Source organism: Bradyrhizobium sp. USDA 4354 (assembly GCF_054060315.1).
This window is the reverse complement of the sequence record NZ_JBSSDC010000001.1, coordinates 446,338-899,815: the sequence shown is the minus strand read 5'-3', so window position 1 is coordinate 899,815 and position 453,478 is coordinate 446,338. Positions and strand designations below refer to the sequence as shown.

Here is a 453,478-nt window from a genome sequence, read left to right as displayed (position 1 = left end):
CATTCGTCGACGAGACGATCGGCCGCGCCGATCGATCCGTCCTCGAACATCGCATGCAGCACCGCATGCGCGGCATGGGCATTCGCCCGGCGCAGATTGAAGCCGCGCTCGGTGATGGCGCGGCCGCGCGCGACGTCGCCATTCTCCGTCATCGCCCAGCCTGACATGGTGAGGAACCACCAGTCCTCGCCGTAGTGCTGCGCGACGCGCTCGCAGAGCTCGTGCCGGGCGCGATCGTGGTCTGTCATGCCGGAGAAGGCGAACAGGCCGAACGCGCCGAGCGGCAGCGACAGCACCACGGCGTCGCGGGGCCATGCGTCGATGTGCTCCAGCGTCGCTGCGATCGCCTCGGGCAGGCGTCCTTCGATCGCAAGAGCCAGCGTATCGACATGCGAGCGCTCGCGCTCCGTGCCGCGCTTGGCCGCCAGCTCGCGGGCCAGCGCCGCCTTGCCTCGGGCGAGATCGCCCTGCTGATAGAAGGCGTGCACGCGGCCGCGGGCGATATGGGCCAGCGCGAAATCCGGGTCAGCCGCGATCGCGCGCTCTAGCGTCTCCGCCGTGCCGGTCCACCCCGCGAGCATGAGGTCGACGCCTTCTCGATAGGCGGACGCTGCCTCGTGCGAGGTGGTGGAGAGCGGCAGGCCGTAGCGGTCTTCAAGCGCCATCGTGGTCTCCCGTTCTCACGCCGTCCGCGCGCGGCGGCCTTCGATCGGATAGGCCGGGTCGTTATAGCCGGGCGTCGAGGGATGGCCTGGCGTCACCAGCCGGTCGATCAGCGCCTCGTCCTCCGCGGTGAAACGATAGCCGAGCGCGCGGATGTAGCCGTCCCATTGCTCCTCGGTGCGGGGGCCGGCGATCACCGAGGAGACGAAGGCGGAGTTCAGCACCCAGGCGACTGCGAACTGGCCGGCGGTGATGCCGTTCTTCTCCGCGTGCGTCTTGATCTCCTGCGCGAGCTGGAGAGATTCCGGCCGCCATTCCGTTTGCATCATGCGGGTATCGTTGCGGCCCGCGCGCGTCTCCTTGTCGGGGGCTGCATCGGGCTGGTACTTGCCGGTGAGCACGCCGCGCGCCAAGGGACTATAAGGCACGATGCCGAGACCGTAATAGGAACAAGCGGGAAAGTGCTCGACCTCGGGCATGCGGTTCATGGCGTTATAGTAGGGCTGGCTCACTGCGGGCCGGTCGATGCCGAGCCGGTCGCAGATGTTGCAGATCTCGGCGACGCGCCAGGCGCGGTAGTTCGAGACACCGAAATAGCGCACCTTGCCCGCCCGAATCAGGTCACCCATCGCGCGCACCGTCTCCTCCAGCGGCGTCGCGTGGTCTTCCTTGTGCAGGTAATAGATGTCGACGTGATCGGTGCCGAGCCGCTTCAGGCTCTCGTCGGCGGCCTGCAACACCCAGCGCCGCGACAGCCCGCCGCGATTGGGATCCTCCCCCAATTCGTTGTTCATGGGATTTGCGAGCTTTGTCGCGAGCACCCAGGCGTGACGGTCGTTGGCGATGGCGCGTCCCACCACCTCTTCGGAGCCTCCCTTCGAATAGGCGTCGGCGGTGTCGATGAAATTGATCCCGGCATCGTGCGCCTTCGCGATGATGCGCTTGGACGCGGCCTCATCTGTCGGCCCGCCGAACATCATGGTGCCGAGACAGATCGGCGACACCTTCAGGCCGCTGCGGCCGAGCTGACGGTATTGCATGGGCGGGTCCTCGATATCTTTATGGAGCGCAGCATAGCCGCCTGGTTCCGTCATTGCGAGCGCAGCGAAGCAATCCAGAGATGCATCCGCGGAGAGATGCTGGATTGCTTCGTCGCAAGAGCTCCTCGCAATGACGGCGGTGGGTGCGGTGTGCAGCGTTGGCGGCTTGCTGACCGCCCTCTACCCCGCCCCCTTCAATATCTTGAACACGCCATTCGCCATCACGATGCAGCGATCATCCACCGTCACCTCCGTGCTCATGAAGATCAGGCTGCGGGTCGATCGCACCACGCGCGGACGGGAGATCAGGATGTCGCCGATCTGGCCGGCTTCCACGAAGTGAGTGTCGAGCTGGACCGTCGCCATGTATTCCTTGCCGGAGACGTAGCGGGCGGTCATGCCGCAGGTGCGGTCGGCAAAGGTCATCATCACGCCGCCCTGGACCATGCCGCGGCGGTTGTGGTGCTTGTCTTCGGTGGCGAGTGCGAACTCGTACTGGCCGTCGACCTTGCGCTCCCACAACGGGCCGATCAGGTGCAGGAAGCCCGTGGTCTCCAGGATGCTCCAGCCGTCGGATTTCAGCCTTGCGGCGGCCTTGTTGGTCATGTCGTCGTCCGTTCCTGTGCGGGCCTTGCGAGCACATTTCATCGAGGCCGGACGTAGTGTAGTCAAGCATCATGAGACCGTTCGACGATGCCACACGACGGAATATCGCCGATGCCTGCGCAGCCTTCACGCGCCTGCAGGAGGATGATGCGCCTGCGACGCTGAAGCGCGCCGCGGTGGCGGTTGCGCTGACCGCGAGCGAGGGCGACGACACTGCGCTGCTGCTCACGCTGCGGGCATCGCATCTGCGCGCCCATCGCGGTCAATGGGCGCTGCCTGGCGGCCGCTGCGATCCCGGCGAGACGCCGGTCGAAGCGGCGCTGCGCGAGCTCGACGAGGAGCTTGGCCTTCGTCTCGCGAATACGGATGTGCTCGGTACGCTGGACGATTACCCGACACGCTCCGGCTATCTGATCACGCCGGTCGTGCTCTGGGTCGCCGATAGCGCCGCGATCAGACCGAACCCGGACGAGGTCGCGTCCGTCCATCGCATCGCGCTCGCCACGATCGAACGCGAGGACGCTTTCGATTTCGTCGCGATTCCCGAGAGCAGCCGCCGCGTGATCCGCTTCCATCACCAGATGAGCCTGATCCACGCCCCGACGGCGGCGCTGATCTACCAGTTCCGCGAGGTGCTGGCGGGGCGGCACACGCGCGTCACCGACTTGGAACAGCCCGTATTTGCCTGGAAGTGACGATGGTAAACGGCGCGTTAACGCGACGGTTACCGGATGCCTGCTAAGAGGGCAGCATGCATCACATACCGATTCGACGCGCCTTGACGCTGGTTCCATTCGCGCTCGTGCTGCTCGCGCCGGTCGCGCGCGGCGGCGACGCGCTGCCGTCCGCCGTCAGCAATGCCAATGCTCAGCTGTTATCACAGTTTTTTGCGCAAGGCGGGGCTTCCCCGGCCGTGCTCGAATATCGCCGCAAGCTCGCGGAATATCAGGCCGCGCGCGCCGCCTTCGATGCCGAGGCCGGCGCCTATTGGAGCCAGATCTCCGAGAAGCGGAGGACCCGCAACGCCAAGCGGCGCAATGGACAACAGATCACGCTCGACGATTACGTGCTGGAGCATCCGCCGCTCTATACCGGGCCGAAGCGGCCGGTGAACCCGGAGCCGGAGGAAACGCCGGAGCGCCCGCCCCGAAAGCCCATTCCGGTGGTCGCCGATTTGCTGCGCGCGGCGCAGGAGCTCTATCAGTTCACGCCGCAACGCCCGTCCAGCGAGCTCGAGTTCAAGCGCGCCTATGCGCGCTACGCGCTGGCCTCAGGGCTCACGCGCGAGCAGGCGGTGCGGGTCTATTCGTTCGAAACCGGCGGCACCGGTAGCTACGACGTGCAGGCGGGCATCGAGCACGGCGGCAAGCGCGCGATCTCGACCGCGATGGGCTACAACCAGCTTTTGACCACCAACAGCGTCGAATTGCTCGCCGAGCAGGGCCATGAGCTCATTCGTGCGCTCTCCGACAAGGTGGCGCGGACGTCGGGGCCGGCGCGCCAGGCGCTCGAGCACAAGCTTGCTGTCCTGAAAAAAATGGTGGCGCACGCGAAATCGGTGCCCGACACCTGGTCGGAGCACGAGAAGATCGGCAACACGCCGCAGGGCTGGGCCATGCATGCGATGGTGCTCGACATCGACATCGGGCCGATGCTGCAGACCCACAAGCTGCTGACATCCGTGCTGTTCGCCCGCGCCAAGGGTTACAGCCGTCCGCTCACCGCGGCCGAGCTCGAGATGATGAACCTCACCGGCGACGGCACCGGCCTCGACATGGTGACGATGCCGCAGGCGATGCGCGAGCGGGTGCCGACCTCGAACTTCTTCCAGCGCAGCGGCTATGAGCGCAACCCCGTCGCGATCCGCCATAACACGGTGGCGAAGTTGCTGGCGGTGACGGATGAGCGCATGGACTCGAACAGCAGCAAAGCCGGCGCAAGGGAGCTGGCGGCGGCGTTTTAAATATCCGGTGTCGTCCCGGACAAGCGCGCCACAAGCGCGCGCCGATCCGGGACCCATATGTGGACGGCCCCCGTGGCACAAGAGCTTTGTGAAGGTTTTGATCGGATCGCTTGCATCCATATGTCCGGCCTGTTGGTTCGGCGTGTGAGACCGCTGGCCAAGATGGTTTCCGCGACACGAGCTCGAATCAACCACGCGACCTTGATCGGCCAATGGGTCCCACGGATTTGCTCGCATCATCGGTCGATCGATCGCACCATCTCCTCTGCTCTTGCAGCTCCGGTTCGGCCGGTGGGTGAACCCGCCGGTCGGCCGAATCTCTCAACTACGCGGCGGCTGCCGTTTGGTCGGCTCGGGCATCCAGCCGCGCGCTGTCATATTCCTGTCCAGTCGTCATCAGCTTCCAGGCGATGCGGGCCATCTTGTTGGCGAGTGCCACCGCAGCAAGCTTCGGTGTCTTGCGCTTCAAGAGCTCGACGAGCCAATGCGGGCCAGAGCCTTTCGCTGTCGCTTGCTTGACCACCGAGGTCGCTCCGACCACCAGCAGCTGACGCAATCTCTCATCGCCGGCGCGGGTAATCTTGCCGAGCCTGGTCTTGCCGGCGGTGGAATGGTCCTTTGGGGTCAGACCGAGCCAGGCTGCGAACAGCCGGCCCGAGCGGAAGGCGTGCGGATCTGGCGCCTTCATGACCAGCGCTGCGGCGGTGACCGGACCAATCCCCGGGATCTGCGCTAGGCGCCGGCTCAAGGCATCGGCGCGATGCCAGGCCAGCAGCTTGGCCTCGACCGCCTTCAGCTCGACTTGCACCTGGTCATATTGGCGAGCGAGCAACGCAAACAGCTCGCGAGCCAGCGCTGGAACGCGATCGTCCTGTTTGATCGCCGCCAGGAACGCAGCGAGCTTGTCCAGCCCCTTGGCTGCGATCAAACCGAACTCCGCCGCATGACCGCGGATCGTATTGGAGAGCTGGGTGCGACGCGCGACCAATTGCTCGCGTACGCCCAGCAGCATCAGCGCTGCCTGCTGTTCGGCCGTCTTCACCGGAACATAGCGCATCCGCGGCCGGCTCGCCGCCTCACACAGTCCCTCCGCATCGCGCCCGTCGTTCTTGTTGCGCGGCACGTACGGCTTGACCAGTTGCGGCGCGATCAGCTTGACCGTGTGCCCGAGCCTGCCAAGCTCCCGCGCCAGGTAGTGCGCGGCCCCGCAAGCCTCGATCACAATCACCGTCGGCGGCAGCTTGGCAAAGAACTCCAGCATCGCCTTGCGGCTGAGCCGTTTGCGCAGCACCATCTGCTCTGACGCATCAACGCCATGGAGTTGAAAAATATACTTCGACGTATCCATCCCAATGCGGATAATCTGGCTCACGGACGGCTCCTGTGAATGAGTGTGTGACAACCTCATTCTGGCACAACTGATGCCGTAGGGGGCCGTCCACACCATCAACCACAGGATCAAGTTTGGCGAAGACTTGGCAACGCAAAGCTCGCGTCCCAACATCTTCCTGTGTTATGGGTCCCGGATCAGCGCTCCGCTTCGCTCGCTTGTCCGGGACGACAGCGAGTGTTTGGCTCGGCCCTCCTACCTACTGATCCGGCCCGAACTTGAACTTGCCGTCGCCTTCCAGATACGGGCCGCTGCGCATGTAGAGCTGGCCGTTATGGCCGATGAAGAACAGCGTGCCCTTGGGCACCTTCTTGGCGCCCTTCAGCAGCTCGCCAGCGTTGCTGGTGCCCATCTTGTAGGAATAGGTCTTGCCGTCCTTGTCGTAGGCGTAGCCCGTGTCAGGCTTGAGCTCCCAGGGCATCGCTCCGGTTTGCGCCAATGCGGGTGCTGCGAATGCCGCGAGCGCGGCTGCGACTGCAAATGTCTTCGTTGAAAATGCCATGTTTCCATCCTCCCCATCCTCGGCGTGCCCGGCTGAACAAATCACGAACGGTATTTTCCGGTCAATTTGCGAAAGCGCCGCAGCGCATCACGTCTTGCCCAGCAGCTTGTGATTTTCCCTTCGTCCCCTCGCGACTATGTTCCGCTTTCCGTCTAGAACGCAACTCGACAGAATTATTGGCAGGGATGATTCGGATGCGCCATGTAATCAAGCTTTGCTGGGCTGCTGTAGTGTCGCTGACGGCGCTGGCGCCTGGAGCCCAGGCCGATGATTACCAGCTCAGCCACAACCAGCGAATTTCGTGCAGCCGCGGCCTTGCCCCAGGCAAGCTGAACACGGCGACCTGCAAGTCCTACACCTATCTCTTCAACACCAAGACCTCGGAATATTTCCGCTGCCAGGTCTCGCTGGCGCTGACCCGCGACAACAAGGAGGTCATCAACGTCCAGACCGACGGCGGCTGCATCAAGAAGCCGCGCATTTTCGAGACCGACGGGAAGTATGATTTCGACGCGACCGAGACCGAGCCGCCGAACACCAATTCGTTCTTCGGCCCCGGCGGCTATTCGGTGTGGGCCGCCGACGTCGGCGCGCAGAAGGTGCGCGGCTGCATCATCATCTCCTCCGGCCTCGGCTCCGACATCTCCAAGTGCCTGGACATGACGTTCCAGTGAGGGGGCTGGGGATGGGGCGTTCAATCGCCGCCTCGTAGGAGGTGCGCTCCCTCCCCCGCCTGCGGGGGAGGGGTGGGGAGAGGGTGTCTCCCCGCATTGGGACAATCCCCCTAGAGGAAAGAGCCCTCACCCGGCGCCATAGCCGATGCGAAGCATCGGCGTCTTGCAGAACGGCGGCCAGAGGCCGCCGATGCCGACCTCTCCCGCACGCGGGGAAGGCTGCACCGAGCCTGCGGCACGAGCGTTCGATCCTCATATGAGGCCGCTCATCGCCCGCTGCGCCACCTCGCCGCACAATCCGGTTCCCAAAGATCGAATCGGAACGGCCATTTACCGCAGTCCTGTTTTGCCTTTTGGATGGGTTGACCCGCCCCCCTCATCCGGCCAATTTCGCCGCCGGTTTGGGGAGTACAACAACCATGAAACGGACGATTTTCGGCGTGGCCGCGGCTCTTGCTCTGGCGGCGTCGGCACCTTGCGCGCATGCGCAATCCTTCATCAACGTGCTGACCGGCGGCACTTCGGGCGTCTACTATCCGCTCGGGGTCGCGATCGGAAAGATCTACGGCGACAAGATTCCGAACGTGAAGACGCAGGTGCAGGCCACCAAGGCGTCGGTCGAGAACCTGATCCTGCTGCAGCAGGGCCGCGGCGAGCTGGCGTTCACGCTGGGCGATTCGCTGAAGGCGGCCTGGGACGGCGAGGAGGAGGCGGGCTTCAAGACCAAGCTCGACAAGCTGCGCACGATCGGCGCGATCTATCCGAACTACATCCAGATCGTCGCGACCGCCGAGTCCGGCATCAAGACGCTCGCCGATCTCAAGGGCAAGAGCCTGTCGGTCGGCGCGCCGAAGTCGGGCACCGAGCTGAATTCCCGCGCGATCCTCGGTGCAGCCGGCATGAGCTACAAGGATCTCGGCAAGGTCGAATATCTGCCATTCGCCGAATCCGTCGATCTCATGAAGAACCGGCAGCTCAACGCCACGCTGCAATCGGCCGGCCTCGGCGTCGCCTCGCTGAAGGACCTGTCGACCTCGAGCCCGATCACGGTGGTGTCGGTGCCCAAGGAGACGGTCGACAAGATCGGCCCGCCCTTCATCTCTGCGACCATTCCAGCCAACACCTATACCGGTCAGGACAAGGACGTCCCGACCGCGGCGGTCGTGAATTACCTCGTGACCAGCTCGGCGGTGTCGGACGATCTCGCCTATCAGATGACCAAGCTGGTCTTTGAATCGTTGCCGGAGCTTGCCAACGCGCATGCCGCCGGCAAGGAGATCAAGCTCGAGACGGCGGCCAATGGCAGCCCGGTTCCGCTGCATCCCGGCGCGATCCGCTATTACAAGGAAAAAGGGCTGATCAAGTAAGTCGCTCGGTCATCATTCCGGGGCGGCTCGTCAGAGCCGAACCCGGAATCTCGAGATTCCGGGTTCGATGCTGCGCATCGCCCCGGAATGACGGAGAGAATGTTCGTGGATGCCCGGGATAATCCCGGGCATGACGTTTTTGGGGGCCCGTGCCAATGCTATCTGGCATGGACAGGCTGAGGACCAATGAGATGCTGGAAAAACCAGAGGCCACCGAGGCCCCTATCAAGGTCGAGTTCGACAATTTCGAGCATGGCTTCCCGGAAGGCTTTGGCCCGGGCTGGTGGGGCCAGCTCGCCTACTGGATCGGCATCGCGTTCGCGACCTTCCAGCTCTATGTCGCCGCCTTCAACTATCTGCCGAGCCAGGTGGTGCGCGGCGTCCATGTCGGGTTCCTGCTCCTGCTCACTTTCGGCCTGATCGCCAACTTCACCGCGAAGAGCAATTTCGGCCGCGCGCTCGGCTGGGTGATCGGCAGCGCCGGCTTCTTCTGCGGCCTCTACCAGTGGATCTTCTACGCCGACCTGATCGCCCGCGACGGCGATCCGACCAAGCTCGACCTCGTGGTCGGCACGGTGCTCGCGGTGCTGATCTTTGAGGGCACGCGGCGCCTGATGGGCGCGGCGCTGCCGCTGATGTGCGGCGCGTGCCTGCTGTACTGGTTCTTCGGCCAGTACCTGCCGTCGCCGCTCAACCATCGGGGCTATGATTTCGACCAGATCATCACGCATCTGTCGTTCGGCACCGAGGGCTTTTACGGCGTGCCGATCTACGTTTCGGCAACCTACATCTTCCTGTTCATCCTGTTCGGCTCGTTCCTGGAGCGCGCCGGCATGATCCAGCTGTTCACCGACGTCTCGCTCGGCCTGTTCGGCCGCACCCGCGGCGGACCTGCCAAGGTCGCGGTGTTCGCCTCGGGCATGATGGGCACCATCTCCGGTTCGGGCGTCGCCAATGTCGTCACCGTCGGCCAGTTCACGATCCCGCTGATGATCAGGTTCGGCTACCGCCGCGCGTTTGCGGCCGGCGTCGAGGCGACGGCCTCGATGGGCGGCCAGATCATGCCGCCGGTGATGGGCGCGGTCGCCTTCATCATGGCCGAGACGCTCGGCGTGCAATATTCGGAGATCGTGAAGGCGGCGGCGATTCCCGCGATCCTCTATTTCGCTTCCGCGTTCTGGATGGTGCATCTGGAAGCCGGCAAGCACGGCCTCGTCGGCATGAAGCGCTCGGAGATCCCGAGCGCCTGGAAGGCGCTGGTGACACGCTGGTACCTCGTGCTGCCGCTCGCCGCTCTCGTCTACATGCTGTTCGAAGGCTTTACGCCGCTCTATGCCGGCAGCATGGGCCTTGCGCTCACCGTGACGCTGATCCTCGGCACCGCCATCACGACGGGCGCCTCCTCGAACGTGATCCGCACCATCTTCTGGGTCGGGCTCGCGCTCGTCGTCGCGGCACTGTCGCGCGACGGCCTCCAGATCGTGCCGGTCGCGACCGTCGTCGTCGGGCTGATCGTGATCACTGCTTTCGTGCGCGGCGGCTTTGCGGCGTTGCGCGCGTGCCGCGATGCGCTGGCCGAGAGCGCGAAATCCGCCATCACCGTCGGCATGGCCTGCGCCATCGTCGGCGTCATCATCGGCATGATGTCGCAGACCGGCGTCGGCACCATCTTCGGCGGCTGGGTGATTAGTCTCGGCGAGAAGAGCCTGTTCCTGGCGCTGGTCATGACCATGCTGCTGTCGATCCTGCTCGGCACCGGCATCCCGACCATCCCGACCTACATCATCACCGCCGCGCTCGCCGCGCCGGCCCTCGCCAAGCTCGGCGTGCCGCTGATCGCGAGCCACATGTTCGCGTTCTATTACGGCATCATGGCCGACCTGTCGCCGCCGGTGGCGCTCGCCGCGCTCGCGGCGGCGCCGATCGCCAAGGAGAATCCGGACAAGATCGGATGGGAGGCGATGCGCATCGCACTCGCCGGCTATGTCATCCCCTTCATCTTCGTCTATTCGCCGGCCTTGATGCTGCAGGCCGGCGATCCCATGGCGGCCAAGCTCGGCTTCTACGGCGCGGTGGCGCTCGCGACCTTGAAGGCGCTGGTGGCGATCGCCCTGTTCGGTATGGTCGCGATCGGCTTCCTGTTCACGCGACTGACGCCGGTCGAGCGTCTGGTCGCACTCGGCGCTGCGTTCTGTCTGCTCGGCGAATTCCCGTTCAGCGACACCGCGGGCTTTGTGCTCGCTGCGGCGCTCGTGCTGTGGCAATGGCGGCAGCGTCAGCCGGCCGCGGTCGAGGCGGCGTGAGCCTCTGCTTCGCAACTGCGGTCGGCGTGAAGGCGCTGGCGCTGTCCGCGTTCACGCTTGTTTGGACGCATTCGATCGCGAAGGTCGACTGGCAGGAAGACTGGCGCGTCACGCCTGCCGGGCTCGAACTGGTGCAGGCACGCGTCAAGGGCACCGGCCCCGGCATGGAGCCGCCGGCCGAGGCGCGGCTCGTCGACGGCTGGTTTCAATGGCGGCCGCAGCGTGCGCCGATGCCGGAGGTGGTGCTTGGCAATTCCGGTGCGGCCGGGGAATGGCGGTTATGCCATGATGGGACGTGCCGGACGTTGTCGGAGATTGTCGGCCATCCCATTGGTGCTAACGTCACGACGATGAAGATTTGCAACGATCCGTAGCCCGGATTGCGCTCCGCTCCATGCGGGCTACAAAGAACAACAACACGGGAGACACACGATGGATCGGCTCAAGGGCAAGGTTGCGATGGTGGTGGGCGCCGGCTCGATCGGACCGGGGTGGGGCAACGGCAAGGCGACCGCGGTGACCTTTGCGCGCGAGGGCGCGCAGGTGTTTTGCGTCGATCGCAATGGTGCTGCGGCCGAGGAGACCGCGAAGATCATCGCCGGCGAAGGCGGCAAGGCGATGGCGTTCACGGCCGACGTCTCGCGCGCCAGTGAGATCGAGGCGATGGTGGCGGCGTGCCTGAAGGCCTATGGCCGCATCGACGTGCTCGACAACAATGTCGGCATCGCCGAGATGGGCAGCGTGGTCGAGGTGAGCGAGGAGAGCTGGGACCGCGTCTTCAGCGTCAACCTCAAGAGCGCCTATCTCGCCATGAAGCACGTCATCCCTGTCATGGTGAAGCAGGGCGGCGGCTCGATCATCAACATCTCCTCGATCGCCTCGATCCGCCACATGGGCATCTCCTACGTCACCTACGGCACCTCGAAGGCGGCGATGAACCAGATGACGCGCACCACGGCGATCGAGTTCGCGCGCCATCATGTGCGCGTCAACGCGATCCTGCCCGGCCTGATGAAAACGCCGATGGTCGAGCATTCCGCCGGCCTCGCCGCCAGCTATGCCAAGGGCGATGTGGAAGCGATGTGGCGCGCACGCGATGCGCAAGTGCCGATGGGCCACATGGGCGATGCCTTCGACGTCGCCAACGCCGCGCTGTTCCTGGCGTCGGACGAGTCGAAATATGTAACGGGCATCGAGCTCGTGGTCGACGGCGGGATCACGTGCAAGGCTGGAGCTTGATCCAGCTCTCGTTCCGTCATCCTGAGGTGCGAGTAGCGCAGTGCCTATGCACTGCGCTGCGAGCCTCGAAGGATGAACGGCCCTGGTGCCCGCAGCCGGGCCGTCGCCCTTCGAGGGCCGCTGAAGAAGCGGCCACCTCAGGGTGACGGATTTGATGCTCGATACGACGGTGGAGTTGTGGTTGCCTACTGCGCCAGCGCCAGGATGCCGCCGGCAAAGGCGTGCCACGCTGCCGTCTCGCTGATCGGCCAGTTCAGCACCTTCACCGCCAAAAGCGCCAGCGTGCCGTAGATGTAGACCGGATGCACGCGACCTTCGGTGCGCCAGTCGCGCACCATGGCGATGACGAGCAGAAGGGAAGCGACAACGGCCGGCGCGATCGTCACGGGCACCGGCGGCGGGCCGGGCGGTCCGGGAGGCGCGAGGAAGGTCAGGAACCAGCGCGCAATCGCGGCATCGAGGATCGAGACTGCCGCCAGTAGCATCAGGCGCTTGTGAATCTCGGGCTTGCGCGTGTTGACGATCGCCAGCACGAACACCACCGCAAAGAACGCAATTCCGCTCATCGGCACGATCGAGAAGCCGATGCCGGCGTCCTTCTGCCCCAGCGCGGCGGAATGCTGCATCACGTGCACCGAGGCGAGGAAGCCGAAAATCGTCATCGCAGTCGCGAGCGATACGCCGGCGATGCCGAGCGAACGGTGATTGATCACGCGGCCGGAGGCCGCGAGCCAGGTCTGGAGCACGAAATAGATCGACCAGGTGAAGAACAACAATCCGTGAAAGTGAATCACGGGGCTTGCGGAGAAGGTCCGCTGGGCGAGCGGCACCCAATAGGTCGGTGCGAAGCCGAGAAAGGCGGTCGCCGCGCAGGCCAGGGCCATGTGGAGATAAAAATATCGTGCAGGCGACGCATCACGCGCGCGTACACGACGGTCGTCGATCAGGGTCGTCATCAGGGATGAGTCTGGAGGGGCGGCGTTTGGTTCAAACCCGCTGTCGTCCCGGACAAGCGTAAGCGCCGATCCGGGACCCATAACCACAAGACCTGGTTGTATCACGCGCTGGCAACTCCGAGTCTTCGCCAAACAGAATTTGGTGGCTATGGGTCCCGGATCGGCGCGCGCTTAGGGCGCGCTTGTCCGGGACGACAGCGGAGGTTAACCGCCCGCGCTCAATTCTGCCCGATCGAGCTCCTCCTCAAGCCGGTGAAACGCGTCGTCGCCGATCACCTCGGTGGCGCGGAGATCGAAGATCGACTTGCGCGCCGCTTCGATGGCGCGGCGGCGCAGGGGATCGGCGGGCAGTTCGCCATTGCTGATGCCGCCGTTCGGATCGGTCTCGGTCTGCATCAGGATGGCGCGATATTCGAGCCGCAGGATCTCCGCCTCCTCCGACGGATCGCTCTCGATCGCATCGAGCGCGGCGCGATAGGCGACCGCGCGCCCGCGGGCGACCTCGATGCCGACGGGATCATCGTCCTTGAGGTCGAAGGCGAGGATCAGCGGCCGCAGCCGACGGGATCATCGTCCTTGAGGTCGAAGGCGAGGATCAGCGGCCGCAGCGTCAGGCCCTGGATCACCAGCGACCCCAGCACCACCGCAAAGGCGATGAAGACGATGAAGTCGCGATAGGGAAAATTCTCCGGCAGCGCAAAGGCGGTGGCGAGCGTGACGAGGCCGCGCATGCCGCACCAGGAGATGATGAGGCCGCCTTTCGGCGAGGCCACCTGCTTCGGATCCTTGGGATGGTAGAGGCCTTGCGCCATCAGCACGCGCAGCGTCGTGCGATAGAACGTCACCCAGAACAGGCGCACCAGGACCACTGTGAGCAGGATCCAGGCCGCAGCCACGCAATATTCCCAGCGCACGTCGGCATCGAGCCGCGTCCAGATCGGCCGCATCTGCATGCCGATCAGCATGAAGGCGAGCACGTTGAGCACGAACACCGTCGTTTCCCAGACCGCATAGGACGGCACCCGCAGCCGGGCCGGCATCCGCGCCGGCGCGGTGCGCGCGAGGGCGATGGCGTAGATCACGATGGTGAGGATGCCGGACAGGCCGAGATGCTCGGCACCGATCCAGATCATGAAGGTGGTGGCGAACTGAACGATGATCGCGCTCGGGGCTTCCGTCACGCGTTCCATCATGGGCGCGATGATCCGGGCTGCGAGCAGGCCGGCGATGACGCTGCCGACCAGCGCCAGCGCCATGGTCGGCGCGACCTGGCTCCAGGTCAGATGTTCGGTGGCGACCGCGCCGACGGCGATGCGATAGATCAGCAGCGCGCTCGCATCGTTGAGAAGGCTTTCGCCCTCCAGCACCTTCACCATGCGGTGGGGCAGCTTGACCTGGCTCAGAATCGCGACCGCGGCGGCGGCATCCGGCGGCGCCACGATGGCGCCGAGTGCAACCGCAGCGGCCCAAGGCATGTCGGGCATCAGCCGGTGCGCGACGAAGGCAACGCCGGCAGTGGTCAGGCCGACCGCGGCCACGACCAGGGTCGAGACCGGAACCCAGTTGTTGCGCAAATCGCGCAGCGAGGTGTCGAAGGCGGCATCGAGCAGGACCGGTGCGACAAAAAGGGCCAAGGCCAGGTCCGGCTCCAGCGCCCAGGTCGGACTCGACGGCACGAAGGCGATCAGCGCGCCGCCGATGGCGAGAAAGGTCGGGTAGGGGACCTTGATCCGCCGCGCCAGCGCCGATAAGGCAACAGCGCCGAGCAGCAGTGCAATGATCCATTCGAATGTCGACACGATGATCCCTGAAGCCGGTTTGAGCGGCGCCACAAGCTAGCACCAATCCGGCCATATGATGGATAGTACGGCCCCAACACAAAACTTAAGACAAGACCTTAAGGCAAGACCTCCGACTGCAACGAGCATGCGTTTTCTCATTCACCTGTTCGGCGCCGGGTTGCTCTACGCACTCTCGCTGGCCCCAGCCGATGCTGCGACCGGCGGCGAGCCGGTGGCCGTGACGCAGGTCGATGTCGCGCCCTGCCTCGCGGCGGCTGCGGCCGACGACATGGACAAGGCAGCCACCGCCTGCGCCGCCGTGATCGACAATGAGAAGACGGCGAAGGGCGACCTGATCAAGGCACTTATCGCGCGCGGCGCGCTCTATGCGCGGCACGATCAGGTCGATCGTGCCATCGCCGATGACAGCCGTGCGCTTCTGCTCGATCCGGGCCTTGCGGATATCTTCAACGCGCGCGGCGAGCTCTGGCTGAAGAAGGGCGACAAACCCAAGGCGGTGCAGGATTTCGGCGCCGCGCTCAGAATCGATCCCAACCACGCGAAGGCCAAGGCCAATCACAAGGCGGTGGCGCGCGAGATCGAGCGGATAGGCGCGCAGATGGCGGTCGCCGGCAAACCCAGCTTCAATTGCGCGCGAGCGCGTCGCGCGGTGGAAACGGCGATCTGCGGCAATCGCGAGCTCGCCGATCTCGACCGCGAGGTTTTTGCCTCCAATGCCCGTGCGATCCGGGGGGCGCGCAATGCGGCTGAAGTGAAGGCGCTCCAGCGCGAGCAGGATGAATTCATCGCGCGCCGCAATGCCGATTTCGGCCGGCCGGGGTACGACTTGAAGAAGGCGATGCAGGAGCGCTTGCAACGGCTGAACGGGGTGGATGGGTATTGAGCTCTTCGCCTCTCCCCGCCTGCCCGCAAGCGGGACGAGGGAGAGAAGCGCCGGTGCTCCCCTGACAGCCCCAATTGAACCCATCCCTTGCCAGCTGCGACAACGGTGAGAACCCGACGTCACGGAGCCCTATGTCATGTGCGGCACTCAAGCCTCCGCGCAAGCGCTTTCGCCTGCCAAAATCACGCTTCGCGCCCTCTTCCTTGGCGCGGCAATGAGTATTGCTCTCGCGGCCCCAGCCGCGGCGAGCGCCGAGTGCGTGCTGGGCAGCAAGGCTGACCCGGCCGAGTTGATCCCGGCGTGCAGCGCCATCATCGACCAGATCGCAAGTCCGACCTCCGATCGCAGCGCGGCCCTCGTCGTCCGCGCCGAAGCCAATGTGCGAACCCTCGGAGGCCAGTCACAGGCGCTGCGGGATCTGGACCGCGCCATCGCGCTCGACGGCAAGAACGCAAAGGCCTGGCGCGTGCGCGGCGACCTCTTGCGCGAGGCCGGCGGCGACCTCAATCGCGCCGCGGCGGATCTGACCAAGGCGATCGAGCTCGACCCAGAGGATGCGGAAGCTTACGAGCTGCGCGGCGTCGTCTACACCAATCAGCGCCGGCTCGACCGCGCGCTCGCCGATTACGACCGGGCGATCAAGCTGAAGCCGGACGATGCGCAGGCCTGGTCCGACCGCGGCGTCGCCTATTATCTCGGCGGCGACAACGAGAAGGCGATCAGGAATTTCGACGAGGCGCTGCGGCTCGATCCGAGCCGCGCGCGCACCTACACCAATCGCGGTGCGGCCTATAAGAAGCTCGGGCAGCTCGACAAGGCGGTCGCCGATGACGGCGAAGCGATCAGGCTCGATCCGAAGGTGCCGGAGTATTACGACAACCGCGGTCTGACCTATGCTGCGATGGGCGAATACGACAAGGCGATTGCCGATTACGACCAGGCGATCCGGCGGGAGCAGCGCGCCAACTTCCTGACCAACCGCGGCGATTCCTACCAGTTCAAGGGCGAGCTCGGGGCAGCGCTGAGCGACTACGAGGCTGCGCTGAAGCTCGATCCGAATTTCGCAAAGACCTACAACAACCGCGCCGTGCTCTACAAGAAGATGGGGGAGCGCAAGAAGGCCCTGGCCGATTATGAGACGGCGCTCAAGCTGGATCCCGGCAACGAGAATGCAGCGAACGGCCGCCGCAGCATGATCGCCGAGATCGCGAAGTTCGGCGCGGCGCCCGCGGGCCCGATGCATGCGCGCTCGGCCGACGATAGCGGTCCGTCGTTCGATTGTGCCACGGCGAAGCGCGAGGTCGAGAAGGTGATCTGCGCCGATCCGCAGCTTGGCGTGCTCGACCGCCAGATTGCCGAGACCTATGAGCGTGTGCTGAGGGCTTCGAAGGGACGTTTCGCGGGCGACCTCCGCAAGACCCAGCGCGAGTTCCTCACGACGCGCAACGCAAGCTTCGGCCGCCCCGGCTATGATCTGAAGAAGCTCATGCAGGAGCGCTTGCAGCGGTTGAATGCCATGGGGAGCTGAGGCGCGCCCTTCGCCTCTCCCGCGTGCGGGGAGAGGCCGGAATTTGCGAGAGCAAATTCCGGGTGAGGGGAACCTCCGCGACCTCATCTCTCACCGTGTTTGCCGATGCAGCCCCTCACCCCAGCCCTCTCAGCGCGAGCGAAGCTCGTCGCGACCCCGTAAGAACGGGGCGAGGGAGCGCACCGCCGATGCGGACATGCGCCAAAGGCCCATTCTTTTCAGCTTGAACCGCGGCCCGTTCCCGCGAAAATAAGCCCACAACAAGGCCGGCAATTGATCCTGGTCATGGCGGGGCGCCTGTCCTGCCACAAGGGTCAGGGCCAGGCGAATAAAGGCACGGGAGCGCGGGAATGAACGTCCAAGGGAACGTCCAAGGAAACGTCGACGGCAAAAGTCGTTATCATGAGGTCCATGCGCGCTCGCTGGCCGATCCGGAAGGCTTCTGGGCCGAGGCGGCGAAGGAGATCGACTGGATCGAGCCTCCGACGAAGATCTTCGATCCCTCGCAAGGAACCTACGGCCGCTGGTTTGCCGGCGGCGTCGTCAACACCTGCTACAACGCCCTCGACCGCCATGTCGAACGCGGCCGCGCCGACCAGGTCGCGCTGATTCATGATTCGCCGCTGACGGGTTCGGTCACCAAGCTCACCTATGCCGAACTGCTGAACGAGGTCCAGGCGCTCGCTGCCATCATGCAGGACTTCGGTGTCGGCAAGGGCGATCGTGTCATTCTCTACATGCCGATGGTGCCGGAGGCGGTGGTCGCGATGCTCGCCTGCGCGCGACTCGGCGCGGTTCACTCCGTGGTGTTCGGCGGCTTTGCCGCGAAAGAGCTCGCCACGCGGATCGACGATGCGCAGCCGAAGCTCATCCTTTCCGCCAGCTGCGGCATCGAGCCCGGCCGCATCGTGCAGTACAAGCCGCTGCTCGACGAGGCGATCAAGCTTGCTAGCAGCAAGCCGAAGGCCTGCATCGTGCTGCAGCGTCCGCAGCTCACTTGCGAGATGACGCCAAGCCGCGACTACGACTGGGCGAGCCTGCGCCGCAAGGCGCTGAACGACGGCAAGAGCACGGCTTGCGTGCCTGTCGCCGCCACCGATCCGCTCTATATCCTCTATACCTCCGGCACGACCGGCGTGCCGAAGGGCGTCGTGCGCGACAATGGCGGCCATCTCGTCGCGGTGAAATGGTCGATGTTCAACCTCTATGGCGTCAAGCCGGGCGAGGTGTGGTGGTGCGGCTCCGACATCGGCTGGGTGGTCGGCCACAGCTACATCGTCTACGGGCCGCTGCTGCATGGCGCGACGTCGGTCATGTACGAGGGCAAACCGGTCGGCACGCCCGATGCCGGCGCGTTCTGGCGCGTGATCTCCGAGCACAAGGCGGTGGCCTTCTTCACCGCGCCGACCGCGTTCCGCGCGATCCGGAAAGAGGATCCGGAAGGAAAGTTCATCCGGCAATACGATCTCTCCAAATTCCGTACGCTGTTCCTCGCCGGCGAACGCGCCGATCCGCCGACGGTGGAATGGGCGGAGCAGCAGCTGAAGGTGCCGGTGATCGACCATTGGTGGCAGACCGAGACCGGCTGGTGCATCGCCGGTAATCCGGTCGGGCTCGGCATGCTGCCGGTGAAGCACGGCTCGCCGACGGTGCCGATGCCGGGCTATCAGGTCGATGTCGTCGATGAAGCGGCAAAGCCGGTCGGACCCAACACCATGGGCTCGATCGTCATCAAGCTGCCGATGCCGCCCGGCTGCCTGCCGACGCTGTGGAATCAGGACGAGCGCTTCAAGGAGGCATACCTCAGCGAATTCCCCGGCTATTACAAAACCTCTGATGCCGGCTACAAGGACGAGGACGGCTATGTGTTCGTCATGGGCCGCACCGACGACATCATCAATGTCGCCGGCCATCGGCTCTCCACCGGCGGCATGGAGGAAATCTTGGCCTCGCATCCTGATGTCGCCGAATGTGCCGTGCTCGGCGTCAAGGACGCGATCAAGGGCGAGGTGCCCTGCGGCTTCCTGGTGCTCAAGGCCGGCGTGAAGCGCCCGCCTGCCGAGATCGAGAAGGAGATCGTCGCACTGGTGCGCGACAAGCTCGGGCCGGTCGCCGCCTTCAAGCTCGCCATCACCGTCGGCCGCCTGCCCAAGACGCGCTCCGGAAAGATCCTGCGCGGCACCATCAAGAAGATCGCCGATGGCGAATCCTGGACCATGCCGGCGACGATCGAGGATCCCAAGGCGCTCGACGAGATCGGGGAGGCGCTGAAGGGAAGGGTGTGAGGTTTGCGCTGGCGGCGATGCCAGTGAGACGCAACGCTGCCTCACCACCTTCCGCTGTCATCGCCCGCGCAGGCGGGCGATCCAGTACTCCGCAGCAGCAATTGTGACCCCATGCCCGCCGCGGCGTACTGGATGCCCCGCCCCCGTGCGCAATTGCGCACTAGGCGGGGCATGACAGTGTGCCAGGGACTTACAATCTCCTCATTCCACGCTAAACAGGGCCGGCCGATAGGGAACCTCGTATGCCACTCGCCGTCACGTCGCGCCTGCTGACCGCCTTCACTCTCGCCATCGCTCTCTCCGCCTGCTCGGCGCGCTACCAGACGCCGGTGGCGGTGGGCGGCGACGATGATGATGCGGTCTGCCAGAGCCGGGGCTATGCGCAGGGCTCGCCGGAATACGTGGCCTGCCGCAAGGACCGCGACGTCCAGCGCAATGCCGCCATCGCCCGCGCCGACCGCCGCCAACGCGATCTCGGCGAGTACATGCTGAACCACCCCGAGCGGCCGTGACGTGAGTACGGCACTATGTTGCCGCGCCACGCACCTCGCATTTGCAGTTTCCGTGACACATCTGCAACGCCGCGACCAAATCGCGGGCCGCTTGTCCTGATTTGATCGCATCAAATCCTTCACCATCCCCTTTCTGCTCTGACGCTGATGTCGCGCAACGACGCGCGAGAGATGGCTGAAGGGGATTGAAATGCAGAGAACGACAAGAAACTTGGCGCGGCTTGCCACGATTGGCGCGATGCTCGTGGGCACTTTTGCCTCAGCGCAGGCAGCCGATCTGCCGGTCTACAAGAAGGCGCCGCCGCCGGTGGAAGCATTCAATCCGTGGATGGTGCGCTTGCGGGTGCTCGGCGTGTTGCCGGATGCAGGCGGGAGCACGGTCAACGTGGCGGGCGTGCCTTCGCTGTCGTCGCCGAATTCCGGCCTCTCGATCAGCGACCAGGTCGTCCCCGAGCTCGACATCAGCTATTTCTTCACCAAGAACATCGCCGCCGAGCTGATCCTCGGCGTGACCAGGCACTCGATCAGCGGCACCGGCTCGCTCGCGAGCCTGCCGATCGGCAAGACCACGCTGTTGCCGCCGACGCTGACGCTGCAATATCACTTCGACAATTTCGGCGCGTTCAAGCCCTATATCGGCGCCGGTGTGAACTACACGGTGTTCTTCAACAACTCCGCTGCCAATGCGCCCGCCGCAATCGCCGGTCCGCCCGCGATCGTCGCCACCACCACGAACCTGCATGTCAGCAATGCCTGGGGCGGCGCCGTCCAGTTCGGCTTCGACTACATGATCGACCGGCACTGGGGTCTCAACGTCGACGTCAAGAAGCTCTGGCTGCGTCCGAACTACAGCGCGACCGTCTCCGGCCTGCCGGTCACCGGCACCGCGCATATCGATCCGTGGCTGGTCGGCGCGGGTGTGACCTACAAGTTCTGAGAGGCCCCAAAGGAGGCATTGGCGCCGCGACGACCATCGAAGGTGGGGGTACACAAAACAAGAGCGCGGCAGGTCTCCCTGCCGCGTTTGCTTGCATTTCCTAGCGGACGAAGAGCGGAGCCTTACCCCTCCTCGTCTTCGTGCTTCTTGCCGCCGAGCGTCTTCAGCTTGGCGAACACGGCGTCGACATTGAGATCGTCGCTGGACTTCTCCGCGGGCTCGTACTCGTCCTTGCGGGTGGTCTCGGAGGCCGGCAGCAGGGTGGCGCCGCCATAGGTTGCGTCGATCGGCTTTTCCTTGGCGGCGCGCTGCACCTCGAAATCGAGTTCGATCTGCGAGCAGAGGCCGAGGGTGACGGGGTCGATCGGGGTCAGGGACGACGTGTTCCAGTGGGTACGGTCGCGCACGCTCGCGATCGTGCTCTTGGTGGTGCCGACCAGGCGCATGATCTGGGCGTCCTTGAGCTCCGAATGGTTGCGCAGCAGCCAGAGGATCGCGCTCGGACGCTCGTGGCGGCGCGACACCGGGGTGTAACGCGGGCCCTTGCGCTTGGGCTGGGGCGGCAGCACCACCTTGCTCTCCTGCAGGCGGAGCCGGTAGTCCGGGTTCTTCTCGCCCTTCTCGATCTCCTCGCGCGTCAGCTGGCCGTTGGAGAGGGGATCCATGCCCTTGATGCCCTGGGCCGCGTCGCCGTCGGCGATGGCGCGCACCTCGAGGGGGTGCATCTTGGTGAAATCGGCGACCTGGTCGAAGGTCAGCGCGGTGTTGTCGAGCAGCCAAACGGCGGTCGCCTTGGGCATCAGAGGTGCGTTGCTCATGGCAAATCTCCTTTGTGCTTCGCCCACCCCTCTGGAGGCGAAACCGGTGGTCATCAGCGATGACAGGGAATTCGCGCTATATAAGCCCGGAGGGGCTAGCCATGCAATGGTTCTGCTATAGATAGTGCCTTGACACCGCCTGAAAGGGGGCCCAATTCCCTTTGAACCGCTGTAAGGTTCAAGCCGACAGTTTTAAGCCCTATTCCATCCATCGACCGCCCCCGCCAGAAGGCGAAACGGGTGATTCGGTCCCGAGATCGCTCAATGTCAGCCAAACCAGACCTCAAAATCGTGCTTTGTTCTCCCCGCGGCTTTTGTGCCGGGGTGGTCCGGGCGATCGACACCCGTGGAACGGGCGCTCGATAAGTACGGTGCCCCCGTCTACGTTCGCCATGAGATTGTGCACAATAAGTATGTCGTCGATGGGTTGAAGAAGAAGGGCGCCATCTTCGTCGAGGAACTGGCTGAAATCCCGGAGAATACCACCGCCCCCGTGGTGTTCTCGGCCCATGGCGTGCCGAAATCGGTTCCGGCCGACGCCCAGTCCCGCAATCTGTTCTCGCTGGATGCGACCTGCCCTCTGGTGACCAAGGTGCACCGCGAGGCTGCGATCCACTTCAAGCGCGGCCGCGAGATCTTCCTGATCGGCCATTCCCATCACCCCGAGGTGGTCGGCACGCTCGGCCAGCTTCCGCCCGGCGCCGTGACCCTGATCGAGACCGCCGAGGACGCCAAGACCATCACGCCGAAGGACCCCAACAACCTCGCCTTCGTGACCCAGACCACGTTGTCGATCGACGACACCGCGGAAATCGTGGCGCTGCTCAAGGAGCGCTTCCCGAACATCAACGGCCCGCACAAGGAAGACATCTGCTACGCCACCACCAACCGCCAGCTCGCGGTGAAGAAGGTGGCGCCGGTGGTGGACGCGCTCATCGTTGTCGGTGCCCCCAATTCGTCGAACTCGCAGCGCCTGCGCGAGGTCGCCGAGCGCGAGGGCTGCAAGATCGCGGTGCTGGCGCAGCGCGCCGCCGACATCGATTGGGGCAAGTTCGGCAACATCAACAGCCTCGGCATCACCGCAGGCGCCTCCGCGCCGGAAGTGATCGTCGAGGAGATCATGGACGCCTTCGCCGAGCGCTACACGCTGCACGTGGAGACGGTCTCGGCCGCGGAGGAGAACGAGTTCTTCCCGCTGCCGCGTCAGGTGCGCCCCGAAGCTGCTGCCGAGTAGACCTTTATGGCGGTCTACACCGACGTCGCCGCCGACGAGCTTGCGGATTTTCTGAAGCAATACGAGCTCGGCGAGTTGCTCTCCTACAAGGGCATCGCCGAGGGCGTCGAGAATTCCAACTTCCTGCTGCACACGACGACCGGATCGTTCATCCTCACGCTCTACGAAAAACGCGTGGCGAAGAACGATCTGCCGTTTTTCCTCGCGCTGATGACGCATCTCGCCGAGCACGGCGTCAATTGCCCGCTGCCGGTGAAGGGACGCGATGGGGAGGCCCTGCGTGAGCTGTCGGGCCGCCCCGCCGCGATCATTACCTTTCTCGAAGGCGTCTGGCCGCGCAAGCCGAACGCCACCCATTGCGCCGGCGTCGGCGAGGGGCTGGCCCGGATGCATCTGGCCGGCGCCAATTTCGCCATTAAGCGCGTCAATGCGCTGTCGGTCGCGGGCTGGCGTCCCCTGTTCGACGCGGCGTCGAGCCGTGCCGACGAGGTGCAGCCGGGCCTGCGCGGCTTTCTTTCCGCCGAGCTCGATCATCTCTCGAGCGGGATCTGGCCCACCGATCTGCCGCAGGGCGTGATCCACGCCGACCTCTTCAATGACAACGTCTTCTTCCTCGGCGACAAGCTCTCAGGCATCATCGACTTCACCTTCGCCTGCAACGACATGCTGGCCTATGACGTCGCGATCTGCCTCAACGCCTGGTGCTTCGAGCCGGATCATTCCTTCAACGTCACCAAGGCGCGCGCCTTCCTCAACGCCTATGGCCGGGTGCGCAAGCTCTCCGAGGCGGAAGAGGCGGCGCTGCCGCTCTTGGCGCGCGGCGCTGCGATCCGGTTCCTGCTGACGCGGCTGGTCGACTGGCTCAACGTGCCGCCGGGCGCGCTGGTCAAGCCGAAGGATCCCCTCGAATATGTCCGCAAGCTGCGCTTCCACCAGAGCGTGACGAGCGTGCGCGACTATGGGCTGACCCCGTCGGGGCTGGTGGCGTGAGCGAGCTTCCCAATGTCACGATCTATACCGACGGCGCCTGCTCGGGAAATCCAGGGCCGGGCGGCTGGGGCGCCATCCTGAGGTTCGGCGACAAGGAAAAGGAGCTGAGCGGCGGCCAGCCGCACACCACCAACAACCAGATGGAGTTGATGGCGGCGATCTCCGCGCTCGAGGCGCTGAAGAGACCGTGCACGGTCGATCTCTACACCGACAGCCAGTATGTCCGGCAGGGCATCACCGGCTGGATCTTCGGCTGGAAGCGCAACGGCTGGCGCACCGCCGACAAGAAGCCGGTGAAGAATGTCGAGCTATGGCAGCGCCTCGACGCCGCGCTGAAGCAGCACGAGGTCCGCTGGCACTGGGTCAAGGGCCACGCCGGCCACCCTGAGAACGAGCGCGCCGACCAGCTCGCGCGCGACGGCATCGCGATGGCGCGCTTGCAGCAGCGGGTGAGGGAGTAGGGGGCGCGGTCGTGGCTCCACTCTCAACTGTCATCGCCCGCCTTGTGCGCGCTTGCGCACTGGGGCGGGCGATCCAGTATCCCAGAGGCAGTTGTGATTCAGCCGAGCGGTCTCGGCGTACCGGATGCCCCGGTCGAGCCTGGTCGAGCCGGGGCATGACAATGTCATTTGCGGCTAAGAACTACGCGTATAACTCACAGCTGCCCAAGCAGCGTATCGCCGCCGGAGACCTCGACCTTGCCGGGCATCGCCTCGAGGTTCAGCTTCTTCACCACGCCGTCCTCGACCAGCATCGAATAGCGCTTGGAGCGGATGCCGAGGCCGTTGGCGGAGGCGTCGAGCTCCATGCCGATCGCCTTGGTGAAGTCGGCATTGCCGTCGGCGAGGAAGATCGCCTCGTCGCGCTGGTCGGTGTCGCGCTTCCAGGCGTTCATGACGAAGGCATCGTTGACGGAGACGATGGCGATGGTGTCGACGCCCTTGTCCTTGATGGCGTAGGCGTTGAGGAAGATGCTCGGCAGATGCATCTTGTGGCAGGTGCCGGTATAGGCGCCGGGCACCGCGAACAGCGCCACCTTCTTGCCCTTGAAGATATCGTCGGTGGTCTTCACCTGCGGACCTTCCGCCGTCATCACGCGGAATTTCGCCTCGGGCAGCTTGTCGCCAGTCTGGATCGCCATCGTCAGTCTCCCTGAATATCGGTCCCGCTTTCTAGACCGCGGCGCGGACCCGCACAATATTGCCGACGGCGGAAGCGGCGAGGGCGGCCGTTCACCATGATGTCATCAGCCGGAAAAGCCGCCATTGTCGAGGAAGGCCTGCTCTTCCTCCGTCGTGTCGCGGCCGAGGAGCCGATTGCGGTGGGGAAAGCGGCCGAACCGCCGGATGATGTCGGCATGCTCCTGGGCGTATTTCAGGTTCTCGGTATTGTCGGTGTCCTGAAACAGCGCGATGCAGTGCAGCTGGTCAGCCAAGTGCTCGGAATGCATGAAGGGCATGTAGAGGAATCCGAGCAGGACAGGATCGACCCTGCGGTCTGTGCCCTGCGCGATGGCGCGACGGGCGACATCGCGCGCCAGCGCATCGCTGGCGAAAGCCTGCGATGTGCCGCGAAACATGTTGCGGGGAAACTGGTCGAGCACGATGACGAGCGCAAGTGCGCCGTCATCGCTCTCTTCCCATGAGGCAAGCTCGCCGGCGGCCGCCTTCTGCCATACAGCGAGAAAGCGGCGCCTGATTTCCGCATCGAACGCGTCGTCGCGCTTGTACCAGCGTTCACGGCCGGCCTCGCGCCAGAAGGCGAGAATGCCTGATGGCTCGATGTCGCCGACCTCAGCCATCGACCAGAAGCGGCGTTACGCCGCCTCCGCATTCTTCTCGTCGCGGAGCTGCCGGCGCAGGATCTTGCCGACATTGGTCTTCGGCAGGTCGGTGCGGAATTCGACGTGCTTGGGCACCTTGTAACCGGTAAGCTGCTCGTGACAGAACTTGATCACGGCCTCGGCGGTGAGGTTCGGGTCCTTCTTGACCACGAAGGCCTTGACCGCTTCGCCCGATTTGGAATCGGGGATGCCGATCACGGCGCATTCGAGCACGCCCGGATGGCTGGCGATCACTTCCTCGACCTCGTTCGGATAGACGTTGAAACCGGAGACCAGGATCATGTCCTTCTTGCGGTCGACGATCTTGGTGTAGCCCTTCTCATCCATGATGCCGATGTCGCCGGTGCGGAAATAGCCGTCGGCGGTCGTCACCTTGGCGGTCTCTTCCGGCCTGTTCCAGTAACCCGACATCACCTGCGGACCCTTGGCGCAGATCTCGCCCGCCTGGCCGAGCGGGACTTCGTTGCCGTCGTCGTCGCGGATCGAGATCCAGGTCGAAGGCACGGGGATGCCGATCGTACCCGTGAACTCCGTTGCCGTCGCCGGATTGCAGGTCAGCGTCGGCGAGGTCTCCGACAGGCCGTAACCTTCGGCAATGAAGCAGCCGGTGATCGCCTTCCACTGATCGGCCACGGGGCGCTGCACCGCCATGCCGCCGCCGTTGGAGATCTTCAGCTTGGAGAAGTCGAGCTTCTTGAAATCGGGATGGTGCATCAACCCGTTATAGAGCGTGTTCACGGCCGGGAAGCTGTTGACCTGATACTTCGCCAGTTCCTTGACGAAGCCGGGAATGTCGCGCGGGTTCGGGATCAGGAGATTGCAGCCGCCGGCGCGCACCGCCAGCAGGTAGCAGGCCGTCAGCGCGAAGATATGGTAGAGCGGCAGCGCGCACACGATGATGAGCTGGTCGACATGCGGCGGCGCGGCGAGCGCCGGCTGCAGCCAGGCGTCGTTCTGCAAGACGTTGGCGACGATATTGCGATGGAGCAGCGTGGCGCCCTTGGAGACGCCGGTGGTGCCGCCGGTATATTGCAGGAAGGCGACGTCGCCCGGCGACAGCTTCGGCTTGTTGAATGTCATGCCGCGGCCGGCCGAGAGCGCGTCGTTGAAGGACACCGACCCCGGCAGTGACCAGGCCGGTACCATCTTCTTGACGCGGCGGACGACGAGATTGACGATGACGCCCTTGAAGCCGAGCAGGTCGCCCATGCTGGCGACGATGACGTGCTTCACCTGCGTCCTGGCGATCACCTGCTCGACAGTATGGGCAAAGTTCTCCAGCACGATGATGGCTTCGGCGCCGGAATCCTTGAGCTGGTGCTCGAGCTCACGCGGGGTGTAAAGCGGGTTGACGTTCACGACCGCATATCCGGCCCGCAGCACGGCGGCGGTCGCGACCGGATATTGCAGCACGTTCGGCATCATGATCGCGACTCGCGCGCCGCGCTGGAGCCCGCGACCCTGCAGGTAGGCGGCGAGCGCGACCGACATCTGGTCGAGGTCGCGATAGCTGATCGACTTGTCCATGCAGATGAATGCCTTGCGGTCGGCGAACTTGGTGAAGCTCTCCTCCAGCAGGTCGACCAGCGATGCGTATTGCGTCGGCTCGATATCGGCAGGCACGCCAGGCGGATATTGCTTGAGCCAGATGCGCTCCATGGAAGACTCCCCTCATTGACCAGAGCCCGTTGTGTCTCGGGCTTGCCTCATTGCCGCCAGTATCCAGCCTGCCGGAACGGGTGGCAAGTCGTCGTGGCTTAGGGCAAAGGTCGGGGCGTAGCTACTGGAATCGTCGCAAACCACGCTGCCGCAGGTGCGAAGCGCGGCTGCGGTTCATTTCCGAGCGGTGTTAACTGTTGTTCGCCGGCTTGGCGGCGGCGGGCTTGGTCGCGGCCTTGGGCTTGGCAGGCTTTGCCGCCTGATCGCCGCCTGCCGCAGGCTTCTCGGCAGGTTTGGCCGCATCGGGCTTGGCCGCCGCGTGCTTGGCGCCGGCCGGCTTGGCAGCGGCCGGTCTGGCCGCGGTCTTACCGTCGCTCTTGCCGTCAGCCTGCTTGGCGTCCGGCTTCGCCGCCGCCGTCCTGGTGTCCTTGCTTCCATCCTTGGGCTTGTCGGCCGCGTCCGGCTTCTTGGCGACGCGCGACTTCTTGCCACGTGGCTTGGATGCGGCCTGCTGGTCGGCGTCGGCCGCGACCGCCGCGATCAGGGCGGTGCCGGTGCGGGTCGGGCCGGTATAGACCAGCACGGGTTCGACCGCCGCGGGGGCCGAGGCCATCAGTTCGGAAGCCTTCATCAGAGGGGGCTGCAGGCCCGCCGTGAAGAAGGTGACCTGGGCTTCGCCGCCGGTGGCGGAGGCCGATCCGGTCGCGCCGCCATTGGCCGCAATCAGCGCATCGTCGTCGTCGGTGGCCGGCCGCTTGCGGTTGGGCCCGCACATCTCGTCGCGCAGATTCGGCGGAGTGGCGTCGACCGGCACGAGATTTTCGACGCCGCCGAGCGAGGGACGCAGCCAGGTGAGATTGTCTTGAGCGAAGCCACGCTCGAGCAGCTGCGCCGCTTTCACCGCGCGCGCGGTGCCGGAATTGGCACCCAGCACCACCGCGATCAGCCGGCGGCCGTTGCGCGTGGCCGAGGCGACGAGGTTGTAGCCGGAGGCGCAGATGAAGCCGGTCTTGAACCCGTCGGCGCCGGGATAGCGGCCGATCAGCTTATTGAAATTGCCGGTGACGCGCTTGCCGAAGCGGATCGCCGGGATGTGCACGAAGTATTCGTATTCCGGCAGGTCGCGCAGGAACGCGCGCGCCAAAATGCCGAGGTCGCGCGCCGACGTGATCTGGCCGTCGGCGGGCAGGCCGTTCGGATTGACGTAGCTCGTCTGCGTCATGCCGAGCTTCCTCGCGGTCTCGTTCATCATCGCGGAGAAGCCGTCGATCGAGCTGCCGACGCCTTCGGCGAGCACCACGGCCATGTCGTTCGCCGACTTGACCATCATCATCTTCAGCGCGTTGTCGACGGTAATCTGCGTTCCCGGGCGGAATCCCATTTTCGAGGGCGATTGCGACGCCGCGGTCGGCGATACCGTGAGCAGCGTGTCGAGCGTCAGCCTGCCGTCCTTGACCGCCCTCAGCGTCACATAGGCGGTCATGATCTTGGTGACGGAGGCCGGGTACCAGGGGATGGTCGCGTTCTCGGCCTGTAGCACCTTGCCGCTGTCGGCCTCGATCAGCAGCAGCGCTTCGGCGCTCGCCGCGCGCGGCGCGAGCAATGCGGCACATGCGAGCGTCGCAGCGAACAGGTTGAACAGGGATTTGCGAAGCAGCGGGCGAAGGGCGTGCACTATCCGATTCCGGTCCTTGGAGATCCGCCTGATACGGTCGGCTCTCGTGATCTGATTGTCGGTTCTGAAATCCGGCGCCGCCGCTTGCGGCGTCGCAAACCTATACCGGCTGGTGCGTCGAGAATAGGGGGATCGGCGCGGTATTCCGCAATGAAATAGGCCGAATTTCGACGGTGCTGTGGGGACTTGCTAGAGCATGATCCAGAAAAGTGTGCAGCGGTTTTCCGAAAAGATCATGCTCAAACAATAACCTAAAGCGCGATGACGATTCATCCTGATGGCATCGCGCTTTAGGGGGATCTGGCGGCCGTCGCGGCAGTCCCGGCCGCCGTCACGCTGGCCCGTGCGTTCTCCTGGACCATGAACTGGGCCTTGGCCATCTCGGCAAAATGGCCGCCTTTGGCCACGAGTTCATCGAAAGTTCCGGTTTCGATCACGCGTCCATTCTCGAACACCAGGATCCGCGTGGCGTTGCGGATGGTGGAGAGACGATGGGCGATCACGAAGGTGGTGCGGCCCTTCATCACTTCGTCGAGAGCGGCATTCACCTTGACCTCGGTGACGGCGTCCAGCGCGCTGGTGGCTTCGTCCAGGATCAGGATCGGCGGGTCCTTGAGCAGCGCGCGGGCAATCGAGAGGCGCTGGCGCTCGCCGCCGGAGAGCATGCGGCCGCGCTCGCCGGCATTGGTCGTGAAGCCGCCGCTGCGCTCGATGAAGTCGAGCGCCTGGGCGCGCTCGGCCGCCGTGCGCATCTCTGCCTCGGTCGCATCCGGCTTGCCGACGCGCAAGTTCTCCTCGATCGAACGGTTGAACAACAGCGCTTCCTGGAACACGACGCCGATGTTTCGTCGCAGCGAGGCCAATGTCACGCCGCGGACGTCCATGCCGTCGATCTTGATGAAGCCGGATTGCGGATCGAAGGCGCGGTGCAAGAGCGCGATCGCGGTGGATTTGCCGGCGCCGGTCGGCCCGACCAGCGCGATGGTCTCGCCGGGCAGCGCGGTGAAGGTGAGGTCCTCGATCGCCGGCCGCTTGCCGTCATAGGAGAAGGTGACGTCGTGGAACTCGACTAGGCCGGAGAGCCTGCCGGCATCGATCGCGTCGGGCCGATCGTGCACCGCAGGCACGGCATCGAGCACGCCAAAGAACTCGCGCAGGCGCGGCGCTTCCATGAATACGCTGTTGATGAAGCTCACGACCTGCTCGAGCTTCTGGATCAGCATCGTCGCAAAGCTCACGAACATCACGATCTCGCCGACCGAGGTCAGCCCCTGATCGTGCAGCGCGATGCCGACCGTGAAGATCGCGAGCACCGTGATAGTGGTGGAGGCGCGCGTGATGATGGTGACGACCGCCCACCAGGACAGCACCGGCATCTGCGCCGCCAGCAACTCGTCCGCGACGGAGCGCAGCCCTTTCACCTCGGATTCGACGCGGACGAAGCTCTGCACCAGCGCGACATTGCCGAGCGCATCGGAGGCGCGCGCGGAGAGCTCGCTATAGTGCTCCTCGACCTCCATCTGCATGCCGAAGGTCTTGCGCACCACGAAGGTGGTGAGCGCCGTGAAGACGATGCAGAGCACGAACAGCAGGATCGCGAGCCGCCAGTTCAGGTACAGCGACAGCGGCAGCAGCACCACGACCGAGAGGATCGCGGCAAAGTGCTCGCGGAAAAAGCCGACCCACAGCCGCCACAGCGCATCGGTGCCGTTGAGCATCACCTTCATCAGCCGGCCGGAATGGGTGCCGGAGTGGAAGGTCAACGGCAGCTGCAGGATGTGTTCGAAATAATCGGTCAGCACCGCCTGACGCTGGCGGTGCGAGAGCCGGTCGGCCTGCAAGGCCACGAGCGCGCTGCACGCGATGGTGAAGAGCCCGAATGCGACCCAGGCGGCCAGGAACGGCCAGGCCGAGTTCGACCCGGCCACCGTCTTGCCCGAGAGCACGTCGACGATACGGCCGAACAGCACAGGCTCGGCGAATTGCGAGCCCGCGAGCAGGAGATTGGCGACCGCGAGCAGCCAGCCCAGCCGCGCCTCCTTGCCGAGCAGCTCGAGAACGCGAGTGTAGAGACGGAGCATGTTCATGCGGGCGACGAACTCGAGCGGACGACGGAGCCCGTATTTTAAGCAGGGATCGTGCGGGAGATATAGCGGAAGCTGTCAGTTTTGCTCAGTTGATCAGCCGCTCCGCCACGGCCGGCAGGAACCGGTCGTCGAAGATGTCGCCTGCCCCCGGCCGTTTGCGGAATTTGAAGCCCTGCGCGATCTGCTCGATCGAGCGCTCCAGGCGCGTCGGCTCGACGCCGCCTAGGCCGTTGCGCTTGACCTCAGCAGTCAGGATGTTGTCGGCGAGGACGGTGCGCAGGCGCTCCAGCTCGAGGTTGCGGTCGCCGTCGTCGATACGGCTCGCGGCCTCGTCCGCCGCACGCCCCGGCTCCCGGACGGTGGCGTTGATGCCCGCGATCAAGGCGCGGACGAAGCCCTTCACGGCGTCCGGCTTTGCCGCCGCGAAGGCCGGATTGACCACCACCGCAAAACCATAGGCTTCGCAGCCGTAGTCCGCATAGCGCAGGACGACGAGATCGGCTCCGGGCACGCCGCGGTCGCGCAGATTCACCGCCGAGAGATAGCTGAAGCCGGCGACCGCATCGACTTGGCCCGCCGACAGGATCGGCTCGCGTACCGCCTCGCCGATCTTGTGGAATTTGACGCGCGATGCCTTGATGCCGTTCTGCAGCGCCAGCGCCGGCCACAGCCGCATCGACAGATCGCTGTCGGCAACGCCGACGATCTTGCCGTCGAGATCGGGCAGGAGGCGGATGCCGCGGCTCCTGCGCGCGACGATCGCGTAGGGCGCGCGGTTGAACAGCACGAACACCGCCTTGACCGGCGCCGCGTCGTCCTTGTCGCGAAAGCGGATCAGCTCGTTGATGTCGACGAGCGCAAGCTCGCTGTCGCCCCTGGCGACGCGTGCGAGCGCCTCCGGCGATCCGCTTGCACTGTTGAAGGACACGTTGAGACGCTCGGCGCCGAACCCGCCGTCTTTCGCCGCAAGGAAGAACGGCGCCATGCTCGCATCAATGGGACGGTCGAAGGTGAAGTGGATCGCTGTGGAGAGGGCGCCGCTCTCGGCCCCCGTGGCCTCGCGCGCAGTCAATGCTGCGAACGAGATTGCGAGGGCCAGCAGGCAGCGAAGAGCGATCGTCTTGAATCCTGACATCGATTGCGCCGGTCCCGCATTGTTATGGTTTCGTGACGCTTGCAGCGCCGGCCTGCGACGAGCGTGCGCGCGCCAACATGAACGGCGGATGAGCGGCGGTTGCGTCACGATTACGCAACCCCGTTCAGCTTGTGTTGGGGTTGGGGAACCCAACTTAGGTTATGCGGGTTTGAGAGGCATGAGCCTGTCCGCAGGCGTCCATTCCAGGTCCCAAGGAGGGCCAAGATATGTTCGAGCGATTCTCCAAATTTGCGGGCCGAAAGGCCGTGCTTGCCACCGCCGCGGTGCTGGCGCTGACCGCAATTGCCCCGACCGCGTCATATGCGGGCGGCCGCCATTGGCATGGTGGCGGCGGCGCGGCGGCAGCTGCGGCGTTCGCCGCCATCGGCACCGGTCTTGCCATCGCCGCGACCCGTGACGCCTACGCCTATGACTACGGTCCGGGCTACGGCTATTACGGCGGTCCCGTCTATTACAGCCGCCCTGCCTACGGTCCTTATTATGGTCCGGGCCCGAACTTCCCGTATCAGCGCTATGGCGGCACGGCTCCGTCCGAGTTCTGCGGCCAGGGCTACTACCAGAACTGCTACTAGCTCCGGCACCCGAAGGTTGACCATGACGGGCCGGCGCGCTTGCCGCGCCGGCCTGTTTTCTGCTTTTATTGTCGCGTGTTAACACGCCCGCCATTTGTTTAGAGTAGTTTTGAGTACCATGAGTGATTCGCTTGAGCGGCTATATCTGGCTGTGCTCGCGGCCAGGGATCTTGATCCGGCAACATCGCGCACGGCCCGGCTGTTTCAGCGTGGGCCCTCGAAAATGGCAAAGAAGCTGGCCGAAGAGGCTATCGAAGTCGTCATCGATGCGGTCAATGGCGATAGCGAGGCCGTGATCCGTGAAAGCGCCGACCTGCTTTACAATCTCACCGTGCTGTGGGCTTCGGCCGGAGTACGTCCGGAGGACGTCTGGCGGGAAATGACGCGGCGGGAGGACTTGCTCGGTATTGCCGAGAAGCTGCCGAAGTCGCCGATGAAGCTGCCCAAAGTCGCGTCACCGCGCATGGCCTCACGGCGGCCAATTGTCGCGCTCGAAGGCCGCGCCGCGCGTAAACGCCACTAGAAACGTCATAATTCGCCTCAATCTCGGCATGGACAAATCCGTCCCATGGTGCTTCATCGCGGCGCCATGCTGAAACGTATTTACGACTGGTGCATCGACGCCGCCCACAAGCCCTACGCGCTCTGGATCATGGGCATCGTGTCCTTCGCCGAAAGCTCGTTCTTTCCGGTCCCGCCGGATGTGATGCTGATCCCGATGTCCCTGGCGCGCCCGCAGCGCGCCTGGGTCTATGCAACGGTCTGTACCGTCACCTCGGTGGTCGGCGGCATCGTCGGCTACGCCATCGGCGCGCTGCTGTTCGACTCGGTCGGCCAATGGCTGATCCAGGTCTACGGCCTTGGCGGCAAGGTCGACGCCTTCCGCGCCTCCTATGCGGAATGGGGTGCGATCATCATCCTGCTCAAGGGGCTGACGCCGATCCCCTACAAGCTCGTCACGATCACCTCGGGCTTTGCCGGCTACAACATCGTCCTGTTCATCCTGTGCTCGATCGTTGCGCGCGGCGGACGCTTCTTCGTCGTGGCGATCCTGCTCAACCGCTATGGCGACTGGATCCGGGTCCGGATCGAGAAGCATCTCGGCTTGTGGGTCGCGATCGGCGCCGCGGTGCTGGTGCTCGGCTTCGTGGTCGCCATCAAGCTGATCTAGCGCCAGCGGCTTTGCCGCCGCGCCGGCTTCGGCTACGGTTGCCGTCATGATGTTTCGATCCGGCAATCCGGTCGTGCGGCTCGGGACGCTGATATCAGCAGCGCTGCTGCTTCTGCTCGGTGGCGGCGGGCCCGGGTGGTCGCAATCCGCCCCGCCGTCGCTCGGCCTCCACGAGCAGGGGGCGCAGGCCGCGCCGCCGCCATCGACACCCGCGCCATCGGCGCCGCCGGCGCGCGAGGAAAATCCCGGGCTCATCAATGAAATGGGCAAGCTGTTCGACAAGCTGCCCTCGATTCTGCCGCCGATCAAAAGCCCCGGCGAGACCATGAACGACCTGTCGCGGCTGGCCAAGCCCTCGACCATGGTGTCGGGGCGTGTGGTCTGCCCGGTCTCGTCCAACGGTGCGCCAGACTGCAAGCAGGCTGCGGACCAGCTCTGCCAGGGCAAGGGTTACAAGGAAGGCAAGAGCCTCAACGCCGACTCCGCCGAGAAATGCTCGGCCAAGGTTCTCATCCCGGGCCGGCAACGTAAACCGGATGACTGCCGCACCGATACGTTCGTGACCAGCGCGCTGTGCCAGAACTGACGTGATGGCCCAGCGCGCAAGCAACAAGGAGCGCCCATGAGCCGGACGGAGCAGGACTTCCTCGGACAGCGTGAGATCGCCGACGACATCTACTACGGCGTCCAGACCATCCGCGGGAAGGAGAACTTCCACATCACCGGCATTCCGATGAGCCAGGAGCCTTACTTCGTGAAGGCGCTTGGTTACGTCAAGAAGGCCGCCGCCATGGCCAATCGCGATCTCGGCGCGATCGACGCCAAGGTCGCGGACGCCGTCATCCTCGGCTGCGACCGCGTCATCGCCGGCGACATGATGGATCAGTTCGTCACCGATTTCATCCAGGGCGGCGCCGGCACCTCGACCAACATGAACGCCAACGAGGTGATCGCCAACCTCGCGCTGGAAGCGCTCGGCTTTGCCAAGGGCGACTACCAGCACGTCAGTCCGAACGATCACGTCAATTACGGCCAGTCGACCAACGACACCTATCCGACCGCCTTTCGGCTGGCGCTGATCCTGCGGCTCGAGAGCTACATGACGGCGCTGCGCCAGCTCCAGGAAGCCTTCTTCGCCAAGGGGCGCGAGTTCGACCGCGTGCTGAAGATGGGCCGCACCCATCTGCAGGACGCGGTGCCGATGTCGCTGGGGGCCGAGTTCCGGGGATGGGGCACCACGATCGGCGAGGAGGTCGATCGCATCTCGGAAGCGCGCGCGCTATTGCGCGAGATCAATCTCGGCGCCACCGCGATCGGCACTTCGGTTACCGCGGCCGTCGGCTATCCTAAGCTCGCGGTCCGGCACCTCAGCGCACTGACCGGCGTCGAGTTCATCCTCGCCGGCGACCTCGTCGAGGCGACCTCGGACACCGGCGCCTATGTGCAGCTCTCGGGCGTGCTGAAGCGCACGGCGAGCAAGCTGACGAAGATCTGCAACGACATCCGCCTGCTCGCCTCGGGCCCACGCGCCGGCTTCAACGAGATCAACCTGCCGCAGCTGCAGCCGGGCTCCTCGATCATGCCCGGCAAGGTCAATCCCGTGATTCCCGAGGTCGTCAACCAGACCAGCTTCCTCGTCATTGGCCTCGACACCACGGTGACGCTGGCAGCCTCAGCGGGCCAGCTCCAGCTCAACGTGATGGAGCCGGTGATCTCGTTTGCGCTGTTCTTCTCGATCCGCACCATGGAGCGCGCGGTCAATAGCCTGCGCGAGAACTGCATCGTCGGCATCACCGCCAACGAGGAGCACACCCGCAACATGGTGCTGAACTCGCTGGGCATCGTCACGGTGCTGAAGCCGCTGCTCGGCTACAAGCAATGCGCCGAGATCGCGCGCGAGGGCTACAAGAGCGGCAAGTCGCTGCACCACATCGTTGTGGTCGAGCGGAAATTGCTGACGCAGGAGAAGTGGGACGAGATGTTCTCGTTCGAGCGGCTGATCAATCCGGATTTGATTTCGTAGCGGTTGATTGACCGTAGCTCTCCCCTCGTCATTGCGAGGAGCTCTTGCGACGAAGCAATCCAGACTGTCTCCATGGCGAAGGACTGGATTGCTTCGCTTCGCTCGCAATGTCGGACGAGACGGTTGGGTAGGAATTCCGCACTTTGGAATTGCGGCAGCCGCATCCGCTCCGGCGTCAAAACGCAACACTTGACAGTGGAAAGATTGCCTTGTTGGTATGACGGCCAACCTTCGATTTGAGCGTCAACAGAGGATCGTTTCGCAATGTCCATGCCTGCCTTGTTCAAAGGGCGCCTGTCGATCCCCGTGATCGGCTCGCCGCTCTTCATCATCTCGGTGCCCGATCTCGTGATCGCGCAGTGCAAGGCGGGTGTGGTCGGCTCGTTTCCGGCGCTGAATGCGCGGCCGCCGGAGTTGCTCGACGAATGGCTGGCGCGGATCACCGAAGAGCTCGCGGCCCATGACCGCGCCCATCCCGACAAGCCGTCGGCACCGTTCGCGGTCAACCAGATCGTGCACAAGTCGAACAACCGGCTCGACCACGACATGCAGCTCTGCGCCAAGTACAAGGTGCCGATGATCATCTCCTCGTTAGGAGCGCGCGAGGAGCTGAACCAGGCCGTGCACGGCTGGGGCGGCATCGTCTTCCACGACGTGATCAACCAGAAATTCGCGCACAAGGCGATCGAGAAGGGCGCCGACGGCCTGATCCTGGTCGCGGCCGGCGCCGGCGGCCATGCCGGCACCATCTCGCCGCTGGCTTTCGTTGCCGAAACGCGAAAATGGTTCCACGGCCCAATCGCGCTGTCGGGGGCGATCGGCAACGGCAAGGCGATCCGCGCCGCACGGATTCTCGGCGCCGACTTCGCCTATGTCGGCTCGGCCTTCATCGCGACCAAGGAGGCCAATGCGGTCGAGCGCTACAAGGAGATGATCGCGGGATCGTCGGCCGACGATATCGTCTACTCCAATCTCTTCACCGGCGTGCACGGCAATTATCTGAAGCCCTCGATCCTCGCCGCCGGCATGGACCCCGAGAATCTGCCGACGTCCGATCCCTCCAAGATGAATTTCGGCACCGACGCCTCCGGCGAGCGTGCCAAGCCGAAGGCCTGGAAGGAGATCTGGGGAAGCGGCCAGGGCATCGGCAGCATCGAGGGTATCGTCCCCGCGGCCGAGCTGATCGCGCGCTTCAAGAAGGAGTACGACGAGGCGGTCGATCCGCCGTTGTGAGGTCTCGTCGTCCCGGACAAGCGCGCCCTAAGCGCGCGCCGATCCGGGACCCATAGCCACAGGGAGGAGTTTGACGAAGACTCGGATTGAGAGCGTCGCGCGACGACTTCATCCCTGGGATTATGGGTCCCTGCTTTCGCAAGGACGACACCTATTGCTGAGCTCCGACCGTTTAAGCCAACAGAGATTGAGCGATGTCCCCCATCTACCGCGTCGACGGCAACAGCGTCGTCACCAGCCCGGATGCGGCCGGTCCATGGGACCGGCGCATGCAGCACGGCTCGGCACCGGCTTCGCTGGTGACGTGGCCGGCCGAGCGCATTCCGACGCCAGTCGCGATGGACATCGCGCGCGTCACCATCGATCTGATGCGCCCGGTGCCGGTCGCGCCGCTCACGATCGCGACCGAGGTCCTGCGCGAGGGCCGCAAGATCCAGCTCTGCGAGGTCAAGCTGTTCGCCGACGGCGTGCAGGTGGTCGGCGCCACCGTGCTCAAGATCAAGCGCCAGACGCTGAGCCTGCCCGACGACGTCGAGGAGCTGCCGGTTACGCTGCCGTCGCCGGAGGACTCGTTGGTCGAGGACGGTCATGCCGCCACCAGCCCCTTCGTGCGATCGGTCTCGATGCGCGCGGCGCGCGGCCGCTTCGGCCAGGCCGGCGCCGGCGCGATCTGGTTTCGCGTCGACCATCCGCTGATCGAGGGCGAAGCCATCTCGCAGGCGATGCGCGCCGTGGTCGCCGCCGACTTCTCCAACGGCACCGCCTCGACGCTCGACTTCCGCGCCTGGACCTACATCAACGCTGATCTCACCGTGAGCTTTTCACGTCAGCCGGTCGGCGAATGGATCCTGCTCGACGGTGAATCCTGGATTGGCCCTGATGGCACCGGGCTCGCAATGTCGCGCCTCGCCGACCGCCAGGGCTATTTCGGCCGCGCGGTTCAGAGCCTTGTGATCGAGAAGCGGTAAGGGGCGCGAAGTCCGTGCGTCATCTCGCTGTCATGCTCCGCCTTGTGCGCAATTGCGCACTGGAGCGGGGCATCCAGTACGCCGCGGCCTATCAGTTGTATCACAGCCGTCTCGGAGTACTGGATCGCCCGGTCAAGGCCGGGCGATGACACCTGTTGTGTGGGCGCATGAGGCAAGCGCCGGATCGCTCTTTGGGCCGATTGAGCGGCAGGCTTCCGCCGCCGCGGAAGGGATGCTTGGCATCCTGCCAGTTCACATTCCGTGGAAGATCTTGATCTCCCACAGCACCACGATGATAGCCGTGATCAACGTAACCGCGGCGACTGCACTTTCCAGGGAAGCGACTCTCATGTCTTACTCCGCTTCCCAGCCCCATCAACGATCTAGGTGATTCCCTGATTCGCCGGCAATCGGGTGGGCATCGCCGGCGCGCACTCCGTTGCCCGCTGTGGTGTCGGGGCCACAACGACACCGTAGAATTCCGGGGTATTTACCCCACCATCCGGTCACGCCCGCTCCAGAAGCCCGCGCGCAGCACCTTCTTGTCGACCTTGCCGACCCCGGTCATCGGCAGCTGCTTGACGAACTGGATCCGCTTGGGCGCATGCGCCGAGCCCTTTCGGGTCTTGACCAGGTTGATCAGCTCGTCCGGATCGGGCTTTGCGCCGTCGCGCGGCACGACGATGGCGGTGACGGCTTCGCCCCATTTCTCGTCGGGGATGCCGACGACCGCGACCATCGCGACGTCGGCGTGTTGCGACAGCACGTCCTCGACCTCGCGCGGGAAGATGTTGAAGCCGCCTGACACGATCATGTCCTTCTTGCGGTCGAGGATGAACATGTAGCCGCGCTCATCCCTGCGAGCGATGTCGCCGGTGTGCACCCAGCCGTTCTTCAGCGTCTCGGCCGTGAGGTCCGGCCGCTTCCAGTACTCCGCCATGACATGCGGGGCGCGCACGCAGATCTCGCCGGCCTCGCCCGTCTTCACCTCCTGGTCGTCGTCGTCGAGGATCTTGACCTCGCACGCCGCGATCGGGAAGCCGCAAGACAGGAACAGCTCTGGGCTTCTGGGATCGTGGTCCGCCTTGCGCAGCACCGAGACGGGATAGCATTCGGTCTGGCCGTAGAGCTGCGAGAACACGGGGCCGATGCGTTCGATGCCCTCGAGCAGCCGGCTCGGTGACATCGCGGAGGCGCCATAGAGCACGAGCTCGAGCGACGAGAGGTCGGTCTTGCCGAGCGTGGGCTGATCGAGCAGCACATAGATCATGGTCGGAACGAACAGCGCGAAGTTGATCCGCTCGCGTGCGATCGTGGCCAGCACGGCTTCGGGATCGAATCCCTTCAGCATGTGTACGGTGCCGCCACGCATCAGGGTTGGCAGCACCTTCGTGCCGGCGACATGACTGATCGGTGCGACCGCCAGATAGCGCGCAGCCTCCGGAATCTCGAAGTCGGCGAGGATCGCGCCGGCGGCCCCGCTGTTCTCGCGATGGTAGCGCAGTGCGCCCTTGGATTTGCCGGTGGTGCCGCCGGTGTAGTTCAGCGTGGCGAGATCGTCGGGGCCGGCGAGGCACAGCGGGCTCGTATGTCCCGCATGTTCGATCGCGGCCAGCAGATCGACGCCGTAGCCCGCGGGGCCCGCGGTGAAGACCGCCTTCAGCCGGGTCGCCCTCGCAGCGAGCTCGCCGCCGCGGTCGCGGAAGGCGGCGGCATCCACCACCAGCATCTCGGCCTCGGAATCTTCGAGCTGAAACAACTGGTCCTCCAGCGATCCCAGTGGATGCAGCCAGGTGATGCAGAGCCGCGCCAATTGCGCGGCGACGCCGGCGCACCAGGTATCGGCGCGGTTCGCGGTGAGGAAAGCGACGCGCGCGCCGGGCTGTAATCCAAGCCGCATGAACACGCCCTGGATCCGCCCGATCAGGCCGATGGTGCCCTGATAGCTCAGCGATCCCCCAGGCCAGGCGAAGGCGGTGCGATCGGGATGACGCGACAATGCCCGTAGCGTCTGCGCACAAGCCGGCGATGATGCGTGGAGCGGATCAGACATATGTTTCCTCGTTGCTTTGTCACCGGCTTCTGGCGTGCCAATGTTGCGGACGACGCTAGCACAGCGAACGCGGGAGGAAACGACAAAGCCCGCGCAGGGAGGCATGCATGCCATCGGACCGACTGCACCGCTTCCGCAATCGTCTTGCCCTGCCGCTGATCGCCGCACCGATGTTTCTGGTGTCGGGCGTCGAGCTCATGGTCGCAGCCTGTCGCAGTGGGGTGATCGGCAGCTTTCCCACCGCGAATTGCCGTGGCGCGGAACAGCTCGATGAATGGCTCACCGAGATCGAGACGCGGTTGCGGCAGCACGAAGATCAAACCGGGCGCAAGGTAGCGCCGCTCTGTCCCAACCTGATCGTGCACCGCTCCAACGCGCGGCTCGCGCAGGATCTCGCCGTGCTGTTGCGGCACGGGCCGGAGATCGTCATCACCTCCGTCGGCTCGCCTGCATCGGTGCTGAAGCCGCTGCATGACGCCGGTGCGTTGGTGCTGGCGGACGTCGCCTCGATCCGCCACGCCGAGCGTGCGGCGGAAGCAGGCGCGGACGGGCTGGTGCTGCTCACGGCGGGCGCGGGCGGGCAGACCGGCTGGCTCAACCCGTTCGCCTTCGTCCGCGCGGTGCGCGCATTCTACGACGGCATCATCGTGCTGGCGGGCGGCATCAGTGACGGCTACGCACTGCAGGCCGCGGAAGTGCTCGGCTGCGATCTCGCCTACATGGGCACGAAGTTCATTGCGACGCGGGAGAGCATGGCGGATGACCGCTACAAACGGATGCTGGTCGAGAGCAGCGCCGACGATATCCTGCTCACCACCGCGTTCACGGGCTTGCAGACCAGCATGCTGAGGCCGTCGATCGTCGCCGCCGGGCTTGATCCAGACGATCTGCCGGCGCGCGGCGCGATCGACATCGCTGAGGATATCGACGTCGCCGCGCGCGAGAACCGTCCAAAGCGCTGGCGCGACATCTGGAGCGCCGGGCACTCGGCATCGGGGGTGACCGACGTGCTTGCGGTCGACGATCTCGTCGCGCGAACAGTCGCCGAATATCGTCAGGCGGGTGGGCGGTAGGCTGTTCGCCTCTCCCCGCCTGCGGGTGAGGGGAAGCCTCCGCGAGTCCTGCTGCCACCTTGCTTGGCGGAGAGAGCCTCTCCCATCCACGGTTAATCCCGCACTCTTCCGCTCCACTCATTTAACGGCAGATTAACCATCGCCCGCCAAGAATCCCCTTCACGGCCGCCAATCAGGACCGAGAGGGACAGGCGATGGACTTCAATTATCTCGATGGCAAAACGGCAGCGACGCTGGACGAGATCCGCGTCCGCGTCGCTCACGCTCTGGCCCGCCACCCGCTGTGCCGCAACGTCCGTTTCGACATCGTCAGCGTCCCCCGGACCCGCCGCGGCGGCAATTGGACGGTGACGCTGCAATCGGTCGAGCCGCGCGCGGTCTGGGAGGCCTCGGAGATCGTGGCCGACATCCAGGACGCCTATGATCTGGCTGCAGCTGCCTGATTTATTTGGGGTTTTCGGGTGATGTCGCCCCAGTCCGCGCGATTGCCGCCGCGGTGGCACGGTTAGGCCTTAATTATCGCCCAGTTTCCGGGCAGTGATCACGTGGACTTGAAGTCGGACGCGGAGAGACGTTTGTCCAAAGCCATCACCATCGTCGCGCTGACCTGTTTCCTCGTCCTCGGCGCCGCCACCACCGCCATTCTCGGCCGCGACAGCGTGCCCAGCGTCAGCGCCGAGATGATCGCCCGGACGCCTCCGCCCAAGCCGCTCGCATCCAACCGCGCCGCCAAGGCCGACCGTCTGGTTCCGACGCTCGCGCTGGCCTCGGCCGCGATCGAGCCGGTCCATGTGGCCGCCGACAAGCTTGCGCAGGCGCCCGTGCTGACCGAGCCGCTGCGCCAGGCCTTCGCCGCCGCCACGCCCTCCGATTTCCCGATGCCGAAAGCAAGCGCGCACGAGGCGCCTGCCGCGACCGAGGTTCCAGCCGTCGAAGTTCCGGCCAAGCCGAAGGTCGTGGCCAAGCCGCAGCCGCAGAAGGCCTATTCGCTGCTGTCCGACGTCCAGATCGCGGGCATCAGAGATCGCCTGAGACTGTCGTCGTCACAGGAATATTACTGGCCCTCGGTTGAGACCGCGCTGCGCAACGTCGCCCGCAAGATCCAGGCGAACAAGCTATCGAATCCGAATGCACCGCCCGGTTCGCAGATCGATCCGAATTGCGACGAGGTGCAGCAGTTGAAGTCGGCCGCGATGCCGCTCTTGTTCCAGCTCCGCGACGATCAGAAGGAAGAAGTGCGCAAGCTCGCCCGCCTCATCGGGCTCGAGAAGGTCGCGCAGCAGATCTGATGCGCGCGGTTTCCTCTTTGAGGAGCCGCGGCGATCAGGAACATCCGGCAATCCCCACGCGTTGCCCGCTCCAAAACAGGGAGTGGATGAATGCGCGCCTCGACAGCCTATTTTGTCGGTGCCGGAACCATTGTCGCGGCCATCGCCATTGGTCTCGGCGGCGGCATTGTTGCCGGCAACATCATGAATCCGATCGCGCCCAAGCAGGGGCCTGACACCAGCAAGGTGGCGCAGCGCACGGAAGCTCCCACAGCGCCGACCACGAGCGCGCCGTCCGAGCGCGTGAACTATCTCACCGGCTCGCAAGCCTTCGGCGCGATGATCGCAGCGCCCGCGCGGGCCGAAGCAAAGCCTGAAGCCGCAAGGCCTGATACGCAAACCACGCAGGCGAATGCTGAACCGCCGGCGCCCCAGCCTTCGCAAGCCGCCGCAGTCGAGCCGCCCAAGCCGGCATCGTCTCCACCGGCAGCAAAGCCCGCCGAGCAGCAGGCCTCGACCGAGCCGTCATCCTCGTCGAATAATGCCTACGCCAAGGCGAGGGATTCCGACGTGAAACGCGCCGCGACCGAACGGCGCCGAGCCGAGCGTCGTGAGCGCTGGGCCGAGCGCCGCCACTATGAATTCCGCGAGCCGCGCGGCATGCGCGACCGCACCGATTGGGACGACGTCGCGCGCAACATCCGCGAGGATTCCGATGCGCGCGATTTCGCGGGCCGGCCGCGTGGCGGCTTCCCCCAGATCAGGCTGTTCGGACCTGACGACGACTAGCGCCTAGCCCAGGATTGCCGCCGCTGCGCATTCGGCAATCAGAATCGTCGGCGTCTGGATATTGCCCGAGATCATGATCGGGATCACCGAAGCGTCGGCGACATGCAGACCGTCGATGCCGCGCACCTGCAATCGTCCGGGATCGACGACGGCCAGGTCGTCCGTGCCCATCCGGCATGTCGAGGCGGCATGATAGAGCGTCGTGCAATGGCCGCGGATATAGTCGGCGATCTCGGCTTCGCTGATCGCTTCCGCGCTCGGCGTGACCTCGCTTTCGATCATCTCCTTGAGCGGTGATTGCGTGGCGATGCGACGGTTGATGCGTACGCCTTCGACCATGGTCGCGATGTCGCTGCCGCTCGAGTCCGACGCGAAATAGCCGGGGTCGATCGCGGGATCTTCGATCGGGTCGACCGAGCGCAGCGTGATCCGGCCGCGGCTCTTCGGCCGCTGCAAGGTCGCATGCAGGGTGATGCCCGGCTTGGACGACAGGAAGCGGACATAGTCCCGGTGCGGGCTGATCGCGCCATAGAGCTGGAGATCGGGCTCGACGTCGGGGCGGCTGCGCACATGGGCACCGGCGGCGACCCAGGGCGAGGTGCGCGGACCGCTGCGGTGCGCTTGCCACTCTGCAAGGCTCGCCGCGAGACTTTCGTCGGTCCAGGCGCCGACGCCGATTCTCTCCTTCGTGTAGAAGGTGATGGGAATGTTGATGTGATCCTGGAGATCCTTGCCGACACCGGGCAGATCATGCACGACGTCGACGCCGACCGCCTTCAATTCGTCGGCGGGGCCGACGCCTGACAGCAGGAGTTGTTGCGCCGAGCCGATGGCGCCGGAGGCGAGCACGATCTCCCCGCTGGCAAAGGCGCCCCTCAGTTGCCCATTGTCGAGATATGTGACGCCGATCGCGCGGCCGCGCTCGATGAGGATGCGAGTGACGCGTGCGCCGGTCTTGAGGACGAGATTGGGACGCGCCAGCGCCGGGCGCAGATAGGACTTGCCGGTGCCGAAGCGCTCGCCGTCCCTGATGACGAACTGGAAGAAGCCGACGCCTTCCTGGGCGGCGCCGTTGAAATCGGGGTTGTGCGGAAGCCCCGCGGCCTGCGCTGCCTCCAGCCATTTCAGCTCGTTCGGGTCGACATAAGGCACGTCGGCGACGTGCAGCGGCCCGCTGGTGCCGTGGAAGGGATCGTCGGCAAAGCGGGCATTGTTCTCGAAGGCGATGAATTTCGGCAGCACGTCGCTCCAGGCCCAGCCTGCGCAGCCCGCCCGCGCCCATCCGTCGTAGTCCGACGGCAGGCCGCGGATATAAATCATCGCATTCATCGCGCCGGAGCCGCCGACCATCTTGCCGCGCGGCCAGAAGATTCGCCGTCCCCGGCAGCCTGCTTGCGGCTCGGTGTGAAAGCCCCAATCGACCGCCGTGTTGAACATCGTCGGCCAGTCCGACGGAATGTCCGAGGCGGGCGGGGCCGCGCGACCGGCCTCCAGCACCAGAACCTTGCGATTTGGATCGGCCGATAACCTGTTGGCCAGTACGCAGCCGGCCGAGCCGGCGCCCACGATGATCGTGTCGTACATTGAAGAGCTCTCCGCGAACATTCACGTCGCGGAGTGCTTGCAAGATTCGTGCTTTGCGGATCGGCACACTGCAATTCCTCTCCCCATCTACAAGGGGAGGGTATGCCGTCAGCATCGCGTTTTACTTCATGCCCGCGCGCCGCAAGCCTTGGAGGTAATGCGCGCGATCCTCCTCCCGCAGCATCGGCAGCTCGCGCGTGATCCAGGCAAGCGAGAGCTCGGGCTGGGCGCGGCGCAGGCCTTCCAGGGCGGACGCCGCGAGCGCCGGATCGCCGAGCATGCCGGCGGCGGCCGTCAACACGCGGTGCGCGCCGACGAAATCACCGCGCTGGCGCATCGATTCCCGTGCCATCTGCACGGCCCCCTCGTAGTCGCGGCCGACGAACCGGGCATAGGCTGCAACCCCGCAATAGATCGCCGCGAGCGGGTCGCGCGGGCTCAGCCGCAGCGCGCGGCGGGCGGCGGCATCGCCGTCCTGCCATCGTCCGGCATAGCACAGCGTCACACCGTGGAAGGCATGCGCCATCGCGAAATTCGGATTGAGCCTCAAGGCCAATTCGAATTCTGCCAGCGCGTCGTCGAAGCGGCGGCGGAACAGATAGGTGTAGGCAAGGCCGTGATGGGCCCAGGCATCCTCGCGATCGGCTTCCACCGCCGCGAGCGCCGCACGTTCGGCGACCGGCACGGTCGCGGCCATGTCGGCCCATCCCATATGCGCGCCGAAGATATGGCTGGTCGCGAGCAGGCCCAGCGCCTTGCCATAGGCGGGATCGACCGCGACGGCTTCTTCCAGCAGCCTTTGTGCAGCGGCATTGTCCTCGCGGGTAATGCGCCAGTAACGCGACAGCGCGCGCATCACGAGATCCCATGCGTCCAGGCTGCCCGGCGGCTTCTGCTGGGCGCGGAAGCTCTCGGCGGCATAGAGCTGCGGCTCGATGGCGGCGACGATCGCCTCGGTGATCTCGTCCTGCACGGCGAAGATGTCGGCGAGCTCGCGGTCGTAGCGCTCGGCCCAGAGATGGCTGCCGGTCGAAACGTCGTTGAGCTGGGCCGAGATGCGCACCCGCCCGCCGCTTCGCCGCACGCTGCCTTCGACCACGTAGCGCACCCCGAGCTCCCGCGCGACCTCGTGGATGTGCACGGCGCGGCCCTTGTAGACGAAGGAGGAGTTGCGCGCGACGACGAAGAACCAGCGCAGCTTCGACAGCGCGGTGATGATGTCCTCGCTGATCCCGTCGGAGAAGTAATCCTGCTCGGCCTCGCCGCTCATATTGGTGAAGGGCAGCACGGCGATCGCGGGCCGCTCGGGCAGCGCGAAGGCTGCCTGAGGCTGGGCGATGCGGACCGGTTCCGGCGCGACCGCGCCGATTTGTGTCTGGACATCGCCGACGAAGCGAAAACCCTTGCGCGTGATGGTGCGGATCAGGGCCTGGTTCGCGCCATTGTCGCCGATCGCCTTGCGCGCCGCGTTGATCCGGCTGGTCAGGGTGGATTCGGAGACGCTGCGCCCGTGCCAGATCTTGTCGATCAGCTCGTCCTTGCTGACCACCCGGTCGCGGTTCTGCATGAGGTGGACGACGAGGTCGAAAACCTGCGGCTCCACGGCAATGGGAACCTGCTCGCGGCTCAGCTCGCGCCGGTCGGTATCGAGAAGATGGTCCCGGAACAGAAACTGCACGTCGAAAACTCAGACCTCATTACAAAATCGGGCAAACAAAATGACAAAATTGAAATTCGGGTCGAAAATCGTGTGTCTGCCGAAGGGGGCGCTTGGTTCATCGCGATCGCGTGATGGCAGCCATGCCATTTCCGGAGGGGAATACGACCGCAGCTGGAATGGAGCGGGCGGGGGCCGCCGAGATCTGCTTCGCCCAGCACCGTCATCCTGAGGCGCCGGAGCGCAGCGGAGGCCTCGAAGGATGGACGGCCCGGCTATAGCGCGGCCGCTCATCCTTCGAGGCTCTTCGTGCGCTGCTCCGCAGCGCACGCCTCGCACCTCCAGCGACAATGGCTTCGCCATGGCGCGAGGATGACGGAGCAACAAGGAGGCGCGCCGTCTTAGTGTCGCGCGATGGGGCAAAACGGTGAATGCCCTTTGCCGAACTGCGCCGGCTGCGTAAGCTATTGCCCCCACAAATCGCCAACCACGAAGAAACGCCAATGCCTGCCTTTCCCGCCTCGACCACCGTGCTCGACTCCATGCTGTTTCGCGATGCCTTCGGCACGCCTGAGATGCGCGAGGTATTCTCCGACGTCGCGACGGTCGCACGCTATGCCGAGGTCGAGGTGGCGCTGGCGAAGGCGGAGGCGAAGTGCGGTGTGATCCCACACGAGGCGGCGGTAGCGATCGCAGCACGAACCGACGTCGCCGCACTTGATTTCGACCTGCTCAGGCAGGAAACCGATGTCGTCGGCTACCCGATCCTCCCTCTGGTGTACCAGATGGTGAAGCAATGCGGCGAGGCCGGTCGTTACGTGCATTGGGGCGCCACCACGCAGGACATCATGGACACCGCCGTGGTGCTGCAACTGCGCGCCGCGCTCGATATCATCGAACGCGACATCGCCGAGCTGCGCAAGATCCTCGCCGATCTGTCGAAGCGCCATCGCGACACGGCGATGGCGGGCCGCACCCATCTGCAGCAGGCGCTGCCGGTGACGTTCGGCTACAAGACCGCGATCTGGCTCGCGATGTTCGATCGCCACGCCGAGCGGCTGTCGCAGCTGAAGCCGCGCGTGCTGGTCGGCCAGTTCGCCGGCGCTGCAGGCACGCTGGCCTCGCTCGGCGACAAGGGGTTCGAGGTGCAGGAGGCACTCTGCGCTGAACTGAAGCTCGGCGTTCCCGCCTCGACCTGGCACGTCGCGCGCGACGGATTTGCGGAAGGCGTGAATTTTCTCGCCCTCGTCACCGGCTCGCTCGGCAAGATCGCGCTCGACATCATGATCATGGCCTCGACCGAGTTCGCCGAGGTCTACGAGCCCTTCGTCAAGGGCCGCGGGGCCTCCTCGACCATGCCGCAGAAGCGCAACCCGATTTCATCGGAACTGATGCTTGCGGCGTCCAAGGCGGTGCGCCAGCACGCCGGCCTGATGCTCGACGCCATGGTGCAGGATTTCGAGCGTGCCACCGGTCCGTGGCACGCCGAATGGATGGCGATCCCCGAAAGCTTCGTGCTGACCGCCGGCGCGCTGCACCAGGCGAAGTTTGCGCTCGCAGGCCTCATCGTGGACGAGGCGAAGATGAACGACAATCTCGCCATCAGCCGCGGCCTGATTGTGGCCGAAGCGGTCATGATGGGGCTCGCGCCGCAGATCGGCCGGCAGGAGGCGCATGATGTCGTCTATGACGCCTGCCGTCAGGCCAACGAGAAGGGAGTGAGCCTTGCTGATGCTCTGTCCGCAGATTCACGGATATCGAGCCGCATCGATCGCGCCGCGATCGAGGCGCTCACCTCACCGAAAAATTACCTCGGCCTTGCTCCCGCGATGGTCGACCGGGTGCTGAAATCGGCAACGCGTTGAAAACCAATATGCGTGAAACTGCGTATCTTCTCCGTGTCGCAAGGTGCTCGCGTACTTGCACCTCGCGATGCTAGACTTAGATTGAGCGAGAGACTTTCGGCAGAGGGCCCGGCATGACTGATCAACGCAATACTTCCACTCCCATCGATCCCGCGAAGCTCGACCGGCTGGCCGAGGTGGCGGTGAAGGTGGGCCTGGGCTTGCGGCCGGGGCAGGACCTGCTTCTGACGGCGCCCGCGATCGCGCTGCCGCTGGTGCGGCGGATCGCCGTGCATGCCTACAAGGCCGGCGCCGGCCTCGTGACGCCGATCCTGTCGGACGAGGAGATGACGCTGGCGCGCTACCGCCACGGCCACGACAACAGCTTCGATCGTGCCGCCGGCTGGCTCTACGAGGGCATGGCCAAGGCGTTCTCGGACAACACCGCACGGCTCGCCATCGTCGGCGACAACCCGATGCTGCTGTCGGGCGAGGATCCTTCCAAAGTGGCGCGCGCTAGCAAGGCCAATTCGATGGCCTATCAGCCCGCGCTGGAGAAGATCGTCAATTTCGACACCAACTGGAACATCATCGCCTATCCGAGCCCGTCCTGGGCGAAGCTGGTGTTCCCCGATGATCCCGAGGACGTCGCGGTCGGCAAGCTCGCTGATGCGATTTTCGCCGCGTCCCGTGTCGATCGCGAGGACGCGATCGGCAATTGGGCGAGCCACAATGCGGTGCTGCGCGAGCGCACCAACTGGCTCAACGGCCAGCGTTTTCGCGCGCTGCAATACTCCGGTCCCGGCACCGACCTCACCATCGGACTTGCCGACGGCCACGAATGGGAAGGCGGCGCCTCGCTCTCCAAGAACGGCATCAGCTGCAACGCCAATATCCCGACCGAAGAGGTCTTCACCACGCCGCATTGCCGCCGCGTCTACGGCCATGTCGTGAGCTCGAAGCCGCTGTCCTACCAGGGCACGCTGATCGACAACATCGCCGTGCGCTTCGAGGATGGCAAGATCGTCGACGCCAAGGCCTCGCGCGGCGCCGAGGTGTTGAACAAGGTGCTCGACACCGACGAGGGCGCGCGGCGCCTCGGCGAGGTGGCCCTGGTGCCGCATTCCTCGCCGATCTCGCAGAGCGGACTGTTGTTCTACAACACGCTGTTCGACGAGAACGCGGCGTCTCACATCGCGCTCGGCCAGTGCTATTCGAAATGCTTCGTCAACGGCGCCCAGCTCACGCCGCAGCAGATCGCGGCGCAAGGCGGCAACCAGAGCCTGATCCATATCGACTGGATGATCGGCTCGGCCGAGACCGACATCGACGGCATCTTGGCCGACGGCAGCAAGGTGCCCGTGTTCCGCAAGGGTGAATGGGCGAAGTAACGCGCTTCACCTCTTCCGTAGAGGCAGGGCTATCGCATATGGTAGCAGCTTCCCTGCGGCCATCCTTCGAGACGCCCGCTTTGTGCGGGCTCCTCAGGATGAGGACGGAGTGTGCGGCAGTTACTTCAGCGGGCGCCAACGTCGATTAGCCTCATCCTGAGTAGACCGCGGAGCGGTCGGAAGGACGAGGCGTGCGCACAGGCCGTCCAAAGTGCCATATGCGACTTGGCGTCCCGTCGGGGAGAGGTGAACGTGCTCGCGACAGTCTCTCCACCGCCTCACGCGGCCGCGTTGCGCAGCATCGGATTGCTGTCGATGCTGAAGCGGTTGAACAGCGTCGTGAACGGGCTGCCATCGGTGGCCCGCACGATGGCGTCGGAAGCGGCCACCGCCTCGTAAAGCGCGGCAACGGGATCAGCGGCGTCCGGCAGGCCGAGCGCGCCGCGGATTGCTTCGCGCGCCTGATTGATCTCATCCTCGTCGTCGAGCGTCGCCTCCAGCGCATCCGCCGCGCGCCGCATTTCGGCAAGGTCGCCGCCCGCAGAAAATTTGAGGATGTCGAGCCAGTAGCAGGCGACGACGAGCTGGATGAATGCCTCAAAGCTCTCCGCGATCATTCCCGCGCGACCCTGCGATGAGACGTAGAGCACGTTCTGCGACGGCAGCAGAACGAAGGTGCTGCCGGAGCCGTCACTGCCGATATGCCGCGGGCTTTCAATGCCGTCGATGGCGAACCAGGGCTCCTCGTCCGGCGCGAAGGAGACATCGAGGCTGCGAAGCCCGGCGACGACCACGCTGCTGGCTGTCAGAACCTCGGGCGTGAGGGACATCGGTGCGGCTCCTTCCCAATACTTCGCGCACTTTGTCGCACCCGGGGAAAGATCGGTTCATGTGTGCGAATTCGCAGAGAAATCGTGGCGTTAACCGTTTCGGACCTGCAACTAGGGGCTGATTCTCGAACACCGTGTAAGAAAGAATTAAAAGCCCGCTACTAGCGTCCCAACTTCTTTCAAAGCAATCCGGGCCGAGACCCGGCCATTCATATTATATTCTCCTGGGGAAGCAGATGACGCGCGCATTGATTGAAATCGGCAGTTGCAACGTGGACCTCGAGCTGCGGCCGATCGAGCCGTCCTGGATCATCGAGGGCAATCCGGTATCCCGCTCGCGCGTCCTGTCGACCAGCGCCGACGGCACCGCGCAGACGATCATCTGGCACTGCACCGAGGGCCGTTTCAACTGGTACTACGACATCGACGAGACGATCATGATCATGGAAGGATCGATCGTGCTCGAAAGCGACGGCATGCCCCCCAAGCGCTACGGCCCCGGCGACGTCATTTTCTTCCGCGACGGCGCGCATGCCAAATGGCATGTGGAAGGCCACGTCAAGAAGATCGCCTTCTGCCGCAAGACCAATCCGGTGATGATCGGCTTCCTGATCCGCGTCGTCAACAAGCTGAAGAAGATGTTCGCCTTAACCGGCGAGCGCCGTCCGGCCTCGCTGATGGGTGCCGGCTAAGGCGGACAATAAGGTTTCAAGGACGCTTCCCAGCGGCCAAGACGAAGAGGGGTCGGGATCAACATCCCGGCCCCTCTTCTCGTTTCGATCTCGTGGCCTCACCGATGTTCATGGCCTGCGCCGTCGTGCTTTCACCTCCACCATCAGCTGCCAATCCTGCGCTGCTACCGACTTTGCCTCGCCGAGCCAATGAAAGGAATCGTCCGTGATCCCGGTAAAGCTCCAGCGCGTCAGCTCGCCGGATTCGGTCGTGCCTTCCTGCACGATGTCCTCGCCGCGCGGACGGCCGATCTGCTGGCGGAACACGCGGCGGCCAGGATCGAACCAGGAAATCCGCCACGCATCGATGGCCGGATCGTAGACGCGCAGCGTCGTGCCATACCAATTGCCGGCGATCGGAAAGGCCGGGCTGCCGGCCGGCCGGGGAATGATCCAGACGTCCTGCACCGCACGACCTTCCAGCACCCAGCCGAAATGGATCTCGCCCGGCGCGGTGTGGCTCGTTCCGTCCGGTGCATGGGCAGTGATCTCGGCGTCCCAGTCGCCGACGAAACGGCCGTAAAGCCGAAGCGCGGCCTCGTGTTCGGGATGCGGCGCGCTGGCGTGAAGAAGTCTCGCAAAATCGCTCATGTTGCTCTCCTGTTGCGGAGATTTCAGCACGAACGAGCCGCAGGCAACTTGGAGAAAATTGCCATCAGTCGTCAGGTCTTGCGCAGTGACAGATACCTCATGGCTCGATCGGCCTCGGCGTGCGTCCGCCGATCGCTCGAGCGTTCAGCGCGCCAGATGACGATAACGGAGACAATGACGAGACCCGCGCCCACCAGCATCATGCGAGAGAACGGCTCTCCGAGCACGACGGTGCCGAGCAGCACCGCGATCACCGGATTGACGAAGGTATAGGTCGAGACCAAGGAGGTCGACACGTTCTCGAGCAGCCAATTGTAGGCGACGAATCCGATCACGCTGCCGGAGATGATCAGCCAAAGCGTCGCTGCAATCGACGTCATCGAGACCTCGCTCGGTCTGAAGCTCTCAAGCTCGCCCGTTAGCCAGCTGATCGCGAACAACACGGCGCCCCCGATCGATAGCTGCATGCCCGACAGCGAGATCGCGGATGCCTGACGCGACATGCCGCGCGACAACACAGTGCCGATCGACCACGACAGGGCCGCAGCGAGCAGCCAGACGATGGGAAGCATGCTGATGCCGGCCTGCTCTGCATTCTGCCATGCCACAAGCCCGACGCCCACGAAGCCGGGCGCGAGCGCGAGCAGCGCGATCGGCCGTGGGCGCTGATCGCCCGGAAACAGCGTGTCAGCCAGAAGTATCCAGAACGGAATCGTGGCGAGCACAATGGCGGCCACGCCGGAGGGAACCGATTGCTGTGCGAAGGCGAGAACGCCGTGGCAGCCGACGAAGAAGAGCAGCCCGCACAGGCCCGCTTGCAGCCATGTCTGCCCCGGCGCGCTCGCGACGTGCCGGCCGCTGAAGGCGAGCAAGATGATGCCGCCGCAGAACGAGCGAAGTGCCATCAGCAGAAACGGCGGTATCGATTTCAGGCCCAGTGTGATCGCAAAATAGGTGGAACCCCAGAGGAGATAGATGGCCGCAAATGAGCCGATGACCAGGAACTGTCTGCTCATGATTGCTCCGACTGACGTGGGTCTCGGAGCAACCAAGTCGTTGACGGTTGATGCGTTCCGGTTTTGGCGCTCAGACCCCGTCGAGGATGATCACGGTCGGCTTCGGCGGCAGCGCATCCCGCGACATCCGGAACGAGCGCTCCAGGCGCCGGTCGATCTCGAACTGCTGGCCGATCCGGCGCATGAAGTCGTCGAGCGGGGTGGCGAAGCGGTGCATCGGCAGCACCACCGAGGCGCGCAGCCGCTTCGTGATCTCGGAGATGCCGTCCAGCGACATGGTGTAGGTGCCGTCGATCGGCACCATCACGATGTCCAGCCGCCCGATCTGGGCAAAATGGCTATCGTCCAGCTTGTGGTGAAGATGGCCGAGATGGCCGATGCAGAGGCCGGCGGCCTCGAAGATGAAGATGGAATTGCCGTCGCGGATCATGTCGGTGCCGACGTCGTCGCCGAAATAGCGGCGGATGTCGGTGGTGACGTTGCGGATGAAGGTGTCGCTGATGCGCTCCGACACGATCGCCGGCTTGCCGTCCTCGCTCCAGCCATGCAGCACATGGGGAATTCGTTTGTCGGGATATAAAGAATAGTGCGTGCTGTGCGCCCGGTTCATGGTGACGACATCGGGCAGCCGCCCCACCTGATAGGCGCCGCTATAGTCGGTCGCGATGCGCAAGCCGGCGGGCGTGTCGATGAAATAGGTGGAGTGGCCGGCATAGGTGATCTCGACCTCGGCCGCAGCCGCCGCCTGCCTGAAGACGACCGGCATGACCCGCGGCGCCGAATTGGCCATCGCCAGGCATTCGCTGCGCTGTGGCTGCTGGGCAACGGCAGGGGTGACCAGCCAAACGAGGATCGTAAGAGCCGTCAGCAATAGTCGGGTCATCACAAGACTGTCCATGGTACAGCAGGCAGTCCAATCAGTGTATCGCCGAATCCTCGTAACGTCATGCCGTGCTAAGGCGTCCGCGCCAATCCGCCGCCTGCCTTAGCCAGTTTCACGGCCTTTTTGTCGAAAGACACGAAGGTGTCGGCTCCAAGCCAGTTACCTTCGTGGGCAATGACGCCGTCGGCGAAATCGCCACCGGCGTCGAGCAGCGCCAATCCTGCTTCCGCTACCGGGCGATTCACTGCTACATTGGCGGCATTGATCAAGCGTCGAATTGAAATCGTGATGTCGGCAGCAGAAATCTTGTAGCCCCGCGAGAGAACCCAGGTCAGTTCGCATAGCGCGGTGATCGAGATGGCTATCACGTCCGCCTTCTTGAGAATGGCCTGGGCTGCCTTGCTCTGTTCGGCATCATCCTCGACGAGGACCCTCACCAGAATATTGGTGTCGGGCGTGATTTTCATTGCTTGCGGGCCCAGCCGTCAGCGATGACCTCGTTCATCTCCTCGATAGACAGCGACCGCCCATCACTCTTTGTCTTCAGGATGCCGAATGCATCCGAGATCTTTCCTGTGGGCCGGGCTGCCTTCACCTCGACGCGCCCGCCCGGAAGCTTTTCGATCGAGATCTTCTCGCCGGGATGCACGCCTAGGTGCTCCAGCAAATCTTTCCGCAACGTGACTTGTCCCTTAGCGGTGACTGTGAGTTCACCCATGGCTGCCTCGCAAGCTCCTGAGGATGTCCGGAAATGTAAGGTAAATCAGCCTTACTTTCAAGCCGGCCAGGCACGTGCTCTATTCGCGCCTTGGGCTGAACTTCCAAGTCGTCACGACGATGCCGGCTGTAATCAGGCCGCTGAGCACACCGGCGATCGGCAGGGCGAGCAGCAGTGCGGCACTGGCGGCCCAGCCGATCGAGGAGAAAGCTTCGGCAAAGGTCGCAAGCCGCGACGAGGTCTGGCGGCGGCGGAATTGGCTGCGCCGGGCCTGCACCCGGAACCAGAGCTGGATCGCGGTTGCCGAGGCCGCGCTGACGATGATCGCGCCGGCGCTGATTGCCGCCTGGAATGGCGAGGCGAAGGCCAGCGCCGTGACCAGCGGACCGAAGATCGCTGCGATCGCGATCAGCACCACCTCCATCTTGGCGCGGATGACGCTGGATGACATCAGCGGCGCGGTGGCGACGAGATCGGGAGCATCCTCGCCCGAGATCGTCAGCCAGGCGAGCCCGCCGGCAAGCTGTCCCGCCGCCATCACAATGACGGGTGTGATCAGCGTCAGCGCCGCCGAGCTGTCGGCGAAATTTCGCCAGAGCAGAAGCGCCGGCGGCACCAGATAGAGCAGCTGCATCAATGTCTGCGAGATCAGCCAGGGATCGCGCCACAGCAGCATGAACTCCTTGCGCCGCAGCGCCTGCTGGCGCGATCCGTCGCGGAACGGGCGCTCCTTCGCGCGGACGCGGCCGGACGTGCCGTACGCCGCCGCATCGATCGCGGTGTCGGCGAAGCGGTGCGAGAAGATCGCCATCACGCTTCCGAGCAGCACCAGAGCGAGCGCGAGAAGCAGCAGCAGCGCCTCGCTGTCGCCCATGGTCGCCCGCGCCGGCCACCACCAGATGCTGTCGAGATCGGGCGCGTAGGCGGCAAGGCTCCCCGAGGTCAGGATGGTGAAGCGCGACAGCGTGCCGTAGGACATGATCGCGGCGACCTGAAGCGCGATCACGAAGCCCGCGCCGATGATCGCGGCGAGGATCTGGGCCACCAGGCGCGTTCGCGCCGGGCCGATCAGCCGGAACAAGAGGATGGTGACGGCGATGGCGATCGCCGCGGCCGATAGGCCCATCGCAATGACGACGCCGAAGGCGGCAAGCCAGCGCGCGCCGCCGCCCATCACCAGCACGTCGATGAACGGCGTCGAGAACAGCAGCGCGAGCACGGTGACGGTCAGCGCGATCGCGGCGATGCGGACCGAGAACAGATTGGCCAGCGTCGCCGGCGAGGACATGATCAGGTCGAGATCGGCGCGGGCGTAGAACACCCGCGTCACCGATTCGATCGCCTGCGACAGCATCAAGGTCCAGGCGAGAAGGATCGTCGCCGAAATCACGATCAGCGAGGACTTGTCGAGCGGCAGCTGCAGGTCGGCGAAACGGCCGATCACCGCCCAGGCCGGCAGGTGCAGCAGCGCGGCGAAGCAGGAGAGGCCGATCACCGCAGCGCGCGTACGTTTGCGCCGGCCGCCTGTCATCATGGCGAACCATTCGCGCCAGGCGAGCCGCAGCTCGTGGCGGGCAAACCAGGACAGCGCGGTTGCCGAGCTCATGCCGCGGCCTGAAGCGTCACCAGCGCGATGAAGAGATCTTCCAGGCTGGTGTCGGCATGGCCGTTCTGCTGGCGCAGCTCGGTGAGCGTGCCTTCCGCGACCAGGCGGCCGGAGGCGATCACCCCGATGCGGTCGGCCATGCGCTCGGCAACCTCGAGAATATGGGTGGTCATGATGACGGTGCAGCCGGCGCGGACGCGCTCGCTGAGCAGGCCCTTGACGTGGCGGGCGGAGACGGCATCGAGCCCCGTCAGCGGCTCATCGAGGATGATGAGGCGGGGATCGTGCACCAGCGCGCCGGCCAGCGCCACCTTCTGGCGCATGCCCTTGGAAAAGCCCTCGCAGCGCTGATGCCGGTGCGCTTCGAGCCCGAGGGAGCCGAGCAGCTCCTGCGCGACCGGTTCCGAGGCCGACGGAGCGATGCCCCAGAGCCCGGCGACGAATTCGAGATATTCGAGCGGGGTCAGCTTGTCGTAGATCATGGGCTCGTCGGAGACCCACGCCATCACCTGCTTGGCGGCGGTGGGATTCTGCAGCGCATCGATGCCGAAGATCGAGACCGCGCCGGCATCGGGGCGCAGCAGGCCCGCAACCATCCGCAAGCTGGTGGTCTTGCCGGCGCCGTTGGGGCCGACCAGCGCGTAGAATTCGCCGGCGTGAACGGTGAGATCGAGGCTGTCGACCGCCAGACGGTCAAAACGCTTCGTTAACCCCAGGACTTCCAGGGCCGAGTTGTCCGGCTTCATGACGGCCACACCATCCGGTTCTGCATCGCCCGAGACCATGCCCCCAAGATGTTTCGGCACCGTGAATCGCGCTGCCGCAAATTCCGCCAACCGGATTGGACTAAAGGCAAGGCATCCCGACAAGTCACCGTTTGTTGACAGCGCGCGGGCGTTCAGGCTGAATTGATTCCGGACAAATCGCGCTAACGCAGCGAAACGACTGCGTAGCGACTGGACACAAGATGCGGCAAGGCGGCCTCGAAGAACCGCCGGTTGCATCGGGAGGACGCGCGTCAATGCTGGATTTCGTTCAGCAGCTGGTCAGCGGTGTTGCGCTCGGCTGCGTTTACGGCCTGATCGCGCTCGGCTTCGTGCTCGTCTACAAGGCCACCGAGGTCGTCAACTTCGCCCAGGGCGATCTGATGATGCTGGGCGGCTTCTTCGCCTTCACCTTCATCGGCATGATGGGCCTGAACTACTGGATCGGCTTTGCCGGTGCAGTGGCCGCGATGGCGCTGTTCGGCATGCTGGCGGAGCGCGTGGTGGTGCGGCCGATCCTCGGCTACCCGCAGTTCTCGATCATCATGGCGACGATCGGGCTGGGCTATTTCCTGCGCTCGGTCGCCGGCATGATCTGGGGCACCGACGACCTGAAGATCGAGACGCCGTTCAGCCAGGGCGTGTTGCGCATGGGCTCGCTGGTGCTCGCCTATGACAAGCTCTCCGTGATCGCGGCGACGATGATCCTGTGCACGCTGCTCTGGCTGTTCTTCAACAAGACCATGCTCGGCACCGCGATGCGCGCCAGCTCCGAGAACATGCTGGCGGCCTACTATATGGGCATTCCGGTCAAGCGCGTGGTGTCGGTCGTCTGGGCGATCAGCGCGGCGGTCGCGACCTGCGCCGGCGTGCTGCTGGCACCGATCACCTTCATCCACTCCAATGTCGGCCTCGTGCTCGGCCTCAAGGCGTTTCCGGCCGCCGTGCTCGGCGGCTTCGGCTCGATCCCGGGCGCCGTGGTCGGCGGCGTCCTGATCGGCGTGATCGAGAGCATGGCCGGCTTTTACCTGCCCGAAGGCTGGAAGGACGTCGCGCCCTATGTCGTGCTGCTGACCGTGCTGCTCTTGAAGCCCGAAGGGCTGTTCGGCCACCACGTCCGCAAGAAGGTCTGAACGCATGCGCTTCCTGTTCAAGACCGACTACGAGGACGACATCAAGCTGTTCCCGCATTCGGGCTACCTCGTCTCCTACGGCATCCTGCTCGCGCTGCTGCTGATCGCGCCCTACGTGCTCTCAAGCTATCTGATGAGCCAGCTCGTCTTCGTCTGCATCTATGCGATCGTCGGCGTCGCGCTCCTGATCCTGACCGGGTTCACCGGCCAGGCCTCGCTTGGGCACGCCGCGTTCCTCGCGATCGGGGCCTATACCGCGGCCTATCTGCAAAAATACAACGTGCCGTTCCCGGCCTACTTCCTCGCCGCCGGGCTGTTGACCGGCATCATCGGCGCGATGGTCGGCTTTCCCGCCCTGCGTCTCTCCGGCATCTATCTCGTCATCGCCACCATTTCCTTTGCCTTGATCGTCGAGGAGATCCTGGCGCGCTGGGAGAGCGTCACCCACGGCAACGAGGGCATGCGGATCAAGACGCTGTCGCTGCTCGGCGTCACCGTGCCGCGTGACAGTCCGACCTTCTATTACCTCTGTCTTGCCGTGTTGGTGCTGACCATCGTCGGCACGCTCAATCTGCTGCGTTCGCCGACGGGCCGCGCCTTCGTCGCGATCCGCGATTCCGAGACCGCGGCGCGCAGCATGGGCGTCAATGTCGCTCTCTACAAGGTGAAGTCCTTTGCGATCTCGGCCGCCATCACCGGCTTTGCCGGCGTGCTGTTCGCGCACAAGCTCTCCTTCATCTCACCGGAGATGTTCACGCTCCAGCTCTCGATCGAGTTCATCATCGTGATCCTGATCGGCGGCACTTTCAGCCTGCACGGTGCGGTGCTGGGCGCGATCTTCATCGTGATGATCGATCCGTTCCTGACCTATCTCAAGGACGACATGCCCGGCATCATCGCCGGCATCGCCGCGACATTCGGAGCGGGCACGGCAACTGCAGCCGACATTCAGTCCAAGGTCGCGGCCCTCGCCTCGCTCAATGGTTTGAAGGGCGCGATCTACGGCATCATCATCGTGCTGTTCGTGCTGTTCGAGCCGCTCGGGCTCTACGGCCGCTGGCTCAAGATAAAACTCTTCTTCCAGCTGTTCCCGCTCTACAAGCGCGCCACCTTCAAGCGGCAGAAGATCTACGTGAAGTCGGAGCGCAACCGATGAGCTATTTCCGCGCCGAGAACCTGTCGTTGCATTTCGGCGGCCTCAAGGCCGTCGATGCGGTCTCGTTCGCGGTCGAGAAGGGCGAGATCCTCTCGATCATCGGGCCCAACGGCGCCGGCAAGAGCTCGATCTTCAACCTGATCTCGCGGATCTACCGGCCGACCTCGGGCCGCATCTTCTTCGAAGACCAGGACATCACCGAAGAGCAGCCCTACGACATCGCCAAGCTCGGCATTGCCCGCACCTTCCAGAACATCGAGCTGTTCGAGAATGCGACCGTGCTCTCCAATCTGCTGGTCGGCCGCCACCGGCACTCGGCGACGCAGCTCTGGCAGGAGCTCTTGTTCCTGCCGAGCGTGCGCGCCAACGAGAAGGTGCATCGCCGCCGGGTCGAGCAGGTGATCGAGTTTCTCGACCTCGAGCCCTATCGCGACAAGCTGATCTCCGGCCTGCCCTACGGCGTGCGCAAGGTGATCGAGCTGGCGCGTGCGCTGTGCTCGGAGCCGAAGCTGATCTTGCTCGACGAGCCGTCCTCCGGCCTCAATGTCGAGGAGACCGACGACATGTCGTTCTGGATCCGCGACATGAAGAGCGAGCTCGGCGTCACCGTGCTGATGGTCGAGCACGACATGTCGCTGGTCAACCGCGTCTCCGACCGCGTCATTGCGCTGAACTATGGCCGTGTGCTGGCGATGGGCTCGCCCGCCGAGGTGCAGCAGCACCCCGACGTCGTCGCTGCGTATCTGGGAGCCTGACGCATGGATGCCGCCGTGACCCCGGATATCATCCTCAAGCTCTCCAATATCGAGAGCTATTACGGGCCGATCATGGCGATCAGGGGCATCTCGCTGGAGGTGCCGCGCGGCCGCATCGTCACGCTGCTCGGGGCGAACGGGGCCGGCAAGACCACGGTGCTGAAGACCATCTCGGGCATTCTCGATCCGCAGAAGGGGTCGATCGAGTTTCTGGGCAAGCCGATCCAGCGCATGGAGGCCGACCGGATCGTGCGGCTCGGCCTCAGCCACGTGCCGGAGGGGCGCGAGGTGTTCCCGTTCCTCTCCGTGCGCGAGAACCTGATGATGGGCGCCTATCCGCGCAAGGACCGGGACGGCGTCGCGGAGGATCTGGAGCGCGTCTACGGCTATTTCCCGCGCCTGAAGGAGCGGATCAACCAGCCGGCCGGCCAGCTCTCCGGCGGCGAGCAGCAGATGCTGGCGATCGGCCGCGCGCTGATGAACCGGCCGACGCTGCTGCTGCTCGACGAGCCCTCGCTCGGCCTGTCGCCGCTGCTGGTGAAGGAGATCTTCACCATCATCCGGCGGGTCAACGAGGAGCAGGGCATGTCGATCCTCTTGGTCGAGCAGAACGCCAAGGTAGCCCTGGAAACCGCGCATTACGGCTATGTGCTGGAGATCGGCCGTATCGTGATGAACGACAGCTGCGACCGCTTGATGCATTCCCAGGACATCCAGGAATTTTATCTTGGCGCCAAGGAAGCGGGCGCTAGAGGCGAACGGCGCTGGAAAAAGAAGAAAACGTGGCGTTAGATAGGTAATCCCTCCAGCCATAGACCGCCGGCAAGGCAGGCGGCGGAGGGGAAGGCGACAAGGAGGAGAGGTGCATGGCCCGACCGGCGGTGCTGACGGTCGCTGATACGATCGCGAAGAGCTTTCTGCGCGCCGCGGAGACGCGGGGCGACAGGCCGGCGATCCGCGAGAAGAAGTTCGGCATCTGGCAGCCGACCAGCTGGCGCCAATGGCTGGAGATCTCGAAGGAGATCGCCTACGCGCTTCACGCCATCGGCTTCGTGCCCGGCGACGTCGCCTCCATCATCGCCAACGCCGTTCCGGAATGGGTCCACGCCGACATGGGCATATTGTGCGCCGGCGGCGTCTCCTCCGGAATCTATCCGACCGATTCCTCGTCCCAGGTCGAGTATCTCGTCAACGACTCCCGCACGAAGGTGATCTTTGCCGAGGACGAGGAGCAGCTCGACAAAATCCTCACCTGCCGCGCGCGCTGCCCGTCCCTGCAGAAGGTCATCGTGTTCGACATGGAGGGCCTCAGCGGCTTCTCCGACGACATGGTGATGTCGCTCGACGAGTTTCGCGCGCTCGGCCGCAACCACATGGTCGGCCGCGAAGCGCTGTGGCAGGAGATGATCGACAGCCGCAGCGCCGGCGATCTCGCGATCCTCGTCTATACGTCCGGCACGACCGGTCCGCCCAAGGGCGCGATGCACGCCAACCGCAGCGTCACCCACCAGATGCGGCACGCCAACGACTTCATCCCGGCGCGCGAGGACGAGGACCGGCTGGTCTTCCTGCCGCTCTGCCACGTCGCGGAGCGCATCGGCGGCTATTACATCTCGGTCGCGCTTGGCTCGGTGATGAATTTTGCCGAGAGCCCGGAAACCGTGCCGGACAATTTGCGCGAAGTGCAGCCGACCGCCTTTCTGGCGGTGCCGCGCGTCTGGGAAAAGTTCTATTCCGCCATCACCATCGCGCTGAAGGATGCGACGCCGCTCCAGCAATGGGTCTATCGCCGCGCCATCGGCATCGGCTACCGCATGGTCGAATGCCGGCTCGAGGGCAGGGCGCCGCCGCTGTCGTTGCGCCTCGCCAACCGCATCGCCTACCAGGTCGCGTTCCGCAACATTCGTCGCATGATCGGGCTCGATCGCTGCCGCATCGCGTTCACTGGCGCAGCTCCGATCGCACCGGAGCTGATCCGCTGGTATCTGGCGCTCGGCATCGACATGCACGAGGTCTACGGCCAGACCGAGAATTGCGGGGTCGCCACCATGATGCCGGCGGACAGGATCAAGCTCGGCTCGGTGGGCACCGCGGTGCCCTGGGGCGAGGTCGCGCTGTCGCCCGACGGCGAGATCCTGATCAAGGGCGACTTCCTGTTCATGGGCTACCTGAACCAGCCGGAGAAGACCGCGGAAACGATCGATTCCCGCGGCTGGCTGCACACCGGCGATGTCGGCACCATCGACAATGAAGGCTTCGTCCGCATCACCGACCGGATGAAGGACATCATCATCACCTCCGGCGGCAAGAACATCACGCCGTCCGAGATCGAGAACCAGCTCAAATTCTCGCCCTACATCTCGGACGCGGTCGTGATCGGCGACAAGCGGCCCTATCTCACCTGCCTCGTGATGATCGACCAGGAGAACGTCGAGAAGTTCGCCCAGGATCACGACATCCCCTTCACCAATTATGCGAGCCTGTGCCGGGCGAGGGAGATTCAGGACCTGATCGGGCGCGAGATCGAACAGGTCAACGGCAATTTTGCCCGCGTCGAGACCATCAAGAGGTTCTATCTGATCGAGCGCCAGCTCACCCCGGAGGACGAGGAGCTGACGCCGACCATGAAGCTGAAGCGCGGCTTCGTGAACAAGCGCTACGCGGCCGAGATCGAAGCGATGTATCGCGAGCGTGCGGTGGCGTGACGAGCCTGCCGATTCGAGAAAGCGAAGGAGCTGTGGCCCTCGCCCCTTCGTGCCATACGGGCCTTTAGGAGAGGAGACGTCAATGTCGAGATCGTTCAGCGCATTCGGCCTTGCTGTGGGTGCCGTGGCGCTCGCCTGTCTGCCGGCCGCAGCGCAAACCAAGGTCACCAACGAGGGCATCTCGGCGACCGAGATCGTCATCGGCACGCACCAGGATCTGTCGGGTCCGATCAAGGGTTGGGGCGTGCCGGTCTCCAACGGCATGAAGATGGCAGTCGAGGAGGTCAACGCCGCCGGCGGTATCAACGGCCGCAAGATCCGGCTGGTGGTCGAGGACAGCGGCTACGATCCGAAGAAGGCCGTGCTGGCTTCGCAGAAGCTGATCGAGCGCGACAAGATCTTCGCGATGGTGGGGCCGATGGGATCGCCCACCGTGCTCGCCGCGCAGGATATCCTGCTCGATGCCGGCGTGCTGCAGCTCTTCCCGCTGACGGCGGCCGAGTTCACCTTCAAGTTCGATCCGGCCAAGCCGCAGGAGCGGCTGAAGTTCAACAACCTCCTGCCTTACGTCGAGAGCACGCGGGCGGCGCTGAAATACATGATGGAGTGGAAGAACTTCAAGAAGCCCTGCATCATGCACCAGGACGACGAGTACGGAAAGAACGTGCTCGACGGCTTCAATCAGCAACTCACCGTCATGAAGGTGCAGCCGGCCTCGATCACGAGCTACAAGCGCGGCGCCTCCGATTTCAGCGCGCAGGTCGCCAAGATGAAGTCCGACGGCTGCGACCTCGTCGTGCTCGGTGCGGTCCTGCGTGAGCCCATCGGCGCCATGACCGAGGCCAAGAAGCTCGGCTGGGACGTCACCTTCCTCGGCGCGACGCCCGTCAACGTGATGGAAGTGCCCATGCTCGGCAAGGAGGCCGTAGAGGGACTCTATGCCGCAAGCGGCTTCGAGATTCCGTACGAGGACACCGCCAAGGGCAAGGTCAAGGACTGGCTGGTCAACTACAAAAAGATGTTTGGCACCGACGCCAACACCCAGGCGATCATCGGCTACAACGCGGTGATGACGTTTGCGTTCTACGCGAACAAGGCCGGCAAGGATCTCACCGGGCAGAAGATGCTCGATGCGCTCGAGTCGGGCGAAAAGTTCCTCGACATCTTCAACTCGCCGCCGACCAAGTTCTCCAAGACCGACCACCTCGCCAACACCATCACCCAGGTGCAGCAGGTCAAGGGCGGCCGCTGGGTGCTGGTGAAGGATAATCTGATGTTTTGATGAAGGGCGGCTCTCGCGGCGTGAACGGTGCACCCTCTCCCCTTGCGGGAGAGGGTGGCTTCGCGAAAGCGAAGCCGGGTGAGGGGTCTCTATCCTCACGAACGGTCTTGCCTGTGGAGAGAACCTCTCATCCGGCGCCATAGCCGAAGCTTTGCTTCGGCGTTCTTAAGAACGGCGGCCGAAGGCCGCCTATTGTCCAGCGGATGGATGGGTAACAAAACAGACCGGATGGATGGGTAACAGTCGTTCATGGTTCGGTCCGCTGCGGCGCTGCGCTAGCGCAGCGCCGCAGCGTTGATGTTTTTTGGTCGATGATGCCGATCGGCACGTTGAAGAAACGTACTTGCCATTGCCCGTCAGCGGCTTCCTCCACGGCAACGGTTTCCCCAGCGAGAGCGCTGCAGAGATGGATGAGATCGCCGCGCCATTTGATCTCGCCATTGGAGCGAACCTGGCGCACCGCCGCTTCGACCGGATAATCCGGCTCCGGAAGCCGACTTGGCATCGCACGAGGAGAAGCGTGGTAGGCGCTGGCAGGTGGACGCTGCCCAAGTGCCTCGTGCGGCCGTTCTTCGTTGTAGTCGCGCACAAATGCTGCGAACCGGCGGGCTTGCGCGGTCTTGGTCGGCGGCGGTGGCCGCATGGCTTCCAGAAGCGTGAGGTGAAAACGCTCGTGTCGGCCGTTCTGCTGCGGATGGCCAGGATCAATTCGTTCATGACTGATGCCAAGCTTGATCCACCATACCGACAGCGCCGTCAGACCGGTGGTTCCGGTTGAGGCGAACGGCGAGCCGTTGTCGGAACGGATGATCTGCGGCAAGCCGTGCTCGCGAAACGCCCGCTCCAGCAGCGGTTGGCACTCGGCATATTGCGTGCTGCCCGTCGCCGCCAGGCTAATCAAATAGCGGCTGAAGCCATCGGTCACCGTGAAGGGCTCAACGCGAGATCCGTCGCCCAGCCGGATCCAGCCCTTGTGATCGAGAGCCCATACATGGTTGGCATGCTGCGGCACCGTCAGTTGTCCCATACGCGGCGGCGCTCGTCGCCGGACCCGACGGCTGCTGACCAGTCCCGCCCGCTTGAGAATCTCGCCCGCCGTCGAGGCCGACGGCCAATCGACATCCCCTTGGCGAGCCTCAAGCTTGCTGACGATCTTGCGCGGTCCCCAGCTCGGCCGCTCGAGCCGCAGCCCAACGATCGCATCCACAATGTGCTGCGGCGTCGCTCGCCCATGCACCCGCGCGGCGTGGGAGCGATCGGCAAGTCCTCCAGGTCCCTCCAACCGGTAACGATCCAGCCATTTGTAACCGGTCTTGCGGCTGATCTCGTATCGCTCGCAAAGCTCCGTCATCGTCCACAAGCCGGTTCGCTGTTCCGATATGAAGCTAATCCGCTGGTCCATTGCACAGCTCTCTCGCCAAGGCATCGGCTGATCCTCCAGCCGATAGAGAACTGTTACCCATCCATCCGGTCTACTGTGTTACCCATCTATCCGGTCTGGACACTATGCCACCTTCTCCCACAAGGGGAGAAGGAAGAAAGCGCGCCGCGGAGAGGGCCCTACGACCCCCCACCCGCCGTTCCCGAGTTCACCGGGGCGAGCTCGTCCTCCCGGCAGCGCCAGCCGTCGGCGGCTTTCACGAAGGCGAAGGTTCGCTGGATTCTCAGGCGGCGCGTGACGTTGAAAGCTTCTGCGGAGCGCTCCTTGTTGCCGGCTCCCGGCTGCGGACGACCCGTCCTCGCGTCCCAGCAGGTGCCGGTGCAGGTGGAGGCGACCTTGCTGCACATGGTGAAGGGGGCCAGCACGGCCATCTCGATTTCGCCCGTGACCTGCGCCTCCTGGTCGCTCACCTGGCTGTCGAGCGCATAGACGCGGTTGATGCGCAGGAAGTTGCCGCAGGAATTCGCCGCATGAATCCGCGCGGCGCAGAAATCGACGGCGTCGGTGTCGGGCGAGCGGGCCGCGACCTGCCGGCCGAACACTTTCTTGGGATCGCCCTTCGCCGCGCGGATTTCGTCGGTCTTGCGCCTCAAATGGTCGGCGAGACAGTCCTCCGCGGATTCCAGCTCTTGCAGCGGCACGTTCTCCTTGCCGACCAGATTGCATTTGCGGTCGCGCTCTCGTGTCCACCGTCCGTATTCGGCAAAGGCAAATCGTGCCGCTGTTGGGTCCAGCTTGCCGATCAGGCCGAGCACCTGGCCGTTGAGCTCGGATTCGACAAGCGCCAGCGACGGGTCCGCGCAGATCAGCGCACCCGCTGCGGTGTTGGCTGCGAGGCAGTCGAAATCAGGATCGCGCACGATCGCGGCGCGCTCCTCGGTGACCTTGAGCAGGCACGCCTTGACCCGGTCGAATTCGTCGGCGCGGATCGCGGTCTGGCCGACGATGCCGCAGCTGAGGTTGCGCTGCCGGATCCAGATCGCATTCTCCTCGATTGCAGGCAGGCGATCGGGCAGGCGGGCGAGCCGCGCCTCGATCGCCACGTTCAGCTTCTCGGCGGCGGCGGCAAGCTCGGCATCACCGCAGAATAACTGGTTGCCGGGGTCGCGAATCTGCTGGCAGTTGTTCTTGGCAAACAGCGGCAGCCTGTCGGCGATCAAACGGTCGGATTGTGCGGACGCGGGCGCCGCCGGCAATGCCAGCAGCGCAAGCACAGACAGCACGATGAATCGCATTCCAGTCGCCCCTGCATGGAACGCGCCATGCTAGCGTCTGGGATCGTGTGGGGGAATGGGTTTATGTTGGGGGTGTAGCAGTCAACGAGCTTCAGTGGCCATCGAGACCTGGACCGGTTCGTCGACATACTTCATCACCGCCGACTGGTAGAGCGCGAACAGCGGCTGATAGCTCCGGCTCACATCATCCCTGACCATCGCCATGCGGCGATTGTCGAGCATCAGCCACTGGCCGTCGAGCTTTGCTGCGGCAATCGCGTGCTCCTCGCCGGCCCTGACGTCGCGCACCACGACGATGCGGAGGTCCTCAGAGGCAACGCCCGCCAGCCGCAACGCGGCCAGCTTGGCGATGGCATAATCTTCGCAATCGCCGGCGCCCCGCGCGAAGGTCGCAAGCGGCGAGCTCCAGACGTCGTCGATGCCGTCATTTGCGGCGTGGATGGTGAGATTGATGGCGCGGTTGGTCTCGCCGAGGCGCGCGCGGCCGTCGCGGGCGCGGGCCTGGTCGACGATGGCGAGCAGCTTCAGGGCCGCGGGCGAAGCGCAATTGTCCCGGTCGCCGTCGCACAGCGCGAGCTGCACCATGTCGTCGTCGAGCTTGTCCTTCAGCGCGGACCATTTCTGCTGGAGGCTGCCGGAGGAGATGGCGAAGGCGAACACGCCGAACGGTTCGGCGGACTTGCGCACGAGGACGCCGGCGCCCGGCGACAGCAGCGTGCCGGCGCGAAGCTCGGCGACCGATCCGAGCAGGATCAAGCCGCACAAGACAAGGATTGCGCGCCAGGCGCGCGAGCGAGCAGCGGTCTCCATCTGACATCCCCTTCCCGAGCTCCGCGAGATCCCCCTCGATCTCGATGTGCCGGGCTTTGTTGCTTTCGCGGAGATAGTGCGAGACGGGCCGTTTTGTTCTGCTTAACGCGCCCGGCAGGGGTTCCAAAACCGGGTGACAGGCTGAAACAGGCCTGCTCGAATTGCGTAAAATTTTACGATTCGGAGGCTAGGAGGGCCTCGCTGCCGCGAAATGGAGCCAACTGCAGGCAGAAGTTGCGAGGCTGCCGATTCTGCCTCTCATGGCTAACAGCCCGCTATTTTGCGAGTTCTGTTAGTTAGGTCACAGATTTAGCCCCGTATTTGCCGCAGGATGTTGCAAGGCACCACGAAGGAAAGATGACGCAAGTATCTGTTCTATCAGCTGTACGATAGATGACTTGGGGTGATGGGAAATGCGTGCATCTAAGCCTGTTTCGACTTCAGAATGCTTGAAATATTACTTTGGCTTCTCTGGGAAGGCACCGCCCTGCGGAGGCTCTTATGGCCAAGTGACGCGAAATCACACAAGCTATAGACGGTTTCGCTAAGGACTTGGTAATGCTAAGCAAGCTTAGGCAGTCGATACTTACTTAGATTTTAACCCTTTTCACGGTGCCCGGTTGAATTACGCTGGCAAATTTGACGCCACGACCTCCTTGAACGGCCAGGGTTCCGGCGCGCCCGCCTACGTCCATACCGATTCCTTTGCGGCCAAACCCTTCATCGCAAAGGCGCATGGCCATGTGCCTGACGGCGCGTTCGTTGTTCCCGACCCCAACCTGATCTTCAACGGCGAGTTCAAGCGCGCCGGCCTCGATCTCGTGCTGACCCACGAAGGGCATGAGTTCGTGGTTCACGATTATTTCAGGGGAGACAAGCGCGCCGCGATCGCCTCGCCCGACGGCGCCCACCTCACCGGCGACATCGTCAACGCCCTCACCGGCCACGTCCAGGTTGCCCAGGCCGCGCCCGGCGCTGCTGCCGCTCAGGTCATCGGCCACGTCACAAAGCTCTCCGGCAGCGCGACCGCGATCCGCAACGGCGTCTCGGTCATCCTGAACAACGGCGACAATGTCGAGAAGGGCGATGTGGTCTCGACCGGAGCCGATTCGACGCTGGGCATCACCTTCATCGACGGCACCGTGTTCGGCCTGTCCTCCAATGCGCGGATGGTGCTGAACGAGATGGTCTACGACCCCAACGGGTCGAGCAACTCGTCGCTGCTCAGCCTGGTTGCGGGCACCATCACATTCGTCGCCGGCGAGACCGCCAAGCACGGCGACATGAAGATCGACACGCCGGTCGCGACCATGGGCATCCGCGGCACCGCGGTGCTGACCCAGATCAACTTCGTCGTTCCCGCCGGCGGCGGCGATCCGCAGCCGCAGGCGAGCTTCCAGGTGCTGGTCGAGCCGAATGGCACGACGGGCTCCTACATCCTGTTCGACAAGATCACGCTGCTGCCGATCGCGACGGTCAACCAGGCCGGCCAGATGATCCAGATCAGCGGCGGCAACGTCTCGATCGGCAACGCGCTGATGTCGCCTGAAATTCAGAAGCTGATCACGGACGTGTTCACGCTGAAGTTCACCGACAACAACACCAACACCAAGCTGACCACGAACTTTACCGACACCATCACGCCGTTCAGCCAGGACCTGGTGTTCAAGTCGGGATCCGGCCCCGTCGTCATCGCGACGTTCGTCAACCTCAGTCCGCAGGGACAGAACCACCCTGGCACGTCCACGCCGACCATCGTCCGCATTCCCAACCAGCCGGCTGCACAAAGCTTCGACCTCGGCGGCAATGTGAAGACGGCGTTCGCGCTGACCGAACGCGCGGACACCACCGGCGACACGCACGCTGACACGGTTTCGGGCCTGATCAGATTTGTCGATCAAAACCTCGGCGACCGGCCGACGGTGAGCGTGAGCCTCGCCGAGGCACCGAACTATATCTACAAGAATGCCGGCCAGCAGGACGTCACCGGCTCGCTCACCGCGCTCCAGAAGCAGGATATCGCGGCGACGCAGATCCAGATCAGCGTGGTTGCCGATGCCGCCAACGAGAACAACGGCTCGGCGGTCTGGACCTACACGATCCCGGACAAGGTCTTCGACTTCCTGGCAGCCGGCGAGACGCTGACGCTGACCTACATGGTCCGCGTCGACACCAATTTCGCGGTGAGCCCCGAAAGTAAGTTCATCCCGATCACCATCACCATCACGGGAACGAACGACAAGCCTACCGTGGCGACGTCCGGTGGCAACGTGATCGAACAGGTCGGGACCGGTAACGAGGCTCTGGACGTCATCACGGCACGGTCACCTTCACCGACGTCGATCTGACCGATAAGCCGATCGTGAGCGCGGCGCTCTCGTCCACCCAGCCGTTCAAATATCTCGATGCGGAAGGCAACGACATCACCGCGACGCTGACGCCGGAGCAACTCGCGGCGATCTCTGCCGTCAAAGTGCCGCTGACCGTTGTTCAGGGCGCTGGAAACGGCAACAATGGCACGGCAACCTGGACCTACAGCGTTCCCGACCATCTCTTCGACTTCCTTGCCGAGGACGAGAAGCTGATCCTCAACTACGTGGTGCAGGTCGATGACGGGCGCGGTGGAGTCGTCAGCACGCCGCTCACGATTTCCATCGATGGTGCCGACGTCAATGTCGAGGGCACCAACGACGTGCCGACGATCGTCGAAGACGACACCACCCCGGCCGGTGCGGTGACCGAGGATACGGCGGCCGCGCTCGCGGCGAACGGCACCATTACCTTCAACGACCCTGATCTCACGGACACGCACAGCGCGAGCTTCGCCCTGAAGTCGACGAATTCGAGCGCGCATCTGCCCGGCTTCAGCGACGGCACCTCGCATATCGGCACGTTCGCGCTGACGGCGGTGAGCGAGAGTCCCGGCGTCAGTTCGCGAGGCTCGGTCGGCTGGACCTTTACGCTCGGCAATAACGATCCGGTGCTCCAGTCGCTGGCCAAGGGCCAGACCATCACGCAGGTCTACACCGTGACGGTCGACGACCATCACGGTGGGACGGTGACCAAAGACGTCACGGTCACCATCACCGGGACCAACGATACCCCGACCATCACGAGCGACGCAGACGCGGCAACGGGCAGCGTCACCGAGGATACCAGCGCAACGCTGTCGATCGACGGCACGCTGGCGATCCAGGATCTCGATCTGATCGACACCCACACGGCGCAGGCGGTGTTCAAGTCGTCGACATCGAGCGTGCATCTGCCGGGTTTCGACGACGATACGCCGCTCGGCAGTTTCACGATCGATCCGTCGGTGCACGAATTCAGCACCGATACCAACAACAGTGCGACGCTGGGCTGGCACTTCAGCCTCGACAACAGCAATGCGATGCTGCAATCGCTGGCGCAGGGCCAGACCATCACCCAGGTCTACACCGTCACGTTCATCGACAATCACGGTGCGCAAGTCTGGCAGGACGTGACCGTCACGATCAACGGGGCCAACGACGCGCCGACGATCGCAAGCGACGCTGCCGCGGCGATGGGCGCGGTCACCGAGGACGAGGGCTCGTCGCTGACGACCTGTGGCACGCTGGCGATCCAGGACCTCGACCTGATCGACACCCACACGGCGGAGTGGTCGTTCAAGTCGTCGTCCGTCAGCACGGATCTGCCTGGCTTCGGGACCGGTTCGCACATCGGCACCTTCTCGATCGATTCGTCGGTGACCGAATCCGGCAGCGACACCAGCAACGGCGCGACGCTGGGCTGGCACTTCAGCCTCGACAACAGCAATGCGATGCTGCAATCGCTGGCGCAGGGCCAGACCATCACCCAGGTCTACACCGTCACGTTCATCGACAATCACGGTGCGCAAGTCTGGCAGGACGTGACCGTCACGATCAACGGGGCCAACGACGCGCCGACGATCGCAAGCGACGCTGCCGCGGCGATGGGCGCGGTCACCGAGGACGAGGGCTCGTCGCTGACGACCTGTGGCACGCTGGCGATCCAGGACCTCGACCTGATCGACACCCACACGGCGGAGTGGTCGTTCAAGTCGTCGTCCGTCAGCACGGATCTGCCTGGCTTCGGGACCGGTTCGCACATCGGCACCTTCTCGATCGATTCGTCGGTGACCGAATCCGGCAGCGACACCAGCAACGGCGCGACGCTGGGCTGGCACTTCACCTTGGACAATGACGATCCCGTGCTGCAGTCGTTGGCGGAAGGGCAGACCATCACCCAGGTCTACACCGTCACGTTCGACGACCAGCATGGCGGCAAGGTCAGCCAAGACGTGACCGTCACGATCACCGGCACCAACGATGCGCCGGCGGTTTCCTATGTGACGTCGGACTACATGAATTTCGACGGCCAGACGATTGCCGTCGGCGAGGTGCCGACGGTGGCCACCGATGACGTGACGCTGGACGGCTGGGTCAACTGGAACGGCGCAGCAAATGCCGGCCACGGCCAGATCCTGTTCTACAACGGCAACACCTCGACCACCGGCTTCGGTCTCCTCGGCACAGTCAACACCGATGGTACGATGGAGCTGCAGATTCTCGCGGGCGGCCGCCAAATCGCCGATACCGGCGTGGCACTCACGGCGTCGCAGTGGCACAACATTGCGCTGACGCGCGAGAACGACACCTTCAAGCTCTATCTCGACGGGCACCTCGAATATTCCCAGTCATGGACGGTCAACCCGATCGACGGCAGTCCGTCGAATCCGTCGGCGTCCTACATGATGATTGGCGCCGCGAGCGACCCAGGCGCGGCGGGCTTTGGCGAGGAAGGCTTCTTCGGCGCGATCGCCGATGTCAGCGTCTGGACCACCGCGCTCACACAGGCGCAGATCCAGTCGATCGATTTCACCGCGCTCACCGGCAGTGAGACGGGCCTTGCCGCGTATTATCAACTGAGCGACAGCAGCGGGACCACGGCTTCCAATGCGGTCAATCCCGGCAAGAGCCTCGCAATCGAGGGCGATGCGGACTGGGCCAGCGGGACCTCCGGGCCGGGCGGCGCCGTTGCCGACCTGATGGAGACCAATGCCGGCCAGCTTGCGCACGGCGTGCTGGCGGTCTCCGACGTCGACGCGATCGATCACGTCACGGTGTCGGTCGGCCAGCTGCAGGTCTCTCTCGACGGCATAGCGCAAACCGGCAACGTCGGCGGGCTGTCGCATGAGGCCCTGTTGAATTATTTGACCGTTCCGTCCGGCGATATCCTGAACGGCACCGCCACCCACGCGCAGTTCACCTGGACCTTCAATTCGCAGGGACAGGCCTTCGACTTCCTCGCCGCCGGCCAGACGCTGTCGCTGCAATACACGATCGTGCCGTCGGATGCTGATGGCGCTGGCACGGGCGGGGTCGTCACCATCAACATCGCGGGCCGCAACGACGCGCCGACGCTATCCGATCTCCACATCGGCCCGCTCACGGACACCGCTGACGACGACACCTTCTCCAACCTCACCGGGCAACTGGCCGGGACCGACGCCGACACCGGCGAGACGGCAACGCTGACATATGCCGTTCTGAACGCGGATTGTCATGGGACGGCAACGGGTCTGTACGGCTCGCTGACGGTCTATGCCAACGGCAGCTACAGCTACGTTCCCAATGCGGCGGCAATCAACGCGTTGTCGGACGCGCTCTATACGGACACGTTCACGGTTCAGACCACGGACGTGCATGGTGCGACCGGCACGGCAACCCTCACGGTCGAGGTGACCGGCGCGGACGACGAGAACGTCGCTCCGGTGATCGACGTCCATCAGATCAGCGTTACGCAAGAAGGCGACCAGATCTTCGTTCACGGCATCACGGTCACCGACGCCGACGCTGCTCCCGATGAAACCTTCGCACTCACCGCGGCGGCGGATTCGGGCACATATGTGGAGCCTGCACCGACGTCCGATACCCTGGCGAGCGTCAATTCAGCACTCCAGGGACTGACCTATACGGAGCCGAGCCAGAACGGGCCTGCGACGGACAAGCTCGCGATCACCGTGACCGACGGCCACGGCGCGAGCGACACGGTCAACCTGATCTTTAACCTGACCGAACAAGGCCCGGTCACCCTCGCCAGCACAGACGGCAAGGATGTGCTGTTCGGGACGGGCTATCAGGATCAGTTCGTGTTTGCGGCCAATTCCAACCGCGACATGATTCTGGATTTCACGCACAATCAGGATCACATTGATCTGTCGGCTGTCGTGACCACCGCCAGCGTGTCCGACTGGATGACCCAGCATGTGACCGCGTCGGGGACAGACACCCTGATCACGCTTGATGCGGCGAACACCATCCTCGTGAAGGGCGTCAGTCTTCAGGCGAGCGACTTCATCGTGCATTCCTGACGCGCTTGGACGGGGCCGATCGTCTGCGCACCCGATCGGAGCTGCCGCCCGCCGTCAAAGCGTGATATTCAACCACCATGAAACGTCTCAAGATCCTGCGGCGGTGGTTTGCGCGGAAGCTCGGCTTTGCACGGCTGATGTGCCTTGCGCTGCTGGTTCTGTTTGCAGGCGCGCGGCTCTGGGATCCGCCGCCGATCCAGGAATTGCGGCTGCGCACCTTCGACATGTTCCAGCTGATCGATCCGCGCCACAAGACGGCGCGGCCGGTGACCATCGTCGATATCGACGACAAGAGCCTCGCCAAGCTTGGCCAGTGGCCGTGGCCGCGGACGCGGATCGCCGATATGATCCAGAACCTCACCAACAACGGCGCGGTGGCGATCGGCTTCGACGTGGTCTTCTCGGAAGCCGACCGGCTCAATCCGGATCTGGTCGCGGGCCAGATGCGTTATCTCGACGATGCCACGCGTGCCAAGCTGCGCGAGCTGCCGACCAACGACCAGATCCTCGCCGAAGCGATCAAGCGCTCGCGCGTGGTGCTGGGCGAGACCGGGCTCCCGGCCGTGTTGTCCGAACTCGATAAGTCACTTCCGTACACGGGCGTGGCGACGGTCGGGGAGGAGGGCGCCGAACGCTTCCTGTTCGAATTTCCAGGCCTGCTCCGCAACGTGCCCCTGATCGAAATGGCGGCCGCCGGCCGCGGCCTGTTTTCAATCAGAAATGAGCGCGACGGGTTCATCCGCCGGGTGCCAATGATCATGCGTGCCCAGGGCAACATCATGCCATCGCTCAGCCTCGAGATCCTGCGCGTCGTCACCGGCACGCCGACGCTGCTGGTCAGGACCGACAAGACGGGCGTGCGGGCCGTGCGCCTCAAGGGCGTCGAGATCCCCACTGACAAGAACGGCCAGCTCTGGGTGCACTACGCCCGCCGGGATCCCTCGATCTACGTCTCGGCGGTCGACGTGCTCGACAACAGCGTGTCGCCGAGCAAGTTCGCCGGCAAGCTGGTGCTGGTCGGGACCTCCGCGGCCGGGCTCAACGACATCAAGACAACGCCGGTGTCCGCGACCATGCCGGGTGTCGAGATCCATGCGCAGGTGCTGGAGAGCGTGCTGAGCGGCGCGGTGATTTCCCAGCCGAACTACGCGCTCGGCGTCGAATTGCTCGCCGCGCTCGTCATCGGCCTGCTCGTCATCATCTTCACGCCGAATCTCGGTCCCGTGCGCCTCGTGCTCGCCGGTGCGATGTTCGCTGCGATCCTGGTCGGCACGTCCTGGTTCTTCTACGCGCAGTACCGCTATCTCATCGACTTCACCTATCCGCTGCTCTCGACCACCGCGATCTATCTGACGCTGATCTTCGCCAGCTTCGTGCGCGAGCAGCGCCAGCGCGTGCAGATCCGCGGCATGTTCGCGCAATACATGTCGCCGGTGCTGGTCGAGCAGCTGGCGCAGTCGCCGGAGAAGCTCGTCCTCGGCGGCGAGGAGCGCGAGATGACGATCATGTTCTCCGACGTGCGCGGCTTCACCACGATCTCGGAGAGCTATAAGCACGATCCGCAAGGTCTGATCGCGCTGATGAACCGCTTCCTGACGCCGCTGACCGACGTCATCATCGAGCGCAAGGGCTATATCGACAAGTACATGGGCGACGCCATCATGGCGTTCTGGAACGCGCCGCTCGACGATGCCGAGCACGAGATCAACGCCTGCGAAGCCGCGATCCAGATGCTCGAGCAGATCGACGCGGTCAACAAGGAGCGCGAGCAGGAAGCGGCCGACGGCGGCCACGTCTACATCCCGCTCAACGTCGGCATCGGTCTCAACACCGGCATCGGCGTCGTCGGCAACATGGGGTCGGACCTGAAGAAGAACTATTCGGTGCTCGGCGACAGCGTGAACCTGGCCTCGCGCCTGGAAGGCCAGTCGAAGGAGTACGGCTTTCCCATTATCATCGGCTCCAGGACCGCACTCGCCGCCAAGGAGAAGTTCGCGATCCTCGAGCTCGACTTCATCATGGTCAAGGGCAAGACCGAGCCGGAAGTCATCTACGCCATCGCCGGCCGCGAGGACGTGATGCATTCGGGCGCGTTCCAGCGTCTGCGCAACATCACCATCGAGATGCTCGGCTGCTACCGCAGCCGCGACTGGCAGGGCGCACTGGACGCGATCGAGCGCGGCCGCAAAAGCGAGGATGCCGACACGCTGGAGAAGCTGTTCAGGCTTTACGAGGCAAGGATCAGGAATTTCCAGATCAATCCACCGCCGGAGGGCTGGACCGGGGCGTATGCGTTGCTGACGAAGTAGTGGTGACACTCGCTGTCGTCCCGGACAAGCGCGCCCAAAGCGCGCGCCGATCCGGGCTCCCATACCGCGGGAATCTCTCTTGGGGCAGGTTGGAGGAGGCGAACAGCCTTCGCCAAACAGCTCCCCTGGCTATGGGTCCCGGGTCTGCGCTGACGCTTGGCCGGGACGACGGCGGAATTTGACGCGCCAGTACGTCGTCCCTCACTCCACCCCGATGGTCGTGAGGTCCTGGAACCAGTGCTGCGCCTGCACGAACTGCTTGATCTTCGGCGATAGCGCGTGCGGGTTGGTGTCGTGGACGACCCAGACCAGCGTCGCATCGTTGACGATCAGCGCATGCGCCTGGGCGAGCAATTCGTCCTGCTTGGCGCTGTCGAAGGTCTGCTTGGCCTCGTCGATCAGCGCGTCGACCTTCGGGTTCTTGTAGCCACCCCAGTTGACGCCAACAGGCGCGATCTGGCCGGAGTGGAAGAAGCGGACGATGGCGTAGAGCGGGTCCGAGGTGACATAGGCGATGTTGTTGGCGGTGATGCCGGCGTTCATCTCGTCCGCCGCGCCCTTGCGCCAATGCGTATAGAGCGTCTCGAGCTCGACCACTTTGAAGTCGATGTCGATGCCGATCTCCTTGAAGCTCTGCTGCAGGAATTCGTTCATCGGCAGCGACAGCATCTGGCCGGTGCCGCCCTGTGCGATGATGAACGTGGTCTTGAGCGGCTTCGCCTTGGAGTAGCCGGCCTCCTCGACCAGCTTCTTCGCGGCGGCGAGATCATACTTCAATTCGAAGCTCGGCTTGCCGAACCACGGGCTCGACGGATCGACCTGTCCCTTTGCAGACTTTGCGAGCCCGTTCATCAGCCCGACCACAGCCTCGCGATCGATCGCAAGGTTCAGCGCCTTGCGCAAGCGGATGTCGGTCCAGGGCGAGCCCGGCAGCACGCTGAGGTGATAATTCCACACATGCGGCGTGACGTTGTCGACGAGCTTCATGCCGGCCGCTTTCAGCTGCGGCACGGCATCCGGTGCCGGCGTCTCGATCAGGTCCACTTGCCCGGCGAGCAGTGCGTTGGTGCGCGTCAGCGCTTCCGGCATCGGCACCAGCACGATCTTGTCGGCCTTGGGAATGCGCTTCTTGTTCCAGTAGTCCGGATTCTTCGTGAGCTCGGCGAGCTCGCGCGGCACCAGTTTTGTCAGCTTGAACGGACCGGTGCCGGAGGGCTGGCTGGCGAACTTGTCCCAGTCCTTGCCGAGCTTCTCGTACTGCGTCGGGCTCGAGACCAGGAACCACAGCATCTGATAGGGGAAGAAGGAATCGACCGTCTTGGTGGTGATCTCCACGGTGAAGCCGTCGATCTTGGCGTAGCTGGCGACGGAAGGAAGGCGGGTCTTCACCTGCGCGCTCTGCCGCTTGTCGAATTGCGGCGCCTTGTCGTTGAGCACCTTGTCCAGATTCCAGATCACGGCATCGGCGTTGAACTCGCTGCCGTCGTGAAACTTCACGCCCTTGCGAAGGGTAAAGCGCCATTTGGTCTTGTCGGCGTCGTCGACCTTCCATTCGGTCGCGAGGCCCGGCACCAGCTTGCCGGGTCGATCGGCGACGTCCATCTCCCAGGCGACCAGGGGGTCGTAGATCGTGTAGGCGGTGAACTGATAAGCGCCGGCGCCGCGATCGGGCTGGCCGGTGGTGAGCGGAATGTCCGCCATCGAGATGCCATAGCGCACCACCGTTTCGGCGCGCGCCGAGATTGCGGACAGCGCCAGCGCAAGCACGGCGAGACAGGTCGATAGACGAATACGCATGGCCTAAAGCTCCAGGGAAGATCTGGGGCCAAACTTGCAATCTTGATGCCAGAATAGGCAGCGCGCCGTTTCCGCCGGTGCGTCATCACAAGGACTTGTCGCCGCAGGGGCAATTTGCAGAATTTGTTTCTCCTTGGCATAGCCATTGCATACCATTGCATCAAAATTAATCATCGAAAGCCGGAGAAGGACTGAGGCGATGCTTATCAAGAAGAACAAGACTCGCGCGGCGCTGATTGCGCTCTTGGCGCTCGGCAGCGCGGCCGCATGGCCACGCGTCGTAGCTGCGGAAACTGTGCTGCGCATCGGCATGACCGCTGCCGATATTCCGCGCACCCTCGGCCAGCCCGATCAGGGTTTTGAGGGCAACCGCTTCACCGGCCTCACCATGTATGACGCGCTGACCGGCTGGGATCTGTCCTCCGCCGACAAGGCGAGCGTGGTGATTCCCGGCCTTGCCACCGAGTGGAAGGTCGACGATGCCGACAAGACCAAGTGGGTGTTCAAGCTGCGCCCCGGCGTGACTTTCCATGACGGCTCGCCGTTCAACGCGGACGCGGTGGTGTGGAACGTCGAGAAGGTGCTGAAGCAGGATGCGCCGCAATTCGACGCCAGCCAGGTCGGCGTCACGGCCTCGCGCATGCCGACGCTGGCCTCCGCGAAGAAGATCGATGACATGACGGTCGAGCTCACCACCAAGGAGCCCGACAGCTTCCTGCCGATCAACCTCACCAATTTGTTCATGGCGAGCCCGGCAAAGTGGCAGGCCTTCTACGGCAAGGCCGAAGGTGCCGATGCCAAGGCGAAGTCGCAAGCCGCCTGGACCGCGTTCGCCAAGGACGCCTCGGGCACTGGCCCGTGGAAGATGGCGAGCTTCACCCCGCGGGAACGGCTCGAGTTGGTCAAGAACGCGAACTATTGGGACAAGGCCCGCGTGCCCAAGATCGACAAAATGGTGCTCTTGCCGATGCCGGAAGCGAACGCGCGCACCGCTGCATTGCTCTCCGGTCAGGTCGATTGGGTCGAGGCGCCGGCGCCGGACGCGCTGCCCGAGCTGAAACAGCGCGGCTTCAAGCTCTACGCCAACGAGCAGCCGCATGTCTGGCCGTGGCAGTTCTCCCGCGTCGAGGGCTCGCCCTGGAACGACATCCGCGTGCGCAAGGCGGCGAACCTCTGCGTCGATCGCGAAGGCCTCAAGGACGGCCTGCTCGCCGGCCTGATGGTGCCCGCGACCGGCACCTTCGAGCCCGGCCATCCCTGGCGCGGCAAGCCGACCTTCGAGATCAAGTACGACAAGGCGGCAGCGCAAAAGCTGATGCAGGAAGCCGGCTTCGGCCCCAACAAGAAGCTGACGGTGAAGACGCAGACCTCCGCTTCGGGCTCGGGGCAGATGCAGCCCTTGCCGATGAACGAGTATCTCCAGCAGGCGCTGGCCGAATGCTATTTCGATGTGCAGCTCGACGTCATCGAGTGGAATACGCTGTTCACCAACTGGCGCCGCGGCGCCAAGGATCCGAGCGCCAACGGCTCGCACGCGACCAACGTGACCTATGCGGCGATGGACCCGTTCTTCGCGCTGGTGCGCTTCCTGCAATCGGGCATGGCGCCGCCGGTCTCGAACAATTGGGGCTTCATCAACAACCCCAAATTCGATGAGCTGGTGAAGAAGGCGCGCCAGACTTTCGATCCCGCCGCACGTGACGCCGCGCTCGCCGAGCTGCACGCAGCCTCCGTCGACGACGCGGCCTTCCTCTATGTCGCCCACGACGTCGGGCCGCGCGCGATGAGCCCGAAGGTCACGGGCGTCGTGCAGCCGAAGAGCTGGTTCATCGACTTCTCGCCGGTGTCGATGAAGTAGTCTAGCGCAACGAACTCGGTGCACCCTCTCCCCCTGTGGGAGAGGGTGGCTTCGCGAAGCGAAGCCGGGTGAGGGGTCTCTCTCCGCGGTTACCGCTTTCGCGTTCGTAACGACTGTATCCGGGGATAGAACCCCTCATCCGGCGCTTCGCGCCACCTTCTCCCACAAGGGGAGAAGGGAAGAAAAGAACCAAACGTGCTCGCCTATACCGCCAGACGCATTGTCTACGTCGTCCCCATCGTCATCAGCGTGGCGCTGGTATGTTTTCTGCTCGTGCACATCACGCCCGGCGATCCGCTCGTCGCCGTGCTGCCGGCCGACGCCTCGCAGGAGCTCGCCGCGCAACTGCGCGCCGCCTATGGCTTCGACCGGCCGCTGCCGGTGCAGTTCGGGCTTTGGTTGCTCCGTGCCCTTCACGGTGATCTCGGCAATTCCATCGCCACCGGCCGCCCCGTGCTCGCCGAAGTCATGCGCGCGGTCGGCAACACCGTCACGCTCGCGATTGCCGCCGCCATCATCGGCTTCACCATGGGCATCCTGCTCGGTCTGATCGCAGGCTATTTCCGCGAGACCTGGATCGACAAGGTCGCGACCTCCTTTGCCATCGCCGGCGTGTCGGTGCCGCATTACTGGCTCGGCATGCTGCTCGTCATCATCTTCTCGGTCCAGCTGAACTGGCTGCCCGCGGTTGGCGCCGGCCCCAGCGGCTCCAACTCCTGGGCGTGGGACTGGGCGCACCTGAAATATCTCGTGCTGCCCGCGATCACGACCTCGGTGATTCCCATGGGCATCGTCACCCGCACGGTGCGTGCGCTGACCGGCGACATTCTCTCCCAGGATTTCGTCGAGGCCTTGCGCGCCAAGGGCCTGCGCGAAACCGGCGTGTTCCGCCACGTCATCAAGAACGCCGCGCCCACCGCGCTCGCGGTGATGGGGCTTCAGCTCGGCTACATGCTCGGCGGCTCGATCCTGATCGAGACCGTGTTCTCCTGGCCGGGCTCCGGCTTCCTGCTCAATTCGGCGATCTTCCAGCGCGACCTGCCGCTGTTGCAAGGCACGATCCTGATCCTGGCGCTGTTCTTCGTCTTTCTCAATCTGCTTGTCGACATCGCCCAAGCCGCGATCGACCCGCGCATCAAGCGGGGCTAGCCGATGAGCGAGCTTCCGCTTCACGTCACCGCCGATGCCGCGCTACAGGCCGCACCCGCCACCAAGGCGCGCGGCTATTGGGCGACGGTCGGCCGCCGCATCATGCGCGACAAGGTCAGCATGGCCTGCGCGCTGGTGCTGCTGCTGATCCTGCTCTCCGCGATCCTCGCGCCGTGGCTCGGTCTCGAAGACCCCTACAAGGGTTCGATGATCCGCCGCCTCCGTCACATCGGCACGGCAGGCTATCCGCTCGGCACCGACGAGCTCGGCCGCGACATGCTGGCGCGGTTGATCTATGGCGGACGGCTGTCGCTGGTCATCGGCATCCTGCCCGTGATCCTGGCCTTCTGCATCGGCACCTCGCTCGGCATTGTCGCCGGCTATGTCGGCGGCAAGCTCAACACCGCGATCATGCGCACGGTGGACGTGTTCTACGCCTTCCCCTCCGTGCTGCTGGCGATCGCGATCTCCGGCGCGCTCGGCGCCGGCATCCTCAATTCCATCGTGTCGTTGACGGTCGTGTTCGTGCCGCAGATCACCCGCGTCGCCGAGAGCGTCACGACAGGCGTGCGCAACATGGATTTCGTCGAGGCCGCGCGTGCCTCGGGCGCCGGGCCCTTCACCATCATGCGCGTGCACATCCTCGGCAACGTGCTCGGCGCGATCTTCGTCTATGCGACGAGCCTGATCTCGGTCTCGATGATCCTGGCCGCCGGTCTCTCCTTCCTCGGTCTCGGCACCAAGCCGCCGGAGCCCGAATGGGGATTGATGCTGAACACCTTGCGCACGGCGATCTACGTCAATCCCTGGGTCGCCGCATTGCCGGGCGCGATGATCTTCGCGGTCTCGATCTGCTTCAACCTGCTCTCGGACGGCCTGCGCAGCGCCATGGACATCAGGAACTAGGCCATGAGCGAAACCAACACATCCGTCGCCATGCTGGAACCGGTCGAGGACCGTGGCGGCGTCGCGCAGCCGCTGCTCCAGGTCGACGGCCTGACCAAGCATTTCCCGGTGCGCGGCGGGCTGTTCGCCGCCAAGCGCACCGTGCGTGCCGTCGACAACGTCTCCTTCTCCGTCGCCAAGGGCGAGACGGTCGGCATCGTCGGCGAGTCCGGCTGCGGCAAGTCCACCACCGCGCGGCTTCTGATGCATCTGATGCCGCGCGATGACGGCGACATCATCTATGACGGCATGACCGTCGGCCAATCGCTGAGCTTGCGCGAGCTGCGCCGCGGCATGCAGATGGTGTTCCAGGACTCCTACGCCTCGCTCAATCCGCGCCTCACCATCGAGGAATCCATCGCGTTTGGCCCGAAGGTCCACGGCATGGCCGACGGCGCGGCGAGGGCATTGGCGCGCGAGCTGCTCGGCAAGGTGGGCTTGCGTCCGGAAACCTTCGCCAACCGCTATCCGCACGAGATCTCCGGCGGCCAGCGCCAGCGCGTCAACATCGCCCGCGCGCTCGCGCTGTCGCCGCGGCTGGTGATCCTGGATGAGGCCGTTTCCGCGCTCGACAAGTCCGTCGAGGCGCAGGTGCTCAACCTGCTGGCCGATCTCAAGCGCGAGTTCGGCCTGACCTATCTCTTCATCAGCCACGACCTCAACGTGGTCCGCTACATCTCGGACCGCGTGCTGGTGATGTATCTCGGCGAGGTCGTCGAGCTCGGCCCGGTCGACCAGGTCTGGGATAGCCCGGCGCATCCCTACACGCGGGCGCTACTCGCGGCGATGCCGTCCTCGGACCCTGACAGGCGCACCGAGACGCCGCCGATCACGGGCGATCCGCCCAATCCGATCGATCCGCCCCCAGGCTGCCGCTTCCATACCCGTTGTCCGTTTGCGGAGCCGCTCTGCGCAAATGCGACACCAAAGCTCACCGCGCTCGATAATATAGGCCACGAGGCCGCGTGCTACATGGCGATCCCGGGTTCAGGCCATAGCCGCGCGCCCGCAGGGGAAACAGCATGACAAGACCGACACCGAAAGAGATCAAGCCCATCGCGCAAATCTCGGGTATTCCCGTGGACGACGAGATCGCAACCCGCATCTCCAATGCCATCGGACCTGCCTTCGAAGGCTTCGCCGCCATCGCCGGCACGCTGCCCTTCGATCTCGAGCCCGCCGGCTATGTGCTTGCGCAGACGCAGAAGGTGTCGAGATGAGCACCGAGCCTGCATTGATGACGCTCACCGAGGTCGCGCGCGCGATCGCGATGAAGCAGGTGTCTTCGCATGAGGTGACGCGCGCCCTGCTGCACCGCATCGGGCAATGGCAGCCGCACCTCAACGCGTTCATGTCGATCGAGGCCGAGGCTGCATTGAAAGCGGCGGGTGCCGCCGATGCCGAGCTGGCCAAGGGCAACGTCCGCGGTCCTCTACATGGCGTGCCGCTCGCACACAAGGACATGTATTACGACGCCGGCCACGTCTCGACCTGCGGCTCGCTGATCCGCCGCGATTTCGTGCCGACCGTCACGTCCACCGCCTTGCAGCGGCTGAAGGATGCCGGCCAGGTCCGCCTTGGCACGCTGCATCTCGCCGAATTTGCCTATGGCCCGACCGGCCACAACGCCCATTACGGTCCGGTGCGCAATCCCTGGAACGTCGCGCACATCACCGGCGGCTCGTCCTCGGGCTCCGGCTCGGCGGTCGCAGCGCGCCTGACCTATGCGGCGCTCGGCTCCGACACCGGCGGCTCGATCCGCATGCCCGCGCATTTCTGCGGCGTCACGGGGCTGAAGACCACCGTCGGCCGCGTCAGCCGCGCGGGCGCGATGCCGCTGTCGCAATCGCTCGACACCGTCGGCCCGCTCGCCCGCACCGCCGAAGACTGCGCGCTGCTGCTGGCGCTGATGGCCGGTCCCGATCCCGCCGATTCGACCTGCAGCCACGAGCCGCTGTCGGACTACGTGGCGGCGACCAAAGGCTCGCTGAAGGGCCTCAAGATCGGTGTGCCCGCGTCCTTCTATGTCGACGATCTCGACAGCGAGGTCGCGCGCGTGCTGGACGAGACCATCGCCGTGCTCAAGCGTGAGGGCGCCGACATCGTCAAGGTCGAGCTTCCCGATCAGCGGCAATTGTCCTCGGCAAGCCAGCTCGTGCTCGCCGCGGAAGCCGCCGCCTTCCACAAGCGCTGGATGATCGAGCGTCCGCAGGATTATGGCCCGCAGGTTTTGATGCGGCTTCAGAACGGGCTCACCGTTCCCGCCATCACCTATCTCGAGGCGATGCGCTGGCGTGGGCCCGCGCTCGCGGCGCATAACGCCGCAACCGCTGGCGTCGATGCGGTGATCGCACCGGCGTCCCCGGTGCCGGCGCCGACGATCGAGGAGAGCGACGTCGGCGGCGGCCCGAACGCGCCGGCGCTGTTGCAGCGGCTGACGCTGTTCACCCGCCCGGTGAACTTTTTGGGCCTGCCGTCGCTCACCGTGCCCTCCGGCTTCACCAAAAGCGGCCTGCCGGTCGGCATGCAGCTGATCGGCCGCTCCTTCGATGAAGCGACCCTGCTCACCATCGGCGCGGCCTTCCAGCGCGCCACCGACTATCACGACCGAATGCCCAAACTGCCGTCATGACAAAGCTCGTCGAGATATCAGGCCTCAACATCCGCTTCACCGGCGAGCGCACGGTCTATGCCGTGAACGACCTCAGCCTGTCGCTCGGCAACAGCGAGGTGCTGGGCCTGCTCGGCGAATCCGGTTCGGGCAAGAGCGTGACCTTGCGTGCGCTGATGCGGCTGTTGCCGAAGAAGCGCACGCAGATTTCGGGCACCGTCAACGTGCTGGGCCGTGACGTGCTCGCCATGAACGACGAAGAGCTGTCGTCGTTCCGCGGCCAGACCGTGTCGATGATCTTCCAGGAACCCGCGCTTGCGCTCGATCCGGTCTACACCATCGGCGCACAGATCGCCGAAAGCGTGGTGCGCCATGAAGGCAAGAGCTTTGCGGAAGGCCGCGCACGAGCGCTCGAAATGCTCGAGGTCGTGCGCATCCCCTCGGCCAAGCGGCGGCTGGACGCCTATCCGCACGAGATGTCCGGCGGCATGCGCCAGCGTGCGATGATTGCCTTGGCGCTCGCCTGCCGGCCAAAGATCCTGCTGGCCGACGAGCCGACCACCGCGCTCGATGCCACCGTGCAGATCCAGATCCTCTTGCTGCTGCGCGAGCTGCAGCGCGAGTTCGGCATGTCCGTCATCTTCGTCACCCACGACATTGGTGTCGCCATCGAGATCTGCGACCGCGTCGCGGTGATGTATGCCGGCCAGATCGTGGAGCAGGGCACGCTTCGCGACATCGTCCGCTCGCCCGTGCATCCCTACGCCAAGGGCCTGCTCGCCTCGACCATCCACGGCGCCCAGCGCGGCGCCCGCCTGGAGACCATTCCCGGCACGCCACCCTCGCTCGCCGAGAAGCCTCACAATTGCTCCTTCGCCCCCCGCTGCGCAGTGGCCCAGCCGCGCTGCCTGGAGCAATTGCCTGCGAGTGTCGAGGTGGGGGCGGGACGAGCGGCAAGGTGTGTGCTGGCGGAGCCGGTTGTCGCGACGTAGCCGCCGCCCAACCGGCCAGCGGCGAGCAGCATTCACACCCTATTCATCCCGGTTCCCGTTCCATGGCTCCGTTCAAGGAGAGGGACCTTACTTATGTACATTTCTAACGAAGGCCTGCTCGTCATCCTGTTCGTTGGCCTGGTCGCCGGCTGGCTTGCCGGAAAGATCGTGCGGGGCGCTGGGTTCGGCATCATCGGCGACATCGTGATCGGCATTGCCGGTGCACTGGTCGCGAGCCTTCTGTTTCCCAAACTCGGCATCCGTCTCGGCACCGGCTTGGTCTCAGAGATCGTCTATTCGGCGATCGGCGCGGTCATCCTGCTGCTGGTGGTGCGCTTGGTGCGCGGCGGCGGCCGGCTCTAGCCGGCCGCTCGGTTCGACCGATAGGAACTTGCCTCTCCTGATCTGGGGAGGGCGGCGGCCTCTGCACCAAAAAGCCTCAAAGACTGTGAAATACCGGACTTGCGTACGGGGCCGTCAGGGGTAGATGTGGCCCATCAGGGTTCTGGATGAACTCGGCTGCGTTGGACGCAGAGCGAACATGATGTTAATCCGGGGCGAGTAGCCTGAATTGCCCGTGAAGTCAGGGGCTGTGGCCCCCACCTGAAAGAGATCAGACTGATGGCAGCCATCCCTGGCGTCCGCCGTTCAGAGCTCGCTGACGCCTTGCGCGCTTGTCGCACGGCATTCATCGGCGTCGGCCTGATGAGCTGCATGATCAACCTGCTCTATCTGACCGGGTCGATCTTCATGCTGGAGGTCTACGACCGGGTGCTGCCGAGCCGCAGCATTCCGACCCTGGTCGGCCTCATCATCCTCGCCAGTTTCCTCTATATGGCGCAGGGCGTGCTGGACATGATCCGCAACCGCATCCTGGGGCGGATCGGTACCTCGCTCGACGAAGCCCTCAACAAGCGCGTGTTCGACACCATCGTGCGCCTGCCGCTCCTGGTCGGCAGCCGCAACGAGGGCCTGCAGCCGCTGCGCGATCTCGACAATGTCCGTTCCTTTCTCGGCGGCATGGGCCCGAGCGCGTTCTTCGATCTGCCCTGGCTGCCGCTCTATCTCGCCATCTGCTTCGCCTTTCACGTCCTGATCGGCGTCACCGCGCTGGTCGGCGCCATCATCCTGGTCGGGCTGACGCTGGTCACCGAGTTCATGTCCCGCCAGCCGGCGAAAGAGGCGATGGGCCTCGCGGCCCAACGCAACGATCTCGCCCAGTCCAGCCGCCGCAACGCCGAAGTGATGGTGTCGATGGGGATGGCCGGCCGGATGAATCAGCGCTGGAGCGAGACCAACGAAAAATATCTCGCCGGCAATCAGCGGGCGAGCGACGTCGCTGGCGGTCTCGGCGCGGTCGCAAAAGTGCTGCGCATGATGCTGCAATCGGCCGTGCTCGCGGTCGGCGCCTATCTCGTCATCCACCAGGAAGCGACCGCCGGCATCATCATCGCCGGCTCGATCCTCTCCGCCCGCGCGCTCGCGCCGGTCGACCTTGCGATTGCGCACTGGAAATCCTTCGTCGCCGCCCGCCAGAGCTGGCACCGCCTCACGCGCCTCCTGGAGCAGATGCCGGCGCAGACGATGCCGACCCAGTTGCAGGCGCCCACCAGCCGGCTGTCGGTCGAAGGCATCGCCATGGTGCCCCCTGGGGACCAGCGCCTGGTCGTTCAGGACGTCACCTTCGCGCTCGCCGCCGGCAACGGCCTCGGCGTGATCGGCCCGAGCGGCTCCGGCAAGTCGTCGCTGATCCGCGCGCTGGTCGGGGTCTGGCAGCCGGTGCGCGGCAAGGTGCGGCTCGACGGCGCGGCGCTCGATCAATGGTCGAGCGACGTGCTCGGCCGCCACATCGGCTATCTGCCGCAGGATGTCGAGTTGTTCGGCGGCACCATCGCGCAGAACATCAGCCGGTTCGATCCCGAGGCGACCTCTGAAGGCATCATCGCGGCTGCGAAGGAAGCCGGCGTGCACGAGATGATCATCAAGATGCGCGAGGGCTACAACACGCAAGTCGGCGAGCAGGGCGCTGCGCTGTCCGCAGGCCAGGCGCAGCGCGTGGCGCTGGCGCGCGCGCTCTACGACAATCCCTTCCTGATCGTGCTCGACGAGCCCAACTCCAATCTCGACACCGAAGGCGATGAGGCGCTGACCCGCGCCATCCGCTCGGCGCGCGAGCGCGGTGCCATCGTCGTCGTGGTGGCGCACCGCCCGATCGGCGTCGAGGCGGTCGACCAGATCCTGGTGCTGCGCGACGGCCGCATGCAGGCCTTCGGCCCGAAGGAGCAGGTGCTCGCCCAGGTGTTGCAGCCGCGCGTAACGCCGCCGGCACCGATCAAGATCGTCAGCGAAGGCGGGGTGGCCAAGTCATGAGCGCAAAGTCATGAACACGATGGCCATCGGCGGCACGAAGCCTGCCGCGAAGAAGACCGTGCGCGACTCCATCAAGTTTCACCTGATGCTCGGCCTCGTGATCGTGCTGGTCCTGGTCGTCGGCCTCGGCGGCTGGGCGTCGACCGTCTTGATCTCGGGCGCGCTGATCGCACCGGGGCAGATCGTTGTCGAATCCAACGTCAAGAAGGTGCAGCATCCGACCGGCGGCGTGGTCGGCGAGGTGCGTGCCCGCGACGGCGACCTGGTCAAGTCCGGCGACATCGTGGTGCGGCTCGACGACACGGTCACCAAGGCCAACCTTGCCATCGTCACCAAGAATCTGGACGCCGCGCAGGCGCGTGCGGCGCGATTGCAGGCCGAGCAGCGCGGTCTCGACAGAATCGAATTTCCGCAAACCCTGATCGAGCGGGCGGGCGATCCTGACGTCAAGGCGCTGCTCTCCGCCGAAACCAAGCTGTTCGACGTCCGCGTCAACGGTCGCACCGGACAGAAGGCCCAGCTGCGCGAGCGCATCACGCAGCTCAACGAGGAAATCGCCGGTCTCAGCGCGCAGGAGAAGGCCAAGGACCAGGAGATCGCGCTGGTGCAGAACGAGCTCACCGGCGTGCGCGAGCTCTACGACAAGCGTCTGGTGCAGATCTCGCGCCTGACCCAGCTCGAACGCGACTCGGCCCGCCTCAACGGCGAGCGCGCGCAGTACATCGCCTCGCGCGCCCAGGCCAAGGGCAAGATCACCGAGACCGAGCTCCAGATCATCCAGATCGACAAGGACGTGGTCAGCGAGGTCTCCAAGGACCTGCGCGAGACCAACGACAAGATCGGTGAGCTGATCGAGCGCAAGGTCGCTGCCGAAGACCAGCTCCGCCGCGTCGACATCCGTGCGCCGCAGGACGGCATGGTGCTGCAATCGACCGTGCACACCATCGGCGGCGTCGTCACCGCCGGCGATACCTTGATGCTGATCGTGCCGCAGGCCGACGATCTTCAGGTCGAGGCCAAGGTCAATCCGGTCGACATCGACAAGCTCCAGATCGGCCAAAAAACGCTGCTGCGCCTGTCCGCGTTCAACCAGCGCACCACGCCCGAGCTCAGCGGCGTCGTCAGCCGCGTCTCGCCCGATGTCACCACCGACCAGCGCACCGGTCAGGGCTACTACACCATCCGCGTCTCGATGCCGGCCGAGGAGGTCGCCCGGCTCGGCGACGTCAAGCTGATTCCCGGCATGCCCGTGGAAGCCTTCGTCCAGACCGGCGACCGCACCATGCTGTCCTATCTGATGAAGCCGCTGCACGACCAGCTGATGCGCGCATTCCGCGAGAAGTGACGCGCGAAAGCGCGTCATCTTCCCTCGTCATTGCGAGCGTAGCGAAGCAATCCAGACTGTCTCCGCGGATAGATTTCTGGATTGCTTCGCTGCGCTCGCAATGACGACTTGGCTGTCAGTTTGCTATACTGCGACGGCAAACAGCAACCCGGCGGTCGAACCATGCAATCCCCTCCCTCCATCGCCACCGAATCCTTCTCCGATGCATCCGCGGCCGTTGCCCGCCTCGAAGAGATCTACGAGCGCAACACGAAGTTCCTGCGCGACCGGTTCGAGGCCTATCTGGGCGGCGAAGCGATCACGACGCGGGTCCGGGCTCATTATCCCTTCGTCCGTCTCACCACCGCGACGCATGCGCGGCTGGATTCGCGTCTCGCTTATGGCTTCGTCGCCGGCCCCGGGGTGCACGAGACCAGCGTCACGCGGCCGGATCTGTTCCGCAGCTATCTCACCGAGCAGATCGGATTGCTGATCCAGAATCACGGCGTGCCCGTCGAGATCGGCGAATCCGCCGAGCCGATCCCGATCCACTTCGCCTATCGCCGCGACATCAACATCGAAGCGGCCATCACCACCGGCGAGAACTCCGCCGTCACGCGGTCGCTGCGCGATGCGTTCGACGTGCCTGATCTCGCGACGATGGACGATTCGATCGCCGACGGCACCTTCGAGCTCCAGCCTGATACGCCCGAGCCGCTGTCCCTGTTCCGCGCCGCGCGCGTCGATTACTCGCTGCGCCGGCTCTATCACTACACCGGCACCGATCCCGAATATTTCCAGAACTTCGTGATCTTCACCAATTACCAGTTCTATGTCGACGCCTTCGCGCAACTCTGCCAGCAGCGGCTTCAATCCGGCGAGGCCGGCCTCGACGCTTTTGTTTCGCCCGGCAACGTCATCACGCACAGCGGCGGCGCGAGCAGCGGCACCGCGCCGGTTCGTGCGCCGCAGATGCCGGCGTTCCATCTGGTCGCGCCCGGCTACCGCGGCATCACGCTGATCAATATCGGCACCGGTCCATCCAATGCGCGCAACGTCACAGACCACGTCGCGGTGCTGCGGCCGCACGCCTGGCTGATGCTCGGCCATTGCGCGGGCCTGCGCAACACGCAGCGCCTCGGCGACTACGTGCTCGCGCACGGCTATGTGCGCGAGGACCATGTGCTCGACCGCGAGCTGCCGCTGTGGGTGCCGATCCCGGCGCTGGCCGAGATGCAGGTCGCGCTCGAGGAGTCGGTCGAGGACGTCACCGGCCTCGAAGGCTTCGAGCTCAAGCGCCTGATGCGCACCGGGACGGTGGCGAGTGTCGACAACCGCAATTGGGAGATTTCAGGGCCTGAGGTGATCCGCCGCCTGTCGCAATCGCGTGCGGTTGCGCTCGACATGGAATCGGCTGCCATCGCCGCCAACGGCTACCGCTTCCGCGTTCCCTACGGTACGCTGCTCTGCGTCTCCGACAAGCCGCTGCACGGTGAGATCAAGCTCGCCGGCATGGCCAGTGAATTCTACCGCCGCCGTGTCGGTCAGCATCTCGAGATCGGCGTGAAGGCGCTGGAGCGCCTCAAGCAGCAGGAATCCGAACGGCTGCATTCGCGCAAGCTCCGCAGCTTCGCGGAAGTGGCGTTCCAGTAAAGGGCAACAGAGCTGTCTTACGAACGCTGACGTCTCCGTGAACGCAGCGGCTGGAATATCGTCGCCAAGACAGGGTTATCACCTCGTCCGGGGTCGCTCGAAGCAGTACAGGAGACAGACATGATCACAGCGATGATCAGGCTCGTCGCGCTGGGTACGTTTGCGGCAGCCTTGTTGAGCGCGTCGGCCTTTGCCGCCGGAGGCGGCGGTGGTGGAGGCGGTGGGGGCGGCCTTAGCTCGACGGATCCGTATGCCGGGGCCTATTCGGATCAGAAGCCGCAGCCAACCTATCCGAAGCGCCCGGGCGCCAAGTCCACCCACAAAGGCAAGAAGCCGAACAACCAGTCCAGCATAGGCGATCCCGCATTCGCGGCCGGCTACCGTATGGCCTATGACACCATCTACGAGCGCAACGACTATGCTGCCGCGCTCGCGCAGTTGAAGTCGCTTGGCCATGACGACCATCCGAACGTCGCCAACCTGATTGGTTACTCTTATCGCAAGCTCGGCGACTACGAGCAGTCCCAGGCCTGGTATGAGCGCGCATTGAAGGCCGATCCGAACCACGTGCTGACGTGGCAATATTATGGACTGTGGCAGCTCGAGCGCGGCAATCGCGAGCAAGCACTCTATCACCTCGGCCGAATTGCGTCGATTTGCGGAACCGATTGCGACGAGTATAGATCGCTGGCTGCGGCACTCGATCAGCCGACGGGCTCGGCGCTCGTCTACTGAGGCTGAAGCGCAGCCGGCTCATCGAGCCGCGCTGCTGACGGGCTTCAGATGATAGCCATGTCCTTTGGTTCGGATAGTGACAAGGCGCCAGATTTTCAGCATTGTCCCGTTCGGGGGCGCGAACGGGACAATTGGATGCCGCTGACGCGCGACAAGATCATCGGCCATGATCTGGAACGGCTGGCTTTCCGCTTCACCATGCTGAACGACGGCGAGGTCGTGCAGTGCCAGATCAGCGACGCCGCGATGGACGAGCTCGCGGGCATGCAGGGCACCGAAAGCAGCGCACGTCAGGCGCAATTCCTGTCGCTGCGCGAGACCATCGAGCGGATTGCCTCTGATCTCCACGACGAGGCACCGCGATTCCCGGGGTATGTGGTGCGGATTTTCATGCGGCATTTGGGGCGGTAGCTGTCGATCGTCGCTGCGAGCACCAGTCCCTCGCCGTCATCCTGAGGTGCTCCCCTTGCGATGCAAGGGGAGCACCTCAGGATGACGGTATTAGGAGTGTGTCCGTTGCCGGCGGCAGCAGCAGCTGCGTCACCCCTCCAGCTTCCTCAGCAGCAGCTTCAGTGCCGTCGTGGCAAACACCTGCATGTTGTCGAAGCGGTCGTTGCTCCCCGTCTCCAGCGTCATCACCTCTGACGCAGGCCCCGCAACCGCCATGCAGCTATGGCCGGCGGCATCGCCGTAGCGATTGCCGCTGGGGCCGGCGGCGCCGGTCTCGGACAGGCCCCAGTCGCTATCAAAGCGGCTGCGCATCTGCTCGGCGAGCAGCTTTGCGTAAGGCTCCGATGACGACCGAAAGCGCTTCATTCCTTCGTCCGAAATATCCATCAGCACGCGCCTGGCATCGCGGGTGTAGACCACGGCACCGCCGAGGTAATAGGCGGAGGCACCGGCCACCGCGAGCAGGCTGGCCGAGATCAGGCCGCCGGCTGATGATTCCGCAACCGCAATGGTCTGTTTGCGCGCGATCAGTTGTGCTGCGACCTGTTCCGCGATGCCGACGAGCTCTTTCATTCCTAAACCCCTTATTCCTTCGCAACCGAGCTCAGCCTTCCTAGCATATGACAGGATGCTTGGCCGAGTTGCGGGCGGCGGGCAGGCCTGATTGAATGGCGGGTGCAAGAAGAGACATGCGAGGAAACGTGAGAAGGGAGACGTGATGGCGTCCCTGATCGCCGGCGGCATCGATTGCGACGTGCATCCGGCCGTGCCGCATCTGACCAGCCTGCTGCCCTACCTGAACGACTATTGGCGCGATCAGGTGACGACGCGCGGCATGGTCGACCTCGTCTCGCAATCCTATCCGCAGAATTCGCCGATCACGGCGCGTCCCGACTGGCGCCCCGAGACAGGCAAACCCGGCGAGAGCCTGTCGGACATGCAGCGACACGTGCTCGATCCCTTCCAGCTCAAGCATGCCATCTGCAATCCGCTGTACGGCGTGCAGATGGTGTTCTCCGAGGACATGCAGGCCGCCTTCTGCCGCGCGCTGAACGATTGGCTGGCGAAGGAATGGCTCGATCGCGACGCGCGACTGCGTGGCTCCCTCGTGATCCCCACGCAAAGCATCGAGAAAGCCGTCGCCGAGATCGAGCGCTGCGCACACGACAAGCGCTTCGTGCAGGTGCTGATGCTGGTGATGGGCGACACGCCGCTCGGCAAGCGCGCGCTGTGGCCGATCTATGAGGCCGCGGAACGTCTGGAACTCCCGGTCGGCATCCATGCCGGTTCCGCCTATCACAATCCGCCGACCGCCGTGGGCTGGGGTTCCTATCACATCGAGGATTATGTCGGGCAGGCCCAGGCGTTCCAGGCTCAGCTCACCAGCCTGATCGTCGAGGGCGTGTTCGCCAAATATCCGCGGCTGAAAATGGTGATGCTGGAGTCCGGCGTCTCCTGGATCGCGCCCTATCTCTGGCGCTTGCACAAGTTCTGGCGCGGGGTGCGGATGGAGACGCCGTGGGTCGATCGTGCACCGCTGGAGATTGTGCGCAGCAACATCCGCTTCTCGTTACAGCCATTTGATGCGCCGCCGGAACCTGAGACATTAATTCGCCTGTTTGAGCATATGCAGTCCGACGAATTGGTCCTATTCTCCACGGACTATCCGCACTGGCAGTTCGACGGCCAGGACGCGCTGCCCGAAGGTCTGTCCCCCGATCTCGTGCGCAAGATCATGATCGACAATCCCCATGCAACCTATCCCCGCCTGACGTGAGCCCGCTGCCAAAGGAGGCAAGGCGATGAATATCCAGTTCCGCGAGAGCCAAGAAACCGCTTCCCCACTGACCGTCAAAACCGCGATCGCGGACTGCGACATCCATCCGGCACGCGCCACCCGCACCGAGCTCTATCCCTACCTCGCCAAACGCTGGCAGCATCACCTCGAAGTCTACGGCGTCCATGCCTATCAGGGCATGATGGAAGGCCCGCCCTATCCCAAGGCCCAGCCCAATGCCTCGCGCCGCGATGCCTATCCGCCGGAAGGCGGCCCGCAGGGCTCCTCGCTCGCCTTCATGCAGAAGCAATTGCTCGATCCCAACAACGTGCAATTGGGGGTGCTCAATCCGCTCAACACCGGCCAGGGCATCCGCAATCACGAGCTCTCGGCCGCTTTGTGCTCGGCGATCAACGACTGGCAGATCGACAAATGGACCAGCAAGGACAAGCGGCTGAAGGCCTCCATCGTCGTCGGCAATGAGGACGGGCTGTCGGCCGCCGCCGAAATCCGCGAGCGCGCCGGCGACAAGAATTTCGTGCAGGTGCTGCTGCTCAGCCGCAATGTCGAGCCGCTCGGCCAGCGCCGTTACTGGCCGATCTATCAGGCAGCGGAAGAAGCCGGTCTTCCCGTCGGCGTGCACGCCTTCGGCTTCGGCGGCAACCCGATCACGCCGTCAGGCTGGCCGAGTTACTACATCGAGGAGATGGTCGGGCATTCGCAGTGCCAGCAATCGGCGCTGGCGAGCCTCGTGCTGGAGGGCGTGTTCGAGCGCTTCCCGAAATTGAAGATGGTGATGATCGAGGCCGGCTTCGGCTGGGCGCCGTCGCTTTGCTGGCGGCTCGACAAGGCCTGGCAGCGGCTCAGGAGCGAGGTGCCGCATGTGAAGCGGCCGCCGTCGGACTATATCCGCGAGCAGGTGTGGTGGACCACACAGCCGATGGAGGATCCGGAGCGGCGCGAGGATCTGTTCGATGTCGTCAAATGGATCGGCTGGGACAAGTTGCTGTTCGCAACCGACTATCCGCATTGGGATTACGACGAGCCCTCGCGCGTGCTGCCGGCGGGCGTCAGCGAGGCCAACCGCGAGGCGTTCTATCTCGGCAATGCGAAGAAGCTGTACGGGATAAATTGATGGCGCGGCATGTGATTGCCGCGGTCGATGAGCTTCCGCCGGGCACGCGAAAATTCCTGGAGATCGATGGACGGCCGATCGCGGTCTTCAACATCAAGGGCGAATATTTCGGCTTGATGAACCGCTGCCCGCATCAGGGCGCGGCGCTGTGCGAGGGGCCGCTGATCGGGCTGGCGCAGTCGAGCAATCCTGGCGAGATCGAATATACCAAGCTAGGCGAGATCATCCGCTGCCCCTGGCACGGCTGGGAGTTCGACATCCGCACCGGCCAATCCTACTGCGACCCCCGCCGCTTCCGCGTGAAGGCCTATCCGGCCCATGTCGAGCCCGGCGCCAGCGTGGTGAAGGGCCCGTATGTCGCCGAGACGATCCCGGTGAAAGTCGAGAGCGATTACGTGGTGGTGGAGCTGTAGCCCCCGCTGTCATTCCGGGGCGCGCGTAGCGCGAGCCCGGAATCAATCGTGCGGCAGAGATGCTGGGAGAAATGGATTCTCTGATGCGCAATTGCGCATCAGAGCTCGCCTCTGCGAGGCGCCCCGGAATGACACCGTCCTATTGCCCCGCGACCGGCTCCGGCACTGCATCATAAACCGGCGCCACCTTGCCGCCGCCGCGATAGACCGTCGAGGCCGCGATGATGCCGAGCAGGGCTGCGAACATCAGCCAGAAGCCGGGCGCGGCCTTGTCGCCGGTGCGCTCGATCAGCCAGGTCGAGGCGAACGGGGTGAAGGTGCCGAACAGGGCGGCGGCGAGCGCAAACGCAAGCGAAAAGCAGGTGGTGCGCACATGCGCCGGCACGATCTCGACCAGTGCGCCCAGCATGGTGCCGCTGTAGACGCCGAAATAGAACGAGAACATCATCTCGACCGCGAGCAGCTTGCCGAAGGTCGGCGCCGCCACCAGCCAGTGCAGCGCCGGATAGGCGGTGACGAGCGAGAGGCCGGCGATGGCGAGCAGCACCGGCTTGCGGCCGATGCGATCCGACAGCGCGCCGCCGACCGGGTTCCAGACGAAGTTGCTCACCGCCACCAGCAGCGTGACCAGCAGCGCGTCCTGCGTCGACAGCCTCAGCACCGTCTTGCCGAATGTCGGCGTGTAGACGGTGACGAAATAGAACGTCGTCGTGGTCAGGATCGCGATCATCATGCCGAGCACGACGATGCGCCAGTTGGTGAGTGCGGAGACGAACACCTCGCGCGTCGTCGGATGCTTCCTCATGGCGAGGAAGGCCGGCGTCTCCTCCAGCGTCCGCCGCAGGACGAAGATCAGCGGAATGATCAGGCAGCCGACGAAGAAGGGAATGCGCCAGCCCCAGGCGGCCACTGTGTCGGCCGGCATTACCTCGGACAGGATGAAGCCGAGGATCGAAGCCACGAAGATCGCGACCTGCTGGCTCGCCGATTGGAACGAGGTGTAGAAGCCGCGATTGCCGGGCGTTGCGATTTCCGCGAGATACACCGACACGCCCCCGAGCTCGACGCCCGCCGAGAAGCCTTGCAGCAGCCGGCCGATCAGCACGATGACGGGCGCTGCGATGCCGATGGTCGCGTAGCTCGGGCAGAACGCGATGACGACGGTGCCGAAAGCCATGATGCCGAGCGTGACGATCAGGCCCTGGCGACGGCCGATGCGGTCGATATAGGCCCCTAACACGATTGCGCCGACCGGACGCATCAAGGCGCCGAGCCAGAACACGCCAAAGGTATTGAGCAGCGACGCCGTCTCGTTGGTCGAAGGGAAGAACGCCTTGCCGATCGCGGCGGCATAGAAGCCGAACAGGAAGAAGTCGAACTGCTCGAGGAAATTGCCGCTCGTGGCGCGCAGGATCGCGCCGATGCGCGACTTGATCGCTGGCGAATTGGTTGAGGTGGCTGGTCCAGCCATGGCGTTGCTCCCCTAGGAAAGGCGCGGCCGGCCGGGGATCGTTTTCCCGGCAAGGCGACAGATTGATGCTGCGACAATCTGTCATACCCCTTCCCGCGTGGGGCGGGGCAAGTCAACCGGTTTTCCGAAGGAAGCTGCTGATTTTTCAGGCTTTATTTTGCGTTGCAGCGACGATCCATTGCCGGAATGCGGCAAGCTTCGGCGGCTCGCGGCGGCTCTCCGGCGCGACCAGGTAGAAGCCGGCATCGGTGGGAAGCGCGATCTTGAAGGGGACGACGAGTCGGCCCTTGGCGATGTCATCCTGGACGTAGGAGGTCCGTCCCATCGCCACGCCGATGCCGTCGATCGCGGCCTGGATGGTCATGAAGATCATGTCGAAGGTGATGCCGGGCTGCCTTGCGATGTCAGCCGGCAGGCCCGCCGCGGTCAGCCACAGCCGCCAGTCGTCGCTGTTGGCGTTGGATGTGTGCAGCAGCGGATGGTTGCGCAGATCCTCGGGCCGGCGCAGCGGCTTGTCACCGCGCAGCAGTGACGGACTGCACACCGGAAACAGCTCGTCCGCCATCAGCCAGTCGGCGCGCACGCCCGGCCACTGGCCGCGGCCATAGCGGATCGCGGCATCGACGTTGTCGCGCTGGAAGTCGACGAGGCTGGTCGAGGTGGTGATGCGCACGTCGATGCCGGGATGCTGTTCCTGGAAATCGGTCAGCCGCGGCAGCAGCCATTTTGCCGCGAGCGAGGCCAGCGTCGACACCGTCAGCACCTTGTCGTCTTCTTTCCGCAGCAGGCGATCGGTCGCGAGGCGGAGGTCGTTGAAGGCGGCGCGGACGCCCGGGAGGTAGTCGCGCGCCTCCGGCGTCAGCGCTAGCGCGCGGTTCTGCCGGATGAACAGGCGGATGCCGAGCTCCTCCTCAAGCCTGCGGATCTGATGGCTGATCGCGGTCTGGGTCACGTTCAGCTCGCTGGCTGCCAGCGTGAAGCTGAGATGGCGCGCAGCGGCCTCGAACGCCCGCAATCCGTTCAGGGACGGCAATCTGGCAGTCATTTGGCAGGCAGGATACATGACGTTATTTCATGCGAAAAGGTACAAATTGTCGTTTGTCGCAGCGCAACAGGAAGCAGATATTAGCGGTTAACTTAGCTCCAGGAGCTGAAAATGTCTACGTTGACCGACAATTCGATGACAAATCATCATGCACACGGCCTGCTCTACCAGATCGGCGAGACCCTCCACGTGTGGCATGAGCGCTATCGCACCCGCCGCGAGCTCACCAACTGGACCGCCCGCGACCTCCACGACGTCGGACTGTCCTGGTCCGACATTGCCTACGAGGCCGACAAACCCTTCTGGCGGGCCTGATAGGCCGCCAGGCCGGCGCCGCCTGCGGGGGCGCCGGCGGTCCCTTTTCCGCATGGCATGTGTCATGAGCACCCTCCGCCTCGAAGACCTCAAGCAATATTCGGACGTGCTGCGCACCCGGCAAGGCGAAGCGTTGAATGTCCGCTTCGTCGAGCCGCGCGACACCGACGAGCTGCAGCACTATTTCCGCTCGCTCTCGACTCGCTCCCGCTACAACCGCTTCTTCGGTGCGATCAGCGAGTTGCCGAAGGGCCTGCTGCACGACTTCCTCGAGGTCGGCGATCGCGACCGTTTCACGATCGTGGCAACGATGATGGTCGACGGCTTCGAGACCATCGTTGCCGAAGCGCGCTATGCTTTCCAACCCGAGACTGCGACTCTCGAATTCGGCCTCTCGGTCGACGACCGCTGGCACGCCCATGGCATCGCCACCGCGCTCATGAAGAATCTCGAATGCCGCGCCGCTGCGCTTGGCGCCGAGCGCATGTTCGGCGATACGCTGCGTTCCAATGAGGCCATGGTCTCGCTCGCGCGCAAAGCCGGCTTCGCTTTCGTCAATCATCCCGATGACTGGAAGCTGGTGCGCTTCGACAAGGAGATCAGTGTCGCGCCCAAAGACATTCCCTGCGCGAGCTGGCGCCTCGCCGCCCTTTCCCGTCAGGCCGACAGCCCCTCAGCCTCGGCCTGACATGACTGCAAGCCCGGCCTGGCCAAGCCAGAGCCGGGCGCTTTTTTGCCCAACCCGTCATCCTGAGGCGCTCGTTCTGCGTTCTTCAGCAGAACGAGCCTCGAAGGATGAACGGCCCCGCTGCTTCCGTGCAATTTCCCGCAGCAACTGTCGGGCCGTCGCCCTTCGAGGGCCGCTGAAGAAGCGGCCACCTCGAGCGACAACGGCTTCGCCGTTGCGCGGGGGGTGACGGATCAAGACTACTTCCCCGTGAACACCGCCGTGCGCTTCTCGATGAAGGCCTGCACCGCCTCCTTGTGGTCGGCGGTCGTGGTCAGGCGGACCAGCCGCTCGGCTTCGTGGTCGCGCGCGGTTTCGAAGTCGAACAGCACGGCCTCGTCGAGATTGTCCTTCATGTAGCGCAGCGCGAGGCGCGGGCCTTCGGCGAGCGATTTCGCCAGGGCGAACGCCTCGGTCTGCAATGCGTCATCGGGCACGACGCGGTTGATGAGGCCGATCGCTTCGGCGCGTGCGGCATCGACCCGATCGCCGGTGAACATCAGCTCGCGCGCCCGCGCCGTACCGACGAGGCGGGTGAGCAGCCAGGCGATGCCGTAATCGCCGCTGAGGGCGATGCGGGCATAGCCGGTGGCGACGAAGGCGGATTGCGCGGCGATGCGGATGTCGCAGGCCATGGCTATGGCGAGCCCGGCGCCGACCGCGGGGCCGGGCAGGGCGGCGATGGTCGGCTTGCGCACCGACACCAGCGCGCCGGTGAGCAGCCGCTGCCGCTCCTGGAGGTCGGCAACCTTGGCGTCAAAGGACATGTCGAGCTTTGCCTTGTCGCGATGCGCGCCCATGCCCTTGACGTTGCCGCCGGCGCAGAATGCTTTGCCCGAGCCGGTCAGCAGCAGCGCGCCGACATCGGGATTCTCGCCGCAGGTCCGGATCATCGTGCGCAGCGCCGGCGTCAGAGCGTCCGACAGCGAATTGCGCGCCTCCGGCCGGTTCAGCGTGATGATCGCGACGCGGTCGCGGATGACGCAGAGGAGTTCGCCGGTGCCGGTATCGATGGTGGTTGCCGTGGTCATGTCGCCTCCCTCTCCTCGTCATTGCGAGCGAAGCGAAGCAATCCAGAATCTTTCCGCGGAGACAGTCTGGATTGCTTCGTCGCTTCGCTCCTCGCAATGACGGGTATTGTTGTTAGCTTGCCTTCAAAATTTCTCGACCCAGGGCCGCAGCTCCAGCTCCCAGCTCCAGGCGCTGCGCGGCTGCTGAAGCACGTTCCAGTAGCTCTGCGCGATGGCGTCGGGATCGAGCATCGAATCCGGCTTGTCCGCCGGCTCGGTGCGCGTCGCGCTCTTGATGCCACCGTCGATGACGAAATGCGCGACATGGATGCCATGCGGCGACAATTCGCGCGCCATGCTCTGCGCAAGGCCTCGCAGCGCGAACTTGCCCATCGCGAACGGAGCGGACTGCGCGTAGCCCTTGACGCTGGCGGAGGCGCCGGTGAACAGAATCGCGCCGTGCTGGTTCGGCAGCATGCGCTTGGCCGCCTGCTGCGCCACCAGGAAGCCGCCATAGGCGCTGACCGCAATCGCCTGCGCAACGTCGGCGGGGACGAGCTCGACGAACGGCCCGCGCGTGCGGCCGCTGGCATTGTAAACGACGAGATCGGGCGTGCCGATCTCGCGCTCGACGAGGCCGAACAGCCGCTCCACCTCGTCAGGCTCGGTGGCGTTGCAGGCATAGGCCTTCGCGCCGGTCTCGGTGCAGAGCGCGCCGAGCTTCTCGATCTTTCGTGCGGCAAGGGCGACGCGAATGTTCTGGGCGGCCAGCAGCCGCGCCAGCGATGCGCTCAATCCTTCGCCGGCGCCGGCGATGAGGGCGATCTTGTATTTTGGGTGTTCCATGGTGATCTCTCGGAAACGGTGGCCGTTGATCTATGCATGATCCGCGCGGACAACCAGCCGGCGCGGTCGCAATTCCGCAGGGCGAATTGCTCCCTCACGGCGATCATGCCGTCCTGACGATTTGCGGCTTTATCGCTGTTTGCGACTGGAGCATGATCGACATCATCCGAAGCGGCAAGCGCAAAGAATTGCCGTCGGGCGGAAACGAAGAGGACGATCATGCACAAGCCGGTCACAACGCAGCCACAAAATGTCGCGGCCGCACCATCCGGCCTGCTGGCGCCCGATACGTCAGGCATGAATTTCTATTGCGCCGATCCGGCGCTGGCGGACCTTTTGCGCATCCATCTGCCGGACAATCTGTTCCGCCACATCGAGCCACATCTCGATCGTCTCGGCGAGCTCGCCGGCGGCCATCTCGACGAATGCGCCCGGCTTGCCGATCGGCACACGCCCATTCTGCACCAGCGCGACAAGTTCGGCCGCGACGTGCAGTGGATCGAATATCACCCGGCCTATCGCGAGCTGGAGAACGCCGCGTTCGGCGAGTTCGGCATCCACGCGCTCTCGATCCGCAAGGGCATCATGGGCTGGCCGGACAAATATCCTGTTGTCGCCAAGCACGCCTTCACCTTCCTGTTCAACCAGACCGAATTTGGCATGGGCTGCCCGATCAACGTCACCGACGGCTGCGCCAAGCTGCTGGCAAATTTCGGCAGCGAGACCCTGAAGGCCAGATATCTCGACGGCCTGACCTCGACCGACATGAGCAAGCTGACCCAGGGCGGCCAGTTCATGACCGAGAAGGAGGGCGGCTCCGACGTCGGCACGCTGACCACGCGCGCGGTGCAGGAGGGCGACCATTGGCGTCTCTACGGCGAGAAATGGTTCTGCTCGAATGCCGATGCGAAAGTCGTGATGCTGCTGGCGCGTCCCGAAGGTGCCGGCCCAGGCACGCGCGGCGTCGGCCTGTTCCTGATGCCGCGCTTCCTCGACGACGGCGCGCAGAACCACTACCGGATCGTGCGCCTCAAGGACAAGCTCGGCACCCGCTCGATGGCATCGGGTGAGATCAAGCTCGAAGGCGCGATTGCGTACGTGGTCGGGAAGCTCGACCGCGGTTTCGTGCAGATGGCCGAGATGGTGAACTCGTCGCGGCTCTCCAACGGCGTCAAATCCACCGCGCTGATGCGCCGCGCCTATCACGATGCGATGACGGTGGCGACCAACCGCGTGGTGTTCGGCCAGCGCATCATCGATCTGCCGCTGGGCCGGCGGCAGATGCTGAAGATCATGCTGCCGGTCGAGCAGGCGCTGTCGATGAGCTTTCTCACCGCCGACGCGCTCGATCGCGCCGAAGCCGGCAGCCAGGATGCGGCAGCGCTGTTGCGCATCCTGACCCCGACGCTGAAATTCCGTGCCACGCGTGATGCGCGAAAGGTCTGCGGCGATGCGCTCGAGATGCGCGGCGGCATCGGCTATATCGAGGAATTCGCCACCGCCCGTCTGCTGCGTGATGCCTATCTCGGCTCGGTCTGGGAAGGCACCGGCAACATCGTCGCGATCGATGCGCTGCGGCGCGCAGTGGGTCGTCACGGCGCGGAGTCCGCGCTCGCGGCCGATCTGCACACCCGGCTCGACGACAGCGCCTCCGTGCCGCAGGCCTGGCGCGACCATCTGCGCGGCCTCACCGATCGCGCTGTCGGCTTCGCGCGCGAAGTCGCGGGCAAGGCCGAGAACGAGGCCGATGCGCGCCGCGCCACCAGCCTGCTCTATCATGTCGCAAGCTCCGTCGCGCTCGCCTGGGAGGCGCATCGCATCCACGAGATGCGCGGCGATGCGCGCCGCTTGCTGCTGTCACGCCTCGTCATCGACCATCGGGTGTCGCCGAGCGATCCGTTCCGGCTGACGGAAAATGCCGCGCAAGCGAGGATCTCCGCGCTGCTGCTCGGCGATCGTGCCGTGGGCATGAGCGAGGTTGGCGAACTGGTTCTGGCGGCGTAGGCTCGGTCTTCACCTCTCCCCATGGGAGAGGTGGAGTCCCTGCACGCAACGAAAACACAACAACGAGGAAACACCAATGAAGGCCGCCGTCCTCTATGAAGTCAATCAGCCGCTCGTCATCGAGGACATCAGCCTGCCCAAGCCCGGCCCGCGCGAGGTGCTGATCCGCACCGCGGTCGCGGGCCTCTGCCACTCCGATCTGCATTTCATGGAAGGGCTCTATCCGCATCCGTTGCCTGCGGTGCTCGGGCACGAATCCGCCGGCGTGGTCGAGCAGGTCGGCTCCGACGTGACTTATGTGAAGCCCGGCGATCATGTCGTCACCTGCCTGTCCGTGTTCTGCGGCACCTGCGACAACTGCACCACGGGTCGGACCGTGCTCTGCACCGACACCACCGTGAAGATGCTGCCGGGCGTCTCGAACCGGATGCAGTGGTCGAAGCCGGAGAAGCTGCACCAGTTTCTCAATCTCTCCTCCTTCGCCGAGCAGATGCTGGTGCACGAGAACGCCATCGTGAAGATCCGCAGGGACATGCCGCTCGATCTCGCCGCGCTGATCGGCTGCGGCGTCATCACCGGCTATGGCGCGGTGGTGAATACGGCCAAGGTGACGGCCGGCGAAACCGTGGCGGTGATCGGCTGCGGCGGCGTCGGCATGGCCGCGATCAACGGCGCGCAGATCGCGGGCGCCGGCCGCATCATCGCCATCGACACCAATCCGGCCAAGCTCCAGCTCGCGACCAAGCTGGGCGCGACCGACATCATCAACCCCGCGGATGGTGATGTCGTGAAGCAGGTTCGCGACCTCACCAATGGCGGCGTGCATCATTCCTTCGAGGTGCTCGGCCGCAAGGAGACCGCCGAGCAGGCGTTCGGCATGCTCGCCTCCGGCGGCACCGCCACCATCGTCGGCATGATTCCGTTCGGCCAGAAGATCGAGCTGCACGGCTTCGACTTCCTGCGCGAACGCAAGATTCAGGGCTCGTCGATGGGCTCCAACCATTTCCGCGTCGACATGCCGCGCCTGGTCGATTTCTACCTGCGTGGCCGGCTGCATCTGGAAGACTGGATCTCGGCCAAGCTGAAGCTGAGCGAGATCAACGAGGGCTTTGCCAACATGAAAGCCGGCAAGACGCTGCGCAGCGTGATCATGTTCGATAGCTAGCCCATGAGGTCAATGCGACGGGGCCGGACCGTCGCTCGAGGCGCAGCGCGACTCCTTGACGAGCAGCAGCGTCATGAGCGCGGCAAGGCCCGCGGCGAGCATATAGGCGGGGGATACGTTCAAACCGGCACCTGCCACCAGCAAATAGGAGAACAGTCCCGCGGTCGACGCGGCGAAGCCAAGCCAGGCCAATCTCGGAAAGCAAGATCCACGTTCGCCCTGGCGGAGATCGAGCACGAGGTAGAACACCAGAAAGGTGTTGCAGAGCGCCGCCGGCAACAGGCCCATGACGATCTCGCTCTCGAATGCGAGATAGGATAGCACGCCGTCGACCTGGGCAATCACCGCGAACGGCAGATAGCGCAGGTTGACGCAGGCGAGGGCGATGCTCGCAAGTTCGAACCCGTAGAAATAGCGCTCGTGCATCTTGGGAAGCAGGTACGGCATCAAGATGAGCGACGCGCACGCGACGAGCAATATGAACTCCGGCCCGGTCCGCTTGGACTGTGCGATGAAGATCGAGAGCGCAAGCCCGCTTGCTGCCGCGACGACGAGGCCAATGGCGACTCCGGCTGTGTACGGCGCTCCTCCTGCGAACACCCAGACGTTCGCTGCGTTCATGGTCAGGTGATGAAATGTGTTGGCCTGGCCGAGATAGATTGCAAGCACGGAGACCAGGGATCTGCCGGCGACCAGAACCGGAATGGCGAGGATCGCATAGGCCCCCGGAATGGCGGCAAGCCATGCCAGGTGGATCTTGCGGCGCAGAATCATGCCCAGCACGAACGGTCCCAGGAAGACGCCCTGGGCTTTGACCGAGCAGGCGACTGCGAATGGCAGCACGCCATTTCGGTGCCGCATGAACATCGCCACGGACACCAGCACGAAGAACGTCCAGATTGAATCGGCCTGTCCCCACATTGCGCCGTTGAAGAGCACCGTCGGCGCGAGCCACACCGCGCAGAAGGCCAAAGACGCCCGCAACGGCGCCCTCGTGATCCGCCAGACCATCCGGGCCACGACGATCGCGCAGCCGAGCTCGAATATGACCGAGATCGCCTTCACGAGGGAGAGCGGCTGACCTAGCCCATCAAGTCGGGTGGCGATCAGCAGGAGGTAGCTGTAGAACGGCGTGTAGTTGGTGAAAGCCTCGGCTAGTCCGTCAATGCCGTGATTCCGCGCAAAGGTATACCAGGTGATGTACTCAGCGGCGTCGGCGGTCGCGTGTTCCCGCGCGAGATAACGGAGTGCAAGGCCAATGAGCCCGCACCCGATCACGAGGACGATGGGAATGCGCCATCTCTCAGGCAGCGATCGGTCTGGATTGACGCGATGATGGGGCTCGCGGAGCGAGCCTATCTCGATTGTTTCATTTGTCACGCAGTCACTCTTGGATCTGAGCGGTACCCTTCGTCAGGTTCGTGACCTTCAGTTTTGACGGACGAACGATTGCCAGCCGTATAAATCTCGGATGTGCGGTTTGCACATTGCCCGGGAAAGGATTGTTTGGTTAGCGATTGCTTTACAGGCAGCCATCGAAATGACTTGCAGCGAAAATTGAAGCTGTCGGAGATCAGGGTTTCGCCAACATGAAGGCGGGCAAGACGCAGCGCGGCGGGATCGTGTCTGATAGTTGAGCGTTGGCACCCGCCCCCAAACCAGGTGTCATCGGTGCATGACAGCGGAATGTTAGGCTGGCTTGCCTCAGTTCACCGCGACACATGCGCCGACACTGCGAGCCACTTGCCGTTCTTCTTCGCCCAGCAATCGGTGTATCGCCCCTTCGCCTGTTGGCCATCGGCTGTCGTGTAACTAGTCGCGGCGTGGATGATGGCGAAGTCGCCCATGATCCGGATGATGACGTCGTGCGCATGTAGGTTGCGGATCGCGATGGGCCGTGCCGTCTGTTCCAGGAAGGCCGCGCGGTCCACCAGCGTCTTGTCGGGATTGGAGCAGTAGAACTCCGGCGCAAGGATCTCGTTGAAACGTCTGACGTCGCAGGCCTGCACGGAGGCGACATAGTCGCGGTTGAGTGCCGTGAGCTGTTCGAGGTCGTTGTTCATGGTGCTTCGTCCCTTCCTGTCATTCCGGGGCGCGCGGAGCGCGAACCCGGAATCTCGAAGTTGTTCTACTCCGTCATTGCGAGGAGCTCTTGCGACGAAGCAATCCAGACTGCTGCCGCGGAAAGATTCTGGATTGCTTCGCTTCGCTCGCAATGACGCGGCGGCACTAATCGTCGAACATCTTCGGCGGCACGAACCCGCCGAACTCGCGCTCGATCAGCTCGGCGAGCTTGAGCGGCGTGCGGTCCTCGAGAAAGGGGCCGACGATCTGGACGCCGACGGGCAGGCCGTCTTTCGACAGACCGAGCGGAACGGCGGTCGCAGGCAGGCCCGGAAGCGTTGCGATGCCCGGCCAGGCGAGCTGGTCGGAATAGGGATAGTCCTTGCCGTCGATGCCGATAGTTCGCAGGCGCTGCTCCGGCGAATGATCATGCGGAAAGGCCGGCGTCGGCATGATCGGGCAGATCACCGCGTCGAAGCTCTTGAACAGCGCGCGCCATTGTGCGCGCAGGCCGGCGCGGGCGCCAGCGTCGAGCACCCAGGCGCGATGGCTTGCAATCGTGCCGCGCAGTCGCTCCGCGCCGAGGCTCCGGTCCTCCGGCGACAACTGGCCCGCCCGTGCCTGCGAATCCGCCAGCTCGTCGGGAGGGAAGAACGCGCCGAGGAAGCCCAGCAGCATGCGCATGTAAAGCCGCGACGCCTCCGCGAGGTCCGGGAGCAGCGCGCTCTCGCGTGCGACGGTGACGCCGGCCTTCGCAAGATCGGTTGCGAGCTTGTCGATTGCGCCGCGGACATCCCGGTCAGTCGGCAGCAGGGGATGGCTGTCGATCACCAGGACACGAAAATCCCGCAGCGACTGATGCCGTGCGACGGGCAAGTCGAGCTTGTAGGCGATACCGGCGTCGAGCGGATCGGGTCCCGCCATGACGTCGAGCAGCAAGGAGAGATCCGCGGCCGTGCGCGCCATCGGGCCGATGACGGCGAGGTCGCCTTCGCGCGGAATGGCCGGAAACGGCGGCGGGGTCTCGCCGCGCGCCGCGCAGACATTGATGGTCGGCTTGTGCGCGAAGACGCCGCAATGAAATGCCGGCACGCGCAGGGAGCCGCCGATGTCTGAGCCGGTGGCGAGCGCGCAATAGCCTGCGGCAAGGGCTGCCGACGATCCCCCGGACGAACCGCCCGGTGTGCGGCCGAGATCGTAGGGGTTGTTGGTGGTGCCGTAGATGTCGTTGTAGCTCTGCCAGTCGTTGAGGCCCACCGGCACGTTGGTCTTGCCGAGGATCACGCCGCCGGCCTGCTTGATGCGGGCCACCGCCAGCGCGTCTTCCACAGGCTTGAAATCCTTCTGCGGCACGAACCCCCAGGTCGTCGGCAGGCCGGCGATGTTGAAGGATTCCTTGATCGTCACGGGCAGGCCGAGCAGCGGCTTGCGCTCGCCGCGCGCCAATGCGGCGTCCGCCTCGCGCGCTGCAACGAGCGCGCGATCGAAATCGCGCACGCAGATCGCGTTGATCCTGCCGTCGTGCCGTTCGATGCGGCCGATCGCGTCTTGCGTGAGCTCGACCGCCGAGACCTTCCTTGCGGTCAGCGCGGCCGAGAGCTCGACGGCGCTCTTGAAACTCCATTCCGATTTGGCCACGGCGCTTTCTCCCGCTCTGGTTGTCGAAGGATGATGCGCAGTTTGGCCGAACGCTGCAACCGCTGTTTGATCGTTATTGATGTGTCTCAATCTGTCATCGCCCGCGAAGGCGGGCGATCCAGTATTCCAGAGACGGTTGTGATTGAACCGATAGGTCGCGGCGTACTGGATGCCCCGCCCCCGTGCGCAATTGCGCACTAGGCGGGGCATGACAGCGATGGTGGGCCGCTACGCCGCCCCGATCACAATCCCCACCGCCAGCACGATGGCCCCGCCCAGCACGATCTGGAACACGGCCTGGAGGAACGGCGTGTCCATGTAGCGCGAGCGGATGAAGGCGATCGCCCACAATTCGAAGAACACCACGACACAGGCGACGGCCGTCGCGATCCAGAACGCGTTGGCCCAGCTGTCGGGCACCAGATAGGGCGCGGTGTGGCCGAGCCCGCCGAGGGTTGTCATCGCCCCGCAGGTGATGCCGCGCAGCCAGGGCGAGCCACGCCCCGTGAGGGAGCCATCGTCGGACAAGGCTTCCGCAAACCCCATGCTGATGCCGGCGCCGATCGAAGCGGCAAGGCCGACCAGGAATGTCTGCCAGTTCTGGTGCGTGGCGAACGCGGCAGCGAACAGCGGCGCCAGCGTCGAGACCGAGCCGTCCATCAGGCCGGCGAGGCCCGGCTGCACATATTGCAGCACGAACATGCGCCGGCGGGTGCGGTCTTCCTCGGCGCGCACGTCGGGCTTCAGGATCTCGTCGGTCAGCCTGGCGGCGGTGTGCTCGTGGCTCTTCTCGGCCTCGGCGAGGTCGCCGAGCAGTCGGCGCACATTGACGTCCTCGGCCTGCTCGGCGGCCTTGGCGTAGAAGCGCTCGGCCTCGAGCTCCATGGTTTCGACTTCCCGGCGAATGGTGTCGAGCGGCAGGTTCTTGGTCAGCCAGATCGGACGGCGGCGCAGAAAACCCTTGACGTCCTCGCGGCGGATCGGCGGCAGATGCTGGCCGAAGCGCTGCTCGTACATCTCCAGCAGCATGTGACGATGGCCGCGCTCCTCCTCGGCCATCTGCTCGAACAGCTTGGCCGAGTCGGGATAGCGTTCCTTCAGATCCTCCGCGAAGGTCATGTAGATGCGGCTGTCTTCCTCCTCGGAGGAGATCGCGACCGCCAGCACCTCGCGCTCGGTCAGATCGGCAAAATTCTTCACGGCGGGGCCTGTCAATAATTTAGAATTGTTCTAAATTATATAGGGCGCCGTGGTTCCCCGGTCAAATCAGGCCGTGCCGACCCTTGCGAGGAAATCCAGCAGCAACCGGCTCACCTCGCCCGGCTGCTCCTGCTGGACCCAATGGCCGGCGCCGTCGACGAGATGGCAGCCGAGCATCTTCGTGCACGCGCGGGCCTGCATCGTCTCGAACACGCCCGGGCGTTGATAAGTGCCCCAATCCTGCCTGCCCGAGATGAAGCAGGAGGGCACGTCGATGCCGCGGCCGGCAAACAATTGCAGCTCGCTGTTGAAAGCGGCCGAGGTGCCGCAGCGATACCATTGCAGCCCGCCCTGGAATCCGGTGCGGCCATATTCGGCGCTGTAGTAAGCCAGCTCGTGCTCCGGCAGCCACTGGTTGGCGGCGACCGCGGCCGGCGACGGCATTTCCTTCGCAACCGTCTCGGCCATGGTCTCGTTCAGGTTCATCACGTAATAGGTCGGCAGCTTCGCCAGCTCCTGCGCGGACCACGATTGCAGCGGATAGGGCTTGTTGTCGGTCCAGTCCGCGCTCTTGTGATGATAATAGGCGCGCAGGAAATCGTGCACGCCCTGCGGCGCGCGGTGCATGTCGGCGTTCGCCTCGCGCGTCGAGTAGTACCATTGATAATGTTTTCGCGGCCGCGGCAGCGCGGCGAGCTCGCGATGGACAGGATCTTCGGCTGGTGGCTTTGCCGGCATGTCGACGGTGCCAAACGGCAGCGGCGGCGGTCCGCCGAACGGCGCGCTCATCATCGTCACCGAGCGAAACACGTCAGGCCGGATCAAGGCGCACCAGGCCGCGACCGGACTGCCGAAATCGTGCCCGACCACATCGACCTGCCTGTAGCCGAACGCCGACACCAAGGCGAGTGCATCGCGCACGAGATTGAGCAGCGAGAAGGGCGCGAGATCGCCGTCGTATTCCGCACGCCATCCCGTCGTGCGTCCATAACCGCGCTGGTCCGGCGCGATCACGTGATAGCCGGCCGAGCTAAGCGCCGGCATCACCTTGCGCCAGGAGAACGCCAGCTCCGGAAAGCCGTGCAGCAGCAGGATGCAGGGCCGGCCCTTGGTCTCGAAGCCGGCCTCGAGCACATGCACGCGCAAGCCGTTGATGCCCTCGACATAGCGTGAGCGGATGCCGGCGGGCAGGGGAATGTCGGGGAGCGCGGTCATGGTATTCTCCACTCGGGTGGAATCGTAGGCTTCTGTTTCTGCAGACCCTGAAGAGGTGGTTTACGCTCAGCGTCTGCGCTTTGCGCAGCCACGGAGCTAACCCACCCTACGGCACCTCGCTAAACCGCCGCGCACACGAACCCGTTGCCCTTGCGCTTGATCTTGCCGACCGACGGCGAGGGAAAATGCGCGGTGCAGCACAGCGTGTCGGTGTCGCAATAACGCTCGAGAAACCCGCGGCGCGTTGCGGCTGCCGCGGCCTGATCGACGTCGAACTTGATCGACAGCTCCGGATAGAGCGTCTGCAACGGCGAATGCATGAGGTCGCCGGAAAACACTGCATCGTCCTTGCCGCGTCCCATCGTGATGGCGACGTGGCCTGGCGTGTGACCGGGCGTCGGCAGGATGCGGACGTGATCGCCGATCTGATGATCATTTCCGACGAGCTCGTGACGCCCGGCTTCGACCACAGGCAGCACACTGTCGGCGAATGGCGGCACCTCCGCCTTCGCATTCTGTGCGGACCAGTGATCGAATTCCTGCCTGGCAAAAATGTAGCGCGCCTTGGGGAAGGTCGGCACCCAGCGGCCGTTCTCCAGCCGCGTGTTCCAGCCGACGTGATCGACATGCAGATGCGTGCACATCACGAAGTCGATGTCATCAGGCGAGAATCCAGCAGCAACGAGCGCACGCAGATAGGTGTCGTCGGTCTTCATATTCCATTTCGGCCGTTGCGGCCGCGGCTTGTCGTTGCCGATGCAGCTGTCGATCAGGATGGTGTGGTGCGGCGTCTTCACGACGTAGGACTGGAAGCAGAGCAGCAGCACATCGTTATCGTCGAGTGCCCTGGCCTGCCGCATCCAGGTCCGGTTCTCGGCCAGCACCTCCGCCGTCAGGCCGGGCAGCATCTCCAGCGCCGGGACGAACGAGGTTTCCTGCTCGATAACGCGATGGATGGTGAGATCGCCGACCGCGTATTTCAGGCTCATGAGAACTCCCGCTGTTATGCGGCCGGCGGCACCGAGATCTTCACCGAGGGCCGCTCCAGCATCTTCTGGTGGAAGGCGTCGAGCTTGGGATAGGCCTTGCGCCAGCCGCAATCGGCGAAGCGGAAGTCGGCATAGCCGAGCACGCAAACGAGGCCGATCTGCGAGATGTCGAACGGGCCGTTCAGCACGTCGAGCATGTTCTCGAAGCGCGCCATGCCGGTCCAGGCCCTGTTCCAGTGGTCGTCCGACCAAGCCTGCCATTGCAGGCCCTGCGGCCGCATCATCTTCTCGTAGCGGCACAGCAGCATGGAATCGAGCATGCCGTTGATCAGCGAGTGATTGGTCTTGGCCTTCCAGCGCCGCGGACCGTAATCGGGAATCAGGCTGCCGCCGGCCATCTCGTTGAGATATTCGACGATGACGTAGGAATCCAAAATGACGTCGCCGTCATTGGTGATCAGCACCGGCAGCTTCTTCAGCGGCGTGATCTTCGAATAGTCCTCGTTGGCCGTGCCCGGCGCGACGGTCGCGGGCACGAGCTCGATCTTGTCGATCAGCCCGAGCTCGATCGCGGCGATGCGCACCTTGCGGGCGAAGGGCGAAGCGGGTGAGAAGGTGAGCTTCATGGAACGATCCTGATGAACATCCGGCGGTTGTTTTCGTCATTGCGAGCGAAGCGAAGCAATCCAGACTGTCTCCGCAGAAAGATCCTGGATTACTTCGTCGCAAGAGCTCCTCGCAATGACGGGGAGAGAGCGGAGGCTTACGCCGCGATGATCTCCTGGCGCTGCTCGCCGAGACCCTCGATGCCGAGCGTGACGACGTCGCCGACATTGAGGAAGGTCGGCGGCTTCATGCCGAGGCCGACGCCGGGCGGGGTGCCCGTGGTGATGACGTCGCCGGGCAAGAGCGTCATGAACTGCGAGACATAGGAGATGCACTTGGCCATCGAGAAGATCATGGTCTTGGTCGAGCCGGTCTGGCGGCGCTGGCCGTTGACGTCGAGCCACATCGACAGGTTCTGCACGTCCTTGATCTCGTCCTTGGTGGCGAGCCACGGCCCGAGCGGGCCGAACGTGTCGTGCGACTTGCCCTTGGTCCACTGGCCCAGACGCTCGATCTGGAAGGCGCGCTCGGAGACGTCGTTGCAGACGCAATAGCCGGCGACGTGGTTCAGCGCGTCGGCTTCCGAGACGTATTTCGCGCGGGTGCCGATGATGGCGGCGATCTCGACCTCCCAGTCGAGCTTGGTCGAGCCGCGCGGCTTCTCGACCGGATCGTTCGGGCCCGACAGCGAGGTGTTGGCCTTCATGAAAATGATCGGCTCGCTCGGGATCTCGGCGCCGGTCTCCTTGGCATGGTCGGAATAGTTGAGGCCGATCGCCACGAATTTCGAGATGCCGGTGACGGGCGCGCCGAACCGGGGCTTGCCGGACACGGCGGGCAGCGAGGCGGGATCGAGCGCCGCCAGCTTCTTCAGGGACTCAGGAGAATAGGCTTCGCCGGTGAGGTCCTTCAGATGCGCCGACAGGTCGCGTAACTGGCCGGATCTGTCGATCAGGCCGGGCTTTTCCGCACCCTTCTCGCCGTAACGAACAAGCTTCATTCTCGTTTCTCCCTGGAGATTGGACCGATCGGTTAACAGCTTCATGGAACAGGGCGGCGGGAAATTCAACCGCCCAAAACGGGCCGCATTGCAGGCTTCCGGATTCGGTGGGCGGTCGTAAGTCTCGCGTCCCGGACGCGGCGCGGCATGAAATGACGCGACGCAGAGCCGGGACCGAGTGCGACGTTATGGGTCCCGGCTCTGCGGAGCAGCGTTACACGCTGCATCGCGTCCGGGACACGGAGATCAACCCAGCGCCACAAACCTGAACGCGTCCCCGTCCCGCCTGATATGCCCGGCCGAAAAGTGCCCGCCGATCACCAGCGTCGGCGTATCGGCAAAGCGGCCGAACAATTCGCGCCGTGTCTTGGCAGACTGCGTCTGATCGGAATCGGCGGTCGAGGACCAGTCGAGATGCGCCATCTGGCAGGGGTGATGGGCGACGTCGCCGGTGAGCAGGCCCTGTTCGCCGTCTGACCGGATCAGGATGCTCATATGGCCGGGGCTGTGGCCCGGGGTCGGGATCATGCTGATCTCCTCGCAGAGCCGGTGGTCGCTCGCGATCAGATCGGCCCTGCCGGCATCGACGATCGGCTGCACGGAATCATTGAACACCGCCGCCTTGTCCGGTTCATTCGAATGGTCGCGCCAGTGCTCGTATTCGGTCCTGCCAAAAACGTAGCGCGCCTTCGGGAAGGTCGGCACCCATTTGCCACCGGACAGTTTCGTATTCCAGCCGACGTGATCGACATGAAGATGCGTGCACAGCACGGTGTCGATGCTGTCGGGGGCAAAGCCGGCCGCGATCATGGTCTCCAGAAACGGCGTGCTGCGGTTGTTCCAGGTCGGGACGTTGCGGCCCTGCTTGTCGTTGCCAAGGCCGGTATCGACCACGATGCGCTTGCCGGGCGTCTCCACCACCAGCGAATGGATCGACATTTTCAGCCGGCCCTCTTCAGTGGCGAAATGCGGGATCAGCCAGGGCAGCTTGCGGATTTCCTCGTTGGTCGCGAGCGGCAGGATGAAGCGGGTCGACCCGACCGTCTCCAATTCCACCACCTTGGTGATTTTGACCCTGCCCACCTTCCACTGCATCCGGCGCATCCTTCGTGTTTTTGCTTCGCTATCCCGTCATTCCGGGTTCGCGACTTCGTCGCGCCCCGGAATGACGCGGAAAGACGCTGGAACATGCACGCTTTCCGCCATCGAGCGCAATGGATCATCTGACGCGATGCGGCGTTATCGCGGGAACCCAGCACGAACCCGAAAAGACAAACCCGAAGAGAGAGCCATGCCGGAGCTTACGATTTCCGCTGATAAGGTCGCCTTCATCATCGAGAAGGCACGCGAATTCGACGTCAAGGAAGGGGATTCCGATCCGGATTCCGGCTCGAACCCGAGCGATGACGATGCGCTCGACGTTCTCGAGGACGACGGCTCCGACCCTGTCGTCCAAGAGCTCGGAAGCTTCATGATCGCCTTGAACGAGGACGAGCAGCTCGATCTCGTCGCGCTGACCTGGCTCGGTCGCGGCGACGGCACGATCGATGACTGGGACGATCTGCGCGCCCGCGCCGTGGAGGCGCGGAGTGAGTATCGCAGCCCGCGCCGCGAAACGGTGCACTATCTGCTCGGCGAGCCGATGCTGGGCGATCTGCTCGCGGGCGGGCTCGACGAATTCGGCGTCGACTGGACCGGCGAGCGCACGACGGCCGATTCGTCCGCCCCCAGTCAGCAGGATGAGGACGAACCGACGAAGCGGTGATCTTGCTTACCTCGCCCCGCTTGCGGGGAGAGGTCGATCGCGAAGCGATCGGGTGAGGGGATTCTCCGCGAGTCCGACTCTTACGGTGCTTGCGGAGAGAGCCCCTCACCCCAACCCTCTCCCCGTAAGAACGGGGCGAGGGAGTACACCTGCAATCGCGACTACAGCGTGCCCGGGAACGCACCACCATCCAGCAGAATGTTCTGTCCGGTGATGAAGCCGGCCTTGGCGCCGCACAGGAAGGCGCAGGCGTAGCCGAACTCGTCGGGCTGGCCGAAGCGGCCGGCCGGGTTGAGCTTGGCGCGCTCGGCCAGGATCTGCTCAGGGCTGACGCCGCGCTTGTCGGCTTCGGCCTTGGCGGTGCCGGTGAGCCGATCGGTCTCGAACGGGCCCGGCAACAGGCCGTTGATGGTGACGTTGTTGATCACCGTCTTGCGCGAGAGGCCGGCGATGAAACCGGTGAGGCCGGCACGCGCGCCGTTGGAAAGGCCGAGAATGTCGATCGGCGCCTTCACCGCGGCCGAGGTGATGTTGACGATGCGGCCGAACTTGCGCGCCATCATGCCGTCCACCGTCGCCTTGATCAGCTCGATCGGGGTGAGCATGTTGGCATCGATCGCCTTGATCCAGTCGTCGCGGGTCCAGTTGCGGAAATCGCCGGGCGGCGGGCCGCCGGCATTGTTGATCAGGATATCGGGGTCGGGGCAGGCCTTCAGCACCGCCTCGCGGCCGGCCGGCGTCGTGATGTCGCCGACAATCTCGGTGACCGTCACATCGGGATAGGCCTTGCGGATCTCGTCGGCCGTCTTCTTCAGCGCTTCGGCGCCGCGCGCGGTCAGCGTGACATGAACGCCGGCCTCCGCCAGCGAGACGGCGCAGGCGCGCCCGAGGCCTTTGCTGGATGCGCAGACGATGGCGCGGCGACCTTTGATCCCAAGATCCACTGTTTCACTCCCGTAAATGTCAGGCAGGTTTTGGACGGGCCGCACTCTAGCCAACTGTGACGCGGCTGATAAGGGAGGGGCTCGTACCAAAATGCATGGCGCGCGCTGCGACGATGCAAATGCGGACTAGATCCGCCGCTCCTGCTTGAGGCGGTCGATCGCCGAGGCCGCTTCCGGCGGCAGCGACTTGAAGCCCATCTGCCCGACCGTGGAGAATAACGGCCGCAAATGCGAGCCGGCGAGGAAAGGCGGCTGGCGGCTCGCCGGCACGATCTGGTCGAACACCAAGACCAACGTGGTGGCGACGAGGCCGACCCTGACGGCGCCGAGCGCAGCGCCACCGAACCGGTCGCCGATGCCGGCCTCGCCGATGGTGTCGTTCAGCGCAATGCGGCCGATATGGCCGAACAGCATGCCGACCACCACGAAGATGCCGAAGAACCAGATCCAGTTCTGAAGCAGCGGCGAGTTCGGGTTGCCGGCGAGCTGCGGCGCGATCAGCGGCATCAGCGCCACCGCGATCGGCGCGGCGAGCAGATAGGCGAGGATGGTCATGGCGCTGCGCAGCAGGCCGGTCCTGAAACCCAGGCCCACCGCGACGGCGAGCGCGGCATAAACGGCGAGATCGAAACTGTTCATGAGTACAACCCTGCCTCGATGGAACGAATGAACGCCGGGCCGATCATTCCGGTTTCAGATCGTTAAAATCGTCTGTATTGATGGCTCCAAAAGCGAAGGGGTTATCGCCAATGTCTGACCTATTCGACGTCAGTAAAGAAACCATCCTCGTCACGGGCGCGAGCCAGGGGCTGGGCCGGCAATTCGCCCGGGTGCTGGCGGCGCATGGCGCATCCGTGGCGCTCGCCGCGCGGCAGACCGAGAAGCTGAAAAGCCTCGAGGAGGAGATCCGCGGCAGGGGCGGCCGCGCGGCTGCGGTCGCGCTCGATGTCACCGACACGGCCTCGATCGCCGCGGCTGTCGATGCCGTCGAAGCCGCGCTCGGCCCCGTCACCGTGCTGATCAACAATGCCGGCATCGCCATCGAGAAGCTCGCGACCGAGCAGACCGAGGCGGACTGGGACGCGGTGATCGGCGCCAACCTCAAGGGTGCTTATTTCCTTGCGACGGAAGTCGCGCGGCGCATGATTGCGCGCAAGCAGGAAGGCAACATCGTCAACATCGCCTCCGTGCTCGGCACCGGCGTCTTGAAGGCGGTCTCGCCTTACGCGATCTCCAAGGCCGGCATCATCCAGGCGACCAAGGCGATGGCGCTGGAGCTCGCCGGGCAGAACATCCGCATCAACGCGCTTGCGCCCGGCTATATCGACACCGAGATGAACCATGCGTTCTGGTCGACGCCCGCAGGCGAGCGCCTCGCCAAACGGATTCCGCAGCGCCGCGTTGGCGCCGAGTCCGATCTCGACGGCGCGATCCTGTTGCTGGCCTCCAAGGCGTCGCGATACATGACGGGGAGCGTGGTGACGGTGGACGGCGGGTTTTTGCTGAATTGAGCTCCTCTTCGCCTCTCCCCGCGTGCGGGGCGAGGCCGGAATTTGCGAGAGCAAATTCCGGGTGAGGGGGAGCCTCCGCGAGTCGAGACGGCTAGCATACGCACTGCCCCATCCACATCGTCATTGCGAGCGCAGCGAAGCAATCCAGGATTCCTCCGTGGTGACAGTCTGGATTGCTTCGCTGCGCTCGCAATGACGGATAGCTACGACATCAACCGCATCAACTTCTCCAGCCGCGCGATCTTGCCGCCATAGGGCGGATAGAGATCGGCCAGGCGGTTGAACCTGGAGCGATAGAACACCGGCTTCAGCTTGCTGAAGGTGCGAAAGCCCCATTCGCCGTGATAGACGCCGGTGCCGGATGCGCCGACGCCGCCCATCGGCTGGTTGATTTGCGTGAAGTGAAACAGGCAGTCGTTGATGCTGACGCCGCCGGAGATGGTGCGCGCCAGCGCCTCGTCGCGCGCGCTGCGGTCCTTGCCGAACCAGTACAGCGCGAGCGGCCGGTCGCGGGCGTTGACGAAAGCGATCGCCTCCGCCGGGTCGCGAGTGCCGAGATGCAGGTCTGCCCGGCATTGAGCAGCTTGGCGTAGGCGATGCGCTCGGCCGCCTCCTCGAGATCGGCGGATGCGTCGATGATCGCAGGCGACTTGCCGCCGAGCTCGAGCGTGACAGGCGTCAGATTGCGCCCCGCGGCCTCCGCGACCAGCCGGCCGACCCGCGTCGTGCCGGTGAACACGAGATGATCGAACGGCAGGCTCGCAAAACCCTTGGCGATCTCGTCCTCGACGCCGGTGACCAGCACCTCCGCCGCATCGAATCGCCGTGCGACCGTCTCCTGGAGCAGCGCCGCGAAGCGCGGGACCAGCTCGCTCGGCTTGATGATGACGCGGTTGCCGGCGGCGATCGCGCCGATCGCGGGCGCAAGCGTGAGCTGGAGTGGATAATTCCAAGGCGCGATGATGCCGACCACGCCGAGCGGCTGCGGCATCAGCCGGTTGCGCTGCGCAGCCGCGCCAGACGGTCGAGCCGCTGGGCAAGGTCGGGCGCCGGCTCGTCCCGCGACCGGGCGCGCATGGCGAGGAAGCGATCTTCCAGAACCCGCAGCGCGGCGCTCGTCAGGGGGCGATCCAAGGAATGATCCAAGGGATGGTCCAAGGCGTCGTCAATGGCGGTCCTTCCCAAGAGGCGTTTCGCCTCTGTTTGTTGCCGCAAGCTGGCCCTTTGCGGAACTTCTGGCAAGTATGCGGCAAATCGACCGGAATCCGGTCCATCTGCCTGTCATAAAGTCGAAAAAAACGTTCCCGCAGCCCTTTCCAAAGGCACCTCGCCTTGATACATACGCCCCGCACCCGACGGGCTTTGGCCCGGGGTTGCCTTCCAAGGAAGCCTTTGGGACGAGCGAAGCGAGCCTCGCGAACAGCGCGGGCCTCAATCCACCGTCCCCGGCATTTTGGCGAAGGCAAAGCAAGTGTTTAACGCGGGGTGGAGCAGCCCGGTAGCTCGTCAGGCTCATAACCTGAAGGTCATAGGTTCAAATCCTATCCCCGCAACCAAATATGCCTCTGATTTGACGAGGTTTTAGAAGGCCGCCCTTTGGGGCGGCTTTCTTGCTTTTTGGGGGGGCCGCGCCACGCCTTCTAACAGGCGCCATCCTGCGCTTGCCGATTCCCATCGAAGCTTTGGTGCGATGATTTGTATTGTGTATTCTCATAGCGCCGACGGGATTGGCATGCACGCGGAGATCGAAAAGCACCGGCAGGCACCGGCAGGCACTGGCGGCGCTGTGTCAGCGGTACGGCGTGATGCGGCTCGAAGTGTTCGGTTCGGCCGCACGCGGCGTCGATTTCAATCCTGCAATAAGCGATGCCGATTTCCTTGTCGCGTTCGGCGAGGACCGGGACCTCTCGGCGTTCGACCAATTTCTTGGCTTCTCCGAAGCGTTGCAACGGCTGCTCGGACGGCCTGTCGATCTCGTGGAAGCTTCGGCCGTCAAAAACCCCTACGTGCGCGCAACGATCGAGCGGTCGAGAGAGCTGATCTATGCAGCGTGATCCGCGCGCCTGTCTCTGGGACGTGCAGCAGGCTGCTGCTCGGATGATGCCGCCATCATCGATTCTCAGCGCACCTTCAGCTTGCCGACTTGCTCCGCCGCCCAGCTATCGTCTGGTTGCAGAGTCAATATGCGCTCGTAGTCCTCCAACGAACGCTTCCGATCACCGAGTTTCTGAAGCGCAAATGCGCGAGCACGTAACCCGCTCAGATCATTGGGAAGAACCTCGAGCCCCTGATCCAGGTCCGATATAGCTTTCGCAAATTCGCCCGCCCTCATCTTTGCAAAGCCCAAGCCAAGGTAAACTCGGCCTCGCGTACCCGGAAGCAGGACGTGACCAGACCTGAGCACATGTTCGAAATCCAGTTGAGCATTACGATAGCTCTTCTTGGCTAGATAAGCTTCACCGCGCCCAAGAAGGGCGGTGGCGTGGTCGGGAGCGAGCGATAATGCCTTGGTGTAGGATTTTATCGCCTCCTCGTAGTTTCCGCGATCAGACTCCATCTCACCGAGGCCATACGCAAAAATTGGAGACTTTGGGTCGAGCGTCTCCCCTTTCGAAAAATTCGCTATCGCGTTGTCATAACGATGCAGGCGCAAATAGAAAAAACCGCGAGAAGCGTATAGAGCGGGATCGACCGGTTCGATGGCGATGGCACTTGACCAATCTACGACGGCGCGATCGGTCTGGCCGATACGCTCATATAGGTACGCCCTTTGTTTAAGGATATTGCGACGTTCTGCATTAGAGATTGAACCGTTACTGATTGCCGTCGATAGAAGTTCAATTGCGCGATCAAAAGCGCCGGCGCGTTCCGCTTGTTTGACCTCTGTGTGAATCCGAGAGTCAGTGTCGGCAGGTGCTCCGCTACAAGTGAATGCCATGGCCGCTATGGCAGCCCATATTGCCACGAATTTTTGCATGTTCTTCCGCCGATACATGCGATTTCCCAATACACAGCGAATGCAGCCGACGCGCTGCAGATCCGCCGCGATCTTAGTTCTACATTAGCAAGAGCCCGATTGAGCCAATTTCAAAAGGCTACTTAATGATGGCGGGCCAAGCAGCGAAACTAATGTCCTTGCTTGCCAATCGTACTGACAACAACAACAACGAAGCTGAGTAGTGCGGCCACAGGCCATCTAGCTCGTATTGCGAGCGTGAGGCAATCACACAACTACGAACATTTCAAGTGGCGCTTAAGGGAATTACAGTGCACTCAATTTGGCTCTTGCCGCGAGGAATGTCCTAAGTGATCAAATCCAGGACCGCCGAACCAGCTCACACAACGCGGCAGAAGTCGCACGGTTCTCTCTCGGGGATGTCGCTACGCGCCGCAAGTGGCCTGTAACGCGAGACGGCTTTGCGCGAATCATTTCTGTTCGCGCCCCCTCAAAACGCCTTGATCACCTTCCCATCCAGCCCCACCAGCGTCGACGGCGCCTCCCCGAACACCAGCCCCTCCGGCTGAAACTTGATTGTCTTTCCGCCTTCGACGAACTCTGCAAAATTGCGTGGCGTTGCGGAGTGCACGCCGTTTTGCAGGAAGTCGCCGGTCTCGTAGCAGGTATCGGGCTTGCCGCCGGAGCCTTCGCCCAAGAACGTCTGGAAATTCCGGCTCGTCACCTTGGCTCTCTTGCGCGCCGACCAGTTGGTGAAGCGACGGTAGAGCTTGGGCGGGATCACCGGGCCCTTGTCGGTCGCGAGCACGGCGGTCTCGCCCGCCTTGGGCTCGCGCAGGTCGAAGTCGAAGGGGCCAATCGTCTTGGCGAGATGCTTCCAGACCGGCAGCTTCTTGGTGCGCGCGGTCTTGGCCAGCCCGAGGAACGCCCTGATCTCGTCCTCGTTCATCGAGGAGTAGAACGTCGGATAGGCGAAGCCCTGCGCGACCAGCCAGTGGTTGATGTCGACCTTTTCGCCCGCGACCGTCACCTCGATGTCGCCGACCAGCCGGCCATAGGTGTCAAACACCTCGTTCGGCGCATCGACATGGGTGAACACCCGGCAGGCAAGCGCAGCTTTGTCGCTGCTGCCGAGGAAATCGTGCAGCGCCTTGCTCGCGGTCGCGCCGAGGAATTGCCGGTAGGAATGCGTGACCTCGTGATAGGCCTGCTTCCTGGCATCCGTCAGTCCCTTCTTCTCGGCGGCCGACAGCGGCGACGGCATATAGTGCAGCTCCGGCGCGTCGATGCCCTGGAGGCGAACGGTGAGCTTGCCATTCTTGATCGGCGCCGTCGACGTGCGGCCCTTGACCTTGGCGCCCTCGAAGACGTGGGTCGGATGGAAAGGTGCAGTGTCGTTCTTGCGGAAGCGGATCGCGTCGGGCGCGATCGTCACCACCACCTTGGTCGTGTCGGCGTCCGACCGGCCCGCCGGCCAGAACTGGCCGACATCGATGGTGCCTTCGACCTCCAGCAGTCCAACGGGCATCGGCCGCTCCTGTCAACTGCGCGCGACGGCCGCGCTCTTCGGAGGCGACTCGCGCGCGCACTGAAGAGGAACGGATCACCTTCGTGCGACAGGCCCGTGACGGCAGGTGGGACGGGGCCGACACGGTGCGGTTGCGGCGACAGCTCTCGACTGACGCGAAGCCGACAGCCGGTCTTTATCGGAGAGGGCCCGAAAACAAACGCCTCCCGCATCCCCCGGGGGCGTGCGAGAGGCGATTGCAGTGGTTCCTCTTGACCGAGCAAGGCGGCCGAAGATCAGGGCCTGTGAGGGCAGACCATCGTCAGGTGGAGCAGGGTCGGCGCCTGATCTTTGCCGTTGTCGTACTCCCACTCCAGGCGGATTTCGTGCCGGTAGGCATAGGCATCGCTGGCCGCATGAGTGATGATATTCGTCTTCATCGGGATTGGCGGCTCGGAGTTGAAGCACTTGCGGACGCAGGCATCCAGTAGTGCGCACCGCGTCAGCGGGATGACGCCGGGCTCGTCGTTGGACAGCGGGGTGCAATTCGGCTGGGTGCTGAGGTCGACGCGCGCCCGCCCCTTCTCCTTGTGCCAGTACGCCGCGCTCCCCTCCGGCCATTTGTCTGCCGGCGTCAAGATCAGGTGGTACTGGCCGTATTCCAGAGTCGGCAGATGGATGTCAGGGGATGCCTTGAGCATGTCCACGCTCCTCTGCATGTTTTCCTGCGGAAAATAATTGTCGTTCATCAAATCTTTAAATGAAGCTCCGGTGTAAGTTCTTGAGCCCATCGCTTTTTCCTCAATAGGTTTTGGCTTTGCGAAAATACATACAGCTCCGCGAACTGGTCAGCTTCACCAACCCAGCTCCGCCGGAATCTGCCCCATCTTTGGTGGGATTTATTTACGCTATCACTCAGGCCTGTGCTTCGTCCAGATCGCCAAACGCACCGTGCCCCGCTCATGGCGGCAAGCGAGTCCGATTGCTAAGCGGTTCTTGGTAGGTATTCTTACGACAAGTCGTTCGCGGCTGCTGATCGACAGCGCCGCCGCGGCCTTTGAAGGCGCAGGAATGCATTGCTCCGCGTGTCAGTCGGCGATGAATTCGGACGATAGCCGGTGCTCCAAATGCGGGGCGGCGGTACATCGGCGCGCCGATCCCGATAGCGAACGGCGGTTTGTCACAATTCTCCGGGCGGATGTCATCGATTCCACAGGGCTCGTTGCCGAACTTGACCCAGAGGAGGCCGTCTCGCGCCTGGAGCCAGCGCTGGCGGCAATGAGGGGCGCAGTACGTCAGTTTGGCGGAATCGTCAGCAAGGAGTTGGGGGACGGTCTCGCCGCCGTCTTTGGTGCCCCGATCGCAGACGACAACCACGCTCCGCTGGCCTGTCATGCTGCCATAGAACTCGTCCGGCGCGTTGGGATTCTAGGTGATCCCGGACTTCAGGTTCGGGTCGGCCTCCATTCGGGGCACGTCGTCGCCTATATGGTCGCGAGCGAGTTTTCCAAGGTTTACGAGATAGGAGGGGCCGCTCAGCATCTCGCCGCGCGGCTGGAGGGGGCGGCCGAGGCCAATCAGATCTATGTGTCGGAGGCCTGCCAGAAGCTCGCGGATGGACATGTCCGTTTCGAATCCCTCGGTCGCAAGGAGCTGCGTGGTTTCAACGAGCCGATGCCGGTCTACCGAGTCGTGGGGGCGAGCGATCTTTCGAGTTGGCGGGTGCGACGGGCCCGGAGTGTTTCGCGCTTTGTCGACCGCACCACCGAGCGGGCCTTGCTGGGGCGTGCCGCGGCGAGGTCCAGTGTTGGCCGGCAGACCGTCCTTCTGATCGGCGATGCCGGTATCGGAAAATCGCGGCTCGCACATGAGTTCGCTCAGGAGCTCAGGGCCGATGGCTGGCGGCTGGTCGATGCCGAGTGCAGCCCGAACCTTCAGGGCGCGCCGTTTAGCGCACTGAAGCGCACGATGCTCTCGATCTTCGAGCTTGCCGCCAGAGATTCGGATCGTCCAGTGGACATCCGAAACGAGTTGTCGGCGATTCATCAGCTCGCGATCGACTCCATATTGGATACTCCGGTGGCGGATCCTCGCTGGAGTGAGCTGGAGCCTTACGCACGCGCCCGTGCCATATCCGATGCAAGCTGCGCCATCGTTCAGAACCTGGCCCTTCAACAGCGCACGGTTCTTCTCATCGAAGACCTGCACTGGATCGACCGAGCCAGCGACAGGGTTATTGCTGCAATCGCGTCGCTACAAAGCCCCAACCTGCTGGTTTTTCTCACGAGCAGGCCGAATGGGATGCCTGAGTGGATTGCGCGATGCCATGCGGAAGTGATTGCCATGCGCCCGCTGGATGACGATTCGGGATTGGCCATGTTGGCCGATATGCTCGGACCGTCGGCGACGAACAGCGATTTGAAGAACAGGATCATCTCTCACACGGCCAACATTCCCCTGTTTCTGGAGGAAGTCTGCCGTGGACTGAAAGATAGTGGCACGCTTCGCGGTCAGTGGGGCGACCTTGCACTCGTTCGCCCCATTGATGAGCTCGGCATCCCTACCAGCATCCAAGGAGTGATTGCGGCGCGGCTCGATCGTGTCTCAAGGCAGGAGCGTTCGGTTCTCCAGATCGCGGCGGCGCTGGGACCGCGCTCGCGAGTGACAATGTTGCGGAACGTTGCGGCGCTGCCCCGGGAGGTCTTCCAGGGCTGCCTCGGGGCGCTCGACCGAGCGGAGCTCCTTGTCAGGATCGATAGCGAACTAGAGGATTCGATCGAGTTCCGGCATGAGATGGTCCGCCAAGTGACCTACGAGTCGATGGTCGAAAAGGTGCGTGAAAATATACATGCGCGGATTCTTGCGGCCTTCGAGGGCGACGAGGCATGGAGCGATGGTCCTGACACCCTTTGCTATCACGCAATGCGAGCGAAGGATTGGTTGAAGGCGTTCGGGTACGGAAGGCAGGCCGCGCAGAAATGTCTGGTGCGCTCGGCGTATGCTGATGCGGTCGACTATTTCGGGATTGCGATGAGTTCATTGGACAAATTGCCGATGACTCATTCGCGGGAGACAGATGCAATTGACCTCCGCATGGAGGCGCGAATGGCGTTCATCTGGTCCGGCCGGGTTGCCGAGTGGATCGAACTCGGAAAGGAGGCCGAACGCCGGGCTAACGAAATTGACGACATCGGAAGAAAGATTGCCGCCATGACCGTCATGGCGGGTGGACAGAATTTCTACGGGACGCCAACTGAAGCAGTCACTCTCGGCGAAGAGGTCGTTGGCCTCGCCGAAACATCAGGCAATCCGGGTTGGCGCAACCTTGCACAATACAATCTCGGGCAGGCCTATTTTCTTGCCGGTCGATACCGGGAAGCGGAGCAGACGTTGGCGCGAGGCCGCGCCAACCTCATGGGGCCGGAGGCAAGTGCGCCCTTCGGCACGCCGCCGAAATACACGCTCCTCCTCTGCTGCATGATGAAGAGCTTCACCCACACCGTCATGGGCGAGCTCGATGCCGCCGAACAGCTCCAGCGCGAGGCCGCCGCGATCGCGGAGGAGACCGGCCGTCCCTACGACCGCGTCGCCGCCGCCTATAGCGGCGGCTGGCTGAAGCTCGGCCGCGGCGATCCGGCGGCGGCCGCTGCCATCCTCGAAGACGGTTTCGTGCTGGCGCAGAAGCACGGCATCCGGCTGTTCGTGCCGGTGCTCGCCTGTCATCTCGGCATCGCCTATCTGGAGCAGGGGCTGTTCGACCGGGCGCGCGGCATGCTGACTGAGGCGCGCGAGGAGGCGAGGGCGGTCGGTTATACCTCGGCGGTGCTGCGCAGCTCGATCTATCTGGCGCTCGCCACGCACCGCCTCGGCGACGTCAGGGCCGCGCAGAACATGCTGCGCGAGGCGCGCAACACCGCCCGCCAGGAGGGGTTTTCGGGCCTCGAGGCCGAGGCCCTGTTCGGCGAAGCCGTCGTGACCCCGCCATCGGATGCGGCGAACAAGGCCGCCATCCTCGTCGCTCTACGCGCCGCCATCGCGCTCGCCTCCGAAAGCGGCGCGCTGCCGCTCCAGCACAAGGCCGAAGCGATGCTGACCGGGATGCTCGCCCGGGACGACCGGCCCAGCTGAGCCCGCTTCCGGTCAGGCTGGCAATATCGCCGCCGCTGGAGTCATCCTGCCCGACGCGTCAAATAAATTTCGTAGCTAAAACAAAGGCCTCTCTACTGTGCATGGGGTTGTTTTCGCTCTTTTTGAAGCGAAGCCCTCGCGCGTCACGCCAGGAAGGCGCGAAACCGGCGCAGCGCGATCACGAAGAAGACGCTGCCGATCACGGCGAGCGCGGCAAGCTGCGGCCACACCGCCTCCAGGCCCGCGCCGCGGAACAGGATCGCCTGCGCGAGCATCACGAAATGCGTGTTGGGCGCCGCCAGCATGATGTCCTGGACGAATTGCGGCATGCTCTCCCGCGGCGTCATGCTGCCCGACAGGGTTTGCAGCGGCAGCAGGATCATGATCAGCAGCAGCCCGAACTGCGGCATCGATCCGGCGACGGTGGCGAGGAAGATCCCCATGCTGGTGGTGGCGAACAGCTGCAGTGCCGCGCCGACCAGGAACAGCGCCAGCGAGCCGTCGATCGTGACCGCCAGCCATCCCTTGACGACGAAGGCGATCGACAGCGCAGAGGCGATCAGCACCACTGCTCCCATCGACCAGACCTTGCTCACCATGATCTCCAAGGGCGTGACCGGCATCACCAGGAGGTGCTCGATCGTGCCGTGCTCGCGCTCGCGGATCAGCGCCGCCCCGGTCAGGATGATCGAGAGCATGGTGATTGAGGTGATGACGTGATCGATGGCGCCAAACCACGACTTCTTCAGCTCCGGATTGAACCTTGCTCGCAGCGCCAGCTCGATCGGCGCGGTCTGGGCATTGCGCGTGCGCGCCAGGAACTCGGCGATTTCCGCACTGACGATCTGCTCAACATAGCCGCCGCCGTTGAACGCCTGCGAGATGCGTGTCGCATCGACGTTGAGCTGGATCGCCGGCGATTTGCGCGCCAGCACATCGCGCTGAAAGTCCGGCGGGATATCGAGTGCGAAGGTGTCGAGGCCGGCATCCATCCTGCGGTCCATCTCGTATTGCGAGATCAGACGCGGCGTCGAGAAATAGGGTGCGGTGAACGCCATCCCGATCCGGGTCGAGACCGGCGAATGGTCTTCGTCGACGATGGCGATCGCGGCGCGGTTCAGGGTTTCCGGCAGGGCTTTGGCGCCGGCGTAAACCGCCAGCGTGAACGAATAGACGATCAGCACGAGCAGCATGGGGTCGCGCACCAGGCTGCGTAATTCCTTGATGCCGAGCTGAAGCACGTTGTCGAAGCGCATGGTCAGCGGGCCTGTTTCTTCAGCAGCATCGCGCCGGCGATCACCAGGACGGGGACCATGATGGCGAGCGCCAGGAGATCGTTGTGGAGGGTGTCGAGCGCCAGGCCCTTGGAGAAGGTGCCGCGCGAGATCGTGACGAAATAGGTGGTGGGAAAGATCCGCCCCGATCAGGGCCCCAAGTCCCTGCAGCGACGAAACCGGATCGATCAGCCCGGAATACTGGATGGCCGGTATCAGCGTGATCAGAACGGTGCCGAACAGGGCCGCGATCTGGCTGTTCATGAAGGCCGAGATCACCAGCCCCATGCCGGTCGTGGCCGTGACGTAGAGCAGCGCGGCCAGCGCGTAGGTCGGAAAGCTGCCGGTGAAAGGTACGCGGAAGACCGCGAGGGCAAAGCCGACGAGGAGGAGGAAGTTTCCGAATGCCAGCACGACATAGGGCAGTTGTGTGCCGAGCAGGAACTCCAGCCGCGTCACCGGCGTGACGTAGAAATTGACGATCGATCCGAGCTCCTTCTCGCGCACCACCGCCAGCGCGGCGAGCACGGCCGGAATCATGATCAGCAGCAGCGGGATGATGCCCGGCGCCATGGCGACGACGCTGATGACATCAGGATTGTAGCGGTAGCGCAATTGCAGCTGGTAGGCGCCGGCGATCGCCGCCTCGCCATAGAGCTCGCGGCCTTTCTGCGCGAGCCAGCTTGCGTGGATCGCCTGCGCGTAGGAGCGCAGCGTCTCGGCCCGCGTCGGATTGGCGCCGTCGACCCAGGCGCCGATCTCGACATGGCGGCCGCGGCTGACGTCGCGGCCGAAGCCCGGCGGCAGCTCGATGGCGAGGCCGATCTCGCCGGCGCGCATGCGGCGGTCGAGATCGGCGTAGTCGGTGATCGGGGCCTTCTCGGTGAAATAGCGCGAGCCCGCGATCTGAAGGCTGTAGTCGCGGCTGATCGCGCTGTCGTCGCGGTCGAGCACGGCGAAGGTCAGGTTCTCGACATCCATGCTGATGCCGTAGCCGAGCACGAACAGCAGCAGCACGCTGCCGAGGATTGCGAGCGTGGCGCGGATCGGATCGCGCCGCAGCTCGAGCGTCTCGCGCCGGGAATAGGCGAGCATGCGGGTCGGATTGAATGCCGCGCTGCGCTTGCGCGGCAGCGCTGCGGTCGTCGCCGCGGGCGCCGGCGATGCGACCGCAGGCGGCCCGGCTGAGTCCCCGGTGCCCATGATCGCCTCTTCCAGACAGGCGATGAAGGCCTGCTCCAGCGTGGCGGCGCCGCGTGCGGCTACAATCGCGGCGGGCGTGTCCGACGTCAGCACCTTGCCGGCATGCATCAGCGAGACCCGGTCGCAGCGCTCGGCCTCGTTCATGAAATGGGTCGAGACGAAGATGGTGACGTTGTCCTTGCGCGAGAGCTCGGCCAGAATCTGCCAGAAGCGGTCACGCGCGACCGGATCGACGCCGGAGGTCGGCTCGTCGAGGATGAGGATGTCAGGCGCATGGATCATGGCGACCGCCAGCGACAGCCGCTGCCGGAGCCCAAGCGGCAAGGCATCGGGCAGGGCATCGACGACATCAGCAAGATCGAACCGGGCGATCATCTCGTCGATGCGCGCGGCGATGGTGTCCGCCGGCAGCTCGAACAGGCGCGCATGCAGATCGAGATTCTGTGCGACCGTGAGCTCCGAGTAGAGTGAGAAGCCCTGCGACATGTAGCCGATGCGCCGCCGCACCGACATGTCGCCGGCATCGATGGTCTTGCCGAACAGCCGCGCGGTGCCCTCGCTCACCGGCAAGAGGCCGGTCAGCATCTTCATGGTCGTAGTCTTGCCGCAGCCGTTCGAGCCGAGAAAGCCGAAGATCTCGCCCTTCCTGATGCGGAAGCTGACGTCGTCGACGGCAACGAAACCGTTGAACCGCCGGGTCAGGTGGTCGGCTTCGATCGCGATCTCCTCATGGTCTTCGCTCCGCGGCGGGATGACGATGTTGGTGTGGTTGCTGCGTTCCGCGTCGGGCAACAGACGGATGAAGGCGTCATCGAGCGTGTCGGCGCCGGTCTGCCGCTTGAGTTCGGCGGGCGTTCCGGTCGCCAGCACGCGGCCGGCATTCATCGCGATCAGGACATCGAATTGCGCAGCTTCTTCAATGTAGGCGGTCGAGACGATGACGCTCATGCCGGGCCGGCTGCTCCGGATCGAGGCGATCAATTCCCAGAACTGGCGCCGCGACAGCGGATCGACACCGGTGGTCGGCTCGTCCAGGATCAAGAGCTCGGGACCGTGGATCAGCGCGCAGCACAGGCCGACCTTCTGCTTCATGCCGCCGGAGAGTTTTGCCGCCGGCCGGTCGGCAAAGGGCGTGAGCCCGGTGTCGCGGAGCAGGCCGGCGATCCGCCTGCTCCGCTCCGCCTTGTCGTGTCCGAACAGGCGACCGAAGAAGTCGATGTTCTCGAACACCGACAGTGTCGGATACAGATTCTTGCCGAGACCCTGCGGCATGTAGGCGATGTCGGGGCACACGTTGCGGCGGTGGCGCGCGCTCGCCATGTCGCCGCCGAGCACGTGGATACGCCCTTCCTGGATCGCGCGGGCGCCGGCGATCAGCGCGAGCAGGCTCGATTTGCCGACGCCGTCGGGGCCGATCATCCCGACCATGCAGCCGGCCGGCAGATCGAGCGTGATGGACTCGAGCGCCCGGCTCTTGCCGTAGCTCAGGCCCACGCCTTCCAGATGCACCACGCTGCCGACGGCAGCCGGCGCTTCGGCTGCGGCAGTCATGCTCATCTCGTCAGCTTGATCTTGAGGTTGTCGGGCCATTGCGCGGCCGGATCGAGCTGCACATAGGCCATGCCGGGCAGGCCAGTCTTCACCTGCTCGATGTGCTGGCGCAGCAGATCTGGCGCGATATGCGCCTTGATGCGGAACATCAGCTTCTGGCGTTCTTCCTCGGTCTCGACCGTCTTGGGCGTGAATTGCGCGACGTCGGCGACGAAGGTGGCCTTGGCGGGGATCACATATTGCGGGATGGCGTCGAGCACGAGGCGGACCTCGGCGCCGATCGCGACGCGGCCGGCATCGGCCGTCGGCAGGAAGAACGTCATGTAGACGTCGCCGAGATCGACCATGTTGAGGACGCGGCCGCCGGCGGCGAGCACCTCGCCGGGCTGCGATACGCGATACTGCACGCGGCCGTCGCGCGGCGCCTTCAGCACGCTGTCGTCGAGGTCGGCGTTGATGCTTTCGATCGCGGCCTTTGCCGCGTCGACCGCAGCGCCGGCGTCGATCACCATGGCGCGGGAGGAGCTGATCGCGGCTTCTGATGCCGCGACCTGGGCCTGGGACGCGGCGAGCGCCGCCTTCGCCGTGGCGTTGGTGGAGCGGTCGTCGTCAAGGACCTGCTGGGACACCGCACTCGTCCTGATCAATTGCTCGGACCGGTCGAGCTTGCGGCTCGTGGTGTCGAGCTGGGCGATGCGCTGGTCGACCACGGCTTCGGCGGCCTTGCGTTCGGCCTCGCGCTGGTTCACCAGGCTCTTCGCGGTCTCGACATTGATCGTTGCGCGCTGGAGCTGCGCTTCGGCCTGGCGACGCTGGGCCTGCAACTGCTCGGTGTCCATGCGCGCCAGAACCTGGCCCGTGCTGACGAAATCGCCTTCGTTGACCAGGATCTCGCGGATCCGTCCCGGCGTCTTGGTGGCGATGTCGATCTCGACTGCCTCGATGCGGCCGTTGCCGCGGGCGAAACCCGGAGGCAGCACATTGGTATCGCGGTGCTGCCAATAGTAATAACCGCCGCCCGCGAGCAGGATGGCGAGCGCGGCGACGACGCGCCCCGGTGTAAAGTTCATCTGTTCATAACGCCGCGCGGCGGCGCCCACTGTTGAGACACGAACGCCCGGCCGCTGATCGCGCGGACGGGGCGGGCTCAACATTGCAGCGAATTTTGCACCGCAACTTGATGCAGATCAGACCGCGGCGCGAGGTGTCCTGCCTCTATTTTGGGCCTGCGCCTCTCACCACCGCTCGTCCGCCCTGATTGGTCGAGCGGACGAGCGAGACTTGCTGAACGGATTGCTGTGGACCCGATCCGGGCCGTCTCACTTCACCAGCGGGCAGCCGCCATCCTTCAGCGGCCGGAACGCCTGGTCGGCGGGAACTTCGGCGAGCAGCTTGTAGTAATCCCACGGCCCCTTCGATTCTTCCGGCTTCTTGACCTGGAACAGGTACATGCTGTGCACCATGCGGCCGTCCTCGCGCAGGGTGCCGTTGCCGGTGAAGGCGTCGCGCACCGGCAGCTCGCGCATCTTGGCCATCACGGTCTTGGTGTCGCGGGTGCCGGCGGCCTGCACTGCCTTGAGGTAATGCAGCGTCGCACTGTAGGTGGCGGCCTGATTCATGGTCGGCATGCGCTTGACGCGCTCCAGGAAGCGCTTGCCGAAGGCGCGGGTCTTGTCGTTGAGGTCCCAGTAATAGGCCTCGGTGACGATCAGGCCTTGCGCGAGCTTCAAGCCCAGGCTGTGCACGTCGGAGATGAACATCACGATCGCAGCCAGGTTCTGGCCCCCGGCGACGATGCCGAACTCGCCGGCCTGCTTGATCGCGTTGATGGTGTCGCCGCCGCCATTGGCGAGCCCGATGATCTTGGCCTTGGAAGCCTGGGCCTGAAGCAGGAACGAGGAGAAATCAGCCGTGTTGAGGGGATGCTTGACGCTCCCCAGCACCTTGCCGCCGGAGGCCTTCACGACATCGCCGGTGTCGCGCTCGACCGAATGGCCGAACAAGTAGTCTGCGGTCAGGAAGAACCAGGTGTCGCCGCCGTTCTTGACGATGGCGCTGCCGACGGTGTGCGCGTTGGCATAGGTGTCGTAGGTCCAGTGCGCGGTGTAGGGCGAGCACGATTTGCCGGTGATATCGGAGCTCGCCGCATCGGTCACGATCATGATCTTCTCGTACTGCTTCGACAGCTCCATCACCGCGAGCGCGGTCGCCGAGGTCGGCAGATCGATGATCATGTCGACGCCCTCGGTCTCCCACCATTTGCGGGCGATGGTGGAGGCAATGTCGGGCTTGTTGAGCACGTCGGCACTGACCATGTCGATCGGCTTGCCGAACATCTGACCGCCGAAATCCTCGATCGCCATCTTGGTGGCCTCGACATTCCCCATGCCGCCGATGTCGGAATAGACCGAAGAGAAGTCCGAGAGCACCCCGATCTTGAGCGGCGCCTGCTGGGCCGAGGTAGGGGTGATCAGGGCAGCCGACAGCAAGCCGGCCGCAGACACGAGTGCCGCGATAGGTCTCATGGATACGTTTCCTCTTACGCGGGGACTATCCTGTCCCTTTGTCCGACAAAGCTAGAACCGGGTTCCGACGGAGTCAATTTGTTGCATTGCATTGCTGGAATGATGCAGTTTGACGCATTCCGCGGGCATGCCTATAGTTTGTCCGACAATCACCATGAGGTCTGGTTTGCCCGTCGCGCCGCTCTTTCGTCCGATCGATGTCGCGCCCGCCTATCAGAAGGTCGCCGACGCCATCGAACGCGAGATCGTCAATGGCCGCATCAAGCCCGGGGACCCAATCGGCACCGAGCACGATCTGGTGCGGCAGTTCGGCGTCAATCGCTCGACCATTCGCGAGGGCATCCGCGTGCTGGAGGAGGGCGGGCTGATCCGGCGCGATTCCTCGCGCCGCCTGCACGCCTGCCTGCCGCGCTACAGCAAGCTCGCGAGCCGTCTCAGCCGCGCGCTGGTTCTGCACGAGGTCACCTTCCGCGAACTCTACGAGGCCTCGATGACGCTGGAGGTCGCCAGCATCGAGGGTGCCGTCGAGCGTGCGAGCGAGGAGAACCTCGCGGAGCTCACCGACAATCTCGCGCGCAGTGAGGCCGTGGTCGGAAATCCCGCGGCGCTTGCCGAATGCGACGCCGAATTCCACGTGCTGGTCGCCAAGGCTTCGCAGAATCGCGTGCTCCAGCTCGCGCGCGAGCCGGCAGCGCAATTGTTCTATCCGACTACCGAGATGATCGTGACCGGTGTCGCCGAAGGCGGCCCGCGTCTCGTCGCGGCGCACCGCCATCTCATCGACGCGATCCGCCACCGCGACCGCGAGGCCGGCGTGCTGTGGACGCGCCGGCACTTGCAGGACTGGCGACGCGGCTTCGAGAAGATCGCTTCGCTCGATCGCTCAGTCGAGCACATGTACATGGAGCATGCGCAGGCGGTCCGGCGCAGATAGCGCCCGTGGAATTCAACGGCTTCAACAAGCAAAGACAATCAATCGGAGGAACACATGACCGGCGACACCGCAGCCACCATCTCGAAAGCGCGCGAGCATTCCATCGGCGATCTCCTGCGCCGTTCGGCGGGCCGGGAGCCGAACAAGCTCGCGGTGAGCTGCGGCGATGTGAGCTGGAGCTTTGCCGAGATGGACGCGATCTGCAACCGCCTCGGCCGTGGCCTGCTCGGGCTCGGCGTTGGGAAGGGCGACCGCCTCGCCGTGCTCTCGCGCAATTCGCACGCCTTCGCCGCGCTACGCTTCGCGGTGGCGCGTATCGGTGCCGTGCTGGTGCCGATCAATTTCATGCTCAATCCGGACGAGATCAATTTCATCCTGAAGAGCTCCGGCGCAAAGCTGCTCGCGACTGGACCTGATTTCGTCGAGCCTGCACGCGCGGCCAGCGCCAAGGATTGCGCCGTCGAGAAGCTGATCTGGCTGCCGGGCGAGGATCCGGCCACGGCGCCTGCGGGTCTCACCACCTTCGACGATCTCCTCGACGCCGATGGTTCGTTCCTGGACGCATCGGTCGACAGCCGCGATCTCGCGCAGATCGTCTACACCAGCGGCACGGAATCACTGCCCAAGGGCGCGATGCTGACCCATGAAGCCGTGATGTGGCAGTATGTCAGTTGCATCATCGACGGCGGCATGAGCGTGGAGGACAAATTCCTGCACGCGCTGCCGCTGTATCACTGCGCCCAGCTCGACGTGTTCCTCGGGCCGCAAATCTATCTCGGCGCCTCCAGTGTGATTACGGGCAAGCCGACCGCCGACAATGTCCTGGCGCTGATCCAGGCGCACAAGATCACCTCGTTCTTCGCGCCGCCGACGATCTGGATCGCGATGCTGCGCTCGCCGAACTTCGACAAGACCGATCTGTCGACCTTGCAGAAGGGCTATTACGGCGCCTCGATCATGCCGGTGGAGGTGCTGCTCGAGCTCCAGCGTCGCCTGCCCAATGTCAGGTTCTGGAATTTCTACGGCCAGACCGAGATCGCGCCGCTCGCGACCGTGCTGCGACCGGAGGACCAGCTGCGCAAGGCCGGCTCCGCCGGCAAGCCCGTGCTCAATGTCGAGACGCGCGTGGTCAACACGGCGATGGAGGACGTCAAGGTGGGTGAGGTCGGCGAGATCGTGCACCGCTCACCGCATCTGCTCTCCGGCTATTACAACGATGCCGTCAAGACCGCGGCGGCGTTCTCCGGCGGCTGGTTTCACTCCGGCGATCTCGCCACCGTCGACGAGGAAGGTCACATCACCGTGGTCGACCGCGTCAAGGACATGATCAAGACCGGCGGCGAGAACGTCGCGAGCCGCGAGGTCGAGGAGATGGTCTATCGCATTCCAGGGGTCTCCGAGGTCGCCGTGGTCGGCCTGCCCGATCCGCGCTGGATCGAGGCGGTGACCGCCATCGTCGTGGTCAAGACCGGAGAAAAGCTCGATGAGGAAACCGTCATCAAGCATTGCGCCGGCCATATGGCCCATTTCAAGGTGCCTAAGCGCGTGATCTTCGTGGACGCCCTGCCGAAGAATCCGAGCGGCAAGCTGCTTAAGCGCGAGCTGCGCCAGCGCTTCGTCGGCGGCGAGACGCTCGACAAGGCGGTCCAGAAGAGCTTTGGGACGTAGGGGCGGGTGCCATCGTCGCTGAGTTTGCTAGCCGGCGCCGCCGGCGAGCTTCCTTATGTCATCGGGTGTTTGTCCGAAGCGGCGGCGAAATACGCGATGGAAGTAGGATACATCGTGGAATCCCGCGAGGTGCGCGATCTCGATGATCTTGCGGCTGCGCATGGCAGGATTTCGCAGCAGTCGCTCGGCGCGCAGTAATCGTTGCTCCAGCACGAAGCCGCTATAGGTGATGCCGGCCTGCTCGAACAGCAATTGGATGGTGCGTGAGCTGATCCGGTGCGCGGCTGCGAGCTCGGACAGCGACAATGCGGGGCTGTCCAGCTGCGCCAGGATGTCGGACTTGAGGGCGTCGAAACGCGCCGCCGCAAGGCCGCGCAATCGAGCTTCTTCGGCGGCATCGCCGCGTGCGCCGAGCATCAGGACGGCGAGGTCGAACAGGTGCTGCGAGACCGCGTCGAGCTCCGCCGGCGCGAGCTTGTCCGCGTGCGTATGCGCGAGGTCATAATATCGCAGGAACATCGATGTGATCGGCCTGACACCGTCAATCGGTCGCGCAATCAGGTCCTCGGCATTCGGGCAGGCGCGCAGCAGTGCCTTGCGGGGCAACAATGCGGTCTGGAAGTTGCCGTAGGCCATCTGCGTGACTCGGGCACCCCTGATCGACGGATCTCCGATCGTGAGGTCGCCAGCGGCGATGTTCAGCGCGCGCCTGCCCATGGTCCCGCTCAGGGCCGAATTCGGTGACATGGCAACCACCAATTCGTCGTTGGTGCCCATGGACACGAAGCTCATCGGCGTACCGTGGGAGGCGGACAGCCTCACGCGCGGAAGGATGGCGGGCCTGATGGTCCGGTGCACTGGGCCGTCTCCGATCGGAACGAAATCGGTCCCCATCACCTGCCGGCAGAACTGCTCGCGCCAGCCCTCATAGGCCGGCCCCGTCGGATCGCCGCGGAATGAGAGCTGAGGCTGGGTCATTGGCGGCGGTAAACGTCGGTGAGCGAGCTGTTGCAGTGGTATCTTGGTCGGCGCGCCGAGTTGCGGCAACGAGGAAAGCGCGGGATTGCGCGAAAAGCCACACGTAACTGCGCGCGGCGCCAGCGACCAGGTGCCGCAGCTCGGCATTCCGCGCCGGCGAGTCTCAATACTTCTTCACCGCCGCCTCGAAGGCCAGCCACAGCGCGATGGACGCCAGGCCAAAACCGCCGAGCAGCAGGAAGGTCGGTCCGTAGCCGATCCATTGCGCGATCCAGCCGCCGATCGCGGGACTGAGGCTCGCGCCGACGCCCTGTACCGTGATCACGGCGCCCTGGCCGAGATTGATGCGGCCGGTGCCGTTGAGCGAGCGCGCGACCATGCCGGGGACGGCGACAGTTTGCAGGCCGGTGCCGATGCCGTCGAGCACCTGCATCGGCACGACGCCCCACCATCCCGTGACGAAGAAGGCGAGCACGCCGCGGACCGGTAAGAACATGAAGGAGACCAGGATCACCGGCCAGTAGTTGCGCTTGCTCGCGGCCTTCATCGCGATCAGGGAGGTCACGATCATCACGCCTTGTGCGATCACCACGGTGGTCGCGACGAAGCTCGGGCCGTTGGCCTGTGCCTCGGCCACCGCCGCAAGTCCATAGAGCGGCACGATGGCGGCGTTGCCGAGATGGAACAGGGCGAGCGCGAGTGCAAGCACGAGCAGCGGCTTGTGCTTGAGCAGCATCGTGATCGCATCCGGCGGAGCCTTGGAGTCGTCCTCCTTGCTGCCGCGCGAAGCACGGTCATCGATTGCCTTGGCCGGAATCATCAGGACGCAGGCGATGGCGATGGCGCCGAATATGGCGGCCAGCGCGAACACGGCGACATAGCCGAACTTGTAGCCGAGATAGCCCGACAATGCGGCGCCAACCATGTTGCCGGCGTGGTTGAAGGCCTGGTTGCGGCCATTGAGCGCATTGAAGCCCTTCTGCTTGGCGATGCCGAGCGTGATGCCCGTGACCGCCGGTACGATCGCGGCACTCGCGAGCGATTGCGCAACTTGCGAGAACGTCACCGCCCAGAAGTTCTGCGAGATCAGGATGATCGCGGACGCGAGAACGACACAGATGCCGGGGATGACGACCCAGAGCCGTTTGTTGCGGCTGGCGTCGATGAAGGCGCCGATCGGCGTCGTGATCAGCATGCCCGCGACGTTGCCGATGGTCATGGCGGTGCCGATCAGCCCGCTCGCCCAGCCGCGCTCCTGAAGAAAGACCCCGACGAACGGCCCAATGCCCGACTGCATGTCGGCCATGAAGAAGTTGAGCGCGAACAAAGGCCAGATACGGGACGAGGAGGGGGAACGCGATGCCATCGATACCTAAACATGCTCCTCGTGTGTCGTGATCCTCTTGGCCAATCGGTCTGGCTTAGGCCTGAACGTAACGGGCGCTCGCCGCGTTGGTTCCGAACTCTGATGCCGGTCATCGATCTTGCCGGGAGCTTGTCCGCAATGTCATCCTGCGATCTTCCCACGGAGCACGAGTCATGCCTCTCTGGACCTGCGAAACCTGCGGCGCTCAATTTCCCTCATGCGGAGCACCGCCCGACTCCTGCCCGATTTGCGAGGACGAGCGACAGTTCGTGAACTGGAACGGGCAGACCTTTCTCACGCGCGAGGCGCTCGCGCGGGGACACCGACTCGTGGGACGCGACGATCTCGGGCTCACCGGGATCGGGATGGAGCCGAGCTTTGCCATCGGGCAGCGCGCGCTGCTGGTGCCTCAAGACGACGGCTGCGTGATGTGGGATTGCATTCCGCTGGCGACCGACGAGGCCATCCAGTACGTTTCAGCACTCGGCGGTCTCAAGGCTATCGCGATCTCGCATCCGCATTACTATGGCGCGCTAGCCGACTGGAGCGACACGTTCGGCGGCGTGCCGGTCTATCTGCACGCCGACGATCGCGCCTTTGTCACACGGCCTCATCCGGCGATCGTGCATTGGACCGGCGAAAGCCATCGCATCTCCGACGACGTGCTGCTGCTGCGCACAGGCGGCCACTTTGCCGGCGCCACCGTGCTGCATTATGCGCGCGGTGCGGACGGCAAGGGCGCGCTGCTCACGGGGGACATCGCCCAGGTGACGATGGACCGGCGCTTCGTCAGCTTCATGTATTCCTATCCGAATTACATGCCGCTCAACGCCGCCGCGGTGCGGCGGATCGCAGCAGCCGTCGAGCCGCTCGCCTTCGACCGGATCTATGGCGCCTGGTGGGGCCGCAACATCGCGAGCGGCGCCAAGGCGGCGTTTGCTGCGTCGGTCGCGCGCTATCTCGCGGCCATCGCCTGAGCCGGGCGCGGATCGGATTTATCTTGCCGGCCTCCAATAACTGTACTAATAGTACATTATGAAGTCGACCGCAGTCGCCGCATCTGCAAGGGCGGCATGATCGATGCATCGCGGATGGCGTGAAGGTCTTGGGGTCCGAGTAAGCGGGAGCTGGGTGCATGACGGCGCAGCACGACTACGAGATATTCCAGGCTGGCAACGTCTTGCTCCGGTCCGGGGCCGTCTTTCCTTCGCTGAAGCTCGCCTACAAGACCTACGGCACGCTGAGCGCCGCCAGGGACAACGTCATCCTCTATCCGACGTCGTTCAGCGCGCAGCACACCGACACTGAATGGCTGATTGGGCCCGACCGCGTGCTCGATCCCACGCGTTACTTCATCATCATCCCGAACCTGTTCGGCAACGGCCTGTCGTCCTCGCCCTCGAACACGTCCACGCTTTTCCCCGAGGTGACCTATCACGATGCCATCGCGGTCCAGCATCGCCTCCTGACCGAACGCTTCGGCATCTCAAAGCTTGCGCTGGTCTATGGCTGGTCGATGGGCGGCATGCAGGCCTATCACTGGGCGGCGCTGCATCCCGACATGGTCGAGCGCGCTGCGGTCGTCTGCGGCAGCGCCCGCTGCGCGCCCTATAATTACGTCTTCCTGGAAAGCGTGAAGGCCGCGCTCACGGCCGATTCCGCCTTCCGCGATGGCCGTTTCGTCGAAAGGCCCGTCGCCGGCTATCGCGCGATGGGGCGCGTCTATGCCGGCTGGGCGATGTCGCACGGCTTCTACCGCGACGAGCTCTGGCGCGAGGCCGGCTTCACCTCGCTCGAGGATTATCTCAGCCGCGCCTGGGACGCGACATTTGCGCGGCGCGATGCCAACGACCTCCTGGCGCAGATTGGGATCTGGCAGAATGGCGACGTCAGCCGTGGCCCGACATTCGCAGGTGATCTCGATCGCGCGCTGGCGGCGATCAAGGCTCATATGCTGCTGATGCCGGGCGCGACCGATCGCTATTTCGACCTCCGCGACAACGAGGACGAACTCGGCAAGCTGGTCAATGCAAAGTCAGCCGTGCTGCATCCGATCCCATCGCTGCACGGCCATCGCGCCGGCAACCCCGTCAACAATCCGCGTGACCAGGCCTTCATCAAGGCCGAGGTCGCCGAGCTTCTCCGCAAGTAGGACAGGAACCGATCATGAGCGACGCAGCCGTTTCAGATACCGGCCATCGCCTGAAGCCGCTGACACCGGCCATGCTGCGCGAATTGTCGGTTCGCTCCGACCTCAGGGGTGCGGCGCAGAGCCTCGGCCATTACGGCGTGATTGTGCTGGTGGGCGCGCTGATCTGGCTCGTTTCGTCGACCTGGGGCGTGCTCTGGGCGCTGCCGCTGATGGTGGTGCAGGGCTATGTCGTCGCCTTCCTGTTCATGGCGGTGCACGAGACCGCGCACAAGACCGCGTTCCGGAGCCGCGGCCTCAATCTCGCCATCGGCCATCTCTCGGCCTTCATCATTGGATTGCCTTACGAATATTACTGCCTGTTCCACTGGGATCATCACCGCTACACCCAGGATCCGGCTAGGGATCCCGAGTTGATCGTCGGGGTGAAGCCAACATCCGACACGCAGCTTGCACTCGCCTATAGCGGCCTGCTCCAGGTCGCCGGCCGTCTGCGGCTGATGCTCGGCCATGCCGTCACCGGCAAGGTCGTCGTGCCCTGGATTCCCGAGAGCAAGCGCGGCACCATCGTGGCCGAGGCGCGCGCCTATGTCGCGCTCTACGCCCTGCTGCTTGCGCTCTCGCTGTGGTTCTCTTCAGCGCTGCTGCTCTGGGTCTGGATCGTGCCGCTTGTGAGCGGGCAGTTCTTCCTGCGGCCGTATCTTTACGCCGAGCACACCGGTTGCGACCGCACCCGCAGCGCCTTTCAGAACACCCGCACCACCTATACCGGTGCCATCGTTAAATGGTTCGCGTGGAACATGCCCTACCATGTCGAGCACCACGCCTATCCCTCGATCCCCTTTCACGCGCTGCCGAAGCTGAACGAGATCGTCGACGGCGAGATCGTCCATCGCGGCCGCGGCTACATCAGGACGACGCGTGAGACCTGGACTTGGTTTCGCCGGCAGCGTCAGGGCGGCTAGCGCGACGAAAAACTCCGGCCGCGGCGCGACCGGAGCTTTGTCGTGAAGGCGAAATATCAGTAGATCCCGTAGGCGCAGACATTCACGACGCGCACGCGCAGGCCATGACGGGTCTGGACCAGGCGCTCCCGGTAGCAGTTGCTGACGCCGGTGTTGACGTAGACGCCGCCGAAGCCCCAGCCTGGACCCCAGTGATGATGGTGACCCCAGTGATGGCCATGGAAGCCGCCGGCCGACGCGGCGGTGGGGGCGAGAGCGGCAACGCCGAGCGAAGCGGCGGCGATCAGACCGAGTGCAAGCTTACGAAACATCTTCATTCTCCGTTTGGCGCTAAGGCCATGTTGTGTCCCTGCATCTCGGTCGAGACGAAACGCGAATGCGTTCACGGCGCGGGGGAAGAATCGTGTTTCAGGATTGTTTCGTCGGCCGCGGCAAAATGTGCCGCGGTCAGGCTTTTCGCACGGCGCGATAGCGCACAGCCATCGCCTGCGTCAGCTCGGCCATCTTGTCGCGGAGATCGGCCGGTTCCAGCACTTCGGCCTCGGGGCCGAGCCGCAGCAATTCGGCTGCGGCGTGCCACGACGTCTTGCCGACCGGCACCCGCGCAACGCGCCAGCCGTCTGCACCGGCGATCTCTTCGAGCTGCGTGCGTGCCTTGACATAGGGCTGGCTCAGCGCGTCGAGCATTTTGACGCCGAACGGCGACAGCCGGACGATCGCGACATTGGGATGCATCTCGGCCTCGAGCCGCAGCGTCGCGGCCTGCCAATAGGCGGCGAGATCGAAGCCGGCGGGACGATCGAAGCGGTCGTCCAGCGCCGTGCAGTCGAGCACGCGCGCGACGCGATAGGTGCGCACGCTGCCCTCGACCTGGCCGGCGAGATACCAGCTGCCGCCCTTCAGCACGAGGCCGAGCGGCGCGACGCGGCGCTGCTTCTCCGATCGCCAGCTCCGGTAGCGGATCTTGATCAGCGTCCCCCGCAGGACGGCGCCGGCGATGCTGCGCAGGTGCTTTGGATCTTCGGCCTCGCCGAACCAGCCGGGAGCGTCCAGGTGAAAGCGCTCCTGCATGCGCCCGGCGTCTTCGCGCAAATTGGCGGGCAGCGCCGCCATCAGCTTGTTCTGCGCGGCGATCATCGCCGCGTCGAGCCCGAGCGCTGCGGCCGGACCCGGCAATCCCGCCAGGAACAGCGCGCCTGCCTCGCTCTGCGACAGCCCGTTCAGCCGCACGCGATAGCCGTCGAGCAGGCGATAGCCGCCTTCCGCGCCGCGGTCGGCGTAAACAGGGACGCCGGACGCGGCGAGCGCGTCGATGTCGCGATAGATCGTGCGCACCGAGACCTCGCAGGCCTCCGCGAGCTCAGGCGCGGTGACCCGCCCCTTGGCCTGGAGGGTGGTGAGGGTCGACAGCATCCGGCTCGCGCGCATGATCCCCTTAAACCATACCTGACAGAAGATGTCAGGTATGGTCCGCTACAAGCTGCGCCATCGCCAAGAGGTTAGATGGGAGTCCCGCCATGACCGATCCGAACCGCATCACGCTGTACTATTCGCCGCAGACGCGAGCCACCGGCACGCGGGTGCTGCTGGAGGAGCTGGGGGCTCCTTACGATCTCCACGTCCTCAACATGAAAGCTGGCGAGCAGCGTAAGCCCGCCTATCTCGCCATCAACCCGCTCGGCAAGGTGCCGGCGATCCGCCACGGCGAGGCGCTGGTGACGGAGCAGGTCGCCATCACCATCTATCTCGCCGACCTGTTTCCGCAGGCCGGCCTCACGCCCGCCCTGAACGACTCCTTACGCGGCCCTTACCTGCGCTGGATCGCCTATTACGGCGCATCGTTCGAGCCGGCCCTGATCGACAGGTTCATGCAGCGTGAGCCGGCGCCGATCACGCAATCGCCTTATGCGGATTACGATACAATGCTCGGTGCGCTGGAGGTGCAGCTGTCGAAGGGCCCGTATCTGCTCGGCGAGCGCATGACGGCTGCGGACGTGTTGTGGGGCGTCGCGTTCAGCTGGACCATGATGTTCGGCATCGTGCCGAAGAAGGACGTGTTCGTCCGCTATGCCGAGCGCATGACCGCGCGCCCGGCGTTCCAGCGCATCACCGCGGCGGATGCGGAGATGGCCGCGCAGCATGCGGCTGCGGCTGGCGGGTAGGCGGCGCGTGCCTCAATCTCCGCTGTCGTCCCGGGCAAGCGCAAGCGCAGACCCGGGACCCATAACCACAGGGTGGAGTTTGGCGAAGACTCGGAGTTGCCAGCTCTGCGCTACAGCAACTCCCTGCGGCTATGGATCCCGGATTGGCGCTCCGCTTCGCTGCGACTGTCCGGGACGACGGCGGAGTGTGAGGCGCGCTCGTCTACAGACCGACCGCCCCCTCAAAACCGCGGCGCCCGCTTCTCCGCGAACGCCTTGATGCCTTCCTTGATCTCGTCGCTGCGCATGCTGTCGCGGTGGCGCTGGTCGGCGGCGGGTTCATCGAGCTCGCCGCGGGCGAACTCGTTGATCGCGCGCTTCATGCCGCGCATCGCCTGTGGGGCGTTGCCGGCGAGGATCGCAGCGAGCTTGTCGACTTCCTCGTCCAGGAATTCCTCCGGCACCATCGCGGTGAGATAGCCGATGCGCAGCATCTCCGGCGCGCTGATCCTCGTGGCGGTCAGGAACAGCTTCTTCGCATTGTCCACGCCGAGGCGGGTCACGTAGCGCTTGATGCCGCTCGGGTAGTAATGCAGCCCAAGCCGCGCCGCCGGCATGAACATGTCCGCGGTGTCGACGCCAATGCGGAAATCGCAGGCGAGCGCCAGGTCGGTCGAGCCGCCATAGACGCCGCCGTTGAGCCGGCAGATCGTCGGCACGCCGAGATCCTCGAGCCGGTTGACGACCACCTCGAAGGCCGAGCCCGCGCTTTGCTGCTCGCTCGCGCTGACCGCGCGCTCCGCCACCGAATTGAGATCGTAGCCCGCGGAGAAGGCGCGCCCGGTGCCGGTCAGCACCAGCACGCGAATATCGGGATCGGCCTCGACGCGGTCGAACAGTCTTGTCAACTCGCCGAGATCCTCCGCCTGGAGCCGATTGAGATGCTTCGGCCGGTTGAGGCGGATGGTGGCGCGGGCACCGGTGAGTTCGAGCAGGGGATTGGATGCTGCGTCGGCTGTGTCCGACATTCTTGTCTCCATTACTTGTTTTCGAGCGCACGCCGTTTTGCTTCCGCGTCGATGGTCTCGGCGAGATCGGGATGCCGCGCCATCAGCACGCGGAAATCGACGAGGTCGAGCACCAGAAGCCGTGACACTTTCGTGGTGTGTGGTCGAGACATTGGCCCCGCGCTTGTTGTTGCCGAGCAGCGCCATCTCGCCGAAAAAGGCGCCTTCGCCGAGCTGCACCTTCTTGCCGGGCAGATCGACCTCGACCTCGCCGGCGGCAATGAAATACATGCAGTCGCCCTGCGTACCTTTGCGGATGATCGTGGTGCGCGCCGGCAGCTCAATGGTGCGCAGCATGTGGGTGACGTCGGCGATGGCCGCGGGGCCCAGGGTCGCGAAGAACGGCACCTTGCTGACGGACTCCCAGGTCTTGAGGAAGTTGTCGCGCCGGGTCTCCGCGGCAAATCCGGTCGCCAGGATGCCGGTCCAGAGGCCGAACACGCCGAGGCCGGAGATCATCACCAGGGCTGCCACCACGCGCCCGAGCGGCGTGACGGGCACGACGTCGCCATAGCCCGTCGTCGTCAGGGTCACCACCGCCCACCACAGCGCGGCCGGCACGCTGCCGAAGGTTTGCGGCTGCACGTCCCGCTCCAGGAAATATTCGGCGACGGAAGCGAGGAAGACCACCATCAGGAAGATCACGAGCACGCTGACCAGCGGCCCCGATTCCAGCACCAGCACGCGGCGAAGCTGCCGCAGGCCGGGAATGCCCGGCACCACCTTCAGAACCCAGAGCACGCTGAGCAGCCAGGCCGTCCTCGGCTCGACGCCGAGGAGAAGCGCGACCGGCACGGCCAGCGCCCCGATCGCGTCGACGATGCCGGCGGAGGAGGACACATAGAGCGAAAGCCGCCCCTGCCGCGCCATGTGGCGCAGCCGCACCAGCCATTCGAACACGAAATAGGCGAGGCAGGTCCAGAGCAGGGCATCGACCCAGCCCCACGCCTCTCTGGCCCGGTTGTCCGTCAGCAACACCATGCTGAGCACGCCGACGATCACCGCGACATAGGCCGCCTTGGTCATGTTGCGGCCGGCCGTGGCGGCCGCGAATTGGGCCAGAGCGGAGATCAGCGGCTTGGACATGCGGGAAGGCTATTCGGTCTCGGGGCAAGTCTCGAGGCCCCGGTTGGGACGTCGGCGCCAAAGTGCCCGCCCGGGCGGAGGCCGTCAACGACGGTGCAGGCCGTTTTGCCGGCGCCGCTGCGCCGGTGCTGCCGTTCGTGCCGCCGTCGTTGGCGGATTGCCTACCCGAAATGTGGCGGCTCGTCGTAGCCGCGGCGGCTGCTGAAGAACAGCAGCACCATCAGCCCGACGCCGACGATGACGGAAAACCCTGCGCCCAGCGCCAGTGCCACATAGCCTTCCGTCGGGATCGGCTCACCTTCGACCGCCATTGCGGAATAGGCGAAGTAGCCGGCCGCCGCCAGCATTGCCAGAAGGAGGATGATGAGGAGTGCACGCATGCCGCGTTCTCCGGCTGTAACAGGGAACCAACGGTTGCTGATCGCGACGGTTCCAGCCAGCTGGCTTACGGATTGGGCGGGCGGTCATAGCCTCAGTGTCGTGCCCCGGACGCGGCGCAGCACGTAGTAATGCGCCGCAGAGCCGGGGCCCATGCGGCAGCGCATAGTGTGGGTTCCTGGGTCCCGGCTCGGCGCTGCAACGCCTTCGGCATTGCAGCTTGTCCGGGACACGAGGGGTGGTGGTTGCGCGACGCTGCGATCAGGCGCTTTGGGCGGTCTTCACCACCACGACATTGCTGTCGTCCGGCTGGGCCGGGCCGGCATCGCGCACCGTCTTTTCAGCTTCGCTGGCATGACGTTTCAGATAGTCACGGCGCATGCCGATCTCGTCGCGGACGAATTCGTAGCCGAGCTTGAAGGTGTCGAGCCCGTCGGTGCTGATCGTGCCGTCTCTGAGGCCGATAACGGCGCCGCGCAAGATGGCCTCGAGCTCGTCCTGCAGACATTCGAGCTGATCCAGCGAGTGGGCGTGCTCGATCCGCTCGCCGATGTCGAGGATGGCGGTCGAGAGCTCGCTGGCTTTCTCCGGCGCGATGCGGGTGATCTTGGCGTAGATCGCTGCGAAGATCGAGCCGATGACGCTGAGCGCGGCGGCGCCCAGATACATCAAGTCGCTGTACTTATCCATGAACGACTTGGTGTCGTCGTTGATGTAATCGGCGGCGCCCCGATGCGCGATCACGAAGGCATCCTTCTCGACGGAGGCCGGCTCTATCCTGGTGGCGAAACCGTTGTCGAGCCCGAGCGCGGACTTGTTCTCGTAGATGGTGCGCGCGAGCTCGCCGGCGGTCGTCGGTGACATCCTGGATTGTGCGACCAGGAGCCATTCGAGCCCGATCGTGTCGAGATCGTCGTCGGGAATTTGCGGCGACGTCGACAATGTGCCCGCTGTCAGCGTCTCGTCGGAAATGCCCGGGAATTTGCGCGCCAGCGCCTTGGCCTCGTCGATCGCGTTCAGCGTGAAGCCGCCGCGCTTGGCGACCTGCTCATAGGATTTGTCACGCACCGCCTTCGAAGCGTGGACGATGGCGATCGCCGCGCTGAAGCCGTTTGACGGCGCAAACAGCTTGTCGAGCGTTGCGCCCTGCGGCGCCATCTGGATCTTCGCAGCCTCGGAGCCGTCGGGAACGTCGAGGATGCTGCGGACGAAAGCGAGCGAGGATTCGTTCTCGGCGACGACAGCGATCTTCTTCTTCTTCAGCTCGGCGAGCGACTTGATCTTCTTGTTGCCGGGAGCGAGCAGGAGCACGAGATCGTGCTCGAGGATCGCGAGCGTGCGCGCCGGCAGCGGCACCTTGGAGTCCGTGCGCAGCACGGCGAGGTCGGCCTGCTTGCGGTCGAACTGGGCGACCGCCCTGGCGTTGTCGGCGTTGTTGACGATCTTGATCCGGAAGCGCGATGCGTTGTTCTTCAGAAGAGCGGCGAGCCTGGCGGCGAACAGCGCCTCGTCGCTGTTGGGGCCACCGACGGCAAAGATGAGCGTTTCCGAATTGTGCACCAGCGTGCGGCCGGCCCAGACGGTGGCAAGCGACAGCAGCAGCGTCAGCACGACGTAGAGGAACACCTGCTGCTGGTTGGTCTTGATCACCTTGGGACGCCGGGGCGGCGGCACGGTCGGCGATGCGGTGGGGCCGTCAGCACTCATGGCAGCACTCTGGCCTTATACTTCGGTGGCGGCGCGTGGCTTGGAAGCGCAGCGTGCGCCCTGTAATTCGTAAACGCCTGAAAAAAAGAACAAAATTCTCTATCGCCGATGATAGCGCGAGGGTAGCGGAATGCAAATTTCGAGCCGAAGGTAACCTTACTCGATCTGGTCGCCGCGATTGGTCATCCTATCACCAGTTAGCCACAGTTGGCGATTTTCCGGTTCCCCCCGGCTGCATTCCGCCGCGGGAGATGTCATAAATCACGCGTCCCGGCGATTTGACCGGTCCAAGAAGAAGTTGCGCTGAACGCTCCAATTCTTCTCGTCACGTCAATGAGGGCGTCAGCTTGTCGTTTCCACCCATGTCATCGGCGATTCCGGTTGAAGCGCTCATTGGCTGGATGTTGCTGCTCACCTTCAAGCACATCATCGCCGATTTCGTGCTTCAGACCGCCTGGATGGCGCACGGCAAGGACCAGAAGCATGGCTGGGCCCTGCCGCTTCTTGTGCACTGCCTGGTCCACCTTGCCGTTGCGCTGCCCCTGATCCTGATCGTGGCGCCAAAATTCTGGTTCGTGGCCTTCATTGATTTCGTGATCCACATCACGATCGACCGCGCCAAGGGATTCGTCTCCGCCAATTTCGGCGTCGACCTCGCGCATCCCTGGTTCTGGACCCTGATCGGCGTCGACCAGGCGCTGCATCACCTGACCGGCTTCGGCCTCTCCATCTTCATGGCTGCGAACTGAGGATAGCCGCGGCTGGTTGCTCGGCCTTCATGGTTCGAGACGCGCCGTGAGGCGGCGCTCCTCACCATGAGGGTCTTTCGCGGCGAACTAAGACCTCATCCTGAGGGTCCGCCGAAGGCGGGCGTCTCGAAGGATGGCCGCAGGGAAGCTGCCCGCCCCTCTGATTCGCGGCCAGGACGCAACGACCCCGGGTGACTACCGCCCGGCGTGGTTAACCCTTCGTTAGAGAATTGCGCTGCATCTTCCGCACACGAGGGAGAACTGCAATGTTTTCAAGCCGCGACACCTTTGAAGGCGATTTCTGCCCGGTCCGCGACGAGCTCCTTGGCGAGATGTACCGCGCCAGCGAGAGTGGCCTGCCGAGGCTGGTTGAGAGTGTTTCCCCTGACGTTCGCGCCAGGTTGGCGCTGTTCTGCTACCGCCGCAGCCATTTGCACTCGCTGGCGGTCGCGATCGCAGCAAGCTGCAGCGAGCGCGACCTGATCGAGAACGGCGGCCGCGTCGGCTCGACACTCTACGCGCTGTCGCGCGAAGGCAGGGCGAAATCCTCGCCGTCGCTGTCGGGCGGACGCAAGCCGATCACGCTGTCGACGAAGCCGCTCTCGGTGCTCGCTCCGCTCGATGACGAGCTCGACGACGAGATCAGCGAAGCGGTTCCTGCTTAAGCGGCCTCGATCACGGGCAGTCCAAACTTTCGCCGCGCCATCGCGCATTCGGCATCGCCCGGCATGCAGGTGCGGCACACTTCCGGCCGCACGTCATAGATGCCGCAGGCCGTCATCTTTCCGATCTCTCCCTGCAAGGCCGAGCAGCGATCACCCTCGCAGCGCATGCCGGATTGGCGCGCGTTGACCAGCGTTTCGGGAATCGCGGCAAGCTCCTCGTCGCTCTCGATCGAGAAGCGCGGCCAGTTCTGCGAATAGCCGCAGCAGGCGCCGCAACCCTGGCAGCAGCTCGACAGGTCGATCTCTTCCATCGTCCTCACGTATCCTTTGGCGGACCCCAGACCAGGCTCTGCCGCCATCTTGCGCGCAGCACGTCGCGCCGCTCCGGATATTTCTCGTCGAGATAGGTCGCCTCGACCACGCGGTCGGTGCGGAAGCTGCGGAAGTCGCTGCGCAACTCGCACCAGGCCGCCAGCAGCCGCACCGCTTCGAGATAGCCGACCGAAATCGGCCAGATCACGCGCTCGCTGGGGCGGCCTTGCTCGTCGCGATAGCGCAGTATGATCTTCTTGCCTTCGTGGATCTGGGTGCGGGTGCGCGCCATGTCCAGGCGGTCCGGCTCCCTGTTCCAACTCGGCCGCGCCCGGCTCGCCGGCTCCAGCACGAAGGGCCGCAGGCGCTCAGGCACGGTGTCGGCGATCTTGGCCATCAAGTCCTCGGCCGCGCGCGCCAGCGCGGAATCGGCGTGGCCCGCGACCCATTGCGCGCCCAGCACCGCCGCCTCGATCTCGTCGGGTGTCAGCATGAGCGGCGGGAGGTCAAAGCCCTTTTCCAGGATGTAACCCATGCCGGCCTCGCCGCGGATCGGCACGCGCTGGCCGATCAGGGTTGCGATGTCGCGATAGATGGTGCGCTTCGAGGTCTCGAGCTCGGCTGCGATCGCGTCGGCCGTCAGCGGCTTACGCGTGCGCCTCAGCACCTGGATGATTTGAAACAGCCGGTCGGCGCGTCTCATGACAGGTCTCTTATCGCTGCTTTTTCTCGGTGGTCTTTCTCAGAAGGCGGCGCGCGGCTGCTGACAGGATGTTGGCAGCAGGGGAGTTCTATACCGGGACAACACATCGACTGAAGAGGATTTGTCCATGATCATTCCAACCCATTTCGGCCCGGCCGGCCCGTTGTGGCGGAGCCAGGCTTTCCAGGTGCAGGCCTGGCAGGCTTGGGCATTCAGCCGCCTCGTTTCGCTTGATGTCACGGTCGTTGACCTCCGCCTTGCGCTCGCCACCGCCGTGACGCGTTCGCTGGTCCATGCCGCCGAGGCGCTGGTCCGCCATGTGATGGGCCGCGCCTGGCGAGGGGCCCGCTTCGCAGAAGATATCACGGCTGCTGCCACCATGGTGGCAGCAGCCGGCAGGTAGGTTCCTTCAACTCGTTCGACAGGTTCAGGAGAGCTCGCATGATCACGCTTTACGGCTTTGGCGCCGGCTTCGGCCTGCCGGAAATCAGCCCTTTCGTTACCAAGACGGAGGTGCAGCTCAAGATGGCGGGGCTGCCTTACCGGAAGGAGCGAGCGATGCCGCCCGCTTCGCCCAAGGGGCAGCTGCCCTTCATCGACGACGGCGGCGAGGCGGTGGCCGATTCCACCTTCATCCGCGCTCATATCGAGCGTCGCTACGGCTTCGATTTCGATGCCGGGCTCTCCTTGGCTGAGCGCGCGCAGGCCTGGGCGTTCGAGCGCATGATCGAGCATCACGTCTATTGGGCGCTGGTCGGCGCCCGCTGGGTCGATCCGGTCAACTTCGCCAAGGGCCCCGCGCACTTCTTCGACGGCGCACCGGAGCACAATCGCGAGAAGCTGCGCGAGGATGCGCAGTTCCGCGTCGCCGAGAATTATCTGCTCTCCGGCCTCGGCCGCCACGGACCCGATGACGATGTCGACCTCGCCGTGCGCTCGCTGTTTGCACTGTCGGTGCAGCTCGGCGACAAGCCCTACCTGATGGGCAACAAGCCCTGCGGCGTCGACGCCACCGCCTTCGGCATGCTCGCCGGCATCCTGACGCCATACTTCGAATCGGCCTTGCGCGAGCGCGCCGAGGGATTTCCAAACCTCACCGCTTTTGTCGACCGCATGATGGATACCTATTACCCCGAGTTCGCCTGGGCCCCGCTGCGGCAGGCGGCTTAGGCCCCGGTGCATCGGCAGATTCGGTGTAACCTCTCCCGCTTGCAAGCGGGAGAGGGGGCGCAGCGACAGTGGAGCCGCAGCTCGTTCCTTGCAGCACAAACAAAGAGCCGGCCCATCGGGGCCGGCTCTCGTCGTCTCAGAACTTTCGCTGCGCTTACTTCACCAGCGTGTACTTGCCGTCCTTCACCGTGAGCAGGATGCGCGAACGGTCGTCGAGGCCGTAGCGGTCCTTTTCGGTGAAGTTGTAGACGCCCTGGCTCGCCGCCAGCTCCTTCTCCGACAGCAGCGCCTGGCGGATCGCTTCGCGGAATTCCGGCGTGCCGGGTTTTGCGGTTTTCAGCGCTGTTGGAATGATGCGCTTCAGGATCTCGAAGGCATCATAGGAATGGCCGGCGAACTGGCTGCGGCTGTTCGGACCGTATTTGGCTTCATAGGCCGAGTTGAGCGCGAGGCCCGGCTTCTTGGTCAGCGCGGTGTCCGGCTGGTCCTCGGGGTCCATCACGGGACCCGAGGCCATCAGCACGCCCTCGGCCGCTTTGCCGGCGATGCGGATGAAGTCCATGCTGGCCGCGCCGTGGGTCTGGTAGATCAGGCCCTTGTAGCCGCGCTCACGCAGCTCGGATTGCGGCAGCGCGGCCGCGGTGCCGGAGGCGCCGACCAGGATGGCGTCGGGATTTGCGGCAACGAGCTTCAGCACCTGTCCGGTCACCGAGGTGTCGGGGCGGGCGAAGCGCTCCTCGTCGACGATGGTCATGCCCATCGGCACGGCCTGCGCCTTCAAATCGTTGAACCAGAGATCGCCATACGAGTCGGAATAACCGATATAGCCGAGCGTCTTCACGCCCTTGGTCTTCATGTGGTCGTACAGCACCTTGCCCACGATCGGAATCGGCTGCGGCATCGCCACCGACCACTTCATGCGCTCCGGCGTGATCGGGAAGGGCGCAAGACCAAAGTGCGGGATGCCGGCTTCGTTGGCGACGTTGGAGACCGCGATCGTCGGCGGCGTCAGCGCCGAGCCCATGATGATGTCGGCCTTGGATTCGGTGACGAAGCGGCGGGCGTTGGTGGTCGCGGTGGTGGGATCGCCGCCATCGTCGAGCACGATCACCTTCAGCGGCACGCCGCCGATCTCCTTCGGCACGAATTCCAGCGCGTTGCGCTCGGGAATGCCGAGCGCGGCACCCGGGCCGGTCGTGGTGGTGGTGATGCCGATGGTAACTTCGCTGGTCTGGGCCAGCGCAGGCAATGCCGGCAGCGCCAGTGCGGCCGCGGTGATGGCAGCGGTCAAATAAAAGCGTTTCATCTATTCCTCCCTTGACGTCGTTCTTTGAAAGCAGAAATCGGGGGGTAATTCAGCCCCTCTTTTGGTGATGCGGCGATTTAGCTCCAGACCTAACTCCCCGTGAATTTGGCGACCATCTCCGGCGGAAACGGCGCCGATTTCAGCTTGTCGGGGTTGTCAGGATCGCGGCCGACCAGGACGCGGGTCTCGAACCCCTCGATCGCCAGCGCCTCGCCCTTGTAGACGTTGTGCTTCACCTCGAAGCTCGAGCGCTTGATGCTCTCGATCTTCGTTTCAATGGTGATCCAGTCGCCATAGCTCGAGGGGATGTAGAACTTGGCCCGCGTGTCGACCATGGGGATGCCCACCAGGCCGTATTTGCGGACCAGGTCCTGCTTGGAGAATCCGGCGACCTCGAACAGCGTCGAGGTCGAATCGTCGAACATCGCGAAATAGCGCGGGTAGTAGACGATGTTGGCGGGGTCGCAATCGCCCCACTGGATCTGGACCTCGCGCCGGTTCACGAACATGTGTCGCGCCTTGCTCTACAAGATTACTTGGGCGCCATGCGCAGCGAGCCGTCGAGGCGCACCACTTCGCCGTTCAGATATGCATTCTCGACCATGTGCAGCGCGAGCGCGGCGAACTCGTCGGCATTGCCGAGCCGGCGCGGGAAGGGGATGGCGGCGGCGAGCGAGTCCTGGGCTTCCTGAGGCAGGTTGGCGAGCAGCGGCGTCAGGAACAGGCCGGGCGCGATGGTCAGCACGCGCACGCCGAACTGCGCCAGCTCGCGCGCGATCGGCAGCGTCATGCCGACGATGCCGCCCTTGGAGGCCGAATAGGCGGACTGGCCGATCTGGCCGTCATAGGCAGCGACGGAGGCGGTGTTGATGATGACGCCGCGCTCGCCGGTTGCCTGCGGCTCCAGCTTGGACATCTCGGTCGCGGCAAGGCGCAGCATGTTGAAGGTGCCGATCAGGTTGACCTTGATCACCTTGTCGAAATCGGAAAGCGCCATCGGGCCGTCGCGGCCGACGACGCGCTTGGCAACGCCGATGCCGGCGCAATTGACGAGCACGCGTGCCGGCCCATGGGCCTTGGTCGCCTGCGCGATCGCCGCTTCGGCGGAAGCGGCATCGGACACGTCGCAGGTCACCGCGACGCCCTTGATCTCGGCGGCAACGGTCTCCGCGAGCTTGGCATTGAGATCGAACACCGCGACCTTAGCGCCCTGCGCCGCCAGTTTTCGAGCGGTCGCAGCGCCAAGTCCTGATGCGCCGCCGGTGACGATGGCTGCCTGATCCTTCAACAACATGGCGTTCTCCTTTGGCGATGATTTCCTAGGCGACCGATATCACACGGTTCGACGGATTGGCAGCGTAGAGCTCCTCGATCAGCTCGCCGCGATGCTCGAGCACCGCGCGCTGGTTGATCGAGCCCTTGTCGGTGACCTCGCCCTTGTCGATCGACAGTGGCGTATCCATCAGGATCGCGCGGGTGATCCGCGTCGAGGAGCCGGTGGCCGAAGACAGGAAGTGGGTCAGGCGCTCGCGGAAAGCCTCGCGCACCAGCCGGTCGCGTGTCGCGACGACGAGATCGTCGGGCGGCAGCGTCGGGTTGATCAGCCGGCAGCCGTCGAGATCGAGCACGACCAGCGCGGAGATCTCGTCGCGATTGATGCCGGCGATGACGACGTCGCGCACCAGCGGCGCACAGGCCGCGGTGAGGCGCGCGCGCAAGGGACCGACGCTGACCCAGGTGCCGCTGGCGAGCTTGAAATCCTCGCTGACGCGGCCGTCGAAGTCGAAGCCGGCATTGAGATCATTGGGATCGGCGGGCTTGAGCGCGTCGCCCATCTTGTAAAATCCCTCCTCGTCGAAGGATTTCGCGGTGATGTCGGGTTGGCGCCAGTAGCCGGGCATCACGTTCGGCCCCTTGGCGCGGACCTCCAGCTTGCCGTTGTTGGGCACGAGCTTGGCGTCATTGCCTGACACCGGGAGCCCGACATGGCCGGAGCGGCTGGTGCGCGGATTGACCGACATGAAGAACGGCGCGGTCTCGGTCGCACCAAGGCCCGTCAGCATCGGCACGCGATAGCCCTTCTCCTTCACCGCGAGCTCGTCGAGGCTGTTCCAGACGAACGGCGACAGCGCCGCGCCGGAGAAGAACATCGCATGCAGCCGGTCGAAGAACTTTGCGCGCAGGCCCTGATCGTCGCGCAGATAGGGCAGCAGCGACTCGTAGCCCTTCGGCACGTTGAAATAGACCGTCGGCGAGATCTCCTGGAGATTGCGCACCGTCTGCTCGATGCCGCCGGGCACCGGCTTGCCGGCGTCCAGATACATCGAGCCGCCATTGTAGAGCGTCAGGCCGATATTGTGGTTGCCGCCAAAAGTGTGATTCCAGGGCAGCCAGTCGATGATGACGGGCGGCTCGTCCTTGAGGAAGGCGAGCGTCTCGCGCAGCATCACCTGATTGGCGCAGATCATGCGCTGGGTGTTGATGACCGCCTTGGGATTGCCGGTCGAGCCCGACGTCAGCAGGAATTTCGCGATGGTATCAGGGCCGATCCTGCCGTGCACCGCGTCGAGATCGCCGCGGATCGGCGTCGCCATCAAGTCCGCGAGCAGGGTGACGTCGCGGCCCGGCACCGTGCCATAGGATGCCGCGATCTCGGTGCCGAGCGAGACGTTGGCGGCGAGCGCATCGGCGAACTTGTCGGCGTCCTCGGCAAAGACGAGGCCGGGCGTGAGCAGCTTCATCAGGTAAGACAGCTTGCCGTAATCCTTCGACACCAGCGAATAGGCCGGCGACACCGGGCAGAACGGAACGCCCGCATAGAACGCGCCGAAGGCCAGCAGCGCATGGTCAATCGAATTGCCGGAGAGAATCACGACCGGCCGCTCCGCCGACAGGCCGCGCTGGATCAATGCGGAGGCGATGTGCCGGCTCGCGGTGTGCAGCTCGGCATAGGTGATCTTGCGCCAGCCGCGGCCGCCTTCGCGCTCGGCCATGAAGACGCGATCGGGCGTGGTTGCCGCCCAATGATGGAGGCGGTCGGTGATGCGGACGGGATAGTCGCCGAGCGGCTGCTTGGGCCTGAGATAGATCGTGCCGTCGTCGCGGCGCTCGACGTTGACGGCGGGATCGCCGAACGAGATCGGCCGCAGCGGGAAAGTGCTCGCGCCGCGCTCCGTGCTGGAAGAGGACGGCTGCGCGCTCATGATTTCGGCTTCACCTTCGCGGTCTTGTGCTCGAGGAATTCGCGGATCCTGCGTTTTGCCTCTTTGTCGCTCTGTGCCACGGTCGCCATCAGCGATTCCATCAAGAGGCCGGTCTGCGGATTGGCCTCCGCGATCATCGGCAGCGCCTGGAGCACGGCGAAATTCGTCAGCGGCGCGTTGGAGGCCACCTTGGCCGCAAGCTCCAGCGCCTTGCCGAGCCCATTGCCGGCCTCGGTCACATATTGCGCGAAGCCGTAGGACGCGCCCTCGGTCGCGCTATAGACGCGCCCCGTCAGCATCATGTCCATCATCCGGGCGACGCCGATCAGCCGCGGCAGCCGCACCGAGCCGCCGCCGCCGACGAAGATGCCGCGCTGCCCCTCCGGCAGCGCGAAATAGGTCGAGGGCTCGGCGACGCGGATATGCGCGGCGCAGGCAAGCTCGAGCCCGCCGCCGATCACCGCGCCCCGGAGCGCCGCGATGACAGGCACGCGGCTGTACTGGATGCGGTCGAATACCCGGTGCCACATCTGGGAATGGAGCAAGCCGCCGGTCGCGTCGTGCTCGGTCAGCTCGGAGAGGTCGAGGCCTGAGGAGAAATGGTCGCCGATGCCATGGATCACGACCGCGCCGATATCCTCCGGCAGGGAGGCAAAGCACTCGCCGATTTCCAGGATGATGCCGTCATTGAGCGCATTGCGCTTGGCCGGCCGGTTCAGACCCACGGTCAGAACCCGGTCCGCCCGCTCGATCCGGAGTAGCCCGGAGGCGCCCGCGTTCGCGGTCTCGGCGTTTCCCTGTGTCATTTGCGTCCTTGTCAGAATAGTTATGTTGTATAACGAATTTCGGGGGAGTCAAGGAGGGGCAGCGTTCCCGCCCCAAGAGGGCGAGGACACGGTGGCGACGGCCGCGCCGGGTCGGCGTCGCAATACCCGTCGCTAGCCCATCGCCACTCCGTCGCTCTTGGCGCCGTGCTCGCGCTGGTCGAGCCACAGCGTGCCGAGCGCAAACGCCAGCCAGCCGAAATCGTAGGCAAAGCCCATGATCAGGACGATCCCGCCGGGAACCGGTCCGACGGCGGCACGATCGACGAATTCCGCCAGGTTCGCGGCCGGCGTCGGATGGATGGCAATCTTGCCGTAATAGGCGACCGCCTGGATGACGAGGATCCAAACATAGTTGCGACGCAGCCGCCGTCCTGCGGCGCGGACGAACGAGATGTGGTGACGGGGCGCGGTGTAGTCGCGCGCGAGAATGGCCTGCCAGCTATTGTCGTGTGCTTCGCCCGTGAACATCGGGGCGTAGAAATTCTTCTCCAGCCAGCGCGCGCGGGCTCGCCAGACGTTGAAATAGCGATAGCGCCTCGCCTCCATCGCGAGGAACACGGCGATCAGCAGGCCGACGAGCACGAGCGGCAGGGGCGACGCCCCCGGGCTCGAAAAAGTCGTCGACAGCGCGATCCCCATCGTGACGATCGCCCAGTTGGTGGTGTTGTCGAGCCGCGTTCGCCAGATCGTCGAGCGATAGACCTCGCCGCGGTAGAGGTGGGCAATAGCGCCCATTTCGGCAGGATCGAAGCGGTGCTGCGGGCTCGAGTCGCTGGAAGCCATAAGGGACATGGTGGCACTCCCCCGGTCTGCGCAACCTTGCGCCGGACCATCCTGAAACCAGGCGAGCTCCGGGTCAAAGCCGGATTGCGATCGACTTTCACCTCGCGTCGGGCACATGTCCGCCTTCTCGCGGTGCGTTTCACCCTGTTATGCCAGACAGCTCTCTCGAGACGCTCACAGGGTAGCCAGGCGCCGGCTGGTACCCGCGCCCCCTGCGCAAGAACCACAGGGAGCAAACAATAGGTATAGCTGAGATTACCCGGCGTTCCTTGCGCAGTGGTTGGAACGGCTTATGTCGTTCCCTCACATCACCTGATGCACGTCGATCACCACGCGGTCGGCATGCCGTGCGGCCGAGGCGACGAAGATGTGCTGCATCAGCCAGCGATACTTCTCATGCCCGGTCTCGAACCGCGGCACGGTGCGGAAATAGATCAGCTTGGGATCGACCGGCTCGCCGCGCTTGAGCTTTTGCAGGAGCTCGATCGGGCCGAAGCGGAGCCCCTTGTTCTCGACATAGACGATTGCGCCATCGTCGGTCTCGAAGGCGTATTTCGCCTCCAGATCGATCAGCTCGTTGGGACGGATGGTCTGGAAGTCGGCACCGAAGGGGAGCACTTTTCCGGTGACCGCGCCCTTCACCTCGCCGCCGATGATCGGAATGATGCGGCGGACGCCGATGCCGGTTTCCCCGGCGGTGACGACGTCGCCGATGCGGGCGGTGATGGTGAAGATGTATTTAGTCTTTAACGCCGGCGTGGTCATCGCTGCACCTCATCAATGCGCCATCATCCGCGTCGGCAGCCATGTCGCCAGCAGCGGGAAGGCGATCAAAATCACCAGGCGCACGAGATCGGTCGCCACGAACGGGATCACGCCCTTGAAGATCGTGGAGAATGACACGTCCTTCACCACGCTTTTGATGACGAAGACGTTCATGCCGACCGGCGGATGGATCAGGCCGAGCTCGACGGTCATGACGATGATGACGCCGAACCAGATCGGGTCGAAGCCGAGATGCATGATGACGGGGAAGATGATCGGCACGGTCAGGATGATCATCGCCATGGCGTCCATCAGGCAGCCGAGCACGAGATACATCACCATGATCAGCGCCAGCACGCCGTAGGGGCCGAGGCCGAGGCCGGTCAGGAATTCCGTCACCTTCTGCGGCGTCTGAGTCACCGTGAGGAAATAGCCGAAGATCAGCGCGCCGATCAGCACGGTGAACACCGCAGCCGCAGTGCGCGTCGCCTGCAGCAGCGAGGCCAGCACCTTCTCGCGGTCGAGCCGGCCCGTCAGCACGCCAATGATGAAGGCGCCGGTGGCGCCGACGCCGCCGGCCTCCGTCGGCGTGAAGCGCGGCAGGAAGGGCAGGCCGTAAAGGCCGCCGATGACGAACACGAACAGCAGCACCGGCGCCCAGATCTCCTTCAGGCCCGCAAAGCGCTCGCGCCACGGTGTCACCTTGCCCTTGGGCAGGAAGTCGGGGCGGAAATAACCGATCAGGCCGATCGTGATCATGTACATGGTCATCGCCAGCAGACCCGGGATGATGCCGGCGATGAACAGCTTGCCGATGTCCTGCTCGGTGATGATGCCGTAGACGGCGAGCACGGTGGAGGGCGGCAGCATTGCGCCGAGCGTGCCGCCGGCGGCGATCACGCCGGTGGCAAAGGACTGCGGGTAGCCGAAGCGCCGCATCTCGGGATAGGCGACGGCGGAGAAGGTCGCGGCGGTCGCGACCGAGGAGCCGCAGATCGCGGCAAAGCCGCCGCAGGCGCCGACGGTCGCGATGCCGAGCCCGCCGCGCAAGTGCCCGACAAAGCCGTTGGCGGCGCGGAACAGCTCGCGGCTCATGCCGGAATGGGACACGAACGAGCCCATCAGCAGGAACATCGGAATGACGCCGAAGGTGTAGTCAGTGACCGTGCGCATCGAGGTCTGGCCGACCAGTTTCAGCGCCGCCGTCCCGTTGACCAGATAGGCGAAGCCGGAGACGCCCACGAGGCCCATGGCCATGCCCACGGGCACGCGCAGCAGCATCAGGACAAACAGGGAAACGAAGCCGATTAGGGCGACGGCATCGGTGCTCATGATTACTCCGTCGCCTTCAGCTTGGGGTCATGCATCTCTTCGGGATGGAAGATCAGCCGGTAGGTGCGGATCGCGATCAGCAGCACGGCACACACGTCGCCGATCCAGGCGACCGCGAAGAACGGCCAGGTCGGCATGTGCATGTCGAAGGTCTGGACGTTGTCGTTGTAGGTGCCGCGCACCTTGTCGAACAGCGTCCAGGTCTGCACGGTCACGACGAACAGCAACACCAGGGTCGCGAACACGTCGATCCAGCGCTGATAGCGCGGCTCGACATTGCCCCAGACGAGGTCGACCGTGATGTGGGTGCCGCGATAGGAGGTCGCGGCGATGCCCCAGAAGATGAGGATGCCGAGCAGCATGCGGCCGATGTCGAAACTGTCGGGAATCGAATAGTTCAGCGTGTTGCGGAGTAGCACCGACAGGAAGATGTCGAGCGCGACGATGCCGACGAAACCGGCCGCGATCCATTCGATCGAGTCGATGATGCGGTCCATCCAGGAGCGCTTCATGGGTGTTTTCCGTCGTGTGCTGTCATTTGATCTCTATTCCCGCGGCGCCTTCGCCTCTCCCCGCGTGCGGGGAGAGGCCGCAGCGCATCGGCGATGCGATGCGGGTGAGGGGGACTCTCCGCGAGTCCATCTGTCACCCACTTTGCGGAAGCAGCCCCTCACCCCAACCCTCTCCCCCTAAGAACGGGGAGAGGGGGAGGAAAGACCGATCGCATCGCGGCCTCACTCCGCCAGCGCGTTGTACTTCTTCAGCGAGGCCTTCAGATCCGCCAGCGCCGCATCCGGATCGGCGCCGGTCTTCTTGGCGCCGTCGCCCCAGGTCTTGACCAGCGGCTCGGCGGCCTTCTTCCAGGCGGCAGTCTGCTCGGCCGTCAGCTTGTAGACCTCGTGGCCGGATTCCGCCTTCACCTTGTCGATGCCGGCATCCTCGAACTTGCCCCAATGCTCGCCGACCGCGCCCGCCATCTCGACCGTGCAGTTCTTGTCGATCGCAGCCTTCTGCTTGTCGGACATCGCATTGTACTTGTCCTTGTTGATCACGAACACGAAGGTCGTGGTGTAGAGCGGCGCCTCCATGTCGTATTTGGTCACCTTGTCGATGCCGAACAGCACCAGGGAGCCCCAGGGGAAGGTGACGCCGTCGGCGACGCCCCGCTCGATAATGTCGCGGACCTCAGGCGCGGAGGACTGCACGTTGGTGCCGCCGAGCGAGGTGACGAAGTTCGCCATGGTGGCGTGGGCGGGGCGGATCTTCATGCCCTTCACGTCCTCAGGGTTGACGATCTTCTTGGTGCGGGAATGAAACGAGGAGGGCGAGTGGACGAAGGCGAGGCAGTATTTGACGTCCTTCATCTCCTTCTGGGCATATTTGCGATACCAGGTGTCCAGCCCCATCGAGCCGCCCTTGGCGTCCGAGATCAGGAACGGCAGTTCGCCGGCGCCGATAATCGGGAAGCGGCCGGGCTGGTAGCCCGGATTGACATAGGTGACGTCGGCGATGCCGTCGCGCGCCATGTCGTAATGGTCGAACGCCTTGCCGAGCTGCTGGGCCGGAAACACCTTGCCTGTGATGGTGCCGCCGGAATCCTTGTTCACCGCGGCCACCCAGTCTTCCAGCGATTTCTGCAGCGGATGCGAGGCCGGCACCCAGTGCGAGACCTTCAGGTCAAAAGTCTTGTCCTGCGCCAACGCAGGGCTCACGCTTGCTGCCAGCAGCAAAGCCAGACAGGCTTTCCTCATCACGCGTCTCTCCCTTTTTCGAAGGCGGGCTTCGTTGGCCCGGCTCGTTAATTAACATGTTATCTAATTGGCCGGCGCGTTCAAGCCGGAACTGACGCGCGCCCCCTGTCGCGCCATCTACGTCAGCCATGTTGCATGGATTTGTCGCTGCTCGGACGACGATCGCTCCCCTTTTGCCCAACAATTATATGATATAATTATCGCCTGCGGGCCTTTGCCACAAGCAGCCCGCGACGAAAGCCTACAGCATCGGGAGGAGCAAGTATTGCGGACAAAGGTCGCAATCATCGGGGCCGGGCCGGCCGGATTGTTGCTTGGGCAACTTCTGCACACCTGCGGGATCGACAACGTCATCGTGGAGCGGCAGAGCCCGGACTATGTGCTCGGCCGCATTCGCGCCGGTCTCTTGGAAGAGGGAACGGTCGCACTGCTCGACCAAGTCGGAGCTGGGGCGCGGGCGCATGCCGAGGGCCTGGTACATGAAGGCATCGAGCTCGCCTTCTCCGGCCGCCGTCACCGCATCGACATGAAAGGCGCGACCGGCAAGACGGTGATGATCTACGGCCAGACCGAGGTTACGCTCGACCTGATGAATGCGAGGAAGGTCGCCGGCCTCATCTCCGTTTACGAGGCCAGGGATGTGCAGCCGCATGATTTCGACGGCGGTCACCCGCGCGTGACCTACGTCAAGGACGGCGTCACCCACACGCTTGATTGCGACTTCATCGCCGGCTGCGACGGTTTTCACGGCGTCAGCCGCGCCAGCGTCCCAGCCTCGGCAATCGAGGAGTTCGAGCGGGTCTATCCCTTCGGCTGGCTCGGCATCTTGTCGGATACGCCGCCGGTCAGCCATGAGCTGATCTATTCCAACCACGCCCGCGGCTTCGCGCTCTGCACCATGCGCTCGACCAAGCGCAGCCGTTACTATGTCCAATGTTCGCTCGAGGATCATGTCGACCAATGGCCGGACGACCGCTTCTGGGACGAGTTGAAGCGCCGGCTCGACCAGGAGGCGGCCGACAGCCTCGTCACGGGTCCGTCGATCGAGAAGAGCATCGCGCCCTTGCGCAGCTTCGTCGCCGAGCCGATGCGGTTCGGCCGGATGTTCCTGTGCGGCGACGCCGCCCACATCGTGCCGCCGACCGGCGCCAAGGGCCTGAACCTCGCCGCTTCCGACGCGCATTATCTGTCGAGCGCATTACGCGAGTTCTACGACGAGAAATCCAGCGCCGGCATCGACGCTTACTCCGCCAAGGCGCTGGCGCGGGTCTGGAAAGCCGTGCGCTTCTCCTGGTGGATGACCTCGATGCTGCACAAATTCCCCGACACCGGCACCATCGGCGCGCGCATCCAGCTCGCCGAGCTCGACTACGTCACGCAGTCGCAAGCGGCGATGACCTCGCTGTCTGAGAATTATGTGGGGCTGCCGTTTTAGGCCGGTGCCTCCACATCGTCATTGCGAGCGAGGCGAAGCAATCCAGGAATCTCGGCACGGAGACAGCCTGGATTGCTTCGTCGCAAGAGCTCCTCGCAATGACGGCGAGCCCGTTTCAAACACCCCCGCAAATCCCGTTTAAAACTTTGTAGGCGGTGAAACCGTCATCCACATCGCGTTCAATGCTGCCGATACAGCAACGCGAGACAGCCATGCCCACCACAGACATCCCCGCCGGCTTCGAGCCGCATTTCCGCAAAGCGCCGCTCACCGATCCCTGGGAGCCGCTCTATTCGCAGAAGACCGAGAAGGGGGTCACCGTCGGATTGCGTCTGGCGACGCCGCACACCAACGCACGCGGACTGATCCATGGCGGATTGATTGCGGCGCTGGCCGATGCCGCCATGGGCTATAGCTGCGCACAGGCGACGGGATGGACGACCTCGCTCGTGACGATCTCGTTGTCGGTCGATTACGTCGGCGCCGCCGAGATCGGCCAGTGGCTCGCGGTCGAAGGCGAAGCGATCAAGACCGGCTCCACGATCTGCTTCGCGCAGTGCCTGGTGAAGGCTGACGACGCCGTGATCGCGCGTGCCAGCGGCACGTTCCGCGTGGTGCCGAAGAAGGGGTAGTCTCTCCGTGTCCCGGACGCGCTGCAGCGTGTAACGCTGCTGCGCAGAGCCGGGAACCATGTCTCGACATGGTACTCTGCGACATATGGGTCCCGGCTCTGCGCCGCAACGCCAAGGGTGTTGCAGCTTGTCCCGGGACACAGGCAACCATCACCCAAACCTCCACTCCGCCGTCTCCACCACGAGATCAACGAACGCGCGCACCTTGGCTGAGAGCAGGCGCGAGGTCGGGTAGACGATGTGGATCGGCAGCGCCGGTTGTTCGTATGCGGCGAGCAGGATCTTCAGCCGCCCACGCCTCAGGCCCTCAGCGGCCTGATAGGCCAGCACGCGCGTCACACCGCCGCCGGCCTCGGCATATTGCAGGGCCGCGTCGGCGCTGTTGCTGGTGAAGCGCGGGGTCGGCGTCACCTCGATGTCGCGGCCATCGCGCAGGAAGCGCCATTCGGACCAGGGGCCGAACTGGATGGCTTGGTGCTCGAGCAGGGCCTCAGGCGTCTTCGGCTCGCCATGGCGCTTGAGATAGCCGGGCGCGGCCACCACGATCCGCCGCATCTCGCCGACCTGGCGCGCGACCAGCGAGGAATCGGCGAGATGCCCGATGCGGACGGCGGCGTCGACCGCGTCTTCCACGAGGTTGACGAGGTGGTCCGAAAGCCTGAGCTCGGCGGCGACCTCAGGGTAGCGCTTGAGATAGGCGGTCATGACCGGCCCGACATGCAGCCGCCCGAAGCCGACCGGCGCCGACACCACCAGCCGTCCGCTCGGCCGGTTGCGCTCCTGCCGCGCCGAGCCGTCGGCCTCCTCGACATCGGCGAGGATGCGCCGCGCACGCTCCAGATAGCGCGTGCCGACATCGGTGAGCGTCACCTGCCGCGTGGTCCGCTGCAGCAGCCGCGCGCCGAGATGCTCCTCCAGTGCCGCGATCATCCGCGTCACCGCCGACGGCGACAGCCGCAGTTTTCGCGCGGCCGGCGCAAAGCCGTGCAGATCGGCGACGGTGACGAAGACGTGCATGGCTTCCAGGCGATCCATGGCATTATTGCATATATTGCAATGATGAAGTGTCAAGTGGTCAGATTGTTCTGGCCGGCGGAAGCTCCATCTTGATCAGCGAAGACACAGAGATGCGCCGGAATTTCAGGAGACGTTCCGATGACGACCGCAGTCCACACCTATGCCAGCGACGTCGCCTTCTCGCCCGCGGTGAAGGCGATCCAGGCGCGCAAGGGTTCGCGTGAGGCCTATGCCCGCAGCGAGCAGCGCGGCTGGCGCACCGAGGTCGATGAAAACCTCGCCGCCTTCCTGACCGAAGCCAACAGCTTCTATTTCGCGACCGCCTCCGCGGACGGCCAGCCCTACATCCAGCACCGCGGCGGGCCAAAGGGGTTTCTCAAGGTGCTGGACAAGCAGACGCTAGCCTTCGCCGACTATGCCGGCAACCAGCAGTTCATCACCCAGGGCAATCTCTCGGAGAATCCAAGGGCCTACATCTTCGTGATGGACTACGCCCATCGCCGCCGGGTGAAGATCTGGGGCGAGGCGCGCGTCGTCGAAGACGACGAAGCGCTGACCATGTCGCTGATGCCGAAAGGCTACCGCGCGCGGCCCGAGCAGGTGATCCTGTTCAAGATCGCAGCCTGGGACACCAACTGCCCGCAGCACATCCCGCAGAAGTTCGACGCGGGCGATGTGGCGGCGGCACTGGCGGCGAGAGACGCGAGAATCGCGGAACTGGAGGCGGAGGTCGCGGCGCTGAAGGGGGAGAAGGCCGCGACGACTTGAGCGGCCCTCTTCGCCTCTCCCCGCGTGCGGGGAGAGGCCGGATCGCATCGCAGATGCGATCCGGGTGAGGGGGAGCCTCCGCGAATCGATCTGCTTGATATAGCGGCTGCTCCATCTACACCGTCATTGCGAGCGTAGCGAAGCAATCCAGTGTCTCCGCGGAAAGATTCTGGATTGCTTCGCTACGCTCGCAATGACGAGGAGAGATCGCGAGCTCGGCTATCACCGTCTGCGCGGAGGCAGCCCCTCACCCCGACCCTCTCCCCGTAAGAACGGGGAGAGGGAGAGGAGAGACCTAGATCCGACTCTCGCCTTCGTGCTGGAAGCCGAGATAGCTCGCCGCGACCCGCTCGTTCGCGGCGATGTCGCTGGCCTTGCCGCTGAGCACGAACTCGCCGAGCTCCATCACATAGGCCTGGTCCGCGATCTTCAGCGCGGCCTGTGCGTTCTGCTCGACCAGCAGCACGGAGACGCCGCTGGCACGCAGCTCGGTGACGATGCGGAAGATGTCGGCGACGATGATCGGCGCGAGGCCGAGGCTCGGCTCGTCCAGCATCAAGAGCTTCGGCTCGCCCATCAGCGCCCGGCCCATCGCGAGCATCTGCTGCTCGCCGCCGGACAAGGTGCCGGCGAGCTGCTTGCGGCGCTCCTTCAGCCGCGGAAACAGCGCGTACACCCGCTCCATCGAGGCTTTCGCCCGGCTCCGCTCGATGCGGAAGGCCCCGAGCTCCAGATTGTCCTCGACATTCATGGTCACGAACAGTTCGCGGTGCTCGGGGACGAGGCCGAGGCCCATCGCGACGCGGTCCTCGATGTCGAGCCGGGCGAGATCCTGCCCGGCAAAGGCGACGCGGCCCTTCAGCGGCAAGATGCCCATGACGGCCGAGAGCAGCGTGGTCTTGCCGGCGCCGTTGGCGCCGACGATGGTGACGATCTCGTTGGTGCCGACCTCGAGCGAGACCGAGCGCACGGCCTCGACCTTGCCATAGGCGACATGCGCGTCAGTGACGGACAACAGCGCGCTCATGCCGCCACTCCGAGATAGGCCTTGATCACTTCGGGATTGGTCTTGATCGTGGCGGGGGTGCCCTCCGCGATCTTGGTGCCGAAATCGAGCACCACGATGCGGTCGGCGAGGTTCATGACGAAGCCCATGTCGTGCTCGACCAGGAGCACGCTCATGCCGCCGTCGCGCAGCTCGCGCAGCAGCGTCGCGAGGCGCTGCTTCTCCATGTGGCGCAGGCCCGCGGCCGGCTCGTCGAGCAGCAGCAGCATCGGATCGACGCACAGCGCGCGGGCGATCTCGACGATGCGCTGCTGGCCGAGCGAAAGGCTGCCTGCGAGCTGGTGCATCTGGTCTGCAAGGCCGACGCGCTCGATCTGGCGGGCGGCTTCCGCGAGCAGCTTGGCCTCATCAGTGCGGTCGAGCCGCAGCATCGATGAGATCGGCCCGGAGTGGCCGCGCAGATGGGCGCCGATCGCGACGTTCTCCAGCACGGTCATGTCGGGGACGAGCTTGACGTGCTGGAAGGTCCTGCTGATGCCGAGCTTGACGATCTCCTGGGGCGGCGCCTTGTCGACCTTCCTGCCGAGCACCGAGATCGAGCCTGAGGTCGCCGACAGCACCCCGGTGATCAGGTTGAAGGTGGTGCTCTTGCCGGCGCCGTTCGGTCCGATCAGCGCGACGATCTCGCGGGCCTGAACGTCGAAGGAGACGTTGTTGACCGCGACCACGCCGCCGAACTGTTTTCGCGCTTTCTCGACCTGAAGCAGGACGCCGGACTCGCCGGCCGCGCGGGCGCGATGTTCCAGCTTCAGCGAGGTGTCAGGCTTCCTGCCACCGGTCCGCTCGGGCAGGAACGACATCAGCCACGGCCACAGGCCGCCGGGCGCGAGCTGCAGCAGCGCCACCAGCATGATGCCGAACACGATGGTCTCGACCTGGCCGGAGCCGGGCAGGATCAGCGGCAGATAGCTTTGCAGCACCTCCTTCAGCACCACGACGATCGCGGCGCCCAAGACGCCGCCCCAGACATAGCCGGCGCCGCCGACCACGGCGATGAAGAGATATTCGATGCCGGCCTGGGCGCCGAACGGCGTCGGGTTCACCGCGCGCTGAAGATGGGCGTAGAGCCACCCCGAAAGGCCGGCGAGCACCGCGGCATGGATGAACACCAGCAGCTTTGCGCGCGGCGTGTGCACGCCGAAAGCCTCGGCCGCGACGTGGCCGCGCCTGAGCGCGCGGATGGCGCGGCCGGTGCGGGAGTCCAGGAGGTTCATCGTCAGCAGGGCCGAGACGATCACGGCAACCCAGATCGCATAATAGATCGAGCCGGGCGAGAGCATCTTGAACGCGCCGATCGACAGCGGCGGGATTGCCGAGATGCCGTCGTTGCGGCCGAGGAACTCCAGCTTGCTGAAGAGATAGAACAGCCCAAGCCCCCAGGCCAGCGTGCCGAGCGGCAGATAATGACCGGAGAGGCGGACCGTGATCAGCCCGAGCAGCACCGCCAGCGATCCGCTGACCAGAAGCGACAGCGGCAGCGTCAGCCACGGCGATAGGCCGTAGGCGGTCGACAGCACCGCGGTGGTGTAGGCGCCGAAGCCGACGAAAGCGGCCTGTCCGAACGAGGTCAGGCCGCCGACGCCGGTCAGCAGCACGAGGCCCATCGCGACCAGCGCCGCAAGACCGATATTGTCGAGCAGCACGATCCAGAACGGCGGCATGCCCGGGACAAACGGGATCGCCGCCATCAGAGCTGCGAAGATGAGGATGGGAAGCCGGCTCTGCATCTTGGCGTCAGTCCTTCTCTTCCTCGACCGCGGGCGCGGCGAGCGAGCGCAGCAGCAGCACGGGGATCAGCAGCATGAAAACGATCACCTCCTTGTAGTTGGAGGCATAGAAGGACGAGAACGCCTCGACGATGCCGACCACCAGCGCCGCGACGGCAGTGAGGGGATAGCTCACGAGACCGCCGATGATCGCGGCGACGAAGCCCTTCAGGCCGATCAGGAAGCCGGAGTCGTAATACAGCGTCGTGATCGGCACGATCATGATGCCCGAGAGCGCGCCGATGACCGAGGCCAGCAGGAAGGCGATCTGCCCCGACAGCGTGGTGCGGATGCCGGCGAGCCGTGCGCCCAGCCGGTTCACGGCGGTGGCGCGCAGCGCCTTGCCGTAGAGCGTCAGGCCGAAGAACAGCCAGAGGGCGACGATGAAGGCGATCGTGATGGCGTAGACGGTGATGCTCTGGCCGGTGAAGCGCAGCGCGCCGGCGGTGAAGGCGCCGGACAGCACGGCAGGTCCGCGCTGGCCTTCGGCGCCGAAGAACAACAGGCCGAGGCCCTGCAGCGCCAGGTGCACGCCCACCGAGGCGATCAGCAGCACCAGCACGGAGGTGTGCGCCAGCGGCTGGAATGCGATGCGGTAGAGATACAGGCCGATCATCGCCACGATCACCAGCGACAGGGCGATGCAGACCGCGACCGGCGGCTTCTGGGCGGCGAAATAGATGGTCAGCGCCAGCACGATGGCCGGCAGCACGATGTTGGCGATGCAGCTGCGCAGGATCAGCCGGGCATGCAGCGCCTTGCGCGCCACGAATAGGTCGAAGGCGAAAGCGCCGATGCCCAGCGCCAGCGCGAGCTTTGCCGTGCCCGGCATCTGGCCCGCGGCCAGCGAGGCATAGGTCAGCGCGCCATAAGTGACGAATTCGCCCTGGGGAATGAGGATGACGCGGGTGACGGCGAACACCAGCACCAGTGCCAGGCCGAGCAGCGCATAGATCGCGCCATTGGTGATGCCGTCCTGCACCAGGAACAGCATGATGGTGGTATTCAAGACCGGACGCTCCCCCTAATCCGGACCGGCCCTCCCGATTGCGGTGGACGGTCCGCTCACAGCCATTGAAAAACGCTGACGATATTTGATATGATCCATAACAATTATCAAATATAACATCAAGGGTGGCGGGCGACCGTCCCGAATTTAGCGGGATTACGAGCACGAGGCGATGACCGTTTCCAAGACCGCTGAAAAGTCCTCCGAGAAGCCGGCCGACGCGGCCAAGGGCCGCAAGGACGCGGCCGAGGCGCAGAGCGAGGCTCTCCAGCTCGGCGAGCTCTCCGAGCAGCTCGGCTATGTCCTGAAACGGGCGCAGCTCAAGGTGTTCGAGAACTTTCTGCGCTGCATGGCCTCGCTCCAGCTGACGCCGGCGCAGTTCTCGGTGCTGTTGCTGGTCGAGAAGAACCCCGGCCGTAACCAGACGGAGATCGCCTCCACCCTCGGCATCCTGCGCCCGAATTTCGTGGCGATGCTCGACAATCTGGAGAGCCGCGACCTTTGCGCGCGGATACGCTCCACCAACGACCGCCGCTCGCACATCCTGGTCTTGACCGACAAGGGCAAGGCCGTGCTGGCGCGCGCAAAAAAGCTCGTCGCCACCAAGCACGAGGCCCGGCTGAACGACCTGCTCGGCCAGACCAACCGCGAGGCCCTGATCGGGATGCTCGCAAAGATCGCGAACGAGTTTTGACTCTTAACCCTCCCCTGGAGGGGGAGGGTCGCCCGCGCGTAGCGTGGGCGGGGTGGGGTGATCTCTCCACTCGGGCACTGCATCAGTGGAGAGACTGTCACCCCACCGCGTCTCGCTGCGCTCGATCGCGAGCCGACCCTCCCCCTCCAGGGGAGGGTAAGCGAACGTCAATCCACCAGGATCACCCTGATATCGTTCACGTTCGTCAGCGTCGGGCCGGGCTGCAGCAGATCGCGCGTGGCCTCGAAGAACGTCGTCGCGTCGTTGTTGTCGAGATAGGCCTGCGGCTGCAGCTCTAGCGCCTTCATCCTCGCGAAGGTCGCAGCATCGATCAGCGCGCCACACGCGTCCGGAGGGCGTAAGCTCGGAGGACACCGAACGGAATGATGCGTTGCATCTAGAAGATGATGCTTGAAACGTCATTTTGCGCGTCCTAAGCTTGGTTAATCAAGCACTGTAACTGCCACGGACGTTGTGCCCCCGTGATCACCGCAGCGCAGCTTCGAGCCGCCCGTGCCTTGCTCAGGATCGACCAGCGCGAACTCGCGCAGCGCTGTTCGCTGTCGCTGCCGACGATCCAGCGCATGGAGGCCTCCGAAGGGGTGATTCGCGGCAATGTCGATTCCCTGGTGAAGCTGGTCGACGCGCTGTCGGTTGCCGGCATCGAGCTGATCGCCGAGGGGGCCGTGTCGAGCGCCGGGGGGCGCGGTGTGCGGCTGAAGTCTCCACCCCCGAGCGCAGGCGGCCAATAGCGATGACGCGCGCGCAAATCATGATCCAGGAGTGGCCATGATCGCCGTGGCGCTATGGTCAGTGGCGGCTCTGCTGGCGCTGGCGCCTGCGGGAGTCGTGCTGTCGACGCGCCCGCGCGGCTCGATCATCCTCTACGGCGGATGCCTGATCGCCTCATCGACGCTATGTGTCACGGCGCTGTCAGATCTGCTCTTCTTCCCTCATCTGGCGCCGAGCGCGACACTGCCGATCGGCCTACCCTGGCTCGGTGCCCATTTCCGGCTCGATGCGCTGTCCGCCTTCTTCCTCGTTGTCGTCAATCTCGGCGGCGCCGCTGCGAGCCTGTTCGCGCTCGGCTATGGCCGGCACGAGGACTCCCCCGGTCGCGTGCTGCCGTTCTATCCCGCCTATCTCGCGGGGATGAACGTCGTCGTGCTGGCAAACGATGCCTTCAGCTTCCTGGTCGCCTGGGAATTCATGTCGCTGACCTCCTGGGCGATGGTGGTCTCGCATCACCGGGAGGCCGAGAATGTCCGCGCCGGCTATGTCTATCTCTTGATGGCAAGTTTCGGTACGCTGGCGCTGCTGCTCGCTTTCGGCCTGCTCGCGAGCGGCGCCGGCTACGATTTCGATGCGATCCGAGCCTCGCATCCTTCCGCTGCGTTGAGCGGCGTGGTGGTGATCCTCATGCTGCTGGGCGCCGGCTCCAAGGCTGGCCTGGTGCCGCTGCACGCTTGGCTGCCGCTCGCCCATCCCGCCGCACCCAGCCACGTCTCCGGCCTCATGAGCGGCGTCATGACCAAGGTCGCCGTCTACGGCTTCGTGCGCATCGTCTTTGATCTTTTGCCCGAACCGGTGTGGTGGTGGAGCATGGTGGTGCTGCTGGTCGGCGGTCCGTCGGCGACGCTGGGCGTGCTCTACGCGCTGATGCAGCGCGATATCAAGCGCGTGCTCGCTTACTCAACGATTGAGAACATCGGCATCATCTTCACGGGCCTCGGGTTGGCGCTGGCTTTCAAGGCGGAAGGACTCGACTGGGTGGCGGCGCTCGCTTTCACCGCGGCGATGCTGCATGTATTCAATCATGCGCTGTTCAAGAGCCTGTTGTTCTTCGGCGCCGGCGCGGTGCTGGGAGCAACCGGCGAGCGCGACATGGAGAAGCTCGGCGGACTGATCCATCGCATGCCGAAGACGGCATTCGCGGTGCTGGTCGGCTGCGTCGCGATCTCGGCATTGCCGCCATTCAACGGCTTCGTTTCGGAATGGCTGACCTTCCAGGCGATCCTGCTCTCGCCGCAGCTGCCCTCCTGGGGCCTCAAGCTGGTCATTCCGGCGGTCGGCGGTCTGCTGGCGCTCGCGGCTGCCTTTGCCGCGGCCTGCTTCGTCAAGCTCTATGGCATCAGCTTCCTCGGCCGGCCGCGTTCGGATGTCGCGGCGTCAGCACATGAGACCGACCGCTTCTCGCTGACCGCGATGCTCGTGCTTGCCGCCTTCTGTCTCGTTGCCGGCATCCTGCCCGGGTTGTTCATCGATGCGCTGGCGCCGGTGAGCAAGGATATGGTCGGCAACACCATGCCGCATCAAGTCGGATTGCAGTGGCTCACCATCGTGCCGATCGCGGAAGGCCGCAGCTCCTATAACGGCCTTCTGGTGTTCCTGTTCGCGGCACTCTGCGGCACGACGGCGGCGACAGCCATTCACCGTCTCGCCTCCGATCGCTTACGCCGCGCGCCGGCCTGGGATTGCGGCTATCCCGATCCGAACCCGGCGATCCAGTACTCGGCCTCCAGCTTCTCGCAGCCGATCCGCCGCGTGTTCGGCGGCGTCATCTTTGCCGCGCGCGAGATCGGCGAGATGCCGCCGCCGTCCTCGCCGGCTCCTGCGCGGCTCCAGGTCGAACTGCACGATCTGATCTGGGATGTGCTGTACGCGCCGATTGCGAAGGTCATCGGCTTTGCGACCGACCGCATCAATATCCTGCAGTTCCTCACCATCCGCCGCTATCTGACGCTCGTCTTCGTGGCGCTGATCGTGCTGCTGCTGGTGGTGGCATTATGAACGCGCTGCGCGATATCCTCTCCCAGGGCGCCCAGATGTCGCTGGTGCTGGGGCTCGCGCCGCTGCTGACGGGTTTCGTGCGGAAGGTGAAGGCTCGGCTGCTACGCCGGCGCGGGCCGCCGCTGCTTCAACCCTATCGCGACCTCATTCGCCTGATGCGCAAGGACGTCGTGCTCGCGGACAACGCATCCTGGCTGTTCCGCGTCATTCCCTACCTGATCTTCGCGGGCACCTGGGTCGCCGCCTCGCTAGTGCCGACTTTCGGCAATGGCCTGTTGTTCTCCTGGACCGCCGACCTCATCGCCATCATTGCGCTGCTCGGCAGCGCCCGTTTCTTCCAGGCGCTCGCCGGCATGGACGTCGGCACCGCCTTCGGTGGCATCGGCTCCAGCCGCGAGGTCATGATCGCCTCCCTCGCCGAGCCCGCGATGCTGATCACAGTATTCTCGGTTGCGATGATCGCCGGCTCGACGCAGCTCTCCAACGTGGCCGAGTTCATGGGCTCGGACGCGGTCGGTCTGCGTGTGTCCCTGGGCATGGCGTTCGTGGCACTGACCATCGTAGCGCTGGCGGAGAATGCCCGCATCCCCGTCGATAACCCCGCCACCCATCTCGAGCTCACCATGGTGCACGAGGCCATGGTGCTGGAATATTCGGGGCGGCATCTCGCGCTGATCGATCTGTCGTCGCAGCTCAAGCTCCTGCTCTATGTCTCGCTGATCGCCTGCGTGTTCCTGCCATGGGGCACGGCGACTGCGGACGCGGGCGTTGCGAGGCTCGTCTTCGGTGCGCTGCTCTATTTCGGCAAGCTGGCGGTGCTTGGCTTTTTGCTCGCCGTGTTCGAGACGTCGATCGCCAAGATGCGCGTGTTCCGGATTCCGGAGTTCTTGGGCGCGGCGCTGATGCTGGCATTGCTTGCCACCCTGTTGCGCTTCGTGTCGGGGAGCCTCTAAGAGATGAGCAGCCTGCAATTCGACATCGCCCATCTGCTCGCCGGCTGCCTCGTGCTGGCGAGCTTCATGATGCTCTATCAGGACCGGCTCTATGCGCTGCTCAATGTCTATGCGCTGCATGCCGGCGTGCTGGCGCTATCGGTAGCGTGGCAGGCCTATGTGCAGCAAGCGCCGCATCTCTATGTCACGGCGCTGATCGCGCTGGTCTTCAAGGCCATCATCATCCCGGTGGCGCTGCACCGGATCATCAAGCGGCTCGGTATCCACCGCGAGATCGAGAATGCGATCGGCATCGGGTTGACCATGATGGCCGGGATCGGCCTCGTCGCGCTGTCGATGGTGGTGATGCTGCGGGTGACGCCGAGCGCCGACGCGCTCGCGCGCGAGGACCTTGCCTTCGCGCTGTCTGTGGTGCTGCTGGGGCTCCTGATCATGGTTACGCGACGCAACGCCGTGAGCCAGGTCGTCGGATTCATGTCGCTGGAGAACGGGCTGGTGCTGGCGGCAACCGGCGCCAAGGGCATGCCGCTGGTGGTCGAGATCAGTGTCGCCTTCTCGGTGCTGATCGCCTTCATCGTGATCGGCATCTTCCTGTTCCGGATCCGCGAGCGTTTCGACAGCGTGGACGTGCAGGAGCTTGATCGCTTTCGCGGAGAGCGGCGATGAGTATCGACGCCCTCAGCACCATCCTCTTGATTCCGGCCCTCTCGGCGGCGCTGCTGGCAATTTTGCCCGGCTACCGGCTGACGGCGAAGCTGAACGTAGTGGCAGCGCTCGCGACCTTTCTTACCTCACTCTCGCTGTTCGTGGTCGAACCGGTATCGGGGCAATATCTGCTGATGGACGACCTCAACAAGGTCTTCATCGTGTTGACCACCTTCGTCAGCTTCACCACATCGGTGTTCAGCGCGAGCTACATCCAGCACGAGATCGAGATCGGGCGCCTGGCGCCGGCGTTCCTGCGCTTCTATCACGCGATGTATCAGACGCTGATGTTCGCGATGAACCTCGCGCTCCTCGCCAACAATATCGGCCTGATGTGGGTCGCGGTCGAGGTGGCGACGCTGACGACCGTCCTGATGGTCGGCATCTACCGCACCCATGAGGCGCTGGAGGCAGCTTGGAAATATTTCATTCTCGGTAGCGTCGGCATCGCGCTCGCGCTGTTCGGCACCATCCTGGTCTATATGGCGGCGCGCCCCGTCGTGGGCGAGGGGCTGGACGGCATGGTATGGACGGTGCTGGTGAAGCACGCCGCACAGTTCGACCCGGCGTTGCTCAACGTCGCCTTCGCCTTCCTCCTGCTCGGCTACGGCACCAAGGTCGGCCTCGCGCCGCTGCATGCTTGGCTTCCGGATGCGCATGCCGAGGGCCCGACGCCGATCTCGGCGGTGCTGTCCGGCCTGTTGCTCAACGTCGCGCTCTATGCGCTCCTGCGCTTCAAGATGATGCTCGCGGTCAACTCCGCGGCGATCGCGCCGGGTCCGTTGATGGTGACCATGGGCCTGATTTCGGTGATCTTCGCCGCGCTGATGCTGTACCGGCGCCGCGACATCAAGCGGATGTTCGCCTATTCCTCGATCGAGCATATGGGCATCATCGTCTTCGCCTTCGGCATGGGCGGGCCGCTCGCGAATTTCGCAGGGCTGTTGCACATGACCATGCATTCACTGACCAAGTCGGCGATCTTCTTCGCGGTCGGCCACATCGCACAGGTCAAGGGCACGCAGAAGATCGCCGATATCGGCGGGCTCACGGTGACCAACCCCGCGCTCGGCTGGGGCCTGATGCTCGGCGTCATCGCCATCGTCGGGCTGCCGCCGCTCGGGATCTTCATGAGCGAGTTCCTGGTGGTGAGCTCGACTTTCGCCCGCGCGCCCTGGCTGACGGTGATCCTGGTGCTCGGCATCATCATTGCGCTCGGCGGGCTTTTCTTGCGGATCGGCCCGGTGATGTTCGGCGAGCCCAAAGGCAAGACCGCGCCCGCGGAAGCCTCCTACGTGCCGATGTTCACGCATCTCGGATTGGTTCTGATGGCCGGCATCTATCTGCCGCCGGTGCTGGTCACCGGCTTCCAGAACGTCGCGAAGCTCCTGGGGTAGGCCATGGGCATCCTCGACAGCATCCCCCATGTCAACGCGGTGCCGTCGCACCGACCCTGGCCGCGCGCGGTCGTGACGGAGGCGGGCTGGCAGGCGGCGATCGATCGCCTGGTCAAGGGAGGCCTCACCCTGCTTGGCTTCTGGGGCGAGCCGACCGCGGTGCATATGGCGATGCTCGATGGAGGCTCGGCCGAGATCGCGGTCGTGACCTACGCGTGTACGGCCGGCGCATTTCCAAGCGTCGCCAGCCGTCATCCGCCGGCGCTTCGGCTCGAGCGGACCATTCATGATCTGTTCGGGCTTGTTCCGACCGGCGCTGACGATGTGCGGCCATGGCTCGATCACGACGTCTGGGGCAAATCCTATCCGCTCTCGGTCCGCAACGCAGCGCGCGAGGTGCGGCCGTACCAGTTCCTGCCGTCCGAGGGCGAGGCGTTGCACCAGGTGGCGGTCGGCCCCGTCCATGCCGGGATCATCGAGCCCGGCCATTTCCGCTTCACCGCCAATGGCGAGCATGTGGTTCGGCTGGAGCAGCGGCTCGGCTACACCCACAAGGGCATCGAGTCGCTGATGCAGGGCGCGAGCCTCGAGGCCGCGGCAAAGCTCGCCAATCGCACCTCCGGCGACAGCGCGGTGGCCTACGCTTTCACCTTTGCCCGTGCGGCGGAAGCCGCGCTCGACATCGAGGTGCCGCGGCGCGCGACCTACTTGCGGGCGCTGATGGCGGAATTGGAGCGGCTCGCCAATCATTTCGGCGACATCGGCGCGATCTGCAACGATGCGTCGTTCGCGCTGATGCACGCCCAGACCGGCATTTTGCGCGAGCGGACCCTGCGCGCTGCGGATGCAGCATTCGGCCATCGCCTGATGATGGACGTCGTCGTGCCCGGTGGCGTGGCGCGCGACATCGCGCCCGACGGTATCCCGGCGCTGCGAACGCTGCTTGCTGAAATCAAGAAGGTATTCCCGCGCCTGATCGAGCTTTACGACAACACCGCATCCTTGCAGGACCGCACCGTCACCACGGGCACCGTGAAGGCGGACTATGCGCGTCAGTTCGGCGCCGGCGGCTATGTCGGCCGCGCCTCGGGCCGCAATTTCGATGCACGACGCACGCTTGTTTACGCGCCCTACGATCAATTGTCGTTCGAGGTGCCGGTGCTGGAAGCCGGCGATGTCAACGCACGGGTCTGGATCCGCATCCGCGAGGTCGAGCAGAGCGTCGAGCTGATCGCGCAGATCCTCGATCTGATGGAGCCGGGCGAGATCAGGAGCGCGCCGCTGGCGGGACGCGGCGCATGCGAAGGCCTGGCGCTGACCGAAGCCTTCCGCGGCGACGTTCTGGTGTGGCTGCGGCTCGATGGTGAGTTGCGCGTCGAACGCTGCCAACTCCGCGACGCCTCGTGGTTCCAGTGGCCGCTGCTGGAAACTGCGATCGAGGGCAACATCATTGCCGACTTTCCGCTCTGCAACAAGTCGTTCAACTGTTCCTATTCGGGCGCGGACCTCTAAGCCATGCGCAAGACCCTGCTCGAAAGCCTCACCCATGGCTCACTGACGGAGCCCGCGCCGGCGCCGGACGCGCTGGCGGAGCTTGCAGCGAAAGTCGACCGCGCGGCCCAGGCCAGGCTTGGGCGTTCTCTTGCCATTCGCGAGGTCGATGCCGGGTCCTGCAACGGCTGCGAGCTGGAGATCCACGCGCTGTCCAACGCCTTCTACGACATCGAACGTTTCGGCCTGCGCTTCGTCGCCTCGCCGCGGCACGCCGACGTGCTGCTGGTCACGGGTCCGGTGACGAAGAACATGCGACAGGCGCTGGAGCGGACCTACAACGCGACGCCCGATCCGAAATGGGTCGTCGCGGTCGGCGGCTGCGCGATCGATGGCGGTATTTTCAGAGGCAGCTACGCCTGCGTTGGCGGCGTGTCCGAGACCATTCCGGTGGATCTGCACATCACGGGCTGCCCGCCGTCGCCGACGGACTTGTTGAAGGGCCTGCTCGCGCTGCTGGAGCACGTCAGCGGCAAGCGGTAAGCCGCGCTCACGCTAATCCACCAAGATCACCCTGACGTCGTTCACATTTGTCAGCGTCGGGCCGGGCTGCAGCAGATCCCCGGTCGCCTCGAAGAACGTCGTCGCGTCGTTGTTGTCCAGATAGGCCTGCGGCTGCAGCCCCTGCGCCTTCATCTTCGCGAAGGTCGCGGAGTCGATCAGCGCGCCGGCGGGATCGGTCGGGTTGCCGGCGCCGCCGTCGGCGCCGTCGGTGTCGCCGGCGAGCGCCGAAATATCCGGCGTGTCCTTGAGCAGCTCGGCGAGCGCCAGCGCGTATTCCTGGTTCGGCCCGCCGCGCCCCTGGCCGCGCACGGTGACCGTGAGCTCGCCGCCGGAGAGGATCGCGACGCGCTTGCCCTGGGCGCGTGCTTGCAGCGCCAGCCTGGCATGATCGGCCGCGACCTCGCGCGCCTCGCCTTCGAGATCGGCGCCGAGATCGATGGTCTCGTAGCCGGCCTCGCGCGCGAGCCTCACCGCGGCGTCCAGCGATTGCTTGGGCCGCGCGATCAATTCGAACGACGCGCGCGCGAAGGCGGCGTCACCCGGCTTGCAGCTTTCGTTATTGGGATCGTCGAGGGCGCGGCGCACGGCATCGTCGATGTCGAGCCTGTACTTGGCGACGATCGCGCGCGCGTCCGCCAGCGTTGTCGCATCGGGCACGGTGGGGCCGGAGGCGATCGCGGAAGGATCGTCATGCGGCACGTCGGAGATCGCCAGCGTGATGATCTCCGCGGCACTCCTGCCGGCGCGCGCCAGCCGGCCACCCTTGATGCGCGACAGGTGCTTGCGCACGACATTCATCTCGCCGATCGGCGCACCCGAGCGCAGCAGCGCCTTGTTGACCGCCTGCTTCTGCGCGAAGCTGATGCCGTCCACGGGCGCGATCCAGTTCGCCGAGCCGCCGCCGGTGAGCAGCACCAGCAGCAGATCGTCAGGGCCGGCCTCGCCGGCGAGCGCCAGCGTGTCGGCTGCGCCCTTGAGGCCGGCCTCGTCGGGCACGGGATGACCGGCCTCGACCACGCGGATGCGGCGTGTCGGTACGCCGTAGCCGTGACGCGTGGTGGCGATGCCGACCAACCGCTCCGGCGCGAGCTTGAGCGTATCGAGATAGTGCCGTTCCGCCGCCGCGGCCATCGCGCCGGCACCCTTGCCGGCGGCGAGGCAGATCACGCGTCCCTTGGGAGCAGGCCGCAAGTGAGGGGCCAGCACCACATTGGGATGGGCGGCGGCAACGGCGGCATCGTAGAGCGCGCGGAGCAGGGGACGGCGGTCGGTCATGACGAAGGCCTTCGGAAGACAGGGGAGGTCGGCGGCAAGCGCCAGTCACATGCCTACCGCATCGGGCGCGAAAGCGTAAGCAGGCTTTACCATCATTCGATTGTGCAATCGCGTGATCATAATCCCAGCGCAAACAAAGACCCCCTGCGTGGGCACGCAGGGGGCCTGTTCCGTGCTTTCTTGCGGCTAGCCGCCGGCGTCGGCGCTGATCACGTCGCCGAACAGATCCCATTTGTCGCCCTTGAACTTCATGAGCTGGAGCGAGCTGATCGGTGCGAAGTCGTTCGCGCCGGTGTTGATCTTGATGCCGGGCAGCAGCACTTCGGTGCGGAAATCCTTCAGGCTCGCCGCCTGCTTCATGACGTTCTCGCGCGTGAGATTGTCGCCGCACTTCTTCAGCACTTCGACCAGCGTCTGTGCCACGCCGTAGCCGACGATGGTGCCGCCGTCGAGCTTGTCGCCTTCGGGGAAGTATTTCGTCATGAACTCCAGGAAGGCCTTCATGCCGGCATCGTCCTTCCACTGCGGATCGGACACGTCCTTCAGATATGCGGCCGAGATGATGTCCTGCGAGTTCTCGAAGCCGGCGGGCTTGATCACGCTGCCGACCGAGGCCGACACGTTGTTGAGGAAGTGGGTAGGCTTCCAGCCGATTTCGGAGATCTTCTTGATCGCCTGTGCCGCGAATTTCGGCGTGGTGATGTTGATGAAGACGTCAGCGCCGGTCGCCTTCAGCTTGACGATGTGATTGTCGATGGTCGGCTCCGAAGTCTCGTAGCTTTCCTCCAGCACGATCATGCTTGCGCCCTTGGCGCCGAGGCCGTCCTTCAGGCCCTTCAAATAGTCCTTGCCGTAATCGTCGTTCTGGTAGAGCACGCCGATCTTGGCGTTCGGCATGGCCTTCAGGATGTACTTCGCATAGATCTGCGTCTCGCTCTGGTAGTTGGGCTGCCAGCCCATGGTCCAGGGGAAGTTCTGCGGATCGTTCCACTTGGTGGCGCCGGTGGCGACGAACAGCTGCGGCACCTTCTTCGAGTTCATGTATTTCTGGATCGCCGTGTTCGGCGGTGTGCCGAGCGAGTTGAAGACCAGCAGCACCTCGTCGCTCTCGACCAACTTGCGGGCCTGCTCCACAGTCTTCGGCGGTGAGTACGCGTCGTCGTAGGAGACGAAATTGATCTTGCGGCCGTTGATGCCGCCTTCGTCGTTGACCTTCTTGAAGTAGGCGGCTTCGGTGCGCCCGATGATGCCATAGGCGGAGGCCGGTCCGCTGTAAGGCATGATGTTGCCGATCTTGATCTCGGTGTCGGTCGCGCCGGTATCGTATTTCTTCTGGGCCGATGCAGTTGAGGTCGAAGCCGCGATGAGCGCGAGCGCCAATGATGCGGCCGCAAGCTTGCCGGTGACAGCAGGCATTCCAATCTCCCTATTTTTCTTTGTGTGTGCGTCCCTTTTCTTGTCTCGATTTTTTTCGCGACGCGGCCGCAATTCAATACGATTTGCCCGAACGCTTCAAGGAAAAGCCCCTGCGGCAAGGCCGCAGGGGCTGCGTATTTAGTCGATTGGGCTACATCTTAAGCAACTGGGTAAGGTCAGCCGCCGACGTCGCCGCTCAGGACCTCGCCAAATCGCTCCCAATGCTCGCCCTTGAATCGGATCAATTGGAGCTGCGAGAGTGGCGCGAAATCGGTGGCCGACGTGTTGACCTTGATGCCCGGCAACAGGCCGGCCGGCTCGTAGTCCTTGATATTGGCGGCCTGCTTCATGATGTTCTCGCGGGTCAGATTGTCGCCGCAGGATTTCAGCACGTGCGCCAGGCCTTGTGCGACGACGTAGCCGTACATCACCGAGGCGTCGGCGCGGTTCGCTTCCGGATAGTACTTATCCAGGAATTCGTTCCAGCCAATCATCGCCTTGTCGTCCTTCCACTGCGCGTCGGTCGGATCCATGAAATATTGCGAGGAGATGATGTCCTGAGCGTTCTCGAAGCCGGCCGGCTTGATCACGCTGCCGATTGAGGCCGAGACGTTGTTGAGGAAGTGCAGTGGCCTCCATCCGATCTCGGCGTTCTTCTTGATCGCCTGTGCCGCGAATTTCGGCGTCGTGATGTTGAAGAACACGTCGGCGCCGGTCGCCTTGAGCTTGACGATGTGGGAGTCGATGGTCGGCTCCGATACCTCGTAGCTTTCCTCCATTACGATCATCGAGGTCTTGGCGCCGAGTCCGTCCTTGAAGCCCTTCAGATAGTCTTTGCCGTAGTCGTCGTTCTGGTAGAGCAAGGCGATCTTGGCGTTCGGATGGTTCTTCAGGATGTACTTGGCGTAGATGATCGACTCGATCTGGTAGTTGGGCTGCCAGCCCATCGTCCACGGGAAGTTTTGCGGATCGTTCCACTTGGTGGCGCCGGTTGCGACGAACAGCTGCGGCACCTTCTTCGAATTCATGTATTTCTGGATTGCGGAGTTAGGCGGCGTGCCGAGCGATTGGAAGATCAGCAGCACCTCGTCGCTCTCGACCAGCTTGCGCGCCTGCTCCACCGTCTTCGGCGGCGAGTAGGCGTCGTCATAACTGATGAAGTTGATCTTGCGGCCGTTGATGCCGCCTTCTGCGTTGATCTTGCGGAAATAGGCCTCCTCGGTCTTGCCGATCACGCCGTAGGCGGAGGCCGGTCCGCTGTAGGGCATGATGTTGCCGATCTTGATTTCGGTGTCGGATGCACCGGTATCGTATTTTTTCTGCGCGAACGCTGTCGTGGAAAGGGCGGCAGCCAGCACGAGGGCAGCCGAGAAGGCCCCCAATCGCACATGCATTGCAGGCATCTTGATCTCCCTGGGAGGTTTGAATGTGTCGATTATTCTTGTTGGGGGCGATCGTTGTCGCTCCGTCGCCTATTCAATACCTATCCACGGCCGGCAGCAAGAAGAACGCCCCGCATAAGCGTCGCGGGGTCGGCGATCTTCTTCGGAGACGATGCCGAATATTCCGGCGCGAGAGATTTCGTGCCGCCGATCCACCGCTTGAGTTGCTTTGCGTAGGGGGCTACTATCTTGAATTGCGCCGCCGCGGCGCTCAGTGGCCGATGTCGCTCGAGATGATATCGCCGAACAGCTCCCACTTCCGGCCCCTGAACCGCATCATCTGGAGCTGTTCGATCGGGGCGAAATTGTCCGGCGCGGTATTGATCTTGATGCCGGGCAGCAACGTATCGGGTGCGAAGTCCTTCAGGCTGGCGGCCTGCTTCATGACATTCTCGCGGGTGAGATCGTCGCCGCACATCTGCAGCACCTTCACCACCGTCTGCGCGGCGGCATAGCCGAACACGACGCCGGCATCGAGCTTGTTGGCCTTGGGGTCATATTGGGCGAGGAAGTTGTAGAACTTCTTCATGCCCTCATCGGCATTCCACTGCGGGTCGGAGCCGTCCTTGGTGTAGGTCGCCGACAGGATGCCTTGCGAGATTTCGATGCCCGCCGGCTCCAGTACGCCGCTGACCGAAGCCGAGACGTTGGAGATGATCTGCATCGGATGCCAGTTGATCTCCGCCGCCTTCTTGATCCCCTGCGCGGCGAATTTCGGGCTGGTGATGCTGATGAAGATGTCGGCGCCGGAGGCTTTCAATTTGACGACGTGCTCGTCGATCGCCGGCTCGGAGGTGTCGTAGGCTTCTTCCAGCACGATCATCGAGGTCTTGGGCCCAAGGCCCTCTTTCAGCCCCTTCAGATAGTCCTTGCCGAAATCGTCGTTCTGGTAGAGCACGCCGATCTTTCCGTCCGGCTTCTCCTTCATGACGTACTTGGCGTAGATGCGCGCCTCGCTGACGTAGCTCGGCTGCCAGCCCATGGTCCAGGGATATTGCTTGGGGTCGTTCCATTTCGAGGCGCCGCTCGCCACGAACAATTGCGGCACCTTCTTCTCGTTCATGTATTTGCGGATGGCGCTGTTGGTGGAGGTGCCGAGCGAGCCGAAGATCAGGAGCACACCGTCGCTCTCGACCAGCTTGCGCGCCTGCTCCACCGTCTTCGGCGGCGAATAGCCGTCGTCATAGGAGATGAATTTGATCTTGCGGCCGTTGATGCCGCCCTCGGCATTGACCTTGTTGAAATAGGCTTCCTCGGTCTTGCCGATCGCGGCATAGGCGGAGGCCGGCCCGCTATAGGGCATGATGTTACCGATCTTGATCTCGGTATCGGAAGCGCCGCTGTCGTATTTCTTCTGCGCCAGCACTTCGCTGCTCATTGCAGTGCACAACGCGAATGCGATCCAGAGGACCGCAACCTGAAAACGAACGGCAGTCATTGTTCTCCTACCCCGAGCTGGATCGGCGCCGCATTGAACAAGATTGCGGCCAGACGTCAACAAAAAGCCCCCGCGGTTGCCCGCGGGGGCTCTTCGCGCTGAATTATAGCGTCAGCGTGTCATTCGGAGGCGACGTCGCCGCTGATGATCTCGCCGAACAGTTCCCACTTCTCGCCCTTGAAGCGCATCATCTGGAGCTGCGCGATTGGAGCGAAGTCATTGGCGCCGGTGTTGATCTTGATGCCGGGCAGCAGGGTATCCGGCGCAAAGTCCTTCAGGCTCGCCGCCTGCTTCATGAGGTTGGCGCGGGTGAGATCGTCACCGCACATTTCCAGCACCTTGGCCAGGGTCGACGCGGCGCCGTAGCCATAGACCATGCTGGTGTCGGACTTGTCGGCACCCGGCATGTACTTGTCGACGAACTCGTTCCACCTCTTCATGCCGGGATCGTTGGCCCACTGCGGATCCGTCGAATCCTTGGCATAGGCCGCCGACAACACGCCCTGCGCGTTCTCGAAGCCGGCCGGCTTCATCACGCTGCCGACCGAGATCGACACGTTGGTGAGGATCTGGAGCGGCTTCCAGCTGAGCTCGGCGGTCTTCTTGATGGTCTGGGCCGCGAATTTCGGCGTGGTGTAGATCAAGAGCACGTCGGGATTGGCCGCCTTGATCTTGACGATGTGGCCGTCGATCGACGGCTCGGAGACCTCATAGCTCTCTTCCATGATGATCATGGATGAGGCCTTGGCGCCGAGCCCGTCCTTGGTGCCCTTGAGATAGTCTTTGCCGAAATCGTCGTTCTGATAGAGGATCGCGATCTTGGCGTCGGGCTTCTCCTTCATCAGCCATTTCGCGTAGATGTGCGCTTCGCTCTGGTAGGAGGGCTGCCAGCCCATGGTCCAGGGGAAGTTCTTCGGATCGTTCCACTTGGTCGCGCCGGTGGCGACGAACAGCTGCGGGATCTTCTTGGCGTTGAGGTATTTCTGGATCGCCGTGTTCGAGGGCGTGCCGAGCGGGTTGAAGACCGCCAGCACCTCGTCGCTCTCGACCAGCTTGCGGACCTGCTCGACGGCTTTCGGCGGCGAATAGCCGTCGTCATAGGTCACGAAATTGATCTTGCGGCCGTTGATGCCGCCCTTGTCGTTGATCATCTTGAAATAGGCTTCTTCGGTCTTGCCGATGATGCCATAGGCCGACGCCGGACCGCTGTACGGCATGATGTTGCCGATCTTGATCTCGGTGTCGGACGCGCCGGTGTCGTATTTCTTTTGGGCGAGTGCAGCGCCGGAGGTGAGAGTGACGGTCGCCGTTGCCGTGACCAGCGCGGCGGCTCGCAGTGTTCTTCCGAAAAGCAATTGGGTCTCCTTCGTTAACTAACAGTCGTTGAGAGTTTTCAGTTCTTCCTGAGCTTGCCGACGAATTGCTGGCCCAGGATCGCGATCTGCCTTGCGCCGTGCGGCACGAGGTAGATGACGAGGAACAACAGCACGCCGAACACCGCGCCGGAGAGGCCCTTGGAGATGCTTTCCGCCATGTTCGGCACGAAGATGATGAAGGCCGCGCCGACGAAAGAGCCGGGCAGCCAGCCGACGCCGCCGACGACCATGCCGAGGAACAGCGAGATTGCGAGGTTGATCGTGAAGCTGTCCGGCGCCACGAACTGTACTGCGATGGCGCCGAGCGAGCCGGCAACGCCGGTGATGGCGGCGGAGACGCCGAAGGCCAGCGTCTTGTAGAGCGCGACGTTGACACCCATCGAGGAGGCCGCGATCTCGTTGTCGCGGATCGCCATGAAGGCGCGCCCCGAGCGTGAGCGCAACAGGTTCACCGAGAAGATGTAGATCGCGAGCACAACGGCGAGTGAGAAGTAGTAGAGCCACATGTCCTGCGACATCGGCAGGCCGAACGGCGCGTCAGGCTTGGTGACGACGAGGCCCTGCACGCCGCCGGTCCAGTGCTCAAGGAAGTTCAGCTTGAGCAGCTGCGGCATCGCGGTCGCGAGTGCGAAGGTCGCGAGCGCGAGATAGACGCCGGACAGTCGCAGCGCCGGCTTGCCGAACAGGTAACCGAACGCGAAGCAGACCGCGGCGGAAATCGGAATGGTCAGCGCGTAGTTGATGTTGGCATGCTCCATCAGCACCGCGGACACATAGGCGCCGACGGCGTAGAACGCGCTCTGGCCGAGCGAGAACTGGCCGCTTCCGCCGGTCAGGATGTTCAGCGCCAGCACGGCGAGCCCGTAGATCAGGAGCATCGTCATCTGGAAGATGACGAAGTTCTTGACGAACACCGGCACGATCAACAGCGCCGCCAGCACCACCAGCGAGGTGCCGGTGCCCAGCGTCATGGCCCGCTTCGGAACCGCCTCGACCGCTTCGTGGCCTTCGGCGACGACTTCTTCTGCAGCGCTCATGATCAAACTCGCTTGACGATGTGCCGGCCGAACAGACCAGCGGGTTTGACGACCAGGACGGAGATGATCAGCGCGAGCGCGATCGGAAGTTTCAGCTCGTTGCCGATGCCGGGAATGTAGGTGCCGACGAGGTTCTCGAAGATGCCCATCAGGAAGCCGCCGACCACAGCGCCGAGCGGCGAGGTCAGGCCGCCGAGGACCGCCGCAGCAAAGCCATAGAGCAGGACGCCGACCATCATGTTGGGTTCCAGGAACACGACCGGTGCGATCAGCATGCCGGCAATCGCGCCAATGGCAGAAGCCATGCCCCAGCCGAGTGCGATCATCCAGGATGTATTGATACCGACCAGCCGCGCCGATTCAGGTAACGAGGCGGCGGCTCGCATGGCAAGCCCGATCCGAGTGTACTGAAAGAAGAAGTAGAGCGCGACCAGGAGCAGCAGGGTGACACCGATCATGCCGGCCTGGTGGGTTGAGATCAACTGACTACCAAGGAACGGCGAGGAGCCGAACGGGGTCGGATACTGCTTGATGGTGAAGTCCCAGATCAGGCCGGCCGAGGAGTTGATGATGGCGAACAGCGCGATGAAGCCTGCGACATTGGTCAGGATCGGCGCCTTGGCGAGCGGCTTGAACAGGATGCGCTCGATGGCGATGCCGCCGACAAACGCGAAGACCAGCGTAATCACGAAAGCGCCCCAATAGGGCACACCCCACTGCATCAGCTGCCATGAGACGAAAGTCGCAAACATCGCCATCTCGCCTTGCGCGAAGTTGAGATGGTCGATGGCCTGGTAGATCATGACCACGGCGAGCGCCATGCAGGCATAAATCGCGCCCGTGGCGATGCCGGCCAGGACCTGGTTGGTAAAGAGCTCCATTGTCCCGGCTCCTTCAGTAACCCAGATAGGATTTGCGGATTTCTTCGTTGTGCGCGATGTCCTTGGCCTTGCCCGACATCACGATGCGTCCGGTCTCGATCACATAGGCGTGGTCGGCGAGCTCGAGCGCGAGCTGGGCGTTCTGCTCGACCACCAGGATCGACACCTTGTCCTCGCGGTTGATCTTGCCGAGGATGCCGAACAGATCGCGTACCACCAACGGCGCGAGGCCGAAGGACGGCTCGTCGAGCAGCATCAGCCGCGGCCGCAGCATCAGCGCCCGGGCGACCGCGAGCATCTGCTGCTCGCCGCCGGAGAGCGTGCCGGCCTGCTGGGTATGGCGCTGCTTCAACACCGGGAAATGCGCATACATGCGCTCGATGTCGGAGACGATGCCGGCGCTGTCCTTGCGGGTGATCGCCCCGAGCTGGAGGTTTTCCTCCACGGTCATGGTGGTGAAGGTGCCGCGGCCCTGCGGCACATGGGCGATGCCGAACCGCACGATGTTCTCGGTCGAGCGGTTGTTCAGCGGCTTGCCGTCGAACTCGATCGCGCCGGTCGAGCGCACCATGTTGCAGATCGCGCGCAGCGTCGTGGTCTTGCCGGCGCCGTTGGCCCCGAGCAGAGTCGTGAGGGAACCCTCGTCGAGCGAGAAGGACAGGCCATGGAGCGCCTGGACCTGGCCGTAATAGGCGCGCAGGTCCTTGACGTTGAGCAGTGTCGTCATTGGTCCTTGCTCCCGAGATAGGCCTTGATGACGTCGGGGTCAGCCTGCACCTGGGCGGGGGTGCCTTCCGCGAGCTTCTTGCCGAAATTCAGCGCGACGACGTGGTCGGCAATCGACATCACGAGGCCCATATGGTGCTCGACCAGCAGCACGGTCATGTGGCGCTCATCGCGGATGCGGCGGATGAGGTCGCCCAGCACATAGACTTCCTCGTGATTGAGGCCGCCGGCCGGTTCATCGAGCAGCAGGATCTTCGGATCGGCCGCCAGCGCGCGCGCAAGCTCGACCCGCTTCTGCGTGCCGAAGGGCAGGCCAGAGACGATGGTGTGGGCGACGTCTTCGAGGTCGAGATAGGCGAGGATCTCGTGCACCTTCTTGTTGACGCTGGTCTCGCTGCGCCGGACCCAGGCAAGTTTCAGCGAGTCGCTGATGATGTCGCTGGAGGTCTTCGAATGCGCGCCGACGCGGACGTTGTCCATCACCGACAGATTCGGAAACAGCGCCACGTTCTGGAAGGTGCGGCCGATGCCGATCTCGGCGATCCGGTGCGGCGGCCGCGACAGGATGCTCACGCCGTCCATCAGGATGTCGCCGGACGACGGCTGATACAGCCGCGAGAGACAGTTGAAGAGCGTGGTCTTGCCGGCGCCGTTGGGGCCGATCAAGCCGAGGATCTGGCCCTTGTGCATGTCGAAGGACACGCCGTTGAGCGCGACGATGCCGCCGAACACGACGCTGACGTCGCGAACTGCGAGCAGGGGCGATGTCCCCTGCGCGAGCTGGGCCTGCGTCATCTCGTCTCGCTCACGTCGTGCAGTGAGCGATGGGGCGATGCGAACCGCTCCCGATGATGACAAAGGCTATCTGAACCCCTCGGCCACACGCGCAACTTTTCCTCCTGATTTCAGCTTTTTGCTGATGTCTTTTTTGGAATGCGGCATCAGACCCCCGAGCGCCGCTTCGATGTTCCTTACCATCGCTAGGAGACGCGGTCCAATGTCGTTGATCAAACGCTCTTCCGTGAAACGGAATGCTGGCGCGCCGCAATTGAATGCGTAAGGTCCGGTTCCGTCGTTGAGCCTGAGCGCGACTCCGGCCGCGCCAATATCGTCGTGCCAGTCGCCGACCGAAATCGCAAAACCGTATTTCGCCACGGTCTCGCCGGAACGTTCCAATCCGTCGCGCATCTTCGGCCAGCGGCTGCCGTAATGTTCGCGCAGAGTGCGCGACACTTCAGCGCGACCCTCGTCGTCGAGCGCCCAGAAATAGGCGCGGCCCATCGCGCTGGTTGCAATCGGCACGCGCGAGCCGACGTCAAGTTGAACGCCGACCGTCTCGTTGCCGCGGCTCTGCCCGAAATAAATCATGCTGTGACGGTCGCGGCCGCCGACGGCGACGGCGCCGCCGGTCGCGCGCATCACTTCCTCGCGGAACGGCTCGGACAAATGCCGAACGCCCAGATTGGCCAATGCCGCGTAACCGAGCGACATCGCTGCGGGTGCGAGCTGGTACTTCTCGAACCGGGGAACCGGCGTCAGATAGCCGAGCTTGGTCAAGGTGTAGGTCAGCCGCGACACGGTCGGCTTGGGCAGATTGGTGCGGGCCGCAATCTCCTGATTGCCGAGAAGGCCGTCATTGGGTTGGAACGCGCGCAATACATCCAGTCCGCGGGAAAGCGCGACGACGAAATTCCGATCGGTCGCAGTCTTCTTTCCTGTACGCTTCATCCCTGATCTGCTTCTTGCGCGGAGTCGTTGACAACGTCCGTGCTTCAAAATAACCCTGCCGTCAAGATGCGGAATTAAATTCCGCACCGCGAAATCGAATAAAAGTAAATCCCCACCAAGGAGGGACACCGTGAGCGAAGTGGTCAAGCTTGAGCGTCATGATGAAGTCGGGATCGTCACGGTCAACAGCCCGCCGGTCAATGCGCTGAGTGCCGCAGTCCGCGGCGGTATCCTGGACTGCATCAAGGCTGCAGTCGCCGATTCCGCCATCAAGGGCATCGTGCTGACCTGCGCCGGCCGCACCTTCATCGCCGGTGCCGACATCACCGAGTTCGGCAAGCCGCCGAAGCCGCCCGCCCTCAACGACGTGCTGTCCGAGATCGAGAATTCGACCAAGCCGGTCGTTGCCGCAATCCACGGCACCGCGCTCGGCGGCGGCCTCGAGGTCGCGCTGGCGTGTCATTTCCGCGTCGCCGTCAAGGAAGCCAAGCTCGGCCTGCCCGAGGTGAAGCTCGGCCTCTTGCCCGGCGCCGGCGGCACCCAGCGTCTGCCGCGTGCGGTGGGCCCAGAGCTCGCGGTCAAGATGATCGTCGGCGGCGACCCGATCGGTGCGGCGGAAGCGCTGAAGAGCGGCTTGATCGAGGAGATCGTCGAGGGGCCAGCCTCGGGCGGCGAAGCCTTCGTGCGCAAGCTGCTCGCCGAAAAGCGCCCGCTGCGGCGCCTGCGAGATGACGATTCCAAGCTCGCGGCCGCCAAGGCCGACCGCTCGATCTTCACCAACGCGGTCGCGGCCATGACCAAGAAGTCGCGCGGCTTGGAAGCGCCGTTCGCGGCGGCCGATGCCGTCGGCTACGCCATCGACCTGCCGTTCGACGAAGGCCTGAAGAAGGAGCGCGAGGGCTTCCTCAAGCTCGTCGCCAGCGATCAGTCCAAGGCGCAGCGCTACGCCTTTTTCGCCGAGCGCGAGGCCAACAAGATCGCGGGCGTGCCTGAAGGCACCAAGCCGCGTCCGGTCAACCGCGTCGCCATTCTCGGCGCCGGCACCATGGGCGGCGGCATTGCGATGTCCTTTGCCAATGCGGGCGTTCCCGTCACCCTGATCGAGACCGGCGAGGAGCAGCTCAAGCGCGGCATGGGCGTCATGCAGAAGAACTGGGAGGCGACCGCCGCGCGCGGCGGCATCCCGGCGGATGCGCCCGCCAAGCGCATGGCGCTGATCGACGGCAAGGTCGGCATCGAGAATGTCGGCGATGCCGACCTCGTCATCGAGGCCGTGTTCGAGACCATGGCGGTGAAGAAGGAGGTGTTCGGCAAGCTCGACCAGTACGCCAAGCCCGGCGCCGTGCTCGCCTCCAATACCTCGTATCTCAACATCGATGAGATCGCGAAGTCGACCAAGCGTCCGCAGGACGTGCTCGGCATGCACTTCTTCTCGCCGGCCAACGTCATGAAGCTCTGCGAGATCGTCCGCGCCGACAAGACCGCGCCCGATGCGCTCGTCACTGCGGTGACGATCGCACGCAAGATCGCGAAGGTGCCGGCCGTGGTCGGCGTCTGCGACGGCTTCGTCGGCAACCGCATGCTCGCCCAGCGCGGCAAGCAGTCCGAGAAGCTGTTGTTCGAAGGCGCCCTGCCGCAGCAGGTCGATGCCGTCGTCACCAAGTTCGGCATGCCGATGGGGCCGTTCGCGATGGGCGACCTTGCCGGCCTCGACATCGGCTGGCGCTCGCGCAAGGATCGCGGCATCAAGTCCGAGATCGCGGACGCGCTGTGCGAAGCCGGCCGCTTCGGCCAGAAGACCGGCAAGGGCTACTACAAGTATGAAGCCGGCTCGCGTGCGCCGCTGCCCGATCCTGATGTCGAGAAGCTGATCGACGAGACGCTGCTGCGCCTGGGGCGCAAGAAGCGCGTCGTCAGCGACGAGGAGATCCTCGAGCGCATGATGTATCCGATGATCAACGAGGGCGCCAAGATCCTCGAAGAGGGCATCGCGGCGCGCCCCTCCGACATCGACGTGGTCTGGCTCTACGGCTATGGCTGGCCGATCTACCGCGGCGGCCCGATGTTCTGGGCCGACAGCGTCGGCCTCAAGCACATCGCCGATCGCCTGTCGTTCTACGCCAAGGAGACCAACGACCCGAGCCTCGAGCCCGCCCCGCTGCTGAAGAAGCTCGCGGCGGAGGGCAAGACGTTTGCGTCGCTCGCGGCCGAGTCGAAAGCGGCGTGATGGTTGGCGTCATTCCGGGGCGATGCGCAGCATCGAACCCGGAATCTCGAGATTCCGGGTTCGGCTCTTCGAGCCGCCCCGGAATGACGGTCTGTGTGGTTTAGAGAAGCAATGACCCATCCCGGCGAACAGTTTTACCCCGAGGGCGTGCGGTGGGACGACCCCATCCTCCAGGGCACGCTCCCGGACCTCCTGGCGAAAGCCGCCGCCGATTACGGCCCGCGCACCGCGCTGGAATTCCGCGACCGTCCGATCACCTACACCGAGCTCGCTGTGATGGCCGAGCGTGCCGCCGCGGCGTTCCTGCGCGCCGGCTGCGACAAGGACTCTTCCGCCGCGCTATTCCTCGGCAATACGCCGGATCACCCCGTCAATTTCTTCGGCGCGCTCAAGGCAGGCAGCCGCGTTGCGCATCTGTCCCCGCTCGACGGCGAGATCGCGCTGATTCACAAGATCTCCGACTCCGGCTCGCGCCTGCTCGTCACCTCGAACCTTGCGGCGCTGCTGCCGACCGCGCTGAAGTTCCTGGAGAAGGGCCTGATCGATCGCCTGGTTGTTTGCGAGGACGATCATTGGGGCAAGGTCGGCACGCCGCAGGCGGCGATTCCCGATGATCCCCGCATCGTCACCTTCAAGACCTTCGTCGAGGGCGCGACCGGGCCGGCAGAGTGGCCCCCCGTGACGGCCGACGACGTCGCGCTGCTGCAATATACCGGCGGCACCACCGGCCTGCCCAAGGGCGCGATGCTCACCCATGGCAATCTCACCGCGGCGGTGTCGATCTACGACGTCTGGGGCAAGCCGTCGCGCGCCGCGCGCGGCGATGTGATCGAGCGCGTGATCTGCGTGCTGCCGTTGTTCCACATCTATGCGCTCACAGTTGTGCTGCTGTCCTCGCTCCGCCGCGGCAACCTGATCTCGCTGCACCAGCGCTTCGACGTCGAGGCGGTCATGCGCGACATCGAAATCAAGCGCGCAACTTACTTCCCGGGCGTGCCGACGATGTGGATCGCGATCGCCGCGCTCCCCGATCTCGACAAGCGCGACTTCTCCTCGCTCGCCACCATCGGCTCCGGCGGCGCGCCGCTGCCGGTCGAGATCGCGAGCTTCTTCGAGCGCAAGGTCGGCAAGAAGCTGCGCAGCGGCTGGGGCATGACCGAGACCTGCTCGCCCGGCACCGGCCATCCGCCCACCGGCCCGGACAAGCCCGGCTCGATCGGCCTGATGCTGCCCGGCGTCGAGCTCGACGTCGTCGCGCTGGACGATCCGACAAAGGTGTTGCCGCCCGGCGAGGTCGGCGAGATCCGCATCAAGGGCCCGAACGTCACCAAGGGCTACTGGAACAAGCCGGAGGGTTCCGCGGAGGCCTTCGTCGACGGCCGCTTTCTCACCGGCGACATCGGCTATGTCGACACCGACGGCTATTTCTTCCTGGTCGACCGCAAGAAGGACATGATCATCTCCGGCGGCTTCAACGTCTATCCGCAGATGATCGAGCAGGCGATCTACACCATTCCGGGCGTGCACGAGGTGATCGTGCTCGGCATTCCCGACCAGTACCGCGGCGAGGCCGCAAAGGCCTTCATCAAGCTCAAGCCCGACGCAAAGCCGTTCACGCTCGATGAGCTGCGCGCGCAGCTCGCCGGCAAGCTCGGCAAGCACGAGCTGCCGGCCGCGGTCGAGTTCGTCGCCGACCTGCCGCGCACGCCGGTCGGAAAATTGTCGCGCCACGAATTGCGCCAGCAGCAGAAACCGTCACAATCCACCAAAACCGCATCAGGAGCTCGTTCTTGACCGACGCCGTCATCGTTTCCACCGCCCGCACCCCGATCGGCAAGGCCTATCGCGGCGCACTCAACGCCACCGAGGGCGCAACGCTGCTCGGCCATGCCATCGGTGAGGCCGTCGCGCGCGCCAAGATCGATCCGAAGGAGGTCGAGGACGTGGTGATGGGCGCGGCGCTCCAGCAGGGCGCGACCGGCGGCAACATCGCGCGCAAGGCGCTGCTCCGCGCCGGCCTTCCCGTTACCGTGGCGGGCACCACCATCGACCGGCAGTGTGCCTCGGGCCTGCAGGCGATCGCGCTCGCCGCGCGCTCGGTGATCTTCGACGGCGTCGAGATCGCGGTCGGCGGCGGCGGCGAGTCGATCTCGCTCGTGCAGAACGACAAGATGAACGGCTTCCATGCGCAGGATCCGGCGCTGCTCAAGATCAAGGGCGAGGTTTACATGCCCATGATCGACACGGCCGAGGTCGTCGCCAAGCGCTACGGCATCTCGCGCGAACGCCAGGACGAATACTCGCTGGAGAGCCAGCGCCGCACCGCCGCCGCGCAGCAGGGTGGCAAGTTCAAGGACGAGATCGCGCCGATCACCACGCAGATGGCGGTCACCGACAAGGCGACCGGCGCCGTGTCGATGAAGGAAGTCACGCTGTCGCAGGACGAGGGCCCGCGCCCGGAAACCACGGCTGAGGGTCTTGCCGGCCTCAAGCCCGTGCGCGGCGAAGGTTTCACCGTCACCGCCGGCAACGCCAGCCAGCTCTCCGATGGTGCCAGCGCCACCGTGATCATGAGCGACAAGGAAGCCGCCAAGCGCGGCCTTGCGCCGCTCGGCATCTTCCGCGGCTTCGTCTCCGCCGGCTGCGAGCCGGACGAGATGGGCATCGGCCCGGTCTTCGCCGTGCCGCGCCTCTTGAAGCGCCACGGCCTCACCGTCGACGATATCGGCCTCTGGGAGCTGAACGAAGCCTTCGCGGTACAGGTGCTGTATTGCCGCGACAAGCTCGGCATCGACCCCGAGAAGATCAACGTCGATGGCGGCGCCATCGCGGTCGGGCATCCCTACGGCATGTCCGGCGCGCGCCTCACCGGCCACGCCCTGATCGAAGGCCGCCGCCGCAAGGCCAAATACGCAGTCGTCACCATGTGCGTCGGCGGCGGCATGGGCGCGGCCGGCTTGTTCGAGGTGCTGCAGTAGTTGCTGTCGTTCCCAGGCATTCGCGGTACGCGAATGAACCCGGAACCTCGAGCCACAACTTCTGGACTCCGGGTTCGCGCTTCGCGCGCCCCGGAGTGACGAATAGAGAATAACGCTCACAGGAGGATCCGATGGATCTCGCATTCACGAAAGAAGAGCAGGCGTTTCGCGAGGAAGTGCGGCAGTTCTTCCGCGACAACGTGCCGCCGGATACGCGGCGCAAGATGGTCGAGGGCCGCCATCTCTCGAAGGACGAGATGGTGAATTGGTGGCGCATCCTCAACAAGAAGGGCTGGGGCGTCAGCCATTGGCCGAAGGAATATGGCGGAACTGGGTGGACGCCCGTGCAGCATTACATCTTCAACGAGGAGCTTCAGGCGCATCCGGCGCCGCAGCCGCTCGCCTTCGGCGTCAGCATGGTCGGCCCTGTGATCTACACCTTCGGCAACGAGGAGCAGAAGAAGAAGTATCTTCCGCGCATCGCCAGTGTCGACGACTGGTGGTGCCAGGGCTTCTCCGAGCCCGGCTCCGGCTCCGACCTCGCCTCGCTCAAGACCAAGGCCGAGCGCCGTGGCGACAAATGGATCATCAACGGCCAGAAGACCTGGACCACGCTCGCCCAGCACGCCGACATGATCTTCTGCCTCTGCCGCACCGACAACAACGCCAAGAAGCAGATGGGCATCTCCTTCATCGTGTTCTCGATGAAGTCGAAGGGCGTCACGGTGCGCCCGATCCAGACCATTGACGGCGGCCATGAGGTCAACGAGGTCTTCTTCGACGACGTCGAGGTTCCCTACGAGAACCTGATCGGCGAGGAGAACAAGGGCTGGGACTACGCCAAATTCCTGCTCGGCAATGAGCGCACCGGCATTGCCCGCGTCGGCGTCTCCAAGGAGCGCATCCGCCGCATCAGGGATCTCGCCTCCAAGGTCGAGTCCGGCGGCAAGCCGATCATCCAGGATCCCGCCTTCCGCGAGAAGCTGGCAGCCTGCGAGATCGAGCTGAAGGCGCTCGAGCTCACTCAGCTCCGCGTCGTCGCGGACGAAGGCAAGCACGGCAAGGGCAAGCCCAATCCGGCTTCTTCCGTGCTGAAGATCAAGGGCTCCGAGATCCAGCAGACCACCACAGAGCTCTTGATGGAAGTGATCGGCCCCTTCGCCGCGCCTTACGACGTGCACGGCGACGACGGCTCGAACGAGGCCATGGACTGGACCGCACAGATCGCGCCGAGCTACTTCAACAACCGCAAGGTCTCGATCTACGGCGGCTCCAACGAGATCCAGCGCAACATCATCGCCAAGGCGGTGCTGGGGCTGTGATGCTCTTTCTTCCCCCTCTCCCCGTTCTTACGGGGAGAGGGAGGGGTGAGGGGCCTCTCTCCGCGTAGAGAAAGTCGCGAGAGCGGTACCCCCCTCACCCGACGCGTTTCACGCGTCGACCTCTCCCCGCAGGCGGGGAGAGGTGAAGAGGGCCCCCCGCACCACACAGACACTGATTACTTGAGGAAACAGAAATGGATTTTGATCTGTCCGAGGAGCAGCGGCTTCTCAAGGAAAGCATCGACGGCCTGCTGACCGATTCCTACGATTTCGAGCAGCGCAAGAAGTACATGGCGGAGAAGGGCGGCTGGAGCAAAACGGTCTGGCTCAAGCTCGCCGAGCAAGGCCTCTTGGGCCTGCCCTTCAGCGAGGCTGATGGCGGCTTCGGCGGCGGCGGCGTCGAGACCATGATCGTGATGGAAGCGCTCGGCAAGGCGCTGGTGCTGGAGCCTTATCTCGCAACGGTCGTGATCGGCGGCGGCTTCCTGCGCCATGCCGGCACCGACGCGCAGAAGGCGGCCCACGTGCCTGCCATCATCGACGGCAGCAAGACGCTGGCCTTTGCCCAGCTCGAGAAGAACTCGCGCTACGATCTGTTCGACGTCTCGACGACCGCGAAGAAGAAGGGCGACCGTTGGGTGATCGACGGCGAGAAGTTCGTCGTGCTCAACGGCGAGAACGCCGACACGCTGATCGTCACCGCCCGCACCAAGGGCGATCGCCGCGACAGAAGCGGCATCGGCGTGTTCCTGGTGCCTGGCAATGCCAAGGGCGTCGCCAGGAAGGGGTATCCCACCCAGGACGGTCTGCACGCTGCCGACATCACCTTCACCGGCGTCGAGGTCGGTGCCGACGCCGTGCTCGGAAACCCCGAGGACTCGCTCGCGCTGATCGAGCGCGTGGTGGACGAAGCCCGCGTCGCGCTCTGTGCCGAGGCGGTCGGCCTGATGGACGAATCGCTCAAGACCACGGTCGAGTACATCAAGACCCGAAAGCAGTTCGGCGTCGCGATCGGCTCGTTCCAGTCGCTGCAGCACCGCGCCTCCGACATGTTCGTCGCGGCCGAGCAGGCGCGCTCGATGTCGATGTTCGCGACCATGGCGAACGATTTCGAGGACGCCAGGGAGCGCACCAATGCGATCGCCGCGGCCAAGGTGCAGATCGGCAAGTCGCTGAAATTCGTCGGCCAGCAGGCGATCCAACTCCACGGCGGCATCGGCATGACCATGGAGGCGAAGATCGGCCACTACTTCAAGCGCCTCACCATGATCGAGAATAGCTTTGGCGACACCGACTACCACCAGCGCCGCGTCGCCGACGCGGGCGGGTTGATCTGAGGCCACACGATGACTGTCATCCCGGGACATCACGAAGCGATGAGCCCCGGGATCTCTCCACGTCGTCATTGCGAGCGAAGCGAAGCAATCCAGGATCTTTCCCTTGAGGCAGTCTGGATTGCTTCGTCGCTTCGCTCCTCGCAATGACGGAGGTTGTTGAAGCAGCAGAGCAACACCAATGAAAAACACCCCATTCGATCTCACCGGCAAGGTCGCCGTGGTCACCGGCTCCAGCCGCGGCATCGGCCGTTCCTCCGCTGAGCTCCTGGCCAAGCTCGGGGCCAAGGTCGTTGTCTCCTCGCGCAAGGCCGACGCCTGCAAGGAAGTCGCCGACGGCATCATTGCTGCCGGCGGCGAGGCAACCGTCATCCCCTGCAACATCGCACGCAAGAACGAGGTCGAGGCGCTGATCGCGGGTGCCACGAAGCATTACGGCAAGATCGATATCCTCGTCTGCAACGCCGCCGTCAATCCGTATTACGGCCCGCTGCTCGACATCACGGATGAAGCCTTCGACAAGATCATAGGCTCGAATGTCAAGAGCAACATCTGGCTCGCCGCGCTCGCGATCCCGCAGATGGCCGAGCGCGGCAACGGCTCGGTGGTCATCATCTCCTCGATCGGGGGCTTGCGCGGCTCCACCGTGATCGGCGCCTACGGCATCTCGAAGGCCGCCGATTTCGCGCTGTGCCGCTCGCTCGCCGGCGAATGGGGCCCGAAAGGCGTCCGCGTCAACTGCATCGCGCCCGGCCTCGTCAAGACCGACTTTGCCCGCGCCCTCTGGGAAGACGAAGCCAACCTCAAACGCCGTACCGCCACCACCCCGCTCCGCCGCATCGGCGAACCCGACGAAATCGCCGGCGCAGTCGCCTACCTCGCCTCCGACGCCTCGAGCTTCATGACCGGCCAGACCATCGTCATCGACGGCGGCGTGACGACCGCGGCGGTGTAGCGTCACGCTACTCATGATTGTATCGCGAGCGTACTTCCCTTACCCTCCCCTGGAGGGGTCCGGGACGAGCGTAGCTCGCCCGTGGGTCGCTCGCGCGACGCGCGAGCGGGCTGGGGTGAAGCCAAGGCAATGGTCTCAACATCAATCCGACGTGCCGCCGCCAAGAGGCTGAGAGCAAATACGACACCGCACGAACGGATGCTGTGGCGCGCCCTCAAAGACCTTCCGATGGACGGCTCGCACTTCCGCCGGCAGGCGCCGATCGGCCCTTACGTCGTCGATTTCTTCTGTCCAGCGAAGCGTCTCATCATCGAGCTCGATGGCGGCCACCACAATGAAGACGATACGGCCGCACGGGACCTCGAACGCCAACGCTGGCTCGAGAACGAAGGATACCGCGTCATCCGATTCTGGAATTCGGAGATCAATAGCGATCTGACCGCCGTGCTCGAACGCATCTATGTCGAGCTGTACGGATCGCGCGAGGCCGAAACGACACCCCTGAAACATCGCCGAACTTAGCAGTCCAGGCGGCACTTTCTCTTACCCTCCCCTGGAGGGGGAGGGTCGCTGCGCATGCAATGCGCAGCGGGGTGGGGTGACAGACTATCCGCGAACGCGGTGCTTTCAAATGAACGGAAAGGCCTTCACGGAACAAACGCGAGACCACCTTTGTTGTGGCTTCACCCCACCCCGTTCGCGCTGCGCGCGATCGACCCTCCCCCTCCAGGGGAGGGTAAGAGAAGAGGCGCCTTGACCTCTTGCCGGCAATCCCGTTTTCTTTGGCGCGACACAATGGCCCCTTCAGGGGCAAACGCCCAAAGAAAACGCCAAGGTAACTTCCATGTCTTTCGTCCTCGCCATCGACCAGGGCACCACCTCCTCGCGCGCGATCGTGTTTCGCGGCGATATTTCCATCGCGGCGAAGGCGCAAGCCGAGTTTCCGCAGCATTTTCCGGCGTCCGGCTGGGTCGAGCACGAGCCGGAGGACATCTGGACCTCGACCGTGATGGTCTGCCGCGAGGCCATCGAGCACGCCGGCATCACCGCCAAGGACATCGCCGCGATCGGCATCACCAACCAGCGCGAGACCACCGTGGTGTGGGACCGTGCCACGGGCCAGGCCGTGCACCGCGCCATCGTCTGGCAGGACCGCCGCACCGCCGACATCTGCGCGAAACTGAAAGCGGAAGGCCGCGAGCCCGTGATCTCGCAGAAGACCGGCCTGATCATCGATCCCTATTTCTCCGGAACGAAAGTCGCCTGGATCCTCGATCACGTGCCCGGCGCCCGCGCCCGCGCCGCGCGCGGCGAATTGATGTTCGGCACCATCGATTGCTATCTGCTCTGGCGCCTCACCGGCGGCAAGGTCCACGCCACCGATGCCACCAATGCCTCGCGCACGCTGCTGTTCAACATTCACACCGGCGAGTGGGACGACGAGCTGCTGGAGATCATCGGCGTGCCGCGCTCGATGCTGCCCGAGGTGAAGGATTCCTCCGCCCGCTTCGGCGAGAGCACGCCGGATCTGTTCGGCGGCTCCATCGCGATCTCAGGCATCGCCGGCGACCAGCAGGCGGCGACCATCGGCCAGGCCTGCTTCCGTCCGGGCATGATGAAGTCCACCTACGGCACCGGCTGCTTTGCCTTGCTCAACACCGGCACCACGCCCGTGGTCTCCAGGAACAAGCTGCTCACCACCGTCGCTTATCAGCTCGAGGGCAAGCGCACCTACGCGCTGGAAGGCTCGATCTTTGTCGCCGGCTCGGCGGTGCAATGGCTGCGCGACGGCCTCGGCATCATCAAGCACGCCGCCGAGACCGGACCGCTTGCCGATCAGTCGGATTCCATGCAGAGCGTCTATCTCGTTCCCGCCTTCGTCGGCATGGGCGCGCCCTACTGGAATCCGCGCGTCCGCGGCGCGCTGTTCGGCCTCACCCGCAACACCGGCCCGGCCGAGCTCGCCCACGCCGCGCTGGAGAGCGTCTGTTACCAGACCTTCGATCTCTGGGCCGCGATGCGCGCGGACTGGCCGAGCTCGGAAACCGCCAGCGTCGTGCTCCGCGTCGACGGCGGCATGACCGCCTCCGACTGGACCATGCAGCGCCTCGCCGATCTCCTGGACGCGCCGGTCGATCGTCCCGTGATCCAGGAGACCACGGCGCTGGGCGCCGCCTACCTCGCCGGCCTCAATGCGGGCGTCTATCCCGAGCCGACCAAGTTCGCCGACAACTGGCGCCTCGAACACCGCTTCAAGCCGAACATGAGCCAGGCGACGCGCGAACGAAAACTCGCCGGCTGGGCAAGGGCAGTGAAGGGCGTGCTGGCGAGTGACGAGGGGGAGGGGTAGGCGTCGGCACAGCCTCGCAGCTCGATGTCGCGAGGCGCGCTCAACTGCCTCCACGTCGTCATTGCGAGGAGCTCTTGCGACGAAGCAATCCAGACTGCCTCCTCAGAAAGATTCTGGATTGCTTCGCTTCGCTCGCAATGACGGAGTGTGTGGCGCCGGCTCGGAGCCACCCGCGATGAAATGGACCAACCAAGCATGATCCTCCCCGAGGGCTATTCCGACGTCCCCGCCGGCAAGATCGCCGCCGTCGTCACGCATCTGGAGATGACCGCACCTCCCGCGCGCCGTGACGACCCGCCGGGAAACTGGTCCCTGCGTAAGGTCGATGCCCCCGCGCTTGCCTGGTACCGCGATCTCTATCGCCGCGTCGGTGAGAACTGGCTGTGGCTCGCGCGGCCGCACATGACAGACGCCGAGCTCGCCGCAATCATCCACGTGCCTGACGTCGAGGTCTATGCCCTCGTCCTGCACGGCCGCGACGAAGGCCTGCTGGAGTTGGACTTCCGCGAGCCCGGCCAGTGCGAGCTGGTCTATTTCGGCGTCACCGCGCCCTTGATCGGCACCGGCGCCGCCCGCTTCCTGATGAACCGCGCGCTGGAGATTGCGTGGTCACGCGACCTCCGCCGCGTCTGGGTCCACACCTGCACCTTCGATCATCCCTCCGCCGTCGCATTCTACCAGCGCTCCGGCTTCCGTGCCTTCCGCCGCCAGATCGAGATCGCCGATGATCCGCGCCTCGATGGCACCGCGCCGCGCGATGCGGCGAGGCATGTGCCGATCATTGAGTAGTGCGCGCGGCTGCCTCCCCACGTCATTGCGAGGAGCTCTTGCGACGAAGCAATCCAGCCTGCCTCCTCGGAAAGATTCTGGATTGCTTCGCTCTGCTCGCAATGACGGAGAATGCGGCGACATCCAGCCGTAACCGTGGCGGTCTTTGTCGCTGTTAGATTAGCGTGTCGTACAGATCCTTCCAGTCCGGATTGACGCTGTCGATCAACGCCAGCTTGTCGGCCCGGCTGCCGCCCTTGATCTGCTTCTCGCGCGCAATGGCGTCGGTCATGGTCGCGTGCAGTTCAAACCAGACGAGCAGCTTGCATCCGTATTTCGAAGAAAACCCCTTCACCAAGCCTTCACGATGCTCGAATGCACGACGAGGCGGATTGGATGTGACGCCTGTATAGATCGTCCCGTTGCGGCGATTGGCGAACATGTAGACGCAAGGCTGCTTCATGATCGTACTCGGCTGGAGAGCATTCACGATAACACAACCAGCGGATGAATGCGAGAAGCCACGGCAACGAAGCGCGGGAATATTCGCGCAAGTCTCACCCCGTCATTGCGAGGGGCTCGCGAAAAAATTGCGAAGCAATTTTGCGGTGATGCGACGAAGCAATCCAGCCTGTCTCCGCGGAAAGATTGCTGGATTGCTTCGCTCCGCTCGCAATGACGGAGAATGCGGCGACGGCCTCATCATACACGAGCTGCTGCGCACGGTCCCGGCATGAGACAACACACCTCTCACCCTGTCATTGCGAGGAGCCCTTGCGACGAAGCAATCCAGGCTGCCGCCGCGGAAAGATTCCTGAATTGCTTCTGCGCTCGCAATGACGGAGTGTGGGCATGGTCGTCGCCCACCAAATCGAGGGCGAAGTGTGATCCAGGATAGCAAATGCCCCCTCAAGTCACTGGATCGCACGAACACTCGGTTCGGGAGGATCATAGGGAGCGAGACGCCACAGCCGGTCGGACAGCGGTTGCACGGGAGGAGCCTGAAGCTCTCCGTAGCTGGAGCGCAGCGGGAGGCCAGGCTCCCAACGATGGATGACGAACACCACTCGATACTCGTTGGTCGCAGGCAGCCTCTGCCTGTAATCGGTCTCGATCTCCGTCTCGCCATCAGCGGTCAGGAACATCTCGTTCCACGCCATCTCTGAGTGGTCCTTGGGGTTGGACGGGTCAATCTGAGCGAAGTCATGGGGATTGAATCGTGCGTCCGGATTCTTCACCAGCACTTCGAGAACCGCAGCGTCGTCCATATAGAAGCGCAGCTCGTCCTCCCAATCCTGCCGCTCTTCAGGAGTCAGCGGCACGATTTCGTCGCCTCTGCCGACCGTGCGCAGGAAAGCCTTCAGTTCTTCGCTGAAATTGGGCGGATCGTGGGTGTCGATCGTCTCCCGGATGAAGCGGGCATAAGCAGCCTTATCCGCGCTGAAGGAGTAGACACCCAGGATACTCAGTGAAGGAGGTTTTTCGGCGGTCATGTCGTTCTGGCCCTGCGCGGTGCCGATCGTGATCAACACCCTGCAAAATGATCAAGAGCGAGCGGATCATATCTAAAACACCTCCTGCCTCCCCCGCGCCAGCGAAAACCCCCGCTGCATCGCATTGAAGCACGTCAATCCCGTCTGCTCCGACCGGCAAGTAAATCCCCCGCGCTGCCACACCTCGCCATAGGCCAGCGCCGGCAGCGAGGGATTCATCACGGTATCACCAGCGCAGATGCGGCCCGCAGCGCCTTTCGCGCTCATCTCGAAGGCGTTGCCATAGTCGAGCTCGCAGTCGGCTGGCCGGCGCGGGCGCGCGTCCATGTTCATGATGTCGCAACGGAGCACGCCCTGACCGTTGTCGGTGAAGAACTGGCAGGCGATGTTCTTCGATGGCGTCAGAAAGCCGATCGGGCGGTCGTCGATCGGGCAGTCCTGGGCGTGGGCGGCGCCGATCATCGGCAGCAGGATCGCTATCAGGATCAGTCCGCGCGGTGCCGTCATGTCATTCCCGTTCAGCTGTCGAAATTCACCGCTTTGGTGTTGGCGCCGCAGACCAGAACTGCGACGCGTTCAGCGGGTGACGGACGATACCGGCCGGAGAGCACCGCGGCAAAGGCGGCAGCGCCGCCGGGCTCGGCCACGAGGCGCAAGTGCGACCACAGCGCGGCCTGGGCCTGCCGGATCGCATCGTCGCTGACCAGGACGACGCGCTCGACATGGGCGCGCGCGACCGGAAACATCAGTTCGCCGACGCGTCGCGGCGCGAGGCTGTCGGCCGCAATGCCGCCGGCCGGCGCATCGACCGGAGCGCCCGCTTCGAACGCGCTGTGCAGGGTTGGCGATTGCTCCGGCTCGACCGCCACGATGCGCGTCCTGCCGGCGTACCACGCCGCAATGCCGCCGATCAGCCCGCCGCCGCCGACCGCGACCAGCAGCGTGTCGATGCCGGGCGCATCCTGCTCCAGCTCCAGTCCGACGCTGCCCTGGCCGAGCAGGGTTTCGGCCTGATCGTAGGCATGGACGGCAAGCGCGCCGGTCTGCGCGACATGCGCCTCGCTCGCGGCGAGCGCATCGGCGTAGCGATTGCCCGCGATCACGAGCTTTGCGCCGTAATTCCTGATCCGCTCGGCCTTGGCCGGCGAGGTGATGTCGGGCACGAAGATCGTGGCGGGAATGCCGAGCCGCTGTGCCGCATATGCGACGGCCGCGCCGTGATTGCCGCCGGATGCGGCGACGACGCCGGCCTGCGGCACCTGCCGCAGCAACAGATTGGCGAAGGCGCCGCGCGCCTTGAACGATCCGGAATGCTGCAGCATCTCGAGCTTGAACGTGACAGGCGCTGCCGGCAGGCCGAAATCGGCGAGATCGGCCTGAAGAAGCGGCGTGCGCCTGATATGCGGACGGATGACCGGCTCGGTCGCCGCAATCCGCTCCCGCGTGATGTCCATTGTCGCTGTCATGATGCCATCCAGGATAGCCCAAGGGAGAGTTGACATCAATTAGATAATTAGCAAAATGGCTAAATGAAGTTCGCCGTCGCCTTGCGCGCGCTCGCCAACGAACGCCGCCTGCAGATCCTGGAATGGCTGCGGGATCCGCGGAAGCATTTTCGCGAGCAGGCCGATGGCGACCTGGTCGAGGACGGCGTCTGCGGATTGCTGATCGCCGAAAAGCTCGGCGTCAGCGCGCCGACGGTGAGCGAGCACATGCGGGTGCTGACATCAGCCAAGCTGGTGCGTGCCAAGCGGATCAAGCAGTGGACGATGTACAAGCGCAACGAGACCGCCATCGCCGCGATCAAGCGCTCCATCCAGGACGGCCTTTGAGCGCAGGGCCGTCGCGGGTCGTTGCAGCCGGCGCAATGCTCCATTCCCAAGATATTTGTTGCGCCGCGCCGAGCTGGTCGTGAAGACTGATCGGCCCTGCCTTGGTCAATGACTGAGAAGAGCGAGAACCATGTTCCTGATCGGCCAATATGATTCCCCCTTCGTCCGCCGCGTCGCGATTGCGCTGCGGCTTTACGGGCTCGCCTTCGAGCACAAGCCGTGGTCGACCTTCGGCGATGCCGACAAGATCGCGCCCCACAATCCGCTGCGCCGGGTGCCGACCCTGGTGCTCGACGATGGCGAGGCGCTGATCGAGAGCATGATCATCCTCGATTATCTCGACGACCTCGTCGGCCCCGAGAAGGCCATGCTGCCGCGCGGCGGCACTGAGCGGCGCAGGCATTTGCGCATCTGCGCGCTCGCCTCCGGTCTCGGCGACAAGGCGGTGAGCCTGCTCTACGAGCGAGTGCTGCGGAAGGAGCAGCTGGCGCTGTGGGTCGAGCGCTGCCAGGCGCAGATCGCTGACGTGCTTAAGGTGCTGGAGACCGAGCGCGCCAAGGTGACAACGCCGTACTGGCTCGGTGAGCGCATCGGCCATGCCGACATCGCGGTCGCCTGCGTCGTCCGCTTCACCCGCGAGGCACATCCGCAGCTGTTCGACGCATCGCGCTATCCGGCGCTCGCGGCACATGCCGAGCGTAGCGAGGCACTGGCGCCGTTCCAGGAAATCGTGCAGCCGCTGGCGCCGCCGAAGGGGTGAGACCCGCTTACCCTCCCCTGGAGGGTCCGGGACGAGCGCAGCTCGCCCGTGGTCGATCGCGCGAAGCGCGAGCGGGGTGGGGTGACAGACCATCCGAGCGATCTCGCTGCTTCTGTTCGCAGTCTCGAAGCTCTCAGCGCGATCTCGTTCGTGGCTTCACCCCACCTCGGTCCGCATGCCGCTTCGCTGCATGCGAACCGATCCCCCCTCCAGGGGAGGATGGGCATCGTGCGTGTGGGAGAGTTACAGGACCCGTCCGCCGCCTTTGCATCACCGCGCGTAACAGACCGGTCCCGCATATCGCTTCGCTCATGCGGGCTATTCTGACGTCTCCGAACGGGGCGCGCGCATCCGTCCGAGTGCGAAACGGCACGGCAGGCGATGATGGAATATTACGGGTGTTTTGCCCGACGCCGCAACTCGTTTCGGCAAGACCGAAATCGCCCAGCCTTTTCAACCCCATCGCTACTGTGCATGGGGTTGTTTTCTCATTTTTTGTTTTTGCGCCGGACCTAACCCGCCCCCGCGCGCTTTTTCTGCCAGACGAGGTGCACCGCGCAGGTGCAGCCCGGCGGATGCGAGGCGAGGTCCTTCGGCATCTCGTCGTTCGCCGCCGTTGCCGCAAAGGTCTTGTCCTGCTGCGACGGGATGTAGTTGAGCACCGGCGCAAGCCAGCGCTCGGCTTCCGCGACGCTCATGCCCTTGCGTGCCGCGTAGTCCTCGACCTGATCGCGCTCGATCTTGCCGACGCCGAAATAATAGCTCGCAGGATTCGCGAAATAGAGCCCTGAGACGGAAGAGCCCGGCCACATCGCAAAGCTTTCGGTCAGCTTCACGCCGGCGGTCGCTTCGGCATCGAGCAGCGCGAACAGCGTTGCCTTCTCGGTGTGATCTGGCTGCGCGGGATAGCCGGGCGCGGGACGGATGCCCTGATACTTTTCGAGGATCAGCTCTTCGTTGGTGAGCGCCTCATCCGGCGCGTAGGCCCAGAACTCGCGCCGCACGCGGGCATGCATGCGCTCGGCGAAGGCTTCGGCGAGGCGGTCGGCCAGCGCCTTGCACAGGATCGAGGAGTAGTCGTCGTTCGCGCTTCTGAAGCGATCGGCGACCGCGTCCTCGCCGATGCCTGCGGTGACGACGAAGCCGCCGATATAATCGGGCACGCCGGCGGGGGCGATGAAGTCGGCGAGCGCGGCGTTGAAGCGGCCCTCGCGCTTCTCGAGCTGCTGGCGCAGCGTGTGCAGCGTCGCGATCTGCTTGGTCCGGCTTTCGTCGGCATAGAGCACGATGTCGTCGCCTTGCGCATTCGCCGGCCAGAAGCCGATCGTGGCGCGCGCCCGGAACCATTTCTCCTTGACGATGGTGTCGAGCATCTTGCGCGCATCGTCGTAAAGCGAGCGCGCGACCTCGCCGACCTTGGCGTCGTCGAGAATGGCCGGGAAGCGCCCCGCGAGCTCCCAAGTCTGGAAGAACGGCGTCCAGTCGATATAGGGCACCAGCTCGGCGAGGTCGTATGCGTCGAAGCTGCGGGTGCCGAGGAAGGTCGGCTTCACCGGCCGGTTGGCGGCAAAGTCGACCGGCACGCGGTTGGCGCGGGCGGCGCTGAGCTTGAGCCGCTTTTTGTCGGCCTGCGCGCGCAGATGCGCCTCCGAGATTTTTGCGTATTCGGCCCGCACTTCGGCGGCATAGGCCTCGCGCTTCTCCGGCGAGAGCAGCGCGGAGGCGACGCCGACCGCGCGGCTGGCGTCGTTGACGTGGACCACGGGACCGGCGCGATAGCTCGGGTCGATCTTCACAGCCGTGTGCACGCGGCTCGTGGTGGCGCCGCCGATCAGGAGCGGCAGCTTCAGGCCTTCGCGCTGCAATTCACCGGCGAAGAACGCCATCTCGTCGAGCGAGGGCGTGATCAGGCCGGAGAGGCCAACGATGTCGGCCTTCTCCGCCTTCACGGTCTCGACGATCTTGGCGGCCGGCACCATCACGCCGAGATCGATGACCTCGAAATTGTTGCACTGGAGCACGATGCCGACGATGTTCTTGCCGATGTCGTGGACGTCGCCCTTGACCGTCGCGAGCACGATCTTGCCGGCCGACGAGGAGCCCCCGGTGCCGATGCCGCTCGCAAGGTTGCGCGCCTTCTCCTCCTCCATGAATGGCATGAGGTAAGCAACAGCCTGCTTCATCACGCGCGCGGACTTCACCACCTGCGGCAGGAACATCTTGCCGTCGCCGAAGAGGTCGCCGACGACGTTCATGCCGGCCATCAGCGGTCCCTCGATCACGTCGAGCGGACGCGAGGACTTCTTGCGGGCTTCCTCGGTATCCTGCTCGATGAACTCGGTGATCCCGTGCACCAGCGAATGCGATAGCCGCTTTTCCACCGGCCATTCGCGCCAGGCGAGATCGGCCTCCTTGCCTTCCGTCTTCTTGCCGCGGAATTTCTCCGCGAGCGCCAGCAGGCGCTCGGAGGCGCCGGGATCGCGATTGAGGACGACGTCCTCGCACACTTGCCGCAGCTCGGGGTCGATGTCGTCATAGACGATCATCTGCCCGGCATTGACGATGCCCATGTCCATGCCGGCCTTGATGGCGTGATACAGGAACACCGAGTGCATGGCCTCGCGCACCGGCTCGTTGCCACGGAACGAGAACGACAGATTGGAGACGCCGCCCGAGACATGCGCGCCCGGCAGGTTCTGCCGGATCCAGCGCGTCGCTTCGATGAAGTCGACGCCGTAATTGTTGTGCTCCTCGATGCCGGTCGCGATCGCGAAGATGTTGGGATCGAAGATGATGTCCTCGGGCGGCAAGCCGACGCGGTTCACCAGGATGTCGTAGGCACGCTTGCAGATCTCGGTCTTGCGCGCGAACGTATCGGCCTGGCCGATCTCGTCGAACGCCATGACGACGACAGCCGCGCCATGGCGGCGGGCGATCCTCGCCTCGTGAATAAACTTCTCCTCGCCTTCCTTCATCGAGATCGAGTTGACGACCGGCTTGCCCTGCACGCATTTCAGGCCGGCCTCGATCACCGAGAATTTCGAGGAATCGACCATCACGGGCACGCGCGCGATGTCGGGCTCGGCCGCGACGAGGTTGAGGAAAGTCACCATCGCCGCTTCGGAGTCGAGCAGGCCTTCGTCCATGTTGACGTCGATGATTTGCGCGCCGTTCTCGACCTGGTCGCGCGCAACTTGCAGCGCTGCGGTGTAATCGCCGGCGGTGATCAGCTTGCGGAAGCGGGCCGATCCCGTGACGTTGGTGCGCTCGCCGACGTTGACGAACGGGATCGCCTCCGTCAGCACGAACGGCTCGAGGCCGGAGAGGCGCAGGCGCGGCGCGATCTCAGGGACGATGCGCGGCTTGTGCGGACCGACCGCGGCAGCGATCGCCGCGATATGGTCCGGCGTGGTGCCGCAGCAGCCGCCGACGATGTTGACGAGGCCATCGCGGGCGAACTCGCCGATCAGGCGCGCCATGTACTCCGGCGTCTCGTCATATTGGCCGAACTCGTTGGGCAGGCCGGCGTTCGGATAGGCACACACGAGCGTGTCGGCGACGCGGCCGATGTCGGCGATATGCGCGCGCAGGTCTTCGGCGCCGAGCGCGCAGTTGAAGCCGATGGTCACAGGCTTGGCATGCCGCACCGAATTCCAGAACGCTTCCGGCATCTGCCCCGACAGCAGGCGGCCGGACTTATCGGTGATGGTGCCCGACACCATCCCCGGCATGTCGATGCCGCGCTCTTCGGTGATCTCGGCGATCGCATAGAGCGCCGCCTTGGCGTTGAGCGTGTCGAAGATGGTCTCGACCAGCAACAGGTCGACGCCACCGTCGATCAGGCCGCGGATCTGCTCGCCATAGGATTTGCGCAGGTCGTCGAAGGTGACGGCGCGGTAGCCCGGATTGGAGACGTCGGGCGAGATCGAGGCGGTGCGGTTGGTGGGGCCGATGGCACCGGCAACGAAGCGCGGCTTGCCGTCCTCGGCTGCGACGCGCCGTGCGGCATTGCCGGCGAGGCGGGCGCCTTCGCGTGCCATCTCGTAGACGATGTCGGTGAGGTCGTAATCGGCCTGCGCGATCGAGGTTGTCGAGAAGGTGTTGGTCGCGACGATGTCGGCGCCGGCGCGCAAATAGGCGGCATGGATGTCCTCGATCGCCTGCGGCTGGGTCAGGATCAGAAGATCGTTGTTGCCGCGGAGGTCGCGATGGAAATTCTTGAAGCGCTCGCCGCGGAAGGCGGCCTCGTCGAGCTGGAGGTTCTGGATCATCGTGCCCATGGCGCCGTCGAGCACGAGAATGCGCTCGCGTGCGGCGTTCAGCAGGGCAGTTCGCTTGGGAGAAACGGGAGCGGTCATCTTACGCTGCCTTCTGCGCGCTCTTGGCGCGAATGCCGAGCAAATGGCTGATCGCGAACACGAGATCGGCGCGGTTCATGGTGTAGAAATGGAAGGTGTCGACGCCGTGCTTGGCGAGCTTCTGCACCTGGCCCGCGGCGACGGTCGCGGCGACCAGCTTGCGGGTCTCGGCGTCGTCATCGAGGCCCTCGAACTTCGCGGCGAACCAGTCGGGCACGGTGGTGCCGGCGCGGGTGACGAAATTGCGCGCCTGCTTGAAATTGTGCATGGGCATGATGCCCGGCACTACGGGGATGTTGATGCCGCGCGCACGCACGCGATCGAGATAGCGGAAGTAGAGGTCGTTATCGAAGAACACCTGCGTGATCGCGCGCGTCGCGCCGGCATCGACCTTGGCCTTCAGCGTGTCGATATCGGCATCGAAGTCGCGCGCTTCCGGGTGCTTCTCGGGATAGGCCGAGACCGACACCTCGATATCGCTGTGTCGCTTCTTGATCCCCGCCACGAGCTCGGCCGAGCTCTGGTAACCCTTGGGATGGCTGGAATAGGGTGTGCCGATGCCGCCGACGGGATCGCCGCGCAAGGCCACGATGTGGCGCACGCCCACCTCGTGATAGCGGTCGACGATCTCGTCGATCTCGCCGCGAGAGGCGCCGACGCAGGTTAGGTGCGCGGCCGGCAGCAGCGCGGTTTCTTGCAGGATGCGGGCGATGGTCGAATGGGTGCGCTCGCGGGTCGAGCCGCCGGCGCCATAGGTCACCGAGACGAATTTCGGCTCGAGCGGGGCCAGCCGCTTGATGGTCTCCCAGAGATTGCGCTCCATCTCCTCGGTCTTGGGCGGAAAGAACTCGAAGGAGATCGCAGGCGGCTTCAGGTGCCCGTCTTGCCCGTCGGGTTGGGCAGGCGTCGTCAGATCGGTCATGGCACCACTCACTCCAAGTATCTCGCTCAGCCGCCGGAGGCCAGCAGCCGCATCTAGCTCGGGCGGCCTAAGATAGGGCAAAACCGGTTGGATCGACAGCCCATCGGTGATGGGAAATGGCCCACTTACCCCAACAATTACGAAATTATTGAACATATGTCGGTCCGAGTGGGAAATCGCAGATGAAACAATTATTGATGTATGTCAGTGTATTGACCTGAGTCTGATTCGGCCTTGGGTTGCTGATCCTATGTGGGCAGCGCGAATTTTGCGTAGTTTAGGTTATCTTCATCCCACCGTTCCGGCTCGACCGGGGCACGTGGCCGCACGGCCGGCACGCATCAGATCTGCGGAGCTAGCCCATTGCCGCCGCGCCGGCCTCCATTACGTTATGCCGCCATGATCCCGCTCTCCGTCCTCGACCTCTCCGTGGTCACTACCGGCACCAAGCCCGCCGCCGCGCTGCGCAACAGCATCGACCTGGCGCACCACGTCGACGGGCTCGGCTATGTCCGCTACTGGCTCGCCGAGCATCACAATCTCGCCTCCGTCGCGAGCCCTGCGCCCGACGTGATGATCGGCCAGATCGCGGCGGTGACGAAGCACATCCGCGTCGGCTCCGGCGGCGTGATGCTGCCCAACCACGCGCCGCTGGTGGTGGCCGAGCGCTTCAAGATGCTGGAGGCGCTGTTTCCCGGCCGGATCGATCTCGGCCTCGGCCGCGCGCCGGGCACCGATGGTGCCACGGCCTATGCGCTCAGAAGCCGGCTCGACCGTCGCGAGGGCGACGATTTCCTGGAGCGGCTGCACGAGCTGATCCTGTGGGAGACCCGCGAATTCCCCGCAGGGCACCCCTACAACAACGTCGTCGCGATGCCCGACGATACCAGGCTGCCGCCGATCTGGCTGCTCGGCTCCAGCGATTATTCCTCGGAATTGGCCGCCCAGGTCGGCATGGGCTTCGCCTTCGCCCATCATTTCGCCTCCCATGACGCGATCGATGCGATGGTGCATTACCGCAATCGATTTCAGCCCTCAGCCTGGCGCGCGGAGCCGCATGCGATCCTTGCGGTCGCCGTCATTGCGGCCGATACCGATGAGGAGGCCGAAAGGCTCGCCTCTTCCTTCGACCTCAACCGCCTTCGCCGCGACCGCGGTCAATATCTGCCGCTGCCAAGCGTCGAGGAGGCGATGGCCTATCCGTATACGGACGCCGAGCGCACCTCGATCCTCCGCAACCGCTCGCGCCTGTTCGTCGGCAGCCCCGCGACGGTGCAGAAGAAGCTGCAGCCCTTGATCTACGCGAGCAAGCCGGACGAGCTGATGGTGATCACGGCGGTGTATGACCACGAGGCGCGGAAGAAGTCGTATTCGCTGCTCGCGGAGGCGTTCGGGCTGGTGAAGAGCGCGGCTTAGTTACAAGGCTATCGTGCCCCGGACGCAGCGCAGCGCTTCTTCAGCGGTGCGCTGCAGAGCCGGGGCCCATCGTAGCTCCGTGTCTTGTGGCCTCTGGGTCCCGGCTCGCGCTTCGCGCGTCCGGGACACCATCAATCCTGCGCTTCGCTGAATGTCGCCCGGAACGGATGTCCCGGATACACGCCGACGATGCGGAATTCGCGGGAGAAGAATTTCAGCTCCTCGATCGCAAACGCAAGGCCCTTGTCGTCGGGGTGGCCGTCGACGTCGGCATAAAACTGCGTGGCGAAGAAATTGCCGTCGACCATGTAGCTCTCGAGCTTGGTCATGTTGACGCCGTTGGTGGCGAAACCGCCGAGCGCCTTGTAGAGCGCGGCCGGCAAATTGCGTACGCGGAAAACAAAAGTCGTGACGAGCGGGCCGGTGCCTTGGGGCGCCCATTTCGGCTCGCGTGCCAGCACCACGAAGCGCGTGGTGTTGTGGGCCTCGTCCTCGATATCCTCGGCGAGGATGTCGAGGCCGTAGATCTTTGCGGCAAGGCGCGAGGCGATCGCCGCGACCGTCTTGTCCTTGCGCTCGGAAATGTCGCGGGCGCTGCCGGCGGTATCGGCGTGCACGATCGGCTTGATGCCGAGCTTGCGGATGATGCGCCGGCACTGGCCGAGCGCATGCACATGGCTCTCCACGCGCTTGATGTCTTCGAGCTTGGTCCCCTTCACCGCCATCAGTTGGTGCCGGACCGGCAGAAACCATTCGCCGATGATGAAGAGGCCGGAGGCCGGCAGCAGGTGATGGATATCGGCGACGCGGCCGGCGACCGAGTTCTCGATCGGGATCATGCCGAGATCGGCCTCGCCTGACGAGATCGCCGACAGGGCGTCCTCGAAGGTGGCACAGGGCATCGGCTCGGCGTCGGGATAGGCCTCGACGATGGCGATGTGGGAGTTGGCTCCGGGCTCGCCCTGGAATGCGATCTTCATCTTGCTCATGCTCGGCCTTGTAGCAGCGGCTCAGGATTTGGAAAGGATGCTGCGCGCGGTTTCGAGATCGGGCGGCGTGTCGACGCCGCGGGGCACGCTGTCGACGATCATGATGTCGATCCGCATGCCGGCCTCCACCGCCCGGAGTTGCTCCAGGCTTTCCTGGCGTTCCAGGGGCGAAGGCGGCAGCGACACGAACCGTTCCAGCGCAGCGCGGCGATAGGCATAAAGGCCGATGTGGTGGTATCGCGGTCCGTTGCCGTAAGGGGCTGTGGCGCGGGTGAAATAAAGTGCCCGCAACCGCTTCGGCCCGATCGGCGAACCGACCGCCTTCACCACGCTCGGAGCAAGGTCCTCCTCCTCGGTGTGGATCTGCGAGGCCAGCGTCACGATGTCGACTGCGGGGTCGTCGAAGGGCGGCAGCACCTCGCGGATCGTTGCCGGCGCGATGGTCGGGAAGTCGCCCTGGAGATTGATCACGATCTCGGCCTTGCCCTCGGGATCGAGCTTCCGCATGGCCTCGTGGATGCGGTCCGAGCCGGAGGGGTGGTTGGGGCGGGTCATCACGGCTTCGCCGCCATGGGCGGTCACGATCGAGGCGATCTCGTCGGTGTCGGTGGCGACCGCGACCCGGCCGATTGCCGCGGCCTCGGCGCGGCGCAGCACATGCACGATCATCGGCAATCCCGCGATATCGGCGAGCGGCTTGCCGGGCAGGCGGGTGGCGGCCATGCGGGCCGGGATCAGCACCAGGATGCGAGGATCGGTCATCGGGTTCAAAGGTCTGGGTCAAGAGCCTGCAAACGGGGCGTTTTCCGCGCCGAGAAATGGAGTGGGGACGGGCTGAAAGCGCCGTCGCTTATACGGGTTGCCAGACCCCGGGCAAACCGATATCTCAATGGCAAAACTCGGGGAAACAATAAGGAACGTTTTTGATTCTCCCGAGGCTCGTCCTGGCGGCCATCTGGGCCGCTGTTTCCTTCTTGCGGTGGGGCCTGGCCGGAAATGGACTCTTTCGAACTCAATAAAATCATGGGTGCCGTGCTTGGTACCTGTCTCTTTCTGCTGGTGACCAGCTTTACCGCCCAAGCACTGTTCTCGCCCAAGATGCCGGAAAAGCCGGGCTTTGAGATCGCAGTGAAGGAAGATGCCGGCCACGGCAAGGAAGGCGGCGCCGCAGCAGCCTCCGCCGAGCCGATCGAAAAGCTGCTCCAGACTGCCTCCGTCGAGAAGGGGGCTGCCGCCGCCAAGAAATGCGGCGCCTGCCACACCTTCGAGAAGGGTGGACCGAATCGTGTCGGTCCGAACCTCTATGGCGTCGTCGGCGAGAAGAGGGGTGAGGGCCGCGGCGGCTTCAACTTCTCGGCTGCCATGAAGGCCAAGGGCGGCACCTGGACGTTCGATGACCTCAACAAGTTCCTAGCCAATCCGAAGGGCTTCGTTCCGGGCACCGCGATGGGCTTTGCCGGTATTCCCAAGGATTCCGAGCGCGCCGATGTCATTGCCTATCTGAACTCGTTGTCGGAGCATCCTCAGCCGCTGCCGACGGCGTCGAAGTAAGGTCCCCAAAACCTGTCTTGGAATTGCGGCCAGGCTGGAAAGCCTGGCCGTTTCCTTATCCGGGCCTCGCGGCGACGTTATCGGGGCGTTTGGCCGCATCCGATACGCCGCCGGGGCTTCCAAGATGAGGAAAAAGCAACATATTCGGTCGAAACCTCGCCTATATTGGGAACTTAAAGGAGTAGCCTCCTTCAAGACAGGGATGTTGATTTGGCCATTACCCGACGCGATCTCTTACTCACCGGCACTGCCGTCGCAGCGCTCCCCGCCCTCGGTTCCGTCGCGGGCGTTTCCGTCGGCGCGGCGCGTGCGCAATCCGCAACGGAACTGCCTTCAAGCGGGCTGCCTTGGCGCCATGCATTGTCGCTGTTCGGGAAGATCAAGTACCCCGCCGATTTCAAGCGCTTCGACTACGTCAATCCGGAAGCGCCTAAGGGCGGCGTCGCGCGCCAGATCGCCGTTGGCACCTTCGACAATTTCAACATCGTCGTATCGGGTGTGAAGGGGCAGGTCGCCGGTGCCGTCGCCTTCATCTACGAATCCCTCACGACGCCCTCGCTTGACGAGGTCTCGACCGAATACGGCGCGCTGGCCGAAGCGGTCAGCCACCCCGACGACTTCTCCTTCGTCACCTACCGCTTGCGGCCGCAGGCGAAATGGCATGACGGCAAGCCCGTCACGCCGGAGGACGTGATCTTCTCGCTCGATTCCTTCAAGAAGCACCATCCGATGTACTCGGCTTACTACAGTCATGTGGTGAAGGCCGAGAAGGTCGGCGAGCGCGAGGTGAAGTTCGTGTTCGACGCCCCCGGCAACCGCGAACTGCCGCAGATCGTGGGGCAGCTGATCGTCTTGCCGAAACATTGGTGGGAGGGCACGGACGCGCAGGGCCGCAAGCGCGATGTCTCGGCGACCACGTTGGAAGTGCCGCTCGGTTCCGGCCCCTACAGGATCAAGGAATTTGTGGCAGGACGGTCGATCGCGCTGGAGCGCGTCAAGGACTATTGGGGTCGCGATCTTCCCATCAATGTGGGCCGCAACAATTTCGACGAGCTGCGCTACGAATACTTCCGCGACGCCACTGTCGCGATCGAGGCCTTCAAGGCCGACCAGGTCGATTGGCGCACCGAGAACAGCGCGAAGAACTGGGCAACCGCCTACGACTTCCCGGCCGTGAGCGAAAAGCGGGTGATCCTCGAGGAATTCGCCAATCGCAGCTCGGGCGTCATGCAGGCTTTCGTGCCGAACCTGCGCCGCGCCAAGTTCAGCGATCCGCGCGTGCGTCGTGCGCTCAATTACGCGTTCGATTTCGAGGAGATGAACAAGCAGATCTTCTACGGTCAGTACAAGCGCATCAGCAGCTATTTCGACGGCATCGAAGATCTGATGGCGACCGGCCTGCCGCAAGGCAAGGAGCTCGAGATCCTCGAGACCGTCCGCGCCCAGGTCCCGCCCGAAGTCTTCACCACGGCCTACACCAATCCGGTCGGCGGCAGTCCGGAGGCCGTGCGCGACAATCTGCGCGAGGCGCTGCGGCTGTTCAAGGAGGCCGGTTATGAGGTGCGCGACCGCAAGCTGATCGACGTCAAGACCGGCGCCCAATTCACCCTGGAGCTGCTGAACTCGGATCCGAGCTTCGAGCGAATCACGCTGTTCTACAAGCCGTCGCTGGAGCGGCTCGGCATTGCCGTCAGCGTGCGAACGGTCGATCCGACCCAATACGAGAACAGGACCCGCGAGTGGGATTTCGACATCGTCACGAACTCGTGGGGCGAGTCGCAGTCGCCGGGGAACGAGCAGCGCGAGTTCTGGTCGTCCAAGACGGCCGACATCGCCGGTTCGCGCAATATCGCCGGCATCAAGAATCCGGCGATCGATAAGCTGATCGAGCGGGTCATCTACGCCACCGATCGCGACGATCTCGTCGCTGCAACCAAGGCGCTGGACCGCGTGCTGCTGTGGAATCATTACGTCGTGCCGCAGTGGAATTATCCAAAGGTGCGCACCGCGCGCTGGGACCGCTTCGGTCGGCCGGCGGAATTGCCCAGATACGGTCAGTCTGGCTTCCCCTTCATCTGGTGGTACGACGCAGACAAGGCGGCACGGATCGCGAAGAAATCGTGAAGGACATTTCCCGCATGACGCAAGTGTCACGCCGCCATGTGCTGGCCTTGGGTGTCGGCGGCGCCCTCGGGGCGTCGCTGGGCGCGCAGCCGTTGCGTGGTGCGCATGCATCGGAAGCGGGAATTGAGGCTCACGGCATCTCGGCATTCGGCGATCTCAAATATCCCGCCGACTTCCACCATTTCGACTATGTCAATCCCGGTGCGCCGAAGGGCGGCACGTTCTCGCTGATTCCGTCGGTGCGCTCGTACAACCAGTCCTACCAGACCTTCAACTCGCTCAACGCTTTCATCCTGAAGGGCGACGGCGCGCAGGGCATGGACATGACGTTTGCGCCGCTGATGGTGCGTGCAAACGACGAGCCCGATGCGATGTACGGGCTAGCCGCCAAATCCGTGCAGATATCGCCGGACAAGCTTGTCTATCGTTTCACCATTCGACCCGAGGCGAAATTCCACGACGGCACCAAGCTCACCGCGCATGATGCGGCGTTTTCGCTGACGGCGCTCAAGACCAAGGGCCATCCGCTCATTATCGTGCAGATGCGCGACATGGTTAGCGCGGAAGCGCTCGACGATGCGACGCTCGTCGTCACTTTTGCCAAGGGCCGCGCGCGCGACGTGCCGCTCTATGTCGCCAGCCTGCCGATCTTTTCGAAGGCGTATTACGCGTCTCGCCCGTTCGACGAATCGTCTCTGGAGACTCCGCTGGGCTCCGGTCCGTACAAGGTCGGCAGGTTCGAGGTCAATCGCTTTATCGAGTATGAGCGGGTGAAGGACTGGTGGGCTGCCGATCTGCCGCCCTGCCGCGGCAGCTACAATTTCGATGTCGTGCGCTATGAGTTCTATCGCGACCGCGATGTCGCCTTCGAGGGGTTTACCGGCAAGAGCTATCTCTACCGCGAGGAGTTCACCTCGCGCATCTGGGCGACGCGCTATGACTTCCCCGCGGTGAAGGACGGTCGCGTTAAGCTGGAGGTCGTGCCCGACGATACGCCCTCCGGCGCGCAAGGCTGGTTCATCAATACGCGGCGCGACAAATTCAAGGACCCCCGCGTGCGCGAAGCCCTGATCAATGCCTTCGACTTCGAATGGACCAATAAGACCATCATGTACGGCGCTTATGCCCGCACGGTCTCGCCGTTCCAGAACTCGGACCTCATGGCGGGCAATGCGCCGCCTTCGCCGGAAGAGCTGAAGCTGCTGGAGCCGTTTCGCGGCCAGGTTCCCGACGAGGTGTTTGCGGCGCCGTTCACGCCGCCGACCTCCGACGGCTCCGGGCAAGACCGCAGCCTGTTGCGCAAGGCACAGCAACTGCTGAACGACGCCGGCGTGCCGATCAAGGATGGCAAGCGGGTGCTGCCGAACGGCGAGATCTTCAGGATCGAGTTCCTGCTGGACGAACCTTCGTTCCAGCCGCACCACGCGCCCTACATCAAGAATCTCGCGACGCTCGGTATCGAGGCGAGCGTCCGCCTGGTCGATGCCGTGCAACACAAGGCGCGCCAGGAAGATTTCGATTTCGACATGACGATCCAGCGTTTCAGCATGTCGGCGACGCCGGGCGATGCCATGCGCGCGTTCTTCTCCTCGCAGGTGGCGAACACCAAGGGCTCATACAATCTCGCGGGCGTCGCCAGCCCGGCGATCGATGCCATGATCGAGAAGATCATGGCGGCTGACAGCCGCGAAGAGTTGACCGTCGCCTGCCGCGCTTTCGATCGCCTGTTCCGCGCCGGCCGCTATTGGGTGCCGCAATGGTACAACAAGACGCATCGGCTGGCTTACTGGGATCAGTTCGGCCATCCGCAGAAGCTGCCGCGTTATGCCAACGGCGTCGGCGCGCCTGACATCTGGTGGCATGAGCCCGCCAAGGCGGCCAAGCTCGAGCAGGCGAAGTAGCCATGAGCGCCTATATCGCCCGTCGCATCCTCCTGATGATCCCGACACTGCTCGGGATCCTCTTCGTGTCCTTCGTTGTCGTGCAGTTCGCGCCGGGCGGCCCGGTCGAGCGCGTGATCGCGCAGCTCTCGGGTGCCGATACCGGCGGTACGTCGCGCATTTCGGGCGGCGGCGATTTTGCGCAGCGCGCGCCGGGGCAGGTCGGGGCCGGGGGCGATGCCGTCAACTCGAAATATCGCGGCGCGCAGGGCCTCGATCCTGATTTCATCAAGAAGCTGGAGGTGCAGTTCGGCTTCGACAAGCCGGCACCGGAGCGCTTTCTGCTGATGGTGTGGAATTTCGCCCGGTTCGATTTCGGCAAGAGCTATTTTCGCGACGTCAGCGTGCTCCAGCTGATCAAGGAGAAGCTGCCGGTCTCGATCTCGCTCGGAATCTGGCTGACGCTTCTGACCTACCTGATCTCGATCCCGCTCGGCATTCGCAAGGCCGTGAACGACGGCGCGCGGTTCGACACCTGGACGTCGACGGTGCTCGTGCTCGGCTATGCGATTCCCGGCTTCCTGTTCGCGATCCTCCTGATCATCCTGTTTGCGGGCGGCTCGTTCTTCAACTGGTTCCCGCTGCGCGGACTGACCTCGGACGGCTGGTCGCAGTTTCCCTGGTACTGGAAGATCATCGATTACTTCTGGCATCTGACGCTGCCGCTGATCGCCATGGGGCTTGGCGCGTTCACCACCATGACGTTCCTGACCAAGAACTCGTTCCTGGACGAGATCCGCAAGCAATACGTCATGACCGCGCGTGCCAAGGGCTGCAGTGAGAGCCGGGTGCTCTATGGCCACGTCTTCCGCAACGCGATGCTGATCGTGATCGCCGGATTCCCCGGGACCTTCATCCACGCTTTCTTCTCAGGCTCGCTTCTGATCGAGACCATCTTCTCGCTGGATGGGCTCGGGCTGCTCAGCTTCGAGAGCGTGCTCAACCGCGACTATCCCGTGGTGTTCGGCACGCTCTACATCTTTTCGCTGGTCGGCCTCGTGATCAATTTGATCTCCGACCTGACCTATATGTGGATCGACCCCCGGATCGATTTCGAGGCGCGGGAGGTCTGATGACGATTACCGCGCCGACGCCGATCGAGACCACGGCCAAGTCTCCGCTGGGAGGGGTCGTGCCGATCACGCGCAAGCCCTTCGCGCCTTCGCCACTCAACAGGCGGCGGTGGCAGAACTTCAAAGCCAACCGGCGCGGCTACTGGTCGTTCTGGATTTTCATCGGCTTGTTCGTGGTCTCGCTGTTTGCGGAGCTGATCGCCAACGATCGGCCTTTCCTGATCAAATTCGACGGCCGTCTCTATTGGCCGGCCTTCGTCACCTATTCGGAGACGACCTTCGGTGGCGATTTCGAGACGGCGGCCGACTATCGCGATCCGTACCTGCAGAAGCTGATCAAGGACAAGGGCGGCAGCATCGTCTGGCCGCTGATCCGTTACTCCTACGACACCCACAATCTCGACCTGCCGACGCCGGCGCCTTCGCCGCCGACCTGGATGCTGACGGAGAAGCAGTGCAAGCCGGTGGTGGAGAAGAAGGGGCTGAAGAGCTGCCGCGATCTCGAATACAACTGGCTTGGCACCGACGATCAGGGCCGCGATGTGGTGGCGCGATTGATCTACGGCTTCCGCATCTCGGTGCTGTTCGGCCTTTGTCTCACGATCGTCTCGTCCGTCATCGGCATCGCGGCGGGAGCGGTGCAGGGCTATTTCGGCGGCCGGGTCGATCTCATCTTTCAGCGCTTCATCGAGATCTGGACCGCGATTCCCTCGCTCTATCTCCTCCTGATCCTGTCCTCGGTACTCGTGCCCGGCTTCTTCGTGCTGCTCGGCATCCTGTTGCTGTTCTCCTGGGTTTCGCTGGTCGGTCTGGTGCGGGCCGAGTTCCTGCGTGGGCGCAATTTCGAATACATCCAGGCGGCGCGGGCGCTCGGCGTCTCCAACCCGGTCATCATGTTCCGCCACCTGTTGCCGAACGCGATGGTCGCCACCATGACGTTCCTGCCCTTCATCGTTTCCTCGTCGGTGATGACGCTGACGGCACTCGATTTCCTCGGCTTCGGCCTGCCGCCGGGATCGCCTTCGCTCGGTGAGCTCCTGTCGCAGGCCAAGGCCAATGTGCAGGCGCCCTGGCTCGGCTTCTCCGGCTTCTTCTCGGTCGCCATCATGCTGTCGCTCCTGATCTTCATCGGCGAAGCCGTGCGCGACGCCTTCGATCCGCGCAAGACGTTCAGGTAAGGCACATGGACGCGATCAACCAGCCCCTGCTCAGCGTGCGCGACCTTTCGGTGGCCTTCCACCAGGGCGGCGCCACCACGCTCGCAGTCGACAAGGTCTCGTTCCAGATCAAGCGCGGCGAGTGCGTGGCGCTGGTCGGCGAGTCCGGCTCCGGCAAGTCGGTCAGCGCGCTCTCGATCCTGAAGCTCTTGCCGTATCCGAACGCCTCGCATCCCTCGGGCAGCATCCGCTTCAAAGGGCAGGAGCTGATCGACCAGTCCGAACAGCAGATGCGGGAGATCAGAGGCAGCGACATCTCGATCATCTTCCAGGAGCCGATGACCTCGCTCAATCCGCTGCACACGATCGAGGCGCAGATCGGCGAGATCATCCAGCTGCACAATCCGACCAGTAATGCGCAGGCGCGCAAGCGGACGCTAGAGCTGCTGACGCAGGTCGGCATCCCCGAGCCCGAGACGCGGCTGAAGAGCTATCCGCACCAGCTCTCCGGCGGCCAGCGCCAGCGCGTGATGATCGCGATGGCGCTTGCCAACGAGCCGGACCTCTTGATCGCGGACGAGCCGACCACGGCGCTCGACGTCACCGTGCAGGCGCAGATCCTGGCGCTGCTCGCCGAGATCCGTTCCCGGCTCGGCATGAGCCTCTTGTTCATCACCCACGATCTCGGCATCGTGCGCCGCATCGCCGACACCGTCTGCGTCATGAAGGGCGGCGTGATCGTCGAGCAGGGGCCCGTCGAGCAGGTCTTCAAGAGCCCGAAACATCCCTATACACGCGACCTGCTCGCGGCCGAACCGAAGCCCGATCCGGCGCCGCCGCAGCCGGGTGCGCCGGTGGTGATGTCGGCCGATGATCTGAAAGTGTGGTTTCCGATCAAGCGCGGCTTGATGCGCAAGACGGTCGGCCACATCAAGGCGGTCGACGGCGTCAGCGTCGCCGTGCGCAAGGGCGAGACGCTCGGCGTCGTCGGAGAATCCGGCTCCGGCAAGACCACGCTGGGGCTGGCGCTGCTGCGGCTGATCTCCTCGAACGGCCGCATCTTGTTCTTAGGGAAAGACATTCAGGGCCTGCGATTCAAGGAGATGCGCCCGTTCCGGCGCGACATGCAGATCGTGTTCCAGGATCCGTTCGGCTCACTCTCGCCGCGCATGTCGGTCGCCGACATCATCGCCGAGGGCCTCTCCGTGCATCAGCCGGGGCTGTCGCGCGAGGAACGCGAGGCGCGCGTCGTCAAGGCGCTGGAAGACGTCGGGCTCGATCCGGAGACGCGCTTCCGCTATCCGCACGAATTCTCCGGCGGCCAGCGCCAGCGCATCAGCATCGCGCGCGCGGTGGTGCTGGAGCCGGACTTCGTCGTGCTGGACGAGCCGACCAGCGCGCTCGACATGCTGTTCCAGGCGCAGATGGTCGATCTCCTCCGCGAGCTCCAGCGCAAGCGCGATCTCACCTACATGTTCATCTCGCACGACTTACGCGTCGTCGCCTCGCTCGCCAGCCATCTCATCGTGATGCGCGGCGGCAAGGTGGTCGAGGAGGGGCAGGCCGCCGAGCTGTTCAGGAACCCGAAGACGGATTACACCCGCGCGCTGTTCGCGGCGGCGTTCCGGCTTGAGACGGCCGGGAACGGGGCGGTGGCGACGTAGTCTCCGGTAGGATGGGTAGAGCGCAGCGAAACCCATCATTCGAACGACGCGGCCTCAAAGCGATGGGTTTCGCTACGCTCTACCTACGAAGGTGCACTATAGCCGCTTGATCGCGACGACCTCGCTGCCGGCCTGCCTGATCCGCGCGAGCGCTGGCTCGATCGGCTCGATCACGGTCGCCATGTGATAGGCATTGGCGTGAACCATGGTGCTGCCGTCGCGCACGATGGCGACATGGCCCCTCCAGAAGATCAGATCGCCGCGTTGGAGCTTGCCTCGCTCATGCGACTCCAGTGCGCGGCCGAGGCCGGCCTGCTGCATGTCGCTGTCGCGCGGGCAGCCGATCCCGGCCGATGTCAGCGAGACCTGTACCAGGCCCGAGCAATCGATACCAAAACTGCTCTTGCCGCCCCAGAGATAGGGGGTTCCGGCGAACCGCTCGGCCACTGCGACGAAATCCGGGTCGCGATGATCGAGCGGCGCGAGATGCGTTCTTGGCAAGAACGTTCCTTCGCGCGTCACCGCGAAGGTCTCATCCTCGCGCACGATGGTGAGCTTTGACCCCAGGACCAGCGTGTCGGCCGGCGGCAGCTTGATCGACGGGCCGGGAAACGCAAACGTCCGGAGTGCGATCACCTTGTGCGTCGGCGCCGCCGTCGGCTTCATCAGCGCGGCATCCGGCAGCCAGCCGACGTACCCGTCGGAGGCAAGCTGGCCCCAGGCCCAACCTTCGTCGTTGCGGTCGTAGATCGTGACGCGCTCGCCGCGCAACGCCTCCGTCATCAGCATGGCGTTCGAGGACGGTTGCTCGCGCACGGGCGCGAGCGCGTCGATCACCTCGAATTCCTCGCCCTCGACGAACCGCTCCGCCTCGACCTTGCCTTCGAGATATTTCGCGGCGAGGTCGCCCCGCGCCGGCGTCAGCCGCGGGTCATGCATAGCGTTCGCTCAAAAGTGCGTAGATGGCGCGCGCGGCCTGGCACTCGCCACCCTCGGGCCGTGCCGGCTTCGCTGACGGCGTCCAGCCGTAGATGTCGACATGCAGCCAGCTGTTGGCGTGCTCGACGAAGCGCTGCAGGAACAGGGCGCAGGTGATCGAGCCGGCAAAGCCGCCCGACGGGGCGTTGGTGATGGTGGCGGTCTTGGAGTCCAGCCAGGCATCGTAGGGCGGCCACAGCGGCATGCGCCACAACGGATCGTTCTCCTTCACCGCGCAGCGCGCGACGTCGGCGGCCAGCGTCTCATCATTAGTGTAAAAGGGCGGCAGATCCGGCCCGAGCGCCACGCGTGCCGCGCCGGTCAGCGTGCCCAGATCGATCAGCAGATCGGGCTTCTCCTCATCGGCCAGCGCCAGCGCGTCGGCGAGCACGAGCCGGCCTTCTGCGTCGGTGTTTCCGATCTCGACCGTGATCCCTTTGCGCGAGGTGAAGATATCGAGCGGGCGGAAGGCATTGCCCGCGACGGCGTTCTCCACCGCCGGAATCAGCACACGAAGCCGCACCTTCAGCTTTGCATCCATCACCATGCGCGCGAGCGCCAGCACGTTGGCGGCGCCGCCCATGTCCTTCTTCATGATCAGCATGCCGCTCGACGGCTTCAGGTCGAGCCCGCCGGTGTCGAAACACACGCCCTTGCCCACCAGCGTCACCTTGGGATGGGCGGGGTCGCCCCAGCTGATGTCGATCAGCCGCGGCGCGCGGCTGGAGGCCATGCCGACGGCGTGGATCAGCGGGAAGTGCTTCTCCAACTCCTCGCCGACGGTGCAGGCGAAGCTTGCGCCGAACTCGGCGGCGAGTGCTTGGGCGGCCGCGGCGAGCTCCGACGGGCCCATGTCGTTGGACGGCGTGTTGATGAGGTCGCGCGCCAGCATGGCGGCATCAGCAATCCGCTCGATCTCGGCCGGGTCGACACCGTCAGGCGGCACCAGCCGGACCTCGGGGCGATCAGCCTTGCGGTAGCGGGCGAAGCGGTAGCACCCCAGTGCGAAGGCGAGCGCCGCCAGCCGCGCATCGTGCGGTGCATTGGCAAAGCGATAGGTGCCCGGCGGCAGCAGGCCGGGCAGGGCGCCCGGCCTGAACAGGTCGCGCGATCCGGCACCCTCGTCCTCGAGGCCGAACAGCACCTGCGCGATCGCGCCGTCGGGCGCGGGCAGCGCCAGATAGCCGCCAGGCTTGGCGGCAAAGGCGCTGGCCCGCGCGAACTGGCGTTGCGCCGGCGGCAGCATCTCGGCGACCTGATCCCAGCTCGATTTGGTGACGAAGGTGATCGGGGTGGCGGTGGGTGACGTCTCGAAGACAGAAGGCATTGGCGGGTCCGGATCGTCAGATCAAGCGGGTCATGCGAACGGACGAGACTTCGCAGAGTTTCGCCGCGGCTGCAATCGGCTTTGCCGTCACCGTTCAGCGAGCCGCTACTCGCCGCAAGGGGGCCATGCTAGGTTCCGGGGACCGGCCGCCAGATGTGGAGATCGCCGGCGACCGACGAGGAAGCGCCGGGAGGAAATGCGATGGAATTCGTGTGGAGCGTGGTCACATTCATCGGCCAGGCCGCCGAGGCGATTTTTGGCTATGTCGAGCATCACCATTGGATCTTCGCGCTCCTTGCCGGCGGTTACGTCTTCTATCTCCACGACCGCTCGGTGCACGCGCGGTTCGATGCGCTCGACAAGCGCGTCGACGAAATCCGCAAGCGGCTCGCCATCGAATATTGACCTGGCGAGACGAAACCGTCCTCGGGCGGTTCTCGTATCTCACGGCGAGAACTGCCGTTCGCAAGACCACGGCCGCAGGGCTTTACTAGCGTTTAGATTGTGGCATTATCGACGAACATTTTAGATTGTGTCGCTCGTTCTGCATGCACCGAATGCAGACACGCGGCGGCACGCGGTTGATACCTGCTCAGATTCATTCGTGGCCGATGCGACCTGAATCTGCTCGTGGAAGCATTTCTCTCATCGTTTAGGCGACGCAGCATTTGCAGATGAGCGGCGCAAAATGGATAGATCGTTTGTTATTGCGCAGATTTCCGACCTGCATCTGGACGGGTCGGGTCGGCTGCTTCCGACCATCGAGACACTCACGGCCGCGATTCGCGAGAAGATGACGGGCGTCACGGATGTCCCCGATCGCATCCTGCTGATCACGGGAGATCTGGTGGACGACCCGACGCCGCGCGCGCTCGACGAGGCGCTCGCCGTCATCGCGTCTTTCCGGCAAACCGGGCTGTTCACCGACATCCAGGCCGTTGCCGGCAATCGCGATGTCAAGCGGCCGAGCCAGCGTGCAGGCCGTCACGACGCCTACGATTATCTGCACCTGCCGCGGACCTCGAAGAGTGTCTATTACCGGCAGGCAGGCCTCGACCTGGTGCTGCTCGACTCCAATCGCGCGAGCCTCATGACGCTCGCGAACGGCAAGATCGACGAGAGCGCTTACAAAGGGATGGTCGCAGCTTCCGCCCGGCTGAGCGCCGAGCTCGCGGGCAGCATAGGTTCTGCGGGGCGTGCCGACTATGCCGAGCCGGCGGAAAATCTGGTGCGCGTGCTGGCCCTGCACCATCATCCGCTGCCGCAGGCGACCGGCGAAGGAAAGCGCTTTCTCGGCGTGCCCGACGAACCGCTGATGTATCTCGCCGCACCCGCGACCTTCCTCGAGGCCGCCACCTCGCTCAACGTCGATCTGGTTCTGCACGGTCATCGCCATGTCGAGGGACTGACCCGCTACTCCATCCCCGATCCGCGCGCGACGTCGAGCGAGAGCGGGGAGGCGCTCTGGCGCACGATCTACGTGCTCTCATGTCCATCCTCGACCGGGCAAGCCGGCGACGATGCCGGCTTCAACCTCATCCATTTCGGCCCCGCATCCCGTGCCGGCCGCACGCAGCACCGTTTCGCGATCACCCGCTATTCAAGGCTGCGCAATGATGCCGCCTTCAGGCCGCTCGACTCGAACCTGCCGGACGGCGTCATCAGGCTGCCGGCAGGGCGGGACTTTTCCCGTGATCCGGCCGTCCAGTCGGCGATCGAGGTCGCATCATCCGGCTCGTTGAAGCGGGATCAGGTCGCGGCGATCACCCGCCGGCTGTTCATGCGCCGCAGCTTCTACGATGAAGTGGAGCCGAACTGGGCCGATGCGCTCTACACCTACGTCGTCTCGTCGCATGCCTGGGCGGAGCTCGAAGGCAAGGTCGCGAGGTCCGCGCCGAGATCTGACATCGACGCGCTTGCGGCGGTGAGAACGCTGCTCGGCCGATTGATCGAGCAATCCGCCGACGTGCTCGGCATCGGTCGCGCTCGGCTCGATGAGCTCTACGGGAGGGGTTTGATCAGCAGTGACGACTTCCTGCGCCAACTGCCGCGGCTGCCTTGCGAGCGCGTCGACCTTCGGCGGCGGGCGCGTCAGCGGCTGCAACTGCTGCGGGACCTGGACGAACAGGTGAAGACGCTCGGCCTCGATCTGGACCTCGGCGGTGAAGTGCCGCCGCAACAATCGCCGCCGTGAGAGCAGTAGGCCTGAGACGGCGTTAACCGGCCGTTAGGGTTAACATTCTATTGCTGGCGCGTTCGGCTCGATCGAGCGGCTCGAGAGTCAAGACGTCATGCGTCAACGGATCAGTCTTACCCGGCTACTTGCCTCCACATCGCTGGTCGCGACGGTGGCGATGGGCCTCGGCGGCTGCACGGCCATGTCGAAACTCTCCGAGGTGACGGGCTCGGTCGGCCCCCGGGCGGAGGCGGCTCCCGCCGATCGTACGCCCACCGATCCAGCGCGTGCCGTCGAAGTCTATGGCGAGCGCTACCGCGCCAATCCCCGGGATGCCGACGCCGCGCTCGCCTACGGACAGGCCCTGCGCGCCAACGGTCAGCGCGCCCAGGCCGCCGCCGTGCTTGAGCAGGCGACCATCGCCAATCCCGGCAACAAGGCGCTGCTTGCCCAATACGGCCGCGCACTCGCCGATAACGGCAATTTCCAGCAGGCTTACGACGTTCTGTCGAAGGCGCATTCGCCCGATAATCCGGATTGGCGTCTGCTCTCGGTGCAGGGCACCGCGCTGGACCAGATGGGCCGTCATGAGGAGGCGCGATCCTACTACGCGAGCGCGCTGAAGATCACACCGGGTGATCCCGGCGTGCTCTCCAATCTCGGCCTGTCCTACATGTTGTCCAGAGAGCTGCCGAAGGCCGAAGAGGCGCTGCGGCAGGCCTACGCCTCGCCGCGTGCGAGCGCCCGGGTGCGGCAGAACCTCGCCTTGGTCGTCGGTCTCCAGGGCCGCTTCGCGGAAGCGGAGACCATCGTGAAAGCGGACCTGCCACCAGACCAGGCCGCGGCCAATGTCGCCTATCTCAAGGACATGCTCAGCCGCAGCGACGCACCGCGCGGCGCACCGAAGCGGACGCCGGTTGCTTCGCTGAACCAGCCCGACTGATCAGATCTGTCTTCCTGGCCTTGGTGGCGGACCGTGTGGTCCAGCCCGGCTCATTGCATCTCCGTGACCTTGATGGCGGTGGGTCCGAGAATGACAACGAACAGCACCGGCAGGAAGAACAGGATCATCGGCACCGTGAGCTTCGGCGGCAGAGCGGCCGCCTTCTTCTCGGCCTCGTTCATGCGCATGTCGCGATTCTCCTGCGCCATGACGCGCAAGGAATGGCCGAGCGGGGTGCCGTAACGTTCCGCCTGCTGCAGCGCCAGACACACCGACTTGACGCCCTCGAGCCCGGTGCGCCGTGCCAGATTTTCATAGGCGACCTTGCGATCCTGCAAATAGGACAGCTCGGCCGTGGTCAGGGTGAATTCCTCCGACAGCGCGATCGACTGGCTCACGATTTCGGTCGCAACCTTGCGGAATGCCATCTCCACCGACATGCCGGATTCGATGCAGATCAGGAGCAGGTCGAGCGCGTCGGGAAATGCACGCTTGATCGAGAGCTGGCGCTTGGAGATCGCATTCCTGAGGAACAGCATCGGCGCCTGGAGGCCGAGATAGGCAGCGCCGACGCAGATGCCGATCTTGATCGGCAGCGCCTGCTGCATATTTCCGATCACGAAGACGTAGAGGGCCGAGCCGATCAAGAGCACGATCGGGGCGACCATGCGGGCAAACAGGAAGGTGATATAGGGCGCCTGGCCGCGGTAACCTGCCATGATGAGCTTGTCCCGCGCAGCTTCCTGCGCGAGCCATTTGGTCAGGTTGAAGTCCTCGACCACCTTGGAGACGAGTTGCTTCGGCGTTTGGCGCAGCGAGACCTTCTCGCTCTTGTTAAGACGCTCTCGCTCGCGCTGCCGGATGCGCTCGCGCTCGCTTGCCACCGCCTTCATGCGCTTGGAGAGGCCCTCGCCGGCGAACAACGGCATCACCAGCGTATAGACGGTGGCGCTCGCGGCGATGGCCGCGAGCAGCATGGTCATGAAGCGGACGTCATGTAGCTTCGAAACGAGAAACTCGACCATACGGCACCGTCAGAAATCGAAGTTGATCATCTTCTTCATCACCATGATGCCGATCGACATCCAGATCACACAGCCGACCAGCATGAGCTGGCCGGTGGGGTGGGTCCAAAGCAGCGAGATGTAGTGCGGGGTCGTGAGATAGACGAGGAACATCACGATCGGCGGCAGCGAGCCGATGATGCCGGCCGAGGCCTTGGCCTCCATCGACATCGCCTGGATCTTCTCCTTCATCTTCTTGCGGTCGCGCAGCACCTTGGAGAGGTTGCCGAGTGCTTCCGAGAGGTTGCCGCCCGACTTCTGCTGGATCGAGATCACGATGCCGAAGAAGTTCGCCTCCGGCAGCGGCATGCGCTCGTAGAGCCGCGCGCAGGCCTCGCCCAGCGGCATGCCGATCGCCTGCGTCTCGATGATGGTCAGGAACTCGCTGCGCAGCGGCTCGGGCGCATCGGCGGCCACGACCTTGATCGATTCGAACAGGGGAAGGCCCGCCTTGATGCCGCGGACGATCACGTCGACCGCGTCGGGCAGCGCAGCCAGGAACTTGGTTTCGCGACGTGTCTTCAGGAAGCCGAGTGCCCAGCGCGGCAGGCCGAAGCCGCCGGCAAAGGCGAGACCGGCGGCGCCGATCAGGCCGCCGCCGGCGAACAGAGCGACCGCGAAAAACACGCCCGCCACGACGGCGGACACGATCCAGAATTTTTGCGGCGTCCAGTCAAGCCCCGCCTGCGACAGGCGGACGCTGAGCGGAACGGTCTTCTCCTGCGCGCGCCGCGCCTCGAGGTCCTTGAGCGTGGTCTCGACCTGCTCACGGCGCGAGCGCTGGGTCTTCTCGGCCTGACGGACCGTGGGCGCCTCGGCGCGCGCGACCGAGGCGCGCCGGCTTTCCGCCTTTCGCTCCCCGGACAGCAGCGGGTAGAGGAAGACCCAGGCGATGCCACCGACCGCTGCGGTGGCGAGGAAGGCGAGGGCGAGGACCTGCATGTTCATGGCGCTGCTGACCTGCTCACGTCTTCGGCGCGACTTCCGCCGCGTCGAGCGCCGCGGCAAGGCGCTTCTCCTCGCCGTAATAACGGGCGCGTTCCCAGAACTTCGGACGGCCGATGCCGGTCGAGCGGTGCCGGCCGATGATCTTGCCGTTGGCGTCCTCGCCGACCATGTCGTAGAGGAAGATGTCCTGGGTGATGATGGTGTCACCTTCCATGCCCATCACCTCGGTGATGTGGGTGATGCGGCGGGAGCCGTCGCGCAGGCGCGCGGCCTGGATGATGACGTCGATCGAGGCGCAGATCATCTCGCGGATGGTGCGAGAGGGCAGCGAGAAGCCGCCCATCGTGATCATGGATTCGCAGCGCGACAGCGCCTCGCGCGGATTGTTGGCGTGCAGCGTGCCCATCGACCCGTCATGGCCGGTGTTCATGGCCTGGAGCAGGTCGAAGGCCTCGGGTCCGCGGACCTCGCCGACGATGATGCGTTCGGGCCGCATACGCAGGCAGTTGCGCACCAACTCGCGCATGGTGACCTGGCCCTCGCCCTCGATGTTGGGCGGACGGGTTTCCAGCCGCACCACGTGGGGCTGCTGAAGCTGGAGCTCGGCGGCGTCCTCGCAGGTGATGACGCGCTCGTCGTGCTCGATGTAATTGGTGAGGCAGTTGAGCAGGGTGGTCTTGCCCGAGCCGGTACCGCCGGAAATCAGCACGTTGCAGCGGACGCGACCGATGATCTGGAGGATCTCGGCGCCCTCCGGCGTGATCGCGCCGAACCTGACGAGCTGATCCAGCGTCAGCTTGTCCTTCTTGAATTTGCGGATGGTGAGCGTGGGGCCGTCGATCGACAGCGGCGGCACGATGGCGTTGACGCGGGAGCCGTCGGCAAGGCGCGCGTCGCAAATCGGCGAGGATTCGTCGACGCGCCGGCCGACCTGGCTGACGATGCGCTGGCAGATGTTGAGAAGCTGTTGGTTGTCGCGGAAGCGGATGCCGGTCCGCTGGATCTTGCCGCCGACCTCGATGTAGACCGTATTGGCGCCATTGACCATGATGTCGGCGATGTCGTCGCGCGACAACAGCGGTTCGAGCGGGCCGTAGCCGAGGACGTCGTTGCAGATGTCGTCGAGCAGCTCCTCCTGCTCGGCGATCGACATCACGATGTTCTTGATCGCGATGATCTCGTTGACGATGTCGCGGATTTCCTCGCGCGCGGACTCCGAATCGAGCTTGGCGAGCTGGGCAAGGTCGATGGCTTCGATCAGTGCGCCGAAGATGGTCGCCTTGACCTCGTAATAATTATCCGAACGCCGGCTCTCCATGGCCGGAGGTGGCGGAGCCTTGGCGGGAGCAAGCGGCGGCGAGGCGACGGCCGGCGGAGGCGGGGCGCGCGACACCGTCGGCGCCTGAGCCTGGGCAGGCTCGAGCGACACGGCACCGGGCTTTGGCGCCCGAAAGTCGGTGTCTGTTCCGCTACGCTTACCGAACACTTAACAACTCCATGCGGCGGCTTATCTTCCCCGCAACTTCTCAATCAGAGGTGAAAGCAGGGACGACTTTTGTTTCTTGGTCTCGCTGCGGCCGGTCAGGCGCTGGGCGATCTGCAGGAACATCTCGATCGACTTGTGGTTGGCGGAGATCTCCGCGATCATCTGGCCGTTGTTGGCCGCCGAGCCGAAGATCTGCGGCTCGAACGGGATCGAGACGACCGGCTGGCTCTCGATCGCCTTGGCGAACTCCGCGGCGGCGATTTCGGGCCGTTTCGGCACGCCGACCTGGTTCAGGCAGTAGAGCGGCGGCCGGTCGTTGGGGCGCGCGGCCTTCAACAGATCGAACAGGTTCTTGGTATTGCGCAAATTGGCGAGGTCGGGCGCGGCCACGATCAGGATGTCGTCCGCTCCGATCAAGGCGCGCTTGGTCCAGCCCGACCATTGATGCGGAACGTCGAGCACGATGCAGGGCATGGTGGAGCGCAGCGTGTCGAACACGGCGTCGAAAGCGTCGGTGCCGAAATCATAGACCCGGTCGAGCGTGGCGGGCGCCGCCAGCAGGCTGAGATGGTCGGTGCATTTCGACAGCAGGCGGTCGATGAAAGCCGTGTCGACGCGGTCCGGCGAGAACACGGCGTCGGCAATGCCCTGCGGCGGATCCTGGTTGTAGTCGAGCCCCGCGGTGCCGAAGGCGAGGTCGAGGTCGGCGACGACGGCGTCCATCGCGAGGTCGCGCGCGATCGCCCAGGCGACGTTGTGGGAAATGGTGGAAGCCCCGACGCCGCCCTTGGCGCCGACCACGGCGATGATGCGGCCGACCGCCTTGGCTTCCGGCGCCGAGAACAGGTTGCAGATCGATCGCACGATGTCGATCGCACCGACCGGCGCGAGCACGTAATCGCTGACGCCGCGGCGAACCAGCTCGCGATAGAGCGTGACGTCGTTGATGCGGCCGATCACGACCACGCGGGTGCCGGCGTCGCAGACGGTGGCGAGCTGGTCGAGCCCGCCCAAGAGATCGCTGCGGCCGTCGCTCTCGAGCACGATCACGTTTGGCGTGGGGGCCGAGCGGTAGGCCTCGATTGCGGCAGCCATGCCGCCCATCTGGATCTTCAGATGGGCCTTGCCGAGACGGCGATCCTCGCCGGCTGACTGTACGGCGGCGGCAGTCTCCACGGTCTCGCAGAAGGCCTGGACCGAGACGCGCGGCGCGGGCGCAATATGCTCCTCGACCGGCGTAGGAACTGCTGCCGGCTGCTCTTCTTGTGTCTGGCGCGCGTAGCTGATCATTTGCCGGTGTCGCTGAGTTTGGCCCTGTCGGCCTCAGGATAGGTGGTCGCCGTCGTCGTTCCCTTGCGATACTTCTCGAGACCGGTGATGCGCCGCGGCGTGTATGACGGAGTTTCGGGCCGCGGCTGCTCGAGGTCCGAAGGATTGTCGACCATGGCCGCGAGGTTGCGCTGATAGGCGCAGCCGTAATTGTAATAGTCCTTGTTCTCGAACCAGCGCTTGTTCTTCATCGAGGGGCCGATGTCCTCCGGCCACAGGCCGCAGGGACCGGCGACCGCCGCGATCTTGGAATAGGTGAGCCGGATCGGCGGCAGGAAACGCTTGTCTTCCGGCTGGTACGGGTGAACGCTGACGCCGCGCGGCGGAACGCCTGCCGCCGCCAGCATCGCCTGGATCTCACGCATCGTGTCCGCGACCGGACGAGCATTGGGCGTATTGGACGGCACGTCGATGCGAATGGCGCCGGTGCCTTCGTGCAGCCATGCCGATGCAACCCCCATCACGTCGGCGCGTTGGGCGGCGGTCAAGCCGCCGCGGGCATGGCCGACGAAGACGACGATCGAGCGATTCTGCTCCTCGACCGCGATCGGATGGCGCTGCTTGTAATCGTCGGGAATGGAGGCGGTGACGACTTCGTCGTGCTGGCAGCCGCCGAGCACGAGCGCCATGCCGACGAGCGCGCCACCGAGGCGGATGGCGCGTTTGCGAAGCTGGGGTGGTCTTGTGATCATCGTGAAGTCCCCGTTCCGCCTCAGTCGGTGATGAAGCCGTAGGTGCCGCGGTAGTTCTTGGCCGGTTCGGTCCGTCCGGGCACGCCGTAGAGCCGGTTGATATTGCCGATCAGCTGGGCCTGCGGATCCGCGGGCGGGGCGAAGCCGTCATCCGGCCGCGACAGATCCTTCGGTGCCACCGCGCGAACGACGTAGGGCGTCACGATCACGACCAGCTCGGTCGCGTTGTTGACGAAGTCACGGCTGCGGAACAGCGTGCCCAGGATCGGGAGCTGCATCAGTCCCGGCAATCCGCTGATCGCCTGCTTGGTCTGCTGCTGGATCAGGCCGGCCATCGCCATCGCGCCGCCGGAGGGAATTTCCAGCGAGGTCTCGGCGCGGCGAGTCCTGATCGAGGGCACCGTCAGCGAGTTCACCGACGTCGAACTCACGGCCTGAGACAGCGTGATTGAATTCTCGTTCGACAGCTCCGAGACTTCCGTCATCACGCGCAAGCTGATCTTGCCCTCGCTCAGCACCACCGGCGTGAAGTTGAGCGAGATGCCGAACTTCTTGAAGCTGATCTGGGTGGTACAGACATGCGTGACGGGATCGCAGGCATAGCCTGCCGGGACCGGGAATTCGCCGCCGGCGATGAACGTTGCCGATTCACCTGAGATCGCGGTCAGGTTCGGTTCGGCCAGCGTGCGGATGACGCCGGCGGTCTCCATCGCGCGCAGGGTGGCCTGCACCGACGGCGCGGCGCCGAACTTCGTGGTCAGGTTGTTGCCGTCCACGAGGTTCTTGCCGAGTGCCGTGAACGGGTTCGAATTGGTGAAGCTCACCACCGACGTGCCGTAGTTGAGGTTGGCGGTCAGGTCGATGCCGAGCTGCTTGATGATGCTGCGCTGGACTTCCGCCACCGTCACCTTGAGCATGATCTGGTCGCGGCCGCGCACCACGATCGAGTTCACCACCTTGTCGGCGCCGCCGGCCAGGCGCGCGGCGAGATCGTTGGCCTGCAGCGCTTCCATCGGGTTGGCGGCCGTGCCGGTCAGGACGATGCCATCGCCGAGGCCGTCGATCTGGATGTCGGCATTGGGCAGGACCTGCTTCAGCGCGGCCCTTACGCCGTTGAGGTCGCGCTTGACCGCGATGTCATAGGCCGCAATCTGCTGACCGGCGGAATCGAAGAACACGATGTTGGTCTGGCCGACCGCGGCGCCGATGATATAGGCGCGCTGCGCGGAGCGGACCACCGCATTGGCGATCTTGGGATCGGCGACCAGCACGTCCTTGATGTCGCGCGGCAGGTCGATCACGATGGATTTGCCGACGCCGAGCGAGAGGAAGCGCGCGTTGATCTGGCCGTCCACCGCGGCCGGCACCACGGGGCGGTAATCGGCGGCTACCACCGGAGTGATCGCCGGGTTGAGCGCCAGCGCGAGGGCGGCCGAAAACGACAGGGCGCGGACCAGTGAGGTTCGCATCGTCGCCGAACCTGCCCTGCATTTGATGTCGACTGTCTTCATCGTGCCTTAGCCGTCTGACTGGGAATGCCGTAGCGGATGATCGAAACACCGTCCCGCTTCTGCGCGGAGTCATCGAGCGTGATTTCGCTCATCTTGACGTCGACGATGCTGCGCAGCGCCAGCGACAGCGTGCCGCTCTGCCGCGCCGCGGAGAGCGTTGCGGTCTGCGCGGGATTGAGCTCGAGGGTGACGGTCTTGCCGACCACCGCGTTCTGGCCGTCCTTCTCCTTGGGCGCCTGGTCGATGGCGAGGACGCGGATATTGGCCAGGATGATCTCGGAGGTGACGACGTCGGGGGCGCCGCTGCTCTGGTCCGGGTTCTTCAACCGGCGCGTGAGCAGGACGTCGACGCGATCGTTGGGCAGGATGAAGCCGCCTGCGCCGGTCTCCGGCGAGATCTCGGTCGAGATCGCCCGCATGCCGGTGGGCAGGATTGCCGCCATGAAGCCGGAGCCTTCGGCCTTGACCAGCTTCTGGTCGCGGATCGGCTCACCCTGAATGAACGGAGCCCTCGCGATCGAACCGGCCACCTGGGTCGCACCGTCGGGGCGCTCGCTGCGGCGGATGAAAGTGGCGCTGGCAGTTGCGGTCGGCCAGGTCTGCCATTGCACGTCTTCCGGCTTCACGGTCTGGCCGAGGCCGATGTCGTTCTTGGCCACGAGGACGTCGACGGTCGGTAGCTGCGCGACCGGAAGCGGAGGCGGCGCAGAATTGTCGGTGCCGCTCGCCAGGTACGCGGCGACGCCGCCGGCGCAGATGGCGACCGTCAGGACGACAATGCGTGCCCTATTCATACGCTTCAACTTTCCAACAATACGCCGCGACGCTGCCGCCGCCGTAATCGGCAGTTGACCAGCTATTCGTCAAAGCATGGTTAATGAGGCGTATCTAAATCGCCTTAACGCCGGGTTTACCCGGTGCGTTCAGCGCAGCGCGAGGTGAGCGAGGTCGATCGCCTTCACCCATTCGGTCTCCGGGTAGACCATCAATGCGCTGAGCGCGAGCGCAATGCCGTAGGGAATGCCGCTCTCCTTGGCGTGCAGCCGTGCGAGCCAGGCCTGACCCGCCAGCCCGTACGGCAGCGGCCATTGCCGGAACTGGAGCAGGAGCAGCGTCAGGGCGCCGCCGAACAGCGAGGCGTAGAGCAGGAAGTTCATCAGATGCGCAAAGCCGAACCAGAGCGCGACGGACGCCGCGACCTTGGCGTCGCCGCCGCCCACCCAGCCCATCGCAAAGCAGGTGAAGGCCACGACCAGGAGAAGCGCACCGGCGCCGACATGACTCAGCATCTCGTAAGGTGCCATGCCACCGGCGAGGGCGAGCGCGAAGAAGCCTGCCACCAGCGCCAGCGACACGCGGTTCGAGATGGTCATCGTGAAGAGATCGCTCGCGGCGGCGAATGCCATCAGGGCCGGGAAGAGCAGAAGGCGCGCAAGGTCGAGGATCATGGGCTGCGTCTTGAGGCCTGGGTTTGCCGCGGGAGCTGGCGTCGCCGGATGCTAGCGCGCAGTGCTAAACAAACCGACAACGGCGGCAGGGGCGCGCGGCCGAGGCCGCCGAATGCGCCTTCACCAGAAGCTGGCAATGCGCGCCGCGAGTGCGACCGTCGCAAGCAGCAGCGCAAGGCAAATCCAATAGGCCGGCGAACTGGCCTGTGCCGCCTCCGCCTCGTGCGCCGCGACCGCGGTATCGGTTCTGAACTTGCGCAACGCCACTGGAACTCGCCGTCTTCAGAAAAACAAAGGCCCCGGAGGGCCCGGGGCTTTTGCCGTCGCTCGTCGGTCGCTTACTTCAGCGACGTGCTGATCGAGGTGAACTTGGCGTTCAGCGTGGTGCCGAGATTGTTGACGACGGTGATGATGGCCAGCGCGATGCCGGCGGCGATCAGACCGTATTCGATGGCGGTGGCGCCGGATTCATCCTTCGCGAAACGCGCAATCAAGTTCTTCATGAACAATACTCCGTCTGGGTGGGATCGCCTCGTTCGGCGCTGTCTTTGACGCGATGACCATGAGAGCCGAGCTCTTTCGGTAGAGTTAATTCGATCGGGTAAACCCAGGCCCGGCGCGATGCTTTTGCCCAGAGTGAATTTCGCCTTAAGACGGCAGCTGCAATTCGTTCCGGTTCCGGATGCATCGGCAGCGCGGCGCCTGCTTCACCCTCCCTTAAATTTCGCGGAGTAGGCCTAAGCAACGCTGGAGTTCGCAAAAGAGGCGACGATGTCGAGCCTGCCCATGCAAGTCGCCTTGATGCTTGGCGAGACCATCGTGAAGGTGATCCCCGTCACCTTCCTGCTCGCAGCCGTCTTCACCGTGCTGGAGCATTTCTGGGCCTGCAATCCCGGCGCGCCGTGGTGGCGCAAGCGGGAGATCGTCACCGACATCTGCTACTGGTTCTTCGTTCCGGTGTTCGCTCGCACCATGCGGATCGGACTTCTGATCGTCGGCGCCGGGGCCGTCTTCAACATCCACGACGCCGACGAACTCATCGCCTTCTACGACAATGGCCATGGTCCGCTGGCGCAGCTGCCTCTGTGGGTGCAGGCCTTGCTGTTCCTGGTGCTGTCCGATTTCATGCTGTACTGGCTGCACCGGCTTTTCCACGACGGCGGCTTCTGGAAGTACCATGCCATCCATCATTCGTCGGAGGAGATCGGGTGGATCTCCGCGGCCCGTTTCCATCCCGTCAATCTCTTGCTTGGGACGGTCAGCGTCGACGTCGTGCTGCTGATGGCCGGTATCTCCCCGAACGTCATGATCTGGGTCGGCCCGTTCACCACCTTTCATTCGGCCTTCGTGCACGCCAACCTGAACTGGACCTTCGGACCGTTCAAATACCTGCTGGCGACGCCGGTGTTCCACCGCTGGCACCACACTTCGCTCGACGAGGGCGGCGACACCAATTTCGCCGGGACGTTCCCGATCTGGGACGTGCTGTTCGGCACCTTCCGCATGCCAAAGGGCAGGCTGCCGCAGGATTACGGCAAGGACGAAGCGACCATGCCGAAGGAGATCGGGGGCCAGCTCGCCTATCCGTTCCGCCATTAGGAGGGATGGCGAGACCCGCAAATGCCAGTCCGTTCAAACAATAGTCGGCGAGTTTGCGGAACGTTCACGAATTAAAGGCAGGTTAGCCGGGTCGGGCACCGGCTCCGCCGCGTCGAGTTGCTTCTGCCGGTTTGTGACGTCCCGGGGGTTATGAGTATGCGTAAAGAATTGCTGCGCCGGCTTGCGCGCGTTTGTCTTCTGGGTGCGGCTGCGGTGCTGGCATGGCCGGCCGCTGGCCTTGCCGAGCCCACCGCCGACATCATCGCCGTCAATGTCGACCAGGCCAAGCTGGTACGGCTGCCCGGCAAGGTGGCGACCATCGTGGTCGGCAATCCCCTGATCGCCGATGTCACGCTCCAGCCGGGCGGCATGATCGTCGTGACCGGGAAGGGCTATGGGGCCACCAACTTCATCGCGCTCGATCGGGGCGGCGAGATTCTGGTCGACCGCCAGATCCAGGTCGAAGGTCCGAGCGACCGGCTCGTCACCGTCTATCGCGGGATCGAGCGCGAGTCCTACAGCTGCGTACCGCTCTGCCAGCGTCGCGTGACGCTCGGCGACAGCGACACCTACTTCAACAACACGATGAGCCAGGCCGGTTCGCTGAGCAGCAGCGCCAGTGGCGGTGCCGGCGCGGCCGCCAAATCCAATTAGCCGACCGGCGGGTCTACCGGGGCAGGATCCCGTCAGGCCGTTTACGGGTTCGAGGACGGCGCCTCTCCGCGCGCGTCGTGTTTCCGTCTGCTTCGGGGCGCGCCTGGTTAACGCATTCCTAACGGCGCGGTCCGCCGGATGCGGATCGCCTGAAACAATTAGACAATCAGTTTCCGCTATTGAACGGGCAGATGATCGCCCGTTGCTGGGGAATTTGACGAGATGCCATCGCCTGCACCTACGAGGTTCACGCTCCGGAAAGCGCTGGCCCGGTTTCGCGGCAACCGCCGCGGCTCCGCAGCCGTCGAGTTTGCGCTGGTCGCACCGATGTTCTTCGGGCTGCTGTTCGCGATCATCGAGACGGCGCTGATGTTCTTCTCGAGCCAGGTGCTCGAGACCATCGCGCAGGACTCCGCGCGTGCGATTCTGACCGGCCAGGCGCAGGCACAGAGCGGCTCGGTGGCGGCCTGCCAGACCACGCCTAATTCGGTCTCGGCATGCGATCAGACGACGTTCAAGACCTTTGTCTGCTCCAAGATCCCGGCGCTGTTCGATTGCAGCAAGCTCTACGTCGACGTCGTCAGCACCGGCTCCTTCGGATCGCTAAGCCTCACCAGCTATGGAAATTCCTGCAACTTCAACCCAAGCGGCATGCAGTATAGTGCCGGGTCCTCCGGCCAGGTCGTCGTGGTGCGCCTGTTCTATCAGTGGCCGCTCTTCGTCACCGGTCTCGGCTACAACGCGGGGTGCAGCAACAAGCGGCTGATGGTGGCGACCGTGGCGTTCAAGAACGAACCTTTCTGAGACAGATGGATCTGAGCGGACCGATGCAGGCGATTGCGAATATCTGGAGGGATGCACGTTGCGCCGTGCGCGACTTCGTCGCCGACAAGCGCGCGCTCGCGGCGACCGAATTCGCGGTCATCGTACCGCTGATGCTGGTCATGTTCTTCGGCACCGTCGAATTTTCGTCCGCCGTGGCGATCGACCGCAAGGTTACGTTGATTGCGCGGACGCTATCGGACCTGACGTCTCAGTCGACCACACTCGATAGCGACGACATGAGGGATACCTTCACGGCAAGCATCTCGGTCATCATGCCGTACGACGCTGCGCTCGTGAAGGGCACGATCTCCGCGATCTCGATCGATGCCAACAGTATCGCCACGGTCCTGTGGAGCAAGGCGGGCACCATTGCGAGCGGCGCGCCGCAAGCCACATTGGCGACCTCGGTTCGGAAGGCCGGCGACAAGGTCACCGCAATGATTCCACCGTCGCTCCTGGTTCCGTCGACTAACCTCATACTCAGCGAGGCGAACTACACTTACACGCCGACTGTCGGCTACATGTTGAAGTCGAGCATAACGCTGAGCGATCAGTCCTACACACGGCCGCGCCAGGTCGCATGCATTCCCTACAACGACGGCGGCGTACAGTATGCGTGCCCCTAAAATAAAAGGCCGTGCGTCGCGCACGGCCTTTTTGCTTGGTCTGGCTCGCTCGATCCGATCGGGGCCAAGAGCCCGGCGGGCTCAGCCCGCGGCGCGGAGGTTGTCCGCCGCCGACTTGCCGGAGCGGCGGTCGGCCACGATCTCGTAGGAGATCTTCTGGCCTTCGCGCAGCGAGCCGAGACCGGCGCGCTCCACGGCGCTGATGTGAACGAACACGTCCTGGCCGCCGTCGTCGGGCTGAATGAAGCCGAAGCCTTTGGTCGCGTTAAACCACTTCACGGTTCCCATGCTCATGGGGATAGTCCCTTCTCAGATAACACAATGTCAGAGCCCGCTCGCGCGGGCGGGTTAGATCGAATTTCTGGAAGGGTCGTCAGCGTGTCTGAACCGGCTGTACCGGTGGATGCTAATGTCGTCCGGCCGAAAATCGATTAATTCATTTTATCGGAAACAGGGGTCCGAAACAATCCGGACATGCACGATTTTTTGATCCGCCGTGGTGTCAACGGCGGATCAACATGCAGTCGGAATTTTATCGCGTGCCCCACGCCGCGGCCGACTAGCGGCGGCGGAACTGGCCGCCGCGCTGTCCGGGACGGGGCGGTCCGCCCGCCGTGCTGGGACGTTCGTCCTTGTGGCGGAAAATCAGCCGGCCCTTCTCGAGGTCGTAGGGCGACATCTCCACCGTCACGCGGTCGCCCGCGAGCGTCTTGATGCGGTTCTTCTTCATCTTGCCGGCGGTGTAGGCAACGATCTCGTGTCCGGCGTCGAGCTGCACGCGGTAGCGGGCGTCGGGGAGGATTTCGGTGACCAGTCCTTCGAACTGGATCAGCTCTTCCTTAGCCATGAATGTCTCCAGGTCGTGGACGGCTAGTGCGAATAGGGTTTGCGGTTCTGTTGGCTGTTTGGCCGACTCTCGCGGCGCAAAAAGGCAACGCCTTGTATCCCATCAGGCGCCCCGGCGCTATGCGCGGAACGCTGTTCCGGACGGTCGGCAGGCGATGAATGCATCTTACCACCGGAGCGGCGGCGGCGAGAACCCTTCGAGGCATTCGGGCCACTGCCGGGCCGTCCGTCAGCATGCCTTGCCTCGGCGTGCCGGCCTTCGCCGTGCCTGCCGTCGCCTTGCTTCCCGGCACTATGGTGGCGCCCGTCGGCATGCCTTTCGTCGGCACGCCGCCCGTCACCATGCCGCGCGCCTTGCGGGCGCTGGCCCGGGCGGCCGCCCGGCCGGCCCTGTCGTTGCTGCGACGGGGCGGGCCCGGCATCGCGGCGGCCGGCGTCGGTGCGGTGGTCCTCCCGCGGCAGCCCCACGCGGATCAGCCGCTCGATGTCGCGGAGATAGCTGAGTTCCTCGCCGCCCGCGACCAGCGAGATCGCGGTGCCGTCGGCGCCGGCGCGCGCGGTGCGGCCGATGCGGTGGACGTAGGTTTCCGGCACGTTGGGCAGGTCGAAATTGATCACGTGGCTGATCCCGTCGACGTCGATGCCGCGGGCGGCGATGTCGGTGGCGACCAGGGTGCGGATCTCGCCCGAGCGGAACTGGGCGAGCGTGCGCTCGCGGTGATTCTGCGACTTGTTGCCGTGGATGGCGTTGGCGGCGATGCCGGCCTTGGCCAGTGTCTTCACCACCTTGTCGGCGCCATGCTTGGTACGGGTGAAGACCAGTGCGCGGTTGATCGGCTCGTCCTGCAGCAGCTTGGTCAGGAAGGCGGGCTTGGCCGAGAAGTCGACCTGGAGGATGCGCTGGTTGATCCGCTCGGCGGTCGAGGACACTGGGGTCACCGCGACGCGGGCGGGATCGCGCAGCATGGAATCGGCGAGCTCGGCGATGTCCTTCGGCATGGTGGCCGAGAAGAACAGCGTCTGCCGCTTGATCGGCAGCTTGGCGACGATTTTGCGGATGTCGTTGATGAAGCCCATGTCGAGCATGCGGTCGGCCTCGTCGAGCACGAGGAACTCAACGCTTGAAAGCCTCAAGCCGTTGCTCTGCACGAGATCGAGTAGCCGCCCGGGGGTAGCGACCAGAACCTCGACCCCCTGCATCAGGGCGCGGACCTGGCGGCCCATCGGCACGCCGCCGATGGCAAGGGTCGAGGACAGGCGGATGTGGCGGCCATAGGCGTTGAAGCTGTCGAGGATCTGGCCGGACAGCTCGCGGGTGGGCGACAGCACCAGGACGCGTGCGGTCTTGGGCTGCGGCTTGATGCGGTTCTCGAGCAGACGATGCAGAATCGGCAGCGCGAAGGACGCGGTCTTGCCGGTGCCGGTCTGGGCGATGCCGACGACGTCGCGGCCGGTCAGCGCCAGCGGGATGGTCTGGGCCTGGATCGGGGTGGGGGTGACGTAATTCTCTTCACGAAGAGCGCGTGCGATGGGTTCGGCGAGGCCGAAGTCCTGAAACGAAGTCAAAAGAGGGTTCTTTCCATGTCAAAAGCGGGCGCCCGGCGCATTCAGCGCGGCGCGCGCAAAAGGGTGTCGAGAAGACACCTGCGTGTTTAGGGTGTCGGATGGCTTGGGAGATATGGGGCAAGCCAGAGGCCCGTAGAGGGCTTAAGAACACGCGGCTCGCTACGACCCCTTGATTCGCAAGGGGTCTCAGCCGTTGATATGGAACATCGAGGGGGCACTTTCAAGGCAGGCTCCGCCTGAAATAGTGATTGCGGTGCAGAAATAGTGATGCCGGAAATTTAGCCAGATTCGGCATTCTGCTTAGAAAATAACCTGCCTGCCGCTTTCGCATACATTTCGATTGCCTATAATCTAGGCGATCTGACTGCGTCGAAACTTTGATTTCTGGCGTTTGTGTAAGCAAATTCAATGGGTTGACGGGTGTTCAGTCCATGGCATGGTTCTTGCGATTCCGTTAATCGCAGGCGGCCGTGGGGCCGTTTCGCACCGTTTTCACGTCTGCGTCAGGGAGATGAGACACTCATGTTTAGCAAATCCACTCACGATATAGCGGCGTCATTTAGCCGCCGCGGCGTGCTCGCCGCGACTGCCGGACTGGTGCTTGGTCTGGCTTCATTGACTGGCGCGAAGGCTGCGGACGACACCATCAAGGTCGGCGTGCTCCACTCCCTGTCCGGCACCATGGCGATCAGCGAAACCACGCTGAAGGACACCATCCTCTTCCTGATCGACGAGCAGAACAAGAAGGGCGGCGTGCTCGGCAAGAAGCTGGAGGCCGTTGTCGTCGACCCCGCGTCGAACTGGCCGTTGTTCGCCGAAAAGGCCCGCGAGCTGATCACCAAGGACAAGGTCTCGGTCGTGTTCGGCTGCTGGACCTCGGTGTCGCGCAAGTCGGTGCTCCCGGTGTTCAAGGAGCTGAACAACATCCTGTTCTACCCCGTGCAGTACGAGGGCGAGGAGAGCGAGCGCAATGTGTTCTACACCGGCGCGGCGCCGAACCAGCAGGCGATCCCCGCCGTCGACTATCTGATGAAGGAAGAGAAGGTGAAGCGCTGGGTGCTCGCGGGCACCGACTACGTCTATCCGCGCACCACCAACAAGATCCTGGAAGCCTATCTGAAGTCGAAGGGTGTCGCCCAGGAAGACATCATGATCAACTACACGCCGTTCGGTCACTCCGACTGGCAGACGATCGTGGCCGACATCAAGAAGTTCGGCTCGGCCGGCAAGAAGACCGCGGTGGTCTCGACCATCAACGGCGACGCCAACGTTCCCTTCTACAAGGAGCTCGGCAACCAAGGCATCAAGGCGAAGGACATCCCGGTGGTCGCTTTCTCGGTGGGTGAGGAAGAGCTCGCCGGCATCGACACCAAGCCGCTGGTTGGCCATCTCGCCGCCTGGAACTACTTCCAGTCGATCAAGACCAAGGACGGATCGAACGAGAAGTTCATCAAGGACTGGCAGGCCTACACCAAGAACCCGAAGCGCGTGACCAATGACCCCATGGAAGCGCATGTGATCGGCTTCGCCATGTGGGTGAAGGCGGTCGAGAAGGTGAAGTCGACCGATCCGGACAAGGTGATCGATGCACTGCCTGGCATCGAGGCGCCGAACCTGACCGGTGGCGTGTCGAAGATGCTGCCGAACCACCACATCACCAAGCCGGTGTTCATCGGCGAGATTAAGGGCAACGGTCAGTTCGACGTGGTCTGGAAGACTCCCGGCCTCGTCGCGGGCGATGCCTGGTCGAAGGAGCTCGACGGCTCCAAGGACCTGATCGGCGACTGGGTCGGCAAGAAGTGCGGCAACTTCAACACCAAGACCAACAAGTGCCTCGGTTCGGGCTCCTGATCCCGATCTGACGCTCATCGCACGACCGGAGAGGGCGGCGATCCCGCCGCCTTCTCCACTCATTTCTGCCGGGGTCATTCACAGTGCCAGCCCATTTGTCTGCCCGTCTCTGCTCGCTTGCACTCTCGTTGTTTCTGATCGCGTTCGCGCTGCCGGCCTTCGCCGGTCCGTTCGAGGATGCGGTCGCCAAATTCGCCAATGACGATTTTTCCGATACGGAAGAGGCGATCGGTGTGGTCGCGGGCAGTGGCAACAAGCTGGCCTTCCCCATCATCAGCGCGCTCCAGGACGGTCGCCTCATGGCCGATCCTGACAGCAAGAAGGTTTACGTCACCGGCGCCGACGGCAAATCGATCGACGCTGCGACCGGCGAGTCCGTTGCCAGCGTTCCCGACAGTGCGAGCGCGGTCCGGCTCAACAACCGCCTGCGCCGCAGCGTCGACGCCGCGCTCGGCAGCCTGACGCTGCAGTCGCCGGATGTCGGAACGCGCCTGCAGGCCGCGCAGTCCGTCTTCAAGTCGCACGAAGAAACCGCGCTCAAGGCCGTCGATGCCGCGCTCGCCAAGGAAACCAACCGATCCGTCAAGGCTGCGCTCGGCGAGGCCCGGGCCGCGATCCTGCTGTTCAAGTCCGACGCTACCGAGGTCGAGAAGCTCGAGGCGGTCGCAACCCTCAAGGCGCGCGGCGATCAGGACGCGCTGGCGCTGCTCACCGGCATGGGCGATCAGCCGGCGTCGGTAACCAAGGCCGCCGCGAGCGCGATCGGCTCGATCCAGAGCTCACTCGCGGTCTGGTCCATGGTGCAGAATGCCTGGTACGGCCTCTCGCTCGGCTCGGTGCTGCTGCTCGCCGCAATCGGGCTCGCCATCACCTTCGGCGTGATGGGGGTCATCAACATGGCCCACGGCGAGATGGTGATGTTAGGGGCCTACACCACTTTCGTGGTGCAGGAGGTGATCCGCACCCGCTATCCCGGCCTGTTCGACTATTCGCTGCTGATCGCCGTGCCGCTCGCCTTCCTCGTCGCCGGCGCGATCGGCGTGCTGATCGAGCGCAGCATCATCCGCTTCCTCTACGGCCGGCCGCTGGAGACGCTGCTCGCGACCTGGGGCTTGTCGCTGGTGCTGCAGCAGGCGGTGCGCACCATGTTCGGCCCGACCAACCGAGAGGTCGGCAATCCCTCCTGGATGAGCGGCGCCTTCGAGCTCGGCCAGATCACCATCACCTATAATCGACTCTGGATCCTTCTCTTCACGCTCGCGGTGTTCGCGATCCTGCTCGCGATGTTGCGCTACACGGCGCTCGGCCTCGAGATGCGCGCGGTGACGCAGAACCGCCGCATGGCGGCCTCGATGGGCATCGCCACCTCGCGCGTCGACGCGCTCACCTTCGGCCTCGGCTCGGGCATTGCCGGCATCGCCGGCGTGGCGCTGTCACAGATCGACAATGTCAGCCCCAATCTCGGCCAGAGCTACATCATCGATAGTTTCATGGTCGTGGTGTTCGGCGGGGTCGGCAATCTCTGGGGTACCCTCGTCGGCGCGTTCACGCTCGGCATCGCCAACAAGTTCCTGGAGCCGGTCGCCGGCGCCGTGCTCGGCAAGATCGCGATCCTGGTTCTCATCATCCTGTTCATTCAAAAGCGGCCGCGCGGCCTGTTCGCGCTCAAGGGCCGTGCGGTGGAAGCATGACCCCTCACATGCTGACGCGATCGCTGGACCGCAGTGCGACGATCTTTCTCGCGATCGTCGCTGCCTGCGGCATCCTCATCCCGCTCTCCAACCTGCTGCTGCCCGCCGGCTCGTTCATGCAGGTGCCGACCTATCTCGTCGCGCTCTGGGGCAAGTATGTCTGCTACGCCATCCTGGCGCTCGCGATCGACCTGATCTGGGGCTATTGCGGCATCCTCTCGCTCGGGCACGGCGCCTTCTTCGCGCTCGGCGGCTATGCCATGGGCATGTACCTGATGCGGCAGATCGGCACCCGCGGCGTCTACGGCAATCCGATCCTGCCCGACTTCATGGTGTTCCTGAACTGGCAGCAGCTGCCCTGGTACTGGTACGGCTTCGACATGTTCTGGTTCGCCGCGCTGATGGTGCTGGTCGTGCCCGGCCTCCTCGCCTTCTGCTTCGGTTGGCTCGCCTTCCGCTCCCGCGTCACCGGCGTGTACCTGTCGATCATCACGCAGGCGATGACCTATGCGCTCTTGCTCGCCTTCTTCCGCAATGATTTCGGCTTCGGCGGCAACAACGGCCTGACCGACTTCAAGGACATCCTGGGCTTCAACGTGCAGGCGGAGGGCACCCGTGCAGCGCTGTTCGCGCTGAGCTGCCTGGCACTGATCGTGGGCTTCCTGATCTGTCGCGCCATCGTCTCCTCCAAGCTCGGCAAGGTCTTGATCGCGGTGCGCGATGCGGAATCGCGGACGCGCTTCCTCGGCTACCGCGTGGAATCCTACAAGCTGTTCGTGTTCACGGTGTCGGCCTGCATGGCCGGTGTCGCCGGCGCGCTCTACGTGCCGCAGGTCGGCATCATCAACCCGAGCGAATTCGCACCGGGCAATTCGATCGAGGCGGTGATCTGGGTCGCGGTCGGCGGCCGTGGCACGCTGGTCGGCGCGGCGCTCGGCGCTGTCGTCGTCAACTACGCCAAGACGTTCTTCACCTCGGGCGTGCTGGCGCCCTATTGGCTGTTCATGCTGGGCGCGCTGTTCATCCTGGTGACGCTGCTGCTGCCGAAGGGCATCGTCGGCACCTTCACCGCCTGGTGGGATTCGTCGAAGGAAAAACGCACCGCCGCGACCTCCGTGAGCGCCGCGGCCGAGGACGGCGTCACCGAACCCAAGATGGCGGAGTAAGCGGTCATGAACGTCATGGACACCCGCACGACTTCCGCGATGCTTTACCTGGACGGCGTGCACGTCTCGTTCGACGGCTTCCACGCCATCAACAATCTGTCGCTGACGCTCGAGCCCGGCGAGATGCGCGCCATCATCGGTCCGAATGGCGCCGGCAAGACCACGATGATGGATATCATCACCGGCAAGACCAAGCCCGACGAGGGCACCGTGCTGTTCGACGGCGTCACCGACCTGACGCGCCTCGACGAGACCCGCATCGCCAAGCTCGGCATCGGCCGCAAGTTCCAGAAGCCGACCGTGTTCGAGAGCCAGACCGTGCAGGACAACCTGCTGCTCGCGCTCAATGTCGATCACTCCGTCCGTGGCACACTGTTCTGGCGCGGCAGCAGGGCGGAATCTGAGCGCATCGACAAGGTGCTGGAGACGATCCGCCTCACCGAGGCCCGTGGCCGCCTCGCCGGCAGCCTCAGCCACGGCCAGAAGCAGTGGCTCGAGATCGGCATGCTGCTGGCGCAGGACCCGAAACTGCTGCTCGTCGACGAGCCCGTGGCGGGGATGACCGACGTCGAGACGCACCTGACCGCCGAGCTGCTGAAAGAGATCAACAAGACCCACACCGTGATGGTGGTGGAGCACGACATGACCTTTGTGCGCGAACTGGGCGTCAAGGTCACCTGCCTGCACGAAGGCACGGTGCTGGCGGAAGGTACCATCGACCAGGTCTCGTCCAACGAGCGGGTAATTGAAGTGTATTTGGGTAGATAGCTGAGAAGCGCGAATTGCGAATGGGGAGTAGCGAATAGGGAAAGGTGGCTCAGTCATCTCCATTCGCTACTCGCCATTCGCTATTCGCCAAGAGGCACCGAAGATGCTGGATGTGAAGGATATCAATCTCTACTACGGCGCTGCGCAGGCGTTGCGCGGCGTTTCGATTTCGGCCGAGCCGGGCAAGGTGACCTGCGTGCTCGGGCGCAACGGCGTGGGCAAGACCTCACTCCTGCGCGCCATGGTCGGGCAATATCCGATCTCCTCGGGCGCGATCGTACTCGACGGCAGCGACATCACCGGCCTGAAGCCCTATGAGCGCGCGCGCAAGGGCATCGGCTTCGTGCCGCAGGGCCGCGAGATCTTTCCGCTGCTGACGGTCGAGGAGAACCTCAAGACCGGCTTCGGTCCGCTCAAGCGCGAGGACAAGCACATTCCGGACGACGTGTTCTCGCTGTTTCCGGTGCTGCAATCCATGCTCGGCCGGCGCGGCGGCGATCTCTCCGGCGGCCAGCAGCAGCAGCTCGCGATCGGCCGCGCGCTGGTGATGCGGCCGAAGCTGCTTCTGCTCGACGAGCCGACCGAAGGCATCCAGCCCTCGATCATCAAGGACATCGGCCGCGCCATCTCCTATTTGCGCAACCTCGGCAACATCGCCATCGTGCTGGTCGAACAATATCTCGACTTTGCCTGCGAACTCGGCGACAGTTTTGCCGTGATGGATCGCGGCGCGGTGAAGTTCACCTGCGACCGCGCCAACCTCGACGCGAGCGAGATCAGCCGCCAGATGGCGCTGTAAGTCGAAAAGACCTGCCGCGACCGGCTGGGGAGACGGATGCGCAGCGAACTGTCGGCCACGTCCACAATATTCGAAGCAAACCGCGCCCGTGGCGCGGTGTGCTTCGACGTGCATGCGCGCGACGGCGTAACGCGGCGTGGTGCCTTGCATGAATCCGGCTCCCTGCGCGTGCGCTTTCCCTCGCCGGAAGGCGAGGGGCTCTCCGGTGTGTTCGTCAACACGGCCGGCGGGGTTGCCGGTGGGGACAGTTTCGATATCGACATCACCGCAGGGCGAGGCTCGCGTCTGACATTGACCACGGCGGCGGCCGAAAAGGTCTATCGAACGCCCGGGGCCGCGGCGCGGCTCAGTATTGCCTTGAAGGTCGATGAAGGCGCGCATCTCGCCTGGCTGCCGCAGGAGACGATCCTGTTCGACCGCGCCAGGGTGCACCGCTGCTTCGACATCGCGCTCGATGAGGGGGCCTCTCTCCTGCTTTGCGAGATCGCGGTGTTCGGCCGCACCGCCATGGGCGAGCGGATGGAGCAGGGCGAGTTCATCGACCGCTGGCGGCTGCGCCGTGGCGGCAAGCTGGTGTTCGCCGAGACGGTCCGGCTCGGCGGCAACATCGGCGCAAAGCTTGCACGATCAGCCGTTACCAAGGACGGCGCTGCGATCGGCACAGCCCTGATCGTCCCCGGTGACGAGGCCCTGGTCGAGCGCATCCGCGAGGCCTCGGACTCATTCTCCGGGGAGGTCGGAATCTCCGCGTGGAATGGCTTTGCAATGGCGCGGTTCTGTGCCCAAGATGCGGCGCGCTTGCGAGCCGACATGATGGCCGTGCTGGCGCGCACCGGTGCGGCCCTGCCGCGGCTCTGGCTGAACTGACTGGCTGAATTGACGTGTTGAACGGAAGAGATTCTTCATGAACCTGTCTCCCCGAGAAAAAGACAAGCTTCTGATCTCGATGGCGGCGATTGTGGCCCGCCGCCGGCTGGACCGCGGCGTCAAGCTCAACCATCCCGAGGCGATCGCGATCATCTCCGATTTCATTCTCGAAGGCGCCCGTGACGGCCGCACCGTCGCCGAGCTGATGCAATCCGGCGCGCAGGTGCTGACGCGGGACCAAGTCATGCCGGGCATTCCCGAGATGATCCACGACATCCAGGTCGAGGCGACCTTTCCGGATGGCACCAAGCTCGTCACCGTGCACGAGCCGATCAGGTAGTTTGAATTCGTCATTCCGGGGCGCCCACAAGGCGAATCCGGAATCCAGATGTTTTTGGTTTCGAGATTCCGGCCTTCTCGCTGCGCGAGCCCCGGAATGACGAGGAGGATAGAATGATCCCCGGCGAACTCTTCATCCAGGACGGCGAGATCGAGCTCAATGCCGGCCGCAAGACCGTGACGCTGACGGTGGCCAACACCGGCGATCGCCCGATCCAGGTCGGCTCGCACTACCATTTCTTCGAGACCAACCCGGCGCTGAAATTCGATCGCAAGAAGTCTCGCGGCATGCGCCTCGACATCGCCGCCGGCACCGCCGTCCGCTTCGAGCCCGGCCAGACCCGCGACGTCCAGCTCGTCGCCATGGCGGGGAAGAAGACGATCTACGGCTTCCGCGGCGACGTGATGGGGAAGCTGTGAGTGCAATAAGAGCGAGCGCAGCGCGACGCGATTGAGGCGAGTGCAGTGATCCACAGTGAGGGGAGCGCAACTGTCTCGCTCCCTCCCCCCTTGCGGGGGAGGGTCGGGGAGGGGGGTATGCCACACGACGAGGTCTCTCAGTTTCAAAGAACCCGTGCCAAGCAATTGCGGCGGGCGATGACTCGCGCCGAGACGCTTCTCTGGCGCCATCTTAAAGCTCACCGTTTGGCTCGCCTCGGATTTCGCCGTCAAGCTCCAATGGGCGATTACATTGCCGATTTCGTTGCGCATTCATGCAAGCTCGTCGTCGAGGTCGACGGTGAAAGCCACGAATTCGCCGAGCGCATACGTCACGACGAGGTACGCGACGAGTGGTTCGCGTCGCGCGGCTACCGCGTGTTGCGCTTCACCAATGACGACGTGATGAAGAACCTGGAGGGAGTGGCTCTCGCCGTCCTTCAGGCAGCGGAGCCCGGAGCACCCCCCTCCCTGACCCTCCCCCGCAAGGGGGGAGGGAACGGAGAGAGCGGTGTATCCGATGGCGCGGAGGGGGCATGACCATGCTCTCACCCGTTCGCCTCATCTCTGAAGCTGCCGAACTCGCCGCGCGCCGCCACAACGGCATGGCGCGAAAGGGGCGAGGTCAGGAGCCCTATATCAATCATCTCGCCGAGGTCGCGAACCTGCTTGCGACCGCGACCGACGGCGCCGATGCCGAGCTGGTCGCGGCAGGCTGGCTGCACGACACGATCGAGGACACCGATACCACCCGCGAGGAGCTCGCGCAGAGATTTTCCGAGCGCATCGCCTCGCTCGTTTCCGAGTGCACCGACGACATGAGCTTGCCGAAGGCCGGACGACGGCAGAAGCAGATCGAGGACGCTCCGAAAAAATCCGCTGGCGCGAAGCTGATCAAGATCGCCGACAAGATCAGCAATACGGGGGCGCGCATTCAGACAGACCTGACTGCCGAGGAGCGCGACGATCTCGCCGATTACGTCGGATGGGCCACGCAGGTCGTTGCGGGCTGCCGCGGCGGCAATGCGTGGCTCGACGAGAAATTCGATGATGCCGTGAAAGCAGCGAAGGCCTTGCTGTGATCCGTCAAACATTCAATCGCAAACGGGGCTTGTGATGTCCGTCAAAATAAAGCGTTCCGTCTATGCCGACATGTTCGGCCCGACCACCGGCGACAAGGTGCGACTGGCCGACACCGACCTCATCATCGAGGTCGAGAAGGATCTCACCACCTATGGCGAGGAGGTGAAGTTCGGTGGCGGCAAGGTGATCCGCGACGGCATGGGGCAGTCGCAGGTCACCAACAAGCAGGGCGCGGCCGACACGGTCATCACCAATGCGCTGATCGTCGATCATTGGGGCATCGTGAAGGCTGACGTCGCGATCAAGGACGGCATGATTTCGGCGATCGGCAAGGCCGGCAATCCCGACATCCAGCCCGGCGTCACCATCATCATCGGTCCCGGCACCGACGTGATCGCGGGGGAAGGAAAAATCCTCACCGCCGGCGGTTTCGACAGCCACATCCATTTCATCTGCCCGCAGCAGATCGAGCACGCGCTGATGTCGGGCGTCACCTCGATGCTGGGTGGCGGCACCGGCCCGTCACACGGCACCTTCGCCACCACCTGCACGCCGGGACCGTGGCACATGGGGCGGATGATCCAGTCGTTCGACGCTTTCCCGGTCAATCTCGGCATTTCCGGCAAGGGCAACGCCTCGCGCCCCGCCGCGCTGGTCGAGATGATCAAGGGCGGCGCCTGCGCCCTGAAGCTGCACGAAGACTGGGGCACGACGCCGGCCGCGATCGACAATTGCTTGTCGGTGGCCGACGATCACGACATCCAGGTGATGATCCACACCGACACGCTGAACGAATCCGGCTTCGTCGAGGATACCATCAAGGCGTTCAAGGGCCGCACCATCCACGCCTTCCACACCGAAGGTGCCGGCGGCGGCCACGCCCCTGACATCATCAAGGTCGCCGGCCTGAAGAACGTGCTGCCGTCCTCGACCAATCCGACGCGCCCCTTCACCCGCAACACCATCGACGAGCATCTGGACATGCTGATGGTGTGTCACCATCTCGATCCCTCGATCGCCGAAGATCTGGCGTTCGCCGAAAGCCGTATCCGCAAGGAGACGATCGCGGCCGAAGACATCCTGCACGATCTCGGCGCGCTCTCGATGATGTCCTCGGATTCCCAGGCCATGGGCCGCCTCGGCGAGGTCATCATCCGCACCTGGCAGACCGCCGATAAGATGAAGAAGCAGCGCGGGCAGCTAGCCCAGGACAAGGGCAAGGACAACGATAATTTCCGCGTCAAGCGCTACATCGCCAAATACACGATCAACCCCGCGATCGCGCACGGCGTGTCGAAGCTGATCGGCTCGGTCGAGAAGGGCAAGCTCGCCGATCTCGTGCTGTGGTCGCCGGCCTTTTTCGGCGTCAAGCCGGACTGCATCGTCAAGGGCGGCACGATCGTCGCGGCGCCCATGGGCGATCCCAACGCCTCGATCCCGACGCCGCAGCCGGTCCACTATCAGCCGATGTTCGGCGCGTTCGGCAAGGCGCGCATGGCATCGTCCGTGGTGTTCACCTCGAAGGCTGCAGTTACTGGCGGTCTCGCGCGAAAACTCGGCATCGAGAAGAAGCTTTATGCCGTCCAGAACACGCGCGGCAGGATCTCCAAGAAGAGCATGATCCACAACGACGCCACGCCCGATATCGAGGTCGATCCGGAGACCTACGAGGTCCGCGCCGACGGCGAGCTGCTCACCTGCGCGCCGGCGGAGGTGCTGCCGATGGCGCAGCGTTATTTCATGTACTGAAATAGCGCCTCGACGCATGTCCCGGGAATATGGCTTGAGTGCGCGTCCGGGGACGGCTTTTCCGGTTTTGCGTTCGGTCCCGCCTGGTCTAATGTCCCGCCCGGTATCGTACCCTCTAGAAGAAAAGCCGGGAGGATTTCTCGTGATTTACGTCGTTGCAACCCTGACCATCAAGCCCGAGACGCGCGCCGAATTCATCGCGGCCGCCACCGCCTGCATCAAGGAGACGCGGAAAGAGCCCGGCAATATCGCCTATGATTTGCACGAGAGCGTCACCGACCCCGCCAAGATGGTGTTCGTCGAGCAGTGGGAGAATGCCGAGGCGCTGGTGCCGCATCGTGCCATGGAGCATATGAAAACGTTCGGCCGCGTCGCGGTGAAGTGCTTCACGGCACCGCCGAAGATCGAAGTGATCACGCCCGAGAAGGTCGAGACGCGGTAAAGAGGTAAGACGGATGATCCGGGCGACGCAGGTCAGAGGACAGCACCGCTTCACGGAAGCGCCAGCGGACACGGTCGTGCTCGATTTCGACGATCGGCATCGCCGTCGCATGGCGATGACGGGCACGCGGGGGCTCGAATTCCTGCTCGACCTGGAGCATGCCGTCGCGCTGCGCGGCGGCGATGCGCTGGTGCTGGAGGACGGCCGGCTGGTCGAGGTGGTGGCGGCGCCCGAGCCGCTGCTGGAGATCCGCGGTCGCGATCCGCACCACCTCATTCGCGTCGGCTGGCATCTCGGCAACCGTCATCTGCCGACGCAGATCATGGCCAAGGCCTTGCGCATCCGCCGCGATCACGTCATCGAGGCCATGGTGAAGGGTCTCGGCGCGCGTGTGATCGAGATCGAGGCGCCGTTCGATCCCGAAGGCGGCGCCTACGCCGACGCCGGTCATGCGCATGGGCACCACGATCATCCGCATCATGGTCATGGCCATCATCATGATCACGGCCATCACGATCACCATGATCATCACGGCCATGACCACCACAATCATGATCATGCCGCGCATGACCATAGCCACGAGCACCACCATCACCACGATGAGCATTGCGACCATCCCGACCATCACCACAGCCACAAGCATGCTCATGACCACAAATGAGCCGGTCGGCACCGGTGGCCTCGCCGAGGGCGAGGCGGCGGCGCTGTACCGGCTGATGACTTGGCTATCGCCGGCATTCCCGGTCGGGGGGTTCTCCTATTCCAGCGGCCTCGAATGGGCGGTCGAGGCGGGCGACATCACCGACACGGCCTCGCTGGCGGATTGGCTCGATGCGATGCTCGGCGACGGCTCCGGCTTTTGTGACGCGACGTTTCTGGTCCACGCCTATCGCGCCACGGAAGCGGACGAGACGACCGCTTTGAACGAGATCGCCGAGCTCGCCGCTGCCTTCGTGCCGTCGCGCGAGCGGCAGCTGGAGACGACCTCGCAGGGCCGTGCCTTCATCGACATCGCCCGCTCGGCGTGGGATGCCGACGGGCTGGACGCCGCGGTCGCGGCATGCAGCACGCCACTGGTCTATCCGGTCGCCGTCGGTGTTGTCGCAGCTAAGCACGCCGTGCCGCTGGCGCCGACGCTGCACGCCTTCCTGCATGCGCTGGTCTCGAACTGGATTTCCGCGGCCAGCCGGCTCATTCCGCTCGGCCAGACCGATAGCCAGCGTGTGCTGGTGAGGCTGGAAGCCGCCGTTGCCGCGACCGCCCATCGTGCGCTGAACGCGACATTGGACGATCTCGGCGGCGCGACGTTCCGCGCCGATCTCGCCAGCCTGCGCCACGAGACGCAATATACGCGGCTGTTTCGGTCATGATCCGTGCGGCCTTTAACCCATCGAGCGAGAGCGAATTACATGTCGAAATCTCACGGCCCCTTGCGTGTCGGCGTCGGCGGCCCGGTCGGATCGGGCAAGACCGCGCTGATGGACCTGCTCTGCAAGACCATGCGCCAGCGCTATGACATTGCGGCGATCACCAACGACATCTACACCAAATGGGATGCCGAATTCCTCGTACGATCGGGATCGCTGACGCCGGATCGCATCGCCGGCGTCGAGACCGGCGGCTGCCCACACACCGCGATCCGCGAGGATGCCTCGATGAACCTTGCCGCGGTCGCGGACATGCGCGCCAAGTTTCCCGGACTTGATCTCGTGCTGATCGAGTCCGGCGGCGATAATCTCGCTGCCACTTTTTCCCCGGAGCTGGCCGACCTCACCATCTACGTCATCGACGTCGCCGCCGGCGACAAGATCCCGTCCAAGGGCGGCCCCGGCATTACCCGGTCCGACCTCCTGGTCATCAACAAGACCGACCTTGCGCCCCATGTCGGCGCCTCCCTGGAGAAGATGGAGACGGACGCCAGGCGCATGCGCGGCGAGCGTCCCTTCGTCATGACCAATCTGAAGAAAAGCGAGGGACTCGACCGGATCGTCGGCTTCATCGAGGCCAAAGGCGGCCTGAAACGGCAGGGCTGACCGGACGCGACCACTTGGCGCAGGCGTTTTTCGCCTTTAACGCCTGGGGCAACGCCGCAACCGCGGAACAAATTTCGCACACGGCGATTAACTACCTTCGGCGCCCGGGGCGAATTCATCCCGTCCAGACCATCGGCCGGGCGGATTAAGCTTTTCAGGCGACCCAAGTTGCGTACTGATGCCTCCTCCTCCATTATCTCCACCACTGGGGTTTACCCTGTTTTGGCACATGGCCGTTCGAGCGGCGTTCATATGCTCTGTGTTTATTGCCGACCTTCTGCTTTCGCCTGAGTAGTCGCGTGGTCAGGCTAGGTTTCATCATCGGATTTATCGCTCTGCTCGGAGCCTTGCTCTCCGGGCTTGCAGCCTATCGCGTCCATGACCAGGAGCTGGCGCTGGATCGGATCGCGCTCGCGCGTGCGATCGACGTTCATGCGAGCCTGGTTCAGGATCGCCTCACCGAGCGGGAGCTGCTCGCGCGTGTCGCCTCAGGCCTGTTCCGCGCGCCATCCGTGATCAAGCCGAACATGCTGGAGCCGCTGCGCTCGGCGATCTACGCCTTCAAGACCGATTTCGTGGTGGCCGGCTGGATCGCCCGGCTCAAGCCGAACGAGCTTGCGGCGGCGCAGGCCGCCATCGCCGGTGCCGGCTTCCCAAATCCGCAGATTCGCTCCTATGACGACAAGCCGATCAATCTGGCTGAAATCACTCAGCCGATCGACGTGCTGATGGACCTCGAGCCACGCAGCAACGAGACCAAGACGCTGCCCGGCCGCAGCTACGATCAGGATCCGGTTCGCAGCGCCATGCTGACACGTGCGCGCGCCGAGAAGAGGTCGGTTGCCTCGGACCCGGTGCCGTTGATCCGTGGGAACGGCGCGATCGGCGTCATCGTGGCTGCGCCCGTCATTCCCGAGGGAGCAACGGAGCCGGCCGGATTCGTCACATTTTCCTACGAGCTCGCCTCGCTGATGCTGACCAATGACGACATGTCGTTGTTTGCGGTCGCGCTTAGGGATCCGCGCAAGGAAGGCGGCGAGCTGATCGCCAACGACCAGGGTGTGGTCTCGACGCGCATGGCGGCGGCGGACGGAACGGCACCGTCGGCGACGCGCACGGTGAGCTTCGGCGGTCGTGATTGGCAACTCGGCTATTACGCGACGACCAACTCGATGCGCCGCGCCGAGCAGACCGCGATCATCGTGGCGGCGATCGGCTTTGCGATCACGGCAATGGTGTGCGGCCTGTTCGGTTATGTCGCCTACAACAACCTGCGGCTCAGCCGGGAGATCCAGGTCAGGATCGGCTTCGAGCGCCGGCTGACCGCCGTCATCGACGAGCTCAACCACCGCGTCAAGAATATCCTGGCGGTGATCCAGTCGATCGTGACGCGCACCTTGCGCCACGGCTCGGACATCGACGTCGCCCGCGAGCTCCTGATCGGACGCATCCACGCCATGTCCAACGTGGTCTCGCTGCTCAGCGAGAGCCAGTGGCAGGGCGTCAAGCTGAAGGGCCTGTTCGAGGCGCGCGCCATTCCGCATGCCGACCGCATCGCCGTCACCGGTCCTGATATCGCGGTCAGCGCGCGTGCGGCGCAGAGCCTCTCGTTGCTGTTCTTCGAGCTTGCTTCGCATTCCGACGAGGGCCTGTCGCTGGTTGGAAAGCATCCGCATATCACCGCCGCCTGGACGGTGACGGGCGAGGAGGGCGAGGAGGTGTTCCATTTCCGCTGGGAGGAGTTCAACACCAGCGAGGCGACGCGCCGGCCCGATTCCGATTTCGGTCTGATCCTGCTCGACCGCGTCGCGCCCGAGGCGTTAGGGGGCACCGCCAAGCGCTTCTTCACCGACGTCTCCTACGTCTACGAATTGACCGCGCCGATGGAGACGGTGGTCGACATGACCGAGCGCGACCGAACGGACAAGATCTCGGCGCCGGTCAGGCCGGTGCGCAGCTAACCCTTCGGCCGCAAAACGAGGTCGACGAGGTTACGCGCGTAAGCGGGCGTGACCGGCGCGATGCCGAAAACGTAGCGATAGAACAGGCTGCCATAGATCGCATCGTAGAGATCCTGAGGAAGTCCCTCGGCCAGAATGCTGCCATCCTTCTGGCCCGCGGCGATCATCTCGACCAGTGCGTCGCGGCGGAATTGCAGATAGCGCGCGTAGAACAGCTCTGCCGAGCCGGTCTTGGAGATGCACTCCGAGATGACGGCGAGCTGGACCTTGCCGAATTCGCCCTGGAGTGCCTCGGCATAGGCCGCCGCATGGCGGCGCGCACGCGCCGCGGGGCTGCCGGAGCTCGCCGGCGGCAGCGGCAGCATCTGTGCGGCGTGGTGAAGAAAGGCGTCGATCAAAAGCGCCTCGCGGGACGGCCACCATTTGTAGATCGTCATTTTGGAGACGCTGGAGTGCCGCGCGACCGCGTCGATGGTGGTGGCGGCAAGTCCGGTGGTGGCCATCAGCGCATAGGCGCTTTCGAGAATGGCGTTGCTGGTCTCGATCGACCTTGGCCGGCCGCGCCGGGGCGCGCTGTCAGCCTCGTCACTCCCGTCCTTCGCCATCGCCACGCCCGGTCTCCTCACGCAGAATCCCGGCATAGCGCAGCCACGGCCTTCGGCCTAGCAGAATCGCACGATTTTGTGACTAGGCCTGCTGCCGCAGGGCGGCCGGCAGGTCCTGCCGCTTCGACCAGGTCACGTAGTAGGCGACCGCGGCCATCGCGGCGAAGCCGATGATGCTCACCACGATCTGCATCACCACCAGATTGGGCCCGGTGATCAGGATGAGGTGGCCGGCAAAGGACAGGAACACGCCGACGCAGAACACGGCGAGCCATTCCTCCCCGCATCGGATGACGGCCTGAAGCGGCTTCAATCGCAGGCCGGGGTGATCGGCCGGGACAAGATGCGTCGCGAGGAAGGCGAGCGCGAGGAAGTGAACCACGCGATAAGGCGCGAGGTTCTCCTTGTCGGTCGGCGCGATGCTGTCGAGGAGAAGGTCAGGCAGATAGGCGGACAATCCCGGCGAATGGCGCAACAGGGTGACGGCCATCGCGACGACGAGATAGCTCCCTGCGAGTATCCGCAGCCAGGGGAGGTCGCGCAGCGCCCGCCCGGGCGCGCCCGTGACGGCGAACCAGCCGCCCAGCACCATCAGCATCTGCCAGCAGAGCGGATTGAAGGTCCATTCCTGGTCCGGATAGACCCGGAAATTCCAGTCGAACCAGCGCGCGGCAAGATACAGCGCGACCGATGCCGCAAGCGTCAGGTTCGGCCGTCGCAACAGGCCCCACAGCGCGAACGGAAAGAAGGCCATCAGCGGGATCATCAGCTGCAGCAGGTCGAGGTTCAGCGGCTCTTCCTGGAGCACGAGACCGCGGATCAGGATGCGCAGCGGGTGCTCGAGAATCCCGGAGATGTTGTATTGGTGGATGATCTCCGGCGCCATCGATTGCGAGGCGACATAGGCGATGATGTCGATGTAGATCACGAACAGCACGACATAGGCGGCGTAGAGCCGCCAGACGCGGCGAAAGATGCGCGTCGCCGCGACCACGTAGCCGCGCTCCAGCGCCATCCTGCCATGGATGATGGCAACCCCGTAGCCCACCACGAACACGAACAGATCGGCAGCGCCGCTGAAGCCGAAGTTGCGTAGCGTCAGGAGGTTGACGACGTTGTTCGGAATGTGGTCGACGAACACCGACCAATTGGCGATGCCGAGCGTCAAATAGAGCCTGGCGTCGTGCTGGAATGCGGCGAGGTTCGCCTTGACGGACGGTTTCATTGAGTAAAATAGCTTTTGGAATCAGGGTGATGCTTTTAGCGGCAACCGCCTGTCCCTCCGAGTAGCGTTTCCGTGAGCGGCAGGCATTCGTGCCGGATGGAGCAAAATTGCGCGGCGTCGCCTGGATCGAATTCGGATAGATGCGTTCGCAGGACTTACGACGAAATTTTCTAACCCGCTCTGACCGTTACTCGGCAGGTTCGGCCGACACCTCCTCGGACACGCCGGCGCGGCTCGCCAGGATGCCGAGGGCGACGCCGCCGATCGCCAGGATCGGCAACAGCCGCTTGAGCCCTATGGCGCGAACGATCTGAAGTCCGGTGGCGAGGAGCATCGGATCTGCAAGCATGCTCTGCGCGGCCGACTTCGCAGCGCGCTCGGCCGCGATCTGGGCGCGCTTCTTCACCTCGCGCTTGTAGCCCCAATAGGAGCCTGCCGCGGCCAGGGTCAGCAGGAAGAAGATGCCCGCGCCGGTAAGGCAGGCCTGCACCGGGCCATATTTCTGCAGGACCGAGATGAAGGCCGCGGCGCAAAGGAAGCCGGTCGTCACCAACAGCGCGAAGGCCGTGCCTGCGGCAAGGGAGGTCAGCCGAACAGTCGTGCCGGTGGATGCACTGATCCCGTCGATGATGCGCTGAAACATGGCCTTACTCCTCAATCAGCCGAATCGTCACGGGCCGACAGCGGCGGCGCGCCGCCGCCGTTTCGATGCGCGTTGGCGACCTTACCGGCGCCAGGCGACGCCGATCAGGAAGCCGATGCCGAGCGCGAGCCCGACGGTCGCGAGCGGCCGCTGCGTGATCGCCTCTTCCAGCGTTTCCTCGATCGAGCCGTAGGCGTCCTGTGCTGCCTCCATCATCGCGCTGCCGCGCTCCGACATGTCGTCGATCGCGGTATCCATGTTCTCGCGCGCCTGGCGATAACCGCGGCGAGCCTGCTTGCTGGTGGAATTGGCAAAGGTGTTGAGCGCGTCGGTGATCTGGTCGGTGAGGGCGGCGATATCGCTTTTCACGGCTGCTACATCCTTCTCGAGACGGTCTCGGGTGGCTTTGTCGGTCCAGTCTCTCATCCCGGCTTCGGCATTGGTCGTGGACATCAGGAGCTCCGAACTGTTGACGGCTGAGATGGGCGGAGAACGTTTCGTCGCCGGGTAAGTTCCGTTCGCTGAAACCGGTCAGGCTTGCGGGAGCTGCGGCGAATTCTCCGGCAACAGGTGCTCCTTCAGGATCAGTGCGACGATCAGCAGCGGCGACGACAGGAACGCGCCCATGGGGCCCCACATCCAGGTCCAGAATGCCAGCGCAAGCAGGACCGCAAGTGCGTTCAGTGCCAGCCGCCGGCCGATGATGGTCGGTGTGATGAAGTGCCCTTCCAGGAAGGTGAGACCGCCGAAGGCGAGCGCCGCCATCAGGCCGCCTCCGATGGTCGGGAAAGCGACCAGCCCCACCACGACCAGCACCGCGAACATCGCAACCGGCCCGATGATCGGGATGAAATTGAGCGTCGCCGCCAGCGCGCCGAGGCCGGCGGGATTGGGCATTCCGGTGAGCGCGCAGATGAGGCCGGTGGCGACGCCGACGCCGATATTGATGACGGTCACAGTCAGGAGGTAATTGCCGAGATGGACCTCGATCTCGTTGAGAATCCGAAGCGTGCGCAGCCGCGCGTCATGATCGCTGAAGGTCATGATCATGGCCCGCCGCAGGTCGCGCCAGCTTGCGATGAAGAGGATAAGGGTGACGAAGAACAGCACGAACTCGGTAAACGTCGGTGACAGGAATTCCAGCGTCGGCTGCACCCACTCGATCTTGGGCATCTGGAAGCTCGGCAATCCTTCCGATCCGCCGAGCATGGCTTGCATCTCCCGCCACAGCGCAACTGGCCGGTCGAACACCTGCAGCTTGTCCTTCAGTTGCGCGCCGAGCTCCGGCAGGCGCGTGCTCCATTCCATGATCGGCGCGGCGATCAGCGCCAAGGCGAAGGCGACCACCGCGGTGCCCGCGACCACGATCAGGACCGCGGCGAGCGCGCGGGGGACCTTGCCACGCTCGAGGAGGCTCGCCGCCGGCGAAAGCATGGTGCCGATGACGAATGCCATCACCACCGGCAGGAAGAACGCCCTCCCGACATAAAGCACGGCGACGACCGCAATCAGGAGCAAGCCTGCGAGCGCGAAGGCGGTGAACTCGGAGCGGCGGATCACCGGCGGCGGCAGCTCACTATGGCCGTCGGAAAGCGGTTTGCCTTCGCTGCTGCCGGAAATCAGACGTTCACTGGGAAGGACGCGCACAATACCTCTCCCGCACGGAAACCGCGATCCGCGCGCCCATTGACGACCTCACAACGCGTGGACGGCGTGCCGGTTCCATCGCGGCTTCGTGAACAACGGCTCGCTTGACTGTGACGTCGCTGCCGCACGCCGTGCCGGAACTCGGGTCCGCTCGGCGGAGTTTGTTGGGCAGCGCATCACCCTGATGCACACATCCAACGGGGCAGCACATGACAAAGTTGTTTGCAGTCCGTCGCAGCTTCTCGCCGCGCGCCGTTACCGCATTCTTTTTCGCAACCGCTCTGCTCGCAGTGCCGTTGGGCAGCGCGAGCGCGCAATCGTTCGGCTACGCGCCGATGCAGCCGCGGGCGTACCCGCAGGACCAGGGTTATCTGCACGACGACGTCAACGAGGCGCCGCAGGCCGCCGACGAGGACGCCCAGTTGCCCGACCGGCTGCGCAAGCAAATCGTCAGCTTCGACAGGAGCGAGCCGGCCGGTACCATCGTCATCGATACCAACAACACCTATCTCTATTACGTGCTCGGCAATGGCCGCGCGATCCGCTACGGCGTCGGCGTCGGCCGCGAAGGCTTCACTTGGTCTGGCGTGCAGAGCATCAGCCGGAAGGCCGAGTGGCCGGACTGGCATCCCCCGGCCGAGATGATCGCGCGCCAGCCCTACCTGCCGCGCTTCGTCGCCGGCGGCCCCGGCAATCCGCTCGGAGCCCGTGCGATGTATCTCGGCTCGAGCCAATACCGCATCCACGGCACCAACGATCCCTCCACAATCGGCAAGTTCGTCTCGTCCGGCTGCATCCGCATGACCAACGAGGACGTCATCGACCTGTTCAGCCGGGTCAATGTCGGCGCCAAGGTCGTGGTGCTGCCGAAGAACGCCCCCTTGATGGCCAAGGGAGGCGACAGGGCCGCCGACCCCGTGCGCAAGCGTCCGGCCGTGACGACGTTGCCCACGGGCCGGCAGGCATTGAACATCACGACGTGGGCCGTGAACTAAGGCTGAGCGAGGACATATGAGCAGACGCCTGGTTGGCAAAGTGGCTGGCGGTGCGGCGATCTTGATCGCTGTCTCCGCCGGTCTGGTGTCGGCACCGTCGGCGCATGCGGAGGATTTCTTCTCGGCATTGTTCGGCGGCTTTCGGATGCGGCCGCCGCCGGAGATCCGGATGCCGTTCCCGAATGACGACATGCCGCGCTATGACGCGCCACGCCAGCGGGTCTCCTATGGCGGCGGCACGGCCTATTGCGTACGCAGCTGCGACGGCCGCTATTTCCCGGCGCAGGGAAGCGATGCCGAGAGCAAGGCGCAGTCCTGCAAGAGCTTCTGCCCCGCCTCGGAAACCTCGCTGGTCTACGGCAGCAATATCGACGATGCCACGACGGAGAACGGAAAGTCCTATTCCGACCTGCCGAACGCGTTCCGCTATCGCAACGAGATCGTCGCCGGCTGCACCTGCAACGGCAAGAACCCGGCTGGGCTCGCATCGGTCAAGGTCGAGGACGATCCAACCCTGCGAAAGGGCGACATCGTCGCCGGCGCCGGCGGCCTCGTGGTCGCCAGCCGCAATGCCAACGACCGTCGCGGCGTGGCGATGAATTTCTCGCCGCTGCCGGAGTCGGTGCGCGCCAAATTCCGCCAGGTCCCGGTGGTGGCGAAGGAGTAGGGCGCGGGGCGTTGGCTAGGTTGCCGCGCCTTACAAAGCCTGTCGTCCCGGAACTGCGCGCGCTTTGGGAGCGCTTGTCCGGGACGACACGATCGCTCTGCCGACTAAATGCAATAAATTACAATGGGTTGCGCAAGTGGAACCGGCGCGCCTTGCGAGCGTTAGGACAACGTCAGCAACTTGCCTGAAGGGGGGTCCCAGCGATGCTGGTCGGCGTACTCGTCACCTTTCTTGTCGTCATTCTCGTGCTTTATCTCATCAACATGCTGCCGATGGACGGCCGCGCCAAGCAGATCGCGCGCGTGATCGTCATCATCATCGGCATCGTGTCACTGCTGAAATATCTCGCAGTGTTCTAGCGAAGCTGTCGTAGCCCGGATGAGCGAAGCGATATCAGGGGTGCCGCAACAAAGGTCCCGGATCTCGCTGCACTCATCCGGGTTACGAGTGCAACAAAAAGCCCCGGCTCTCGCCGGGGCTTCGTTCGTGCCGCTTCAGTGCAGCGACTTCAGCCAGTCGTCGACGTCCTTGCGAACCTGGTCCTTGGCCTTGCCGTAGCGTTCCTGGAGCCGGCCCTCGAGCTGCTCCCGACGCCCTTCGATCAATTGGAGGTCGTCGTCAGTGAGCTTGCCCCATTTCTCCTTGGCGGAGCCCTTGAACTGCTTCCAGTTTCCTTCGACGCGATTCCAGTCCATGACCATCTCCCATGGGTTGATGGCCGTACAACGCGAGCGGCGAGCGGCCGTTCCGCAGCGCGCCGCGACGTTTCGCGCGCTATGTGCGATGCTCTCGTAGCCCGGATAGAGCGCCGTTCAACAGGCGAGCGTCTGCGGTACACGTGCCCAACAAGAAAAGCCCCGGCGGAGGCCGAGGCTTTTGATGTCTCTGGCTCAGCCCAGCGCCTTCGCCTCGCGGCGGCGGGCGGTGAGGATGTATTCGGTGTAGCCATTCGGCTGCTCGCGTCCCCTGAAGATGAGGTCGCAGGCTGCCTTGAAGGCGACGCCGTCGAAGGCGGGCGCCATCGGCTTGTAGATGGTGTCGCCGGCGTTCTGCTTGTCGACCACGACCGCCATGCGCTTGAGCGATTCCATCACCTGCGCCTCGGTGATCACGCCCTGGTGCAGCCAGTTGGCGAGATGCTGGCTGGAGATGCGCAAGGTGGCGCGGTCCTCCATTAGGCCGACATCGTGGATATCAGGCACCTTGGAGCAGCCGACGCCCTGGTCGATCCAGCGCACGACATAGCCGAGAATGCCCTGGCAATTGTTGTCGATCTCCTGCTTGACGTCGTCGGGCGCCCAATTCGACTTCGACACCGGAATGGTGAGGATGTCCGAGAGTTTTGCGCGCGGGCCGCCCCTGGTCAGCTCCTGCTGACGTGCGATCACATTGACCTGATGGTAGTGCAGCGCGTGCAGCGTCGCGGCGGTCGGCGAGGGCACCCAGGCGGTGGTGGCGCCGGCCTGCGGATGGCCAAGCTTTTGCGCCAGCATATCCGCCATCTTGTCGGGCGCGGCCCACATGCCCTTGCCGATCTGGGCGTGGCCGGGCAGGCCGTCGATCAAGCCCATGTCGACGTTCCAGTCCTCATAGGCCTTGATCCAGGCCTGCGCCTTCATCTCGTTCTTGCGGATCATCGGGCCCGCTTCCATCGAGGTGTGGATCTCGTCGCCGGTGCGGTCGAGGAAGCCGGTGTTGATGAACATGATGCGCTTGGAGGCGCGCTGGATGCAGGCCTTGAGGTTGACGGTGGTGCGCCGCTCCTCGTCCATGATGCCGACCTTGAGCGTGTTCTCGGGCAGGCCGAGCATCTTCTCGACGCGGTCGAAGATCTCGCAAGTGAGCGACACCTCGTCGGGGCCGTGCATCTTCGGCTTGACGATATAGGCAGATCCGGTGCGGCTGTTCTTGACCTTCGAATTGCCCTTGAGGTCGTGGATCGCGAGCAGGCCCGAGACGGCGGCGTCTAACAGGCCTTCCGGGACTTCCTCGCCCTTCTCGTCCAGCACCGCGTCGGTGAACATGTGGTGACCGCAATTGCGCATCAAGAGCAGGCTGCGGCCGTGCAGCTTGAGCTCGCCCTTTCCGTCAGGCGTCTTGTAGAGGCGGTCGGTGTTGAGCGAACGCGTCAGCGTCTTGCCGCCCTTCTCGAAATCGGCGGACAGCGTGCCGTTCATCAGGCCGAGCGTGTTGCGGTAGACCAGCACCTTGTCTTCGGCATCGACCGCGGCGACCGAGTCTTCCATGTCGAGGATGGTCGACACGGCGGCCTCCATGATCATGTCGGCGACGCCGGCCGGATCGTCCTTGCCGATCGCGCTGCTGCGGTCGATCTTCACCTCGACATGCAGGCCGTTGTTGACGAGCAGCACTGCGCTCGGGGAAGCCGCATCGCCCTGGAAGCCGGCGAACTGCGCCGCGTTCTTCAGCGCGGTCGCATTGCCGCTCTTCAGCTTCACCGCGAGCTGGCCCGCGACGACGCTGTAGGCGGTGACGTCGGTGTGGCTGCCGGTCGCGAGCGGCACGGCGGTATCGAGGAACGCCTTGGCCTTGGCGATCACCTTGTCGCCGCGCGCCTTGTTGTAACCCTTGCCGCTCTCTGAGGGATCGTGCGGGATCGCGTCGGTGCCGTAGAAGGCATCGTAGAGCGAGCCCCAGCGCGCATTCGCTGCGTTCAGCGCATAGCGCGCGTTGGTGAGCGGCACCACGAGCTGCGGGCCGCAGATCTTGCCGATTTCCTCGTCGACATTGGCCGTCTCGACCTTCTGCGTCACCGGCTCCGGGACGAGATAGCCGATCTCCTTCAGGAAGGCGGTATAGGCGTCGAGGTCGAACGCCTTGCCCTTGTTGGCACGGTGCCAATCGTCGATCTTGGCCTGCAGCGCGTCGCGCACCGCCAGCAGCGCCCGGTTCTTCGGCCCAAGGTCCTTGATGATGGCGGCAACCCCGGCCCAGAACGCATCCGGCGCGATCCCCGTTTTCGGGGCCGCTTCCTTGGCGATGAAGTCAAACAGAACGGGAGCGATCTTCAATCCGTGGGCGTCGACGCGTTTCATGATGGGCTTTCTTGTTGGAAATGGCTGTTTTTGGCTGCTTTTGACCCGACAGCAGCAAAATGCGCCCACGTGGGGCAGCTTTCGAGAGCCTATTAGCCCCAAAATCGGGGCGGTGAGAAGACCCCTAACAGCTTGTCAAAATGTCAAGACGAGGTAGGGGGCGCGCAGCAGGTCTATCGCCCGAAATGGAGCAAATGCTGCCGCGAACACCAATCTATCACCGTCACCCTGAGGTGGCCGCTTCTTCAGCGGCCCTCGAAGGGCGACGGCCCGGCTGGTGGCTAGCATCGGGGCCGTACATCCTTCGAGGCTCCCCATACGCCGCTCCGCGCCGCATGGCTCGCACCTCAGGATGACGGGACTGTTGGCTTTGTTCTGGCCACGACGACACGGTGACGTAGCGCGAGGTCGGCCCCTCAAATATTCGCAGCGAGGTCCACGAGTTCGTCGAACAGCACGCCGGTCGTCTTCAGCATCTGCTCGATCTCGTCCGCCGCATCCGCAACCGTCCGCTTCGACGTGTCGATCACGAGCTCGGCCGCCTGCGGCGCTTCGTAGTCGTTACCGATGCCGGTGAAGGATTGCAGCGTGCCGGCGCGCGCCTTCTTGTAGTGGCCCTTGGGATCGCGCTCTTCACAGATTCCGGCCGGCGTCGCGACATGGATTTCGCGGAACGCGGTGTCGGCGATGCGGCGCGCAGTGGCGCGGTCCTCGCGGGCGGGCGAGACAGCGGCGACGATGGCGATATGGCCGTTGCGGGCGAGATGCGTCGCGACCTCGGCGAGCCGTCGGATGTTCTCGCTGCGATCAGTGGCGGAGAAGCCGAGATCGCTGTTGAGACCGGCACGCAGCGTGTCGCCGTCGAGCAGGATCGGCGAGCCGCCATTGGTGAACAGCCTTCGCTCCAGCGCTCTTGCCAGCGTCGACTTGCCGGAGGCGGGCAGGCCGGTGAGCCAGACCACCGCGCCGTTGTGGCGATAGCGCGCGGAGCGTTCGTCGGGGCGCAGCGCTGATTCCACCGGCACGATATCGACAGGCACGGCGCGCTGGCCGGCATCGACCGACAGCACCAGACCGCCGCCGGCGATGCGCCCGGACACCTCGATCACGAGACGGCCGGTGCGCGGATTCTCGGTGTAGGGATCGGTTGCGATCGGGTTGGACAGCGAGATGTCGATCTCGCCGACATGGTTGCGGCCGATCGCCTTGTTCTCGGTGCTCGACAATTCGCCGGGATCGACCGCCTTCTCGATCGCCACCACGGTGGCGCGGCTTTCCTTCGGCCCGCAGCGCACCAGCAGCTGGTCGCCCTTAGCGAGCGGCTTGTCATGCAGCCAGAAGATGCGCGCGCGCAGCCGGCGGGTCTCGCGCGGGGCGGTGCCGACATGGGCGACGATGTCGCCGCGCTCGATGAACAATTCGCGGTCGAGCGTGATGCCGACCGAGCGGCCTGCGCCCTGCCGTCCCGCAACCGGCGTCACCGGCCAGCTCTCCACCGTCTTGATCTTCGCGATCTTGCCGGCCGGCATGATCACGATCTCGTCGCCGGCAACCAGGCTGCCGGATTCGATGCGGCCCGCGACGATGCGGCGGTCGTCGAATTTGTAGATCGCCTGCACCGGTAGCCGCAGCGCCAGCGCTTCGAGCGGACGCGCCGGCTCGAGCCTATCGAGCGCCTCGACCACGGTCGGTCCCTTGTACCAGCCGATGCGGCCGGTGCGCTCGGCGACGCCGTCGCCGTCGCGCGCCGAGATCGGGATCACGGCCGTGGGCGTCACACCGAGGCCGTTGAGATGCGCCGAGATCTCGTCGCTGATGTCCTTGAAGCGCTCGGACGAGAAATCGACGCGGTCCATCTTGTTGACGACGACGGCGACCTGCTTCACGCCGAGCAGATGCAGGAGATAGCCGTGCCGCCGTGTCTGGTCGCGCACGCCTTCGAGCGCGTCGATGATCAGAACCGCGCCGTCGGCCTGCGAGGCGCCGGTGATCATGTTGCGCAGGAATTCGGCATGGCCGGGTGCGTCGATCAGCACGATGTCGCGCGAATTGGTGCGGAAGCGGATCTGCGTGGTGTCGATGGTGATGCCCTGGTCGCGCTCGGTCTGCAACGCATCGAGCAGGAACGACCATTCGAACGGCATGCCGCGCCGCGTGCTGACGGCTTTCAGCATTTCGAGCTTGCCGTCGGGCAGGCTGCCGGTCTCGTGCAGGAGGCGGCCGACCAGCGTCGACTTGCCGTGGTCGACATGGCCGACGATGACGATGCGCACTTGGGGACGTGTGGTGCCGTTCGGCGTCGCGGGCGAAGCGGGGGTGACGATCATGTTCATATCGCGCTCGCGTTCTTGATCAGAGATAACCGGCGACGCGCAGACGCTCGAAGGCGTCCTCGGTCTCGTGGTCGAGTGCACGGCCGGCACGCTCCGGCACCTTGGTCTGCTCGAGCTCGATCAGGATCTCGTCGATGCTGGACGCTGTCGAATTCACGGGGTTGGTGATGTCTTGATCGCCCAGCGAGCGATAGCGCTTGCCGTCCTTGGCGAGATATAGTGGGATGATCGGGATGTTCTCCCGCTTGGTGTAGGCCCAGATGTCGGCCTCGGTCCAATGCAGGATCGGATGGATGCGCAAATGCGCGCCTTGCGGCGGCGAGGCGTTGAAGTGATCCCAGAACTCCGGCGGCTGATCGCGCACGTCCCAATTGCCCTCTAACCCACGCGGCGAGAACACGCGCTCCTTGGCGCGGGTTGCCTCCTCGTCGCGGCGGATGCCGGCGATCAGGCCGTCGAAGCCATATTTGGCGAGCGCCATCTTGAGGCCTTCGGTCTTGCGCGCGGCGGAACGGGCAGCCGGCGGCAGCGTCGGATCGACCGCATCGATGGGCGGGCAGGGCTCGACACGCAGGTCGAGATCCCACTCCTTCCCGTAACGATCGCGGAAGCGATACATCTCCGCAAACTTCTTGCCGGTGTCGACATGGAGGGCCGGAAACGGCATGCGGCCGAAAAATGCCTTCCGCGCCAGCCAGATCATGACGTTGGAGTCCTTGCCGAGCGACCACAGCAGCGCGATCTTCTTCAGGCGGGCAAAGGCTTCGCGGAAGATGTAGATGCTCTGCGCCTCAAGCTGGTCGAGATGGTCCATGCTGGGCGCAACATCAGCAGAAAATTCTTGCGAGCTTGGGCGTCCCAGGGGGGCCGGGCTGCTCACTCCAACAACTGCGGAATCGTCCTTGAGAAGATGCATCTCTGCCACTTTGCGTTTGGAGGCGAAAATTCTATAGTTGCGGTGCAGAAGAGAAGAAAAAATTTTCTCTTTGCGCGCTAGAAACGACACATATATAGAAAATAATTCCAGTCAACCCCGGATGTAGGGGAAGCGAGTATCGCATGCGGTTCTTGCCGGTGTTTCTCGATCTGAAGGCCGGTCCGGTGGTCCTCATCGGCGCGGGTGAGCTTTTGCGCGCCAAGCTGCGCGTGCTCAGCGCTGCCGGCGCGCGCATCCGCGTGCATGCGATCGACGGCAATCATGAGTTTGGGCTCGGCTCCGAGGACGCGGCGCGTATCGAACTCGCGGCCGGCGATCCGCTGAACGCTGATCTCGCGGGCGTCATTGCCGTCGTTTGCGCGGGGGCGGGCGATGTCGGCGTTGCCATGTCGGTGCGGGCCAAGGCGCTCGGTCTGCCCGTCAACGTCATGGACGATCTCGAGCATTCCAGCTTCATCTTCCCGGCGATCGTCGACCGCGGCGATGTCGTGGTCGCGGTCGGCACAGGCGGCACCTCGCCGGTGGTGGCCCGGCGCGTCCGCGAGAAGATCGAGGCGCTGCTGCCGGCGCGCATCGGCGAGCTCGCCGAGTTCATCGGCAGCTTCCGCAAATCGATCAACGAGCGCATCGCCGAGTTTCCGCTGCGCCGCCGCTTCTGGGAGCGCGTCATCGACGGCCCGATCGGTGCCGCCGTGCTCGCCGGCCGCAAAGGCGAAGCGGACGCGACGCTCAAGGCGATCTCCGATCCCTCCGAATTCGCGCGCGCCGACAAGCCGGAAGGCTCCGTCGCGCTGGTCGGTGCCGGTCCCGGCGATCCCGATCTGCTCACCATCAAGGCGCTGCGGGCGTTGCAGGACGCCGACATCGTCTTCCATGACGAGCTGGTCTCGCCCGAAATTCTCGACCGCATCCGCCGCGACACCACGCGCGTACCGGTCGGCCGCCGCGTCGGCAAGCCCGGCATTGGCCAGAACGCCATCAACAAGCGCATGATCGAGGCCGCGCAATCAGGTCAGCGCGTGGTGCGGCTGAAGGGCGGCGATCCCTTCGTGTTCGGCCGCGGCGGCGAAGAGGTGGAAGCGCTGCGCGCCGCCGGCATCGCCTATTCGATCATTCCCGGCATCACCGCAGGACTTGGTGGCGCTGCCGATTTCGAGGTGCCGCTCACCTATCGTCACGAGGCGAACCGCATCACCTTCCTCACCGCGCACAAGGCGCGCGATGCCGAGAATGTGGATTGGTCGACGCTGACCGACACCAAGATGACCGTCGTGGTCTATATGGGCTTGACCGCAGCGCCTGCCGTGCGCGCCGGCCTGTTCGCGGCCGGCCGCTCGCCGGAGACGCCGGTCGGCGTGTTCGCCCGTGTCACCCGGCCGGATGCGCAAGGCGCGATCGGTACGCTGCGCGACCTGCCGGAGCTCGTGCGGCGGATCCAGGGCGGTCCCGCGATTCTCATTATCGGCGACGTGGTCCGGCATGCCGGCTCGCTTCGCCGCCAAACACCCAAACAAATCATCTCTGACCTCATGGATGCAGCCGAATGACCTCTCCGCTCGAACAGAAGAAGATCAAGATCGCCGGCCCCTCGGTCGTGACCGCCAACCGCACCTGGGACGGCATCGTGGTCTATCGCACCGCTGCCAAGGGCTGGTCCGCGGACCTCTCGGAAGCCGCGATCGTGCGCAACTCCGACGAGGCCAAGGCGTTGCTTGCGGAGGCCGTGGCCGATGACGTCGGCGCCATCGGCCCCTATATCGCCCCGGTGCAGGTCGGCGAGGACGGCAAGATCCTGCCCGGCAATCTGCGCGAACAGATCCGCCGCACCGGCGTCACGATCGGGCAGCCGGCCCAAGTTTAAGGCATTCTCTTATGTACGCTTACGACGAAATCGACCGCACGCTCGTCAACGAGCGCGTTTCGGAGTTCCGCGACCAGGTGAAGCGCCGCCTTTCCGGCGAGCTCACCGAGGACGAGTTCAAGATCCTTCGCTTGCAGAACGGCGTCTATCTGCAGCTCCACGCCTACATGTTCCGCGTCGCGATCCCCTATGGCACGCTGGCGACGAACCAGCTGCGGGCGCTCGCCCACGTCGCGCGCAAATACGACCGCGGCTATGGCCATTTCACCACGCGCCAGAACATCCAGTTCAACTGGATCAAGCTCGCCGAGCTGCCGGATGCACTGGCCGATCTCGCCGAGGTCGGCATCCATGCGATGCAGACCTCCGGCAACAACATGCGCAACGTCACCTCGGACCAGTGGGCCGGCGTCGCGCCGGGCGAGATCGAGGATCCCCGCATCTGGTCGGAGCTGATCCGCCAGCACACCACGCTGCATCCGGAATTCTCGTTCCTGCCGCGCAAGTTCAAGATCGCGATCACCGCATCCGACCATGACCGCGCCGCGATCAAGATCCACGACATCGGCCTCCGGCTGACCAAGAATGAGAAGGGTGAGACCGGCTTCGAGGTGCTGGTCGGCGGCGGCCTCGGCCGCACGCCGTTCATCGCCAAGACCATCAAGCATTTCGTGCACGGCCGCGATATCCTCAGCTACATCGAGGCGATCCTGCGCGTCTACAACCAGTACGGCCGCCGCGACAACATCTACAAGGCGCGCATCAAGATCCTGGTGCATGAGCTCGGCATCGAGAAGTTCTCCCGCGAGGTCGAGGATGAGTGGCAGCAGATCCGTAACTCCTCGCTTCAGATCGACGACGAGGTGATCGAGGACATCCGCTCGCGCTTCACCTATCCTTCTTACGAGAAGCTGCCGCACATGCCGGACGAGCTGCGCCAGGCCGCGGCCGATCCTGATTTCGAGGCGTGGCGCAAGAACTCGGTCGCCCCGCACAAGGTGCAGGGCTACTCGATCGTCACGATCTCGCTGAAGCCGACCGGCGGGCCTCCGGGTGATGCCACTGCCGAGCAGATGGATGCGCTCGCCGATCTCGCCGACAAATACTCCTTCGGCGAGATCCGCGTCGGCCATGAGCAGAACCTGGCGCTGCCGCACGTCGCCAAGCGCGATTTGCCGGCGCTGTGGAAGGCGCTCGACAAGCTTGGCCTCGCGACGCCCAACGTCAATCTGATCACCGACATCATCGCCTGCCCCGGGCTCGACTATTGCTCGCTGGCGAATGCGCGCTCGATCCCGATCGCGCAGGAGCTGACGCGGCGCTTCGCCAATCACGAGCTCGCCAACCTGATCGGCCGTCTGCACATTAACATCTCAGGCTGCATCAACGCCTGCGGCCATCACCATGTCGGCCATATCGGCATTCTCGGCGTCGAGAAGAACGGCGAGGAGGTCTACCAGATCACCATCGGCGGCCGCGCCGACGAGAACGCCGCGCTCGGGACCCTGATCGGGCCGGGTGTCAAGTTCGACGAGGTCGCCGACGTCGTCGAGGACATCGTGGAAGCCTATCTGGCGCTGCGCGAGCGGCCCGAGGAGCTGTTCATGGACACGGTGAAGCGCCTCGGCGTCGAACCTTTCAGGGAGCGCGTCTATGCCACTCGTTAACGGCGGAAAGATCGCCGACGACAGCTTCGTCAAGCTGGCCGTCGACACGCCGCTGCCCGAGGGCGGCGACATCCTGGTGCCGGCCGAGCGCTTCATTGGCGAAGCCGATGCGCTGCTCAAGCGTTCGGGCAAGGTCGGCGTGATCTGGCCGAACAATCGCGACATCGCCGAGCTCGTGCCGTATCTCGGCAAGATCGCCGCCGTCGCGCTGGTGTTCCCGACCTTCCGCGACGGGCGCGCCTACAGCCAGGCCCGGCTGCTGCGCGAACGCTACAATTATCGCGGCGAGTTGCGTGCGACCGGCCAGGTGCTGCGCGACCAGTTCGTGTTCATGCTGCGTGCCGGCTTCGATGCCTTCGAGGTCAAGAAGCAGGCCGACGCGGAAGCCTTCATGCAGACGGCGAAGCGCTATTCGGTGTTCTACCAGCCGACCGGCGACGGCCGGATCACGGCGCTGCATCGGCGCATGCAGTTGCGTCACTCAGAAGGTGTCGGCACGTGAACGCGATCGCGCCTCATATCTCCTCCGCTTCCGTCTCCGCGTTGCCTTCGGCGGAAGAGCTCGATCGCACTTTGCGCGATGCCTCGCCCGCGGAGATCATCGCTGCCGCGCTGAAGACGGTCGGGCGCGACAAGCTCGCGCTGGTCTCGTCCTTCGGCACGGAATCGGCGACGCTGCTGAAGGTCATGGCAGACGTCGATCCCGGCGATCCCGGTGATCTTTCTGGACACCGGCTGGTTGTTCGAGGAGACGCTGGCCTATCGCGATACGTTGATTGCGGCGCTGGGCCTGAAGGACGTCCGCTCGATCAAGCCCGCCGAGGAGACGCTGTCGCGCGACGATCCCGACCGCGACCTCTGGTTCTCCGATCCCGACGCTTGCTGCCGCATCCGTAAAGTCGAGCCGCTGGCGCGTGCGCTGAAACCGTTCGATGCCTGGCTCAACGGCCGCAAGCGTTTCCAGGGCAATGTGCGCGCCGACATTCCGGTCGTCGAGGACGACGGCGCGCGGTTGAAGTTCAATCCCTTCGCCAATGTCTCGCGCGAGGAGATCGAGGCGATCTTCACCCGCGCCAAATTGCCGCGTCATCCATTGGCCGCCTCCGGTTTCCTGTCGGTCGGGTGTATGCCTTGCACCAGCAGAACGGCCGAAGGCGAGGATGCACGCGCCGGTCGGTGGCGCGGCCGGGCCAAGACAGAATGCGGCATCCATACGATGAAGACTTCGTAGCACAGTCACGCTGCCGCGCCGCGAACAAGAAAATCGGGTTCCGTTGACACAAGAGCGTTTCGCCACGAGTTATGCCTGCCATCGATGACGCCGACGTCATCGAGGTGAATGGAGATGGACATGATGCGCCGTATCGTTCCGCTCGCGGCAGGATTGCTTTGGGCCAGCTCGGCTCTCGCCGCTGACATCAATCTTTTGAACGTGTCGTACGATCCGACGCGTGAGCTCTATGTCGAGTTCAACAAGGCGTTCGCGACCGCCTATCAGAAGGAAACCGGCAAGAGCGTCGAGATCAAGCAGTCGCATGGCGGCAGCGGTTCGCAGGCGCGCGCCGTGATCGACGGCTTGCAGGCCGACGTGGTGACACTGGCGCTCGCCTATGACATCGACGCCATTGCGAACAAGGGCCTCACCGCGGCCGACTGGCAGAAGCGGCTGCCGCAGAATTCGTCGCCCTACACGTCGACTATCGTGTTCCTGGTGCGCAAGGGCAATCCCAAGGGCATCAAGGACTGGGACGATTTGATCAAGCCGGGCGTTGCCGTGATCACGCCGAACCCGAAGACGTCAGGTGGCGCGCGCTGGAATTATCTTGCAGCCTGGGGCTTTGCGCAGAAGAAGTACGGCGCGGCCGACAAGGCCAAGGAGTTCATCGGCAAGCTGTATCAGCAGGTCCCGGTGCTCGACACCGGCGCGCGTGGCGCGACCGTGACCTTTGTCGAGCGCGGCGTCGGCGACGTGCTGCTCGCCTGGGAGAACGAGGCGTTCCTTGCTCTGAAGGAGTTCGGCGCGAACAAGTTCGAGATCGTGGCCCCGCCGCAATCGATCCTCGCCGAACCGCCGGTCGCCATCGTCGACAAGGTTGCCGATAAAAAGGGCACCCGCAATGCCGCTGACGCCTACCTCCAATATTGGTACACCAAGGAGGGGCAGGAGATCGCTGCGCGCAACTTCTACCGTCCGCGCGATGCCGAAATCGCCAAGAAGTATGAGAATGCCTTCGCCAAGGTCGAGCTGTTCACGATCGACGACGTCTTCGGCGGCTGGACCAAGGCGCAGAAGGAACATTTTGCCGACGGCGGCGTTTTCGATCAGATTTACAAGAACTGATCGCGCGCTGTCGTAGGAGGCTTTAGCAGGGGGCCTGGTGAGCGCACTCGCAGCACGACGCCGGACATTGCCGGGCTTCGGTCTCACCATGGGACTGACGCTTTCCTGGCTGTCCATCATCATCCTGATTCCGCTCGCCGGCCTGTTCCTGAAATCGCTCGAGCTGAGCCCCGAGCAGTTCTGGAACATCCTCTCCAGCCGTCGCACCCTGAACGCCTTGCGGGTGTCCTTCGGCCTTGCCTTTGCGGCGGCCTCCGTCAATCTCGTCATGGGCAGCATCATCGTCTGGGCACTGGTGCGCTACCGCTTTCCGGGGCGGCGCATCTTCGATGCCATCGTCGACGTGCCGTTCGCGCTGCCGACGGCGGTGGCCGGCGTCGCGCTGACCGCGCTGTTCGCCGAGAAGGGCTGGCTGGGTGCGCCGCTCGCCGCGCTCGGCATCAAGGTGGCGTTCACGCCGGTCGGCATCTTTGTCGCCATGATCTTCATCGGCATCCCCTTCGTAGTCCGCACCGTGCAGCCGGTGCTCCAGGATCTCGACCCCGAGATCGAGGAAGCCGCGGGCAGTCTCGGCGCCAGCCGCTGGCAGACCATCATCCGTGTGATCCTGCCCTCGCTCGCACCGGCGCTGCTCACCGGCCTCGCGCTCGCCTTCGCCCGCGCGGTAGGCGAATATGGCTCTGTGATCTTCATCGCCGGCAATCTGCCCAACGTCTCCGAGATCGCGCCGCTCCTGATCGTGATCCGGCTCTCCGAATTCCGCTATGCCGATGCAACCGCCATCGCGGTGGTCATGCTCGTCGTCTCCTTCGTCATCATCTTTGCCGTCAACCGGCTCCAGCGCTGGGCGCGGAGCCGGATCCCGGCGCGCTGAGGGCGGATCATGACGATGCAGATCGCAGATTCCGTGTCGCTCTCGGCCTCCGACTCAAAGGCACGCGCGCATGCGGCGGCAGCGCGCGATAACCTCCGCACCGAGCCGCGCGCGGTGCGTATCGCCATCATTGCGCTGGCGGTGATCTTTCTCACCGTCTTCGTGGTGCTGCCGCTGGTCGTCGTGTTTGCGCAGGCGTTCTCGCGCGGCATCCTCGCCTATTTCGCCGCGCTGGCCGAGCCGGAGGCGATGGCGGCGATCAAGCTGACGCTGATCGTCGCGGCGATCTCGGTCGGCCTCAATCTGGTGTTCGGCCTCGTCGCCGCCTGGGCCATCGCCAAGTTCGATTTCCCGGGCAAGACCTTCCTGATCACGCTGATCGACCTGCCGTTCTCGGTCAGCCCGGTGATCTCGGGTCTGGTCTTCGTGCTGCTGTTCGGCGCGCAGGGTTATTTCGGCACCTGGCTGCGCGATCACGACATCCAGATCCTGTTCGCGGTGCCCGGCATCGCGCTCGCCACCACCTTCGTGACCTTCCCGTTCGTGGCGCGCGCGCTGATCCCCCTGATGCAGGAGCAGGGGACGCAGGAAGAGGAGGCTGCGATCTCGCTCGGCGCCTCTGGCCTGCAGACGTTCTTCCGCGTCACCCTGCCCAACATCAAATGGGGCGTGCTCTACGGCGTCCTGCTCTGCAACGCGCGCGCGATGGGCGAGTTCGGTGCGGTCTCCGTCGTCTCCGGCCACATCCGCGGCGAAACCAACACCATGCCGCTGCTGGTCGAAATCCTTTACAACGAATACCAGTTCGTCGCCGCCTTCGCGATCGCTTCGCTGCTGGCGATGCTGGCGCTGATCACGCTGATCGCAAAAACCCTCCTCGAACGTCATCTCGACGAAGGAGAAGACGCAAGTGACCATTGAAGTCAGGAATCTCAACAAGAAGTTCGGCAGCTTTGCCGCCCTCGACGGCGTCGACCTCAAGGTCGACAACGGCGAATTGCTGGCGTTGCTCGGGCCCTCAGGCTCCGGCAAGACCACCTTGCTGCGGATCATCGCCGGTCTCGACTGGCCGGACTCCGGCGAAGTGTCCTTCAACGGCGAGGACGCGCTGGCGCAAGGAGCCCGCGAGCGGCATGTCGGATTCGTGTTCCAGCATTACGCGCTGTTCCGCCACATGACCGTGTTCGAGAACGTCGCCTTCGGCCTACGCGTGCAGCCGCGCGCGATCCGCAAGGACGAGGCTGCGATCCGCGCGCGAGTCAAGGAGCTGCTCGATCTCGTGCAGCTCGACTGGCTCGCCGACCGCTATCCGAGCCAACTCTCCGGTGGCCAGCGCCAGCGGATCGCGCTCGCCCGCGCACTCGCGATCGAGCCGCGCATCCTGCTGCTCGACGAGCCGTTCGGTGCACTGGATGCCAAGGTGCGGAAAGAGCTGCGCAAATGGCTGCGCTCGCTGCATCACGAGATCAACGTCACCTCGATCTTCGTCACCCACGACCAGGAGGAAGCGCTTGAAGTCGCCAACCGCGTCGTGGTGATGGACAAGGGCAGGATCGAGCAGATTGGCTCGCCCGATGACGTCTATGAGAGTCCGGCGACGGCCTTCGTGCATGGCTTCATCGGGGAATCCATCGAGTTGCCGGTCCAGGTCGATGGCGGCGTGATCAGGCTCGGCGATCGGCCGCTTCAGCTCGCGGCGGACGGCCTGGTGCCTGGCGCGTCAAAACTGTTCGTGCGGCGACATGACATGCTGGTCGGCCCACCCGGCAGCGGTGCCCTCGAGGGCGCCGTGCAGCACGTCCGCAATTTCGGTCCCGTGCAGCGCGCCGAGGTCGCCCTGTCAGGTGGCGAAACCATCGAGATCGACGCCCCCCGCGACAAGGAACTGCGCGCCGGCGACACCATCGGCCTCAATCCCCGCCGCTACCGGATATTTCCGGGCTAAGGCCCCGTCATTCCGGGACGGTCCGAAGGGCCAGATCTCAGGTGCGCAATTGCGCACCAGAGTTCGATGCTTCGCATCGCCTGGAATGACACCGGACAGATTTTCCTCAAAATTCACCTTTCAGCCACGGTTGGTATGCAACAACGGCCCCTCATTTGGGGGCCTCGATTCATGCGCGCTGCGGCCGCAATTCTCGTCACTTTGCTGCTCGCCGGCTGTGCCGGCAACGAAGCACCGGTCCAGCAGCCGTCCATGTATACCGACATGGCGGTCCCGGGCTCCAAGCTCGACGCGCAAGCCGCCGCGGTGATGATCTCGCAATATCGCCAGAACAACATGCTCGGCACGGTCGTGATCGACCCTGATCTGATGCGGCTCGCCGAATCCCAGTCCCAGGCCATGGCCGCGGCCAACAAGATGGACCACGACGTCCGCGCGCCGCTGGCCAAGCGTCTTGCCACCGGCGGCTATCCGGCCACGGTTGCCGTCGAGAACGTCTCGGCCGGCTATCATACGCTGGCGGAAGCGTTTTCAGGCTGGCGCGACTCGCCTCCGCACCGCGCCAACATGCTCAAGAGCGGTGTCACAAAATTGGGCATCGCGGCGAGCTATGCTCCGGGCACCAAGTACAAGGTGTTCTGGACCATGATCCTGGCCTCGACCGAGCGATAAGCCAGACTTGATCCCGGGATGCATTGACGCCGCGGCGGACTGTCGCCACGGTGGCTCGCCTTTTGCTATTGTTTCCTCATGACCGATCATAGCCCGGAATCCGCAAGCGTCCCCGCGAATGCGCAACGCGTCCTGGTCCTCCAGGGCGGCGGCGCGCTCGGCTCGTACCAGGCCGGCGCCTTTCAGGCGCTGTGCGGCTACGGCTTCGAGCCGGAATGGGTTGCCGGCATCTCCATCGGCGCGGTCAATGCCGCCATCATCGCCGGCAACGAGGGCCGCACCCGCGTCGAGCGGCTCAAGGAATTCTGGGAAATGGTGTCGGCCCCGGTGCCGTGGAAGCCGGTCGGCAAGAGCGACCAAAGCCGCGAGCTGTTCAATTCGACCAGTGCTGCGCTGATCGCGACGTTCGGCGTGCCCGGCTTCTTCACGCCGCGCATTCCGCCGGCGCCGCTCTGGCCGCCGGGACATCCCGAGGCGGAAAGCTATTACGACACCTCGCCGCTCAAGAAGACGCTGGAGCGTCTGGTCGATTTCGACCGCATCAACGATCTGAAGACGCGCCTGTCGGTCGGCGCGGTCGGCGTCACCTCGGGCAACTTCAAATATTTCGACAATTACGAGTTCAAGAAGCTCGGCAAGAAGATCGGCCCCGAGCACATCATGGCCTCCGGCGCGCTGCCGCCGGGCTTTCCGTCCGTCGTGATCGACGGCGAGCATTACTGGGACGGCGGCATCGCATCCAACACCCCGCTCGACTACGTGCTCGACGCAGAGCTCGCGCGCGACATGCTGATCTTCCAGGTCGATCTGTTTTCCGCCCGCGGCGATCTGCCGAATTCGCTGCTCGAGGCCGCCGAGCGCGAGAAGGACATCCGCTATTCCAGCCGCACGCGCATGAATACGGACAAGAACAAGCAGATCCACAATGCCCGCCGGGCCGTGCGCGACCTGATTTCCAAATTGCCCGATTATCTCAAGAACGACCCTTCCGTCGAATTTCTGGCCAAGGCATCACGTGAGAGCACCGTCACGGTGGTACACCTGATCTACCGCAGCAAGAACTACGAATCCTCGTCCAAGGACTACGACTTCTCGCATGTCGCCATGGTCGAGCACTGGGAAGCCGGCGTGCGCGACGTGCACCTGTCGATGCGTCACAAGGACCGGCTCGACCAGCCGCAATCCGGCGAGACCATGGTGACCTACGATCTCACGGGGGACGTCACCGCGTCTCCGCCAAAAAGGAGCGAAGAACATGGGTAGTCTTTCAGGCAAGAACGCCGTCGTGACCGGTTCGACCAGCGGCATCGGGCTCGCCTACGCGCGCGCCTTTGCCGCCGCCGGCGCCAACGTCGTCATCAACGGCTTCGGCTCGCCGGAGGACATCGAGAAGGAGCGCGCCAAGATCGAATCCGACTTCGGCGTCAAGGCGATCTACTCGCCCGCCGACATGACCAAGCCCGCCGAGATCGCCGGGATGATCGCGCTCGGCGAGAAGTCGTTCGGCTCGGTCGACATCCTCGTCAACAATGCCGGCATCCAGTTCGTGTCGCCGATCGAGGAATTCCCACTCGAGAAGTGGGACCAGATCATCGCGATCAACCTGTCCTCGGCCTTCCATTCCATCCGTGCCGCCGTCCCCGGCATGAAGAAGAAGGGCTGGGGCCGCATCATCAACACCGCCTCGGCGCACTCGCTGGTCGCCTCGCCCTTCAAGTCGGCCTACGTGTCGGCCAAGCACGGCATCGCCGGTCTCACCAAGACCGTGGCGCTTGAGGTCGCGACCCACAAGATCACCTGCAATTGCATCAGCCCCGGCTATGTCTGGACCCCGCTGGTGGAGAAGCAGATCCCCGACACCATGAAGGCGCGCAATCTGACGCGCGAGCAGGTCATCAACGACGTGCTGCTCGATGCGCAGCCGACCAAGGAGTTCGTCACCTCCGAGCAGGTCGCCGCACTCGCCCTGTTCCTGTGCAGCGATGATGCCGCCCAGATCACCGGCACCAACCTCTCGATCGACGGCGGCTGGACGGCGGAGTAGGTCGCGCCGGTTCAGCTAGCTCGCTGTCATGCCCCGGCTTGCCGCCTTCGGTAAAGCTTCGGCGGCCGAGCACCCCCGTGGCCCGACGTAGCCTTGGCGGAGCCGGGACCGGGGCATCCAGTACGCCGCGGCTTCTCGCTTCTATCGTCGGCATCTCTGGAATACTGGATCGCCCGGTCAAGCCGGGCGATGACAGTGAGTGGGGAGGTCTCGGACCTCAATGCGTCCACGCCAGTGCCGTCACGATCACCGACGACAAGTTCAGCTCGGCAAACATGATCTTGCCGGAGACCACGAACAGCACGCTGGCAAGCGTCAGCCGCAGCACCGTCTCGGGCACGCGCGTCGCGCTATAGCTGCCGACGATGATGCCGGGAAGCGAGCCCAGCAGCAGCACGCCCATCAGCGCCCAGTCGACGTCACCGAGCGCCCAGTGTCCGATCCCGGCAACCAGCGTCAGCGGCACGGCATGGGCGATGTCCGAGCCGACGATCGTCGCCATCGGCAGGCGCGGATACAGCAGCAGCAGGACGGTGACGCCGACCGCGCCGGCGCCGACGGAGGAGATCGACACCAGCACGCCGAGCACGATGCCGGTGATCACGGTTGCAACCGCAGTGGTCCGCTCATCGACCTGCTCGAGGCGCCTTCGATAGCGCTCCATGATCGCATTGCGGAAGATCAGCGACGTGGCGGTCAGCAGCAGCGCGAAGCACAGGACGAGATTGACGAGGCTGCGCTCGGCATCGCTTCTGAGATCGAGCTTCCACAGCACCAGCAGCGTCAGAGCGCTCGCCGGAATGCTGCCGCAGGCGAGCCTCAGCACCGCCGGCCAGTGCACGCTGCGCGACCAGCCATGCACCACGCTGCCGCCGGTCTTGGTGGCGGCGGCATAGAGCAGGTCGGTCCCGACCGCGGTGGAGGGATGGACGCCGAATAGCAAAATCAAAAGCGGCGTCATCAACGAGCCGCCGCCTACGCCGGTCATGCCGACGAGCAGGCCGACACCGAATCCAGAGGCGACGTAGAGTGGATCAAGCATGTCCGGAGAATCTTAGGTTGATCTCGTCGGTTGGGCAATACGACGTAGAATAAACTTTCTCCGGCACGCAACCGCCTGGATCAAATAAGAAAAATCATGCTGCAAGTGGGAGATGCATAGCCATTTTGCCCTGTTCACCGGCGGCTTGCGAAATCACCGTTCCCTCATCGGGCAGCTAGCCGCATGGTCTATCTGCCGAACGCCAGCACGTGCAGGCCGAGGCGCTGCCGCACGATCCAGAACAGCAGCACCGTCTCGAAGGTCAGCGAGATCGAGGTCGCGGCCGCGGCGCCGTGGCCGCCGTAACGCGGCACCAGCGCGATGCAGAGTACGACGTTCATCACGAAGGCCAGCCCGTAGGCGAGCGCGCAGATCTTCTGCTGACCAAGCATGTTGAGCAGCCGCTCGACCGGACCAATCGCAGAGCGCACCACGAGGCCGATCGCGGCCACGAACATGATGTCGTAGCCGATCACGAATTGCGGCCCGAACAGCCACAGCAGTGGCTTGCCGAGCGTGAGCAGCACGATGGTCGCGGCCAGCGACGGCCAGAACGTCCAGTTGATGGCGTGCGCCACATAGGCCGACAGGCGCGCCTTGTCGCCGAGCGCATTGTATTCTGCAAATCGATGCGCCGTCGTGGCCGACATCGCGTAATGGATGAACGAGACCAGCGCGAGCGTCTTCACCACGGCGAAATAGACGCCGACTTCGTCGGACGGGCGGAACTGCTGCAGCACCAGCACGTCGGTGTAGGACAAGAGCAGGTAGAAGCTCTCGACCAGCAGGATCGGCAGTGAGACGGCGAGCCAGCCCCTGACGTCATAGGCCTTCGGTCCCTGCTCGATGTGATCGGCGAGCTTGCGGTTCAGTACCACCATCTGCCCGGTCATCGCGATCCACACCGCGCTGGCGCTCGCGACCATCGCCGCAACCGCGCCGAGGTGATAGCCGAGCAGGAAGGCCGCGGCCGTTATGCCGATGATCAGCGCCTGGCGGATGATGAACTGCGGCATCAGGCCGAGCTGCATCCAGTCATGCGACCGGGCAATGCCGTCCTGGGTGTTGGCGACCACGAAAGCCGGCAGCGTCATGCAGCCGATATAGAGCGGCAGCAGCTCGGCCGGGTCGATCCAGGGCGACAGCAGTTTGACGATGCCGGCAAGGCCGAGCGACACCAGCGTAGACACGGCAAAGGTCAGCCAGCGGCTGCCGGAGAGGAAGCCGCGCAGCAGCGCATGGTCGCCGCTCGCGCGGTACTCCGGAATGATCTTTTGCGCGGAGGCCGAGATCCCGAAATCCATCATGCTGCCGAGCAGCAGCACCCAGGTCCAGACATAGACATAGATGCCGTAGTCGGACGTCCCCATCCAGCGCGCGAGCAGGACCTGCGAGACATAAGCGAGGCCCGCGCTGATGACGCGGATGATGAAGATGGTGCCGGCGAGCCGCCGCGTCAGCGACGCCTCGCTCGATCCACCCGTGAGCTTAGCCCGCAACCGCGCGATCAACCCGGCCGGTCCGGTCGTTGCGGGTTCTGCATCCATCACGGCCACGTCGAAAATCCCCAGGGCGACCTGCAGCGCCAGGTGAGGGATTAGCAACCATTCGTTAAGATTGGGTTGGGTGAGACGCCGTGGCCACACTCTCAGCTGTCGTCCCGGACATGCGCGCCTCAAGCGCGCGCCGATCCGGGACGACAGCTGAATGCGGAGCGCGAGCCGAGCAACTCACTCGGGCCTCAATCCAAATTCGTATTGAACTCGTACGCCTTCTCCGGCCCGACCAGCGTGAACTTCAGCGCCGCCCCATCCGGCTTGGCGCCTGGAGGCAGCCCGTCGAGCTCGAACGAGAAGCGCATCACCCCGGGCGGGCCGTGCTGCACCGGCGCCGGAACAGGCAGCGCCCAATCGGGTGTCGGGCCTTCCACGAACAGGTTGACGTTGCGGCTGTCCGGCGTCACCACGTCGACCACCACATTCTTAGGACCGTCACGCTTGATGTCGCGGATGGTGAGTGGATTGGGGTCGCCGATGTTGGCCGGCTTCGGCACGGTGTCGAGCGCGGCACGCAAGTTCGCATCCTCGGTCGAGGCGACGCTGTTGAAGCCGAGCTCGGCGCTGGCCTCGACCGGAATGCAGAGCTTCTCGCACACCGCGTAGTTGATCTCGGCGCGCAAGGTCACCGGCTTGTCGGCGGCCTTGGCGACGATGCGCAAGGGCAGCACGACCTGGTTGTGATAGCCGATCGAATGGCCGCCCGCGCCGTCGTCGAACTTCAGCGGCGCCGGCCACATGATCGTCACCGCCTCGACATTGTCGGACTTCGAGAAGTCGAACCGGGGTGGAACGCCGGAATCGCCGGGCATACGCCAGTAGGTCTTCCATCCCGGCTGGAGCTGGAAGGCGATACCGCCGAGCAGGACCGCGCCGCTGCGCGATCCCGCGAGCAGCCGCACCGCGGAATGTCCGTCGCGCTGCCACGGCGAAGCGTCATCGGCACGGGCGGCAAAGGCCAACGACGACGCAAGCAGGGTTGTTGCGACGCCAATCGCCGCACGCAGGGGAACTTGTGTGAGCATAGCACGTCTTTACAGGGTCGCCCCAGGCCAAACCATTGAATTGCTTGTGATGGATGCACTTGAATCAAGCTGAAGCAAGCCTTGATTTGACAGCTGCCCGGCCCGACATCAGGATAGGAATTGAAACCGGAGTGCTTCACCGATGGCTCCCACAGGCAAGAGGACGGGCGAAGGCACCCGCAGCTCGGGCCCCGCGCTGCCCAATTCGGCCGGTTATCTCGACGGCCGGCTCCTGATCGCAATGCCCGTGATGGGCGATTCCCGCTTCGAGCGCTCGGTCATCTATCTCTGCGCCCATTCCGCCGAGGGAGCGATGGGCATCATCGTGAATCACCCCGCCGGCAGCATCGACTTCCCCGAGCTGTTGCAGCAGCTCGGCATCATCAAGAAGGGGCAGCACATCAAGCTGCCGGAGAATGCCGAAAGCATGAAGGTGCTGCGGGGCGGACCGGTCGACACCGGCCGCGGCTTCGTGCTGCATTCCAGCGACTTCTACATCGAGAACGCGACGCTGCGGATCGACGAGGGCGTCTGTCTCACCGCGACCGTCGACATCCTGCGCGCGATCGCCAACGGCTCCGGCCCCAAGCACGCCATCCTCGCGCTCGGCTATGCCGGTTGGGCGCCCGGCCAGCTCGAGACGGAGATCCAGAGCAACGGCTGGCTGCATTGCGATGCGGATGCGGATCTGATCTTCGGCGACGACGTCGACGACAAATACAACCGCGCCTTGCAGAAGATCGGCATCGATCCCGGCATGCTCTCGAACGAGGCGGGGCACGCGTAGCTCGCTCCGCAGTCGTCCGGCCTTCCGCCGTCGTGGGGTACCCTCCGCTGTCGTCCCGGACAAGCGCGCCTCAAGCGCGCGCAATCCGGGACCCATACGCCCAGGGTGGAGTTTGAGGCAGGCCGGTCACCACGAGTCTTCGCCAAACCACGCCCTGTGGCTATGGATTCCGGATCTGCGCTTGCACTTGTCCGGGACGACAGCTGAAAGTGGAACGCCGGCAGTGCAACTTACTCGCTGCTGTCCCGGCCCCCGTGCGCAATTGCGTACCGCTTGTCCGGGACGACAGCGGAGCATGCCGTTACTCCGCCGCCTGCTGCTGCACCGTCGGCTCCGTCCCCGCCACCGTCGCGCGGCGCATGTCGCGGGGCTGGGACTGGTCGTAGCGGCGGACGCGGTGCATGGTCTGGCGATTGTCCCACATCACGAGATCATGCAGCTTCCATTTGTGGACGTAGACGAACTCGGGCTGCGTCGCATGCTCGTTGAGATCGCGTAGCAAGAGTCGCCCCTCCGGCACGCTCATGCCGACGATCTTGCCGGCATGCGATGAGAGATACAGCGATTTGCGGCGATGCACGGGATGGGTCCGCACCAGCCGTTGCAGCACCGGCTTGAACATCTCCTTCTCCTCGTCGGTGTATTCGGTGAAGCCAAGCGATCCGCGCGAATACATCAGCGAGTGCTCGCAGACGAGGTCCTCGATCTCCGCCTTGGTCTCGTCGTCGAGCGCATCATAGGCCGCGCGCATGTCGGCGAATTCGGTGTTGCCGCCTTTCGGGTTCACCACGCGCGCCGACAGCAGCGAGAATTTCGCCGGGATGGGACGGAACGAGCTGTCGGAATGCCAGAGGCAATTGCCGAGATTGAACAGATTGGCGCGGCTGTCCTTCGGCAGCGGCTTGCCGTCCTTGCCGAGGTTGGAGACGTCGTTCAGGCCCGAGGTGAGGCGGTATTCAGCCGCCTTGGTGATGTTGCCGCCGCGCGCGTCCTCGCGCTGGCCGAAATTCAGCGCGAAGGCCATTTGCTGCTCGTCGGTGATGTCCTGGTCGTGGAAGACCAGCACCGCGTATTTGTCCATGGCCGCCTCGACCTCGCGCGCCTGGTCAGGTGTGAGAGGCTTGCGCAGATCGAGGCCGGAAACCTCGCCGACAAAATGTTTTTGAAGCTGCCGGATGGCGATCGTCATGACGTTCTCTCCCGCGTGCCGCGAGCGGTTGGTCCCGCTCTGTCGGCGAAAAAGCTACTCCCGCACTCGCAGTTGTCAACGCGCGGCGCGCATGGCTCTCACGCGTTCCGGGCCATCAACCCGCCATCGACCGGGATCACCGCGCCGGTGAGGAACGACGCCGCCGGCAGGCACAGGCTCAATGTCATATGCGCGACCTCTTCAGGGTCGCCGTAGCGGCCGAGTGCAGTGCGGCGCTTGGCGTAGATGATCTTGTGCTCCTCGGAGATGCGGTCGGTGATGGCGGTGCGGATTGGCCCCGGGCAGATGCAGTTGACGGTGATGCCCTCGCGGCCGAGCTCCACCGCCAGCGAGCGAGTGAGGCTCGCGACGCCGCCCTTCGCTGCCGAATAGGGGCTGTGCAATGCGGTGGCGCCGAGTGCCTCGGTCGAGGCGATGTTGACGATGCGCGGGCTCTTCGACTTGCGCAAGTAGGGCAGCGCGGCGCGGATGATACGCGGATGCGCCGTCAACATCACGGCGATGCCCTTGGCCCAGGCGTCTTCGTAGGCGTCGTCGTCGATCGCGACACGCACGGAGATGCCGGCATTGTTGACCACGATGTCGAGCCCGCCGAAATGCGCCGCGACGTCGCCGACCACGTTCTTGATCTCGCCGCCGTCGGCGACGTCGAGCTTCCACGCCCTTGCTGCGCCACCGCTCGCCGTAATTTCCTTGGCGACCACATGCGCGCCTTTCTCGTCGAAATCCGTGACGGCAACGTTCGCACCCTCGGCGGCGAACACGCGCGCGGTCGCGCGCCCCATGCCGCTGGCCGCGCCGGTAACGAGAACGGTGAGGCCCTTCACGGACCGGCTGAGCTCCCTAGAGTCGGACATGCTGTTTCCTCGCGCCTCGCTTGTTCTTGTTATGATTGACAAGGCTGGCATCGATCCGCAGACAGGTCAAACAAGCAAGACAAAAGGGGAGGCCGCAATGGCGAACGAGCTGGATTTTTCGGGCAAGCAAGTGCTGGTCGTCGGTGGTTCCAGCGGCATCGGCAACGGCATCGCGCAGGCCTTTCGCGCGAAGGGCGCAGCTGTTGCGGTGTGCGGCACGCGTGCTCACGCAACGGAATATTCAGCCGACGAAGGCTCCGATCTCACGGGCCTTGCGTACGCGCAGCTCGATATCAGCAACCCCAATGCGATCGTGGCGTTCAAGCCGTCGTTCGATCGCCTCGACGTCCTCGTGCTCGCGCAGGGCGCGGTGCTCTATCGCCGCGGCGAGTTCGAGATGACTGGCTTTCGCAAGGTGGTCGAGGTCAACCTGATGAGCCTGATGGCCTGCGCGACGCGGTTTCATTCCATGTTGCGGGATTCCAAGAGTTCGCTGATCATCGTGTCCTCGACTGCGGCCTATCATTCCACCATGGGCAATCCTGCGTACAATGCGTCGAAGACCGGTGCGGTCGGATTGACGCGGACGTTGGGCGAGGCCTGGGCCGAGGACGGCATTCGCGTCAACGGCATCGCGCCCGGGCTCGTCGACACCAAGATGACGAAGGTGACGACCGACAATCCGAAGCGGCTCGAAGGCGCGCTCGCGCGCATCCCGCTGCGGCGATTGGGCACGCCGGCTGACATGGCGGGCGCGGCGCTGTTCCTGGCTTCGCCGCTGTCGTCCTACATCATCGGCCAGACGCTGGTCGTCGATGGCGGCCTCATTCTGTAGCTCGGGATGAGCGAAGCGACGTCCGGGATTTTGCTTGCACCGAACCCGGGTATCGCTGCGCTCACCCGGGTTACACTTTCGCCATGGCAAGGAACCGTGCAGCTTCTGATCGGTTACTTCGGCTGATCACCGAGGAGGATTATCATGGACGCGGATCGGATCGTTGGATCAGCCAAGGAAGTGGCGGGCGGCGTGGAAGGCACTGTCGGCGAGATGGCGGGAGACGCAAAGACGCAGGCCTCAGGCAAGGCACGGGAAGCCGCAGGCACGGTGCAGAACCTGTACGGCCAGGCCAAGGATGCCGTGCGTGACGCCACGGACACCGCCGCGAGCTATGCCAAGGACGCCTACGACAACAGTGGCGAGAGCTTCCGCGACGGCTCGAAAGCTATCGCGCAGAAGGTGCAGGACAACCCGCTTGGCGCGCTGCTGGTTGCCGGCGGCATCGGCTTCGCGCTGGCGCTGCTGATGTCGCGCCCCGCGCGCCGCCCGCCGCCGCGCTGGCGCTATTACGGTTGAGCGACAACGCACATTCTCGTGCCCCGGACGCAGCGCAGCACCATAAGCGCGTTCACGCGCGTCTTCGATGCGCTATGGTGGTGCGCTGCTGAGCCGGGGCCCATTCTTTTCTGAATGTCGTGAGAGGGACTGGGTCCCGGCTCTGCGCAGCAGCGTTAGACGCTGCAGCGCGTCCGGGACACGAGACCTTAGCTTGGGAATTTACCGGAACATCTCCGCCGATCGCCCAACATTGCCAGGCGGTCGCGGAATCCCCGGATTTGAGTTCGGATTGCGCGGCCCTGGGGCCGGCGTCAATTGACGCGGTGGCGGAGGCTGCGGAGAGCCGAAGCCGAAGAAATCCCTGAATGACGGCGTTGCCTGTGCCGGCTGCTGCGGGGCGACCTGCGGCTTCTTCGGCGCGAGCTTTGGCGGCGCGATCGCCGCGGCCGCGCCCGGCGAACCCTGAGCCGCGCCGCCGTCGGGCGTCGTTGCGGCCATCGGCGTATCGCCCTTGGCCTGCTCGCGGCCGACTTCCCGGCGCGGCCAGGCATAATCGTCGGCGCGGCCGGCTGGGGCTGCCAGCGGCTCACCCTTCACCATGGTCTTGGCGGCGAGCGCATCGACGGCGGCGGGACGCGTGCCTGGCCCGCCCAGCAATTGATCGGTCGAAATCGAGGCTGCAACCAGCGGCACGATCGGCCCGGCCAATGGCCGCGGCGCGGGCTTGCCCGGCTCGGCGCTGGTGTCGGGGGTCGCAGGCTCGCTCGGCAGCGCGATCGGGCCGGAGCGCCCCGCAAGCAGGCGCGTGATCTCGCGCTCGACATAGTGCGCGAGCTTGCGCGCGCCGGCCTTGGTGAAATAGACGCCGTCAGAGCTGCGGAGCTGACGGATCTGGCCTTCGAAGTCCGGGCCCTTCTGGAGGAAGCGGCCGGCTTCGTCGACAAAGCCGTCCCAGACGTCGACATAGGTGATGCCGGCCTTGGCCGCGCCCTCGCGGTAGAGCGAATCCAGGAACAGCGTGTCCGCAGTGCCCTTCGGTCCGCGAACTGCGGGCAGGCCGACCCAGAGCACCGGCACGCCCTTGGCCTTGAGGACGCCCGCGAGCTCCTCGATCTTCTTGCCGTAGAGCTCGACCCAGCGCTCGTCGCGGAATTCGTAGAGGCCGTTCGGGTTGCGCGCCGTCTTTTCCGGTGCGGCTGCCGGCGTGTCGGCATTGTCGGCGTCATCCTGCGGCAGGTCGGCATCGGCCGGCTTGTCGTCGGGCTTGGCGGCGCTATCGGTGCCGCTGGGCTTGACGTCGCCGGGCTTCGCCGGCTGCTTGGCGCGCGCGCCCTTGTCGTTCTTCTTGTCCTTGTCTGGGGCCTTGTCCGATTTGTCGGCGGCCGGCTCGCGGATCGCGGTGCGGTCGTTGAGGCCGAGCATGACGACGATCACGTCGGGTTTTTCAGTCTCGAGAATGCCTTTGGCCGCCGCCGCCCAGTCCGCGGGCTCACCCTTGGGCTGATATTTGATCAGGCCGGACGTGGTCTTGTGCTTGCGGATCACGCCCATGTCGGGCTGCTCGGCGTAGGCGTCTTCGAGGCCGTAGGCGAGCCAGTCGGCCATGGCATCGCCGATCACCAGCACGTTCTTCTCAGGAATCGTGTCGCGCTTGGCTGGTGCCGGCGCGCGCGAAAAATCCTGGCGTGGTGCCTGCGGCGGCGGCTGTTGGAACGGCGCAAAGAAGTCGCCTCCGAACCAGCCGCCACCTCCGCCGCCCCGTGACGGGGGCGGGGCCGCGCGCTGCGGCGGGCCGCCGAAGCCGGGGAAGTTGAAGAACTGCGCCGAGGCAGGTCCCGCGACCGAGACCAGGATCGCAAGCGCCGTCCCCAGCGCGATCAACGGGCCGGTCTCGGTCAGCGCCTTGAACAGGGACTTGTGCTTCGACATGCGATCTCGGGCGGCGCAACGGAATTGGAGGTGGCTTCCAATATAATAACGGAATCCGGCCGCAAACGGGCAGATTCTCTTTGTGAATTCTCGCCCATACACCGGGGAACACCAGTCTCGGTCAAGGCTGGCCGCCAAAATCCCCGGTTCAAGGTTACTTTCGACGCGAATTTACCGCCCGCGCAGCCGGTCCAGCACGTCGGAGGAGGCAAAGCCATCGGCGGGGACGCCGACCGAGGCCTGGAAATTGCGCAGGGCTTCCCTTGTCTGGCCGCCGAACTGGCCGTCCGGGGTGCCCTTGTAGAGGCCGCGCTGGGCCAGGAGCTGCTGCAGTTCCAGCCGCTCGGTGCGCGACAGCTCCCGCTCCTGGCGCGGCCAGGGCTGCACGAAGGGCTGCCCGCCGCGCAACCGGTCGGCGAAATGGCCGATCGCCAGCGCATAGGCTTCGGCCGGATTGTACTTCATGATGACGCGGTAATTCTGCAGCATCAGGAAGCCCGGTCCCTGCGCGCCGGCCGGTGCCAGCAGATAGGCCTTCTCCGCCGGGTGCGGGAAGGGCTGGTTATTCGGACGCTTGAGCCCGAGCTTGTCCCATTGCGCGATCGGCATCGCCTTGGCGCGGTCGGCCAACATGTAGTTGAAGCCTTGCGGCACCACGACCTCGTAGCCCCAGGTCTGGCCCGGCTGCCAGCCGTCCTTCTTCAGATTGTTGGCGGTCGACGCAATCAGGTCGGTCGGATTATCGACGACGTCGCGCCTGCCGTCGCCGTCACCATCAACCGCGAAGCGCTTGAACGCGGTCGGCATGAACTGGGTTGGGCCGAAGGCGCCGGCCCAGGAGCCGCGCAGCTGCTCTTGGCGCAGATCGCCGCGATTGAGAATCTCCAGCGCGGAGAGGAACTCGTCCCTGAAATAGGCCTGGCGGCGGCCGACGCAGGCGAGCGTCGCGGTCGATTGCAGCACGCTGCGGTCGCCCATCTGCGTCGAGTAGTTGGACTCGATGCCCCAGATCGAGGCGATGATGTAGCGGTCGACGCCGGTGGCCTTCTCGGTGGCGTCGAATTGCGCCTTGTATTTGGCAAGGATCTCGCGGCCCTTGGCGAGGCGGTTGTCGTTCACCAGGATGTCGAGATAGTCCCAGATCGACTTGGTGAACTCCGGCTGCGAGTCCATGAGGTCCATGATGCGCAGGTCAGGAGAAAGCCCCACGGTGAAGCGCTGAAAATTCTCCTGCGTGATGCTGCGCCGTGCGGCATCGGGCCACATCGCGGCGACGCAATTGTTGAAGTTGCCGGCGGCCTCACGGATCGCGGCGGCCGTCATCAGCGGATGGCCGGAGGCGCCATCCTCGCCGCTCCAAGGCAATGCTCCCGTCTGCGCACCGCCGGGTCCGGGCGCAGGTTGCGCCGGCGCTGGATTGGAGCCCGAGAAGATGCCGCCGAACAGGTTGGACAGGCCGTTCTGCGCCTGGGCGTGCGCGCCAGCCGGCAGCAGCAAAGCGGCGGCAAGCATCGCTGCGCCGGTCAGAAATCCCGCCCGTTGTGCCAGCCCTGCCATTGATTGCATCATGTCCCACCCGTCGGCCCTAAGAATCCGCCACAGGACGCCTGGTTAGCGTTGCCAATAGCTTAACAAAGGTGAAATTTTGGTGACGGCCTTTTTCTTAACTCTGTCGGGCCGAGGCCCCACATCCGCCTTTGTTGGCGGCTGCAAACAGGCTAGCAAGATGCCATTGCTCCGTTCACGTCCTCAGGTATTCGATCGCTCACATGAAAATTCGCAAAGCTGTATTCCCCGTCGCCGGCCTCGGCACCCGCGTCCTGCCTGCCACCAAGGCGATGCCGAAGGAAATGCTGACCATCGTCGACAAGCCCTTGATCCAGTACGTCTATGACGAAGCGAAGGAAGCCGGCATCGAGCACTTCATCTTCGTCACCGGCCGCAACAAGAGTGTCATCGAGGATCATTTCGATCGGATGTTCGAGCTCGACACGACACTGGCCACGCGCGGCAAGAAGGCCGAGCAGGACATCCTGGCGCAGAACCAGCCGGAAGCCGGCGCCGTCAGCTTCACCCGCCAGCAGGCGCCGCTCGGTCTCGGCCACGCCGTCTGGTGCGCGCGCGACATCGTCGGCAACGAGCCGTTCGCCGTGGTGCTGCCCGACGAGCTCGTGCTCAACACGCCCGGCTGCCTGAAGCAGATGATCGAGATGGCATCCTCGCTTGGCGAGAAATCCAATCTGGTCGCGGTCGAGGCGGTGCCCGATCACCTGACCCATCAATACGGCATCTGCGGCGTCGGCAAGCGCCACGGCAAGATGTTCGAGGTCGACGGCATGGTCGAAAAGCCGCCCAAGGGCACGGCGCCCTCCAACCTCTCGATCACCGGCCGCTACATTCTGCAGCCGGAGATCTTCAAGATCCTGGAGACCCAGGAGCGCGGCGCCGGCGGCGAGATCCAGCTCACCGACGCCATGATCGGGCTTGCCAAGACGCAGAAATTCTACGGCGTTGAGTTCGAGGGCGAGCGCCACGATTGCGGCTCCAAGCCCGGCTTCCTCCGCGCCAACATCGCCTACGGCATGAAGCGCCCGGAATTGCGCGACGGGCTGATCGCCGAGATGAAGAAGTATCTGGGGCAGTAGCGCACCCTCGTGATTGCGAGCGAAGCGAAGCAATCCAGAATCTTTCCGCGGAGCAAGTCTGGATTGCTTCGTCGCAAGCGCTCCTCGCAATGACGGGCAGGGAGCCCTCACGCCACCAGCGACAGCTGCGGCAAGCTGGCAACCACCGACTGGTTGCGCCCGCCGGCTTTTGCGGCATAGAGCGCCTTGTCGGCGGCGGCAACCAGGATCGACCAGTCCATGCCGGCGGCGGGCACGAGGCTGGCGATGCCGCAGGACACCGTCGACATCGCCTCATCGTCGGACCAGCCCTGCACCTTGAGGCGGATCGTTTCGGCCACCTTGAAGGCATCGGCAGCCGAGATGGACGGCAGCAGCACGGCGAATTCCTCGCCGCCATAACGCGCGGCGCAGTCGCCGGCGCGGCTCACTGAATCGGAAATGCAGATGGCGATGCCGACCAGCACCTGGTCGCCGGCCTGATGACCGAACGTGTCGTTGTAGGCCTTGAAATGATCGGCATCGATCATCAACAGCGCGATCGGCGCCTTCTGGCGCATGGCGCGCCGCCATTCGGTGTCGATGACGGAATCGAACTTGCGGCGGTTCTTCAGGCCCGTGAGCGCGTCCGTCGTCGCCATCTCCTCGAGCTTGCGCTCGGCCTCGGCGCGCCGGCCGATCTCGCGCGCGAGCACGAGCGTCGATCCCAGCACGAACAGGATGAGCGCCAGCACCACGGCGCCGATGCGGAACGCCTCCTTCTGCCAGAGCGCGAACACTGCGGCCAGGGGTTTGCCGGCCACCACGAACAGCGGTCCGCCGTTGCTGCTGCGGACATAGAGCCGCGGCGTCGGATCGACCGGGCCCTGTCCCGAATAGGAGGCACCGACCGGGAGATTGTCGGGCTTCCAGTTCTGGCGGTCGTTCAGGTTCGTGCCGATGATGTCGAGATCGAACGGCCGTCGCATCATGATGGTGCGGTCGCGCTTGAGCACGGTGATGGTGTCTTCAGGATCGAGGTTCAGGCGCTCGAACAATTCGTGGAAATAGCTGAAGCGGATCGAGCCCGCGACGACGCCCATGAAGCCGCCGTCGGTATCGCTGATGCGCCGGCTCAACACGATGGAATAGGCGCCGCGAAACAGCATCGGGCGGCTGATGAAGAGGCCGACCGCGGCATTGTCGCGATGAACCCTGAAGTAATCCTCCTCGCTCCGGTTCTCGGGGAGGGGATCGAGCGTGGAGGCGTCAATGGTCAGCCGGCCCTCGGCGTCGAACACCTGGATGGCGCCGAAATGCTTGGCGGTGGTCGCATGGTCGAACAGGATCAGGTGGCGGATCGTCTTGGAGACCGCCGCGAGCTCGGGCAGCAGCATGTTGCTCGCGACCGCCTTCAGCGACAGGTCGTAGATCTCGACGTTGCGGCTGACGTCGGACTCGATGCTGGTCGCGAGGTTCTCCAGCGTCTGGCGGGCGAGCGCCTCCTCGCCGCGGCGCATGTCCAGCATCACGTTGACGCAAATGGCGGAGAAGCCGATCACCGTCACCACGGACGAGATGATCAGCAGCTTCGTCGAAATCCGCCACGGCCGGCGGGCCGTGACGTCGCGCCATCCAGACAACATCGTTCGCTCCTGGCACTAGTGGATGCGCCCGAAAGCTTGAGTAGTGTTTAAGGCACGACGGCGCTGCCGCAATGAGTTAAGAATCGGTGTATGCGGCGCACGGTTTTGGGCAGCCGCATGTGAGCGGGACGAGAGGACGATTGTGAACGACTACCACGCGTTGCGCGATTATCTGCTGCGGCAGAAGCAGGACGAGTTCGTGCTGAGCTTCGAGCAGATCGAGGAGATCATCGGCGCGGCGCTGCCGCGCGCGGCGCATCGTGCCTCTTGGTGGGACAGCCTGCGCAGCCCCGACATCCAGATGCCGCAACGCGAAGCCTGCCTCGCCGCCGGCTTCGTGGCGACGCGCATGCCCGATGGTCAGAGCGTGCGGTTCAGGAAGCAGAAGGGTGAGCGGCGGCGGTAGCGAGAGACTTACCCTCCCCCTCTAGGCAGGGGAATCGCATGTGGGATTCTGTAAGTCATTGCGAAGCGGCGAGAAATTGATTCTGAAGGTAGCTCCTGATTCGGATGGAGCGGCCGATGAACCGATTTGCGGAGTGCTTCGAGGAATTGCCGGACCCGCGCGCGGACAATGCGCTGCACGATCTGACGGAGATTTTGTTCATTGCGTTGATGGCGACGCTGTGTGGGGCAACGAGTTGCACCGACATGGCGCTGTTTGCGCGGATGAAGGCCTATCTTTGGGAGGGTGTGCTGGTGCTCGAGCATGGTCTGCCGAGCCACGACACGTTCAGCCGCGTGTTCCGCATGCTCGATCCGGCAGCGTTCGAGAAAGCCTTCCAGCGCTTCATGAAGGCCTTTGCGGAAGGCGCGAAGATCAAACAACCGAGGGGAGTGTGATCGCGCTCGACGGCAAAGCGCTGCGGCGCGGCTACGAGCGCGGCAAGAGCCATATGCCGCCCGTCATGGTGACCGCTTGGGCGGCGCAGACCCGCATGGCGCTGGCCAACGTGCAGGCGCCGAACAACAACGAAGCTGCCGGCGCGTTGCAGTTGATCGAACTTCTGCAGCTCAAAGGCTGCGTGGTGACGACCGATGCGCTGCATTGCCATCGCGGCATGGCCAAAGCGATTGTGGCACGGCGCGGCGATTACGTGCTGGCGGTGAAGGAGAACCAGCCGGCGCTGTTGGCCGACGCCAAGGCTGCCATCGGTGCCGCAACGCGCAAGGGAACCAGAGCGACCACCACCACCGATGCCGATCACGGGCGCAAGGAAAGGCGCACTGCCGTTGTCGCACCGGTCAAGGACATGGCGCAAAAGCACGACTTTCCCGGGATCAAGGCCGTGGCCAGGATCACCAGCAAGCGCGGCAAAGACAAGGCCATCGAGCGCTTCTTCCTGATGAGCCAAGCCTACAGCTCCAAGGATGTTCTGCGTATCGTCCGTACTCACTGGACCATCGAAAACGGCCTGCATTGGCCGCTCGACGTCGTCCTCGACGAGGATCTGGCCCGCAACCGCAAGGACAACGCCCCGGCCAACCTTGCCGTACTCCGGCGTCTTGCCCTCAATGTCGCCAGAGCCCATCCCGATACAACCACCTCCTTGCGCCTCAAGCTTAAGCGCGCCGGATGGAACGATGCCTTTCTCTTCGAGCTTCTTGGCCACATGCGATAGCCCTACCCCTCTAGGGGAGGGTAAGAGAGCAGTCAGCTCGCCGCTTCCAGCCGCACTTCCGTCAAGAGGCGCATTGCGGCATCGGCGTCCATCGGCTCGCCAAAAGCAAAACCTTGCGCGTATTCGCAGCCCATTTGGTAGAGCTCGACGGCGTCGGAATCGGTCTCGGCGCCTTCGGCCACGACGTCCATGCCGAGATCGTGTGCGAGCGCGATGATCGACTTCAGGATCACGGGGCGGGTCCCGCGGCTGGTGGTTCGCACGAAGGACTGGTCGATCTTGATGGTGTCGAACGGGAAGCGCTGGAGATAGGCCAGCGACGAGTGGCCGGTGCCGAAATCGTCCAGCGACAGCCCGGTGCCGAGCTCCCGGATCCGCGTCAGCATCTGCGCCGCGTGCTCCGGATTCTCCATCACCAGCGATTCCGTCAGTTCGAGCTTGAGCGTGTCGCGCGCCACGGAGGAACGCGACAGCACGGTGCGGATGTCATGGATCAGATCGTGGCGCAGCAACTGCCGCGAGGAGACGTTGACCGAGGCGAAGATCGGCTCGCGCGAGCGCATTGCGCGCTGCCACACCGAGAGCTGCTTGGCGGTCTGGTCGAGCACGAACATGCCGAGGTCGACGATCAGCCCGGTCTCTTCCGCGATGGTGATGAATTCCGACGGCGCCATGCGCCCGAGCTTCGGATGGTCCCAGCGCGCCAGCGCCTCGAAGCCGGCGATGGAGCGATCCTCCAGCCGTACGATCGGCTGGTACAGGATGGTGATCTCCTGCCGCTCGATGGCGCGGCGCAGCTCGCTCTCCAGCGTCAGGCGGTCGGTTTTTCGCGCGCGCATCGCGGGCTTGTAGACGTCGATGCGGTCGCCGCCAATGCGCTTGGAGTGATACATCGCCAGCTCGGCGTCCTTGATGATCTCGTCCGTGAGCTGGGTTTGCGGGTCGGACAGCGCGAGGCCGATCGAGGCGGTGAGGAAGATCTCGCGGTCGTTGAAGGCGATCGGGGCGCGGATGGTCTTGCGGATGGTCTCGGCGAAGGCGGTGATGCGCGCCGGGTCCTGCTCCGACAGCAGGATCAGGCCGAACTGATCGCCGGCCATCCGGGCCAGCGTGTCCTGCGGCTTCAGGATGCGGGTGAGGCGGCGCGCCAAGGTCAGCAGGATCGAGTCCCCGACCGCGATGCCGACGGAATCGTTGACCTGCTTGAAGCGGTCGAGGTCGATCACCATCAGCGTCGGCCGCAGCGTCGGCATGGTCTTGGCGAAATGCGCGACCGCACCCAGCCGGTCCATGAACAGTTTTCGGTTGGGCAAGCCGGTGAGATTGTCATGCACGGAATCGTGCAGCAGGCGCTCCTCGGCGTTGCGCAGCTCGGTGACGTCGGTCAACGTGCCGACCACGCGCGAGACCTCGCCGTCGGAGCCGACGACGGGACGGGCCTTCAGCGCGAACCACATGAAGTGGCCGTCCGGCGTGCGCAGGCGGAAATCCTGCACGAGGCGGCCGCGGCGCTGGTCGAGCACGCTGTCGAGCGCGGCGCGGAAACGGTCCTGGTCGAGCGGATGCAGCACCTCGAGCCAGGACGCAGCCGGGCCTTCCAGTGTGCCGCGCTTGAGGCCGAGCAGGGCTTCCGTCTCAGGGCTGGTGAATACCTTGTCGGCGGAGACGTCCCAGTCCCAGATCAGGTCGCCGGAGCCGGCCAGCGCCAGCGCGCGGCGCTCGATGTCGGAGACGACGCCCGTGGTGGCGCCGCCGCCGGCGAAGGCGTGCTGCATCACCGTGAAGCCGATCAGCATCACGATCAGCACGAGGCCGCCGAGCAGGGCAGGGCCGACGATGTCGTTGGTGACGGAGCCCGCGACCGTCATGCCGGCCGCGACCACCCAGACCACGAGGAGGAACCAGGTCGGGATCAAGAGCACCGCGCGGTCGAAGCCGTGGGTCGAAAGATAGACGATAAGCGCAAATCCGGCGAAGGCGATCAGCACCAGCGAGATACGGGCGATGCCGGAGGCCACTGCCGGATCGAACAAAGCGAGCGCTACCAGCGAACCCAGGAAGGCGAGCCAGCCCACCGTGATATGCGAATAGCGCACATGCCAGCGGCTGAGGTTCAGGTACGCGAACAGGAACACCAGCAGCGTCGCCGCCAGGATCGCCTCGCCCGCCGCGCGCCAGATGCGCTCGGCGTTGTTCGACATGTCGAGCACCTTGCCCCAGAAGCCGAAATCGACGCCGATATAGACCAACACCGCCCAGGCCAGCGCTGCCGCCGCCGGGAACATGATGCTGCCCTTCACCACGAACAGAATGGTGAGAACGAGGGCCAAAAGCCCGGAGATGCCGATCACGATGCCCTGGTACAGCGTGAAGGAGTTGACCTTGTCCTTGTAGGCTTCCGGCTCCCACAGATAGAGCTGCGGCAGCTTGTCGGTGCGCAGCTCCGCGACGAAGGTGACGACGGCGCCGGGATCGAGCGTGATGCGGAACACGTCCGCGGTTGCGCTTTCCTGCCGTTCCGGCCGGTCGCCGATTGAAGGCGTGATGGTCGCGATGCGCGACAGCCCGAGGTCGGGCCACAGCAGCCCCGAGGAGACGATGCGGTAATGCGGGGCGACGATCAGGCGGTCGAGCTGGTCGTCGGTGTTGTTGGCGAGCGCGAACACCACCCAGTTCTGTCCCCCCTCGCGGGCGCGCACCTCGATGCGGCGGACAATGCCGTCGGTGCCGGGCGCGGTGGAGACCTGGATGCGGTCGGCATCGCTGCGCTGATGCTCGATCACGCCGGTGAGGTCGATCGCGGGCGCGTCGCTACGGACGCTGACGGCGTCGAGCGCGCGCGCGGGGTACGCGGCGACAAGAATCATGAGGCCCAGCGCGATGGGCGCGAGGCACCTGATCAGACGCAAGGTCAGCTCTCCGCGTTCGACGCAAACTCTTCAGTGCAAGGCGAATCTAAAAGGCGATTTCAGACCGGACCGAAGTGGTTCGGTGCGTCGCGATAGATGCCACGAAAGCGAGGAAAATCAAAGGGTTTCCGGCTTGCCCTGTGGGCCGGTGGCCTAGGCCTCCAACACAATTTTGCCAATATGTGCGCTCGTCTCCATGCGTCGGTGGGCGTCCGCCGCCTTTTCCAGCGGGAAAGCGCTGTCCATCACCGGCTTGATGCGGCCTTCGCGCAGAAGCGGCATCACTTTCTGCTCGATCGCGGCCACCATCGCCGCCTTGTCCGCATTACTACGGGGGCGCAGCGTCGAGCCGGTATGGGTCAGGCGCTTGACCATGACCTTGGCGATGTTGACGCTGATCTTGGGGCCGTTGAGGGTCGCGATCTGGACGATGCGGCCGTCGACCGCGGCGGCATCATAATTGCGGTCCACATACTCGCCGGCGACCATGTCGAGGATCAAATTGACGCCCTCCTTGTTGGTCTCTTCCTTGACCACGGCGACGAAGTCTTCCGTCTTGTAGTTGATGGCCCGATCGGCCCCGAGCTTCAGGCAGGCATCGATCTTGTCCTGCGATCCCACGGTGACGAACACCTTCGCGCCGAATGCCTTTGCAAGCTGGATTGCCATGGTGCCGATCCCGGAGGAGCCGCCATGGATCAGCAGCGTCTCGCCGGCCTTGAGGCCGCCGCGCTCGAACACATTGTGCCAGACCGTCATCAGGGTTTCCGGCAGCGCGCCGGCCTCCTTGATCGACAGTGCGGGCGGCACGCTCATCGCCTGAGCGTCCTGGGCGATGCAGTACTGCGCATAGCCGCCGCCGGCGACCAGCGACATCACCTTGTCGCCGATCTTGTGCCGCTTGGCGTTGCTGCCCACCGCGACCACTTCGCCGGCGATTTCGAGGCCGGGCAGGTCGCTGGCGCCGGGCGGCGGCGGATAGGCGCCGGAGCGCTGCGCCACGTCGGGCCGGTTCACGCCGGCCGCCTCGACCTTGACCAGGATCTCGTCGGGACCCGGCTGCGGCACGGGACGTTGTTCCGGCACCAGCACCTCCGGTCCGCCAGGCTTGGAGATGGCGACCACGGTCATTTGCGCGGGCAGCTTGTCCATGATGTGTCCTTGAGCAAAGGTGCAGGAGGAAACGAGGCCCTTGCTTAGCCAGCGCGGTGCAGGCTGGCAACCGCCTCAGCCATGCGACAGGCGCGAACGCAGGAGGAACGAGGATGCCGATCGAAGACGAGGACCGCCCGCGCAGGAAGATCACGCATGAAATCGGCCAGGATCTCTCATTGTTGTCGGTCGAGGAACTGACCGAGCGCGTCGCGCTGCTCAAGACCGAGATCGCGAGATTGGAAGAAGCCGCCACCAAGAAACGCGCCTCGCGCGATGCGGCGAACAGTTTTTTCAAGTCGTAGGATTGTCACGAGTCTCGTCTCCCGGACGCGGTGCGGCACGCAGTGACGCTCCGCAGAGCCGGGACCCATGCCTCACCTGGTACATCGGCCAAAGAACTGGGGCCCCGGCTCAGCAGTGCAGCACTTCGTGCCGCACTGCGTCCGGGGCACGATGGCGGCTCGGCCACTGGCTGACATGGCTAACGAACTCTCAAAAAATTGGCTTGTTTACTTCAGATTAAGCTTTCGGGTTTATGACCGGAACTGTCCTCGTTTGGACACCGAGTGGCTCCTGTCCACTCTGTTTGACGCCTCCCTGTTATCAACTTTCAAAGCCGCCGGTCTCCGGCGGCTCTTTTTTTGCGTCCAAAGCGTTTTCGAGCGAAGTGGGTACCGGTTCGCGTCAAGAAAACGCGTCAAAACAAGAGTCTCTTCCACAGTTGCATTCCGAGCAATGACCCGCGGAAACCATATCCGCGCTTGTCACTGGACTCCGCGCTTCCAGCGCGCAATGATTTGTTCATCATAAGCCGGCGCCCAAGCCGGACAGTCAAACAGTTGCGTAAGAGGCGTTAACCATGGAACGTTTGCAGGCCGACGGCGCTCTCGTTCAACTCAGCGAGCGGTTCACCAATTCTGCGGCGTTCGGCGCGCTGTTCCGCGAGGGCATGGACCTCGTCGAGGAAACCGCCGCCTATCTCGACGGCGCCGGCCGCGTCGAGGCCAAGGCGCTCGACCGCGCCGTCAGTCTCACTTATGCGACCGAGAGCATGCGTCTCACCACGCGCCTGATGCAGCTCGCGTCCTGGCTGCTGCTGCACCGCGCGGTCAAGGAAGGCGAGATGACGCTGAGCCAGGCCAACCGCGAGAAGACCAAGGTCAAGCTCACCGCCGCCGATCCCGGCCCCGCCGACACCATCGAGAAGCTGCCCGCGCAACTCCAGGACCTGATCCATCGCTCGATGAGCCTGCAGACCCGCGTGCGCCGCCTCGACAGCACGATCCATACCCCGCCGGCGGAACACTCCGCGATCGGCAACCCGCTGGTGCCGCATCTCAACGCGCTGAAGGCGGCGTTCGAGCGGTAGGGTCTATCCGCCACCTCAACCTCGAACCGCCACCCTGAGGTGCTCGCCTCTTCGGCGAGCCTCGAAGGGCGACGGCCCGGCTGCATCTCGGCCGTTCATCCTTCGAGGCTCCCGATGGGGCGCTGAGCGCCCCATCACTCGCGCCTCAGGATGACGGATTGAACTGCTGGAGAAGACGGCACCAAACAAAAACGCCCCTGGTCTCCCGGGGCGTTTTTCGTCTCAGCCTTGCGGGTGGCTCAATCCTTTTTGAGAAAGCCCGAAAACTTCTTCTGGAAGCGCGAGACGCGGCCGCCGCGGTCCATGATCTGCGCCGAGCCGCCGGTCCAGGCCGGGTGCGACTTCGGGTCGATATCGAGGTTCAGCGTGTCGCCTTCCTTGCCCCAGGTCGAGCGGGTGAGGTACTCGGTTCCGTCGGTCATCACGACCTTAATCGTATGATAATCCGGATGAATTTCGGCTTTCATGGCAATTCCTCGGCGCCCGGCGCCTTTTCTGGTGGCTAGCGAATGACGGATTTGGCCGGCTCTATACCTCACGAAACCCCGCAAAACAAGCCATGCCGGGCGGCTGACGGGTTTGCCCCTAAGGGACTTCCCGGATTTGCCACTACCCCCACACCGGCCTATTGGGAGCGAACCAATGCAATAGGTCGGATATCATGAGCGCAGTGGAACGGCTTGATGACCACGATGTCGAACGGCCTGCAATGAACTCCGCGGACATCCCGTCGATCGAGGCCGAGCTGATCGAAGAGCCCGCCAAGGGCCGCGCCAAGCTGCGGCCGCTGCTTGCGCTCGCGCCCTATGTGAGCCGCTATCGCGGCCGCGCCGCGCTCGCCTTCGTCGCGCTCACGATCGCAGCACTGACGACGCTGCTGGTGCCGGTCGCGGTACGACGGATGATCGATTTCGGCCTGACGCCCGAGGGCATCGAGCTGATCAACAGCTACTTCTCCGTCATGCTCGCCGTCGTCGGCGTGCTCGCGCTGGCGAGCGCCGCGCGCTACTACCTCGTGATGACGATCGGCGAACGCATCGTCGCCGACCTCAGGCGCGACGTCTTCGCCCATCTGCTGTCGCTCTCCCCCGCCTTCTTCGATTCCGCACGCAGCGGCGAATTGATCTCGCGGCTCACCGCCGACACCACCCAGCTCAAATCGGCCGTCGGCGCCTCCGTCTCGATCGCGCTGCGCAACCTGATGATGTTCCTCGGCGCCGCGGCGATGATGGTGATCACGAGCCCAAAACTGTCGGGCTTCGTGCTGCTGGCCATCCCCTTGATCGTGCTGCCCCTTGTGGCCTTCGGGCGCTGGGTGCGGCGGCTGTCGCGCAATGCGCAGGACACGCTCGCCGACGCCTCCGCCTATGCCGGCGAGCTGGTTGGCGCGATCCGCACCGTGCAGGCCTATACCAGCGAGAACTTCGCCGAGAAGCGTTTCGGCGGCGAGGTCGAGCAGGCCTATGAAGCGGCGCGCACCTCGACCCAGGCCCGCGCCGTGCTTACGGCCATCATCATCTTCATCGTGTTCGCAAGCGTGGTCGCCATCCTCTGGATCGGCTCGCATGACGTGCTCACCGGCGCGATTACGCCGGGCCGGCTCGGTCAGTTCGTGCTGTATGCGGTGTTCGCCGCAGCGGGCCTCGGCCAGCTCAGCGAGGTCTGGGGCGAGGTCTCGGCGGCATCAGGCGCGGCCGAACGCCTGTTCGAGATCCTGCACGTGAAGCCCGAGATCACCGCGCCCACGGCGCCGCGGACGCTGCCGGTGCCGGCGCGCGGCGAGGTCGGCTTCGACCAGGTCAGCTTCGCCTATCCGGTGCGGTCCGACGTCAAGGTGCTCGACGCGGTGTCGTTCACCGTGCGCCCGGGCGAGAAGGTTGCGATCGTCGGTCCCTCCGGCGCCGGCAAGAGCACGATCTTCCATCTCTTGCTGCGCTTCTACGATCCGCGCAGCGGGACGATCTCGCTCGACGGCGTGCCGGTCAAATCCGCCGACCCGCGCGATTTCCGCGCCCGCATCGCGCTGGTGCCGCAGGAATCGGTGGTGTTCGCGGCGAGTGCCCGCGAGAACATCCGCTTCGGCCGGCCCGATGCGACCGACGCGGAGGTCGAGCGCGCCGCCGAGCTCGCGCACGCCGCCGAATTCATCCGCCGCCTGCCCGAAGGTTTCGAGACGGCGCTCGGCGAGCGCGGCGTGACGCTCTCCGGCGGCCAGCGCCAGCGCATCGCGATCGCGCGCGCCATCCTGCGCGATGCGCCGCTCTTGCTGCTGGATGAAGCGACCTCCGCGCTCGACGCCGAAAGCGAGACGCTGGTGCAGACCGCGCTGGAAGAGCTGATGCGTCACCGCACCACGCTGGTGATCGCGCATCGCCTTGCCACCGTGCTGTCCTGCGACCGCATCCTGGTGATGGACCAGGGCCGCATCGTCGAGCAAGGCACGCATGCCGAGCTGGTGGCAGCGAACGGGCTCTATGCACGGCTGGCGCGGCTGCAGTTCGAGGGGGCGTGAGAGGTTACCGGCACTTCGGCGACAGCGCCGGCACGTTCGGCCACGGCCAGTTCTTCCAGCTGCCATCCTCTCCGACGCAGGCCGATGGAGCAGGGCCGCTCGTATCGGGTTGCGCGGCGAAGCGCTGGTCGACATAGGTCGTCGACACATATCCGGCGATGATGACGCCGAGAAAGACCGAGGAACCCGCGGCCAGATCGCGCAGCTTCATCGATCCTCTCCATCCGCTTTGCCGCCGCTGAGACAACGAATAACTGACGCTGCAGGATCCCGGCGTGACGGGGCCTCACGCCCGCCAGAATTACGCCCGCCAGACCATCTTCAGCACCGGCCGTCCCGAGGTCGGGTTCACATCGTCCCCCGCATGGGCAAAGCCGTTGCGCTCATAGAAGCGGATGGCGCGGCTGTTATCCTTGTTGACGAGCAGCGTGACGCCCGAAGGGGACAGGCGTTTGGCCTCATCCACCAGCAGCCTTGCTGCGTCCGAACCCCAATGGACGGGATCGACCACGAGCTGATCGAGATAGCCGTCGCCATCAATCGTGACGAAACCGATCAGCGCGCCGTCCTGTTCCGCCACCACGATCGAGGCCTTCGGCACCAGGTCCCTGCGCCAGCGCTCGCGCCACCAGTCCAGCCGGGCCGCGAAATCGATCTGCGGATAGGCCTGCTGCCAGGTGCGATGCCAGAGGTCGATCGCGGCAGCCTCGTCCTCGGGTCGGTAGGGGCGGAGATGGAGTGCGCTCACTACCGCTCCGTCAGCTTCAGCTCGATGCGGCGGTTGCGCTTGTAGGCTTCCTCGGTGTTGCCGGGATCGAGCGGCTGGAATTCGCCGAAACCGGCCGCGACGAGGCGCTGGGCGGGCACGCCGAGCGAGATCAGGTACTGCACCACGGAGATCGAGCGGGCCGCGGACAGGTCCCAATTCGATTTGAAGTTCGGGCCGTTGACCGGCCGCACATCGGTATGGCCGTCGACGCGCAGCACCCAGGGAATCTCGCTCGGGATTTTCTTGTCGAGCTCGATCAGCGCGGTCGCCAAGGTGTCGAGCTCGGCGCGGCCCTCGGCCAGCAAGGCCGCCTGTCCGGTGTCGAAGAACACTTCGGACTGGAACACGAAGCGGTCGCCGACGATGCGGATGTCGGGGCGGTTGCCGAGGATGGCGCGCAGGCGGCCGAAGAATTCCGAGCGGTAGCGCGACAATTCCTGCACGCGCTGCGCCAATGCAACATTCAAGCGAGAGCCCAGATCGGCAATGCGATTTTGCGATTCCTTGTCGCGCTTCTCGGAGGCATCGAGCGCCTCCTCCAGCGCGGCCAGTTGCCGGCGCAGCGCGCTGATCTGCTGGTTCAGCACCTCGATCTGCGCCAGTGCACGCGCCGAGACCGCCTTCTCCGAGTCCAGCGCCTTGCCGAGCTCGGCGGTCTTGCCTTGCGCATCGTTGCCGGCGGCAGCGAGGCCCTCATAGAGACCCTTGATGCGGTCGCGCTCGGTCTCGGCCGAAGCGAGGCCCGCCTTCAATTGCGAGACCTGGTCGTCGAGCGAGAGCTTGCCGAGCTTCTCCAGCGACAACAGCTCGTTGAGCTGGGCAATCTTGGCGTTGAGCTGCTCCAGCGCCTTGTCCTTGCCGGTGACCTCCTGCGACAGGAAGAACTGCACCACCAGGAACACCGACAGCAGGAACACGATCGACAGCACCAGCGTCGACAGTGCGTCGACGAAGCCGGGCCAGTAGTTGAAAGCGCCTTCGCTGCGGCGGCCGCGCGCTAGAGCCATTGACGTCTCCACTTTCGTGTCCCGGACGCGGTGCAGCGTGCAACGCTGCTTCGCTGAGCCGGGACCCAGAGTCTCTCTCGAATGGGCCGGCTCAGCGACGCATCATGTCATGCTGCGTCGCGTCCGGGGGCGCGATACCGTCTCAACTCTTCTCGGGTTGACGCGCGATCCGCTCCAACAGGCGCCGGATCTCGCGGTTCTGCTCGCCCTGGCCGTCGGCCCATTCGCGGATCATCTGCTGCTCGGTGCGCATGTGCGAGACCAGCGCCTGGATGGCTTCGGCAAGGCTCGCCATCGCCGCGGTGGTGCCGCGGCTGGTGTTGCCTTCCTCGAGCACGGAGCGTAGCCGCTCGACTGCCGCCTGGAGCTCGCCGCCGGCGACGCCGCCGCCTGCCGCAACGGCCGTTTCGCCATTGCCATATTCGCGCACGGTGGTGGCGAGCCAGTCTTCGAGGTCGGTGTAGAAGCGGTTCTGCGCCTGGCTCGATTGCAGGTCGAGGAAGCCGAGGATCAGCGAGCCGGCAAGGCCGAACAGCGAGCTGGAGAACGAGATGCCCATGCCGCCGAGCGGGGCGGCCAGGCCCTCCTTGAGGGTGTCGAACAGCGCGCCCGAATCGCCCCCGACCTTGAGCCCGTCGATCACCTTGCCGACCGAGCCGACCGTCTCGATCAGGCCCCAGAAGGTGCCGAGCAGGCCGAGGAACACCAGGAGCCCGGTCATGTAGCGCGAGATGTCGCGGGCTTCGTCGAGCCGGGTCGCGATCGAATCGAGCAGGTGCCGCATCGTGGTCTGGGTGATGGTCATCCGCCCGGAGCGTTCGCCGCCCAGGATCGCCGCCATCGGCGCCAGCAGCCTGGGGTGGCGGGCCGGGGCCAGGCCGGGATCGGCGATGCGGAAATTGTTGACCCAGGAGACTTCGGGATAGAGCCTGATGACCTGGCGGAACGCCAGCACGATGCCGATGAACAGCACGGCCCCGATCAGGGCATTGAGCCCGGGATTGGCGAAGAAGGCCTGGATGATCTGCTTGTAGAGCACCACGCTTACGAGCGTGCACAGCACCAGGAAGACCAGCATCCGCACCAGGAAGACGCTGGGCGAGGACAGTTTGGTGTACTCGATATCCATGGTGGAGCGGGAAGTGCCAGACCGCATGCCGGTATCATCCGTTACGAAGCTTGATTGCGGCGCGCACTATGGCACAGCGCCGGCCCAAAAAAAGCGCCGGGTGCGCCGATTTCGGGGACAGTTCGGGGAACCCGGACCGGAAGCGGCGCTTTGATAAGCAGGTCTCTGCAGAAGTTCGCCATTCGGGGGGGCGCATGAGCGTCGTTTCCGCGATCATCGGGACTGCCGAACGCGTGCCGCTGCCCGACGTGGTGATGCGCGCCGCGATCCAGCGCCTGTGCTCCCGCATGGCGGCGCGCCTGTCCGCGCCAGGCGCCGGCGACGATGCCGCCTTCGCCGGACGGATGATGCTGCGGCCGATCGTCGAGGGTGCGGCGGCCGGGCATGACGAGGTGCCTGCCTCCTTTTTCGCCGAAGTGCTCGGCCCCAACCGCAAATTCTCCTCCTGTTTCTACAAGACCGGCGCGACCACCTTGCAGGAGGCGGAGGAGGAGGCGCTGCGCCAGACGGTCGAGCACGCCGGTCTGGCCGACGGCCAGACCATCCTGGAGCTCGGCTGCGGCTGGGGCTCGCTGTCGCTGTGGATGGCCAGGCAGTTTCCGCACGCGACCGTGACGGCCGTGTCGGCCTCGGAGGCCGAGCGCGCCCATGTCGAGGACGAGGCGCGGCTGCGCGGATTCTCGAACCTGCGGGCGGTCACCGCGGACATGAACGTGTTCGCGCCCGAGGGCCAGTTCGACCGCATCGTCACGGTCGAGATGTTCGAGCAGATGACCAACTGGCGCAAGCTGATGACGCGCGTGCGGTCATGGCTCGCGCCGGAGGGGCGGTTCTTCATGCACGTCGTCACGCATCGCTCCGGCTCTCATCTGTTTGACCCGGCCGATCGCGACGACTGGATCGCGCAGCACGTCTTCACGGGCGGGCTGATGCCGAGCCATCACCTCATCAGGCAGTTCGACGACATCTTCACGATCGAGAAGGAATGGTGCTGGAGTGGTATGCATTACCAGCGCACCGCCAACGACTGGCTCGCTAATTTCGATGCGCGTCGCGGCGCCATCGAGGCGTGCTTGCGCAGGGTCTACGGCGAGGAGACCGCCCTTTGGATGCGTCGTTGGCGCTGGTTCCTGCTCGCGACCTCGGGCCTGTTCGGCTACGCCGATGGAACCGAATGGGGCGTCAGCCACTACCGGATGAAGGCCACCGAGTGATTGCGCTGTTCCGTCGCAGCACGCGGCGGTGGGCCCCGACTCACAATCAAGTGACACCGGAAAAGCCGTCTGAATTCAAGACGATACGCCGTGTGACAATGAGCCGCCCGCGTGATGCGTTGCATCGCAGCAGGTGCATTCTATTTTGACGGCATCAGTCGCGTGTAAAAGGTCCAGAAAGGGCCTCGCGCGAGCAATGAGCAGTATCAACAATATCGGGGCACCCCACTTCATGTCAGGACTTCGTGCGCGATCGGCATGCGTTGCAATGATGCTCGCGGCCCTAGCGCCGCTGTTGGCAGGCTGCGACGAGTCTAGTTCCGCAGTTTCCGCCGCGCCTCCGTCGGACCCTGACGTCAGCATCGTGATCGTCAAGCCGCAGTCGCGCGCCGTGGTGCGCGAGCTGCCGGGCCGCATCGCGCCGACGCGTGTTTCCGACGTGCGGCCGCGCGTCTCCGGTATCGTGGTGGAACGCCTGTTCCGCCAGGGCAGCGAGGTGAAGGCGGGCGATCCGCTCTACCGTATCGATCCGCGTCCGTTCGAGGTCGAGGTGATGGCCAACGAGGCCGCGCTTGCCAAGGCCGAAGCAGCATTGATGCAGGCCAAGCAGCAGGCGCATCGTATCGCCACCCTCACCAAGGATCGCGCTGCCCCCGAAGCCGAGAACGAGAAGGCGATTGCAGCCGAACGCCAGGCTTATGCCGAGGTCGAAGGCCGCAAGGCCGAGCTCGCGCGGGCAAAACTCAATCTCGACTTTGCCACCGTGCGCGCGCCGATCGACGGCGTGGTCGGTGCGGCGCTGGTCAGCGAGGGGGCGCTCGCCGTGCAGAACGAGACCAATCTCGCCACAATCCAGCAGCTCGATCCGATCTATGCCGACTTCACCCAGTCGGTGACCGAGCTCAACCAGCTCCGCCGTGCCTTCGAGAGCGGCGACCTCGAGCGCATCGCCGCCGATGCCGCCAAGGTGCGCCTCGTGCTCGACGACAACACCATCTATTCGCTCGACGGCAAGCTGCTGTTCTCCGACGCCAAGGTCGATGCCCACACTGGGCAGGTGACGTTGCGCGGCGAGTTCCCCAATCCCAAGCGCGAGCTGCTGCCGGGCATGTATGTCCGGGTCCGCATCGACCAGGGTCTCGATTCCGATGCGATCGCGGTGCCGCAGCAGGCGATCCAGCGCAATGGCGGCGGCGGCAGCGAGGTGTTCGTCGTCAAGGACGACAACCACATCGCGGTGCAGGCGGTGCGCACCGGCTCGGTGCAGGACGGGCTCTGGTTCGTCACCGAAGGCCTGAAGGCCGGCGACAAGGTCGTGGTCGAAGGGTTCCAGAAGTTCGCGGCCGGCGACAAGGTCAAGCCGCAATCCTGGTCGGAGGCGGACGCGACCGCGGACAACCGGCACGCCCAGCAGCTCACGCGGTAACGCGCTATGCCGAGTTTCTTCATCGACAGGCCGATCTTCGCCTGGGTGGTCGCGCTGTTCATCTGCTTGATCGGTGCGATCGCGGTGCCGCTGCTGCCGATCGCGCAATATCCGATCATCGCGCCGCCCTCGATCTCGGTCTCGACCAGCTATCCCGGCGCCTCGCCGGAAAACCTCTACAACAGCGTCACGCGGCTGATCGAGGAGGAGCTCAACGGCGCCGCCAACATCCTCAATTTCGAATCGACCAGCGACTCGCTCGGCCAGGTCGAAATCATCGCCAACTTCCAGCCGGGCACCGATACCAGCGCCGCCTCGGTCGAGGTGCAGAACCGCATCAAGCGCGTCGAGGCGCGCCTGCCGCGCGCGGTGATGCAACAGGGCATCCTGATCGAGGAAGCTTCCAGCGCGGTGCTTCAGATCATCACGCTGAACTCGACCGACGGCAGCTTGGATGAGGTCGGCCTCGGCGACTTCATGATCCGCAACGTTCTCGGCGAGATCCGTCGCATTCCCGGCGTCGGCCGCGCCACGCTGTATTCGACCGAGCGCTCACTTCGCGTCTGGGTCGATCCGGCCAAGCTCGTCGGCTATGGGCTGACCGCCGACGACATCAACAAGGCGATCGCCGCGCAGAACGCGCAGGTGGCCTCCGGCAGCATCGGCGCCGAGCCGTCGACGTCGAGCCAGCGGACCTCCGCGCTGGTGTTGGTCAAGGGTCAGCTGTCGTCCCCGGACGAGTTCGGCGCCATCATCCTGCGCGCCAATGCCGACGGCTCGACCGTGCGCCTGCGCGACGTCGCGCGCATCGAGGTCGGCGGCCTCAGCTACCAGTTCAACACCCGCCTCGACGGCAAGCCGACCGCCGGTCTTTCGGTGCTGATGTCGCCGACCGGCAATGCGCTGGCGACCGCGAGCGCCGTCGAAGCCAAGATGAAGGAGCTGTCGCGCTTCTTCCCGGCCAACATCACCTATGAGATCCCCTACAACATCACGCCCGTGGTCGAGGCCTCGATCAAGAAGGTGCTGTCGACACTGGTCGAGGCCGTGGTGCTGGTGTTCGTGGTGATGTTCCTGTTCCTCCAGAACATCCGCTACACCATCATTCCGACCATCGTGGTGCCGGTGGCGCTGCTGGGTGCCTGTTCCACGCTGCTGCTCGCCGGCTACTCCATCAACATGCTCTCGATGTTCGGCATGGTGCTCGCGGTCGGCATCCTCGTCGACGACGCCATCGTCGTGGTCGAGAACGTCGAGCGCATCATGGCCGAGGAAGGCCTGCCGCCGAAGGAAGCGACGCGGAAGGCCATGTCGCAGATCACCGGCGCCATCATCGGCATCACCCTGGTGCTGATGGCCGTGTTCGTGCCGATGGCGTTCTTCCCGGGCTCGGTCGGCATCATCTACCGTCAGTTCTCGGTCACCATGGTTGCGGCGATCGGCTTCTCCGCCTTCCTCGCGCTGTCGTTGACGCCGGCGCTGTGTGCGACCCTGCTCAAGCCCGTCGAGGCCGGTCATGGTCACGCGAAGAGAGGCGTGTTCGGCTGGTTCAACCGCATGCTCGAAGGCGGCAAGGAGCGCTATTCCAGCACCGTCGGCTTCTCGCTGAAGCGCACCGGCCGCCTGATGCTGGTCTATGCCGCGCTGCTGGTCGGCCTGTCCTGGGCCTTCGTCAATCTGCCCGGCGGCTTCCTGCCCGTCGACGACCAGGGCTTCATCACCACCGACGTGCAGACGCCGTCGGATTCGTCCTACGCCCGCACCGAGGCCGTGATCGAGAAGGTGGAAAAATACCTGGCGCGGCGGCCGGGAGTCGACAACGTCACCTTCCTCACCGGCTTCAGCTTCTCCGGCCAGGGCATGAACACCGCGCAGGCCTTCATCACCCTGAAGGACTGGTCGGAGCGCGGGCCCAAGGACTCCGCCGCCGCGATCGTCAACGACGTCAACCGCGACCTGGGCTCGTCGATCCGCGACGCAAAAATCTCGGCGCTGCAGCCGCCGCCGATCGACAATCTCGGCAACTCCTCCGGCTTCTCGTTCCGCCTCCAGGACCGCGGCCAGAAGGGTTACCAGCAATTGATGCGTGCCGCGGATCAGCTGATCGCGGAGGCCAATGCGAGTCCGGTGCTGCAGAAGGTCTATATCGAAGGCCTGCCCGAGGCGGGCGTGGTCAATCTCATGATCGACCGCGAGAAGGCCGGCGCCTTCGGCGTCACCTTCGAGGACATCAACAACACGATCTCGACCAATCTCGGCTCGAACTACATCAACGACTTCCCGAACCGCGGCCGCATGCAGCGCGTCGTGGTGCAGGCGGACGCGCGCGACCGCATGCGGACCGAGGACATCCTCAATTACAACGTCAAGAACAGCCGCGGTCAGCTGGTGCCGTTCTCGTCCTTTGCCACGGTGGAATGGGCGCGCGGGCCGACGCAGATCGCCGGCTTCAACTATTATCCGGCGGTGCGCATCTCCGGCGAAGCGAGGCCCGGCTTCACGTCGGGCGATGCGATCGCCGAGATGGAGCGGCTCGCCGACAGATTGCCGCGCGGCTTCGGCTATGAATGGACCGGGCAGTCGCTCCAGGAGAAGCTCTCGGGCTCGCAGGCGCCGTTCCTGCTGGCGCTGTCGGTATTCGTGGTGTTCCTGTGCCTGGCCGCACTCTACGAGAGCTGGACCATCCCGCTCGCGGTGCTGCTCACCGTGCCGCTCGGCATCGTCGGCGCCGTCGCCGCAGCGACGCTGCGGAACCTGCCCAACGACGTCTATTTCACCGTCGGCCTGATCACCATCATCGGTCTTGCGGCCAAGGACGCGATCCTGATCATCGAATTCGCCAAGGATCTGCGGAAAGAGGGCAAGCCGCTGGTGGAAGCCACCATCGAGGCCTGCCGCCTGCGCTTCCGCCCGATCCTGATGACCGGCCTTGCCTTCATCTGCGGCGTGCTGCCGATGGCGATCGCGCACGGCGCCGGCGGCGCCAGCCAGCAAGCGCTCGGCAGCGTGGTGATGGGCGGCATGATCGCAGTGGTGATCCTGGCGCTCTTGATGGTGCCGGTGTTCTTCGTCTCAGTGCAGCGCGTGCTGGGCGGGGATCGCGAGCCGGCGCCGGCAAGGGAAGGTGAGGCCTACGGGCCGCCGGCGCGAGCGCACACGAGTCATTGAGCCGCATCGGCTGTTGCCTTCTTCGCCTCTCCCCGCTTGCGGGGAGAGGCCGGATCGCATCGCAGATGCGATCCGGGTGAGGGGGACTCTCCGCGAGTCGAACTCTCACCGTCCTCGTGGAGACTCCCCCTCACCCCAACCCTCTCCCCGCAAGCGGGGCGAGGGAGCGGACCGCCGCTGTGGCCGTGCCTTACGCCGCCTTCCGCAGAATCTTCACCAGCTCTCCGTGCACGAACTCGTTGCCGCAGACGACGTGCCCATTCGTCAGCGCATCACCGGGCGTGTCGATGTCGCTCACGGTGCCGCCCGCTTCCTTGACCATGATCTGCCCGGCCGCGATGTCCCAGGGCGACAGATTCCGCTCCCAGTAGCCGTCGAGACGGCCGGCGGCGACGAAGGCGAGGTCGAGGGAGGCGGCGCCGAAGCGGCGGAGGCCTGCGACGCGGTCCTGGATCGCGGTCATCTCGCGGCGGAATTCCTCGTGGTCGCCGCGGCCGATATGGGGCAGGCCGCAGGCGACCACGCATTCGTTCAGCTGGCGGCGGCCGGCGACGCGCAGGCGCTGATCGTTGAGGAACGCACCCTTGCCGCGCTCGGCGATGTAGAGCTCGTCATTGGCGGGATTATAGATCACGCCGGCGATCACCGTGCCCTCGCGGGCGAGGCCGATCGAGATCGCGAATTGCGGGATGCCGTGCAGGAAGTTGGTGGTGCCGTCGAGCGGATCGACGATCCAGGTGTGGCTCTTGTCGGTGCCCTCGCGGGTGCCGCCTTCCTCGCCGATGAAGCCGTAGCCGGGCCGGGCCTTGGCGAGGTCCTGGTAGAGGATCTCCTCGGCGCGCTTGTCGGCGAGCGAGACGAAATTCGCCGGCCCCTTCAGCGAGACCTGGAGATGCTCGATCTCGCCGAGATCGCGCTTGAGGCTGCGGCCGGCGCGGCGCGCGGCCTTGACCATGACGTTGATAGTGGCTGAATACAGCATGAGCTCTGGACTTGATCGGGGGGATGGGCGCAGAAACACGCCTGTTTGAGGGACTGGGTGCCCCGTGAGGGGGCCCGCGTCAAGTCATTTGGTCCCGAGCCACTTCCTGGCGGCGGCCTCCGCCTTGGCCCGCTCCTCGGCCGGCAGTTCGGACAATTGCTTGTCGAGCTCAGGGTCGCCTTTGCCGGTGGTTTTGGCCACCAGGTGCCATTTGAAGCCTTCGACCTTGTCCATGGATGTGCCCACGCCGTTGATCAGCACCCATGCCAGCCGGTTCTGCGCGATCGCGCTGCCCTGGCGGGACGCCTTGCGGAGCAATGCGACAGCAGCCGGCTGGTTCTTCGGCGTGCCGTTGCCGTTGAACATCGCGATCGCATATTCGACCTCGGCATCGACATTGTCGGCGAGCGAGGCGGCCTGAAGCAGCCGCACCGCGCGTTCCGGGTCCTTCGGCACACCGGTGCCTTCCTTGTAGAAGGTCGCGAGCGCGTATTGCGCCTCGGGCAGGCCTGCATCGGCGGCCTGGCGCAGCAGTTCAGCGGAGCGCCGGACGTCCTGCGGCAGTGTCTGGCCGTCCAGATAGAGCAAGGCGAGGTTATAGGCCGCCTTGGGCTCGCCGAGCTTGGCGGCGGAGGCCATCAGCTTGACCGCCTCGTTCTTGTCGACCGGGCCGCCACGACCCGAGATGCGCAGCATGGCGAGCGCGAACATCGCCTCGCGATCGCCGGCGTCCGCAGCGCGCTTGTACCATTCGGCCGCCTTGGCGTAGTCGCGCCGGATGCCCATGGCGTTGGAATAGAGCTCGCCGAGCATGGTCATCGCCTTGGGATCGCCGGCTTGTGCGCGGGCGGTGGCGAGCTCGAACGCGGTCTTGTACTGGCCGCGCTGATAGGCGCCGAACACCAAATCGACGTTGGGATCGTCGGTCGGCGGCGCGGGGATCACGGTCGCGGCCGGCTTGGGCGAGGGGGACGGCTTGGGGGAGGCCGAAGGTTTCGGCGCGGGCGCGGCCTCCTTCTTCTTGGTGATCGTGTGCGGCTTCGGCTTCTGTTTTTCGGCGGATGCGCTCGGCGTCGTGGCCGGCGGGGTGATCTGGAGCTGCGCGGCCGCGGGCGCCGTGAGCAGCAGCGTGGCTAGCATGGTGATGCCTGGGAGCTTCATGTCGGGCGCTAGCCGTGCTCCTGACTCGCAGGATTCTGGCCAGCCGCCGCCGTCGCATGGGCCTTCTTGATCGCAGCATCGACTTCGATCAGAGCGGTCTTGGGCCCGCGCGGATCGGCCCAGATGAAGTCGCCGACCAGCACGAAATCGGCGCCGCTGGCGGCGAAATCGTGCGCCTCGTCCAGCGAAGTGGCAAAGCCGATGCAGGGCGGCTCGAACAGTTCGGCCCACCAGTCCAGCCGTTCGGCGATGGCCTGGGATGACGGCCGTTGGCCCTTCTTGTCGGGCTCGCCGAACAGCACATAATCGGCGCCCATCTCGCCCGCGCTCATGGAATCGTGGCGCGTGGCAAGCCCCCCGACGCCGACGATGCGATCGGGCTTGAGCGAGGGGGCGGCCTCTTCCAGCGCTGCAACGCCCGTGAGGTGTGCGCCGTCGGCGCCGCCGCGTGCGACGATTTCAGGATGGCCGTCGACGAGGAGTGCTGCGCCTGCCTTCTGCACCGGCGGCGCCAATGCCTTGATGCGCGAGATCATGGTGCGCTGATCGGTCTCCTGCAGCCGCAGCAGCACGGCGGCGACGTCGGCGGAGGCGAGCAGGCCCGGCAGCTCGGCGACGAGCGGAGCGGGATCATCGACCACGGGCGTTGCGAGGTAGAGACGCGGCGCCGGGCGCGGCGGAGGCGGCTTGTTCGACAAGGTCTAGGCTGCCTTCTGTTCCAGGCTGCTTTGCCATTCGCCCTTGGACGCAAGGCCGTTCATCCGCGCGCGATGGCTGAAGGCGCGCTGGCCGGCCGCGACATTCTCGGCCTTGCCGGACCAGGCCTTCTGCGGCGCGGCCTGCAGCGCGCGGCCGTAGGAGAAGGTCAGGCCCCAGGGCAGCGGACCGAGCTTGTGCATGGCGTTGAGATGGGCGGTTGCCTCCTCGTCCGACTGGCCGCCGGAGAGGAAGGCGATACCAGGCACGGCTGCGGGCACGCAGGCCTTCAGCAGCCGTATCGTCTTCTCCGCGACTTCCTCCACGGACGCCTGCTTTGCGCACTTCTTACCTGAGATGGCCATGTTCGGCTTCAGCACCATGCCCTCGAGCGCGACGCGCTGGACGCGCAGCTCCTGGAACGTCTTGTCGAGCACGCGTTGCGTCACGTCATAGCAGCGATCGATGTCGTGGTCGCCGTCCATCAGCACCTCCGGCTCGACGATCGGCACGATCTGCGCAGCCTGGCACAGCGCGGCATAGCGCGCCAGCGCGTGGGCGTTGACGCTGATCGCGGTCATCGAGGGGATGCCCCGGCCGTCAGTGCCGCTGCCGATGTCGATCACCGCCCGCCATTTGGCAAAGCGCGCGCCGCGCTCATAGTATTTCTTCAACCGTTCGGCGAGCTTGTCGAGCCCGATGGTGACGAGCTCGCCGGGGCACATCGGCAGGGCTTGCGTGCCCTCGTCGACCTTGATGCCGGGAATGGCGCCGCTCTGTTCGATCAGCTTGATCAGCGGCGTGCCGTCCTTGGCATCCTGCCAGATCGTCTCGTCATAGAGGATCACGCCGGAGATGTATTGGCTCATGGCATCCTTGGAGCGAAACAGCATCTCGCGATAGTCGCGGCGGTTCTCTTCCGTCGATTCCACGCCGATGGCGTCAAAGCGCTTCTTGATGGTGCCGGAGGATTCGTCGGCGGCAAGGATGCCCTTGCCTGATACGACCATGGCGGTCGCGATCCTGTTGAGCTCAGTCAGATTCATCGAGAGGTCCTCCCAAAACGATTCTGCCCTTGCCCGTGAAAATAGACCGTTCTCGGGCAATTGCCGAGTTAACGTTCGTCGCAGGGTAAAGGGGGGAGGTCTTGTTTACCTCTCCCCGCCTGCGGGGAGAGGTCGGATCGCCCCCGGCGATGCGAAGCATCGTCCGGCGCGATCCGGGTGAGGGGGTACAGGTCTATCGATAGGGCACAACTCGCGGAGAGAGCCCCTCACCCCGACCCTCTCCCCGTAAGAACGGGGAGAGGGAGGGAGATCACGCCACCTTCGGATCCAGCTCGCCCTTGGCGTAGCGCTTGGCCATCTCGGCGGTGGTCAGCACCTTCTTGATCTTGGACGCTTGCCCCGCGGTATTGAACTCCTGCAGCCGCTGCTTGCACAGCTTGGTCATCGCTTCCATCGCCGGCTTCAAATATTTGCGCGGATCGAACTCTTCCGGGCTGTCCTTCAGCACTTTCCGGATCTGGCCGGTCATGGCCATGCGGTTGTCGGTGTCGATGTTGATCTTGCGCACGCCGTTCTTGATGCCGCGCTGGATTTCGGCGACAGGCACGCCCCAGGTCGGCTTCATCTTGCCGCCATAGGCGTTGATGATGTCCTGCAGCTCCTGCGGCACCGAGGAGGAGCCGTGCATGACGAGATGCGTGTTCGGCAGCTTGCGGTGGATCTCCTCGATCACGTTCATGGCGAGGATGTCGCCGTCGGGCTTGCGGGTAAATTTGTAAGCACCATGCGAGGTGCCCATCGCGATCGCGAGTGCGTCGACCTTGGTCTCCTTGACGAACTTCACGGCCTCGTCCGGATTGGTCAGGAGCTGGTCGTGGCTGAGCTTGCCTTCGGCGCCGTGGCCGTCTTCCTTGTCGCCCATGCCGGTTTCGAGCGAGCCGAGCACGCCTAACTCGCCTTCCACCGAGATGCCGCCGAGATGGGCCATGTCGGTCACGGTCTTGGTGACGCCGACATTGTAGCCCCAGTCGCCCGGCGTCTTGCCGTCGGCCTTGAGCGAGCCGTCCATCATCACCGAGGTGAAGCCGGCCTGGATCGCGGTCATGCAGGTCGCCGGCTCGTTGCCGTGGTCGAGATGCACGCAGACCGGAATGTGCGGGTAGATCTCGGTCACGGCGTCCATCATGTGCTTGAGCATGACGTCGTTGGCGTAGGAGCGCGCGCCGCGCGAGGCCTGGATGATGACGGGCGCATCGACCTGGTTGGCCGCGTCCATGATCGCCAGCGCTTGCTCCATGTTGTTGATGTTGAAGGCCGGTACGCCGTAATCGTTCTCCGCCGCGTGGTCGAGCAGTTGACGTAACGTGATCCGAGCCATCTGTCTTTTTCTCCCGTTGGGGCCTGCAAGGCTGATTTGAAAGGCCGCTTGATTACTTGATACGCAGAACTTCGACGCCGGGCAGGGGCTTGCCTTCCATCCATTCAAGGAACGCGCCACCGGCGGTCGACACATAGGTGAAGTCACCGGCCACATGGGCCTGGTTGAGCGCCGCGACGGTGTCGCCGCCGCCCGCGATCGAGATCAGCTTCTTGGCCTTGGTGCGCTCGGCGGCGTGCTTGGCGGCCGCGACCGTGCCGCGGTCGAACGGCTGCATCTCGAACGCCCCGAGCGGTCCGTTCCAGACCAAGGTTGCGGCGTCGTCGATCGCGGCGTGGACGCGCGCCACCGATTGCGGGCCGACGTCGAGGATCATGCCGTCGGCCGGGATCGCATCCAGCCCATAGGCATGCGACGGCGCGTTGGCCGCGAAGTGATAGGCGACGGTTGCGTCCACGGGGAGGATGATGGCGCAATTGGCGGCTTCCGCCTTCTCCATGATGCGCAGCGCGGTCGGCGCGAGGTCTTTTTCGGCCAGCGACTTGCCGACCGCGACGCCCTGCGCGTGCAGGAAGGTGTTGGCCATGCCGCCGCCGATCACGAGCGCGTCGACCTTGGTCACGAGGTTTTCCAAGAGGTCGATCTTGGTCGAGACCTTTGCGCCGCCGATGATGGCGATGACGGGCTTGGTCGGCGACCCCAGCGCCTTCTCCAGCGCATCGAGCTCGGCCTGCATGGTGCGGCCGGCATAGGCCGGCAGCTTGTGGCCGAGTCCTTCGGTCGAGGCGTGGGCGCGGTGCGCGGCCGAGAACGCGTCGCTGACCCAGATGTCGCCGAGCTTTGCGAGCTCCGCGACGAAGGCGGGATCGTTCTTTTCCTCTTCCTTGTGGAAGCGGGTGTTTTCCAGGCAGAGAATGTCGCCGTCGTTCAACGCCGCCACGGCTTTGGCCGCAGGCTCGCCGATGCAATCGTCCGCGAAGGCGACGGGCTTCTTCACCACCTTCGACAGTGCCTCGGCCACGGGCTTGAGCGACTCCTTGGCATCCCGCCCCTTGGGCCGGCCGAAATGCGCGAGCAGGATGACCTTGCCGCCCTTGTCCGAAAGTTCGGTGATGGTCGGCGCGACGCGCTCGAGCCGCGTCGCATCGGTGACGCGCCCGCTCTCCATGGGCACGTTCAGATCGACGCGCAGCAGCACGCGCTTGCCCTTCACGTCGACGTCGTCGAGGGTGCGGAATTTGTTCGCCATGGGACACTCTCTCTTGTCCCGGGCGCACTGCGGCGCGAAGTGCCGCTGTGCAGAACCGGGACCTACGCGGGAGATGGGTCCCGGCTCTGCGGAGCAGCGCAAGCGCGCTGCACCGCGTCCGGGACACGAGATCTTGCTTAGATCACCTTCGCGATCGCGACGGCGGTGTCCGCCATGCGGTTCGAGAAGCCCCACTCGTTGTCGTACCAGGACATCACGCGCACCAGCGTGCCGTTCTGCACCTTGGTCTGGTCCTCGTGGAAGGTCGAGGAGTGCGGGTCGTGGTTGAAGTCGATCGAGACGTTCGGCGCGCTGGTGTAGCCGAGGATGCCCTTGAGCTGCTGCTCGCTGGCGCGCTTCATCGCCGCGTTGATCTCCTTGGCGTCGGTGGCGCGCTTGGCGACGATCTTGAGGTCGACGACCGAGACGTTCGGCGTCGGCACGCGGATCGCGACGCCATCGAGCTTGCCCTTCAGTTCCGGCAGCACGAGGCCGATGGCCTTGGCGGCACCGGTCGAGGTCGGGATCATCGACATCGCCGCGGCGCGGCCGCGGTAGAGATCCTTGTGCAAGGTGTCCAGCGTCGGCTGGTCGCCGGTATAGGCGTGGATCGTGGTCATGAAGCCGGTCTCGATGCCGACGAGGTCGTTCAGCACCTTGGCGACCGGCGCGAGGCAGTTGGTGGTGCAGCTTCCGTTGGAGACGACCAGGTGGTCCTTGGTCAGCGTCTCGTGGTTGACGCCGTAGACGATGGTGGCGTCGGCGCCGTCGGCGGGCGCGGAGACCAGCACGCGCTTGGCGCCGGCGGTCAGATGTGCGGAGGCCTTGTCCTTCGAGGTGAAGATGCCCGTGCATTCCAGCGCGATGTCGACGCCGAGATCCTTCCACGGCAGCTTCGCGGGATCGCGCTCGGCGGTCACCTTGATCTTGCTATTGCCGAGGCTGATCGAGTCGCCATCGACGGTGACGGTGCCGGGGAAGCGGCCATGGACGCTGTCGAAACGGAGCAGATGGGCGTTGGTCTCGACCGGGCCGAGATCGTTGATGCCGACGACCTCGATGTCCTTGCGGCCTGACTCGGCGATAGCCCGCAGGACGTTGCGGCCGATGCGGCCAAAACCGTTAATTCCGACGCGGACTGCCATGTTTCGTCTCCTTCAATGACCGTTGTCATCCCGCACAACGCGCTATTACGCGCCTGCGAGGGTTTTTTAGGGGCGGACGCCCGGTTCGGCCGGGCGGTGCTTGATCATATGGGAGATTAGGTAGTCCTTTTTTGCGGCAAGCTCAACTCTCAGGAAACGCGCTTCAGCACAGCGTTAACTGCGGCCTCGGCGGTAATGCCGAAATGCTTGTAGAGCTCCTTGGCAGGACCGCTTTCGCCGAAGGAATGCATGCCGATGAATTCGCCATCCTGGCCGATCACGGCATCCCAGCCCCAGCGCACGGCGGCCTCGATCGCAATCTTGACCGGCGCGTTGCCGATGATGGCGGCGCGTTTCGCCTCTGGTTGCGCTAACAACAGCTCGAGTGAGGGAACAGAGACAACCCGTGACGCGATGCCGCGTTCCGCGAGCTGCTTTTGGGCCGCGACCGCGATCTCGACCTCGGAGCCGGAAGCGAACAGCGTCACCTTGGCTTCGCCCTGGGCAGCGACCAGCTCATAGGCGCCGGCCGCACAAGGATTGTCGTTCGGTGCGGTGGTCCGCAGCTGCGGCAGGTTCTGCCGCGTCAGCGCCAGCACGGTCGGTCCGTCCACGCGGTTGAGCGCGAGCTCCCAGCATTCTGCGACCTCGATGGCATCGCACGGACGGAACACGCGCATGTTCGGGATGGCGCGAAGCGCGGCGAGATGCTCGACCGGCTGATGGGTCGGGCCGTCCTCGCCGAGACCGATGGAATCGTGGGTCATGACGTAGACGACGCCGGCGCCCATCAGCGCGGCAAGGCGCATCGCAGGACGCGCATAGTCGGTGAACACCAGGAAGGTCGCGCCGTTCGGCGCAAAGCCGCCGTGCAGGAAGATGCCGTTCATCGCGGCGGCCATGCCGTGCTCGCGAATGCCGTAATGGATGAAGCGGCCCTTCGGCGTCTTGGCCGAGAAGGCGGTCGCCGATTTCGCCTTGTTGTTGTTGGAGCCGGTGAGGTCGGCCGAGCCCGCCAGGAATTCCATCGGCATCGCGGCGGCGATCGCCTCGATCGCGGCCTCCGATGATTTGCGCGTCGCCGCCGTCAGCGGTTTCTCGATCAGCTCCTTCTTGTGCGCGCGCAGCGCCTTTGCAAGCGACGCCGGACGCTCATGGCGCAGACGCCGCTCGAACTCGGCGCGCTTGCGGCTGCCGAGCTCACCGAGCCGTGCTTCCCATTCCTGCCGTGCCGCTGCGCCGCGGCTGCCGGCCGCGCGCCACGCCTTCAGCACGTCGTCAGGAACTGAGAACGGCTCGAGCGAGATGCCGAGATTTTCCTTGGCCGCCTTGAGCTCGTCGGCCCCGAGCGCCTCGCCATGCACCTTCGCAGTGCCGGCCTTGTGCGGCGCGCCGAAGCCGATGGTGGTGCGGCAGGCGATCAGCGTCGGCTTGTTCGATTTCTTCGCGCGCGTGATCGCGTCGGCAATGGCGGCCTTGTCCTGGCCGTCGATCTTCTCGGCAGCCCAGCCCGCCGACTTGAAGCGCTTCACCTGGTCGACGGAATCCGAGATCGAAGTCGGGCCGTCGATCGAGATGCCGTTGTCGTCGTAGAGCACGATCAGCTTGTTGAGCTTCCAGTGCCCGGCCATCGCGATCGCTTCCTGCGACACGCCTTCCATCAGGTCGCCGTCGGAAGCGAGCACATAGGTATGGTGGTCGACGATCTTCTTGCCGAACTCGGCGGCGAGCATCTTCTCGGCCAGTGCCATGCCGACTGCGGTCGAGATGCCCTGGCCGAGCGGCCCGGTCGTGGTCTCGATGCCATTGGTGCGGAAGTTCTCGGGGTGTCCCGGGGTGAGCGAATCGACCTGCCGGAACTGCTTGATCTGATCCAGCGTCATCTCGGTATTGCCGGTCAGGTACAGCAGCGAATAGAGCAGCATCGAGCCGTGGCCGGCCGACAGCACGAAGCGGTCGCGGTCCGGCCAGGCGGGCGCGGCGGCATCGAATTTCAGGAACTGCGTGAACAGCACCGTGGCAATGTCGGCGGCACCCATCGGCAGGCCGGGATGGCCCGATTTCGCCTTCTCGACAGCGTCCATCGAAAGGCCGCGGATCGCGTTGGCCATACCGGAGTGATCGACCTGCGTCATGTCTGAAATCCGTCTGAAAAGAGGCGCTTGGCGATGTATGCCCGCGCGGGAGGAGCCTGGCGGCCACTGAAGGGGTCGGGGCTGGGATAGCACCTCGGTTCCGGCAGGCCAAGGCAATCAAACGCCGGTTTGGCCGTAAAAGTTGCCTGTGTGGAGATCGGTTTTCCGCCGGGATCGTGCCGGGGGAATTGAGAGGCAGCACGACGTCTTCCCGATTGATCGGTGCATAGTTTTGCGGCGGCGTTGCGCTTGGCTAGCTTGCCACGTAAATTTCTGCTTCTAACCGCTTGCCGAACCGAGTCTTTTGCCGGACGGCAAGCTCCAGGGAAAGGCCACTGGGCAAAGGCCGCCAGGTTCCGCCGCTGACTGCATGAACGATCGCGTCTCCAACAGTTCCGCCATGACGGAGTCATCCGCCGTCGAGATCGAGATTGCGACTCGCAGGCTCATGGCGGCGCTCGATGCGCTCGAAAGCGCGGTGGAGCGGCGGCGCGATGCCGATCGCGACGAGAACGAGCTCGCGGCGCGAATCCAGGCATTGGGCGCAGACCGGTCGCGACTTGCCGACGAGCTCGACGGCGCGCTGGTGAAGGCGCGCAAGCTCGAGCGCACCAATCGCGAGATTTCCGACCGGCTGGATTCCGCGATCGTCACGATACGCTCGGTGCTCGATACCGGAGAGGACGGATGAGCCACATCAACGTCACCATCAATGGCCGGCAATACCGCATGGCCTGCGAGGAGGGCCAGGAGGTGCGGCTGCTCAAGCTCGCCGAAACCCTGGAGACACGCATCCAGTCGCTGCGCGGAAAGTTCGGCGAGATCGGCGATGCGCGTCTGACGGTGATGGCGGCGCTGACCGTGTGCGACGAATTGATCGACACCGGCAACCGTGTCCGGACCCTCGAGCAGGAGTTGACCGAGCTTCGGGATTTCCGCAACGCCGCCGTCGAGCGCGCAAGGATGACGCAGACCGCCGTGGTGAATGCGCTGAACGCCGCCGCCGAACGCATCGAGAAGTCGACCCAGGTGCTGAACCGCACCGTCGGCAACGGAATCGCGATCGGGTAAGCGTCCACGTATCGCGGCTGGTTTGCTCGATGTGATCACGCCCCTTACCCTCCCCTCCAGGGGTAGGGGAATCGCATATGGCGTTGGCGGGGTGTTGCCAAGCGGCTGGAACTGGATTCTTTGGGTGTCTCTCGATTCCCGAGGGAGCCCTAAATGCGCAAGCTCAAGCGCCTGTTTCGACCGCTCAAGGATCCGCGCGCCAGCAACAGCCGACACGATCTGGTGGATATCCTTGTCATTGCATTGGCGGCTACGCTGGCTGGCGCCAAGACCTGCACCGAGTTCGAGTTCTTCGGCCAAGGCCGCGAGGAACTGTTGCGGCGATTCCTGGAGCTTAGGCACGGTATTCCGAGCCACGATACGTTCAGCAACGTCTTCCGTGCGCTGGACCCGAAAGGTCTGGAAGCGGTTTTGCGCAAGTTCAGCAAGAGCTTCGGCATCGAGGGCGTGGTCAGCATCGACGGCAAGGCTCTGCGCGGAGCCTTCGCGCGTGGCCGGCAGGCCACGCCGCTGCATATGGTCAACGTCTGGGCGGCCGGCACGCGTATGGCGTTGGCTCAGCGGAAGGCCCCCAATCGCAACGAGGTTGCTGGAGCTCTCGAAGTCCTCGCGCTGCTCGATCTGGACGGAGCTCTTGTCACCGCCGACGCCTTGCATTGCCGGCCCGATACCGCGCAAGCCATCCGCGACCGGAAGGGGCACTACGTGTTGGCCATCAAGAGCAATCGTGGCCGGCTCTTCAAGGCCGCCAAGACGCTGGTCGACACAGCCCGAAAGGCTGCGCGAGCGAGTCAACGAAGGGCCACCGCCCACGGCCGCATCGAACGCCGGCAGGCCATCATCGCGCCGGCGCCACAGTTGGCGAAGCAATACGACTTCCCTGCTATCGCCGCCGTCGGCCGCATCGACAGTTGGCGCGCCAACTCGGGCAAGACCGCCAAGCATACGGTCCGATATTTCCTGGCCTCGCGCCTGCTGTCGGCCAAAAAGCTGCTCGAGGCCGTGCGCGCCCACTGGAGCATCGAGAACAACCTGCACTGGGTTCTCGACGTTCTGTTCGACGAGGACGCCTGCCGCAGCCGCAAGGATCACGCTGCGGAAAATCTCGCTCTTATTCGCAAGCTGGCCATCAATGCCCTGCAGGCAACGCCCGGTCCCGCGCGCATCAGCCACAAAATGCTCCAGGCCAGATGGAATAACGACTTCCTTCTCTCCACTCTCGCCCATATGCGATAGCCCTACCTCCAGGGGGAGGGTGGCACTGTGAGGGCTGCGAAAGCGCTGCAGCGCCGGGCTGGCGATTCGTCAGTATCGTTGTTACATTGGCTGCGCGAGGCTGCGACGTGCGTCAGGAGCCATATATCCCCGGGGCCTTATCGATCCTTTAGGGAACTGTCCCTGGCCGGGCCCGTGGGCCCGGACATATGGTGCCCACCTACTTTCGTAGGGAACTCCGGGATCGAGTGCTTCAACGGCGTACGCGGCTTCGCACTGTTTTCTTCTGCTCTGTCGAATTGCGTCCCCGACACGCTTGCGGTTCTATTCCGGTGTCATGCCCCGCGCAGGCGGGGCATCCAGTACGCCGCAGCGTAGAGGTCTAGCACTGGCGTCTCTGGAATACTGGATCACCCGCTCCAGTGCGCGCAATCGCGCACAAGGCGGGTGAGGACGGCGGAGCAAGACTTCGCCTTCGGGGAAAACGCGCATGTCCAACTCCAAAGCCGAGCTCCGTGCCAAAGCCCTCGCCAAGCGCGACGCACTGAGCGAGAAGAAGCGCACGGCAGCCGCCGCAAAGCTCGGCAAGCGCGGGCTGCCGTTCGAGCTGCTGCCCGGCAGCATCGTCTCCGGCTATTCGCCGATCCGCAGCGAGATCGATCCGATGCCGCTGCTCACGAAGCTCGCCGAGGAGGGCGCCAAGCTGGCGCTGCCTTGCGTCACCGCGCGCGGCCAGTCGCTGATCTTCCGCGTCTTCCACCCGAGGGATCGCCTGATGCTCGGCCCGCTCGGCATTCCCGAGCCGTCGCCGGCAGCGGCCGAGGTGATCCCCGACATCATGCTGACGCCGCTCGCCGCCTTCGACCGCCTCGGCCATCGCATCGGCTATGGCGCGGGCCATTACGATTTCACCTTCGCGCATTTGCGCAAGACCAAGCACATCGTCGGCATCGGCCTCGCGTTTGCAGCGCAGGAGATCGAGGCGGTTCCGGCACTATCGCACGACGTCGCGCTGGATTATGTGCTAACGGAATCGGACGTGTTCGATTTCCGGAGTTCTGAAGTTGCGCATTCTCTTCGTGGGTGATGTCGTCGGTCGTAGCGGGCGCGAGGCCGTCGCCGAATATCTGCCCGGCATGGTCAGGGACTGGTCGCTCGATTTCGTCGTCGTCAACGGCGAGAATTCGGCAGGCGGCTTCGGCATCACGGAAGCGATCTACCGGGAGTTCATCGAGGCAGGCGCCGATGCGGTGACGCTCGGCAATCACTCCTGGGACCAGCGCGAGGCGCTTGTCTTCATCGAACGCGCCGACCGCCTGGTGCGTCCGGCGAACTATCCGCGCGGCACGCCCGGCCGCGGCGCCGCCTTGGTCGAGACCAAGAACGGCAAGCATGCGCTCGTCGTCAACGCGCTCGGCCGGGTCTTCATGACCCCGTTCGACGATCCCTTCGCCGCGCTCGAGCGCGAGCTCGGCGCCTGTCCACTCGGCGTTGCCGCGGACGCCATCGTGGTCGATTTCCATTGCGAGGCGTCCAGCGAGAAGCAGGGCATCGGCTTCTTCTGCGACGGCCGCGCCAGCCTCGTCGTCGGCACCCACACACATGTGCCGACCGCCGACCACCAGATTCTCTCAGGCGGCACCGCCTACATGACCGATGCCGGCATGACTGGCGACTACGATTCCATCATCGGCATGCAGAAGGAAGAGCCGCTGCGCCGGTTCACCACGGGAATTCCGTCAGGGCGTTTCGAGCCGGCAGCAGGCGCTGCAACGCTCAGCGCCGTCGCCGTGGAGACGGACGACGCAACGGGCCTTGCGCTGAAGATTGCGCCAGTGCGCATCGGCGGTCGGCTGGAGCCGGCGACGCCGAAATTCTGGTTGAGCTAGTTCTACAAGCTCGGTGTCGTCCCGGCGAAGGCCGGGACCCATAACCCCAGGGAGTAGTTGTTGCGCGAAGCTGGTCACTCCGAGTCTTCGCAAAACTATTGCTGCGGCGTATGGGTCCCGGATTGCGCTTCGCTTGTCCGGGACGACAGCAGAGATTGGCGCGCGACCGCGCGTCAATCGCGGTGTGCTACTCCGCCGTCTGCTCCCGCAGCTCCGCCACGTCCTTCGCCGTCAGCTTCGAGCCCTTCGCGCCGAATCGCGCCGTGACATAATTCGCCACAGCCGCGATCTCGTCGTCGGTGTACGCGCTGCCGAACGCCGGCATCGACAGCGCACCGTCGGGCGTATGGCGCTTGGTGCCCGAGATCACGATCTGCGCGACGTTGGTGGCGGCGGGGTCGTTGACGGCCCAGGTGCCGGTCAGCGTCGCCATCGGCGAGACCGGGCTCTCGCCGCTCCAGCCATGGCAGCTGGCGCAGGCGCTGGCGAACACCTTCTTGCCGCGCACGTCCGCCGTGACGCCGTCGCGGTGAGAGGCGGGGGCGACAGGCGCCGTGGTGGCCGGCAGGTCGGGCGAGGGCTGCGGCGGCACGCTGCGCAGGTAAGCAACGATGCTGCTGATGTCCTCGGGGGCGAACTGGCTAAAACTGTGATCGACCGCTTCACCCATCGGGCCCGAGGCCGAGCCATGGCCCGGCGCGTGGCCGAGCGACAGATACGAGATCAGATCCGCATCGCTCCAGCTGCCGAGACCTGTCGCCTTGTCGGAGGAGATGTTGAAGGCGCGCCAGCCCGCCGTGATCGCGCCGGCGAACTTCCTGCGGTTATCCAGCGCGAAGCCGAGATTGCGCGGGGTGTGGCATTCGCCGCAATGCGCCAGCGCCTCGGCGAGATAAGCGCCACGATTCCACTCAGGGCTCTTCGACGTATCCGGTGCAAAGCGGGTGTCCGGGTTGAACACCGCCGACCAGAACATCATCGCCCAGCGCTGGTTGAACGGGAACGACAGCGTGTTGTGGGGCGCCTTGGCGTGCACCGCTGGCAGGCTGAACAGATAGGCCTTCACCGCCAGCACGTCCTCGTCGGTCATGAAGGTGTAGGACGTGTACGGCATCGCCGGATAGAGCCGCGCGCCGTCACGGCGCTTGCCGTGCTGGACCGCGTTCAGGAAATCCTGGTCGGTGTAATTGCCGATGCCGGTCTCCTTGTCCGGCGTGATGTTGGTCGAATAGAGCGTGCCGAACGGCAGCTTGAAGGCAAGCCCGCCGGCATAGTCCTTCTCGCCCGGCTTGGTGTGGCAGACCATGCAGTCGGCCGCCTTGGCCAGATATTCGCCGCGTTCGACGATGCCAGCTTTCTCCAGCTTGGCCGGCACGCCGGTCGGCTTGCCGGCGCGGTAATCCGCCAGGGCCACCTTGGTGCCGCCGGCGAAGTCGAGCGGGCCGGGCCCGCGGATGATGAAGATTCCGAGCGCCACTGCGACGATGGCGATCACGACGAGACTGGTGAGGATACGCATCTTGCCGCTCATGCCTTCTTCCCCGCAGCCAGCAGTTTTCGATCGACGGGTAAGCGCCGCAGCGCCACGCCGGTTGCCGCGTAAATCGCGTTGCGCAGCGCGGGCGGTCCGGCATTGACGCCGGCTTCGCCGATGCCCCCGGGCGCTTCGCCGCTCTTGACGACGATTACCTCGATCTTCGGCGTCTCGTTGATGCGCATCATGCGGTAGTCGTGGAAGTTCGACTGCTGCACGCGGCCTCTGTCGATGGTGATCTCGCCATAGAGCGCGGCGGTGAGGCCGAAGATCAGCCCGCCCTCGATCTGCGCCTTCACCGTGTCGGGGTTGACCGCGATGCCGGTGTCGACCACCGAGGTGATGCGGCGGAGCGCGATCTCGCCGACATGGTCGATCTCGGCCTCCACCACAGTCGCGATGAAGCTTGCGAATGACGGCTGCACGCAGACGCCGCGGCCGACGCGCGGAGGCAGCTTCTGACCCCAGCCGGATTTCTCCGCGACCTGGTTGAGCACCGCGAGCATGCGCGGGTTCTTGGTCAGCATCGACTTGCGGAACTCGATCGGGTCCTTGCCGGCCTTGCGGGCAAGCTCGTCCATCGCGCACTCGACCGCGAACACGTTGTTGTTCGGGCCGACGCCGCGCCAGAAGCCTGTCGGCACCGACAGCGGTTCGGCGCGGACATACTCGACGTGGAAATTGGCGAAGTCGTAGGGCGCATCGACCGCGGCGTCGACCGCGTCGATGTCGATGCCCTTCTGGAACGCCGGCGGCAGCCAGCGCGCCAGCACGGCGGAGCCGGCGACCTTGTACTTCCACCCCGAGACCTTGCCGTCGACCAGCGACGCCGTGATCTGGTCGCGATAGACCGGGCGGTAGACGTCGTGCTGGATATCCTCCTCGCGGGTCCATACCACCTTCACGGGATAGTCCACCTGCTTGGCGATCTTGACCGCCGCGACGACCATGTCCGGCTCGAGCTTGCGGCCGAAGCCGCCGCCGAGCAGATGGTTGTTGACGATCACCTTGTCGATCGGCAGGCCCGCCGCCTTCGCTGCCTCCGATTGCACGCGCGTCATGATCTGCGTACCGGTCCAGATCTCGCAGGAGTCGGGCTTCACGTGAACGGTGGCGTTGATCGGCTCCATCGAGGCGTGCGCCAGGAACGGCAGCTCGTAGGCCGCCTCGAACTTGTCGCCGCTCGCCAGCGCCTTGGCGATGTCGCCGTCTGACTTGGCGACCGCGCCGTCTTTCTGGCTGGCCTTGCGCAGATCCTCCCAGATATCCTTGGTGGTGATCTCAGCGTTCGGCCCCTCGTTCCACTCGATCTTGAGCGCTTCGAGACCCTTCTTCGCCGCCCACATGTGATCGCCGATCACAGCAACCATGTCCTCGAGCACCACGACCTTGCGCACGCCGGGGAGTTTTATCGCGGCGCTGTCGTCGACCTTGCCGACCTTGCCGCCGAACACGGGGCAGGCGGCGACGGTCGCGAACTTCATGCCGGGCAGGATCGCGTCGATGCCGTAGACGGCCTTGCCGTTGACCTTGTCCGGCGTGTCGAGCCGCTTCAACGGCTGGCCGATGAGGATGAAATCCCGGGGATCCTTGACTGCGACGTCCTTCGGTGGCGTCTGGCCCTGCGCGGCAAGCGCCAATTCGCCATAGCCGAGCTTGCGGCCGCTCGCGGCATGAGCGACCTCGCCCTTCGACGCGGTGCAGCTTGCAGGCTCGACGCCCCACTGGCTGGCCGCCGCCTGCACCAGCATGGCGCGCGCGGTGGCGCCGGCCTTTCGCAGCGGCAGCCACCAGGCGCGGATCGAGTTGGAATTGCCGGTGACTTGCAAGCCGAAGGTCGGATTGCCGTAGAGCTTGTCGTTCGGCGGGGCGTGCTGCACCTCGACCTTGCTCCAGTCGGCATCCAACTCCTCAGCGAGCACCGCGGAGATCGAGGTATAGGTGCCCTGGCCCATCTCGACCTGCGGCATCATCAGCACGGTGCGGCCGGTCGCGTCGATGCGGATGAAGGCGTTGGGCGCGAACTTGCCTTCGGTCGTATCGCGCGGCTGCACCGGCTCGTTGACGGCAGCGCGCAGCGGCAGATGGAAGGCGAGCAGAAAGCCGCCTGCGAGACCGCCCGTCAGCAACGCGCGGCGGGAGACGCTGTGATGTGCATTCATGGCGGACCTCACGACTGCCGGCCGTTGGCCGCGTGCTTGATGGCCTCGCGGATGCGCACATAGGTGCCGCAGCGGCAGATGTTGCCGGCCATCGCGGCGTCGATGTCGGAATCATCCGGATTCGGCGTTGCCGCCAGCAGCGCCGCGGCTGCCATGATCTGGCCGGACTGGCAGTACCCGCACTGGATCACTTCGGCCTCGAGCCAGGCCTTCTGCACCTTCGCGCCCGCAGGCGTGCTGCCGACATGTTCGATGGTGGTGATGGCGCGGTTCGCGACGGCGCTGACCGGCAGCACGCAGGAGCGTACAGCCTTGCCGTCGACATGCACGGTGCAGGCGCCGCATTGCGCGATGCCGCAGCCGAACTTGGTGCCGGTCATGCCGAGGATGTCGCGCAACACCCACAGCAACGGCATGTCAGGTGGTGCGTCGAAGGATTTCGTTTCGCCGTTGATGGTGAGAACAGTTGCCATATGCATTCCCTTGCTCGACGACCGCCTGCGGCGATCACGTCGACGAATTTTGCGCGACCATAATCATATCGATGCGAAACGATGAAGCTCCCAAATTCGCAGCAATGCATATTTGCGCGGTTGAAGCGGCAGACCATGACGTTCACGAATTTGTGCGGCGATCGCTGCCAGCGTTTTGGGCTATTTGATATGATAAGCGTCATGTTTTGGCGCATTTTCATTGCGTGCGTCATCGACCGCCGCAGATCGTCGTGCGAACGCGCAAAATCATGCGATGACGAAATTCGTGCGATTGGGAAAGTCGGGCGGCCGACATTGCTGTCCAGCGGATGGATGGGTAACAAAACAGACCGGATGGATGGGTAACAGTCGTTCATGGTTCGGTCCGCTGCGGCGCTGCGCTAGCGCAGCGCCGCAGCGTTGATGTTTTTTGGTCGATGATGCCGATCGGCACGTTGAAGAAAACGTACTTGCCATTGCCCGTCAGCGGCTTCCTCCACGGCAACGGTTTCCCCAGCGAGAGCGCTGCAGAGATGGATGAGATCGCCGCGCCATTTGATCTCGCCATTGGAGCGAACCTGGCGCACCGCCGCTTCGACCGGATAATCCGGCTCCGGAAGCCGACTTGGCATCGCACGAGGAGAAGCGTGGTAGGCGCTGGCAGGTGGACGCTGCCCAAGTGCCTCGTGCGGCCGTTCTTCGTTGTAGTCGCGCACAAATGCTGCGAACCGGCGGGCTTGCGCGGTCTTGGTCGGCGGCGGTGGCCGCATGGCTTCCAGAAGCGTGAGGTGAAAACGCTCGTGTCGGCCGTTCTGCTGCGGATGGCCAGGATCAATTCGTTCATGACTGATGCCAAGCTTGATCCACCATACCGACAGCGCCGTCAGACCGGTGGTTCCGGTTGAGGCGAACGGCGAGCCGTTGTCGGAACGGATGATCTGCGGCAAGCCGTGCTCGCGAAACGCCCGCTCCAGCAGCGGTTGGCACTCGGCATATTGCGTGCTGCCCGTCGCCGCCAGGCTAATCAAATAGCGGCTGAAGCCATCGGTCACCGTGAAGGGCTCAACGCGAGATCCGTCGCCCAGCCGGATCCAGCCCTTGTGATCGAGAGCCCATACATGGTTGGCATGCTGCGGCACCGTCAGTTGTCCCATACGCGGCGGCGCTCGTCGCCGGACCCGACGGCTGCTGACCAGTCCCGCCCGCTTGAGAATCTCGCCCGCCGTCGAGGCCGACGGCCAATCGACATCCCCTTGGCGAGCCTCAAGCTTGCTGACGATCTTGCGCGGTCCCCAGCTCGGCCGCTCGAGCCGCAGCCCAACGATCGCATCCACAATGTGCTGCGGCGTCGCTCGCCCATGCACCCGCGCGGCGTGGGAGCGATCGGCAAGTCCTCCAGGTCCCTCCAACCGGTAACGATCCAGCCATTTGTAACCGGTCTTGCGGCTGATCTCGTATCGCTCGCAAAGCTCCGTCATCGTCCACAAGCCGGTTCGCTGTTCCGATATGAAGCTAATCCGCTGGTCCATTGCACAGCTCTCTCGCCAAGGCATCGGCTGATCCTCCAGCCGATAGAGAACTGTTACCCATCCATCCGGTCTACTGTGTTACCCATCTATCCGGTCTGGACACTAATGCCACCTTCTCCCACAAGGGGAGAAGGGAAGAGGGAGCGTGGCAATTTCGGAATTGTAGCATTATGCTCCTGTTTTGCCCGACGGAGCAACTGTTGGTCGCACCGATGTGCGCGCAGAACTCGAATCATCTCTCCCGAAGGGAGAGGTCGGACCACATCGAAGATGCGATCCGGGTGAGGGGTTACGGTCTCACCGCGCGCTGCGGCCCCTCACCCGGATTGCTCAGGCGCGCGATTGCGCGCCATAGCAATCCGACCTCTCCCCGTCGGGAAGAGGTGAACCGCGCCCGGCCGCTAGCGTTCATCCCAAGCCATTGATTTCACACACCCCGGCTACTGTGCATGGGGTTGTTTTTCAGGTTTTTGATTCAAGGGCCGCAGGAGCACCCGTCAGCCCTGCCGAAAGCCCATCCGGAAGGCGCCCCAGTGCCTGCCGCGGATCACGATCGGCGAGGACAGGTCCTTCATCAGCACGAACTGCCCGCCGCCCATGTCGCGGCGATAGGTCTGCAGCAGGAACGGCTTTGTGTTGGTCGCGACCTTCTTCACCGCGCGGTCGGTGAACAGGCGGCGGTTGCGGCAATTAGCGTTGTTCCAGACCGGGTCCTTGCCCTGCGGCAGGCGGTAGTTCGGATTGTGGGTCGGCAGGTACCCGCCCTTGGCCCAGGCGACGCAGAACACGATGCGGGGATCGGATTTCTGGATCGGGTCCTGGATCGCGGGCAGCACGCGATCGGTGAAGTCGACGTAAGCGGTGTTGTACTGCTTTGGATCGGTGCGGGGGATTTCCCGGTAGTTCTCGTCCATGAGCTGGTCGAGCGTGATGACGCCGCGGTCGATCGCAGCTTCGAATTCCGCCGAGATCCGCTTCGCGGTGTCGACGACGACGCGGATCAGCGGCGCATCCGACGTCTCCACGCCGCTGTCCGCGATCAGCGCGATCAAGCCTTCGGAGGTGTCGAGCAGCTTCGCCACGCGCTCGTCGGCGCTCTTGAGATCGCGCGAGGAGAGGTCGACGCCTCTTGCGAGTTCGTTGAGCTCGCTGATGACGGTGTCGCAGTGTCCGAGATTCGAGGTCGCCGCGCGCGCGACGCCGTCGATCTCCGCTTCCACCGAGGCAAAACCCTGCTGGACGCGCGAGATGATGCCGGAGATCTGCTGGGCGCCTTCGCCGGCGGTCTTGGCGCGCTGCGAGGCGTCGCTGCTCTCGCCGATCAGGCCTTCGATCTGGCCGTCGAGATCGCGCACGGTATCCGAGATCTGGTGCGTGGCCTGGCGGGTGGCTTCCGCCAGATTCTTGACCTCGCTTGCGACAACCGCGAAGCCGCGGCCGGCGTTGCCGGCGCGGGCCGCTTCGATGGTGGCGTTGAGCGCAAGCAGATTGGTCTGCTTCGCGATCGCCTCGATCGAGCCTGATACCTTCGCCACCTGCGCCAGCGCCGAGCCGACGGCGCTGAGGCGCGCCTCGATCCGCTCCACGGCTGCGACGAGCTCGGAGATATGGCTGACCGCGGTGTCGACGGCGCTGCGCGACTGCGCGATCTCGCCGACCGCCGCCGATGTGGTCGTCTGCACCGCCTGCGATGCATTGGCGATGTCGTGGTTGGCCGAGACCATCGTCTCGGCCGTCTTCTGGAGCCGATGGAACCGCTCCGACTGGTTCGCGACACGGTTCGCGACTTCCTGGACGTTGCCAGCGATGTCGGCGAGCTCTACGCCAAGGCCGCCGATGCGGTCGGCGAGTTGGTCGATCAGCCGTTCGGCGAGTGTCCGGTTGGATCCGGTGTCCAATACTGCAAGTTGTGCGGCGGACATGTCTTGGGCTTCCTCCAGTCAGAGCCGTTCGCCGGCCCTCCGCGGCATTCCCATTCCGAGTTTGTGACTTAGAGGATGATTCGGGCCCGGCGTCTTGCCTGAGCGTGCACTACAGTTTGTAGGCGGTGCGAAATCCGCCCCAGTGCCGGCCCTGCACGCGGATCGGGACGTCGATCTCCCGCATCATGACCGTGTTCCCGTTGCCCATGTCGCGGGCATAGCTCTGCACCAGGTACGAGCGCAGGTTGCGCGCGGCGGCGAGCCCCGCCGGATCGTTGAAGATCCGCCGGTTGCGGCTGTTGGCCGTGTTCCAGGCGACGTCGCCCGGCCGCTGCGGATGCGAATAGATCTTGTTGTGCACCGGCAGGAAGCCGTTGCGGTCGACCATGGCGCAGAACGCCATCCGGGGCTCCCTCGCCAGAAAGGCTTCCTGGAACGGCGGCAGGGCGCGGTCGGCCCAGTCGAGATACTTCGTGCGGTATTGCTGCGGATTGGTGCCCGCAATTTCCGCGTAGTCGGTGTCGAAGAGGTCCTCCATCTTGACCTCGCCGCGCGCGAGCGCCTGCTCGAAGATCTTGGTCAGCGCATTGCCCGCTTCCATGGCGCGGGTGACGAACTCCGTGCTCTCCTCATGGATCGACCAGAGCTTATCCTCGATCTTCTCGTTGAGCGCGGCGTTGGGACCAACGAATTGCGCGCGGGCGCCGGCCTTGGATTGCTCGACCACGCGCAGGCGGCAGGCGCCGATGTTTTCGAGGGTGCCTTCGATCATCGCTTGCTGTGCAAGCCGGCCTGCGTCCGCGCCGCCGATCAGCACGCCTTCCATCGCGATTTCATAGACCGGCATCACGCCGCGCGAGGTCTCGAACTTGAGATGGCAGGGCAGCCGCTCCGTCTTGCGGCGGTCGTCGTGCTCGCTCTGGCGGAGCAGCACGGCGCAGCGCGATTTCAGCTTCTGTGCGAACGTGGTGACGGCCCTGCCGGCACCGGCGACGCTCTCGCCATGGGTCTCGGCCGCCTTGGTCGCGGCATCGATCTCGGCCGCGCTCTCGCCGACCGAGATGATGAACTCCGAGGCGCTGGCGGCGTTGCCGGAGACTTCACTGGTCGTGGCGTTCTGCTCGGCGACCGCGCCGTTGACGGTGTCGAACACCGGGCGGATCGCCTCGATCGCCTGCGAAATACGATGCACCGCTTCCGCAGAGCCGGCGGCGTCGCGCTGGAGCGCATCGATCTTCTTTGTGATCTCTTCCGTTGCGCTCTGCGTCTGCACCGCGAGGGCCTTGACCTCGGTGGCGACGACCGCAAAGCCCTTTCCCGCGGCGCCCGCTCGCGCGGCCTCGATGGTCGAGTTGAGCGCGAGCAGCGTGGTCTGCCGCGCGATCTGCGCGATCAGATTGACGACATTGCCGATGGCGGCGGAGGATTCGCGCAGGCGATCGACATTGGCGCGGGCTTCCTGCGCCGCAGCGCTGGCCTCGTCGGCGAGCTTGCCGGCTTCGCGGACCTGCGCCCCGATGCCCAGGGCGGACTGGGTGAACTTGTCGGCGGCATGGGCAAAGGTGGAGGCGGTCGACTGCGCCGCATTGGTGCGGCCGGTCAGGGCGTCGGTGCGGTCGCGGATGGCGGCAAGCGTCGCCGCGGTCGCCTCGGCGCCGCCGGCCACGGAATGGGCGGCGCGCTCGAGCTGGCGAATCATCGCGCCCAGCTCGAGTTCCAGCAATTCCAGGATTTCCCTGGCGGAATCGCTTTCAGTGGCCGGGGCGGGCTCGGAATTGGCCACCGGCTGCGCGGTCTGCGGAGCTGCCACAGGGCCAGCCATATCAGGCAGGCGCTTCCGAAATAGTCCGAACGCCATCACGTCTCTCTTGTCGGGGAACGGGCGGACGCTATTTTCGCAGGCCGGAATGAAATCAGGGTTAACGACGCCCGACCTCTAGGCACGGACCATTACGGTGGCTAGCTCTACAGTGCTACCGTAAGGCTACCAGAGCCCTTTGATTCCGGTGGGTTGGCGGCCTATAAGGCCGCGCTTCCCACGCTCACCTTTGGCTGACTATTCCACAAGAGACCACGCATGGCCGGACATTCCCAATTCAAGAACATCATGCACCGCAAGGGGCGGCAGGATGCGCAGAAGTCGAAACTGTTCGGCAAGCTGGCGCGGGAAATCACCGTCGCGGCCAAGCTCGGCACCCCTGACCCCGCCATGAACCCGCGCCTGCGCGCCGCCGTGATCGCCGCGCGCCAGGAGAACATGCCGAAGGACAATATCGAGCGCGCCATCAAGAAGGCGCTCGGCAGCGATGGTGAGAACTATGACGAGATCCGCTACGAGGGCTATGGTCCCGGCGGCGTCGCCGTCATCGTCGAGGCACTGACCGACAACCGCAACCGCGCCGCTTCCGACATCCGCTCCTTCTTCACCAAGTCCGGCGGCAATCTCGGCGAAACCGGCTCGGTCTCTTTCATGTTCGACCGCACCGGCATCATCGAATACGACCGCAGCGTCGCCTCCGACGACGCGGTGCTGGACGCCGCGATCGAGGCCGGCGCAGACGACGTCGTTTCCGGCGAGGGCGGCCACGAGATCTACGCCTCGACCGAAAGCTATCGCGACGTCGCCAAGGCGCTGGAAGCCAAGTTCGGCGAGCCGCGCAAGGCCGCGCTGATCTGGAAGCCGCAGAACACGGTTACGGTCGACGACGAGACCGGCGAGAAGCTCTTGAAGCTGATGGACCTGCTCAACGAGCACGACGACGTTCAGAACGTCTACGCCAATTTCGAGGTGTCGGACGCGCTTGTTGCGAAGATGGGCGGGTAGGGCCCGCGTGTCCCGGACGCGGCGCAGCGCGAAGCGGTGCGACGCAGAGCCGGGACCCACGGCGCCGCGTGCGCTGGAGGCAACATGGGCCCCGGTTCAGCAGCGCAGCACTACGTGCCGCGTTGCGCCCGGGGCACGAGACCGTCTTTCCCCTGTTATTTCCGTTCTGTTTCTGTTTCCCTCAGTCCGGCCAGCCGCTATCACTGGCCCATGACCGCGCTCCCGATTCGTGGCCCCGTTCGCATCATCGGCATCGACCCCGGCCTGCGCCGCACCGGCTGGGGCGTGATCGAGGCTGAGGGCAACCGCCTGATCTACGTCGCCTGCGGTTCGGTGGAACCGCCGGACGATCTGCCGCTGGCGAGCCGGCTGCTCGCGATCCACGAGGGGCTCGCGTCCGTCCTGTCCGATCACCAGCCGGTGGAAGCCGCGGTCGAGCAGACCTTTGTGAACAAGGACGGCGTAGCGACGCTGAAGCTCGGCCAGGCCCGCGGCGTCGCCATGCTGGCGCCTGCAATGTTCGGCATCTCTGTCGCCGAATATGCGCCGAACCAGGTCAAGAAAACGGTGGTCGGTGCCGGCCACGCCGACAAGCAACAAATCGCGATGATGCTGAAGATATTGCTGCCGAAAGCCGAGCCGCCGTCCGCCGACGCGGCCGACGCGCTCGCCATCGCCATCACCCACGCCCATCACCGCCAGAGCACCGCGCTCCGACTGAAGGTGGTGGGAATATGATCGGCAAGCTCAAGGGCCTGATCGATTCCTACGGCGAGGATTTCGTCATCCTCGACGTCGGCGGCGTCGGCTATCAGGTGCATTGCTCGTCGCGCACCTTGCAGCATCTGCCGTCGCCGGGCGAAGCCGCCGTGCTGTCGATCGAGACTTACGTCCGCGAGGACCAGATTAAACTGTTCGGCTTCCGCACCGATCAGGAGCGCGAATGGTTTCGCCTGCTCCAGACCGTGCAGGGCGTCGGCGCCAAGGTCGCGCTCGCGGTGCTCGGCACGCTGTCGCCGGCCGACCTCGCCAACGCCATCGCGCTGCGCGACAAGGCCGCGGTGGCGCGCACGCCCGGCGTCGGCCCCAAGGTCGCCGAGCGCATCGTCACCGAGTTGAAGGACAAGGCGCCGGCCTTTGCGAATGTCGATCCCGCCGTCGTGCATCTCGCCGGTGCCGTCGACGACCAGCGCGCGCCGCGCCCCGTGGCAGATGCGATCTCCGCGCTGGTCAATCTCGGCTACGGCCAGCCGCAGGCCGCCGCGGCGATCGCGACAGCGTCACGCAGTGCAGGTGAAGGCGCCGAGACCGCGCAACTCATTCGGTTGGGTCTGAAGGAACTGGCGAAATGAGCGACGGCCAGCGCCTCTCCGCGTGGGGCCAGGGCGCGGCACGCCAACAGTTGTTGCGGCTCGGCGGTATGTTCGTCGCTGTTTTTCTTGGAACGTTTGTTGCCGGATATCTTGCAATGCTGGCAGTGTCGGCATCAGGTTGCTTTCTGAGCCGTGTTATTCGATGCTTCTCGACCTCGCGCGACCTGATCGGGTTCAGCAGTTTTGCTCTGCCGAGACTGTCTTTGCCCGCAGCCATTACAGCGCTGTTGGTTACGACGATCTTTCTATTCCGCGGCATTGTCGTCTGGTGGAACGTTCTTGTCGCAAGCTTGCTTTCGGTTCTGGTGATAGGTCTGATTGATCGCGTGCCGTTTCATTCGGGCGAAGTAGTTCTCATCTTTGTGTCAGGTTTGATCTTCTTCGTGGGAGCTCAAGCTTCCCTTCTCATCCGCAATCGGCTCGTTAGATCCTTGATATGACCACTCCTCCCCGCATGGTCTCGCCCGAGCGCCGCAGCGACGATGTCGGCGACACCGCGCTGCGCCCGCAATCGCTGTCCGACTTCGTCGGCCAGCAGCAGGCGCGCAAGAACCTCTCGATCTTCATCGAGGCGGCGCGCAAGCGCGGCGAGGCGCTGGATCATGTGCTGTTCGTAGGTCCCCCCGGTCTTGGCAAGACCACGCTGGCGCAGATCGTGGCGAAAGAGCTCGGCGTCGGCTTCCGCGCCACGTCGGGTCCTGTGATCGCCAAGGCCGGCGATCTCGCAGCTCTCCTCACCAATCTTGAAGAGCGCGACGTGCTCTTCATCGACGAGATCCATCGCCTCAGCCCCGCGGTGGAAGAGGTGCTCTATCCCGCGATGGAGGATTTCCAGCTCGACCTCATCATCGGAGAGGGCCCGGCGGCGCGCTCGGTGAAGATCGAGCTGTCGAAATTCACCCTGGTCGGCGCCACCACGCGCGCAGGCCTCCTCACCAATCCCTTGCGCGACCGTTTCGGCATTCCGGTCCGGCTCAATTTCTACACGATCGAGGAATTGGAGAGCATCGTCAGCCGCGGCGCGCGCGTGCTCAATGTCGGCATGAGCGCGGACGGCGCCAACGAGATCGCGCGCCGCGCCCGCGGCACGCCGCGCATCGCCGGGCGCTTGCTCAGGCGCGTGCGCGATTTCGCTTCCGCGGCCGATGCCGACAAGATCGACCGCAAGATCGCCGATCACGCGCTGAGCGCGCTCGAGGTCGATGCCGCAGGGCTCGATGCCATGGACCGCCGCTATCTCACGACCATCGCGATGAACTATGGCGGCGGCCCGGTCGGCGTCGAGACCATGGCCGCGGCCCTGTCGGAGCCGCGCGATGCCATCGAGGACATCATCGAGCCTTATCTCATTCAGTGCGGCTATCTGCAGCGCACGCCGCGCGGCCGCCTGCTGACCTCGCACGCCTTCCGCCATCTCGGCATCGCCGAGCCCTCGCGCGATGCGGCGGCGCAGTTCGGCCTGTTCGGCACGGATGACAGCGACGAGTGATTTGCTGAAACGTTCGCCGGTCCGGCTTTGATCAATTTCCGGTAATCTCGTGCAGACGATCTGCACGAACACACCCCAATTCCGCTCCAATCAGATATCATCAAGACGCCGCATCACCATCGGGCTTCCATGATCACGCGCCGTCATCTCATCCGTTCCATCGGCGGCCTGTCCGCCCTCGGCGTCTCGACCGCCGCTTATGGCGTCGGCGTGGAACCGATGCTGCGGCTCCGCGTCACCCGCTATCATCCGACGCCGCGGCAATGGCCGGCGGATCTTCCGCTGAAGATCGCCGTCATTGCCGACATCCATGCCTGCGATCCCTGGATGCCGCTGGACCGGATCGCGGCCATCGTCGACCGCACGAACGCGCTGAACCCCGACCTCATCGTGCTGCTCGGCGATTATGTCGCCGGCCTGCATCAGGTCACGCGCATCATCCCATCGAGCGAATGGGCGAGGGTGCTGGCGGGCCTCAAGGCGCCGCTCGGCGTCCATGCCGTCATGGGTAACCACGATTATTGGGATGACAGGACGGTGCAGCGGGCCGGGCAGGGGGCGACCGTCGCGCATCGTGCGCTGGAGGCGGCCGGCATCCCCGTCTACGAGAACGATGTCGTGCGCCTTACCAAGGACGGCCGTCCGTTCTGGCTGGCCGGCCTCGGCGATCAGCTCGCCTTCCTGCCGGCGCGCCGGTTTCGGAGCATGGTGCGCTTCGGTGCCGATGATCTCAATGCGACGCTCGCCAAGGTCACGGACGATGCGCCGATCATCCTGCTCGCGCATGAGCCCAACATCGCGCCGCGCGTGCCCGCGCGCGTCGCGCTGCAACTGTCCGGCCATACCCATGGCGGCCAGGTCCGCCTGCTCGGCTGGTCCCCCGCGGTTCCGCCGCAGCATGGCGTCCGGCTCGCCTATGGTCATGTCAGGCTGAAATGCGACGTCATCATCTCCGGCGGCCTCGGTTGCAGCATCATGCCGCTCCGCGTCGGCGTGCCGCCGGAGATCGTCGAGGTGACGCTGGGGGGAGGGCCTTTGGTGACGTAACCCACGCTTGCGTGGCCGGCCGTTTTTGCGCAAAACGGCCCGGTTACCGACAAGCGAAGAGGCTCGCGACGTGACAGCTCATCTCGACGGCGAGATCCGCGACGGCCGCCACCACATGCAGGTCCGGGTCTACTACGAGGACACGGATTTTTCCGGCATCGTCTATCACGCCAACTACCTGCGCTACATGGAGCGCGGCCGCACCAATCACCTGCGGCTGATGGGCGCCGAGCAGCAGGCGCTGTTCGAGCAGACCGAGACGGAAGGCGCCGGCTTCGCCTTCGTGGTGCGCTCGATGCATCTGGACTTTTTGAAGCCTGCGCGAATGGACGACGTGCTCGATGTCGTGACCTGGCCGGTCGCGGTGAAGGGGGCCTCCATCATGCTGGCGCAGGAGGTTCGGCGCGGCGATGACGTGCTGGTCAAAGCCGAGGTCCGCGTTGCCTTCATCAGCGGCGGTCGCGCCCAGCCGATCCCGAAGTCGATCCGCACGCTGATGAAGGCCGATCTGGTTTCGTGATCGCTCGATAGCGGATGACCTATCGACTCTGCCAATTGCGACGATACATTCGCGGTCACGATCAACCGATGAGGTCATCATGTCGCGTCCGCCGCTTCCACCCTTCACCCGCGAAACCGCCGCGCAAAAGGCCCGCATGGCCGAGGACGCCTGGAATTCACGCGATCCGGTGCGGGTCTCGCTCGCCTATACCGAGGACAGCCGCTGGCGCAATCGTTCGGAAGTTTTTCAGGGCCGCGAAGCCATCGTCGCCTTCCTCACTCGCAAATGGGAGAAGGAGCAAGACTATCGCCTCATCAAGGACCTCTGGGCCTTCGACGGCAACCGTATCGCCGTGCGCTTCCAGTACGAATGGCACGATGCCGGCGGCCAGTGGTATCGCTCCTACGGCAACGAGCAGTGGGAGTTCGACGAGCATGGCCTGATGAAGCGGCGCGAGGCCTCGATCAACGACATCGCGATTGAGGAGAAGGACCGCCGGTTTCACTGGGCCGCGCCGGGACCGCGGCCGGCCGATGTGCCGGGATTGGGAAGCGACCCGTTCTGAGGTGCTTCCTCTCCCTCTCCCCGTTCTTACGGGGAGAGGGTTGGGGTGAGGGGCTGTCTCGGCGAATTCGGTGACAGTCGGACTCGTGGAGAATCCCCCTCACCCGGATTGCATCTTCGATGCAATCCGACCTCTCCCCGCAAGCGGGGCGAGGTGAAATCAGCGCTTCGCCAGAAACCTTGTAATCGCCCCGCCCAGCTTCGCATTATCCATCGGCTCCGCCAGCGACGCCCTCGCCGCCGCCACGACACCCTCCGGCGCCTTGCCGTCGCGCAGATCGCAACACACTTGCGCGAACCCGACGTCGAATTCCGGGTGCGGCTGCACGGTCAGTGTTGCGCCGTTGGCGTAGAGCAGGCCGGCATGCGGGGTGAACTCCGAGGAGAGGATCGTCAGCGCATCGGTCGGTGGCTCGATCACCTGGTCCTGATGTGAGGCGGCGATCGCGATCGTTTCGCCCTCGACGACGCCGTTCTCCGGCAGCACCTGATAGACGTGGCGGCCGATGCCCCAGCCCTTCTCGGATTTGCGCACGGTGCCGCCGAGCGCCTGAGCGATCAGCTGATGGCCGAAGCAGACGCCGACCATCGGCGTCTTGTTGGTATAGGCCTTGCGGACAAAGTCCTCCAGCAGCGCGATCCAGTCGAGCCCGTCATAGACGCCGGCCGCCGCGCCCGTGATCAGCACGGCCTCCAGCTTGCCGTGATCGGGAAGCGCATCGCCGTTGGGGATGCTGACGACCTCGACCGTCGCCGTCGGATCCTCGCTGCGGATCATCCGCTCGAACATGTCCGGAAACGAGCCGTGCTGCTCGCGATATTTTTGTGGGACCTGCCCGGTCTCGATGATGGTGATGCGTGCCATGTGCCCCCGGGTAACAGGTTGCGAAGCTCAGTTGCTTTCTGCCCCATGTTGCTGGTGTGGCGCTGTGCGCTCCAGCAGCGCGCTCTGCTTGCGGACCTCGTTGAGAAAGGCCTTCGCCAGGCGCGACAGCGGCTCGGCTTCCGACCATAGCATATAGGCGACCGCCTGGGTCGTCGGCGTGAACGGACGGACGACGAGGCCGCTGCCGCCGTTCTGCCGCGGCGAGAAGGGATCGACCACCGCAGCGCCGACGCCGGCGGCAGCGAGCACGCAGGCCGTGTTGCAGTAGCGCACCTCGACTGTCGGCTGGAACGGCGCGCCGGCACGGGCAAAGCTGTCGCGCACGGCCTCGCCCAGCCGCGTGCCGCGCTCGAGCCCGATGAAGGGCAGGCCGGACAGGTCCGCAGCCGAGATCACCGGCCGGTCGGCGAGCGGATGCTGCGGCGGCAGCACGCACACCATCTCGCCGGTATGCACCACCTCATGCGCGATGCCGGGATGATGCGTCAGCCCGAGCGCGAAGCCGAGCTCGGCGACCCGGCTCAGCACGCCCTCGATGATGCCCTCGTAGCGGCGGACGTCGAAGAACATGCGCGTCTCCGGGCGGCGGCGCAGGAATCCTGACAGTGCGGAGGGAATGATGCTGTAGGCGAGCGGCGGCGTCGCCACGATGGCGAGATGCCCGGAGCGGTTCTCGCGTAGATCGCGCACGCGGCTCTCGAGCTTGGCGTGCAGCGCGAAGATCGCCTCGCTTTCCTTGTAGAGCGCCATCGCTTCTGCGGTCGGAAACAGCCGGTTGTTGAGGCGCTCGAACAGCGCGAAGCCCGCCTGCGCTTCCATCGTCTTCAGCGCGTTGCTGACCGCAGGCTGAGATAGGGCCAGCTCGTCCGCCGCCGCCACCGTGGTGCGGTGGCGGATGACGGCACGCAGGATCTCGAGCTGGCGCAGGTTCATATCACTGCCGATTATACTCAGGGCTAAAACATCATAGCAAAGCGAATTGATTTTGCAGCCCCGCTCGCCCGTAATGACAGCGGATTTGCGCGTCGCATCAAAGGGTTCATTCGCCCATTGAGGCAGCATTGCGCACAGATTGGAGGCAGTTTTGGTTCGTGTCCTTCGCGCCGCCGCCGCCCAGATGGGGCCGACGCAAAAAGCAGATAGCCGCGAGCATACGTTGTCGCGGATGATCGACATGCTGGAGGAGGCCGCCGGCCGTGGCGCCAGCCTCGTGGTGTTTCCGGAGCTTGCCTTCACCACCTTCTTTCCGCGCTGGCTGCTCGAAGGCGAGGCTCTCGATCGGTATTTCGAGCGCGGCATGCCGAACCCGGCGGTGGCAAAGCTGTTCGATCGCGCACGTGCGCTCCGCGTCGGCTTCTATGTCGGCTATGCCGAGCTGACGCCGGACGGCCGCCGCTACAATTGCGCCATCCTGGTCGATCGCGACGGCGAGATCCTCGGCCGCTATCGCAAGGTGCACCTGCCGGGCTCGGTCGAGCCGCGGCCGGGCGCGCGCTACCAGCAGCTCGAGAAGCGGTATTTCGAATATGGCGACCTCGGCTTCCCTGCGTTCCGCGCCGGGTCGGCCTGGGCCCACGCCATCATGGGCATGATGATCTGCAACGATCGCCGCTGGCCGGAATCCTGGCGCGTGCTCGGGCTGCAAGGCGTCGAGCTCGTCTGCATCGGCTACAATTCGGCGGCCTACGATCCCAATGGCGGCACGACGGAAGACGGAGTCTTGCGCACCTTCCACTCGACGCTGGTGACGCAGGCCAACGCCTACATGAATGCGACCTGGGCGATCTCGGTGGCCAAGGCGGGCGAGGAGGATGGCTCCGGCCTGATCGGCGGCTCCTGCATCGTCGATCCCAACGGGCGCATCGTCGCGCAGGCGCAGACGCTGGCCGACGAGGTGATCGTCGCCGACATCGATCTCGATCTCTGCCGCCAGGGCAAGGACAAGATGTTCAACTTCGCCGCCCACCGGCGGCCCGAGCAATACAGGGTGATCACTGAACGCGCCGGCGTGATCGAGCCGGCCGTTCTCGACGCTGACTGAGCAGGTGGCACGACGCTGGCAAAGCTGACATGGGCAAAGGAGCTGACATGACACGCCTCTCATTTTCTCTCGCTGTTGCCGCGCTGGCTGCGGTGACCTGCGCGCGAGCTGCCGAGCTTCCGGCGGAGATCAAGCAGGCGGGCACATTGAAGCTTACCGTCAACTCCACTTACGCGCCGATGGAATATCGCGATCCCGCAACTGGCGAGCTGGTCGGGCTCGACATCGATCTCGCCAATGAGCTCGCCAAGCGGCTCGGCGGCCTCAAGATCGTCTGGAGCGAGACGCCGTTTGCCGAATTGATCCCCTCGCTCCAGACCAAGCGCGCGGACTTCATCATCTCCGGCATCTCGGACCGCGCCTCGCGGCGCGAGACCGCCGATTTCGTCGATTATCTCGCGACCGGCCCGCAGTTCTTCGTGATGGCGGAGAGCGCGGCCAAGGATGCAACCGATCTCTGCGGCAAGAAGGTCGGCACCACCCGCAGCACCAGCTTCCCGGTCGAGATCGAGAAGTGGAGCAAGCAGAATTGCGAGCCGGCCGGCAAGCCCGCGATCCAGTACGTTCCGGGCGAGAACTCCATCGACGTCCGCAACCAGCTTAAGCAGGGCCGCATCGACGCCGCCGTGCAGGGCAGCGAGACGCTGCCCTATGCGCGGACGCAGGAGCCCAGCAAATACCGCATCCTCGGTGAGGCCTTCGCCAAAGGCTATCAGGGCATCATGTTCCGCAAGGACGATGCGGCCCTGCGTGAGGTCGTGACGGAGAAGCTCGCCGCCATGATCGCCGACGGCGCCTACAAGGCCGTTCTCGACAAATGGGGCTTAGGTGCGAACGCAGTCGCCCAGCCCATGCTCAACGCGGCGCCGCAATGAAGCCGGCGCCGGCACTCGCGGAGGGATTTCCCGATCTGTCGGGCATGCGGATCGCGCGCGAGCCGCACTGGTTTCGCTGGATCAGCGCAGCCGTGATCGTCCTCGTGCTGGCTGCGATCGCGCGCGCGTTCGCGAACGGTCAGATCGAATGGTCCTATGTCAGCCGCTTCCTGACCGCAAAGGTCATTCTCGAAGGCATCGTCAACACCATGGTGATGGCGGTGCTGGCGATGGCCCTCGGCATCGTGCTCGGCATCGTCGTCGCGGTCATGCGGCTGTCGCCCAATCCGGTGCTGAAGACAGTGGCCGCCGGCTACACCTGGTTGTTCCGCGGCACCCCGCTGATCCTGCAACTGCTGCTGTGGTTCAATCTGGCGCTGGTGTTTCCGACCATCGGCATTCCCGGTCTATGGTCCGCGCGCGCCGTCGACGTCATGACGCCCTTTCTCGCCGCGCTGCTCGGGCTCGGCATCAACCAGGGCGCCTACACGTCCGAAGTGATGCGCGCCGGCATGCTGTCGGTCGACATCGGACAGTACGAAGCGGCGCAGGCGATCGGCATGGGACGGCTGCGCGCGCTGCGCCGGATCGTGCTGCCGCAGGCGATGCGCGTCGTGATCCCGCCGCTCGGCAACGAGTTCATCGGCATGGTGAAGGCGACCTCGCTCGCCAGCGTCATCCAGTACCCGGAACTGCTGCACAATGCCGAGAACATCTACTATGCCAATTCCCGCGTCATCGAGCTCCTGATCGTCGCCGGGCTCTGGTACCTGCTCGTGGTCTCGATCCTGACTCCGCTGCAGATGCTGCTCGAACGCCGCTTTGCACGCGGCACATTGCGGCTGGCGCGATGACAAAACCCCTCGTCGCGATCCGCTCCGTAGCCAAGAATTTTGGGGAGTTCCAGGCTCTCAAGAACGTCTCGCTCGACGTCTGGCCCGGCGAGGTGATGTGCCTGATCGGCGCCTCCGGCTCGGGCAAGACCACGCTGCTCCGCTGCATCAACCAGCTCGCCACGATCGATGCCGGTGGCATCTGGCTTGACGGCGAACTCCTGGGCGTGCGCGAGCAAAGCGGACGGCTCCATCGACTCAGCGAACGCGAGATCGGGCGGCAGCGGCTGAAGACCGGCATGGTGTTCCAGCGCTTCAACCTGTTTCCGCACAAGACTGCGCTGGAAAACATCACCGAAGGCCCGACCCAGGTTCAGGGGCGCAAAGCCGACGAAGTGCGCGCCGAGGCGATCGAGCTGCTCCGGCGTGTCGGGCTTGCAGCCAAGGCGGACTCCTATCCGGCGCAGCTCTCCGGCGGCCAGCAGCAGCGCGTCGCGATCGCGCGGGCGCTCGCCATGAAGCCGATGCTGATGCTGTTCGACGAGCCCACCAGCGCGCTCGATCCCGAGCTCGTCGGTGAGGTTCTTGCTGTGATGAAGGAGCTGGCGCGAAGCGGCATGACCATGATGGTGGTCACGCACGAGCTCGGCTTCGCGCGCGAGGTCGCCGACCGTGTCGTCTACATGGACCAGGGCGCGATCGTCGAGCAGGGGCGCGCCTCCGAGGTGTTGGGTGCGCCGCGCGAGGAGCGCACCAAGGCATTTCTTTCTGCGGTGATCTGAAGATAGGGGCGTGGTGATGAAGAGATTTTTTGTTGCGGCGGCGCTGCTTGGTGCCATGACCGTTTCGGCTCTAAGTGTTCAGGCTTGGGCCATCGAGCTGCCGCCGGAGATCGCAAAGCGCGGCAGCATCAAGGTGGCCTTGGTGCCGAACTATCCGCCGATGGAGTTCCGCGATCCCGCGACCAACGCGCTGTCCGGATTCGACATCGATCTCGGCGAAGCCATCGGCCGCAAGCTCGGCGTCAAGATCGAATGGACCGAGACGAGCTTTGCCGAGTTCATGCCGTCGATCTCGACCGGACGCGTGGACGCCATCCTGTCCGGCTTCACGGACTATGCCAGCCGGCACGAGATCGCGACCTTCGTCGACTACTTGCGGAGCGGTCCGCAATTCTTCGTGCAGCAGTCGCGCAAGGCCGAGTTCAAGGACGCGGTGGCGCTCTGCGGCAAGAAGGTTGGCGCCAGCCGCCGCACCATGTTCCCGGCGCAGATCGCGGCGTGGAGCGAGAAGAATTGCGGCAGCAATCCGATTCAGTTCGTCGGCACCGACGGCTCCGCCGACGCGCGCACCCAGCTGAGGCAGGGCCGCATCGATGCTGCTGCCCAGGGCAACGAGACGCTACCCTACATCATGGACCTCGAGCCCGGCACCTACGCCACGGTGGGCGAGCCCCTCGCGCAGCAATTCACCGGCATTGCCCTGCCGGTGAAGGAGAAGGCATTGCAACAGGCGATGCTGGAAGCGGTCGATGCGCTGATCGCCGACGGCACTTACAAGAGCCTGCTGGCGAAATGGAAATTGAGCGACAACGCAATAGAGAAGGCGACCATCAATGCTGGACAGTAAGGCACTCCAGAGCATCCCGCTCGTTCCGGCCAACACCGCGGATCCCGCGCCGGACTATCCCTGGCCGCAGCCGTACACATCCGCGATGTTCCTGTCCTTCGACGTCGATGCGGAGAGCGCATGGACCAGCAAGGATGCGGTGCATGCGCAGCGGCTGATCACCATGAGCTATGGCGGCTACGAGGCGCGCGTCGGCACGCCGAAGCTTTTGGAGCTGCTCGACCAGCTCGATCTCAAGGCGACGTTCTTCGTCACGGGCTGGTCGGTGGACGCGCATCCGGCGATGGCCGAATCGATTCTCAAGGCGGGCCACGAGATCGGCCATCACGGCTATCACCATCTCTTGCCAGACCCCGGCGATCCCTGGCTCGAGGAGGAGCTGGCGCGCGGCTTCGAGGCGCTGAAGCGCCGGCTCGGCGTCAAGCCGGCCGGCTATCGCGCGCCTTACGGCGAGTTCACCGAGGAATTGCGCGTCGCGCTGGTGCGCCACGGTATCGTCTACACGTCTTCGTTCCGCGACGACGTCAGGCCCTATCGCCATCGCCTCGCCGACGGCAGGCCCGGCACGATCGAGCTGCCGGTGACCGCGAGCTATGACGACTGGATGCACGGCCTCTCCGCCCGCTTCAGCCCGCGCTCGATCTTCCCCAAGGAGCATGTGCTCTCGATGTGGAAGGACGAGCTGGACGAAATCCGCGACTGGGGCGCGATGGTGACGACGGTGCTGCATCCGCAATGCAGCGGCCGTCCGATGCGGCTGCGGCTGCTGCGCGAATTCCTCACTTATGCAAAGTCGTGCCCGGATGTCTGGATCACGACCGGCGAGAAGATCGCGGAAAACTTCCTGCGCCACGAAGCCGGCAGCCGCTGAGCAGTGCTATGACCCGTCGCCGCATCCTCGTCATCAACCCCAACTCGTCGGCATCGGTGACGGCGGCGATCGATGATGCAGTGGCGCCGCTGCGCATCGCCGGCGGGCCTGAGATCGAGGTGGTCGGTCTTGCCGAGGAGCCGTCGGGCATCAGCTCGCAGCGCGACGCCGACAGCGTCGTCATGCCGCTGGTGAACCGCGTGTCGCGCGACGATGCGGATGCCTTCGTGCTCGCCTGCTTCAGCGATCCCGGCCTGCACGCAGTGCGTGAGGCGGCGGGCGGGCGCCCGGTCATGGGCATCGCCGAATGCGGCATCTTCCGCGCGCTGATGCTGGGCGAACGTTTCGGCGTGATCGCGCTGTCGCCGTCGAGCATCCGCCGCCAGCAGCGCATGGCGCGGGTGATGGGCGTCGATAGTCGCTACGCCGGAAGCTGGTCGGTCGGCGCGAGCGCGGCCGAGACGGCGGGCGCCGATATCCGCGGCCGCCTGATCGAAGCCGGCCGCGCGCTGGTCACGCAATGCCGCGCCGATGTCGTGGTGATGGGCTGCGCCGGCATGGCCTCGCACCGCACGGCGATTGCGGAGGCGATCGGCGTGCCCGTGGTCGAGCCGGCGCAACAGGCGGTGGCCGCTGCGATCGGCGCGGTCTTGTTGAACACGTAAGATCCTTCAGGAGCCTCTCGTAATGCCTGTCTCCCGCCGTTCGCTCCTCAAGGCCGCCGCTGCAGTGCCGGCGCTGTCGCTGCCGGGCATCGTTCGCGCTGAATCTCAATCCACGCTGCGCTTCATCCCCGTCATCGACCTCGCCTTCGTCGATCCCATCTACTCGACCGCGCAGGTGTCGCGAAACCACGGCTTCATGGTCTACGACACCCTCTATGGCATGAGCTCGTCGCTCCAGGTCTCGCCGCAGATGCTGTCGGGCCATGTCATCTCCGCCGACGGGCTGCAATGGGATCTCACATTGCGTGACGGCCTGTTCTGGCACGACGGCGCGCGCGTGCTGGCTCGCGATTGCGTCGCCAGCATCCGCCGCTGGGCCGCGCGCGACGGCTTTGGCGGGGAGCTGCTGGAGGCGACCGCAGAACTGTCGGCCGCCGACGACCGCACCATCCGCTTCCGCCTCAAGCGTCCGTTCCCGCTGCTGCCGCAAGCGCTCGGCAAGGCCGCGATCAATGCCTGCTTCATGATGCCGGAGCGGCTGGCGAGCCAGGACCCGTTCAAGCCGCTCACCGAGGTGATCGGCAGCGGCCCGTTCCGCTATCTCGCCGACGAGCGCGTGCAGGGCGCGCGCAACGCCTATGCCAAATTCGAGCGCTACCAGCCGCGCGCCGACGGCAAGCCGGATTGGACCGCCGGGCCGAAGGTCGTCCACTACGACCGCGTGGTCTGGACCACCACGCCCGATGCCGGCACCGGCGTTGCCGCGCTGCAGACTGGCGAGCAGGACTGGCAGGAGACCACGCCGCACGATTTGTTGCCGGTGATCAAGGCCGCCGGCGACATCGAGACGCGCATCCTCGATCCCCGCGGTTACGCCTGCATGCTGCGCCTCAATCATCTGCAGCCGCCGTTCGACAATCCCGCCATTCGCCGCGCGCTGCTCGGTGCGATCGACCAGTCCGCGTTCATGACTGCGGTCGCCGGCACCGATCCGGCCTTTCAGGTCTCGCCGATCGGCTATTTCGCACCCGGCACGCCAATGGCGAGCGACGTCGGTCTCGACGTCTTTCGCGGCCCCCGCAACTACGACAAGGTCAAGGCCGATCTGAAGGCTGCCGGCTACAACGGCGAGAAGATCGTGCTGCTCGTCCCCACCAACTCGCTGGCGCAAAAGCCGCTCGGCGAGATCGCGGTGGACTCGTTGCGCAAGGCGGGCATGAATGTCGAATATGCCGGGCTCGATTTCGCCGTGGTGTTGCAGCGCCAGTTGAAGAAAGACCCGATTGGACAGGGCGGCTGGAGCGCGGCGGTCGGCAATTGGCAGGGCATCGACTGGCTCAATCCGGCCGGCAACACCAACATCCGCGGCGAAGGCAAGGTCGCCGGCTGGTATGCGAGCGAAAAGATGGGGGCGTTGCGCAGCCAGTGGCTGGCGGCCTCCGAGCTTGCCGAGCAGCAGCGCATCTGCCGCGAGATCCAGGCGGTCGCGTTCGAGGAAATCCCCTATATTCCGATCGGCCTGTACAAGCAGCCGACCGCCTATCGCAAAGAGATCACCGGCATTCTCGACGGCACCGCCGTGTTCTGGAACGTACGCCCCGCATGAGCACAACAGCAATTTTCGGCAGCTATGTGCTGTCACGGAAAGACGGCGCGCAGGATGTGCTGCGCGACCATTGGGTCCTGGTCAAAGGCAAAAAGATCGCCGCAGTCACGCGCGACAAGCCGCGCGCGGACGAGGTCTATGACCGCCCCGGCCGCTTCGTGCTGCCGGGCCTGCTCAACTTGCACAATCACTGCTTCTCCGAGGCGGTGGCGCGCAGCCACACCGAGGACGGCAATGGCCGCAAGAACAACCAGAGCATCGTCTACACCGTGCTCTTGCCGCTGACCAAGCGCGGCGCCGATATCCTGTCGGCGGAGGAGCGCCTGGCGGTCGCGCGGCTCGGCATCCTCCAACTGCTCAAGGGTGGCGCCACCACGGTGATGGAGCCGTTCCGGAATTCGATTCCGGAAATGTTCGACGCGGCGGAAGAGATGGGCATCCGCTTCTACGGCGCGCCCTATCTGTTCTCGACCTCCGATGCCAAGGCCGGGCCCGACGGTGTGGTCCGCTATTCCGGCGACGATGGCGCCGCCGACATGGCGACGTGGGACGCGCTCTACCAGCGCTGGAACAATCGCGGCGATGGTCGCATCAGCCTCGCGATGAGCCCGCATGCCACCGACACCTGCGGCCCCGATCTTCTGAAGGCGTGCGCTGTGCGGGCGCGTGAGCTCGGCGTGCCCATCACGACGCACATGGCGCAGAGCCGCGCCGAGGTCGAGACCATCGGCAAGCGCTATGGCGGCCGCACGCCGGCGCAATATCTCGACTGGCTCGGCCTGCTGGCGCCCGATCTGATGGCGGCGCACTGCATGTTCAGCAGCGACGACGATCTCAAGCTGATGGCCGCGCGCGGCATGACCGTGCTGAACTGCCCGCGTGTGTTCGCGCGCGCCGGCATCACCGCGGCGTTCAGCCGCTTCGCCGAGCACGGCGTGCGCACCGTGGTCGGCACCGACGGCTACAACATGGACCTGCTCGGCGAGCTTAATGCGGCATCGCTGATCTCCAAGATCACCTCGGTGCGCCCTGATGTCGCGAACTCACCCGCACTGATCGAAGCGAACACGACTGTCGCCGCCGACGTCATCAAGCGGCCGGACCTCGGCCGGATCGAGCCGGGCGCAACCGCCGATCTCACCGTCGTCGACCTCACCCATCCGCATCTGCAGCCGCTGTTCGATCCGCGCCGCGCGCTGATCGCACTCGCCAACCGCGCCAATATCGACCAGGTCATGGTCGACGGCCGCGTGCTGGTCGATGAGGGGCGCTACCTTGGCGCGGATGAGGCGGCGATCACCGCAGCGGGCAGCGCTGCGATCGGCAAGATCTGGGATCTGCCGGAGGCGCAGGCGGCGTTCAACGGCTGATCGCCGTCTCGGGCAGTTCCTCGAACTCCACCAGCGCCTTGCGCATGGTCTCGACCAGATCCAGCGCCACCGGCGAGGGGCTGCGCTGCGCCGGAAAGACCGCGGAGAATTCGAAGTCGATGCGCGGCATGAAGCGGCGCACGACGACGCCGCGCGTTGCAAATTCCTGCGCGGTGAAGGGATCGCAGATCGCGACGCCAAGCCCCGACGACACCATGCCGCACATGATTTCCGACAGCGTGGTCTCGACCCTGAGCACGCGGCGGACGTCGTGGCGATGGAAGACCTGGTCGACGAGATGCCGGCTCGACGATCCCGCCGACAGCGAGATGAAGGTCTCGCCCTCGAAATCGCGCGGCTCCAGCACCTCTTTCTCCGCCAGGCGATGCCCGGTCGGCAATACCGCGACGCGCGCCGGCGCGGGCAGCCGCATGCTCGGCAGGCCGGAATGGGCGATCGGCACCTCGGCAAAACCGATGTCGCACTGGTTGTTCAGCACCCAATCGACCACGATCGGCGAGATCACGCCGAAGAAGGCGAGGTTGAGGTTGGGCCGCTCCATCAGGAAATGTCCGGCAAGGCGGGGCAAGTATCCGTTCGCCAGCGCCGGCAGCGCGGCGATGCGCAACGAGCCGGTGCGGCGGCCGCGGATCTCCTCCGCAGCCGCGGTGATGCGCTCGAGACCAACGAAGGAGCGCTCGACCTCCGTATAGAGCGCCATCGCTGCGGCAGTGGGCACGAGGCCAGTGCCGCGCCGCTCGAACAGCTCCATCTTCAAGAGCGCCTGGAGGTCGCGCAGCAGCCGGCTCACCGCCGGCTGCGTCACCACCATCAGCTTCGCCGCCTCAGTGACGCTGCCGGTCAGCATCGTCGCCCGGAAGGCCTCCACCTGCCGCGAATTGATCCGCGCCATCTCGCATACCAATCATAACATTTCAGCATGCAGAGGGTGCCATTATTCATTGGACGATGGAAGTATAGGTTGCGATCTTTTTCATCAGGACTGGAGACAGCCCGCTTTTTCGGCAGATTGGAGGGGTTCAAACCTCCAGATCGCGCCAAAACCCGCCGAACAGGGGCCGGAGCCCTGATCGGAAGCGGATTTGCGCGGAAGGAAATGCGGCAGCGTGCTTCAGCCTGCGAGACTCGTCGGCATGTCACCTCATTCCGGTATTGGAGATCGGTCCATATGAAGACTCTTCGCCTTCTGACAGCAGTCAGCATCGCGGCGCTCATTGCCGCCCCGTCGGTCGCCTCGGCTCAGCAGAAAACGCTCTATGTCGCCGGCTATGGCGGCTCGTTCGAGAAGACCATCCGCGACGAGGTGATCCCGGCCTTCGAGAAGGAGAACGGCGTCAAGGTCGAGTACGTCGCCGGCAATTCCACCGACACTCTGGCCAAGCTCCAGGCGCAGAAGGGCAACCAGCAGATCGACGTCGCCATCGTCGATGATGGCCCGATGTACCAGGCGATCCAGCTCGGCTTCTGCGGCAAGCTCGACGGCTTGCCCGCCGATCTCTACGACACTGCGCGCTTCAAGGACGATCGCGCCGTCGCGATCGGCATCGTCGCCACGGGCCTGATGTACAACACCAAGGTGTTCAAGGAGAAGGGTTGGGCGCCGCCGACCTCGTGGAACGACCTGAAGGACACGAAATACGCCAAGCAGCTCGTGATCCCGCCGATCAACAACACCTATGGTCTCGAAGCGCTCGTGATGCTGTCGAAGATGAATGGCGGCGGCGAGACGAACGTCGATTCCGGCTTCAAGATCTTCAAGGAGCAGATCAACCCGAACGTGCTGGCCTACGAGCCGTCGCCGGGCAAGATGACCGAGCTGTTCCAGTCCGGCCAGGCCGTGATCGCGGTGTGGGGCACCGGTCGTGTGCAGAGCTTTGCCAATACCGGCTTCCCCGTCGACTTCGTCTATCCCAAGGAAGGTGCGGCGACCCTGCTGACGACGGCGTGTCCGATCAACAAGCCCAATGCTTCGCCGCTCGCTGCGAGCTTCGTCAAGATGCTGCTCGATCCAAAAGTCCAGCTCGTGATGCTGAAGGATTATGGCTACGGCCCGGTGCTGAAATCGCTGGTGATCCCGCCGGAGCTCGGCAAGATGGCGCCGATCGGCGAGCGCGCGGCCAAGCTCTACAATCCGGACTGGACCGTCATCAACGAGAAGCGCGAGGAGTGGACCAAGCGCTGGAATCGCGAGGTCGAGCGCTGATCTGATCGTCGGTAGCGGAGACAGCGCATGGCTTATCTCGAGCTCGATCGGGTCGCAAAGCAGTTCGGCGTCCAGACCGTCGTCGACGACTTCAGCCTGTCGGTGGGGAAGGGGGAGTTCATCTCCTTCCTCGGCCCTTCCGGCTGCGGCAAGACCACGACGCTGCAGATGATCGCGGGCTTCCTCGATCCCACACGCGGCGCGATCCGGCTCGAGGGCAAGGACCTGACCGCGATCCATCCGGCGAAGCGCGGGCTCGGCATCGTATTCCAGAGCTACGCGCTGTTTCCGCACATGACAGCGGCGGAGAACGTCGCCTTTGGCCTCGAGATGCGTGGCGTGCCGCGCAACGAGCGGGCCGAGCGCGTTCGCGCCGCGCTCGCGATGGTGGGCCTTGCCGGTTATGAGGACCGCCATCCGCGCCGCATGTCCGGCGGCCAGCAACAGCGCGTGGCGCTGGCGCGCGCGCTGGTGATCAAGCCGAGCGTGCTGCTGCTCGACGAGCCGCTGTCCAATCTCGACGCAAAACTGCGCGAGGAGATGCAGATCGAGCTGCGCCAGATCCAGCGCACCATCGGCACCACCACGATCCTGGTCACGCACGACCAGAACGAGGCGATGTCGCTGTCCGACCGCATCGTGGTGATGAGCCAGGGCAAGATCGAGCAGATCGGTACGCCGCAGGAAACCTATGAGAAGCCGGCCTCGGCCTTCGTCTCGCAGTTCCTCGGCAAGACCAATGACTTTGCCGCGACCATCGAACGGACCGCGACGCCGGCGCGGCTGGTGGCAGGCTCCTGGAGCGCGCCGGCGCCGGCCGGCCTCAATGGCCCGGTGACCGTCAGCATCCGCCCCGAGCGCATCGGGTTCGGCGATGCCGGCCTCGTCGCAAAAATCGTCACGCGCATCTTCCAGGGCAATCACTGGCTGTTCCAGTGCGAGAGCGAATGCGGCCCGGCGATCGTGATCCGTCAGAATGACGGCAAGGCGCAGCCTGGCGAAGGAGAGGCCGTTCGCCTGTCCTGGCATCCGGAGGACATGAGCGTGCGCGCGAGGGCCGGCGCATGAGCGCGGTCGCCGAGGAACGCAGTGCGCGTGCGCCGTGGGCGCTGACGGCGCCCGCCTTGATGCTGTTCGTCGGGGTGCTGCTGATCCCGCTGGCGATGACCGTAATGTTGTCGTTCCACGATTGGGGCCAATACAAGGGCATCGAGCCGGTCTTCATCCTCAAGAACTGGCATGAGATCGCGACCGATCCCTACTACGCCGAGATGTTCTGGCGGACGTTTCGGATCGCGATCTTGACAACGCTGCTGACGGCATTGCTGGGCGCGCCCGAAGCCTACATCCTCAACCGCATGAGCGGCCGCTGGAAGAGCTTCTTCCTGCTGATCATCCTCGGGCCGCTGCTGATCTCGGTTGTCGCGCGCACGCTCGGCTGGGCGCTGCTGTTCGGCGGCAACAACGGGCTCGTCAACAAGCTCTTGATGTCGCTCGGCGCGATCCGGTCGCCTATTCCCTTCATGTTCACCGAAGCCGGCATGGTGATCGCGCTGGCGCATGTGATGATGCCGTTCATGGTGCTGTCGGTGTGGGCGGCGCTGCAGCGGCTCGATCCGCAGATCGAGAACGCTGCGATGTCGCTCGGCGCCGGACCCGTGACCATTATCCGTCGCATCATCATGCCGCAGATCATGCCGGGCGTGCTGTCGGGCGCGATCATCGTGTTCTCGCTCTCGGCGAGCGCCTTCGCGACACCCGCGATCATCGGTGGCCGCCGGCTCAAAGTCGCTGCGACGCTCGCCTATGACGAGTTCCTCAACACGCTGAACTGGCCGCTCGGTGCCGCCGTCGCAACGCTGCTGCTGGCCGCGCTGGTGCTGATCGTCGTCGGCAGCAACGCGCTGATCGAGCGTCGTTATGCGGAGGTGTTTCGATGAGACGGAACGGCCCGCTGGCGCTGATCTTCCACACCATCTTCGTCATCGTCATGGTGGCGCCGATCCTCGTCGTCTGCCTCGTCGCCTTCACGCCTGAGGGCTTCCTGTCGCTGCCGACCAACGGGTTCTCCCTGCGCTGGTTCAGGACGATCGCGAACTATCCCGAATTCATCCACGCCTTCTGGGTCAGCCTTGGCCTCGGGGCGCTCTCGTCCCTCGTGGCACTCTTGTTCGCGGTGCCGGCGGCGCTGGCGATCGCGCGCTATCGCTTCCGTGGCCGCGATGTGCTCGCGGCTCTCTTCCTGTCGCCGCTGATGATCCCACATGTCGTGCTCGGCATCGCTTTCCTGAGATTCTTTACGTCAGCCGGTCTCGGCGGCAGCTTCGCCGCGCTGATTATCGCGCACGTCATCATCGTGTTTCCGTTCGCGCTGCGGCTGACGCTGGCGGCCGCGACCGGCATGGACCGCTCGGTCGAAATGGCTGCGGTCTCGCTCGGCGCCGGCGGCTGGACGCTGTTCCGCCGCGTGACCTTGCCGCTGATCCTGCCCGGCGTCATCAGCGGCTGGGCGCTCGCCTTTATCCAGTCCTTTGACGATCTCACCATGACCGTCTTCCTCGCGGCGCCCGGCACCGAGACGTTGCCGGTGCGCATGTTCCTTTATATCCAGGACAACATCGATCCGCTGGTGACGTCGGTCTCGGCCTGCGTGATCGCTGTTACCATGACCGCCCTCATTCTGCTCGACCGCTTCTACGGGCTCGACCGTGTGCTCGCCGGCAAGGGCGATACGGGACGATAGGAGAACCTATGTCTAAAGCGTTTTCGAGCGAAGTGGACGCCGGTTCGCGTGAAGAAAACGCGTCCAAACAAAAATCAGAATACGACGTCGCCGTCGTCGGCGGCGGACTGCTCGGCTCCGCCATTGCCTGGGGCCTCGGCCGCCTCGGCAAGAAGGTCGCCGTGCTCGACGAAGGCGACATCACCAAGCGCGCCTCGCGCGCGAACTTTGCGCTGGTGTGGGTGCAGAGCAAGGGTCTCGGCATGCCGGCCTATACGGTGTGGACCGTGCAGGCCTCGCAAGCATGGGGCCGGCTTGCCTCCGAGTTGAAGCAGCAGACCGGCCTCGACGTGTCGCTGCAGCAGAACGGCGGCTTCCATCTTACACTTGGAGAAGACGAATTCGGTCAGCGCGCCGAGCTCGTCAAGCGCATGCACAATCAGGCCGGCGCCGCCGACTACAAGATGGAGATGTTGCCGCCGTCGGAAGTGAAGAAGGCGCTGCCGCTGATCGGGCCCGAAGTCTCCGGCGGCAGCTATTGTCCGCTCGACGGCCACGTCAATTCGCTGCGCACGTTCCGCGCCTTCCACACCGGCTTCAGGGCGTTCGGCATCGACTATTTTCCGGAGCGTCCGGTCTCGGCGATCAGCAAGAGCGGCGGCGAATTCCGCCTGACGACGCCCAAGGGCGAGGTGCGTGCCGCCAAGATCGTGCTCGCCGCCGGCAACGCCAACCAGACGCTGGCGCCGATGGTTGGTCTTTACGCGCCGATGGGGCCGACCCGCGGCCAGGTCGTCGTGACCGAGCGCACCATGCCGTTCCTGCCGCATCCGCTGACCACGATCCGGCAGACCGACGAGGGCACGGTGATGATCGGTGACAGCAAGGAGGACGAGCTGGATGATCGCGTGCTTAAGCCTTCGATCAGCGGCGTCATGGCCGATCGCGCGCAGCGGATGTTCCCGCATCTGTCGCGGCTCAACGTGGTCAGGAGTTGGTCCGGCATCCGCGTCATGCCGCAGGACGGCTTTCCGATCTACGACCAGTCGGAGACGCATCCCGGCGCCTTCGTCGCCTGCTGCCATTCCGGCGTGACGCTGGCTTCCAACCACGCTTTCGAGATCGCGCGCATGGTGGCGCAGGGCGCGCTCGAGCCGGAGCTGGTCGGCGCGTTCTCGGCCAGCCGTTTCGGTGGCGCGGGCGCTACCAGCAGCAGCGGCTATTGAAGACTCTGAGAAGGAGCCAAGGGGCATCCCATGTTTAGACGATCCGAACAGGACAAGCGCCCACAGGTGCAGATCTTCGTCGACGGCGTTGCCGTCGCGGCGCGCCAAGGCGACACCGTCTCCGCCGCGCTATTGGCATCCGGTCAGGACGCACGCCGTTCCACCGCAGTCAGCGGTGCTCCGCGCCTGCCCTATTGCATGATGGGCGTCTGCTTCGACTGCCTCGTCACCATCGACGGCGTCGGCAACCGTCAGGGCTGCCTCGTGCCTGTCGCCGAAGGCATGCAGATCGAGATTCAGAAGGGCAAGCGGGAGATCGGAAAATGACTGTGGCTCCCAAGCGCGACGATTACGACGTCGTGGTGATCGGCGCCGGGCCTGCGGGTCTTGCTGCTGCCGCGACAGCCGCTCAAGCCGGCCTGTCGACGCTGCTGCTCGACGAGAACATCGGCCCAGGCGGCCAAGTGTTTCGTGCCATCGCTTCGACGCCGGTCACCGAGCGCGATCAGCTCGGCGCCGAGTATTGGGTTGGAGCCGGTCTCGTGCAGTCGCTGCGCGCAAGCAACGCCGAGGTGATCCATCGTGCCACAGTCTGGAGCCTCGACCGCAATCTCGACATCGCCGTTTCGATCGGCGGCGCCTCGGCCTTCGTCAAGGCGAAGCGCGTGATCCTCGCGACCGGCGCGCTGGAGCGGCCGTTCCCGATTCCTGGCTGGACGTTGCCGGGCGTGATGACCGCAGGCGCCGCGCAGACGATGCTGAAATCGTCAGCTCTGGTGCCGGACGGACGCACGGTGATTGCGGGGCAGGGCCCGCTGCTCTGGCTCCTCGCCGCGCAGATCTTGCGGCTTGGCGGCCGCATCGACCGTATCCTCGACACCACCGAGCGCGGCAATTATTTCGCGGCGCTGCCGCATGCGTTCGCGTTCCTGACCTCGCCCTATTTTTCCAAGGGCCTGTCGATGATGCGCGAGGTGAAGGCGAAGGTGCAGGTCATCTCCGGCGTCACGGAGCTTGCTGCGGCGGGTGACGGCCAGCTCGCGAGTGTCAGCTATGTCGCCGGCAGCAAGCGCGAGACGATCCCTGCGGACCTGTTGCTGCTGCATCAGGGTGTCGTGCCCAACGTCAATCTAGCGATGGCGGCTGGTGTCGAGCATCGCTGGGATGATCTGCAATTGTGCTGGTCGCCGGCGCTGGACGCGAGCGGCAATTCGTCGGTTGCTGGCATCGCAATCGCGGGTGACGGCGCCGGCATCGGCGGTGCCAATGCAGCGGTGGTGCGCGGTCGCATTGCCGCGCGTGCCGCTGTCGAAGCACTTGCCCCCGCGGCTGTCGCAAAACTTCCCGCAATGGCGGCGCTCCGTTCCGACCTCGCCAAGGCTGAGCGCGGTCGCGTCTTCCTCGACACGCTGTTCCGCCCCGCGCCGCAGTTCCGCATTCCCTCGGGCGATACCATCGTCTGTCGTTGCGAAGAGGTCACGGCGAAGGACGTTCTCGATTCCGTCGCGATCGGCGCGACGGGGCCGAACCAGCTCAAGGCCTATCGTCGCACCGGCATGGGCCCGTGCCAGGGCCGGCTCTGCGGCCTCACTGTCACCGAGCTAATGGCGCAGGCGCGCGGCAAGACCCCGCAGGAGATCGGTTACTACCGGCTGCGGGCGCCGGTGAAGCCGATCACGCTCGCCGAGCTCGCCGCCGTTCCAAAGAGCGAGGCCGACGTCAAGGCCGTGGTGCGCGGATGAGCAGACACGTGGATGCGATCGTCATTGGCGGCGGCATCCACGGATGCTCGACCACGTTACATCTTTGCCTCGCCGGCCTGAAGCCGGTGCTGATCGAGAAGGACTATGCCGGCCGCCATGCCTCCGGCGTCAATGCCGGCGGCGTGCGCCAGCTTGCGCGGCACATCCCGGAGATTCCGCTCTCGATCCGCTCGATGGGCATCTGGGAAAAGATTTCGGAGCTCGTCGACGACGATTGCAGTTTCGAGAGCCACGGCCAGGTGCTGGTCGCCGAGAACGAGGACGAGCTCGCCGTCTGCCGCGCGCGCGTCGCCGAGCTCAATGCGCTCGGCTTCACCCATGAGGAACTGGTCGACGCCGACGAATTGCGGCGCCTCGTGCCTGCGGTGGCCGAGACTTGTCCCGGCGGTGTGGTCTCGCACCGCGACGGCGCGGCCAATCCGGCGCAGACGACGACGGCGTTCCGGCGCAAGGCGGAGCAGTTAGGTGCGACCGTGCGCGAAGGCGTGGCCGCCGGCAACATCCGCTACAACGACGGCCTCTGGCACGTCGATGTCGGTTCGGAGAGTTTTGCCGCGCCGGTGCTCGTCAATGCCGCCGGCGCCTGGGCCGGCAAGATCGCGGCTGATCTCGGTGAGCCGGTGCCGGTCGAGACCGTGGCGCCGATGCTGATGATCACCTCGCGCGTGCCGCACTTCATCGACCCCGTCGTGATCCTGCGCGGGCGAAAGCTCTCCTTCAAGCAGTTCAAGAACGGCACCGTGCTGATCGGCGGCGGCCATCTGGCGACGCCCAATCAGGACCGCAACGAGACGGTGCTGGACTGGAGGAGCCTCGCGACAAGCGCGCAGACCGTGTTCGAGCTGTTCCCGGTGATGCGCCGCGCGACCATTGTTCGCGCCTGGGCCGGCATCGAGGCCAAGATGAAGGACGACATCCCCGTGTTCGGGCCGAGCTCCCGCCACAGGGGGCTCTATCACCAGTTCGGCTTCTCGCTGCATGGCTTTCAGCTCGGCCCCGGCGCCGGCGCCGTCATGGCGGAGCTGATCGTCAACGGCGGCACCCAGACCCGCGTCAGCGATCTCGGCATCGACCGCTTCCATCCTTCCACGCTCTAAGAAGAGGACATCATGAGCATCACCCGCAGCATCCGCACGCCCATCATGCACCGCGCCGTCGAGGCCAATGGTTTCGTCTTCCTTGGCGGCACCATCGCCGACGACACCTCGGTCTCGATGGGCGAGCAGACCCGCAACATCCTCGACAAGATTGCCGGCTATCTGAAGGAAGCGGGAACCGACAAGTCGCGCGTCGTCAGTTCTTCGATCTTCGTCACCGATCTTTCCAGGAAGAAGGAGATGGATGCGGCCTGGACCAAGTTCTTCGGCGACAATCTCCCCACTCGCGCCACAGTCGGCGTCGCCGATCTCGGCGGCGGCGCGCTGATCGAGGTGGTGGTCACCGCGCTCAAGGGCTGATCGCGCAAGGCGACGAAGGACGACAGCGCCTCTGGCGCTGTTGTCCCCTCGCGCCGCGCCTTGATCTCGCCCTTCGATGGGACTACGTAGAGAGCTCCTCAATCAGGATATTCGCAGCCATGGATTTCACCCCGATCGCAAAGCCCACCTGCCTTGCCCACGGGGAATGCCATGCCTGCTTCGATCATTCTGTCCGACCTGTCGCTGTCCACGTCTGACGGCCGTTCTCTTCTCTCCAACATCGATCTGACATTCGCGGCCGAGCGAACCGGTCTCGTCGGCCGCAACGGCGTCGGGAAAACCACGCTGCTTGCGTCGATCCTTGGGGAACACGCTCCCCAATCAGGGCGCGTTCTGATCAACGGCACCATCGGATCGTTGCGTCAGAACGTGCAGGTCCTTGCCGGAGCGACCGTGGCCGACCTGTTCGGGGCCCGCCAGGCGCTGGACCTGCTTCGCCGTGCGGAGCGAGGCGATGCCTCGGCCGACGATATCGCCGCGATTGACTGGACGCTCGAGACGCGGCTCGAGGCCGCGCTGGCGCGCCTCGGGTTCGATCGATCTCCGGACACGGAGCTGTCTTGCCTGTCCGGCGGCCAGATCACGCGGGTTCGACTCGCTGCACTGGTCTTCGCCGAACCCGATTTCCTGCTGCTGGACGAGCCCACCAACAATCTCGACCAGGACGGACGCAGGGCGGTGACCGATCTTCTCGCAGCCTGGCGCGGTGGCGCGATCGTCGTCAGCCACGACCGCAGCTTGCTGGAGACCATGGATGCGATCGTCGAGCTGACGTCGCTCGGAGCCGCGCGATACGGCGGCAATTGGAGCCGGTACCGCGAGCAGAAGGCCCTTGAACTCGCCGCAGTCAGGCATGATCTCGCGCATGCCGAGAAACGTCTCTCCGAGATCGACGGCAACGCACAAGAGGCCGCGGAAAGGAAAGCGCGCAAGGACAGCGGCGGCAGGAAGAAGCGCGCCAAGGGCGACATGCCGCGCATCCTGGCCGGTGCACGCAAGGATCGCAGCGAGGACAGCGGCGGCAAGAACGCGCAAATCGCCGTGCGGCGGCGCGCAGAGGCGATCGATGCTGTGGACACGGCGCGTCGGCGTATCGAGGTTCTTCAGCCGCTGTCGGTCAAGCTGCCCGCGACTGGCCTGCCGGCGGGCAGGGAAGTGATTTCGCTCGACGGCGTCAGTGCGGGCTATCGGCCGGAGCGGCCGGTCTTGCGCGATCTGTCGCTGACGATCGTCGGACCGGAACGGGTCGCGCTGGTCGGCCCGAACGGCTCCGGCAAGACGACGCTGCTGAAACTGATCGCGGGCGAGCTGCGCCCGCTCTCGGGCACCGTGAGGGTCAGGCCGGACTTCGCGTTGTTCGACCAGAAGGTCAGCCTGCTCGATCCCGCGCTCTCGATCTTGCAAAATTTCCAGCGCTTCAATCCGGAGGCGGGGACGACCGAATGCCATGCCGCGCTGGCGCGGTTCATGTTTCGCGCCGATGCGGCCTTGCAAGTCGTCAGGAGCCTGAGCGGAGGGCAGATGTTCCGTGCGGGCCTTGCTTGCGTGCTTGGCGGGGTAGCGCCACCATCGCTGCTGATTCTGGACGAGCCGACCAATCATCTCGACATCGAATCGATCGAAGCCGTCGAGGCGGGCTTGAGGGCCTATGACGGTGCGTTGCTCGTCGTCAGCCACGACGAGGCGTTTCTGCAAGCGATCGGGATTGCGCGCCGGGTCGATCTTGCCACCAACGCGCAACGTGAGCATGGCGGGATCATCTGATCCCGCCGCTCGGCCTGAATATATCGGCAATTCCTAGCAGTGATTTTCAAAAACCCGACGCCCTTCCCCCAGCGCGTCGGGTGGAAAAAATGAGTATCAATCCGTGATCCCAACGCCATTGTTGTGACTTGTATCTCAGCGATTTTCCACTCCGGGAAACTACCGCATCGGAGCGGGCGCGGTGTCAAGCGCCTCCGCCCGGTTCCAGCGCCTCGCCGATCTCCAGCGGATGGGCCATGGTCTCGTGCAGCGCGTCGCGGTCGAGCTCGCCTTCGGAGATGCTGATGACGACGCAGGCGACGCCGTTGCCGATCAGATTGGTCAGCGCACGGCATTCGCTCATGAACTTGTCGATGCCGACCAGGATCGCGATCGACTGGATCGGAATATCAGGCACGATCGAAAGCGTCGCTGCGAGCGTGATGAAGCCGGCACCGGTGACACCCGAGGCACCCTTCGAGGTGATCATGGCGATACCGAGGATGCCAAGCTCCTGCCAGATCGTCAGATGCGTGTTGGTCGCCTGCGCCAGGAACAACGTCGCCAGCGTCATGTAGATGTTGGTACCATCGAGGTTGAAGCTATAGCCGGTCGGAATCACGAGGCCGACCACCGAGCGCGAGGCGCCGAGATGTTCCATCTTCTGGATCATCTGCGGCAGCACGGTCTCCGAGGACGACGTGCCGAGCACGATCAGCAGCTCGTCCTTGATATAGGCGATGAAGCGCAGGATCGAGAAGCCCGCCAGCCGCGCGATCGCACCTAGCACGATCAGCACGAACAGGATGCTGGTGAGATAGAACGTGCCGATCAGCGCGGCGAGGTTGAGCAGCGAGCCGAGGCCGTAGGCGCCGACGGTGAACGCCATGGCGCCGAAGGCGCCGATCGGCGCGACGCGCACGATGATGCGGATGATGCCGAAGAACATCTTCGCCGCCTCGTCGATCGCGTCCGCAATGGGCTCGCCGGCCTTGCCGAGGAAGGCGATGGCGAAGCCTGAGAGGATCGAGATCAGCAGCACCTGCAAGAGGTCGCCGCGCGCGATGGCGCCCAGATAGCTGTCGGGGATGATCGCCATCAGATGGGCAACGATGCCCTCCTCCTTGGCCTTGGTGACGTAGGTCGCGACTGAGTTCGGGTCGATGGTGGCGGGATCGATGTTGAAGCCGTGTCCGGGCTGGAGGATCTCGCCGACCAAAAGGCCGACCGCGAGCGCGACGGTCGAGACCGTCTCGAAATAGATCAGCGACTTCAGCCCGACCCGGCCGACACGCTTGAGATCGCCCATCGAGGAGATGCCGTGCACCACTGTGCAGAAGATGACAGGCGCGATCATCATCTTGATAAGCGCGATGAAACCGTCGCCAAGCGGCTTCAAGGCCTTGCCGAGATCGGGATAGAAGTAGCCGATGAGCACGCCGAGCACGATCGCGATCAGCACCTGGACGTAGAGGATCTTGTACCAGGGCTGGTGTCGGCGATGGATGGCTGGCTGGATCGCGACTTGTGTCATAAAGTGAGCCCCGGAACGCATTGATCTTGCAGGATTTGGATCCTGCTTGATCTGCACCATGTGATGGCCGCCGCAGAAGTGACAATCACATTTTTGTCGGATCGCACGAACATCGATCGCGGCACCGCAATTGGGGGGAACATGGCGACCGCATCAGGCTCCGACGAGCGAACGCAAGGCTATTTTCCGCGTTGGAAGCTCAAGACCTCGGGCGTGATCATGCCTGAGGAGCGGCTGCCCTGGGGCCAGACCGTCGTCTCAGGTCTTCAGCATTGCGTCGCGATGTCAGGCTCGACGATCATCGCACCGCTGCTGATGGGGTTCGATCCCAATGTTGCGGTCCTGTTCTCCGGCGTCGGCACGTTGATCTTCTTCGTCATCGTCGCGGGGCGCGTGCCGAGCTATCTCGGCTCGAGCTTCGCGTTCATCGCCGTCGTCATCGCGGCCACCGGCTATGCCGGGCAGGGGCCGAACCCGAACCTGTCGGTTGCGCTCGGCGGCATCGTCGGCGCCGGCGTGCTGTACGGCCTGATTTCGCTGATCGTGATGTGGTCCGGCGTTGGCTGGATCGAAAGGCTGCTGCCGCCGGCCGTCACCGGCGCCGTCGTCGCCGCGATCGGCCTTAACCTCGCGCCCGTGGCGGTCAAGGCGGTCAGCGGGGGCGCGTTCGACACCTGGATCGGGCTCGCGACCGTCCTGATGATCGGCGTGGTCGCCGTTGCCGCTCCAGGCCTGTGGCGCCGCCTGCCGATCATCCTCGGCGCGATCGGCGGATATCTTTTGTACTTGCTGTTCGCGAACGGCCTCGGTTTCGGCAAGCCGATCGACTTCGCGCAACTGGCGGCCGCGCGGTGGCTCGGCCTGCCGAACTTCACCGCGCCGAGCTTTCAGGCCGATGCAATCTTTCTGATTGCGCCGGTTGCGGTCATTCTCGTCGCCGAGAACCTCGGGCACATCAAGGCCGTCGGCGCCATGACGGGCCGAAGCCTCGATGCCTATCTCGGCCGCGCCCTGTTCGCCGACAGCCTCGCGACGGTCGTGGCGGCCTGCGGCGGCGGTACCGGCGTCACCACCTATGCCGAGAACATCGGCGTCATGGCGGCGACCAAGGTCTATTCGACCTTGCTGTTTGCGTTTGCGGCAGCGGTGTCTATCCTGCTCGGCTTCTCGCCGAAATTCGGCGCGCTCATTTTGTCCATCCCGGGTCCCGTCATCGGCGGCCTCTCGATCGTGCTGTTCGGGCTGATCGCGGCGATGGCCGGACGAATCTGGGTCGAGAACAAGGTCGACTTTGCCAATCCTGCGAACTTGATCACCGTCGCGGTGGCGCTGACGGCAGGCGCCGGCGATCTCACGCTCAGGTTCGGTACGTTCACGATCGGCGGCATCGGCACCGCGACTTTTGGCGCGATCATCCTGTATCAGATCTTGACCTCGCCGGTGGCACGCCGCTCGGAATGAAGTCCCTGCAATATGCCACGCACACAGATGTCATGCCCCGCGAAGGCGGGGCATCCAGTACGCCGCGCCTTTCTGTGGCGATTACGACCATCACGGAGTACTGGATCGCCCGCCTTCGCGGGCGATGACAGTGGAGCCTCGCCTAACAGCGTTGCATAGCGGGATGGAACAAAATGCAGGTTCCATCCATGATCAGGCATCCCGGAGAAAGCCCATGCCGCAAACCGAACGCTCAACCTCCTTTCCCTCGCGCCTCGTCGGTCAATACGCCCTGGTGACCGGCGCATCGCAAGGCATCGGTCGCGCCGTCGCCGTCCGGCTCGCCCAGGAAGGCGCGACGGTTGCCATCAACTATTTCGATCATCCTGAAAAGGCCGAGGAAGCGCTCGCGCTGGCGCGGACGGCATCGAGCGACCGCGGCCACGGCAAGCCGGACCACGTCATCGTCAAGGCCGATATCGGTAACGAGCAGGAAATTGCCGCGATGTTCGAGACCATCCTGGCGCGCTGGAAGCGGCTCGACTGTCTTGTCAACAATGCGGGCTTTCAGAGGGAGTCACCGAGCGAGGCGCTGGACGTCGAAACCTATCGCCGGATCATCGACGTCAACCTCAACGGCTCCGTGCTCTGCGCGCAGAAGGCGCTCGCGCATTTCGTCGCGCGCGGCGGAGGCGGGAGCATCATCAATTGCTCCAGCGTCCATCAGATCATCCCGAAGCCCGGCTATCTCGCCTATTCGATCAGCAAGGGCGGAATGGCCAGTCTGACGCGCACGCTGGCGCTGGAGTTCGCCGGCCGCGGCATCCGCGTCAACGCGGTCGGTCCCGGTGCAATCGACACGCCGATCAACGCGGCTTGGACCGGCGATCCGGCAAAACGCGGCGTCGTGACCAGCCACATTCCGCTCGGCCGGGTGGGGACACCGGAAGAGATCGCCGCCGTGTTCGCCTTCCTCGCCTCGGATGATGCAAGCTACATCACGGGGCAGACGATCTATGCCTGCGGCGGCCTGACTCTGTTTCCGGAATTCCGGGAGAACTGGGCGAGCTGAACGTCAGCTTCGGGCCACGCGTGTCCCGCGCGGGGATAGAGGTCAGGGCCGGGTAGGGGTCTGCGGCGCCGTGTGCTATCGACCGTGGACGACGCTGCCGCTATTGGCAGACGCCGACACGTGACGGGCTCGTGACCACAACGATCAACATCAATGCCTACAGCGACGCGCTGGTGGTCCTCGGGACCGCCGGCGTCGTGGTGCCCATCGTCCGCCATTGGGGTATCAACCCCGTGCTGGGCTATCTCGGTGCCGGCGCCATTCTCGGTCCGCTCGGGCTCGGCTCGCTCGTTCGAGAAGTCCCGTTTCTGTACTGGTTTACCGTGACGGACGCGCAGAACGTCGAGGGTATCGCCAATCTCGGCATCGTATTCCTGCTATTCCTGATCGGACTCGAATTGTCGTTCAGGCGGCTCGTCACGATGCGGCGGCTGGTTTTCGGGCTTGGCGGCCTGCAGGTGCTGGCGACGTCCGCCATGATCTTCAGCGCGGCGCTGCTCTTCGGGCAGAACTCCGATACGGCCGTCATCCTCGGCGCGAGCCTTGCGCTGTCCTCGACGGCGATCGTGCTCGAACTCCTGTCCGCTGAGAGACGGCTCTCCACCACTGCCGGGCGCGCCAGCTTCTCGGTGCTGCTGGCCCAGGACCTCGCAGTCGTTCCCATTCTGGTTCTTGTCTCGGTGCTCGGCGCAGGCAGCGGCGGCTCCGTCGTGGCGCACATCTCCAGTGCGGTCCTGAAGGCCGCGGTGGCGGTCGCGGTCCTCACTCTGCTCGGACGGCTGCTGATGCGCCCGCTGTTCCAGATGGTTGCGGGCACGCATTCGACGGAATTGTTTGTTGCCGCGACCTTGTTCGTCATCGTCGGCGCAGGGCTTGCCGCACACCAGGCCGGACTGTCGATGGCGCTCGGAGCATTCGTCGCAGGACTGATGCTGGCGGAGACCGAGTATGGCAAGGCCATCGAGGCCACCGTCGAGCCGTTCAAGGGCTTGCTGCTGGGTATCTTCTTCTTCACGGTGGGCATGGCCATCGACTTCCGCGTGTTCATGCGCGAGCCTGGTTGGCTGCTGGTTGCCGTTATCGGCATTCTCGCCGGCAAGGCAATCGTACTCATCATCCTCGGCCGCCTCTTCAGGCTCTCATGGCCGGCGGCAATCGAGATCGGCTTCCTGCTGGGTCCGGTCGGCGAATTCGCTTTCGTCAGCATCGGAATGGCGGCGGCCGGCGGCCTGATCGAACCTCGCGTGTCGAGCTTTGCCGTCGCCATCACCGCCGTGACGATGGCCTTGACGCCGCTTCTGGGCATGCTCGGGCGACGATTGGCCGCGAAGCTCGGTCACGAGCGTGCGCTCGATCCTGAACTCGCGGTTCGGCCGCCCGGCGACCGGGCGCAGGCCATCGTGGTCGGCTATGGCCGCGTTGGAAAGGTCGTCTGCTCGCTGCTGACCAGCCATGGCCTGGACTACATCGCGGTCGATCACGATCCGGTCGCCGTGGCGCGCGACCGCCGCGACGGTCACAAGGTCTATTTTGGCGATGCGACAGAATCGGGCTTCCTCGAAGCCTGCGGCCTGATGCAGACGACCGGTGTGATCATCACCATCCAGTCGCGGCCGGCGATCGATGCCGTCGTCGAGCGGATCCGCGCGGCGCGGCCGGATGTGCTGATCGTTTCACGCGCGCGGGACGCCGATCATGCCCGTCACCTCTATGCGATCGGCGCCACCGATGCAGTGCCGGAAACGATCGAGGCAAGCCTGCAGCTTTCGGAAGCCGCATTGGTCGGCCTCGGAGTTGCGGTCGGGCATGCGATAGCCTCGGTGCACGAGAAGCGGGACGAGTTTCGGCTGACGCTGCAGCAAGCCGCCCGCATTGCAGGACAAGAGAAGGCGCGTCCGCTCGATCTCACGGGGCGCCGGCCTCCGCGATAGCCGCCGATCCGGGCGGCTGTACGCCGCGACTGTCGTGATCTGGCAAAACCCGCCCGCGCCAACTACATCTGCGCCATGACAAATGCTCCGCTGGCAAACCCTCCGCTCCAGGATTTCATCGGCCGGCACGAAAATCTGTTCGTGCTGACCGGCGCCGGCTGCAGCACCAATTCAGGCATTCCCGATTACCGCGACAGCCAAGGCAACTGGAAGCGGACTCAGCCGGTCAACTTCCAGGCCTTCATGTCGGACGAGCCTACGCGCCGGCGCTATTGGGCGCGCAGCCTGATCGGCTGGCGGCGGTTCGGCCAGGCGAGGCCGAACGATGCGCATCATGCGCTGGCCCGGCTCGAGGCGAACGGCCGCTGCGGGATGCTGCTGACCCAGAACGTCGATCGGCTGCATCAGTCCGCCGGCCACCGGCAGGTCATCGACCTGCACGGCCGGCTCGATCTGGTCCGCTGCATGGGCTGCGGCCGCAAGACGCCGCGCGATGAGTTTCAGCACGCACTTGGTCGCGCGAATGCGGCGTGGCTGACGCTCGATGCCGCCGATGCACCTGATGGCGATGCTGATCTGGAGCACGAGGATTTCTCGTCCTTCCAGGTGCCGGCCTGCGAAGCCTGCGACGGCATCCTCAAGCCCGACGTCGTGTTCTTCGGCGAGAACGTACCGCGCGACGTGGTGGCCACGGCGCAGGATCACTTGGCGCAGGCCGATGCCATGCTGGTCGTCGGTTCGTCATTGATGGTCTATTCCGGCTTCCGTTTTGTGCAAGCTGCCGCACAGCGCAATATTCCGATCGCCGCCGTCAATCTCGGCCGCACCCGCGCCGACGATCTCCTGACGCTCAAGGTCGAGGAGCGCTGCGAAGCGGCGCTTGCATTCCTGCTCTGAACGCGCCGGCGGCGAACACGCCTTGCCTATTGCATAGGTGCCAAGCAGAATAGCCGGGCGCGGCAATCCCCTTGTCGTCCATGGCATGGAAATTGCTGCGCTTTTGACCCCAGTCTTGACGTTCAGCACGGAGAATTTGGAATGCTTGAGGGAGCCGAGGTGCGGCTTGCCGTGGATATCGGTGGCACGTTCACGGATATCGTGCTGGACGTGGGACAAGACCGCAAGACGCGCAAGGTGCTGACGACGCCGCAGCGTCCCGAGCAAGCGGTGCTGGACGGCATGCGGCTCATTCTTGCTGATGCACGTGCGCATATCAGCGACATCGACGTCTTCATTCACGGCACGACGCTCGCGACCAATGCCATCATCGAACGCCGCGGTGCAAAAACGGCGCTGATCGCGACCGAGGGCTTTCGCGACGTGCTCGATATCGGCACCGAAAGCCGTTACGATCAGTACGACCTCAGCATCGACAAGCCGAAGCCGCTGGCGCCGCGCAGCCTGCGCTTCACCGTGCCCGAGCGTATCGACGCCCACGGCGTCGTCCGCCTCGCGCTGGATGAAGCGTCGGTGCGCGCGCTCGCGCCAAAATTGCGTGAGCTCGGCGTCGAGAGCGTCGCTATCGCCTTCCTGCACTCCTATGCCAATCCCGAGCACGAGCGCCGTGCGGCCGCGATCATCAGTGAGGAGTTGCCCGGCATTTCCGTGACGGTGTCGTCAGCCGTGTGTCCGGAAATCCGCGAATATGAGCGCACCTCCACCGCGGTTGCGAACGCCTATGTGCAACCGCTGATCGACGGCTATCTCGCCCGCATGGCCGATGCCCTGCAGGTCGAGCAGTTCCGCGGTGCGATCTACCTCGTCACGTCAGGCGGCGGCGTCACCTCGATCGAGACGGCGCGGCGTTTTCCGGTGCGTCTCGTCGAATCCGGTCCTGCGGGCGGCGCGATCTTCGCGGCGCAGATCGCGGCACGATTAGGGGAGAGCAAGGTGCTGTCCTTCGACATGGGCGGCACCACCGCAAAGATCTGCCTGATCGAAAAATACCAACCGGAGACCTCGCGCGTGTTCGAGGTCGATCGCGCCGCGCGCTTCCTCAAAGGCTCCGGCCTGCCGGTGCGCATTCCTGTGATCGAGATGGTCGAGATCGGCGCCGGCGGCGGCTCGATCGCGCATGTCGACGCGATGAAGCGCGTCACCGTCGGCCCGGAGAGCGCCTCGTCGGAGCCCGGGCCCGCCTGCTACGGCCGCGGCGGCGAGCGTCCAGCCGTGACCGATGCGGACGTCGCGCTCGGCATGATCGATCCTGATGCCTTCGCGGCCGGCACGATCAAGCTCGATCCGGAGCTGTCGAAGCAGGCGTTGCTGCGCGATGTCGGTGCGCCGCTCGGCCTGTCCGCGGAAACCGCCGCCTATGCCGTGCACGAGGTCGTCTGCGAGAACATGGCGAGCGCGGCGCGGGTGCATGCGGTCGAACGCGGTGCCGTGGTCGGCCAGCACACGCTGATCGCGTTCGGCGGCGCCGCGCCGCTGCATGCGGCGCGCGTCGCCGAGAAGATCGGCGTCTCCCGCGTGATCGTGCCGTCGAATGCCGGCGTCGGCTCGGCGGTCGGATTCCTTGCCGCGCCCATCGCCTACGAGCTGGTGCGCAGCCGTCATGTCCGTCTCGATGATTTCGACGCCGAGGCGGTCTCCGATCTCTTGCAGGAGATGGCGACCGAAGCGCGCGCGCTGGTCGAGCCGGGCGCCGCCGGTGCGCCGGTGCGCGAGCGTCGCGCCGCCTTCATGCGCTATGTCGGCCAGGGCCACGAGATCTCGGTCGAGTTGCCGAACCGGCGGCTGGCTTCAGCTGATCTCGCGGGCCTACGCCAGAAGTTCGAGACTGACTATTCCGCGATGTTCGAGCGTCCGATCCCGGGCGCGGCGATCGAGGTCTTGAGCTGGTCGGTGCTCGCCACCACCGAGGCGCGCAATCCGCCCGCCGTTGCTTCCGTGGCGCGCAAGCCCGCAGCCAAGGCCTCCGGCAGCCGAAAGTTCTTCGATGGCCGGGCCGGGGAAGTGATCGAGATTCCGCTCTATCGCCGCGAGGACATGGCGCCGGGTGCGACCATCGCGGGCCCCGCCGTGATCGCGGAGGACGAGACCTCGACCTTCGTCTCCACCAGTTTTGACGCCCATATCGACGGTGCCGGCAGCATCGTCATGGAACGAAAGGCGGCCTGATCATGAGCAAGGCAAGCAGCGCGAGCCTGATCGACCTCCAGATCATGTGGCACCGGCTGATCGCGGTGGTCGAGGAGCAGGCACAGGTGCTTTTGCGCACCGCGTTCAGCCCGATTGTGCGCGAATGCGGCGACCTCTCGGCCGGCGTCTTCGACCTCAAGGGGCGGATGCTGGCGCAGGCGGTGACCGGTACGCCCGGCCACGTCAACTCGATGGCGGAATCGGTCAAGCACTTCATCGATCACTTCCCGATCGAGACGATGAAGCAAGGCGATGCCTACATCACCAACGATCCCTGGATGGGCACCGGCCATCTCAACGACTTCGTCGTGACCACGCCCTGCTTCAAGGACGGCAAGGTCGTCGCGCTGTTCTCCTGCACCAGCCATCTCATGGACATCGGCGGCATCGGCTTCGGGCCTGACGCCACCGACGTGTTCATGGAGGGGCTCTACATCCCCATGCTGAAGCTGATCGACCAGGGCGTCGTCAACGAGACGCTGATGGCGATGATTCGCACCAACACGCGGCTGCCGATCGACACTGAAGGCGACACATATTCGCTGGCGGGCTGCAACGACGTCGGCTGCGAGCGCCTGGTCGAGATGATGACCGAGTTCGGCATCGACACGCTGGACGAGCTCGGCGATTACATCTGCGACCGCTCGCGCGAGGCCGTGCTCGCCGAGATCGCCAAGCTGCCAAAGGGCAGCTGGCGCAACACCATGGTGGTCGACGGCTATGATGCGCCGGTGACGCTGGCGGCGACGCTGACGATCTCGGAGCAGGGCATTCACGTCGATTTCGACGGCACATCCGCCGCCTCGAAGTTCGGCATCAACGTGCCGCTGTCCTACACCACCGCCTACACCGTGTTCGGCCTCGGCTGCGTCGTCGCCTCGCAAATCCCGAACAATGCCGGCTCGCTCTCGCCGCTGACGGTGTCGGCACCGGCGGGCGCGATCCTCAATGCGCCGAAGCCCGCGCCGGTCGCCTCGCGCCACGTCATCGGCCAGATGCTGCCGGACGTCGTGTTCGGCTGCCTGCGCCAGATCATTCCCGAGCGCGTGCCGGCGGAAGGCACCTCGTGCCTGTGGAATCTCAATGTGCGCGGGCAGACGCGAAGCGGCGTCGGCGGCAATTACGGGTTCTCGATGGCGGTGACCTCCAATGGCGGCACCGGCGCGCGCTTCGGCAAGGACGGCCTGTCGGCGACCGCCTACCCAAGCGGCGTGCGCGGCACGCCGGTCGAGATCGCGGAGACGCAGACGCCGCTGATCTTCTGGCGCAAGGAGCTGCGCCCGGATTCCGGCGGGGCAGGGCGCACCCGCGGCGGCCTCGGCCAGATCATCGAAGTCGGCAGCGGCGTCGATGCTCCCTTCGACATTCTCGCTGCATTCGACCGCATCGATCATCCGCCGCGCGGCCGCGATGGCGGCCGGAACGGCGAGGCCGGCTATGTCGGCCTGAAGTCGGGCAAGAAGCTGCGTGGAAAAGGTTTTCAGCAGGTGCCTCCGGATGATCGCCTGGTGGTGCTGACGCCCGGCGGCGCCGGCATCGGCGATCCCGGGGAGCGCGATCGGGCCGCCATCAAGGACGACATCGAAAGCGGCCTCGTGTCTGCCGACAATGCGGCTTCAGTTTATGGGTATGCGCGGTGACGCCATCCGGCGTCGGACATAGCGAACGGAGGGGAGCAATGATCACACGAAGGAATTTCACCGCGGGCGCAGCGACGCTGCTCGCTGCCGGCCACTTCTCCACCCGTGCGCGGGCGGCGACGGTGAGCTGGGACATGTCGACGGTCTGGCCCGACGGCAATTTCCACACCCAGAACGCGATGGCCTTCGCCGAGGAGGTGAAGAAGCAGAGCAATGGTGCGGTCGCCATCACCGTGAAGGCCGGCGGTCAGCTCGGCTTCAAGGGGCCCGAGCACCTACGCGCCGTGCGCGACGGCCTGGTGCCGCTCGCTGACGTCCTCAACATCCAGCAGGTCGGCGACGAGCCCTTCATGGGCGTCGAGAGCATTCCCTTCCTCTGCGGCTCGGTGGACGAGCTCAAGGTGCTGCACAAATATGTGCGGCCCGAATACGAGAAGATTGCCGCGCGCAACAGCCAGAAGATCCTCTACATCGTGCCGTGGCCGACGCAGTATCTGCATCTGAAGGCGAAGGTCGCCGACGTCGAGGGTCTGAAGAACATCAAGATCCGCGTGCCCGACAAGAACGCGGTCGACATGCTCAATGCGATCGGCATGGCGGCGGTGATGATCCCCTGGGGCGAGACGATTCCCGCGCTGGCCTCCGGCGCGGTGGCCGGCGTCTCCACCTCGTCGGTGTCGGGCGTCGACGGCAAGTTCTGGGAATTCCTGAAATACGTCTACCCGACCAACCATGTCTGGTCGTCGCAGATGCTCACCGTCAATCTCGATTCCTGGAAGGCGCTCAGCGCCGATCAGCAGCAGCTTGTCTCCGGCATTGCCGCCAAGATGGAGCCGGGCTTCTGGGCGAACTCGCTCAAGGCAGATGTCGACAGCCTCAACCGCCTCAAGGAAGGCGGCATGGAGGTGGTGCCGGTCTCGCAAGCCATGATGACGGACATCCGGGCCAAGACCGCACCGCAGCTCGATGCCTTCCTCAAGCGCGTGCCGGCGGCCGACAAGCCCGTGCGGGCCTATCTCGCCGAAATGAAGCGCGGCTGAGGGCGGAGCAGTGGTGAGCGTTTCGTCCGAAGCACCGCAGAGCCTCAATGCAGCGGCGCCCGCGCCGCTACGCATCGTCCTCGACGGCATCGATCGCCTCGGCCGGCTCGACGGCTGGATCGGCGGCGGGTGTCTCTTGATGCTGACGCTGCTGATGCTGTGCGAGGTCGCAACCCGCTTCCTCTCGAACTTCCTGCCGTTCTTCCCGCCGACCATCTCGATCGCGTGGGAATATTCCTCCTATCTAATGGCGGCGTCGTTCACCTTCGGCGCCGCCATGACCCTGCGCGTCGGCGGCCACATCCGCGTCGTGCTGCTGCTGAAGAACGCACCAGTGCCGGTGCAGCGCGCGCTCGAGGTCCTCTCGGCCGCGGCCGGCTTCGCCTTCATGGCGTTCCTGACCTCGGCCATGGCGAAATTCGCCTGGAGCGCGTTCGTTCGCGGCCAGGTCTCGACCTCGAGCGACACGCCGCTGTGGTTTCCGCAAGCCGTCGTCACCTTCGGCATGCTGCTGCTCACGCTCCAGTTCCTGGCGCGCGCGATCCAGGCCGCACTCGGCCTGCCGCTGGAGGACCATCGCATGAAGGCCTCGCCCGTCGAATGACCGCTTTGCTCACACCCGGATCCAGGATCGCATGACCATCGAAGTCCTCGCCCTCTTTGCGATCCTGTTTGCGCTGCTGGCCTGCGGGGTCTGGATCGGCCTCACGCTGGCGCTCACCGCGACGCTGCTGCTCGCGACGTTCCGCTCGATCCCGCTCGACAAGCTGCTGCCGCAATATGCCTGGAACATCCTCACCACGCAGGAGCTGCTGGCGCTGCCGCTGTTCATCCTGATGGGCGAATTGCTGTTCCGCACGCGCCTGTCGCGCTCGCTGTTTCAGGGATTGGCGCCGTGGGCCGGTGTGCTGCCCGGCCGCCTGCTGCATGTGAACGTGATCGGCTGCACCATCTTCGCGGCGATCTCGGGCTCGTCGGCCGCGACCACGCAGGTGATCGGCCGCATGTCGCTCAACGAGCTGCTGCGCCGCGGCTATTCGCGCGACATAGCGATCGGCTCACTCGCCGGCGCCGGCACGCTCGGCTTCCTCATTCCGCCGTCCAACATCATGATCATCTACGGCGTGCTCGGTGACGTCTCGATCTTGAAGCTGTTCACGGCCGGCGTGCTGCCCGGCCTGCTGCTCGCGGCGACCTTCATGGGCTGGGTGATGCTGCACACCAGCCTCAATCCCGCGATGGTGCCGGAGACGGAAGCCAAACTTTCGCAGGTACCGTGGGGCGAACGTTTCGTCGCGCTGAAGGATCTCGCGCCGGCGCTGTTCCTGATCGCCTGCGTGCTCGGCTCGATGTATGGCGGGCTCGCAACGCCCTCGGAGGCCGCCGCTGTCGGCGTGCTCGGCGCGGGGCTCGTCGCCTGGGCGCAAGGGTCGATGTCGCAACAGGTAATGCGCGACGTGCTGATCGGCTCGGTCGTCACCTGCTCGATGATCGCGCTGATCGTGCTCGGCGCCTCGATCCTCGGCAATGCCGCGGCCTTCCTCGGCATCCCGCAGGCGGTGGCCGCCTTCGTCAAGGGGCTCGGCCTATCGCCCTTCATGCTGATCGTGGCGCTGATCGTCTTCTATCTCGTGCTCGGCTGCTTCCTCGACGGCTTCTCGATGATCGTGATGACGTTGCCGATCGTGCTGCCGATCGTGAAGGGCGCCGGCTTCGATGAGGTCTGGTTCGGCGTCTTCCTCGTGCTCGCCGTCGAAATGGCGCAGATCACGCCTCCGGTCGGCTTCAACCTGTTCGTGATCCAAGGCCTGACTGAGGATGGCCTCGGCTACATCGCGCGCGTCACGATGCCATATCTCATGATCATGATCGGCTTCGTGCTGCTGCTGACGCTCTGGCCGGGCATCGTCACGATATTGCCGAAAATGCTTTACGGATAAGCCGCTCCGTTCCGGGATCGGCCGATCGAGGCGGAAACGTCAGCACCGCTGCCGTTTCAGTTCGCCCTGCATCAAAGTCGCTCTTGCGCGCATTCCGTGTTTGCACGTCCTGTGATCCGTCGTACACTGTAACGGCAAGCGGAAGTACAACAGCAATCACTCCAGTGAACGTGGCTCCTCGGTGCGATGCGCCGAGAGAGGGGACGTCTGTTGCCGACTCAGTCCGATGGAGGACGATCGACGCACACTGAATTGCAGATACCCTCGCGGCGCGCTCACGAGACGCAATCAACAAACACAAGAGCGGGAGGAAGTGCAAATGAGGAAGCAGTGGCTCAACTCGGGCTTGCCTGTTCTCGCCGTTGCGGCATTCGCGGCATCGGCGGCATTGGCTCAAACCGTGGATACGTCCCGGATCGAGGCCGCCGGCCAGAACGATTGGCTCACCTATCACGGTTCGTACAAATCCCATCACTACAGCCCGCTTGCGCAGATCAATACGAGCAATGTCGGCAATCTCGGCGTGGCCTGGATGCACATTCCCGGACGATCGACGCGCGGGCTGCAGTCGATGCCGCTCGTTGCCGATGGCGTGCTGTATTACTCGGGTTCTTACAGCCGGGTCTTCGCGCTGAACGGCGCGACCGGCGAGGTCATCTGGTCGTTCTTTCCGGAGCTGGATGAGGCACTCATCAGCCGCCAGACCCACTCTCCATACAACCGCGGCGTAGCTCTCGGTGAAGGCAAGGTCTTCGTCGGCACGATGGATGGGCGTGTCTTCGGCCTGGATGCGAAGACGGGAAAGGTCCTTTGGGAGACCAGGCTGATCGACTCGCAGAAGCTCACGGTCGGCTTCACCGGCGCGCCGCTTTACGCGAAGGGCAGCGTGATCATCGGCGCGCAAGGTGGCGAATGGCCGGGCCGCGGCCCGATCTTCGCTCTCGATGCCGCGACGGGAAAGAAGAAGTGGGAATTCCTGACGGTCGCGGGCACCGACGAGGCCATGAAGACCTGGGGCAACGAGTCCTGGCGCACCGGCGGTGGTGGCGGCTGGATGCCGGGCACCTACGATTCCGAGACCAACACCATCCTGTGGGGCACCGCGAATCCGGCGCCGCTCTACGATTGGTCGGGCGCCGACTACAAGACGCAAGGTGCGCGTCCCGGCGACAATCTCTACACCAGCTCGGTGATAGGGCTCGATATCGATACCGGCAAGCTGAAATTCTATCATCAGGAACTGCCGCACGATGCCTGGGACTTCGACAGCGCCGTCGGCGAGTTCGTGATGCTCGAGCGTGACGGCCAGAAATACGTGGTTCATCCGAACAAGGGCGGCTTCGTGTTCGTCTACGACCGCAATCTCGCCGTGAAGAACGTCTGGCGGCTGGTCGAGAACATCAACTTCGTCAAGGATATCGACCCCAAGACCGGCGCGCTGATCGGCCGTCGCGATTTCCCGGTCGGGAAGGTCACCGAGCCGCCGCTGTGTCCATTCATTGGCGGCGGCATCAGTTGGAACGCCGGCTCGTACAGCCCAAAGACCGGTCTCTACTACAAGATCGGGCAGGAATGGTGCATGACGCTGGATATCCAGAAGACGACGCCGGTCACCGCGCCGCAGGTCCAGCTCAACATCGGTGCCGATTTCAAAATGGCGCCTCCTCCGGGCGGCGAGATCTACGGGCACCTCGACGCGCGCGATCCGATAACGGGAGCGAAGAAATGGGAGGTTCGCTATCCCGAGCCTCCGCTTGGGAGTGTGCTGTCGACCGCGGGCAATCTCGTCTTCGTGCCTGATTCCCGCGGCGTGCTGCACGCCTATGATGCGGAAACCGGGGCCGAGCTGTGGAAACACAACAACGGCACCGGCCACCAGGGCGGCATCGTCAGCTACTCCGTCGGCGGCAAGCAATATATCGCCGTGACGGCGGGTTTCGGCGGCATGCTGGCGGACGAATATGCGCCGAACTTCGGCGGCATCTACAAGAGCATGCCGCGTGACGACGGCGCCCTGGTCGTCTTCAGCCTGAAATAGGGTGCCGCAAATGGTCGATCGAGGAGCGGGCGCAAGCCCGCTCTACGATCGATTGTAGCAGCCGTGCGAGATTCAGGAATGGAGCGTACCTGTTGAGACTGCCGTTCAAAACGATTCCGGCGGGCCTGGGCGCCTGGTTGCTGTGGGCTGCGATGGCTCAAGCACAATCCGCCACGCCCGCGCCGGAGAACGCGACGTTCGAGGTCGAGCAGGTGTTCGCGGGAACGTGCGGCTTTTGTCATTCCGACGGTGGCCGGGCGCCCGGCAAGGGGCCGCAACTGATGAATTCGCCGCGCGACGACGAATTCATTCGCAACCGCATCAAGCACGGCAAGCAAGGGGCGATGCCGGCATTCGACGGCGCCTTCACCGATACCCAGATCGACCAGATCGTCAAATACATCCGCGCCTTGAAACCGCGCGACGGCTGAATCGCAGAGAGCGCGGAATGAAGGCATTTGTCCCGGTCCTCGTCGCTGCCGCCATCGTCCTGTCGGGACCGGCCCAGGCGCGAACCCTGGACGCGATCCGCTCGAGCGGCGTGATCGGGCTGTGCGCACATCCCAATTCGCTTCCTTTTGCGCACAAGACCGGCGATCCGCCCGGCTTTCAGGTCGAGCTCGGTCGGGTGCTGGCACGCGAGCTCGGTGTCGCGCTGAGACTCGACTGGATCATCACGCAGTACCAAATGCGCAGCGCCGGCTGCGACATTCTTCTGGACGTCATCGCTGACCGTGAAGCGCAAGGCGAAACCCGCCTGAGGATCTCAAAACCGTATTATCGCACGGGCGTCGCGCTCGCGGTGCCCTCATCCAGCACGCTCACGTCCTTTGCGAGCCTCAACGAATCGACCAGGGTGGGCGTGCAGGTTGGATCGATCGCAGCCATGATCATCGGTCAACGACGGGTGCCGACATCGACCTTCGGCTTCGAGAGCGACAGCCTGGATGCCGTGTCGAACCACGAGATCGATGCCGCCGCTGTTACGCCCACCGCGGCGAGCTATTTCAATCTGACGCATCCGGACAAAAAGCTCCGGATCCTGGATCGCGACGAGAGCGTGGTCGATCTCAACTGGAACGTCGCCGTCGGCATGATCCGTCCGGACGATGCGTTGCGCGAAGCCATCGACGGAGCAGTGGAGCGGCTGCGGAGCGACGGCACGATCGACCGGATCTACGGCCGCTATGGGATCGTGCTGCAGGCGCCGAGATAATCGAGCCGCACAAGGGAACGACGCTGTCCCGACTGAGCCGGGACGGCGTCGCAGCCGCGCGAGGTACCGCTAGCGTTGGCCTTACGCCGCGGCCTTCTTCCGCGCGAGTTCGGCCTTGTACAGCTCGAACTCCTCCGCAATCGCCTTCGCGATTGACGGCCGCTGACGCAGGCGCTCGTAATACGCCTTCAGGTTCGGCCATTTCGCAAGCTCGATCGGCGGCGTCGCCATGGTCCAGTTGATGATCGTGACGAGATAGGCATCGGCGACGCTGAAATGGTCGAGCAGGAAGTCGCGGCCCTTCAGGTAATTGTCGAGATAGTCGAGGCGCGACAGGTTCTTTTCCAAGGCATAGGCCTTAGCCTCCTGCGGCGCCTTGCGGTCGAGCAGGGGCACGAACAGGCTCTTGTGCAGCTCGGTGCCGATGAAGCAGAGCCATTGATGCAGCCTTGTGCGCTCGATGCCCGCTGCGGCGCCGAGGCCCGACTGCGGAAAACGGTCTGCGACATATTGCAGGATCGCGGCGTTCTCAGTCAGCACCATGCCTTCGTCGGTACGCAGCGTCGGCACCAGGCCGATCGGGTTGACGGCGCGGAAATCGGAGCCGTCGTTCAAAACCTTCTTGGTCGGCGGGTCGACCTCGAGATAGTTCGCCTCGGCACCGGCTTCGTACAGCGCGACGCGTGTCGCCATCGAGCAGGCGAGCGGCGAGAAATAGAGATCCATCTGTAGCCTCCTTGGGCAATTCCTTTTTTGGGTGTCGCTCAACCTGGCCAGATTGATTTTTGTACCATCTTGCATAATATGAGTGCGGTCAAGGATTATTTGCGATATGGTACAAAAATCGAAGCCGCCAGCTGCTGCCAATGAACCCGAGCAACGCAGCCAACCCGAGCGCCGCGGCCAACCCAAGCGCCGCGGCCGTCCGCGCGCCTACGAGCCTGACGTTGCACTCGGCAAGGCGCTCGACCTGTTCCGAAAGCAGGGTTTTGCCGCGACCTCGCTCGATGATTTGAGCGAAGCGACCGGGATGAACCGCCCGAGTCTCTACGGCGCCTTCGGCGACAAGCGCGAGCTCTACATCAAGAGCTATCAGCGCTACCGCGAGGACGCGCGGGCTTCCATGGCCGCGATCTTCCGCGAGGAGATGCCGGTGCGTCAGCGGCTGGAGCGCATCTTCGCCTCCGCGCTGAGCATCTATCTCTCGGGCGAGACCGGCCCGCGCGGCTGCTTCACGGTGGTGACCGCGGCGTCAGAAGCCGTTGGCGATCCCGAGATTCGCGCCATGGTGCTCGACGGGCTCACCGAGCTCGACAAGGCCTTTGCGAGCTGCTTCCGCCGCGCCAAGGAGAAGGGCGAGTTGCCGGAGAGCGCCGATCCGGTCGTGCTGGCGCAGATCGCATCAGCCACCGTCCACACCATCGCCATCCGCTCGCGCGCGCGCGTTCCGCGCAAGGAGCTGGAGGCGATCGTGAAGGGCGCGATCGATGTGATGGTGGGGACTGGCGCCGAGACCTGAGCTGTCGTCCCGGACAAGCGAAGCGCAGATCTACCGTCTTGCGTGTCAAGGGATCGATCGAACGCGGAGGATGCGGCATCGTGCTCGGTCGTCAAGGCGGCTGCGCCCCGCCTTCGGCGGTGGCCTCCGGCCAGCCTTGACGATCTGCGCCCGATGCCGCGAGTGGCTGCCGTGATCGACGCCTCAGCGTGCCGCGGCTGCAGCGGGAGCCTTGGCCATGGCATCCCGCAGCTGGGCGTTCAGCCGCACCAGCAGTTTGCGCATCACAGCGACCATAATCACCTTGCCGGGCTTACCCCGTGCCCGCAGCCGGCTACAGAACTCCTTGATCTGCGGGTCGAACCGCATTGCCGTGCGCGCTGGGTTGAACAGGACAACCTTGATTGACGTGCGCCCCGGCGCCAGCCCGCGGCGCTTGCGGATGCTTCCGCTCTCATGAACGCGGGGAGCCAATCCGCCGAGCGCCGTAATCTTCTTGCAGCCAAACCTGCCGAGTTCCGGCAGCAGCGCCAACAGACCGCGTGCGGTCTGTTCAGCAACGCCGATCTGGTTACACAGAACCTCTTCCTTGAATGCCAGCTGCGGGTGTTCGTCCTCGTGCCGGGCAAGCTCGACAGCAATCGCTGCGAGAGCTTCGTCCAGATGAGCAATCATGCGCTCGATGGAGCTGCGGACCGCGTCCAATGGCGCGGTTGCCAGGCGGCAGGCCTCCGCATGCCGCATCGCCTTGAGCTGCCGCTGGCGCGCCATCAGGCAATCCAGCGTTACATCTTCCCGGCGGCCCAGGCGCAGCTCGCCGGCATTCAAGCGGTCGCGCCCATAGTCTCGCAGCAACCGCGCATCAATCCGGTCTGTCTTGGCCTTGATCCCTCGCACTTGGCGGAAAGCCTTGACCCGCTGCGAGTGAACGACGGCCCACGGAATCATCCTGTCCGCCAGCGCCGCTTCCAGGTTCCGCTCCCAGCCACCGGTGCGCTCGAACGCCACGAGGTCCTCAGCGGGATCGAGCTGCTCAACCAGGGCTGCAATTGCGGCCGCATCATTGCCATACCGCCGCACGCGCTCGCAGCCTTCCGCTGCCACATCCAACCAGGATTTGCCGACATCAATTCCAATGATACGCTTGCCGCTCATACCGACCTCCCTCATCATAGTCGGGTCCGGAGCGAGCACTGGATTGCAAACGGGCGATTAGCCCTCTCTACCGTTCGTGCCCGGACCCAGCAGCGCCGGCGGGCCTCCAGATCTGCACGATCGTCAAGATCTTCCGGGACCGCGAGGTCCCGCCGGCGTCCGATCTTCCATCAGGAAGACGCCAACAACATGCAATCCGGGACCCATAACCACAGGGAGCGGTTTAGCGAAGATTCGGAGTCGAATAGTTTGGTACTGCGACCCTGCGCTATCGATGAATCACGCAGTATGGGTCCCCGCCCCGTGGGCAATTGCGCATTAGGCGGGGACGGCACCGCTTATGAAGCGAGATCGTGGCCTCAGCTAAGCCGCCCGGATTTGCGCGAGGAAACGGTCGACCTCGTCGCGCAGCCGCTGCGATTGCTTGGCTAGCTCGATCGCCGAACCCAGCACTTCCTCGGCCGCCGTGCCCGTCGCGGCGATGCCCGCGGTGACACCGGAGATGTTCTGCGAGACCTCGCCGGTCCGGGCAGCCGCCTGCTGGACGTTCTGTGCGATCTCCTGCGTCGCCGTGCCCTGCTGGCCGACGGCCGCGGCGATCGCGGCGGAGATTTCGTCGACCCGTTGGATCGTTGCGCAGATCGACTGGATGCCGTCCACAGCGCCTGATGTCTCGCCCTGCACCGCCGTGACCTGGGCGCCGATCTCCTCGGTCGCCTTAGCGGTCTGTGTCGCCAGCGCCTTGACCTCGGAGGCGACAACGGCAAAGCCGCGGCCGGCTTCGCCCGCGCGCGCCGCTTCGATCGTCGCGTTCAGCGCCAGCAGGTTGGTCTGGCCCGCGATGCCGTTGATGAAGGAGACGACGTCGCCGATCTTCTGCGCCGCGTCTGCCAGGCTCTGCACGCGCTCGTTCGAGCGCCGTCCGTCACTCGCGGCCTTGCCCACCACTTCGGTGGCGTGGGCGAGGCGGCGGCTGATCTCGGTCATCGACGAGGACAATTCTTCCGCCGCCGCCGCGACGGTCTGCACGTTCTCCGACGCCAGTGTCGAGGCCGACGACACCGCGCGCGTCTGCTGTCGGGACTGCTCGACGATGGTCGACATCGACCGCGCCGTATGCTCCATCTCGACCGCAGCTGACGACACGGTGGTGACGACGTCGCGAATGCTGGCCTCGAAATTGTCGGCAAGCGCGGCGAAGGCGCGCCGCTTCTCCGCTTCGGACTGCGCCTTGGCTTCCAGCTGCTCGGCCTGAAGCTTGCCAAAGTTGACGGCGTTGTCGCGGAACACCGCGACCGCCTTCACCATCGCCCCGACTTCGTCGTTCGCCTTGCTAGCGGGGATGGTGACGTCGGTCCGGCCATCTGCAAGCTCGCGCATGACGGACGTGATGGAGAGGATCGGACGCGAGATGCTGCGGGCGATGAGATAGCCGACGATGGCGGCAAGCACGAGCCCGATCGCGGCGATCGCGATCGCGAGCATCCAGGCGCGGTCAGCCGAGGCCTCGTAATCGGCATTGTCCATCACCAGCTCGACGGCGCCGAGCGGCTTTCCGGAAAAGTCTTTGATCGGTCCTAGCAGGGCGGCGACCGGCGTGCTGTCGAGCTTGCCCTGCTGCATCGTGAAGTCGCCGCCGGTGGCGCGGCCGTAATCGGCCGCGTCGAAGAAGCTCTTGCCCTTCAGCGTGCCGCCGAACAGCTTGAAGCCGGAGCCATGGCGAGGTGGAAGGCGACGTCGACATGGCGGTTGGCTTTGAAGTCGTCGAGGAAGGACTGGGCGAAGGTCAGGCCGAATTCGACCGAGCCGAGATGCTTAGCCCCTTGCGCGATCGGCACCACGCCGCGGATGCCGAGACCGGCGACACCGCCCTCGAGACCGACCACGACTTTGCGGTCCTGGTTGGCGGCGACGACCGTCTTGCGAAAGCCCGAGAGGTCGTCGCCGAACTTGGCGGGTTGGTGCACGCGCAGGAACGAGGTTGCCGGCGCCATATGAAACTGGAACTGTTCGACGCCGTACTCCGATTTGGTCGCGGCGAACACCGGTCCGAACAGGGTAACGAGCGCGTTGCGGTCCTGTTTCGCCATTGCATCCTGCGTCGCCGGCATCGCGGCAACTACGGTGCTCATGGCGGCGGCGCGGCGGGATTCCTCGGCGATGCGCGACAAGAGGGCATCATAATGGCTGCGCAGCTCGCGCTTGTCGGCGCGGTCGATGATCCCGCCGATGATCCACATCGCGCCGAGTACGGCAAACAGCGCGGTCGCTGCGGCCGTCACCGCCAGCGCAACCGTGATCCGCATCCTGAGGCCGAGGCTCGCCCGCATGTCGACTCGTTGTTTGAGCGTTGATTAACAAAGCCTATCAACTTCTCGCTAAGAGACGGTGAACGGAATACCGGCAGAGCGCTGTGGTTGTGGGGGGAGATGGCTGTGGTGACCGGGCTGCTCCGCCGAACAAAGGTGTCGTCCCCGCGAAGGCGCTAGTGCATGCACATATCTTCCCGAGTCTAATCAATGACTTGCCTCTGGAGTGCAGAGAAATGCTGCACTCCGGCGGACCGACCCTCGTGAATTCTCGTCGCTGAGTAGTGAGCAAGTCTTTGATTGAGAGTCGGTTTTTAGGTTCGAAAAGATATGTGCATGCACTAGCGCGAAGGCGGGGACGACACCGAGCATGAGGCGCGCGCGTGCCTCTTCCAGCCAGCTAAGGCCTCAATACCCCCTGACCCGGTCCACCACGTTCTCCAGCGCACCGCCGGCCTCGAACTTCGCGATCTGCTCGGCGACATAGGCCGAGATCGCCTCCGCGTCGGTGTCGGCGGCGTTGTGTGGCGTCAACACCACCTTGGGGTGGGTCCAGAACCGGCTGTCCTTCGGCTGCGGCTCCTGCACGAACACGTCGAGCGAGGCGGCGCCCAGCGTGCCGTCGTCGAGGCAGGCCAGGATATCGGCTTCGTTCTGCAAGCCGCCGCGGCCGGCATTGATCAGCACCGGCGCGCCGAGCGGGCTGTTGCGATTGAGCTTCGTGAAGACATCGCGGTTGAGGATGCCGTTTGTGTCAGGCGTCAGCGGCAGCAGGCAAACCAGAATGTCGGTCGTGCGCAGAAACGCGTCGATCTGCGCAGCGCCCTGGAAGCATACCACGCCGTCGATCGCCCGCGGGCTGCGGCTCCAGCCGGCGACACGGAAGCCGAGCCGTCGCAGCACATTGGCTGCATCGGCCCCCAGTGTGCCCAATCCCATGACGCCGACCGTGATCGCGCTCGCCGGCCACTGATATTTTGGTTCCCAGCGTTTCTCGCGCTGCGATTGCCTGAGGTAAAGCTCCTGGCGGTGATGCATCAGCACGTGCAGAACGACATATTCGGTCATGCGATTGGTGAGATCGGGCACGGCGACGCGCACCAGCGGTACATCGGGCAGGCTCTTGTCCGCCATCAGCGCGTCGACGCCGGCGCCGAGATTGAAGATCGCGCGCAGATTGGGGAACGCACCGAGATCGCCCGGCACCGGCTTCCACACCGCCGCATAGTGCACCTCCGCCGGATCGAGCCCGGCGTCCGGCAGCAGCGCCACGCGGCGGTCTCCGCAGACCGCTTCGAACCGGGCCTTCCAGCGCTCCGGGAGCCAGTTCTGCTGCGTGCTGTTGATCAGGACGGCCAGTGTGCCCAGGGTCATTCGAAGTGCCTCGTCGGTTCCGCTTGAGAAGGACCCCTCCTTGGCACGATCTGCCGGATTTTTCTTGCAAATTTTTTCCGCAGCCCTGTCGGCGCGGGGCATATTGGCGCGTCTTCAGAACAGACGAGGAAAGTGTCGCCCATGCTCTACGCCATTCTTTGCTATCATGATGAGGACTTCGTCGGCTCCTGGAGCAAGGACCAGGACGAGACCGTGATGAAGAAGCTCGCTGTGGTGCAGGAGAAGCTCACCAAGCAGGGCCGGCTCGGGCCGGTGGCGCGGCTGTTGCCGACGACCGCGGCGGCGACGCTGCGCAAGGAGGATCCGCCGCTGGTGCTCGACGGCCCCTATGCCGAGACCAAGGAGCAGCTGCTCGGCTTCTACATCGTCGACTGCAAGAACCTCGACGACGCGCTCGACGTCGCGCGCGAGCTTGGAGCCGCCAATCCCGGCGGCGCCTACGAGGTGCGTCCCGTCGGCGTGTTCCGGCCCGGAGGAAACCTGACGTGAGCGAGGCCGATACCGCTTGGATCGAGACTGCGCTGACCTCGGCGCGACCCCAGGCGGTCGGCGCGCTGCTGCGCTATTTCCGCGACCTCGACACGGCCGAGGAGGCCTTTCAGAACGCCTGCCTGCGCGCGCTCAAGACCTGGCCGCAGAACGGGCCGCCGCGCGATCCCGCAGCCTGGCTGATCATGGTCGGCCGCAACGTCGCGATCGACGAGGTGCGGCGCGCCCGCAGGCAGCAGCCGCTGCCCGAGGACGACCAGGCGATCTCCGATCTCGACGACGCCGAAGGCGCGCTCGCCGAGCGGCTCGACGGCTCGCACTATCGCGACGACATTTTGCGGCTGATGTTCATCTGCTGCCATCCAGGGCTGCCGGCGACGCAGCAGATCGCGCTGGCTTTGCGCATCGTCTCGGGCCTCACGGTGAAGCAGATCGCGCGCGCCTTCCTGGTCTCGGAGGCCGCGATGGAGCAGCGCATCACGCGCGCCAAGGCGAAGGTCGCCGAGGCCGGGACGCCGTTCGAGGCGCCCGGCGCGATCGAGCGCTCCGAACGGCTCGCCGGCGTCGCCGCGATGATCTACCTGATCTTCAACGAGGGCTATTCGGCGAGTGGCGACACCGCCGAGATCAGGAAGCCGCTGTGCGAGGAGGCGATCCGGCTGGCGCGGCTGCTGCTGCGGCTGTTTCCGAGCGAGCCGGAGATCATGGGCCTGACGGCGCTGATCCTGTTGCAGCACGCCCGCAGCGCGGCGCGCTTTGCCGACGACGGATCGCTGATCCTGCTGGACGATCAGGATCGTTCCTTGTGGAACGGCACCATGATTGCAGAGGGCCTCGCGCTGATCGACAAGGCGATGCGCCACCGCCGCAGCGGGCCCTACCAGATCCAGGCTGCGATCGCCGCGCTGCATGCGCGCGCATCGACGCCGGAGGAGACCGACTGGACCCAGATCGACCTGCTCTACGGCGCGCTCGAAGTGGTGCAGCCCTCTCCGGTGGTGACGCTCAACCGTGCGGTCGCGGTCTCCAAGGTGCGCGGGCCGCAGGCCGCGCTCGATCTGATCGAGCCGCTGGCGCCGAAGCTCGCCAACTACTTCCATTTCTACGGCGTGCGCGGCGCCTTCCTGATGCAGCTTGGCCGCAACGATGAAGCCCGCGTCGCCTTCGACCGCGCCATCGCGCTCGCCAATACGTCGGCCGAAGCCGCTCACATCCGCATGCATCTCGACCGCCTGATCCGGGACAGCCAGCCGAAGGGAGCCGGCGCGCGGCAGGGCGCGAAGGCGACATAGGCGCATCTGCCTCCACATCGTCATGCCCGGGCTTGTCCCGGGCATCCACGTTCTCCGGCCCTCTTGTCTAAGACGTGGATGGCCGGGACAAGCCCGGCCATGACGTGGGAGGACTGTGCCAAAAAATCCGTTTCCGATTTGTCGGCCCCTGCGGTTCCCGTTCGTCCTAAGCCCGGATCTACGGAGCCCCTCATGCTGAAAGCCATTGCCGTCATCGCTATCGTGCTCGCCGTCGGCATAGCCGCCGTGCTCGTCTTCGCATTGACAAAACCCGACACATTCCGCGTCGAGCGCAGCCTCGCCGTGAAAGCACCGGCCGACGCGATCTATCCAGTGGTCGCCGATTTCCACCGCTGGACCGCCTGGTCGCCCTACGAGCATCGCGATCCCGCCATGAAGCGGACGTTCGGCGGAACCGCGGCAGGGAAGGGTGCGACCTATGCCTGGGACGGCAACAACAATGTCGGCGCCGGCCATATGGAGATCCTGGAGGCGAACGGGCCCTCCAAGCTCCGCATCAAGCTGGATTTCGAGCGGCCGTTCGAAGGGCACAACACCGCCGAGTTCACCTTTGTGCCGCAAGGCGATGCCACACTGGTCACATGGGCGATGTACGGTCCGGCCCCGTTCCTGTCCAAGGTCATGCAGGTGTTCATCAACATGGACAGCATGATCGGCAAGGATTTCGAGGCAGGCCTCGCCGGCCTGAAGAAGCTCACCGAGAAGCAATAGGCCTCACTGCAAACGAAGAGGAGAGAAACCGATGCTCAATCCCTATCTGTTCTACCAGGACAATTGCGAAGCGGCGTTCAACTATTACGTCAAGGTTCTCGGCGGCAAGATCGATGCAATGATGCGCGCATCGGATGCACCGCCGGAGATGCCGGCCACGCCCGGCCGCGAGAAGATGATCATGCATGCGCGGATGTCGCTGCCCGATGGCAGCGTGCTGATGGCATCCGACGCGCCGGCCGAGCACTTTCACAAGCCGCAGGGCTTCTCGATCTCGCTCACGGTCAAGGACCCCGCGGATGGCGAGCGCAAGTTCAACGCGCTCGCCGACGGCGGCAGCGTCACCATGCCCTTCAGCAAGACGTTCTGGGCCAAGGGCTTTGGGATGTGCGTCGACAAGTTCGGCATTCCCTGGATGGTGAACTGCCCGGCGGAAGGCATGTGACGGGCGCGAGCGCGCGCGATCCGCTGAGTTGCGATCCCCTCTCTCCAATGCTGCGGGAGAGGGGACGCGCATGGACCCGCTACGTCACGCGCCGATCGGCCGTTTGTCCTCTCACCGGATTGATCCGGTGACGTCCTCGCGCGGCGGCGACGACTCCACGCAGCGAGGGCAGATCACGAGCTTGCTGCCGAGCTGCCTGTCGTTCTCCGCCTGTATTTCGTCATGGACCGCCCACCATGCCTCGGAGTATGGGCGCAAAGTACCGAGCACCCTTTCCCGTTCCTGATTGGGATCGCTTGCCGCGGGCGCGTCATTCGTGACGCGCCGCTTCGCGACATGAGGACGGTTCGGATCCTTGCCAAGGCCATCCCACGCGATGGGACGACGTTCCTGCGCTGAAGCGCCTGCGCATCCGATCAGCGCTGTGCAAAAAGTGAGCAAGATTAAGCCGTGTCGAATCATGCCGGGCCTTTGCTGCGTATGCGACGCGCAGAATCCGCGTGAGACACGCGCATCACGTCGGTTCAATGGAACTCAAGGCAAATCAAATTTTGCCGGCATGGCCGAATATGAGTCGTGCTTTCGCATCACTTTGCGGGCGCAGTGAGGCCGCTTCGTGAAATCAACTGCATCGCACAACAATTGGCGCAATATTGGGCTGTGATCTGCACGCCAGAATCGCTATTGGTGATTCATAAAAGCTACAAACTGGGATGGACGTCACTTGCAAGGGAGCGACCGATGGCGGCGGCGCTACAGATCAATTTTGCTCTTTGGGGAATGCTCATCTGCGCCAGCGCAAAGCTGGTGCCGGTGATACAGACTCTCTTTTGAAGACAGCCAGCGCCTGATGGCGCAGATCACCCGGTGCGCACGCCGTAAGCGAGCGCAGCGAACATGGCGTATGGCCTCGGACCAGCCAAGCAATCGCCTTCGATGTGACGCGGTTCACAGAGCTCATTGACGTCACACCCGTGGCAGCTGTCAGCTTCGTCAGCGACACCGCGGATAGATCGCGGCGAGATCGCGCCCCTTTAGCAGCAGCAGCCGTGAGCTCAAGCCGCCGTGGCGGCTGATCCAGTCGCGCACCGGGCCGGGATAGGCGGCAAGCACTGCGACCGATGCCTCCGGCTCGGCAGAGAAGCGCCCGCGCCGGTCCACCGAACGCGCGGCGTGGAAACCGAGCACGGCACGCTTGGTGACGCAGATGCGCTCGCCCGGGACGATGCTCAGCACCAGCGTGCAAGCGGACAGGCAGGGACCGTCGATCACCACGCGCTCGCCGCTCTCGCGCACTTTTTCGAACAGATCGAGGAACGGCCCGACCTGTCCGCCCGGAGACTGGATGATGCGGATCTCGGCCGCGGCGGGCGTGACGGCGAGCAGCGCGGATGCGAGCATCAGCACCTTGGGAAAGATGAGGCGTCGCATGAACTCTCCACCAACTCGATTTTGTAGGGTGGGTTAGCTGAGCGATTGCGCGAAGCGCAATGGCTCGGCGTAACCCACCATCTTCGGCCTCGCGTGAGAAGAGGTGGGTTACGCCCAACGGCCCGCGCTTCGCGCAGCCGCAGCGCTAACCCACCCTACATGTCCTACCCATTCCGCCTTTGCCCGCGCAGCGTCGGCAGGCCGATGCCCGCCGCATCGAAGCCGCCATCCACGGCCAAAATTTGGCCGGTGATGTAGCTCGCACGGCCTGAGCACAGGAAATAGATCGCTTCCGCGAGCTCCTCTTCCAGGCCGTAGCGGTTGAGCGGAATGGCGTCGTGATAGTCTGCGCGGATCTCCTTGGTGTGCACCTGCTTCGCCATCGCGGTGTCGACCGGTCCCGGCGCGACGGCGTTGACGCGGATGTTGAGGGAGGCGAGCTCGACCGCGAGCTGCTTGGTGAGGTGCGCAAGGCCCGCCTTGCTGGTGCCGTAGGCCGAGCGCAGCGTCGAGGCGCGCACAGCCGAGATCGAGGTGATGTTGACGATGGCGCCGCCATTGCCGTCGCGCATCAAGGGCACCGCCGCCTTGGTGCAGAGGAACGGTCCGGTGAGGTTGACCTCGAGCACGCGGCGCCAGTCAGCCTCTGACGTCTCCATCAGCGGCGCGAACACCGCGATGCCGGCATTGTTGACCAGCGCATCCAGCCGGCCGAACCGCCGCTCGATTGCCGTCATTGCGGCGCTGACCGCGGCCGCGTCCGAAACGTCGCAGGTCATCGCCAACGTCGCCTCGCTTTGGCCGATTTTCGGCGACCGCGCGGCCGAGCAGTTCGCCCTCGATGTCGAGCAGCGCCGCGCGCCAGCCCTCGGCCAGGAATTTCTTCGCGGTCGCAAGCCCGATGCCGCGCGCGGCTCCGGTGACGAGGGCGACTTTTTGCGGGGCTTGCGGCATTGGCTGATCTGTCCTGTGTCCGGAACGGGGCGCGCGAGCGCGCTGGCCCCTTTTACTTCGCTTTCGTTCCGGCATGAAAGGCCTCGACCCGCGCCTATCGGGCCCAATGCGGCCCAAATGCGCCTGCCGCGGTTGCGCTGCGGCCTCGAAAAAAATTCTGCCCCGCTGTCGGCTCGGCGGAAGGTCGTTCGTCTTGGAGGGGAGCGCGGGCCAGCTGTTTCGGCCCGCAGGACATATCGGAATGACTGAGAGCAGCGAGCAAGTTCCATGCGATTCATGATGCTGATGATCCCGCTCGGCTACGAGAACGCGCCGCCGGACGTGCAGCTCGATCCGGATCGCGTCGCGGCGATGATGCGCTATAATGAGGCGCTCAGAGATGCCGGCGTGCTGATCACGCTCGACGGCCTGCATCCGCCCTCGATGGGCGCACGCGTCTCGTTTGCGACCGGCGTGCCTGTCGTGATCGACGGGCCGTTCACTGAAGCCAAGGAAGCCCTGGGCGGCTACTGGATGATCGAGGTCGCCTCGCGCGCCGAGGCGATCGCCTGGGCGAAGAAGTGTCCTGCCTCGCCCAACGAGATCATCGAGATCCGGCAGGTGCAGGAGCTGGTCGACTACTCGCCCGAAGTGCAGGAGGTCGTGGCCGGGTTTGGCGACCTGAAGACGTAGACGAGACGGCCGCTAGGCGATTTTCCAATCGATCAACCCTAAGGAGAAATCCATGAGCACCGAACACAAATTCCTTGCCGTCTATCTCGGCAGCATGAGCGGATCGAAAATGGCGGCCTGGCGCGCGCTGCCCGAGGCCGAACGGAAGGCGAAGGAGCAAGAGGGCATGGCCGCCTGGCACGGTTGGGTCGAGAAGCACAAGTCCGTCATCGTCGAGATGGGCGGCCCGCTCGGCAAGACCCGCAGGATCGACGCGAATGGCATCACCGAGATCAGCAACGCGCTGACCGGTTTCACGGTGGTGCGCGCCGCCTCGCAGGAGGAAGCTGCAAAGCTCTTCGAGAACCATCCGCATTTTGCGATCTTCCCTGGCGAGGCGATCGAGGTCATGCCCGTGCTGCCGCTTCCCCAGATGTAGCCTGGCAACATTGTTTCCGGGCCCGATGCCTGCCGCATCGGCCCGGAAGCACCGTGGAAGTACGGGGTTAATCACGCGCGATTCCCGCTAGTGACCTTCACCTCCGGCTCATGTAAAGGTCGTTCACATGAGCTGGCGCAAGGAGCAGCGCCGCGCCGAGCGCGGCTATCACCACGGCAATCTGAAGGAGGCCCTGTTGCAGGCCGCTCTCGGCCTGATCGCCGAGAAGGGCGCGGCGGGCTTCACCTTCGCCGATGCCGCGCGCATGGCCGGCGTCAGCGCGGCGGCGCCCTATCGGCATTTCCGCGACCGCGACGAGCTCCTGTCCTCGATCGCGCAGCGCGGATTTGAGCAGTTCGAGGCGCGCCTGTCCGCGGCTTGGGACGACGGGCGGCCCGACACGGTCACCGCGTTCGAACGCGTCGGCAAGGCCTATCTCGCCTTTGCCCGCGAGGAGCCCGCCTTCTACAATGCGATGTTCGAATCGGGCGTGCCGGTGGATGTCAATCCCGCACTCCAGGCTGCCAGCGAACGGGCCTTCAACATCATCCGTGCCGCGGCCGAGCGCCTCGCTGCGCTGACGCCGCCGGGCACGCCCCGTCCGCCGGCGATGATGATGGCGCTGCACATCTGGTCGATGTCGCACGGCGTCGCCTCACTGTTCTCGCGTGGCGATGCCGCGCGGCGCAAGCTGCCGATGTCGCCGGACGAACTGCTAGAGGCCGAAGTGCTGATCTATCTGCGCGGGCTCGGCTTCCCGATCGACCGCCGTCCGGCCAGCAAGAGTGCCGAGCCGCCGCCGGTGCCGCCGGAGGCTTCCTCCGGTTCGGGCGTGCCTCCGGGTGGCCCCTGGGGCAAGCCGAAATAAAATTGCGCAAATAATCACGCGGGCGTGTCTTGCGGCCAGCTTGACAAAATCGCGGGATGGTCTAGCTATGTAAATGTTATTTACATTCACAACGGCGCTGGTGCCGTGATGGAGATGGGAAATGGCCTACACCGCTGATGTCAATCGATGGCGCGGCCCTTCGGACCAATACCAACAGTACGAGCGTCCCCGCATGCTCGATACGCCCTGGCATCCCGGCTGGATCGCCGTGACCATTCTCGGCTTCATCATCTGGTGGCCGATCGGACTTGCCCTTCTCTTTTTCACACTCGGGAGCAGAAGAATGTCGTGCTGGAGCCACCAGGATCGCTGGCAGAACAAGATGGAGCGGATGCAGTACAAGATGGATCGCATGCGTGACCGCATGGAGCGCCGCGGCTTCGGCTTTGGCTTCGGCCCGCCGTCCTCCGGCAATCGCGCCTTCGACGAATATCGCGCCGAGACGCTGCAGCGCCTCGAGGAAGAGCAGCGCGAGTTCAAGGATTTCCTGACCCGTCTGCGTCACGCCAAGGACAAGGAAGAGTTCGATCAGTTCATGGCGCAGCACAAGACGCGCCCGACCCCGCCGCCGACCGATCAGCAGCAGGGGTGACATCTCTCAAAGCCTTCAGGCGCATGCCCCCAAAGTCCTGATGGCCCCGAGCCGCCCGCCCGCGCAACCCGCAGGCGGGCGGTCTGGTTTTTGGAGGTAGCGTAGCGCGCAGCCGCGACGGCTCAGGTCGCTGCGAGCTGCGCGCGAACCGACGCCAGGAAGTGTTCGTAGGCGTGGTCCACGATCTCGTTGAGGGACCGCGTGCGCGCGAACATCGCCTTGGCCTCGGCGAGAAACTCCTCGCGTGTCGGAATCTTCGGCAGATGCAGATGCGTCAGCGCGTCGACGCCTTCATGCGCGCGATCGAGGATGTCGTGCAGCGTCGGCAGCTGCAACTGGGCGAGATCGGCCCGGCGCCGCGCCGACGAGATCGCATGCGCCAGGGTCTGCGCATCGAACCGTCCGGCGAGCTCGCGCGCGGCCCGCTGGATGACCCGCGCGCCGAGCGGCTGCTCGTTGCGCAGCACCTGTTCGGGCGGTGCCTTCATGTTCCAGACGACGCCGATCCACGACAGGACCGTCAAGACGTAATAGGTCACGTCGACTTCCCACCAGCGAAAGCCTTGCCGCACGCTGCTCTGATAGGCGTGGTGATTGTTGTGCCAGCCTTCACCCAACGTGAACAATGCCAGAAGCCAGTTGTTGCGGGAATCATCGCCCGTCACGTAGCGCTTGCGTCCGTGAACATGGGCAAGTGAATTGATGCAGAAGGTCGCGTGATAGAGCAGCACCGTGCTCCAGAGAAAGCCGACGACCAGACCTGACCATCCCGCCATCAGGAAGCAGAGCGCTGCAAGCGTAAAGGCCGGCAGCAGCTCGAGCCGATGCAGCCACATCAGCTCCGGATAGGCGGCGAAATCGGCGACTTTCACGAGGTCGGTCCCGTCGTGCCGCCGGTAAAAGATCCAGCCGAGATGGCTGTAGAGGAAGCCGCGGTGACGCGGCGAATGCACGTCAGTCTCGGTATCGGAATGCAGGTGATGGTGTCGATGCTTGGCCGCCCACCACAAGACGCTCTTCTGCGCGCTGCTCTGTGCGAGGCAGGCCAGGACGAACTGAAACACCCGGCCGGTCGCAAACGCCCGATGCGAGAAATAGCGGTGATAGCCGGCGCCGATCGCAAACATCCGCACGCAGTAGAGTGAGATGCAGATCGCGACGGCCTGCCAATCGATGCCTGACCAGACCGCTGCAATGCAGCCGAGATGGACCAGGAGAAACGGTAGGACGGAGGGATACATGATGTCGTCGTGCTGGTCGTCGGCGGCGGTATTGGGCGACATGTTTTCAGAGTGACCTTGAACGAAGAGGATGCGCGCCTCGCTCCAGCGGAGCTAAAGCCTGCCAGGTGTGAAAAACCCCGCTGATGGCGTGCCACCGCGGGGTCGCGATTCATTCCGGCCAAAGCAGTCGGCCGAAGCTCGATGGCTGAACATATGGTTCTGAATGCCTGGTATGCAAGCACGTAGTCTCACGGAGCCGCTGCGGCGCTGAGCCACTGGCCGGCTTGGCGCACAGGTGGCCGACGGCCTAGATTTGTCACCTGAGAAGGAAGCATTCGGAGGCGACGGTGACGGGAGCCATGACGGTGACGAGCGGCGACCTCTGGCGGCAGATGCGCGCCGAGGCGCAACACGCAGGCGCCGCAGATCCCATCTTCGGCAGGGTCCTTGCAGACGCAATTCTCGCCCACGACGATCTTGGCGCCGCCTTGTCCGATCTGATCGGGCGACGGCTTGGCGGCAGCGCCGCCACGCGCGCGCGCTTCACGGCATTCGCCAACGAGACCTTGCACGGCGAGCCGGATCTGGTCGAGGCGGCAAGCCGCGACCTGCAAGCCATCGTGCTTCGCGATCCGGCCGTCGCCGGCCTGTTGCCGCCGATGCTGCATTTCAAGGGGTATGCGGCGCTGCAAGCCTGGCGCGTCTCAAACTGGCTCTGGGGTCATGGCCATCGCGACGCGGCGCTGCTGTTTCAGAACGAGGCGTCGAACGTGCTCCAGGTCAGCATTCATCCAACAGCCTGCATCGGGTCCGCCGCGTATCTCGATCATGCCACCGGCATCGTGATCGGCGCCAACGTCGTTATCGGTGACGACGTCACCATCCTCCAGAACGTCAGCATCGGCCGCAGCAGTGAGCTGCCGGCGCGCTCGCCGCGCATTGGTCGCGGCGTCTACATCGGCGCGGGCGCAAGCATCCTCGGCGACATCAGCATCGGCGATTTCGCCAAGGTCGGCGCCGGCACGATCGTGACCGGCGACGTGCCGGGGGGCTGCACCGCAATCGGCAATCCTGCGCGATTGACCAATTGCCCGGAGCCTGCCTCCGCGGCTTGACGTACCGTCACATCGTTAGGCGGCGCGGCGGTGGCTTTCGCCGCCATGATGCGGCGTGACCGGCTCCGAGCTGGTCTGGCCCGGTGCATCCAGCACGGCGACGTGATGCCGGTAGACCATCTCCCAGCCCTTCCATCCCGTGAACAGGAGAATGCCGACCACGATTAGGGAGAGCACCACGCCCCACGGCTTGATCGCAGCCTCTGCACCCTGCGCGTAGCGAAGATAGAAATTGACCAGCGCCAGTATGACCGCCGTGAGATTGCCGACCATGTGGTACCAGGCATCGTTGAGACGGCGGATGCGCGGCTCGCTCAAGAAGTCCGTGAAGCCGGCTGCGGCGGCAAGCAGCGCCATGGCGATGCCGGCGCCGATCAGCCACATCGCGGCGCGTGCCCAGAAGGCGTCACCGGTTCCGATGAAGGCCAGATCGACGATGGGCGCGCCGACCAGGAACGCGACGGGGAACGGGATGAGCATGGGGTGGAGCGGGTGATCGCCGATGGCTGCAGTCGTCTTTGGGTTGATGGTCATGGCAAGGCCTCGCTGAAAGTGATTTTCCGGACAATTTTTGGCGCGAGGGCTGGTTCCTCCGGTTGGGGAAGAGTGCACGCGGAACTCGCGTCCGGGACTCCGGACCATGTCTGTCTCGGCGGCGATCCCCCTGCACTGCCTACCTTTCCCGCAGCCAAACTCGCCGCCAGTAACCCCGCATTAACCATCGGCGGGCTCTGGTAAGTGTGGACAGGCGTGCCCGAGCCCGAAGTCAAGGCCTGGGGTCAAGGCCCCTTAGTTTTGACATCTTGGCGGGGAATGCAGGCGGCCGGCTTTGGACGAGCCCTGCACCCCAGAAAGACAAGGCTTTGAGCGGGCTTGCCGGCCGCGCCAGTTTCTAGCGCGGCTGTTGGGGAACACCGGCAGCGATTTGCTGGCCGAAGGACATTAGGTAACGATCGCCTTGAGAGGATACTGCTTATGAATCCGGCCGACGTGGCTCAGTCAGCCCTTCCGGTTGCTGCCTCCGCCGACGTGTCGCTGATTGCGCTGTTCTGGCAGGCTCACTGGATCGTGAAAGCGGTGATGCTGGGACTTCTGTCCTGCTCGGTCTGGGTCTGGGCGATCGCCATCGACAAGATCTTTCTTTACGCGCGCACCCGGCGCTCGATGGATCGGTTTGAGCAGGCGTTCTGGTCCGGCGAGTCGATCGAGGAGCTCTATCGCACGCTCTCGGCCAAGCCGACGCATTCCATGGCGGCCTGCTTTGTGGCGGCGATGCGCGAGTGGAAGCGCTCGTTCGAGAGCCACGCCCGCTCGGTCGCGGGCCTGCAGATGCGCATCGACAAGGTGATGAACGTCTCGATCGCGCGCGAGGTCGAGCGGCTGGAACGGCGTCTGCTGGTGCTGGCGACGGTCGGCTCCGCCGGCCCCTTCGTCGGCCTGTTCGGCACGGTCTGGGGCATCATGTCGAGCTTCCAGTCGATCGCGGCGTCGAAAAATACCTCCCTGGCGGTTGTGGCCCCCGGTATCGCGGAGGCGCTGTTTGCGACCGCCGTCGGCCTTATCGCCGCCATTCCTGCCACTATTTTCTACAATAAGTTCACCTCCGAGGTGAACCGTCAGGCCCAGCGGCTGGAGGGCTTCGCCGATGAATTTTCAGCCATTTTGTCTCGTCAGATCGACGAGCGGGGCTGACGGACGGCATGTATAGTGTGAAGGGCAATTTGGGCACGCGATCATGGCGATGAACGTTGCAAGTTCGTCCGGCGGCGGCGGGCGCCGCGGCCGGCGCAAGCCGGTCGTGGCCGAAATCAACGTCACGCCGATGGTCGACGTCATGCTGGTGCTGCTCATCATCTTCATGGTGTCGGCACCGATGTTGACCGTCGGCGTGCCGCTCGACCTGCCCCAGACCCAGGCCAAGAGCCTCGAAAACAACGACCAGAAGCCGATCCAGATGTCGGTCGACATCAAGGGCAAGGTGTTCATCAACGATGCCGAGATCGCGCTGAACGAGCTGGTGCCGAAGCTCAAGGCGATCACGGACGCGCGCGGCGGGCTCGATGAACGCATCTACCTGCGCGCCGACAAGAAGGCCGATTACGGCACCGTTGCCAAGGTCATGGGCCTGTTGTCCGGCGCCGGATTCAAGAAGCTGGCCCTCGTCACGGAAGCGGATCAGGGGTAAGCGGTGAAGGTGAACGTCGACAAGACACTCGTTGCGTCGATTGCCGTCCACGTCCTCGTGCTGGGATGGGGGCTCGTCACCTTCAGCAGCAAGGCCTACGTCGCGCCGGAGGAGTCGCTTCCGGTCGACATCATCTCCACCGATCAGCTTGCCAAGATGATGGCCGGGCAGAAGACCGGCGAGAAGGACAAGCCGAAGCCCAAGGTCGAGAAGATCGCGGAAGCGAAGCCCGAGGAAGACGCCGTCGGCAAGGTCACCGAGAAGAAAGAGCTGATCAAGACCAATTCGCAGCCAGAGCCGCCGCCGAAACCCGTCGAGAAGCCGGTCGAGAAGAAGCCTGAGCCGCCGAAGCCCGTCGCCGAGGCCAAGCCGAAGGAAGAGCCGAAGCCGCAGGAAAAGAAGCCTGACCCGGCCAAGGAAGATCCGATCGCCGAGCTGCAGAAGAAGCTGGAGACCAAGAAGCCCCCGCCCAAGCCCGTGGAGCAGAAGGTCGCGGCGGTACAGCCGCAGCAGCAGCCGAAGCCGAAGGAGCGCACCTTCGACCCCGCGCAGATTCAGCGCGATCTCGACAAGCGCGCCGCGACCCGGCACGAGCTCGCCGGCTCGGCGCTGAATGCATCGGCTTCGCTGGGAGCGGCGACCGGGACTGCCGCCAACAACGTTGCGACCTGGCGCGGTGCATTCCAGGGCGCGGTCAAGCGCTGCTTCACGCCGACCTATAACGGGCAGGACGCCGACCAGTACGAAGCCGACATCGACATTCCCATGAAGATCGACGGATCGCTAGCCGCCGAGCCGATCGTCGTCGCGGTGCGGGGACCGTCGCGCTCGATTGCTCAGGCCATTGCCGAGAGCGCCAAGCGCGCCATCGTGCAGTGCCAGGTCTATTCGTTCATGCCGAAGCAGCAGTACGAAAGCTGGAAGCTCATTCCGATGACTTTCGGCCTGAAAGATATGTTGTGACATCCGAACAAAAGAATTTTGCGATGAATGACGTGAGCTCGATGAACCGCCGCCGCTTCATGACCCTGACCGGATCGACGCTTGCGCTGCTTGGGAGTGGACGCGCCTTCGCTCAAGGGCAGGACGGCCGCCTCCGCATCGATCCCACGGCATTCCAGCCGATCCCGATCGCGATCACCAATTTCGTGCCGGGCTCGCCCTCCGACGGCGACGTCGGCAACGGTGTCACGCAAGTCATCACAAACAATCTCAAGCGCTCGGGGCTGTTTGCCCCGATCGACCAGGCCGCCTTCATCGAGCGCATCAGCAACATCGACGTCGCGCCGCAATTCCAGAACTGGAAGACGCTCAACGCGCAGGCCCTCGTCACCGGCCGCATGACGCGCCAGCCCGATGGCCGGCTGAAGGCCGAATTCCGTCTGTGGGATGTGATCTCCGGCCAGCAGCTTGCCGGCCAGCAATATTTCACCTCGCCGGAATATTGGCGCCGCATCGCCCACATCATCTCCGACCAGATCTACGAGCGGATGACCGGCGAGAAGGGCTATTTCGACAGCCGCGTCGTGTTCGTGGACGAGACCGGGCCGAAGGAGCGCCGCGTCAAGCGGCTCGCGATGATGGACCAGGACGGCGCCAATGTGCGTTACCTGACCCGCGGCTCCGATCTCGTGCTGACGCCGCGCTTCTCGCCGAACTCGCAAGAGATCACCTACATGGAGTTCGGCCAGGGCGATCCGAAGGTCTATCTCTTCAACATCGAGACCGGCCAGCGCGAGATCGTCGGCAACTTCCCCGGCATGACCTTCGCACCGCGCTTCTCGCCGGACGGCCAGCGCGTCATCATGAGCCTGCAGCAGGGCGGCAATTCCAACCTGTTCGTGATGGATCTGCGGTCGCGCTCGACCACGCGCCTCACCGACACGCCGGCGATCGACACGTCTCCGTCTTACTCGCCGGACGGCACCCGCATCTGCTTCGAGTCCGATCGCGGCGGCAGGTCGCAGATCTACGTGATGGCGGCAGGCGGAGGGCAGGCGCAGCGGATCTCGTTCTCCAAGGACGACACCAACGCCAGCTATTCCACGCCGGTGTGGTCGCCGAAGGGCGACTACATCGCCTTCACCAGGCAGGGCGGCGGACAGTTCGCGATCGGCGTCATGAAGCCGGACGGCTCCGGCGAGCGGTTGCTCACCTCCGGCTTCCACAACGAGGGGCCGACCTTCTCGCCGAACGGCCGCGTGCTGATGTTCTTCCGCGACCCCGGCGGCAATGGCGGACCGTCGCTGTACTCGGTCGACATCTCCGGCCGCAACGAGCTGAAGGTGCCGACGCCGGGCTTTGCCTCGGACCCCGCATGGTCGCCGCTCTTGTCCTCGACTTCGGGCTGACAAGATCGCAGTTGAAACATCGCGTGTTCAGACGCGCGATGTTTTCGAAAAAGCGCGCCGATTTTTTCGCGTTCGCTGCGAAGGGCAAGACTTTCTTCACCTTGTGCCCGGCAAGGCTTGCCTACCTGCTTGATATGTAAGCGGAAATCGCTTCGCTATTGCCGAAAAACAACCCGACTTTAACGATGTTCCCTCAGAAAAGCTTCATCTCGGCTGGGTAAGACTACGCGCCCAAACAGGACGCGCGTACAAACCAAAATGCAGTTCGCAAGCCAGAGCGGAGAGCACGGGCAGCCGCCGCCGGTCAACCCGGCAGCGCAGATCGATTCGCTCTTTGAAGCGCCGGGGCCGCTGCTTGCCGGTCTCATCTTCGTGTCGATCGGTGCTGCGCTGACCGCGCTGAAGACGGGCGAACCCCTCATTTGGGCGTGTGTGGCGCTTCTCGTCCTGGCCGGGACGGTGCGGGCGATCGATTTGCGTCGCTATCAGGCACGCAATTCGAGCGTGACCGCCGAGGCGGCCAAACGCTGGCAGACGCGGTATCAGATCGGGGCGAAGATTCAGGCTGCTGCGATTGGCACCTGGTGCGGCACGACCCTGCTCGCCACCGACGACGCGGTCGCGCACATGATCGCGCTGTCGGTCACCACAGGCATCGCCGCAGGGGGGGCGGGAAGGGCGTACGGACGGCCGTCGATCTTCCACCTCCAGGCCGTGCTCATTTTCGCCCCGGCGGTGTTGGCGTTGGCGTGGCGCGGCACGCCTTACTATATCGCGATGGCGGTTGTGAGCGCTGCCTTCCTGTTGGCGATCATGCAGCTTTCGGTCAACCTGCACCGGATATTCATGGGCGCGGTGGTGGCGCGTGAACGCGAAGCGGCGCTCGCAGGCCAGTTCGATACCGCCCTCAACAACATGCCGCACGGGCTTTGCATGTTCCACCGCGATGGGCAGCTTGCGGTGATGAATCACCGTTTCGCGGCGATGATGAGCCTGCCCGACAATCTGCCGCAGAGCGGCACCAGCGCGCGCGACATCGTCGCGGCGTGTGTCAAAGCCGGATCCGTCTCCGCTGCGAACGGCGAGCAGATCATCGCTGGCATCGAGAGTTCGCGGGAGAAGGAGATCATCACCGCCGATACGAACATCGAGCGAAATCGGTCGCTGTCCTGGACCGTCCAGCCGATGGCGGACGGAGGAGCGGTGGTGCTGCTCGAGGATATTACGGAGCGGCGCAACGCCGAAGCCAAGATCAGCCATCTTGCGCGATATGACGACCTCACGGCACTGCCGAACAGGGTCAATTTCCGCGACGAGATCGAGCACCTGCTGGCTGTCTCGCACGACGCGGCGCAGCTCTCCGCGCTGCTCTTCATCGACCTCGACCAGTTCAAGCAGGTCAACGATACGCTGGGCCATCCCTGCGGCGACCAGCTCCTGTGCGCCGTCGCCAACCGCCTGCGCGAGATGCTGCGCCCCGAGGATTTCGTCGCCCGGTTCGGCGGCGACGAGTTCGTCGTGTTCCAGCAGAACCTCACCGCGCCCGAGGACGCCGCAGCGCTCGCCCGCCGCATCGTCGAGCGGTTGAGCGAGCGTTATCGCATCGACAATCATCTGGTCGAGATCGGCGCCAGCGTCGGCATCGCCCTGACCTCGCCGGACGGCACCAGCGCCGATACGCTGCTCAAGAACGCCGACATGGCGCTGTACCGCGCCAAGGCCGACGGCCGCGGCACCTTCTGCTTCTTCCGCGACGAGATGGCGGCGACCGTCGAGGCGCGGCGCATCCTCGAGCTCGACCTGCGCAAGGCGCTCGCCAACGAGGAATTCGAGCTGTTCTTCCAGCCGCTGGTCAATCTGAAGTCCGGCAAGATCACCACCTGTGAGGCGCTGCTGCGCTGGAATCATCCGGTGCGCGGCACCGTTTCGCCGATCGATATCATCCCGGTCGCCGAGGACATGGGCCTGATCGTCGATCTCGGCCGCTGGATCCTGCGCCGTGCCTGCATGGAATGCATGAAGTGGCCGGAGGGTGTCAGCGTCGCCGTCAACTTCTCGCCGCAGCAATTCCACCAGCGCGATGTCTTGAGCGAAATCCGCTACGCACTCGAAGTGTCGGGCTTGCCGGCGTATCGACTGGAAATCGAGATCACCGAGTCCTCGCTGCTGCGCAACACCCAGCTCACCCACGACATCCTGTCGCAACTGCACGCGCTCGGCGTGCGCATCTCGCTCGACGATTTCGGCACCGGCTATTCCAGCCTCAGCTACCTGCATAACTTCCCGATGCAGAAAGTGAAGATCGATCGCTCCTTCCTTGAAGGCATCGATACCGACCGGCCGTTGACGCTGCTGCGCGGCGTCGCGCGGCTGTCCGCCGACCTCGGCATGGCCGTCGTGGTCGAAGGTATCGAGACCAACGAGCAGCTGGAGCTGATCAGCGCCGACGGCACCGTGACCGAAGGGCAGGGTTACCTGTTCAGCCGGCCCGTTCCGGCGGTGCGGATCCGCCAATTGCTCAACGCCTCGCACGGCCGTCGCATGCCGGACGACCAGCTCGCCGTCGTGTCATCGCGATCGGCCTGATCCTTTCCCGGCAGCTCCTTCATCGCAATCGGCTCCCGCTTGCTCCGTAATCTTGCGGAGCCGCAAAGGTTAACCCTAACAGTTCTAAGGCTTTGCAATTTCGTTAAGGAACCATTAATCTCCTGCTACTCGCGGAAGTTGCTTGGAGTTTAGAGGTAGCAGATGAAGTCCGGAGCCGAACCGACCCCGGCGCTCCTTCCCCGAGGCGCAGCGCTGTTTGACCGCATCGATTACCGGCTCATCGAGACCCCCGAGGACAAGGACAATCTGTATTTGATGCGCTACCGCGCCTATCTGCAGGCCGGTCTGATCGAGCCGTCAGCTTCACTGCGCGTCAGCGATCGCTTCGACGAAACGCCCAACACCTGGAATTTCGGGATCTATGTTGATGGAGAGCTTTGCAGCTCCGTCCGCATCCATCTTCTGACGTCGGAATGGCGGATGTCCTATACCACCGAAGTGTTCGGTGACATCCTGCATCCCCGCCTCGATCGCGGCGAGGTCTTTGTCGATCCGTGTCGGCTTGTTGCAGATCCCGACAAGCACCACCGCTTTCCCGAACTGCCCTACCTGACGGTGCGCCTGGCCTTTGTCGCGTGCGATCATTTCAATGCCGACACCGGGCTTGCCATGATCCGGACCGATCATCAGGCGTTTTACCGCCGCATCTTCCTGCACGAGACCATCTCACCGGAGCCGCGGGGTTTTCCGGGGTGGCCCACCAAGAAGGCGGTCCTGATGGCGACCGACGTCCGGCGGCAGCGGGACAAGGTTCTGGCACGGTTTCCGATCATGCGCTCCAGCGCGTTTGAGCGGCGCATGCTGTTTGAACGCAGCGCCCCGCGCCAGGCTGCCACGCGGCCGGTGCTGCTGACCACGTCGCGGAACCTGGATGTGGCGGCTCCGGCGCTCGGTTCCGTCTAGTCGGGCGAGCCAACTCGATTCGGCCCAAAATTCCAGCAAGTGCCGGCGCTTTTGCCGGCTGACACAGCTTGCCTTCACCCTCGCGCCACATTTACAACCCATTAACCATGCCGGTTGCTTTTCGCTGGTTGGGGGCATTTGACCGGCTGTGGCAAGGTTCCGTCAAGGTTGACGGAACGTTCGCTTAACCAACCCCCTGTAGACCGGACAGCAGTGGACTAACGTGAGCGTGGAGGCTCCGGAATGAAACATCCTATGCGTATCCTCCAGGGATTGAAGCTGGCCGCGGTGCTCGCCGTCGCGCTGTCGATGGGCGCCTGCGCCAACAAGAATGCCGCGACGGATGCGATGGCCAATGCGGCGACGCCCGGCAGCCAGCAGGATTTCGTCGTCAACGTGGGCGACCGCGTGTTTTTCGAAAGCGACCAGACCGATCTGACCCCGCAGGCGATCGTGACGCTGGAGAAGCAGGCGCAGTGGCTCCAGACCTATCCGCGCTACTCCTTCACCATCGAAGGTCATGCCGACGAGCGCGGCACCCGCGAATACAACATCGCCCTCGGCGCCCGGAGAGCCCAGTCGGTGCGCTCGTTCCTCGCCTCGCGCGGCATCGATCCGAACCGCATGCGCACGATCTCCTACGGCAAGGAGCGGCCGGTGGCAGTCTGTAACGACATCTCCTGCTGGTCGCAGAACCGCCGCGCCGTCACTGTCTTGAACGCGAGCTCCTGACGATCAGTCAGGTCCCTGACCATCAGTCAGGCGCCGTTCAGCTTCGGAATTGGATGATGCCGGCGCCCTCTCGGGCGCCGGTTTCGTTTCAGCATTCTGTGACTTAAAACCCCTTGGTACCAGTCACATTTTTGGCGTACTCCACTTCAATGTGTGGCGCGTCGAATGTTCCGTCGCAGGCCATTTCGCTTTTGTCGTCAGGGCAAGATGTCATCCAGATCTAAGGTCTTTACCGGCACCGTGGCGATTGCCGCGCTGCTCTCTTTCTGCTCGCCCGCACTTGCGCAATCGGTGTTCGCGCAGTCGGATGATGCCGACCCGGAGATGCGGATCGAGCGGCTGGAGAACCAGCTGCGCCAGCTCACCGGCCAGAACGAGGAGCTGCAATACCGTAACCGCCAGCTGGAAGAGCGGCTGCGGGCGCTCGAGGGCGGCGCGCAAGGCGCGCCCGGACAGGCGCCCAACGTCGCGGCGATGCCGCCTGCGCAGATCGCACCAAGTCAGATCGCGCCCGGCTATCGCCAGCCGCCGCCGCAACAGCAGGCCGTGCAGCCGAGTTACGAGCAGCCGCAGATCGCCGCTCCCGCGCCGATCGTTCAGGAGCAGCCGGCGCCCGGCGCACCCGGCACGCGCCGCCGTGGCGATGCCTTCGATCCGAACCAGAACCCGAACGCGCCGGGCGCACCGCGCGCGCTCGGCGGCGGCCAGCAGCCGATGCCGGCAGGAGCTCCGAGCGGGGCACCCGGCGGCCGTAACGCGGGCGAGCCGCTCGATCTCGCCAACACCAGCCCGCGCTACCAGCAAGGTGTGCCGCCAGCCGCGCAGCCCGGCTATCCACCGGCCCAATCCGGCTATCCCGCGCCATCGGGCGGCGCCGGCCTGGCGACGCTGCCGCCCTCGGCGACGCCGCGCGACGAGTTCGATCTCGGCATCGGCTACATGCAGCGCAAGGACTATGCACTGGCCGAGCAGACCATGAAGAATTTCGCGCAGAAATATCCGAACGACCCGCTGCTCGGAGACGCGCAATACTGGCTCGGCGAGAGCTACTTCCAGCGCCAGCAATATCGCGATTCCGCGGAAGCCTTCCTCGCCGTCACCACCAAATACGAAAAATCGGCCAAGGCCCCCGACGCGCTGCTGCGGCTCGGCCAGTCGCTCGCCGCGCTGAAGGAGAAGGAGGCCGCCTGCGCCGCCTTCGGCGAGATTGGCCGCAAATATCCGCGCGCCTCCGCCGGCGTCAAAGCGGCGGTCGATCGCGAGCAGAAGCGGGTGAAGTGCTGATCCGCTGACAAAGCGGATGGCGTTGCGCTAAACAGTCGATCCATCAGCGGACGATTGCAGCGTCATGTCAGACGACGACAATTCACCGATCTCGGCGCGCGAGGCGAGGCGGCTCTTCGCCGGCCTGAAGGCTGCGCCGGCGCTGGTGCTTGCGGTCTCCGGCGGGCCCGACTCGGTCGCGCTGATGTGGCTTGCGGCACGCTGGCAGCGCAGCCTTGCGCGCGGCCCGCTTCTCACCGTCGTCACGGTCGACCACGGTCTGCGCCCGGAAGCCGCCCGCGAGGCGCGCGAGGTCAAGCGGCTTGCCACCGAGCTCGGATTGCCGCACCGGACCCTGCGCTGGCGCGGCGCAAAGCCGAAGTCGGGGCTGCCTGCCGCTGCACGCGAGGCCCGTTACCGCCTGCTCGCGAAGGCCGCGCGTGCCGCCGGTGCAAGCCATGTGCTGACTGCCCACACCCGCGACGACCAGGCCGAAACCCTGTTGATGCGCCTCTTCCGCGGCAGCGGACTTGCCGGGCTGTCGGCCATGGCTCCCTTCAGCGCGCGCGACGGAATCGTGCTGGCGCGTCCGCTGCTCGATGTCCCGAAATCGCAGCTGATCGCGACCTTGAAGCGGGCGAAGGTCGGTTTTGCCGAGGACCCCACCAACCGGGACACCGCCTTCACCCGGCCGCGGCTGCGCGCGCTGCTGCCGCTTCTCGCGGCCGAGGGCGGCGACACCCGCAATCTGGCGCGGCTCGCGGCAAGGCTGGCGCGGGCCAATGCGGCGGTCGAGGTGCTGGCCGACGGCGCCGAGCGCTTCCTCCGTTTGCGCGATCGCGGCGATGCGCCACAGGCGGGCGTCCGAAGCTTCGAGGCCTCGGCCTTTGCCGCCCTGCCGGAGGAGGTCCGGCTGCGGCTCCTGCTGCGGGCCATCAACGCGCTCGGACATGAAGGGCCGGCGGAACTCGGCAAGGTGGAAACCCTGCTGTCCGCACTGGACGAGGCCATTGCCGCAAGTCTCGATGCCCGCGCCACCGGCCGGCCGGTCCTGAAGCAGACCCTCGCGGGAGCCTTGATCAGCCTTGCCGGTGGGCGTATCCAGATCGCGCCGGCTCCGGTCCGGCGGCGCACCGGGAAATGAGCACGAATGAGAGCGGATCATGGCACCGGCCGTTTCGCCTCCGCGCCGTCAGGCCACCTTAACCAGGCCGGAAAAACCCCGCCTCGGGCGCCATTATTTCAGCGGGAATCGCTCTAAGATGGGATAAATAGTCCCATCTCGTTCCCTTGGCAGCGACCGGGGCGGCACCTAAATTGTATGCGTCTAACGATGAGGATTCCTTGGGATTTCCTCGCATTGACCAAAGCCACTGCCCAAGGATCAAGGTCGCGATCCGCGCGACCACGAAGGAAGATCGATGAACGCCAATCTGCGCAATTTCGCCCTCTGGGTCATCATTGTTTTGCTGCTATTGGCGTTGTTCACGCTCTTTCAGAACCCGGGTCAGCGGGCCTCCTCGCAGGACATCGCCTTCTCGCAGCTCCTGAGCGAAGTTGATCGCGGCAATGTGCGCGACGTCGTAATCCAGGGGCCGGACATCCACGGCACCTTCACCAACGGCTCGAGCTTCCAGACATACGCGCCGAACGATCCGACGCTGGTGAAGCGGCTCTATGACAGCAAGGTGCAGATCACTGCGAAGCCGCCGGGCGACAACGTGCCCTGGTTCGTCTCGCTGCTGGTCTCCTGGCTGCCCTTCATCGCGCTGATCGGCGTCTGGATCTTCCTGTCCCGGCAGATGCAGGGCGGCGCCGGCAAGGCGATGGGCTTCGGCAAGTCGCGCGCCAAGATGCTGACCGAAGCGCACGGCCGCGTCACCTTCGAGGACGTCGCCGGCGTCGACGAAGCCAAGCAGGACCTGCAGGAGATCGTCGAGTTCCTGCGCGATCCCGGCAAGTTCCAGCGCCTCGGCGGCCGCATTCCGCGCGGCGTGCTGCTGGTCGGCCCTCCCGGCACCGGTAAGACTTTGATCGCGCGTGCGGTCGCCGGCGAAGCCAACGTGCCGTTCTTCACCATTTCGGGTTCTGACTTCGTCGAGATGTTCGTCGGCGTCGGCGCGAGCCGCGTCCGCGACATGTTCGAGCAGGCCAAGAAGAACGCGCCCTGCATCATCTTCATCGACGAAATCGACGCCGTCGGTCGGCACCGTGGCGCCGGTCTCGGCGGCGGCAATGACGAGCGCGAGCAGACGCTGAACCAGTTGCTGGTCGAGATGGACGGCTTTGAGGCCAACGAGGGCGTGATCCTGATCGCCGCGACCAACCGCCCTGATGTGCTCGATCCCGCGCTGCTGCGTCCGGGCCGCTTCGACCGTCAGGTCGTGGTGCCCAATCCCGATGTTGTTGGCCGCGAGCAGATCCTCAAGGTGCATGTCCGTAAAGTTCCGCTGGCGCCCGATATCAATCTCAAGACCATCGCGCGCGGCACGCCGGGCTTCTCCGGCGCCGACCTGATGAACCTCGTCAACGAGGCCGCGCTCACCGCCGCCCGCCGCAACAAGCGGATGGTGACTCAGGCCGAGTTCGAGGAGGCCAAGGACAAGGTGATGATGGGCGCCGAGCGCAAGTCGCTCGTCATGACCGAGGAAGAGAAGCTCTTGACGGCCTATCACGAGGGCGGCCACGCCATCGTCGGCCTCAACGTGCCCGCGACCGATCCGATCCACAAGGCGACCATCATCCCGCGCGGCCGTGCGCTCGGCATGGTCATGCAGCTCCCGGAGCGCGACAAGCTGTCGATGTCGCTGGAGCAGATGACCTCGCGCCTTGCCATCATGATGGGCGGCCGCGTCGCCGAAGAGCTGATCTTCGGCCGCGAGAAGGTGACCTCGGGCGCCGCTTCCGACATCGAGCAGGCCACGCGCCTCGCCCGCATGATGGTGACGCGCTGGGGCCTGTCGGAAGAGCTCGGCACCGTCTCCTACGGCGAGAACCAGGACGAGGTGTTCTTAGGCATGTCGGTGTCGCGAACGCAGAACGCCTCCGAGGCGACGGTCCAGAAGATCGACTCCGAGATCAAGCGCCTAGTCGAGGAAGGCTACAAGGAAGCGACCCGCATCCTCACCGAAAAGCACGCCGATCTCGAGGCGCTCGCCAAGGGTCTGCTGGAGTTCGAGACGCTGACCGGCGATGAGATCGTCGACCTGCTCAAGGGCAAAAAGCCGAACCGCGAGTCCGTGCTTGAGCCCACTACGCCGCGCGCTTCCGCCGTGCCCCCGGCCGGCAAGTCGCCGCGCCCGCGGCCCGATGCGGATCCGGGCCTCGAGCCGCAGCCGCAAGCGTAATCGACAAGCGGCGGATGAAAGCGAAAGACGCGGCGGAAACGCCGCGTTTTTTGTTGGTAATTCCGTTATCCTGAGGTGCGCGCCATGCGACGCGAAGCGGCGCACGGGAAGCCTCGAAGGATGAGCGGCCCCGATGCAGCCGGGCCGTCGCCCTTCGAGGGCCGCTGAAAAAGCGGCCACCTCAGGGTGACGGTGATGGAAGCATCGCTGTATCTGTCCGCGTCATTGTGGATGCAGCTCGCGCAATAGTTTGGCACCGGCTTCGTAGGGTGGGCAAAGGCGCCCTTGCGCCATGCCCACCATCTCTCAGCTGTCGCAACAGAAGTGGTGGGCACGCTGTCGCTTGCCCACCCTGCGATATCTCACTTCGGCGTCGCATCCCGCCGCCGCAGAAACCGCAGCACGTCGTCGGTGAACTGCTCCGGGTCCTGCAGGAACGAGAAGTGGCTGACCTCTGGCTGGATCAGCAGGCCGGCGCCCGGAATGTTCGCGGCCATGAACTCGGTGTTCTCGCGCTTGATCGCCTCGTCGTGATCGCCATCCACGATCCAGGTCGGCACCTTGATCGCCGCGAGATCTGATGCCGTCCATTTCGGCTGGCTCTCCCACATCTTGGTGATCTCGTCGACGAAGCTCTTGTACTGCGTCGGCGTCGGTGAGAGACGCTTGTACTCTTCGCCCGCCCGCGCGATGTAGGCGTTGAAGACCTCGCTCGAGGCGATGTCCGCAACGCCCGACGGATCCGAGTTCGCCGCGAAGGCGAACAGCCTGCTCACCCGCTCCGGATGCTTCATGGCGATGTCGAGACCGATGATCGCACCGTCGCTCCAGCCGACGATCGCCGCCTTCCTGATCTTGAGATGGTCGAGCAGGGCGACCACGTCCGAGGCCATCAGATCGTAGCCATAGGGCTCCTGGTTGCGGCTGCTGCGGCCATGGCCGCGGCTCTCCATGACGATGACCTGATAGTGCCGTTGCAGCGCGCGGACCTGGTGGCCCCAGTAGTTGGCGTTGGCCAGACCGCCATGCAGCAACAGGACGGGCTGGCCGCGGCCGAACACAGCGTACCAGACCTTGACGCCGTTGACGGGTGCAAAGCCACTCTGTGCCGCCTTGGGCAAGGTTGGCGTCGGCGGCAGGCTGAGCCATTGCGGCGCTGCGTGCGCCGTCGTGACCGAGACCGTGATGAGAAGTGCGATGAAGAGATTGCGAAGCAGCATGACACCTTCCTCGTCGGCCATCGGATGATACCGCATGACTGAACGGACGCGTCAGCTCGCAAGACGGTCCGCACCGAGAAGTGAACGCAGCCTGCGATCGCGCGGGCGACAACCCCAACCGAGATGGGCATTTGAAGGCTGGGTGCGCTCTCTCAGTTGCGCACGCGCCGGACCTGTTCAGCCGGGTTTCGATACGGCTTCGACCCGCTCGAGAAATCTGGAGCCGCCGGCCCGCCCCGGGGCGAATGCGGGAAACACTAAAGAAGAACTTAACGCTTGCATCCTACTTTGGCCCGCCATGACTGATCAGGTCGTCCACAGCGCGGTTCACCCGTTTTCGGCACGTGCAGCGCTCCCCTGGGCGGTGGGGCTCGGCCTCTATGCTGTGTTGCTGGTTGCCGGGCCGCGGCTGCTCGGTGATCCCGACAGCTTTTCTCACATCGAGGTCGGTCGCTGGATCATCGCGCATGGCACCCTGCCGGCGAGCGATCCCTTTTCATTTTCAAAGCATGGCGCGCCCTGGATCACCTTCGAATGGCTGTCCGAGGTCATCTATGCTGCCGTCTACGCGCTTGCCGGCTGGCCGGGCGTCGTCGCGATCGCGGCCGCGGCGATAGCGCTCGCCTTCGGCCTGTTCACCTCCTTCCTGCTGCGCGAGCTTTCGCCAACCCTCACCCTGCTCATGGTGATCGCAGCAATCGTCCTGCTGGCGCCGCACATGCTGGCGCGGCCGCACGTGCTTGTGCTGCCGCTGCTGGTGACCTGGGCGGCTGCGCTGGTTCGCTGCATGGATCGCAGCACGCCTCCGCCATATTGGGCCCTGCCGCTGCTGGTGCTGTGGGCCAATCTGCACGGCAGCGTGGTGCTGGCGCTTGGGCTGATCGGCCCGGCGGTGCTCGAGGCGCTGCTGCGTGAGCCGCGAAGCGAATGGCCGCGCGTGCTGCTGCGGTGGCTGCCATTCTCGGCATTTGCTCTGGCGGCTTCCTGCCTGACGCCGCACGGGCCGGAACCCCTGCTGATGCCGCTGACCACGCTCGGCCTCGGCTCCGCGCTCGCCTGGATCGCGGAATGGCGGCCGCAGGATTTCAGCCACATCGGCGGCTTCGAGCTGCTGCTGCTGGGGAGCATCTTTGCGCTCGCGCGCGGCGTCACGCTGCCGGTGGTGCGGGCCTTGGTGGTGATCGGCTTGCTCCATTTCGCGCTGGCGCAAATACGCAATGCGGATCTGCTGGCCATGCTGGCGCCGCTCTATCTGGCGGCCCCGCTGGGCCGGACGTTCGGCGGGCCGAGCGGGCACGATGCCGACGGCTCCTCGCGCGGCTTGCACCTGGCCGCGGTCGGTGTCTTGGCCGCGATGAGCGGATTGGCCCTGGCGCGCGACATCCGGCCGCCGTCCATCATCACCCCCGAGGCCGCCATCGCCCGAGCCGGCCTCGCCAAAGCGGGCCGCGTGCTCAACGACTATTCTTTCGGCGGCTATTTGATCTTTGCCGGCATTCCCACCTTCATCGATGGCCGCGGCGAGCTCTACGGCGGGCCGTTCATCGACCGCTACAATCGTGCGCTGGCGCTGATCGACCTTGGAGACTTTCTCAAGCTGCTCGACGACTACGGCGTCGGCGCGACCGTGCTTGCCCCGCGCACACCGGCGGTCGCAATGCTCGACCGGCTGCCGCAGTGGCAGCGCGTCTACAGCGACGATGTGGCGGTCGTGCACAAGCGGCGGGAGACGCCGCAAAGATAGATCAAGCGGTACCGAAGGCGGCGTATTGGCCCCCGAGCCATATGCCTCTCAGAGCGCCTTCGAGACGCCGCGCCGGTTTGGTGTCCCAGGGCAGCAGCAGGAAATGCCGCGCACCGATCGCGCGCAGGCCGCTAGCCGCCATCAACTTCCGGGTCGTGCCGGCACCGAGCAGGACCGCGTCCCGGTCGAACTCGCAGCGCGCAACGGCCAGGCGCGTCAGCGGGTTGTACGGATTGTGCTCGATCACGCAGACGAGCCCGCCGGGGCGCGTCACGCGCCGCATCTCGGCGATGAACTGCGCCCATTCGGTCGGCGCGATATGGTGCATCACGCAGACGGCCGTGACCAGATCGAAGCTGGCGTCGGCAAACGGAAAATTGCGGCCGTCAAATTCCCTGTAGTCGACCCCGCGGTTGTGAGCGCGAGCCTGCGCCAGGCTGGCCGATGAGACGTCGATGCCGCTCAAGCCGCCGACCATGCCATGCAGCAGCGGGTGAAGGCTGCCGACGCCGCAGCCGACGTCCAGCATCTCAGGCCTTTCCGTGTCCAGCCGCTGCGCGATCAGATCGCGCAGCAGATCGGCCTTTGCGCGCATGAAGAAATCATGCGGCAGACCTGAGAAGTCGATCGAGGATTGGACCACATCACGGTAGTTGTCGTGATAACCGTCGAAGAGCTCGGTCATGCGCTGGTTCACTCGTTGACGGCGTGGATCGCGTGTGTCGCCGATGTCTCGTCGCGATCGAAGCCGACCCGTGCCTGCACCACGTAGAGCGGGCGGCGTTTCACCTCGGCATGGATGCGGCCGACATAGAGACCCACGATGCCCGTCATCAGCATGTTGATTCCACACAGCAGCGACACGACGACGATCGTCGAGGACCAGCCGGTCACGAGATGGCTGTCCTTGCTGAGCCATAACAGGACCACCCAGCCGCCGTAGAGCAGCGCCAGTCCGGAGACCGTCAATCCGCACCAGATGGCCAGCCGCAAGGGCAGATCGGAAAAGCCGAGCGCGGCGTTCACCGCCAGCCGGACCATCTTGAACAGCGGGTATTTGGTTTCGCCCGCGGCGCGCTCGAGGCGGTGGAAGGCGACCTCGGCCTGCCGGAAGCCGAGCCAGGCGATCATGCCGCGTACGAAGCGATCCTGCTCCGGCATCTGCCTGAGCGCGTCGAGCACCTTGCGATCGATCAGGCGGAAGTCGCCGACATCGGCGGGGATGCCGACGGAGGACATCCTGCCAAGGAGCCGGTAGAATAGATGCGCGGTCGCACGCTTGAAACGGCTTTCGCCCTCGCGCGACAGGCGGCGGGCGTGAACGATTTCGTTGCCCTCCTTCCACTTCGCGATCAATTGCTCGATCACTTCGGGCGGATCCTGCAGGTCGGCGTCCATGACGATGACGGCATCGCCTTGCGCGGCGTCCATGCCGGCGGTGATGGCGATCTGATGGCCGAAATTGCGCGACAGGCCGATGTAGCGAAAGCGCGGGTCGCGCGCCGCGAGCGCCCGCAGCACGATCGAGCTGGAATCGCTGCTGCCGTCGTCGACGAAGATCGCTTCTGCCGGCCCGTCGAGCCTGGACATGACCTGGTCGAGCCGGCGCAACAGGACCGGCAGCACGGCTTCCTCGTTGAACACGGGGATGACGAGGCTGTAGCGGATCGATCTGGAATTGGCCGCCATGCGAGGGATTCCGGCTGGGTTGCAGGGGCGGAAGTCTATGAGCCGGTGGTTAAGGCCGCCTTGCCGCAACCGTTAAGGGTCTAGGGGCGAGGGCATGGCAGGGAGAGGCAGACCGGAATGGTGACGTGCAGTTAACCACGCTCGGGCAGCCGCGGCTTCGGTCTAGGACTTGCGGCGAATCCGGTAGAGGACAAACCGCTCCGAGGTCTCCAGCACCTCCAGCAGATCCGGCAGCGGATTTGCGGCCGGTGATCCCAGCACATAGAGGTAGTCGAAATCCCGGTACCAGGTGCGGACAAACGGCGGAGCCTCCGGCGGCGGTCGGCCCGTCGCGATCGCGGCAAGCAGGCCTGACGGCACCGGTCCGCCATAGGGGATGGCAATACGGCGCACGTCCTCACGCGGCCGCACGGGCTGCTTGCCCGCTTCCGTGAACAGGTTGGGCACGAATGCGTTGGCATAGTGCACGGCCAGCGTCGGCGCATAATACATCGGATACGAGGTGAGGTCGGCGAAGGGCGGATCTCCATTGTCGCCCGTGCTTCCGACGAGAACGCGTGAGCCGCGATCGATCTTCTGGAACGAGGCGATGATCGCCGCATAGTCGGTGCGGTAGGGCAACCAGACCGCGAGGACGACGGCGAGATTGAGCAGTGTGATGCCGCTGATCGCAGCGAGCGCAGCCATTCTCCACGCCCGGCCTGGCAATGACAGCGAGCAGAACGCCGGCAGGATCAGAGCCGCTGCGGGAATCATACGAAGATCGACGAACGAGGTTCCGAACAGTTTTGAGGGAATGACGAGGTAAAGGAGCGCGAAGCCGATCGCGAGCCAGATCCCCGCCGGCTCGAGCCTGACAACGCCGCGCCTTGCGGCGAACAGCAGTGAAATCATCAGCGCCAGTCCGGTGATCGCGGCGATCGTCAGATTGTAGCCGTTCATGATGCGGAGCGGCCAGATCGGCTTGAATGCGACGAACCAGCTGTTGCCTTCGCTTCCGATCGAGCCTGCCGTGACGTGCATGATCGCAAGCAGCGCGAGCGCCGGCAGGGCCAGCGCGCCAAGCCGCGCGGCTGCGACGGGATACGCGACCCGCCCTTGGCGAATACGCGACAGTTCGAAAAGGCCAAGCGTCGCGCCGTAGATGCCGAGCGAAAAGAAATGCGCCACATAGAGCGCGGCGACGAAGATCAGATTGGCGGCGAAGCGCAGCGGCCAGGGGCCTTCGGCCAGCATCAGATAGACGGCAATGCCCCAGAGCGCGAGGCCGAGTCCGAACTCGAAATTCACGAACCCCCAGCTGAACGGCAGGCAGTAAAGGAAGGCGAGCGCAGCGAAGCCGGCGAGATCAACGCGTCCCTTCCTGACCCATTCGAGCAGAAGCGCGCCGGTGACGATCAGCAATTGGCTCAGCAGCAGAAACAGCCGTGTGGCGCTCTCGACGCTCATCAGCCGCGCCATCTGGGGGACCAGCAGATCCATTCCGAGGTTGGGATAGAAGGCCCAGGCCACCTCGTAATGCGGATTGGCATCGGGGGTGCCATTCTGGCTGAGAACATACATGCGGGCGAGGTGATTGGGATAATCGACCATCGCGGGAATCGGCGTCAGCAGCACCGGAAGAAACGAGACCGCCGCCAGCATCGCGAGAACGATGATCGCCACGGCTCGGTCCGGGTCGGGACGAGCCGGATTTGTCAGGGTCGGCTTGCTGGAAGGAACCATGTGATGGAGTCGCTGAGGCCGAAGACGTGCCCTGGAGCAGTTCCTCACTTCGAAGGCGCCGCGGTCGCGCTGTCTGCGGTGTCTCGCACATGGATCACCGCGATGTCGTCCGCATAGATCCGCTTCCAGCCCTTGAGCTGGTCGAGGATCTGCGGGCCCGGCGCATCGGCGACCAGGAGCGTCGCGTCGATCTTGTACTCCTCGAGCAGGCGCGGCAGCAGCTCGGGCTTCTTGCCCTCGGTCGCCTTGAAGAAGTCCATGATGAACTTCTCGCCATAGAGCTCGGCGCGGCCGTCGACGAAGACCGGAATGTCGCGCGAGATCAGATAGCCGCCGAACTGGTACGCGTTGAAGATGCGCTGCGGCTTGAGTCTCTCGAGCAGGTCGACCGCCGCAACCGGCGTCTGCGTCATCGTGAAGGCGAAGCGGTGGTGCCCCATGTAGAGCGACGTCGAGGTCCAGCTTGCCGCCACGATCATCAACGCGCCAAGCGCGGTGACATAGCGGGCCGGCCAGCGGTCGGCACCGGCCACGTCAGGCGCCGGACGCGGGAACATCTCGCCGAGCGGCTTTGCCAGCACCAGCGGCACCAGAAACGCAAATGCCTCGATGCTCCTGACATGGCTCAGTGCGCTCCAGGTCAGGAACAGGATCAGGAAGATCCGGGGCGCCGACAACACCAGGCCGCGATAATAGCCGAATGCGATCAGGGCGAGCAGGGCGCCCTCGAACGGGGTAAACGTGGCGAAGTTCGCCGGCATCCATTCGAGGATCAGCGACAGCAGCTCGCCGAGGCTGAGGATGTTGGTCGCGCCCTGCAGCGTTCGCCAGCCGTACGGTGTGCAGCAGCTCGCGACCAGCGCGCCGATTCCGAACAGCACCCAGCGCATGAACAGCGACAGCCGTCGTCCCTTCTCGGCATGCTCGACCGCTTCGAGCGAGATCGGACCGATCAGCGCGAGGCCCAGCACGAAGCCGCCATGAAGGTTCGCCCAGAGCGCCATCAGCGGCAGCCAGGTCCAGGACGGCGCGCTCTTGCGGTCGGCAGCCGCCATCAGCAGGCCGACCCAGGCCAACATGACGGGCAGCGCCAGAATATGCGGACGCGCCAGCACGTGGTGGATCGACAGCAGCAGCGCCAGCATCGCGAACAGCACGGCGCGCGGAGCTTCGATATGCGCGTCGAGCAGATAGACGAAGATTGCGACCGCGAGCGCGACGGCGACCGCGGTGAGGATGACGGGGCCTGCCCAGTCCCATTGCGCATGGGAGAAGGCGAACGCGGCCTGCGACAGCCAGGACGTCGAAATCCACGGCTCGCCGGTTCGCGTGAAGGAATAGATATCGATGGTGGGCATGGCGCGGTGATCGAGGATCCATTGCCCGATCTTGATCTGCCAGAACGAGTCGGAATCCTGAAGCAGCGTGTCGCCGAGAAAAAGGAAGAACAGGTAGGCGCCGGCGCCGACGCACAGTGGCACCAGGGCCCGCGCGCGGCCCTGCACCGCGATGCTGTTGGCAAAGGAAAGGGACATGCCGCCTCGTCGTCCTGTTGTTCTTGTCGGTCCGAGCATGATCCGGACCCGGAGGGCCGCGTTGGCGCAAGGCAGGTAGCGGCTTTCCGAGAAGATCATGCGCAAACAATAACCTGAAGCACGATGAACAATTCATCTCATCCCGCTTCAGCCCGAGTGGGCGGCATTGGACCACGGCGGTCATAACTTCGGGTAAACCGGCTGCGCCAGGCCGGCTTCAGGTCTCGACAATTTAACGGATTGTTTTGGAATTCGATTTACCATGGGCGAATAGGCGCAAACCGTTCGATGTTTAAGCAGTCGAATTAACTGCGGCGCAATTCTTTGCCTCTAGGTTCGGTTCCATGGTCGTGCGGCGCTGGGAAGCCGAAAAGACCAGATCAGTTGTAGCCTCGTGTACTCATTTGGAGCACTCTATGAAGAACCTCGTTGCGCGTTTCTTGAAGGATGAATCCGGCGCCACCGCCATTGAATACGGCCTGATCGCTGCCGGCATCGCGCTGGCGATCATCACCGTCGTCAACAACCTCGGCACCACGCTGAACGCCAAGTTCACCTCGATCTCGACCAGCCTCAAGTAAGACTGGACGATCACCGGAATAGCGGAGAGCCCCGTCATCGACGGGGCTCTTTTGCTTTGCCCGGGGGTATCGGCGCGGCGCATTCGACAATCAGGCTTAAGCCTCCTTCAAGTCATTCGGGTGTATGGCTTGAACGCATCTGCGTTACCGTATTGCGTCAAAGGAAGCCGCATGGCCGAAGCTTCGTCCGTCCCGCTTGCTGTTGGTCGTCACGCACTCCCTGCGACGCTCTTCAACATCTCTTTCGTGCTGGCGATCGTCACGCTGGCGTATTTTCCGACCGCTTACCTCACCCATCTGTGGATCTTTGACGCGGACGGACGCGGCATCCCGACGGACTTCGTCAATGTCTGGGCGGCCGGAAAGCTCGCGCTCGAGGGGCATCCCGCGCAGGCCTGGGATTGGGATATTCAGAAGCAGGTCGAGCTTGCGCTGCTCAAGCAGGATTTCGTCGGCCACTTCGCCTGGCACTATCCGCCGCCCTTCCTGTTCGTCGCGTCCTTCCTCGCGCAGTTTCCCTATGCGGTGGCTTTCATCGGCTGGGCCGCGTTCAGCATGGTGCCCTATCTCGCCGTGATGCGCGCGATCATCGGGCGCAGCGCGGGCCTGGTGATTGCGATTGGATTTCCAGCCGCCTTCCTCAACATCCTGGTCGGGCAGAACGGCTTCCTCACGGCATCGCTGATTGGCGGCATGCTCTATCTGCTGCCGAAGCGCCCTGTGCTGGCCGGAATCTGTCTCGGCCTTCTCAGCTACAAGCCGCAATACGGACTGCTGTTTCCGCTGGTTCTGCTCGCCGCCGCCGAATGGACGGTGCTCTTCACGGCCGCAATCGTCACCGCTGCGATCGCCGCGGTGTCCTGGTTCGCCTTCGGCACCGAAAGCTGGCAGGCGTTCTTCCACTGGATCCCGATGTTCTCACAGGCCTTCCTGACCGAAGGCAGGGCGCCTTGGTTCAAGATGCAGAGCATCTTCGCGCTGGTGCGCTATCTCGGCGGCACCGAGCAGCTCGGATGGATCTTCCAGTGGGTGTTGACGGCAGCGGTTGCCGTCGTGCTGGTCGTGGTGTGGCGGAGCCGGCTGCCCTACGCCCTCAAGGCGGCGATGCTCGCGACCGCGACGCTGCTCACGACGCCCTATCTCTTCATGTATGATCTGGTCGTGCTGGGCATCGCGGTGGCCTTCCTCATCCGCGCCGGGCTCGATGAAGGTTTCACTCGCCATGAGGTGATGGCGCTGGCGCTCGTCTTCGCGCTGCTTGCGAGTTTCCTGTTCCTCGGGCAACCGGTGGGCTTCCCGGCCATCCTGATCGTGTTCGGGCTGATCCTCGGACGCTGCGCGGCTTGGCGGATGGCCGAGGCTGCATCGGCGCAACTCGCGGCAGCGCGAACGAGCTGAGAAGCTCGACCAGGCTCGGGCTCCGGGTGAGACGCTAGGGCGTGTACTCATAGGCGTTCGCCGTCAGCGTCGATGTCTGCTGCACCCTCGATAGCGGCGGAACAGCTGACATTCCTCAGCCGCCGCTGAGGGCCAACAGGCGACCTTTCTGGATCGGCCACCGCCGACGGTGGGTGATGCCCGCGGCACAAGAAGCGGGCTCCGCCTCGCACGCATGCGTTGAAGGAACCGGAGTTGAGCTCGCGTTGTCGGGTCGGGGTCGTCGCAGCAATATGGCTATGGAGACGGCTTGTATACGTGAGTATAGTCGTCACGAGGCATATTCCTGGTCGATCATTGACCGCTGTGAGGCCAGGTTCGACCCGCCGTGCATCGTTAGCGATCACCCGCCGTTTGCCACTCCGGGCGAGAGACAGGTCCGCAATCCGGTAGAAGAATGCCTCGATTGATCCATCGCTCGTGAGCAAGAGGTGATCATGCACCATCCGATTCAAGTGCCGTCGGTCGCGCTCGATTCGAATGAGCGCAAGCGCCCCGAGGAGGCACTGCGCGAGAGCGAGGAACGCTTTCGCACGCTGGTGCAATTCTCCTTTGATGTGTACTGGGAAACTGACGCGCAGCATCGCTTCATCCGCCAGGAGTTCGCTGAGACACTTCCCGAACCGCCCGTCTCCGAGATCGGCAGGACACGATGGGAGGTCCCTTATCTGGAGCCTGATGCAGAGGGCTGGCGCAAGCACCGGGAGATACTCGATGCCCACCTTCCGTTTCGCGATTTCGAGCTCGCGCGGCCGACGCCCGACGGCGGCAAGCGCTATGTGTCCGTCTCCGGGCTTCCCATCTTTGACGACACCGGGCACTTCATGGGCTACCGCGGTGTGGGGCGCCACATCACGGAGCGCAAGCGCGCCGAACAGGCGCTGATCGAGAGCGAGGCCCGTTTCCGTACCTTCGTGGACCACGCGACCGACATGTTCATGCTCCACAGCGAAGACGGTCGCGTTCTCGATGTGAACCGGAATGCCTGCGAAAGCCTCGGCTACAGCCGGGGCGAACTGGTCGGTGCAGCTGCCTCCTTCTTCGATCTGCAGATGGATCAAGCGGCCTGGCGTGCCAACCGCGAGCGCCTCAAGGCCGGCGGCATCGCTACGCTCGAGAGTCGCTATTGCCGAAAGGACGGCATTGTGTTTCCCGTCGAAGTCCGTATGCGGGAATTCTGCGAAGGCGGCCGGTCACAGATCATTTGTCTAAGCCGCGACATAACCGAACGCAAGCGAACCGCCGAGACGTTCCGCGAGATGCAGGCTGAACTAACCCACGCCAATCGCGCGGCGGCGATGGGCCAGGTCACGGCTTCGGTGACACACGAACTGAGCCAACCGATCACCGCGATGCTCTGCAACGCAGAAGCCGCACTGAACTGGCTAGAAACACAATCTCCGGATCTCGAAAAGGCACGGCAGGCGCTCGCATCCATCGTCGCAGAAGCCAAGCGAGGCGGTGAGATCATCGGTTGGATCCGTTCCCTGATCAAGAAAACGCCGGCGCCGAAGGAGAGCGTCGACCTCAATGGCGCAATCCTGGACGTGATCACCATAGCTCGGAGCGAGCTGATCAAGCATGATGTCTTGGTCCAGACCGACCTCGCTCCGGGCTCGCCGCTCGTGAAGGGCTATCGCGTCCAGCTGCAACAGGTCGTTCTCAATTTGATCCTCAACGCGATTGAGGCAATGAACTGCCTCGACGTTGGCGGACGAGAGCTGCGAATCAGCACGGCTGCAGATGCCTCAGGTCTCGTCGTTGTCGCCGTGCGGGACAACGGTCCCGGACTTGACGTGGCAATGATCGACCGCCTGTTCGACCCTTTCTACACCACCAAGCCGGACGGCATCGGCATGGGCTTGTCGATCTGCCAATCGATCGTCGAGGCGCACGGAGGGCGGCTTTGGACCCGAGCGAATGAACCACGGGGGGCCGTGTTTCTGTTTAGTCTGCCTTCGGAACAGGGGTGATCCACGCCGCTTTTCATGAGCGGGCGCTGCGCAGGCGGGAGCCCGCGGCCTCAAACGCATCCTCGCTACGGACGCGATGATCCTTCATGCCGGCCGCAGCGGCGCAACGGGATCGGCGCGTTCGCTCGCTCGCAGCAGTCATTATTCAATCACCTTGTCGGCTCGGCCGATGACCTCGGCCGGAATTCTCAATCCTAGCGCCGCAGCCGTCTTGAGGTTCAGGGCAAGCTCGAAGGCGATCGGTTGCTCGACCGGAAGCTCTGCCGGTTTGGCTCCCTGAAATATCTTGGCTGTATATTGTGCTGTTTGCTTGCCCATCACTGCGAGGCTTGCCCCATAGCTTGCGAGGCCACCCAAATCCACGAAGGCGCTGATTTGGTAAACCGCTGGAATCTTCTTACGAGCGGCCAGTAAAACAATTTCCGGCTCTATCGGAGCAGCAGGTACGAAAAGTGCATCGCACTTTTCCTGCACCATTCTTTCGAAAGCTTGGCCGAGATCATCCCGGGAGGAAGTAAAGATGGGGATCGTCACCAGACCCAATATCTTTGCAGCGGCCTCCGTCTCTTCAAACTGCCGCTTGCGGGCGGGGATGGGCGAGCCCAGCACGGCCACTCGCGTTGCTGCGGGAAGGATACTGTGCAGAAGTTCAAGTGACTTGCCGGTTGTGTCGGAGAACATCGTGGCTACACCGGTAAGGTTTCCTCCGGGATGCGCTAAGCTGTTGATAAGGCCCAAAGCCACCGCATCCCCGGCTCCCCACATCACGATAGGAATGGTTGCGGTTGCTCGTCGCGCGGCGGCTATTGCAGGTGTTGCAACTGCGACCACTACGTCTGGCTTTACGGCGATCAACTCGTTCGCGAGCTGATCGAGGCGCTCGATATGGCCCTCTGCCGCTCTGCGCTCGATGACAAGGTTCTTGCCGTCCGTGTAGCCGAGCTTCTGCAGTTCGCTCCTGAAAACTTCGAACAAGGCGCGCTGGACTTCACTTTCCCACGAGTCGGTGTTCAGGAATGCCAAACGCCACACCTTACGAGAGGACTGCTGCGCTCGTGCATTTGGCGGTCCCGCCAAAATCGCGCCGATCGCCAGCGTGATCACATCCCGCCGTCTCATCGCCCGACCTCCTGACGCGCATAGGAGGACAAGCATAGCACATTAAGCTATGTCCGCTTAGGATCATTCTCGACGATTGGGCCTGATCTCGGTTGCGCCCGGTCGACCCCTCACAGCTGACGTCTAGGCGGCGGCGCTGGCCAATTGCAGACTAAGCGTCCGCAAGCGAACGGCGGTGGGTTAGCCAATAGTCATTCTGCCACTCCTCGTAGCCAAGCAACTCACCAAAGCGCCTTTCGCGGTTGTCGGACCATGCTCCGGGCTCGCTCAGAAGCGTAAGCATTGCATCAACCCGCCACTCGTGGCCCGGTAAGGCGTAGAATAGCCTTCGGTATTTGAGCTGCGGCAGTTCAGGGCACGGTTCGATCACCTCGTGTCTTATCAGTCGGCCTACAGCAACATGCCTATCGAACAGCCGCCAATATCGAATACAGATGTCTGGCTCATCACCGACGAGATCCATGAAATATGCGAGGGGCTTCGTGCCCCTCAGCATTAGGCCGAGTTCTCTGTTGGTGTGAACCAAATAGGGCAGCTGACGAAGCCATTTGGGGTGCATGTTCGGCATCTTGACCGCACAACGTTAGTTTCCGCGAAGAGTCAAAACCGATAAAGTGTCCCCGAGCAGATGTTTCCGCTTGGCCATCGGCAGCCGAGATTGCCCTTGGCAGTACACATCTAGTGCGCGGCCGCCCGCGCGATGAGCGGACAGCTTTCGAGGATCGTGCCGGGGCGGGCGCCCTCGATGGCGACGCAGGGCCGGGAGCGATCGATGGTGAGTGCGTAACGATCCAAAAGCGCGTTGCGGTCCGGTTCGCCGCGCATGTGCAATTCGCGGACGCCGCCGGGCAGCGGCGCCTTCAGCCCGGCGCGAATTCGCTGGTCGAAGATGCCGCCGGGGACGATTGGCACAGCGATATCGGCGAGCAGGTAAAACCGCGACTGGGAGGGGAGCTGCGGCGCGATATAGGCGAGCGGCTTGCCGAGGATAAAGTAGGTCGCGGGCTGATCGAGCTCGTTAGCGATCTTCGGCCGGTAGACGTCGGACCAGGGGCGGTGCCACCAATCCGCCGGCTGCGACCACGCTGCGATCGCGGCTGCAACCGTCAACGTCAGCACGCTGAGCGGACGAGGGGACGCCGTCAGCCATGTCGGCCCGGTGCTCGCAGCGAGGCGCGCGAGCAGCAGAACGATCAGCGGGCCGCACAACAGCTCCAGAACGACCGCATAGCGCTGGATCGAGAACAGGCCGAGCCACGCCAGGTAGGAGACTGCAAACAGCACCACAAGCTGCGCATCACGTCGTGTGAGGATCGCGCGCTTTCGCGTCTTGCGGGCCCACAGGCCGAGCGCGAGCAGGACCGTCACGACCGCGAATCGCGCGTCGCGGAACGGATGCTCCGCGCCTCTGTGGTCGCCGATCAGCCAGTAGAAGGGGTAGGCCAGTGCGTCGAGCACGCCATGGGGCATGAACTGCGCATCCATCAGATTGACGGCGGCCACCTCGCTTGACTGGAATAGTGCATTGAACAGCGGGAAGATCGGATTGCCCGTGTCGCGCCACGTGATCAGGCACCATCCGCCGCCGGTGAGCGCAGCGCCGATAATCCCGCCGGCTCCAAGAAGCGTGATCGCCCGCAGCGGACGCGTGGAGGCGAGCACCGCCGCGGCAGCGCCTATCGCGTAGACGACATTGGTCAGCTTCAGCCCGACCGCAGCGCCGATCAGGAGCCCGGCCAGCAGGTAGCGGATCGCGGGTTGGCGATCCGTAGTCAGGATCAAAAGGCAGCCGCCGATCACGGGTAAGGCAAGCAGCACGTCGGAAAAGCTGGTGCCGACTTCCGAGAGCGTCATCGGACCTGAGGCCGCGATTGCGACCGCCGCCGCGATCGAAGCGATGGTCGCGGCCTGGCGCAGGACCAGGCGTGCAAACAGGCAGATGAGCGCGAGGTTGAGGCCGTGAATGGCGCCGATGATCATCAGCCCATACGGCGACGGCAGGACTTGGCGGAGGTAATAGACCGGAAAATAGACGATCGGATTGAAGTAGGTCTGAAAGCCCGGCGGGATCGCATCGACGCCATAGCGGCCGTTGAGAACGGCCCACACATTGTATTCGTGGTAGTTCTGCCAATCCCAGTTGACGTCCTCGCCCATTGCCAGGGTGTAGAGCGCGCCTGCCAGCATCGAGCAGACGACAATGGCGATGGCTGCAAGCGCCTTGCCGCGCGGCTTCGCCGACCATGATTGCCGCAGCCTCCCGGCCGCGGGGATGGACATGACCTCTCGCAGATCGGAGGAAATCGCCGCGCGTTCCAACATCAAGGCGCCATGTGCGCCGGGAACATCACGAGCAGAGCCGGGTCGCTGAACCGCAGAAAGCCCGCTCGTGAAACGCATTGCCGAATTCCAATTTACAACCGCATGACTACCGCCGGCCAGTTAAGGTTGCATGAATCAATGCGGGAATTTTGCGGCTTGACGCGTAAAGGTTGCGTACGTCGGGAACAGGATGAGGGCGGAGTGCGGGTCAACAGGTGCAACGGCACTGACGCCGATGAGCCTCATCCAGAGGAGGCGCGTCAGCGCCGTCTCGAAGAACGAGGTGTGCGCAGGGCGTCGCTACGAGCCAGATGCAAAGCGCTGTGCTTGCGGGAGAGGGGGGAGAGGGTTGCTCCGGCAATCTTCAAGACGGGCCCTCATGCCGCCGACGCAGCCTTGGCGCCCCCGTCCGCTCGCCATGGCGCTTCACGCATTTCCCATCTTGTCATTCACCCTGAATAGTTGTTCAGTCCTTGCGGGGCGATTTGCATCTTCTGACGTGACGAAGCGTTCGGCCGCAGGGCGTGCGGCTGGCGTGTGGGACAGGAAGCGCGCCATGGTTTATCGGCGGACGCATCAAGTGGTGAAGCGCCTTGCGGCCCGGCGCAGTGCGATATTGGCGGCGGCGCGGGAGGCGGCATCGGAAGGCGGGATGGCGGCCGTGCAGATCGCGCCGGTCGCGGTCCGGGCCAATGTCGCAGCCGGCACGGTCTACCGCTATTTTCCTTCCAAGGCCGAGCTGATCTCCGAGCTCATTGCCGAGGTCTCCCGCGACGAGCTCGCGGCGATCCGCCGGGCGGCGGATGCCGCGCCGGGGCCGTCCTCGGCGCTGGCGGCCGCCGTCACCACCGTGGCGGTCCATACGCTGTCACAGCGCAGGCTGGCCTGGGGCATCCTGGCCGAGCCGGTCGATGTCGATGTCAGCGCCTCCCGGCTTGCCAGCCGGCGCGAGATCGCCGGCGAAATTGCGTCCCGGATCGACGCTGCGGTGCGGGCTGGCCATCTGCCGGCGCAGGATACCGCGCTCGCCGCCACCGCATTGCTCGGCGCCCTGCATGAGGCCCTGGTCGGCCCGCTCGCGCCTGACAATCTCGATGATCCCGTCAAGATGCGCGACGCGGTGCAGACCGTGACGCTGCTGGCGCTGCGCGCCGTCGGCGTCATGGACGCCCGCGCCCGCGGCCTCGTGGTGCAGCAGACGCTGCTGCCGACCACGAAGGCGCTGGTTGGGGCGTAACATCGGACACGCGGTCGAGGTGCAGACCTGATCGCGCTCAGGCCGTTGTTCGAGCGGGCCTTTTCGAGAAACCGCAGCACCCGCGCCGAAATCGCCTTCTACTGTGCATGGGGTTGTTTTCGCGTTTTTTGTTTGAGCGGCCCGGACTTCACATATTCGCGTCGCCCCCGGGGCCGACCGAGGCGATGCGCACCATGTTGGTGGTGCCGGGAATGCCGAGCGGCACGCCGGCGACGATGATCACGCGCTGGCCGGCGCGGACAAAACCGTCCCGGAACGCGATCTGGCCGGCGCGGCTCACCATGTCGTCCTGGTCGCGCGCGTCCTCCGCCACCACGCAGTGCACGCCCCAGGCCACCGCAAGCCGGCGGCCGGCGCTGATGTTCGGCGTGATCGCCACGATCGGCGGCTTCGGCCGCTCGCGCGCCACGCGTACGGCGGTCGAGCCCGATGAGGTCCAGCAGATCAAGGCGGGCAGGTCGAGCGTCTCGGCGATCTGCCTTGCGGCGTCGGCGATGGCGTCGCCCGCGGTGGATTCAGGAGCGGGGCGCTGGGCCATGATCACCGAGCGGTAGGTCGGGTCGCGCTCGACCTCCTCACCGATGCGGTTCATGGTCGAGACCGCCTCGACCGGGAATTTGCCGGCCGCCGATTCGGCCGACAGCATGATGGCGTCGGCGCCTTCATAGACGGCGGTGGCGACGTCGGAGACTTCGGCGCGGGTCGGCACCGGCGACTGGATCATCGATTCCAGCATCTGGGTCGCGATCACCACCGGCTTGCCGGCGCGACGCGCCATGCGCGTCATCTGCTTCTGCAGACTCGGCACCCGCTCCAGCGGCAGCTCGACGCCGAGGTCGCCGCGCGCCACCATCAGCGCGTCGGAGGCCTCGATGATGTCGGCGAGGCGGTCGATCGCCTGCGGCTTCTCGATCTTGGCCATCACGGCGGCGCGGCCGCGGATCATCTTCTTGGCTTCGAGCACGTCGTCGGCGCGCTGCACGAACGACAGCGCGATCCAGTCGACGCCGGTGACGAGGGCCGCCTCGAGGTCGGCGCGGTCCTTGGGCGTCATCGCCGAGACCGGCAGGTCGGTGTCGGGCAGGCTGACGCCCTTGCGGTCGCTCATCTTGCCGCCGACGACGACCCGGGTCACCGCATGCTCCTTCGACGTCTCCTCCGCGATCAGCCGCACCTTGCCGTCGTCGAGCAGCAGCGCATGTCCCGGCCGCAGCGCGGCCAGGATCTCCGGATGCGGGAGATGGACGCGCGTGGCATCGCCTGGCGTCTTGTTGGAATCCAGCGTGAAGGTCTGGCCGTTCTGGAGCTGGACCGCGCCGTCAGCGAAGGAGCCGAGTCTCAGCTTCGGGCCCTGAAGGTCGACCAGGATGCCGATCGGCCGGCCATAGCTGCTCTCGACGTTGCGGATCGTCGCCACCAGCTCCCGCATCTTGTCATGCGGGGTGTGGCTCATGTTGATGCGGAACAGGTCGGCGCCGGCCTCGAACAGGCGGCGGATCATCGCGAGGTCCGACGAGGCGGGTCCGAGCGTCGCGAGGATCTTGATACGGCGAAGGCGCCTCATGGCTTACTTCCAGACGGGGGCGAGGGCGCTGGCGGGAGGCCAGGCGCGGGCGGCGTACCACCGGGCGGGCTGTTGGGCAAACCCGGAACGCCGCCCGGGCCAACCGGGCCGGGCAGGCCAGGAACACGTTGCTGCGCCGGCTGTTCGTTGGCGTCGGTCAGCTGCACCGTCCAGGCCCGCTGCTCACCGGTGTCGACCTCGAAATAGCCGGTGCGATCATAGCCGCGCGCCAGGCAATCCTCGGTGCCGCGGATGGTGAACTCCTTGTCGCGCGAGCACATGAAGGCCTGGCCCGACCATTCGCCGCCGCGGTCATAGTCGATGGCGTAGATGTAGTAGTAGCGAGCAACCAGCGTGCCCCGTAGCAGCGTCTCGCAGGAGCGCGACGAGATGTTCCACCAGCCCTCGGTGGTCCAGCCCTCGGCGTCCTTGTAGCCAAGCGCAATGCCGACCCGGCTCGACGTGTTGTTGCAGAGGCGGAAATCGGCGGAGGCGGGATTGGCGCAAAGGCACAGAAGGGTGACCGCCAGCACCGGGACCAACCGGGCGAGCAGACGAAGCGGGGAGCGGGGAGATTCGGCAGTCATTGTCGCGGAAGCTATACCAGATCATTGACGATTTGGCGTAGGGCGGGGGGAACTGCCCCATAGCCGGGCCGTGGCCCCTTTGCGCCGCGATATGGCAAAATCTGTGACAGGACCCACCTGATCCCGTAAGGGTGACCGCCACCGGGACGGGCCTTAAGGAAGACAGCCATGGCAATCGACGACAAAACCAGAACGGAGCTCGAGGCGGCCGCTTTCCGGCGCCTGGTCGATCATTTGCGGAGCCGGACGGACGTCCAGAACATCGACCTGATGAACCTGGCGGGTTTCTGCCGCAACTGCCTCTCCAACTGGCTCAAGGATGCCGCTGACGCCCAGGGCGTGCCCTTGAGCAAGGACGAGAGCCGGGAGGCCGTCTACGGCATGTCCTACGAGACCTGGAAAGCGAAGTACCAGGGCACGGCCACGCCCGAGCAGCTCGAGGCGATGAAGAAGGTCCATCCTCACGGGCACTGAACGGCCTATGGCGGTGCCCTGAGTCGCACCACACAACAGCTTTCTTTGCGTCGGCGCAGGAAGGTGTGGGCGCGCTGTGGACGAGCGCGATGCTTGCTTGAACGCCGGGAGCGCCGACCCTAAGGGTCTACCCAGCACGCGCGGTGACGATGCCGGCGTCACCTCGTTTTGCCAGTTCCATTGGGAGTACCAAGATGGCCACCTCCGCCGCCGTCCGCGACGACGAGCCCGCGACGAAATTTGCCAAGGACCAGCTCAAATCCATCATCGAGCGCATCGAGCGGTTGGAGGAAGAGAAGAAGGCGATCTCGGACGACATCCGCGACGTCTATGCCGAGAGCAAGGGCAACGGCTACGATGTCAAGGCGCTGCGTACGATCGTGCGCCTGCGCAAGCAGGACCCCAACGAGCGCGCGGAGGCCGAGACCATTCTCGATACCTACATGCAGGCGCTGGGGATGATCTGAAGGCGCCAGGACCGCGCCTCATCCGTAAGAGTACCTCACCGGGCCGCAATTTGCGGGGCCCGCGCTTGGGCAAAACCCGCTGGTCTGCTAGAATGCTCGGTGAAGGGACCGAGCAATGGATGTGCCTGGACCAGAGCGCAGGCTCGCCGCGGTCCTCGCGGCTGACATGGTCGGCTTTAGTCGTCTCATGGAGGTCGACGAGGGTGGCACGCTCGCGCGTCTCAAGACCCACCGGATCGAGCTCATCGATCCGGCGATTGCCAAAAACCACGGCCGCATCATCAAGACAACGGGCGACGGCCTGCTCGTCGAATTCCATAGCGTCGTCGACGCAGTGTTGTGCGCTGCTGAAATTCAGAGCCGGATGGGACGCCGCAACGCCGATGTCCCGCCGCCGCGATGGATACAATTCCGCATCGGTATCAATCTGGGCGACGTGATCGTCGACCAGAACGACATTTTCGGCGACGGCGTCAACGTCGCGGCACGGTTGGAGACGCTGGCCGAACCTGGGGGCATCTGCATCTCCAGCGCTGTGCGCGACCAGCTGGGCCAGCGTCTCGATGGCGTCGCATTCGAAGACATCGGCGAGCAGAACGTCAAGAACATCGCGCGCTCCATCCGCGTCTACCGGATTCGATTGGAGGATGGGTCGGCAAGCGCGCCAGCCGGCACGATGGCCCCTGCAAAGGCGACTGGCAAGTCGAAGAAGCCGTCCATCGCCGTGCTGCCCTTCGCCAACATGAGCGGCGATCCGGAGCAGGAGTTCTTTGCGGATGGTTTGACCGAAGACATCATCACGGAGCTTTCCCGCTTCCACGACCTGCTGGTGATCTCGCGCAACTCGACCTTCGTGTACAAGGGAAGGTCGGTCAAGGTGCAGGACGTCGGCCGCGAATTCGGTGTCGACTACGTCATCGAGGGAAGCGTGCGAAAGGCCGGGAATCGCGTCCGCGTCACCGTGCAGCTGATCGATGCGGAGACGGACCGGCATATTTGGGCCGAGCGTTATGACGGCGAGCTCAAGGACATCTTCGCGATCCAGGACGAGATGACCCGGGCGATCGCGGCCACGTTGCCCGGCCGTGTCGAGGCGGCGACGCACGATCGGGCGAACCGCAAGCCGACGGACAACATGGCAGCCTATGAATGCGTGCTGGCCGCAAAGGTCTTGCACCATCGCTCCAATCGCGAAGACAATGCGCGGGCGCAGCTTCTGCTCGACCGGGCGCTCGAACTCGACGGCAACTATGCTCACGCACACGCGTGGAAGGCGTGCGTCCTCGGCCAGACCTGGGTCTATAACTGGTGCGCGGATCGTGACGCTACCTTTGAGCAGGTGGCTGCAGAGCTGGAAACCGCGCTGGGCCTCGACGACAATGACAGCGATGTCCACCGCATCCTCGCGGCACTCAATCTGAATCGCGACGACCATGACAAGGCCGCCTATCATCAGGAACGCGCGCTCGCGCTCAACCCGAACTATGACCTCGTGGTCGTGCAGCAGGGTGAACTGCTGACCTGGCTGGGGCGGCCGGAGGAGGGCATCGACTGGATCAAGAAGGCGATGCGGCTCAACCCGTATCACCCGGAACGCTTCTGGAGCCATCTCGGGCGCGCCTATTACTGTGCCGAGAAATACGCCGAAGCCGCCGAAGCTTTCTCGAGGATCTCACGCCCCGATCACACCCATCATGCGTTCCTTGCCGGAATCTTCGCGCAGATGGGCAATGCAGTGGCTGCTGGTGCGCACGCGGCCGAAGTTCTCAGGCGTGAGCCGGCATTTTCGGTGGCCAATCATCTTGCTACCCAGCATTACAAGCAGCAGGTCGATCGTCAGCGCTATGAGGCAGGCCTTCTCCGGGCAGGCCTGCCGGCTTGATCTGGCGCACGACGGAGACTGCCTGCGATCATCGCAGGATGGGCTACGAGACTGAATTCGTGGAGGTCGCTATGCGCCTCAGCGCAGCGCCGCCGTGCGCATGAGGAACGACGTCGTCTCGAGCTTTGCGGTCGCGCTGCCCGAGAAACTGTCGCAGGACAGGCCCTGCATCGGATCGTCGGAGAAGCCCATCGCGATCACGGCGCGCGGCTTGACGAAATAGCCGCGCAGCGCCGCCGTATCGAGCTCGCCCATCAGCGTCACCGACATCGCGCGGCTGGCGCTCGGCGACAGCATCACGATCTTGAGCCAGACGCTCTCGCCCTTGGCCGCAGAGAGGCGGGTGGCGGTTGCGATCCTGCCGTCGATGCTCTTGCCGACCACCGTGTTGATCTCCGTCGCCTGAGCCACGCTGCGGGACGCGGCGGGGCGGGCGGTGCGCGGGATCGGCGCGGAGGCGGCGACGACATTGGCACGGTCGACCGGGGAGGCGGCCGGCGCGTAAGCCAGGGCCTGGAAGGCCGCGTTGGACACGCTCGCGGTCGGTTGCGGATCGGTGGCGGCGGCCAGCGCCTGGCGCGCCTTCAACGCTGCGACCTGCGCCGGCGTCGCCTGCTGCGGCGCGGCCGGGACATCATCCCAGAAGCCGCGGGCATTGATGATGTCGGCCGGGGTCTCCAGCTTTCCGTCAACAGGCTTGCCGGTCGCCGGCTTGTCAGCCACGGGCGCGGGCTTCGGCTTGGGCGGCGCGACGATCTGGGCATCGGCCGAAGCGAGCTGGAGAGTTGCGGCTACTTGCGGCTTGGCGCGCGGCGTCGGCACCGGCTCGGCGGGCTTGGCGGCGGCTGCGACCACGGTCGGCGCCGCCGGCTTCGCGGCGATTGCGGGCGCGCCCTCGTCATCCTCGTCGCTATTCGCGGCGGCGGGAGCCGGCTTGCTCCTGAACAAGGCGGCAAAGAAATTCGGCTTGCTGCCGGCATCGTCGCCGCTACCGCGCCGCTCGATCTCGGCCTTGGCGAGCTCATAGCCTTTCAGCGGCACGCCATCGGTCGGCAGATGCACCGTCTTGCCGTCCGGGAAGACGCGGGCGAGCTGGTCATGCGTCATGCGCGGCCAGTGCCGGATGCTGCCGGTGTCGAGGTGCACGAAGGGCGAGCCCGAGGTGGGATAGAAGCCGACGCCGCCGCGCTGCAGGCGCAGGCCGGCGAAACGGATCTGCTCCAGCGGCACGCCCGGGATATAGAAGTCCATCGCATGCCCCAGCATGTGCTGGCTGAACCGCGCCACACCGGAGGAGCGGCGGCGGAGCATGGCGTTGGTGGCGGGAGAGCGATAGGAGGAGATGATCTGGATCGGCTGCTTGCCGTCGACGTCGCGATAGACTTCCCAGAGGATGTCGAACAGGCGACGGTCCATGACCGTCTCGTCCTGGGTGCGCCAGTCGCGCAGGAAGTGGTTGAGCTGCTTCAGCGCCGCTTCGTCGTAGCGCCCGTCGCGCTTGAAGGTGACGGTGAGATCTTCGCCGGAATGGGTGTGGTGGAAGGAGAGCGTCTTGGTCTCGTTCAGCGCGGCCGCGTCATGAACCGAACCGGCGGCCGCAAGCAGCAATGCGCCGGCGAGGCCGATCCGGGATCCGGCCTTCACGCCCGCATGGGACAACGACAGCACAGCGAATTGGCGTGCGAGACCAGTCAGCACGTATGAGCCCACCCAGTCGACGAGCGTTCAAAATGGACTCTCCCGCCAACCCCGTTAGCAGCGCGAAAGAGGATGAACGCTTTCTTAAAGCGAGAAGGTTAATTCGAGGTTGACCTTCCCGCCCCCAAACCAAGTCAGAATACGATCCTAAACGGTTGACTGTGGCAAAAAAACGCCCGCTGCCCGAGCGCAGGTTGGAGAATGGTTAACGTTAAGCGGCCCCATCCAGAGGACGGGGCCGCTTATTTCATCGCAGAATTGTTGTGAACCAGGCGCTGAGCCGGGCTCAGCGGGTAAACACCCGCTGCGGACGACGGCCGACCGGCGCCGGCGGCTGGGTCGGGGCCGGCGCTCCGAACAGCCGCTCGAAGAAGTTTGGCCCAGACGAACCGAAGCCCCCGCCATTGTTGGCCACTGCGACCCCTGACGGCAACGTCGTGGCCGGGCGCGAATAACTCGGCTGGGAATGGGCCACGATGGCCTCGAGGTCCTTGCCGCGGTTGTTCTTCAGGATGTTGATCATGGCCGCGTCGCGGCCATAGACGTCCTTGCGGAACTGCAGCTTGCCGGCGTCGTCCACGAACGCGGTCTGATAGGTGATGTTGACCGGGATCGGGGTCGGGAATTTCAGATCGATCTCGCTCTTGCCGTACATGCTGCGCACGCGCTCAGGCGTGTACCTCTCGTTCGGCATGGTGATGTTGAGCAGCACGGACGCATACTGATCCGGATTCTGCACGCGCATGCAGCCATGGCTGAAGGCGCGCTCGTCGCGGGCGAACAAATGCTTGTCCGGCGTGTCGTGCTGATAGACCAGAAACTTGTTCGGGAAGTTGAAGCGGACGCGGCCGAGCGCGTTGGCTTCGCCGGGCGGCTGCGAGATGTGCACCGAGCCGTCGCGATTCTGTTCGAGCCTGAGGCCCATGCGCTGAAGCACGGTCGGGTCCTGCTGCAGCGCCGGCAGATATTCGTTGTAGACGATCGACGGCGGCACGTTCCAGGTCGGATTGACCGTGATGTACTTCATCGTCTCGCTGAGCAGCGGGGTCGCATGCGTTCCCGGCTTGCCGGTCACGACGCGCGTGGTCCAGACCTGCTGGCCGCGCTGCATCACCTTCAGCGTGAAGTCGGGAATGTTGAGGATGACATAAGCATCCCCCAGCGAGGGCGCGCCGAGATCGCGCGGCAGCCAGCGCCAGCGCTCCATGTTCACCAGCACGGTGTCGATCTGCTTGTCGCGCTTCGGGGTGTTGAGCGCCTTGACCGTCTTGTCATCGAGGATGCCGGTCGCCTTCATCTCGGCGCTGCTCTGGAATTTGCGCACGGCGTCGGCAACTGCCGCGTCGTAGCGGGTGTCGCTCGGGTTCTCGGCGAGGCCGAGCTTGGCGCGGAGCTGCGGCACGCGTGGATCCTCCACGACGATTTCAGCCTGCTTCTTGCCGGCAGGGGTGTATTTCAGCGCGGGACCGTCGGCGATCTCGATCACCGGGCCATTGTCCTGGCCGCGCAGCTCGGCGAGCTTGGCCTTCAGCTCCCTGTAGAGCTTGTGCGGTGGGTTGTAGCTGTCGAGCGCTGCGGAGGCGTCCGCCGCGGTCGTGACCTTGGCGAGCACCTCGTTGGGGTCGACCGGATGTTCGGGATAGAGAATGTCGCCGCTGACCTGCGACCAATGCATGCGGCCGCTCTGGGCATGGCGCGCATAGTCGAACATGCTGGCGGTGAGCTTGAGCTCGGCATCCGCCAGCGCATCGGGCGTCGTTGCGGCGGCGAAATCCGGCACCGGATAGTCGGCGGGATTGAGGCCGTCGGACGCCGCGTCCTTCAGCCGTGCGCTCACGCCCTTGGCCGCAGCGGTCAGGTTGCCGCCTTGCGTCCAGACCGGTGCGAAATCGCGCGCGCCGTAAAACTTCTCGATCGCCGCGCGCTCGTTCTTGCGGTCGAAATGGCGCGAGGTCTTGGCGCCGATGATGTCCTTGAGCTTGTCCGCGACCGGCTGGTCGGCGGCGGGCACGTTGCTCGCGGCCTTCACCGGCTCGGCGGCGGGAGGCGCTGCGGCAGCAGGTGCCGTGGGAGCGGCCGGCGTGACGGTTGCGGTGTCGGCCTTGGCGGGCTCGGTCTTTGCGGGCTCGGTCTTCTCAGGTTCGGACTTGGCCGTCTCGCTCTTCGGTGCTTCAGGCGCGGGTGTGGTGGCGACGTCGGACGGCTTGGTCTCGACCTTGTCCGGCGCCGGCGCGGCGTCCGCTTTAACGGATTCCCTCACAGTCTCCTTGGCGGAATCCTGCACCGTGGCGGTGGTGTCGAGCTTGATGTCGGCTGCAGTCGGGGGCGGGACGTTTGCGGGCTCGGGGCGCGGGATCGCAGCTTCGATCGCGAGCTCGGCGGCGCTGCTGCGCGCCTGATCCTGCGCCAGGGCCGAGCTGGCCGACACCGTGAGGAAGGTCGCCGCGACCGTCATCAAGACACGGTCAAAGCCCGCACGGTGGTTCAAACAGTCACGCATTGTGTCGCACCCCTCGGGTGAGCTGTTCCGTCGTGGAACAGCCTCGTTATGGCCTATTGGTGAGTTTCGGCTAAACCGCGCCGGCCTCTCGAAAGTTGCACGCCTGCACGCAACGATTCCTACGCAGACGATATACAGGCCCCGATTTTGCAGCCAGCGCTACCCGGGACAACTCACGACAAACTGACTTCAAGGGAGCCTCTTGGCAACGGATCGTGCGCTTCTGCCACGCGCTTTTCACTCTGTCTGTCACTTCCAAGTCACGGTTCAAATCGCAGCCGAATTCTGTCGTCATGCGAACGGCTTACAGCCGTCTCGCGCCGTCGCGCGAACCTCCGTTCGCACTGGGCTCAGTGCGTCTCCTCACCGCTTTTGCCGCCATGCCCGGGAACCCCGGCCTCGTCGAGTTTGCGGTAAAGCGTTGACCGGCCGATTTTGAGGCGGCGAGCCACTTCGGACATCTGGCCGCGATAGTGCGAGATCGCGAAGCGGATGATCTCGTTCTCCATGTCTTCCAGCGAGCGGACATCCCCGGTCGCGGTGAGCATGGCGAGAGTTCCCACAGCGGGGAGCGGAGCGATTGGTATTTCATTACCCGACACCACTGAAGGCGCCGCCGCGGGCTCGAGCATCAACGGGGCGGTCGGAATATCCGTGATGGGATGCGGCTGCGAGGCGAGCAGGGGGAAATCGCCGAGGCCGAGCTGGTCGCCGTCGCTCATCACCACGGCACGGTAGACCGCGTTTTCGAGCTGGCGGATGTTGCCGGGCCAGTCGAGCTGGGCAAGCTGCGCGACGGCCTCGCCGCTGATGCCGGTGATGGGGCGGTTCTCCTCGGCGGCAAAGCGCGCCAGGAAATGCCTGAGCAGATGCGGGATATCCTCACGCCGGGCCCGCAGCGAAGGGATCGTCAGCGGCAGCACGTGCAGGCGATAGAACAGGTCTTCGCGGAAATGTCCCTGCTTCACCCGCTCCAGCAGCTTGCGATTGGTGGCCGAGATGATGCGGACGTCGACCTTGACCGGCTTGCGCCCGCCGACTGCCTCCACGGCACCTTCCTGGAGCGCGCGCAGCAGCTTCACTTGCGCGGTCAGCGGCAGCTCGCTGACCTCATCCAGAAACAGCGTGCCGCCATGAGCCTCGACAAACTTGCCCATGTGCCGCTCGGTGGCGCCGGTGAAGGCGCCCTTCTCATGGCCGAACAGGATGGACTCGACGAGATTGTCGGGAATCGCGCCGCAATTGACCGCGACGAACGGCTTGGCCTTGCGCTCGCCGCTGCCGTGGATGGCGCGCGCGAACATCTCCTTGCCGACGCCGGACTCGCCCTCGATCAGCACGGGGATCGCTGAGTTTGCCGCCTTCTGTGCGGCTCGCATCACGCCCGTCATGGCCTCGGCGCGCGTGATGATGTCCGAGAATGTCAGCCGGCCTTCGCGGCTGTGACGGATACGCTGCAATTCGCCCTTGAGCGCCGACGTGTTGAGCGCGTTGCGCAAGGAGACCTGGAGCCGCTCCACGCCGACCGGCTTGACGACGAAATCGGCCGCGCCCGCGCGCATCGCCGAGATCACGTTGTCGATGCCGCCATGGGCGGTCTGCACGATAACGGGGATGCTCAGGCCTGCTTCGCGGATTTTCGCCAGTACGCCCATGCCGTCGAGGCCGGGCATCACGAGATCGAGGATGACGGCGTCGATGGCCGGTGCGTCGGGGGCGGTGAGGGTGGCGATCGCGGCGTTGCCGGAGTCGACGACGACCGTCTCATAGCCGCATTTCTGCACCATGTTCTCGACCAGCCGGCGGGCTACTGCGTCGTCGTCGGCGATCAAAATACTGGCAGCCATGGTGTTCCCCGCACGCTACTACTATCTGTCTCGAATCGGGGCACTCTGGCCGAAGCCGATTAACACACGCTTAAACCTTGATGCCCCCGCCCGCCGCCGCGCTTGTTGAACACAGGTTTCCCACACAATGAATTCGCGCTCCAAGACCGCTGTCACGAAGTCTGCTCTCCGCAAGCCAGCCACCAAGACATCCGTCGCCAAGAAATCTGCCGCCAAGAAATCTGCCGCCAAGGCAAAACCCTCTAAAACTTCACTCGCAAAGCCTGCGAGCAAGACCGGCAAGCTTCCGGAGTGGAACCTTGCCGATCTCTATTCCGGGATCGATGCGCCGGAAGTGGCGCGCGATCTCGAAAACTTGGATGCCGACTGCGTCGCCTTCGAGACGGACTACAAGGGCAAGCTGGCGACAGGGACAGCAAACGAAGATGGCGGAAAGTGGCTCGCCGAGGCGGTGCGACGCTATGAGGCGATCGACGATCTCGCCGGCCGTCTCGGCTCCTATGCCGGCCTCGTCCATGCCGGCGACAGCGTGGACCCTGCGATTTCAAAGTTTTATGGCGATGTGTCCGAACGCCTGACGGCGGCGTCCACGCATCTGTTGTTCTTCGCGCTCGAGCTCAACCGTATCGATGACGATATTTTGACCCGCGCGATGCAAGCCGCCGAGCTCGCGCACTATCGTCCCTGGATCGAGGATCTGCGCAAGGAGAAGCCCTACCAGCTCGACGACAAGCTCGAGCAGCTCTTTCTGGAGAAGGCGCAGACCGGCTATTCCGCCTTCAACCGCCTGTTCGACCAGACCATCTCCAGCCTGCGCTTCAAGGTCGGGCCTAAGGAGCTCGCGATCGAGCCGACGCTCAGTCTGCTGCAGGACCGCGACGGCGCCAAACGTAAGAGCGCGGCGGAGGCGCTGGCGAAAACCTTCAAGGCCAATGAGCGCACCTTTGCGCTGATCACCAACACGCTCGCCAAGGACAAGGACATCTCCGACCGCTGGCGCGGCTTCAAGGACGTCGCGGATTCCCGCCATCTGAACAACCGCGTCGAGCGCGAGGTGGTGGATGCGCTGGTCGCCTCGGTCCGCGCCGCCTATCCGAAGCTGTCGCATCGCTATTATGCGCTGAAGGCGAAGTGGTTCGGAAAGAAGCGGCTGGCCTATTGGGACCGCAACGCGCCGCTGCCGTTCGCTGCGACTGACGTCATCGGCTGGCCGGATGCGCGCAACATGGTGCTGACCGCCTATCGCGGCTTCTCGCCCAAAATGGCCGATATCGCCGAGCGCTTCTTCGTCGACCGCTGGATCGACGCGCCGGTGCGGCCGGGCAAGGTCCCAGGCGCGTTCTCGCATCCGACCACGCCGTCGGCGCATCCTTACGTGCTGATGAACTACCAGGGCAAGCCGCGGGACGTGATGACGCTCGCCCATGAGCTCGGCCACGGCGTGCATCAGGTGCTCGCCGCGAAGAACGGTGCGCTGATGGCGCCGACGCCGCTGACGCTGGCGGAGACCGCGAGCGTGTTCGGCGAGATGCTCACCTTCAAGCGGCTCCTGGCCCAGACCAAGAACGCGAAGCAGCGCCAGGCGCTGCTCGCCGGCAAGGTCGAGGACATGATCAACACCGTGGTGCGGCAGATCGCGTTCTATTCCTTCGAGCGCGCGGTCCACACCGAGCGCAAGAACGGCGAGCTCACCGCGACCCGGCTCGGCGAGATCTGGCTGTCGGTGCAGGGCGAGAGCCTGGGGCCGGCGATCGAGATCAAGGCGGGCTACGAGAACTACTGGATGTACATCCCGCACTTCATCCACTCGCCGTTCTACGTCTACGCCTATGCGTTCGGCGACTGCCTCGTGAACTCGCTCTACGCCGTCTACGAGAACGCGGCCGAAGGCTTTGCCGAGCGCTATCTCGACATGCTCGCCGCCGGTGGAACCAAGCACTATTCCGAGCTGCTGCGGCCGTTCGGGTTAGACGCCAAGGACCCGAAGTTCTGGGACGGCGGCCTCAGTGTCATCGCGGGGATGATCGACGAGCTCGAGGCGATGGGCTGAGGGGCGCGGGCGCCTCTCGCGGCACGTAAAACATCTGTTGAACCAGGTCTCTGGCGATGTTATACAGATGTATAACGGGTTGGAGCGTAGACCATGAAAATTGAGATCAAGAAGATCGGCAATTCAGACGGACTGCTGCTGCCGCGCGAATTGATGCAGCGGCTCGATCTCAAGCGCGGGCAGCAATTGCACATCGTGGAATTGCCCGGCGGTGGCTTCCAGGCGCTGCCTTACGATCCCGATTTCGAGCGGACGATGGAAATCGCCGACGAGGTGATGGACAAGTATCGCGACACGCTCGCGGCGCTTGCGAAGTAGTCGGCCATGCAATGAGCGATCCTCAGGAGCCGCTCTGGATCACTTACGAGCAGGCCGTCGCCATTCACAGCCGGCAACTCCGACGCTTCGGAGGCGCGCCTGGACTGCGTGACGAAGGCATGTTGCGGTCGGCGCTCGATCGCCCGATCAACAAATGGCGCTACGAGCAGGCGCCGTTGGACGAGCTTGCCGCAGCCTATGCATTCGGGCTCGCGAAGAACCATGCATTCGTCGACGGAAACAAGCGCATCGCCTTCATGGCGATGATGGTCTTCCTTCGCAAGAATGGCGTGGCGTTCAGTCCCGATCCGGCGGAAGCGACAACCATCATCCTCTCTCTCGCCGCCGGCGAAGTCAGCGAGCAGAGCCTCACGCGCTGGATCCGCGACAATTGGGATTCCAAATGACCCGATTTGCGGGAAAACTGCGCAGCTGTGCCGTTGCCCTGCCCAAAGGTTTAAGGTATCCCAGCCCGAGAATTCGACTTTCGACTGGGGACAATCCATGGCTGACCATAGCGAAGTGGCGTACACCACTGCCGACGGCAACGACTACGTTGCCCACGAGCAGACCTACGAGGGCTTCATCAAGCTGGTGAAGTACGGCACGGCCTCGGTCGCGCTCATCGTGATCCTGATGGCGATCTTCCTCACCTGATCCATCGCCTGGTGCACCGCCAGCGTCGTCGGTGCTCATAAAATTTGCATTCAAGCCGGTGCCAAAACCGGTATCCAACGTTGCGGGAGTGACGCTAAGTTTGCGTGCGCGCTTTTTCCCGCGCCGCCGGAGGGCCTATGAAGATTGCCGTTGCCAAGGAAATCGATCCGTCGGAGCCGCGTGTTGCCGCTTCGCCTGATACGGTGAAGAAGTTCAAGGCGCTGGGCGCCGAAATCGCCGTCGAGCCGGGTGCCGGCATCAAGTCGGGCCTGCCGGATTCCGAATTCACCGCCGTGGGCGCCACCGTCAGCACTGACGCGCTCAAGGACGCCGACATCATCATCAAGGTGAAACGCCCCGAGGCCTCCGAGCTTTCGCAGTACAAGCGCGGCGCGCTCGTCGTCGCCATCATGGACCCTTACGGCAACGAGGCCGCGCTGAAGACGATCGCTGATGCCGGCGTTGCCGCCTTCGCGATGGAATTGATGCCGCGCATCACCCGCGCGCAAGTGATGGACGTGTTGTCCTCGCAGGCGAATCTCGCCGGCTACCGCGCCGTGATCGAGGGCGCCGAGGCCTTCGGCCGCGCTTTCCCGATGATGATGACCGCCGCCGGCACCGTGCCCGCCGCCAAGGTGTTCGTGATGGGCGTCGGCGTTGCCGGTCTCCAGGCGATCGCGACCGCGCGCCGTCTCGGCGCGGTCGTCACCGCGACCGACGTGCGGCCCGCGACCAAGGAGCAGGTGGAATCGCTCGGTGCGAAATTCCTTGCTGTCGAGGACGAGGAGTTCAAGAACGCGCAGACCGCCGGCGGCTACGCCAAGGAAATGTCGAAAGAGTACCAGGCCAAGCAGGCCGCGCTCACCGCCGAGCACATCAAGAAGCAGGACATCGTGATCACGACCGCGCTGATTCCGGGCCGGCCGGCGCCGAAGCTCGTCAGCGCCGACATGGTCAGGTCGATGAAGCCTGGGTCGGTGCTGGTCGATCTCGCGGTCGAGCGCGGCGGCAATGTCGAGGGTGCCAAGCCCGGCGAGGTCGTCGATCTCGATGGCATCAAGATCGTCGGCTACACCAACGTCGCCGGCCGCGTCGCGGCGTCGGCTTCCAGCCTCTATGCCCGCAATCTGTTCTCCTTCATCGAGACCATGGTCGACAAGAAGGAGAAGAAGCTCGCCGTGAACTGGGACGACGAGCTCGTCAAGGCCACCGCCCTGACCAAGGACGGCGCCGTGATCCACCCGAACTTCCAGCCGAAGGTTTAAGGAGAGCCGTCATGGAGCATGCTGCACAGGTCGTCGACCCCTTCATCTTCCGGCTGTCGATTTTCGTTCTCGCCGTCTTCGTCGGCTACTTCGTGGTGTGGTCGGTGACGCCGGCGCTGCACACGCCGCTGATGAGCGTGACCAACGCGATCTCCTCGGTGATCGTGGTCGGTGCGCTGCTTGCCGGCGGCGTCGCCAACGTTTCGAGCGGCTCGGGTTGGGCCCGCGCCTTCGGCTTCGTTGCGCTGATCTTTGCCTGCATCAACATCTTCGGCGGCTTCCTTGTCACCCAGCGCATGCTGGCGATGTACAAGAAGAAGTCGAAGTAAGCGGCCACCTCGGGCTGATGGGATCAATGGGGACCTGAGATGAGCGCCAACCTCTCTGCATTTCTGTATCTCGTGGCGGGAGTGCTGTTCATCCTGTCGCTGCGCGGGTTGTCGAGCCCGGCTTCGTCGCGCCAGGGCAACCTGTTCGGCATGATCGGCATGGCGATCGCGGTCGCCACCACGCTTGCCAACCATCCGCCGGCCGACGGGCTCGCCTGGGTGCTGGTGATTGTCGGCATCGCGATCGGCGCTGCGATCGGCGCGGTGATCGCCCGTCGCGTGCCGATGACCTCGATGCCGGAGCTGGTCGCCGCCTTCCACTCGCTGGTCGGCATGGCCGCGGTGCTGGTCGCCGCCGGCGCGTTCTATGCGCCCGAAGCCTTCGACATTGGCACCCCCGGCAACATCCATCCGCAGAGCCTGGTCGAGATGTCGCTCGGCGTCGCCATCGGCGCGCTGACCTTCACCGGCTCGGTCATCGCGTTCCTGAAGCTGTCCGCGCGGATGAGCGGCGCACCGATCATCCTGCCCGCCCGTCACATCATCAACATCGCGATTGCGGTGGCGCTGGTGTTCTTCATCGTCCGCCTGGTCCTCACCGGCGGCGCGCTCGACTTCTGGCTGATCGTCATCCTCGCCCTGGCGCTCGGCGTGCTCATGATCATCCCGATCGGCGGCGCCGACATGCCGGTCGTGATCTCGATGCTGAACTCCTACTCCGGCTGGGCCGCGGCCGGCATCGGCTTCACGCTCGGCAATTCCGCACTGATCATCACCGGCGCGCTGGTCGGCTCCTCGGGCGCGATCCTGTCCTACATCATGTGCCATGCGATGAACCGGTCCTTCATCTCGGTCATCCTCGGCGGCTTCGGCGGTGAGACTGCTGCGGCCGGCGGCGGCACCGGTGAGCAGAAGCCGGCCAAGCTCGGCTCGGCGGACGATGCCGCCTTCATCATGAAGAACGCCTCCAAGGTCATCATCGTGCCCGGCTACGGCATGGCGGTGGCGCAGGCCCAGCACGCGCTGCGCGAAATGGCCGACATCCTGAAGAAGGAAGGCGTCGAGGTGAAATACGCCATTCACCCGGTCGCCGGCCGCATGCCCGGCCACATGAACGTGCTGCTCGCCGAAGCCAACGTGCCCTATGACGAGGTTTTCGAGCTGGAGGACATCAACTCCGAGTTTGCGCAGGCCGACATCGCCTTCGTGATCGGCGCCAACGACGTCACTAATCCTGCGGCGGAAGAGGACAAATCTTCGCCGATCTACGGCATGCCGGTGCTCCAGGTCTGGAAGGCCGGCACCGTGATGTTCATCAAGCGCTCGCTCGCCTCCGGCTATGCCGGCATCGACAATCCGCTGTTCTACCGCGACAACACCATGATGCTGCTCGGCGACGCCAAGAAGGTCACCGAGAACATCGTCAAGGCGATGTAATGGGGAAGGGACCGTGGCCATCAACAAGGAATGGCACCGGTCCCATCCCATGCCGCCCAAGGCGACGCGCGAGCAGCGCATCGCTTGGCACGCTGCCCACAAGGCGGCGTGCGGCTGTCGCGACGTTCCGGCGAGTCTGCGCCCTGACGTCATGAAATTGCTGCGGAGCCGTCGCAAGCCCTAGCTTCAATCGGGGGCGGGCCGTGCCATGATGACCATCGTCAAGTGGATCGCCATCGTTCTCGTGACCGTCTATTGCGCCGGTCTCCTCGTGCTGTATGTCCGCCAGCGCGAGATGCTGTTTCCGATCCCGCCTGTCGGTCGCACCGCCCCCGATGCCGCGGGCCTGCCCGAGGCGGAAGAGCACATCCTGACCACGTCGGACGGCGAGAAGGTCATCGTCTGGCACGTGCCGGCGAAGGCTGGCCGCCCCGTGATCCTTTTCTTTCCCGGCAACGGCGATTTTCTCGCCGGCCGCGTCAGCCGTTTCAAGGCGATGACCGCCGACGGCACCGGCCTCGTTGCCCTGTCCTATCGCGGCTATGCCGGCTCGAGCGGGATGCCGAGCGAACAGGGGCTGCTGTACGATGCTGCGGCCGCTTATGCCTTCACCACCGCGCGCTATGGAGCGGAACGAATCGTCGCCTGGGGCTTCTCTCTGGGGACGGGCGTGGCGGTTGCCATCGCCTCGGAACATCGCGTTGGAAAGCTCATTCTGGAGGCGCCTTATACATCGACCGTCGACGTTGCGGCTTCGTCGTTCTGGTTCGTTCCGGTCCGCCTTCTGATGCGCGATCCGTTCCATTCGGATCAGCGCATGGCGCGCGTCACGGTGCCGCTGCTTGTCATGCATGGCACCAATGACCTTGCCATTTCGATCATCTTCGGAGAGCGTTTGTTCGCACTCGCCCATGAGCCCAAACGGTTCGTTCGCATGGTGGGCGGCGGGCACGACGATCTCGATCAGTATGGCGCGATCGAAACGGCGAGAGGCTTCATTGGCGGCTGACAGCTTGGTTAAACGTTACGTTCCCGCACTCGCTGTCTCCTGCTTGACGCTTCTGCCGCAGAATGCATTTGCCGCAACCGGACTTGATGGCGCGGCGATGCGCTGGCCCTATGCGCTGCCCTTTGCCGGCCTGTTGCTGTCGATCGCACTGGGGCCGCTGCTGTTTGCAAAATTCTGGCACCATCATTACGGCAAGATCGCTGCTGCATGGTCGCTGCTGGCGCTCGCCTCGCTCCTCGTCTTCGCCGGCAGCATGGCGACGCTGGCAGCGCTCGTTCACGCCATCCTCGCCGAATATCTCGGCTTCATCGTCCTGCTGTTCGCGCTCTATGTCGTGGCCGGCGGCATCCTCATCACCGGCGACATCAAGGCCACGCCGGCGACCAATGTGGGCATCCTTGCACTTGGCACGTTCGGGGCGAGTGTCGTCGGCACCACGGGTGCCGCGATGATCCTGATCCGCCCCTTGCTCCGCGCCAACCGGCTGCGGCGCCACAACACCCATGTCGTCATCTTCTTCATCATCCTGGTTGCCAATGTCGGCGGCGCGCTGAGCCCGCTTGGCGATCCCCCGCTGTTCGTCGGTTTCCTGCACGGCGTCGACTTCTTCTGGACCACGCGGGCCATCTGGTTGCAGACCGTGATCGTGGCCGGGCTGCTGCTCGCGATCTTCATCGCCATCGACGTCTGGCGCTTCCGGAGCGAGCCGCCGCCCGATGACACCGGCCCCGCGCAGCCGGTCCGCATCCGCGGCCTCGTCAACCTGGTGCTGATCGCGGCCATCGTCGCGAGCCTCCTCGCCTCGGCGATGTGGAAGCCCGGCATTGCGTTCGACGTTCTCGGCACCAAGCTGGAGCTGGAGGACGTCGTCCGCAATCTGGTGTTGCTGGCAATTGCGGCGCTGTCGGTGTGGCTGACGCCCGATGAGCACAGGCAAGCCAACGGCTTCACCTGGGAGCCGATCCGCGAGGTTGCCAAACTGTTCGCAGGGATCTTTGTCGCCATCATCCCGGTCATTGCCATGCTCAATGCCGGCCACCACGGTGCGTTCGCCTGGCTGCTGTCGGCCGTGACGGAGCCGAACGGCGCACCGCGCGAGGTCGCCTATTTCTGGTTCACCGGCCTGATGTCGGCATTCCTCGACAATGCGCCGACATATCTGTTGTTCTTCGAGCTCGCCGGCGGCGACCCGCAGGTGCTGATGCATGAGCTCTCTGGCACGCTCGCTTCGATCTCCATGGGGGCGGTCTACATGGGTGCGCTCACCTACATCGGCAACGCGCCGAACTTCATGGTGAGCAGCATTGCCAGCGAGAACGGCATCGAGATGCCGAGCTTCTTCGGCTATCTCCTGCGCGCGGGTGCCGTGCTGATTCCTCTGTTCCTGCTGCTGACGTTCCTGCCGGTCGCACCGATCCTGCACTGGCATTGAATCTGGCGCCTGATTTGATACTGCTCATTCAAGCAACTGGAAGCGGTGGATGAGCGCACATAGCCCGATGCCCCGGTCGGCCTGGATCTTCCCGGCGCTGGCCGTGCTGTTGTTCGCAGCCGTCAGCGCGACGGGTTATGTGTTCACGCTGTCGTTTGGCGGGCTCGTCTTCGCCATCGTCCTTCTGGTTATTCTGTTCGGCACGGTGTTCGCCGCGGTTCATCATGCCGAGGTGATCGCGGAGCGGGTGGGCGAACCCTATGGCACGCTGGTGCTGACGCTCTCGGTGACCGTCATCGAGGTGGCGCTGATCACCACGATCATGCTGGGCGACAAGCCGGCCCCGGCACTGGCCCGCGACACCGTGTTCGCCGTGGTCATGATCGTCTGCAACGGCCTCGTCGGCCTCTGCATCTTCATCGGCGGCCTGCGCTATCGCGAGCAAGGTTTTCAGCTGTCCGGCGCCAACGTCTATCTCAGCGTGCTGTTCGCGCTCGCGACCATCACGCTGATCCTGCCGAACTACACCACCACCACGCCGGGCCCGGTCTATTCCGCGGTTCAGCTCGGCTTCGTCGACGTCGTCACGCTCGCGCTGTACGGCGTCTTTCTCTATACCCAGACCGTCCTGCACAAGGATTACTTCGTTCATGAACGGGCGGAGGGCAAGGGCGGGGAGGTACACCTGTCGGCCGGGGTGCTCGCGCTCACCGTGGCGCTGCTCCTGGTCTCGCTTCTCGCGGTCGTGCTGCTGGCCAAGAAATTCTCGCTGGTGGTCGATGCCGTGGGCGCCAGGATCGGCGCGCCGCCGGCCTTTGCCGGCCTTCTGGTTGCGCTGTTGATCCTGATGCCCGAGGGCGTCGCGGCCATCGGAGCGGCGCGCAAGAACGATCTCCAGAAGAGCATCAACCTTGCGCTCGGCTCGTCGCTGGCGACCATTGGTCTGACGATTCCTGCCGTCGGCGTCGCCACCTACGCGCTCGACAAAGAGCTCGAACTCGGCCTCAGCGCCCAGGGCAGCGTGCTTTTGCTGCTGACCTTCTTCCTGAGCATGCTGACCTTCGGCACGGGCAGGACCAATGTCCTGTTCGGCCTGGTCCATATGGTGGTATTTGCCGTCTACGTGTTCATGGTTTTCGTGCCCTGAAGCGCGGTCGCGCTTCAGGCTATTGTTTCAGCATGATCTTTCCGGAAAACCGCTCCACACTTTTCCGGATCATGCTGTGAGGAGAATCCCAATGCTTGCCGCCAAGTCCGAGATTCAGGTCGACAACGAAGAGGTCCGGGTGACGGAATGGCGGCTTGCCCCGGGCAGCGCGACCGGCCATCACACCCACGGGATGGACTATGTGATTGTTCCGGTCGTTGCCGGCGAGATGACCATCGTGGCGCCCAATGGCGAAAGGTCCAAGGCGCAGCTTGCCGCCGGGAAATCCTATTTCCGCAAGGCCGGCGTCCAGCATGACGTACTTAACGAAACCTCAACTGAGATCGTGTTCCTTGAAATTGAGCTGAAACGCTAGGGTCGCGCCACCGTTGCCATCGATCCGTCGCAGTTGATCCCTCACAATGCCCTAAAGTTCCCGCATCAGGTCGCGCGGGGAGTGTGGTCGGAATGCTGAAATACCTCGCAAAAATTTCGATGGATATTTTCCCCTCGGTGCTCGCGACGATCATCGGGGCCTACATCGTTAATCATTACATCAACGCCAAGCCGGCCGCCGACACCCCAGCCGCCGTGACCGCGCCCGCCCAGACCGGCAGCGACGGCAAGTCCACCGATACCGCCAACCTTCCCGCTCCCGGCGTCAAGGCCAAGGGCATCCCCGAGAAGAGCGTCACAGACAAGGCGGCGGTCGAGAAGCCTGCCGATCATCCCCCGGCCGCCGAGACCAAGGCCGCAGACGTGGCCCCCGCTGAGACGGGCCCGCGCGGCCGTCCCTCTGCCCGCGACAAGGCCGCGGCGAAATCCGCGCCGGCTGCTTCTGCTCCCGTGGTTGAGGCCAATTCGGCCCCGACGGCGGCTTCCCCGGCCCCCGATGCCAACGATCTGGCGCGTGCTGCGATCGAGCGTCTGCGCAAGTCGCCCGAGGGCAAGGCTGCCGAAGCCAGGTCGTCCGAAGCCAGGTCGTCCGAAGCCAGAGCATCTGAAACCAAGCCGGCCGAGGCTCGCGCCTCGGATTCCAAGCCGGCCGAGCGGCCGGCAGAGCCTGCGGTGCGGGACGCCGCCCGCACGCCGGACGCCCCGCGGGTCGTGAATGTGGAGCCGTCTCCGGTCCGTCCGCTGCCGCCGCCGATCAATGTCTCGACGCCTTCACCCGAGGCTTATGGCAATGGGGGCTCCAATCCGCCCTACACGGCCTCGATCGGCAACGACGATCCGAATCGGGTGACGCCGCCGGCCGACATTCCCGTGCCGGTCATCGCACCGCCGCTCGACCTGCGTGCCGATGCGGGCGCCGCCCTGCCGCGGCTGAAGAAGACCAATGTCGCCGACGAGATGCTGTCGGGCATGAAGTCGATGTTCAACGCCGTTCTGCCGAAGAGCGCCACCCCCGACTAAGACTGCGCTCAGGCTGCGCCAAGCCGTCAGCCGCCGACGCGGGCGAGGCCGCTGCGGGCGGCTTCGTCGCGTGGACGAAGTGCAACCGCCTTGGTGTAGGACGCCGCCGCCTTGGCCTTGTCGCCCAGCCGCTCATAGGCCTGTCCGCGCGCGGTCCAGACCTGGGCGTTGTGCGGATCGGCCTCGGAGGCTTCATCGAGATCGGCTGCGGCCTCCTTGACCTTGCCGAGCGCGAGATAGCTGTTGGCGCGGCCGAGCAGCGGCTCGGACTTTTGCGGGTTGAGCCCGCTCGCGGTGCTGAAATCGGCGATTGCGAAGTCGTGCTGGTTCTTGCCCTGGTAGATCAGGGCGCGGCCATAAAGTGCCTGCGCATTGTAGGGATCGAGCCCGACGGCGCGATTGAATTCGTCGAGCGCTGCCGCGGTCTCGCCTGACTTGGCCAGGGACTGGGCCTTTACGGTGTGGGCCTGAGCTTCGGTGACGTTGCCGGCGCTCACCGCGCTCTCGACGGGCGCGGCCGCCTTGGGGGCTTCCTGCGGCTTGTCCTTCTCCGGGAGCAGCGATCCGAGATCGAATGAGCAGCCGCAGAGCGCGATCCCCATCGCGGCCAGCGCGAGCGGCTGCCGCCAGATCTGGCGTAGCCGCGGCAAGCCACGCTCGGGGAAAGGAGAGGCCATCTACGGTTCGCTCGCGCTAGAGCATGATCCGGAAAAGTGTGAAGCGGTTTTCCGAAGAGATCATGCTCAAACAACAAACTAAAGCGCGATGCTAATTCGTCCTAGAGCATGATCCGGAAAAGTGTGCAGCGATTTTCCGAAAAGATCATGCTCAAACAATAGCCTAAAGCGCGATGACGATTCTTCCTGATCTCATCTCGCTTTGGTCTCATCGCGTTTCAGCGCCGCATCGGTAGTGCCCATCCCAGAATGGCACCGCTCACAAACAATAACGCGGGCCAATGGCCCGCGTCATCGATAACTGAAGGCTTGCTAAATCAGGTCAGCGCGGGCCGCGCGGACCTGCACCGGGGCCGCCACGACCGCCGCGATCACCACCCGGGCCGGCGCCGAACACCGGCTTCGGCTTCATCGGCAGCAGGCCTTCGCGCTGCAGCTTCTTGCGAGCCAGCTTGCGCGCGCGCCGCACGGCTTCGGCCTTTTCGCGGGCCTTCTTCTCGGAGGGCTTCTCGTAATGACCGCGGAGCTTCATCTCGCGGAAAATTCCCTCGCGCTGCATCTTCTTCTTCAGCGCCTTGAGGGCTTGATCGACATTGTTATCGCGAACGAGAACCTGCACGCGGCATCCTCTTCAGGTGGATCGGATTTGAAATCTGGTAAGTCAAAGGGGATGGCGAAAACGCGCAAGCCCTTAACCTTGAGCGCGCGGATGTACCAGACAAAACCGGAGATGTCCACCGGCCAAGCAGGTTTTCGGGCCAAGTTCGGCCATTAAATGCGGCGAAAATACCTCCATGCGGCCCCGATTTGGGCGGTTTGACGCCGAGGAAGAGGCCGCGACCGGAGCTTTGTTCCGGAATCTTTGCAATGAGGGGACCACAATGGACATGAAAAAATGCGCCGCCGAAGCCATCGGCACCTTCTGGCTTACATTCGCGGGCTGCGGAAGCGCGGTGATCGCCGCCGGCTTCCCCCAGGTCGGCATCGGCCTCGTCGGCGTCTCCTTCGCCTTCGGACTGAGCGTGGTCACCATGGCCTATGCGATCGGCCACATCTCGGGCTGCCATCTCAACCCGGCCGTCACGGTCGGTCTGGCCGCCGGTGGCCGCTTTCCGGCGGGCCAGATCCTGCCTTACGTGATCGCCCAGGTGGTGGGCGCGATCGTCGCCGCGTGGCTGCTCTATCTCATCGCCAGCGGGGCACCCGGCTTCGATGTCAGCAAGGGCTTTGCCTCCAACGGCTATGACGCGCATTCGCCTGGCCAGTACAGCATGATCGTGTGCTTCCTCACTGAGGTGGTGATGACCATGATGTTCCTGTTCATCATCATGGGTGCCACCCATGGCCGCGCGCCGGCGGGTTTCGCACCGCTCGCGATCGGGCTCGCGCTGGTGATGATCCATCTCGTCAGCATTCCCGTCACCAACACCTCGGTGAACCCGGCGCGCAGCACCGGCCCGGCATTGTTCGTCGGCGGCTGGGCGCTGTCGCAGCTCTGGCTGTTCTGGGTTGCACCGCTGATCGGCGGTGCGCTGGGCGGGGTGATCTATCGCTGGCTTAGCGAGGAGCCCACCGGCGTAGTCGCGGGCGTGAAGACGGCGTGATCGCAAGGCGGGATCGCTGCCAGAGCATGATTCGGACCCAAAAGTCCGCGTTAGCGAAAAGTGTGAAGCGGTTTTCCGAAAGGATCATGCTCAAACACTAATCGCGGCTGCGGTCCCGCTACTTGCCTGTGGTGGGGCGCACTTCGGTGACGTGGCCCATCTTGCGGCCGGGGCGCGGCGCGCCCTTGCCGTAGATGTGCACGGTCGCGCCCGGCACGCTCAGCCACTTTTCGTAATCGTTGATCTCATCGCCGATCAGGTTCGTCATGGTGACGACGTCGCCGTGGCGCACGGGCTTGCCGAGCGGCCAGCCGGCGATGGCGCGGATGTGCTGTTCGAACTGCGAGACGGAGGCGCCATCGAGCGTCCAGTGCCCGGAATTGTGCACGCGCGGGGCGATCTCGTTGACCAGCACCTTCGGTCCGGTGCCATTGGCGAGCACGAACATCTCGACGCCGAGCACGCCGACATAGTCGAGCGCGCTTGCGATCTTGCTGGCGATGCTGCGCGCTTCCTCGGCGAGCGCATCCGGGATCGTCGCGGGCGCGCGCGATATCTTCAGGATGTGGTCGCGGTGCTCGTTCTCGGTGACGTCGAAGCACTCGACCTGGCCCGTGGCCGCGCGCGCGGCAATCACGGAGATCTCGCGCTCGTACGGCACAAAGGCCTCCAGGATCGCCGATTTGGTGGCGAGGCTGGTCCATGCTTTCGCGATGTCGTCGCCCTCGCGGATGATGGCCTGGCCCTTGCCGTCATAGCCGAAGCGGCGGGTTTTCAGCACGGCCGGAAGGCCGATCCTGGCGATCGCCTCGCGCAGCGACGCGACCGAGGTGACATCGGCATAAGCGGCGGTGCCGATCCCGAGCCGCGTCACGAAATCCTTCTCGGCGAGCCGGTCCTGGGTGGTCTCGAGGATCTTGCGGTTGGGCAGCACCGGGCGGCGCGCGTCCAGCACCATCGCGGCGGCGGCCGGCACGTTCTCGAATTCGTAGGTGATGACATTGACGTCGCTCGCGAACAGCTCCAGCGCTTCGACATCGGCATATTCGGCGCAGGTCGCGTTCAGCACGACGTCGAAGGCCGGCGAGTCCGGATCTGGCGAGAAGACCTGGCAGCGCAGGCCGAGCCGCGCCGCGGCCATGGCCAGCATCCGGCCCAATTGTCCGCCGCCGAGGATTCCGATGGTGTCACCGGGCTTCAGCTTCACGTGCCTGGTGTCAGTCACGCCTTGTCCTCCGGGCGCTCGGCGACCGCCTCAGTTTGCGCCTTGCGCCAGGCGGCGAGGCGATCGGACAAGGCCGGGTCGGACAATGCCAGCACGGCGGCTGCCAGCAGCGCGGCGTTGATCGCGCCGGCCTTGCCGATGGCGAGGGTGCCGACCGGGATACCCGCTGGCATCTGGACGATCGAATAGAGCGAATCGACGCCCTTGAGCGTCTTGGATTCGACGGGAACGCCGAATACCGGGAGTTCCGTCAGCGCCGCCGCCATGCCGGGCAGATGTGCGGCGCCACCGGCGCCGGCGATGATGACCTTGTAACCCGCGGTCTTGGCACCCTTGGCGAAAGCAAACAGCCGGTCGGGAGTGCGGTGGGCCGAGACGACGCGGCTGTCGGCGGCAATGCCGAGCGCATCAAGCGTGTCGGCGGCATGCCGCATCGTGTCCCAGTCCGACTGGCTTCCCATGATGATGGCGATCGGCGCGGTCATGACGTCAATTGTGCCCGGAAAAACAGAAAGATAGGCCAGATTAACGGTTCCGGCCGGCGGCTCGCAAGGCGGTGGCAAGGAGAAGGGAATCCACTATCCTGTCTTGGTGAATCCCCGCAAGCCTTCATTGAGCAGGATGCCCATGAAGAAACCAAAAAGGGCTAGCGCTGCGAAGGCCAAAGAGGGCCCGAAGACCAGCACCGGCCGATCCAATGCCGCCCCCAAACGGCTGACCAAGCGCCCGGCAAAGCCGCCGCGGCGCGCCACGGCGGGCGATAATGGAGCCAAGGACAATTTCAGGGCGACAATCCGGGACTTGCGGACCAAGCTCAAGGAGGCGCAGCGCCGGGTCGCGGAACTGGAAGCTGCGGCCGACACCGATTTCCTGCTCGAGATTCCCAACCGGCGTGGCTTCGAACGCGAGCTCGCGCGCGCCATCGCCTATATGAAGCGCTACCGCGCCAGCGGGGCGCTGATCGTGCTCGACGTCGATCGGCTGAAGCCGATCAACGATTCCTTCGGCCATGCCGCTGGCGACGAGGTGCTCAAGGCGATTGTCGCCACGTTGACGCGACAGGTCCGCGCCTCCGACGTGGTCGGCCGGCTCGGGGGGCGACGAGTTCGCGCTGCTGCTCTGGAATCTCAGCGAGACCGATGCCAAGGCGAAGGCTGCGGCCCTGGAGCAGGCGATCGACGAATTGTCCTTCGTCTTCCGCGGCCAACACGTGGCCGCGGGCGCCTCCGCGGGCGTCGCCTTGCTCGGTCCCCACTCCGA

407 protein-coding genes, 1 tRNA gene, 1 other RNA gene and 9 pseudogenes (2 of these 418 running past the window's edge) are annotated in these 453,478 nt (G+C 64.6%); 240 read left to right on the top strand and 178 right to left on the bottom strand.

Annotated features, from left to right (window positions below):
* The 3 genes from ACVIIV_RS04250 to ACVIIV_RS04240 all read right to left on the bottom strand — a co-directional run.
* Positions 1-665: the 5' portion of a tetratricopeptide repeat protein gene (locus ACVIIV_RS04250; protein ID WP_456743059.1), read on the bottom strand. 649 nt of this gene lie to the left of the window's left edge; 665 of the gene's 1,314 nt are visible here — the first part of the coding sequence; the start codon lies at positions 663-665; its stop codon lies beyond the left edge, outside the window.
* Positions 666-680: 15 nt separating this feature from the next.
* Entirely contained in the window at positions 681-1,703 is a 1,023-nt protein-coding gene (locus tag ACVIIV_RS04245; RefSeq protein WP_456743058.1) for an aldo/keto reductase, read from the bottom strand.
* 180 nt (positions 1,704-1,883) lie between these two features.
* Positions 1,884-2,309, bottom strand: coding sequence for a PaaI family thioesterase (locus tag ACVIIV_RS04240; protein ID WP_456743057.1), 426 nt, complete (start codon positions 2,307-2,309; stop codon positions 1,884-1,886).
* Between the two features lie 68 nt (positions 2,310-2,377).
* On the opposite strand from ACVIIV_RS04240, the gene ACVIIV_RS04235 reads away from it, so the two are divergent.
* Entirely contained in the window at positions 2,378-3,004 is a 627-nt protein-coding gene (locus ACVIIV_RS04235; RefSeq protein WP_456748662.1) for an NUDIX hydrolase, read from the top strand.
* Positions 3,005-3,060: 56 nt separating this feature from the next.
* Positions 3,061-4,272 carry a hypothetical protein gene (locus ACVIIV_RS04230; RefSeq protein WP_456743056.1) on the top strand — a complete coding sequence of 404 codons (1,212 nt, stop codon included), beginning with the start codon at positions 3,061-3,063 and terminating at the stop codon, positions 4,270-4,272.
* Between the two features lie 325 nt (positions 4,273-4,597).
* Here the strand turns inward: ACVIIV_RS04230 and ACVIIV_RS04225 are convergent, their stop codons facing one another.
* Entirely contained in the window at positions 4,598-5,644 is a 1,047-nt protein-coding gene (locus ACVIIV_RS04225) for an IS110 family RNA-guided transposase (RefSeq protein ID WP_456743055.1), read from the bottom strand.
* 217 nt (positions 5,645-5,861) lie between these two features.
* A complete protein-coding gene (locus tag ACVIIV_RS04220; protein ID WP_456743054.1) occupies positions 5,862-6,164 on the bottom strand; it encodes a hypothetical protein in 303 nt (100 codons plus the stop codon).
* Between the two features lie 194 nt (positions 6,165-6,358).
* On the opposite strand from ACVIIV_RS04220, the gene ACVIIV_RS04215 reads away from it, so the two are divergent.
* From ACVIIV_RS04215 to ACVIIV_RS04195, 5 genes are all read left to right on the top strand, one after another.
* Positions 6,359-6,838 carry a hypothetical protein gene (locus ACVIIV_RS04215; protein WP_456743053.1) on the top strand — a complete coding sequence of 160 codons (480 nt, stop codon included), beginning with the start codon at positions 6,359-6,361 and terminating at the stop codon, positions 6,836-6,838.
* A gap of 419 nt (positions 6,839-7,257) precedes the next feature.
* Complete coding sequence (locus ACVIIV_RS04210; protein WP_456743052.1) at positions 7,258-8,205, top strand: TAXI family TRAP transporter solute-binding subunit; 948 nt, start codon at positions 7,258-7,260, stop codon at positions 8,203-8,205.
* A gap of 191 nt (positions 8,206-8,396) precedes the next feature.
* A complete protein-coding gene (locus tag ACVIIV_RS04205; protein ID WP_456743051.1) occupies positions 8,397-10,508 on the top strand; it encodes a TRAP transporter permease in 2,112 nt (703 codons plus the stop codon).
* Positions 10,469-10,882: a DUF1850 domain-containing protein gene (locus tag ACVIIV_RS04200; RefSeq protein ID WP_456743050.1), complete on the top strand. Its 414-nt coding sequence runs from the start codon at positions 10,469-10,471 to the stop codon at positions 10,880-10,882. Before ACVIIV_RS04205 ends, ACVIIV_RS04200 begins: the two co-directional genes overlap by 40 nt.
* A 58-nt stretch (positions 10,883-10,940) precedes the next feature.
* A complete protein-coding gene (locus tag ACVIIV_RS04195; protein ID WP_456743049.1) occupies positions 10,941-11,747 on the top strand; it encodes an SDR family NAD(P)-dependent oxidoreductase in 807 nt (268 codons plus the stop codon).
* A gap of 185 nt (positions 11,748-11,932) precedes the next feature.
* On the opposite strand, the gene ACVIIV_RS04190 is transcribed toward ACVIIV_RS04195, so the two are convergent.
* Together ACVIIV_RS04190 and ACVIIV_RS04185 are read right to left on the bottom strand one after the other, a co-directional pair.
* A complete protein-coding gene (locus ACVIIV_RS04190) occupies positions 11,933-12,703 on the bottom strand; it encodes a hypothetical protein (protein WP_456743048.1) in 771 nt (256 codons plus the stop codon).
* A gap of 204 nt (positions 12,704-12,907) precedes the next feature.
* A pseudogene (locus ACVIIV_RS04185) lies at positions 12,908-14,535 on the bottom strand (cation:proton antiporter).
* A 94-nt stretch (positions 14,536-14,629) separates the two neighbouring features.
* On the opposite strand from ACVIIV_RS04185, the gene ACVIIV_RS04180 reads away from it, so the two are divergent.
* The 5 genes from ACVIIV_RS04180 to ACVIIV_RS04160 all read left to right on the top strand — a co-directional run bounded on the left by ACVIIV_RS04180 (position 14,630) and on the right by ACVIIV_RS04160 (position 20,650).
* On the top strand, positions 14,630-15,388 hold the full coding sequence (locus ACVIIV_RS04180; RefSeq protein ID WP_456743047.1) for a tetratricopeptide repeat protein: 759 nt from the start codon (positions 14,630-14,632) through the stop codon (positions 15,386-15,388).
* 136 nt (positions 15,389-15,524) lie between these two features.
* Positions 15,525-16,916, top strand: a complete 1,392-nt coding sequence (locus tag ACVIIV_RS04175) for a tetratricopeptide repeat protein (RefSeq protein WP_456743046.1) — start codon at positions 15,525-15,527, stop codon at positions 16,914-16,916.
* A 350-nt stretch (positions 16,917-17,266) separates the two neighbouring features.
* Entirely contained in the window at positions 17,267-19,201 is a 1,935-nt protein-coding gene (locus tag ACVIIV_RS04170; protein WP_456743045.1) for a propionyl-CoA synthetase, read from the top strand.
* A gap of 242 nt (positions 19,202-19,443) precedes the next feature.
* Positions 19,444-19,713, top strand: coding sequence for a hypothetical protein (locus ACVIIV_RS04165; protein WP_456743044.1), 270 nt, complete (start codon positions 19,444-19,446; stop codon positions 19,711-19,713).
* Between the two features lie 238 nt (positions 19,714-19,951).
* On the top strand, positions 19,952-20,650 hold the full coding sequence (locus ACVIIV_RS04160; RefSeq protein WP_456743043.1) for an OmpW/AlkL family protein: 699 nt from the start codon (positions 19,952-19,954) through the stop codon (positions 20,648-20,650).
* 122 nt (positions 20,651-20,772) lie between these two features.
* On the opposite strand, the gene ACVIIV_RS04155 is transcribed toward ACVIIV_RS04160, so the two are convergent.
* Positions 20,773-21,468, bottom strand: a complete 696-nt coding sequence (locus ACVIIV_RS04155; RefSeq protein WP_456743042.1) for a DUF1013 domain-containing protein — start codon at positions 21,466-21,468, stop codon at positions 20,773-20,775.
* A 264-nt stretch (positions 21,469-21,732) separates the two neighbouring features.
* Here ACVIIV_RS04155 and ispH point away from each other — a divergent pair.
* The 3 genes and pseudogenes from ispH (at position 21,733) to rnhA (ending at position 24,153) form a co-directional block, all read left to right on the top strand.
* Positions 21,733-22,702: pseudogene (gene ispH, locus ACVIIV_RS04150) on the top strand (4-hydroxy-3-methylbut-2-enyl diphosphate reductase).
* Between the two features lie 6 nt (positions 22,703-22,708).
* A complete protein-coding gene (locus ACVIIV_RS04145) occupies positions 22,709-23,692 on the top strand; it encodes a homoserine kinase (protein ID WP_456743041.1) in 984 nt (327 codons plus the stop codon).
* A complete protein-coding gene (rnhA, locus tag ACVIIV_RS04140) occupies positions 23,689-24,153 on the top strand; it encodes a ribonuclease HI (protein WP_456743040.1) in 465 nt (154 codons plus the stop codon). Before ACVIIV_RS04145 ends, rnhA begins: the two co-directional genes overlap by 4 nt.
* A gap of 194 nt (positions 24,154-24,347) precedes the next feature.
* On the opposite strand, the gene ACVIIV_RS04135 is transcribed toward rnhA, so the two are convergent.
* The 6 genes from ACVIIV_RS04135 to ACVIIV_RS04110 form a co-directional block, all read right to left on the bottom strand.
* Positions 24,348-24,833 (bottom strand): redoxin family protein, encoded by a 486-nt coding sequence (locus tag ACVIIV_RS04135; protein ID WP_456743039.1) that lies wholly within the window; start codon positions 24,831-24,833, stop codon positions 24,348-24,350.
* A 105-nt stretch (positions 24,834-24,938) separates the two neighbouring features.
* On the bottom strand, positions 24,939-25,493 hold the full coding sequence (locus ACVIIV_RS04130; protein WP_456743038.1) for a DUF924 family protein: 555 nt from the start codon (positions 25,491-25,493) through the stop codon (positions 24,939-24,941).
* Positions 25,494-25,508: 15 nt separating this feature from the next.
* Positions 25,509-27,194, bottom strand: a complete 1,686-nt coding sequence (locus ACVIIV_RS04125; RefSeq protein ID WP_456743037.1) for a long-chain-fatty-acid--CoA ligase — start codon at positions 27,192-27,194, stop codon at positions 25,509-25,511.
* A 190-nt stretch (positions 27,195-27,384) separates the two neighbouring features.
* Entirely contained in the window at positions 27,385-28,869 is a 1,485-nt protein-coding gene (locus ACVIIV_RS04120; RefSeq protein WP_456743036.1) for a D-alanyl-D-alanine carboxypeptidase family protein, read from the bottom strand.
* Positions 28,870-29,159: 290 nt separating this feature from the next.
* Positions 29,160-30,956, bottom strand: coding sequence for a glucan ABC transporter ATP-binding protein/ permease (locus tag ACVIIV_RS04115; RefSeq protein ID WP_456743035.1), 1,797 nt, complete (start codon positions 30,954-30,956; stop codon positions 29,160-29,162).
* Positions 30,957-31,041: 85 nt separating this feature from the next.
* On the bottom strand, positions 31,042-32,091 hold the full coding sequence (locus tag ACVIIV_RS04110; RefSeq protein WP_456743034.1) for an ABC transporter substrate-binding protein: 1,050 nt from the start codon (positions 32,089-32,091) through the stop codon (positions 31,042-31,044).
* 227 nt (positions 32,092-32,318) lie between these two features.
* On the opposite strand from ACVIIV_RS04110, the gene ACVIIV_RS04105 reads away from it, so the two are divergent.
* From ACVIIV_RS04105 to ACVIIV_RS04075, 7 genes are all read left to right on the top strand, one after another.
* Positions 32,319-32,684 carry a hypothetical protein gene (locus ACVIIV_RS04105; protein ID WP_456743033.1) on the top strand — a complete coding sequence of 122 codons (366 nt, stop codon included), beginning with the start codon at positions 32,319-32,321 and terminating at the stop codon, positions 32,682-32,684.
* A gap of 118 nt (positions 32,685-32,802) precedes the next feature.
* The gene (gene hisE / locus ACVIIV_RS04100) at positions 32,803-33,207 is read left to right on the top strand and encodes a phosphoribosyl-ATP diphosphatase (RefSeq protein ID WP_212372207.1); all 405 of its coding nucleotides are present in this window, start codon (positions 32,803-32,805) and stop codon (positions 33,205-33,207) included.
* A 45-nt stretch (positions 33,208-33,252) separates the two neighbouring features.
* Positions 33,253-33,855: a YqaA family protein gene (locus ACVIIV_RS04095; RefSeq protein ID WP_456743032.1), complete on the top strand. Its 603-nt coding sequence runs from the start codon at positions 33,253-33,255 to the stop codon at positions 33,853-33,855.
* A gap of 46 nt (positions 33,856-33,901) precedes the next feature.
* Entirely contained in the window at positions 33,902-34,441 is a 540-nt protein-coding gene (locus tag ACVIIV_RS04090) for a hypothetical protein (protein ID WP_456743031.1), read from the top strand.
* Between the two features lie 36 nt (positions 34,442-34,477).
* Positions 34,478-35,878, top strand: a complete 1,401-nt coding sequence (locus ACVIIV_RS04085) for an aspartate ammonia-lyase (protein WP_456743030.1) — start codon at positions 34,478-34,480, stop codon at positions 35,876-35,878.
* Between the two features lie 264 nt (positions 35,879-36,142).
* Positions 36,143-37,111 carry an NAD(P)H-dependent flavin oxidoreductase gene (locus ACVIIV_RS04080; protein WP_456743029.1) on the top strand — a complete coding sequence of 323 codons (969 nt, stop codon included), beginning with the start codon at positions 36,143-36,145 and terminating at the stop codon, positions 37,109-37,111.
* A 194-nt stretch (positions 37,112-37,305) separates the two neighbouring features.
* Positions 37,306-38,079, top strand: a complete 774-nt coding sequence (locus ACVIIV_RS04075) for a thioesterase family protein (protein WP_456743028.1) — start codon at positions 37,306-37,308, stop codon at positions 38,077-38,079.
* 490 nt (positions 38,080-38,569) lie between these two features.
* Here ACVIIV_RS04075 and ACVIIV_RS04070 read toward each other — a convergent pair whose 3' ends face one another.
* Positions 38,570-40,132 carry an AMP-binding protein gene (locus ACVIIV_RS04070; RefSeq protein WP_456743027.1) on the bottom strand — a complete coding sequence of 521 codons (1,563 nt, stop codon included), beginning with the start codon at positions 40,130-40,132 and terminating at the stop codon, positions 38,570-38,572.
* A gap of 107 nt (positions 40,133-40,239) precedes the next feature.
* On the opposite strand from ACVIIV_RS04070, the gene ACVIIV_RS04065 reads away from it, so the two are divergent.
* The 4 genes from ACVIIV_RS04065 (at position 40,240) to ACVIIV_RS04050 (ending at position 43,262) form a co-directional block, all read left to right on the top strand.
* Entirely contained in the window at positions 40,240-41,205 is a 966-nt protein-coding gene (locus tag ACVIIV_RS04065) for an NAD(P)H-dependent flavin oxidoreductase (protein WP_456743026.1), read from the top strand.
* 194 nt (positions 41,206-41,399) lie between these two features.
* Positions 41,400-41,648, top strand: a complete 249-nt coding sequence (locus ACVIIV_RS04060) for a hypothetical protein (RefSeq protein ID WP_100232245.1) — start codon at positions 41,400-41,402, stop codon at positions 41,646-41,648.
* Between the two features lie 132 nt (positions 41,649-41,780).
* Positions 41,781-42,494 carry a hypothetical protein gene (locus ACVIIV_RS04055; RefSeq protein WP_456743025.1) on the top strand — a complete coding sequence of 238 codons (714 nt, stop codon included), beginning with the start codon at positions 41,781-41,783 and terminating at the stop codon, positions 42,492-42,494.
* 90 nt (positions 42,495-42,584) lie between these two features.
* Positions 42,585-43,262 carry a hypothetical protein gene (locus tag ACVIIV_RS04050; RefSeq protein ID WP_456743024.1) on the top strand — a complete coding sequence of 226 codons (678 nt, stop codon included), beginning with the start codon at positions 42,585-42,587 and terminating at the stop codon, positions 43,260-43,262.
* Between the two features lie 3 nt (positions 43,263-43,265).
* Here ACVIIV_RS04050 and ACVIIV_RS04045 read toward each other — a convergent pair whose 3' ends face one another.
* Both ACVIIV_RS04045 and ACVIIV_RS04040 read right to left on the bottom strand, forming a co-directional pair.
* On the bottom strand, positions 43,266-44,846 hold the full coding sequence (locus tag ACVIIV_RS04045; RefSeq protein ID WP_456743023.1) for a GMC family oxidoreductase: 1,581 nt from the start codon (positions 44,844-44,846) through the stop codon (positions 43,266-43,268).
* A 121-nt stretch (positions 44,847-44,967) separates the two neighbouring features.
* Positions 44,968-46,524: a winged helix-turn-helix domain-containing tetratricopeptide repeat protein gene (locus tag ACVIIV_RS04040; RefSeq protein WP_456743022.1), complete on the bottom strand. Its 1,557-nt coding sequence runs from the start codon at positions 46,522-46,524 to the stop codon at positions 44,968-44,970.
* 482 nt (positions 46,525-47,006) lie between these two features.
* Between ACVIIV_RS04040 and pcaB the strand changes: the two genes are divergently transcribed.
* Both pcaB and ACVIIV_RS04030 read left to right on the top strand, forming a co-directional pair.
* Positions 47,007-48,368, top strand: coding sequence for a 3-carboxy-cis,cis-muconate cycloisomerase (gene pcaB / locus ACVIIV_RS04035; RefSeq protein WP_456743021.1), 1,362 nt, complete (start codon positions 47,007-47,009; stop codon positions 48,366-48,368).
* 113 nt (positions 48,369-48,481) lie between these two features.
* A complete protein-coding gene (locus tag ACVIIV_RS04030; protein WP_456743020.1) occupies positions 48,482-49,738 on the top strand; it encodes an aminopeptidase in 1,257 nt (418 codons plus the stop codon).
* A gap of 278 nt (positions 49,739-50,016) precedes the next feature.
* Here the strand turns inward: ACVIIV_RS04030 and ACVIIV_RS04025 are convergent, their stop codons facing one another.
* A complete protein-coding gene (locus ACVIIV_RS04025; protein WP_456743019.1) occupies positions 50,017-50,568 on the bottom strand; it encodes a hypothetical protein in 552 nt (183 codons plus the stop codon).
* A 236-nt stretch (positions 50,569-50,804) separates the two neighbouring features.
* Between ACVIIV_RS04025 and ACVIIV_RS04020 the strand changes: the two genes are divergently transcribed.
* Positions 50,805-51,260, top strand: coding sequence for a cupin domain-containing protein (locus tag ACVIIV_RS04020; RefSeq protein WP_456743018.1), 456 nt, complete (start codon positions 50,805-50,807; stop codon positions 51,258-51,260).
* A 108-nt stretch (positions 51,261-51,368) separates the two neighbouring features.
* On the opposite strand, the gene ACVIIV_RS04015 is transcribed toward ACVIIV_RS04020, so the two are convergent.
* The 7 genes from ACVIIV_RS04015 to ACVIIV_RS03985 form a co-directional block, all read right to left on the bottom strand.
* On the bottom strand, positions 51,369-51,890 hold the full coding sequence (locus tag ACVIIV_RS04015) for a hypothetical protein (RefSeq protein ID WP_456743017.1): 522 nt from the start codon (positions 51,888-51,890) through the stop codon (positions 51,369-51,371).
* Positions 51,891-51,961: 71 nt separating this feature from the next.
* On the bottom strand, positions 51,962-52,906 hold the full coding sequence (locus tag ACVIIV_RS04010) for an EamA family transporter (RefSeq protein ID WP_456743016.1): 945 nt from the start codon (positions 52,904-52,906) through the stop codon (positions 51,962-51,964).
* Between the two features lie 70 nt (positions 52,907-52,976).
* Complete coding sequence (locus ACVIIV_RS04005; protein WP_456743015.1) at positions 52,977-53,789, bottom strand: MBL fold metallo-hydrolase; 813 nt, start codon at positions 53,787-53,789, stop codon at positions 52,977-52,979.
* Between the two features lie 71 nt (positions 53,790-53,860).
* On the bottom strand, positions 53,861-54,256 hold the full coding sequence (locus ACVIIV_RS04000; protein WP_456743014.1) for a type II toxin-antitoxin system VapC family toxin: 396 nt from the start codon (positions 54,254-54,256) through the stop codon (positions 53,861-53,863).
* The gene (locus ACVIIV_RS03995) at positions 54,253-54,507 is read right to left on the bottom strand and encodes an AbrB/MazE/SpoVT family DNA-binding domain-containing protein (protein WP_456743013.1); all 255 of its coding nucleotides are present in this window, start codon (positions 54,505-54,507) and stop codon (positions 54,253-54,255) included. The genes ACVIIV_RS04000 and ACVIIV_RS03995 overlap by 4 nt, the downstream gene beginning before the upstream one ends.
* A 79-nt stretch (positions 54,508-54,586) precedes the next feature.
* Positions 54,587-56,113: a permease gene (locus ACVIIV_RS03990; protein ID WP_456743012.1), complete on the bottom strand. Its 1,527-nt coding sequence runs from the start codon at positions 56,111-56,113 to the stop codon at positions 54,587-54,589.
* Entirely contained in the window at positions 56,110-56,859 is a 750-nt protein-coding gene (locus ACVIIV_RS03985) for an ABC transporter ATP-binding protein (protein WP_456748661.1), read from the bottom strand. Before ACVIIV_RS03985 ends, ACVIIV_RS03990 begins: the two co-directional genes overlap by 4 nt.
* A 275-nt stretch (positions 56,860-57,134) precedes the next feature.
* Between ACVIIV_RS03985 and ACVIIV_RS03980 the strand changes: the two genes are divergently transcribed.
* The 6 genes from ACVIIV_RS03980 to ACVIIV_RS03955 all read left to right on the top strand — a co-directional run bounded on the left by ACVIIV_RS03980 (position 57,135) and on the right by ACVIIV_RS03955 (position 63,908).
* Complete coding sequence (locus tag ACVIIV_RS03980) at positions 57,135-58,010, top strand: branched-chain amino acid ABC transporter permease (protein ID WP_456743011.1); 876 nt, start codon at positions 57,135-57,137, stop codon at positions 58,008-58,010.
* Positions 58,011-58,014: 4 nt separating this feature from the next.
* The gene (locus tag ACVIIV_RS03975) at positions 58,015-59,166 is read left to right on the top strand and encodes a branched-chain amino acid ABC transporter permease (RefSeq protein ID WP_456743010.1); all 1,152 of its coding nucleotides are present in this window, start codon (positions 58,015-58,017) and stop codon (positions 59,164-59,166) included.
* A complete protein-coding gene (locus ACVIIV_RS03970) occupies positions 59,163-59,921 on the top strand; it encodes an ABC transporter ATP-binding protein (RefSeq protein WP_456743009.1) in 759 nt (252 codons plus the stop codon). The genes ACVIIV_RS03975 and ACVIIV_RS03970 overlap by 4 nt, the downstream gene beginning before the upstream one ends.
* Before the next feature lie 3 nt (positions 59,922-59,924).
* Positions 59,925-60,713: an ABC transporter ATP-binding protein gene (locus ACVIIV_RS03965; protein WP_126259596.1), complete on the top strand. Its 789-nt coding sequence runs from the start codon at positions 59,925-59,927 to the stop codon at positions 60,711-60,713.
* A 74-nt stretch (positions 60,714-60,787) separates the two neighbouring features.
* Complete coding sequence (locus ACVIIV_RS03960) at positions 60,788-62,626, top strand: AMP-dependent synthetase/ligase (protein WP_456743008.1); 1,839 nt, start codon at positions 60,788-60,790, stop codon at positions 62,624-62,626.
* 82 nt (positions 62,627-62,708) lie between these two features.
* Positions 62,709-63,908, top strand: a complete 1,200-nt coding sequence (locus tag ACVIIV_RS03955; RefSeq protein WP_456743007.1) for an ABC transporter substrate-binding protein — start codon at positions 62,709-62,711, stop codon at positions 63,906-63,908.
* A gap of 247 nt (positions 63,909-64,155) precedes the next feature.
* Here the strand turns inward: ACVIIV_RS03955 and ACVIIV_RS03950 are convergent, their stop codons facing one another.
* From ACVIIV_RS03950 to ACVIIV_RS03940, 3 genes are all read right to left on the bottom strand, one after another.
* Positions 64,156-65,310: an IS481 family transposase gene (locus tag ACVIIV_RS03950; RefSeq protein WP_456743006.1), complete on the bottom strand. Its 1,155-nt coding sequence runs from the start codon at positions 65,308-65,310 to the stop codon at positions 64,156-64,158.
* A 158-nt stretch (positions 65,311-65,468) separates the two neighbouring features.
* On the bottom strand, positions 65,469-66,584 hold the full coding sequence (locus ACVIIV_RS03945; RefSeq protein WP_456743005.1) for a lysozyme inhibitor LprI family protein: 1,116 nt from the start codon (positions 66,582-66,584) through the stop codon (positions 65,469-65,471).
* An 81-nt stretch (positions 66,585-66,665) separates the two neighbouring features.
* On the bottom strand, positions 66,666-67,394 hold the full coding sequence (locus ACVIIV_RS03940) for a transglutaminase-like cysteine peptidase (protein ID WP_456743004.1): 729 nt from the start codon (positions 67,392-67,394) through the stop codon (positions 66,666-66,668).
* 743 nt (positions 67,395-68,137) lie between these two features.
* Between ACVIIV_RS03940 and ACVIIV_RS03935 the strand changes: the two genes are divergently transcribed.
* The 3 genes from ACVIIV_RS03935 to ACVIIV_RS03925 all read left to right on the top strand — a co-directional run bounded on the left by ACVIIV_RS03935 (position 68,138) and on the right by ACVIIV_RS03925 (position 76,079).
* Positions 68,138-69,742 carry a FecR family protein gene (locus ACVIIV_RS03935; RefSeq protein WP_456748660.1) on the top strand — a complete coding sequence of 535 codons (1,605 nt, stop codon included), beginning with the start codon at positions 68,138-68,140 and terminating at the stop codon, positions 69,740-69,742.
* A 14-nt stretch (positions 69,743-69,756) separates the two neighbouring features.
* Positions 69,757-73,770 (top strand): VCBS domain-containing protein, encoded by a 4,014-nt coding sequence (locus ACVIIV_RS03930; RefSeq protein WP_456743003.1) that lies wholly within the window; start codon positions 69,757-69,759, stop codon positions 73,768-73,770.
* Positions 73,771-73,847: 77 nt separating this feature from the next.
* The gene (locus ACVIIV_RS03925) at positions 73,848-76,079 is read left to right on the top strand and encodes a CHASE2 domain-containing protein (RefSeq protein ID WP_456743002.1); all 2,232 of its coding nucleotides are present in this window, start codon (positions 73,848-73,850) and stop codon (positions 76,077-76,079) included.
* Positions 76,080-76,280: 201 nt separating this feature from the next.
* On the opposite strand, the gene ACVIIV_RS03920 is transcribed toward ACVIIV_RS03925, so the two are convergent.
* Positions 76,281-77,876, bottom strand: coding sequence for an ABC transporter substrate-binding protein (locus ACVIIV_RS03920; RefSeq protein WP_456743001.1), 1,596 nt, complete (start codon positions 77,874-77,876; stop codon positions 76,281-76,283).
* Positions 77,877-78,075: 199 nt separating this feature from the next.
* On the opposite strand from ACVIIV_RS03920, the gene ACVIIV_RS03915 reads away from it, so the two are divergent.
* From ACVIIV_RS03915 to ACVIIV_RS03855, 13 genes are all read left to right on the top strand, one after another.
* Positions 78,076-79,734, top strand: coding sequence for an ABC transporter substrate-binding protein (locus ACVIIV_RS03915; protein ID WP_456743000.1), 1,659 nt, complete (start codon positions 78,076-78,078; stop codon positions 79,732-79,734).
* A 195-nt stretch (positions 79,735-79,929) separates the two neighbouring features.
* Positions 79,930-80,883: an ABC transporter permease gene (locus ACVIIV_RS03910; RefSeq protein WP_018643381.1), complete on the top strand. Its 954-nt coding sequence runs from the start codon at positions 79,930-79,932 to the stop codon at positions 80,881-80,883.
* Between the two features lie 3 nt (positions 80,884-80,886).
* Positions 80,887-81,789, top strand: a complete 903-nt coding sequence (locus ACVIIV_RS03905; RefSeq protein ID WP_456742999.1) for an ABC transporter permease — start codon at positions 80,887-80,889, stop codon at positions 81,787-81,789.
* 3 nt (positions 81,790-81,792) lie between these two features.
* Positions 81,793-82,854 carry an ABC transporter ATP-binding protein gene (locus ACVIIV_RS03900; protein ID WP_456742998.1) on the top strand — a complete coding sequence of 354 codons (1,062 nt, stop codon included), beginning with the start codon at positions 81,793-81,795 and terminating at the stop codon, positions 82,852-82,854.
* Entirely contained in the window at positions 82,851-83,048 is a 198-nt protein-coding gene (locus ACVIIV_RS03895; RefSeq protein WP_456742997.1) for a hypothetical protein, read from the top strand. The genes ACVIIV_RS03900 and ACVIIV_RS03895 overlap by 4 nt, the downstream gene beginning before the upstream one ends.
* Complete coding sequence (locus tag ACVIIV_RS03890; protein WP_456742996.1) at positions 83,045-84,460, top strand: amidase; 1,416 nt, start codon at positions 83,045-83,047, stop codon at positions 84,458-84,460. The genes ACVIIV_RS03895 and ACVIIV_RS03890 overlap by 4 nt, the downstream gene beginning before the upstream one ends.
* Positions 84,457-85,431, top strand: coding sequence for an ABC transporter ATP-binding protein (locus ACVIIV_RS03885; protein WP_456742995.1), 975 nt, complete (start codon positions 84,457-84,459; stop codon positions 85,429-85,431). Before ACVIIV_RS03890 ends, ACVIIV_RS03885 begins: the two co-directional genes overlap by 4 nt.
* Positions 85,432-85,524: 93 nt before the next feature.
* The gene (locus tag ACVIIV_RS03880) at positions 85,525-85,794 is read left to right on the top strand and encodes a GlsB/YeaQ/YmgE family stress response membrane protein (RefSeq protein ID WP_027574999.1); all 270 of its coding nucleotides are present in this window, start codon (positions 85,525-85,527) and stop codon (positions 85,792-85,794) included.
* Between the two features lie 258 nt (positions 85,795-86,052).
* Positions 86,053-87,801: a type I secretion system permease/ATPase gene (locus ACVIIV_RS03875; protein ID WP_456742994.1), complete on the top strand. Its 1,749-nt coding sequence runs from the start codon at positions 86,053-86,055 to the stop codon at positions 87,799-87,801.
* Positions 87,802-87,811: 10 nt separating this feature from the next.
* The gene (locus ACVIIV_RS03870) at positions 87,812-89,146 is read left to right on the top strand and encodes an HlyD family type I secretion periplasmic adaptor subunit (protein WP_456742993.1); all 1,335 of its coding nucleotides are present in this window, start codon (positions 87,812-87,814) and stop codon (positions 89,144-89,146) included.
* Between the two features lie 162 nt (positions 89,147-89,308).
* Positions 89,309-90,778, top strand: a complete 1,470-nt coding sequence (locus ACVIIV_RS03865; protein WP_456742992.1) for an AMP nucleosidase — start codon at positions 89,309-89,311, stop codon at positions 90,776-90,778.
* A gap of 120 nt (positions 90,779-90,898) precedes the next feature.
* On the top strand, positions 90,899-91,513 hold the full coding sequence (locus tag ACVIIV_RS03860; protein ID WP_456742991.1) for a tetratricopeptide repeat protein: 615 nt from the start codon (positions 90,899-90,901) through the stop codon (positions 91,511-91,513).
* Between the two features lie 135 nt (positions 91,514-91,648).
* Positions 91,649-91,924, top strand: a complete 276-nt coding sequence (locus ACVIIV_RS03855) for a DUF1488 family protein (protein WP_456742990.1) — start codon at positions 91,649-91,651, stop codon at positions 91,922-91,924.
* 129 nt (positions 91,925-92,053) lie between these two features.
* Here ACVIIV_RS03855 and ACVIIV_RS03850 read toward each other — a convergent pair whose 3' ends face one another.
* Positions 92,054-92,536, bottom strand: a complete 483-nt coding sequence (locus ACVIIV_RS03850) for a CinA family protein (RefSeq protein ID WP_456742989.1) — start codon at positions 92,534-92,536, stop codon at positions 92,054-92,056.
* Between the two features lie 145 nt (positions 92,537-92,681).
* Between ACVIIV_RS03850 and ACVIIV_RS03845 the strand changes: the two genes are divergently transcribed.
* Genes ACVIIV_RS03845 through ACVIIV_RS03835 form a run of 3 tightly spaced genes read left to right on the top strand, consistent with a single transcriptional unit; the run spans position 92,682 to position 95,288 of the window.
* Positions 92,682-93,740, top strand: a complete 1,059-nt coding sequence (locus ACVIIV_RS03845) for an amidohydrolase family protein (RefSeq protein ID WP_456742988.1) — start codon at positions 92,682-92,684, stop codon at positions 93,738-93,740.
* 25 nt (positions 93,741-93,765) lie between these two features.
* Positions 93,766-94,875 carry an amidohydrolase family protein gene (locus tag ACVIIV_RS03840; protein ID WP_456742987.1) on the top strand — a complete coding sequence of 370 codons (1,110 nt, stop codon included), beginning with the start codon at positions 93,766-93,768 and terminating at the stop codon, positions 94,873-94,875.
* Positions 94,875-95,288 carry a Rieske (2Fe-2S) protein gene (locus tag ACVIIV_RS03835; RefSeq protein ID WP_036040510.1) on the top strand — a complete coding sequence of 138 codons (414 nt, stop codon included), beginning with the start codon at positions 94,875-94,877 and terminating at the stop codon, positions 95,286-95,288. Before ACVIIV_RS03840 ends, ACVIIV_RS03835 begins: the two co-directional genes overlap by 1 nt.
* A 139-nt stretch (positions 95,289-95,427) precedes the next feature.
* Here the strand turns inward: ACVIIV_RS03835 and tcuC are convergent, their stop codons facing one another.
* Together tcuC and ACVIIV_RS03825 are read right to left on the bottom strand one after the other, a co-directional pair.
* The gene (gene tcuC / locus ACVIIV_RS03830; protein WP_456742986.1) at positions 95,428-96,759 is read right to left on the bottom strand and encodes a tricarballylate/proton symporter TcuC; all 1,332 of its coding nucleotides are present in this window, start codon (positions 96,757-96,759) and stop codon (positions 95,428-95,430) included.
* Positions 96,760-96,904: 145 nt separating this feature from the next.
* Entirely contained in the window at positions 96,905-97,804 is a 900-nt protein-coding gene (locus ACVIIV_RS03825) for a transcriptional regulator GcvA (protein ID WP_456742985.1), read from the bottom strand.
* A gap of 111 nt (positions 97,805-97,915) precedes the next feature.
* Here ACVIIV_RS03825 and ACVIIV_RS03820 point away from each other — a divergent pair, with 111 nt between their 5' ends.
* A complete protein-coding gene (locus ACVIIV_RS03820) occupies positions 97,916-98,119 on the top strand; it encodes a DUF1127 domain-containing protein (protein ID WP_456742984.1) in 204 nt (67 codons plus the stop codon).
* Between the two features lie 64 nt (positions 98,120-98,183).
* Positions 98,184-98,807 (top strand): N-acetyltransferase family protein, encoded by a 624-nt coding sequence (locus ACVIIV_RS03815; protein ID WP_456742983.1) that lies wholly within the window; start codon positions 98,184-98,186, stop codon positions 98,805-98,807.
* Positions 98,808-99,046: 239 nt separating this feature from the next.
* Here ACVIIV_RS03815 and ACVIIV_RS03810 read toward each other — a convergent pair whose 3' ends face one another.
* Both ACVIIV_RS03810 and ACVIIV_RS03805 read right to left on the bottom strand, forming a co-directional pair.
* On the bottom strand, positions 99,047-99,877 hold the full coding sequence (locus tag ACVIIV_RS03810) for an enoyl-CoA hydratase (protein ID WP_456742982.1): 831 nt from the start codon (positions 99,875-99,877) through the stop codon (positions 99,047-99,049).
* Positions 99,878-100,000: 123 nt separating this feature from the next.
* Positions 100,001-100,702: an SDR family NAD(P)-dependent oxidoreductase gene (locus tag ACVIIV_RS03805; protein ID WP_456742981.1), complete on the bottom strand. Its 702-nt coding sequence runs from the start codon at positions 100,700-100,702 to the stop codon at positions 100,001-100,003.
* A gap of 219 nt (positions 100,703-100,921) precedes the next feature.
* On the opposite strand from ACVIIV_RS03805, the gene ACVIIV_RS03800 reads away from it, so the two are divergent.
* Positions 100,922-102,706 (top strand): acyl-CoA dehydrogenase family protein, encoded by a 1,785-nt coding sequence (locus tag ACVIIV_RS03800; RefSeq protein WP_456742980.1) that lies wholly within the window; start codon positions 100,922-100,924, stop codon positions 102,704-102,706.
* Between the two features lie 76 nt (positions 102,707-102,782).
* Positions 102,783-103,871, top strand: a complete 1,089-nt coding sequence (locus ACVIIV_RS03795) for a Zn-dependent alcohol dehydrogenase (RefSeq protein ID WP_456742979.1) — start codon at positions 102,783-102,785, stop codon at positions 103,869-103,871.
* A gap of 9 nt (positions 103,872-103,880) precedes the next feature.
* Here ACVIIV_RS03795 and ACVIIV_RS03790 read toward each other — a convergent pair whose 3' ends face one another.
* The 9 genes from ACVIIV_RS03790 to ACVIIV_RS03750 all read right to left on the bottom strand — a co-directional run bounded on the left by ACVIIV_RS03790 (position 103,881) and on the right by ACVIIV_RS03750 (position 113,678).
* Positions 103,881-105,251 (bottom strand): hypothetical protein, encoded by a 1,371-nt coding sequence (locus tag ACVIIV_RS03790; protein ID WP_456742978.1) that lies wholly within the window; start codon positions 105,249-105,251, stop codon positions 103,881-103,883.
* Between the two features lie 329 nt (positions 105,252-105,580).
* Positions 105,581-105,934, bottom strand: a complete 354-nt coding sequence (locus ACVIIV_RS03785; protein ID WP_456742977.1) for a nuclear transport factor 2 family protein — start codon at positions 105,932-105,934, stop codon at positions 105,581-105,583.
* A 166-nt stretch (positions 105,935-106,100) separates the two neighbouring features.
* A complete protein-coding gene (locus ACVIIV_RS03780) occupies positions 106,101-107,573 on the bottom strand; it encodes an amidase (RefSeq protein WP_456742976.1) in 1,473 nt (490 codons plus the stop codon).
* Positions 107,574-107,801: 228 nt separating this feature from the next.
* Complete coding sequence (gene mbfA / locus ACVIIV_RS03775) at positions 107,802-108,773, bottom strand: iron exporter MbfA (protein ID WP_456742975.1); 972 nt, start codon at positions 108,771-108,773, stop codon at positions 107,802-107,804.
* 66 nt (positions 108,774-108,839) lie between these two features.
* On the bottom strand, positions 108,840-109,988 hold the full coding sequence (locus ACVIIV_RS03770; RefSeq protein WP_456742974.1) for an alpha/beta fold hydrolase: 1,149 nt from the start codon (positions 109,986-109,988) through the stop codon (positions 108,840-108,842).
* A gap of 119 nt (positions 109,989-110,107) precedes the next feature.
* On the bottom strand, positions 110,108-110,977 hold the full coding sequence (locus ACVIIV_RS03765) for an MBL fold metallo-hydrolase (protein WP_456742973.1): 870 nt from the start codon (positions 110,975-110,977) through the stop codon (positions 110,108-110,110).
* A gap of 14 nt (positions 110,978-110,991) precedes the next feature.
* Positions 110,992-111,603, bottom strand: a complete 612-nt coding sequence (locus ACVIIV_RS03760) for a glutathione S-transferase family protein (RefSeq protein WP_456742972.1) — start codon at positions 111,601-111,603, stop codon at positions 110,992-110,994.
* A 137-nt stretch (positions 111,604-111,740) separates the two neighbouring features.
* Positions 111,741-112,583: a fumarylacetoacetate hydrolase family protein gene (locus tag ACVIIV_RS03755; protein ID WP_456742971.1), complete on the bottom strand. Its 843-nt coding sequence runs from the start codon at positions 112,581-112,583 to the stop codon at positions 111,741-111,743.
* 246 nt (positions 112,584-112,829) lie between these two features.
* Positions 112,830-113,678, bottom strand: a complete 849-nt coding sequence (locus ACVIIV_RS03750) for an MBL fold metallo-hydrolase (RefSeq protein ID WP_456742970.1) — start codon at positions 113,676-113,678, stop codon at positions 112,830-112,832.
* A gap of 196 nt (positions 113,679-113,874) precedes the next feature.
* Between ACVIIV_RS03750 and ACVIIV_RS03745 the strand changes: the two genes are divergently transcribed.
* Entirely contained in the window at positions 113,875-114,348 is a 474-nt protein-coding gene (locus ACVIIV_RS03745; RefSeq protein ID WP_456742969.1) for a DUF3775 domain-containing protein, read from the top strand.
* Between the two features lie 161 nt (positions 114,349-114,509).
* Here ACVIIV_RS03745 and ACVIIV_RS03740 read toward each other — a convergent pair whose 3' ends face one another.
* Positions 114,510-115,292: an SDR family oxidoreductase gene (locus ACVIIV_RS03740; protein ID WP_456742968.1), complete on the bottom strand. Its 783-nt coding sequence runs from the start codon at positions 115,290-115,292 to the stop codon at positions 114,510-114,512.
* 126 nt (positions 115,293-115,418) lie between these two features.
* Positions 115,419-115,931 (bottom strand): CvpA family protein, encoded by a 513-nt coding sequence (locus ACVIIV_RS03735; protein ID WP_456742967.1) that lies wholly within the window; start codon positions 115,929-115,931, stop codon positions 115,419-115,421.
* Positions 115,932-116,041: 110 nt separating this feature from the next.
* Here ACVIIV_RS03735 and ACVIIV_RS03730 point away from each other — a divergent pair, with 110 nt between their 5' ends.
* Entirely contained in the window at positions 116,042-116,803 is a 762-nt protein-coding gene (locus ACVIIV_RS03730) for an SDR family oxidoreductase (protein ID WP_456742966.1), read from the top strand.
* A 203-nt stretch (positions 116,804-117,006) separates the two neighbouring features.
* Here ACVIIV_RS03730 and ACVIIV_RS03725 read toward each other — a convergent pair.
* Positions 117,007-117,973 (bottom strand): annotated as a pseudogene (locus tag ACVIIV_RS03725) (aldehyde dehydrogenase family protein).
* Between the two features lie 309 nt (positions 117,974-118,282).
* Between ACVIIV_RS03725 and ACVIIV_RS03720 the strand changes: the two are divergent.
* A tRNA-Met gene (locus ACVIIV_RS03720) sits at positions 118,283-118,359 on the top strand.
* A gap of 144 nt (positions 118,360-118,503) precedes the next feature.
* Positions 118,504-118,857, top strand: a complete 354-nt coding sequence (locus tag ACVIIV_RS03715; RefSeq protein ID WP_456742965.1) for a nucleotidyltransferase family protein — start codon at positions 118,504-118,506, stop codon at positions 118,855-118,857.
* A 65-nt stretch (positions 118,858-118,922) separates the two neighbouring features.
* Here ACVIIV_RS03715 and ACVIIV_RS03710 read toward each other — a convergent pair whose 3' ends face one another.
* The 3 genes from ACVIIV_RS03710 to ACVIIV_RS03700 form a co-directional block, all read right to left on the bottom strand.
* Complete coding sequence (locus tag ACVIIV_RS03710; RefSeq protein ID WP_456742964.1) at positions 118,923-119,780, bottom strand: tetratricopeptide repeat protein; 858 nt, start codon at positions 119,778-119,780, stop codon at positions 118,923-118,925.
* Positions 119,781-120,249: 469 nt separating this feature from the next.
* Positions 120,250-121,287 carry a thermonuclease family protein gene (locus tag ACVIIV_RS03705; protein WP_456742963.1) on the bottom strand — a complete coding sequence of 346 codons (1,038 nt, stop codon included), beginning with the start codon at positions 121,285-121,287 and terminating at the stop codon, positions 120,250-120,252.
* A 275-nt stretch (positions 121,288-121,562) separates the two neighbouring features.
* A complete protein-coding gene (locus ACVIIV_RS03700; RefSeq protein WP_456742962.1) occupies positions 121,563-122,057 on the bottom strand; it encodes a hypothetical protein in 495 nt (164 codons plus the stop codon).
* 280 nt (positions 122,058-122,337) lie between these two features.
* Between ACVIIV_RS03700 and ACVIIV_RS03695 the strand changes: the two genes are divergently transcribed.
* Entirely contained in the window at positions 122,338-125,394 is a 3,057-nt protein-coding gene (locus ACVIIV_RS03695) for an ATP-binding protein (protein ID WP_456748659.1), read from the top strand.
* Positions 125,395-125,537: 143 nt separating this feature from the next.
* On the opposite strand, the gene rbbA is transcribed toward ACVIIV_RS03695, so the two are convergent.
* The 3 genes from rbbA to ACVIIV_RS03680 all read right to left on the bottom strand — a co-directional run bounded on the left by rbbA (position 125,538) and on the right by ACVIIV_RS03680 (position 131,947).
* Positions 125,538-129,422 (bottom strand): ribosome-associated ATPase/putative transporter RbbA, encoded by a 3,885-nt coding sequence (gene rbbA / locus ACVIIV_RS03690; protein ID WP_456742961.1) that lies wholly within the window; start codon positions 129,420-129,422, stop codon positions 125,538-125,540.
* Between the two features lie 2 nt (positions 129,423-129,424).
* The gene (locus tag ACVIIV_RS03685) at positions 129,425-130,492 is read right to left on the bottom strand and encodes an HlyD family secretion protein (protein ID WP_456742960.1); all 1,068 of its coding nucleotides are present in this window, start codon (positions 130,490-130,492) and stop codon (positions 129,425-129,427) included.
* Positions 130,493-130,741: 249 nt separating this feature from the next.
* Positions 130,742-131,947 (bottom strand): ABC transporter substrate-binding protein, encoded by a 1,206-nt coding sequence (locus ACVIIV_RS03680; RefSeq protein ID WP_456742959.1) that lies wholly within the window; start codon positions 131,945-131,947, stop codon positions 130,742-130,744.
* Positions 131,948-132,101: 154 nt separating this feature from the next.
* Between ACVIIV_RS03680 and ACVIIV_RS03675 the strand changes: the two genes are divergently transcribed.
* The gene (locus tag ACVIIV_RS03675; protein WP_456742958.1) at positions 132,102-132,881 is read left to right on the top strand and encodes a FadR/GntR family transcriptional regulator; all 780 of its coding nucleotides are present in this window, start codon (positions 132,102-132,104) and stop codon (positions 132,879-132,881) included.
* Between the two features lie 54 nt (positions 132,882-132,935).
* Positions 132,936-134,549: an acyl-CoA synthetase gene (locus tag ACVIIV_RS03670; protein WP_456742957.1), complete on the top strand. Its 1,614-nt coding sequence runs from the start codon at positions 132,936-132,938 to the stop codon at positions 134,547-134,549.
* Positions 134,550-134,576: 27 nt separating this feature from the next.
* On the opposite strand, the gene ACVIIV_RS03665 is transcribed toward ACVIIV_RS03670, so the two are convergent.
* Both ACVIIV_RS03665 and ACVIIV_RS03660 read right to left on the bottom strand, forming a co-directional pair.
* Positions 134,577-135,527, bottom strand: coding sequence for an AraC family transcriptional regulator (locus tag ACVIIV_RS03665; RefSeq protein WP_456742956.1), 951 nt, complete (start codon positions 135,525-135,527; stop codon positions 134,577-134,579).
* A 163-nt stretch (positions 135,528-135,690) separates the two neighbouring features.
* Entirely contained in the window at positions 135,691-136,893 is a 1,203-nt protein-coding gene (locus ACVIIV_RS03660; RefSeq protein ID WP_456742955.1) for an MFS transporter, read from the bottom strand.
* A gap of 173 nt (positions 136,894-137,066) precedes the next feature.
* Here ACVIIV_RS03660 and ACVIIV_RS03655 point away from each other — a divergent pair, with 173 nt between their 5' ends.
* From ACVIIV_RS03655 to ACVIIV_RS03645, 3 genes are all read left to right on the top strand, one after another.
* The gene (locus tag ACVIIV_RS03655) at positions 137,067-137,870 is read left to right on the top strand and encodes an MBL fold metallo-hydrolase (protein WP_456742954.1); all 804 of its coding nucleotides are present in this window, start codon (positions 137,067-137,069) and stop codon (positions 137,868-137,870) included.
* 158 nt (positions 137,871-138,028) lie between these two features.
* Complete coding sequence (locus ACVIIV_RS03650) at positions 138,029-139,045, top strand: alpha/beta fold hydrolase (protein WP_456742953.1); 1,017 nt, start codon at positions 138,029-138,031, stop codon at positions 139,043-139,045.
* Positions 139,046-139,059: 14 nt separating this feature from the next.
* The gene (locus ACVIIV_RS03645; RefSeq protein WP_456742952.1) at positions 139,060-140,007 is read left to right on the top strand and encodes a fatty acid desaturase; all 948 of its coding nucleotides are present in this window, start codon (positions 139,060-139,062) and stop codon (positions 140,005-140,007) included.
* 56 nt (positions 140,008-140,063) lie between these two features.
* Here ACVIIV_RS03645 and ACVIIV_RS03640 read toward each other — a convergent pair whose 3' ends face one another.
* The gene (locus tag ACVIIV_RS03640) at positions 140,064-140,318 is read right to left on the bottom strand and encodes a hypothetical protein (RefSeq protein ID WP_456742951.1); all 255 of its coding nucleotides are present in this window, start codon (positions 140,316-140,318) and stop codon (positions 140,064-140,066) included.
* Positions 140,319-140,454: 136 nt separating this feature from the next.
* A complete protein-coding gene (locus ACVIIV_RS03635; protein ID WP_456742950.1) occupies positions 140,455-141,435 on the bottom strand; it encodes a helix-turn-helix transcriptional regulator in 981 nt (326 codons plus the stop codon).
* Between the two features lie 89 nt (positions 141,436-141,524).
* Between ACVIIV_RS03635 and ACVIIV_RS03630 the strand changes: the two genes are divergently transcribed.
* On the top strand, positions 141,525-142,169 hold the full coding sequence (locus tag ACVIIV_RS03630; protein WP_456742949.1) for a glutathione S-transferase family protein: 645 nt from the start codon (positions 141,525-141,527) through the stop codon (positions 142,167-142,169).
* Between the two features lie 221 nt (positions 142,170-142,390).
* Here ACVIIV_RS03630 and ACVIIV_RS03625 read toward each other — a convergent pair whose 3' ends face one another.
* The 4 genes and pseudogenes from ACVIIV_RS03625 to ACVIIV_RS03610 all read right to left on the bottom strand — a co-directional run bounded on the left by ACVIIV_RS03625 (position 142,391) and on the right by ACVIIV_RS03610 (position 146,386).
* Positions 142,391-143,176, bottom strand: a complete 786-nt coding sequence (locus ACVIIV_RS03625) for an enoyl-CoA hydratase/isomerase family protein (RefSeq protein WP_456742948.1) — start codon at positions 143,174-143,176, stop codon at positions 142,391-142,393.
* A gap of 11 nt (positions 143,177-143,187) precedes the next feature.
* Positions 143,188-144,301, bottom strand: a pseudogene (locus ACVIIV_RS03620) (cyclic nucleotide-gated ion channel).
* Between the two features lie 161 nt (positions 144,302-144,462).
* A complete protein-coding gene (locus ACVIIV_RS03615; protein ID WP_456742947.1) occupies positions 144,463-144,681 on the bottom strand; it encodes a hypothetical protein in 219 nt (72 codons plus the stop codon).
* 259 nt (positions 144,682-144,940) lie between these two features.
* Positions 144,941-146,386, bottom strand: a complete 1,446-nt coding sequence (locus tag ACVIIV_RS03610) for a TAXI family TRAP transporter solute-binding subunit (RefSeq protein WP_456742946.1) — start codon at positions 146,384-146,386, stop codon at positions 144,941-144,943.
* A 401-nt stretch (positions 146,387-146,787) separates the two neighbouring features.
* Between ACVIIV_RS03610 and ACVIIV_RS03605 the strand changes: the two genes are divergently transcribed.
* Together ACVIIV_RS03605 and ACVIIV_RS03600 are read left to right on the top strand one after the other, a co-directional pair.
* The gene (locus ACVIIV_RS03605) at positions 146,788-147,135 is read left to right on the top strand and encodes a DUF3307 domain-containing protein (protein WP_049820470.1); all 348 of its coding nucleotides are present in this window, start codon (positions 146,788-146,790) and stop codon (positions 147,133-147,135) included.
* A 266-nt stretch (positions 147,136-147,401) separates the two neighbouring features.
* Positions 147,402-147,800 (top strand): hypothetical protein, encoded by a 399-nt coding sequence (locus tag ACVIIV_RS03600; protein ID WP_456742945.1) that lies wholly within the window; start codon positions 147,402-147,404, stop codon positions 147,798-147,800.
* Here ACVIIV_RS03600 and ACVIIV_RS03595 read toward each other — a convergent pair.
* Entirely contained in the window at positions 147,797-148,111 is a 315-nt protein-coding gene (locus tag ACVIIV_RS03595; protein WP_212372286.1) for a YkgJ family cysteine cluster protein, read from the bottom strand. The genes ACVIIV_RS03600 and ACVIIV_RS03595 overlap by 4 nt on opposite strands.
* Positions 148,112-148,116: 5 nt before the next feature.
* Positions 148,117-148,815: a helix-turn-helix transcriptional regulator gene (locus ACVIIV_RS03590; RefSeq protein WP_456742944.1), complete on the bottom strand. Its 699-nt coding sequence runs from the start codon at positions 148,813-148,815 to the stop codon at positions 148,117-148,119.
* A gap of 127 nt (positions 148,816-148,942) precedes the next feature.
* Here ACVIIV_RS03590 and ACVIIV_RS03585 point away from each other — a divergent pair, with 127 nt between their 5' ends.
* Together ACVIIV_RS03585 and ACVIIV_RS03580 are read left to right on the top strand one after the other, a co-directional pair.
* On the top strand, positions 148,943-149,218 hold the full coding sequence (locus ACVIIV_RS03585) for a hypothetical protein (RefSeq protein WP_456742943.1): 276 nt from the start codon (positions 148,943-148,945) through the stop codon (positions 149,216-149,218).
* Between the two features lie 38 nt (positions 149,219-149,256).
* Entirely contained in the window at positions 149,257-149,985 is a 729-nt protein-coding gene (locus ACVIIV_RS03580) for a glutathione S-transferase family protein (RefSeq protein ID WP_456742942.1), read from the top strand.
* 154 nt (positions 149,986-150,139) lie between these two features.
* Here ACVIIV_RS03580 and ACVIIV_RS03575 read toward each other — a convergent pair whose 3' ends face one another.
* The 10 genes from ACVIIV_RS03575 to ACVIIV_RS03530 all read right to left on the bottom strand — a co-directional run bounded on the left by ACVIIV_RS03575 (position 150,140) and on the right by ACVIIV_RS03530 (position 159,952).
* Positions 150,140-151,291: an ABC transporter substrate-binding protein gene (locus ACVIIV_RS03575; protein WP_456742941.1), complete on the bottom strand. Its 1,152-nt coding sequence runs from the start codon at positions 151,289-151,291 to the stop codon at positions 150,140-150,142.
* A gap of 89 nt (positions 151,292-151,380) precedes the next feature.
* Entirely contained in the window at positions 151,381-151,800 is a 420-nt protein-coding gene (locus ACVIIV_RS03570; RefSeq protein WP_456742940.1) for an acyl-CoA thioesterase, read from the bottom strand.
* Positions 151,801-151,823: 23 nt separating this feature from the next.
* The gene (locus tag ACVIIV_RS03565) at positions 151,824-152,585 is read right to left on the bottom strand and encodes an SDR family NAD(P)-dependent oxidoreductase (protein WP_456742939.1); all 762 of its coding nucleotides are present in this window, start codon (positions 152,583-152,585) and stop codon (positions 151,824-151,826) included.
* Between the two features lie 25 nt (positions 152,586-152,610).
* Positions 152,611-154,494, bottom strand: coding sequence for a feruloyl-CoA synthase (locus ACVIIV_RS03560; RefSeq protein WP_456742938.1), 1,884 nt, complete (start codon positions 154,492-154,494; stop codon positions 152,611-152,613).
* On the bottom strand, positions 154,491-155,300 hold the full coding sequence (locus ACVIIV_RS03555) for a crotonase/enoyl-CoA hydratase family protein (RefSeq protein ID WP_456742937.1): 810 nt from the start codon (positions 155,298-155,300) through the stop codon (positions 154,491-154,493). Before ACVIIV_RS03555 ends, ACVIIV_RS03560 begins: the two co-directional genes overlap by 4 nt.
* Before the next feature lie 132 nt (positions 155,301-155,432).
* Positions 155,433-156,113, bottom strand: coding sequence for a DUF2270 domain-containing protein (locus tag ACVIIV_RS03550; protein ID WP_456742936.1), 681 nt, complete (start codon positions 156,111-156,113; stop codon positions 155,433-155,435).
* A 294-nt stretch (positions 156,114-156,407) separates the two neighbouring features.
* Positions 156,408-156,869, bottom strand: coding sequence for a DUF3237 domain-containing protein (locus ACVIIV_RS03545; RefSeq protein ID WP_456742935.1), 462 nt, complete (start codon positions 156,867-156,869; stop codon positions 156,408-156,410).
* A 12-nt stretch (positions 156,870-156,881) separates the two neighbouring features.
* Positions 156,882-158,201, bottom strand: coding sequence for a TRAP transporter large permease (locus tag ACVIIV_RS03540; RefSeq protein WP_456742934.1), 1,320 nt, complete (start codon positions 158,199-158,201; stop codon positions 156,882-156,884).
* Between the two features lie 2 nt (positions 158,202-158,203).
* On the bottom strand, positions 158,204-158,713 hold the full coding sequence (locus ACVIIV_RS03535; RefSeq protein WP_456742933.1) for a TRAP transporter small permease: 510 nt from the start codon (positions 158,711-158,713) through the stop codon (positions 158,204-158,206).
* A gap of 222 nt (positions 158,714-158,935) precedes the next feature.
* On the bottom strand, positions 158,936-159,952 hold the full coding sequence (locus tag ACVIIV_RS03530) for a TRAP transporter substrate-binding protein (protein ID WP_456742932.1): 1,017 nt from the start codon (positions 159,950-159,952) through the stop codon (positions 158,936-158,938).
* A gap of 265 nt (positions 159,953-160,217) precedes the next feature.
* Between ACVIIV_RS03530 and pobA the strand changes: the two genes are divergently transcribed.
* Together pobA and ACVIIV_RS03520 are read left to right on the top strand one after the other, a co-directional pair.
* Positions 160,218-161,387 carry a 4-hydroxybenzoate 3-monooxygenase gene (gene pobA / locus ACVIIV_RS03525; protein ID WP_456742931.1) on the top strand — a complete coding sequence of 390 codons (1,170 nt, stop codon included), beginning with the start codon at positions 160,218-160,220 and terminating at the stop codon, positions 161,385-161,387.
* 212 nt (positions 161,388-161,599) lie between these two features.
* The gene (locus ACVIIV_RS03520) at positions 161,600-162,019 is read left to right on the top strand and encodes a PaaI family thioesterase (protein WP_456742930.1); all 420 of its coding nucleotides are present in this window, start codon (positions 161,600-161,602) and stop codon (positions 162,017-162,019) included.
* Positions 162,020-162,169: 150 nt separating this feature from the next.
* On the opposite strand, the gene ACVIIV_RS03515 is transcribed toward ACVIIV_RS03520, so the two are convergent.
* On the bottom strand, positions 162,170-163,054 hold the full coding sequence (locus ACVIIV_RS03515; protein ID WP_456742929.1) for a LysR family transcriptional regulator: 885 nt from the start codon (positions 163,052-163,054) through the stop codon (positions 162,170-162,172).
* Between the two features lie 120 nt (positions 163,055-163,174).
* Between ACVIIV_RS03515 and ACVIIV_RS03510 the strand changes: the two genes are divergently transcribed.
* Positions 163,175-163,804, top strand: coding sequence for a pyridoxamine 5'-phosphate oxidase family protein (locus ACVIIV_RS03510; RefSeq protein WP_456742928.1), 630 nt, complete (start codon positions 163,175-163,177; stop codon positions 163,802-163,804).
* Between the two features lie 295 nt (positions 163,805-164,099).
* Here the strand turns inward: ACVIIV_RS03510 and ACVIIV_RS03505 are convergent, their stop codons facing one another.
* The 3 genes from ACVIIV_RS03505 to ACVIIV_RS03495 are packed head-to-tail and all read right to left on the bottom strand — an operon-like array spanning position 164,100 to position 167,645.
* Positions 164,100-164,831: an ABC transporter ATP-binding protein gene (locus ACVIIV_RS03505; protein ID WP_456742927.1), complete on the bottom strand. Its 732-nt coding sequence runs from the start codon at positions 164,829-164,831 to the stop codon at positions 164,100-164,102.
* Positions 164,828-166,597 carry a branched-chain amino acid ABC transporter ATP-binding protein/permease gene (locus tag ACVIIV_RS03500; RefSeq protein ID WP_456742926.1) on the bottom strand — a complete coding sequence of 590 codons (1,770 nt, stop codon included), beginning with the start codon at positions 166,595-166,597 and terminating at the stop codon, positions 164,828-164,830. The genes ACVIIV_RS03505 and ACVIIV_RS03500 overlap by 4 nt, the downstream gene beginning before the upstream one ends.
* Positions 166,598-166,604: 7 nt before the next feature.
* A complete protein-coding gene (locus tag ACVIIV_RS03495) occupies positions 166,605-167,645 on the bottom strand; it encodes a branched-chain amino acid ABC transporter permease (protein WP_456742925.1) in 1,041 nt (346 codons plus the stop codon).
* A gap of 172 nt (positions 167,646-167,817) precedes the next feature.
* Here ACVIIV_RS03495 and ACVIIV_RS03490 point away from each other — a divergent pair, with 172 nt between their 5' ends.
* Positions 167,818-168,339 carry a MarR family winged helix-turn-helix transcriptional regulator gene (locus ACVIIV_RS03490; RefSeq protein ID WP_456742924.1) on the top strand — a complete coding sequence of 174 codons (522 nt, stop codon included), beginning with the start codon at positions 167,818-167,820 and terminating at the stop codon, positions 168,337-168,339.
* A gap of 167 nt (positions 168,340-168,506) precedes the next feature.
* On the opposite strand, the pseudogene ACVIIV_RS03485 reads toward ACVIIV_RS03490, so the two are convergent.
* Positions 168,507-168,695 (bottom strand): annotated as a pseudogene (locus ACVIIV_RS03485) (MOFRL family protein); the annotation flags it as partial.
* 126 nt (positions 168,696-168,821) lie between these two features.
* On the opposite strand from ACVIIV_RS03485, the gene ACVIIV_RS03480 reads away from it, so the two are divergent.
* Genes ACVIIV_RS03480 through ACVIIV_RS03450 form a run of 7 tightly spaced genes read left to right on the top strand, consistent with a single transcriptional unit; the run spans position 168,822 to position 176,218 of the window.
* On the top strand, positions 168,822-169,091 hold the full coding sequence (locus ACVIIV_RS03480) for a helix-turn-helix domain-containing protein (protein WP_456742923.1): 270 nt from the start codon (positions 168,822-168,824) through the stop codon (positions 169,089-169,091).
* 31 nt (positions 169,092-169,122) lie between these two features.
* Positions 169,123-171,129: a hydrogenase 4 subunit B gene (hyfB, locus tag ACVIIV_RS03475; protein ID WP_456742922.1), complete on the top strand. Its 2,007-nt coding sequence runs from the start codon at positions 169,123-169,125 to the stop codon at positions 171,127-171,129.
* The gene (locus ACVIIV_RS03470; protein ID WP_456742921.1) at positions 171,126-172,082 is read left to right on the top strand and encodes a respiratory chain complex I subunit 1 family protein; all 957 of its coding nucleotides are present in this window, start codon (positions 171,126-171,128) and stop codon (positions 172,080-172,082) included. The genes hyfB and ACVIIV_RS03470 overlap by 4 nt, the downstream gene beginning before the upstream one ends.
* Before the next feature lie 3 nt (positions 172,083-172,085).
* Positions 172,086-172,748 (top strand): hydrogenase-4 component E, encoded by a 663-nt coding sequence (locus ACVIIV_RS03465; RefSeq protein ID WP_456742920.1) that lies wholly within the window; start codon positions 172,086-172,088, stop codon positions 172,746-172,748.
* Positions 172,745-174,184 (top strand): hydrogenase 4 subunit F, encoded by a 1,440-nt coding sequence (locus ACVIIV_RS03460; RefSeq protein ID WP_456742919.1) that lies wholly within the window; start codon positions 172,745-172,747, stop codon positions 174,182-174,184. The genes ACVIIV_RS03465 and ACVIIV_RS03460 overlap by 4 nt, the downstream gene beginning before the upstream one ends.
* 3 nt (positions 174,185-174,187) lie before the next feature.
* On the top strand, positions 174,188-175,696 hold the full coding sequence (locus ACVIIV_RS03455) for a hydrogenase large subunit (protein WP_456742918.1): 1,509 nt from the start codon (positions 174,188-174,190) through the stop codon (positions 175,694-175,696).
* A 3-nt stretch (positions 175,697-175,699) separates the two neighbouring features.
* On the top strand, positions 175,700-176,218 hold the full coding sequence (locus ACVIIV_RS03450) for an NADH-quinone oxidoreductase subunit B family protein (RefSeq protein ID WP_456742917.1): 519 nt from the start codon (positions 175,700-175,702) through the stop codon (positions 176,216-176,218).
* Positions 176,219-176,230: 12 nt separating this feature from the next.
* Here the strand turns inward: ACVIIV_RS03450 and ACVIIV_RS03445 are convergent, their stop codons facing one another.
* From ACVIIV_RS03445 to ACVIIV_RS03400, 10 genes are all read right to left on the bottom strand, one after another.
* Positions 176,231-177,514: a glycerate kinase type-2 family protein gene (locus ACVIIV_RS03445; RefSeq protein WP_456742916.1), complete on the bottom strand. Its 1,284-nt coding sequence runs from the start codon at positions 177,512-177,514 to the stop codon at positions 176,231-176,233.
* A gap of 186 nt (positions 177,515-177,700) precedes the next feature.
* Positions 177,701-178,930: an ABC transporter substrate-binding protein gene (locus ACVIIV_RS03440; protein WP_456742915.1), complete on the bottom strand. Its 1,230-nt coding sequence runs from the start codon at positions 178,928-178,930 to the stop codon at positions 177,701-177,703.
* 176 nt (positions 178,931-179,106) lie between these two features.
* Positions 179,107-180,333, bottom strand: coding sequence for an ABC transporter substrate-binding protein (locus ACVIIV_RS03435; RefSeq protein WP_456742914.1), 1,227 nt, complete (start codon positions 180,331-180,333; stop codon positions 179,107-179,109).
* Positions 180,334-180,583: 250 nt separating this feature from the next.
* Positions 180,584-181,810: an ABC transporter substrate-binding protein gene (locus ACVIIV_RS03430; RefSeq protein WP_456742913.1), complete on the bottom strand. Its 1,227-nt coding sequence runs from the start codon at positions 181,808-181,810 to the stop codon at positions 180,584-180,586.
* A 119-nt stretch (positions 181,811-181,929) separates the two neighbouring features.
* Positions 181,930-183,165 carry an ABC transporter substrate-binding protein gene (locus tag ACVIIV_RS03425; protein WP_456742912.1) on the bottom strand — a complete coding sequence of 412 codons (1,236 nt, stop codon included), beginning with the start codon at positions 183,163-183,165 and terminating at the stop codon, positions 181,930-181,932.
* A 38-nt stretch (positions 183,166-183,203) separates the two neighbouring features.
* Positions 183,204-184,223, bottom strand: a complete 1,020-nt coding sequence (locus tag ACVIIV_RS03420) for a branched-chain amino acid ABC transporter permease (protein ID WP_456742911.1) — start codon at positions 184,221-184,223, stop codon at positions 183,204-183,206.
* Between the two features lie 2 nt (positions 184,224-184,225).
* A complete protein-coding gene (locus ACVIIV_RS03415; RefSeq protein WP_456742910.1) occupies positions 184,226-185,104 on the bottom strand; it encodes a branched-chain amino acid ABC transporter permease in 879 nt (292 codons plus the stop codon).
* 13 nt (positions 185,105-185,117) lie between these two features.
* Positions 185,118-185,831 (bottom strand): ABC transporter ATP-binding protein, encoded by a 714-nt coding sequence (locus tag ACVIIV_RS03410; protein ID WP_456742909.1) that lies wholly within the window; start codon positions 185,829-185,831, stop codon positions 185,118-185,120.
* Entirely contained in the window at positions 185,828-186,625 is a 798-nt protein-coding gene (locus ACVIIV_RS03405) for an ABC transporter ATP-binding protein (protein ID WP_456742908.1), read from the bottom strand. The genes ACVIIV_RS03410 and ACVIIV_RS03405 overlap by 4 nt, the downstream gene beginning before the upstream one ends.
* Positions 186,626-186,691: 66 nt before the next feature.
* On the bottom strand, positions 186,692-187,558 hold the full coding sequence (locus ACVIIV_RS03400) for an IclR family transcriptional regulator (RefSeq protein WP_456748658.1): 867 nt from the start codon (positions 187,556-187,558) through the stop codon (positions 186,692-186,694).
* Positions 187,559-187,688: 130 nt separating this feature from the next.
* On the opposite strand from ACVIIV_RS03400, the gene ACVIIV_RS03395 reads away from it, so the two are divergent.
* From ACVIIV_RS03395 to ACVIIV_RS03355, 9 genes are all read left to right on the top strand, one after another.
* Positions 187,689-189,785 carry a 3-hydroxyacyl-CoA dehydrogenase NAD-binding domain-containing protein gene (locus tag ACVIIV_RS03395; protein WP_456742907.1) on the top strand — a complete coding sequence of 699 codons (2,097 nt, stop codon included), beginning with the start codon at positions 187,689-187,691 and terminating at the stop codon, positions 189,783-189,785.
* Positions 189,786-189,896: 111 nt separating this feature from the next.
* Positions 189,897-191,579: a dicarboxylate--CoA ligase PimA gene (gene pimA, locus ACVIIV_RS03390; protein WP_456742906.1), complete on the top strand. Its 1,683-nt coding sequence runs from the start codon at positions 189,897-189,899 to the stop codon at positions 191,577-191,579.
* Positions 191,576-192,763, top strand: a complete 1,188-nt coding sequence (locus tag ACVIIV_RS03385) for an acetyl-CoA C-acyltransferase (protein ID WP_456742905.1) — start codon at positions 191,576-191,578, stop codon at positions 192,761-192,763. Before pimA ends, ACVIIV_RS03385 begins: the two co-directional genes overlap by 4 nt.
* A 131-nt stretch (positions 192,764-192,894) precedes the next feature.
* Positions 192,895-194,085, top strand: a complete 1,191-nt coding sequence (pimC, locus tag ACVIIV_RS03380; protein WP_456742904.1) for a pimeloyl-CoA dehydrogenase large subunit — start codon at positions 192,895-192,897, stop codon at positions 194,083-194,085.
* A gap of 194 nt (positions 194,086-194,279) precedes the next feature.
* A complete protein-coding gene (gene pimD, locus ACVIIV_RS03375; RefSeq protein WP_456742903.1) occupies positions 194,280-195,422 on the top strand; it encodes a pimeloyl-CoA dehydrogenase small subunit in 1,143 nt (380 codons plus the stop codon).
* 178 nt (positions 195,423-195,600) lie between these two features.
* On the top strand, positions 195,601-196,374 hold the full coding sequence (locus ACVIIV_RS03370; protein WP_456742902.1) for an SDR family NAD(P)-dependent oxidoreductase: 774 nt from the start codon (positions 195,601-195,603) through the stop codon (positions 196,372-196,374).
* A gap of 81 nt (positions 196,375-196,455) precedes the next feature.
* Positions 196,456-196,896 (top strand): endonuclease domain-containing protein, encoded by a 441-nt coding sequence (locus ACVIIV_RS03365; RefSeq protein WP_456742901.1) that lies wholly within the window; start codon positions 196,456-196,458, stop codon positions 196,894-196,896.
* 322 nt (positions 196,897-197,218) lie between these two features.
* Positions 197,219-198,724, top strand: a complete 1,506-nt coding sequence (gene glpK / locus ACVIIV_RS03360) for a glycerol kinase GlpK (RefSeq protein ID WP_456742900.1) — start codon at positions 197,219-197,221, stop codon at positions 198,722-198,724.
* A 195-nt stretch (positions 198,725-198,919) separates the two neighbouring features.
* Positions 198,920-199,513 (top strand): GNAT family N-acetyltransferase, encoded by a 594-nt coding sequence (locus tag ACVIIV_RS03355; protein WP_456742899.1) that lies wholly within the window; start codon positions 198,920-198,922, stop codon positions 199,511-199,513.
* A gap of 154 nt (positions 199,514-199,667) precedes the next feature.
* Here the strand turns inward: ACVIIV_RS03355 and ACVIIV_RS03350 are convergent, their stop codons facing one another.
* The 4 genes from ACVIIV_RS03350 to ACVIIV_RS03335 form a co-directional block, all read right to left on the bottom strand.
* Positions 199,668-199,955: a GIY-YIG nuclease family protein gene (locus tag ACVIIV_RS03350; protein WP_456742898.1), complete on the bottom strand. Its 288-nt coding sequence runs from the start codon at positions 199,953-199,955 to the stop codon at positions 199,668-199,670.
* A 451-nt stretch (positions 199,956-200,406) separates the two neighbouring features.
* A complete protein-coding gene (locus ACVIIV_RS03345) occupies positions 200,407-201,024 on the bottom strand; it encodes a hypothetical protein (protein WP_456742897.1) in 618 nt (205 codons plus the stop codon).
* A 33-nt stretch (positions 201,025-201,057) separates the two neighbouring features.
* Positions 201,058-201,492: a DUF6636 domain-containing protein gene (locus ACVIIV_RS03340; protein WP_456742896.1), complete on the bottom strand. Its 435-nt coding sequence runs from the start codon at positions 201,490-201,492 to the stop codon at positions 201,058-201,060.
* Between the two features lie 11 nt (positions 201,493-201,503).
* Positions 201,504-202,487: a threonine/serine dehydratase gene (locus ACVIIV_RS03335; RefSeq protein WP_456742895.1), complete on the bottom strand. Its 984-nt coding sequence runs from the start codon at positions 202,485-202,487 to the stop codon at positions 201,504-201,506.
* Positions 202,488-202,514: 27 nt separating this feature from the next.
* Here ACVIIV_RS03335 and ACVIIV_RS03330 point away from each other — a divergent pair, with 27 nt between their 5' ends.
* Positions 202,515-202,817, top strand: a complete 303-nt coding sequence (locus ACVIIV_RS03330) for an ArsR/SmtB family transcription factor (protein WP_024340569.1) — start codon at positions 202,515-202,517, stop codon at positions 202,815-202,817.
* Between the two features lie 130 nt (positions 202,818-202,947).
* On the top strand, positions 202,948-203,577 hold the full coding sequence (locus ACVIIV_RS03325; RefSeq protein WP_456742894.1) for a glutathione S-transferase family protein: 630 nt from the start codon (positions 202,948-202,950) through the stop codon (positions 203,575-203,577).
* A 512-nt stretch (positions 203,578-204,089) separates the two neighbouring features.
* On the opposite strand, the gene metH is transcribed toward ACVIIV_RS03325, so the two are convergent.
* Together metH and metF are read right to left on the bottom strand one after the other, a co-directional pair.
* Positions 204,090-207,935 carry a methionine synthase gene (gene metH / locus ACVIIV_RS03320; RefSeq protein ID WP_456742893.1) on the bottom strand — a complete coding sequence of 1,282 codons (3,846 nt, stop codon included), beginning with the start codon at positions 207,933-207,935 and terminating at the stop codon, positions 204,090-204,092.
* A 1-nt stretch (position 207,936) separates the two neighbouring features.
* Positions 207,937-208,857: a methylenetetrahydrofolate reductase [NAD(P)H] gene (metF, locus tag ACVIIV_RS03315; RefSeq protein ID WP_456742892.1), complete on the bottom strand. Its 921-nt coding sequence runs from the start codon at positions 208,855-208,857 to the stop codon at positions 207,937-207,939.
* Between the two features lie 399 nt (positions 208,858-209,256).
* On the opposite strand from metF, the gene ACVIIV_RS03310 reads away from it, so the two are divergent.
* Entirely contained in the window at positions 209,257-210,273 is a 1,017-nt protein-coding gene (locus ACVIIV_RS03310; RefSeq protein WP_456742891.1) for an LLM class flavin-dependent oxidoreductase, read from the top strand.
* A 131-nt stretch (positions 210,274-210,404) separates the two neighbouring features.
* On the opposite strand, the gene ACVIIV_RS03305 is transcribed toward ACVIIV_RS03310, so the two are convergent.
* Together ACVIIV_RS03305 and ACVIIV_RS03300 are read right to left on the bottom strand one after the other, a co-directional pair.
* On the bottom strand, positions 210,405-211,262 hold the full coding sequence (locus tag ACVIIV_RS03305) for a prephenate dehydratase (protein ID WP_456742890.1): 858 nt from the start codon (positions 211,260-211,262) through the stop codon (positions 210,405-210,407).
* 21 nt (positions 211,263-211,283) lie between these two features.
* Positions 211,284-212,024: a 3-deoxy-manno-octulosonate cytidylyltransferase gene (locus ACVIIV_RS03300; RefSeq protein ID WP_456742889.1), complete on the bottom strand. Its 741-nt coding sequence runs from the start codon at positions 212,022-212,024 to the stop codon at positions 211,284-211,286.
* 234 nt (positions 212,025-212,258) lie between these two features.
* On the opposite strand from ACVIIV_RS03300, the gene ACVIIV_RS03295 reads away from it, so the two are divergent.
* From ACVIIV_RS03295 to ACVIIV_RS03270, 6 genes are all read left to right on the top strand, one after another.
* Complete coding sequence (locus ACVIIV_RS03295) at positions 212,259-212,813, top strand: c-type cytochrome (RefSeq protein ID WP_456742888.1); 555 nt, start codon at positions 212,259-212,261, stop codon at positions 212,811-212,813.
* Positions 212,814-213,023: 210 nt separating this feature from the next.
* Entirely contained in the window at positions 213,024-214,937 is a 1,914-nt protein-coding gene (locus tag ACVIIV_RS03290; protein ID WP_456742887.1) for an extracellular solute-binding protein, read from the top strand.
* A gap of 14 nt (positions 214,938-214,951) precedes the next feature.
* Positions 214,952-216,838 (top strand): extracellular solute-binding protein, encoded by a 1,887-nt coding sequence (locus ACVIIV_RS03285; protein ID WP_456742886.1) that lies wholly within the window; start codon positions 214,952-214,954, stop codon positions 216,836-216,838.
* A 2-nt stretch (positions 216,839-216,840) separates the two neighbouring features.
* Entirely contained in the window at positions 216,841-217,950 is a 1,110-nt protein-coding gene (locus ACVIIV_RS03280; RefSeq protein WP_456742885.1) for a microcin C ABC transporter permease YejB, read from the top strand.
* Positions 217,950-219,128, top strand: coding sequence for an ABC transporter permease (locus ACVIIV_RS03275; RefSeq protein WP_456742884.1), 1,179 nt, complete (start codon positions 217,950-217,952; stop codon positions 219,126-219,128). Before ACVIIV_RS03280 ends, ACVIIV_RS03275 begins: the two co-directional genes overlap by 1 nt.
* Before the next feature lie 5 nt (positions 219,129-219,133).
* The gene (locus tag ACVIIV_RS03270; protein WP_456742883.1) at positions 219,134-220,771 is read left to right on the top strand and encodes an ABC transporter ATP-binding protein; all 1,638 of its coding nucleotides are present in this window, start codon (positions 219,134-219,136) and stop codon (positions 220,769-220,771) included.
* A gap of 96 nt (positions 220,772-220,867) precedes the next feature.
* Here ACVIIV_RS03270 and ACVIIV_RS03265 read toward each other — a convergent pair whose 3' ends face one another.
* Positions 220,868-221,710, bottom strand: coding sequence for a C40 family peptidase (locus ACVIIV_RS03265; RefSeq protein ID WP_456742882.1), 843 nt, complete (start codon positions 221,708-221,710; stop codon positions 220,868-220,870).
* Positions 221,703-223,076: a leucyl aminopeptidase family protein gene (locus ACVIIV_RS03260; protein ID WP_456742881.1), complete on the bottom strand. Its 1,374-nt coding sequence runs from the start codon at positions 223,074-223,076 to the stop codon at positions 221,703-221,705. The genes ACVIIV_RS03265 and ACVIIV_RS03260 overlap by 8 nt, the downstream gene beginning before the upstream one ends.
* Before the next feature lie 201 nt (positions 223,077-223,277).
* On the opposite strand from ACVIIV_RS03260, the gene ACVIIV_RS03255 reads away from it, so the two are divergent.
* From ACVIIV_RS03255 to ACVIIV_RS03245, 3 genes are all read left to right on the top strand, one after another.
* A complete protein-coding gene (locus ACVIIV_RS03255; RefSeq protein ID WP_456742880.1) occupies positions 223,278-223,481 on the top strand; it encodes a hypothetical protein in 204 nt (67 codons plus the stop codon).
* Positions 223,482-223,764: 283 nt separating this feature from the next.
* Positions 223,765-225,270 carry a metallophosphoesterase family protein gene (locus ACVIIV_RS03250; protein ID WP_456742879.1) on the top strand — a complete coding sequence of 502 codons (1,506 nt, stop codon included), beginning with the start codon at positions 223,765-223,767 and terminating at the stop codon, positions 225,268-225,270.
* 97 nt (positions 225,271-225,367) lie between these two features.
* Positions 225,368-226,195, top strand: coding sequence for a tetratricopeptide repeat protein (locus ACVIIV_RS03245; RefSeq protein ID WP_456742878.1), 828 nt, complete (start codon positions 225,368-225,370; stop codon positions 226,193-226,195).
* Positions 226,196-226,245: 50 nt separating this feature from the next.
* Here ACVIIV_RS03245 and ACVIIV_RS03240 read toward each other — a convergent pair whose 3' ends face one another.
* The 10 genes from ACVIIV_RS03240 to ACVIIV_RS03195 form a co-directional block, all read right to left on the bottom strand.
* Positions 226,246-227,220, bottom strand: coding sequence for a type II secretion system F family protein (locus tag ACVIIV_RS03240; RefSeq protein WP_456742877.1), 975 nt, complete (start codon positions 227,218-227,220; stop codon positions 226,246-226,248).
* Positions 227,221-227,229: 9 nt separating this feature from the next.
* A complete protein-coding gene (locus tag ACVIIV_RS03235; protein WP_456742876.1) occupies positions 227,230-228,207 on the bottom strand; it encodes a type II secretion system F family protein in 978 nt (325 codons plus the stop codon).
* Between the two features lie 16 nt (positions 228,208-228,223).
* Positions 228,224-229,693, bottom strand: coding sequence for a CpaF family protein (locus tag ACVIIV_RS03230; RefSeq protein WP_456742875.1), 1,470 nt, complete (start codon positions 229,691-229,693; stop codon positions 228,224-228,226).
* A gap of 21 nt (positions 229,694-229,714) precedes the next feature.
* Entirely contained in the window at positions 229,715-230,983 is a 1,269-nt protein-coding gene (locus ACVIIV_RS03225; RefSeq protein WP_456742874.1) for an AAA family ATPase, read from the bottom strand.
* Positions 230,980-231,714: a CpaD family pilus assembly protein gene (locus ACVIIV_RS03220; RefSeq protein WP_456742873.1), complete on the bottom strand. Its 735-nt coding sequence runs from the start codon at positions 231,712-231,714 to the stop codon at positions 230,980-230,982. Before ACVIIV_RS03220 ends, ACVIIV_RS03225 begins: the two co-directional genes overlap by 4 nt.
* Positions 231,715-231,734: 20 nt before the next feature.
* A complete protein-coding gene (locus ACVIIV_RS03215) occupies positions 231,735-233,225 on the bottom strand; it encodes a type II and III secretion system protein family protein (protein ID WP_456742872.1) in 1,491 nt (496 codons plus the stop codon).
* On the bottom strand, positions 233,222-234,019 hold the full coding sequence (gene cpaB, locus ACVIIV_RS03210) for a Flp pilus assembly protein CpaB (protein WP_456742871.1): 798 nt from the start codon (positions 234,017-234,019) through the stop codon (positions 233,222-233,224). The genes ACVIIV_RS03215 and cpaB overlap by 4 nt, the downstream gene beginning before the upstream one ends.
* Positions 234,020-234,148: 129 nt before the next feature.
* Entirely contained in the window at positions 234,149-234,673 is a 525-nt protein-coding gene (locus ACVIIV_RS03205; RefSeq protein WP_128940034.1) for an A24 family peptidase, read from the bottom strand.
* Between the two features lie 120 nt (positions 234,674-234,793).
* Entirely contained in the window at positions 234,794-234,934 is a 141-nt protein-coding gene (locus ACVIIV_RS03200) for a hypothetical protein (RefSeq protein ID WP_456748926.1), read from the bottom strand.
* 77 nt (positions 234,935-235,011) lie between these two features.
* On the bottom strand, positions 235,012-235,176 hold the full coding sequence (locus ACVIIV_RS03195) for a Flp family type IVb pilin (protein ID WP_106941836.1): 165 nt from the start codon (positions 235,174-235,176) through the stop codon (positions 235,012-235,014).
* Positions 235,177-235,444: 268 nt separating this feature from the next.
* On the opposite strand from ACVIIV_RS03195, the gene ACVIIV_RS03190 reads away from it, so the two are divergent.
* The 4 genes from ACVIIV_RS03190 to ACVIIV_RS03175 all read left to right on the top strand — a co-directional run bounded on the left by ACVIIV_RS03190 (position 235,445) and on the right by ACVIIV_RS03175 (position 238,377).
* Entirely contained in the window at positions 235,445-236,272 is an 828-nt protein-coding gene (locus ACVIIV_RS03190; protein ID WP_456742870.1) for a sterol desaturase family protein, read from the top strand.
* A 156-nt stretch (positions 236,273-236,428) separates the two neighbouring features.
* Positions 236,429-236,926 (top strand): pilus assembly protein N-terminal domain-containing protein, encoded by a 498-nt coding sequence (locus ACVIIV_RS03185; RefSeq protein ID WP_456742869.1) that lies wholly within the window; start codon positions 236,429-236,431, stop codon positions 236,924-236,926.
* Between the two features lie 222 nt (positions 236,927-237,148).
* Positions 237,149-237,730: a TadE/TadG family type IV pilus assembly protein gene (locus tag ACVIIV_RS03180; protein WP_456742868.1), complete on the top strand. Its 582-nt coding sequence runs from the start codon at positions 237,149-237,151 to the stop codon at positions 237,728-237,730.
* A gap of 23 nt (positions 237,731-237,753) precedes the next feature.
* Positions 237,754-238,377: a TadE/TadG family type IV pilus assembly protein gene (locus ACVIIV_RS03175; RefSeq protein WP_456742867.1), complete on the top strand. Its 624-nt coding sequence runs from the start codon at positions 237,754-237,756 to the stop codon at positions 238,375-238,377.
* 81 nt (positions 238,378-238,458) lie between these two features.
* Here the strand turns inward: ACVIIV_RS03175 and ACVIIV_RS03170 are convergent, their stop codons facing one another.
* The 3 genes from ACVIIV_RS03170 to ACVIIV_RS03160 all read right to left on the bottom strand — a co-directional run bounded on the left by ACVIIV_RS03170 (position 238,459) and on the right by ACVIIV_RS03160 (position 240,789).
* A complete protein-coding gene (locus tag ACVIIV_RS03170) occupies positions 238,459-238,671 on the bottom strand; it encodes a cold-shock protein (RefSeq protein WP_014439634.1) in 213 nt (70 codons plus the stop codon).
* Between the two features lie 265 nt (positions 238,672-238,936).
* Positions 238,937-239,224: a translation initiation factor IF-1 gene (gene infA, locus ACVIIV_RS03165; protein ID WP_024340539.1), complete on the bottom strand. Its 288-nt coding sequence runs from the start codon at positions 239,222-239,224 to the stop codon at positions 238,937-238,939.
* A gap of 23 nt (positions 239,225-239,247) precedes the next feature.
* Positions 239,248-240,789 (bottom strand): DEAD/DEAH box helicase, encoded by a 1,542-nt coding sequence (locus ACVIIV_RS03160; RefSeq protein WP_456742866.1) that lies wholly within the window; start codon positions 240,787-240,789, stop codon positions 239,248-239,250.
* A gap of 522 nt (positions 240,790-241,311) precedes the next feature.
* Between ACVIIV_RS03160 and urtA the strand changes: the two genes are divergently transcribed.
* The 16 genes from urtA to ACVIIV_RS03080 all read left to right on the top strand — a co-directional run bounded on the left by urtA (position 241,312) and on the right by ACVIIV_RS03080 (position 255,976).
* On the top strand, positions 241,312-242,640 hold the full coding sequence (urtA, locus tag ACVIIV_RS03155) for an urea ABC transporter substrate-binding protein (RefSeq protein ID WP_212372357.1): 1,329 nt from the start codon (positions 241,312-241,314) through the stop codon (positions 242,638-242,640).
* A gap of 83 nt (positions 242,641-242,723) precedes the next feature.
* On the top strand, positions 242,724-244,331 hold the full coding sequence (gene urtB / locus ACVIIV_RS03150; RefSeq protein WP_456742865.1) for an urea ABC transporter permease subunit UrtB: 1,608 nt from the start codon (positions 242,724-242,726) through the stop codon (positions 244,329-244,331).
* Positions 244,328-245,497 (top strand): urea ABC transporter permease subunit UrtC, encoded by a 1,170-nt coding sequence (urtC, locus tag ACVIIV_RS03145; RefSeq protein ID WP_456742864.1) that lies wholly within the window; start codon positions 244,328-244,330, stop codon positions 245,495-245,497. The genes urtB and urtC overlap by 4 nt, the downstream gene beginning before the upstream one ends.
* 6 nt (positions 245,498-245,503) lie before the next feature.
* Entirely contained in the window at positions 245,504-246,265 is a 762-nt protein-coding gene (urtD, locus tag ACVIIV_RS03140; RefSeq protein ID WP_456742863.1) for an urea ABC transporter ATP-binding protein UrtD, read from the top strand.
* Between the two features lie 103 nt (positions 246,266-246,368).
* Complete coding sequence (gene urtE / locus ACVIIV_RS03135; RefSeq protein ID WP_456742862.1) at positions 246,369-247,064, top strand: urea ABC transporter ATP-binding subunit UrtE; 696 nt, start codon at positions 246,369-246,371, stop codon at positions 247,062-247,064.
* 36 nt (positions 247,065-247,100) lie between these two features.
* Entirely contained in the window at positions 247,101-247,931 is an 831-nt protein-coding gene (locus ACVIIV_RS03130; RefSeq protein WP_456742861.1) for an urease accessory protein UreD, read from the top strand.
* 37 nt (positions 247,932-247,968) lie between these two features.
* Positions 247,969-248,271 (top strand): urease subunit gamma, encoded by a 303-nt coding sequence (locus ACVIIV_RS03125; protein ID WP_007605424.1) that lies wholly within the window; start codon positions 247,969-247,971, stop codon positions 248,269-248,271.
* A 113-nt stretch (positions 248,272-248,384) separates the two neighbouring features.
* Positions 248,385-248,690 (top strand): urease subunit beta, encoded by a 306-nt coding sequence (locus tag ACVIIV_RS03120; protein WP_035708642.1) that lies wholly within the window; start codon positions 248,385-248,387, stop codon positions 248,688-248,690.
* Between the two features lie 117 nt (positions 248,691-248,807).
* The gene (locus tag ACVIIV_RS03115; protein ID WP_456742860.1) at positions 248,808-249,248 is read left to right on the top strand and encodes an endonuclease domain-containing protein; all 441 of its coding nucleotides are present in this window, start codon (positions 248,808-248,810) and stop codon (positions 249,246-249,248) included.
* A gap of 2 nt (positions 249,249-249,250) precedes the next feature.
* Complete coding sequence (locus ACVIIV_RS03110; protein ID WP_456748657.1) at positions 249,251-249,790, top strand: HD domain-containing protein; 540 nt, start codon at positions 249,251-249,253, stop codon at positions 249,788-249,790.
* Positions 249,791-249,824: 34 nt separating this feature from the next.
* Entirely contained in the window at positions 249,825-251,540 is a 1,716-nt protein-coding gene (gene ureC / locus ACVIIV_RS03105; RefSeq protein ID WP_456742859.1) for an urease subunit alpha, read from the top strand.
* Positions 251,541-251,682: 142 nt separating this feature from the next.
* On the top strand, positions 251,683-251,982 hold the full coding sequence (locus tag ACVIIV_RS03100; protein WP_007599815.1) for a putative quinol monooxygenase: 300 nt from the start codon (positions 251,683-251,685) through the stop codon (positions 251,980-251,982).
* A gap of 13 nt (positions 251,983-251,995) precedes the next feature.
* On the top strand, positions 251,996-252,643 hold the full coding sequence (locus tag ACVIIV_RS03095; protein ID WP_456742858.1) for an urease accessory protein UreE: 648 nt from the start codon (positions 251,996-251,998) through the stop codon (positions 252,641-252,643).
* Positions 252,624-253,352 (top strand): urease accessory protein UreF, encoded by a 729-nt coding sequence (locus tag ACVIIV_RS03090; RefSeq protein WP_456748656.1) that lies wholly within the window; start codon positions 252,624-252,626, stop codon positions 253,350-253,352. Before ACVIIV_RS03095 ends, ACVIIV_RS03090 begins: the two co-directional genes overlap by 20 nt.
* Before the next feature lie 39 nt (positions 253,353-253,391).
* A complete protein-coding gene (gene ureG / locus ACVIIV_RS03085; protein WP_456742857.1) occupies positions 253,392-254,015 on the top strand; it encodes an urease accessory protein UreG in 624 nt (207 codons plus the stop codon).
* Positions 254,016-254,314: 299 nt separating this feature from the next.
* Positions 254,315-255,976 (top strand): CHASE domain-containing protein, encoded by a 1,662-nt coding sequence (locus ACVIIV_RS03080; RefSeq protein ID WP_456742856.1) that lies wholly within the window; start codon positions 254,315-254,317, stop codon positions 255,974-255,976.
* Here the strand turns inward: ACVIIV_RS03080 and ACVIIV_RS03075 are convergent.
* From ACVIIV_RS03075 to ACVIIV_RS03055, 5 genes are all read right to left on the bottom strand, one after another.
* Positions 255,973-256,581, bottom strand: a complete 609-nt coding sequence (locus tag ACVIIV_RS03075) for a TetR/AcrR family transcriptional regulator (protein ID WP_456748655.1) — start codon at positions 256,579-256,581, stop codon at positions 255,973-255,975. The genes ACVIIV_RS03080 and ACVIIV_RS03075 overlap by 4 nt on opposite strands.
* A gap of 82 nt (positions 256,582-256,663) precedes the next feature.
* Positions 256,664-257,806 (bottom strand): OpgC domain-containing protein, encoded by a 1,143-nt coding sequence (locus tag ACVIIV_RS03070; RefSeq protein ID WP_456742855.1) that lies wholly within the window; start codon positions 257,804-257,806, stop codon positions 256,664-256,666.
* Between the two features lie 187 nt (positions 257,807-257,993).
* A complete protein-coding gene (locus tag ACVIIV_RS03065) occupies positions 257,994-258,449 on the bottom strand; it encodes a hypothetical protein (RefSeq protein WP_456742854.1) in 456 nt (151 codons plus the stop codon).
* 81 nt (positions 258,450-258,530) lie between these two features.
* Positions 258,531-258,902: a DUF883 family protein gene (locus tag ACVIIV_RS03060; protein ID WP_456742853.1), complete on the bottom strand. Its 372-nt coding sequence runs from the start codon at positions 258,900-258,902 to the stop codon at positions 258,531-258,533.
* A gap of 78 nt (positions 258,903-258,980) precedes the next feature.
* Positions 258,981-260,096, bottom strand: a complete 1,116-nt coding sequence (locus ACVIIV_RS03055; RefSeq protein ID WP_456742852.1) for an AI-2E family transporter — start codon at positions 260,094-260,096, stop codon at positions 258,981-258,983.
* A gap of 209 nt (positions 260,097-260,305) precedes the next feature.
* Here ACVIIV_RS03055 and ACVIIV_RS03050 point away from each other — a divergent pair, with 209 nt between their 5' ends.
* The 3 genes from ACVIIV_RS03050 to ACVIIV_RS03040 all read left to right on the top strand — a co-directional run bounded on the left by ACVIIV_RS03050 (position 260,306) and on the right by ACVIIV_RS03040 (position 262,117).
* Complete coding sequence (locus tag ACVIIV_RS03050; protein ID WP_456742851.1) at positions 260,306-261,091, top strand: L,D-transpeptidase; 786 nt, start codon at positions 260,306-260,308, stop codon at positions 261,089-261,091.
* Positions 261,092-261,107: 16 nt separating this feature from the next.
* Entirely contained in the window at positions 261,108-261,758 is a 651-nt protein-coding gene (locus tag ACVIIV_RS03045) for a DUF2865 domain-containing protein (protein ID WP_456742850.1), read from the top strand.
* Between the two features lie 203 nt (positions 261,759-261,961).
* Positions 261,962-262,117, top strand: coding sequence for a Thivi_2564 family membrane protein (locus ACVIIV_RS03040; RefSeq protein ID WP_008546817.1), 156 nt, complete (start codon positions 261,962-261,964; stop codon positions 262,115-262,117).
* Between the two features lie 135 nt (positions 262,118-262,252).
* On the opposite strand, the gene ACVIIV_RS03035 is transcribed toward ACVIIV_RS03040, so the two are convergent.
* The 4 genes from ACVIIV_RS03035 to cysD all read right to left on the bottom strand — a co-directional run bounded on the left by ACVIIV_RS03035 (position 262,253) and on the right by cysD (position 267,961).
* A complete protein-coding gene (locus tag ACVIIV_RS03035; RefSeq protein WP_456742849.1) occupies positions 262,253-262,453 on the bottom strand; it encodes a CsbD family protein in 201 nt (66 codons plus the stop codon).
* A 195-nt stretch (positions 262,454-262,648) separates the two neighbouring features.
* On the bottom strand, positions 262,649-264,814 hold the full coding sequence (locus tag ACVIIV_RS03030) for a malate synthase G (protein ID WP_456742848.1): 2,166 nt from the start codon (positions 264,812-264,814) through the stop codon (positions 262,649-262,651).
* A gap of 416 nt (positions 264,815-265,230) precedes the next feature.
* On the bottom strand, positions 265,231-267,147 hold the full coding sequence (gene cysC, locus ACVIIV_RS03025; RefSeq protein WP_456742847.1) for an adenylyl-sulfate kinase: 1,917 nt from the start codon (positions 267,145-267,147) through the stop codon (positions 265,231-265,233).
* Between the two features lie 19 nt (positions 267,148-267,166).
* Positions 267,167-267,961, bottom strand: coding sequence for a sulfate adenylyltransferase subunit CysD (gene cysD, locus ACVIIV_RS03020; RefSeq protein ID WP_456742846.1), 795 nt, complete (start codon positions 267,959-267,961; stop codon positions 267,167-267,169).
* 245 nt (positions 267,962-268,206) lie between these two features.
* On the opposite strand from cysD, the gene cysG reads away from it, so the two are divergent.
* The 12 genes and pseudogenes from cysG to ACVIIV_RS02960 all read left to right on the top strand — a co-directional run bounded on the left by cysG (position 268,207) and on the right by ACVIIV_RS02960 (position 279,488).
* Positions 268,207-269,631, top strand: coding sequence for a siroheme synthase CysG (gene cysG, locus ACVIIV_RS03015; protein ID WP_456742845.1), 1,425 nt, complete (start codon positions 268,207-268,209; stop codon positions 269,629-269,631).
* Positions 269,628-269,945, top strand: coding sequence for a DUF2849 domain-containing protein (locus ACVIIV_RS03010; protein ID WP_456742844.1), 318 nt, complete (start codon positions 269,628-269,630; stop codon positions 269,943-269,945). Before cysG ends, ACVIIV_RS03010 begins: the two co-directional genes overlap by 4 nt.
* A gap of 11 nt (positions 269,946-269,956) precedes the next feature.
* On the top strand, positions 269,957-271,612 hold the full coding sequence (locus ACVIIV_RS03005) for a nitrite/sulfite reductase (protein ID WP_456742843.1): 1,656 nt from the start codon (positions 269,957-269,959) through the stop codon (positions 271,610-271,612).
* Positions 271,599-272,114 (top strand): DUF934 domain-containing protein, encoded by a 516-nt coding sequence (locus ACVIIV_RS03000; protein ID WP_456742842.1) that lies wholly within the window; start codon positions 271,599-271,601, stop codon positions 272,112-272,114. Before ACVIIV_RS03005 ends, ACVIIV_RS03000 begins: the two co-directional genes overlap by 14 nt.
* Positions 272,111-272,843, top strand: a pseudogene (locus tag ACVIIV_RS02995) (phosphoadenylyl-sulfate reductase). The gene ACVIIV_RS03000 and the pseudogene ACVIIV_RS02995 overlap by 4 nt, the downstream one beginning before the upstream one ends.
* Positions 272,844-272,951: 108 nt before the next feature.
* Positions 272,952-273,953 carry a sulfate ABC transporter substrate-binding protein gene (locus ACVIIV_RS02990; RefSeq protein WP_456742841.1) on the top strand — a complete coding sequence of 334 codons (1,002 nt, stop codon included), beginning with the start codon at positions 272,952-272,954 and terminating at the stop codon, positions 273,951-273,953.
* A 37-nt stretch (positions 273,954-273,990) separates the two neighbouring features.
* Positions 273,991-274,827: a sulfate ABC transporter permease subunit CysT gene (cysT, locus tag ACVIIV_RS02985; RefSeq protein WP_456742840.1), complete on the top strand. Its 837-nt coding sequence runs from the start codon at positions 273,991-273,993 to the stop codon at positions 274,825-274,827.
* A 9-nt stretch (positions 274,828-274,836) separates the two neighbouring features.
* The gene (gene cysW / locus ACVIIV_RS02980) at positions 274,837-275,748 is read left to right on the top strand and encodes a sulfate ABC transporter permease subunit CysW (RefSeq protein ID WP_456742839.1); all 912 of its coding nucleotides are present in this window, start codon (positions 274,837-274,839) and stop codon (positions 275,746-275,748) included.
* The gene (locus tag ACVIIV_RS02975; protein WP_456742838.1) at positions 275,738-276,772 is read left to right on the top strand and encodes a sulfate/molybdate ABC transporter ATP-binding protein; all 1,035 of its coding nucleotides are present in this window, start codon (positions 275,738-275,740) and stop codon (positions 276,770-276,772) included. Before cysW ends, ACVIIV_RS02975 begins: the two co-directional genes overlap by 11 nt.
* Positions 276,773-276,943: 171 nt before the next feature.
* Entirely contained in the window at positions 276,944-277,444 is a 501-nt protein-coding gene (locus ACVIIV_RS02970) for a CAP domain-containing protein (RefSeq protein ID WP_456742837.1), read from the top strand.
* A gap of 78 nt (positions 277,445-277,522) precedes the next feature.
* Entirely contained in the window at positions 277,523-278,707 is a 1,185-nt protein-coding gene (locus ACVIIV_RS02965) for a DUF3734 domain-containing protein (protein ID WP_456742836.1), read from the top strand.
* Positions 278,700-279,488: a 3-hydroxybutyrate dehydrogenase gene (locus ACVIIV_RS02960; protein ID WP_456742835.1), complete on the top strand. Its 789-nt coding sequence runs from the start codon at positions 278,700-278,702 to the stop codon at positions 279,486-279,488. Before ACVIIV_RS02965 ends, ACVIIV_RS02960 begins: the two co-directional genes overlap by 8 nt.
* Before the next feature lie 217 nt (positions 279,489-279,705).
* On the opposite strand, the gene ACVIIV_RS02955 is transcribed toward ACVIIV_RS02960, so the two are convergent.
* From ACVIIV_RS02955 to ACVIIV_RS02945, 3 genes are all read right to left on the bottom strand, one after another.
* On the bottom strand, positions 279,706-280,530 hold the full coding sequence (locus ACVIIV_RS02955) for a sulfite exporter TauE/SafE family protein (RefSeq protein WP_456742834.1): 825 nt from the start codon (positions 280,528-280,530) through the stop codon (positions 279,706-279,708).
* Between the two features lie 188 nt (positions 280,531-280,718).
* Positions 280,719-282,086, bottom strand: coding sequence for a flippase (locus ACVIIV_RS02950; RefSeq protein ID WP_456742833.1), 1,368 nt, complete (start codon positions 282,084-282,086; stop codon positions 280,719-280,721).
* 185 nt (positions 282,087-282,271) lie between these two features.
* A complete protein-coding gene (locus ACVIIV_RS02945) occupies positions 282,272-283,111 on the bottom strand; it encodes a protein-disulfide reductase DsbD domain-containing protein (RefSeq protein WP_456742832.1) in 840 nt (279 codons plus the stop codon).
* Positions 283,112-283,253: 142 nt separating this feature from the next.
* Here ACVIIV_RS02945 and ACVIIV_RS02940 point away from each other — a divergent pair, with 142 nt between their 5' ends.
* Positions 283,254-283,898 carry a YqgE/AlgH family protein gene (locus ACVIIV_RS02940; protein ID WP_456742831.1) on the top strand — a complete coding sequence of 215 codons (645 nt, stop codon included), beginning with the start codon at positions 283,254-283,256 and terminating at the stop codon, positions 283,896-283,898.
* Positions 283,899-284,199: 301 nt separating this feature from the next.
* Here ACVIIV_RS02940 and ACVIIV_RS02935 read toward each other — a convergent pair whose 3' ends face one another.
* Complete coding sequence (locus ACVIIV_RS02935; protein ID WP_456742830.1) at positions 284,200-285,087, bottom strand: TauD/TfdA dioxygenase family protein; 888 nt, start codon at positions 285,085-285,087, stop codon at positions 284,200-284,202.
* A gap of 98 nt (positions 285,088-285,185) precedes the next feature.
* Complete coding sequence (locus ACVIIV_RS02930) at positions 285,186-285,965, bottom strand: SDR family NAD(P)-dependent oxidoreductase (RefSeq protein ID WP_456742829.1); 780 nt, start codon at positions 285,963-285,965, stop codon at positions 285,186-285,188.
* A gap of 97 nt (positions 285,966-286,062) precedes the next feature.
* Between ACVIIV_RS02930 and ACVIIV_RS02925 the strand changes: the two genes are divergently transcribed.
* Entirely contained in the window at positions 286,063-286,800 is a 738-nt protein-coding gene (locus ACVIIV_RS02925) for an SDR family NAD(P)-dependent oxidoreductase (protein WP_456742828.1), read from the top strand.
* 144 nt (positions 286,801-286,944) lie between these two features.
* Positions 286,945-287,319 carry a CsbD family protein gene (locus ACVIIV_RS02920; protein ID WP_456742827.1) on the top strand — a complete coding sequence of 125 codons (375 nt, stop codon included), beginning with the start codon at positions 286,945-286,947 and terminating at the stop codon, positions 287,317-287,319.
* A 201-nt stretch (positions 287,320-287,520) separates the two neighbouring features.
* Here ACVIIV_RS02920 and ACVIIV_RS02915 read toward each other — a convergent pair whose 3' ends face one another.
* Positions 287,521-289,230, bottom strand: a complete 1,710-nt coding sequence (locus ACVIIV_RS02915) for a DUF459 domain-containing protein (protein WP_456742826.1) — start codon at positions 289,228-289,230, stop codon at positions 287,521-287,523.
* Positions 289,231-289,401: 171 nt separating this feature from the next.
* A complete protein-coding gene (locus ACVIIV_RS02910) occupies positions 289,402-290,796 on the bottom strand; it encodes a lytic murein transglycosylase (RefSeq protein WP_456748654.1) in 1,395 nt (464 codons plus the stop codon).
* Between the two features lie 203 nt (positions 290,797-290,999).
* Here ACVIIV_RS02910 and ACVIIV_RS02905 point away from each other — a divergent pair, with 203 nt between their 5' ends.
* Positions 291,000-291,875, top strand: coding sequence for a UTP--glucose-1-phosphate uridylyltransferase (locus tag ACVIIV_RS02905; protein WP_456742825.1), 876 nt, complete (start codon positions 291,000-291,002; stop codon positions 291,873-291,875).
* Between the two features lie 107 nt (positions 291,876-291,982).
* Here the strand turns inward: ACVIIV_RS02905 and ACVIIV_RS02900 are convergent, their stop codons facing one another.
* Positions 291,983-293,479: a sensor domain-containing diguanylate cyclase gene (locus tag ACVIIV_RS02900; RefSeq protein ID WP_456742824.1), complete on the bottom strand. Its 1,497-nt coding sequence runs from the start codon at positions 293,477-293,479 to the stop codon at positions 291,983-291,985.
* Between the two features lie 142 nt (positions 293,480-293,621).
* On the opposite strand from ACVIIV_RS02900, the gene ACVIIV_RS02895 reads away from it, so the two are divergent.
* Positions 293,622-293,885: a DUF7662 domain-containing protein gene (locus ACVIIV_RS02895; RefSeq protein ID WP_456742823.1), complete on the top strand. Its 264-nt coding sequence runs from the start codon at positions 293,622-293,624 to the stop codon at positions 293,883-293,885.
* A gap of 116 nt (positions 293,886-294,001) precedes the next feature.
* A pseudogene (locus ACVIIV_RS02890) lies at positions 294,002-295,101 on the top strand (ISAs1 family transposase).
* A gap of 32 nt (positions 295,102-295,133) precedes the next feature.
* Here ACVIIV_RS02890 and ACVIIV_RS02885 read toward each other — a convergent pair.
* Together ACVIIV_RS02885 and ACVIIV_RS02880 are read right to left on the bottom strand one after the other, a co-directional pair.
* Complete coding sequence (locus ACVIIV_RS02885) at positions 295,134-298,010, bottom strand: EAL domain-containing protein (protein WP_456742822.1); 2,877 nt, start codon at positions 298,008-298,010, stop codon at positions 295,134-295,136.
* A 153-nt stretch (positions 298,011-298,163) separates the two neighbouring features.
* The gene (locus ACVIIV_RS02880; RefSeq protein WP_456742821.1) at positions 298,164-299,162 is read right to left on the bottom strand and encodes an NAD(P)H-quinone oxidoreductase; all 999 of its coding nucleotides are present in this window, start codon (positions 299,160-299,162) and stop codon (positions 298,164-298,166) included.
* 113 nt (positions 299,163-299,275) lie between these two features.
* On the opposite strand from ACVIIV_RS02880, the gene ACVIIV_RS02875 reads away from it, so the two are divergent.
* Both ACVIIV_RS02875 and rcdA read left to right on the top strand, forming a co-directional pair.
* On the top strand, positions 299,276-299,467 hold the full coding sequence (locus ACVIIV_RS02875) for a DUF1192 domain-containing protein (protein WP_456742820.1): 192 nt from the start codon (positions 299,276-299,278) through the stop codon (positions 299,465-299,467).
* Positions 299,468-300,024: 557 nt separating this feature from the next.
* Entirely contained in the window at positions 300,025-300,534 is a 510-nt protein-coding gene (gene rcdA, locus ACVIIV_RS02870) for a protease adaptor protein RcdA (protein WP_456742819.1), read from the top strand.
* A gap of 239 nt (positions 300,535-300,773) precedes the next feature.
* On the opposite strand, the gene rpmE is transcribed toward rcdA, so the two are convergent.
* On the bottom strand, positions 300,774-301,001 hold the full coding sequence (gene rpmE / locus ACVIIV_RS02865; protein ID WP_024337552.1) for a 50S ribosomal protein L31: 228 nt from the start codon (positions 300,999-301,001) through the stop codon (positions 300,774-300,776).
* A gap of 194 nt (positions 301,002-301,195) precedes the next feature.
* On the opposite strand from rpmE, the gene ACVIIV_RS02860 reads away from it, so the two are divergent.
* A complete protein-coding gene (locus ACVIIV_RS02860) occupies positions 301,196-303,046 on the top strand; it encodes an ABC transporter ATP-binding protein/permease (protein ID WP_456742818.1) in 1,851 nt (616 codons plus the stop codon).
* Between the two features lie 4 nt (positions 303,047-303,050).
* Here ACVIIV_RS02860 and ACVIIV_RS02855 read toward each other — a convergent pair whose 3' ends face one another.
* From ACVIIV_RS02855 to ACVIIV_RS02840, 4 genes are all read right to left on the bottom strand, one after another.
* Positions 303,051-303,257, bottom strand: a complete 207-nt coding sequence (locus ACVIIV_RS02855) for a hypothetical protein (RefSeq protein WP_456742817.1) — start codon at positions 303,255-303,257, stop codon at positions 303,051-303,053.
* A gap of 90 nt (positions 303,258-303,347) precedes the next feature.
* On the bottom strand, positions 303,348-303,794 hold the full coding sequence (locus tag ACVIIV_RS02850; RefSeq protein WP_456742816.1) for a GNAT family N-acetyltransferase: 447 nt from the start codon (positions 303,792-303,794) through the stop codon (positions 303,348-303,350).
* Positions 303,794-304,822 (bottom strand): peptidoglycan -binding protein, encoded by a 1,029-nt coding sequence (locus ACVIIV_RS02845; RefSeq protein ID WP_456742815.1) that lies wholly within the window; start codon positions 304,820-304,822, stop codon positions 303,794-303,796. The genes ACVIIV_RS02850 and ACVIIV_RS02845 overlap by 1 nt, the downstream gene beginning before the upstream one ends.
* A 142-nt stretch (positions 304,823-304,964) precedes the next feature.
* On the bottom strand, positions 304,965-305,978 hold the full coding sequence (locus tag ACVIIV_RS02840; RefSeq protein ID WP_456742814.1) for a flagellar motor protein MotA: 1,014 nt from the start codon (positions 305,976-305,978) through the stop codon (positions 304,965-304,967).
* Positions 305,979-306,145: 167 nt separating this feature from the next.
* Between ACVIIV_RS02840 and ACVIIV_RS02835 the strand changes: the two genes are divergently transcribed.
* The 3 genes from ACVIIV_RS02835 (at position 306,146) to ACVIIV_RS02825 (ending at position 311,759) form a co-directional block, all read left to right on the top strand.
* A complete protein-coding gene (locus ACVIIV_RS02835; protein ID WP_456742813.1) occupies positions 306,146-307,165 on the top strand; it encodes an SAM-dependent methyltransferase in 1,020 nt (339 codons plus the stop codon).
* A gap of 232 nt (positions 307,166-307,397) precedes the next feature.
* On the top strand, positions 307,398-308,591 hold the full coding sequence (locus ACVIIV_RS02830) for an efflux RND transporter periplasmic adaptor subunit (RefSeq protein WP_456742812.1): 1,194 nt from the start codon (positions 307,398-307,400) through the stop codon (positions 308,589-308,591).
* Between the two features lie 6 nt (positions 308,592-308,597).
* Positions 308,598-311,759 (top strand): multidrug efflux RND transporter permease subunit, encoded by a 3,162-nt coding sequence (locus ACVIIV_RS02825; protein ID WP_456742811.1) that lies wholly within the window; start codon positions 308,598-308,600, stop codon positions 311,757-311,759.
* A 190-nt stretch (positions 311,760-311,949) separates the two neighbouring features.
* Here ACVIIV_RS02825 and ACVIIV_RS02820 read toward each other — a convergent pair whose 3' ends face one another.
* From ACVIIV_RS02820 to tkt, 8 genes are all read right to left on the bottom strand, one after another.
* On the bottom strand, positions 311,950-312,741 hold the full coding sequence (locus ACVIIV_RS02820) for an inositol monophosphatase family protein (protein WP_456742810.1): 792 nt from the start codon (positions 312,739-312,741) through the stop codon (positions 311,950-311,952).
* Between the two features lie 84 nt (positions 312,742-312,825).
* The gene (locus ACVIIV_RS02815) at positions 312,826-313,902 is read right to left on the bottom strand and encodes a tetratricopeptide repeat protein (protein WP_456742809.1); all 1,077 of its coding nucleotides are present in this window, start codon (positions 313,900-313,902) and stop codon (positions 312,826-312,828) included.
* A gap of 8 nt (positions 313,903-313,910) precedes the next feature.
* The gene (locus ACVIIV_RS02810) at positions 313,911-314,600 is read right to left on the bottom strand and encodes a thiamine phosphate synthase (RefSeq protein WP_456742808.1); all 690 of its coding nucleotides are present in this window, start codon (positions 314,598-314,600) and stop codon (positions 313,911-313,913) included.
* Positions 314,601-314,603: 3 nt separating this feature from the next.
* Entirely contained in the window at positions 314,604-315,644 is a 1,041-nt protein-coding gene (locus tag ACVIIV_RS02805; protein WP_456742807.1) for a class I fructose-bisphosphate aldolase, read from the bottom strand.
* 271 nt (positions 315,645-315,915) lie between these two features.
* Positions 315,916-316,983 carry a class II fructose-bisphosphate aldolase gene (fba, locus tag ACVIIV_RS02800; protein WP_456742806.1) on the bottom strand — a complete coding sequence of 356 codons (1,068 nt, stop codon included), beginning with the start codon at positions 316,981-316,983 and terminating at the stop codon, positions 315,916-315,918.
* A 52-nt stretch (positions 316,984-317,035) separates the two neighbouring features.
* Complete coding sequence (locus tag ACVIIV_RS02795) at positions 317,036-318,232, bottom strand: phosphoglycerate kinase (protein ID WP_456742805.1); 1,197 nt, start codon at positions 318,230-318,232, stop codon at positions 317,036-317,038.
* A gap of 137 nt (positions 318,233-318,369) precedes the next feature.
* Positions 318,370-319,377, bottom strand: coding sequence for a type I glyceraldehyde-3-phosphate dehydrogenase (gene gap, locus ACVIIV_RS02790; protein WP_456742804.1), 1,008 nt, complete (start codon positions 319,375-319,377; stop codon positions 318,370-318,372).
* Between the two features lie 149 nt (positions 319,378-319,526).
* Positions 319,527-321,512, bottom strand: a complete 1,986-nt coding sequence (gene tkt / locus ACVIIV_RS02785) for a transketolase (RefSeq protein ID WP_456742803.1) — start codon at positions 321,510-321,512, stop codon at positions 319,527-319,529.
* A gap of 370 nt (positions 321,513-321,882) precedes the next feature.
* On the opposite strand from tkt, the gene ACVIIV_RS02780 reads away from it, so the two are divergent.
* The 6 genes from ACVIIV_RS02780 to ACVIIV_RS02755 all read left to right on the top strand — a co-directional run bounded on the left by ACVIIV_RS02780 (position 321,883) and on the right by ACVIIV_RS02755 (position 325,687).
* Complete coding sequence (locus ACVIIV_RS02780; protein ID WP_020608063.1) at positions 321,883-322,203, top strand: DUF4164 domain-containing protein; 321 nt, start codon at positions 321,883-321,885, stop codon at positions 322,201-322,203.
* Positions 322,200-322,583 (top strand): cell division protein ZapA, encoded by a 384-nt coding sequence (locus tag ACVIIV_RS02775; RefSeq protein WP_212372419.1) that lies wholly within the window; start codon positions 322,200-322,202, stop codon positions 322,581-322,583. Before ACVIIV_RS02780 ends, ACVIIV_RS02775 begins: the two co-directional genes overlap by 4 nt.
* Positions 322,584-322,736: 153 nt before the next feature.
* The gene (locus ACVIIV_RS02770) at positions 322,737-323,819 is read left to right on the top strand and encodes an ISAs1 family transposase (protein ID WP_456742802.1); all 1,083 of its coding nucleotides are present in this window, start codon (positions 322,737-322,739) and stop codon (positions 323,817-323,819) included.
* 94 nt (positions 323,820-323,913) lie between these two features.
* Positions 323,914-324,074: non-coding RNA, 6S RNA (ssrS, locus tag ACVIIV_RS02765), on the top strand.
* 214 nt (positions 324,075-324,288) lie between these two features.
* Positions 324,289-324,885 carry a 5-formyltetrahydrofolate cyclo-ligase gene (locus ACVIIV_RS02760; RefSeq protein WP_456742801.1) on the top strand — a complete coding sequence of 199 codons (597 nt, stop codon included), beginning with the start codon at positions 324,289-324,291 and terminating at the stop codon, positions 324,883-324,885.
* Positions 324,863-325,687 carry a TIGR00282 family metallophosphoesterase gene (locus ACVIIV_RS02755; RefSeq protein WP_456742800.1) on the top strand — a complete coding sequence of 275 codons (825 nt, stop codon included), beginning with the start codon at positions 324,863-324,865 and terminating at the stop codon, positions 325,685-325,687. Before ACVIIV_RS02760 ends, ACVIIV_RS02755 begins: the two co-directional genes overlap by 23 nt.
* Positions 325,688-325,874: 187 nt before the next feature.
* On the opposite strand, the gene ACVIIV_RS02750 is transcribed toward ACVIIV_RS02755, so the two are convergent.
* The 6 genes from ACVIIV_RS02750 to ACVIIV_RS02725 all read right to left on the bottom strand — a co-directional run bounded on the left by ACVIIV_RS02750 (position 325,875) and on the right by ACVIIV_RS02725 (position 335,165).
* Entirely contained in the window at positions 325,875-327,218 is a 1,344-nt protein-coding gene (locus ACVIIV_RS02750; RefSeq protein ID WP_456742799.1) for a c-type cytochrome, read from the bottom strand.
* Positions 327,215-329,383: a molybdopterin cofactor-binding domain-containing protein gene (locus ACVIIV_RS02745; protein WP_456742798.1), complete on the bottom strand. Its 2,169-nt coding sequence runs from the start codon at positions 329,381-329,383 to the stop codon at positions 327,215-327,217. Before ACVIIV_RS02745 ends, ACVIIV_RS02750 begins: the two co-directional genes overlap by 4 nt.
* Before the next feature lie 8 nt (positions 329,384-329,391).
* Positions 329,392-329,856, bottom strand: coding sequence for a (2Fe-2S)-binding protein (locus ACVIIV_RS02740; RefSeq protein WP_456742797.1), 465 nt, complete (start codon positions 329,854-329,856; stop codon positions 329,392-329,394).
* Positions 329,857-330,257: 401 nt separating this feature from the next.
* Positions 330,258-331,385: an IS481 family transposase gene (locus tag ACVIIV_RS02735; protein ID WP_456742796.1), complete on the bottom strand. Its 1,128-nt coding sequence runs from the start codon at positions 331,383-331,385 to the stop codon at positions 330,258-330,260.
* A gap of 497 nt (positions 331,386-331,882) precedes the next feature.
* On the bottom strand, positions 331,883-333,307 hold the full coding sequence (locus tag ACVIIV_RS02730) for a methyl-accepting chemotaxis protein (protein ID WP_456742795.1): 1,425 nt from the start codon (positions 333,305-333,307) through the stop codon (positions 331,883-331,885).
* A gap of 109 nt (positions 333,308-333,416) precedes the next feature.
* Positions 333,417-335,165 carry a methyl-accepting chemotaxis protein gene (locus tag ACVIIV_RS02725; RefSeq protein WP_456742794.1) on the bottom strand — a complete coding sequence of 583 codons (1,749 nt, stop codon included), beginning with the start codon at positions 335,163-335,165 and terminating at the stop codon, positions 333,417-333,419.
* Between the two features lie 219 nt (positions 335,166-335,384).
* On the opposite strand from ACVIIV_RS02725, the gene ACVIIV_RS02720 reads away from it, so the two are divergent.
* The 8 genes from ACVIIV_RS02720 (at position 335,385) to ACVIIV_RS02685 (ending at position 341,107) form a co-directional block, all read left to right on the top strand.
* Entirely contained in the window at positions 335,385-336,131 is a 747-nt protein-coding gene (locus ACVIIV_RS02720) for a YebC/PmpR family DNA-binding transcriptional regulator (RefSeq protein WP_456742793.1), read from the top strand.
* Positions 336,132-336,341: 210 nt separating this feature from the next.
* On the top strand, positions 336,342-336,869 hold the full coding sequence (ruvC, locus tag ACVIIV_RS02715) for a crossover junction endodeoxyribonuclease RuvC (RefSeq protein ID WP_456748653.1): 528 nt from the start codon (positions 336,342-336,344) through the stop codon (positions 336,867-336,869).
* Positions 336,866-337,483, top strand: coding sequence for a Holliday junction branch migration protein RuvA (ruvA, locus tag ACVIIV_RS02710; protein ID WP_456742792.1), 618 nt, complete (start codon positions 336,866-336,868; stop codon positions 337,481-337,483). The genes ruvC and ruvA overlap by 4 nt, the downstream gene beginning before the upstream one ends.
* Entirely contained in the window at positions 337,480-337,944 is a 465-nt protein-coding gene (locus ACVIIV_RS02705; RefSeq protein ID WP_456742791.1) for a hypothetical protein, read from the top strand. The genes ruvA and ACVIIV_RS02705 overlap by 4 nt, the downstream gene beginning before the upstream one ends.
* A complete protein-coding gene (gene ruvB / locus ACVIIV_RS02700) occupies positions 337,941-338,993 on the top strand; it encodes a Holliday junction branch migration DNA helicase RuvB (RefSeq protein ID WP_456742790.1) in 1,053 nt (350 codons plus the stop codon). The genes ACVIIV_RS02705 and ruvB overlap by 4 nt, the downstream gene beginning before the upstream one ends.
* A gap of 129 nt (positions 338,994-339,122) precedes the next feature.
* Positions 339,123-340,040: a metallophosphoesterase gene (locus tag ACVIIV_RS02695; RefSeq protein ID WP_456742789.1), complete on the top strand. Its 918-nt coding sequence runs from the start codon at positions 339,123-339,125 to the stop codon at positions 340,038-340,040.
* Between the two features lie 70 nt (positions 340,041-340,110).
* A complete protein-coding gene (gene ybgC, locus ACVIIV_RS02690; protein WP_456742788.1) occupies positions 340,111-340,560 on the top strand; it encodes a tol-pal system-associated acyl-CoA thioesterase in 450 nt (149 codons plus the stop codon).
* 79 nt (positions 340,561-340,639) lie between these two features.
* Positions 340,640-341,107: a nuclear transport factor 2 family protein gene (locus ACVIIV_RS02685; protein ID WP_456742787.1), complete on the top strand. Its 468-nt coding sequence runs from the start codon at positions 340,640-340,642 to the stop codon at positions 341,105-341,107.
* 159 nt (positions 341,108-341,266) lie between these two features.
* On the opposite strand, the gene ACVIIV_RS02680 is transcribed toward ACVIIV_RS02685, so the two are convergent.
* Both ACVIIV_RS02680 and ACVIIV_RS02675 read right to left on the bottom strand, forming a co-directional pair.
* Complete coding sequence (locus ACVIIV_RS02680) at positions 341,267-341,971, bottom strand: type 1 glutamine amidotransferase (protein WP_456742786.1); 705 nt, start codon at positions 341,969-341,971, stop codon at positions 341,267-341,269.
* 27 nt (positions 341,972-341,998) lie between these two features.
* Positions 341,999-342,925 (bottom strand): LysR family transcriptional regulator, encoded by a 927-nt coding sequence (locus tag ACVIIV_RS02675; protein WP_456742785.1) that lies wholly within the window; start codon positions 342,923-342,925, stop codon positions 341,999-342,001.
* A 151-nt stretch (positions 342,926-343,076) separates the two neighbouring features.
* Here ACVIIV_RS02675 and ACVIIV_RS02670 point away from each other — a divergent pair, with 151 nt between their 5' ends.
* The 9 genes from ACVIIV_RS02670 to ACVIIV_RS02630 are packed head-to-tail and all read left to right on the top strand — an operon-like array spanning position 343,077 to position 351,882.
* A complete protein-coding gene (locus tag ACVIIV_RS02670; RefSeq protein WP_456742784.1) occupies positions 343,077-344,033 on the top strand; it encodes an N-carbamoyl-D-amino-acid hydrolase in 957 nt (318 codons plus the stop codon).
* 47 nt (positions 344,034-344,080) lie between these two features.
* Entirely contained in the window at positions 344,081-344,908 is an 828-nt protein-coding gene (locus ACVIIV_RS02665) for an ABC transporter substrate-binding protein (protein WP_456742783.1), read from the top strand.
* On the top strand, positions 344,905-345,762 hold the full coding sequence (locus ACVIIV_RS02660; protein WP_456742782.1) for an amino acid ABC transporter permease: 858 nt from the start codon (positions 344,905-344,907) through the stop codon (positions 345,760-345,762). The genes ACVIIV_RS02665 and ACVIIV_RS02660 overlap by 4 nt, the downstream gene beginning before the upstream one ends.
* Positions 345,759-346,523 (top strand): amino acid ABC transporter ATP-binding protein, encoded by a 765-nt coding sequence (locus tag ACVIIV_RS02655; protein WP_456742781.1) that lies wholly within the window; start codon positions 345,759-345,761, stop codon positions 346,521-346,523. Before ACVIIV_RS02660 ends, ACVIIV_RS02655 begins: the two co-directional genes overlap by 4 nt.
* A 16-nt stretch (positions 346,524-346,539) precedes the next feature.
* Positions 346,540-347,370: an ABC transporter substrate-binding protein gene (locus ACVIIV_RS02650; RefSeq protein WP_456742780.1), complete on the top strand. Its 831-nt coding sequence runs from the start codon at positions 346,540-346,542 to the stop codon at positions 347,368-347,370.
* Positions 347,357-348,241: a polysaccharide deacetylase family protein gene (locus tag ACVIIV_RS02645; protein WP_456742779.1), complete on the top strand. Its 885-nt coding sequence runs from the start codon at positions 347,357-347,359 to the stop codon at positions 348,239-348,241. Before ACVIIV_RS02650 ends, ACVIIV_RS02645 begins: the two co-directional genes overlap by 14 nt.
* An 8-nt stretch (positions 348,242-348,249) precedes the next feature.
* Positions 348,250-348,906, top strand: a complete 657-nt coding sequence (locus ACVIIV_RS02640) for an aspartate/glutamate racemase family protein (RefSeq protein WP_456742778.1) — start codon at positions 348,250-348,252, stop codon at positions 348,904-348,906.
* 22 nt (positions 348,907-348,928) lie between these two features.
* On the top strand, positions 348,929-350,512 hold the full coding sequence (locus tag ACVIIV_RS02635; protein ID WP_456742777.1) for an ABC transporter substrate-binding protein: 1,584 nt from the start codon (positions 348,929-348,931) through the stop codon (positions 350,510-350,512).
* Positions 350,509-351,882 carry an amidohydrolase family protein gene (locus ACVIIV_RS02630; protein ID WP_456742776.1) on the top strand — a complete coding sequence of 458 codons (1,374 nt, stop codon included), beginning with the start codon at positions 350,509-350,511 and terminating at the stop codon, positions 351,880-351,882. Before ACVIIV_RS02635 ends, ACVIIV_RS02630 begins: the two co-directional genes overlap by 4 nt.
* Here the strand turns inward: ACVIIV_RS02630 and ACVIIV_RS02625 are convergent.
* The gene (locus ACVIIV_RS02625) at positions 351,872-352,795 is read right to left on the bottom strand and encodes a LysR substrate-binding domain-containing protein (protein WP_456742775.1); all 924 of its coding nucleotides are present in this window, start codon (positions 352,793-352,795) and stop codon (positions 351,872-351,874) included. The genes ACVIIV_RS02630 and ACVIIV_RS02625 overlap by 11 nt on opposite strands.
* Before the next feature lie 276 nt (positions 352,796-353,071).
* On the opposite strand from ACVIIV_RS02625, the gene ACVIIV_RS02620 reads away from it, so the two are divergent.
* The 10 genes from ACVIIV_RS02620 (at position 353,072) to ACVIIV_RS02575 (ending at position 363,059) form a co-directional block, all read left to right on the top strand.
* Entirely contained in the window at positions 353,072-354,106 is a 1,035-nt protein-coding gene (locus tag ACVIIV_RS02620; protein WP_456742774.1) for an ABC transporter substrate-binding protein, read from the top strand.
* A 27-nt stretch (positions 354,107-354,133) separates the two neighbouring features.
* Positions 354,134-355,174 (top strand): ABC transporter ATP-binding protein, encoded by a 1,041-nt coding sequence (locus ACVIIV_RS02615; protein ID WP_456742773.1) that lies wholly within the window; start codon positions 354,134-354,136, stop codon positions 355,172-355,174.
* Complete coding sequence (locus ACVIIV_RS02610) at positions 355,171-356,046, top strand: ABC transporter permease (RefSeq protein ID WP_456742772.1); 876 nt, start codon at positions 355,171-355,173, stop codon at positions 356,044-356,046. The genes ACVIIV_RS02615 and ACVIIV_RS02610 overlap by 4 nt, the downstream gene beginning before the upstream one ends.
* The gene (locus ACVIIV_RS02605; protein WP_456742771.1) at positions 356,043-356,849 is read left to right on the top strand and encodes an ABC transporter permease; all 807 of its coding nucleotides are present in this window, start codon (positions 356,043-356,045) and stop codon (positions 356,847-356,849) included. The genes ACVIIV_RS02610 and ACVIIV_RS02605 overlap by 4 nt, the downstream gene beginning before the upstream one ends.
* A gap of 8 nt (positions 356,850-356,857) precedes the next feature.
* Complete coding sequence (locus ACVIIV_RS02600; RefSeq protein WP_456742770.1) at positions 356,858-358,054, top strand: NAD(P)/FAD-dependent oxidoreductase; 1,197 nt, start codon at positions 356,858-356,860, stop codon at positions 358,052-358,054.
* A 30-nt stretch (positions 358,055-358,084) separates the two neighbouring features.
* Positions 358,085-358,381 (top strand): (2Fe-2S)-binding protein, encoded by a 297-nt coding sequence (locus tag ACVIIV_RS02595; RefSeq protein WP_212298280.1) that lies wholly within the window; start codon positions 358,085-358,087, stop codon positions 358,379-358,381.
* The gene (locus tag ACVIIV_RS02590) at positions 358,378-359,796 is read left to right on the top strand and encodes an FAD/NAD(P)-dependent oxidoreductase (RefSeq protein WP_456742769.1); all 1,419 of its coding nucleotides are present in this window, start codon (positions 358,378-358,380) and stop codon (positions 359,794-359,796) included. Before ACVIIV_RS02595 ends, ACVIIV_RS02590 begins: the two co-directional genes overlap by 4 nt.
* Positions 359,793-360,914 carry an NAD(P)/FAD-dependent oxidoreductase gene (locus ACVIIV_RS02585; RefSeq protein ID WP_456742768.1) on the top strand — a complete coding sequence of 374 codons (1,122 nt, stop codon included), beginning with the start codon at positions 359,793-359,795 and terminating at the stop codon, positions 360,912-360,914. The genes ACVIIV_RS02590 and ACVIIV_RS02585 overlap by 4 nt, the downstream gene beginning before the upstream one ends.
* 12 nt (positions 360,915-360,926) lie before the next feature.
* Positions 360,927-361,274 (top strand): RidA family protein, encoded by a 348-nt coding sequence (locus tag ACVIIV_RS02580; protein ID WP_456742767.1) that lies wholly within the window; start codon positions 360,927-360,929, stop codon positions 361,272-361,274.
* 171 nt (positions 361,275-361,445) lie between these two features.
* Complete coding sequence (locus tag ACVIIV_RS02575) at positions 361,446-363,059, top strand: ABC-F family ATP-binding cassette domain-containing protein (RefSeq protein ID WP_456742766.1); 1,614 nt, start codon at positions 361,446-361,448, stop codon at positions 363,057-363,059.
* A gap of 184 nt (positions 363,060-363,243) precedes the next feature.
* Here the strand turns inward: ACVIIV_RS02575 and ACVIIV_RS02570 are convergent, their stop codons facing one another.
* Positions 363,244-364,572: a dicarboxylate/amino acid:cation symporter gene (locus ACVIIV_RS02570; RefSeq protein WP_456742765.1), complete on the bottom strand. Its 1,329-nt coding sequence runs from the start codon at positions 364,570-364,572 to the stop codon at positions 363,244-363,246.
* A gap of 141 nt (positions 364,573-364,713) precedes the next feature.
* Here ACVIIV_RS02570 and ACVIIV_RS02565 point away from each other — a divergent pair, with 141 nt between their 5' ends.
* The 12 genes from ACVIIV_RS02565 to ACVIIV_RS02510 all read left to right on the top strand — a co-directional run bounded on the left by ACVIIV_RS02565 (position 364,714) and on the right by ACVIIV_RS02510 (position 380,033).
* The gene (locus ACVIIV_RS02565) at positions 364,714-366,033 is read left to right on the top strand and encodes a solute carrier family 23 protein (protein ID WP_456742764.1); all 1,320 of its coding nucleotides are present in this window, start codon (positions 364,714-364,716) and stop codon (positions 366,031-366,033) included.
* A 214-nt stretch (positions 366,034-366,247) separates the two neighbouring features.
* Positions 366,248-367,084: an SDR family oxidoreductase gene (locus ACVIIV_RS02560; protein WP_456742763.1), complete on the top strand. Its 837-nt coding sequence runs from the start codon at positions 366,248-366,250 to the stop codon at positions 367,082-367,084.
* A 131-nt stretch (positions 367,085-367,215) separates the two neighbouring features.
* A complete protein-coding gene (locus ACVIIV_RS02555; protein ID WP_456742762.1) occupies positions 367,216-369,015 on the top strand; it encodes a cation:proton antiporter domain-containing protein in 1,800 nt (599 codons plus the stop codon).
* Positions 369,016-369,090: 75 nt separating this feature from the next.
* Entirely contained in the window at positions 369,091-369,912 is an 822-nt protein-coding gene (locus ACVIIV_RS02550) for an NAD-dependent protein deacetylase (RefSeq protein WP_456742761.1), read from the top strand.
* Positions 369,913-370,053: 141 nt separating this feature from the next.
* On the top strand, positions 370,054-372,138 hold the full coding sequence (locus ACVIIV_RS02545; RefSeq protein ID WP_456742760.1) for a hydantoinase/oxoprolinase family protein: 2,085 nt from the start codon (positions 370,054-370,056) through the stop codon (positions 372,136-372,138).
* A 2-nt stretch (positions 372,139-372,140) separates the two neighbouring features.
* Complete coding sequence (locus ACVIIV_RS02540; RefSeq protein WP_456742759.1) at positions 372,141-373,799, top strand: hydantoinase B/oxoprolinase family protein; 1,659 nt, start codon at positions 372,141-372,143, stop codon at positions 373,797-373,799.
* A 38-nt stretch (positions 373,800-373,837) separates the two neighbouring features.
* Positions 373,838-374,839 (top strand): TRAP transporter substrate-binding protein, encoded by a 1,002-nt coding sequence (locus tag ACVIIV_RS02535; protein WP_456742758.1) that lies wholly within the window; start codon positions 373,838-373,840, stop codon positions 374,837-374,839.
* 10 nt (positions 374,840-374,849) lie between these two features.
* Positions 374,850-375,443: a TRAP transporter small permease subunit gene (locus tag ACVIIV_RS02530; protein ID WP_456742757.1), complete on the top strand. Its 594-nt coding sequence runs from the start codon at positions 374,850-374,852 to the stop codon at positions 375,441-375,443.
* A gap of 31 nt (positions 375,444-375,474) precedes the next feature.
* The gene (locus ACVIIV_RS02525) at positions 375,475-376,779 is read left to right on the top strand and encodes a TRAP transporter large permease (RefSeq protein WP_456742756.1); all 1,305 of its coding nucleotides are present in this window, start codon (positions 375,475-375,477) and stop codon (positions 376,777-376,779) included.
* Positions 376,780-377,098: 319 nt separating this feature from the next.
* Positions 377,099-378,817 (top strand): outer membrane protein assembly factor BamB family protein, encoded by a 1,719-nt coding sequence (locus ACVIIV_RS02520; protein WP_456742755.1) that lies wholly within the window; start codon positions 377,099-377,101, stop codon positions 378,815-378,817.
* A gap of 92 nt (positions 378,818-378,909) precedes the next feature.
* Complete coding sequence (locus tag ACVIIV_RS02515) at positions 378,910-379,248, top strand: c-type cytochrome (protein WP_456742754.1); 339 nt, start codon at positions 378,910-378,912, stop codon at positions 379,246-379,248.
* Positions 379,249-379,265: 17 nt separating this feature from the next.
* Positions 379,266-380,033 (top strand): substrate-binding periplasmic protein, encoded by a 768-nt coding sequence (locus tag ACVIIV_RS02510; RefSeq protein ID WP_456742753.1) that lies wholly within the window; start codon positions 379,266-379,268, stop codon positions 380,031-380,033.
* A gap of 81 nt (positions 380,034-380,114) precedes the next feature.
* On the opposite strand, the gene ACVIIV_RS02505 is transcribed toward ACVIIV_RS02510, so the two are convergent.
* Positions 380,115-380,759, bottom strand: coding sequence for a glutathione binding-like protein (locus ACVIIV_RS02505; RefSeq protein ID WP_456742752.1), 645 nt, complete (start codon positions 380,757-380,759; stop codon positions 380,115-380,117).
* Positions 380,760-380,865: 106 nt separating this feature from the next.
* On the opposite strand from ACVIIV_RS02505, the gene ACVIIV_RS02500 reads away from it, so the two are divergent.
* Positions 380,866-381,552 (top strand): TetR/AcrR family transcriptional regulator, encoded by a 687-nt coding sequence (locus tag ACVIIV_RS02500; RefSeq protein ID WP_456742751.1) that lies wholly within the window; start codon positions 380,866-380,868, stop codon positions 381,550-381,552.
* Between the two features lie 183 nt (positions 381,553-381,735).
* On the opposite strand, the gene ACVIIV_RS02495 is transcribed toward ACVIIV_RS02500, so the two are convergent.
* The 4 genes from ACVIIV_RS02495 to ACVIIV_RS02480 all read right to left on the bottom strand — a co-directional run bounded on the left by ACVIIV_RS02495 (position 381,736) and on the right by ACVIIV_RS02480 (position 386,369).
* Positions 381,736-382,686: an IS110 family transposase gene (locus ACVIIV_RS02495; RefSeq protein ID WP_456742750.1), complete on the bottom strand. Its 951-nt coding sequence runs from the start codon at positions 382,684-382,686 to the stop codon at positions 381,736-381,738.
* 363 nt (positions 382,687-383,049) lie between these two features.
* Positions 383,050-384,309: a methyl-accepting chemotaxis protein gene (locus tag ACVIIV_RS02490; protein WP_456742749.1), complete on the bottom strand. Its 1,260-nt coding sequence runs from the start codon at positions 384,307-384,309 to the stop codon at positions 383,050-383,052.
* Positions 384,310-384,368: 59 nt separating this feature from the next.
* A complete protein-coding gene (locus ACVIIV_RS02485; protein WP_456742748.1) occupies positions 384,369-385,016 on the bottom strand; it encodes a cache domain-containing protein in 648 nt (215 codons plus the stop codon).
* A 387-nt stretch (positions 385,017-385,403) separates the two neighbouring features.
* Entirely contained in the window at positions 385,404-386,369 is a 966-nt protein-coding gene (locus ACVIIV_RS02480; RefSeq protein WP_456742747.1) for a 2-hydroxyacid dehydrogenase, read from the bottom strand.
* Positions 386,370-386,510: 141 nt separating this feature from the next.
* Here ACVIIV_RS02480 and ACVIIV_RS02475 point away from each other — a divergent pair, with 141 nt between their 5' ends.
* From ACVIIV_RS02475 to ACVIIV_RS02460, 4 genes are all read left to right on the top strand, one after another.
* On the top strand, positions 386,511-386,879 hold the full coding sequence (locus ACVIIV_RS02475) for a YciI family protein (protein WP_456742746.1): 369 nt from the start codon (positions 386,511-386,513) through the stop codon (positions 386,877-386,879).
* The gene (locus ACVIIV_RS02470; RefSeq protein WP_456742745.1) at positions 386,876-388,171 is read left to right on the top strand and encodes an RNA polymerase sigma factor; all 1,296 of its coding nucleotides are present in this window, start codon (positions 386,876-386,878) and stop codon (positions 388,169-388,171) included. The genes ACVIIV_RS02475 and ACVIIV_RS02470 overlap by 4 nt, the downstream gene beginning before the upstream one ends.
* 192 nt (positions 388,172-388,363) lie before the next feature.
* The gene (locus ACVIIV_RS02465) at positions 388,364-388,903 is read left to right on the top strand and encodes an SRPBCC family protein (RefSeq protein ID WP_456742744.1); all 540 of its coding nucleotides are present in this window, start codon (positions 388,364-388,366) and stop codon (positions 388,901-388,903) included.
* 31 nt (positions 388,904-388,934) lie between these two features.
* A complete protein-coding gene (locus ACVIIV_RS02460; protein ID WP_456742743.1) occupies positions 388,935-389,348 on the top strand; it encodes a VOC family protein in 414 nt (137 codons plus the stop codon).
* 111 nt (positions 389,349-389,459) lie between these two features.
* On the opposite strand, the gene ACVIIV_RS02455 is transcribed toward ACVIIV_RS02460, so the two are convergent.
* Positions 389,460-389,810 (bottom strand): hypothetical protein, encoded by a 351-nt coding sequence (locus tag ACVIIV_RS02455; RefSeq protein ID WP_456742742.1) that lies wholly within the window; start codon positions 389,808-389,810, stop codon positions 389,460-389,462.
* A 114-nt stretch (positions 389,811-389,924) separates the two neighbouring features.
* On the opposite strand from ACVIIV_RS02455, the gene ACVIIV_RS02450 reads away from it, so the two are divergent.
* Positions 389,925-390,182, top strand: a complete 258-nt coding sequence (locus ACVIIV_RS02450) for a hypothetical protein (protein WP_456742741.1) — start codon at positions 389,925-389,927, stop codon at positions 390,180-390,182.
* Positions 390,183-390,341: 159 nt separating this feature from the next.
* On the opposite strand, the gene ACVIIV_RS02445 is transcribed toward ACVIIV_RS02450, so the two are convergent.
* Entirely contained in the window at positions 390,342-390,779 is a 438-nt protein-coding gene (locus tag ACVIIV_RS02445) for a hypothetical protein (RefSeq protein WP_456742740.1), read from the bottom strand.
* A gap of 164 nt (positions 390,780-390,943) precedes the next feature.
* Positions 390,944-391,733: pseudogene (locus ACVIIV_RS02440) on the bottom strand (SDR family NAD(P)-dependent oxidoreductase).
* Between the two features lie 267 nt (positions 391,734-392,000).
* On the opposite strand from ACVIIV_RS02440, the gene ACVIIV_RS02435 reads away from it, so the two are divergent.
* The 4 genes from ACVIIV_RS02435 to ACVIIV_RS02420 all read left to right on the top strand — a co-directional run bounded on the left by ACVIIV_RS02435 (position 392,001) and on the right by ACVIIV_RS02420 (position 394,304).
* On the top strand, positions 392,001-392,405 hold the full coding sequence (locus ACVIIV_RS02435) for a YciI family protein (protein WP_456742739.1): 405 nt from the start codon (positions 392,001-392,003) through the stop codon (positions 392,403-392,405).
* Between the two features lie 52 nt (positions 392,406-392,457).
* A complete protein-coding gene (locus ACVIIV_RS02430) occupies positions 392,458-392,823 on the top strand; it encodes a hypothetical protein (RefSeq protein WP_456742738.1) in 366 nt (121 codons plus the stop codon).
* Between the two features lie 127 nt (positions 392,824-392,950).
* A complete protein-coding gene (locus tag ACVIIV_RS02425) occupies positions 392,951-393,691 on the top strand; it encodes a TetR/AcrR family transcriptional regulator (RefSeq protein ID WP_456742737.1) in 741 nt (246 codons plus the stop codon).
* Between the two features lie 121 nt (positions 393,692-393,812).
* Complete coding sequence (locus ACVIIV_RS02420) at positions 393,813-394,304, top strand: DUF2852 domain-containing protein (RefSeq protein WP_456742736.1); 492 nt, start codon at positions 393,813-393,815, stop codon at positions 394,302-394,304.
* A 122-nt stretch (positions 394,305-394,426) separates the two neighbouring features.
* On the opposite strand, the gene ACVIIV_RS02415 is transcribed toward ACVIIV_RS02420, so the two are convergent.
* Entirely contained in the window at positions 394,427-395,587 is a 1,161-nt protein-coding gene (locus ACVIIV_RS02415; protein ID WP_456742735.1) for an acyl-CoA desaturase, read from the bottom strand.
* Positions 395,588-395,886: 299 nt separating this feature from the next.
* Between ACVIIV_RS02415 and ACVIIV_RS02410 the strand changes: the two genes are divergently transcribed.
* Positions 395,887-396,642 (top strand): serine O-acetyltransferase, encoded by a 756-nt coding sequence (locus ACVIIV_RS02410; protein WP_456748652.1) that lies wholly within the window; start codon positions 395,887-395,889, stop codon positions 396,640-396,642.
* Positions 396,643-396,657: 15 nt separating this feature from the next.
* Here ACVIIV_RS02410 and ACVIIV_RS02405 read toward each other — a convergent pair whose 3' ends face one another.
* Positions 396,658-397,176 (bottom strand): DUF2231 domain-containing protein, encoded by a 519-nt coding sequence (locus ACVIIV_RS02405; RefSeq protein WP_456742734.1) that lies wholly within the window; start codon positions 397,174-397,176, stop codon positions 396,658-396,660.
* A 441-nt stretch (positions 397,177-397,617) separates the two neighbouring features.
* Between ACVIIV_RS02405 and tolQ the strand changes: the two genes are divergently transcribed.
* The 10 genes from tolQ (at position 397,618) to ftsH (ending at position 410,030) form a co-directional block, all read left to right on the top strand.
* On the top strand, positions 397,618-398,334 hold the full coding sequence (gene tolQ, locus ACVIIV_RS02400) for a protein TolQ (RefSeq protein WP_028180156.1): 717 nt from the start codon (positions 397,618-397,620) through the stop codon (positions 398,332-398,334).
* Positions 398,335-398,377: 43 nt separating this feature from the next.
* Positions 398,378-398,827, top strand: coding sequence for a protein TolR (gene tolR, locus ACVIIV_RS02395; RefSeq protein WP_456742733.1), 450 nt, complete (start codon positions 398,378-398,380; stop codon positions 398,825-398,827).
* A gap of 3 nt (positions 398,828-398,830) precedes the next feature.
* Positions 398,831-399,790, top strand: a complete 960-nt coding sequence (locus ACVIIV_RS02390; RefSeq protein ID WP_456742732.1) for a protein TolA — start codon at positions 398,831-398,833, stop codon at positions 399,788-399,790.
* 23 nt (positions 399,791-399,813) lie between these two features.
* The gene (gene tolB / locus ACVIIV_RS02385; protein ID WP_456742731.1) at positions 399,814-401,178 is read left to right on the top strand and encodes a Tol-Pal system beta propeller repeat protein TolB; all 1,365 of its coding nucleotides are present in this window, start codon (positions 399,814-399,816) and stop codon (positions 401,176-401,178) included.
* A 258-nt stretch (positions 401,179-401,436) separates the two neighbouring features.
* Positions 401,437-403,764, top strand: a complete 2,328-nt coding sequence (locus ACVIIV_RS02380) for a putative bifunctional diguanylate cyclase/phosphodiesterase (protein WP_456742730.1) — start codon at positions 401,437-401,439, stop codon at positions 403,762-403,764.
* 162 nt (positions 403,765-403,926) lie between these two features.
* Positions 403,927-404,688: an N-acyl amino acid synthase FeeM domain-containing protein gene (locus ACVIIV_RS02375; RefSeq protein ID WP_456742729.1), complete on the top strand. Its 762-nt coding sequence runs from the start codon at positions 403,927-403,929 to the stop codon at positions 404,686-404,688.
* Positions 404,689-404,931: 243 nt separating this feature from the next.
* A complete protein-coding gene (gene pal, locus ACVIIV_RS02370; protein WP_018641585.1) occupies positions 404,932-405,420 on the top strand; it encodes a peptidoglycan-associated lipoprotein Pal in 489 nt (162 codons plus the stop codon).
* 207 nt (positions 405,421-405,627) lie between these two features.
* Entirely contained in the window at positions 405,628-406,704 is a 1,077-nt protein-coding gene (ybgF, locus tag ACVIIV_RS02365) for a tol-pal system protein YbgF (RefSeq protein WP_456742728.1), read from the top strand.
* A gap of 64 nt (positions 406,705-406,768) precedes the next feature.
* Positions 406,769-407,827 carry a tRNA lysidine(34) synthetase TilS gene (gene tilS, locus ACVIIV_RS02360; protein ID WP_456742727.1) on the top strand — a complete coding sequence of 353 codons (1,059 nt, stop codon included), beginning with the start codon at positions 406,769-406,771 and terminating at the stop codon, positions 407,825-407,827.
* A 277-nt stretch (positions 407,828-408,104) separates the two neighbouring features.
* Positions 408,105-410,030: an ATP-dependent zinc metalloprotease FtsH gene (ftsH, locus tag ACVIIV_RS02355; RefSeq protein ID WP_008546307.1), complete on the top strand. Its 1,926-nt coding sequence runs from the start codon at positions 408,105-408,107 to the stop codon at positions 410,028-410,030.
* 362 nt (positions 410,031-410,392) lie between these two features.
* Here the strand turns inward: ftsH and ACVIIV_RS02350 are convergent, their stop codons facing one another.
* Positions 410,393-411,250, bottom strand: a complete 858-nt coding sequence (locus ACVIIV_RS02350) for an alpha/beta fold hydrolase (protein WP_456742726.1) — start codon at positions 411,248-411,250, stop codon at positions 410,393-410,395.
* Between the two features lie 298 nt (positions 411,251-411,548).
* Here ACVIIV_RS02350 and ACVIIV_RS02345 point away from each other — a divergent pair, with 298 nt between their 5' ends.
* Complete coding sequence (locus ACVIIV_RS02345; protein ID WP_456742725.1) at positions 411,549-412,994, top strand: hypothetical protein; 1,446 nt, start codon at positions 411,549-411,551, stop codon at positions 412,992-412,994.
* Between the two features lies 1 nt (position 412,995).
* On the opposite strand, the gene ACVIIV_RS02340 is transcribed toward ACVIIV_RS02345, so the two are convergent.
* From ACVIIV_RS02340 to ACVIIV_RS02325, 4 genes are all read right to left on the bottom strand, one after another.
* Entirely contained in the window at positions 412,996-413,679 is a 684-nt protein-coding gene (locus ACVIIV_RS02340; RefSeq protein WP_456742724.1) for a class I SAM-dependent methyltransferase, read from the bottom strand.
* An 8-nt stretch (positions 413,680-413,687) separates the two neighbouring features.
* Positions 413,688-414,683: a glycosyltransferase family 2 protein gene (locus ACVIIV_RS02335; RefSeq protein WP_456742723.1), complete on the bottom strand. Its 996-nt coding sequence runs from the start codon at positions 414,681-414,683 to the stop codon at positions 413,688-413,690.
* Between the two features lie 162 nt (positions 414,684-414,845).
* Positions 414,846-416,408 carry a hypothetical protein gene (locus tag ACVIIV_RS02330; RefSeq protein WP_456742722.1) on the bottom strand — a complete coding sequence of 521 codons (1,563 nt, stop codon included), beginning with the start codon at positions 416,406-416,408 and terminating at the stop codon, positions 414,846-414,848.
* Between the two features lie 44 nt (positions 416,409-416,452).
* Complete coding sequence (locus ACVIIV_RS02325; RefSeq protein WP_456742721.1) at positions 416,453-417,943, bottom strand: hypothetical protein; 1,491 nt, start codon at positions 417,941-417,943, stop codon at positions 416,453-416,455.
* A 416-nt stretch (positions 417,944-418,359) separates the two neighbouring features.
* On the opposite strand from ACVIIV_RS02325, the gene ACVIIV_RS02320 reads away from it, so the two are divergent.
* From ACVIIV_RS02320 to ACVIIV_RS02310, 3 genes are all read left to right on the top strand, one after another.
* Entirely contained in the window at positions 418,360-418,524 is a 165-nt protein-coding gene (locus tag ACVIIV_RS02320) for a Flp family type IVb pilin (RefSeq protein ID WP_197963016.1), read from the top strand.
* A gap of 171 nt (positions 418,525-418,695) precedes the next feature.
* Positions 418,696-419,922: a glycosyltransferase family 87 protein gene (locus ACVIIV_RS02315; protein WP_456742720.1), complete on the top strand. Its 1,227-nt coding sequence runs from the start codon at positions 418,696-418,698 to the stop codon at positions 419,920-419,922.
* Between the two features lie 476 nt (positions 419,923-420,398).
* Positions 420,399-421,934, top strand: coding sequence for a PAS domain-containing sensor histidine kinase (locus tag ACVIIV_RS02310; RefSeq protein WP_456742719.1), 1,536 nt, complete (start codon positions 420,399-420,401; stop codon positions 421,932-421,934).
* Positions 421,935-422,075: 141 nt separating this feature from the next.
* Here ACVIIV_RS02310 and ACVIIV_RS02305 read toward each other — a convergent pair whose 3' ends face one another.
* A complete protein-coding gene (locus ACVIIV_RS02305) occupies positions 422,076-423,053 on the bottom strand; it encodes an ABC transporter substrate-binding protein (RefSeq protein ID WP_456742718.1) in 978 nt (325 codons plus the stop codon).
* A 678-nt stretch (positions 423,054-423,731) separates the two neighbouring features.
* Positions 423,732-425,333, bottom strand: coding sequence for a glycosyltransferase 87 family protein (locus ACVIIV_RS02300; RefSeq protein ID WP_456742717.1), 1,602 nt, complete (start codon positions 425,331-425,333; stop codon positions 423,732-423,734).
* A 598-nt stretch (positions 425,334-425,931) separates the two neighbouring features.
* Between ACVIIV_RS02300 and ACVIIV_RS02295 the strand changes: the two genes are divergently transcribed.
* Entirely contained in the window at positions 425,932-426,612 is a 681-nt protein-coding gene (locus ACVIIV_RS02295) for a helix-turn-helix domain-containing protein (RefSeq protein WP_456742716.1), read from the top strand.
* A gap of 148 nt (positions 426,613-426,760) precedes the next feature.
* Here ACVIIV_RS02295 and pyk read toward each other — a convergent pair whose 3' ends face one another.
* A complete protein-coding gene (pyk, locus tag ACVIIV_RS02290) occupies positions 426,761-428,197 on the bottom strand; it encodes a pyruvate kinase (RefSeq protein ID WP_456742715.1) in 1,437 nt (478 codons plus the stop codon).
* Positions 428,194-428,784, bottom strand: coding sequence for a DUF1036 domain-containing protein (locus ACVIIV_RS02285; RefSeq protein ID WP_456742714.1), 591 nt, complete (start codon positions 428,782-428,784; stop codon positions 428,194-428,196). The genes pyk and ACVIIV_RS02285 overlap by 4 nt, the downstream gene beginning before the upstream one ends.
* A 168-nt stretch (positions 428,785-428,952) precedes the next feature.
* Between ACVIIV_RS02285 and ACVIIV_RS02280 the strand changes: the two genes are divergently transcribed.
* From ACVIIV_RS02280 to ACVIIV_RS02270, 3 genes are all read left to right on the top strand, one after another.
* On the top strand, positions 428,953-429,258 hold the full coding sequence (locus ACVIIV_RS02280) for a DUF1244 domain-containing protein (RefSeq protein WP_456742713.1): 306 nt from the start codon (positions 428,953-428,955) through the stop codon (positions 429,256-429,258).
* A gap of 194 nt (positions 429,259-429,452) precedes the next feature.
* A complete protein-coding gene (locus ACVIIV_RS02275) occupies positions 429,453-429,725 on the top strand; it encodes a DUF2312 domain-containing protein (protein ID WP_456742712.1) in 273 nt (90 codons plus the stop codon).
* A gap of 115 nt (positions 429,726-429,840) precedes the next feature.
* A complete protein-coding gene (locus ACVIIV_RS02270) occupies positions 429,841-431,607 on the top strand; it encodes an adenylate/guanylate cyclase domain-containing protein (RefSeq protein WP_456742711.1) in 1,767 nt (588 codons plus the stop codon).
* Positions 431,608-431,685: 78 nt separating this feature from the next.
* On the opposite strand, the gene ACVIIV_RS02265 is transcribed toward ACVIIV_RS02270, so the two are convergent.
* From ACVIIV_RS02265 to ACVIIV_RS02255, 3 genes are all read right to left on the bottom strand, one after another.
* The gene (locus ACVIIV_RS02265; protein ID WP_456742710.1) at positions 431,686-433,305 is read right to left on the bottom strand and encodes a DUF882 domain-containing protein; all 1,620 of its coding nucleotides are present in this window, start codon (positions 433,303-433,305) and stop codon (positions 431,686-431,688) included.
* A 286-nt stretch (positions 433,306-433,591) separates the two neighbouring features.
* Positions 433,592-435,805, bottom strand: coding sequence for a L,D-transpeptidase family protein (locus ACVIIV_RS02260; RefSeq protein WP_456742709.1), 2,214 nt, complete (start codon positions 435,803-435,805; stop codon positions 433,592-433,594).
* Between the two features lie 350 nt (positions 435,806-436,155).
* On the bottom strand, positions 436,156-437,652 hold the full coding sequence (locus tag ACVIIV_RS02255) for a sigma-54-dependent transcriptional regulator (RefSeq protein WP_456742708.1): 1,497 nt from the start codon (positions 437,650-437,652) through the stop codon (positions 436,156-436,158).
* Positions 437,653-437,779: 127 nt separating this feature from the next.
* Between ACVIIV_RS02255 and ACVIIV_RS02250 the strand changes: the two genes are divergently transcribed.
* The 12 genes from ACVIIV_RS02250 to ACVIIV_RS02195 all read left to right on the top strand — a co-directional run bounded on the left by ACVIIV_RS02250 (position 437,780) and on the right by ACVIIV_RS02195 (position 448,712).
* On the top strand, positions 437,780-439,702 hold the full coding sequence (locus ACVIIV_RS02250) for a M3 family oligoendopeptidase (protein ID WP_456742707.1): 1,923 nt from the start codon (positions 437,780-437,782) through the stop codon (positions 439,700-439,702).
* Between the two features lie 93 nt (positions 439,703-439,795).
* Entirely contained in the window at positions 439,796-440,020 is a 225-nt protein-coding gene (locus tag ACVIIV_RS02245) for an AbrB/MazE/SpoVT family DNA-binding domain-containing protein (RefSeq protein WP_027545558.1), read from the top strand.
* A gap of 11 nt (positions 440,021-440,031) precedes the next feature.
* Positions 440,032-440,427: a type II toxin-antitoxin system death-on-curing family toxin gene (locus ACVIIV_RS02240; RefSeq protein WP_456742706.1), complete on the top strand. Its 396-nt coding sequence runs from the start codon at positions 440,032-440,034 to the stop codon at positions 440,425-440,427.
* Positions 440,428-440,524: 97 nt separating this feature from the next.
* Positions 440,525-440,677 carry an aa3-type cytochrome c oxidase subunit IV gene (locus tag ACVIIV_RS02235; protein WP_008136857.1) on the top strand — a complete coding sequence of 51 codons (153 nt, stop codon included), beginning with the start codon at positions 440,525-440,527 and terminating at the stop codon, positions 440,675-440,677.
* Between the two features lie 137 nt (positions 440,678-440,814).
* Positions 440,815-441,942 carry a Re/Si-specific NAD(P)(+) transhydrogenase subunit alpha gene (locus ACVIIV_RS02230; protein WP_456742705.1) on the top strand — a complete coding sequence of 376 codons (1,128 nt, stop codon included), beginning with the start codon at positions 440,815-440,817 and terminating at the stop codon, positions 441,940-441,942.
* Positions 441,943-441,953: 11 nt separating this feature from the next.
* Positions 441,954-442,271 (top strand): proton-translocating transhydrogenase family protein, encoded by a 318-nt coding sequence (locus ACVIIV_RS02225; RefSeq protein ID WP_014492434.1) that lies wholly within the window; start codon positions 441,954-441,956, stop codon positions 442,269-442,271.
* 39 nt (positions 442,272-442,310) lie between these two features.
* Complete coding sequence (locus ACVIIV_RS02220) at positions 442,311-443,708, top strand: NAD(P)(+) transhydrogenase (Re/Si-specific) subunit beta (RefSeq protein ID WP_456742704.1); 1,398 nt, start codon at positions 442,311-442,313, stop codon at positions 443,706-443,708.
* A gap of 211 nt (positions 443,709-443,919) precedes the next feature.
* Positions 443,920-444,717, top strand: a complete 798-nt coding sequence (locus ACVIIV_RS02215) for an alpha/beta hydrolase (protein ID WP_456748651.1) — start codon at positions 443,920-443,922, stop codon at positions 444,715-444,717.
* Positions 444,718-444,814: 97 nt separating this feature from the next.
* The gene (locus tag ACVIIV_RS02210) at positions 444,815-446,149 is read left to right on the top strand and encodes a sodium:proton antiporter (protein WP_456748650.1); all 1,335 of its coding nucleotides are present in this window, start codon (positions 444,815-444,817) and stop codon (positions 446,147-446,149) included.
* Between the two features lie 49 nt (positions 446,150-446,198).
* Positions 446,199-447,296, top strand: a complete 1,098-nt coding sequence (locus ACVIIV_RS02205; RefSeq protein WP_456742703.1) for a calcium:proton antiporter — start codon at positions 446,199-446,201, stop codon at positions 447,294-447,296.
* A gap of 91 nt (positions 447,297-447,387) precedes the next feature.
* The gene (locus ACVIIV_RS02200; RefSeq protein WP_027573134.1) at positions 447,388-447,672 is read left to right on the top strand and encodes a cupin domain-containing protein; all 285 of its coding nucleotides are present in this window, start codon (positions 447,388-447,390) and stop codon (positions 447,670-447,672) included.
* 92 nt (positions 447,673-447,764) lie between these two features.
* Entirely contained in the window at positions 447,765-448,712 is a 948-nt protein-coding gene (locus ACVIIV_RS02195; RefSeq protein ID WP_456742702.1) for a hypothetical protein, read from the top strand.
* Positions 448,713-448,738: 26 nt separating this feature from the next.
* Here ACVIIV_RS02195 and ACVIIV_RS02190 read toward each other — a convergent pair whose 3' ends face one another.
* The gene (locus ACVIIV_RS02190; protein WP_456742701.1) at positions 448,739-449,389 is read right to left on the bottom strand and encodes a tetratricopeptide repeat protein; all 651 of its coding nucleotides are present in this window, start codon (positions 449,387-449,389) and stop codon (positions 448,739-448,741) included.
* A 322-nt stretch (positions 449,390-449,711) separates the two neighbouring features.
* Complete coding sequence (gene rpsU / locus ACVIIV_RS02185) at positions 449,712-450,008, bottom strand: 30S ribosomal protein S21 (protein WP_008546194.1); 297 nt, start codon at positions 450,006-450,008, stop codon at positions 449,712-449,714.
* Between the two features lie 262 nt (positions 450,009-450,270).
* Here rpsU and aqpZ point away from each other — a divergent pair, with 262 nt between their 5' ends.
* Positions 450,271-450,993 (top strand): aquaporin Z, encoded by a 723-nt coding sequence (aqpZ, locus tag ACVIIV_RS02180; RefSeq protein ID WP_456742700.1) that lies wholly within the window; start codon positions 450,271-450,273, stop codon positions 450,991-450,993.
* 118 nt (positions 450,994-451,111) lie between these two features.
* On the opposite strand, the gene ACVIIV_RS02175 is transcribed toward aqpZ, so the two are convergent.
* Positions 451,112-452,218, bottom strand: coding sequence for a 5-(carboxyamino)imidazole ribonucleotide synthase (locus ACVIIV_RS02175; RefSeq protein ID WP_456742699.1), 1,107 nt, complete (start codon positions 452,216-452,218; stop codon positions 451,112-451,114).
* Positions 452,215-452,703 (bottom strand): 5-(carboxyamino)imidazole ribonucleotide mutase, encoded by a 489-nt coding sequence (gene purE, locus ACVIIV_RS02170; protein ID WP_456742698.1) that lies wholly within the window; start codon positions 452,701-452,703, stop codon positions 452,215-452,217. The genes ACVIIV_RS02175 and purE overlap by 4 nt, the downstream gene beginning before the upstream one ends.
* Positions 452,704-452,845: 142 nt before the next feature.
* On the opposite strand from purE, the pseudogene ACVIIV_RS02165 reads away from it, so the two are divergent.
* Positions 452,846-453,478: pseudogene (locus ACVIIV_RS02165) on the top strand (GGDEF domain-containing protein) (it continues 100 nt past the right edge of the window).

Excerpts from the sequence above, each read along its gene's own strand:
- ACVIIV_RS04245 (WP_456743058.1), bottom strand. The coding sequence starts at position 1,703 with ATGCAATACCGTCAGCTCGGCCGCAGCGGCCTGAAGGTGTCGCCGATC.
- ACVIIV_RS04240 (WP_456743057.1), bottom strand. The coding sequence starts at position 2,309 with ATGACCAACAAGGCCGCCGCAAGGCTGAAATCCGACGGCTGGAGCATC.
- ACVIIV_RS04230 (WP_456743056.1), top strand. The coding sequence starts at position 3,061 with ATGCATCACATACCGATTCGACGCGCCTTGACGCTGGTTCCATTCGCG.
- ACVIIV_RS04220 (WP_456743054.1), bottom strand. The coding sequence starts at position 6,164 with ATGGCATTTTCAACGAAGACATTTGCAGTCGCAGCCGCGCTCGCGGCA.
- ACVIIV_RS04215 (WP_456743053.1), top strand. The coding sequence starts at position 6,359 with ATGCGCCATGTAATCAAGCTTTGCTGGGCTGCTGTAGTGTCGCTGACG.
- ACVIIV_RS04210 (WP_456743052.1), top strand. The coding sequence starts at position 7,258 with ATGAAACGGACGATTTTCGGCGTGGCCGCGGCTCTTGCTCTGGCGGCG.
- ACVIIV_RS04205 (WP_456743051.1), top strand. The coding sequence starts at position 8,397 with ATGCTGGAAAAACCAGAGGCCACCGAGGCCCCTATCAAGGTCGAGTTC.
- ACVIIV_RS04200 (WP_456743050.1), top strand. The coding sequence starts at position 10,469 with ATGGCGGCAGCGTCAGCCGGCCGCGGTCGAGGCGGCGTGAGCCTCTGC.
- ACVIIV_RS04195 (WP_456743049.1), top strand. The coding sequence starts at position 10,941 with ATGGATCGGCTCAAGGGCAAGGTTGCGATGGTGGTGGGCGCCGGCTCG.
- ACVIIV_RS04190 (WP_456743048.1), bottom strand. The coding sequence starts at position 12,703 with ATGACGACCCTGATCGACGACCGTCGTGTACGCGCGCGTGATGCGTCG.
- ACVIIV_RS04180 (WP_456743047.1), top strand. The coding sequence starts at position 14,630 with ATGCGTTTTCTCATTCACCTGTTCGGCGCCGGGTTGCTCTACGCACTC.
- ACVIIV_RS04175 (WP_456743046.1), top strand. The coding sequence starts at position 15,525 with ATGTGCGGCACTCAAGCCTCCGCGCAAGCGCTTTCGCCTGCCAAAATC.
- ACVIIV_RS04170 (WP_456743045.1), top strand. The coding sequence starts at position 17,267 with ATGAACGTCCAAGGGAACGTCCAAGGAAACGTCGACGGCAAAAGTCGT.
- ACVIIV_RS04165 (WP_456743044.1), top strand. The coding sequence starts at position 19,444 with ATGCCACTCGCCGTCACGTCGCGCCTGCTGACCGCCTTCACTCTCGCC.
- ACVIIV_RS04160 (WP_456743043.1), top strand. The coding sequence starts at position 19,952 with ATGCTCGTGGGCACTTTTGCCTCAGCGCAGGCAGCCGATCTGCCGGTC.
- ACVIIV_RS04155 (WP_456743042.1), bottom strand. The coding sequence starts at position 21,468 with ATGAGCAACGCACCTCTGATGCCCAAGGCGACCGCCGTTTGGCTGCTC.
- ACVIIV_RS04145 (WP_456743041.1), top strand. The coding sequence starts at position 22,709 with ATGGCGGTCTACACCGACGTCGCCGCCGACGAGCTTGCGGATTTTCTG.
- ACVIIV_RS04135 (WP_456743039.1), bottom strand. The coding sequence starts at position 24,833 with ATGGCGATCCAGACTGGCGACAAGCTGCCCGAGGCGAAATTCCGCGTG.
- ACVIIV_RS04130 (WP_456743038.1), bottom strand. The coding sequence starts at position 25,493 with ATGGCTGAGGTCGGCGACATCGAGCCATCAGGCATTCTCGCCTTCTGG.
- ACVIIV_RS04125 (WP_456743037.1), bottom strand. The coding sequence starts at position 27,194 with ATGGAGCGCATCTGGCTCAAGCAATATCCGCCTGGCGTGCCTGCCGAT.
- ACVIIV_RS04115 (WP_456743035.1), bottom strand. The coding sequence starts at position 30,956 with ATGAACATGCTCCGTCTCTACACTCGCGTTCTCGAGCTGCTCGGCAAG.
- ACVIIV_RS04110 (WP_456743034.1), bottom strand. The coding sequence starts at position 32,091 with ATGTCAGGATTCAAGACGATCGCTCTTCGCTGCCTGCTGGCCCTCGCA.
- ACVIIV_RS04105 (WP_456743033.1), top strand. The coding sequence starts at position 32,319 with ATGTTCGAGCGATTCTCCAAATTTGCGGGCCGAAAGGCCGTGCTTGCC.
- hisE (WP_212372207.1), top strand. The coding sequence starts at position 32,803 with ATGAGTGATTCGCTTGAGCGGCTATATCTGGCTGTGCTCGCGGCCAGG.
- ACVIIV_RS04095 (WP_456743032.1), top strand. The coding sequence starts at position 33,253 with ATGGTGCTTCATCGCGGCGCCATGCTGAAACGTATTTACGACTGGTGC.
- ACVIIV_RS04090 (WP_456743031.1), top strand. The coding sequence starts at position 33,902 with ATGATGTTTCGATCCGGCAATCCGGTCGTGCGGCTCGGGACGCTGATA.
- ACVIIV_RS04085 (WP_456743030.1), top strand. The coding sequence starts at position 34,478 with ATGAGCCGGACGGAGCAGGACTTCCTCGGACAGCGTGAGATCGCCGAC.
- ACVIIV_RS04080 (WP_456743029.1), top strand. The coding sequence starts at position 36,143 with ATGTCCATGCCTGCCTTGTTCAAAGGGCGCCTGTCGATCCCCGTGATC.
- ACVIIV_RS04075 (WP_456743028.1), top strand. The coding sequence starts at position 37,306 with ATGTCCCCCATCTACCGCGTCGACGGCAACAGCGTCGTCACCAGCCCG.
- ACVIIV_RS04070 (WP_456743027.1), bottom strand. The coding sequence starts at position 40,132 with ATGTCTGATCCGCTCCACGCATCATCGCCGGCTTGTGCGCAGACGCTA.
- ACVIIV_RS04065 (WP_456743026.1), top strand. The coding sequence starts at position 40,240 with ATGCCATCGGACCGACTGCACCGCTTCCGCAATCGTCTTGCCCTGCCG.
- ACVIIV_RS04060 (WP_100232245.1), top strand. The coding sequence starts at position 41,400 with ATGGACTTCAATTATCTCGATGGCAAAACGGCAGCGACGCTGGACGAG.
- ACVIIV_RS04050 (WP_456743024.1), top strand. The coding sequence starts at position 42,585 with ATGCGCGCCTCGACAGCCTATTTTGTCGGTGCCGGAACCATTGTCGCG.
- ACVIIV_RS04045 (WP_456743023.1), bottom strand. The coding sequence starts at position 44,846 with ATGTACGACACGATCATCGTGGGCGCCGGCTCGGCCGGCTGCGTACTG.
- pcaB (WP_456743021.1), top strand. The coding sequence starts at position 47,007 with ATGCCTGCCTTTCCCGCCTCGACCACCGTGCTCGACTCCATGCTGTTT.
- ACVIIV_RS04030 (WP_456743020.1), top strand. The coding sequence starts at position 48,482 with ATGACTGATCAACGCAATACTTCCACTCCCATCGATCCCGCGAAGCTC.
- ACVIIV_RS04025 (WP_456743019.1), bottom strand. The coding sequence starts at position 50,568 with ATGTCCCTCACGCCCGAGGTTCTGACAGCCAGCAGCGTGGTCGTCGCC.
- ACVIIV_RS04020 (WP_456743018.1), top strand. The coding sequence starts at position 50,805 with ATGACGCGCGCATTGATTGAAATCGGCAGTTGCAACGTGGACCTCGAG.
- ACVIIV_RS04015 (WP_456743017.1), bottom strand. The coding sequence starts at position 51,890 with ATGAGCGATTTTGCGAGACTTCTTCACGCCAGCGCGCCGCATCCCGAA.
- ACVIIV_RS04010 (WP_456743016.1), bottom strand. The coding sequence starts at position 52,906 with ATGAGCAGACAGTTCCTGGTCATCGGCTCATTTGCGGCCATCTATCTC.
- ACVIIV_RS04005 (WP_456743015.1), bottom strand. The coding sequence starts at position 53,789 with ATGACCCGACTATTGCTGACGGCTCTTACGATCCTCGTTTGGCTGGTC.
- ACVIIV_RS04000 (WP_456743014.1), bottom strand. The coding sequence starts at position 54,256 with ATGAAAATCACGCCCGACACCAATATTCTGGTGAGGGTCCTCGTCGAG.
- ACVIIV_RS03995 (WP_456743013.1), bottom strand. The coding sequence starts at position 54,507 with ATGGGTGAACTCACAGTCACCGCTAAGGGACAAGTCACGTTGCGGAAA.
- ACVIIV_RS03990 (WP_456743012.1), bottom strand. The coding sequence starts at position 56,113 with ATGAGCTCGGCAACCGCGCTGTCCTGGTTTGCCCGCCACGAGCTGCGG.
- ACVIIV_RS03985 (WP_456748661.1), bottom strand. The coding sequence starts at position 56,859 with ATGAAGCCGGACAACTCGGCCCTGGAAGTCCTGGGGTTAACGAAGCGT.
- ACVIIV_RS03980 (WP_456743011.1), top strand. The coding sequence starts at position 57,135 with ATGCTGGATTTCGTTCAGCAGCTGGTCAGCGGTGTTGCGCTCGGCTGC.
- ACVIIV_RS03975 (WP_456743010.1), top strand. The coding sequence starts at position 58,015 with ATGCGCTTCCTGTTCAAGACCGACTACGAGGACGACATCAAGCTGTTC.
- ACVIIV_RS03970 (WP_456743009.1), top strand. The coding sequence starts at position 59,163 with ATGAGCTATTTCCGCGCCGAGAACCTGTCGTTGCATTTCGGCGGCCTC.
- ACVIIV_RS03965 (WP_126259596.1), top strand. The coding sequence starts at position 59,925 with ATGGATGCCGCCGTGACCCCGGATATCATCCTCAAGCTCTCCAATATC.
- ACVIIV_RS03960 (WP_456743008.1), top strand. The coding sequence starts at position 60,788 with ATGGCCCGACCGGCGGTGCTGACGGTCGCTGATACGATCGCGAAGAGC.
- ACVIIV_RS03955 (WP_456743007.1), top strand. The coding sequence starts at position 62,709 with ATGTCGAGATCGTTCAGCGCATTCGGCCTTGCTGTGGGTGCCGTGGCG.
- ACVIIV_RS03950 (WP_456743006.1), bottom strand. The coding sequence starts at position 65,310 with ATGGACCAGCGGATTAGCTTCATATCGGAACAGCGAACCGGCTTGTGG.
- ACVIIV_RS03945 (WP_456743005.1), bottom strand. The coding sequence starts at position 66,584 with ATGCGATTCATCGTGCTGTCTGTGCTTGCGCTGCTGGCATTGCCGGCG.
- ACVIIV_RS03940 (WP_456743004.1), bottom strand. The coding sequence starts at position 67,394 with ATGGAGACCGCTGCTCGCTCGCGCGCCTGGCGCGCAATCCTTGTCTTG.
- ACVIIV_RS03925 (WP_456743002.1), top strand. The coding sequence starts at position 73,848 with ATGAAACGTCTCAAGATCCTGCGGCGGTGGTTTGCGCGGAAGCTCGGC.
- ACVIIV_RS03920 (WP_456743001.1), bottom strand. The coding sequence starts at position 77,876 with ATGCGTATTCGTCTATCGACCTGTCTCGCCGTGCTTGCGCTGGCGCTG.
- ACVIIV_RS03915 (WP_456743000.1), top strand. The coding sequence starts at position 78,076 with ATGCTTATCAAGAAGAACAAGACTCGCGCGGCGCTGATTGCGCTCTTG.
- ACVIIV_RS03905 (WP_456742999.1), top strand. The coding sequence starts at position 80,887 with ATGAGCGAGCTTCCGCTTCACGTCACCGCCGATGCCGCGCTACAGGCC.
- ACVIIV_RS03900 (WP_456742998.1), top strand. The coding sequence starts at position 81,793 with ATGAGCGAAACCAACACATCCGTCGCCATGCTGGAACCGGTCGAGGAC.
- ACVIIV_RS03895 (WP_456742997.1), top strand. The coding sequence starts at position 82,851 with ATGACAAGACCGACACCGAAAGAGATCAAGCCCATCGCGCAAATCTCG.
- ACVIIV_RS03890 (WP_456742996.1), top strand. The coding sequence starts at position 83,045 with ATGAGCACCGAGCCTGCATTGATGACGCTCACCGAGGTCGCGCGCGCG.
- ACVIIV_RS03885 (WP_456742995.1), top strand. The coding sequence starts at position 84,457 with ATGACAAAGCTCGTCGAGATATCAGGCCTCAACATCCGCTTCACCGGC.
- ACVIIV_RS03880 (WP_027574999.1), top strand. The coding sequence starts at position 85,525 with ATGTACATTTCTAACGAAGGCCTGCTCGTCATCCTGTTCGTTGGCCTG.
- ACVIIV_RS03875 (WP_456742994.1), top strand. The coding sequence starts at position 86,053 with ATGGCAGCCATCCCTGGCGTCCGCCGTTCAGAGCTCGCTGACGCCTTG.
- ACVIIV_RS03870 (WP_456742993.1), top strand. The coding sequence starts at position 87,812 with ATGAACACGATGGCCATCGGCGGCACGAAGCCTGCCGCGAAGAAGACC.
- ACVIIV_RS03865 (WP_456742992.1), top strand. The coding sequence starts at position 89,309 with ATGCAATCCCCTCCCTCCATCGCCACCGAATCCTTCTCCGATGCATCC.
- ACVIIV_RS03860 (WP_456742991.1), top strand. The coding sequence starts at position 90,899 with ATGATCACAGCGATGATCAGGCTCGTCGCGCTGGGTACGTTTGCGGCA.
- ACVIIV_RS03855 (WP_456742990.1), top strand. The coding sequence starts at position 91,649 with ATGCCGCTGACGCGCGACAAGATCATCGGCCATGATCTGGAACGGCTG.
- ACVIIV_RS03850 (WP_456742989.1), bottom strand. The coding sequence starts at position 92,536 with ATGAAAGAGCTCGTCGGCATCGCGGAACAGGTCGCAGCACAACTGATC.
- ACVIIV_RS03845 (WP_456742988.1), top strand. The coding sequence starts at position 92,682 with ATGGCGTCCCTGATCGCCGGCGGCATCGATTGCGACGTGCATCCGGCC.
- ACVIIV_RS03840 (WP_456742987.1), top strand. The coding sequence starts at position 93,766 with ATGAATATCCAGTTCCGCGAGAGCCAAGAAACCGCTTCCCCACTGACC.
- ACVIIV_RS03835 (WP_036040510.1), top strand. The coding sequence starts at position 94,875 with ATGGCGCGGCATGTGATTGCCGCGGTCGATGAGCTTCCGCCGGGCACG.
- tcuC (WP_456742986.1), bottom strand. The coding sequence starts at position 96,759 with ATGGCTGGACCAGCCACCTCAACCAATTCGCCAGCGATCAAGTCGCGC.
- ACVIIV_RS03825 (WP_456742985.1), bottom strand. The coding sequence starts at position 97,804 with ATGACTGCCAGATTGCCGTCCCTGAACGGATTGCGGGCGTTCGAGGCC.
- ACVIIV_RS03820 (WP_456742984.1), top strand. The coding sequence starts at position 97,916 with ATGTCTACGTTGACCGACAATTCGATGACAAATCATCATGCACACGGC.
- ACVIIV_RS03815 (WP_456742983.1), top strand. The coding sequence starts at position 98,184 with ATGAGCACCCTCCGCCTCGAAGACCTCAAGCAATATTCGGACGTGCTG.
- ACVIIV_RS03810 (WP_456742982.1), bottom strand. The coding sequence starts at position 99,877 with ATGACCACGGCAACCACCATCGATACCGGCACCGGCGAACTCCTCTGC.
- ACVIIV_RS03805 (WP_456742981.1), bottom strand. The coding sequence starts at position 100,702 with ATGGAACACCCAAAATACAAGATCGCCCTCATCGCCGGCGCCGGCGAA.
- ACVIIV_RS03800 (WP_456742980.1), top strand. The coding sequence starts at position 100,922 with ATGCACAAGCCGGTCACAACGCAGCCACAAAATGTCGCGGCCGCACCA.
- ACVIIV_RS03795 (WP_456742979.1), top strand. The coding sequence starts at position 102,783 with ATGAAGGCCGCCGTCCTCTATGAAGTCAATCAGCCGCTCGTCATCGAG.
- ACVIIV_RS03785 (WP_456742977.1), bottom strand. The coding sequence starts at position 105,934 with ATGAACAACGACCTCGAACAGCTCACGGCACTCAACCGCGACTATGTC.
- ACVIIV_RS03770 (WP_456742974.1), bottom strand. The coding sequence starts at position 109,988 with ATGACCGCGCTCCCCGACATTCCCCTGCCCGCCGGCATCCGCTCACGC.
- ACVIIV_RS03765 (WP_456742973.1), bottom strand. The coding sequence starts at position 110,977 with ATGAGCCTGAAATACGCGGTCGGCGATCTCACCATCCATCGCGTTATC.
- ACVIIV_RS03760 (WP_456742972.1), bottom strand. The coding sequence starts at position 111,603 with ATGAAGCTCACCTTCTCACCCGCTTCGCCCTTCGCCCGCAAGGTGCGC.
- ACVIIV_RS03755 (WP_456742971.1), bottom strand. The coding sequence starts at position 112,583 with ATGAAGCTTGTTCGTTACGGCGAGAAGGGTGCGGAAAAGCCCGGCCTG.
- ACVIIV_RS03750 (WP_456742970.1), bottom strand. The coding sequence starts at position 113,678 with ATGCAGTGGAAGGTGGGCAGGGTCAAAATCACCAAGGTGGTGGAATTG.
- ACVIIV_RS03745 (WP_456742969.1), top strand. The coding sequence starts at position 113,875 with ATGCCGGAGCTTACGATTTCCGCTGATAAGGTCGCCTTCATCATCGAG.
- ACVIIV_RS03735 (WP_456742967.1), bottom strand. The coding sequence starts at position 115,931 with ATGAACAGTTTCGATCTCGCCGTTTATGCCGCGCTCGCCGTCGCGGTG.
- ACVIIV_RS03730 (WP_456742966.1), top strand. The coding sequence starts at position 116,042 with ATGTCTGACCTATTCGACGTCAGTAAAGAAACCATCCTCGTCACGGGC.
- ACVIIV_RS03710 (WP_456742964.1), bottom strand. The coding sequence starts at position 119,780 with ATGCAAAAATTCGTGGCAATATGGGCTGCCATAGCGGCCATGGCATTC.
- ACVIIV_RS03705 (WP_456742963.1), bottom strand. The coding sequence starts at position 121,287 with ATGCCCGTTGGACTGCTGGAGGTCGAAGGCACCATCGATGTCGGCCAG.
- ACVIIV_RS03700 (WP_456742962.1), bottom strand. The coding sequence starts at position 122,057 with ATGGGCTCAAGAACTTACACCGGAGCTTCATTTAAAGATTTGATGAAC.
- ACVIIV_RS03695 (WP_456748659.1), top strand. The coding sequence starts at position 122,338 with ATGCATTGCTCCGCGTGTCAGTCGGCGATGAATTCGGACGATAGCCGG.
- rbbA (WP_456742961.1), bottom strand. The coding sequence starts at position 129,422 with ATGACTGCCGCAGCCGAAGCGCCGGCTGCCGTCGGCAGCGTGGTGCAT.
- ACVIIV_RS03685 (WP_456742960.1), bottom strand. The coding sequence starts at position 130,492 with ATGAACTTTACACCGGGGCGCGTCGTCGCCGCGCTCGCCATCCTGCTC.
- ACVIIV_RS03680 (WP_456742959.1), bottom strand. The coding sequence starts at position 131,947 with ATGAGACCTATCGCGGCACTCGTGTCTGCGGCCGGCTTGCTGTCGGCT.
- ACVIIV_RS03675 (WP_456742958.1), top strand. The coding sequence starts at position 132,102 with ATGAGGTCTGGTTTGCCCGTCGCGCCGCTCTTTCGTCCGATCGATGTC.
- ACVIIV_RS03670 (WP_456742957.1), top strand. The coding sequence starts at position 132,936 with ATGACCGGCGACACCGCAGCCACCATCTCGAAAGCGCGCGAGCATTCC.
- ACVIIV_RS03665 (WP_456742956.1), bottom strand. The coding sequence starts at position 135,527 with ATGACCCAGCCTCAGCTCTCATTCCGCGGCGATCCGACGGGGCCGGCC.
- ACVIIV_RS03660 (WP_456742955.1), bottom strand. The coding sequence starts at position 136,893 with ATGGCATCGCGTTCCCCCTCCTCGTCCCGTATCTGGCCTTTGTTCGCG.
- ACVIIV_RS03655 (WP_456742954.1), top strand. The coding sequence starts at position 137,067 with ATGCCTCTCTGGACCTGCGAAACCTGCGGCGCTCAATTTCCCTCATGC.
- ACVIIV_RS03650 (WP_456742953.1), top strand. The coding sequence starts at position 138,029 with ATGACGGCGCAGCACGACTACGAGATATTCCAGGCTGGCAACGTCTTG.
- ACVIIV_RS03645 (WP_456742952.1), top strand. The coding sequence starts at position 139,060 with ATGAGCGACGCAGCCGTTTCAGATACCGGCCATCGCCTGAAGCCGCTG.
- ACVIIV_RS03640 (WP_456742951.1), bottom strand. The coding sequence starts at position 140,318 with ATGTTTCGTAAGCTTGCACTCGGTCTGATCGCCGCCGCTTCGCTCGGC.
- ACVIIV_RS03635 (WP_456742950.1), bottom strand. The coding sequence starts at position 141,435 with ATGCGCGCGAGCCGGATGCTGTCGACCCTCACCACCCTCCAGGCCAAG.
- ACVIIV_RS03630 (WP_456742949.1), top strand. The coding sequence starts at position 141,525 with ATGACCGATCCGAACCGCATCACGCTGTACTATTCGCCGCAGACGCGA.
- ACVIIV_RS03625 (WP_456742948.1), bottom strand. The coding sequence starts at position 143,176 with ATGTCGGACACAGCCGACGCAGCATCCAATCCCCTGCTCGAACTCACC.
- ACVIIV_RS03615 (WP_456742947.1), bottom strand. The coding sequence starts at position 144,681 with ATGCGTGCACTCCTCATCATCCTCCTTCTGGCAATGCTGGCGGCGGCC.
- ACVIIV_RS03610 (WP_456742946.1), bottom strand. The coding sequence starts at position 146,386 with ATGAGTGCTGACGGCCCCACCGCATCGCCGACCGTGCCGCCGCCCCGG.
- ACVIIV_RS03605 (WP_049820470.1), top strand. The coding sequence starts at position 146,788 with ATGTTGCTGCTCACCTTCAAGCACATCATCGCCGATTTCGTGCTTCAG.
- ACVIIV_RS03600 (WP_456742945.1), top strand. The coding sequence starts at position 147,402 with ATGTTTTCAAGCCGCGACACCTTTGAAGGCGATTTCTGCCCGGTCCGC.
- ACVIIV_RS03595 (WP_212372286.1), bottom strand. The coding sequence starts at position 148,111 with ATGGAAGAGATCGACCTGTCGAGCTGCTGCCAGGGTTGCGGCGCCTGC.
- ACVIIV_RS03590 (WP_456742944.1), bottom strand. The coding sequence starts at position 148,815 with ATGAGACGCGCCGACCGGCTGTTTCAAATCATCCAGGTGCTGAGGCGC.
- ACVIIV_RS03585 (WP_456742943.1), top strand. The coding sequence starts at position 148,943 with ATGATCATTCCAACCCATTTCGGCCCGGCCGGCCCGTTGTGGCGGAGC.
- ACVIIV_RS03580 (WP_456742942.1), top strand. The coding sequence starts at position 149,257 with ATGATCACGCTTTACGGCTTTGGCGCCGGCTTCGGCCTGCCGGAAATC.
- ACVIIV_RS03575 (WP_456742941.1), bottom strand. The coding sequence starts at position 151,291 with ATGAAACGCTTTTATTTGACCGCTGCCATCACCGCGGCCGCACTGGCG.
- ACVIIV_RS03570 (WP_456742940.1), bottom strand. The coding sequence starts at position 151,800 with ATGTTCGTGAACCGGCGCGAGGTCCAGATCCAGTGGGGCGATTGCGAC.
- ACVIIV_RS03565 (WP_456742939.1), bottom strand. The coding sequence starts at position 152,585 with ATGTTGTTGAAGGATCAGGCAGCCATCGTCACCGGCGGCGCATCAGGA.
- ACVIIV_RS03560 (WP_456742938.1), bottom strand. The coding sequence starts at position 154,494 with ATGAGCGCGCAGCCGTCCTCTTCCAGCACGGAGCGCGGCGCGAGCACT.
- ACVIIV_RS03555 (WP_456742937.1), bottom strand. The coding sequence starts at position 155,300 with ATGACACAGGGAAACGCCGAGACCGCGAACGCGGGCGCCTCCGGGCTA.
- ACVIIV_RS03550 (WP_456742936.1), bottom strand. The coding sequence starts at position 156,113 with ATGTCCCTTATGGCTTCCAGCGACTCGAGCCCGCAGCACCGCTTCGAT.
- ACVIIV_RS03545 (WP_456742935.1), bottom strand. The coding sequence starts at position 156,869 with ATGACCACGCCGGCGTTAAAGACTAAATACATCTTCACCATCACCGCC.
- ACVIIV_RS03540 (WP_456742934.1), bottom strand. The coding sequence starts at position 158,201 with ATGAGCACCGATGCCGTCGCCCTAATCGGCTTCGTTTCCCTGTTTGTC.
- ACVIIV_RS03535 (WP_456742933.1), bottom strand. The coding sequence starts at position 158,713 with ATGAAGCGCTCCTGGATGGACCGCATCATCGACTCGATCGAATGGATC.
- ACVIIV_RS03530 (WP_456742932.1), bottom strand. The coding sequence starts at position 159,952 with ATGAGGAAAGCCTGTCTGGCTTTGCTGCTGGCAGCAAGCGTGAGCCCT.
- ACVIIV_RS03520 (WP_456742930.1), top strand. The coding sequence starts at position 161,600 with ATGCCCACCACAGACATCCCCGCCGGCTTCGAGCCGCATTTCCGCAAA.
- ACVIIV_RS03515 (WP_456742929.1), bottom strand. The coding sequence starts at position 163,054 with ATGGATCGCCTGGAAGCCATGCACGTCTTCGTCACCGTCGCCGATCTG.
- ACVIIV_RS03510 (WP_456742928.1), top strand. The coding sequence starts at position 163,175 with ATGACGACCGCAGTCCACACCTATGCCAGCGACGTCGCCTTCTCGCCC.
- ACVIIV_RS03505 (WP_456742927.1), bottom strand. The coding sequence starts at position 164,831 with ATGAGCGCGCTGTTGTCCGTCACTGACGCGCATGTCGCCTATGGCAAG.
- ACVIIV_RS03500 (WP_456742926.1), bottom strand. The coding sequence starts at position 166,597 with ATGCAGAGCCGGCTTCCCATCCTCATCTTCGCAGCTCTGATGGCGGCG.
- ACVIIV_RS03490 (WP_456742924.1), top strand. The coding sequence starts at position 167,818 with ATGACCGTTTCCAAGACCGCTGAAAAGTCCTCCGAGAAGCCGGCCGAC.
- ACVIIV_RS03470 (WP_456742921.1), top strand. The coding sequence starts at position 171,126 with ATGAACGCGCTGCGCGATATCCTCTCCCAGGGCGCCCAGATGTCGCTG.
- ACVIIV_RS03465 (WP_456742920.1), top strand. The coding sequence starts at position 172,086 with ATGAGCAGCCTGCAATTCGACATCGCCCATCTGCTCGCCGGCTGCCTC.
- ACVIIV_RS03460 (WP_456742919.1), top strand. The coding sequence starts at position 172,745 with ATGAGTATCGACGCCCTCAGCACCATCCTCTTGATTCCGGCCCTCTCG.
- ACVIIV_RS03455 (WP_456742918.1), top strand. The coding sequence starts at position 174,188 with ATGGGCATCCTCGACAGCATCCCCCATGTCAACGCGGTGCCGTCGCAC.
- ACVIIV_RS03450 (WP_456742917.1), top strand. The coding sequence starts at position 175,700 with ATGCGCAAGACCCTGCTCGAAAGCCTCACCCATGGCTCACTGACGGAG.
- ACVIIV_RS03445 (WP_456742916.1), bottom strand. The coding sequence starts at position 177,514 with ATGACCGACCGCCGTCCCCTGCTCCGCGCGCTCTACGATGCCGCCGTT.
- ACVIIV_RS03440 (WP_456742915.1), bottom strand. The coding sequence starts at position 178,930 with ATGCCTGCTGTCACCGGCAAGCTTGCGGCCGCATCATTGGCGCTCGCG.
- ACVIIV_RS03435 (WP_456742914.1), bottom strand. The coding sequence starts at position 180,333 with ATGCCTGCAATGCATGTGCGATTGGGGGCCTTCTCGGCTGCCCTCGTG.
- ACVIIV_RS03430 (WP_456742913.1), bottom strand. The coding sequence starts at position 181,810 with ATGACTGCCGTTCGTTTTCAGGTTGCGGTCCTCTGGATCGCATTCGCG.
- ACVIIV_RS03420 (WP_456742911.1), bottom strand. The coding sequence starts at position 184,223 with ATGAGCGCTGCAGAAGAAGTCGTCGCCGAAGGCCACGAAGCGGTCGAG.
- ACVIIV_RS03415 (WP_456742910.1), bottom strand. The coding sequence starts at position 185,104 with ATGGAGCTCTTTACCAACCAGGTCCTGGCCGGCATCGCCACGGGCGCG.
- ACVIIV_RS03410 (WP_456742909.1), bottom strand. The coding sequence starts at position 185,831 with ATGACGACACTGCTCAACGTCAAGGACCTGCGCGCCTATTACGGCCAG.
- ACVIIV_RS03405 (WP_456742908.1), bottom strand. The coding sequence starts at position 186,625 with ATGACGCAGGCCCAGCTCGCGCAGGGGACATCGCCCCTGCTCGCAGTT.
- ACVIIV_RS03400 (WP_456748658.1), bottom strand. The coding sequence starts at position 187,558 with ATGAAGCGTACAGGAAAGAAGACTGCGACCGATCGGAATTTCGTCGTC.
- pimA (WP_456742906.1), top strand. The coding sequence starts at position 189,897 with ATGACCCATCCCGGCGAACAGTTTTACCCCGAGGGCGTGCGGTGGGAC.
- pimC (WP_456742904.1), top strand. The coding sequence starts at position 192,895 with ATGGATCTCGCATTCACGAAAGAAGAGCAGGCGTTTCGCGAGGAAGTG.
- pimD (WP_456742903.1), top strand. The coding sequence starts at position 194,280 with ATGGATTTTGATCTGTCCGAGGAGCAGCGGCTTCTCAAGGAAAGCATC.
- ACVIIV_RS03370 (WP_456742902.1), top strand. The coding sequence starts at position 195,601 with ATGAAAAACACCCCATTCGATCTCACCGGCAAGGTCGCCGTGGTCACC.
- glpK (WP_456742900.1), top strand. The coding sequence starts at position 197,219 with ATGTCTTTCGTCCTCGCCATCGACCAGGGCACCACCTCCTCGCGCGCG.
- ACVIIV_RS03355 (WP_456742899.1), top strand. The coding sequence starts at position 198,920 with ATGATCCTCCCCGAGGGCTATTCCGACGTCCCCGCCGGCAAGATCGCC.
- ACVIIV_RS03350 (WP_456742898.1), bottom strand. The coding sequence starts at position 199,955 with ATGAAGCAGCCTTGCGTCTACATGTTCGCCAATCGCCGCAACGGGACG.
- ACVIIV_RS03340 (WP_456742896.1), bottom strand. The coding sequence starts at position 201,492 with ATGACGGCACCGCGCGGACTGATCCTGATAGCGATCCTGCTGCCGATG.
- ACVIIV_RS03335 (WP_456742895.1), bottom strand. The coding sequence starts at position 202,487 with ATGTCAACTCTCCCTTGGGCTATCCTGGATGGCATCATGACAGCGACA.
- ACVIIV_RS03330 (WP_024340569.1), top strand. The coding sequence starts at position 202,515 with ATGAAGTTCGCCGTCGCCTTGCGCGCGCTCGCCAACGAACGCCGCCTG.
- ACVIIV_RS03325 (WP_456742894.1), top strand. The coding sequence starts at position 202,948 with ATGTTCCTGATCGGCCAATATGATTCCCCCTTCGTCCGCCGCGTCGCG.
- metH (WP_456742893.1), bottom strand. The coding sequence starts at position 207,935 with ATGACCGCTCCCGTTTCTCCCAAGCGAACTGCCCTGCTGAACGCCGCA.
- metF (WP_456742892.1), bottom strand. The coding sequence starts at position 208,857 with ATGACCGATCTGACGACGCCTGCCCAACCCGACGGGCAAGACGGGCAC.
- ACVIIV_RS03310 (WP_456742891.1), top strand. The coding sequence starts at position 209,257 with ATGATCCCGCTCTCCGTCCTCGACCTCTCCGTGGTCACTACCGGCACC.
- ACVIIV_RS03305 (WP_456742890.1), bottom strand. The coding sequence starts at position 211,262 with ATGAGCAAGATGAAGATCGCATTCCAGGGCGAGCCCGGAGCCAACTCC.
- ACVIIV_RS03300 (WP_456742889.1), bottom strand. The coding sequence starts at position 212,024 with ATGACCGATCCTCGCATCCTGGTGCTGATCCCGGCCCGCATGGCCGCC.
- ACVIIV_RS03295 (WP_456742888.1), top strand. The coding sequence starts at position 212,259 with ATGGACTCTTTCGAACTCAATAAAATCATGGGTGCCGTGCTTGGTACC.
- ACVIIV_RS03285 (WP_456742886.1), top strand. The coding sequence starts at position 214,952 with ATGACGCAAGTGTCACGCCGCCATGTGCTGGCCTTGGGTGTCGGCGGC.
- ACVIIV_RS03280 (WP_456742885.1), top strand. The coding sequence starts at position 216,841 with ATGAGCGCCTATATCGCCCGTCGCATCCTCCTGATGATCCCGACACTG.
- ACVIIV_RS03275 (WP_456742884.1), top strand. The coding sequence starts at position 217,950 with ATGACGATTACCGCGCCGACGCCGATCGAGACCACGGCCAAGTCTCCG.
- ACVIIV_RS03270 (WP_456742883.1), top strand. The coding sequence starts at position 219,134 with ATGGACGCGATCAACCAGCCCCTGCTCAGCGTGCGCGACCTTTCGGTG.
- ACVIIV_RS03265 (WP_456742882.1), bottom strand. The coding sequence starts at position 221,710 with ATGCATGACCCGCGGCTGACGCCGGCGCGGGGCGACCTCGCCGCGAAA.
- ACVIIV_RS03260 (WP_456742881.1), bottom strand. The coding sequence starts at position 223,076 with ATGCCTTCTGTCTTCGAGACGTCACCCACCGCCACCCCGATCACCTTC.
- ACVIIV_RS03255 (WP_456742880.1), top strand. The coding sequence starts at position 223,278 with ATGGAATTCGTGTGGAGCGTGGTCACATTCATCGGCCAGGCCGCCGAG.
- ACVIIV_RS03250 (WP_456742879.1), top strand. The coding sequence starts at position 223,765 with ATGGATAGATCGTTTGTTATTGCGCAGATTTCCGACCTGCATCTGGAC.
- ACVIIV_RS03245 (WP_456742878.1), top strand. The coding sequence starts at position 225,368 with ATGCGTCAACGGATCAGTCTTACCCGGCTACTTGCCTCCACATCGCTG.
- ACVIIV_RS03240 (WP_456742877.1), bottom strand. The coding sequence starts at position 227,220 with ATGGTCGAGTTTCTCGTTTCGAAGCTACATGACGTCCGCTTCATGACC.
- ACVIIV_RS03235 (WP_456742876.1), bottom strand. The coding sequence starts at position 228,207 with ATGAACATGCAGGTCCTCGCCCTCGCCTTCCTCGCCACCGCAGCGGTC.
- ACVIIV_RS03225 (WP_456742874.1), bottom strand. The coding sequence starts at position 230,983 with ATGATCAGCTACGCGCGCCAGACACAAGAAGAGCAGCCGGCAGCAGTT.
- ACVIIV_RS03220 (WP_456742873.1), bottom strand. The coding sequence starts at position 231,714 with ATGATCACAAGACCACCCCAGCTTCGCAAACGCGCCATCCGCCTCGGT.
- ACVIIV_RS03215 (WP_456742872.1), bottom strand. The coding sequence starts at position 233,225 with ATGAAGACAGTCGACATCAAATGCAGGGCAGGTTCGGCGACGATGCGA.
- cpaB (WP_456742871.1), bottom strand. The coding sequence starts at position 234,019 with ATGAATAGGGCACGCATTGTCGTCCTGACGGTCGCCATCTGCGCCGGC.
- ACVIIV_RS03205 (WP_128940034.1), bottom strand. The coding sequence starts at position 234,673 with ATGATCCTCGACCTTGCGCGCCTTCTGCTCTTCCCGGCCCTGATGGCA.
- ACVIIV_RS03195 (WP_106941836.1), bottom strand. The coding sequence starts at position 235,176 with ATGAAGAACTTGATTGCGCGTTTCGCGAAGGATGAATCCGGCGCCACC.
- ACVIIV_RS03190 (WP_456742870.1), top strand. The coding sequence starts at position 235,445 with ATGTCGAGCCTGCCCATGCAAGTCGCCTTGATGCTTGGCGAGACCATC.
- ACVIIV_RS03185 (WP_456742869.1), top strand. The coding sequence starts at position 236,429 with ATGCGTAAAGAATTGCTGCGCCGGCTTGCGCGCGTTTGTCTTCTGGGT.
- ACVIIV_RS03180 (WP_456742868.1), top strand. The coding sequence starts at position 237,149 with ATGCCATCGCCTGCACCTACGAGGTTCACGCTCCGGAAAGCGCTGGCC.
- ACVIIV_RS03175 (WP_456742867.1), top strand. The coding sequence starts at position 237,754 with ATGCAGGCGATTGCGAATATCTGGAGGGATGCACGTTGCGCCGTGCGC.
- ACVIIV_RS03170 (WP_014439634.1), bottom strand. The coding sequence starts at position 238,671 with ATGAGCATGGGAACCGTGAAGTGGTTTAACGCGACCAAAGGCTTCGGC.
- infA (WP_024340539.1), bottom strand. The coding sequence starts at position 239,224 with ATGGCTAAGGAAGAGCTGATCCAGTTCGAAGGACTGGTCACCGAAATC.
- urtA (WP_212372357.1), top strand. The coding sequence starts at position 241,312 with ATGTTTAGCAAATCCACTCACGATATAGCGGCGTCATTTAGCCGCCGC.
- urtC (WP_456742864.1), top strand. The coding sequence starts at position 244,328 with ATGACCCCTCACATGCTGACGCGATCGCTGGACCGCAGTGCGACGATC.
- urtD (WP_456742863.1), top strand. The coding sequence starts at position 245,504 with ATGAACGTCATGGACACCCGCACGACTTCCGCGATGCTTTACCTGGAC.
- urtE (WP_456742862.1), top strand. The coding sequence starts at position 246,369 with ATGCTGGATGTGAAGGATATCAATCTCTACTACGGCGCTGCGCAGGCG.
- ACVIIV_RS03130 (WP_456742861.1), top strand. The coding sequence starts at position 247,101 with ATGCGCAGCGAACTGTCGGCCACGTCCACAATATTCGAAGCAAACCGC.
- ACVIIV_RS03125 (WP_007605424.1), top strand. The coding sequence starts at position 247,969 with ATGAACCTGTCTCCCCGAGAAAAAGACAAGCTTCTGATCTCGATGGCG.
- ACVIIV_RS03120 (WP_035708642.1), top strand. The coding sequence starts at position 248,385 with ATGATCCCCGGCGAACTCTTCATCCAGGACGGCGAGATCGAGCTCAAT.
- ACVIIV_RS03115 (WP_456742860.1), top strand. The coding sequence starts at position 248,808 with ATGCCACACGACGAGGTCTCTCAGTTTCAAAGAACCCGTGCCAAGCAA.
- ACVIIV_RS03110 (WP_456748657.1), top strand. The coding sequence starts at position 249,251 with ATGCTCTCACCCGTTCGCCTCATCTCTGAAGCTGCCGAACTCGCCGCG.
- ureC (WP_456742859.1), top strand. The coding sequence starts at position 249,825 with ATGTCCGTCAAAATAAAGCGTTCCGTCTATGCCGACATGTTCGGCCCG.
- ACVIIV_RS03095 (WP_456742858.1), top strand. The coding sequence starts at position 251,996 with ATGATCCGGGCGACGCAGGTCAGAGGACAGCACCGCTTCACGGAAGCG.
- ACVIIV_RS03090 (WP_456748656.1), top strand. The coding sequence starts at position 252,624 with ATGCTCATGACCACAAATGAGCCGGTCGGCACCGGTGGCCTCGCCGAG.
- ureG (WP_456742857.1), top strand. The coding sequence starts at position 253,392 with ATGTCGAAATCTCACGGCCCCTTGCGTGTCGGCGTCGGCGGCCCGGTC.
- ACVIIV_RS03075 (WP_456748655.1), bottom strand. The coding sequence starts at position 256,581 with ATGGCGAAGGACGGGAGTGACGAGGCTGACAGCGCGCCCCGGCGCGGC.
- ACVIIV_RS03070 (WP_456742855.1), bottom strand. The coding sequence starts at position 257,806 with ATGAAACCGTCCGTCAAGGCGAACCTCGCCGCATTCCAGCACGACGCC.
- ACVIIV_RS03065 (WP_456742854.1), bottom strand. The coding sequence starts at position 258,449 with ATGTTTCAGCGCATCATCGACGGGATCAGTGCATCCACCGGCACGACT.
- ACVIIV_RS03060 (WP_456742853.1), bottom strand. The coding sequence starts at position 258,902 with ATGTCCACGACCAATGCCGAAGCCGGGATGAGAGACTGGACCGACAAA.
- ACVIIV_RS03050 (WP_456742851.1), top strand. The coding sequence starts at position 260,306 with ATGACAAAGTTGTTTGCAGTCCGTCGCAGCTTCTCGCCGCGCGCCGTT.
- ACVIIV_RS03045 (WP_456742850.1), top strand. The coding sequence starts at position 261,108 with ATGAGCAGACGCCTGGTTGGCAAAGTGGCTGGCGGTGCGGCGATCTTG.
- ACVIIV_RS03040 (WP_008546817.1), top strand. The coding sequence starts at position 261,962 with ATGCTGGTCGGCGTACTCGTCACCTTTCTTGTCGTCATTCTCGTGCTT.
- ACVIIV_RS03035 (WP_456742849.1), bottom strand. The coding sequence starts at position 262,453 with ATGGACTGGAATCGCGTCGAAGGAAACTGGAAGCAGTTCAAGGGCTCC.
- ACVIIV_RS03030 (WP_456742848.1), bottom strand. The coding sequence starts at position 264,814 with ATGAAACGCGTCGACGCCCACGGATTGAAGATCGCTCCCGTTCTGTTT.
- cysC (WP_456742847.1), bottom strand. The coding sequence starts at position 267,147 with ATGAACATGATCGTCACCCCCGCTTCGCCCGCGACGCCGAACGGCACC.
- cysD (WP_456742846.1), bottom strand. The coding sequence starts at position 267,961 with ATGGACCATCTCGACCAGCTTGAGGCGCAGAGCATCTACATCTTCCGC.
- cysG (WP_456742845.1), top strand. The coding sequence starts at position 268,207 with ATGCGGTTCTTGCCGGTGTTTCTCGATCTGAAGGCCGGTCCGGTGGTC.
- ACVIIV_RS03010 (WP_456742844.1), top strand. The coding sequence starts at position 269,628 with ATGACCTCTCCGCTCGAACAGAAGAAGATCAAGATCGCCGGCCCCTCG.
- ACVIIV_RS03005 (WP_456742843.1), top strand. The coding sequence starts at position 269,957 with ATGTACGCTTACGACGAAATCGACCGCACGCTCGTCAACGAGCGCGTT.
- ACVIIV_RS03000 (WP_456742842.1), top strand. The coding sequence starts at position 271,599 with ATGCCACTCGTTAACGGCGGAAAGATCGCCGACGACAGCTTCGTCAAG.
- ACVIIV_RS02990 (WP_456742841.1), top strand. The coding sequence starts at position 272,952 with ATGGAGATGGACATGATGCGCCGTATCGTTCCGCTCGCGGCAGGATTG.
- cysW (WP_456742839.1), top strand. The coding sequence starts at position 274,837 with ATGACGATGCAGATCGCAGATTCCGTGTCGCTCTCGGCCTCCGACTCA.
- ACVIIV_RS02970 (WP_456742837.1), top strand. The coding sequence starts at position 276,944 with ATGCGCGCTGCGGCCGCAATTCTCGTCACTTTGCTGCTCGCCGGCTGT.
- ACVIIV_RS02965 (WP_456742836.1), top strand. The coding sequence starts at position 277,523 with ATGACCGATCATAGCCCGGAATCCGCAAGCGTCCCCGCGAATGCGCAA.
- ACVIIV_RS02960 (WP_456742835.1), top strand. The coding sequence starts at position 278,700 with ATGGGTAGTCTTTCAGGCAAGAACGCCGTCGTGACCGGTTCGACCAGC.
- ACVIIV_RS02955 (WP_456742834.1), bottom strand. The coding sequence starts at position 280,530 with ATGCTTGATCCACTCTACGTCGCCTCTGGATTCGGTGTCGGCCTGCTC.
- ACVIIV_RS02945 (WP_456742832.1), bottom strand. The coding sequence starts at position 283,111 with ATGCTCACACAAGTTCCCCTGCGTGCGGCGATTGGCGTCGCAACAACC.
- ACVIIV_RS02940 (WP_456742831.1), top strand. The coding sequence starts at position 283,254 with ATGGCTCCCACAGGCAAGAGGACGGGCGAAGGCACCCGCAGCTCGGGC.
- ACVIIV_RS02935 (WP_456742830.1), bottom strand. The coding sequence starts at position 285,087 with ATGACGATCGCCATCCGGCAGCTTCAAAAACATTTTGTCGGCGAGGTT.
- ACVIIV_RS02930 (WP_456742829.1), bottom strand. The coding sequence starts at position 285,965 with ATGTCCGACTCTAGGGAGCTCAGCCGGTCCGTGAAGGGCCTCACCGTT.
- ACVIIV_RS02925 (WP_456742828.1), top strand. The coding sequence starts at position 286,063 with ATGGCGAACGAGCTGGATTTTTCGGGCAAGCAAGTGCTGGTCGTCGGT.
- ACVIIV_RS02920 (WP_456742827.1), top strand. The coding sequence starts at position 286,945 with ATGGACGCGGATCGGATCGTTGGATCAGCCAAGGAAGTGGCGGGCGGC.
- ACVIIV_RS02915 (WP_456742826.1), bottom strand. The coding sequence starts at position 289,230 with ATGTCGAAGCACAAGTCCCTGTTCAAGGCGCTGACCGAGACCGGCCCG.
- ACVIIV_RS02910 (WP_456748654.1), bottom strand. The coding sequence starts at position 290,796 with ATGCAATCAATGGCAGGGCTGGCACAACGGGCGGGATTTCTGACCGGC.
- ACVIIV_RS02905 (WP_456742825.1), top strand. The coding sequence starts at position 291,000 with ATGAAAATTCGCAAAGCTGTATTCCCCGTCGCCGGCCTCGGCACCCGC.
- ACVIIV_RS02900 (WP_456742824.1), bottom strand. The coding sequence starts at position 293,479 with ATGTTGTCTGGATGGCGCGACGTCACGGCCCGCCGGCCGTGGCGGATT.
- ACVIIV_RS02880 (WP_456742821.1), bottom strand. The coding sequence starts at position 299,162 with ATGGACAAGCTGCCCGCGCAAATGACCGTGGTCGCCATCTCCAAGCCT.
- ACVIIV_RS02875 (WP_456742820.1), top strand. The coding sequence starts at position 299,276 with ATGCCGATCGAAGACGAGGACCGCCCGCGCAGGAAGATCACGCATGAA.
- rcdA (WP_456742819.1), top strand. The coding sequence starts at position 300,025 with ATGGAACGTTTGCAGGCCGACGGCGCTCTCGTTCAACTCAGCGAGCGG.
- rpmE (WP_024337552.1), bottom strand. The coding sequence starts at position 301,001 with ATGAAAGCCGAAATTCATCCGGATTATCATACGATTAAGGTCGTGATG.
- ACVIIV_RS02860 (WP_456742818.1), top strand. The coding sequence starts at position 301,196 with ATGAGCGCAGTGGAACGGCTTGATGACCACGATGTCGAACGGCCTGCA.
- ACVIIV_RS02855 (WP_456742817.1), bottom strand. The coding sequence starts at position 303,257 with ATGAAGCTGCGCGATCTGGCCGCGGGTTCCTCGGTCTTTCTCGGCGTC.
- ACVIIV_RS02845 (WP_456742815.1), bottom strand. The coding sequence starts at position 304,822 with ATGGCTCTAGCGCGCGGCCGCCGCAGCGAAGGCGCTTTCAACTACTGG.
- ACVIIV_RS02840 (WP_456742814.1), bottom strand. The coding sequence starts at position 305,978 with ATGCGGTCTGGCACTTCCCGCTCCACCATGGATATCGAGTACACCAAA.
- ACVIIV_RS02835 (WP_456742813.1), top strand. The coding sequence starts at position 306,146 with ATGAGCGTCGTTTCCGCGATCATCGGGACTGCCGAACGCGTGCCGCTG.
- ACVIIV_RS02830 (WP_456742812.1), top strand. The coding sequence starts at position 307,398 with ATGTCAGGACTTCGTGCGCGATCGGCATGCGTTGCAATGATGCTCGCG.
- ACVIIV_RS02825 (WP_456742811.1), top strand. The coding sequence starts at position 308,598 with ATGCCGAGTTTCTTCATCGACAGGCCGATCTTCGCCTGGGTGGTCGCG.
- ACVIIV_RS02820 (WP_456742810.1), bottom strand. The coding sequence starts at position 312,741 with ATGCTGTATTCAGCCACTATCAACGTCATGGTCAAGGCCGCGCGCCGC.
- ACVIIV_RS02815 (WP_456742809.1), bottom strand. The coding sequence starts at position 313,902 with ATGAAGCTCCCAGGCATCACCATGCTAGCCACGCTGCTGCTCACGGCG.
- ACVIIV_RS02805 (WP_456742807.1), bottom strand. The coding sequence starts at position 315,644 with ATGAATCTGACTGAGCTCAACAGGATCGCGACCGCCATGGTCGTATCA.
- fba (WP_456742806.1), bottom strand. The coding sequence starts at position 316,983 with ATGGCTCGGATCACGTTACGTCAACTGCTCGACCACGCGGCGGAGAAC.
- ACVIIV_RS02795 (WP_456742805.1), bottom strand. The coding sequence starts at position 318,232 with ATGGCGAACAAATTCCGCACCCTCGACGACGTCGACGTGAAGGGCAAG.
- gap (WP_456742804.1), bottom strand. The coding sequence starts at position 319,377 with ATGGCAGTCCGCGTCGGAATTAACGGTTTTGGCCGCATCGGCCGCAAC.
- tkt (WP_456742803.1), bottom strand. The coding sequence starts at position 321,512 with ATGACGCAGGTCGATCACTCCGGTATGGCCAACGCGATCCGCGGCCTT.
- ACVIIV_RS02780 (WP_020608063.1), top strand. The coding sequence starts at position 321,883 with ATGAACGATCGCGTCTCCAACAGTTCCGCCATGACGGAGTCATCCGCC.
- ACVIIV_RS02775 (WP_212372419.1), top strand. The coding sequence starts at position 322,200 with ATGAGCCACATCAACGTCACCATCAATGGCCGGCAATACCGCATGGCC.
- ACVIIV_RS02770 (WP_456742802.1), top strand. The coding sequence starts at position 322,737 with ATGCGCAAGCTCAAGCGCCTGTTTCGACCGCTCAAGGATCCGCGCGCC.
- ACVIIV_RS02760 (WP_456742801.1), top strand. The coding sequence starts at position 324,289 with ATGTCCAACTCCAAAGCCGAGCTCCGTGCCAAAGCCCTCGCCAAGCGC.
- ACVIIV_RS02750 (WP_456742799.1), bottom strand. The coding sequence starts at position 327,218 with ATGAGCGGCAAGATGCGTATCCTCACCAGTCTCGTCGTGATCGCCATC.
- ACVIIV_RS02745 (WP_456742798.1), bottom strand. The coding sequence starts at position 329,383 with ATGAATGCACATCACAGCGTCTCCCGCCGCGCGTTGCTGACGGGCGGT.
- ACVIIV_RS02740 (WP_456742797.1), bottom strand. The coding sequence starts at position 329,856 with ATGGCAACTGTTCTCACCATCAACGGCGAAACGAAATCCTTCGACGCA.
- ACVIIV_RS02735 (WP_456742796.1), bottom strand. The coding sequence starts at position 331,385 with ATGGACCAGCGGATTAGCTTCATATCGGAACAGCGAACCGGCTTGTGG.
- ACVIIV_RS02730 (WP_456742795.1), bottom strand. The coding sequence starts at position 333,307 with ATGTCCGCCGCACAACTTGCAGTATTGGACACCGGATCCAACCGGACA.
- ACVIIV_RS02725 (WP_456742794.1), bottom strand. The coding sequence starts at position 335,165 with ATGGCGTTCGGACTATTTCGGAAGCGCCTGCCTGATATGGCTGGCCCT.
- ACVIIV_RS02720 (WP_456742793.1), top strand. The coding sequence starts at position 335,385 with ATGGCCGGACATTCCCAATTCAAGAACATCATGCACCGCAAGGGGCGG.
- ruvC (WP_456748653.1), top strand. The coding sequence starts at position 336,342 with ATGACCGCGCTCCCGATTCGTGGCCCCGTTCGCATCATCGGCATCGAC.
- ruvA (WP_456742792.1), top strand. The coding sequence starts at position 336,866 with ATGATCGGCAAGCTCAAGGGCCTGATCGATTCCTACGGCGAGGATTTC.
- ACVIIV_RS02705 (WP_456742791.1), top strand. The coding sequence starts at position 337,480 with ATGAGCGACGGCCAGCGCCTCTCCGCGTGGGGCCAGGGCGCGGCACGC.
- ruvB (WP_456742790.1), top strand. The coding sequence starts at position 337,941 with ATGACCACTCCTCCCCGCATGGTCTCGCCCGAGCGCCGCAGCGACGAT.
- ACVIIV_RS02695 (WP_456742789.1), top strand. The coding sequence starts at position 339,123 with ATGATCACGCGCCGTCATCTCATCCGTTCCATCGGCGGCCTGTCCGCC.
- ACVIIV_RS02685 (WP_456742787.1), top strand. The coding sequence starts at position 340,640 with ATGTCGCGTCCGCCGCTTCCACCCTTCACCCGCGAAACCGCCGCGCAA.
- ACVIIV_RS02680 (WP_456742786.1), bottom strand. The coding sequence starts at position 341,971 with ATGGCACGCATCACCATCATCGAGACCGGGCAGGTCCCACAAAAATAT.
- ACVIIV_RS02675 (WP_456742785.1), bottom strand. The coding sequence starts at position 342,925 with ATGAACCTGCGCCAGCTCGAGATCCTGCGTGCCGTCATCCGCCACCGC.
- ACVIIV_RS02665 (WP_456742783.1), top strand. The coding sequence starts at position 344,081 with ATGACACGCCTCTCATTTTCTCTCGCTGTTGCCGCGCTGGCTGCGGTG.
- ACVIIV_RS02660 (WP_456742782.1), top strand. The coding sequence starts at position 344,905 with ATGAAGCCGGCGCCGGCACTCGCGGAGGGATTTCCCGATCTGTCGGGC.
- ACVIIV_RS02655 (WP_456742781.1), top strand. The coding sequence starts at position 345,759 with ATGACAAAACCCCTCGTCGCGATCCGCTCCGTAGCCAAGAATTTTGGG.
- ACVIIV_RS02650 (WP_456742780.1), top strand. The coding sequence starts at position 346,540 with ATGAAGAGATTTTTTGTTGCGGCGGCGCTGCTTGGTGCCATGACCGTT.
- ACVIIV_RS02645 (WP_456742779.1), top strand. The coding sequence starts at position 347,357 with ATGCTGGACAGTAAGGCACTCCAGAGCATCCCGCTCGTTCCGGCCAAC.
- ACVIIV_RS02640 (WP_456742778.1), top strand. The coding sequence starts at position 348,250 with ATGACCCGTCGCCGCATCCTCGTCATCAACCCCAACTCGTCGGCATCG.
- ACVIIV_RS02635 (WP_456742777.1), top strand. The coding sequence starts at position 348,929 with ATGCCTGTCTCCCGCCGTTCGCTCCTCAAGGCCGCCGCTGCAGTGCCG.
- ACVIIV_RS02630 (WP_456742776.1), top strand. The coding sequence starts at position 350,509 with ATGAGCACAACAGCAATTTTCGGCAGCTATGTGCTGTCACGGAAAGAC.
- ACVIIV_RS02625 (WP_456742775.1), bottom strand. The coding sequence starts at position 352,795 with ATGGCGCGGATCAATTCGCGGCAGGTGGAGGCCTTCCGGGCGACGATG.
- ACVIIV_RS02620 (WP_456742774.1), top strand. The coding sequence starts at position 353,072 with ATGAAGACTCTTCGCCTTCTGACAGCAGTCAGCATCGCGGCGCTCATT.
- ACVIIV_RS02615 (WP_456742773.1), top strand. The coding sequence starts at position 354,134 with ATGGCTTATCTCGAGCTCGATCGGGTCGCAAAGCAGTTCGGCGTCCAG.
- ACVIIV_RS02610 (WP_456742772.1), top strand. The coding sequence starts at position 355,171 with ATGAGCGCGGTCGCCGAGGAACGCAGTGCGCGTGCGCCGTGGGCGCTG.
- ACVIIV_RS02605 (WP_456742771.1), top strand. The coding sequence starts at position 356,043 with ATGAGACGGAACGGCCCGCTGGCGCTGATCTTCCACACCATCTTCGTC.
- ACVIIV_RS02600 (WP_456742770.1), top strand. The coding sequence starts at position 356,858 with ATGTCTAAAGCGTTTTCGAGCGAAGTGGACGCCGGTTCGCGTGAAGAA.
- ACVIIV_RS02595 (WP_212298280.1), top strand. The coding sequence starts at position 358,085 with ATGTTTAGACGATCCGAACAGGACAAGCGCCCACAGGTGCAGATCTTC.
- ACVIIV_RS02590 (WP_456742769.1), top strand. The coding sequence starts at position 358,378 with ATGACTGTGGCTCCCAAGCGCGACGATTACGACGTCGTGGTGATCGGC.
- ACVIIV_RS02585 (WP_456742768.1), top strand. The coding sequence starts at position 359,793 with ATGAGCAGACACGTGGATGCGATCGTCATTGGCGGCGGCATCCACGGA.
- ACVIIV_RS02580 (WP_456742767.1), top strand. The coding sequence starts at position 360,927 with ATGAGCATCACCCGCAGCATCCGCACGCCCATCATGCACCGCGCCGTC.
- ACVIIV_RS02575 (WP_456742766.1), top strand. The coding sequence starts at position 361,446 with ATGCCTGCTTCGATCATTCTGTCCGACCTGTCGCTGTCCACGTCTGAC.
- ACVIIV_RS02570 (WP_456742765.1), bottom strand. The coding sequence starts at position 364,572 with ATGACACAAGTCGCGATCCAGCCAGCCATCCATCGCCGACACCAGCCC.
- ACVIIV_RS02565 (WP_456742764.1), top strand. The coding sequence starts at position 364,714 with ATGGCGACCGCATCAGGCTCCGACGAGCGAACGCAAGGCTATTTTCCG.
- ACVIIV_RS02560 (WP_456742763.1), top strand. The coding sequence starts at position 366,248 with ATGCCGCAAACCGAACGCTCAACCTCCTTTCCCTCGCGCCTCGTCGGT.
- ACVIIV_RS02550 (WP_456742761.1), top strand. The coding sequence starts at position 369,091 with ATGACAAATGCTCCGCTGGCAAACCCTCCGCTCCAGGATTTCATCGGC.
- ACVIIV_RS02545 (WP_456742760.1), top strand. The coding sequence starts at position 370,054 with ATGCTTGAGGGAGCCGAGGTGCGGCTTGCCGTGGATATCGGTGGCACG.
- ACVIIV_RS02540 (WP_456742759.1), top strand. The coding sequence starts at position 372,141 with ATGAGCAAGGCAAGCAGCGCGAGCCTGATCGACCTCCAGATCATGTGG.
- ACVIIV_RS02535 (WP_456742758.1), top strand. The coding sequence starts at position 373,838 with ATGATCACACGAAGGAATTTCACCGCGGGCGCAGCGACGCTGCTCGCT.
- ACVIIV_RS02525 (WP_456742756.1), top strand. The coding sequence starts at position 375,475 with ATGACCATCGAAGTCCTCGCCCTCTTTGCGATCCTGTTTGCGCTGCTG.
- ACVIIV_RS02520 (WP_456742755.1), top strand. The coding sequence starts at position 377,099 with ATGAGGAAGCAGTGGCTCAACTCGGGCTTGCCTGTTCTCGCCGTTGCG.
- ACVIIV_RS02510 (WP_456742753.1), top strand. The coding sequence starts at position 379,266 with ATGAAGGCATTTGTCCCGGTCCTCGTCGCTGCCGCCATCGTCCTGTCG.
- ACVIIV_RS02505 (WP_456742752.1), bottom strand. The coding sequence starts at position 380,759 with ATGGATCTCTATTTCTCGCCGCTCGCCTGCTCGATGGCGACACGCGTC.
- ACVIIV_RS02500 (WP_456742751.1), top strand. The coding sequence starts at position 380,866 with ATGGTACAAAAATCGAAGCCGCCAGCTGCTGCCAATGAACCCGAGCAA.
- ACVIIV_RS02495 (WP_456742750.1), bottom strand. The coding sequence starts at position 382,686 with ATGAGCGGCAAGCGTATCATTGGAATTGATGTCGGCAAATCCTGGTTG.
- ACVIIV_RS02490 (WP_456742749.1), bottom strand. The coding sequence starts at position 384,309 with ATGCAGCAGGGCAAGCTCGACAGCACGCCGGTCGCCGCCCTGCTAGGA.
- ACVIIV_RS02485 (WP_456742748.1), bottom strand. The coding sequence starts at position 385,016 with ATGCGGGCGAGCCTCGGCCTCAGGATGCGGATCACGGTTGCGCTGGCG.
- ACVIIV_RS02480 (WP_456742747.1), bottom strand. The coding sequence starts at position 386,369 with ATGACCCTGGGCACACTGGCCGTCCTGATCAACAGCACGCAGCAGAAC.
- ACVIIV_RS02475 (WP_456742746.1), top strand. The coding sequence starts at position 386,511 with ATGCTCTACGCCATTCTTTGCTATCATGATGAGGACTTCGTCGGCTCC.
- ACVIIV_RS02465 (WP_456742744.1), top strand. The coding sequence starts at position 388,364 with ATGCTGAAAGCCATTGCCGTCATCGCTATCGTGCTCGCCGTCGGCATA.
- ACVIIV_RS02460 (WP_456742743.1), top strand. The coding sequence starts at position 388,935 with ATGCTCAATCCCTATCTGTTCTACCAGGACAATTGCGAAGCGGCGTTC.
- ACVIIV_RS02455 (WP_456742742.1), bottom strand. The coding sequence starts at position 389,810 with ATGATTCGACACGGCTTAATCTTGCTCACTTTTTGCACAGCGCTGATC.
- ACVIIV_RS02445 (WP_456742740.1), bottom strand. The coding sequence starts at position 390,779 with ATGCGACGCCTCATCTTTCCCAAGGTGCTGATGCTCGCATCCGCGCTG.
- ACVIIV_RS02435 (WP_456742739.1), top strand. The coding sequence starts at position 392,001 with ATGCGATTCATGATGCTGATGATCCCGCTCGGCTACGAGAACGCGCCG.
- ACVIIV_RS02430 (WP_456742738.1), top strand. The coding sequence starts at position 392,458 with ATGAGCACCGAACACAAATTCCTTGCCGTCTATCTCGGCAGCATGAGC.
- ACVIIV_RS02425 (WP_456742737.1), top strand. The coding sequence starts at position 392,951 with ATGAGCTGGCGCAAGGAGCAGCGCCGCGCCGAGCGCGGCTATCACCAC.
- ACVIIV_RS02420 (WP_456742736.1), top strand. The coding sequence starts at position 393,813 with ATGGCCTACACCGCTGATGTCAATCGATGGCGCGGCCCTTCGGACCAA.
- ACVIIV_RS02415 (WP_456742735.1), bottom strand. The coding sequence starts at position 395,587 with ATGTCGCCCAATACCGCCGCCGACGACCAGCACGACGACATCATGTAT.
- ACVIIV_RS02410 (WP_456748652.1), top strand. The coding sequence starts at position 395,887 with ATGACGGTGACGAGCGGCGACCTCTGGCGGCAGATGCGCGCCGAGGCG.
- ACVIIV_RS02405 (WP_456742734.1), bottom strand. The coding sequence starts at position 397,176 with ATGACCATCAACCCAAAGACGACTGCAGCCATCGGCGATCACCCGCTC.
- tolQ (WP_028180156.1), top strand. The coding sequence starts at position 397,618 with ATGAATCCGGCCGACGTGGCTCAGTCAGCCCTTCCGGTTGCTGCCTCC.
- tolR (WP_456742733.1), top strand. The coding sequence starts at position 398,378 with ATGGCGATGAACGTTGCAAGTTCGTCCGGCGGCGGCGGGCGCCGCGGC.
- tolB (WP_456742731.1), top strand. The coding sequence starts at position 399,814 with ATGAATGACGTGAGCTCGATGAACCGCCGCCGCTTCATGACCCTGACC.
- ACVIIV_RS02380 (WP_456742730.1), top strand. The coding sequence starts at position 401,437 with ATGCAGTTCGCAAGCCAGAGCGGAGAGCACGGGCAGCCGCCGCCGGTC.
- ACVIIV_RS02375 (WP_456742729.1), top strand. The coding sequence starts at position 403,927 with ATGAAGTCCGGAGCCGAACCGACCCCGGCGCTCCTTCCCCGAGGCGCA.
- pal (WP_018641585.1), top strand. The coding sequence starts at position 404,932 with ATGAAACATCCTATGCGTATCCTCCAGGGATTGAAGCTGGCCGCGGTG.
- ybgF (WP_456742728.1), top strand. The coding sequence starts at position 405,628 with ATGTCATCCAGATCTAAGGTCTTTACCGGCACCGTGGCGATTGCCGCG.
- tilS (WP_456742727.1), top strand. The coding sequence starts at position 406,769 with ATGTCAGACGACGACAATTCACCGATCTCGGCGCGCGAGGCGAGGCGG.
- ftsH (WP_008546307.1), top strand. The coding sequence starts at position 408,105 with ATGAACGCCAATCTGCGCAATTTCGCCCTCTGGGTCATCATTGTTTTG.
- ACVIIV_RS02350 (WP_456742726.1), bottom strand. The coding sequence starts at position 411,250 with ATGCTGCTTCGCAATCTCTTCATCGCACTTCTCATCACGGTCTCGGTC.
- ACVIIV_RS02345 (WP_456742725.1), top strand. The coding sequence starts at position 411,549 with ATGACTGATCAGGTCGTCCACAGCGCGGTTCACCCGTTTTCGGCACGT.
- ACVIIV_RS02340 (WP_456742724.1), bottom strand. The coding sequence starts at position 413,679 with ATGACCGAGCTCTTCGACGGTTATCACGACAACTACCGTGATGTGGTC.
- ACVIIV_RS02335 (WP_456742723.1), bottom strand. The coding sequence starts at position 414,683 with ATGGCGGCCAATTCCAGATCGATCCGCTACAGCCTCGTCATCCCCGTG.
- ACVIIV_RS02330 (WP_456742722.1), bottom strand. The coding sequence starts at position 416,408 with ATGGTTCCTTCCAGCAAGCCGACCCTGACAAATCCGGCTCGTCCCGAC.
- ACVIIV_RS02325 (WP_456742721.1), bottom strand. The coding sequence starts at position 417,943 with ATGTCCCTTTCCTTTGCCAACAGCATCGCGGTGCAGGGCCGCGCGCGG.
- ACVIIV_RS02320 (WP_197963016.1), top strand. The coding sequence starts at position 418,360 with ATGAAGAACCTCGTTGCGCGTTTCTTGAAGGATGAATCCGGCGCCACC.
- ACVIIV_RS02315 (WP_456742720.1), top strand. The coding sequence starts at position 418,696 with ATGGCCGAAGCTTCGTCCGTCCCGCTTGCTGTTGGTCGTCACGCACTC.
- ACVIIV_RS02310 (WP_456742719.1), top strand. The coding sequence starts at position 420,399 with ATGCACCATCCGATTCAAGTGCCGTCGGTCGCGCTCGATTCGAATGAG.
- ACVIIV_RS02305 (WP_456742718.1), bottom strand. The coding sequence starts at position 423,053 with ATGAGACGGCGGGATGTGATCACGCTGGCGATCGGCGCGATTTTGGCG.
- ACVIIV_RS02300 (WP_456742717.1), bottom strand. The coding sequence starts at position 425,333 with ATGTCCATCCCCGCGGCCGGGAGGCTGCGGCAATCATGGTCGGCGAAG.
- ACVIIV_RS02295 (WP_456742716.1), top strand. The coding sequence starts at position 425,932 with ATGGTTTATCGGCGGACGCATCAAGTGGTGAAGCGCCTTGCGGCCCGG.
- pyk (WP_456742715.1), bottom strand. The coding sequence starts at position 428,197 with ATGAGGCGCCTTCGCCGTATCAAGATCCTCGCGACGCTCGGACCCGCC.
- ACVIIV_RS02285 (WP_456742714.1), bottom strand. The coding sequence starts at position 428,784 with ATGACTGCCGAATCTCCCCGCTCCCCGCTTCGTCTGCTCGCCCGGTTG.
- ACVIIV_RS02280 (WP_456742713.1), top strand. The coding sequence starts at position 428,953 with ATGGCAATCGACGACAAAACCAGAACGGAGCTCGAGGCGGCCGCTTTC.
- ACVIIV_RS02275 (WP_456742712.1), top strand. The coding sequence starts at position 429,453 with ATGGCCACCTCCGCCGCCGTCCGCGACGACGAGCCCGCGACGAAATTT.
- ACVIIV_RS02270 (WP_456742711.1), top strand. The coding sequence starts at position 429,841 with ATGGATGTGCCTGGACCAGAGCGCAGGCTCGCCGCGGTCCTCGCGGCT.
- ACVIIV_RS02260 (WP_456742709.1), bottom strand. The coding sequence starts at position 435,805 with ATGCGTGACTGTTTGAACCACCGTGCGGGCTTTGACCGTGTCTTGATG.
- ACVIIV_RS02255 (WP_456742708.1), bottom strand. The coding sequence starts at position 437,652 with ATGGCTGCCAGTATTTTGATCGCCGACGACGACGCAGTAGCCCGCCGG.
- ACVIIV_RS02250 (WP_456742707.1), top strand. The coding sequence starts at position 437,780 with ATGAATTCGCGCTCCAAGACCGCTGTCACGAAGTCTGCTCTCCGCAAG.
- ACVIIV_RS02245 (WP_027545558.1), top strand. The coding sequence starts at position 439,796 with ATGAAAATTGAGATCAAGAAGATCGGCAATTCAGACGGACTGCTGCTG.
- ACVIIV_RS02240 (WP_456742706.1), top strand. The coding sequence starts at position 440,032 with ATGAGCGATCCTCAGGAGCCGCTCTGGATCACTTACGAGCAGGCCGTC.
- ACVIIV_RS02235 (WP_008136857.1), top strand. The coding sequence starts at position 440,525 with ATGGCTGACCATAGCGAAGTGGCGTACACCACTGCCGACGGCAACGAC.
- ACVIIV_RS02230 (WP_456742705.1), top strand. The coding sequence starts at position 440,815 with ATGAAGATTGCCGTTGCCAAGGAAATCGATCCGTCGGAGCCGCGTGTT.
- ACVIIV_RS02225 (WP_014492434.1), top strand. The coding sequence starts at position 441,954 with ATGGAGCATGCTGCACAGGTCGTCGACCCCTTCATCTTCCGGCTGTCG.
- ACVIIV_RS02220 (WP_456742704.1), top strand. The coding sequence starts at position 442,311 with ATGAGCGCCAACCTCTCTGCATTTCTGTATCTCGTGGCGGGAGTGCTG.
- ACVIIV_RS02215 (WP_456748651.1), top strand. The coding sequence starts at position 443,920 with ATGACCATCGTCAAGTGGATCGCCATCGTTCTCGTGACCGTCTATTGC.
- ACVIIV_RS02210 (WP_456748650.1), top strand. The coding sequence starts at position 444,815 with ATGCGCTGGCCCTATGCGCTGCCCTTTGCCGGCCTGTTGCTGTCGATC.
- ACVIIV_RS02205 (WP_456742703.1), top strand. The coding sequence starts at position 446,199 with ATGAGCGCACATAGCCCGATGCCCCGGTCGGCCTGGATCTTCCCGGCG.
- ACVIIV_RS02200 (WP_027573134.1), top strand. The coding sequence starts at position 447,388 with ATGCTTGCCGCCAAGTCCGAGATTCAGGTCGACAACGAAGAGGTCCGG.
- ACVIIV_RS02195 (WP_456742702.1), top strand. The coding sequence starts at position 447,765 with ATGCTGAAATACCTCGCAAAAATTTCGATGGATATTTTCCCCTCGGTG.
- ACVIIV_RS02190 (WP_456742701.1), bottom strand. The coding sequence starts at position 449,389 with ATGGCCTCTCCTTTCCCCGAGCGTGGCTTGCCGCGGCTACGCCAGATC.
- aqpZ (WP_456742700.1), top strand. The coding sequence starts at position 450,271 with ATGGACATGAAAAAATGCGCCGCCGAAGCCATCGGCACCTTCTGGCTT.
- purE (WP_456742698.1), bottom strand. The coding sequence starts at position 452,703 with ATGACCGCGCCGATCGCCATCATCATGGGAAGCCAGTCGGACTGGGAC.